Source organism: Burkholderia sp. KJ006 (genome assembly GCF_000262695.1).
GTDB classification, from domain to species: Bacteria; Pseudomonadota; Gammaproteobacteria; order Burkholderiales; family Burkholderiaceae; genus Burkholderia; species Burkholderia vietnamiensis.
The window spans coordinates 230,687-690,848 of the sequence record NC_017921.1 but is presented as its reverse complement, the minus strand read 5'-3'; the positions used below and the strand labels follow the sequence as shown (position 1 = coordinate 690,848).

The following is a 460,162-nucleotide window of genomic DNA, read 5'->3' as shown; positions in this document are numbered from 1 at the left end:
CCAGCCAGCGACGGCCCACCGCACCGCGACCGAGCACGCGGCGCGATCGCCACACAGAACGAGTATCCCGATGACGCCAGACCATCCGCCGCCCATCCCTTCGAACCGCGAGCCGGTCGCGCACGATCAGCCGCAGCTCCACCGCTACGCGGAGTTCCGGTTCCAGACGGTCGTCTCGTCGATCACCGACTATGCGGTGTTCATGCTCGACACGCACGGCAACGTCGCGACGTGGAACGCGGGCGCGGAGCGCATCAAGGGCTACCGCGAGGACGAGATCGTCGGCCGCCATTTCTCGCGCTTCTATCCGCCCGACGCGATCGCCGCCGGCCGCCCGGCTCAGGCGCTCGAAACCGCGGTCGCGTCCGGGCACTTCCAGGACGAAAGCTGGCGCGTCCGCAAGGACGGTTCGCGCTTCTGGGCCAGCGTGACGATCACGGCCGTGCGCGACGAGTCGAACACACTACGCGGCTTCATCAAGATCACGCGCGACATGACCGAGCGCAAGCGCGTCGAGGAACTGGAAACGGCCACGCGGCGGCTCGACGTGTTCATCGCGACACTCGCGCACGAGTTGCGCAACCAGCTCGCACCGCTGCAGCACACGATCGGCATCCTTCACAGCCTGCCGGCGGCCGGGCTCGGCCCCGCGCTCACGCAATGCAAGGACATCGCCGAGCGGCAGATCGGCCAGCTCGTGCGGCTCGTCGACGATCTGCTCGACATCGGCCGCATCAAGACCGACAAGGTGGATCTGCAGCAAGCGCCACTGAACGTGCGCGACATCGTCTATCGCAGCGTGCAGAGCATCCAGCCAAAGGTCGATGCACGCGGACAGCGCATCGTCGTGCGCCTGCCACCCGCGCCGGTGATCGTGCGCGGCGACGACGTGCGGCTCGTGCAGGTGCTGTACAACCTGCTCGACAACGCATCGAAGTATTCGCCGAACGGCGAGCACATCGAAGTCCACGTGCGCACCGAGGCGAGCGTGGTCGCGATCGACGTCGTCGATCGCGGGATCGGCATCGTCCCCGGCGCGCAGGAGTCGATCTTCGAACTGTTCGAACAGGACAGCAGCGCGGGCCGCCTTGCGGCCGGCGGGCTCGGTCTCGGCCTCGCGATCTGCCGCAAATTCGTCGGCCTGCACGGCGGCAGCATCACCGCCGACAGCGCCGGCATCGGCAAGGGTTCGTCGTTTACCGTGCGGCTGCCGCTCGCGCAGCCGGCCGAACGCGTCGAGCCGGCGCGCGTCGCACCGGCACCGCTCACGACGCGCCCGCTGCGCATCCTGGTCGTCGACGACAATCGCGAAGCGGCCGACACCCTCGCCGTCCTGCTGGAGATCAAGGGCCACACGGCGCGCGTCGCCTACCACGCGCGCGATGCGGTGCCGCTCGCGCGCGACTTCGCACCGCAGCTGATGCTGATCGACCTGAGCATGCCCGACGTCAACGGCTTCGAGCTGCTGCGTGAACTGAACGCGACGCGCATCGCGCCCGATGCATTCCGTGTCGCGCTGTCGGGGCACGTGCGTTCGTCCGATCGCAAGGAAACCGCCGACGCCGGCTTCGACGACCATTTCGCGAAGCCGATTCCGATCGAGGCGCTCGATGCGTTGCTCGCGCGCGTCGACGCCGCTGCGCAGCGCCACGGCGAAGGTTGAGCACGCTGCTCGATGCGGCACGCGCAACGCGCGGCCCGCCCGCGCCGCCTGACGCCATCGACGCACGCGCGGCGGCCGGCACGCGCAAGCGCTAAAATTCGCCGCCTGGGCATCCACGACGAGCGAGCGTTTTGACGGAGTTCGAGCAGGGTTTCATCCTCACCCGCCACTGGCGGGACACCGCGTCCGGCATCGAGATCGAGTTCTGGCTGGCAACCGAACACGGTCCGCGCCGGGTGCGGTTGCGCCCGCAGGAAGCCGTCGCGTTCGTGCCGGCGCAGCAGCAGGCGCTCGCCGAGCGCGCGCTGGCCGGCGAGCGCGATGCCGAATGGCGTCCGCTCGCGCTGCGCGACTTTCGTCAGCGCCCGGTGGCCGGCCTCTACTGCCGTCGCTACCGCCATCTGAGCGCACTGCAGAAGCGCCTCGCGTCGGCCAGCGTCGACGTGTACGAAGCCGACGTGCAGCCGCCCGACCGCTACACGATGGAGCGCTTCATCACCGCGCCCGTGCTGTTTCGCGGCGCCGTCGCCGCCGACGGCACGCTGACCGACGGCGAACTGAAACCGGCGGCCGATTACCGGCCGACGCTGCGCTGCGTGTCGCTCGACATCGAGACGAGCGTGAACGGCGAGCTGTATTCGATCGCGCTCGAAGGCTGCGGACAGCGACAGGTCTACATGCTCGGGCCGCCGAACGGCGACGCGCGGGCCATCGACTTTCGCCTCGACTACTGCGACAGCCGCGCCGAGCTTCTCGCGCGGCTCAACGACTGGTTCGCCGAGCACGATCCCGATGCGGTGATCGGCTGGAACCTCGTGCAATTCGACCTGCGCATCCTGCACGCGCACGCGCAGCAGTACGGCGTCGCGCTGAAACTCGGGCGCGGCGGCAGCCTGCTGGAATGGCGCGCGCACGGCCAGCAGCCCGATCACTTCTTCGCGGGCGCGGCCGGGCGCCTGATCCTCGACGGCATCGACATGCTGAAATCGGCGACGTGGACGTTTCCGTCGTTCAGCCTTGAATACGTGTCGCAGGCGCTGCTCGGCGAAGGCAAGTCGATCGACAACCCATATCAGCGGATGGACGAGATCCAGCGCCGCTTCGACCACGACAAGCCGGCGCTCGCGCACTACAACCTGAAGGACTGCGAGCTCGTCACGCGAATCTTCGCGAAGGCCGACCTGCTGTCGTTCGCGCTCGAGCGCGCGACCGTCACGGGCCTCGCGGCCGACCGCACGGGCGGCTCGGTCGCGGCGTTCACGCATCTGTACCTGCCGCGCATGCACCGGCTCGGCTACGTCGCGCCGAACCTCGGCGACGTGACCGGCCAGAACAGTCCCGGCGGCTTCGTGATGGATTCGCGACCCGGCCTGTACGACTCGGTGCTCGTGTTCGACTACAAGAGCCTCTATCCGTCGATCATCCGCACGTTCCTGATCGATCCGGCCGGCCTGATCGAAGGGCTCGCGCATCCGGACGATGCGGCATCGGTGCCCGGCTTTCTCGGCGCGCGCTTCTCGCGCACCGCGCATTGCCTGCCCGACATCGTGCGACGCGTGTCGGAAGGCCGCGACGAAGCGAAACGCCGGCGCAACGCGCCGCTGTCGCAGGCGCTGAAGATCATCATGAATTCGTTCTACGGCGTGCTCGGCTCGACCGGCTGCCGCTTCTTCGATCCGCGGCTCGCGTCGTCGATCACGATGCGCGGCCACGAGATCATGCATCGCACGCGCGAGCTGATCGAGGCACAGGGCTACGAGGTGATCTACGGCGACACCGATTCGACGTTCGTGTGGCTCGGCCGCGCACACGACGACGACGCGGCGGCCGCCACCGGCCGCGCGCTCGTCGCGCAAGTGAACATTTGGTGGCGCACGCATCTGCGCGAACGCTACGGGCTCGACAGCGCGCTCGAGCTGCAATACGAGCGGCACTACCACCGCTTCCTGATGCCGACCGTGCGCGGTGCTGAGGAAGGCAGCAAGAAGCGCTACGCGGGCCTCGCGCGCGCGGCGGACGGCGGCGACGATCTCGTCTTCAAGGGGCTCGAAACGGTGCGCACCGACTGGACGCCGCTCGCGCAGACGTTCCAGCGCGAACTGTACCGGCGCGTGTTCAAGCGCGAGCCGTACCAGGATTTCATCCGCGACTACGTCAGGCGCACGCTCGCCGGCGAATACGATGCGCAGCTGATCTATCGAAAGCGGCTGCGCCGGCCGTTGAGCGAATATCAGCGCAACGTGCCGCCGCACGTGCGCGCCGCGCGGATCGCCGATGAATTCAACCAGGCGCGCGGGCGTCCGCTGCAGTACCAGCGCGGCGGGTGGATCAGCTACGTGATGACGACCGCCGGCCCGGAGCCGCTCGAGACGATGCGCTCACCGATCGACTACGCGTTCTACGTGAGCCGCCAGCTGCAGCCGGTTGCCGATGCGATCCTGCCGTTCCTGCGCGACGATTTCGAACGCGTGATCTCCGGCCAGGGGCAATTGTTCTGACGTCGCGCGGCTGCGCGAGCGGCCGTTCCTTCATACGGTTGCGCGTGCAACCGCCTCGCCTGCACCTGCCGTACGCCGATCGGCATTCCGACGGCCGCGTGCATCGAGCGATAAGTAAAACCGATCGACCCGGTCGGAAATCCGACTTGGACGGCGCGCACGCCGCAGCGCACAATTTCGTCCATCGCAATCGAATGAAACCCTGATCCTTCGCAACGCGTTTTCGTGGCGCCGCGCTGAACGACCGCGTATCGCCACACGCTTGAATAACAAGGAAAAGGCGCGCTCGCCGTGCTTGAAATGCCTCCAACGAACCATCCCTGCGTGCGCCGCCGCGTTCGCGCACGCTCCGTTTCCGTCCGCCGCGACGCATGCAGCCCACCGGTGCCGCACGACATGACGTGCAGCACGCCGCCTCCGGCGCCGTAACGCGCCCGCAGCAAACACTACTCCCCCGTCTCGCCCGAGGAAACCGACGTGTCGCAAGCCACCGTCGCGCCGCTACGGCCGCGCGACCCCTTCTCCATCGATCCGAGAAAGCTGCTGTTCTCGGTCACCACCTTCGTCGCGGCCGCGCTCGTGCTGCTGATCTCGTTCGCCGTCAGCTTTCCGCGCCCGTGGTGGGCGCTGCTCACGGTATACGTGACCGCACAGCCGATGGCCGGCACGTTCCGACCGAAGACCATCTATCGCGTGGCCGGCATCGCGACCGGCGCGATCGTCACCGTTGCGATCGCACCCAATCTGCAGAACTCGCCGGCGCTGCTGGTGCTGTGCCTCGCGCTGTGGATCGGCTTCTGCATCTATCTCGCGGTGCTCGATCGCACTCCGCGCGCGTTCCTGTTCCAAATGGCGGCGTTCAGCTCGGCCGTGATCTGCTTTCCGTATCTCGACGATCCGACCAACATCTTCATCACCGCCGTGTCGCGCGTCGAGGAAATGTCGGTCGCGATCCTGTGCGTGACGATCGCGCACCGCGTCGTGAAGCCCGCGAACAACCGGCCGGTGATTCACGAACGCGCGCTGTCGTTTCTCGGCGATGCATGCCGCTGGACCGCCGAGGCGTTCGGCACCCGCCACGCGCGCCTCGAACACGCGCATCGCCGCAAGCTCGCCGCCGATGTGACGGAGCTCGGCATCATCGCGACGGCGCTGCCGTTCGATCAGCGCTTCGCGCTCGCGACGCGCGACACCGTCACCGCATTGCAGCACCGCCTTGCCGCGCTGCTGTCGATCGCGTCGGCCGCGGCGAACCGGCTCGACCAACTGCGCGCGCTGAACGCGGTCGATGCGGACACCGCCACGCTCGTCGACGCGGTGATCGCCGACCTGCACGCGTCACAGGAGGTCGGCGACGCGCTCGACGCCGGCCTCGCCGCGCGCTGCCGCGCCCTTGCCGCCGAGCGGCTGCACGATTCGACGTGGACGTCGCTGCTCGCCGCAAACCTGTTCGACCGCACCGCCGATTTCATCGACACGCTGCACGCGGCCCGCACGCTGGTGCGCAGCTTCGCCGCAAGCGACGCCGAGCTCGCGCGCCACCTGACGCCCGCGGACGCAACGCGCCGCTTCGCGCTCGCGCGCGATCACGGGCTCGCGCTGCTCGCTGGCGCGGCGACGGCCACCGCGATCGTCATCTACTGCGCGGTGTGGATTCTCCTCGCCTGGCCGAACGGGTCCGCGACCGCCGCCTTCGCCGCGCTCGTCACCTGCTCGTTCGCGGCGCAGGACGATCCGGCGCCGATGATCGGCCGCTACCTCGTGTCGACGCTCGTCACGTTTCCGCTCGCCGCGCTGTACCTGTTCGTGATCCTGCCGCGGGTCGACGGCGCCGGGATGCTGATCCTGACGCTCGCGCCGGCGCTCGTCTGGATGGGCTACATCCAGGCCGATCCCGCACGCACCGCGCGCGCGCTTCCGATGTTCTCCTGCTTCATCGTCGCCATGGGCTTTCTCGATCGTTTCCAGGCCGACTTCGCGCTGTTCCTCAACACGGGGCTCGCGCAGATCGGCGGCATCGCCACGACGCTGGTCGTGAGCAAACTGTTCCGCTCGGCCAGCACGCGCTGGACCGCATACCGGATCGTGCGCCAGAACTGGGCCGATCTCGCGCAGATGGCCGACCCGCGCCGGCCGCTCGATGCGGCCACGTGGACGGCGCGCGCGATCGACCGGCTCGGTCAGGTCGCAACACGTATGGCGTTCGCCGATCCGGACGACGCGTTGCACGCGGTCGACGGGCTGAGCGACCTGCGCATCGGCCGCAACATCATCCAGGCGCGCGAGGGGCTCGATCGAGGCGACGCGAATACGCGCCCGGCAATCGAGGCCGCGCTCGCGCAGGTGTCGAACCTGTATCGCGCGCGCGCCGACGCCCGCCATCCGATTGCAGCCGACGCAACGCTGATGCGCGCGCTGAATCGCGCGATCGCGGCCGTCGCGCGCGACCCCGCCGGCCGCGACGACGCCACGCTGCTCGCGCTGGTCGGCATGCGCTGCAACCTGTTTCCGCATGTTCAACTCGTCGAAGGAACGACGCGATGATCGAAGAGATCCACATTTTCGGCATCTACATGCCATCCGCGCTCGCCTGGGCCGTCGTCGCGCTCGGCGTCACGTTCATGCTGCGCGGGATGCTGGTGCGGCTGCGCCTGCACCTGCTGCTGTGGCAGCCCGCACTGCTCGAACTGGCCGCCTTCTTCGCGCTGTGGTGGGGTATCGCCCGCATTGCCGACGCCTGTCTCCCGCATCGACTCCTCTCCTGAACATGAAGCGAATCATTCCGCTGCTGCGTACCGTGCTGACGGCCGCCATCCTCGCCGGCATCGTCGCCGCGATCTACGGACTATGGGTGCGTTACCAGATCGAGCCGCTCACGCGCGACGGCAAGGTGCGCGCCGACGTGGTGCCGATCGCGCCCGACGTGAGCGGCCTCGTCACCGACGTGCGCGTGCACGACAACCAGAAAGTGACGAAGGGCCAGGTGCTGCTGGTGATCGATCCGTCCCGCTACCGGATCGCGCTCGAACAGGCCGATGCGAACCTCGCGAGCGAGCAGGCCGAACTCGACGAGGCGATCCGCGAAGACCGCCGCAATCGCGCGATGCCCGACGTGGTGGCCGAGGAGTCGGCGCAACAGGGCGCGACGCGCGTCGAGAAGCTGCGCGCGGCGCTCGCGCAGGCGCATTCCGCGCGCGACCTCGCGGCGCTGAACCTCGAACGGACGCTCGTGCGCGCACCGGTCGACGGCACCGTGACCAACGTCGGGCTGCTGCCCGGCGTGTACCTGAGCGCCGGCAAGGGCGCGATGGCGTTGGTCAACGACACGTCGCTGCGCGTGGAAGGCTACTTCGAGGAAACCAAGCTGCCCGCGATTCACGTCGGCGATCCGGCCAGCATCTATCTGATGGGCGTCGCGAGCGAGATTCGCGGCCACGTGCAGAGCGTCGCGGGCGGCGTCGAGGACCGCGAGCGCGCGGGAGGCGACGCGCAGCTCGCGAACGTGAACCCGGCGTTCACGTGGGTGCGGCTCGCGCAGCGCATCCCGGTGCGCATCGCGATCGATTCGGTGCCGCCCGGCGTGCGGCTCGTGCCGGGGCAGACCGCGTCGGTCGAGATTCACGCACGCGCCGGCGACGTCACGGTGCGCCGGAGCCTGCCATGGTGAGCGTGCGCAAAGCGTGGATCGCCGCGCTCGGCCTCGCGCTCGCCGCCTGCGCGGAGGTCGGCCCGGACTATCGCGTGCCGCCTGCCGCGCTCGCGAACGCGCCGGCCGCCAGCGGCGCGTTCGTTGCGGGTGCAACGGCCGCGTCGAATGCGCCGTTGCCCGCTCGCTGGTGGCGGCTGTACGACGATCCGGCGCTCGACGCGCTGATCGAGCGGGCGCTCGCGAGCAACGTCGATCTGCGCGCCGCGCAGGCGAACCTCGAGCGCAGCAGCGCGCTGCTCGCGGCGGCGCGCACGGCGCGCGAGCCGAGCGCGGGCTTCGACGCGTCGACGAACTACACGCAGCAATCCGCCGCAGCGGTGCTGTCGCACGTTGAGCCGCCGCGGCACGAGATCTACAACATCGGCTTCACGATGAGCTACGACCTCGATCTGTTCGGCGGCATCCGGCGCGGAATCGAGGCGGCGTCCGCCGACCACGAGGCCGTCGCCACCGCGCGCGATCTGGTGCGCGTGAACGTCGCCGCCGAAGTCGCGCGCGCGTATTCGGACCTGTGCAATGCCGGAAACCGGATCGACGTGCTGCAGCGGGCGATCGCGCTGCAGCAGCAGCGCCTCGCGTTGACGCGCCAGTTGATCGCTAACGGCCGCGCGCCGAGCTTCGAAGCGCAGCGCGACAGCGGTGCGATCGACGACAGCCGCGCGGCGCTCGCGCCGCTGCAGGCGCGCCGGCTGAATGCGGCGTTCCGGCTCGCGACGCTGATGGGCGAGCCGCCGGAGAACTACGATCGCGCGCTGCTGTCGTGCCGCAAGCCGCTCGAACTGGCCGCGCCGATTCCGTCCGGCGACGGCCGCGCGCTGCTCGCGCGCCGTCCGGACGTGCGCGCGGCCGAGCGCCGGCTTGCCGCGTCGACCGCACGCATCGGCGTCGAAACCGCGGCGCTGTATCCGGACATCAAGCTCGGCGCGAGCATCGGCTCGACCGGCGGCGCGGCCGCGTTCCTCACGCCGTTGACGAACCGCTTCGCGGTCGGGCCGATGGTGACCTGGGATCTGCATCGCAGCGCGATCCGCGACCGCATCGACGCGGCCCGCGCCGACAGCCGCGCGAGCCTCGCGCATTTCGATGCGACGGTGCTCACGGCGTTGCGCGAAACGGAGACGTCGCTGAGCACGTACGCCGCCGCGCTCGAACGCCTGCAACGTCTGCAGGCAGCGCGCGACGCCGCGCGCGACGTGATGGAGCGTACCGACGAACTGCGCCATGGCGGCCGGGTCGGCGGCCTCGTCGCGCTCGATGCGCGGCGCACGTGGCTCGCGGCCGAAACGGCCGTCGCCGAGGCACGGCAGCAGGTGAACGACGACCAGATCGCGACCTTCCTCGCGCTCGGAGGCGGCTGGCAATGAGCACCGTCGACGATCCGATGCTCGCGCGGCCGGCGCATAATGGCGGGATGCCCGCCCCACGCGACTCGCGAATCAATCCGCGCAAGATGAAGTTCACACAACGCAGCCCGCTGCTTCGCAACATCAGTTATTTGCTGGCGATCGACGAGCATCGCAATTTCACGCGCGCCGCCGAAGCGCTGAGCGTGTCGCAGTCGGCGCTGTCGCAGAAGGTGCGCCAGCTCGAGGACGAGCTCGGCGCGCAACTGTTCGATCGCAGCGGCCGCGTGGTACAGCTCACCGACTTCGGCAGCGTGTACCTCGAATACGTGCGCCGCGCGCACAACGATCTGGTCACCGCGCAACGCGCGCTGCACGACGTGCACGACCTGTCGCGCGGGCAACTGCGGATCGGCTTCACGCCGACCTTCACCGAATACCTCGTCGCGCCGGTGATCGAGCAGTTCCACGAACGCTATCCGGGCATCGTGATCGAGATCACCGAGATGTCGCTCGATGCGGTCGAGACCGCCCTCGGCGACGACCAGGTCGATCTCGCGTTCGGCTTCGTCGATGTGCGCTCCGACGAAATCGAGGCCGAAGCGCTGTTTCCCGAACAGCTGATGCTGGTGGTCGGCCACACGCATGCGCTGACCGCGCAACGCGAGCCCGTCACGCCGACGCAGCTCGCCGATACGCCGCTCGCACTGCTGACGACGAGCTTCGTGTCGCGCTTCTACGTCGACAGCTATTTCCAGTCGTACGACATGCAGCCCGACGTCGCATTGCAGGCCAATTCGATCAGCGCCGTGCTGAAGATCGTGAGCCGCGGCAAGATCGCGACGATCCTGCCCGGCACGATCGAGTTCGAGCATCGCGATCTGCAATACGTGCCGCTCGACCCGCCGTTCCCGGTGCGCACCGTCGCACTGCTGCGCCGCAAGGGCGCGTATCGCACGGTCGCGTCGACGGCATTCGCGGAGCTGGTGCGCGAGATGCTCGACCATGGCAGCCTGTCATCGCTGCGTACGCTGACGGCGCGCGAGCAGGGCTGACGTCGGCGGCGCCGCCGCAATCTCCACCGCAATCTCCAGATCGATCGTCCGCCGCATCACGGATGCGGCGGTCGTTTCTTGCGTCGTCGTTTCGTTGCGCATGCATCGATCAACGATCGATCCGCCTTATCGACCGCATCGGAAATACGCCTTGGACACGCTCAGGGTTTTCCATCATTCTCCCCTCATCGATTCGATGTGAATCGGTCGCGCCGAATAGCGGCGTCGACGGGCCCGGCGCCCATGTCGCACGATCCTTCCGTAGCACGCCGACACACTCGACAAGAAGAATCTGACACGCTCCCGGCCATCGACGGCCTGCGTCGGCGATGCCCACGTCCCGAATCGAACGCGTGTAAAACCCGTTTGGTCTAATTGGAATCCTGAATGTCCCGGTCCGCTTCCCTTTCCGTTCTCGCCACCTTCATCGCGCTTTGCGGCATCACGGTCACCGCACCCGCATCCGCGCAACAGCAACCGGCGGCGCCCGCCTCGCAGCAGCAATCGAGCAGCATCGCCTCTGTCGTAGCAGTCGCCGCCGCGCATGCAGGCGATGACGCATGCGCACACGGCGCCACCGCAACGAAGGCCATCGCCGCACCGGTGCGCGTCGCCCCGACCCGCACGCCCGATGCACCGAATGCACCTGAGGCCGGCTGCATCGGCCCGGCGAGCTTCTGCAACGTCTACTTCGGCAGCTGATCCGCCGCCGCCACCGCCCCTTCCAACAGGAATCGTCGTGAATCATCTGTTCAGTGCGATGCGGGTCTTTCTCAAGGTTGCCGACACGCATCACTTCTCCCATGCCGCTCACCAGCTGAACCTGTCGCCGTCGCTCGTGACGCGCTACGTCGGCGATCTCGAATCGCACCTCGGCGTGAAGCTGTTGCAACGCTCGACGCGCAAGACGGTGCTCACCGAAGTCGGCGTCCGCTATGCGCAAGGCTGCCGCTCGCTGCTCGCCGACCTGTCCGAGATCGAGTCGCGCGCGACGCAGGAATCGAGCCGGATCGGCGGCGATCTGAACGTCGTCGTGCTGCACAGCTTGATGTCGCCGGAGCTGGCCGCGCTGTTTGCCGAGTACCAGTCGCGCCATCCCGAGGTGTCGCTGCACATCACGCTGACCGAGTCGGAAGTCGATCTGCTCGGCGGTGGCTTCGACTGCGGGATCGTCGCCGATACGATGATCTCGTCGCTCTCGGTCGTGTCGCGCGCGCTGGCCCATGCGCCGCTCGTCGCGGTCGCATCGCCCGGCTACCTGCTCGCCATGACCGCGCCGCAGCAGCCCGCCGACCTCGCCGCGCACCGGATCGTCGGCGTCGCGACAGGCGCGAAGACGTGCCGGTGGGTTGCCCCGGACGGCACCGTGGACGCGCTCCACGTCGAGCCGCGCGTCACCGTGAACAGCGCGCTGATGCAGCGTCAGCTCGCGCTTGCGGGCGGCGGTATCGCGCTGCTGCCCGAATTCGCGGTGGCGAGCGATCTGCGCAGCGGCGCGCTGAAACGCGTGCTCGCCGATTACCGACTCGTCAGCGACGGCGTCGCCGTGTCGCTCGTGTATCCCGGCCGCGAGTTCCTGCCGGGCAAGGTGCGCGCGTTCGTCGATCTCGCCGCCGAGCGCTTCAGGCTGCCGTCGGTCAGCATGCTGCGCGCGGTGGCGGCGCGACCGGACATGACCGTGGCGACGGCCGCCGCCGCGTGACGTGCGTTGCGTTCCACGCGTATCGATTCGTTTCGTCGCTGCGGCCCGCCGCGTGCGCGACGAACCGCAGCGAAACCCTCCGAGGAAATCATGAAATCCATCATCGTCACCTTCGCGACGCTCTGCGCGGCCGCGACCGTCCTGCTCGCCGCACCGCGCGCATCGTATGCGCAGTCGCCGCTCACCCGTGCACAGGTTCGCCAGGAATTGCTCGACCTCGAATCGGTCGGCTACGATCCATCCGCCGGCGACGCCGACAACTACCCGGAAGGCATCGTCGCCGCGCAGGTGCGCCTCGAGGAGAAGCGCGCCGCCGAACGCCGCAGCGGCGAAGCGGCCTACGGCTCGGGCGGCGCACCGCGCACGTCGTCGGGCGCAGCGGCCGTCGCGGCAGCGAACCGATGAGGTGTGGGGTGCCGATGCGCAGTGCGCGCGTGAAGATCGACGCATGCGCGGGCACACCGCCGCACGGCGGCATCCCGCGTCCAGCTAAAATACCGGCCTGCCGCGCGTCCCGCCGCGGCCGGAGGACCCCACATCATGACCGCACGCCGCGGTGCCGCGATTGCGATCGCGCCCGGTCACGAGACAGCCCGCCTGTCCGACGCCCAGAAGACCTTCAACACGCTCGTCGAGCGCATCGACAAGCGGCGCGAGCGCCTCGCGGCGTGGGACGCCGTCACGCCGGCGTTCCAGAAGAAGTTCGTGGACGCGCTGCTGCCGCTCGAACGCGAATCGACGGCGCTGCGCACGCGGCTGATTCATCTGCTCGACGACGCGTTCCTGCGTAGCGGACTCAGCAAGGCCGAGCAGCGCACGCTGTCCGACCTGATCGCGGACATGGCCCGCGACGTGCTCGACGCCGCCGACGACGCGGCGCTGCAGCGCGTCTACGATCGCCATCATGCAAGCGGGCCGGCCGGCAGCGCAGCGGCCGATCCGCAGCCCGCGCCCGGCGCCGACGCGGCAGACGATCTCGATGCCCTGTCACCCGACGAACTGGCGCAACGGCTCCAAGCCGAGCTCGACGCGCAGTTCGAGCGCGACATGGCCGCGCACGCGGCACGCGAGGCGCAGCGCGCGAAGCGCAGGAAGACGCCGAAGCAGGCAGCCGCGCAGGCGCGCGCCGAATCGGAACAGGCCGAATCGAGCAAGTCGATCCGCGAGATCTACCGCAAGCTGGCCAGCGCGCTGCATCCCGATCGCGCCACCGATCCGCACGACCAGGAACGCAAGACCGCGCTGATGCAGCGGGTCAACCACGCCTATGCGAAGCGCAACCTGCTGCAGCTGCTGGAGCTTCAGCTTGAGATCGAACAGATCGACCGGCATGCGATCGCCGGCCTCGGCGAAGCGCGGCTGACGCGCTACAACGGCATCCTCGACGAGCAGCTGCGCGAGCTCGACCGCGAGATCGAACACGTGGAGAACGATTTCCGCCGAACCTACGGCATCGCGCCGTCCGTGAAGATCGCACCCGACACCGTGGTGCGCCTGCTCGCGCGCGACATCGCCGGCATGCAGCGCAGCATTCAGGACCTGACCGTCACGCTGCGCGAGTTCGAGGATCCGGACAACGTCCGGCGCTGGCTGAAGGAGATGAAGCGCCGCCCCGCATCGGCGCGCTTCGACGACGACCGTTAGCAAGCGGCGCGCGCATCACTGCGGCACGTCACTGCGATGCATCACTGCAGCTCGCCGATCCCGCCCATCAGCGTCATCAGCTGCTCGCGCAACCATCGGCTGCCCTGATCCTGGTCGGCGCTGCGGTGCCAGTAGCAGAAGTATTCGAGCGCCGGCATCTCGAACGGCAGTTCGAGGATGCGGGCCGGATAGCGCTGCAGCAGCCGGAGCGGCGCGGTCAGCGCGAGATCGCCGCGCATCGCGATCAACGGCGCGACCATGTAGTGCTGCACGCGCATCTGGATGGTGCGGCGCAGCCCGAGCCGCGTCAGCTCCGCGTCGACGTGCCCGCTGCCCTTGCGGCGGCTCGACACGTGGATGTGCCCCATCGACAGGTAGTCGTCCATGGTCAGCGCATCGCGCCGGAACGGATGATCTTCGCGGATCATGCACGCGTAGCGGTCGCGCACGAGCAGCGCCTGGCACAGGTGCGGATCGCCGATCAGCGGCGCGTCGATCGCGATGTCGACGGAGCCGTTCGCGAGCGCGGTCGCCACTTCGCGGCGGTCCAGCGTATAGCTGCGCACGTGCATGCCCGGCGCATGCGTCTGCAGCAGCTCGCCGAGCGCCGGCAGCAGCAACGCCTCGGTCAGGTCGCTCATGCTCAACCGGAACACCCGCTCCGACGACGCGGGATCGAACACGTCGCCCTCGTGCGCGCTCGAGTCGAGCAGCTGCAACGCCTCGCGCACGCGGCCGACGATGTTCTCGGCCATCGGCGTCGGCATCATCCCGGCCGGCGTGCTGACGAACAGCGGATCGTTCAGCGTCTTGCGCAGCCGCGCGAGCGCATTGCTGACGGCCGGCTGCGTGAGGTTCAGCACTTCGGCCGCGCGCGTCAGGTTGCGCTTGTTGTAGATCGCATCGAATACGACGAACAGGTTCAGGTCAATCTTCGAAAGGCGCATTGCCGGATCTCCTTGCCGGCATCTTAATACGGCGCGCGCGTCGGGTTCGGCCACCTCGCGTCCGCTCGCGCGCGCTCGCCGCGACATCGCAGCGACACGTTCAGTCGCGCGGCGGGCGCGTCAGATACGGCTCGGTCGCGCCGCGCACGGCGCCCTTGATCTCCATCCGCGCGATCGACTGCAGATGCACCTCGTCCGGGCCGTCTGCGAAGCGCAGCGCGCGCCCCCAGCTCCACAGATCGGCGAGCGGCGTGTCCGGGCTCAGGCCCATCGCGCCGAACACCTGCATCGCGCGGTCGCACACGTCGGTGTACATGGTCGGCACGAGCGCCTTGATCATCGAGATTTCCTTGCGCGCGGCCTTCGCGCCGACCTTGTCGATCATCCACGCAGCCTTCAGCACGAGCAGCCGCGCCTGGTCGATCTCGATGCGCGAGCGCGCGATCCATTCGCCGACCGTCCCGTGCCGGTTCAGCGGCTTGCCGAACGCCTCGCGCGACTGCGCGCGATCGATCATCAGCTCGAGCGCGAGCTCTGCCGCGCCGATCGAGCGCATGCAATGGTGGATGCGCCCCGGCCCGAGCCGCGCCTGCGCGAGCGCGAAGCCGCTGCCTTCGTCGCCGAGCAGGTTGCGCGCCGGCACGCGCACGTTGTCGAAGGTGATCTCGCAGTGCCCTTCCGGCGCGTAGTGATTGACCACGGTGATGTTGCGCACCACCGTCACGCCCGGCGTGTCGCGCGGCACGAGGATCATGCTCTGCTGCCGGTGCGCTTCCGCCGCCGGGTCGGTCTTGCCCATCACGATGAAGATCTTGCAGTTCGGATGCGCGGCATTCGTGATGAACCACTTGCGGCCGTTGATCACGTACTCGTCGCCGGCGCGCTCGATGCGCGTCGTGATGTTGGTCGCATCCGACGACGCGACGTCGGGCTCCGTCATCGCGAACGCCGAGCGGATCTCGCCGTGCAGCAGCGGCAGCAGCCACTCGTCGCGCTGCGCCGGCGTCGCGAACATGTGCAGCAACTCCATGTTGCCGGTGTCCGGCGCATTGCAGTTGAAAACCTCCGACGCCCACGCGACGCGCCCCATGATCTCCGCGAGCGGCGCGTATTCGAGGTTCGTCAGCGCCGTGCCCGGCTCGTCTTCCTTCAGATGCGGCAGGAACAGATTCCACAGCCCTTCGGCCTTCGCGCGCGCCTTCAATTCCTCCATGAACGACACCGGGTAGCGCCCCGCATGCACTTCGTCGTTCCACTGGCGGATGCGCGGCACGATGTGCGCATCCATGAACGCACGCACGCGCTCACGCAGTTCTTCCACCTTCGGGGTATAGCCAAAATCCATGATCGATTCCTCGCAATTGCGCGTGTTCGTTCGGTTCAAAAGGCCCGCAGGCCGTCGTAGGTCGTCGCGCGCTCAGAGCGTGAGGCCGCCGTCGACGACGATGCATTCGCCATTCGTATAGCTCGCCGCGTCCGACACGAGATACAACACCGTGCCGGCCATCTCGGACGGCTGCGCGTGACGGCGCAGCGGGATCTTCTCCATCCATGCCTGATAGATCTGCTGGTCGGCGAACAGCGCGCCCGCGAACTTCGTCTTCGTGAGGCCCGGCAGCAGCGCGTTCACGCGGATGCCGAGCGGCCCGCATTCCTTCGCGAACGCCTTCGTCATGTTCACGACCGCGGCCTTCGTGATCGAATAGATGCCCTGCCGGTCGCCCGGCTGCAGCGCGTTCACGGACGCGGTGTTGACGATCGCGCCGCCGCCTTGCGCCTTCATCAGCTTGCCGGCCTCGACCGACATGAAGAAGTAGCCGCGGATGTTCACGTCGACGGTCTTCTCGTACGCGGCCAGATCGGTGTCGAGGATGTGCCCGAAATACGGATTCGCCGCCGCGTTGTTCACCAGGATGTCGAGCCGGCCGTGCCGGCCGCGGATCGTCTCGAACGTCGCGGCGATGTCCTCCATTCGTCCGACGTGGCAGGCCAGCGCTTCCGCGCGGCCGCCCGCCGCGACGATTGCGTCCGCAACGGCCCGGCAGTCGTCGAGCTTGCGGCTCGACACGATCACGTGCGCGCCCTGCTGCGCGAGCAGCTTCGCGATTTCCTCGCCGATGCCGCGGCTCGCGCCCGTCACCAGCGCGATCTTGCCCGTCAGGTCGAACAGGTTCGTTGCCATGTTGCTGTGCTCCTCCATCGATGTGTTGTCGTGCGGCCGCGCGGCCGTGTTTGCGGCGTCAGCGCTGCGCGCCGATCACGTCGACGGCCAGCTCGGCCAGCCGGCCGGCCATCGCGCCGACGCGCAGCGCCTGTTCGCTCGACGCGTTGCCTTGCAGCGCGCGCGCCTTCACGCCCTGCGCGATCGCGGCGAGCCGGAAGAAGCTGAACGCGAGATAGAAATGCCAGTCGCGGATCGGCTCGATCCCGCGCAGCTCGCAGTAGCGCGCGACGATCGCCGCTTCGTCCGGGATGCCGAGTTCGGCGCGATCCTGGCCCGCGAGCCCGCGCACCTGAGTGCCGGCCGGCAGCCGCAGACACATGCAGAAGTACGCGAGGTCGGCGAGCGGATTGCCGAGCGTCGACAGCTCCCAGTCGAGCACGGCCTGCACGCGGTAGTCGTCGCGCGCGAACATCACGTTGTCGATCCGGAAGTCGCCGTGCACGAGCGCCGGACGCCCCGCGTCGTCGGGGCACGCTTGCGGCAGCCAGTCGATCAGCGTCTCCATCGCGTCGAGGCGCTCCGTCTGCGCCGCACGATACTGCTTCGTCCACACGCCGATCTGGCGCTCGAAGTAGTTGCCGGGGCGACCGTAGTCGGCAAGGCCCACCGCGTCGACGTCGACGTCGTGCAGCGCGGCCATCGTGCGAATCAGCGCGTCGTAGCAGGTCGCGCGGTCGGCCTTCGGCAGCTCCGGCAACGCCGGGTCCCAGAAGATGCGGCCGTCCTCGAAGCTCATCACGTAGAACATGCTGCCGATCACGTCGCGGTCTTCGCACAGGTGATACGGACGCGCGACCGGCACCGCGGTGCCCGACAGCGCGCTCAGCACGCGGAATTCGCGGTCGACCGCATGCGCGGACTTCAGCAGTTCGCCGGGCGGCTGGCGGCGCAGCACGTAGCGGCCGCTTTTCGCGTGCAGCAGGTACGTCGGGTTCGACTGGCCGCCGGCAAACTTCTCCAGGTCGAGCGGGCCTTCGAAGCCCGGCACGTGCGCTTCCAGATAGCGCGTCAGGCGGGCTGCGTCGAGGGGCGGGGCAGGATGGGTCATCGTCGCGATCGTTCGTTGGGTCAGCCGTAGGTGCGCCATGCGTGTCGTTCGGGATCGTCGAGATGCGGGATGCCGTTGAACGACGCCAGATGGAACGCGTCGGCGTTGAAGAAAAACTGCGAAAGACTGCTGTTGCGGATCTGCAGGTTCAGCGCGATCGCGCTCGCGGGCGGCGCGGCGAGCACCTGCTGGACGGTCACCGCGATCGGGCCGCCCGAACTCACCGCGAGCACGCGCTGGCTGCCGCCGTCGCGAATCGCCGCGCGCGCGGCGGCGACGCGCTGCTGGAAATGCGCCCAGGTTTCGGGCGCCGTGTCGCCGAGCCGGTCGTCGGCCCACAGATGCAGCACCTGCCGCAGCGCGCGGAAGTGCTCCTTCATCGAGCCGGCCGCGAGCCGCGCGATCTCCGGATAGTCGTGCGCGGCGGCCGCGAACAGCCCGTGGAAGTCGTATTCGTTCAGGCCCGGATGACGGTCGACCGTCACGCGTTCGCCGCCGATCCCGCGCAGGATCGCGTCGACCGTCTGCGCATGCCGGTTCATCGTCCCGCAGATCACCCGGTCGAAGGTCAGGCCCTGCCGCGCGAAATACTCGCCGAGCCAGACGCCCTGCTGCTCGCCGCGCGCGGACAGCCGGTCGTAGTCGTTCGTCCCGAACGACGCCTGCCCGTGCCGTACCAGAAAGAGTTCAGCCATTGCATATCCATCGAAGCGGTGCCGAAAGACCAGCATAGCGATCGCGTATGCATTTTTGAAATTTATTTTCTGAATCTATCGGCATTCATCACGTGAATTCCCGGTGCGTGAACACGCCCGGCAACCGTCACGCCGCTCGCCGCGGCACAGGAATTGCGACGCCAGACATCGTCTTTTCCAACAATCTCAGGAGGGATGCGATGCTCGGTACGATCCTTATCATCGTTCTGATTCTGTTGCTCATCGGCGCGTTTCCGGCATGGCCGCACAGTCGGAGCTGGGGTTACTGGCCGTCCGGTTCGGTTGGCCTGATCGTGGTCATCGTCGTGATACTGGTGCTGCTCGGTCGCATCTGAATGGGAAAGCGCGTGCCGGCCGACCGGCGCGCGCTTTCCCGTTTCCTCGTCATCGCTTCTTTACAAACGCAGGCCATCGCCGGCAACGCCGCGGCGGCGAAGTGAACGCTCGCGGCCGTCGCGCCGCCTCAAGGCGTCCACCGATAGACGGTGATGCTGTTGCCCTTCACGTTGTTCTTCGTCACCACATATTCGCCGTTCGCGCGGCGGTACGCGCGGACGCTGTACATCGCGTCGATCGCGCTGCTGGTATCGACGGTCGCCGGGCTCGCATTGACGAGCGTCGTGTCGAGCCGGCCCGTGTCGAGATTGAACGCGTCGATGTTCGGCCACAGCGGGCCGCTGCTGCTGAACCAGTAACCCACGAACAGATGATTGCCGGCCGCGTCGATCGACTTCGCGCCGCTGTGCGGCAGCGTGATCACCGGGTTCGGCCTCGTCGTGTTGCCCGCGAGCCAGCCGTGATAGACCTCGATGCGCGTGCCGATCGAGGTCCAGTCGGTGCTGCCCACCACACCCTGGGCGAGCACCATCGTGTCGCTGTCGGCGAGATAGACGATGCGCGTGAGCGGCTGGATGCTGGCGGGAATCGGCGTCGGCACGCCCGCGCCCCACGAAGGCTTGCCGCTCGCGTCGAAGCTCGCGAGCGGATAGTGGTAGATCGCGCCGGTGTGGTCGAGGCCGGCCCATACGCCGCCCTTGCCGTCGATGCTGAAGCCGGCCGACACGCGCCGCGTCGTGTCGAATGCCGGGCCCGGGATCGCTCCGTCGGGAATCGCGATGTAGCCGTTGGCCGCATCGAAATGGAAGAAGTAATAGACCGGCGGATTCTGCCCGGCCACGACGAGAATCCGGTTCGCGCCGACCGCCGTGAGCAGCCCGAAGTGCTCGTCGCGCTGCGGGTCGTTCATGTTGATGCGCGGGTCGGCCGGATACGCGAACGGATCGACGGTGTTCGCGACGAACGTGCCGCCCGCGGTGCCGCGGTACACGTGCGTGCCGCTGTAAGAACAGCGCGCCGTCCGTGACCGGGTCGGGCGCGGCGATGCCCTCGAAGTTCAGCGACTGCAGCGTCCAGCGCAGGCCGCCGGTGCTGCCGTATGCGTGAAGGTCGGTCGCACCGTTGCGGCCGAGATCCCAGCTGCCGCCCCACGGGTTGTTCAGCACGTACAGGTTGCCGCCCGTATCCTTGCCGATGCCCGCGATGCGCGTGAAGCGCTGCGCGCCGACCTGCCCCTTGATGCCGGTGGTCGTGTCGAGATAGCCGCCGCGCACGCCGAACGTGCCGACCAGCGCCGGCCGGCCCGTCACCGCATAGCGCTTGATGTTCATGTCGGGGCCTTCGTCGCCGACCATCAGTTGCCCGGCCGCCGCATCGAAATAGAGCGCCGACGGCTGCGACCCGGCCGGCAGCCGGATCGTGTTCAGCAGCGCGCCGGCCGGACTGTATTCGACGATCGTTCCCGCGCGCTTCTGCGCGACCCATACGTTGCCGGCGGCGTCGAGCGCGAGCGCGCCCGGCGCCGCTACGCCGATGTCGCGCTGCCATACGCCGTCGGTCGTGAACACGCGCACGCGGTTGCCGTAGAAATCGCTCGCGTAGAGCAGCGTGCCGGCCGTCGCAAGCCCGGTGACGACGTCGATGCGCGGCTGGTTCGTCGCGGCGGTGACCTGGATCAGCCGGTCGCGGTAATGCGTCGCGCGGTTGTAGCGCCCGACCGCGCCGCTGCCGTATCCGCTGCCCGGCTGGAGCGCGACGAACAGCGACGTCGCGTTGCCGGTGATCGCGCTGCCCTGGAATTCGGCATGCGTGCCGATCGAGCCAATGCTTTTGCCGTTCTGGTAGATCGCGACGCCGCCCTCATACTCGTCCCACATCGATGCGGTGTAGATCACGCCTTCGGGCGCGACCCACATCGCCCGTGCGACGTTGCCGACGTGCGCGGCGAGCGTGCCGTAGGTGTTCGCGAGCCAGTCGGTGGTATTGCCCGCGTGGCCGGGCGGCGCGACCGCGGCGATCGACACGGCAAGCAGCACGGCGCGAAGCGATTTTCCGGCAACCATGGCAGACGCTCTCCTGAACGATGGAATCACTCATGTGAAGGGCGCGCCGGACGGTGCGTACCTCGGCGTTGCGTAAATACTTCCGCGGAATCGTCCGGCGCGGTCGGTATTACATCGCGCGTACATCCGATCTTCGACAACGCCGAGAATAGCGGCAGATAAATCGAAAAAAATTGCGGAGGGGGAGTTGCGGGTGGAGCGTGGCTCAACGGGGAGAGCGCGGCTCAATGGCTGGGGATCGATTCGGCAACTGGGGGAAAGTCGCCGGTCGCGGATGCAGTCGCGGCTGTGTCAGCGCGAGCGCCGCCCGACGCACGCGCAGTGCATCGCCTCACGCCACCTCACGCCGCCGGCGGCGCGACGCGCGGCATGAGGCGGCACAGCGCGAGCGGCACCACGACCAGCGCCGCGCCGGCGACGAACGTGGTCGATGCGCCGAAGTGCGTCCACAGCGCGCCGGCGATGCTGCTGGCGAGCAGCATGCAGATCCCGCTGACCAGATTGAATACGCCGAACGCGGTGCCGCGCAGCGCGGCCGGCGATGTTTCCGACACCATCGCGGCGAGGATGCCCTGCGTGAAGCCCATGTGCAGGCCCCACACGGCCACGCCGGCGAACATCGTCGGCATCGACGCGCCGAGGCCGAGCAGCAGGTCGGCCGCGATCAGCAGCACCATGCCCGCCGCCAGCAGCATGCGTCGGTCCATCCGGTCCGACAGCACGCCGACCGGCCACGCGGACAGCGCATACGCGATGCTCATCACGACCATCACGCCCGGAATCCACGCGGCGTCGAGGCCCGTCTGCTGCGCGCGCAGCACGAGGAACGCCTCGCTGAAACGCGCGAGCGTGAACGCCGCGCCGCCCGCGACGACGAACCAGTACGCGCGCGGAAACTCGCGCAACGCGCGCCAGTGCAGCGGCGAACGAAAGCCGCGCTGCGGCGCCGCATGCTCGGGCTCGCGCACGCCGAACACGATCAGCGCGATCGCGACGAACGCGGGCACGACGGCGAACCACATCACGATCCGGATGTGGTCGGCGAACCCCAGCATCAGCACGATCGCGCACATCGGGCCGAGAAACGCGCCGACGGTGTCCATCGACTGACGCAGGCCGAAACATGCACCGCGGATCTCGGGCGGCGCGACGTCGGCCACCAGCGCATCGCGCGGCGCGCCGCGAATCCCCTTGCCGACGCGATCGAGCAGGCGCGCGACGACGACCACGGCCGGCGTGGACGCCAGCGGAAACAGCGGCTTGGTCAGCGCCGCGAGGCCGTAGCCGACGAGCAGCAGACCCTTGCGGCGCCCGAGCCAGTCGCTGATCGCGCCGGAGAACACCTTGACGATCATCGCGGTCGCTTCGGCGGCGCCTTCGAGCACGCCGAGCGCGACGACGCTCATGCCCATCGTCGTCACCAGATAGATCGGCAACAGCGCATGGATCAGTTCGGACGACAGGTCCATGAACAGGCTCACGAGGCCCAGCGCCCAGACGGTACGCGGGATCGGCTGCTTGCGTCGAATCGGTGCGGGCGTGTTCATCGTGCGATCAATCGGGTGTGTCGCGCGCGAGCCTGGCATGCCGCCGCGCGCGGTCGTTGACGATCTGATGACGCCGGTGATCCGTCATCTTCTTCCAGCCGCGCGCTTCGTCGCGGGTGCGCAGGCACGCGACGCAGTAGCCGGTGCGGCCGTCGAACGAGCATACCTCGACGCACGGCGACTTGACTGCCATCGTCATTGCCCTCGCGGCACGGGCACGACTTCGACCGTCACGTGCGACAGGCTGCCGAAGCGTTGCAGCACGCGGTGGTAGTAGCGCGCATCGCGCTGCGGGTCGTCGGTCAGCACCGAGACGACCGCGCTCATGTGCCCCGGCCCGAGCCGCCACACGTGCAGATCGCGGATCCGGTCGCCGGTGCTTTCGAGCGCGGCGCGCACGCTGTCCGCCAGGCGGCGATCCGGATTCATGTCGAGCAGGATGCTGCCCGTGTCGCGCATCAGCCCGTACGACCAGTTCGCGATCACCAGCGCGCCGACGATGCCGGCGAGCGGATCCATCCACAGCCAGCCGAACGCACGCGCGAGCAGCAAGCCGGCGATCGTCAGCACGGACACCGCCGCGTCGGCGAGCACGTGGATGTAGGCCGAGCGGATGTTGTGATCGCGGGCCGCCGCCGAGGCGCCGTGCTCGTGCTCGCTCTCGGCGAACGTCAGCGCGTGCTCGCGGCCGTTCAGCCGGACGATCGCCGTGAACGCATGCGGCTCGGGGATCGTCTCGATGGACTCCAGATAGCCGTCGCGGCTTTGCATCGCGAACGTATGGCGGCTGCCGTCCGGACGCAGCGTCGTGATCGATACGGCGGCCGCGTCGACGAGCGCCGCGTCGTGCGTCGCCGGCGCGATCCGGAACACGGGCGGCACGCCGTCCTCGAACACCGACACGGCGAATGCGTGCTGCCCGTCGACGATCCGGTGCGCTTCCGCGTCGTGATGGTGGGCGTGCTCATGTTCGTGGCCATGGTCGTGGTCGTGATGATGTCCGTGCGCATGCCCGTGATGATGGCCATGACCGTGATGATCGCCGCTCAGCAGCCACGCGCTCGCGATGTTCACCACCAGCCCGAGCACGGCGATCGGAATCGCTTCGCCGAAGTGAATCGGCACGGGCGCCAGCATCCGGCTGACCGCCTCGTACGCGATCAGCAGCGCGATCATCGCGAGCACGATCGCGCTCGTGAAGCCGGCGAGATCGCCGAGCTTGCCGGTGCCGAACACGAATCGCGGGTCGCTCGCATGCTTGCGCGCATAGGTATACGCAAAGGCGGCGATCAGCATCGCGCCGGCGTGCGTCGACATGTGCAGCCCGTCCGCGACCAGCGCCAGCGAGCCGAAGATCGACCCGCCGACGATCTCGGCCACCATCATCGCCGCGCACAGCACGATGACGGTCCAGGTCCTGCGCTCGTTCTGCTCGTGCGCGGCGCCGAGAAAAATGTGATCGTGCCCTGCGCCGAAGGCCTCATCGCTGAAACGACTCATTGCGCCTCCGGTCATTTGAAGTAGCTGTGAACGACTTCGATCAGCTGCTCGCTCGCGCTGCCTTCGTCGTCGTGACCTTCCGCGTCGACCAGATGGCTGCGGATGTGATCTTCCAGCACGACGGCGAGCAGGCCGTTCATCGCGCCGCGTCCGCTCGTGATGAGACGCAGGATCTCGTTGCAGCCGCGCTCGTCTTCCAGCGCGCGTTCGATCGCCTCGACCTGCCCCTTGATCCTGCGGACGCGGTTCAGCAGCTTCTGTTTTTCCTGGATGGTGTGGCTCATGGTGGTCCCTTCATATACCGGGGGGGACTATATATCAAATCGCGGGTTCGGATAGTGGGGAGGGGTATCTCGGCCATTGGTCCGACCAAACGATGCGCGCGCCCCGGAGCGTCAGGACGACATCGCAGCGAGAAACTTGTAGAAGTTGTGACACAGAAGTAGCATCCCCTACATGAACTCATTCACCACTTGGTCGCTGCTCGTGCTGACGCTCCCGACCCAGAACGCGACGGCCCGCATGCGGTTCTGGCGCGCTCTGAAGGCGAAGGGCTGCGCGGTGCTGCGCGACGGCGTCTACCTGCTGCCGCACTCGGACGAGCAGCACCGAACCCTGGACGAACTGGCGGACGCGATCGCCGACAGCGGCGGCAGCGCGCATCTGCTGCGCGCGCCGAGCGCCGATGCGGCGCAGGAGCAGGCATTTCGCGCGCTGTTCGACCGCAGCGACGACTACACGGCGTTCATGCGGACGCTCGCGGACGCCCGCAAGACGCTCGCCGGCCAGCCGGCTTCGGAACTCGCGCGCCTGCTGCGGCGCGTGCGCAAGGATTTCGACGCGCTGCGGGCGATCGACTACTTCCCGGGCGACGCGTCGACGCGCGCCGAAGCCGCGCTGCAGGACTTCGTCGCGCTGGTCGACACCGTGCTGTCGCCCGGCGAGCCGCACGCGGCCGAGCGCCCGATCCGCGTGCTTGCGCTCGGCGAATATCAAGGGCGCACGTGGGCCACGCGGCGGCGCATGTGGGTCGATCGCGTCGCGAGCGCGTGGCTGATCCGCCGCTTCATCGACGCCCGCCCGCGCTTCGTGTGGCTCGCCTCGCCGACGGATTGTCCGGCCGACGCACTGGGCTTCGACTTCGACGGCGCGGCGTTCACGCACGTCGGCGAGCGCGTGACGTTCGAGGTGCTGCTGGCCAGCTTCGGCCTCGACGGCGACCGCGCGCTCGCGCGGCTCGGCGCGATCGTGCATGCGCTCGACGTGGGCGGCCCCGCGGCGCCCGAAGCCGCCGGCCTCGAAGCCGTGATGGCCGGCGCCCGCGAGCGCGCGCAGGACGACGAGCAGTTGCTCGACCAGATGGCCGTCGTGCTCGACGCCTTTTATGCGCATTTCACGTCGACCGGGACGACCGGGACCGGAGCCGCATCATGACCACCGCCACCGCCGCAACCGAACCGGCCTACTCGCTCGGCGAGCTGGTCGCCTACATGCTTCGACTCGGCACGTTCGGTTTCGGCGGGCCGGTCGCGCTCGCGGGCTACATGCGGCGCGATCTGGTCGAGCGGCGCGGCTGGATCACCGAAGCCGATTACAAGGAAGGACTCACGCTGGCGCAGCTCGCGCCGGGGCCGATGGCGGCCCAGCTCGCGATCTATCTCGGCTTCGTGCACTACCGCGTCGCCGGTGCGACGCTGGTCGGCTGCGCGTTCGTCTTGCCGTCGTTCCTGATGGTGGTCGCGCTCGGCTTCGCGTATGCGCATTTCGGCGGGCTGCCGTGGATGCACGCCGTGTTCTACGGCGTCGGCGCGGCGGTGGTCGGCATCATCGCGATGAGCGCGTACAAGCTCACGACCAAAACCGTCGGCCGCGACAAGCTGCTGTGGGCGATCTTCGCGACGCTTGCCGTCGTGACCTTCGTCACCGAGTCGGAGATCGCGTGGCTGTTCGTCGTCGCGGGCGTGATCGGCTGGCTGTGGCGCGCGCCGCCCCGCTGGTTGCGCGGCGGCGGGCTCGGCGCGGCGGCCGCCGCCAACCTGCCGGCGGCGAGCGGCGCGCTGAGCGGCATCGATCTGCCGCAGCTGCTGCAGCTCGGCGCGTTCTTCATGAAGGCCGGCGCGTTCGTGTTCGGCTCGGGGCTGGCGATCGTGCCGTTCCTGTATGGCGGCGTCGTCACCGAACATCACTGGCTCAACGACAAGCAGTTCGTCGATGCGGTCGCGGTCGCGATGATCACGCCAGGGCCGGTCGTCATCACGGTCGGCTTCATCGGCTATCTGGTCGCCGGCCTGCCCGGTGCGATCGTCGCGGCGCTCGGCACGTTCCTGCCGTGCTATCTGTTCACGGTCGTGCCCGCGCCGTACGTGAAGAAGTACGGCCACCTGCCGGGCGTCAAGGCGTTCGTGGACGGCATCACGGCCGCGGCCGTCGGCGCAATCACCGGCTCGGTGCTGGTGATCGCGAAGCGTTCGATCGTCGACGTGCCGACCGCCGCGCTGGCCGTTGCGACCGTCCTGCTGCTATGGCGGTTCAAGAAGCTGCAGGAGCCGGTAGTGGTCGCGGCGGCCGCGTTGATCGGGCTCGTCGCTTACCCGCTGCTCCATCGTTGAGCGCGCGCCGCTACGGCGCGCATCGCGGCCCACGGCCCATCGGCATGCGGCCGGCCGCGCGGCGTCGAATCGTGCGTTCCCCCGCCGTGCAGCGCATGCCGGCCAAGTCGCGCGAAGCGCTCAGTGATGTTCGTACAGCCCCGACGTATCGTTCGACGCGTACGACACCGCCGCGCGTTGCGCGTCGGATTGCGACGCAACGGCGTGCGACTGCGCAGGCGATGCGTCCGGTCGTTGGGCGGCGACCTTCGCTTCGGCCGCCTGGATGTCGCTGGGGTAGAACGGGTCGTTGCCGATCGGACGGTACCCTGCCCGTTCGACGCGTGCGAGGTCGGCGCGCACTTCGGCACGCGTGACGGGACCGTTCGTGTTTTGCGCAAAGGCGACGACGGGAGCGCTCAATGCGCATGAGATCAGGACGGCGCGGATCAGATTCTTCATGAGGTTCACCTATTGGAGTGGTATGACCGTATCCGGGAGCGGTTTCGGTTCTTCGCTCTCCACCCAGTGCGATGAAGAGTGAGACTCCATTCTCGGTAACGGGCACTTTCGGCAAGGTGAGCCGTCGATTACGAATTCGTTATCTCGCCGGCCGGCGCAGGTTTCGGCATCCGGCCCGACCCGCGTCGCGCACGCGCGACGCACGCAACGGCATCAGCCGATCGGATGGATCTCAGGGATCATCGCCGCTTGACCGCAATGATTGCCGTCCGGGTCCGTGAGTTGCCACACGGTCGCATGCTCGATCCAGAAGCGCGTGCCGGACTTCGTGATGCGGATGCCGCGGTAGCCCGACACGAAGCCGTCCCGCGCCACCTGCTCGAGAAACCGCTGGCGCTCGCTGCGCTCCATCGGCTCCGCCGAGAACCGCGACGGCAACGCCGTCAGTTCGTCCCAGTCGTATCCGAAGATCGCCTGTGCGCGCGCGTTGCCGTAGACGAACACCGGATCCGCCGCGACCCCGTGCGCGAGAATCCCGAACGGCGCGGCTTCGTACAGCCATCGCGCGCCTTCGGCGGCGCTCATCCCCGCGGGCACCAGCGGCTTGCCGAGCAGCCGGCCGTAGCTGTCCGACAGGATGCGGAAGAAGGGAACGTCGATGTTCGGCGACATTGCGGGAAGCTCCATGGAAGGCTTGCGAATCGGTACGGGGCGGCGATTTTGCCGTGCGGGATTATAGGGCTGACAGTGGCCGGGCCGCAGCGTAGCGCAGTGCGTCAGTCGTCGAGGCCGTCGTCGTCCGGCACGCAAGGCCGCCTGCCGACAGGTTCATCTCCTCAGACGAATCAATGGTCTGAGGAGAATCCCCGCCGACTGCATTGCCTTTCGTATCAGCACGCCCGCGTCGCGGATGGAACGCGCGCATGCTGCTTGAGAAACGCCAGCGCAGCGTCGATCGTCATCACGTGCTGCTCGCCGCCCCTCATTCGCAGCGACACTTCGCCGGCCAGCGCTTCCTTGCGGCCGGCAATCGCGACGATCGGCGCGGCGAGTTCCGTTGCATCGAAGATCTTGCGGGGCAGCCGCTCGGCGCGGAAATCGCGCAGCACGCGGCAGCCGATGTCTTCGAAAGCGGATGCCGCGCGATCGGCAAATGCGCGATGATCGTCGCCGATGTTCGCGACGACGATCTGGTCGGGTGCCAGCCATGTCGGCAGCCATCCCTCGTAGTGTTCGAGCAGAATGCCGATGAACCGTTCGAGGCTTCCCAGCACGGCGTGGTGCAACATGACGGGCGTCGCTTTCGCGCCGTCCTCGGCGACATACGACGCACCGAGCCGCTCCGGCAACACGAAATCGAGCTGGATCGTCCCGCACTGCCACTTCCGTCCTTGACGGTCGACCAGATGAAATTCGAGCTTCGGGCCGTAGAACGCGCCTTCTCCGGCCAGGATCGCGAATTCCAGCCCGGCCGCCCGCGCGGCCGATGCCAGCATCGCTTCCGAGCGATCCCAGACCGCATCGTCGCCGGCACGCGCCGGCGGCCGCGTCGACAACGCCACGTCGCACTCCCCGAACCCGAAGTCTGCGTAGATCGCCTTCAGCAGCTTGCAGAACCGCGCGACTTCATCTTCGATCTGGTCGGGCAGGCAAAGTACATGAGCGTCGTCCTGCGTAAATGCACGCGCGCGCATGAGGCCGTGCAATGCACCGGACGGTTCGGCGCGATGGACCGCGCCGAATTCGCAATATCGGATCGGTAAATCGCGGTATGAACGGCTGCCCTTCTTGAATATCTGCACGTGGCATGGGCAACTCATCGGCTTGAGACAGTACGGATTACGGTCGCTCTCGAGCGAAAACATGTTCGGCCCGAACTTTTCCCAATGGCCGCTCCGTTCCCACAGATCGCGAGACAGGATCTGCGGCGTCCGCACTTCGGAAAAACCGGCCTGCCGCATTCGGACCCGAATGTATTCCTCGATGACGCGATAAAGAACCATCCCGCGCGGATGCCAAAAGATGCCGCCTGGACTTTCATCTTGCTGATGAAACAGATCCAGTTTGTTGCCTAACACTCGGTGATCGAAATCGTCCATGGTTTCTCCGTCGAACGTGGTGCCGGCCGAGCGGAGCGCGAAAAAAAGCCCCGTCCGTTTCCGGCGGGGCTTCGGGATGGTTTGACGCAATGACTTACGACGTGCAACCTCCCCTCGGCCCGCCATTGGCGGTCGTGGTGGTGGTTGCGGTGGTCGTAACGAGAAGTGCGTGCATGCGGCTAATCTAGTGGACGTATCGACGTCTGTCAATGAAGTGCTCGAATCGGTATTCGGTGTCGGCGTCTTCCGGTAGGTCGAGCGTACGGAAAGAAAGTGAAGCGAAAGATGGAGCATCGCGCGACGACTAATTCGCAGATTCGAAACCGTCGGATGACAGCAATATCGCTCCATTCGGCGACCGACGAATGGACGTTTCACAAACCATCGAGATGCGAAGTTCGCATGCAGCAATGCGTATCGACGAAACGCCGTCCATGCGATTTCCATTTCGCTAACGGCACGATTTCGATAGCGCCACGAGTTGCCTTCCGATGGCAATCGTCACCCCGCTCGCGCGGCACTCGAACACGCAGAATTACACCTTTCCCGAATGCGGCGCGACGCAACGATTCATCACGTCGCGGCATCCGTGCACGTCGAAGTCCGGCGTGCGCGAGCGGGTCGTCTGCCGGGCCGCAACTCATGTTGTTGCAACGGCCCACAACGTCCGAGATCACGCCATCAGCGCGCCGTATCTCGGCTAACGCGGCGTAACCGCGGCGTCGATCACGCATCGAATTTCTCAGAGGAATTCGTCTGCTCCTCATCCTGCGATTTTCCCACTTCCGGTTGCAAACAAAAACCACATGTGGCGTGGAACACAAAGCGAAGAGAGGTGCGGATACACGGCAAACGATTGCCACGAGCGCCGTTGATCGACATCAATTGCGCAACGAAGCGCGCCCATAGATTCGAATCATTAAAGGAGCGACACGGTCTCGCGAAACCTTGCGGTGACGGCGCGATCGCTTCGAACGGGGAAGGCTATGAACACAAAAAATAACGACGGTGCGACCGAAGTCGCACGGGGTGGAAATTTGCGGGCAGCGCGCTGCATGCGTGCGATTCGCCAACCGTCTCGCTTCGGCGGCGGGGGAACCGCACGATGACGTTGGCTCCCGCGCTTCATCCGCTGCAGGCGGCGTACTTCGATGCATTCAATGCGGTGGTCGTGGTCGTATGCACGGTCATCCTCGTGTCGTCGCTCGACGACCTGTACATCGACGCTTTCTATTGGATCCGCGCCGCGTACCGGCGCTTCGTCATCCACCGCCGCTATCCGCGGCTCACCGCTCAGGAATTGCGCGGCGAGGACGAGCGCTGGTTTGCGATCATGGTGCCCGCGTGGAAGGAGTACGCGGTGCTCGCGCAGATGATCGAGCACACCATCGCGACGCTCGAATATCGCAAGTTCGTCATCTTCGTCGGCACCTATCAGAACGATCCCGATACGACGATCGAAGCCGATCGCATGGCGCGCTGCTATCCGAACGTCGTGCGTCGGGCGATCGTCCGCAACGACGGCCCGACGTGCAAGGCCGATTGCCTGAACTGGATCGTCCAGTCGATTCTCGCCTACGAGCAAGAGAACGGCATGCGCTTTGCCGGCGTCGCGATGCACGATTGCGAGGACATCATTCATCCGCTCGAACTGAAACTCTTCAATCACCTGATCGAACGGAAGGAGTTTCTTCAACTGCCGGTGCTGTCGCTCGAACGCGACTGGAAGGACTGGGTGGGCTGCACCTATCTCGACGACTTCAGCGAGTGGCATTCCAAGGATCTGGTCGTGCGCGAAAGCCTGACGGGTTGCATACCGGGCGCGGGCGTCGCGTCGTGCTACAGCCGCCGCATCCTCGATCGCCTGCTCGAAGGCGCGAACAACCAGCCGTTCTGCACCGACAGCCTGACCGAAGACTACGACACGAGCTTCCAGATGAAGCGCATCGGCGCGCGTATGGCCTTCGTCTGGCTGCCGCTCGAATACAAGACGACACGTCGTCACATGTTCGGCGGCCAGCGTCGGCAAATCGACGCGCGCAGCATCATTGCGACTCGCGAGCTGTTTCCCGGCACGTTCCGCACCGCCTACCGGCAGCGTGCACGCTGGATCATCGGCATCGCGTTCCAGGGCGCGCAGCGCCTCGGCTGGCACGGCTCGATCGCGACGAAGTACATGTATCTGCGCGACCGGAAGGGCACCGTCACGTCGCTCGTCACCATTCTGGCTTACCTGCTGCTGGTCAATCACCTGCTGCTGCGGTTCGCGATCGCGCGCGGTTGGCTGCCGGCCGGACAGACCTTGCTCGAGGCCTCGCCGAAGTGGCTCGAGTACATGATGGCCGCGAATACTGCGCTGCTCGTGAACCGCGTGCTGCAGCGCGTGTACTTCGTCACGAGACTGAACGGATTTCATCAGGGGCTGCTGTCGATCCCGCGGCTGGTGGTCAACAACTTCATCAACTTCTTCGCAGTGTGTCGTGCGTGGCGATTGTTCATCGTGTCGACCGTGACCGGGCAACCGATCGGCTGGGACAAGACCAAGCATTCGTATCCGTCGCGCGAGGATCTTCGACTGGTGCATCGCCGCCTGGGAGAGCTGCTGCTCTCGTGGCATGCGATCAGCCAGGAGCAGCTCGACGATGCGCTCGAAATGCAGCGCACCGACGCCGGCACGCGGCTGGGCGAACTGCTGGTCAACGAAGCCGGGCTCGATCCCGAAACGCTCGCCGACGCCGTTGCATGGCAGGCGGGATTGCCGCGTGTCGAGTTGGCGCGTCGCGACTGGCGGCCGTTCGCCACCCGGTTGCCGGACTTCATCGAAGTGCGGCATCGTGCGATTCCGTTCGGTATCGGCGAAGGATCGGCGCTCAACGTCGCCGTGGCGGCGCCGCTTTCCGATACGGCGCTCGCGCAGTTGCGGGCGGCCGCCGGTGTGGACGTGCAGTGCTTCATTGCCGCCGAGCACGAGATCGTCGCAGCATTGGACGAGTTGCGCGCGTCGGCCGAATCGCACGGCACGCTGTCGGGGGTGGCCTGACATGAAAGTCCATGCACGACCGACCTGCATCGCGATCGCACTCGGTATCGCGGCCGGCAGCGCATGCGCGCAAGGCGAGCCCGACCGGCTGCTCGAGAGCTGCTATGCGCACATTCGCGCCGGGGACGACAAGGGCGCGCTGCAATTGTTCGAGACGAGCTTCGCTCGCCGTCGGGCGACCCCGCGTCAGTATGTCGATGCCGCCTATACGGCGCACCGTCTCGGGCAGAACGACCCGGCCTACGACAAGCAGGCGCTTCGGCTGTTCGAATCGAGCTTCGCGCAGCAGCCGGGTACCGCGCGGCAATATGTCGATGCCGCGTACACGGCGTGCCGTCTCGGCAAGAACGATCCGGCCTACGACCGGCAGGCACTCCAGCTGTTCGAGGCGAGCTTCGCCAGGCACGCAGGCACGGCGCTCGAATACATCGATGCCGCCTATATCGCGCGCCGCCTGGGCGACAGCGATCCCGCTTACGACCGGCAAGCGATGCGGTTCTTCGAAGCGAGCTTCGCGCTGCAGCCCGGCACCGCGTTGCAGTACGTCGACGCCGCGTACACGGCGCGCCGGCTCGGCAAGAACGACCCGGCCTACGACAAACTCGCGCTCCGCTACTTCGACGCCAGCTTCGCGCTGCAGCCCGGCACGGCGTTGCAATACGTCGATGCGGCGTACACGGCACGCCGTCTTGGCGAGAACGATCCGGCCTACGACAAACTCGCGCTCCGCTACTTCGACGCCAGCTTCGCGCTGCAGCCGGGCACGGCGCTGCAATACGTCGATGCGGCGTACACGGCACGCCGTCTCGGCCAGAACGACCCGGCCTACGACAAGCTGGCGCTCCGGTACTTCGAGGCGAGCTTCGCGCTGCAACCCGGCACCGCGCAGCAGTACCTCGACGCCGCCTATACGGCGCGCCGTCTCGGCGAGCGCGACCCGGCCTACGACAAGCTGTCGCTTCGATTCTTCGATGCGAGCTTCGCCGTGCAACCCGGCGCCGCGCATCAATACCTCGATGCGGCCTACACGGCCCGGCGCGTGGGCCGCGACTACCCGGCGTACGAGAAGGACGCGCTCCGCTATTTTGCGGCGGGCTTCACCCGCCAGCACGAGTCCGCGCTCGAATATGCGGACGCCGCGTACACGGCGCGCGGCCTGGGCGAGAACGAACTTGCCGATCGGTTCTTTCACGACAGCATCGACGCGAACGCGCAGGCGCCGCAATACGACGCCGAACAGGCTTACGCATACCGACGCGCGGTCGACGACGCGGAGCGGCGCGTCGGCGCGATCGTCAACGTCGCGTATCAATCCGGCGGGTTCAGGCCTCAGGAAACCATCGGGATTCTGCAGGGCGGCACCGAGGTCTACTGGCAGCCGCCGAAGATCGGCTACGACAACGGGCGCATTTTCCAGGTGTTCGCGCGCCAGTACTCGACGCTGTACGACCGCAGCGGCGGCATCACCGGGTTGCCGACCTTGCAGTGGTCGGTCGGCGCCCGCTACAAGCCGCTTTCGTCGCAAAACCTGGTGTTCACCGCCGAGAAACTGATGACGGGCGGACGTTACGCGTATGACGACTGGCTGTTCCGCGTCGGTTACTCGATCGACGGCGGCATCGATCTGCATCCCGTCAAACCCGACTGGACGACATGGCAGTTCTACACGGAGAGCGCGTACTTCGTGAGACAGCAACGGCTCGTTCAACCGGTCGAGCTGCGCTACGGCCATTCATGGCGGATCGATTCGATCAGCAGCCATCTGGTGATGTTCCCGCATGCGGCGATCGCCGGCGACTACGACACCCGCGCCTTGCACAAGCTCGCACTCGGCATCGGCCCCGGCATCGGCATGCGCTACTGGTTCCGCGAAAGCGCGTATCGGGCGCCGGCGAGCTGGATCGACCTCGACGTCCAGTATCGCGTGCGGTTGACCGACGCGGACCGCGCCAAAGGGTTGGTCGTTCGCGCAACGTTGTGGTTCTAGGCGTGTCGCGGACCGACGAGAAGACCGGAAATCAAATAGAGAAAATCGATATGCAACGAGTTTTGACCGTGTTCGGCACACGTCCCGAAGCGATCAAGATGGCGCCGCTCGTGCGCGCGCTGAAGCAGCACCCTGAATTCGACGTCACCGTATGTGTCACCGCCCAGCATCGGCAGATGCTCGACCAGGTGCTGTCGCTGTTCGACATCGTTCCCGACTTCGATCTGGATCTGATGCGCAAGAACCAGTCGCTGTCCGAGCTGACCGCGAACATCCTGAACGGCATCGGCCCGGTGTTCGATGCGGCCCGGCCCGAGATCGTGCTGGTTCACGGCGATACGACCACCACCTTGGCGGCGAGCCTGGCCGCCTTCTATCGGCACATCCCGATCGGACACGTCGAGGCCGGGCTTCGTACCGGCAATATCTGGTCGCCGTGGCCGGAGGAACTGAACCGGCGTGTGACGGACGCCGTGTCTTCGTGGCACTTCGCGCCTTCGAAGCGCGCGGCGCAGAACCTGTACAGCGAAGGCATGACGCCGGAACAGGTGGTTCTGACGGGTAACACCGTGATCGACGCGCTGCTGCAGACGCGCGAGAAGCTGGCCGCTGACCCGTGGCTCTCGGAGCGCATCGCCGCGGGATTTCCGTTTCTGGATCCGGCACGGCGGCTCATCCTCGTCACCGGTCATCGCCGCGAAAGTTTCGGCGAGCCGCTCGAACATGTGTGCCATGCGCTCCGTGAGCTCGCGACCCGCCACGACGACATCGAGCTGGTCTATCCGATGCATCTGAATCCGAACGTGACGGGACCGGTGAAAGCAATTCTTGGCGACCTCCGCAACGTCACGCTCACCGGTCCGCAAGAGTATTTGCCGTTCGTGTATCTGATGTCGAAAGCGCATCTGATCATTACCGATTCGGGCGGAATTCAAGAGGAGGCGCCAGCGCTCGGCGTGCCGGTGCTGGTGACGCGCGATACGACCGAGCGGCCCGAGGCATTGGAAGCCGGTACCGCACGTCTGGTCGGCACCGACCGCGGCCGGATCGTCGCGCAGGTCGAAGCGCTGCTCAACGATCGCCACGAATACGAGCAGATGGCACACGCGGTGAACCCGTACGGCGACGGGCATGCAAGCGAGCGCATCGTCGCCGCGCTCGAAAAGCCGGGTCACTCGCGGTGCGAGCCGCACATGGGTCACGGCGATTCGTACCCGACGTCGACACGGGACGCATTGGCCGCCGCGCCGGCTGCGATACGCGCTACGTGAGTATGGCGGGGCAGATCGGGGGATTGCGAAGCGGTGAGCGATGGAAGGGGCAGAGCGGTCGCGCGCCGCCGATTTCCGCCGCAACAGACTTTACACGTTGTTACCCGGCCGCACCGGACGCGCATCGGCCCTTTCCTTATACTCACGCCGAGTTCGCCACCCGTTCCGGCATTCGTCGGCGAACACGTAGCCGATGCAGGAAACATCATGATGCGCATGCCTTCCACGAAGACCGTTCTGTTCGCCTCGCTCGTCGCCGTGGCGGCGCTCCCGCTGACCGCGTGCGTCGCACCGGGCTACGGCCCCTACGGCGCCCAGCCCTATCAACAGCAGCCGTACGCGACGCCGGGCTACGCGCAGCCCGCCTATGCGCAACCGGGCTACGTGCAGCCGCAGCAGCCGGCTTATCCGGCTCAGGCGCCGCAGTACGATCAATACGGCAATCAGCAGCCGTACGGCGGCCAGTACGGCAACGGCTACGGCACGCAATACGGCACCGTCTCGAACATCCAGCCGGTCAACGGATCGGTCGGCACGTCGGGCGTGGCCGGCACCGTCGTCGGCGCGCTGGTCGGCGGCGTGCTCGGCAACCAGTTCGGCCGCGGCCACGGCCGCGAGGCGGCCACCGTGATCGGCGCGCTCGGCGGCGCCGTCGCCGGCAACCAGATCGGCCAGCAGATGGGCGCCGCGCAGCCGCCGAGCAGCTACCGGATCGACGTGCAGGTCAGCGACGGCTCGATGCGCTCGTTCGACGTGCAGTCGCCCGGCGATCTGCGTCCGGGCGATCGCGTGCAGATCAACGGCAATCAGTTGTCGCGCTATTGAGCGAGCGGCACGCGCCCGAACGGCTCGGGCGCGCTGTCTCGTTGCGTTTACGGCTCCAGGCGTCGCCGGCATGGCTCGTCAGACGGATGGGATGCCCTATCCAGGCAGCACGGCAAAACGGATTCAGGCTTCGCGCAATCAGCCCCAGCTACTACTTCCGCTTGGGCGGCCCACCGATTTCCGCTGGTCTGACGAAATAGTCGCGCAGCGCGTGCATCGCGGGGGTCAGCTCGATGTTCTTGCGCCACGCAAGGCCGACGCTCATCGGCGGCACCGGGTCGCGTAACACGATCGTCTCGATGCGCCGCCCCTCGAGCGACCACGGCCGATACACCATGTCGGACAGAATCGCGACGCCGCTGCCGTTCGCGACCATGCTGCGCACGGCCTCCACGGACGACGTGCGCAGGATCACGTTGGGCCGATACGGCGTCTCGCTCCAGTAGCGCAGCGCGGTCTGGCCGGCCTCGTCCACCGTCAACATCACGAACGGTTCGTTCGCCACCTCCGCGAACGTGACGCTCTCGCGCTTGAGCAGCGGATGATGCGCGCCGACCCACAACCGACGCACCGAATGGATCACGGGCTCCAGCACGAGTTCGGGATTCGACACGTTCGACGTCAGCAGCACGGCCATGTCGTAGCGGCCCGCGATCAGCCCCTCTTCGATCGACTCGCGGTTCAGTTCGTGCAGGTTGATCGTCAGCCGCGGATAAAGTGTGCTCAGGCGCAGCACATGTTGCGGCAGAAAATAGCCGAGCACGGTGTAGCTCGCGGCGATCGCGAGCGTGCCCGTCACCGTGCTTGCGAGGTTCGGAACCCGCATCGCCTCGTCGACCGACGACAGGATGGCATACGCGTGATTGAGAAAGCGCCAGCCGGTGTCGGTGAGCGTCACGCCCGCGGACGTGCGCAGAAACAGTTGCGTGCCGAGGCTTTCCTCCAGCTCCTTGATCGCGCTCGTCACGGCCGACTGCGAGATCGTGAGCTGGATCGCGGCCTGCGAGATCTGGCCAAGCTCGGCCGTGGCGACGAAGTATTTGAGCTGTCTGAGGGTCAGGGCCATGGCCGACGGGAAGCGGAGCGGTGCGCAATAAATATCATATCGATCGCGCGACCGCCACCGGCGGGGATCCATGAAGGCCCCGAAGTCCAGCCGGGGCCGGCCTCGCGCCCGTTCTCGTCGATATCGAAAAAATCGATACGCCGCATACAAAAATAGAACTATTTTGACGTCCCGTGCGCGGCTAACCTCCTTTCGACACTGCTTCGGCTCGCGCAGCAGCGCGCATCGACCGAGAACCTGGAGGATCCCCAAGCATGAGCAAGCAAAGCGTCGACCTGAATTCGGACATGGGCGAAGGCTTCGGCCCGTGGACGATCGGCGACGGCGTCGACGAACAGATCATGCCGCTGATCAGCTCGGCCAACATCGCCACCGGCTTTCACGCCGGCGACCCGAACATCATGGCGCGCACGGTGCAGCTGGCGCGCGCCGCCGGCGTCGGCATCGGCGCGCATCCGGGCTTTCGCGATCTGGTCGGCTTCGGCCGCCGCGCGATCGCCGAAACGCCGCAGGCGCTCGTCAACGACATCGTCTACCAGCTCGGCGCGCTGCGCGAGTTCGCGCGGCTCCACGGCGTGCGCCTTCAGCATCTGAAGCCGCACGGCGCGCTTTACATGCACGCGGCGGCCGACGAGGCGTTCTCGCGGCTGCTGATCGAAACGCTGCAGCGCGTCGATCCCGGCCTGTGGCTGTACTGCATGGAAGCATCGGCGACGTACCGCGTCGCCGCCGAATACGGTCAGCCGGTGGTGCGCGAGTTCTACGCCGATCGCGACTACGACCGCAGCGGCTCGATCGTGTTCGCGCGCCGCGTCGGACGCCTGGATCCCGGCCAGGTCGCCGACAAGGTGCTGCGCGCCTGCATCGACGGCAAGGTGCATACGATCGAAGGAAACGACATCGACATCGATTTCGACTCCGTCTGCATCCATAGCGACACGCCGGGCGCGCTCGAACTCGTGCGCAGAACGCGCGACGCGCTGGTTCGCGAAGGCATTCGCACCGCCGCCCCGCTACCGCTCGCCGCACATCACTGATTCAAGGAGACGCATGATGGCATTGCACGATATCGTCAGCCCGCTGCCGGGCACCTTTTACCGCCGTCCGTCGCCCGACGCGGACTACTACGTCGCCGTCGACGCGCCCGTGATGGCGGGTGCGGTCGTCGGCCTCGTCGAAGTGATGAAGCAGTTCACCGAGATCGAAGCCGACGTGTCGGGGCGTGTTGCCGAGCTGCTCGTCGAAGACGGCGAGCCGGTGGACGCAGGCCAGGTGCTGATGCGGATCGAGGAGTGACGCGATGAGCCTCGCAACTTCCTCCGGCACGTTCTATCGCCCGTCGCGGATCCGGACCGTGCTGGTCGCGAACCGCGGCGAGATCGCGGTGCGCATCATCCGCGCCGCACACGAGCTCGGCATGCGCGCGATCGCCGTGGTCAGCGACGCCGACCGCGACAGCCTCGCCGCGCGCATGGCCGACGAAGCGATCCACATCGGCCCGTCGCATGCGGCGAAAAGCTATCTGAATCCCGCGGCCATCCTCGATGCCGCGCGCAGGTGCGGCGCGGACGCCATTCATCCCGGCTACGGCTTTCTGTCCGAAAACGCGGCCTTCGCCGCGCAGGTCGAGGCGGCCGGCCTGATCTTCGTCGGCCCCGACGCGCACGTGATCGCGACGATGGGCGACAAGGCCCGCGCACGCGAAACCGCGCAGCGCGCCAACGTGCCGACCGTGCCAGGCAGCGACGGCGTCGTGCACTCGCTCGAAGAAGCGCAGGCAGTCGCTGCGCGTATCGGCTATCCGCTGATGATCAAGGCGGCCGCGGGCGGCGGCGGGCGCGGCATCCGCGTTTCGCACGACGCCGCGCAACTGGAGGCCGAGCTGCCGCTCGCGCAGCGCGAGGCGCAGGCCGCGTTCGGGAACGGCGGCGTCTATCTCGAACGCTTCATCGCACGCGCGCGGCACATCGAGGTGCAGGTGCTGGGCGACGGCCGCAACGTCGTGCACCTGTTCGAGCGCGAATGTTCGCTGCAACGGCGACGCCAGAAGATTCTCGAGGAGGCGCCGTCGCCTTCGCTTACGCCGGCGCAGCGCGACGCGCTGTGCGAGTCGGCGACGCGTCTCGCGCGAGAAGTCGGCTACCGCAGCGCGGGCACGCTCGAATATCTCTACGACGACGCCCGCGGCAAGTTCTACTTCATCGAGATGAACACCCGCATCCAGGTCGAGCATCCGGTGACCGAGGCGATCACGGGCATCGATCTCGTGCGCGAGACGCTGCGCATCGCCGACGGCGAGCCGCTGCGTTTCGCGCAGCAAGACATCGCGATGCGCGGCGCCGCGATCGAATGCCGGATCAACGCGGAAGATCCGTTGCAGGATTTCCGTCCGAACCCTGGACGCATCGACACGCTCGTGTGGCCGACCGGCGCCGGCACACGCATCGACTCGCTGCTCTATCCGGGCTACGTCGTGCCGCCGTTCTACGACTCCCTGCTCGCCAAGCTGATCGTGCACGACGAGAGCCGCGCGGCCGCGCTGCAACGCCTCGCGCGCGCGCTGGGCGAGCTGCACGTCGGCGGCGTGAAGACCACCGCACCGTTGCACCTCGCGCTGCTCGCGGACGACGACGTGCGGGCCGGCCGCTACCACACCAATTTTCTCGAAGCGTGGATGCCGCAATGGCGCGAGGCCGTGACGGCCCGCGCCCGGCAACACGCGGATACGGAAGCAGACGCCGCGCGCGTCGGGGAGGCACAGTGACGGCCCGTTATACCTTCGGCGGCGACGAGTTCGTGTTCGTCGAGATCAGCGAATCGATGTCGCTCGACGCCTTCTTCAAGGGCACGGCGATCACGCGCGAACTGCAGCGCCGCGCGGTGCCAGGCATCACTGAAATCTGTCCGGCGAACGCGTCCTACCAGGTGCGCTACGACCCCGACGTGATCGAGCCCGACGCGCTCGTCGCGCTGCTCCGAATGATCGAGACGGAAGCAGGCGATGCGCCGCTCGAACTCGACACGCGGATCGTCGAGGTGCCCGTGCTCTACAACGACCCGTGGACGCACCAGACGATGATGCGGTTTCGCGAGCGTCATCAGGATCCGACGTCGACCGATCTCGAGTACGCCGCGCGCATCAACGGCAAGCGCGACGTCGACGAATTCATCGCCGCGCACTCCGGTTCGCCGTGGTTCGTCTCGATGGTCGGCTTCGTCGCGGGGCTGCCGTTCATGTATCAGATGGTCGAACGCGCGCGCCAGCTCGAAGTGCCGAAATACCTGCGGCCGCGCACCGACACGCCGAAGCTCACGGTCGGGCACGGCGGCTGCTTCGGCTGCATCTACTCGGTGCGCGGCGCGGGCGGCTACCAGATGTTCGGCGTGACGCCGGCGCCGATCTTCGATCCCGCGCAGCGGCTCGACTATCTGCACGACTTCATGGTGTTCTTCCGGCCCGGCGACATCGTGAAGTTCCAGCCGATCGATCGCGCTGCGTACGACGCAGCAGTGGCGGCCGTCGACGCCGGAACCTTCTCACTGCGGGTGCGCCCCGTGAAGTTCTCGCTCGACGCGTTCCGGCGCGATCCCGATGCGTATAACCGTTCTCTCGTCGAGGTGCTGCATGCCGACTGATCCGCACGATCTGATCGAGGTTCTGAAACCGGGCCTCGCCACCTCCGTCCAGGATATGGGCCGGCAAGGCTGCTATCACGTCGGCATTCCGCCGTCGGGCTCGCTCGACCAGTACGCGTCGCGCGCGGCGAACCTGCTGGTCGGCAATCCCGAAGAGGCGGCCGTGCTCGAATGCACGCTGCTCGGCCCCGAACTGCTGTTCCATATGGACGCGCTCATCGCCGTCACCGGCGCCGAGATGACGCCGAAGATCGACGGCATCGCGCAAAGCTGCGACGTCGCGCTCCGGATTCGCGCGGGCAGCGTGCTGTCGTTCCAGTACGTGAAGGCCGGCGCGCGTGCGTATCTGGCCGTCGCGGGCGGCATCGACGTGCCGGTCGTACTCGGCAGCCGTTCGACCTATACGCTCGGCGCGATCGGCGGCCTTGCGGGCCGGCGCCTGCAGAAAGGCGATCGGCTGCCGGTCGGCGCCGTGCACGGCGCGCCGCGCGAAGGGCGCGAACTGCCGGCATCGATGCGCCGGCCGCTCGACAGCCACGTCGCCCTGCGCGTGCTGACGGGCCTGTACCACCACCGGCTGACCGACGCGTCGGCGCAGACGTTCTTCGACGATGCGTGGACCGTCGCGCCCGAGGCGGACCGCATCGGCTACCGCTACAAGAACGGGCGGCCGCTGCAGTTTCGGCCGCGCGAACAACCGTTCGGCGCGGGCGCGGATCCGTCGAACATCGTCGACGCGTGCTATCCGGTCGGCTCGATCCAGGTGCCGGCCGGGCTCGAGCCGATCATCCTGCATCGCGATGCGGTCTCCGGCGGCGGCTACGCGACCATCGGCACGGTCATCAGCGCCGACATGGACCTGATCGGACAGATGCAGCCGAACCATCGCGCGCGCTTCGTGCCCGTGACGATGGCCGACGCGCTCGCGGCACGCCGCGCGTACCGCCAGCGCCTGGCGTTGCTGCGCGCCGCGCTTCAGGGCTAGACGCCGCGCGGCCCGGCGCCGCCGGCACCTTTTCTCGCTCCGCATTCATTCCCGCGCGACGCGTGCCGTGCGGCGGATGCTTGCGCGCCGTTTCAGCCGGACCGGTTGCCCATCCGACGTCGGGGCAACCCTGCGGAAGCAGTTGCCGCGGCCAGGACGTCGTTCGCAGCTTTGCTCATCGAGGAGCACCACCATGGCCAACCTGGCTCATGCCGACGCCGACGAGGATCTCGACCTGTCGACGCTCGCCATTCCCGATCACGCGCGCATGCCGCCCTTCTCGCTGACGATGGCGTGGTGGGCCGTGTGCAGCGCGGTGTTCTACATCGTCGTCGGCGCGACGCTCGCGCTCAGCTACGGCGCCCGCAACGCACTGATCGGCATGGCGCTGTCGGTCGTGTCGTACGGCGTGGTCAATTCGATCATCAGCCGCTACGCGATTCGCACGGGCCTGTCGGTCGCGCTGTTCTCACGCGTGCTGTTCGGCAGCGCCGGCGCGGCGCTCGCCACCCTGATCTTCTTCGCGACGGCAATCTACTACGCGGTGTTCGAGGGTTCGGTGATCGCGGTCGCCGCGCATCACCAGTTCCCCGCGCTCGACTACAAGTGGGTCGCGCTGATCGTGGTGTGCTACAGCGTGCCGCTCGTGTTCGGCAGCGTGCAGCATTGGCTCGACAAGTTCAACGGCGCGCTGCTGCCGTTTTACCTGATCGGCCTGTGTGCCGCGGTCGGACTCACGACGGCGGAGTACGGCTACAACGCCGCCTGGCTCGATTTCGGACCGGCAGGCGGCGCGCCGGCCGGCGGCTGGTGGCAGTGCTTCGTCTACTACATGGGCGTGTGGGTGCTGATGATGTTCACGTTCGACTACGCGCGCTTCGGCCGCAAGGAGGACGCCAGCTATCACGGCCGCTTCAACTTCGGCATGCCGTTCTATCTCGTGACGTTCCTGCTCAACGGCGCGGTGGGCATCTACGTCGTCAGCACGACGCCGGGGCTCGGCACGCTGTCCGAAGTATCGGTCGTGCTCGCGCTGCTGAAGCTGATGGGCGTGTGGGGGCTGCTGTTCGTGTGGGTCACGCAGTCGCGCATCAACACCGCGAACTACTATCTCGCGACGGTCAACATGCAGGCGTTCTTTCAGAAAGTGGCCGGGCTGCGCGCACCGAAGTTCGTGTGGGCGGTCGTGGTGGGCGCGGTGGTGTACGGCTTGATGATGGCCGACGTCTTTTCCCGGATTCTGCAGGCGCTCGCGTATCAGGGCATCTTCGTCGTCGCGTGGGTCGCGGTCGCGCTCGCGCACATTCTCTCGGACCGTTATGGACAACTCGTGGGCGACGACATCGAATGCCGCGACGCGCACGTGCCGACCTTCAATCCGGGCGGCCTGATTGCGTGGTTCGCGGGCGCGTTCGCCGGGCTCGCGCTGAACCAAGCGTCGGGATTCGCTGCGTCGCTATCGGCGCCGGCGACCTTCGTGGTGTCGTGGCTCGCGTATCGCGCGCTGCTGGGCGCGGCGAAGCGGACGTGGTTCGTGCGGAACGTGTAAGAGCGCGCATTGGCTGGTGTCGGGCGAGCGCTGTTTCAGCCGGTTTCGTTCTTCCGAAGGTGGATTGAACAGGCTGCTCGGTTCACTTTGCCCGCTGCCGACGTGACCCGACGCGGCGCGGAAATGCGGCTCGTCTCGCCTGGAAAGGACGAGCCGCGGAAAGCAAGGAGCGACCTGAACGGCACCGCTGGGTCGCCGAACGCACGCATGCCTGCTTTGCCGGCAGTTTCGGTAGACTATGCATTCGTTTCGAGCGTCATCTCGACGTTCTTGCTGCATTGCTCTCGCCGGCTACTGCCGTCATCTGCTCACGCTTCGTCGATGACCTGTGTCGGCCGGCCTTGGCATCGCAATGCGCTGCTGCGCGTCGCGCGCCGCAGCTACCCGTTCCGCAAACCAGCGACGACCCCGACCGATGATCACGATCCGCCTGCTCGACGCCGCCGACGCGGCGCAATTCAAATCCGTCCGCCTTCGCGCTATCGACACGTCGCCAACTTCGTTCCTGCCTACCCACGCCGAAGAAGTCGTGGTGCCGCTCGAAGCATTCGCAGCGCGCATCGCACCCACGCATGAGCGCGCGGTGTTCGGCGCATTCGACGGCGAGTTGCTCATCGGCACCACCGGCGTGTACCGCGATGCACGCGCGAAGGTCGCGCACAAGGCGACGATCTGGGGCGTGTTCGTCGATGCCGCCTATCGCGGGCGCGGCGTCGCGCAAACGCTGCTGGACAGCGCATCCGCGCATGCGTCGCAGGCGTGGCAATGCGCGCAGCTGATGCTGTGCGTCAACGAGATCAACGGCGGTGCGCAGCGGTTGTACGAGTCGCTGGGATTCGTGCGGTTCGGCACGGAACCGCGCTCGCTGTGCGTCGACGGCCGCTTCTACGACGAACACCATATGGTCAAGATCCTCGCGTGATGCGATCGCGCGCGCACGAAACGCCGCCCACCGGGCGTATCAGCGCCGATCGGTGATCGACGTGTCGACGACTTGCCCCGCGATCGTCACGTTCGCGAGCGTCATCGCGCTCACGTTGAACGCGTAGATCGGACCCGGCGACGTGACCGTCGCCACCCCCGAAGCGACCGGCGTGCCGAAGTCGCAGTTGCTGATCGTCACGCCGGAGATCGGCTGCACGGCCGGCGTCGGCGGCGCGCCGTTGTAGTCGAACGCGACGGGCCCCTGCGCGACGATCGCCTGGAAGCACGACGCGCTCACGCCGTTCAACGTCACGTTGCTCGCCTTCACGTCGGAGATCGTCACGTTCTGCACGACGGGCGGCCGCGTGCGCACCGCGTCGTTGGCCGGCTGATAGTCGCAGTCGAACGTGACGATGCCGCCCTGTGCGGCCGACGGATTGCCGGCCGCCGCCGTGACGACGCCGAGCGCGACGCTCGCGTTGATCGGACTGCCGGCGAGCAGCGCGCTGCCGTAGCCGCCGCCCTTCAGGTTCACGCCGTTCGGCAGCACGACGCCTTTCACGTGGAAGTCCTTCACGTAACCGCCGCGGTTCATGTTGGTCTTCACGCGAATCGCGATGTTCAGCGGATTGGTCTGCCAGTTCGCGTTCAGCATCGACAGGTTGGTCGCATAGATCTGCTCGACGCCGCCGCCCATTTCGCTGCCGAGCGTAATCCCGCCGTGGCCGCTGTTCATCGTGCAGTCGCGAATCAGGTGTCGCTTCGCGGGCCCGTATTCGGTGTCCCGATCCTTGCCCGACTTGATCGCGACGCAATCGTCGCCGGTGTTGAACGTGCAGCGCTCGCACAGCACGTCGGTGCACGCGTCGGGATCGAAGCCGTCGTTGTTCGGACCGATGCTGTTGGTCGTCACGCCGCGGATCACGACGTTGCGGCTCGCGGTCGGATGATGCTGCCAGAACGGTGTGTTCTGCGTCTGGTAGTTCTCCATCAACACGTTCGTGCAGCCGATGAATTCGACCATGCACGGCCGCAGATAGTGGCCGAGCCCGAAGATGCGCCGCTCGACCGGCACGCCGGCTTCGGACAGTGCGGGCAGGTAGTTCTGGTCCTGCTGCCACGGCGTGACCGGCGAGGTGAGCAGCGCGTAAAGCGCGTCCGGAATCGCCGGTGCGACGAGCCGCAGATCCACGTTGTTCGGATTCGCGAACGCCTGGCTCGGCACGGACGCGCTCCCGCCATACGCGCCCGACGAGCCCTTGTAGGTCCACCAGCAGACGCTGCCGGCTCCGCTACCCGCGAAGGGCGTCATCGCCTGCCCGTTCAGCACCGACGTCGCGCCTTCGCCGGTCAGCGCGATGTTGGTCGCATTGCGCGCGTAGACGGGCGCGCCGTAGTTCAGACAGTCGTTCGCCTGCCAACGGCTGTAGTACAGCCGGCCGTTCGCGCCGCAGTCGACCGGGCCGTCCTTCGCGTAATCGGCCGGGTTCGGACTGAAGTAGATCGTGCAGTTCACGCTCAGATGGAAATTCACGTTGCTCTGCAGCACGATCGGCCCCGCGCAGTACCAGTTGCCGGCCGGCACGATCACACGGCCACCGCCTTCACGCGCGCATGCGTCGATCGCCGCGAGAAATGCCGGGCGCGAGTCGAACGCGCCGGGCGCGGTCGTCAGTTCGGCGCCGGGGCTCACCGGCGATTTGGCCGACGGGTACGGCGACGTCTGCGCGACGGTCGCGCACGAGCGCGCGCCATAGTGCGTCACGTCGAATTCGCGGTGGCGGAACGCGCGCCGCGACACATGCGCGAGCGATGCGGCGATACGCGCGGCCGCGCCGTGCTCGCCCCAGATCGCGTCGGGCGCAACATCGGCTGCGGCGACGTGGGCGAACGCACGGGTGGCCGCGAGTGGACCGCCGAACACTGCCCCGCCGGCGAGCGTGCCGGTCCAGCCGATGAAGTCGCGGCGCGTCAGCCGCTTCGAAGAAGGCGAACGGGCGGGCAAAGACGAACGGCGACGGCTTGCGGCCATGGGCATTTCTCCGGAAGGGGGTATCGGGTCGTGTGCGACGCGACCATATTCGTACGTCGTCGTATCACATGGGCAAGTCTAGGCGCGTTCGTGGTCGGGCATGTATTTGTCGTTTACCCTCGATTCTCGCTGCACAAATTCGGATGTGTGCGCGCACTCACGTGAGATCCGTGAGCGTCGGTGAGATATGTCGTCGTATGTTTATGCGCACAAATTGCTGCCTGCGCCCCCATCGCGTTCGATGAATCGGGACGGTTCTCGGGCACCTTCCTCATGCGAGCCGGCTTGTGAAAGACTCGAGCGCCACGTATGAACACCTTCACCGCGCCAACGGCTTCGCGTACGTCCGACATCTGGCGGTGTCGCCATGTCGCCAATCGGCCATAACTCTGCAACACCTACGCGCAGCGCCCTTCGAATCGCCTACCTGCCTCCGTGATTCCGCCTCTGTTCAACGCCCCGCCCGTCGCGCTATCGTTGCTCCACCTTCACCACCAGGAGCTGCCTTTGCCTTCCCGCCACGGAGTCGACCTGACCCGCGCCCGCGCACTGTTCGATCGCGAGCGCCATGCATTCACCGAAGCCATGCCGGTTTCCCGCGCGCTGTCCGCGGAAGCGTCCGAGCATCTGCTGTTCGGCGTGCCGTTGCACTGGATGCAGGACTGGTCGACACCGTTCTCGCTGGTCGTGAAGGAAGCGCGCGGCGCGACCTTCACCGACGTCGACGGGCATCGCTACGCAGACTTTTGCCTCGGCGACACCGGCGCGATGTTCGGCCATGCGCCCGAACCCGTCGCGCGGGCGCTCGCCGAACAGGCGACGCGCGGCTACACGACGATGCTGCCGAGCGAAGACGCCGCGTGGGTGTCGGGCGAACTCGCGCGCCGCTTCCGGCTGCCGGTCTGGCAGTTCGCGCTGAGCGCGAGCGACGCGAACCGCTTCGTGCTGCGCTGGGCGCGCGCCGCCACCGGCCGCAACACGATCATCGTGTTCAACGGCTGCTATCACGGCACGGTCGACGACGTGTTCGTCGACCTCGTCGACGGGCGCCCGGTGCAGCGCGACAGCCTGCTCGGGCAGTCCTACGACCTGCTCGCGAACACGCGCGTGGTCGAGTTCAACGATCTGCACGCGCTCGAAGCCGCGCTGAAGGACGGCGACGTCGCCTGCGTGCTCGCCGAACCGGCGATGACGAACATCGGGATGGTGTTGCCGGAGCCGGGCTTCTGGGACGCCGCGCGCGCACTGACGCGCCGTTACGGCACGCTGCTCGTGATCGACGAGACGCACACGATCAGCAGCGGGCCGGGCGGCTACGCGGCCGCGCACGGGCTGGAACCCGACGCGCTGGTGGTCGGCAAGCCGATCGCCGGCGGCGTGCCGTGCGCGGTGTACGGCTTCAGCGCCGAATTCGCGGAGCGCGCGAAGCAGGCGAAGCTGAACGCGCCGCCCGGCCATTCGGGGATCGGCACGACGCTCACCGCCAACATGCTCGCGATGCACGCGATGCGCGCGACGCTCGCGGAGGTCGCGACCGAAGCCGCGTACGCGCACATGTTCGAACTGGCCGCGCGACTCGCGACCGGGCTCGAGCAGACCATCGCGAAGCACGGGCTGCCGTGGTGCGTGACGCGCATCGGCGCGCGCACCGAATTCCAGTTCACGCCGGTGCCGCCGCGCAACGGCACGCTGGCGGGCGAACAGCTCGACAGCGAACTCGAGCACATCGTCCATCTGTACCTGCTGAACCGCGGCGTGCTGATCACGCCGTTCCACAACATGATGCTGGTGTGCCCGCAGACGACTGCCGACGACGTCGACAAGCTGGTCGCGCAGTTCGACGCGTGCCTGGGCGAACTCGTGTGATGCGGTGACGCGCGCTCGACGTCGCGGGAAGGTGCCGGCCGCGTCGAAGCGGCCGCACGTCGCGAGACGCGCGTGCGGCGTTCGGTGAGATCGACGAAGTCATGCGCTCAGTAGCGCGATGGACGTGACGCACGAGAATGCGCGCGAGAATGCGCATGAACGTTCGGCTGGCGGCGCTGGCGAGCTAACGTGAGCGGACCCACTCCACCGCGCTCCCCCCACCCGCAAGCAGAATCACCGCCCCGCCGCCGACAACGAACCGAAGAACGTCGCAACCTTCGCCTTGCTCGTCGTCTGCAGACGCGACATGAGCCTGTGATCGACGTGCCGCAGCCCGTAAGTTTCGCCGATGTCGCGCTGCATCCGGCACCACAGATGGCTCGCGATCTCCGCGTCGACCATCGCGCGGTGCGCGCGGCCGGCCTGCGGCAAGCGCAGCAGGTCGGCGAGGCTCGACAGCCGGTGGCTGCGCGCATGCGGGTAGAGGCGCCGCGCCACCAGCATCGTGCATGCAAACGGATGGTCGGCCGCGACGCCGAGCGAGCCGAGTTCGGCCTGCCAGAATCGCTTGTCGAACCCCGCGTTGTGCGCGACGACCGGATGGCTGCCGACGAACGCGGCGGCTTCCTTCATCACCTTCGACACCGGCGGCGCCGTCGCGATCATCTCGTTCGTGATCCCGGTGAGCGCGACGACGTCGGACGGAATGCGGCGTCCCGCGTTCATCAGGCTCTGATAGCGGTCGACGATCTCGCCGTCGCGCAGCAGGATCACGGCGATCTCGGTCGCCCTGTCGCCCAGGTTCGGGGAAAGCCCGGTTGTTTCGAAGTCGAGTACCGCTACGGTTTGCATGCGCGAATCAACGGAAAGATACGTGGCGTGTCGGTCGCGACGCGTCGCGCCGACGGAAAGGCGCCATAGTATCCCGGGACACGGCCACCGGCCGCAACTGCCGCGCACATACGCAGGCGCGGAGCCGCCGCCGTCGCCACCGCGCCCCCACAAGCAACCGCGGCGATGCGCGCGCCCATCGACCCGAGCGCCGCATCGCCGCTCACCGCTGCGTCAACGACAACTGAAGCTCGCCGCCGAATTCACGTCGCCCGAACCGTTGTAGCGCGCGACCTGCGGATACGGACACAACGGACGCGTGCGGCCCGCGCCCCACGACGTCGGCACCTCCGCATTCGGCAGCACGTTGCTCGCGTCGCGCGCAGTCGCGACGATCGCGGCCGGCGCCTGCCCCTGCTCCACCCACGCGACGAGCGGCGTCAGCATGTCGAACTGGTCGGCGGCCGGCCCGCCCGAGCAGTGATTCATCCCCGGCACCGGATAGAAGCGCGCGAAGCCCGACGCGTCGCCGCCGTTCGCCTGCGCGAGCCGCGCGTACCAGTCGCTCGTGTCGTTGAACGAGAACACCGGGTCGCCGGTGCCGTGATAGATGAGCAGCTTCGCGCCGCGCGACTTCAGCGCCGCCAGGTTCGTCTCGTCGGGCGGCGTCATGAACGCCCACGACGACTGCGTGTACACGCCGTTCGACGCGAAAATCGCCGGCGCGTCGCGGTCCATGTCGAAGCCGAGCGCGAAGCCGGCGAGATTCGCGAGCGTCGCGGCGGTCTGCGGCGGCGTCATGAACGTGAACGCCATCGCGGCCGGGTCGAGCACCACCGAATTCGACTGCTTCCACGCGGCCCATCCGCCGCCCGCGATGCCCGGATCGTACGGGAAGCTCGCGTAGAGCGCCGCGCCCGCGCTGTTTCGCGCGCCCGCGAACACGTTCCCGATCGCGCGCTTCTGCGCGCTCGTCAGGCACGCGCCGGTGCGCGTGTCGTTCGCGCAGGTCGGGACGTCCGTGTCGATGCTGAAATGCGCCTGGCACGCGGCGACGTCCTGCACCATCCCGTCGGCCGCGCCATCGAGCGCGTCGCACTTGTCGAGAATCTTCTGGCCGACGAGCCGGCGCTCCGCGTCGGTGAAGCCGCTGCGGATATCGGGCAAGCCATTCGTGCCGGTCGCCGACGCGATCTGCGCGAACTGCTGCGCGCCGTACATCTCGCCGATCGCCGCTTTCGGCAGATGGAAGCCCGGATCGCCGGCGATGATCCCGTCGTAGTCGCTCGCGTTGCGCACGGCGGTGACCATCGCGTGCCGCCCGCCGTTCGAGCAGCCGCCGAAATAGCTGCGATCGGGCGTCTTGCCGTACGCGAGCCGGATCACCTGCTTGGCCATCGGCGTGAGCGCGTCGACCGCGCCGTAGCCGTAGTCGAGCCGCGCCTGCGGATCGAGCCCGAACAGCGGGTTCTGCGCGGCGCTGTGCCCCGAATCGGAGCTGATCACCGCGAAGCCCTGGTTCAGCGCATTGGTCAGCGGCCCGCCGCCGCCCACCTCGCCCGTCGCGGTCACGACGTTGCCGTCGAGCCCGCCGTTCGCCTGGTAGAAGAAGCGGCCGTTCCACGCCTTCGGCAAGCGCATCTCGAAGCCGATCGCATAGGTTTTGCCGTCCACCGCGCTCACGCGCTCGTTCATCTTCCCTTCGATCACGCAATGCTCGGCGATCGGCTTGCCGGCCACGGCGAGCGCGCCGGCGGCCGCGGTCGTCACCGACGTGAACGACGTGTTCGCATACGACAGCTTCGCGGCGAGCGCGTCGCAGGTCTGCGTCATCGCGGCCGGCGTCGCGGCGCTCAGGTGCGTCGGCGCGGCGTTGACGGAATCGTCGCCGCCGCAGCCGGCGAGCAGGGCCGCTACGGACAGCGGCGCAATGCACAACAGTGCAGATTTGCTGTTCAAGATGGCTCCCATTCGTCAGGATCGCTGATCAGAACATGTGGCGCACGCCGACCATCGCGCCGAGCTGCCCCATCCCCGCGCCGGGCGTCGTGCCGGCGCCGCCGCCGCTGACCGCGTAGCGCGCATGCGCGCTGTTCCACAGATACGACGATTGCGCATAGACGGCCGTGCGCTTGCTCAGCAGGTAGGTCGCGCGCAGCGTGGCCATCGTCGCGCGCGTGTCGTGCGCGCTGTTGACGATCCGGTAGCCCTCGCCGTCGACGATGAACGCCGGCTTCACCGCATACGACGCGCCGACGAAGAACAGGTCCGAATGCGCACCCGGCGCCGCCGGCGAACCGGTCGACACGCGCCGCCCGATCCAGCCCGCGCCGAGCCGCGCGCCGGCCGCCTGTGCATAGGCGCTCACGTGCGTGCGCGCATCCTTGCCGCCGCTGCTCGTGAACGGCACCGGCGCGACGCCGTCGAAGAAGTTCGCGGCCGCGCCCGTGCCGCCGCGCTGCTCCTCGTACGACGCCGCCGCGCCGAAATACGCGCTGTCGTACTTGAGCATCACCGACCAGTTGCGGCACTGGACGGCGTCGCCCGGCACCTGTCCCGCGCACGTGCCCTGCCCCGGCGAGTTGCCGGTGCCGGCGCCGTCGCGCCCGAACGAGTAGGCGGCGCCGAGCGTCACGCCGCGATACGTGCCGACGTAGGTCACGGCGTTGTCCGCGCGGCCGTTCGGCACGTAGGCGTCGAACGAGCCGAGCCCGTAGATGTCGGGGCCGATGATGTCGGCGCCCTGCAGCGCGAGATAGGTCATCGTGTACTGGCGGCCGAAGGCCAGCGTGCCGAAGCCGCTCTTCAGCCCGACGAACGCCTGGCGCCCGAACAGCCGGCCGCCCTGGCCGAGATCGCCGCCGCGCACGTTGAAGCCGCTTTCCAGCGTGAACACCGCCTGATAGCCGCCGCCGAGATCCTCCGTGCCGCGCAGCCCCCAGCGCGACGGCAGTTCGCCGGTCACGCCGGGCATGCGCACGACGTGATCGCCGGCCGCGTTCGCGTGCGACACGAACTCGACGCCCGTATCGATGATTCCGTACAGCGTCACGCTCGACTGCGCGTGGGCGCCGGACGCGGCGAGCGCGCATGCGCCGGCCGCCAGCAAGGCTTTGGTGTGCTTCATGTCGATTGTCTCCATACCTGCGTCGAATTTGCGCTCTGACGGCGCTCGTGGTTGAAAGTGGAAAGCCTCAGTCCTGCGCGGCCGGGCGCCGGATCAGCACCAGCGCGGCGATGGCGGCCACCAGCGTGACCGGGATGCTCGCGCCGATCACGACCGACGCGCTGCGGCCCATCGCGAGCAGCTGGGCGGCGGCGAGCGGCCCGACGACCGAACCGAGCCGGCCGACGGCCACCGCGGAACCGACGCCGGTGCCGCGCATCGCGGTCGGGTAGTAGATCGCGGCGAGCGCATAGAGCACCGACTGGCCGCCGACGACGAACATCCCGGCCGCGAACGCGGCCACGGACAGCCACAGCAGCCCCGGCGCGATCGCCAGCGCCGCGAGCGACAGCACGATTCCCGCATACATGCCGCCGACCACGCGCGACGGGCGCAGCCGATCCATCGACATGCCGATGCCGAGCACGCCGAGGCCGCTGCCGATGTTGAAGAAGATCTGCACGATGCCGGCCTGGCTGCGCGCGAGGCCCTTCGCGGCCATCAGCGACGGCAGCCAGTTCAGCAGGAAATACAGCACGATCAGCGTGCAGAAGTAGCTGAGCCACAGTGCGAGCGTCGTACCGGCGCGCGCGCCGCCGAACAGCGTGTGCCCGACCGTCGGACGCGCGGCGCCCGAGGCGCTGACGTCGAGGAACGCGCGCGATTCCGGCAGCAGCGCGATCAGCACCGGCGCGAGCAGCAGCGGCCCGACTCCGCCGACGTAGAAGATGTGCCGCCATTCGGCGTCGCCGGCGAGCAGCACGCCGATCAGCGACGCGATCACGCCGCCGAACGGAATCCCGCAGTACATCACGGCGACCGCGCTGCTGCGCGAGCGCGGCTCGACCGATTCGGACGACAAAGCGATCAGGTTCGGCATCGCGCCGCCGAGGCCGAGGCCCGTGAGCGCACGCACCGCAACCAGCATCGCGAAGCCCGACACCTGCGCGGTCGCGATCGACAGCAGCCCGAACAGGCACACGGACGCGATCAGCACCTGCTTGCGGCCGATGCGGTCGGCGAGCCAGCCGCCGAGCATCGCGCCTGGCAGCAGGCCGAACGTGCCCGCGCTGAACGCGAGCCCCATCTGCGAAACCGACAACCCGAATTCGTGGGCCATGCGCGGCGCGGCGACGCCGACCGACTGCAGGTCGAGCCCTTCGAGCAACGCGATCGCGAAACACAGGCCGAGCGTCGTCGCGACGGCCGGCCTTGCGGCAACGGAAGTGTCCATGTCGTCTCCAAACCGCGCGGCATGCCGGAAGGCAGCCGCGGCGTCCTTGCTTGTTATGGTGGTCGGGCCGCGCTAATTTATCAGGTAGCCTGATTAACAGCCCGAAATAAAATCCCGTCGGGGACGCGATGATTTAATAACAGGTAACCTGATATTTCAAGTGCAGCGAGCGCGGTGTTAACCCGCAACGCAGCGGGAATCAAAGCCGCGTTGCATCGTGTTGCGGTGCGATGTGGGCAGCGGTGGGGTTGAGGGACGGGAAACTGCGAGGGGCAGGGGTAACGCGAGGGCGAGCGCGAGGGAAGCGGAGGCGGAGGCGGAGGCGGAGGCGGAGGCGGAGGCGATAGCGGTAGCGGCAGCGGCAGCGGTAAGAACAAGCGCCACGCCGCGGCACGACTCGACACGGCAACGGCGTCGGCGGCCACGGCCGCCGCAGCCGCCGCGATACTCAGTCGCGCAAATTACGCACGAACAGTTCGAGCGTGCGCTGCACCTGCGCGACGTCGTCGCTGCTCACGTCGTCGCCGAGCATCCGGCGTTCGAGCGGCCGCAGCACCTGTTCGCATTCGCGCAGGATCGCCGAGCCGGCGTCGGTGAGGCGCAGCAGGATCACGCGACCATGGCTCGGATCGGCCTCGCGCGTCACGAAGCCGCGCGCGGCCATCGCGACCATCACCTCGTTCGCGGATTGCGGCGTGATGAACGAGCGCACCGCGAGCTGCGCATTGGACAGCGCGCCGCGCACCTCCAGCACCGACAACGCCGTGTACTGCGCGAGCGTCACGCCGAGCGGCGCGAGTGCATCGCTCATCTGGCGGCGCAGCAGCCGGTCGAGATTGCCGATCAGATAGGTGAGCCGCTGCTGCGCACGCATGCGCGGCCTGGCTTCGGTGGCGCGGGCCGTGCGCTTCGCGCCGGCCGGTTTGACGGGTGTCGAACTCATGAACGTGTCGGTAGGAGAATCGCGGGCCATCTTACCTCACCGGGGCGGCGTGACGGTCCGAGGATGCGCGGCTCGTCGATGCGCTGCGCGACGACCCGGCGCTCGCACGCTATCACTGGCTGCCGACGGTACGCGGCGACCTGCGCGCTAAGCTCGGCCGCGCCGCGGAGGCGACGCGCAACGCGCGCGAAAGGGCATTGCCGCTCGGACGCGTGGCCGATGCATGACCTGCGGTGGCGGATGCGGCACGTCGCGCGCGCGGGCCGCCTGCGCATGGCTGCGGCCAGCGGGCAACAGTCCGTGACAGGTGAAGCAGCGCGCCAGATTCAGACGCTCCACCCGGGACGTCCGAACGCGACGGCAACGACAACGGCGACTGCACCATGCCGCTGCGTGCGCCGTGCGGATGGCCCCGAAGCTCACCCACGAATCCCCCGCGCACCGACCCACAGGCACCCCGTCCCCGCCGCCGCCTCGCTCACCTTGGGCACACGGCAACGCAACGAGCCCCTACCCCGCCATGGCCGCCACACGCGGCAGCCCCGCGCGCAAGCCGGCATCGACCAACTCGAGCCGATGCGTGAATGCCGCGAGCGGATAGTCGAAGAAGTACCCACCGACCTCGCGCTTGTCCGCACGAAACGGATCGTCCGCCGCCCCCACACCGACGATGCGCAGCGTGCGCGCCCACGCGAACGCGAGCAGCAGCCAGCCGAGCAGCGCGAGATAGTCGTCCGCGACGCGGTACGGCAGCTCGGGATCGCCGTCGCTCGCGTCGAGCAGCGCCGCGCTCACGCGCTCGACCTCCGCGCACAACGCGGCCACCCGCGTGCCGGCGGCGCGCGTGAGCGGGTCCGCAGGCGCGTCGCTGCACGCGGCCGCTTCCGCGCGAATTCGCGCCAGCAACGCGCCGAGCGCGTCGCCGCGATCGCCGAGCACCTTGCGCACCAGCAGATCTATCGCCTGAATCTCGTTGGTGCCCTCATACAGCATCGACACGCGGCAATCGCGCAGCGTCTGCTCGATCCCGTATTCGTGCACGTAGCCGTAGCCGCCGAACACCTGCAGCGCATTCGACGCGGTCGCGAAGCCGTTCGCCGTGAAGAACGCCTTCGCGACCGGCGTGAGCAACGACGCGAGCTTCGTCGCCGCGTCCCGCGCCGACGCGTCCGGGTCGTGCGCGGCGACGTCGAGCCAGTGCGCGATCCAGTAGCCGATCGCACGCTCGCCTTCGACCGTCGCACGCGCATCGAGCAGGATGCGGCGGATCGCCGGGTGTTGCGCGATCGACGCCGCGCGGCCCTGCACGCGTTCGCCCGCATACGCGGACGCAGCCTGCCACGCGCTGTGCGCGTGCCCGACGCCCTGCATCGCGACCTGCAGGCGCGCCGCGTTCATCATCAGGAACATCGCGGCCAGCCCGCGATGCGCGTCGCCGACGAGCCAGCCGAGCGCCGCGTCGAAGCGCATCGTGCAGGTCGGGCTCGCCTTCAGCCCCATCTTGTGCTCGATGCCGTCGCACCAGATGCCGTTGCGCACGCGCCCGCCCGCCGCGTCGAGCCACTTCGGCACGACGAACAGCGACAGCCCCTTCGTGCCGGCCGGCGCATCGGGCAGCCGCGCGAGCACCAGATGCACGATGTTCTCGGTCAGATCGTGGTCGCCGCCGGTGATGAACAGCTTGCTGCCGCTGATGCGGTAGCCGTCGCCGGTCGGGTCCGGCGCCGCGCGCGTGCGCAGCAGCCCGAGATCGCTGCCCGCCTGAGGCTCGGTGATGCACATCGTCGTCAGCCATGCGCCGCTGGCGATCTTCGGCAGGATGTCGCGCTTCACGCGCGCGCAGCCGTGCGCGCTCACGCAGGCCACCGCGCCGTGCGTGAGCCCCGGCGACATCAGCCACGCGTGGTTCGCGCCCGCGAGCATCTCCTGCACCGCGACGTCGAGCAGATGCGGCAGCCCCTGGCCGCCGCACGCCGGGTCGAGCGCGAGCGTCGGCCAGCCGGCCGCGACGTAGTCGCGATACGCGTCGCGAAAGCCGGCCGGCATCGTCACGTCGGCCCCGTCGAAACGGCAGCCTTCGACGTCGCCGCTCGCATCGAGCGGCGCGATCCGCTCGGCGACGAAGCGCGCGGCTTCGTCGAGCACCTGCTCGGCGACGCTTACGTCGAGATCGGCCCAGTCCGGCACGCGGCGCCACAGCGCCGGCGCATCGAGCCATTCGCCGATCACGAACAGCATGTCGCGCAGCGGCGCGCGATAGGTGGCGCTCATCGTGCGCCCCTCATGCGCGGCGCGGCGCGCTGGCGACGATCACGCCCGCGTCGGCCGCATCCGGCCCGTACATCGCGTCGACCACCGCCGCGCGATGCGCGAGCACCGCGCGCTGGTTGATCGAACCCTTGTCGGTGATCTCGCCGAGATCGAGCGACGGCGGCGTGTCGAGCACGCACAGCCGCGTGACGAAGCTCGCGCTGCCGGTCGCATCGCGGTTCAGCCGCACGAGCAGTTCCGCGAAGAACGCGCGCACGGCGCTCGCCTGCAGCACGGCGCGAACGTCGGCGTCCGCCGCCGCGCCGGCCAGGCGACGGCAATCGTCGATGCGCGGGAAGATCATCACGCCGACGTCGTCGCGGTTCATTCCGGTGATCACCGCGTCCTGCACGTACGGCGCGCCGTTCGACACGATGCGCGCGCGCATCGGCCCGACGCTCACGAACGTGCCCGACGACAGCTTGAAGTCCTCCGCGATGCGCCCGTCGAACATCAGGCCGATCTCCGGGCGCGCGGGATCGACAAAGCGGACCGCGTCGCCGCTGCGGTAATAGCCTTCGTCGTCGAACACTTCGCGCGCGTCGTCGCCGCTCGCGCGCCAGTAGCCGGCCATCACGTTCGGCCCGCGAAAGCGCGCTTCGAGCTTGCCGTCGACCGGCACCAGCTTCGCGTCGCAGCCGGGCGCGGGCAGGCCGATGTAGCCGGCGCCCGACATCGGCCCGGTCGTGAACATGCACGAGGGTGCGGCTTCGGTCATCCCGAGGCCCGCCATGATGCGGATACGCTCGCCGCAGTGCGCGAGCGTCACGCGCTCGAGCCGGTCCCACGCCGCCTGCGACAGCCCGGCGCCCGCGAAGAAGTACATCCGGACGCGCGAGAAGAACGTGTCGCGCAGCGCGGCGTCCGTCTCGAGCGCGGCCGCGAGCTCCTCCCAGCCTTTCGGCACGTTGAAGTACACGGTCGGCGCGATCTCGCGCAGGTTGCGCAGCGTCTCGGCGAACTTGCCGGCGACCGGCTTGCCGTCGTCGATGTACAGCGTGCCGCCGTTGTACAGCGCGATGCCGACGTTGTGGCTGCCGCCGAACGTGTGATTCCACGGCAGCCAGTCGACCAGCACCGGCGGCTCCAGCCCGAATTGCGGGAAGGTTTCGAGCAGCATCTGCTGGTTGCTGCACAGCATCCGGTGCGTGGTGGGCACCGCCTTCGGCAGCCGCGTCGATCCCGACGTGAAGAGGAATTTCGCGATCGTGTCGCCGGTGACCGCGTCGTGCGCGGCATCGACGCCCGCCGGCCGCGTGTCGAGCAGCGTCGAGAACCGCGTGACGCCGTCCATCCCGTCGGGCGCGGTCACGACCACGCGCTCCACGTCGCTCGGCACCGCGGCGTCGAGCGCGGCGCGGAAGGCCGCGCCGTCCGACGCGAACACGAGCCCCGGCGTGAGCAGCGCGAGCGCATGGCGCAGCTTGCCGTAATCGCTCGACACGAGCGAATACGCGGGCGACAGCGGCGCATGCGGAATGCCGGCCCACATCGCGCCGAACGCGAGCTGCAGATGCTCGAGGTCGTTGCCGGACAGGATCGTGATCGGCCGCTCGGCCGACAGCCCGCGATCGAGCAGCGCCTGGCCGATCGCGCGGGCGCGCTCGAGCATCTGCGCATAGCTGATGCCGATCCACGCGCCGTCGGGGCCGCGCCGCGCGACCAGCCAGCGGTCCGGGTGCGCCTGCGCGCCGCTGACGAGCCGGTCGGTGAGCCGGCGCGGATACGCGCCGAGCGCGCTCGCCGCGCGCAAGGTCCAGCAGCCGTCGCGTTGCGCGATCTCCGGCGGCGCCGTGCCGATCGCCACGGGGCGATAGCCGGCGGGGACGGGCTGCACGACGGCCGCGTCGCGCAGTTGGGGTCGTTCCGCATCCACGTTCTGTCTCCGTTCGACTCCGCCCGGCGCGCTCGCGCATGCGGGCGGAGACTTCGTTGTGTCGTTATAGAGTGGCGGCGCCGCGGCGCCGGGTGCTGCTCAGATCGGGTAATGGCGCGGCGTGGTCTGGACGGTGATCCAGCGCAGGTCGGTGAACTCGGCGATCGACGCCTTGCTGCCGAACCGGCCGTAGCCGCTCGCCTTCACGCCGCCGAACGGCATCTGCGCCTCGTCGTGCACGGTCGGCCCGTTGATGTGGCAGATGCCCGATTCGATCCGCTTCGCGAGCTGCATCGCGCGCGCGATGTCGCGGCTGAACACCGCGGCCGACAACCCATATTCGCTGTCGTTCGCGGCCGCGAGCGCCGCTTCGTCGCCGTCGACGCGCTGCACGGTCACCACCGGCCCGAACGATTCGTCGGCGTAGAGCTGCATCTCGCGCGTGACGCCGTCGACGACGGTCGGCTGCATCACCGCGCCGTCGACCTCGCAGCCGAGCGGCAGCGCGGCGCCGTGCGCGTGCGCATCGGCGACCATCGCGGCGATCCGCTGCGCGGCCGCCGCGCTTTCCAGCGTGCCGAGCACGACGCCCGGCGCGGCCGGGTTGCCGGCCTTCAGCGTGCGCGCCTTCGCGACCAGCCGTGCGACGAACGCATCGGCGACCTTGCGATCGACGATCACGCGCTCGGTCGACATGCAGATCTGCCCCTGGTTGAAGAACGCACCGAACGCGACCGCATCGACCGCCGCGTCGAGATCGGCGTCGTCGAGCACGAGCACGGGCGCCTTGCCGCCGAGTTCGAGCAGCGCCGGCTTCAGGTGCTGCGCGGCGAGCGTCGCGACGATCCGGCCCACGCGCGTCGAGCCAGTGAAGTTCACGCGCCGCACGGCCGGGTTCGCAATCAGCCGCTCGACGATCGCCGGCGCATCCTGCGGCGCGTGCGTGATCACGTTGACGACGCCGTCGCCGAGCCCCGCGTCGTGCAGCACGCTGCCGATCAGCCGGTGCACGCCCGGACATCCTTCGGAGGCCTTCAGCACGACCGTATTGCCGCACGCGAGCGGCATCGCGAGAGCACGCGTCGCGAGGATCACCGGCGCATTCCACGGCGCGATCCCGAGCACCACGCCGCACGGCTGGCGCACGGCCATCGCGATGCTGCCCGGCACGTCGGACGGAATCACCGCGCCGTCGATCTGCGTCGTCATCGCGGCGGCCTCGCGCAGCATGTTGGCGGCGAGCATCACGTTGAAGCCGTACCAGTTCGCCATCGCGCCGGTTTCCGCGCGGCCGGTCTCGATGAATTCGCCGGCGCGTGCGTCCATCCGGTCGGCCGCCGCCAGCAGCCGGCGGCGGCGCTCGGTCGGCGCCAGCGCCGCCCACGCGGGGAACGCGCGCGCGGCGGCCGCGACCGCGGCATCCGCATCGGCGAGCGTCGCCGCGGCCGCGCGCGACGCGACCTGCCCGGTCGCCGGGTCGATCCGGTCGAACGTCCCGCCGTCCGACGCGCCGCGCGACACGCCGTCGATCAACAAACTCACTTCGTGCATTTCGGTGTCTCCTCTCAGGTCTGGCCGCGCGCGTCAGCGCTTGTACGCCTGCAGGCCCGGCTTGATGCTCTTGTCGTCGAGGAACTGCTTGAGGCCCTGCTCGCGCCCGCCTTCCGGGTCGCGATAGTTGGCCTGGTCGAGCTTCGCGTACAGGTAGTCCTCGTTCTGCTCCCAGGTCAGCTCGCGGCAGCGCTTGAAGCCGTGCTTCGCGTTGCGGATCACGACCGGATTCTTGTCGAGCAGCTTCGCCGCGAGCGCGAGCACTTCGTCACGCAGCTGCGCGCGCGGCACGCTCTTGTTGACGAGCCCCATCCGCGCGGCCTGCTGGCCGGTGAACGTATCGCCGGTCATGATGTAGTAGAGCGCCTCGCGATGCCCGACGGTGTCCGCCATCGCCTTGCTGACGAGGTTGCCCGGCGGGATGCCCCAGTTGATTTCCGACAGCCCGAACACCGCCTCGTCGGCCGCGATCGCGAGGTCGCAGGCGACCAGCGGCGAGAATCCGCCGCCGAAGCACCAGCCGTTGACCATCGCGATCGTCGGCTTCGCGTACATGCGCAGCAATTGCCACTGCCAGCGGCTCGCGTCGCGGCGAATCTTCTCCTGCAGGATTTCCGGGCCCGCGTCGATCTCGCGGAAGTACTCCTTCAGGTCCATCCCGGCCGTCCATGCATCGCCTTCGCCGGTCAGCACCAGCACCTGCGCGTCGGCGTCGAGCTCGATCGCCTCGAGCACGTCGATCATCTCCGTGTTCAGCGTCGGGCTCATCGCGTTGCGCTTTTCCGGACGGTTCAGCGTCACCCATGCGATGCCGCCCGCGACCTCGACCTTCACCGTTTTCCAGCGCCCTTCGTAACCCATCTTCGTTCTCCAATGACAGTGCCGCCCCGTGCGACTCGCAACCAATTTACTATCAGGTAACCTGATATGTAAAGTAGAATGGAAGCGGCTCGGGACAAACCCCTAAACGGGCGCGCAAGGCAGTTTTGGCGCGGCGCCGGCCGGCCGCTCACGACATGAGGAGACACGCTTGGACATCGACAACCTGATCGCCATCGACACGCACGTGCACGCCGAAGTGTCGTGCTGCCAGCCGCCGGACCTGTTCGCGAAGGCGTTCGACGACGCGGCCGACAAGTATTTCGGCACGGTGCTGAAGCAGGGCCGCCGGCCGACGATTCCGGAGACGATCGCGTATTACCGCGAGCGCCGGATCGGCTTCGTGATGTTCACCGTCGATTGCGAGAGCAACATCGGGCGGCGGCGCATTCCGAACGAGGAGATCGCGCAATTCGCGCAGGACAACGCGGACGTGATGATCGCGTTCGCGAGCATCGACCCGCACAAGGGCCGCCTCGGCGCGCGCGAGGCGCGCCGGCTGATCGAGGAACACGGCGTGCGCGGCTTCAAGTTCCATCCGACGATGCAGGGATGCTTTCCGAACGACCGGCTCGCGTATCCGGTCTACGAGGTGATCGCCGAATACGGGCTGCCGGCCGTGTTCCACAGCGGGCATTCGGGAATGGGGTCGGGGATGCGCGGCGGCGGCGGGCTGCGTCTGAAGTATTCCGAACCGATCCATCTCGACGACGTCGCCGCCGACTTCCCCGACATGAAGATCGTGATCGCGCACCCGTCGTGGCCGTGGCAGGAACAGGCGCTGTCGATCGCGCTGCACAAGCCGAACGTGTACATCGACCTGTCCGGCTGGTCGCCGAAGTATTTCTCGCCGGAACTCGTCAAATACGCGAACACGTTGCTCAGGCACAAGGTGCTGTTCGCGTCCGATTTCCCGCTGATCCGGCCGGACCGCTGGCTGGAAGACTTTCACGGCGCCGGGTTCCGGCCCGACGTGCATCCGCTGATCCTGAAGGACAACGCGGTCGCGCTGCTGGCGCTGCGTCAGGAAGCGGCGCAGGCGTGACGCGGCACGCCGCGCCCGGCCGCGCTCAGCGCGCGCGCTTGCCCGCGAAGCGCGCGGTCGGCAGCCCCGCGTAGCGGGTCACGGCGACGAACACGCCGCCGGCTGCGGCATCGTCGGCAAGCGCCGCGTCGTCGAGCCCGACGCGCGCGCTGGTCACGTACAGCCGGCCTTCGCCGTCGAGCGCCGCACAGCTCGGCTGCGCGGTCGGCACGGCGACGCGGTCGGTCTCGACGCCGTCCGGCCCGTAGCGCACCACGCGCCTGCCGCCCCACTGCGCGTTCCACAGCCCGCCGTCGCGGTCGACCGTCGAGCCGTCAGGATCGCCGTGCGCATCGGTCAGCCGCGCGAACCCGCGCACGTTGGCCACGTCGCCGCCCGCGCGGTAATCGCAGACGAAGATCTCGCGCACCAGCGAATCGCAGAAGTACATCTTCGCGCCGTCCGGCGAGAACGCGATGCTGTTCGCGATCGCCGCGGGCGGCAACGCGAGCCGCTCAAGCGTGAGATCGGCATCGAGCCGGTAGAACCCGCCGAGCGCGCGCGGCGGCTCGCCGCCCTCGTCCTTCATGCCGAACACGAACGCACCGAATGGATCGCAGCGGCCGTCGTTCAGCCGCGTCGGCAGATCGGGCTCGACGTCGACGATCCGCGTGAACGTGCCGCTGCGCAGATCGAAGAACGCGAGATGGGTCGCGAGCCCGACCAGCAGCACGTCGGGCTCCTGCGTGAGCGCGAAGCACGCGAGCCGTTCGGGCATCGGCCACTGCGCGAGCTCGGAGCCGTCCGCGCGGCAGCGCCACAGCCGCGCGCCTTCGATGTCCGTCCAGTACAGCGTGTGCGTCGCGTCGCACCACGTCGCGCCTTCGCCGAGCGTATTGCGGCTGTCCACCAGCAGCTGGGCCGCCGCGCCCGGATGAGTCTGTTGCATGCCGTCTCCCGATATCTGTCTCGTTCGCAGGCGGCCGCGCGTTCGCGTCGGTCACATCTTCATCGCGCGCCGCTGGTTGCGACGATACTGGTCGAACAGCACCGCGAGCAACAGAATTCCGCCGCGTATCAGATATTGGTAAAAGGTCGGCACGTTCAGCAGGCTCATCGCGTCCTGCACCGAGCCCATGATCAGCACGCCGACCAGCACGCCGGAGATCGTCGCGACGCCGCCCGTCAGCGACACGCCGCCGAGCACGCACGCGGAGATCACGCCCAGTTCGAGGCCGACCGACGTTTTCGGGTCGCCGAGGCTCATCCGCGACGCGAGCATCACGCCGGCGAAGCCGGTCACGAGCCCCTGCAGCACGAACACCATGATCTTGATGCGCATCACCGGCAGCCCGGCGAGCAGCGCGGCCTCGCCGTTGCCGCCGACGGCCAGCACGTTCTTGCCGAACACCGTCTTGCGCAGCAGGAAGCCGAACACGACGAAGCCGACGATGTTGCTCCAGATCGGATACGAGATGCCGAGGAACGAGCCGCCGCCGAGATCGAAGAAGCGCTCCTCGGAGATCATCACCGCATCGCCGTTCGACGTGATGAACGCGAGGCCGCGCACGACCTCCATCATCGCGAGCGTGACGATCAGCGAGTTGATGCGCCAGCGCGCGATCAGCACGCCGTTGACGAGCCCGACCGCGCCGCCCGCGAGCACGCCGGCCACGACGCCGAGCACGACGCTGTGCGTCGCCGTGATGAGCGTCGAGGCGACGACGCCCGAGAACGCGACGATCGACGCGACCGACAGGTCGACTTCGCCGAGCGCGAGCACGAACATCATCGTCACCGCGATCGAGCCGATCAGCGTGACCGACAGCAGCAGGCCCTGGATGTTGCGCGGCGTGAGGAAGTCCGGCACGGTCGCGGACAGCACCGCGAACAGCACGATGAACACCATCACGATGCCGGAGCGGTTGATCAATTGCCACGCGCCGCCGCGCGCGCGCGGCGGTACGGCCGCGGCCGCGGAATCGGGGGACGGAGAACTACGTTGGGGTTGCATTGCCTGGCTCATATCGATTGCTTCCGGTTGACTGCGGGCTAGGGCCTGTTCACGCCAATAACGGGCTTGCGCCGGCCCCACGACCGAATTTTTTCCAAACAGGCCCTAGCAGGCTGTTGAAATTGGATACGGTGTAAACGGGCGTTGCGAGCGGTGCGTTAGAGATATCGTGTTCATGATCTTGGGCAGACGAGAGCGATGCGCGGAATGGACGAGATGCAAGAACCGCTGTTCACGACGGTGAAGCTGGAAGACTTCGTGCCGGCCGATCACCCGTTGCGGCCGCTTCGGCTGCTGGTCAATCAAGCGCTGAAGCGGCTCAATGGGCTGTTTGGCACGATCTACGCGGATAGCGGCCGTGCGTCGATTGCGCCGGAGAAACTGCTGCGTGCATTGCTGCTGCAGGTGCTGTACTCGGTGCGCAGCGAGCGCATGTTGATGGAACAGATGCGCTACAACCTGCTGTTCCGTTGGTTCGTCGGACTGGCGATCGAAGACGCCGTCTGGGACCACTCGGTGTTCTCCAAGAACCGTGATCGTCTGCTCGAGCACGAAGTGGTCGAAGCGTTCTTTACCGAAGTCATGAGCTTGGCCGACAAGCAAGGGCTGCTGTCCAGAGAACACTTCTCGGTCGATGGCACGCTGATCCAGGCTTGGGCCAGCCACAAGAGCTTCCGGCCCAAGGACGGCTCGGACGATCCACCAGCCGGCGGTGGTCGCAATGTCGACACCGACTGGAAGGGCAAGCGGCGCAGCAACGATACGCATGAATCGAGCACCGATCCGGACGCGCGCCTGTTCCGCAAGGGGCGGCAAAGCGGAGCCATCCTTTGTTATCAGGGGCACATCCTGATGGAGAACCGCTCGGGCTTGGTGGTCGGCGCGGTGGTCAGCCACGCTGACGGTTTCGGCGAACGCGCAAGTGCGTTGCGCTTGCTCGATTGCGTGCCGGGCCGTCACGCCAAGACGCTCGGCGCCGACAAGGGTTACGACATGCGCGACTTTGTGCGGGACTGTCGTGCGCGCAAGGTGACGCCGCATGTCGCGCGCAACGACGCGCATCAAGGCGGCAGCGCGATCGATGGCCGCACCTCGCGGCACGCCGGTTATGGCATCAGCCAGGTGATTCGCAAGCGCATCGAAGAGCACTTCGGCTGGGGCAAGACCGTCGGCAGGATCCGACAGACCGCGTATCGCGGCATCAAGCGAGTCGACCAGCACTTCAAGCTGACGATGCTGGCGAGCAACCTGACTCGAATGGCTCGAATACTGGCAGCGGTGCCGCAGGGAGCAGCGCGATGAGCCGCCCAACCGTAGCTGTTGCGCGGCAACGCGCCGGCCGGCCCGCTCGCAAGCGGGGCATCCGGCACGATTCGTCAGCAACTCAGCGGCCAATCGCATACGAAACCCTTTTAAACAGTGCCCCGATCGTCGGAACGAGGCGCTTTTCAACAGCCTGCTAGCGCGGCAGCGCGAGCTTGATCAGCGTGTCGGGCGTCGCCTGCGCCTTCGCGACCTCGCCCGCGATGCGCCCTTCCTTCATCACGATGATGCGGTCCGCCACGCCGATCACTTCGGCGAGATCGCTCGACACGATGATCACGGTGCGGCCCGCTTCCGCGAGTTCGTAAAACAGGTTGTAGATTTCGGCGCGCGCGCCGACGTCGATGCCGCGCGTCGGCTCGTCCATCAGGAACACGTCGATGCGCTCGGCCAGCCAGCGCGCGAGCACGACCTTCTGCTGGTTGCCGCCCGACAGCGCGCCGATCGGCGTGTCGCCGTCGCGCGTCTTGATCGCGAGCCGCTCGATGTACTTCTGCGCGAGCTCGCGCTCGCGCCGCCCGTCGAGCAGCATGCGCGCCGGGCTGAAGTGGCGGCGCGCGCTGATGTTCAGGTTGTCGGCCACCGACGCGATCGCGACGATGCCCTCGTGCTTGCGGTCCTCCGGACACAGCGCGATACCGGCGCGCACCGCGTCGCGCGGGCTCCTGAACGCGACGCGCGCGCCGCCCAGCTCGACGTGCCCGCCGGTCGGACGCACGGCGCCGTACAGCAGCTTCATCAGCTCCGAGCGGCCTGCGCCGACCAGCCCGAAGAAGCCGACGATCTCGCCGCGCCGCGCGGCGAACGACACCGGCTCGGACAGGCCGGGGCCGGTCAAGGCCTTCGCCTCGATCATCACGTCGCCGGCCGCGCGCGGCCGGTAGCCGTAGACGTCCTCGATCGAGCGGCCGACCATGCAGCCGATCAGCCGGTCGCGGTCGAGATCGGCGACCGACTCGAACGTCTCGATCCGCCGGCCGTCGCGGAACACCGTCACGCGATCGCACAGCGCGTCGACCTCCTCCATCCGGTGCGTCACGTAGATGATCGCGCGGCCCTGTTCGCGCAGCGAGCGGATGATGCGGAACAGCTGCGTCGTCTCGCGCGCCGACAGCGAGCTGGTCGGTTCGTCGAATGCGATCACGCGCGCGTCGCGCATCAGCGCCTTGCCGATCTCGATCATCTGGCGCTGGCCGATCGACAGGTACTTCACCGGGATGTCGGGATCGATGTGCTCGCCGAGCCGCTCCAGCGCGTCGAGCGCGCGCACGGCGAGCGCGCGTTCGTCGACCACGCCGAGCCGGCTCGGCAGTTGGCCGAGCATCAGGTTTTCCGCGACCGTCAGCTCCGGCACCAGGTGCAGTTCCTGATAGATGATCGCGATGCCGGCCTCGAGCGCCGCGCGCGTCGACGCGAAACGCTGCTCGGTGCCGTTCAGCGTCAACGTGCCGGCCTGCGGCTGGTTCACGCCGGACAGCACCTTCAGCAGCGTCGACTTGCCGGCGCCGTTCTCGCCCATCAGCCCGTGCACCTCGCCCGCGCGCACCGCCAGCGACACGCCGTCGAGCGCGCGCACGCCCGGGAACGTCACCGTGATGCCGTCGAGCGCGAGCAGCGCGCCGCCGGCAGGCGGCGTCGCGGCGCCGGGCGTGGCCGCCGCGCCGTTGCCGGGCGCGGCCGTGATCGTCTGCATCGTCATCGCGTCGTCGCCCCGCACGTTCAGATGCCCAGCTCGGCGCGCACCGCCTGCCAGTTCGCGCGCGTCATCAGCTTGCCGCTCGTCTGCGTGTCGGCCGGCGGCATCTTGCCGTTGCGGATCCAGTCGACGAGGTTCTGCGTGCTGTCCTTGCCGTGGTTCGTCGAGCTGACCGCGATCGTCCCGTAGAAGCCGGTCGGCTCCTTCTTCTGGAACTCGGCGAACGCCTCGCCCGCACCGTTGATGCCGACGCCGATCACGTCCGCGGCCGGGATGTGCAGCTGTTCGGTCGCGCGCACCGCGCCGAGCACGGTCTCCTCGTTGAGCGCGTAGACGACCCATTTCTTCACGTTGGGATGGCGCGCGAGCACCGGCGCGGCCGCGCTGAAGCCGCCTTCGTCGTCGGTCGTCTTCTGCGGCGCGTCGAAGATGTTCTCCTTGCGGAAGCCGTTCGCGAGCAGCGCCTGCGTCGCGCCGTCGGTGCGCAGCTTGGCAGTCGGCAGCTCGTAGTTGGTGATGCGCAGCGCGCCGACTTCCTCGGGCTTCCAGCCGCGCCGCTTCATCTCGTCGGCGATCGCCTGGCCGACCTGGTTGCCGATCTTGGTCGCCGACATGCCGAGGTGCGGCACGTTCGGCAGCGGCTTGCCGGTCGAGTCGACGAGCTGGTCGTCGACCGTCACGAACTTCATGTTGTAGCGCTTCGCGCGCGCGGCGATCGCCGGCCCGAGACGCACGTCCGGCGCGCAGATCACGAAGCCCTGCGCGCCCTGCGAGCCGAGGTTGTCGATCGCGGCCAGCACCTTCTCGCCGTCCGGCGTGCCGATCTTCACGACCGAGAAGTTCTCCTTCTGGCCGAGCGCGGCGGCCGCGTTCTGCTCGTTGATGAACCATGCCTGCTCGGGCATCTTCACCAGGAAGCCGATCTTCAACGGCGCGTCGGCGTGGGCGGCGCCCTGCATCCCGAGCGGCGCGATGCAAAGCGCGGCGAGCAGCGCGCGCAGGGTGTGTCGGCGAATCGTGCGGTTCATGCGTGTCTCCTTGTATTGGCTTGGGTCTTCAAGTTGCTTCGTGCGCGGCCGCGCGCAGGATGGCGCGCGCCGGCACGGGTTCAGCGGCCGAACGCGTCGGTGCCGACGCGTCGCCCGAACAGGAACGCGTCGGCGACGAGCCGCAACGGCCGCGCGTCGACGTCGCTTGCACCGCGGGCGATCAGCGCGTGGAACTGCGCATACAGCGCCGCATATTCACGCTGCGGCCCGAGCTCGACCGGCTCGCCGGCGATCGACAGTTGCGCGCCGCCGCGGCTGATCGCGAGCACGCCGTCGGACGTGTCGACCGCGATCTCCCACTGCTCGACGGGGCCGTGCCGCCAGTCGAATTCGGCGTGGACGGGCACGCCGTCCGTATCGGCGCAATCGAGTTCGGCCGCGATCGGCATCTGCGCGTCGCTCGGCACGTACAGCGTCGCCTCGCGCAGCACCAGCTCGCGCGGCAGGATCCGCGTGACGATCGACAGCGCATTGATGCCGGGGTCGAACACGCCGAGGCCGCCCGGCTCCCAGATCCATTGCTGGCCCGGATGCCAGCGCCGCACGTCCTCCTTCCAGCGCACCTGCACCGCGCGGATCGTGCGCGTCGCGAGCCACGCGCGCGCCGGTTCGACGGCGCTCGCGCAGCGCGAGTGCCAGGTCGCGAACAGCGTGAGGCCGCGCTCGCGCGCGAGCGCGTCGAGTGCGGCCACTTCGCCGAGCGTCGCGCCCGGCGGCTTCTCGAGCATCACGTGCTTGCCGGCTTCGAGCGCCGCGCGCGCCTGCCCGTAGCGCACCTGCGGCGGCGCGCACAGCGACACCGCGTCGAGTTCCGGCTCGGCGGCCAGCAACGCGGGCAGGTCCTGATAGTTGCGCACGCCGTTGACTTCCGCATGACGGCTCGCGCACGCGGTCAGCGCGAACCCCGGCTCGGCGGCGATCGCCGGCAGATGCTGGTCGCGTGCGATCTTGCCGATCCCGACGACGCCCAGCGAAATCACCTTGCTCATCTGCGCTTCTCCTTTGCGGTTCGGTCAGTGCGCCCAGCGCAGCACGAGCGGATCGAGCCGGCGCGCGATCGCGATCAGTTCCGCGCGGGTGTCCGGATGCAGCTCGGGCATCGGATGCCGCGGCCGCTCGCATGCGATCACGCCGCCTTCCTTCATCAGCGCCTTGGCGGTCAGGATTCCGGACTGGCGGTTCTCGTGGTTGATCAGCGGCAGCCACGTCTGGTAATGCGCGAACGCTTCGTCGTGGCGGCCGTCGCGGAACGCTTCGAGGATCGGCCGGATGCCGTCCGGAAAGCCGCCGCCGGTCATCGCGCCGGTCGCGCCCGCGTGCAGGTCGGCGAGCAGCGTGATCGCCTCCTCGCCGTCCCACGGCCCTTCGATCGCGTCGCCGCCGAGCCGGATCAGTTCGCGCAGCTTGTTCGCGGCGCCCGGCGTTTCGATCTTGAAGTACGCGACCTGCTCGATCTCGCGCGCCATCCGCGCGAGCAACGGCGCGGACAGCACGGTGCCGCTCGCGGGGGCGTCCTGGATCATGATCGGGATGTCGATCGCATCGGACACGCGCGCGTAGAAGTCGAAGATCTGCGCTTCGGGCACGCGAAACGTCGCGCCGTGATACGGCGGCATCGCCATCACCATCGCCGCGCCGAGCTGCTGCGCGCGCAGGCTGCGCGCCGCACAGACCTGCGTGCCGTAGTGCGACGTCGTGACGATCACCGGCACGCGGCCGGCCACGTGTTCGAGGATGGTGCGCGTGAGCACGTCGCGCTCGTCGTCGGTGATCGCGAACTGCTCGGAGAAGTTCGCGAGGATGCACAGCCCGTCCGAGCCGGCGTCGATCATGAAATCGACCGCGCGCTTCTGGCTCGCGAGGTCGAGTTCGCCGGTGTCGGTAAACGTCGTCGGGACGACGGGGAAAATGCCGCGATAGCGCGGCGTGCTGCTCGATGTCATGGTTCGGTCCTGCGTCGGTCGAAGCGGCGGTCAGCCGCAAAACAATCCATTCATGATTCGCGGGCGAAGGCGCGCGCGGCCGGTTCGGGCGTGCGCAGCGCCGCGCGCACGACGAACGTCATCAGCACCGCGAACAGCAGCGTCGCCGCGAGAAAGTACAGGCCGGCCGCGAGGCTGCCGGTCGCCGCCTTGATCAGGCCGATGCCGTACGGCCCCGCGTAGCCGCCGAGATTCGCGAGCGAGTTGATCGCGGCGATACCGACCGCCGCGCTGGTGCCGCTCAGGAATTCGCCGGGCAGCGCCCACACGACCGCCTGGATCGAGTAGAGCGAGAACGCGGTCAGGCAGATGAACGCCAGCTGCAGCGCGGGCTGCCGCACCCATGCGCTCGCGGCCATCGTCAGCGCGGCCGCCGCCGATACGACGACGATGTGTCCGTAGCGCTCGCGCTTGCGGTCCGAATGACGCGGCACGATCAGCAGGCCGAGCACCGCGAACAGGTACGGCACCGCGGACAGCAGCCCGGTGGCCGCATCGCCTGCGCCGAATGCGTGAATGATCGTCGGCAGCCACAGCGACAGCCCGTAGATGCACAGCGGAAACGGCAGGAACAGCGCGGCGAGCAGCAGCACGCGGCGATCGCGCAATGCGGCGAGCGGGTTGCGGTGCGAATCGGGGCGATACGTGTCGCGGTCGGCGGCGAGCTGGTTCGCGATCCAGCGGCGCTCGACGTCGTTCAGCCAGCGCGCGTGCGCGGGCGACTCCGGCAGCAGCCGCAGCGTCGGCCACGTGAGCAGCACGGCCGGCAGGCCGCTGACGACGAACAGCGTCTGCCAGTCGGACAGGCCGAACAGCCCGTGCGTCGACAGCAGCCAGCCGGCGAGCGGGCCGGTCACGATGCCGGCGAGCGGCTGCGCGAGGACGAGCAGGCCGATCACGCGCGCCCGGTCGCGCATCGGGAACCATTGCGTGAGGAAGTACAGGATGCCGGGATAGAGGCCGGCTTCGGCCGCGCCGAGCAGGAAGCGCAGCACGTAGAAGCTGGTGGGGCCTTGCACGAGCGCCATCGCCATCGTGATCACGCCCCACGTCGCGAGGATGCGTGCGAACCACACGCGTGCGCCGAAGCGGCCGAGTGCGAGGTTGCTCGGTACTTCGCAGAGGAAGTAGCCGATGAAGAAGAGTCCGGCGCCGAGGCCGTACGCGGCGTCGCCGATGCCGACCGCCGCGTTCATGTGCAGCTTCGCGAAGCCGACGACCGTACGGTCGACGTACGCGACCACGTAGATCAGCGCGAGAAACGGCACCAGCTTGCGCGTGAGCAGGCGGGTCAGCTGCCGCTCGTCGACGGCTGCCGGCGAGTCGGACTGTTCCGCCGCGGGGTGCGCGGGCGTGTACTGCGTCGTCATCTTGTCTCCTGTCGGTCCACGTTGGCGCTTCAGCGCCTACGTGGACCCCATGCTTCGCGGTCGGTCCGCATTGGCGCTTTTGCTCGCACCCGGCGCATATCCCGATCTCCACCCGACCGCACCGCGCTCCTCATCCCTACGCCGCCACCCGCCGTTCAATGCGAATGGCTCGGCACGTCCGCGCCGCGCGTGCCGACCAGGAAGTCGAGGTCGCAGCCCTCGTCGGCCTGCAGCACGTGATCGATGTAAAGCCGCGCATACCCGCCCTTGCCGAGCTGCGCGGATACACCGGGCGCCGCCGTCGGATCGACGTCGGACAGCCGCCGCTGCAGTTCGTCATCCGTAATGTCCAGATGCAGCGTGCCGGCCTCGCAGTCGAGTTCGATCCAGTCGCCGTTGCGCACCGCCGCCAGCGGGCCGCCGGCCGCCGCTTCCGGCGCGACGTGCAGCACGACCGTGCCGTACGCGGTGCCGCTCATCCGCGCGTCCGAGATCCGCACCATGTCCTTCACGCCCTGGCGCAGCAGCTTCGGCGGCAGCCCCATGTTGCCGACCTCCGCCATCCCCGGATACCCGCGCGGCCCGCAGTTCTTCAGCACCATCACGGAGCTGGCGTCCACGTCGAGCGATTCGTCGTTGATCGTCGCCTTGTAGTGCTCGAGGTTCTCGAACACTACCGCGCGGCCGCGATGCTTGAGCAGCTCGGGGCTCGCCGCCGACGGCTTCAGCACCGCGCCGCGCGGCGCGAGATTGCCGCGCAGGATGCAGATGCCGCCGTCCGCGATCAGCGGCCGGTCGAGCGGACGGATCACCTCGTCGTCGTAGTTCGGCGCTTCGCGCACGTTGTCCCACAGCGACTTGCCGTTGACCGTCAGCGCGTCCGGATGCGGCAGCAGGCCGCCTTCGCCGAGCCGGCGCAGCACGGCCGGCAGGCCGCCCGCGTAATAGAACTCCTCCATCAGGAAGCGCCCGGACGGCATCAGGTCGACGATCGTCGGCGTGTCACGGCCGATGCGCATCCAGTCCTCGAGCTCCAGCGGCACGCCGATGCGGCCCGCGATCGCCTTCAGGTGGATCACCGCATTGGTCGAGCCGCCGATCGCCGCGTTGGCGCGGATCGCGTTCTCGAACGCGGCGCGCGTCAGCACCTTCGACAGCACGAGCCCTTCGAGCGCCATCTCGACGATGCGGATGCCCGACATGTGCGCGAGCACGTAGCGGCGCGAATCGACGGCCGGAATCGCCGCGTTGTGCGGCAGCGCGACGCCGAGCGCCTCGGCCATGCACGCCATCGTCGACGCGGTGCCCATCGTGTTGCAGGTGCCGGCCGAGCGCGACATCCCGGCTTCGGCCGACAGGAAGTGATGGAGGTCGATCTCGCCGGCCTTCAGCGCTTCGTGCAGTTGCCACACGGCCGTGCCCGAGCCGATGTTCTTGCCTTCCAGCTTGCCGTTCAGCATCGGGCCACCCGACACGACGATCGCCGGCACGTCGCAGCTCGCCGCGCCCATCAGCAGCGCCGGCGTGGTCTTGTCGCAGCCGGCGAGCAGCACGACCGCGTCGATCGGGTTGCCGCGGATGGCCTCTTCGACGTCCATCGATGCAAGATTGCGCGTGAGCATCGCGGACGGCCGCAGGTTCGATTCGCCGTTCGAGAACACCGGGAACTCGACCGGAAAGCCGCCCGCTTCGAAGACGCCGCGCTTCACGTGCTCGGCCAGCTTGCGGAAATGGGCGTTGCAGGGCGTCAGTTCTGACCACGTATTGCAGATGCCGATGATCGGCCGGCCGTCGAACTCGTGATCGGGGATGCCCTGGTTCTTCATCCAGCTTCGATACATGAAGCCGTTCTTGTCATTGGTGCCGAACCATTCGGTGGAGCGCAGCCTGGGTTTTGTTGCCGACATCGTCAGTCCTGTGGTGACGGGATACCGGCGCAGTCTAGGCAGAATTTTGATAACTCGCTAATGACGTTTTAGGCGATTACGATATCGATTCCGATATCGATATAAACCCGTACGATGACCGAAGCCAGCCCGTGGGGAAACCGCAATCGCCTGAAGACGCGCCAGTTGCTGCTGGTCGTCGCGCTCGCCGACGAAGGCAGCATTCACCGCGCGGCGGCCGCGCTGAGCATGACGCAGCCGGCCGCGTCGAAGCTGCTGCGCGAGCTCGAGGAGTCGATCGGCGCGGTGCTGTTCGAGCGGCTGCCGCGCGGGATGCGGCCGACGCTGTACGGCGACGCGCTGATCCGCCACGCGCGCGCCGCGCTCGGCAGCCTCGATCAGGCGCGCGAGGAGCTGGCCGCGCTGAAGGCCGGGCATCTCGGGCATGTCGCGGTGGGCGCGATCACGTCGCCGGGCCTGCGGCTGGTGCCGCCGGCCGTCGCGGCCGTGAAGGGCACGCACGCGAACGTGCGCGTGTCGGTCGCGATCGACACCAGCAACGCGCTGCTCGAGCACCTCGCGCAGGACAAGCTGGACATCGTGCTGGGCCGGCTGTCGGCCGAGCACGACAAGCTGCATCTGCGGTACGAGCCGCTGACCGGCGAGCCCGTCGCCGCGGTCGTGCGGCCGGGCCATCCGCTGCTCGCGCAGGCGCCGCTGTCGCTCGCCGACGTGCAGCGCGCCGCGTGGGTCATGCCGCCGGCCGGCAGCGTGCTGCGCCATCGCTTCGAACTGGTGTTCCAGCGCGCGAGCCTCGCGCCGCCCGTGAACGTGGTCGAGACGGCCGCACTGCTGTTCATCACGCAGCTGATCGAGCAGAGCGACATGATCGCGGTGCTCGCCGAGGATGTCGCCACGTACTACGCGCGCCACGGGATCGTGTCGGTGCTGCCGCTGCAGATGGATTGCCGGATGGACGATTTCGGGATCATCACGCGCACCGACCGGCTGCCTTCGCCGGCCGTCGAGGTGATGGCCGATGCGCTTCGGGCAGCGGCGCGCGACGTGTATGGTGTCGCGCTCTGAGGTGGGGGAGCGGGTTGGCGGGGATGGCGGGTGGGTCGGCGGGCACGGGTGGCAGGCTTGCCGTGTCGCGCGCCGCCGTTACGCGTTACGCGTTACGCGGCCGCGGACTCGATCACCGGTTCGCAGCGGATCTGAAAGTCGACCGAGTTCGCGATATAGCACTTCGCATGCGCATCGTGATGCAGACGCGCCGCCAGCTCGCGATCGTCGCCCGCGCGGATCGTCACATGCGGATGCAGCACGATTTCGCTGAAACAACCGTGATCGGGGCCGTCGAGCATCGTTCCGTGCGCGTCGTCGAGATACGCGAGCACGCGGACGCCGGCCTCCGCGCAGAGATGCAGATACCAGAGCTTGTGGCACGCCGACGCCGACGCCACCAGCAGATCCTCGGGGTTCCAGCGCTGCGCGTCGCCGCGGAACGCAGGATCGGACGAGCCCGGAATGTCGGGCTTCGAACCAGCGCGAATCACGTGATCGCGGCCGTATTCGCGATACCCGGACGTGCCGCTGCCGCGGTTGCCGGTCCACTCCACAGCCACGCGGTACTTGTGTTCGCCATGCGCCATTTCGATCTCCTCGGTGACGGAACGTGAGGCCGCCATTGTGACACCGGAAGGGGGGTGATTCGGCGGGCGGGTGCGCGATTGGTCACGCGGTCGGTCACGACGGCGGGTTTAGGCTTCGTGAGCAGCCATAGCGCGAGCGGGCCGATGGCGTGCGCGGTCTGGCCGTCTGGCCCGTTTCCCGAAGCGCCCGAAGCGCGGGCATACCGCGGCACTCGTGCGTCGCGCGTCGCGCGTTGCGCGTTGAGCATTGAGCGCCGGACTTCGGACTTCGGCCATGGGCTTCGGCTTCGGCATCGGCATCGGCTTCGGCATCGGCTTCGGCATCGGCTTCGGCTTCGGCTTCGGCTTCGGCTTCGGCATCGGCATCGGCTTCGGCTTCGGCTTCGGCTTCGGCTTCGGCTTCGGCTTCGGCATCGGCTTCGGCTTCGGCATCGGCTTCGGCTTCGGCTTCGGCTTCAGCGTTGGCCATCGACTTCACCCATCCACCACCACTACCCATCCCCCCACATCCCCGGCACCGCACCGGTCGTCCCGCGCACGACCAACCGCGGCGCCGACGCGATCCGCACGCGCGACCCGTCGTCGATCCGGCCGCCCGCCTCGCGCAACGTATTGAGCAACTCGACCGCGAGCGCCGCCGCCTCGGCGGTCGGAATCGCGACCGTCGTCAGCGTCGGCCGCGTGTCGCGCGCGAGGTGGATGTCGGTGATGCCGACGATCGACAGGTCGTCGGGCACGCGCCTGCCGCGATCGGCCGCCGCGTGCAGCGCGCCGATCGCCGGCAGATCGTTGGTCGCGACCAGCGCGGTCAACTCGGGATGCGCATCGAGCAGCCGGCCGGCCGCGCGCACGCCGCCTTCGATCGAATCGGGCTCGGCCGCGACGATCGACGCGTCGAGCCCCGCTTCGCGCATCACGTCGACGAAACCGTCGTAGCGCGCCGCCTGCACGCCGCTCGCCGAGCCGCCGACGATCACGCCGATCGCCCGATGCCCGAGCTCGACCAGATGCCGCGTCGCGATCCGCCCCGCCTCGCGGAAATCCACCGCCACGCACGGCAACCCGTCGGGCGGCGCATCGGGCCGCTCCCACAGACACAGCACGACCGGCACGCCGCGGCGCGCGACGTCGGCGAGGTCGGGCAGATGCAGGTTCGCGTTCGTCACCAGAATGCCCTCCGAAATCGTGCCGGCGATCTGGTCGAGATACGCGCGCCCCTGCAACGGATCTTCATTCGTGTTGCAGACGATCAGGAACTGCCCGTTGCGCCGCACCGCGCGCTCGACCGCCAGCGCGAACTCCGGATAGAACGGGTTCGCGATGCTCGACACCATCAGCGCGACCGTCGGCGCGCGCCCTTCCGCGAGCGCGCGCGCCGCCAGATGCGGCCGGTAGCCGAGCGCCTGCACGGCCTCGAGCACCCGCGCGCGCGTCGCTTCGCCGACCCGCCCGCGATCGCGCAGCACGTTCGACACCGTCGCGGCCGTCACGCCGGCGCGACGCGCCACTTCGTCGAGTGTCGCCATGATTTGCCCACTATATGAGAGGTGAATCCAGTATTTGCTTCGCTACCCGAAGCAGCGCACTATCGCCGCACACCCTGCCGCTCGACCGACGAGCGCGACTCGGCCGCGATCGCAATCGCCTATTTTTTTGATCGCGATGATTAAGCGCTTAAGCATCGATCGAAGCGCATTAAAACATGGAGCGGAGACAATGGCGAGCATCTCGATGCGTCGCGTGCAGAAGGCTTATGGCGAGCACGCGCCGGTCATACGCGACGTCGATCTGGACATCGGCGCGCACGAGTTCTGCGTGTTCCTGGGCCCGTCGGGCTGCGGCAAGTCGACGTTGCTGCGGATGATCGCGGGCCTCGAGGATCTGAGCGACGGCGAGCTGTCGATCGACGGCCGCCGCGTCGACGACGTGCCGGCCGCCGAGCGCGGCGTCGCGATGGTGTTCCAGAGCTACGCGCTGTTTCCGCACATGACCGTCTACGAGAACATGGCGTTCGGCCTGAAGCTCGCGCGCGTGCCGAAGGCCGAGATCGACCGCAAGGTGCGCGACGCCGCGCGGATCCTGCAGCTCGACACGCTGCTCGAGCGCAAGCCGAAGGCGCTGTCCGGCGGACAGCGGCAGCGCGTCGCGATCGGCCGCGCGATCGTGCGCGAGCCCGGGGTGTTCCTGTTCGACGAACCGCTGTCGAACCTCGACGCGGCATTGCGCGGCCAGACGCGCATCGAGATCGCGAAGCTGCATCGGCAGTTCGAGCGCGCGAGCGTCGTCTACGTGACGCACGACCAGACCGAGGCGATGACGCTCGCCGACAAGATCGTGCTGCTGCACACGGGCGCCGACACCGCGCGGCACGGCAGCATCGCGCAGGTCGGCGCGCCGCTCGACCTCTATCACCATCCGGCCAGCCGCTTCGTCGCCGGCTTCATCGGCTCGCCGCGGATGAACTTCCTGCCGGCCGTCGTCGTCGCCTGCGACGCGCGGCGCACGAACGTCACGCTCGTGGCGTCCGGCGAATCGTTCACGCTGCCGCGCGACGGCTCCGCGCTCGCGCCGGGCGCAGCCGTCACGCTCGGCATCCGCCCCGAACATCTGACGCTCGGCGCCGCGCCCGACGCGACGACGCTCGCGCGCGACGTCGCGCTGGTCGAGCGTCTCGGCGAGCAGACCTACGTGCATCTCGATCAGCCCGGCGGCGCGCCGCTGATCGCGAAAGTGCCCGGCGACGCGGCCGTGCACGCCGGCGAGCGCGTGCACGTGCACGCAGCGGCCGCCGCGTGTCATCTGTTCAACGAAGACGGCCGCGCGGTGCCCGCGTGCGCCGACCTTCCCGTCCACCATTACGCATAAGGATCGGGCATGCGCCTCGGAGTCTGTTACTACCCGGAACACTGGCCGGAATCGATGTGGGCCGACGACGCCCGCCGCATGAAGGCGCTCGGCATCGTGCAGGTGCGGATCGGCGAGTTCGCATGGAGCCGCATCGAGCCGTCGCCGGGAGAATACGCGTGGGGCTGGCTCGACCGCGCGATCGACGCGCTCGGCGCGGCCGGCCTCGAGATCGTGATGTGCACGCCGACGGCGACGCCGCCGAAATGGCTCGTCGATCGTCATCCCGACATCCTCGCTATCGGCGCCGACGGCCTGCCGCGCAAGTTCGGCTCGCGCCGCCATTACGACTTCTCGTCGCCGACCTATCTGGAAGCGTCGCGCCGGATCTGCACCGCGGTGGCCGAACGCTACGGCCGCCATCCGGCCGTGCGCTACTGGCAGACCGACAACGAGCTCGGCTGCCACCAGACCGTCGTCAGCTACTCGCCGGCCGCGCTCCTGCGTTTTCGCGCCTGGCTGAAGGCGCGCTACGGCACGATCGACGCGCTGAACCGCGCGTGGGGCACCGTGTTCTGGAGCATGGAGTACCGGCATTTCGACGAGGTCGATGCGCCGGTGGGCACCGTGACCGAAGCGCATCCGTCGCATCGCCTCGACTACCGCCGCTTCGCGTCCGACGAGCTGGCGCGCTATCACCGGATGCAGGTCGACGTGATCCGCGCGCATTCGCCGGGCCGCCCCGTCGCGCACAACTTCATGCAGCTGTTCACCGAGTTCGACCACTATGCGGTCGCGCGCGACCTCGACGTCGCGACCTGGGACAGCTATCCGCTCGGCGCGCTGGAGGAGCTGTGGTTCGCGCCCGACGTGAAGGCGCGCTGGCTGCGCACCGGCCACCCGGACTTCGCGTCGTTCAATCACGACCTGTATCGCGGCATGTCGAAGCAGCCGTTCTGGGTGATGGAGCAGCAGCCGGGCCCGGTGAACTGGGCGCACTGGAACCCGGCGCCGCTGCCGGGGATGGTGCGTCTCTGGAGCTGGGAAGCGTTCGCGCACGGCGCCGGCTGCGTGTCGTATTTCCGCTGGCGGCAGGCGCCGTTCGCGCAGGAGCAGATGCACGCGGGCCTGCACACGCCCGACGATCGGCTCGACGAAGGCGGCCGCGAAGCGCAGCGGGTCGCGGGCGAAATCGCCGCCGTGCTCGACGCCGATGCCGACGGCGCGGTGCGCGCCCCCGTCGCGCTCGTGTTCGACTACGAAGCCAAGTGGCTGCTCGAAGTCCAGCCGCAGGGCGCCGATTTCCACTACCCGCGCTTCGCGTTCGAGTATTACTCGGCGCTGCGCGCGCTCGGCCTCGACGTCGACATCGTCTCGGCGCACGCGCCGCTCGACGGCTACCGGCTCGTCGTCGTGCCGCCGCTGCCCGTCGTGCCGGACGACTTCGCGGCGCGGCTCGCCGCCTCGGGCGCGCATGCCGTGTTCGGCCCGCGCACCGGATCGAAGACCGTCGACCTGCAGATTCCGCCGGCGCTGCCGCCCGGCCCGCTCGCGTCGCTCCTGCCGTTGCGCGTGTGGCGCGTCGAATCGCTGCGCCCGAACGTGACCGAGCGCATCGACGGCGCGCTGCGCGACGGCTCGCCGTTGAGCGGCGACGCGCGCCACTGGCGCGACCTCGTCGAGCTGCACGACGACGCGCGCAGCGTCGTGCACGCGCGCTTCGCCGACGGCCATCCCGCGTGGGTATCGCATGGCGCATTTCACTATTGGGCCGCACTGTTCGACGATGCGACCACGTTGCGCGGGTTCGCCGACGTCGCGGCCGAAGCGGGCCTCACGCCGACGCCGCTTGGCGACGACGTGCGCGTGAGCCGGCGCGGCGGCCTGACCTACGTGTTCAACTACGGCAGCACACCGCACACGATCGATGCGGTGGCGCCGTCCGCGTTCGTGGTCGGCGCCGCGCAGGTCGAGCCGCAAGGCGTCGCCGTGTATCGAAGCCGTCCGTAGCATCGCCCCCGGCGCACGCGCCGGTCACGCACAACGACATACAGGAATGGAGACAGACATGACACATCGCCCCCTTCGCGTTGCCGCCCGGCTGGCGAGCGCCGCCGCCATCGCGTTCGCCTCGCTCGGCGCCGCGGCGCCCGCCGACGCCGGCACGCTGACGATCAACATCGCGTTCAAGGGCGCGAGCCAGCGCGCGGTCTGGCAGTCGACCATCGACGCGTTCCACAAGGCGCATCCGGACATCGACGTGAAGCCCACCTACGTCGACGAGGAAGCGTACAAGGTGCAGCTTCCCGCATGGCTCACCACCGTCGCGCCCGACGTCGTCAATTGGCACGCAGGCGAACGGATGGCGTACTACGCGCGGCGCGGGCTGTTCGAGGACCTGAGCGGCGACTGGAAGAAGAACGGCTGGGATGCGATGTACGCGTCGACGCGCAGCGCATCGTCGTACAACGGCAAGCAGTACGCGGCGCCGACCGTCTACTACTCGTGGGGCCTCTTTTATCGCAAGGACCTGTTCGGCAAGGTCGGCATCGCCGACGAGCCGAAGACCTGGGACCAGTTTCTCGATGCGTGCAAGAAGCTGAAGGCGGCCGGCATCACGCCGATCGCGGTGGGCGGCCGCGACGCATGGACGCTCGCCGGCTGGTTCGACTATCTGGACCTGCGCCTGAACGGCAACGCGTTCCACCAGCAGCTGATGGCCGGCGACGTGCCGTACACCGACGCGCGCGTGAAGAAGGTCTACACGACGTGGAAGTCGCTGATCGACGCGGGCTACTTCATCGACAACGCGCTGTCCTACGATCTCGACGGCGCGCAGCCGTTCCTGTTCCAGGGCAAGGCCGCGATGATGCTGATGGGCACCTTCATCGCGGCGGGCTTTCCGCCGAACGTGAAGCAGGAGATGGGCTATTACCGCTTCCCCATCATCGACCCGAAGGTGCCGACCGCCGAGGACGGCCCGGTCGAATCGCTGCACATCCCGACCAAGGCGAAGAACAAGGCCGATGCGCATACGTTCCTCGCGTTCGTCGAGACGCCGGAGATGGGCGCGAAGCTCGCGGAAGGGCTCGGCTCGCTGTCGGCGAACAGCAAGTCGCCGGAGCCGGCCGATCCGATCTCGCGGATCGGTTTCCGAATCCTCGCCGACACCAAGGGCGGCGTCGCGCAGTTCTACGATCGCGACATGACGAAGGAAATGGCCGACGAAGGGATGAAGGCAATGCAGCAGTTCGTCTCGAATCCCGCGCAGCTCGACAGCGTGCTCGCGCAGCTCGAGCAGACCCGCAAGCGGATCTACAAGAAGTAACCGTGCGACCCGTGCGGCGGCCCCGCGCCGCCGCATCCGTTGTTTCAGGAGGCTTGCCGTGTCCAGTCCGACCACGTCCCGATCCGTTCGAACGCCTGCCGGCGGGGCCGCCGCACCGCCGGCGCGCGGGCCGAGCGCCGCGCTGCCCGCGCGCCGCCCGTCGCCTGCCGCGCGGCGGCAGCGGCGCGCCGCCTGGCTGTTTCTCGCGCCGGCCTGCGCGATGGTGGCCGTCTATGTGATCTGGCCGATCCTGTCGACGCTGTGGTTGAGCCTGTGCAACTGGGACGGGATGACCGAGCGCACCTTCGTCGGCCTCGCGAACTACGCCGAGCTGCTGCACGCGCCGACGTTCTACACCGCGCTGCGCAACAACGTGATCTGGCTCGCGATGTTCATGCTCGCGCCGCCGCTCGGCCTCGCGCTGGCGCTGTACCTGAATCAGGCCGTGGCCGGCATCCGGCTCGTGAAGTCGCTGTTCTTCGCGCCGTTCGTGCTGTCGGGCGTGGTCGTCGGGCTGATCTTCTCGTGGTTCTACGATCCGACCTTCGGGCTGCTCGCGCTGATCGCCGGGCACGGCATTCCGGTGCTCGGCGATGCGCGCTACGCGACGTTCGGCATCGTGCTCGCCGCACTGTGGCCGCAGACCGCGTACTGCATGATCCTGTACCTCACCGGCCTCACGTCGGTGAACCCCGAGCAGATCGAAGCGGCGCGCATGGAAGGCGCGCGTGGCTTCGCGCTGCTGTGGCACGTCGTGCTGCCGCAGTTGCGGCCGACCACGTTCATGGCGATCGTCGTCACGGTGATCGGCGCGCTGCGCAGCTTCGACCTGATCTCGGTGATGACGGGCGGCGGCCCGTTCGAGAGTTCGACCGTGCTCGCGTATTACATGTACGACCAGGCGATCAAGTACTACCGGCTCGGCTATTCCGCGTCGATCGCGGTCGTGCTGTTCGCGATCATGCTCGTCTACATCGTGTTCCAGTTGCGCCGCATGCTGCGCAACGAGCAGTGACTTTCGGGAGTTCACTCATCATGTTTCCGACACCCGTTGCCCAGTGGAAGCCGGTATCGCGCCGGCTGTACAAGCTGTCGCTGCCCGTCGCGCTCGTGATCTGGCTGCTGCCGATGATCGCCGTGTTCGTCACGTCGGTGCGCTCGACCGAGGAGCTGGTCGAAGGCCACTACTGGGGCTGGCCGCGGCATTTCTCGATGATCGAGAACTATCGCGATGCGCTGACCACGTCGCCGATGCTGCATTACTTCTGGAACAGCGTGCAGATCACGGTGCCGTCGGTGCTCGGTTCGATCGCGCTCGCGGCGATGGCCGGCTTCGCGCTCGCGACGTATCGGTTTCGCGGCAATACCGCATTGTTCGGCACGTTCGTCGCGGGAAATTTCGTGCCGGTGCAGGTGCTGATGATTCCGGTGCGCGATCTGTCGCTGCGGCTCGGGGTGTTCAATACGGTCGAGGCGCTGATCCTGTTTCACGTCGCGTTTCAGACGGGCTTTTGCACGCTGTTTCTGCGCAACTTCATCAAGCAGCTGCCGTTCGAGCTGATCGAGGCAGCGCGCATCGAAGGCGCGGGCGAGTGGACGGTGTTCTGGCGGATCGTTTTGCCGTTGATCCGGCCAGCGTTGGCTGCGCTCGCGATTCTGGTGTTCACGTTCGTGTGGAACGACTACTTCTGGGCGCTGTGCCTCACGCAAGGCGACGAGGCCGCGCCGATCACGGCGGGCGTCGCGGCGCTGAAGGGGCAATGGACGACGTCGTGGAACCTCGTGTCGGCCGGGTCGATCCTCGCGGCGTTGCCGTCGGTCGCGATGTTCTTCGCGATGCAGAAGCACTTCGTCGCGGGGCTGACGTTCGGGGCGACGAAGGGGTGAGGGTGGCGCGGTGCGCGGTGGCGGTGGCGGTGCGCGGTGGCGGTGGCGGTCGCAGATCAGGAGTTCGTCCTCTTCATCGAGAGGTTGCCCGCTTCGGCGGGCTTTTTTCTGGCGATCCGGGGAACGTTATCGATTTTCGACCGAGGACACCAGAGTAACTGTTGAGCGCTATCACGAAGCCACGCTAGCCAATTGCTACTCATGTCTGCGGCCGACCGTACACACATTCTTGAAATTGTCCGTACATCCCGATGCTACGTCAGTAATGGAAGCCATGACTTCTTACACCATCGGAGTCCCCTCTCATTCCACGATAAAAATCCGATAATCCCAGCAATTTCATGATTTTTTTCGCCCTCAAAACTCCGAACAATTCATCCCTTAAGGTCGCAAGAAAAAACAGTGTGCTGATGGAAATAGTCGCCACAAACAACATGCAGATCACCAAACGCAGTTCATTCCACGAATTTATCGCGAATGAAAATAATATCAACGCGCCAAAAAATAGTATCGTATTCACTATCAAAAACATGTAGAAAACCATCTTGCCAAAGCCATTTTTCAACACTTCGGGCAGGCCCGGCGCGAACACGATAACCCGCTGCTCGGGATTATTTACTGCGACCAGATGGCCCTCGCCTTTAAAGACAACTGCAACTTTATCCCCATCCTTGAAGGGAACCGTCTCAAACCATCCACGCATTAGCTTCCCGGCCATCTCCATCTCGATCCAATACCCTTCAGGCAACTTCGGGCGTGCCCTATCGGAATCATTTGCTATCGCACTGTTTAGCGCCATCGCATCATCGCCGATCGCCGCAAGCATCAAAGGCGCGACTTCCCTAGCCACATCTTCGAAATCACCAAATTTAGATCGTTGATAGTGGGCGCGCGTTGAGCGCAGGTTCGATACAACGCCACCAAGCGAATGAAAAATCATTGTTCCTCCCAGCGATGGCGGCGACTTATTTTACTGTTGCAGCGCAGCTTGAAGAGCGATGCACGCATACGGACCAAGTTAATGCGGCGGTGCCACCAGTCGAGGACGGCGGGAGGTATCAGCATCCCCGACGGCGCGACACGCCTCTGCGATACACCTCGGCGCAGCTACGGAAACGCGCCGCGCGTGACTCGACTGCGATGGCATAGCGCATCGCAATTCGCTGGGTACATGCTTGTCCGCGCGCTGGGTGGCGGCTGGAATGTCCCGGCATGAATTTGGCGTCCGCATCGGTAGCATCCCGGGGCACTCGACGGCCTGCGCTAGCGGGCATCACCGTGGCCCGCCCAAACAACACCACACCGCACCGCCATCACCGGCCGCTCACCATCGACATCCGCATCAGCGACGCGTCATATCGACGGACAGGATTTCGAACCCCGGTTCGGCGTGTTCGTTCGCCGCCGCGAGTGCTTCGTCGTAGGACAAAAAGGACATGGCGTCCTCGATCACGGGCGCGAGGCCGATGTCGCCGTCCTCGCCGGTGCAGAGGAATTGCTCGCCGGTTTTAACCACGTAGATGTTCGCCATGTGGCCCTCGATGGTTTGCATGGGGAACTTCCAGTCTAGCTGTCATGGTCCGGTTCGCAACTTCGACGGCAGGCCGGCCAGCCGGCTTGCCGCCGCTGCCTGGAAGAACCTTGCGCCCGTATGTACCCGCCGCAACGCGTACGAGCCTTCGCCCGAACGCGGATCAGCAACAGGCTCAGCCTTTGCCGCGCCCACCCGTCGCTTTGCCCGCCGAGGCCGAACCACCGCCCAGCTTGCCGCCCGATTTACCGCGCGGCTTCTGCACGCTGAACGGGCTGCCGCTGATCACGCTTTTCGCGCCTTTCCCGCTTGCCGCACCCGCGCCGCCCGCGCGCTTCGCCCCCGGCTTGCCGCTCCCTTCCCCACTCCGCGGCCGCGCCTGCTTGCCCGGCATCGGCTTGGCGGCCGGCGCGGCCTGCAACACTTTCGGCTTCTTCGGCTTTTTCGGTTTCTTGATGAGCTGGCCCGTCGCGCTGGTTTCCGGCACGCGATGCTCGGCTTCGAATCCAGGCTCTTCCTCGCGGCGCAACGTCTTGCCGATCAGCGCCTCGATCGCAGCCAATTGCGGCGCTTCGTCCGCGCACACGAGCGACACCGCGACGCCGCTCGCGCCCGCGCGCCCAGTCCGGCCGATGCGGTGCACATAGTCCTGCGCGACGATCGGCAGATCGACGTTGATCACCATCGGCAGATCGTCGATGTCGAGGCCGCGCGCCGCCACATCGGTGGCGACGAGCATCTGCACGTCGCGCCCCTTGAAGCGCTCGAGCGCGCGCAGACGCGCCGGCTGCGGCTTATCGCCGTGAATGGTGTCGACCGCATAGCCGGCCTCGTCGAGCATGGCCGCCAGGTAATCGACGCCCGCGCGCGTCTTGACGAACACCAGCGCGTGCTCCCACTTGTTCTCCGCCACCAGATGCATGAACAGTTCCGGCTTGTTGCGCTTGTCCACCGGCACCACCCACTGCTTGATCCGGCTGGCCGTCGTGTTCGGCGGGCTCACGCTGATGTTGACGGGGTTGCGCAGAATGGTCGCCGCCATCGCGCGGATGTCGTCGGTGAACGTCGCGGAGAACAGCAAGGTCTGACGCCGGGCCGGCAATGCGGCGAACACGGCGTTGAGCTCGCGGGCAAAGCCGAGGTCGAGCATGCGGTCGGCTTCGTCGAGCACCAGCGTTTCCACCTGATCGAACTGCACCGCGTTCTGGCGGTTCAGGTCCAGCAGACGGCCCGGCGTGGCGACCAGCACGTCCACGCCTTTGCGCAGCTTCATCATCTGCGGGTTGATGCTGACGCCGCCGTACGCGGCCAGAAAGCGCAGGTCCAGGCCCTTGCCGTATTCGACGAAGCTCTGCAGCACCTGCTCGGCCAGCTCGCGCGTCGGCACGAGGACCAGCACGCGCGCGCGGTTGCTCGACACCGCCGGGCCATGCTGCACCAGCCGCTGCAGCAACGGCAGCGCAAAGCCGGCAGTTTTTCCGGTGCCGGTTTGTGCCGCGGCCATCACGTCCTTGCCGCCGAGCACCGCAGGAATCGCGTTGGCCTGCACCGGCGTCGGTGTCTGGTAGTTGAGATCCTGCAGAGTGCGCAGCAGAGGATCGATCAGGCCAAGCGAGGCGAAGGACATGGACGTATTCCGGGCTAAAACCGCAATTCTAGCGGTTGCCGCGCCGCCGGCCCGCGGCTGCGCGCATTCCTACGCGCGGCCCGCGCCCGTCTTCCGCAGCCGCATGTCGACCGCGCCGACGTTCTTCTCGTGCGCGACCAGCATCAGCGACAACGCGTGATGGATATCCGGGTTCGCGAGCGTGGGCAGCAGCGCCTGCAGCCTGCGCACGACCCAGCGCTGCCCGCGGTTCAGGAACGCCATGCGCTCGCCCAGATCGTCGATCGCCATCGCCTTTTGGTAGAACGCGCCGGTCGCACGCGTCGGCGTGGCGCCGAGCGTGCGGATCGCGTCCACCAGCACGCTGCACCAGTGCGCTTCGTCCTGACGAATATGCGCGATCAGCCGATGCAGGTCGGGATCGTCGTCGATCTCGGCCGCCGTCTCCGACGCGACGCGTGCGCCCGCGCGCTCGGCCTCCAGCAGTTCGTCGAGCGCGGCCAGCAACGCGCTGCGGTCGGCGTCCGCGTCGGCCGGGCGCGCCGCGCCGGTGCCTTGGCCGAGGCGCGCCGCCGCATCGAGCGCGATCCGGCGCAGCACGTCGCCGGCCGGCTCGATCGCCCGGATGCGGCCGACGCCCGTGCCCGCATACAGCGCCATCGCCTCGAAATCGCCGGTCATCGTGCGCAGCGGAGAATCGGTGCTGAACAGATAGATCGGCCGCCCTTCCTCGTCGCCGATCACCACGCGCGCGTCGCCGAACGGATCGCCGCGCTCGCCGCGCGTGACGCTCGACGGCAACACGCGCACGCGCGCGCCGCGCGGCCAGTTGATGTGAAAGACGTCGGTCAGCAGCGTGTCGCCGTCGCGTGCGTCGACGATCCGCTGCTGGTGATATGGATGCGCGAACGACTCGTGCGTCGCGATGAACGCGGTGCCGATCACCGCGCCCTGCGCGCCGAGCGCCATGGCGGCGGCCACGTCGGCGCCGTCGGCGATCCCGCCCGCGGCCAGCACCGGCAAGCGCGTCGCGCGCACCACCTGCGGCAACAGCTCGGCGAGCGGCCGATCGCCGCGCACATGCCCGCCGGCCTCGTGCCCCTGGACGATCAGCGCGTGCGCGCCGGCCGCGTCGGCCGCCTGCGCGTCGTCGAGCGAGCCGACCTGATGAACCACGCGCACGCCCGCATCGCGCAGGCGCCGCACGACGTCCGGCATCACGTCCCAGAACAGCGCGACGACCGGCACCCGCAATTCGATGCATGCATCGAGCTGCGCGTCGAGCAGTTCGCGCGGCGTCGACGCCGGAATCAGGTTCACGCCGAACGGTTGCGCGGTGGCCGCGCGAACCCGCTCGACCTCGCGCCGGATCAACGCGACCGGCTCACGCACCATCCCGAGAAAACCGAACCCGCCGGCGGCGCTCACCGCACTCGCCAGCTCGGCCCGCGCGACACCGCCCATGCCCGCGAGCACGATCGGCCAGGCACAGCCGAGCAGGTCGCACACGGGGCGATGCAGAATCTCTACGGCGCGGGCGTCGAGCCCGTCGCCACGCGTCGGAATCGACATGCAGCGTCCTCCTTTCTGGATCGGCGGCGCACCACGGCCGACCGCCCGCAGTGCGCATTGCGCGACAGCGAAACGGAGCGTGGCGAACCGCACATCGAATTGCTCACATTGTGACATATCCGACCGTTCGGCCGCGGCGGCAACCGGTATTGCCCGATATTCGCCGCTACAGCGGCGGCGGCGCATCGGCCCGCTCGATGCGAATCATGTCGATCGCGCCAGAGCCAGTGTCGACCGCATCACACACTGCGATTCGTCGCGCTCGCAGGTGCAGCCAACGCACACTCGGACATGCTCGCGCGCAGCGCTGCCGGCCCTGACCGAAGGGATGTGCCGTCACCGCATTGTAGAACCGCGCACGCCAGCGATCGTTCCGCCTCCACAGCCGCATGCGGCGATGAAGCGCGCTGATGTCGCGCCGGCCAGCCCGAAAGCCGCGATCGGCCTCGCCCCCGGTCTGCGCACCGGCGAAGGCAAGCGCGGCACCGACCGGCAGCACGATCGACGACAGTAGCACGCCAGCGCATACCGGATCTTGACGCGCCGCCGGGCACGATCGCGCCTGGGCTTGACGCCGCCCGGGGCGCTACGCGCGCGTATGGGGATATGATCCACAGTGGCTGCACCGCGTTTCCGGGCGCGCCGCGCGCGGGCTTGCCCGAAGGCGGCGCGCCGGTCACGGCGGGCGGCCGTATTGCGGGCGCGATCGGTGTGTCCGGCGTAGAGTCCGGACCGGATGCACGGCTCGCCCGCGCGGCATACAAAGCGTCGCGGCCTGATCCGCGCGCGTTTTCCATTCCCCGGGAGGAATCACGATGATCGACCAAGCAGGACTGCAAGTCGCGCCAGCGCTGAGCCAGTTCATTGAAGACGAAGCACTGCCGGGCACCGGCATCGACAAGGCCGCATTCTGGAGCGGTTTTTCGGCGCTGGTGCACGAGTTCGCGCCGCGCAACCGCGAATTGCTCGCGGAGCGCGAGCGCCTGCAGCACGAACTGGACGCGTGGCACCGCGCGCACCCCGGCCCGGTACGCGACCATGCCGCGTACCGCGCATTCCTCGAACGAATCGGCTACCTCGTGCCGGTCCCGTCGAACGTCGCGGCAGCCACCGCGAACGTCGACAGCGAGATCGCGACGCAGGCCGGCCCGCAGCTCGTCGTGCCGCTGTCGAACGCGCGCTACGCGCTGAACGCCGCGAACGCGCGCTGGGGCAGCCTGTACGACGCGCTGTACGGCACCGATGCGCTGCCCGAAGACGGCGGCGCCGAGCGCACCACGGCCTACAACCCGACGCGCGGACAGCGCGTGATCGACTACGCGCGCAACGTGCTCGACAACGCGGCGCCGCTCGCGAGCGGTTCGCATCGCGACGCGCTGCGCTACCGCGTGGAGGACGGCCAGCTCGCCGTCGAAACCGCCAGCGGCGTCGTGCACCTTGCGCAGCCTGCGCAGTTCGTCGGCTACCAGGGCGCAGCCGGCGCGCCGTCCGCGATCCTGCTGAAGCACAACGGCCTGCACGTCGAGATCCAGATCGATGCGTCCACACCGATCGGCCGCGCGGACCTCGCAAACGTGAAGGACGTCGTGCTCGAAGCGGCGGTCAGCACGATCATCGACTGCGAGGATTCGGTCGCGGCGGTCGACGCCGACGACAAGGTCCAGCTGTACCGCAACTGGCTCGGGCTGATGCAGGGCACGCTGGTCGAGGAAGTCGCGAAGGGCGGCAAGACCTTCACGCGCCGCCTGAACGCCGACCGCGAATACACGACGCCGGCCGGCGGCACGCTGACGCTGCACGGCCGCTCGCTGCTGTTCGTGCGCAACGTCGGCCATCTGATGACCAACGGCGCGGTGCTCGATCGCGACGGCAACGAGATTCCGGAAGGGATCCTCGACGGCGTCGTCACGACGCTGTGCGCGCTGCACGACCGGAAGGCCAAGCGCAACTCGCGCACCGGCTCGATCTACATCGTGAAGCCGAAGATGCACGGCCCGGTCGAGGTCGCGTTCGCCGACACGCTGTTCGCGCGCATCGAGGATCTGTACGGGCTGCCGCGCAACACGCTGAAGATGGGCATCATGGACGAGGAGCGCCGCACCAGCGTGAACCTCGCCGCCTGCATCGCGGCGGCGGCCGGGCGCGTCGCGTTCATCAACACCGGCTTCCTCGACCGCACCGGCGACGAAATGCACACCGCGATGGAAGCCGGCCCGATGATCCGCAAGGGCGACATGAAGTCGTCGGCGTGGATCGCCGCCTACGAGCGCAACAACGTGCTCGCGGGCCTGTCGGCCGGCCTGCGCGGCCGTGCGCAGATCGGCAAGGGCATGTGGGCGATGCCCGACCTGATGCACGCGATGCTCGAGCAGAAGATCGCGCATCCGCGCGCCGGCGCGAACACCGCGTGGGTGCCGTCGCCGACCGCGGCGACGCTGCACGCGCTGCATTACCACCTCGTCGACGTGCAGGCCGTCCAGCAGGCGCTCGAAAAGACGCCGTACGCGAGCGAGCGCGACGCGCTGCTCGAAGGGCTGCTGACGGTCCCGGTGGTCGAACGCGCCGAGTGGAGCGACAGCGAGATCCTGAGCGAAGTCGAGAACAATGCGCAGGGCATCCTCGGCTACGTCGTGCGCTGGGTCGAACAAGGGGTCGGGTGCTCGAAGGTGCCGGACATCCACGACGTCGGCCTGATGGAAGACCGCGCGACACTGCGCATCTCGAGCCAGCACATCGCGAACTGGCTGCGCCACGGCGTGATCACCGAGGCGTTCGTGCTGGACGTGTTCAAGCGGATGGCGCGCGTCGTCGATCAGCAGAACGCGGGCGATCCGAACTACCGGCCGATGGCGCCCGACTACGAGCAGTCCACCGCGTTCGCCGCGGCATGCGCGCTCGCGCTGCAGGGCACGTCGCAGCCGAGCGGCTATACCGAGCCGCTGCTGCATCGGTTCCGGCTCGCGTTCAAGGCGCAACAGCAAAGCGCGTAAGCAGCCGCACGCGGGATTTCCCGCATGCGTTTTGACGAGACGGGTGGCCGATTTCGGCCGCCCGTTTTTCAATATGAATATCGCGGCGCGCGTCCGCGCAATCGGTCGCCCAATTGCCTTCCGCGCGCAATTTGCAAGTAGAGGTTAAAACCCTAATTTGATCCGAATCAACGGTGCGCGACATATTCAGCGCCACTTGATGCGCGCGTTATACTCGGACCCATCTGCGGCACGATTCGTACGACCTTCGATTCACGAATAAACCCATCGGCGAATGCGATCTGATCGGTTCGCCCGGATGCGATTGCCGACGATCGGCATTCGTCTTTCGATGGTCCGTCAGCGCGGGCGCCCCGGGGGCGCGTATCGGACCGCCAGCTACGTGTCACACGAATAATCGCATCGGCTCGCCGTCCGGCCGCGATGCCCATCGTTCCATGCGCCATGGCTGAAACCGACTACGCAGTGCCCCGCGAATCCCGCCGGACCGGCCGCGTCGTCGCTCGCGTGCGCCGTGCGCTGCTGCCGCACCTGATCTTCTACTCGGGGCTGTTGATCGGTCTGCTGCTGTTGCTGCTGTGCGCGATCGTGCTATACGAAGGTCGCATCGACGCGCGCGACCGCGCCCGCACCACGCAGCAGAACGTCGCGCTGATGGCGTCGTGGGACATCGAGCGCAACATCGAAATCTACTCGCTGTCGCTACAGGCGGTGGTCGACGGCGCGAACGACCCGGCAGTCGCCAATCTGCCGATGCCGCTGCGGCGCCAGGTGCTGTTCGACCGCGCGACGACGGCCAAGTACCTGGGCGGCATCTACGTGCTCGACGCGAACGGCGACATCGCGGTCGACTGCAAGACCGACGTTCCGCGCAAGGCCAATTTCGCCAACGAAGCGTATTTCGCCGTCCATCGCGATCATCCGGACGTCGGGCTGTACGTGAGCGACCCTTACCATTCGCGCCTGCGCGACGGCTCCCTGAGCATCGCGCTCAGCCGGCGGATCACGCGGCCCGACGGCTCGTTCGGCGGCGTCGCGGTGATGTCGATCCGGCTCGAATATTTCCAGAACCTGTTCGCGCGGCTGGCGCTCGGCGATCGCGGCTCGGTCGCGCTGATCAAGACCAACGGCCGGATGGTCGCGCGTCAACCGTACGATCCGTCGATCGTCGGCCGCGACATCAGCCATGCGAGCACGTTCCGCCATTTCATGACGGCAAGCGAGGGCAGTTTCATCGACACCGCGACGATCGACGGCGTGCGCCGCCTCTACGTGTTCCGCCACCTCGAGAACCTGCCGCTGATCCTGATGGTCGCGCGCTCCGAAGCCGACACCTACGCCGCGTGGTACGACCGCGCGATCCCGATCGGCTCGGCGATGGTCGCGCTCGCGATCGGCTTCATCGGGCTGTCGCTGCTGCTCGACGTGCAGTTGCGCAAGCGCCAGCGCGCGGAAACCGAGCTGCAGGCGCTCGCGCGCACCGACGGCCTCACCGGGCTCGACAACCGCCGCATGCTCGACGTCACGCTCGCGCGCGAATGGCGGCGCGCCGCGCGCTCGCAGCACGCGCTGTCGCTGCTGTTCGTCGACGTCGATCACTTCAAGCGCTACAACGACACACAGGGCCATCAGGCCGGCGACGATGCGCTCGCCGCGGTCGGCCGCTGCATCGCCGGCTGCCTGCGCCGGCCGGCCGATTACGCGGCCCGCTACGGCGGCGAGGAATTCGTCGTCGTGCTGCCCGACGTCGACACGGACGGCGCCGTCGCGATCGCCGAGACGATCCGCACCGGCATCCTCGATCTCGGCATCCGCCACGATGCGGGCATGTGCGGCCGCGTGACCGCGAGCATCGGCGTGACGACCTGCTATCCGGAACGCGGCGACACCATCCAGGCCGCGCTGAAACTCGCCGACGACGCGCTGTATCGCGCGAAGGCGAGCGGGCGCAACCAGGTCGTCGTGCACACGGCGGCCGACGGCGAGCGCGCACCGCGCCGCGCCTGAGCGGCGGCCGGCCGGCACCGACCGTCGCCGCGCACCGCAAAATCGCCGACAATGTCGGCTCGCCGCGCCGCCGCGCGCAGCACGCGTGCGCACCGCCGCGCCCGCTTCGGACCACCATGAGACTCAAGGCGAAGATATTCCTCCTGGCCATCGTGCCGTTCCTGCTCGCGATCGCCGGGATCGGCTTCGGCGTGCGCCAGCAGGCGACCTCGCTCGCTCGCACGCAGCACGCGACGATCGAGGCGGCGTATCTGGCGAGCAAGGAAGGCGAGCTCAAGCATTACGTCGAGCTCGCGACCAGCGCGATCATGCCGCTGTACGAAGCGAGCGGCCGCAACGGCCGCGACGACGCGATGCTGCGCACGCAGGCGCTCGCGATGCTGCAGAAAATGGACTTCGGCCCGGACGGCTATTTCTTCGTATACGACCTGCACGGCAATTCGCTGATGCATCCGCGCGAGCCCGAGCGGGTCGGCCACAACTTCTGGTCGATGCGCGACCCGCAAGGCGCGCTGACGATGCAGCAGCTGATCGGCGCCGCGTCGCACGGCGGCGGCTACGTGCGCTACGCGTGGCAGCGGCCGTCCACCGGCAGGATCGCGCCGAAACTCGGCTACGTCGTCGCGCTCGATCGCTGGGGCTGGATGCTCGGCACCGGCATCTATCTCGACGACGTCGACACCGCGCTGCAGCGCATCGACGCGCGCGCGTCGGCGAACATCGAGCGCACGATGAGCTGGCTCACCGCGATCGCGCTGACCGGCGCCGCGGCGATCGCCGTGTGCGCGCTGGTGCTCAACGTCAGCGAGTCGCGCAGCGCCGACGCAAAGCTCAAGCAGCTCGCGCAGCGCGTCGTCGAATCGCAGGAACAGGAGCGCGAGCGCTTGTCGCGCGAACTGCATGACGGGATCAGCCAGATGATGGTGTCGGCGAAGCTGATGCTCGAATCCGCGCTCGCGCGCTTCGAGCGCGGCGCGACGCGCATGCCCGCAGCCGAGCAGGCGCTCGCGTCCGGCATCGGCCGGCTCGGCGACACGCTGCGCGAGGTGCGGCGCATCTCCCATGCGCTGCGCCCGGCGATGCTCGACGATCTCGGCCTCGCGGCCGCGCTCGAGCAGCTCGTGCGCGAGCTCGGCGAGCAAAGCGGCATCGACATCGGCTACACGCAGGTCGCGCACAGCGGCGCGCGGCCGTTGCCGGCGCCCGTCAACACGGCGCTGTTCCGGATCGCACAGGAAGCGCTCAGCAACATCGTGCATCATGCGCATGCGTCGCGCGCGGCCGTCACGCTCGACGTCGGCGCACATGCGGTCACGCTGAGCATCGCCGACAACGGCTGCGGCTTCGATGCCGAGCGTACGCAAACCGACGCGCGCCGCGGGATCGGGCTGCGCAACATGCGCGAGCGCCTCGACGCGCTCGGCGGCACGCTGACGATCGCGTCGCAGGTCGGCCACACCGTCGTGGCCGCGCGCGTGCCGCTGCGCGCCGCCGCGTGACGACGCGCCACCATAACCGGAGACCTTTGCCGATGAGCCCACCCGACACCGCCCGGCCCGCCGCCCGACTGCTGCTCGTCGACGATCACCCGCTGGTGCGCGACGGGCTGCGGATGCGGCTCGAGGCCGCCGACCTGTCCGTGGTCGGCGAAGCCGGCAACGCGGACGAGGCGCTCGCGCTCGCCGCGTCGCTCGAGCCTGATCTCGCGCTGATGGACGTCGGCATGAACGGGATGAACGGCATCACGCTTGCCGGCGTCTTCCACGAACGCTTTCCGGCGATTCGCGTGCTGATGCTGTCGATGCACGACAACCTCGAATACGTGACACAAGCGGTGCGCGCCGGCGCGAGCGGTTATCTGCTGAAGGATTCGCCCGCGAGCGAGATCGTGCGCGCGATCGGCGCGGTGCTGGCCGGGCAGACGTTTTTCAGCGAAGGGCTGGCCGCGCGGATGATCCACGCGAGCGCGACCGCGTCGCCGCTCGACCGGCTGACGCCGCGCGAACGCGACATCCTCGACGCGCTGGCCGAGGGGCTGTCGAGCAAGCAGATCGCGCAGCAGACGGGGCTGTCGGTGCGCACGGTCGAGACGCACCGGCTCAATCTGAAACGCAAGCTCGACATCGAAGGGCAGGCGGAGTTGATCAAGTTCGCGGTCGAGCATCGGCGGCGGTAGCGGGGCGGGCAGGGCGCGCGTGCGTCGCGTGGCAGTTCCACCGTCGCGCAGTCGCCATGCGCGGCGGCGGCGGCAAAAGAAGGCCGTCGCCTGCCGAGCGGATGGCCCGCCACGGCATCGCCCCGTTCACGCGACGTGTGCTACCCCGTCGACCGCTTGCGCACGCCCGCTGGATTTCGGCCGCACGCCAATGAAAAAGGGCGCCCTGGAGCGCCCTTGATTCATACGGACCGACCGAGCGCGTCGCTCAGTTCGTGCGCGCGTTGTGCTTCTGCAGATACGCGATCAAGCCGTCGATGCCGCCCGACGCGAGCTGGCTCTTGAACTGGCCCTGATAGACCTGGATCAGCCATGCGCCCGACATGTCGATGTCGTAGATCTTCCAGTCGTTGCCGACCTTGCCGAGCCGGTAGCCGACCGACTGGCTGTCGCCGGGCGTCGTCACCGTCGATTGCACCAGCGCATCGGCGCCCGATGCACCGCCAGCCTTGAACGAGAACTTCGCGTCCTGGCTGCCGAGCTGCGCGAGCGACGCCGCATAGGTGCGCGTCATCAGCAGCTTGAACTGCTTGTACAGCTCCTCCTGCTGTTGCGGGTTCGCCTGCTTCCAGGCATCGCCGACCGCGATGCGCGTCGTGCGCTCGAAGTTCGTCGCGGGCAGGAAGCGCTGCTCGACGACTTGCGTGACCTTCGCCATGTTGCCGCTGCGCGCGACCGGATCGGCCTTCATCGCATTGACGGTGCCTTCGACCGCATTGCGGACGACGTCGACCGGCGCGCTCTGCGCGAAAGCGGAAACCGACACGGCGGCCGCCGCGACGAAAGCAAACAGATGACGTTTCATACGGATATTCGCACTCGATGAGAAAAAACGGCCGGCGCATTGCACCGATTGCAGCGGCCGGTGGATCGAAGTATAGCGGCCCGCACGCGCGCCTGCCGTGCCGTGACCGACTGTTACCTTTCAGCCCCCTTTGTCACAGCCGCTGCATAGCGCGGCGAGGCGTGCCGATTATTAAGCACACGCTTACCAATTGCCGGTGCGCGGGGCCGATTCCCGCTATGCGGAGCAAATATCCTTCCCGCCCCTTTACGAGCCATCGTCACGACCGAGCGCACGTTGCGCCGGTATACTCGTTGCTTTGCCCTTGCCAGCCGCTCCCCACCGCCAAATGGTGACATCTCTCATCATCCGACTCGTTGCATGGTCGGTACGCCGCCCCGTCCTGGTCGTCGTGCTGTCGCTCGTCATTGCCGCATGCAGCGGCGTGTACGTGGCACAGCACTTCAAGATCAACACGGACATCAGCAAGCTCGTCGATGCCGAGCCGCAATGGGCCGCGCTGGGTCAGGCGGTCGACAACGCGTTCCCGCAACGTAACGGCACGATCCTCGCGGTCGTCGAGGCGCCCGCGCCCGAGTTCGCGACGGCCGCCGCGCACGCACTCACCGGCGCGCTGCAAAAGCAGTCCGACGCGGGTCGCATCGGCCAGGTCGCCGAGCCCGGCGGCGGGCCGTTCTTCGAGCACAACGGCCTGTTGTTCCTGTCGCCGCAGGAAGTGTCGGACACGACGACGCAACTCGCGAGCGCGCGGCCGCTCGTCAACGAGCTCGCGAAGAACCCGAGCCTGACGGGCCTCGCGACGACGCTGTCCACGCTGCTCGGCCAGCCGCTGCTGACCGGCCAGGTAAAGCTGCCCGAGATGGCCAAGCTGCTCGCGCGCAGCGCCGCGACGGTCGACGACGTGCTGGCCGGCAAGCCGGCCGCGTTCTCGTGGCGCGGGCTGGTCGACGCCGACGCCGCACGGCAGCCGGCGCGCGCGTTCGTCACGGTGCAGCCGGTCGTGAACTACGGCGCGCTGAAGGCCGGCGCCCAAGCCACGCAGGTGATCCGCGACACCGCGAAGGCGCTCGACCTCACGCAACGCTATGGCGCGGTCGTGCGCATCACCGGCGAGCAGCCGCTCGCCGACGACGAATTCGCGTCGGTCGAAGACGGCGCCGCGCTCAACGGCGTGCTCACGCTGCTCGCGGTGCTCGTGATCCTGTGGCTCGCGCTGCGCTCCAAGCGGATGATCGGCTCGGTGCTGGTCACGCTGTTCGTCGGCCTCGTCGTGACGGCCGCGCTCGGCCTCGCGATGGTCGGTTCGCTGAACATGATCTCGGTCGCGTTCATGGTGCTGTTCGTCGGCCTCGGCGTCGATTTCTCGATCCAGTACGGCGTGAAGTACCGCGAGGAACGCTTCCGCGACCCGCGCATCGATCACGCGCTGATCGGCGCCGCGCACTCGATGGGCATGCCGCTCGCGCTCGCGACCACGGCGGTCGCGGCGAGCTTCTTCTCGTTCATTCCGACCGCCTATCGCGGCGTGTCCGAGCTCGGCCTGATCGCGGGCGTCGGGATGTTCATCGCGCTGCTGAGCACGCTCACGCTGCTGCCGGCGCTGCTGCGCCTGTTCGCGCCGCCGGGCGAATCGAAGACGCCGGGCTTCCCGTGGCTCGCGCCGGTCGACGATTTCCTCGATCGCCATCGCAAGCCGATCCTGATCGGCACGCTCGGCGTCGTGATCGGCGCGCTGCCGCTGCTGCTGTTCCTGCGCTTCGACTTCAACCCGCTGCATCTGAAGGATCCGCACAGCGAATCGATGGCGACGCTGCTCGCGCTGAAGGATTCGCCCGAAGCGGCCGTCAACGACGTCACGCTGCTCGCGCCGTCGCTGGCCGCGGCCGACGCGGCCGCCAAGCGCCTCGACGCGCTGCCGGAAGTGGGGCGCACGACGACGCTGTCGACGTTCATTCCGACCGACCAGCCGGAGAAGCGCGCGGCGATCGCCGCGGCCGCGAGCGATCTGCTGCCCGCGCTCACGCAGCCGGCCGCGCCGCCCGCCACCGACGCGCAGCGCGTCGCCGCGCTCAAGCGCGTGTCGGACCTGCTGAGCTACGCGGCGGAAGATCATCCGGGCCCGGGCGCGGCCGCCGCGCAGCACTTGTCGGCATCGCTCGCGAAGCTCGCCGCAGCCGACGCCGCGACGCGCGATCGCGCCGAACACGCGTTCGCCGACACGCTGCGTATCGCGCTCGAGCAGCTCGCGACGCTGCTGCAACCGCAGGACGTGACGCGCGAATCGTTGCCGCCGCAACTGGTGCGCGACTGGGTCGCGCCGGACGGCCACGCGCTCGTGCAGATTTCGCCGAAGGTGCCGAAGGGCGTCGACCCGAACGACGACACGATGCTGCGCCGCTTCGCGAAGGCCGTGAAGGCGGCCGAGCCGGGCGCGATCGGCGGCCCGATCTCGATCCTGCATTCCGCGGAGACGATCATCAAGGCGTTCCAGCACGCGGCGCTGTGGTCGATCATCTCGATCACGATCCTGTTGTGGATCACGCTGCGCCGCTTCGGCGACGTGCTGCGCACGCTGGTGCCGCTGCTCGTGTCGGGGCTCGTGACGCTCGAGATGTGCGTCGTGCTCGGCATGTCGCTGAACTTCGCGAACATCATCGCGCTGCCGCTGATGCTCGGCGTCGGCGTCGCGTTCAAGGTGTACTTCGTGATGGCGTGGCGCGCCGGGCAGACGGGGCTGCTGCATTCGAGCCTCACGCACGCGGTGCTGTTCAGCGCCGCGACGACGGCGACCGCGTTCGGCAGCCTGTGGCTATCGCACCATCCGGGCACGTCGAGCATGGGCAAGCTGCTCGCGCTCGCGTTGACCTGCACGCTGATCGGCGCCGTGGTATTTCAGCCCGTTCTGATGGGCAAACCGCGCGTGAAGCGCGTCAAGAACCAATCGCAAGGAAACAATGAATAAGGTGCGAATCATGACGGTGACCGTCGCCGCCGGCGCTCTGCTGAGCGGCTGCGCGACGGGCCCGAACCGCAACCCCAACGACCCGTTCGAGCCGGTGAATCGAGCGGTGTACACGTTCAACGACACGGTCGACACGCACATCGCCCAGCCGATCGCGAAGGGCTATCAGAAGATCACGCCGACGCCGCTGCGTACCGCGATCAGCAACTTCTTCTCGAACCTCGGCGACCTCGGCAACATCGCGAACAACCTGTTGCAGCTGCGCATTACCGACGCGACGCAGGATCTGATGCGCGTCGCGATGAACTCGGTATTCGGCGTCGGCGGCCTGATCGACATCGCGACGCCCGCAGGGCTGCCGAAGCATCACCAGGACTTCGGGCTGACGATGGCGCGCTGGGGCATGCCGGCCGGTCCGTACCTGGTGCTGCCGGTGTTCGGGCCGAGCACGATCCGCGACGGCGTCGGCCGCGCGGTCGACGTGCGCTTCAACCTGCTCAACTACATCGAGCCGGCCGTGCGCAATCCGATGTACATCGCGCAGTTCGTCAGCGCGCGTTCGGACCTGCTCGGCGCGACCGATCTGCTGAAGCAGGCGGCGCTCGATCCGTACTCGTTCGTCCGCGATGCGTATCTGCAGCAGCGCAAGTCGCTCACGTTCCACGGCGAATCGGCGTCGGCCGAAGCGCCGAACTACGCGCAGCCCGATGAATCGGGCGCGGCGCCGGCGGCCGCGCCGTCCGCGCCGGGGCTGCCGAATTACGAAGATCCGGGCGACGCGGGCGGCGCAGCGGGTGCAGCGCCGAACAATGCGCCGGCCGCGGCCGGCTTGCCGCAGTACGACGATCCGGGCGCGGACAGTGCGATGCCTGCGAGCGCGGCGGCTGCTTCCGCCGTGCCTGCCGCGTCCGCCGTGCCTGCTGTGTCTGCAGCACCCGCTGCGGCGCCGGCAACGCCTGCATCGGCGTCGACCGGCGCAACGACTGCGCCGGCCGCCAACGGCGCACCGATCGCGCCGGCAATGCCGACGCTCCCCGCGAGCGCGCCTGCCGCGCAGTAACGCGGCACCGCGCCGGCCGCAATGCCGGCGAGCGCTGCATCATGCAGCGCTCGAACCGTCGACGAACCCCATGTTTCTCGGAACATGGGGTTTTGTTTTTTGGGCGGCAGCATGGTTGACGCGGTATGGCGCGATCCGTTCGAGCAAGCCCGCGAGATCGCTACCAGGTCGCCGTCACGAAGCCGTGTAGAAGCCCCCGCACGCGTGCCCGACGCGCAGCGCAACCGCTCGCCGTTACACGATGGCGAGGTCCCCGTGAAGGCACACCCGGTTGCGTCCCGAGCGCTTCGCCTCGTAGAGGGCTGCGTCCGCTCTCGCGCTCAGGTGGTCCAGGGTTTCGCCCGCTCGCCAGCCGGCCACGCCGCAACTGATGCTGTATCGACACGGCCCGGCGGCGGTCGTCATGGGCTGGGCAGCGACTGCATGGCGCAGCCGCTCCGCGATGGCCCGCGCGTCGTCCAGCGCCGTTGCCGGCAGCAGCACGGCAAATTCTTCGCCGCCCATGCGGCCAAGCACGTCGCCACGCCTCAGTTGCATCTGCGTCACGCGGACGAATTCGCGCAGCACGGCGTCCCCGCCAGCATGGCCGAGCGTATCGTTGATCGCCTTGAAATGATCGAGATCGACGATCAGCAGCGCGGTCGGCGAACCCTGCCTGCCCGCTTCCGCCAACTGGACGTGTGCAACGGCTTCAAAGCCCTTGCGCGAAAGCGCGCCGGTGAGGAAGTCGCGGTTCGCGGCCTCGCGCGCGTCGGCGAGCAGTACGTCGTGCACCATCATCATCGAGGACATCGATAGCGTCGGCATGATCGCCGCGGCCGCGACCAGCAAGATCACGTTGCCGGTGGAGGCGAACATCAGCGGGCTCGACGCTTCGTCCAGCGTCATGAAATAGATCCCGCGCGCGATCTGGCATAACGCGAAGAGGAATGCCATCGCGGCGGTCACGCGATAGGAATAGGCCGATCGTCCGGACGGGCGGTGCCGGAGCACCAGAAGCGCGACCGCGATGCAAACCGCAGCAGTGAACAGCGTGGTGACGAGTACACGAAGCGGAATGCTGTCGACCGCATAGCGCCAGTAGACGAGCGCGATTCCCAGCGGCAGAAGGGAAACCGTCAGCACCGGCCAGTGGGCCGGACGCCCCAGAAAACGGGCACAGCCGGCGTAGTAGGCAACGGCCGCCCATGCCATCAGCATGTTTGCAGCAACGACGGACAGCGTGTCGGGAATCCTGAACCGCATCAGGAACAGCGGCAGAGCGATGACGGTCGCGACATTGGCGGCGAACCATTCGAGCACGCCCGGTATCCCCGATCGGAGCAGCGAACCGAGCAGCACCAGCAGCACCGCGCTCATGAGTGCGGACGTGGCGATAGCCATGGCAGGATCGAGCATGTCAGTCGTAGACCAAATCGGGGTTCGCCAGATTACCGCGGAACGCGGCGCGAATCTCGACGACGATGTGCTGCTCATCGCGGCAGCCGCAATCCCGACGCCCGGTTTTCCGCGAACGACGCTCGTGTGCGCGTGCGCGAAATCAGGCAATGCAGCGGCACGAGAAACGAAACGCGGCGCGCGCCGCTCAGACCATCCGCATCGCGCCCGCACGCTCGAACGCGTGCCGCGCCTGGATCAATGTCGTGCGCGCCGCGCGCGCGTCGGCGGCCACCTGCAGCAGCGGGCCGAGCTGCGACGGCTGCTTCAGCAGTTCGCGCAGGATCGGCAGGATGGCCGTGCTGCCGTCGTCGCGCAGCCCGGCCGTCGCCGCGCGCGGCAGCGTGCGCCAGGCGGGATCGACGATCGCGCGGCACACCGCGAACGGCACGCCGCGCGACGCCGCGAACGCGGCTGCGATATGCGATTCCATGTCGACCGCGAGCGCGCCCTTGGCGCGATGCAGCGACGTCTTTTCCTGCTCGCTGACCACCGGTGCGCCGACGGCCGCCATCGTGCCGCGCGTGACGCGCGACCACACCGGCGTGTCGTGCAACGCGGCGACGAGCCGCGTGCTCCAGGCCGCATCGGTCTGCACGCGGCCGAACGGCCCGTCGATCGCGTCCGCGATCACGAGCGCGCCCGGCGCCAGATCGGGCGCGAGCCCGCCCGCCGTGCCGAAGCTCACGATGCCCGCACAACCGCGCGCGGTCGCCTCGGCGAGCGCGCGCTCGAGCCGGTCGGCGCGCGCGGCGAATACGGCCTCGACGCCGTGACCGCGCGCGATGCGCGCCTCGAACGCCATCCCCGTGACGGCGATGACGGGCAACGTGCCGGTGTGCAGCGTCGCAGCCACGCGTCAGATCCCGACCGTCACGCGCGTCGCGTTGGCGCGCTTCAGGTTGCGATAGCGCGCGAGCGCCCACAGCGGGAAGAACTTGCGATAGCCGTGGTAGCGCAGATAGAACACGCGCGGGAAGCCGGTCGCCGTGAAGCGCGTCTCGTCCCACAGGCCTTCGTCGTTCTGCTGCGCGATCAGGTAGCCGATCCCGCGCTCGACGGCCGGGTGGTTCACTTCACCGGCGGCCATCAGGCCGAGCAGCGCCCACGCGGTCTGCGACGCCGTGCTCGGCGCCGGTTCGAAGCCGCGGTAGTTGAGCTTGTAGCTGTCGCCGTCCTCGCCCCAGCCGCCGTCCTTGTTCTGGATCGACAGCAGCCACTGTGCGGCGCGCTTCACGCGCGGATCTTCCGGCCCGAGGCCGGCCGCGTTCAGCGAGCACAGGGCCGTCCACGTGCCGTACACGTAGTTCATCCCCCAGCGCCCGTACCAGCTGCCGTCCGGCTCCTGCTCCTTGAGCATGTAGTCGAGCGCGCGGCGGGCCGGCTCGCTGCTCAGCGCGCTTTCGCCGAGCTGCGCCAGCATCGACAGGCAACGGCCCGACACGTCGGCCGTCGGCGGATCGAGCAGCGCGCCATGATCGGAGAACGGGATGTTGTTCAGGTAGTACTGCGTGTTTTCCGGCTCGAACGCGCCCCAGCCGCCGTCGCTGCTCTGCATGCCGACGACCCATTCGCGCGCGCGCGCGATCGATTCGCGATACGTGTCCGTGTTCTGCAGCTTCTGCGCACGATCCATCGCCATCACGACCACGGCCGTGTCGTCGACGTCGGGGTAGTGCGCGTTCGCGTACTGGAACGCCCAGCCGCCGGGGCGCACGTTCGGACGGCGCGAGATCCAGTCGCCGCGCACGTCGAGGATCTGCAGCGGACGCAGCCAGTCGAGGCCGCGCAGCACAGCTTGCTCCGCACGCGCGTCGCCGGTTTCGAGCAGCGCATGCGCGACGAGCGACGTGTCCCACACCGGCGACAGGCACGGCTGGCAATACGCTTCGTCGTCGTGCACGACGAGCAGCTTCTCGATCGACTTGCGCGCGATCGCCCGATTCGGATGATCTTCGGGATAGCCGAGCACGTCGTACATCATCACCGCGTTGGCCATCGCCGGATAGATCGCGCCGAGCCCGTCCTCGCCGTTCAGGCGCTCGTCGACGAACGACACGGCCTGGCGGATCGCGCGTTCGCGCGTGTAGCTCGGGAACAGGCCGTCCGCCGCGCGCAGCGCATGGTCGACCACGCGGAAGAAGGCGAACCAGCCGGGGCTCTGGTGGCCCTGACGCGGCAGCAGCCCGGCGTTGACCGGCGGGTCGATGAACAGCTCGTCGATCCGCACGCCGCGCGGGTTCTTCGCGAGCGGACGCTTCGCGTTCAGCACCAGCAGCGGCACGATCACGGTGCGCGCCCAGTACGACACCTTCGACAGGTGGAACGGGAACCACTGCGGCAGCAGCATGATCTCGACCGGCATCATCGGCACCGCGCGCCACGGAATCGCGCCGAACAGCGCGAGCTGGATGCGCGTGAACACGTTCGACATCTCGGCGCCGCCCATCGCGTGGATCGCGCGCCGCGCGCGCTGCATGTGCTCGGCATTCTCGTCGTCGCCGATCACCTTCAGCGCGAAATACGCCTTCACGCTCGCGCTAACGTTCGGCGCGCCGTCGGTGAACAGCGGCCAGCCGCCGTCGGCCTGCTGGATGCGGCGCAGATAGCGGCCGATCTTCTGTTCGAGCTCGAGATTCGGCGTCTCGCCGAGAAAGTGGACGAGCAGCACGTATTCGGCGGGAATCGTCGAATCGGCTTCGAGTTCGTAGACCCAGTGTCCGTCCGCGTTCTGTGCGGCCAGCAGCGCGTCGGTCGCGCGGGCGACGGACGCGTCGAGTCCGGCCGGCACGGTGCCGGCGGACAGGTTAGCCATATCGGTGAGATCGTTCATCGGTCCCTCTGTTGCTTACTGTGTCTGGAGCACGTCCGCGGCCAGCTGGCCGGAACGGATCGCGCCCTCGATCGTGGCGGGCAAACCGGTGGCAATCCAGTCGCCCGCCAGCACGAGATTGGTCCAGCGCGTGCGCACGGCCGGACGTTTCATTTCCTGCGACGGCACCGCCGCAAAGCCCGCGCGCGGCTCGACCACGAGCTGCCACGCGGGAAGCGGTTCCGGACGCGCGCCGCTCACGCGCGCGACATCTTCCCAGATGCGCCGCGCGAGCGCATCGCGCGGCATGTCGAGCCAGCGGCCCGCATCGCGGATCGTCGCGGCGAGCGCGCCGGCGCCGCTGCGCACCGCGTCGACGACGCCGTTGACGACCGTCGTCTGCAGCGCACTGCCTGCCGCCGGCGTGTCGTGCGCGAAATACGCGGTCACGACCGCGCTGAACGCATCGGGCGCGGTGAGCTCGGGCACGAGCGGCTGCGCGACCTCGGGCGGCACGGCCAGCACGACCGCGTCGCCCGGCGCGAGATCGATGCGCTCGCCGCCGATCGCGACCGCGTCGAGCGCATTGCCGTGCGCGCCGAATTCGAGTGCATCGAGCCGCGAGTTCAGCCGGATCTGCGCGCCGCCGTGCTGCAGCATCCGCAGCGCCGGCTCGACGAACGCGCTGCCGAGCCCGTGGCGCGCGACGAGCGGCCGGCAGCCCGCGCCGCCCGCGGCAAACATCCCGCACAGCACCGCAAGCGCGAGCTCCGCGCTCGCGTGGCGCGGCTCGACATTCAGCGCCGCGAGGAAATACGGCCGCAGCCAGCGGTCCCACAGCACGCCGTCGCATCGCATCGTCTGCGCGAGCGAGCGGCCCGGGCGCGCGAACGCGAGCGCAGCGAGCGCCGCGTAGTCGAGCGGCGTGGTGCCCGGTGCGCGCGAAGCGGCGTCGAACAGCCAGGCCGGCCAGTGTCCGGTGCCGAAGCGCAGCGTCCAGCGCTGCTGCGACGCGACGTCGACCACCGGGTATTCGGCGAGCGCCGGCCCCGTCAGCTGGTCGGCCGCGCCGATCCCGCGCAGATAGCGCTGCGTCGCCGTCTGTCCCGCGAACACCTGATGCAGCCCGCTGTCGAGCGTCGTGTTCAGCATCCCGTCGAACCACGAGCGGCAACGGCCGCCCGCCTGCGCATGCGCGTCGTGCAGCACGATGCGCCGCCCGCGGCGTTGCAGCTCGACGGCGGCCGACAGGCCGGCGAGTCCTGCACCGATCACGTGGACGGTTCTGGGCATCGGCTCAGAACAGCGCGTAGCGCGCGGCGATCATCAGCATGCGCGCCTTCGGCTTGCGCAGCGGCGCGCGCGGATACGCGAAACCGCGCGCGATCGCGGCTTCCAGAATGCAGCGATACGCGCCCGACATGATGCGCGGCGCCTTCACCTGCGCGCGCGTGCAGGTGTCCATCACCGCATCGGCGGCGCGGAAGTGCGCGAGCGCGCGTTCGACGAGCGTCGCGCACACGCGCGGCAGCGCCGGGTCGCGCACGATCGTCGCGGGATCGGCGATCGCGATGCCCTCGCGCGCGAGCAGCTCGCGCGGCAGATAGCAGCGGTTGATCGCCGCGTCGTCGTCGATGTCGCGCAGGATGTTCGTCAGCTGCAACGCGCGGCCGAGATGGTGCGACAGCTCGATGCCTTCCGCTTCGGGGATCCCGAAAATCCTCACCGACAAGCGGCCGGCCGCGCTGGCGACGCGATCGCAGAACAGGTCGAGCGTCGGCTCGTCGGGCGCGCAGATATCCTCGGCGGCGTCCATCGCCATGCCGTCGATCATGGCGTGAAAGTCTTCGCGGCGCAGGTCGAACGCGCGGATCTCGCGCTCGAGCGCAACCAGATGGCGCGGCGGCTGGCCGGCGAAGCACGCGTCGATGTCCGCGCGCCAGCGGTCGAGGCCCGCGTTGCGCTCGGCGCGCGGCAGGTCGCTGTCGGCGATGTCGTCGACGGCGCGGCAGAACGCGTAGACCTGGAACATCGCGTCGCGCTGCGCGGCCGGCAGGATGCGCATCGCCAGATAGAAGGAGCTGCCCGATGTGACGGCAGCGGCGTCGGTTTCTTGTTCGTCCACGACGAGATTGGAAACGGCCAAGACGAGCTCCACGGAGACACCCACGCGGGGCGATTGAAGAGGCCAGGCCCGGCTGGGTTGGTCAGGGCGTCGGATGCGTGCGAGATATGCGAACGATCGACGCAGACAGGCATAAATTACCGGCCGGAAGCCGGAATTGGGCGAAAGTATAGCAATCTTTGAAGTTCGATGGCGGAGACTCTCCGCGCGTCGCGGGCCGCCGCGCGGGGCCTGCGCGGCGGGCGCCCGCGTGCAATGGCATCGGGGCGGCCTCAGCCGTAAACGATGTCGCGCTGCAGGTCGAGCGCGATGAGGCCCATTTCCCGCGTGAGTTGCAGCATCGCGCGACGGTCGAGCCGCGAACCCATGAAGCTCGTCACGCGGCCGTCGGGCTCCGCGGTGAACTGGAACGACGACGCGCCGGTGCCGAACCACGCGCCGGGCACGTCGGGCGATTCGTGCCAGTCGATCTCGTCGAACACGCGCGTGATGCCCGCACGCACGGCGTCTGTCGGGCCGATCGGCGGCGCGACGTCGCCAAGATCGTCGAGGGAATAGGGGCCGGGCTTGTCCGGCTTGCGGTAGAAGAGATAGTCGACGTTCATGGGGCGCAATCGGAACGAAAGCGCCAAATTGGCGCGCTTCGTGACATATTGAAATCAGATCACTATGAAATGTGATCTGTACGACACAAAATAGCGCCATTTCGCGCGCAACGCAACGGCGGGGCGGGCGCGTGCCGCGATGTGCGTCCGCATGCTTGCACGCGCGCCGCATCGTCTAAGATGGACACCTCTCTCGAACAAGACGAACGCCATGGAGACGAACGTAACCGCCGCCCAGCAGTCCAACCATCCCGTTTTCGTGCTCGTGCACGGTGCGTGGCACGGCGCATGGTCCTATGCGCCGGTCGCGGCCGCGCTGGCCGCGCGCGGCTATCTGTCGATCGCGCGCGACCTGCCCGCGCACGGCATCAACGCCCGCTTTCCCGCGTCGTATCTCGCACGCCCGCTCGACAAGGACGCGTTCGGCGCGGAGCCGTCGCCGGTCGCGAACACCACGCTCGACGACTACGCGATGCAGGTGCTGCAGGCCGTCGACGACGCGTATGCGCTCGGCCGCGGCAAGGTCGTTCTGGTCGGGCACAGCATGGGCGGCCTCGCGATCACGGCCGCCGCGGAACGCGCGCCGGAGAAGATCGCGAAGCTCGTCTATCTCGCGGCGTTCATGCCCGCGTCGGGCGTGCCCGGCCTCGACTACGTGCGTGCGCCGGAGAACCACGGCGACATGCTCGGCGCGCTGATGCTGGCGAGCCCGCGCGTGACCGGCGCGCTGCGGATCGATCCGCGCAGCGGCGATGCGGCCTATCGCGCGCAGTTGAAACAGGCGCTGTACGACGACGTGCCGCAAGCCGATTTCGACGCAGTCGCGAACCTGATGACCTGCGACGTGCCGGCCGCGCCGTTCGCCACCGCGATCCCGACCAGCGCCGCGCGCTGGGGCGCGATCGATCGCCATTACATCAAGTGCCTGGCCGACCGCGTGCTGCTGCCCGCGTTGCAACAACGCTTCATCGACGAAGCCGATGCATTCGCGCCCGACAATCCGACCCACGTACACCAGCTCGACAGCAGCCATTCGCCGTTCATGTCGCAGCCGGCCGTGCTCGCCGGCGTGCTGGCGGATATCGCGAAAAGCTGAGCCGCGCGCCTCGCGCGATGCGAGTGCTGCGCGCCGCGCCGCCGCGCTCAGCCGAACGCGACCGAGCGGTCGCGTCCGAGCCGCTTCGCACGATACAGCGCGGTGTCGGCCCCGTTGACGAGCACGTCGCACGATGCGAGACCCGGCGTCGCATACGCGGCGCCGACGCTCGCGGTCACCGCCACGCTGACGCCTTCCGCCTCGACCGGCGTGCTGCCGATCGCGTCGCGCACCTTGTCGGCGACGAGCAGCGCCTCGTCGAGATTCGTGCAGGGCAGCAGCAGCGCGAATTCCTCGCCGCCGAAGCGGCCGAACGTGTCCTGGGCGCGCACGATCGACGCCACGCGGCGCGCGGTCTCGCGCAGCACCGCGTCGCCGACGGCATGCCCGAAGCGGTCGTTGATCGTCTTGAAGTGATCGAGATCGAACAGCAGCACCGACAGGTCGCCGCCGTAGCGCTGCCAGCGCGCGAATTCGTCGCCGAGCCGCGCCTCGAAGTAGCGCCGGTTCGCGATGCCGGTCAGGCCGTCGACGTTCGCGTGTTCGCGCAGCTTCGCGACCGCCTCCTCGCGCTCGCGCTGCATCACGCTCACGTGCGTGACGTCCGAGATCGTCACGCACACGGCCTCGACGTCGCGGCCGCGCGTGAGCGGCATGAACGTGCAGTCCTGCTGCATGTAGTCGACGCCGCCGGTGATCGGCCGGTCGTGCTCGAAGCGAAACAGGTAGGGCCGCTGCTCCCACGAGCTGAACGCGAAGCTGCCGAGCTGGAACACGCTCTGGAGCTTGCGCTCGAGCCACGCGCGCGGCAGATCCGGAAAGCAGTCGAACAGGTTGCGGCCGATCACGTCGGCGGCCACCGTGCCGCTGTGGTCCTGCATGAAGCGGTTCCACATCAGCACGTTCATCGCGCGATCCAGCACGAACAGGCCGAAACCGACCCGCTCGATCACGAGATCGCTCAACGACGGCGTGCCGGCGGTATTCATAGCGCGGACAGCAACGCGTCGAGCGCGTCGCCCATCAGCCGGATCGAATCCTCGGCCATCAGCATCACGAAGTGCGCGCGGAACCCGTGATCCTCGAGGCCGAAGTTCACTTCCAGCAGCAACGCGACGCTCCATGCGAGCGCGTTCGGCTGGAATACGTCCTCGAACGACACGTTCGCGCCCAGCAGCCCGGGCGGGAAGAACACCGGCTTGCGGCCGAGTTCGTCGAGAATCGACGCGACGCACGCGCTCATCAGCACGTTGGCGACGTCGAACACGAGTTCGTCCTGCGTCGCCATGCCGGCATACACGCCGTCGCCGAACGTGCGCTCCATCAGCGACATGAGCCGCGCGACGCCGGCGGTGCGGCACAGCACGATCGCCTCGCCCTTGATGTCGGAACGGAAGCCCTGGCGTACGGCCGTCACGTTCTCGTGAATCCCCGTCATCTCGCGCAGCGCGGCGCCGGCTTCCGACGCCCCGACGACCCGCACGCGCGGGACCGACAGCTCGATGAAGTGGCCGAGCAGCAGCGCGAGCCGTGCAGCGGCACGACCCATCGCGAGGTTGGCGATTTCCTGCAACGCGTCGCGTTGCTCCGCCGTGAACACCGATTCAGGCATACAACCCATACTCCTTGAGAATGGGCAGCAATGCCTCCGACGTCACGGGCTTGGCTACGAATGCGATCGCGCCGAGTTCGCGCACGCGGGCTCGCGCCTGCGGCTGAATATCGGCGGATACCACGATCACGAACGTGTTCAGATCTTCGTGGCGCAGTGTCTCGAGGACCTGATAGCCAGTCATGTCGGGCATCGTCAGGTCCAGAAACATTACGGAAGCTTTGCCGTCACGATAGAGCGCCAGGGCCTCATGACCATTCGCCGCATATGCTACGTCAACGTCCCAGTCTCCCGGCAACGCCTTGGTCAAAAGCTTGCGGGCGAGCAAGGAGTCGTCGGCGATCACGATCGGCAAAGGCATGGCAGCGAAGCGGTGTACGGAATGGTCTCTCTCGCGTTAACGACCGCTCGGCGCCGTTCTTGAGGCGCCGTGCAATCAAACGCTGGCACCGCCTTGCAATCGCACGCGGGCGGCGCGGCACGAAGCACGCGACACACCGCGCCGCAATCGCCGGCGGGCGCATGTATCTGTCATAGGGAAAGCAAGGGGCGATTCTCGGAGTAAACCGGAGGCGGTGCAACTCGCCATTTTCACCATTTCGAACAGAATCGGTCCGATCTCCGCGCGTTGTCGAAACAGGCTCGATCATTTTCGAGATAAGCACGCAAAATTTTTCCTTGTGTACGTTTGCGCTGCCGGATTCATAGCGTTTTCATTCTTTCAATGCAGCCCTGTCGGATTCGACAGGTTTGCGGGTGCGTCCGGGCGAGACGGTGGGCGTGCACAACTCGTTTATGATGGGGCACTCCAGCCTCGTCGCCCTGTTCAATGACGTCCGAACGTCCCGCCGATTCCCGCCCTCCCGCCGCCACACCCGCCGACGACTGGCAGGACGACGGCGCCTACGCGTCCGGCGCGCCCGAGCACGATTTTGCGGTCCGGCGCGTGACGCTGATCGTGCTGCTGGTGGCGGCGATCGTGCTGCCGTGCATTTACGTGTCGGTGATGGCGTACAACGACCTGAAGGCGCGCGAAGCGGCAGCGAGCGACGTGACGATGCGCACCGTGCGCGTGGCGGAAGAACATGCGCTTAAAGTGTTCGATCTGACCGAGACGCTCGATGCGCGCATCGTCGATCTCGTGCAGGACATGGACGACGCGACCGTGCGCCGCCAGGAATCCGACATCCACGAGGCGTTGAACACGATCGGCGGCGGCTATCCGCAGGTGGCGGCCGTGTCGATCTTCGGCGCGAGCGGCATGCTGCTCGCGAACAGTCTCTACTATCCTGCGCCGTACGCGTCGATCGCGAACCGCGACGATTTCGTCGGCATCCGCGACGGCAAGGTCATCGAGCACATCTCGCGGCTGATGATGGGGCCGCTCAAGCTCGAGAACATCCCCGTGTTCAACACGGGCGTCGCACGCCGACACAGCGACGGCTCGTTCGCCGGCATGGTGTCGATCGCGCTGAAGTCGTCGTATTTCAATGCGTTCTACCGCAACCTGCTCGGCGGCTCGGCCACCCCGATGACGATGGCGCTCGCGCGTTCCGACGGCGCCGTGATCGCCTCGTATCCGCCGCCGCCGTCGCTCGCGCACACCGATCGCACGGCCACCTTCGGCAACCCGCACAACGATCCACGCGCGGGCGTCGTGCGGGTCGGGCACGACGGCGCCGGCAGCGAGATCGTCGCGTACCGGCAGGTCGGCAGCTATCCGGTGTACGTCACCTGCGCGTATCGGACCTCGGCGATCTGGCACGAGTGGTACGAGCATCTGAGCGTGCTGTTCATCTCGATGTTCGCGCCGTCGATCGCGCTGTGGTGGGTGATCTGGCTGTCGCTGAAGCGGTTGAAGGCCGAAGAGCAGGCGTGGGACCGCTGGCAGGCGGAGGCGTCGATGCGGCGCTCGATCGAATCGGCGTACCGGCAGTCGCGCAAGATGCAGGCGCTCGGCAACCTGGTCGGCAGCGTCGCGCACGACTTCAACAACCTGTTGATGATCATCTCGAGCAACGTGCAGATCGTGCGGCGGCGCGGCGTCGCGCAGCTCGACAAGGAACTCGGTGCAATCGAGCGCGCGTTGAAGAACGGCCAGTCGCTCACGCGCCAGCTGCTCGGCGTCGCGCGCAAGCAGCCGCTGCACAACGAGACGATCGACGTCGGCCAGTGGCTCGGCACGTGCCGTGAACTGCTGAAGACGTCGCTCGGCTCGAAGTCGTCGCTGGTCGTCGCGATCGAGCCGGGCGTGTGGCCCGTGCGCATCGACGTCGCGGAGCTCGAGCTTGCCGTCATCAACCTCGCCGTCAACGCGCGCGACGCGATGCCGGCTGGCGGCCGCTTCACGGTCGGCGCACGCAACGTGACGCTGCGCCGCGAGGACGGCTTTCCGCTGACCGGCGACTTCGTGCAGATCTCGCTCGACGATACGGGCATCGGCATGGCGCCCGACGTGCTGGCGCGCGCGTTCGAGCCGCTGTTCACGACGAAGGGGCAGGGAATGGGCACCGGCCTCGGGCTGCCGCAGGTATTCGCGTTCTGCGAACGCTCCGGCGGCCTCGCGACGATCGACAGCGCGGTCGGCGCCGGCACGTCGGTGCGTCTCTATCTTCCGCGTGCGCGCGCCGAGGACATCGTCGTGCGGCCGCCGGCCGCGGTACACGACGGCGGCGCGCTCACGGGCCTGCACGTGCTGCTGGTGGAAGACAATGGCGAGGTCGCGGCCGGCACCGAGGCGCTGCTCACGCTGCTCGGACATCGCGTGACCTATGCACCCACCGCCGACGACGCGTTGCGCCTGATCGAGGGCGTCGCCGCGAACGACGCATTCGATCTGGTGATTTCGGATATCCACATGCCGGGCCGCCTGAACGGCATCGACCTCGCCGAGGCGGTCGGCAAACGCCCGGACAAGCTGCCCGTGATCCTGGTGACCGGTTACGCCGAGGAGCTCGACCGCACGCGCACCGTCAATGTACGCGTACTGTCGAAGCCGTTCGACATTGCGCTGCTCGACGAGATTCTGCTGGGCATTCGCGAAGCGCGCGACGATGCGCGGCACGACGGCCGCTGACCTGCGCGCGAGGAGCGAGCCGCGCATGGGCGCCGCTCGCGGGACGGGCAACGCGGTCAGGCGGCCTTGAGCGTGCGCACCCAATCGGCGTAGCGGTCGACGAAGCCTTGCAGGAACGTACGCGTGTCGTCGCTGACGATGCGGCCTTCGTCGTCGATACGTGACGGATCGTGCTTGATGAACATTTCCGGTTGCGTGAGCATCTTCACGTCGAGATACGCGAGCACGTTGCGCAGGTGCTGCTGCGCGAGCGCCGTGCCGACCGCGCCCGGCGACGTGCCGAGCACCGCGCCCGGCTTGCCCGACCACGAGTTGTGCCCCCACGGGCGCGAGCCCCAGTCGAGCGCGTTCTTCAGCACGCCGGGAATCGAGCGGTTGTATTCGGGCGTGACGAACAGCAGCGCGTCGGCCGCTTCGATCGACTGTTTGAAACGCTTCGCGACTTCCGGGAAATCTGCGTCGTAATCCTGGCTGTACAGCGGCAGCTCGCCGATCTCGACGAACTCGAACGAGAAATCGGCGGGCGCGAGCGAAATCACGGCGTGCGCCAGTGCGCGATTCCACGAACCGCGACGCAGACTGCCGACGACGACCGCAATGCGATGAGACATGGCTTTCTCCTTCCGATGGGTAGGGAATCCGCTCGATTGCTTCCGAGCAGGCGACAAAGGTCTGTTTATAGGCAAGCCAGCCCGTGAGCCATCCCACGGGGCCGGGCGGCCGGCTTTCCACAAGGTTTTCCACAGAAATTGTGGATAACTTCGGCGTTAAGGTCTGATGTTACCCACCGCTCGCCGCCCGAATGCGCGGCACGCTGCGCGGGTTAGGGCAAGCATAGCGTAGTGGGCCGAGACGGATCACGAGTGCGCGACGGAAGATTGCCGCGCGGTGCCGCGCCCAGTAAGCTGCTGGCACCGCGATGCGCCGGGCTCGCCGGACGCAATCGGTACAAGAGACTTTCGACCCGCCGCCATGCCGTCCACGTACGACGATCCCGTTTATCTCGCCCAACTGCGGCGCGACCTGTTGCGCTTCGCGCGGCTGCAACTGCGCGACGCCGATGCGTCCGAGGATGCCGTGCAGGAGGCGCTGGCCGCCGCATGGTCGCATGCGGGTGACTTTGCGGGACGGTCCGCGCACAAGACCTGGGTGTTCGGGATCCTGCGCAACAAGCTGGTCGACATCCTGCGCGCGCGGCAGCGGACGGTGAGCCTCACCGCGCTCGATGCGGAGCTAGACGGCGAATCCGTGCTCGATCGCGAGTTGTTCCAGGACAACGGACACTGGGCCGCGCATACGAAGCCGCGGCCATGGCCTCGCCCCGAGACACTGCTGCAGCAACGGCAGTTCTGGACGCTGTTCCAGGCGTGTCTCGACCATCTGCCGGAAAACATCGGCCGCGTATTCATGATGCGTGAATTCCTCGATGTCGAGATCGACGACATCTGCAGCGAACTCACATTGACCGCCAATCATTGCAGCGTGCTGCTGTATCGGGCGCGCACGCGCCTGCGCACGTGCCTCAGCGAAAAAGGACTGACGACCGAAGATGCTGCCGGGGAAATGTAAGGACGTGACGCGCCTGCTGTCGGATGCGCTCGACCGTCCGTTGACGCTTCATGAGCGTATGCGCGTGCGCATGCATCTGCCGGGCTGCAGCGGATGCAGGGCCTATCGCGGGCAGATCGCGGTGCTGCGGGTGGCCGCGCGTGCGGCGGCGGGGGGCGAGGGCGGCGCGCCGGGTGGCGGGGAAGGGTGACGGGCCGCGTCGTCGTTTTTGTCGACAAGCGCACGTGGTGGTGGGTTTGGGGCTGTTGTGGCCGCCGTTGTTGAAGGCGTCGCGGCCGTGCCGTGCCCGAGCAGGTGGAGTCGGTGCGTGCTGCACATCAACCGGGTGTCTATGCGCCTGGTTGATGTGATATGTCGAATATACATTATAGAAATTATTCGAAAAGCGCGCGCACCAACTCGGGCGGACGACCAATGGCGGCCTTGCCTCCATATACGACGATCGGCCGCTGCAGCAACACCGGATGCGCGGCGATGGCTTCATAAGCCTCCGCGTCCGTCAGGTTTGCGCGGCCCAGGTCCAACGTCTTGTACGGCTCCTCGCCATCGCGGAGCATGTCGCGCACGGCGCAGCCGAGCTGGCGATGCAGGGCTTCCAGTTCTTCGACCGTAGGTGGCGTTTTCAGATATTCGATGACGTTCAGTGGCATGCCAGCGGCATTCAACGACTCGACGAGCGCGAGCGTTTCGCGGGATTTTGAGCAGCGTGGGTTGTGGTAGATCGTGATCATCGTTCAGAAGGGCTGCGGGAGAGGGAGGGGCGTATTGTAGCTAGTCTCGGTGCAAGCGCTTCAGGCAGGCAGTAGGGGATGGGAGGCCGCGTTTCGCGTGGCGAGACGTCTGCCTGGAGAGATGGGGGCGCTTGTGCGATGGGTTTATGCGCATAAAGCGGAAAGCGGGGGCGCTGTCCGCGGGTGTCTCACCTAGTCGTTGCGACCAATGTGGCGAACGTTGCGCGCAATTGCTACGAGCCTCGATGATTGCGCGAGTGCCAACGATGACGCGCCAGCGCGCCGTACGCCGGCCTTATGCGCATCGAGCGCCCCTGCGCCGAGGTGTGGCGCTTCGCCGGATACGTCATCCAAGCCATTGGGTGACGCGCAACCGCCTAGCGTGTCCTCCCGGCGACCGGAGTGCCGTACGCGACGGCCGATTTATATATCGCGCCGGGAAACGACCGTTGACGGCAAGCACGCTCGCCGGTTTATGCGCATAAACGCCCGGAAGCGTATGCGGTTTGGCGAGCCGTGAAAGCGATCCAAACATTGCCGTCATCGTCGTTCCGCTGCCGCCGTCGTGGGCGGCTCGATGACTTGCCAGTACATTGCCTACTTCGAGCCGAAGGCGCGTCGTCGGCCGTCGCCAGGAGCCGCGGAAGTTTATGCGCGCAAACCCACGCATTCGCGCGCGCGGCGCCGAATGCAACCTCGCAGTTACGGGAACACCGTACCAATGGCGGCAATCGGATCCACCTCCATTCGGCGGCATCACGCTACCCCGCAGCGCCCGACGGATTCGCTCGAATCGCTGGCGCGAACATCCTCCTTGGCTACCCATCCGTCGCCCCGGCACGTTTATGCGCATAAACCTCCCTGCCAAATGGCTAACGCACATCTTCGGAACCACAATTTCATTGAAATATAAATATCGTGCGGTAGAATTCCAACGACCAAAAACAGGAGTGAAAATTGGCCGCGGAAATCATTGCAGTCACTCAACAAAAAGGCGGTGTCGGGAAGAGCACGATTGCCATGCATCTCGGCGCGGCATTCCATGAAAAGGGCAAGCGGGTCCTCGTCATCGACGCAGACGGTCAAAACACACTGGTTCACTGGTCGAGTGCATCGGGTGACAGCGACGCAGGTATCCCGTTCCCCGTCGTCAACCTTGCGGAAGCCGGCGGCCAGATCCATCGCGAGATCAAGAAGTTCATCAACGACTACGACATCATCGTCGTCGACTGCCCTCCGTCGATCACGGAAAAGGTTTCCGGTGTCGTGCTCCTCGCGGCCTCCATCGCCGTGATCCCGACTTCGTCGTCGCCTGCCGACTATTGGTCGAGCGTCGGGCTCGTCAAGCTGATCCAGCAGGCGCAGGTGATGAACGAAGACCTGCGCGCCGTGTTCCTGCTCAACAAGACGGAAGAGAAGCGCATGCTGACCCGCGAGCTCAAGCGGGCTCTCGAGGAACTCGGCTTCCCGCTATTGAAGACGCAAATCCCGACCCGCGAGGCATACAAGCAGGCGATGGCGCTTGGCCAGACCGTGCTGCAGATGAACGATCGCGGCGCGCGGCTGGCCGCCGCGGAAATCCGCGCATGCGCCGACGAAATCGTCGCCATGCTGCCCTGACTTTATGCGCATAAAGGATTCACATGAAACCCTCCCAATTTGCAAAGGGCTTCCAGGCGCGCCCGGACATCACGACGAGCGAGAAGCGCACGGCGCTTGATCGACTGAATGCCATCGACGGTATCGTCAAGTCCGAGACGGCTACGCCGGCTGCAACGAAATCCGCTCGAAAAGAGACGCAGCAGGCTGCGGCTCCCGAGTTCCTGCTCGACGCGTCGACCGACGAGTCGCCGCAATATCGCGCTTGGCGCCTCGAGCACCGCTATGCGCCCGGCCAAGTGATCGAACTGCCGCTGAAGGCAATCAAACATAGTCCGTTCAACCCGCGACATTTCTATTTGAAGTCGTCGATCGCCGAACTCGCAGTGAACCTCGCGAAGCAGGGTCAGCAGCAGGCGATTCACGTGATCCCCGACTACGACAATCCGGGCTCGTATTTCGTCAGCGACGGCGGCCGCCGCGTGCGCGCGCTGAAGGAGGCGAACAAGGAATCGGTCAAGGCGATCGTGATCGACGTGCCTATCGGGATCCAGAGCTACAAGCTCGGCTACGATCTGAACGTGCAGCGCGATTCGCAGACGGTGTTCGACAATGCCGTCGTGTGGCGACGCTTCCTCGACGACAAACATTTCCAGAGCCAGAAGGAACTGTCCGAACATCTCGGCCTCGATGAATCGACGGTCGCGGTTGCGCTGTCGATCGGCAAACTGCCGGAGTCGGTCATGCAGGAAATGGTCGCGCGTCCGGATCGCTTCGGCTCGAACATGGCGTATCAGGTCGGCCGCTATCACAATGCACGCGGCACCGAGGCGACGCTACGGCTGATCAACAAGATCGTGTCCGACGATCTCAGCACGCGTCAGGTATCGGACATCGTCAAAGGTCGCGTCGCGGCGCAGGAAACGCCGAAGCCGGCGGGCCGCCAGCGCTATGCGCAGCGCTTAGAGATCAAGCTCGGCGGCAAATCGGTGGGCGACCTCAAATCGTACGGCGACGATCGCATCGAACTGCGCCTGCGCGGCCTGCCGAAGGAGAAGCGCGACGCTATCCTCGAGCAACTCGAGCGGATGCTGTTGTCGGATTGACCGAGCCGGCCGGCAGGGCCTCGAGTCGTGCGGCCCGCTCGCCGCTGGACATGAGGCCGCCGGCCACGGTCAGTCGGAGACGCTGCAGGCGGGCCTCAGGCGGCCCGCGATTGATTCAGGGTAAAGGACAGCAGGTCGCCGTCCGTCGGCTCGCCCCAGGTCTTCTGGGCCAGCCAGTCGAAAAACGCCGTCTCGGCCAGCTTGGAATCGAGGCCGCGCTTGCGCCAGTCGTCACGCAGGTGCGAGCCCATCGTCGGCAACACTTCCGCCTCGAACGACTCACGCGCCACTTCGCGCTCCGCGTCGCCCTGCTCCTCGTACAGCACCTTCGCTTCCTTGCGGCGGAACGCGGCGAATTCGCTCAGCAGGCGGGCCTTCAGATCGTCGGGCTGCGCACTAACGGCCTTCATGGACGGCGTGCCGGCCGGTAGCGTGTCGACCGACTCGACCGGCGGCGCATACCCCTTCTTCAACGCGTCCTTGAACAAGGCCGGCGCACTGCGCACCGGCGGCAGCGTCGTGCTGCGCATCCGCTGCTCGGTCATCTGCAGCGCCGCGCGAATCCGGTTTTCCTCGCTGTCGGCGTAGAGCGTCTGCGCTTCCTTGAGCGGGATGCCGAGCTTCACCATACGGTCGACCAGCGTGCTGTCGAACACGTTCGGATGCTCGTCGAGCGCGAGCATCGGCTGCTTGCGCTCGGTCACACGGAACTGGATCTCGGCAACTCGCCGGCCTTCGCGATGCTCGATCAGCTCGACGAAGATGTTGGTGACCGCATTGACTTCGGCGATCGCCGGACGCAGATAGTCGCGCTTGAAATATTTGTACTCGCGCTTCGCCTCGTCGCCGGCTTCCGTGTCCGGCGTGCCGGACAGGATCGGGCGCCACCACTCCCACGGCTCGCGCATCGTCAGGTGGCTCGGGTTCGTCAGATAGCGTACGCAGATTTCATACAGCGCCAGGCCGGCGCTGCTGCGCAACTGGCTCTGAAACTGCAGGCTCAGACGCGCGTACTGCACCGGATCCAGCAGCTTCTTCTTGATCTTCGGCGCGAACGAGAACTCGACCCATACGCGGCGCGTCGACGGATCCTCGAGGATTTCCGCATCGGCGATCAGCGTCGAGATCCCCCACTTGCGGCCGGGCTTCTGGCTCGACGTGCCGGTGCTCCACTCGACCTGGACCGACACCATGCGACGCAGGTGTTCCTTCACCAGAGCGGTGTCGTTCGAGTCGAAGGCGGAATTGGCGACGATGTCCGACAACAGCGCGCGATAGGTATCGCCCGAGTCGTCGGCCTGCTGCGCGACGGCGAGCAGCACATTGAACAGCTTGCGGGTCAGGAGGGTGATCTTGCCGCTCTTCGGCTGAATCGCGATCGCCTCGACGGCCTTCCGCAATTCGGCTGAACTGGCACTCACCACATCCACATCGGTTTTCTTGGCGCGCTTCGTGGCCATGCGTCGGGTCGGAGGAGAAGTTTCACGGAAGGATAGCGCCTGTGGTGATGTGCGTCCAGAACGACATGCTCACCATACGCGGTGATGCGGACGTGTCACGCCGCACTCACCCCAACCGACTCCCGAAAACCCTCACCAGTCCGGATTTACGGCGTTTCGGGCCAATCCAGATGTGTCGCGGGATGCGCTAACTTCACAGATTTTCGCCTGTGCCGGACACGTGCGCAACTTGCTCCCGTATCGGCTCACCTTTCGATTTGTCGTAATTTTACGACTCAGCGGGACCCGTGCCTCACCGGGACGTCAGCGGATGCTTCTGTGGATCCTGTATGCATGTACAGCGACGCAAACCGCACCCGCGAAGTCCGTCCGACGTAACGGCGATACCAGCCGAGGACCGCTCCCACAAGCCTGCCGAGATCGTTTCGCAACCGCGGGCGCGCATTGTACAGCGCCTGGAAACCGGATGTTCCCGAAAACGCTCACCTTATGGACTCCACAGACTGTGCGCGAGGAGCCGGGGCATCCCCGACACATCTAGGCTCAGGTATTCGCTCCTCCCGAAAACGCTCACCTTTTCGACGAATTCGACGTCGGAACTGCCACCAACGTCACTCCCGAAAAACCTCACCGTAACCGTCGCAGTATCAAAAATGTCAATCGCGCCCGGTACTTACGAGATCCTCTGGCTCACAAGTTCGGCGACACACCCTCCCGCAAAACCTCACCTGTAGCACCTATGAATCGGCACGGTGCCCCGATGGCCGCTCCCGAAAAATCTCACCTTTGCCAAACAGAGGCACAGCAAAAAACCGATTTTCGCCGCCTCCCGTGGGCTTTCCGGCGAATCAAGACCCTCCTGGGTCCCGAAAAAGCTCACCTCTGATGCCTTTTTGTGCAACTGACACTCCTGAAAAGGCTCACCTTTGAAGTGCTCCTCCGGCCTGTGACTCGTCCCCCGAAAAACCTCACCTCAACGGAATCCCGCCCGGAAACCCCGCACTTCGCTCCCGAAAAGACTCACCTTTCCCCGGCCACAGGCGCTCGAGCGCACTTTTTCTGTGCAAAAACACCGTAGACTCCCGAAAAACCTCACAGTAAAAACCTGTGACGTCCCGTGAAACCTCACCTTTTGTCGGAATTGCCTAAAAGATGGGCAAAAACAGGGCGGGAAACGGAACCCGCAAGTTCTCACCCATCGCTGCACAGGCAGACAACTGTGTATGCAGGCGCCATGAGGGTTCTGAGGATGCGAGCTCCCGAAAAGCCTCACCTTGGCCAAATTTGATGTTTTACTGTGATCCCGAATCCGCTCACGACCTTTCCCGCATCGGCTCACGCAGCTCCCCGAACCCCATCACTTCTGCTCCCGCAGAAGATCACCTTGGCTCCCGTAAAACTTCACCTTGTCGGCTCGAAAGCCTTGCTGCATAAGGATCTGCGGTGGCGTTAACGTTTTTAACTAAGGGTTCAAGGGTGTTTACTTCTAATACTCTCAAGACTCAGCTCACCGAGTTTTCCACAGAGACGCTACTCGCCGAACACCGACCGTAGCCCAGATGCGCCAGCATGTGAAACATATCGGTGTTTTTGATGGCCTCAGGTATATCCTGATAAAACAAGGACTTGGCGGTCAATCTTCGCTTTGTTTCACGATATGTACGGTCTCTATCGACGAAAACGACGCACAGCCACGCCTGCCATACAAATTGACGTAAATTCGCCACGACCAACCAAATAAGGTATCAAAGAACACGTATTTCGTTATGATCGCAACATCGAACACCGACGAGCTCCATCATGACGCTGGATGAAATACGTGAAGCTATCCGACGAGAGCTGGAATCGCTGCGCGCAAGCGGTGCACGACGCCAGGAACTCTCGCTACACGCGTGCAAGCGCCTGTTCTTCGATCTTGGTATTCGGCCGTCGGCCGCGAACGTTCGCGACCTGACGCAGACCGGCAGCGCGAGCGACATCCCGAAGGACATCGATCATTTCTGGGAACGGATTCGCGCCGCGTCGAAAATCAAGCTCGACGGCGCAGCGATTCCCAAAGCAGTCGAAGAGAAAGCCGGGGCTTTGCTCACCGCGCTCTATGACGAGGCGCTGAAGGCAGCGAAGGAGAGTCTCGATGGCGATCGCGAGCAAATCCGCTCGAGCATGATCGACGCGGAACAACGTTTACGCGACGCCGCGGTCCGCCAGGAAACGCTGGAAGCCGCACTGGCACGCAGCGAAAACCGTAACGATCAGTTGCAGGCGCGCCTGACCGAACTGGAAGTACAGCTGGCGTCGCAGTCGACGCACGGCTCGGCGAACGAAGCCACACTCCTCGCCACCATCGCACGGCTCGAAAAAGAACTGGCCGCGACGACGGGCCGAGTCGATGCCGAGCAGACGCAAAACGCTGCGCTGCGCGACCGAATCGACGCGCTGCAAGCCGAGTTGCAGCAACGCACCGAGCATTACGCGCAGCAAATCAAGGATGCGGTAGCCGAAGCCGAACGCCGGGTCAAACCGATGCTGGTGGAGCTGGACTCGCTACGCAGCATGGCGTCGACCTATCAGAGCGGCTTGCGCGATGTGCAGCGCAAGGAGTTCGATTTCCTCCAGCAGCTGAGCGCGGCGAAGGCGCGCGCCGATCGCCTCGAGGAACAGTTGCGCAGCCAGAGCGACGAGCTCGAGCGCGCAACGCGTGACGCGAACACGTTACGCGCGAGCCGCGGGATGAGCCCCGAGATTTCGGCGCTGATGCGGCGTCTGGCTGATGCGGGTCAACTGGACGCCGACGCGTTTTCCGCAATTGGGACGTCGCTGGATCACGAGGTGCCTGTACCGAGCCGGTGCCCGCGTTGCGATGGCGAGCCGGAGTTGTCGCATGGCGACAACGGGTTCGAAGTGTCGTGCCCCGAATGCGACCATGCATCGGGATTCTGGCCATCCCGTTTCGAAGCCGCTACGCGGTTTGCACGCGACTGACACCGCGAAGCCGCACAGCCGTCGCGCAAGGTGAGGTAATTCGGGATCATCAAGGTGAGATTATTCGGGAGCTGTGCAACGGTGAGGCCCAGTGGATCAAGGCTGCTCACGGATCACTTCCGTGAGCAGCCGGCCGCCCTTCAGTGAGTTTCGTCCCGATCCGCCTCATCACCGTTGAGGAGTTCCTCTCGCCAGTTCTTCCACGCACGGTGCAGCCGGTTCGATGAAATGGGCCGCACGAAGCCGAGCCATTTGCCGACACGTTCCGGCGGTACATCGTGCTCGAACAGCTCCGCGGCATACGTGTTGCGGAGCGTCTGCGGACTCGCGCGCGCAGTGCGCGACGATGCGAGGCCCGCTGATTCCACGATCGCGTCGATCGCACGCAACATCGTCGCCTTGTGCATCGGTCGCCCGGCGTGTGATGCGGGGAACACGAGATCGCCGGCGATGTTTTGGTGCTTGCGCTCGACGAGCCAGGCTTCGAGCAGCGCGATCGCAAATGACGCGAGGTGGGTTTCACGTGCGAAATCCGGATGCGTCGACGGGATGTGCAGCGATGTCCCACTCGTGTTTATGCAACTAATAGTAAGAACCCGTGCTTCGCCGGTTTTCACGCCGGCGCCGAGAAACGCAGCGACGAGCGCGCGGTCGCGACGTTCCTTCCAGTACGCGGAGCCCGACACGCCGATGGGCGAAAACAGGTAGGCCAGCAACTTCGCGCGTTCGGCTGGCGTCAGGAAACCGGTCGGCTCGTTGTCGCGCGCGTGGCGCCACGTCGCTTCGCCATCCTGAGCGATGAAGCGGGCCGGGTTGGTCGAGGCCAGTTCGGTTTGCCGGATGTGATCGAGCACGCGTTCGATCAACCGCAAATAGCGCATGCGCTGCGTTTTTCGGATCGGTAGTTCGCCGACGAAATTTGCAATCGACGCGGTATCGACGGTGGCGAGGTTTTTCTGATTGGCGCGCAGCCAGGCCAGAAAGGCCCCCCATTGTGCGCGATAGACGTCGGCCGATGAGCGGCGGTATTCCTGCATGGCAAGCCACGCGTCGAATGCGGTGTCGGGCGAGACGATCCAGTCGGATGCGCCGCGGTCGAACAAGTCCTTTTCCTCAGGGCGTGCCGGGGTGTCGGGGCATGTGGGGAGAGACATTTGATTTATTCCGTTAGTTGCGTGCATGGTAGCCCTTTGCGCAACATCGCGGGCAGTAGCCTGGGCGAGCGCCGGCAGTCCGCGCTTCTCATGGCGAATATCAGTCGCCCCACGCCTTCGACGGACGGTGGACGCGCTCGCGGGCTGCATGGTTCTGCGCTTTGTCCGCTGCCTCGTACGCTAGCACCGCGAACGAGAACACCGCGGGCAGGGCGTTGGAACGGCCGAAGTCAATCGGATCGTCCGTCTCGGGAAAGGTCATGTCCGACGGTCTTTCGAACAGCTGCCGCATGCCGGCATCGTGCCGGCTCGCAAAGCCGAGATCGGCCAGCGCCTCGGCTTCGATGGCGTGCAGCAGGCGCCACGACAGCGGTACACCGTGGCGGATATAGCGCTCGGCTATGTGCCGAACGATCAGTTCGAGGTCGTGCGCGGCAGCCTTGAAGCTGAGCGCGGCCAAATCTTGTTCTTCTGTCATCGCAGGCTCCTGTCGACCGGAACGGGCGCCTCGGTGCGCCAACCCCGGCCATGCGTGGCGGAATGTTCGTACTGTACAAACATACAGTATTTTCCGCAACTGGCCAGTTGGCCGACTATCGGCAGCGTCAGCGATGGATCACGATCAGAAGTGCGCGCGCTTCGGCCTTGCCTGGATTGCGGATCGCGTGCGGTGTGTCGGCCGGGTAGCGGGCGGTGTCACCGGCTTTCAGGCGTCGGGTGGCCGCGGCGGCTTCGATTTCCATCGCACCCTGCAACACGGTCAGGTGTTCGCGGGTACCGGGCTCGTGTGCGTTCGATACGAGCGCGCCGCCGCTCGGCAGCGTCAGCTCGTACCACTCGAACTTGCCGGCGAGGTCGATCGGGCCCCATACGCGCAGCTGGTAGCGGCCGTCGTGGCCTGCGAGCGTCGGGATGTCGTGCGGGCCGTCCACGCGGATCGTCTCCGGCGCCTTGGGTTGCGAGAACAGCTCGTCGAGCGTAATGCCGAGCGCGTTCGTGAGCCGCCATGCAACGGCGATGGTCGGATTGGCCTTGTCACGCTCGATCTCGGAAAGCATCGATTTCGATACGCCGGCCGCGCGTGACAGATCGTCGAGGGTCAGCTTGCGCTCGTTGCGCAGGCGCTGGATCTGCTCGCCGACGCGGGGCGGCGTCGCGGCCGGCGGCTGCGGTGCGGCGCCGGCGGGTGTGCGTCGCGGCGCGGAGGAACTTGCCATTTGTTTTCCGTTCGCTTAGAGTTGTTCGATATTCCGAATTTAAGTTCGGAATATCGGATAAATGCGGTCAACCGAACGACCGACTATAACAGTAGCAGCCCGTCGCGCTGCCGCCACGAGTGGCGTGCGACGGCTTGCGAACCCTGTCAGGAGCTTTGCGATGCGTGATGCCTTTCTCGCCCAGGTGCGCGGGACGCTCGATCAGATCCGCGCGGACGGTTTTTACAAGACCGAGCGCGAGATCGCGAGCCCTCAAGCTGCCGCGGTGCGGCTGGCCGGCGGTGCCGGTGTGCTCAATTTCTGCGCGAACAACTATCTGGGTCTGGCGAACGATCCGCGCCTGATCGCCGCCGCGAAGGACGGCCTCGACCAGGACGGCTTCGGCATGGCATCGGTGCGTTTCATCTGCGGCACGCAGACCGTGCACAAGCAGCTCGAAAGCGCACTCGCATCGTTTCTCGGCACTGAGGACAGCATTCTCTATTCGAGCTGCTTCGACGCGAACGGCGGCCTGTTCGAGACGTTGCTCGACGAGAACGACGCCGTCATCAGCGACGAGCTGAATCACGCAAGCATCATCGACGGCATTCGCCTCTGCAAGGCGAAGCGTTTTCGCTACAAGAACAACGATCTCGCCGATCTCGAGGCCAAGCTGAAGGAAGCCGACGCGGCCGGTGCGCGTCACAAGCTGATCGCGACCGACGGCGTGTTCTCGATGGACGGCATCATCGCCGACCTCAAAGGCATTTGCGATCTCGCCGACCGATACGGCGCGCTGGTGATGGTCGACGATTCGCACGCGGTCGGCTTCATCGGCGCTCATGGCCGCGGCACGCCCGAGCACTGCGGCGTCGACGGGCGCGTCGACATCATTACCGGCACACTCGGCAAGGCGCTGGGCGGCGCATCGGGCGGCTACGTCGCCGCGCGCCGCGAGATCGTCGAGCTGCTGCGCCAGCGTTCGCGCCCGTACCTGTTTTCGAACACGCTCACGCCGAGCATTGCCGCGGCGTCGTTGAAGGTGCTCGAACTGCTCGGCAGCGATGAAGGCGCGAAGCTGCGCGAGCGCGTCCGCGAAAACGGCGTGCGCTTCCGCGAGCAGATGACGGCTGCAGGCTTCACGCTCGTGCCCGGCGCGCATCCGATCATCCCGGTGATGCTCGGCGATGCGCAGCTCGCCACCAACATGGCCGACAAGCTGCTCGCCGAAGGGGTGTACGTGATCGGCTTTTCGTTCCCGGTCGTGCCGCGCGGGCGCGCACGGATCCGCACGCAGATGAGCGCCGCACATACCGCCGAACAGATCGACCAGACCGTGGCCGCGTTCGTGCGCGTCGGCAAGTCGCTCGGCATCGTCTGACGGAGGTGCGACCATGAAAGCACTGGCAAAGCTCGAACGCGCTCCGGGTCTCACGTTGACGCGCGTGAAGCGTCCCGAGGTCGGACACAACGACGTGCTGATCAAGATCCGCCGCACGGCGATCTGCGGCACCGACATCCATATCTGGAAGTGGGACGACTGGGCGCAGAAGACGATCCCCGTGCCGATGCATGTCGGCCACGAATACGTCGGCGAGATCGTCGAGATGGGGCAGGAAGTGCGCGGCTTCGCGATCGGTGACCGCGTGTCCGGCGAAGGGCACATCACCTGCGGTTTCTGCCGTAACTGTCGTGCGGGGCGTCGGCATCTGTGCCGCAATACCGTCGGCGTCGGCGTGAACCGCGAGGGCGCGTTCGCCGAATATCTGGCGATTCCCGCATTCAACGCGTTCAAGATTCCGCCGGAGATCTCCGACGATCTCGCGTCGATCTTCGATCCGTTCGGCAACGCGACGCATACGGCGCTGTCGTTCAACCTCGTCGGCGAGGACGTGTTGATCACCGGCGCGGGGCCGATCGGCATCATGGCCGTCGCAATCGCGAAGCATGTCGGCGCGCGCAATGTCGTGATCACCGACATCAACGACTATCGGCTGGAGCTTGCGCGCAAGATGGGCGCGACGCGCGCTGTCAACGTCGCGCGCGAGTCGCTGCGCGACGTGATGGCCGAGCTGCGCATGACCGAAGGCTTCGATGTCGGGCTCGAGATGTCGGGCGTGCCGAGCGCATTCACGAGCCTGCTCGAAGCGATGAATCACGGCGGCAAGGTCGCGCTGCTCGGCATTCCGCCCGCGCAGACGGCAATCGACTGGAATCAGGTGATCTTCAAGGGGCTCGAGATCAAGGGCATCTACGGCCGCGAAATGTTCGAGACCTGGTACAAGATGGTCGCGATGCTCCAGAGTGGGCTCGACCTGTCGCCGATCGTCACGCATCGCTTTGCCGTCGACGATTACGAGAAAGGCTTCGCCGCGATGCTGTCCGGTGAAAGCGGCAAGGTGATTCTCGACTGGACCGCGTGAGCGTCTGCAGCGGCACGAGCGGCGCGTTTGACGGCCGCCGCGCCGTTTCGTCTCGAGCGTTTGTCGAAGCCTGCCGCGCCGACAGACGCTTGAGGTGAGGATATTCGGGAGCCGCAATGGCATCTCGTATGACGCTGTAATCACCGTGCGCGTGCGTCATGTACGAGTGGTTGATCCGTGGCCATGATGCATGCGTCACGGCTAGGCAGCGACGCTTCGCGCGCCGCCGCGCTTACGCGTCACTCCTCTATTCAACTTGCGGTGCTCGAAGGGCGCATGCTTTCCGCGTCATCACGCCGGCATGCCGTCGATTCGCCACGCCACGTCGAGCGCGAGCAGAGCGACCGTATGCGAGCTCACCATAAGGCACGCCGGCCCGCATCGAACGGCGAGCGGTGAGCCGGCTGCGATTCGGTCCACTCACCGCTCAACCCCCTCGGTTCCAGCGACAGGCTCGGCACGACGAGCCAGCGTTTCGGGCATCGCAGAGTGCGATGTCCGGTCGTTCACTATCCACGCCGGATATACGTCGAAGAGTCCGCGGCGCATCGCATGCCGATACGCAAGCGATGCCTCTGCCTCGAGCCGGAAACCGACCACTACAAAAATACGCTCGCGCGTATCCACCCCTCATCCCACGACCGAAGCAACGCCCTGCCAGCCGCAGGGGTACTCGCTCCCGAGCTTGACGAGGTAGAACGATCGTTCTACTGTAAACGCATGAACACGCCCCAAGACCTCACCCCAGAACCGCCCGTGCGCGACCGCCTGCTCGACGCCGCCGAGGCGCTGATCTACTCGGGCGGCATTCATGCCACGGGCGTCGACGCGATCGTGAAGCGCTCCGGTGCCGCGCGCAAGAGCTTCTATTCGAACTTCGAATCGAAGGAAGCGTTGGTCGTGGCCGCGCTCGAGCGCCGCGACGCGCGCTGGATGACCTGGTTCGTCGACGCGACGCTGGCGCGCGGCAAGTCGCCGCGTGCGCAGTTGCTCGGCATGTTCGACGTGCTGCGCGAATGGTTTGCGCAACCTGACTTCCACGGTTGTGCGTTCCTCAACGCGTCCGGCGAGATTGCGGACCCGGACGATCCGGTGCGAGTCGTCGCGCGGATGCACAAGGCGCGGCTGCTCGCGTTCGTGCGCGAGCGGCTCGACGCGTATGCCGATGAAGCGGCGATCGAGCGCCGCGGGCTCGCGCGCCTCGCGCGTCAGTGGCTCGTGCTGATCGACGGTGCGATCGGCGTGGCGCTCGTCAACGGTGATCCGACCGCCGCGCGTGACGCACGCGCAACCGCCGAACTGTTGCTCGACACGGTGTCGCGAGCAGCGAATTAGCGTTTCCCGACCGGCTGCGCGCGACCGCATGCAGCCTGAACCCTCCACAGGAGCATCCCATGTCCGTTTCCCCCGAAGTTCGTCCGCCCGTACCGCCGTTCACGCTCGAGACGGCGCGCCAGAAAGTGCGCGCCGCCGAGGATGCGTGGAACACGCGTGATCCGCAACGCGTGTCGCTCGCATACACGCCGCAGAGCCGGTGGCGCAATCGCGCCGAATTCGTGACGGGCCGCGACGAGATCGTCGGCCTGCTGCAACGGAAATGGGTGCGCGAGCTCGACTATCGTCTGATCAAGGAGCTGTGGGCATTCGACGGCAATCGCATCGCGGTGCGGTTCGCGTACGAATGGCATGACGACGCGGGCAACTGGTTCCGCTCATACGGGAACGAAAACTGGGAATTCGACGAAAACGGACTGATGGCGCATCGCCATGCGAGCATCAACGATCTGCCGATTCGCGAAGCGGACCGGCTGTATCACTGGCCGCTGGGCCGCCGCCCGGACGATCATCCGGGGCTGTCCGATCTCGGGTTGTAACGCAACACGCAGGAAGACGCGCGGCGTTCGTGTTCAACGGTGAGGGAATACGGGAGCCGCGCTGAGGTGAGCGTTTTCGGGAGAACATGGCTTTAGCGCGCGACGGTGTGACGACTCGAGCGCGGCGACTCACCGATCGATCTTCGCAGCCAACGGTGCGAGTGCGCGGACGCGCAAAGCACGCCTATTGACCAGACATCGACACCGTGCCTTCCGCCAAAGGTGCGCGACGACCGATCGTGCATCTCACCGCCGACGATCTTGCGCGCCGCGCGCCTTCCACGGAGTCCGATCAGCCGGCGATCCGCGCGGCGATCGCCTCGCCGACTTCCTGCGTTGCCGCCTGGCCGCCGAGATCGCGCGTGCGCGGCCCGTTGCGCAGTACGTCCTCGATCGCCGCGACGATCGCATCGTGCGCTTCGCGTTCGCGGCCCGCGCCGTTGCCGAGGAAGTCGAGCATCATCGCCGCCGACCAGATCATCGCGATCGGGTTCGCGATGTACTGGCCCGCGATGTCCGGTGCGGAGCCGTGCACCGGTTCGAACAGCGACGGAAACGTGCGGTCCGGGTTCAGGTTCGCCGACGGCGCGATGCCGATCGTGCCGGTGCAGGCCGGCCCGAGGTCGGACAGGATGTCGCCGAACAGATTCGACGCGACCACGACGTCGAAACGATCCGGCTGCAACACGAAGCGCGCACACAGGATGTCGATGTGCTGCTTGTCGACCGCGATATCGGGATAGCGCTCGGCCATTTCGGCAGCGCGTGCGTCCCACCACGGCATGCTGATCGCGATGCCGTTGCTCTTGGTCGCGACGGTGAGCCGCTTTGCGCGGCGCTGCGCGAGCTCGAACGCGAACTTCAGCACGCGCTCGGTGCCGTGGCGCGTGAAGATCGACTGCTGCATCACGACTTCGCGCTCGGTGCCTTCGAACATCGTGCCGCCGACCGACGAATATTCGCCCTCGGTGTTCTCGCGCACGATCATGAAGTCGATGTCGCCCGCCTTGCGGCCGGCGAGCGGCGACGGCACGCCGTCGAACAGGCGCGCGGGCCGCAGATTGATGTACTGGTCGAATTCGCGCCGGAATTTCAGCAGCGAGCCCCACAGCGAGATATGGTCGGGCACCGTCGCGGGCCAGCCGACCGCGCCGAACAGGATCGCGTCCACGTCCGACAACTGCGCCTTCCAGTCGTCCGGCATCATCTTGCCGTGCTGCGCGTAGTAGTCGCAGCTCGCCCAGTCGATCTGCTCGAACTCGAACCGGATGCCGAAGCGCGCCGTTACGGCGGCAAGGGCGCGCAGGCCCTCGGGCATCACTTCCCGGCCGATGCCGTCACCGGGAATGACGGCGATTCTGTAGGTGCTGTCGGACATGCAAGTCTCCTTTACTGATGAGGGGCGCCCGCGGCGTGCGCAGCGGGACATGCGGCCATTCTATTTATTTCCATTCAGATTAAAATCGCTCGAAAGGTTAATCCACTTTCCACGAATCGTGAACAAATCACCGAACCTCGACGACCTGCGCGTGTTCAGCCTGGTCGTGCGCCTGACGAGCTTCAGCGCGGCCGCCGAGCAGCTCGCGGTGTCGCCCGCGTACGTGAGCAAGCGGATCGCGCTGCTCGAGGCGCAGCTCGGCACGCGCCTGCTGCATCGTTCGACGCGCCGCGTGACGGTCACGGACGCCGGTGAACGCGTGTTCGCGCGCGCCGAGAAGATTCTCGACGATGTCGATCATCTCGTCGAAGACGTGTCGACCACGCGCACGGTGCCGCGCGGCACGCTGCGCATCTCGAGCAGCTTCGGGTTCGGGCGGCATGTCGTCGCGCCGGCGCTGCTCGATTTTTCCGCGCGCTATCCGCAGCTGAACGTGCGGCTCGATCTGTTCGACCGGCTCGTCGATGTCGTGGGCGAAGGCTACGACGTCGACGTGCGCATCGGCGACGAGATCGCCGATCACCTGATCGCGCGCCGTCTCGCGGCGAACTATCGCGTGCTGTGCGCGTCGCCCGAGTACCTCGCGCGGCGCGGCACGCCGCGCACGCTCGCCGATCTCGCGTCGCACGACTGTCTCGCCATCAAGGAGCGCGACCATCCGCTCGGCGTGTGGCGGCTGAACGTGCGCGGCGAAACGGCGACGGTGAAGGTCGGCGGCGCGTTGTCGACGAACCACGGCGAGGTGGCCGTGCAATGGGCGCTCGCCGGACGCGGGATCGTGCTGCGTTCGATCTGGGAAGCGGGTCCGTTGATCGAGCGCGGCGAGTTGCGTCGCGTGCTGCCGGACGCAATTCAGCCGGCGAACATCTGGGCGGTGTATCCGGAGCGTGTGGCGGCTTCCGCGAAGGTGCGCGTGTGCGTCGACTTTCTGGCGGATGCGCTCGCCGGGTTGAATGCCGCGGCGGGCAACGATGCGGGCTGAAATCGGCGAAAGGTGAGCTTTTACGGGGGCATGAGTGCCATCGGCGAATCATGCTCGCCTGCCGACTTGCCACCACGTACAGGTGCGACGGCCTGCGGCGGGCGCCGACGCGCGATCAGCGGCGAAGCACCCTGCAGGCTGACGATTGTGCCTGCCTTCAACCCAACGCCGAAGGCTCAAGCGCAGGACACCGGGTTCAAAGCCCAAACCTAAAGCTCACGTCCCCTGCGCCACACTCATCGCCCCGAGCATCAGATCGAGATTCTGCACGGCCGCGCCGGACGCTCCTTTGCCGAGATTGTCGAACACCGCGGACAGCAGCACCTGGCCGTGCTCCTCGTTGACGAACACACCGAGCCGCAGGTCGTTCGTCCCGTTCAGCGCTTGCGGATCGAGATGCGCGATCGCGCGGGTGTCCGCGAGCGGCATGACGTCGACGTGGCGCGCGCCGGCGTAATGGTGCGCAAGACAGGCTTGCAGCGTCTCACCGGTCACGCCGGCGGACAGAAGGCGCAGCTCGATCGGCACGGTGAGGACGATGCCCTGTCGATAGGCACCGTAGGCCGGCACGAACAGCGGTCGGTGCGCGAGGCCGGCATGTTGCTGGATTTCGGGCACATGCTTGTGCGCGAGCGTGAGGCCGTAGATCTGCAGCGGTTTCGCGCGGGCAGCGTCGTTCGATTCGAACGCGTCGACGGCAGCCCGGCCGCCGCCCGAGTAACCCGACACCGCATGGATGCTCACCGGATAGTCGCGTGGCAGCAGTCCGGCCTGCTGCAGCGGCCGCAGCAGGCCGATCGCGCCGGTCGGATAGCAGCCGGGGTTGGTCACGCGCCGCGCGCCGGCGATGGTCCGAGCGTGTCCGGCGGCCATCTCGGGAAAGCCGTAGACCCACTCCGGGTCGGTGCGATGGGCTGAACTCGCATCGATCACGCGTACGGCCGGATTGCGGATGAAGCCGACCGCTTCACGCGCGGCCGCGTCGGGCAGGCACAGAATCGTGAAGTCCGATGCGTTGATCGCTTCGGCGCGCCGCGCGGGATTCTTGCGCTCGGCATCGGGCAGCGTGACGAGCCGCAGGTCGGTGCGATCGCGCAGGCGCTCGTGGATCTGCAAACCGGTCGTGCCTTGGTCGCCGTCGATGTAGACAGTGGCGTGATTCATGATCGTCGTGTTCCGCGTTTCGGGCCTCGGGAAAGCCGTATCGTCCACTGAACGCCTAGAATTGGAAAAGTTGAATTTTCTGACCACAGGATTCAGAGTTCCTGAACGAGAGGTGGGAATGCGGGAGATCAGTCTGGACCGGCTGCGCACGCTCGTCGCGATCGCCGACCAGGGTTCCTTCGTCGCCGCTGCGCAACTGCTGCATCTTGCGCCGCCGACGGTCAGCCTTCATGTCGCCGAACTCGAAAGCAGGATCGGCGCGCCATTGCTGTCGCGCACGCGCGGCAACGTGCGGCCGTCGGCCATCGGCGCGGTGTTGGTCGAGCGCGCGCGCCGCCTGCTGGCCGACGTCGAAGCGACGCTCGACGACGTTGAGCGGCAAGTGCAGGGATTGACCGGGCGCGTACGGCTCGGCGCATCGACCGGCGCGATCGCGCATCTGTTGCCGCAGGCGGTGGCGCGGCTGCGCGAGCACCATCCGGACATCGACGTGCAGATCGCCGTGCTCACGTCGCAAGACACGCTCGCGCGTCTTGCGCAGGGCACGCTCGACGTCGGGCTCGTCGCGTTGCCGCAGCCGGCGGTCGCGGGGTTGTCGATTCGCGCGTGGCGGCGCGATCCGGTGCTCGCGTTTCTGCCCGCCGACTGGCAAGCGCCGGCGCGGGCGACGCCGGCGTATCTGGCCGCGCGTCCGTTGATTCTCAACGATGCGACCACCCGCTTGTCGCGGCTCACGACGGAATGGTTCGCGCTCGGCGGCCACCGGCCCGAGCCGCGCATCGAACTGAACTACAACGATGCGATCAAGAGTCTGGTCGCCGCGGGTTACGGCGCGACGCTGTTGCCGCACGAGGCCGGCGCGCCGCTGCCCGATGCGCGTATCGTCATGCGGCCGCTACGCCCGGCGTTGCGGCGCGAGCTCGGGATCGCCCATCGTGCCGGCCCGGTCGAGCGGTCGACGCAGCACGTGCTCGACGCGTTGTGGGCGCTCGGCGTGCGATAGCAAGTCGCGGGGGGTAAGCCTCCACTCGAAAGCAACGCATCGAGAGCGCCGCCGTGGCCGGCCATTACAGCCGATGCTCCTTCGCGAGCATCAACACACGCGCCCAGCGCTGCGCATCGCGCCGGTCCATCATCGGCAACTTCCACTCGCTTCGCACTCCGTCGCGCACGCGCACGAGCAGATACCAGCGGCCGTCGCTTGGCTTGGCGTCGCAGCCGTCGAGCTGCGACAGCGTATAGCGGCCGTCCGCGCCGTCGTGCGACAGCCACAGCAGCCCTTGCGTCGCGGACACGCGCAATTCGCCCCATCCGCGCTGTTCGATATGGGTCCAGCCCGGCTCCCGCGTATTCGGTGCGATGTCGCGACGGCGCTTGAGCCACCACGCAATCAGCGCGATCACGGCGACGGCGGCGAGCACCGCGGCCGCCATCGCGACTGGCTGGCCGAACTGCGCGGCGATTACGTGAAACAGATGAACGGCCCCCCATCCGAGGGCGATGAGCGCAAACAGCGCAAGAAAAATCGGCATGTCGAATCGGAAATGAGAACGGGCCGGCGCAGCGAGCGCGCGGCCCGTTGCAGACGGCATCACCGGTGGCGGTGAATGTCGTGCGTGACGAAGCCTGCGTCGTTGACGGGCAGCGCGAGGCCGTCCTTGACCGCGAGCGTCTTGCGGATGTCGTCGAGACCCGCGGACCAGTGGTCGCGCATCGTCGACAGACCGAACTGGTAGTCCTTGTAGTGATGCTCGTAAGCCTTCTGCTGATAGATCAGATGTTGAACGTTGTACTTCTTGCCGCTCGACATCGCTTCGGCTTCGACGCACCACGGATCGTTCTTGCGCTGCGCTTCGGGCACCTGTTCGAGCACGTGCCGCAGCACGTTGCGAAAGCGCTGTTCGCGTTGCAGCGTATCGGTCACCAGACGCGTGCGGCTCGAATACTGCACGTCCTTCGTGCGTTCCGCGACGTCGGCCATCGTGCGCGGCAGCGGCCCGCGAGCGCTCCACAGATCGACCTGGAACGCGAGCGTGTCGCGGCGCGGATGCGCGCGCAGCACCTCCATCAGCGGCGTGTTCGACACGATGCCGCCGTCCCAGTAGTACTCGCCGTCGATCTCGACCGGCGGGAACGCCGGCGGCAATGCGCCGGACGCCATGAAGTGCTCGGGCTCGAGCCGGATGCGCGCGTTGTCGAAGTACACGAAGTTGCCGGTGCCGACGTTGACCGCGCCGACCGACACGCGCGTCTCGCCCGAGTTGATTCGGTCGAAGTCGCACAGCTTGAGCAGCGTCGCGCGCAGCGCGGACGTGTCGTACCAGCTGATCTTCTCCGGATGATCGGACACGCCGGGCAGCGGCGGCGGAAAGCGCGGCACGAAGAAGCCCTGCTGGCCCTGCATCATCGCGCTGGCGGCCTGCGATGCAGTGAAGAACGTGCGGATCTGGTCGATGCTGTTGAACAGCGCGAATTCGAATGCGGCCGGCATCGCGGGAAAGTACGCGGGCTGGCAGATCGTCTCCCAGAATTCGCGCAGCCGTTCGACGCGATGTTCGGGCGCGTTGCCCGCGATCAGCGCGGTATTGAGTGCGCCGATCGAGATGCCGGCGATCCAGTCGAGCGGAATGCCGGCCTCGTGCAGCCCTTCGAATACGCCGGCCTGGTAAGCGCCGAGCGCGCCGCCGCCCTGCAGGACGAGCGCGATCGTTTCGTATGGCAGCGACCGCGCCGTTGCCGGTGCACCGGCCTCGTGTCGCAGGTCCGTCGCATCGACGGCCTGCTTTTCTGTACGCGCGTGCGGTTTCATCAGTTGCTCCGGGAAATCCGCCGTCGACGGCGGGGATGAACGGAGCGACGTCGACCGACGCGCTCCGTTGCGAGAATAAGCCGTGGTTCGCGATGCGCCTCCGTTCCGGAGGCGCGCAAGGCGCGCGACGTTATTGCATGAACCAGCCGTGGCTGACGACGAACGACTGGCCGGTGAGCGCGGCGCTCGGGAACGCCGACAGGAACAGCACCGTCTGCGCGACGTCCTGCACCGTCGTGAACACGCCGTCCACCGTGTTGCCGAGCATCACCTTCTTCACCACTTCTTCTTCGCTGATGCCGAGCTCCTTCGCCTGCTCCGGAATCTGCTTGTCGACCAGCGGCGTGCGCACGAAGCCCGGACACACCACATGCGAGCGCACGTTGTGCTTCGCGCCTTCCTTGGCCAGCACGCGCGCGAGCCCCAGCAGCCCATGCTTGGCCGTCACGTACGCCGACTTCAGCGGCGACGCCTCGTGCGAGTGCACCGAGCCCATGTAGATGACGACGCCGCCGCGATCGTCCTTGTACATGTGCTTGAGCGCAGCCTTGGTCGTGAGGAACGCGCCGTCGACGTGAATCGCCTGCATCTTCTTCCAGTCGGCGAACGAGTAGTTCTCGATCGGGTTGACGATCTGGATGCCCGCGTTCGACACCAGGATGTCGACCGAGCCGAACGTCTCGGCGACCTTGTCGATGCCGCTGTTCACCGCGTCCTCGTTGGTGACGTCCATCGCGACGCCGATCGCCTTGCCGCCGGCCTTGTTGATCTCATCGGCCACCGCGTTCGCGCCGTCCTGGTTCAGGTCGGCGATCGCGACGGCCGCGCCGGCCTTCGCCAGCTCCAGCGCGATTTCCTTGCCGATGCCGCTCGCGGCGCCCGTGACGACTGCGGTCTTGCCATTCAGGTTGCTCATTTCGAATTTCCCGTGGTGAAGGATGGACAGGGGAAGCCCCTGGGACGTGCTGGTTACTGAGCCAGATAATCGTAGACGACTTCGCCGAGCCCGAGCGTCAGATCGGCGACGATGTGACGGGCCTCGACGATCTCGAGCACCGGCAGGTCGGCCACCGGCGCCAGCGCGTGCGGCGCCAGCTCGAGCGACGCGGGGCCGGTCCACGCGCCTTTCATCTTGATGTCCTGCAGGTAGTAGCGCACCAGTTCGCACACGCGCGCGGAGCCGTCGACGTGCGGGATGATCTTCAGCAGGAAGTTCGGGCCGGCGAGATGCTTCATCTGCTCGTCGAGGTCGAGTTCCTTGTGCTTGTAGCCCATCGTGCCGGTCGCGACGCGCACCTTGCCGTAGTCGAGCGTGCCCAGGATGTGATCGGTGTTCACGTGCAGCGTCGGCGACGCGAGCTTCTTCGGAAAGCCCCACAGTTCGCGGCCGCCGGCGATCGGCGGATGATCGTCGAGATACATCGCGAGCGTGTAGCCGCCGGCCTGCCCGTTGTATTCGACCGGAATCACCTGGCCGCTTTCGGTGTAGTCGCCGAAGCCGGTTGAATCGGCCATGCGGATGAATTCGTAATGCACGAGCGGCTCGGCAATCTGTAGCGGCTCCGGGACGACCGCGCGCAAGCGCTCGGGATCGGTGCGGTACGTGATGATCACGAACTCACGGTCGACGAAACGATACGGGCCCATCGGAAAGGCCGGGCTGGTCAACGGCATCGCAAACGCTTTGGATCGGACATCGCTGGGCTTCATGCGGACTCCTTGTTGTCGAGCGCTACGGGGGTGAGTGGGTCTAAATCGTATGCCTGTGCGTTGCCGTTGTGCGATGCCGCATCGGGAATTAATTGTTGCCGATTTCGGATCCGTTGCGGCGTAAATGTTGAGATGAGTGAGTTGAACCACGGCGATCGCCCGCGATGGCCGCATTTCCGGGGCACGCAGCGATGCCGCGATATGAAAAAGGTGAGTATTTACGGGAAGGTAGGTGAGCCTTCGCGGGCGAAGGTGGCGCGGGAATATGTCAATTGTGTGAACTCTTGCTGCGGTGCACGTTCTAAGTGCGTTCGCGCGCGGGCCGCTTCGGCTGCCGTCGTCGCGCGTTAACGATCACATAAGCGAGTGAGCACTAGCATCGTTCGCATCCGACCGGCGCGCCCGGTCTCCCCATCGGCCCACACCTGACCGGATTCATGCAGAACCTCAATCTCACCCTGTTCGACGCCGTCAATGCCGGCGCCGCGCCGCACCCCGCGGTGGCCCGCGTCGCCTTTTTCGCCGCCGACTGGCTCGTCTACGCACTGCCTGCGATGCTGCTGCTGACGTGGATCTTCGGCGAACGCCCGACGCGGCGGCAGGCCATCGAAGCCGGCGCCGGCGCGTGCGTGGCGCTGGCGCTCGCGCAGGTGGTCGGGCATTTCTGGTTTTCGCCGCGGCCGTTCATGGTCGGCGTCGGTACGCAACTGATTCCGCATGCGCCGGACAGCTCCTTTCCGAGCGATCACATGACGTTTGCATGGAGCCTCGCGACCGGCATGCTGCTGGCCGGTACGACGCGGCTCACCGGATTCGTGATGGCCGCGATGGCCGTCGCGATCGCGTGGGGGCGTGTGTACGTGGGCGTTCACTGGCCGTACGACATGGTCGGCGGCGTGCTGGTCGGCACGGCCGGTGCGCTGGCTGCGCACCTGTACGGTTACCGGGCCGTCGATCTGCTCGAACGCATCGGCGACGCGGTGCACGCGGTCATGATGGGGCGCGAGCGCACGCCGTGAGCGGGCTGCGGCGCGCGTGAAGCGCCGGTTGCCGACGTCAACCGGCTGTCTTGGCCGCGTCGGCCGACGCCGACGTGCCGCCGCCCGCTTCGTGCAGTTCGGGCGTTTCGCCCGTATGCCGGGCGGCGTCGCGTTCGAGCGAACTTTCCTTGAGGATCGCGCACATCGCGACGAACAGCGCGAGCGCAACGGCCGCCAGGCCGCAATAGCCGGCGATCTTCAGGTGGCGAAGGAAAGGCGAAGCGGGGTTTGCTTTTGTCATGACCGGGCGCTCCTGGGCGGACTGCGGCGGCTGTCGCGCGACAGCGGCGTCGCAGACATACATATATACCAGCCGCGGCGCCGATGCCAAGCCCGCCGCGCGAAAGCGCCCGTTGCGTCAGTCTTCCAGCGTTTCATGCACGGCCGCTGCGCCGCGCTTCCAGTATGCGGCCGCGCGGATGCGCGACTTGTCGATCCCGCGCTCGCCGCTCAGGTGCTGACGCACCGCGCGCATCGATTGCGCTTCGCCTGCGGCCCACACGTATCCATCGCCGGAGGACGGCAGCGGCAGCTCGCGCACCGCATTCAGCAGCGCATCGCCGTCGGTTGTGTCGGTTGCGTCGGGTTCGGCGCGAAAGCGCCAGATTTCGTGCACGTCGGCACGCGTGTCGAACGCGATTTGCGCGGTGCGATCGGCCACTTCCAGCACCACCGCCACGCGCGCGCCGGCCGGCAACTCCTCGAGGCGGCGTGCGACGGCCGGCAGCGCCGTGTCGTCGCCGATCAGCAGATGCCAGTCGAAGTCGGTCGGCACGACGAACGAGCCGCGCGGCCCGCCGATACCGAGCCACTGGCCGACGCGTGCCTGCGCTGCCCATTGCGATGCGGGGCCTGGATGGTTCAGCACGAACTCCAGGTCGAGTTCGCAGGCGGCGCGGTCGAAGCGGCGCGGCGTGAAATCGCGCGCGACCGGTTTCGGCTCGCCTGCCGGGAATTCCGGGCCGTTCGCGCCGAGCGTCGGCAGCGCCGGTCGCTCCGCGCCGGGCGGCGGGAAAAACACCTTCACGTGGTCGTCGAACGACGACGATTCGAAATCCGCGAGGTCGGCGCCGCCGAGCGTGACGCGCAGCAGGTGCGGCGTGATCGCACGCACGCGCACGACTTGCAGCAAGCGGAATTTGAGCGGATGGCGCACGCGGGTCACGGTGCGCTCCGGTGTGTTCTGTATCAATCCGTGCTCCTGATGGTTTGTGGTGGTGCGGCGTGGGTTACGCGCCGCTGCCGCCTTCGATTTCGGCCGTCGCGCGGCGCATGATCGCTGCGATGCGACGCTGCTCGTCGGCGTCGGCGGCGCTCTTGTGGAGCAGCGCGCGCTTCAGTGCCAAGCGAGCCGCGACGAATTCCGGCAGCCAGCCGGCTTGTGCATCGTCCGCTGCTTCGCTGCCCGCCGATTCGCCGGCGAACGCACGCCGCATGAATTCCATCTTGCGGGCGAGGTGCGTGAGACGCGCGAACAACGTGTCGACGCGTTCGCGCTGGGCATCGAGATGCGCGCGGCCGGCGTCCGTCAGCGCGTAGCGTTTGCGGTTGCCTTCTGCTTGCGAGACGACGAAGCCGACTTCCTCGAGATAGGTCAGCGCCGGATAGACCATGCCGGGGCTCGGGCTGTAGAAGCCGCTCGAGCGCGTGTCGAGCGCCTTGATGAGTTCGTAGCCGTGGCTCGGTTGTTCGGCGACCAGCGCGAGCAACAGCAGTTGAAGGTCGTCGGAGCTGAACTGGCGGCCGCGCGGCATGCCGTCGTCACCGAAATCGCCAAAGCCGCCGCGTCCGCCACGGCCGCCGAACGGGCCGCCGCCGAAGGGATCGTGGCCGCGGCGATGACGGCCGATCGCGTGCCGCAGGCTGGCGAACCACTCGAGGCCGGGATGATGGCCGTGGCCGCCGCAGCGGGCGTCGCCATCGAAAGGGCTGTGTCGCATGATCGTGTCCTATATGTCGGAAAACATATCTAAAGATATATATCGAAAGATAGGGTGTCAAGGGCGAGATTTGGGGTGGGATGGGGTTGAAGGGTGGGGCTCCACGAATGGGGCTGCTCCTCGCCTATTGATGTAAGGAATTGCAGCGCCGCGGCGCGCGACTTTACGCGTGCCGGTTGTACTCGCATTCGTGCCGAGTGCAGGGAGGTCGCTTGCCGTGTCGCTCGCGTGCTGGCCGATCGCGATTGCGCATCGTCCGGACGCGATCGCGCCGAAGCCGATCGGCCGCGACCGTGGCGTTCGCATTGACCGCCGTACTGCCATACCGATGGTTGTCGATAATTCGCCGACTGCCGTCGCCAACTGTTCGGCGCATCCGATACTCATCCCGTCTGACCCATACGAATCCATGCGATGAACACGAGTGCGGCTCTCTCGGCCGCGATGTGATCGACCAAATTCGATGTCTCGTTGGCCACGGTCCAAAACGCGGCCAAACGCAGCCCTCAGCGCACGCATTTCGCGAGCACCAGACCGTTCGCGATACCTCCCATCGCATTTCTCACTACTAAGATTCCGCCGCCGATCCGTGGTCGAGACAATCCGCTCCGTACGCAATTTTGCGTGCATTCAATTCGACAAAAGTTACGGATAGGAAAATGAAAAAGATTTTGGCAGCAGCGGCGCTCGCCGCAGTTTCGGCATCGACGTTTGCGGCGGCGACCCCGGGCACGATCCGGTTCCAGGGCGAGATCGTCGCCGGCGCATGCGGCATCAGCCAGGAAACGCTGGACCAGACCGTGTCGCTCGGTCAGGTTCCGTCGCACGTGTTCAAGAAGGTCGGCGATCGTTCGGAGGCGAAGAATTTCAACATCGTGCTCACCGACTGCGATACGTCGACGCAGACCAACGCGTTCTTCACGTTCACGGGCGCGTCCGACGCCACCAACGCAGACCTGATCGCCACGACCGGCAGCGCGAGCAACGTCGGCATTCGCCTGCAGGCGGGCGCGAACGATTACCTGAAGAACGGCACCGAGCAGTCATCCCCGGTTGTGCTGTCGAAGAGCGGCAACACCGTGACGTTCGGCGCGATGTATGAGGCGACGGCCGCAGCGGTCACGCCGGGTATCGCGAACGCGGTCGCCAACTTCACCGTGCGCTACCAGTAATCGCCGGGAGCTCCTGGGGGGAGCTCGGCTCCCCCCGTTCCACGCATTCGTCCGGCTGATCAATGTGAACACCCCCCGTCGCCTTCTCGGCATCCTCGTCACCTGCCTGCTGACCGCCAAAACCGCGCACGCCACCGAATTCAACGCCGACTTTCTGGATGTCGACGGTGCGAAGGACGTCGACCTCGCGCAGTTCACGCACGCCGACTACACGGTGCCCGGCACCTATTTGCTGGACGTGGTCGTCAACGGCAGGCTGCTGGCGGCGCGTGCCATCGACTATGTCCAGGGCAACCAGCCCGGCACCAGCGTCGCTTGCGTGCCGGCCGACCTCGTCGCGCAGATCGGCCTCAAGCAGACGTTGCTCGCCACGCTGCCGCGCACGTACGACGGCCGCTGCATCGACCTGCTCGCGATCGACGGCGCATCGGTGCGGCACGACCGCGCATCCGCGCGCCTGCGGATCGCGATTCCGCAGATTGCGTTCGAATACAGCGACCCCGACTACATACCGCCCGCCGCATGGAGCGACGGGATCCCCGGCGCGTTGCTCGACTATCGCGTGATCGGCAACACGTCGCACGGTCACGGCACGCATTCGAGCACGGTGCAAAGCTATGGAACAATCGGCGCCAATGCCGGCGCATGGCGCTTGCGCGGCGACTATCAAGCGCAGCTCGCGTCCGGCGGCAACGCAAACTTCGGCGGCAGCTCCAAGACGTTCCAGTTCAACCGGCTATACGCGTTCCGGGCGTTTCCGCAGATTCGCTCGACGGTATCGCTCGGACAGAGCTATCTGAATTCCGACATCTTCGACACGTTCGCGCTCGACGGCGCGACGCTGCAGAGCGACGACCGCATGCTGCCGCCCGGCATGCGCGGCTATGCGCCGCTGATCACGGGTGTCGCGCATTCCAACGCGACGGTGACGGTGTCGCAGCAGGGGCGCGTGCTGTATGCGACCCGCGTGCCGGCCGGTGCGTTCGCGTTGCAGGACTTTTCCGCGAGCGTGCAGGGCACGCTCGACGTGACCGTGCAGGAAGAAGACGGCAGCGAGCAGCGCTTCACGGTGCAGAGCGCGGCCGTGCCGTTCCTCGCGCGCGCAGGTGAATTGCGTTACCGCACGGCGGTCGGCAAGCCGCGGCTGTTCGGCGGCGCGGGTATCGATCCCGCATTCGGTTTCGTGGAAGCCGCATATGGCTTGCCGCACGAGATCACGATCTACGGCGGGGCGCTCGGTGCGTCGGGTTATGCGGCGCTCGCGTTCGGCGTCGGCAAGAATCTCGGCGCGTTCGGCGCGGTGTCGGCCGACGTGACGGCGGTGCGCGCCCGGCTGTGGTGGAGCGGTGAAACGCGCGTCGGCCGCTCGTATCGCTTCAACTATTCGAAGCACTTCGATTCGATCGATTCGGATGTGCGCTTTTTCGGCTATCGGTTCTCCGATCGCACCTACACGTCGTTTCCGCAGTATTTCGGCGATCCGACTGCCGCTGGCCTCGCGCCCGGCAAGCAGCGCTACTCGATCAGCCTCGCGAAGCGCGTGATGGACGTGTCGACGTTCGTGTCCTACGACCATACGAGCTACTGGAATCGCCCGTCGGACGAGCGGATCGGCGTGACGGCCGCGACGGCCGTGCGGATCGGTTCGCTGCGCAACGTCTCGCTGAACCTGTCGGCGTACCGCACGCGCGGTGGCGGCGGCAGCGGCAACCAGCTGTTCGTGTCGGCGACGATTCCGTTCGGTTCGCGCCAGACGGTCACGACCAGCGTCGCATCGACCAGCGGCGGCGGCACGAACGTGACGGCCGGCTATCTCGGCGGCACCGACAAGGGGCTCTCCTATTCGCTGTACGCGGGGACGACCAACGGCGCCGCATCGGCGAGCGGCAATCTGCGCAAGCAATTCAGCTCGATCATCGCGAACGTGCAGGCGGCAGCCAATACGCGCTCGAACACGTCCGCGTCGATCGAACTCGATGGCTCGTTCGTCGCGACGCAGCACGGCGTGACCGCGCATGCGAACAGCTACAACGGCGATACGCGCCTGCTGCTGTCCACCGACGGCGTGCCGGACGTGCCGTTCTCGGGCACGCAGGCGAGCTCCGACGCGCGCGGCTACGCGGTGATCGGCGCGGTATCGCCGTTCAGCACGTTCGACGCGCGGGTCAACACCAATCGCGCGTCGTTGCAGACGACCGTGTCGAACCCGGTGCAGCGCGTCGTCCTGACCGACGGCGCGATCGGCTACGTGCATTTCGATACGACGCACGGCCGGAACGCGCTCGTCGTGCTGCGCTTGCCGTCAGGCAAGGACGCGCCGTTCGGCGCATCGGTGGTCGACCGTCGCACCGGCAAGGAAGTCGGCATCGTCGGCGAACACGGCGTGACCTATCTGACCGGTGTACGCAAGGACGCCGAGCTGGTGGTGCGCGTGGTCGACCGCGACATCTGCCGGCTTCCCGTCCTTCCTGAATCGATGACGCTCGGCGCCGATCCGATTCCACTCGATTGCGCCGAGCCCGACACACTTTCCCGGAGATAAATGATGAATTCGAACCCGTTGATGCGGCTCGCGGCCGCCGTCGGCGTGACGATGCTGATCGCGGCTGCGACCGTGCATGCGGCCGTCGTGCCCGACCGTACGCGCGTGATCTACGACGGCGATGCGCAGTGGCAGAGCGTGACCGTGGCAAACAAGAGCGAGAAGTACCCGTACGTCGTCCAGTCGTGGATCGAGGACGAGCACGGCAAGAAGATCACGTCGCCGTTCATGGTGCTGCCGCCGCTGCAGCGGATCGAGCCGACGGAGCGCAACGTGTTGCGAATCGTCCGGTTGCCGGGCGATGCACTGCCGAGCGATCGCGAATCGGTGTTCTATCTGAACATCCGCGAGATTCCGCCGAAAACGGATGCCGTCAATGCGCTGCAGATCGCGCTGCATTCGAAGCTGAAGCTGTTCTATCGCCCGAAGGGGCTGCAGCCGGCGGCCGACGAAGATCCGACGCTGCCGATGACGGTGCGTCTCGATCCGTCGACGCACAGGCTCGTGCTGGACAACCCCACGCCGTATCACGTCACGGTGGTCAAGCTGTTCGCCGGGGAGAGCAAGACACCGCTGAAGTTCGGTGGCCTGATGGTGGCGCCGATGTCGGCCGCGACCACCGACGTGGCAGGCCCGCTGCCGGCAACGCTGTCGGTCGTGCACATCAACGACTCCGGCGGCGAAACCGCCGTCAGGTACGCGTGCGATGCATCCGCTTGCCGGAGCCAACCGAAATGAGCGCGGCGATTTCGCGCCGCGGCGTGCGTGCCCGTCTCATCGGGCTGTTCTCGCGCGCAATGTTGCTGCTCGGCTGCCTGGTCGTCGCGCAATCCGCGTGGGCCGTCCGGTGCGTGACGAGCGACGGAGTCGACCGGTTCGTCCAGCCGATCGGCTCCGTGCAGACCTATCCGATCAACGCACCCGACGGCTATGTGATCTGGATCTCGCCGACGCGCACGACCACCGGCTACTGTTACAAGGATCTTGGCGGCGAGTCGCTGACGTTCGACGATCCGATTTCGTTCTACGCGAACCCGAACGGCGAGAGCCCGCTGGCGTGGGGGCTCGAGATTGGCATCCGCTATCGCGGCGTCGACTATTTCGGGGCGGGCAACCAGCCGGGCACGGGGGTGCCGACCGGAATCGTCGTGCCGCCCTGTAGCCGTCGGGATTTTAATAAGTTGGGGGGATGCCCGAGGATTCCGGTCAGCATCACGTATCAGGTCGTCATCAGGAAGGCGGGGACGTGGGTGGGGATTCCGCAGGACAGCTATGCGGCGTTCCAGTTCGACGGCGTGAAGGGGATCAATGCGCGCAACACGAGCTTCCGGTACACCCTGAGCGGAATGCAAAACCTGAAGCCGTCACCCTGCGTCGTCGACGTGACCGTGACGCCCGAGCCGGGCCTCGTCGATTTCGGGAAAGTGAAGGCGACCCCGACGGGTTTTTCTCCGGAGACGCCGACTCAACCGTTCTCGCTTGCGCTGGACAAGCGGCAATGCGACACGCCTGTGAAGATTCAGGGGTACTTCGACACGCCGAATCCGGTGCAGGGCAACGTCGTCCTGCCGTCAGCCGACAGCGGCTTCGGCGTCGAGATTCTCGACCGCAACGGGCGCCAGGTGCCGCTGCGCGAGCCGTTCGATCTTGCGAACTTCTCGGCGACACAAGCGCGTATCGACGTGCCGATGAGCGCGGTGCTAAGGTCGTTGGGGACACCGAAGATCGGTCCGTTCACCGTGACGGCGACGGTGCAGATTCTCTACGATTGAGGTCGCCGGACACCGCGGAACGCGTCGCTCGCGCTGCGGGTGGTGAAGACGACGAAAGCGGTCTCTTCGTTATCCGCAGCGCGAGCGCCGGCTTGCCTCCCACGTCGGCGACGCACTTCCGCACGTGGCAACTGAGGACGGTACGCGCATCCATCGTGTTTGCGACGTTCCGACGCCGGCTTTCTTTCGACTACGTCGACGTCTACCGCAGCAAATCCCAGTCGCCGCTCGGCTACCGGCTGCCCGGCAGCCAATCAAAACTCTGCCGATACACATCGGGCCGCCCCAGCCTATTTCGCCCAGCCCGCCGCGATCCATAAATACAAAGCATGCCAAGCATGCGAAGTATGTATTTTCCCTATGCTTCGCACGCACCTACATTGTCGATATTCGATCCCTTTCGAGAGAACAGCGATGAATCCGACAAGGCCTGGCACGACGGCGGCCCACAGCCGACAAAATCTCGCTGACAAGATTCGGCAGTTCACCCCGAACTGGTTCGCGATGACGATGGGCAACGGAATCGTATTCCTCGTCCTTGCCGGATTGCCGTGGCACTTCGCAGGGCAGATGGCGTTGGCCCACACGCTGTGGGTGGCCGACAGCGCGCTCTACATGGTGTTTGCCGGCATGCTGTTGGCACGCTGGATCTTCTATCCGGAAACGATCCGCCCGATGCTGCATCACCCGCTGCAGTCGATGTTCCTCGGCGCCGTGCCGATGGGGCTCGCGCCGATCATCAACGGGCTGGTCATGTTCGCCGGCTCGCATGCGGGCGAAGCGGCGAGCCAACTGGCCTACGGCTTGTGGTGCGTCGATGCGGTACTGGCGCTCGCCGTCGCAGTCGGCGTGCCGTACATGATGTTCACCGCGCAGGACCATGCGTTCGAGCGCATCACGGCCGTGTTGTTGCTGCCGATCGTCGCGCCGGAAGTGGCGGCGTCGAGCGCCGCCGTCCTCGCGCCGCATGTCGACGCATACACCGCGCGCTTCCTGGTGGCCGCCGGGTACGTGCTGTGGGCCGTGTCGGTGCCGCTCGCGTTTTCCGTGCTGACGGTCGTGTTCTTCCGGCTGGTGATCCACAAGCTGCCGCATCGCGATCTCGGTCCGTCGAGCTGGCTGACGCTCGGGCCGATCGGAACGGGCGCGCTGGGCCTGCTCGCTCTCGGGCACGTCGCGCCCGACGCGTTCGCCGGCACGGCATTCGAGGCGACCGCGCTCGTCGCGCGCGAGATCGGCGTGATCGGCGGCTTGCTGCTCTGGGGCGCCGGCCTGTGGTGGCTCGCCACGGCGATGCTGTTCACGCTGCGGTATTCCCGCGACGGGCTGCCGTTCAATCTCGGATGGTGGGGCTTCACGTTCCCGCTCGGCGTCTACACCGTCGTGACGTTCAGTCTCTATCGGACCACGGGCTTTGCCGCGTTCGCCGTGCTCGGGATGGCGCTGGCGGCGCTGCTCGGCGGCCTCTGGTTGATCGTGCTGTCCCGCACGCTGCGCGGCCTCGCCCGCGGCGAACTGTTTCACGCCCCGTGTCTCGTCGTCCGCGCGCAGCCCGCGCTCGGTTGAACCCGTCGTCGAACCGCTGCCGCCGGCGGCACGTGCAACACGCGGCCGGCCGCAGCGCAGCTTTCCATCCGCGTCACCGAACCCAACCTCGAAGGAGATCCAGCATGTCCAAACCTGCCCGCCGTGTCGCCGTGACCGGAGCCGCCGGTCAAATCGCCTACTCATTGCTGTTTCGAATCGCCCGCGGCGATCTGCTCGGCGACGATCAGCCCGTCATCCTTCAGCTCCTGGAATTGCCGCACGCGCTGGACGCGCTGCGCGGCGTGGTGATGGAACTGGAAGACTGCGCCTTCCCGCTGCTGCAGTCGGTCGAAATCAGCGACGATCCGCGCGTCGCGTTCCGCGATGCCGATTACGCGATGCTCGTCGGATCGCGCCCGCGTGGCAAAGGGATGGAACGGCGCGATCTGCTGGCCGCGAACGCCGCCATCTTCCGCTCCCAGGGCGAGGCGCTCAACGAAGTGGCGAACCGGCAGGTGAAGGTGCTCGTCGTCGGCAACCCGGCCAATACCAACGCGTGGGTGGCCCGCCACTACGCGCCCGACCTGCCGGCGGATGCGATTACCGCGATGATCCGTCTCGACCACAATCGCGCCGTGTCGAAGCTGGCCGCCCGATGCGGCGTAACGGTCGATGCCGTCAGCCGCATGGCGGTGTGGGGCAATCATTCGCCGACCATGTTCCCCGACTACCGTCACGCGCTGATCGACCAGCAGCCCGCGCCGATGCGTGTCGGCGACGAGCGCTGGTATCTCGACACGTTCATCCCCGAAGTCGCGCGCCGCGGCACGGCGATCATCGAAGCGCGCGGCGCCTCGTCGGCGGCGTCGGCCGCCAATGCGGCGATCGACCAGATGCGCGACTGGATTCGCGGCAGCGGCGGGCGCTGGGTGTCGATGAGCATCGTGTCCGGCGGCGAGTATGGCATTCCGCGCGGCCTGATGTTCGGGATGCCGACGATCTGCAGCGAAGGCCGCTATCGCGTCGTCCCGGATCTCGAGATCGACGCGCTGGCGCGCACGCGCATCGATGCGTCGGTTGCGGAACTCGTGGACGAGATGCGGGCCGTGCGAGCGATTCTGGCGCTGTAGCGCGATCCGAAGCGCATCGAAGCCGACTACCGCTCGAACGACCCACCTAAAGGAATCCATCGTGCTGAACGCATTGAAAAAGAACATGGCCATGTCATTGGCGTTACTGCTGTTCGCGTGCGGTGCGTCCACCCACGAAACGGCCGATCCGACGATACGGCGCGATGCGCGCGACGGCGTCGTGCGCTTGTACGGCGCAGGCGGCCCCGATACCGCATTCGCGAAAGTCGCGAAGGTCTTCACTGACGAAACGGGCATCAAGGTGGCAGTGACCGGCGGACCGGAGCCCACGTGGAGCCGCAAGGCGCAGGCCGATGCCGACATTCTGTGGGGCACCTCCGAAGAGGATATGGCCGGGCTGCTCGAAACCTACACGGTGTTTCGATGGTGCGACGTGACGCCGATCTATGTCCGCCCGGCCGTCATCGCCGTGAAGAAGGGCAATCCGAAACACATCCGCGGCTTCGACGATCTGCTCGCGGACGGCATGCGCATCGTCGTCACCGAAGGCGCGGGCGTGGCGAATACGTCCGGCACCGGCACGTGGGAGGACATCGCCGGCCGCATGGGACGTCTCGACGACGTCAGGCGGTTCCGGCGGAACATCGTCGGATTCGGCAAGGGCAGCGGGCCGAGCTTCAGGATGTTCGTCGACAAGGACGCGGATGCCTGGATCACCTGGCCGGACTGGCCGATCACGCATCCCGACCAAGCCGATTACGTGAGCTTGTCCGCGAACCGGGCGATCTGGCGAGACGTCAACGTTGCGCTCGCCCCCGATGCCGATCCTCAAGCGAAGCAATTCCTCGATTTCCTGAACAGCGATCGCGGCGCCGCCATCATGAAGACCGAGGGCTGGGTGCGTTGAGCGGATGACGGAGCGCGACGGCGGAACGTGCGTTCCCAGGCGAACGGCCCGCGACACGTATGTCTTGCCGCAGTCGATATGCATGGCGGCCGCGCAGCCACTGCCCGTTTTCAACACACGCGATGACTACCTCACCTCATCTCGGGACGGTTACGTACGCACCATCGCACGCCGGGATACGCCGGTAGCCGACAAGCAGCCCCGGTTCATCCGCGCGTGTGGCTGCGGCGCAGATTTCAGTTTTGTCATCCGCGTGTTCGACTGAGGTCAAGTCGGATCATCACAATGGGAGCACTGAACAACGACCGTATCCGGCGACGTGCCTCGTGATCGCCAAGGATGCGCACCTCACCGCTTATGCAAGGTGTCAGCGATGAACGACCTGATCCACGAACCAACGGCCACGCTACGGCGCGCGGAATCATCCGGCGATGGAGCGAGGAGCGCACCGGCTTCGCGCGCTTGCCGATACGTCCGCACGGCTCGGGCCGCCGGTTCGTGGCGCGACGACGCGCGAGCGATGCCGTTGCCGCGCTCGGCAGGTGTCTCCCGTGACGGGAGATCGGCCGCCGGCGTTCCGGCCGCGAACGCGATGGCGTTCGTTTGCAGCCGCGCCGCATCGTGAATTGAACGTCGATATGACCGGCCTCATCCATCGATGAGGTTCGAGCAACCCTTCGTATAACTGGTGCAACGCGTGTCGTTTCGATACCGTGGATTCACTGCACCGCTCGTGCGTAACGCTCCATGTTCCCGTCAGGTAGCCAGCCATGATTCTTTCGTCGTCGAGTCCTTGCAAGACAGCCGCCGGTTTCGACGTGCTTGCCGGTGCGCGCGCGTCCAGCCCTATTGCTGCGGAGCACGCTTGGCGCGAGCCGGGCGTCGGCCGCGATATCGATATCGCCCTTTCGCGCTGGACACGCAATGGCGCGCAGACGCTCGAAGTGGCGAACGACTGCGGCGAGAACTGGCACTGCATCGGCATCAATCTCAAATGCACGTCGCTGACTTTTTCGCACGCGGGCCGCACGCTCGTCGAAGGCCGGTTGACGGCCGGTACCGCGCAGATAACGGCGCCCGGCGTCGCGTGTTGCGCCGTGTTCGGCGCGCCGAGCGACGTGCTGCACTTGTTCGCCTCCCAGACGGTATTGGCCGAGTGCTACGCCGACCTCTTCGGTCGCCCCCATGCGGGCGACATCGTCATCGACGATCCGCGGCTGATCCGCGATCCGGCGCTCGAGCGGCTCGGTCAGGCGCTTGCCGTGTCGCACACGGAGCACGCGGCATTGGGCAAGGTGTTCGCCGACAGCATCAGCCTCGCGATCGTGTCGCGCGTGGTCCTTCGCCACTTCTCGACCAACCGGAGCGAGGTGCGCGGTGCGGCTGCGTTGCCGTCGTGGCGCATGCGTCGCGTGGTCGAGTTCGTCGAAGCGAACCTCGCGGAGCCGATCGGCCTTGCCGACATGGCCGAGAGTGTCGGGCTGACGCGGATGCACTTTGCCGCCCAGTTTCGTCGAGCCACCGGGTTGCGGCCGCACGAGTATCTGATGCGGCGGCGCATCGAGCGCGCGCAACAGTTGCTGCTCGAATCACGCGACGGGCTGCTCGACGTTGCACTGGGCTGCGGCTTCCGCTCGCAAGCCCATTTCACGACGGTGTTCAAACGCTTCGTCGGAGAGACGCCGTTTTGCTGGAGGGCGAAGACGAATGTCGATCAATGAACGGGTCACGGCCTTCCTGGCCGTCAGCGATGGATTTCTTCGCGGCGCATCGAGCGACGCCCGCGCGATCGCGCAGCACGCTCGCCGCAACGGTTCAACCCATGACGCAATGAGGACGACGATGAACGTCTCGACCGATGTGATCGCGCTGGATCCGTGGCAGCAAACGCTGAGTCTGCTGTCCCAACTGTGCCGTGACGATCTGCGATTGCGCGCGCCGGCGCGCGAGCCGCTGCGCGCGCGCGGGATGGCGCATCGTGCAAACGTGCGAGCGAGCGATGCCGAGCGCCGAGCCGTTTCGGTGAGTTTCGTCGATCGTGTCAGCTCGACCGTGGTTACGATCGCATGGCGCGATTCCACGCACTGCTCGTATGGCGACCAGACCTGGCACGTGACACGCGCCCGCGCCAGCGGAGTGTGTGCGCTCAGCGGCGAACCCGTTCGCATCGGCGACGCCGTCTATCAACCGCGTGCGCGTCCGAAGCCGCTCAATGCCGGGGCGATGATTCTGGAGTCGGTGCTGCACGAAGCCGAAGCCGAAACCGAAACCGATCGCTGACGTCGGCGGCGACGCGGCAAGCACCCAACAAACGCAACACTCGCGTGCCCGCTCGCCGCGCGCAACGCCGTGCGAGCCCCGCGCGGCGCTGAGCACGCAACGCGGCGGCAAGCAGCAGGCTACTCGGCGCCCGCAGCGATCGCGGTGTTCAGCGTGCCGCTCGCCACGAGGTCGAACAATGCCTGGCCGCTGGGGGACAGCGAGCGCCCTTTCGCCCAGACCATGTGCAGCGGCCTGACGATCTTCATGTCGTCGACTTCGATGATGGTCAGCTCGCCGCGTCGCAATTCGTCCGTTACGCTGAGCGTCGAAATGTAGCCGAGCGCGTGCTGGGACAGCAGCATCCGCTTGATCGCCTCCGTATGGCTCACCGACATCAGCGGCTCGATTTCGAGGCCGGCGCGACGATACGATTCTTCGACGATCGCGCGCGTGCCGGACCCCGGCTCGCGCATGATGACGGCGCGTTCCGCCAGATCGCGCGCCCGTACTTTCTTGCCCGCAAGCGGGTGACCAGCCGCTGCGATGACGGCAATTTCGTCGGAGCCGATACGGCGGGCATGGAGAATGGACTCGTCGAACGGTCCTTCGATGAAACCGATCGTGAAGGTCAGGTCGTGCAGGCCCGCTTCCACGCGTTCGGTGTTCGTGACGGTCAGATCGATCGCGACACGGGGATGCAGCGCATTGAACCGCGCAATCGCTTCCGGGACGAAAAACACGCCGAGCGTGCCGCTCGCGCCGATCTTCATGTGGCCCGACCCGAGGCCCGCCAGCTCCGCGAGCTCTTTCTCGGCCGTATCGGCGAGCGTGAAGATGCGGCTCGCATACTCGTAGAGCAGCTTGCCGCCTTCGGTCAGCGCGACGCCGCGCGGCAACCGGTCGAACAGCACGACGCCGATGCGATCCTCGAGTTCGCGGACCTCGCGGGTGACAGCCGGCTGACTGACGTGCAGTCGTTCCGCACCTGCGCTGATACTGCCGGCGCGCGCGACTTCGTAAAAGGCGAGAAGGTGAGTGAAGTTCATAGAGTGCGGGACAGAGGCCGGCTGCCCCGCACGCCACGCATCCGGGCCGGGCTGCCCGGCGGGCGGCCTCGGCTGGACGGTGTACGGCACGTGCGGTCAGCTGCCGAAATAGGAATTGCAGAAGCTCGCCGGGCCGACGCACGACGCGCCTGCGCGCGTAGCCGCGTGAATGCGCTTGCCGCTTGCCGAGGTGCCGTCCGCCGGCGCGCTGCCGAAGCCGCTCGCCGCCTGCTGCTGCGCGGCGACCGTCGCTTCGGCTGCCTGGATGTCCGACGGATACCGAGGATCGTTTCCGGGTGCCGGATTATAGCCAGCGCGTTCGACGCGGACCAGATCGGCGCGGACTTGTGCGCGCGTGAGCGGCGTGTTGCTTTGCGCGAAGCCCGACGCAGGAGCGGCGAGGGTGCCGAGGACGAGCGCGATGCATGCGAGCGTTTTCATGATGAGACTCCTTCGGTTGAGTTGAGTACACCGCAACGATCCCCGCCTCCCCGCGTGGGGCGACGTCGAGACCCGCCGAACGATCGTCGTGCCGCGCGGAGCGGGTCAGTCGCCCGCTCGGGCCGTCCCCGTCACCTTGCCGCGAAAGACCGAGTACTGATAAAGGTTGTAGCCGATCATCACCGGAAAGATGAAGCCGATGCCGATCAGCATGAACACCAGCGTCGCCGTATCGGACGAAGCCGCGAGAATGGCGAGCCTGCCGGGCACGAAGTCGGGATAGACGCTGACCGCGAGCCCCGTGAACGAGACCACGAAGAGCGCCACGGCGGCGCGAAACGGCACGCGCACGCTGCCCAGATAGAGCGACGCGACCAGCCACGCGAACGACAGTGCGGCGCACAGGGCCAGTGCCGCGAGCACCGGGAACACGCCGGGCTCGAGCCACCGCTCGCGTCCCACCGCGCTGCCGGCCCAGGTGGCCGCCGTCAGCACGGCCGCCGCCGCCACGGTGAGCACGGCGCACAGCAACGCGATACGACGAGCCCACTGTTCGAGCGCGCCCACCGTCTTCTTCGCGACGTAGGTGGCGCCGAGCAACGCATAACCCGTCACCACGCCGAGCGCCGCGACGCCGGAAAACGCGACGCCGAACGCGCCGGGCGCGAGCCCCGTGACGATGCGGCCGAGCATGACGCCCTGCGAAATCGCGGCCACCAGGCTGCCCGCGCCGAATACCGTATCCCACGCCGGCCCGTGCCGGTCGCCGTGACGAAATTCGATCGCCGCGCCGCGCATGATGAGTCCGGCGATCATCGTCATCACGGGCACGTAGAGGCTCTGCATCAACAGCGCGTAGGCGGCCGGAAAGGCGCCGAACAGTGCGCCGCCCACCACGACGAGCCAGGTCTCGTTCGCATCCCACACGTGGCCGATCGTCTCGACCATCACGTCGCGTTCGTCGCGCGTACGTTTGAGCAACGTGAGCATGCCGACGCCGAGATCGAAGCCGTCGGTGACGACATAGAAGACGAGCATCAGGCCGATCAGCGCGAACCACGTGAAGGCCAGCATCGAATGAGCGGAAGTGTTCATCGTCGTTTCGCCCGCAGGGGCGCGCAAAGAGGTCGATAAGAGGTCGATAAGAAATCAATAGGTCACGGCGCTCGCCTGCTCGCGGACCGCGACGGCGCCGGGCAGCGGCGCGGCGAGGTCGGGGCCGCGCTTCAACCAGCGCCGCGCGAGCGCGAAGAACGTGACGATCAGCACCACGTAGAACGCGGCGAACATCGCGAGGCTGCCCGCCACCGGGGCGGCCGCCACGGCCGACGCGGCGTCGCTCGTGCGCAGCAGCCCGTAGATCACCCACGGTTGCCGCCCCACCTCGCGCACGATCCAGCCGGCTTCCACGGCGACGTACGGCAGCGGAATGCAGAGCACCCACGCGATGAGGAGCCTGCGCCTCGCGAGCAGCCGGGCCAGGTCGCCGCGCGCCTGATACACCGCGTACGCCGTCCACCCGGCGAGCAGCGCCAGCACGAAGCCGATGCCGGCCATCGCGCGGAACGCGTAGTAGATCAGCGGGATCATCGGCGGCTGGTCGGCGCGCGGGAAGTCGGCGAGGCCTTTCACCTGCCCGTGCAGCGAATGCGTGCCGATGACGCTCAACAGCCCCGGGATTTCGATCGACCAGTCGTTGCGCTGTCGTTGCCGATCGGGCCACGCCAGCAGCGACCACGGCGCGCCGGTGCCGGGTGCGTTGGTGGTCCAGTGGCCCTCGATGGCCGCGCCTTTCGCCGGTTGCGTCGCGAATACGCTGACGCCGCTCGAATCGCCGAGCCAGATCTGCAGCGGTGCCACCACGGCGAGCATGACGAGCGCGAGCTTGAACGAGCGCGCAAAGAACGCGGGTTCGCGGCGGCGAAGCATCTGCCATGCGGAGATGCCGGCGATCACGACCATCCCCGTCTCGATCGCGGCCACCCACATGTGCGACACGCCCCATGCCATGTCCGGATTGAAGATGGCGGCCACGTAGTCCGTCACCACCAGCTTGCCGTCCACCAGCTTCACGCCCGCGGGGGTTTGCATCCACGAATTCGCCACCATGATCCAGAACGCGGAGAGCGTGGACCCCAGCGCGACCATCGACGTGGCGAACAGGTGGACCTTCGGCGACACGCGGTTCCAGCCGAGCATCATCACGCCGACGAACCCCGCTTCGAGCATGAACGCCATCGCGCCTTCGAAGCCGAGGATGTTGCCGAAGAACGACCCGCTGAACTGCGCGAACCCGGCCCAGTTGGTGCCGAACTGGAACTCCATCGGAATGCCGCTCACCACGCCCACGGCGAAGTTCAGCACGAGCAGGCGGCTCCAGAAGCGCGCGTGGCGGTAATACAGCGCGTCGCCGGTGCGAATCCACAGCGCTTCGACCAGCAGCAGAAACGCCGAGAGGCTGATGGTCAGGATCGGCCACAGGATGTGGAAGATCGCGGTCATGGCGAACTGCGCCCGCGACAGGCTGACGACATCACTGAGCATGATCGTGCTCCCCGGCGTTGAGCGCCACGGCGAACGCGGCGGAGTCCGGCCCGACCGCGGCCGCGCGCACCACTTTGACCGGCACCGACTTGTACGACGGCGTGCGGCTTTGCGGATCGAAGGCGTCGAGCGGCACGAGCGGGTTCGCTTCCGGATAGTAGGCGCCGCAGCAGCCGTCGGGCAGCGAGTATTCGACCACCTTGAAGCCGCGCACGATGCGTTCGATGCCGTCGGCCGCGAGCGCCACGATGTCCACTCGCTCGCCGGGATGCAGGTTGCGTCTGCCGAGCTCGCGCGGATTCATGAACACGACGTCGCGCTGCCCGAACACACCGCGATAGCGGTCCGAGTGCGAGTAGAGCGTGGTGTTGTACTGGTCGTGGCTGCGCATGGTCGTGAGCCGCAGCGCATCGGGATCGTCGTGATGAAGGTCTTCATCGAGGCCGCTGAACACGAAGAAATTCGCGCGTCCGCTCGGCGTGGCCCACACGCGCTCGCGCGCCGTGGAAGCCAGATGGAAACCGCCCGGCACGCGAATGCGTTCGTTGTAGGCCTGGAAGATCGGCAACACGGTTTCGATGGCGTCGCGAATGCGGTCGTAGTTCGCGACCAGCTGCTCCCAGGGCACGCGCGACGCATGACCGAGCGTCGCGCGGGCGATGCCGGCGACGATCGCCGGCTCGCTGCGGAGGTGGGCCGAGGCCGGCGCATTGCGCCCGGCGGACGCGTGGACCATCGACATCGAATCCTCGACGGTGATCGATTGCGGCCCGTCGGCCTGCAGGTCGATTTCGGTGCGGCCGAGACACGGCAGGATCAGCGCGTCCTTGCCGTGCACGAGATGGCTGCGGTTGAGCTTGGTCGCCACGTGCACGGTCAGGTCGAGCGTGCGCATCGCGGCCTGCACGCGGACCCAGTCGGGCACGGCCGCCGCGAAGTTGCCGCCCAGCGCGATGAAGACGCGCGCGTAGCCGCGCATCATCGAATCGATGGCGGCCAGCACGTCGTGGCCGTGCGCGGCGGGCGGGCGAAAGCCGAAGGCGCGCTCGATGCCGTCCATCAGCGCGGGCGTGGGCTTTTCGGTGATGCCGACCGTGCGGTTGCCCTGCACGTTCGAGTGGCCGCGAACCGGGCAGATGCCCGCGCCCGGACGGCCGATATTGCCGCGCAACAGCGCCAGATTCGCGATCTGCTGCACGTTCTCCGTGCCGCGCCGATGCTGCGTGAGCCCCATGCCGTAGACCAGAATCACGTTGCGCGCCTGCATGTAGACCTGCGCGGCGTTCGCGATGTCGGCGTGCGAGAGCCCGGCGTGGCGTTCTATCGCGTCCCACGACGTGGCGCGCAGGTCGGCCAGCAACGCGTCGATGCCGACGGTGTGGCCGGCGATGAAGGTGGTGTCGAGGATGCGCGGCGCGCCTGCGGCGAGCGCGGCATCGTCCGCTTCGACGAGCGCTTTCATCATGCCCTTGAGCACGGCCACGTCGCCGCCCACGCGCACCTGATAGAGGAACGTGCTGATGGGCGTGGAGCCGAGCGTCGCCATTTCGAGCGGGTCTTGCGGCGCGGCGAAGCGTTCCAGCGCGCGCTCGCGGAACGGATTGAACGAGACGATCTTCGCGCCGCGCCGCGACGCCGCATGCAGGTCGCTCATCATGCGCGGGCTGTTCGTGCCGGGGTTTTGTCCGAAGATGAAGATGGCGTCCGCGTGCTCGAAGTCTTCGAGCAGCACGGTGCCTTTGCCGACGCCGATCGACTGCGGCAGCCCGACGCTCGTGGCCTCGTGGCACATGTTCGAGCAATCGGGAAAATTGTTCGTGCCGAATTCGCGCACGAACAGCTGATAGAGGAATGCGGCTTCGTTGGAAGCGCGGCCCGACGTGTAGAAGTCTGCCTGGTCGGGATGGTCGAGCGCATTCAGGTGCTTGCCGATCAGCGCGAACGCCGCGTCCCACTCGATGGGCACGTAGCGGTCCGATGCGCGGTCGTAGACCATCGGGTGCGTGAGGCGCCCGGCCATTTCGAGGTCGTAGTCGTCCCAGGTTTCGAGTTCCGCCACGCTGTGCGCGGCGAAGAACGCCGGCGTGCAGCGCTTCGCCGTGGCTTCCCAGGCCACGGCCTTCGCGCCGTTCTCGCAAAACTCGAACGACGACGTGTGCTTCGGGTCGGGCCAGGCGCAGCCGGGGCAGTCGAACCCTTCGGGCTGGTTCATCTGCAGCAGCGTCTTCGCGCCCGACACGGCGATGCCCTGCACCGCGAGCGCTTCGCCGGTTGCCTTGAGCGCACCCCATCCGCCGGCGGGTTCGCTGTAGATGCGTACGACTTTGTTGCGAGCCATGTCAGAGTCCTCGTTTCGGTAGTCTCGATCGTCGTCGCTTCGCGTTCGGCGCGATTGAGCCGTTGCCTTGCGCGTTGCGGATTCGCACGTTGCGGTGCGTGTCGGCGTGCGTTGGCGTGCGTCGTGCGGTGCGGGTTCAGATCCAGTTTTTCGAAGCGCCGGCCGCGGGCCGGTCGGCCGGCGCGGAATGCGACGCGCGATGTGTCGCGCGCGGGGGCAGCGCATCGCTCGAACCGGTCAACTGCGCCGCATGCGCCGCGGCGGCGCGCGCTGCGGGGCGATACGCTGCGCTTTCGGCCGGGGCGGATGCGTCCGGCGCATCGCTTGCGATGCGTTCCAGCGGCAACTGCATGTCGGCGCCGACGGAAAGCACGGCGTCGTCGAACGTCGGCAATCCGGCGACGTGCGTGAGCGCGGCGGCCACGGCCGCCACGGCGGCCAGCGCGACCGCGCGCCAAGGCTTCATGGACCTGATGTCGATCGGCTTCATGTCAACTCTCCGGGCAGAACGGACGCCGATGCGAGCCGGCGTGGGCGAGCGGTGAATGCATGAGCCGATGTTGCCCGTTCGCGTGCGCGAGGGCTTTCGAATTCGCCCGGCGTGCGGTCGATTTGCACGATGGCGGGCGAGGCGAGGGCGCGAAGCCGCACAACCGGCGCGGGTGGCGACCGAGCCGAGCGGAAAAATGCAGGCTTGCGACGAAAAGGCGGCGGCCGGTTCGGTTCGATACCGATGCGGTGCGTGACAGGAGCGGCGGCGAACGCCGCTCGCCGTTTGTGGAGGATCTGGCCGCGCGGCTCTACGGATTCAGGCGGGGCGGCGCGCGCCTGCCGTAGCGTATGGCGGATGCGTTCCGGTACGCGGGCATGCAGCGCGCGATATCAAACCGCGCTGGCCTCGTCGATCTTGCGGATATCGTCGTCGTCGAGCGTCACGCGCATCGCTTCGCCGAGCAGCGCGAGTTGCGCGAGCGAGGTGGCGCTCGCGATCGGCGCGGTGATCGTCGGGCGCGCGATCTGCCATGCGAGCGCGATCGCGGCCGGCTCGGTGCTGTGCTTCGCCGACACCTCGTCGAGCGCCGCGAGGATGCGCAGGCCGCGCGCATCGAGATAACCGGCGACGCGATCGCCGCGCACGCTCTTCTTCAGATCCGCCTCGCTGCGATACTTGCCGGACAGGAAGCCGCTCGCGAGCGCGTAGTAGTTCACGACGCCGAGTTTCAGCTCGCGCACCACCGGCTCGAGATCGCGCTCGTATTCGGCGCGGTCGACGAGGTTGTATTCCGGCTGGATCACCTGATATGCGGGGAGCCTGTGGCGCGTGCTGATGTCGGCGGCTTCGCGCAGCCGCGCGCCGCTGTAGTTCGACGCGCCGATGATGCGCACCTTGCCCGCGTCGATCAGCGTCTGATACGCGCCGAGCGTTTCTTCGAGGGGCGTGTCGGCCAGATCGCGGTGCGAGAAATACAGGTCGATGTAGTCGGTCTGCAGGCGGCGCAGCGAATCGTCGGCGGCCTTCAGGATATTGTCCCGGCTCAGTCCCTCGCGCCCCTTGAGCATGCCGACCTTGGTCGCGATCACGACGCGCTCGCGCTTGCCCGAGCGCTTGAGCCACTTGCCGATGATGGTCTCCGACTCGCCGCCGCGGTTGCCGGGCGCCCAGGCCGAATAGACGTCGGCGGTGTCGATGAAGGTGATGCCGGTGTCGGCGAGTGCATCGAGCAGCGCAAACGATGCGTTCTCGTCGACGGTCCAGCCGAATACGTTGCCGCCGAAGGCGAGCGGGGAAACCTGAATGTCAGACGTGCCGAGGGTGCGTAGTGCCATGCTGTTCTCCGGAATCTGCGGGATGGGCCCGGACCGAATCCGACGCGATGGCGAACGATCGAACTGCCTGCCTCGGTGTCGCGGGGCGCACGAACATTCTCGCTGATCGGCTCGGAACGTGCAGCGCGTGCAGCGCCGTCGACACGGAGAAATGGCGGTGAATGGCGGAGGATCCGTCCACGATGGACGCAATACTTGCTGCTGCGGCAGATACGCCAGCCGCCGCGCCCGGCCGAGGCGATACGAAAACCGGCAAGCCGCCACCCGTGCGCAGCGGCCGATCGCGCACTCGCTATCGCAGTTGCACGGCCGCCAGAAACAGCACCATGCTGCCGATCGCGCCATCCAGCACGCGCCACGCGACGGCCTTGCGGAACCACGGCGCGAGCAGTCGCGCGCCGTATCCGAGCGCCACGAACCAGACGATGCTCACCGACATCGCGCCGATCGCGAAGGCGAGTCGCGCGCCTTCCGGCTCCCGCGCGCCGGCCGTGCCGATCAGCAGGAACGTGTCGAGATAGACGTGCGGGTTGAGCCACGTGAACGCCAGCGTCATCAGCACGATCGACACCGCGCGTTGCGGCGGCGCGACGGCGTCGCCGCGCACGTCGAGCGTGTCGTGCCCCGGCTTGAGCGCACGGCGCAGCGCATTGACGCCGAACCACGCGAGATAGGCGAGGCCCACGTACAGCACCACGTGGACGAAGGTCGGATAGCGCTCGACGAGCACCGACGCGCCGCCGACGCCCGCACCGATCAGGATCATGTCGGACAGCGCGCACAGCAGCACGATCTTGCCGACATGCGAGCGCATGATGCCTTGCCGGAGCACGAACGCGTTCTGTGCGCCGATGGTGACGATGAGCGACCCGCACAGCGCGGCGCCGTGGGAAAAGGCAATCCAGTTCATGATGGGGAATCGAGGCAGTGGACGGGTGAATCGGTTGGCGCTAGTCTGCGGGCAGTGTCCAGATAAGAGAAGCTAATTCACCTAATGCAGATTAAGGAAATCTAATGCTCGACTACGCGTTGCTCGACGCCCTCGCGGCCGTGATTCGGCACGGTTCGTTCGAACGGGCGGCGAAGGAGCTGAACGTCACGCCATCGGCCGTATCGCAGCGCGTGAAGCTGCTGGAGGAGCGCGTCGGCAGCGTGCTGGTCAAGCGCGGCCAGCCGTGCGTCGCGACGACGTCCGGCGCGCTGCTGTGCCGGCACACCGAGCGCGTGCAACTGCTCGAAGCCGAGCTGGGCGGCCGGATGCCGGCGTTGCCGGGCCAGATTGCCGGCGCATGGCCGACGTTGCGCGTGGCCGTCAACGACGACAGCGTCGCGACGTGGTTCATCGATGCGGTCGGGCCGTTCTGCACCGAGCGCGAGACGCTGCTCGATCTGGTGATCGACGACCAGGACTACACGGCCGCACGCATTCGCGACGGCAGCGTGCAGGGTGCGGTGACGGCGCAGGCCGAACCGATCCAGGGATGCAGGTCGATCCGGCTCGGGCGCATCCGTTATCGCGCGGTATGCTCGCCGGCGTTCCACGATCGCTACTTCGGCGCGGGCATCACGCGCGATGCGCTGCGTCGCGCGCCGTGCGTGATGTTCAATCCGAAGGATGGGCTGCAGGCGCGTTTCATCCGGCGCGTGACGCGCGCGGATCTCGATCCGCCGCAACACTGGATACCGCACGTCGCGGGCTATCTGCGCGCATGCGAAACGGGGCTGGGATGGGGTATGTGCCCGGACCGGATGGTCGATCGCCAGCTCGCCGGCGGCGAACTGGTCGACATGTCACGCGGACGGACCGTCGATATCGAGCTGTACTGGCAGAGCTGGCGCCTGTCGATCGGCTGGCTCGACGATTTCAGTGCGGCGCTGAAGGCGCGCGCCGCTCTGTTTCTCGACTGAGCGGCGCGGCAAGGCTGCGGGCGGCGCGCGTGTCGTGCGCCGCCGCGAGATCAGACGTGATGCAGGCCGTCGAAGTCGACGATTTGCACGAGGCGACCGCGCATTTCGATCAGGCCGCGCTTCTGGAATTTCGACAGCGTGCGGCTGACCGTTTCGAGCGTCATGCCGAGGTAGCTGCCGATGTCTTCGCGCGTCATCCGCAGGTTGAACTCCGACGGCGAGTAGCCGCGCTTCAGGTAGCGCGACGACACGTCGAGCAGGAACGCGGCGACGCGCTCCTCGGCGTTCAGCGAACCGAGCAGCATCGTCTGCGTCGTTTCGCGCACGATCTGCTCGCTCATCAGCTTGTGCATGCGCAACTGCACCGAACCCGCTTCCGAGCACAGCGACTTCAGCGCGCTGTACGGAATCACGCAGACGGAGCTGTCTTCCAGCGCGACCGCGGTGCGCGGATGCGTGTCGTCGCAGATGCCGTCGAGGCCGAGCGCTTCGCCGGCCAGATGCAGGCCGGTGACCTGCTCGCGGCCGTCGTGGCGCGTGGCGACGGTTTTCAGCGAACCGGAGCGCACGGCGAACAGGTTGTCGAAGTTGTCGCCCTCGCGGAACAGCGCTTCGCCGCGCTTGACCGGACGGGATGCGCAGATCACCGACTCGAGACGGCTGAGCACTTCGGGCGCCAGGCCCTGCGGCATGCACAGGTGCCGCATCGCGCACGACGAGCAGTGCGGTGCCTGACGGGGAGCCCAGTTGGCCGCAGCAGACGTGGCGGCGGGACGCGTGGCGACGGGCGTCAACATGATCGTTTACTCCGGCATTGAATTGATGAAATCATTGTCCCACCGCAAGCTCGGGCTGTCGGGTGACAAAACGTCGCGATGGCGCGCACCTGCCACGGACGTCGCACGCGGTGGGCGCACATCGTTCAGCTGTGCTGTTCGTCCGCGTGCGCGGCGGCCGGGATCAGCAGCACGGGCAGCGTCGCATGGCGCACGCACTGTTCGGCAATGCTGCCGAGCACCAGCCGGCGGAACCCGCGGCGCCCGTGCGTGCCGAGCACCAGCAAATCGGCGCCGAACGCCTTCGCACCGTCGAGGATCAGCGCCGACACGTCGTTCAGCGACGATGCCTCGTTGATCCGCGTGACGCCCTTCACGCCGGCCGCCTCCATCTGCTTCGAGAACTCCGCCGCGAGCGAGTTGCCCTGGGCGAGCAACTGGTCGCGCAGCACGGACGGATCGTAGCCCGGCACGTTGTAATAGATCGCGGCGTTTTCGACGACGTAGAACGGTTGCAGTTCGGCGCCGTGTTCCTTCGCGAGCGCGAGGGCTGCGTCGAATGCGTGGCGGGACGTGTCGCTGCCGTCGATGGCAACGAGGATGCGCTTGTACATGGTGTCTCCGAGTGGCGGGTTGAACGACGAAAGCCGGCCGGATGGCCGAGCCGACCGTGCACGGCTGCGGGGCAGCGTAAACCAACGGCCGTGATTCTGCAGCGTCGTGCCGGGCGGCGCGCGCCCATGAGTACGCAGCGTTCATTGAATCGCAATAATCTCGCGCGGATATGACGTCGATCAATTCCGGTGCATCGAAACCGGCGCGCGCGGGGTGTCCTTCACGGACGATGCCGATATTGCCGGATGTGTCGGCACGGCGCTGGATGGGCGTGTGTGGCGGGTGCGGCGACAGGCAGCGTTTCGAACGTTCGATTGAAACGCGAGGGGCTTGCCGATGGCGCCGCCGGGCGTGTCGACGTCGTTGAATTCGATGCCGGACGGTGCGGGAAGGGCGCTCGCGCCGACGCTTTCCTCGCGGCGAAGTGTGTCGAATCGAAGCAAATCCCGTTCCGGACACGACGGGAAAACGGTGGGCGGGCGGTCGCCACAGTCGTGCGGCGTGCGCTGATTTGTCCTGATTTATTTCAGCTAGAACCCGCGTTTCCTACAGAGTATGATTCCTTTCCTGCGAAGCGGCGACAGGGGACGCAGTCTCGCCGCCTCTGCCCGCACCGGGGCGCCGCAACACCCTTAACGACGGGCAGCGAACAACAAACAAGGGACTAGAGGTGGCGGATTCATGCAAGCGACTACTGCCTTCACGCACCGCGGTTATTTGTTGAACTGCGCGCCCGCGCGCGCGAGCGACGGTTCATTCAAGCCCTACGTCGTGATCTCCCGATCGAGCGACGGGGAGCTCGTCGCGAACCGTTTCTTTCCGACCGAGCTCCAGTTCAACGACGAAGGCGACGCGATCGCGCACGCGCGCGACTGGGCCGTGCGCTGGATCGACGCGAGCAGCATCACGATCTGACGTCGCAGGGCGGCAATCGCGTCGGCCATCCGGCCGATACCCTGGCGTGCCGCCGCCGATCGAAAACGCGGTAATCTTGCGGAACCCGTTACTTCATGAGCGGCCGCGCCGATGCGCGGCCGCCTGCATTGGCATATGTCGACATCACCCGCCCGTCAGTGGGGCCTCGAAGAAATCGTTGCCGGCTTGCGCGAATCGCGCGAGGAACTGCATCGCACCCGCCATCCGCGCGGCATCCGTGAACTGCCGTCGCGCGACGCGATCTGCAAGATCGTGACCGGCCTGCGCGCGTCGATGTTTCCGACGCATTACGGCGCGCCGGATCTCACCGACGAAAGCGTCGACTATTACGTGGGTCATACGCTCGAGAGCACGCTGCGGATCCTCTCCGAACAAATTCGCCGTGCGCTGCCGTTCCTGCCCGAGCACGCGGACACGCCGTTCGCGGCACTCGACGAACGCGCGTTCGAGATCGCACGCGAGTTCGGGCGGCAGCTGCCGTCGATTCGCGCGCTGCTGGTGAGCGACATCCAGGCGGCGTACGCGGGCGATCCGGCCGCGCAGCACATCACCGAGATCCTGCTCTGCTATCCCGGCGTGCTCGCGATGATGCACCACCGGCTCGCCCATGCGCTGCACCAGCTCGGCGTGCCGCTGCTCGCGCGCTTCATCAACGAGATCGCGCATTCGGCCACCGGCATCGACATCCACCCCGGCGCGCAGATCGGTCCGAGCTTCTTCATCGACCACGGCACCGGCGTCGTGATCGGCGAAACCGCGATCATCGGCGAGCGCGTGCGCGTGTACCAGGCCGTCACGCTCGGCGCGAAGAGCTTCCCGGCCGACGGCGACGGCGCGCTGGTGAAGGGCAACGCACGCCATCCGATCGTCGAGGACGACGTGGTGATCTATGCGGGCGCGACCATTCTCGGCCGCGTGACGATCGGGCGCGGCTCGGTGATCGGCGGCAACGTGTGGCTCACGCACAGCGTGCCGCCCGGCACGAGCGTCGCGCAGGGCAAGGTCCGCGAGGGCGGCAGCGCCGAGAAGCCGTAACGCGGCGGGCGAGCGGGGCCGCGCGCGGTCGCGCGACATCCGACGCAGCGGCCGGCGCGGCGGCCGACGACCGGCCTCGCGGTCAGCGAGGCGACATGCGTTTCATCCCGGATACCGGATATTGGATACCGGCTGCCAGCGGCTGCAGGCAGCGCGCTGCGCCGCCGCTCATCCGGCGTCAATGCTTGCCGGCCGGCGATCGATGCTTGTACAGCACGTCCTGATCGACGCGGATCAGGTTCTGCCCCGCATCGACGACGAAATCCACGCCGTTGTAGGCGCTGCCGGTGAGCAGCAGGATCGCGCTCGCCACGTCGTCGGGGCCGGCGATGCGCGCGAGCGGTGTCGACGCGCGGCTCGCGTGTTCGAAGTCGGCCTGCGTTTGATCGTCGCTCGGCAGCATCAGCCCCGGGAACACCGCGTTCACGCGCAGCACCGGCGCCGACGAAAGCGCGAGCATCTGCGTGAGGTTGCCGAGCGCCGCCTTCGCGACCGTGTAGCTGAAGTGGTCGCGGTGGAAGTTCTCCTTGATCTTCTGATCGACCACGTTGACCACGACGCCCTGCGCGCCGGCCGCGCGCGCCCGCTCGTAGAACGCACGCGTGAGGAGGATCGGCGCGCGGCAGTTCACGGCCCACGCCTGATCGAACGCCGCGAGTTCGAAGCTCGGAAAATGGTCCTGCCAGAACACCGACGCATTGTTGACCAGCACGTCGAGGCGGCCGAAGCGCGCATACACCTGATCGATCAGCGCGCTGATCTGCGCGGCATCCGACAGGTCGGCCTGCAGCGCGACTGAATCGTGCCCGCGTTCGGCGATCGCGCGGGCAGCCGTATGGGCGGCGTCGGCCGAGCGATCGTAGTGGATCGCGGTGCGGTAGCCGTGATCGGCGAAATACTCGGCGAATGCGCGCCCGGCCCGGCGCGCGGCGCCGGTCACGAGCACGACGGGCGTGTTTGCCGCTTGCTTCCGGGGCTGCATTACGTGTTGGTGAGGTTGACTGAAGAAGGGTTCGCGACGATCGACAGGAATTCGCGCCGCGTCGACGGATCGGTGCGGAACGTGCCGAGCATGCGCGACGTGACCATTTCCACGCCGGGCTTGTGCACGCCGCGCGTCGAGATGCACTGGTGCGCGGCTTCGAGGATCACGCCGACGCCCTTCGGCTGCAGCACGTCGAACAGCGTATCGGCGATCTGCACGGTCATCTTTTCCTGGATCTGCAGGCGCTTGGCGAAGGCATCGACGAGGCGCGCGAGCTTCGAGATGCCGACGACGCGATGGTTCGGCAGATAGGCCACGTGCGCACGGCCGATGATCGGCACCATGTGATGCTCGCAGTAGCTCTCGAAGCGGATGTCCTTCAGCACGATCATTTCGTCGTAGCCGTCGACTTCGCTGAAGGTGCGCGCGAGGATGTCGCGCGGCTCCAGCGCATAGCCGGCGAAGAACTGCTCGTATGCGCGCACGACCCGCGCCGGGGTGTCGAGCAGGCCTTCGCGGGCCGGATCGTCGCCGGCCCAGCGCAGCAGCACGCGAACGGCATCCTCGGCTTCTTCCCGGGTCGGCCGGGAGGCGGCCGGTTCGGGCCGCGTGGTTTTCTTACCCATCTTCTGATCGCTCCATCGAATGCGGCCGCCAGCGGCGGCGCGGATATCCGGACATTGTTTCATGCTTTGGCCGCCCGTGCGTACGTGCGTACCGCCTGCCGTGGGCGTCCGCTACTTCGGCCATTCGTCCTGCTCGTCGTTGAACAGCGACGCGACGACGCCGCGCAGCCACGCGGTGCGCGGATCGTTGTGGAACTTGCGATGCCAGTGCTGCTTCAGGTCGAAGCGCGGCAGCGGCAGCGGCGGCTCGACCGGCACGATGAACGCGTGCTCGGCCGCATACGCGTAGCCGATCGCATGCGGCACGGTCGCGATCAGGTCGGTGCGGCTCAGGATGAACGGCAGGCTCATGAAGTGCGGCGTCTCGAGCACCGCGCGGCGCTGCATGCGCTGCTTCGCGAGGTGTTTCTCGAGCACTTCCTGGCTGCGGCCTTCGGCGCGCACCACCGCATGTCCGCAGCCGAGGAACTGCTCGATCGTCAGCGGGCGCGCGTGTTCGAGCGGATGGCCGCGCCGCATCAGGCAGACGAACCGGTGCGTGAACAGCCGCTGCTGGAAGAAGTTGTTGCCGTCGAGATCGGGGAAATAGCCGACCGCCAGATCGATCGAGCCGGCTTCGAGCCCGCGGCCCACTTCGTCGTGCGACAGCGATACCGAACGCAGGTTCGCGTGCGGCGCCAGGCTCGCGAAGGCCTGCAGCAGCTTCGGCAGGAACACGATCTCGCCGACGTCCGACAGCGCGATCGAGAACGTATGCATGCTCGCTGCCGGATCGAAGTCGTGCGGCGCGACCAGGCCGCGCTCGATCTGCGCGAGCGCGTCGCGCGCGGCCGGCAGCAATGCCAGCGCGCGCGGCGTCGGCTCCATCCCGCGCGACGTGCGCACGAACAGCGGATCGCCGAAGTAGGCGCGCAGCCGGCCGAGCGCCGTGCTCACGCGCGGCTGGCTCACGCCGAGCAGGTCGCCGGCGCGGCTCACGTTGCGCGTGTCGTCGAGCGCGACGAGATAGGGAATCAGGTTCAGATCGAGCGCGTCCATCGCCGGGCCAATATCTTGAAAATGAATAGAACATATCCGCTGAATCGCGTTGCCGGATAGTCGGGAAAGCGCTGAAATGTGTTCCACGATTCGAATTAATGTTCAGGAGACGAACAATGCGCACCCAGGTCGCCATCATCGGCGCCGGTCCTTCCGGCCTTTTGCTTTCCCATCTGCTGCGCCTGCAAGGCGTCGATTCCATCCTCGTCGAAGCCCGCTCGCGGGAATACTGCGAGAACCGCATTCGCGCCGGCGTGCTCGAGCAGGGAACGGTCGACACGCTGAACGAAGCCGGCCTCGGCGACCGGATGCGGCGCGAGGGGCTCGAACATCACGGCATCGAGCTTCTGTTCTCCGGCCAGCGTCACCGGATCGACCTGAGCGGGCTGACCGGCGGCCGCGCGATCACCGTCTACAGCCAGCACGAGGTCGTGCGCGACCTGATCGCGGTCGGCGATACGCACGGCCATCAGATGCACTTCGACGTCTCGGACGTGGCGCTGCACGACGTGGAGAGCGACCGTCCGTTCGTCACGTTCACCCACGCGGACGGCCGCGCCGAGCGCATCGACTGCGACTACATCGCCGGCTGCGACGGCTTTCACGGCATCGCGCGGCAGACGGTCCCCGCCGAGAAGCTGAACACGTTCGAACGCGTCTATCCGTTCGCGTGGCTCGGCATCCTCGCGGATGCGGCGCCGTCGCTCGACGAGCTCGTGTACGCGCATCACGACAACGGCTTCGCGCTGTTCTCGATGCGCTCGCCGACGGTCACGCGCCTCTATCTGCAATGCCGGCCCAACGAAGACCTCGCCGAATGGTCCGACGCGCGCATCTGGGACGAACTGCACACGCGTTTCTCGAACGACACCGGCTGGACGCCGACCGAAGGCCCGATCACGCAGAAGAGCGTGACGCCGATGCGCAGCTTCGTGTCGGAGACCATGCAGCACGGCCGGCTGTTCCTCGCCGGCGACGCCGCGCACATCGTGCCGCCGACCGGCGCCAAGGGGATGAACCTCGCGGTCGCCGACGTGCGCGTGCTGTCCCGCGCGCTCGGCGCGCGCTACCGCGATGGCGACGCCGCGCCGCTCGAGCGCTACTCGGCGACCTGCCTCGAACGCATCTGGCGCGCCGAGCATTTCTCCTACTTCATGACGAACATGCTGCATTCGTCGCCCGACGATTCGCCGTTCGTCAATCGCCTGAAGTTCGCCGAGCTGAAGTACGTGACGCGCTCGCGGGCCGCCGCGCAGTCGCTCGCCGAAAACTACGTCGGCCTGCCGTTCGACGACCAGCTCGCCTCCGATGCAACCCGCCTTGACAACGCGCTGTGCGCGACTCTATGATCGGCAATCGTTCGCTAATCGAATCAAGGTTCGATAGTCGAACAAAAGCCGAGGGTCGACGACGGCCTGCGGCGCGGCACGCGCTCCGCGTGTCACTTCGACAGGCCGCGCATCGTGCCGCGGGTTCGTATCAGGAAGAGACATGGTCAACAAGATTTTCGAATCGCTTCAAGCGGCGGTGGCGGACGTTCACGACGGCGCGACCATCATGATCGGCGGCTTCGGTACGGCGGGCATGCCGTCCGAGCTGATCGACGCGCTGATCGAGCAGGGCGCGCGCGGCCTGACGATCGTCAACAACAACGCGGGCAACGGCGAGACGGGGCTGGCGGCGCTGCTGAAAGCCAAGCGCGTTCGCAAGATCATCTGCTCGTTTCCGCGCCAGAGCGATTCGCAGGTGTTCGATGGGCTGTACCGTGCGGGCGAGATCGAGCTGGAGCTCGTGCCGCAGGGCAACCTCGCCGAGCGGATCCGCGCGGCCGGCGCCGGCATCGGCGGCTTCTTCACGCCGACGGGTTTCGGCACGAAGCTCGCCGAAGGCAAGGAAACGCGCGTGATCGACGGCAAGTCGTACGTGTTCGAAACGCCGATCCATGCGGACTTCGCGCTGGTGAAGGCGTACAAGGGCGACCGCTGGGGCAATCTCGTCTATCGCAAGACGGCGCGCAACTTCGGGCCGATCATGGCCAGCGCGGCGAAGGTCGCGATCGTACAGGTGTCGGAAGTCGTGCCGCTCGGCGCGCTGAACCCGGAACACATCGTGACGCCGGGCATTTTCGTGCAGCGCGTCGTCGAAGTGCCGCAGGCCGCGCATGCGGCCGAGCTGGCTGCCGAACGCGCCTCGCAAGCCGCCTGACGGCCCGAACCTCGTATGGGACCGGCGTTCGCGCGGCAGCGCCCGCGCCGGTCGACAGGAGAACCGAAATGAAACGACTGACCCGCGATGAAATGGCCAAGCGCGTCGCCCAGGACATCCCCGAAGGCGCGTACGTGAACCTCGGCATCGGCGTGCCGACGCTGGTGGCGAACCACCTCGATCCGAGCAAGGAGATCTTCCTGCACAGCGAGAACGGCCTGCTCGGGATGGGCCCGGCGCCCGCGCCCGGCGCCGAGGACGACGAACTGATCAACGCCGGCAAGCAGCACGTGACGCTGCTCACCGGCGGCGCGTATTTCCACCACGCGGATTCGTTCGCGATGATGCGCGGCGGCCATCTCGACTACTGCGTGCTCGGCGCGTTCCAGGTGTCGGCGGACGGCGACCTCGCGAACTGGCATACCGGCGCGCCCGACGCGATTCCGGCCGTCGGCGGCGCGATGGATCTCGCGATCGGCGCGAAGCAGGTGTTCGTGATGATGGAGCACCTGACGAAGCAGGGCGAGAGCAAGATCGTCGCGCAGTGCTCGTATCCGGTGACGGGCGTGCAGTGCGTGAGCCGCATCTATACGGATCTTGCGGTGCTCGACGTGACGGCCGACGGTCTCGCGGTGAGCGAGATCTTCACCGACCTGTCGTTCGACGAACTGCGCAAGCTGACCGGCGTGCCGCTGATCGACGCGACGCGCAAGGCGGCGGCCTGAACGGCAAGCGGGCCGGCGTGCGCGTTCGATCGCACGCCGGCCCGCTTCGGTAGACAATAGCCGCACGCCGTTTTTCCACTCTGACGCCATGCTCGAAGACAGCGCCCGCCTCACTTCCCTCATCTGCGGCACCGAGCCGCTCAACCGGATCTGGTCGCCGCGTGCGACGATCCAGCGGATGCTCGACGTCGAGGCGGCGCTCGCCCGTGCGCTCGCCGCGCAGCAGGTGATTCCCGCGGCGGCGGTCGCGCCGATCGAACGCGCCTGCGACGCCGGCCGGCTCGACGGCGACGCGCTCGCACAGGGCGCCGCGCTCGGCGGCAATCTGGCGATTCCGCTCGTCAAGCAGCTCACCGCGCTGGTGAAGGCCGACGACCCGGAAGCCGCCAAGTTCGTGCACTGGGGCGCGACCAGCCAGGACATCATCGACACCGCGACCGTGCTGCAGCTGCGCGACACGCTCGACGTGCTCGAGCCGCTGCTCGACGAAGCGTGCGCGTCGCTCGCGACGCTCGCTCGCGCGCATCGCGCGACGCCGATGATCGGCCGCACATGGCTGCAGCAGGCGCTCCCCATCACGCTCGGCCTCAAGTTCGCGCAATGGCTCGATGCGCTGCTGCGTCATCGCACGCGCTTCGCCGAATTGCGCGAACGTGCGCTGGTGCTGCAGTTCGGCGGGGCGGCCGGCACGCTCGCGAGCCTGCGGGAACACGCGGCCGGCGTGAGCGCCGCGCTCGCGGCCGATTTGAAGCTCGCGCTGCCGGCCGTGCCGTGGCATACGCAGCGCGATCGCATCGCGGAAGCCGCGTCGTGTTTCGGGATGCTCGTCGGCACGCTCGGCAAGATCGCGCGCGACGTGTCGCTGCAGATGCAGACCGAAGTGGGCGAGCTCGGCGAACCGGCCGCGGCCGGCAAAGGCGGCTCGTCGACGATGCCGCACAAGCGCAACCCGGTCGGCTGCGCGGCGGTGCTCACCGCCGCGACGCGCGCGCCGAACCTCGTGGCGACCGTGTTCGCGGCGATGGTGCAGGAGCATGAGCGCGCGCTCGGCGGCTGGCAGGCCGAATGGGACGCGCTGCCCGACCTCGCGCGCCTGACCGGCGGCGCGCTCGCGCAGATCGCGCAGATCGCCGCGGGCCTCGACGTCAACACCGAGCGCCTCGCCGCGAACCTCGACTTCACGCACGGGCTGATCCTCGGCGAAGCCGTGATGCTCGCGCTCGGCGACCGGATCGGCCGGCTCGATGCGCACCATGTCGTCGAGCATGCGTCGAAGCAGGCCGTGCGCACCGGCGCGACGCTGTTCGACGTGCTCGCGGCGGATCCGGCCGTATCCGCCCACCTGTCGCGCGACGCGCTCGCGCAGCTGCTCGATCCCGCTCATTACGTCGGCGAGGCGCACGCCTACGTCGACGCCGTGCTCGCGCTGCACGCGGGCGCGCAATAACCAGGAGAACCAAGAGATGCCTTTCGCCACTGTCAACGGCGTGAAACTGCATTACCGGATCGACCGTGCCGCGCGCGCCGACGCGCCGTGGCTCGTCTTCTCGAACTCGCTCGGCGCGGATCTGCAGATGTGGGCGCCGCAGATTCGCCCGCTCACGCAGCACTTCAACGTGCTGCGCTACGACACGCGCGGCCACGGCCATTCCGAAGCGCCGGCCGGCTCGTACACGATCGATCAGCTCGCAGGCGATGTGATTGGTCTGCTCGACCATGTCGGCGTCGAGCGCGCCTGTTTCTGCGGGATCTCGATGGGCGGCTTGACCGGCGCCGCGCTCGCCGCGCGCTTTCCGGCGCGTATCGTGCGCGCCGTGCTCGCCAACACGTCCGCAAAGATCGGTTCGCCGGAAGTGTGGGCGCCGCGTGCGCAGAAGGCGCGCGCCGAAGGGATGGCCGCGCTCGCCGATGCGGTGCTGCCGCGCTGGTTCACCGACGCGTTCGTCGAACGCGAGCCGCGCCTGTTCGACGCGATCCGCGACACCTTCGTGCATACCGACAAGGACGGCTATGCGGCGAACTGCGACGCGCTGAATGCAGCCGACCTGCGCGACGAAGTGAAGGGCATTGCGCTGCCGGTGCTCGTCGTGACCGGCGCGAAGGACATGTCGACGCCGCCCGACCAGGGCCGTGCGCTGGCCGCCGCGATTCCCGGCGCGCGTCACGTCGAATTCGACGGCGCGCACATTTCCAACATCGAGTGCGCCGACGGTTTCAACCGCGCGCTGCTCGACTTCCTGACCGCGTGAGGCGCCGACGATGGACGACCAGCAACGCTACGAAGCGGGGATGAAGGTGCGTCGCGCGGTGCTCGGCGACGCGCACGTCGATCGCTCGCTCGAAAACCGCACCGAAGTGACCGAGGAATTCCAGAACCTGATCACGCGCTACGCGTGGGGCGAGATCTGGACGCGCGACGGCCTGCCGCGCCATACGCGCAGCCTGCTGACCATCGCGATGATGGTCGCGCTGAACCGCGGCGAGGAGCTTGCGCTGCACCTGCGCGCGGCGCGCAACAACGGCGTGACGCGCGACGAAATCAAGGAAGTGCTGCTGCAGACCGCGATCTACTGCGGCGTGCCGGCCGCGAACTCGGCGTTTCATCTCGCCGACAAGATCTTCAAGGAGCAGGACGCCGCCGCATAGGCGGTGCCGGCGCGCGCGCCGGCACCGCTTCGCTCGCGCGCCGCGCCGAGGCCGGCGCAGCGTGACGAGCACAACAAGTACGATAAGCACGACGAGCAATGAACGCGCCGGCAGCGTACCGGTGCGTGAGCGAAGGAAAGGCGCGGTCGGGAGGCCGCGCGGGTTGCATCCATATCAATGCAGGAGCGGACCGAAGCGAGCGCCGAAGCGCAGCGTCGGCCGACAAGGAGACTAGCGATGAATCGCACCCCCGTGGTCGATGTTCAGACCTTCATCAACGAGCAGCCGTTCGGTGGTTTTCAGTGGCTCGTGTTCCTCATGTGTTTCGTGATCGTGCTGCTCGACGGCTTCGATACGGCCGCGATCGGCTTCATTGCGCCGTCGCTGCTCGGCGAATGGAACCTCAGCAAGCCCGATCTCGCGCCGGTGCTGAGCGCCGCGCTGTTCGGCCTCGCGTGCGGCGCGCTCGTGTCCGGTCCGCTGTCCGACCGCCTCGGGCGGCGTTCGCTGCTGCTTGGTTCGGTGTTCCTGTTCGGCGTCGCGTGCTTCGCTTCCGCCTTCTCGACCACCATCGGGCACCTGACGGTGCTGCGGTTCATCACCGGCGTCGGCCTCGGCGCCGCGATGCCGAACGCCGTCACGATGATGGGTGAGTTCTGCCCGGACAAGCGCCGCGCAACCGTGATCAATCTGATGTTCTGCGGTTTTCCGCTCGGCGCCGCGTTCGGCGGTTTTCTCGCGGCGTGGATGATTCCGCATTTCGGCTGGCGCAGCGTGCTGCTGCTCGGCGGCGTGACGCCGTTGCTGCTCGGCGTGCTGTTGCTGCTGAAGATGCCCGAGTCGGTGCGCTTCATGGTCGCGCACGGCCGCAGCGTCGAGCGCATTCGCGCGACGCTCGCGCGCATCTCGCGCGATGCGCTGAATGCCGGCTCGTTCGCGCTGACCGAAACGGCGCCGCAGACGGGCGGCAAGGGGCTCGGCGTCGTGATGTCGCGCGCGTACCTCGTCGGCTCGGTGATGCTGTGGGTTGCGTACTTCATGGGGCTCGTCATCTTCTACGCGTCGATCAACTGGATGCCGATTCTGCTGAAGGATGCCGGCCTCGCGCCGAAGAGCGCGACGCTGATTTCCGCGCTGTTCCCGCTCGGCGGCGTCGGCGCGGTGCTGTGCGGCGTGCTGATGGACCGCTTCAACGCGAACCGCGTGATCGCCGTCTGCTACGCGCTGACCGCGATCAGCGTGTACGCGATCGGACAGGCCGCCGGCAATGTGGGGCTGCTGGTGCTGGTCGTGTTCGTCGCGGGCGTGCTGATGAACACCGCGCAGTCGTCGATGCCGGCGCTTGCCGCCGCGTTCTACCCGACCGAAGGGCGCGGCACGGGCGTCGCATGGATGCTGGGCGTGGGACGCTTCGGCGGGATTGCCGGGTCGTTCCTCGTCGCGGAACTGACGCGCCGGCATTTCTCGTTCGCGTCGGTGTTCGCGACGATCGCGGTGGCCGGCCTGCTCGCATGCGTCGCGCTGCTCATCAAGCAGATGGCGCGGCCGCACGGCGTCGCGCAACCGGCCGGGAAGGTCGAGTCGCTCGGGCATTGACCGTGAGGGCGGCGGGCGACGCACCGGGTTCGTTGGTGCGGCGCGGGCCGGCGCGGTGAGCGACGGCCGACGACGGTTCGGGCCGCTTCGGCGGCCCGTCGCTATTGCGGCCGGTGCGCCGCTATTCCTCGGCGTCGTGTTCCTTGACGAAATTTCGCAGATACGCGCGCAGCGCCGCCTCCTGGCTGCGATGATCGATGTGGCTGGCGGCGCCTATTTCGGCTTCGTCGCCGAACAGTGTCGGCGGCGCGCAGTACGTGCCCACTTCGACGTTTTCGCGCAGCACGCGGATGTCGTGCGTGAGCGGGCGATATTCGGCGACCCAGTGCATGCCTTCGATATGCTCGCCGGCCTTCAGCAGTGGCTTCATCGACAACCTCCGTGCAGAGCAGCGGTGCAGCCGCCTAAGCGGCTGCACGCGCCCGTACGCGAAGGGTACGCCTGCGCCGCACGAAGCTCAACGGGCGCACTTGTGAGTGCTTACTGCGGTAGCAAGTGGATGACGAGCGGATACAGCGACAGGACCAGCAGCGCGGCCATCGTGACGTTGAAGATGCGCAGCGCGCGGCGGTTCGACAGGAAGCGGCGCAGGCCCTGGCCGAAGGCGGCCCACAGGCTGATGCACGGAAAGCCGATCATGACGAACACGACGGCCATCCACGCGGCGTTCATGCCGTAGTCGGCGGACAGGCGGATCGTCGTCGCGGCGGTCAGCACCATCATCCACGCTTTCGGGTTCACCCACTGGAACGCGGCGGCTTCGACGAACGTCATCGGCCGCGGCTTCGCGCCGTGCGCCTTTACCTCCCCGGACGTGCCGATTCGCCATGCGAGATACAGCAGATAGGCGACGCTCGCGACTTCGAGAATCGTATACAGGAACGGCACGCGGCGGAACGCTTCGCCGAGGCCGAAGCCGACGCAGAGCATCAGGATCGCAACGCCGCTGCTGATGCCGAACAGGTGCGGCATCGTGCGGCGGAAACCGAAGTTGACGCCGGACGCGAGCAGCATCGTGTTGTTCGGGCCTGGCGTGATCGACGTGACGAGCGCGAACAGCATGCCGGCCGGCAATGCGCTGAGGGTGAGGAATTCCATCGCGAAGTTCTCCATTCGTGTTCGAGGCTGGGATGGAGTCAGTGTAGCGACGGGTTTATGTACAGTACCGGTACAGTTGGATTGACGATTGCCGGTACGGAGGGGTGGTTGTTGTCGTCGGCCGATGGGCTGGTTGTTGTCTCTCAGAAAAGATGTCCGCAGTCTCAATAAGTTGTCTTTGAATAATTGACTGCCATCCCTTGCGTAAAAGCCGCGACCAGCCACGACTCGCGGAAAGTGATAGCGAATATTTGCCGGCATGGGCTTTTGGCGCAATGTTTGATCAAGCTCGCTGTATCGTTATTGCCGCGTTGGAGGCGCTTACCGCCCGTTCACGGTTTAGGCTCATCCGCGCGAACGCGCCTGGAAAGTCATTCTCCAACGGTCCACGGAAGAGTGAGGAGGCGTGAACGGTGACTGCGATGTAGGGCTTCGCGAACAAGTTGAAAATGAAGAGGGATGCAGTCCCTGGCGATTGCCATGGTGCTGATTGCCTCGGAACCGCAGTCTCACATGACTCGACTGACGACGAGCGATTGGGCCTGAACAACGGCCTCCAATGAGCGCTTACCATCCAAGGACATCGGGAACATCGGGAACATCGGGAGCATCGGGAGCATCGGGAACATCGGGAACATCGGGAGCATCGGGAACATCGGGAACATCGGGAACATCGGGAACATCGGGAGCATCGGGAACATCGGGAACATCGGGAACATCGGGAACATCGGGAACATCGGGAACATCGGGAACATCGGGAACATCGGGACATCGGGACATCGGGACATCGGGACATCGGGACATCGGGACATCGGGACATCGGGACATCGGGACCTTCGGGACGTCGGAACGTCGGCCGTTGTAACGTCGTTATCGTGAGTGACCCCATCGAAACCTCCGGTGTAGTCGAACAACAAGACCGTCGTGGAAATGAGGTGTCGAACGATCGTCCCTGTGAAGGCCCGCGTGACTTCGCAGCAACGTAAGAGGTATGGCGCGAAATGACCAATTGGGTAACCAACCGACTCAGTGAGACGCCGTCGGATCTTTCTTTGCAGGATCCAGAAGGGATCAAGTTTGTGGTTTTCGATGCCTTCGGAACACTTTGCCGGATCCGGGATCGTCGACACCCCTATGGAAAGCTGCTGCGTTGTTGCGACGACCGCTCGGCGGCTCGCAAACTGATAATGACCAGGCCACTGACGCTGCGCGACGCTGGACAGCATCTAGGTGTTCACGATGACGCGCTAATCGCTTCGCTCGAAGCAGACCTTGCCGTTGAACTGGCGAGCATTGAGTTATACCCAGAAGTTGTTGACGTACTACACGGATGGAAAGAACGGGGTATCAAGATCGCGGTGGCATCAAACCTTGCGATGCCCTACGCCGAGCCGCTGCTGAGACTGTTGCCGTTTCCGCTCGACGCATATGCCTGGTCATTCGAGATCGGCTACACAAAACCAGCACCTTCTTTTTACGGGTGGGTGATCGCCCAACTGGGCGGCGATGTCGTGATCGGCATCCACAATACTGTACTGTGGGTGGGAGATAGTCTGCCCAACGATTATCGCGGCCCGATTGAATACGGATTGCGCGCGATCTTGATCGAACGCGAGCCGACTGGCCTACCGTCTCGTCATAGCCGAGCACTCATGGTGTTTCCGGAGCTACCGAATCCCCGGCTGATTCGAGGGCTGGCGTAACGAAGTCTGCCAACCAGTTCATCGCTTGCGCCCCTTGGTCCGAGCGCGTCTGACCCTTTGAAGGTGGATGTCGCTCTATGGTCGTTCGAAGTCGGAGGTTATCGTCACCGCGCTTTTTCGAGAGTGCGAGCGGATCGCCCGGGACGATGTTGTCGATCGTATCGACGATTTCCAAAGCAAGCGAGAGTGCTCAGCGGGGCCGTCTTGCGGCGAATACTCCTTGCCGCCGCACAAATCACTTCGTCTTGATGCAGTGATATGGGCTACAGATTGGCCATCCGTTGTCGATCTGCTACCCAGCTCAGACTTGCCCTAAAAGTGTAACTTTCACACAACGGTCGCCGGTCGGCGGGCAGGCGTTGCTCGTCCGTCGTCGAAAATTTGTGTGCGTTTTGAACACCTATTGGTTAATTTTCGCCGATTTCAGCGCGCACTCGGTCCAGAGATTTTACGAACGAATTGACCCTACTCGGGAAACGTCAGAGCCGGGACTTGTACAAAAAGGGAAATTATTTTCTTCTCATTTTCTGCGTCTCCATAACACGCCCCACTATTTTTCCATTCATACGAGACTTCTTCTGCATGTGTTGTCGCGCAGAAAAAGAAAAATTCCCTTGCCGGCCGGCTGGGTCACGACATAAATTGAGAGACAGGAAACGTCAAGTTGAGAAGCAATGACACCGTTCTCGAATGCATTGGTGAATTACCGGAAGCGCGCCGGACTCAGTCAGACGAATCTGGCCAAGCAACTCGGGGTCGCAATCCAGTATGTGTGGAAGCTTGAGCGCGGAGTGAAGCCGCCGCCGTCGCCTGAGCAAATCGAGCGCATCGCCGCGGCACTGGATATGGGCGAAGCCGATGTCGCTTCATTGCTCGAGGCGGCCCGGGATTCACAAAAGAAATTGCGACTGCCTGACGACCTGCACTCAGACACGTTGCGGGTGATTAATCGTTTGGTTCGGGCATCGACGCGTTTGAACGGCGACCAGGTCACGTTGCTGGACGAATTGGTTGCGAGGCTTGATCGGTAGCGCCACGAGGAAAATACATTTCCCCATCAACCTATTGATTTAGGAGAACTGCCTATTTGACAGAAAAGAAAAAACCAACCCATCTAGGACGGATTGGTTCTTTCGACCCGGATGAGCGGGGCAATGCTGAGGCCTAAGCAATTTCAGTATAGCTCCCTCCTCATTCGCGTCAAGCCCCAACTCGTCTCCTAGTTGCGTGGAAGTGACATCCACGCGGTCGGCGCTCGCCCATACGGGCCGGCGCCCTCTCATCCACGCGCCCATCGAGGCGCAGGAGACATCACCATGCCTTCGTACGATACCCGCAGTGGCGGAAATTTTCGAGGTTTCACGCCATCCGTCAAAAACGCTTGCTCGACGCCATGGTATTCCCTGGCTGAAGAGGCCACGACCCTCTTGCTCGAGTTCAGCCAGGAGGTACTGCGCTTCCGTAGCGCTCAAGATAGAACATTTGTCCTCCGTGAGGCCAGTCAGGTTTTTCGATACACGCCCGACTACGAGGTTGTGCGTCGCGACGGTTCGACTGTCTTCGTCGAAGCCAAGCCCGCAAAGGATTTACAGAAGCCTTCAGTGCAGGCCCGCATGGCGCGTGCGAGGGCCGTCCTCGCGCAGCATGGATACGCCCTCTTCATTTGGGATGAACGTACCTACATCGCCGGCACGCGTCACGAGACGCTGCGGCTCTTGCGGCCGTGGCGGGGGCGAATTTCATCCGAACGGATTCGGGAAGCACAGTGGCTTGTTGAAAAGAAGCATCCGAAGACTTTCCGAAATCTCGTGCATCTGGCCCGTACGCGCGACGTCGCGTTGACCTGGATCGCCAATGGCGCCGCAGGCATCGATCTCGATGTGCCACTGACCTCCGACGCAGCCATCTACGTCGCTCCTTCGGAGGTGCGTCATGCAAAAATTTTTGCTTAAACGTGGCGTCGAGTTCTGCGAGGGCGAGTACGTCTGGCGTGTCCAGAGTGCGATGCCCGATGGTCGAATCGAACTCAGCTCCGAGTACGGCTCGCCAATACGCCTGCACGAAGCGGAAATCTGGGCACGGCATGGTAACGGCCAATGGTCCGTCAGAGTCGAATCGCTGCTCGAGACAGGGGCGTCACCGATCGTCGTTGCTCGGCGCGATGTTTCAACATTCGAAGAGAAAGATATTGTCGTAATGCGTGCAAGGCTCGTCTATCTGAGAGCCGTCGAGGCGGCGAAGTGCTCACGCGTTCGCGAGGTCGAGAAGGTCATCAAACGGGTGGCGTGCGAGGTTGGCGCATCGATGCCGCCGGACTATCGAACCTTCTGTCGCTGGCGCAAGCGCTACCTACATTCGAGTGATGTCATGGACGTGGTGCCGCGACATGAAAACAAGGGGCGACGCGAAATCCTCGATGGTCCACTGCTCACGCTGGTGGAAGATGTGATCGATACGCACTATCTCAACGACCAGAAACTCAACGTCGCGAGATTGTACGATCGTGTCGAGGAGGCCATCGACGTTCATAACGAACGTGATCCAGATAATCCGTTGCCAACGATAAGTAGGTCAACGCTTTATCGTCATGTCGAGAAACTGAACAGCTATCTCGTTACTGCGGCCCGGGAGGGTCGCGCCGAAGCACTGAAGCAGTATCGGCCAGTGTTTCGCCGACTCAAGACAAAAAGGCTCAACGAACGGTGGGAAATTGACCACACGCCAGTGAACTTGATGTGCGTCTGTGAGCGCACCCGTATGGTCATCGTTCGTCCCGTACTGACGCTCATCATTGACGCGCACACTCGTATGGTGATGGGGTTTCATATCGGGGCGCGCTCACCTGGCCAGGAGGAGGTCGGATGGGCAATGCAAATGGCCATGCTCAGCAAGTGCGATCTGTTGAATCGATTGGGTCTGGGACACCTTGAATGGCTGGCGCGAGGTGTGGCTGAGATGGTCGTCGGCGACAACGCGTGGGAATTCCACGGGTCCGCCATGCGAGCAGGCTGTGACGATCTGGGTATTTCACTCGTGTACTGCCCGAGGCGTGCACCCTGGTTCAAAGGCCGCATCGAACGGTTCATGCGCACGATAGCGGAACAGCTCTTTCACTTGATTCCCGGGACGACCCGATCGAATACCAAGGATCGTGGAGACTACCCGTCCGAGAAGCTTGCGTGCGTTTCGCTCGAGGAGCTGACGGTGTTTGTCGTGCGCTGGATTGTGGAGTGTTACCAGCACACGCCACATCGCGGCTTGAAGCGCAAGACGCCAGCCCAGGCTTGGCAGGAAAGTGCACGTCTGACACCTACCTATATGCCGGCCGATCCGGGTCAGCTATCCATCGCATTTTCGGACGCCATCATGCGCCCTATTACAAACAGTGGCGTGACATTTGAGCACCTTTCATACAATTCCAGTGCACTGCAGTTGCTCCGTCACAGCATTCCCGACGATGAAAAAGTGCGGGTGCGGTACTTCAACGATCAGACCAGCCATATCTTCGTCTACGACCCGCGAAGCAAGGAATACCTTCGCGTCGATTGTACGGATCCGGATTACACGAAGGATCTAACGCGATGGATGCACAACGAGATCACCGGCGGCATGCGAGACAGCAGCATCGACATCAACCCCGTCTCGCTTCGCAAAGCACGTATCCGTCTCGCAGACGATATTGCCAAGGCGGAACTTGATCAGAAACTCAAGAAGCGTAAATGGGTTGCGCAGATCAAGGGGAAGTCGAGCAAGGAACTTTTGTTGGGAACCGCCGGCGGGAACGCCGTGGACGATTCCGCCGAGTCAGATCAAGTGGATCCCATAGTCGTCAGATTCGATAGTGTTCCTGAATTTTCAGTCATGAAGCGTACCGAACGGTAGGAGATCGTCATGAAACGATTCAATGTCCGCAAAAGCATCGTCGAACATCCCGATTTCGTTGCTGCGCTCAAGAGTATCGAGGACATTCATCAGTGGCTGCGGGAATCCGGCGAAGCCGGTTGCCTGGCCACCATCGGAGAGTCTGGTGCCGGAAAGTCGACCGTGCTCGAATGCTATCGCGCCAAATTCCCGGTGCGCGAAGAGGTACTGCGCCGGCACGTACCGGTTCTCTACGTGATCGTGCCTGCGGTGCCAACCGTCCGGTCTCTTGCAGAGGCGATCCTGATTGCCTTGGGTGAGATTCCGCAAGCTGGTCAATCGAGTGCGCGCTTGACGGAACAGATTGTCAAGCTAGTACATGGTTGTGGCGTCGAGATCATTATGCTCGACGAGTTTCAGCACTTTGTCGAGGGCGATCGTCGTTCATTGAGACAGGTCGCGAACTGGTTGAAGGTGCTGCTGGACCGGCTCCCCACCGCTGTTGTGCTCTCGGGGCTGCCATCGCTGCTCCGCGTACTGCAGGTCAATGGGCAGTTGCGGCGCCGGTTTTCTCGCGTGGCGGAGATCCGCTCGTTCGATGCCAACACTAAGGAGGGTGGTGAGAGGTTCATTGGCGTGATGCATGCACTTGCCAAAGATATGCCTCTGCCGATGATGGACATCGCAAATAAGCGGGTCGCGATGAAGTTGTATTACGCGACATCAGGACTTGTGGACTACATGTGCAAAGGTAATACCCCCGTTCAGTAGGCGGGATCAGAAGTAGAATTTCCAGCAAAGGGAGTTCTACGCGATGAAGAAGTCGAAGTTCACGGATAGCCAGATCATGGAAGCGCTCAAGCGCGCGGAAGCTGGGGTGGCGGTGCCGGAGATTTGTCGGGAGTTGGGCGTTAGCACGGCGACCTTCTACAACTGGCGCAGCAAGTACGGCGGGATGGACGTGTCGCTGATGGCCAAGATGAAGGAGCTGGAAGCGGAGAACGCGCGACTGCGCAAGATGTATGTCGAAGAGAAGATCAAGGCGGAGATCGTCGCGGAGGCGCTAGCAAAAAAAGACTGAGGCCATCTACCCGCCGCGAGATGGCCAGAGAAGCAGTAGCGAGCCGGGGTGTGTCGATCCGGCTTGCGTGCGAGGCATTTGGCATAAGCCAAACGTGCTACCGCTATGAGCGGCAGCGCAATGCGGAGAACGAACAGATTGCCGATTGGCTGCTACGGCTGACCGACAATCATCGCAACTGGGGCTTCGGGCTGTGTTTCCTGTATCTGCGCAACGTGAAGGGCTTCGGCTGGAACCACAAGCGCGTGTACCGGATTTATCGAGAACTGGAGTTGAACCTGCGCATCAAGCCGCGCAAGCGGCTCGTACGGCAGGCGCCGGAGCCGCTGATCGTGCCGGCGTCGGTGAATGCGGTATGGTCGATGGATTTCATGCACGATCAGTTGAAGGACGGCCGCAGTATCCGGCTGTTCAACGTGATCGACGACTTCAACCGAGAAGCATTGGGAATCGAGATCGACTTCTCGTTGCCCTCGGCGCGCGTCATTCGGTCACTGGAGCAGATCATCGGCTGGCGGGGAAAACCGATGGCGTTACGCTGCGACAACGGTCCAGAGTATTTGAGCGATGCGATCACGCAGTGGGCCACCAGACAGGGCATTTCATTGAACTACATCCAGCCTGGCAAGCCGCAGCAGAACGCCTACGTGGAGCGATTCAACCGGACAGTACGCTATGAATGGCTATCGCAGTACTACTGGGACGACCTCGCGCACGTGCAGCACTTCGCAACCGAGTGGATGTGGCAATACAATCACGAGCGCCCTAACATGGGCCTTGGCGGCGTGACGCCGAAACAGCGGCTCATGGCCGCGGCATAGTCTCTACTTCTGACTCGCGTTAAAAGCGGGGGGATTACCCAAACTGTTGAACGGTGCGTATCGGATTGCAGAACAACGTGGGGCGAAAAGCGTCTCGCTGAATGACTTTGCCGCGGCATTTCTCGTCCATATCTGGAAGGATGCGCCGCCGGCACGCAATCCGTTCGATGCGAAGTTCAACGGTTACCCTCTCAACAAACCCGGTGAACCTTTTGCGGGAGACGTGCAATGACGACCCCTCTTCTTCTTAGCGTCGCACCGCATCGCGGAGAGTCGCTCTCGTCGCTGTTGCATCGCGTTGCCGAGGTCAATGGGCTGAGTGGGCCAGGGATGGTTCTACGACGTGCGGGCGTGGCGGCATTCCGGCCGCGCTTTGCCTCGGAGGCTGATGCGCTTGCCAGTGTTTGTCGGCTTTCGTCGAAGTTGGTCCGGGCGATGACACCGCTGACCGTGGGTGCGATTGACCGTAACGGAACGAAACGCATCAAGATCAGCTTTTACGGTCACTGGGTCGAACCCGATTCGATTCTCGTCGGCGCCAACGAGCGCATATGCCCGGCGTGCATCGCGGAGCATAAACATATGCTTGGCGTGAGCGCATACGTGTTCGCAACGGGCTGTGCCGTTCACGGCGTGCGTCTCCTGGATCGCTGCCCAAACTGTAAGCGCGATGTGTCGCCCATGCGGCCCAGTTTGGCGCGTTGTCAGTGTGGGAGTGATCTTGGCTCGGCAACGTGTCAACCTGCGGAGGCGAGCGAGATGCTGATTGCCCGACTCATCGATCGGCGTTGGCGCATGAGCTTTGAACGAGATGTGCCGCGTTGTCCGCTGGACGTGCCACCGGATTTTTCAGCGCTTGATCTGGGAGAACTCTTGCGCGTGCTGTCGTTTCTGTACCGCGTAAGTGGTGCGACAAGTGGTTCGACGGACAAGGGGCTGCGGTCGAAGGCGATTGATGAACTTGGCCCGCGAATGCAGAAGATCGGACGCGTCTTGATGGACTGGCCTGACGGCTTTGCAGAACTTGTCAATGCGGAACGACAATATCCGACGCGATCGAAGTCGCTCGTGGACTCGGCGCGAAGCGTTGAGCACATTTCCTTCCGCTTGTTTTCTGAGCTCCCTGAGCCGCAATTCGCGTTCCTCCACCATGCCCTTGTCGACGCGATAGGGCGCAATGTGTCGCGAGCCGCGTGACGCGAGGTCGTAATTGGCCGGTGGCGATCCGGCTTTGGTCAGATCGCCACCGGGTTCGCAGTGGGATGTTGAATTTCGATACGGTGAACATCGTGAAAACGTGCCGTTGTGGCGCATGTCGACCGGAATGCATGGTCGAGCGCGTGTCGGATGAGGTCTGGGATAGGTTGGTGAATCTTGTGCAGCGAATGGTCAATGACTCAGGTGAGCCGGAGGGGTTTGACGCGAAAAGGTGGTTGTGTACGTGGTTGCAAGAAGAGGTCCCTTCACTTGGATGGAGGAAGCCCGTTGTCTGTCTCGATAGCCCCGATGGAGAGGAACTGGTGATCACGACACTGATGAGTATGCAGTCAGGTGCCTATCGTTAGTGACGAACGTTGTATCGGTCACGAGTTCGATATGGGTAATCGGAGTTGGGTTTCTTGACCCATGAGTTGGGAGGATTCGATGTCACGATCACCGCTTGCACTTCGTGTCGACCCGCATCCTGACGAATCGTTGTCGTCGATGCTCATGCGTTTGGTAGATGCAAACGGCCTGCGAAGTGTTGATGCATTGCTACGGGACGCCGGTTGTGTGGCCTTCGGTCCATTGGTCTCAGCCGAGATTGCAGAATTGTCGCGTGTTTGCCGCATTGGGCAATCGACCATGAGAATGATGTGTCCAATTGAAACCGGCGGACGGGCGCGTAGAACCGCGTTCGGGTACTCGATTGGTCATCATGTGATCGAGGCCAGGCATCTGCTTGTTCGGATGCGCGAACGCATTTGTCCGCTGTGTGTTGTAGACGATGGGATCATGCTCGCCGTACATCGGCTGACATGGATGACGGCATGTCCCGCGCATTCCGTTCAGTTGCTTGACGTTTGCCCACAGTGCCAAAAGCCGATTGTGGTGACGCGGCCGAACATGGCGCGATGCAGATGCGGTTTCGATTTTTCGCACATCGCGCCGGTGGCATGCAAACGAGAGGAGATTGAGACTGCACGTCATCTGGACCAGTGCTGGCATTTGTTGGCGGCGACGGGAGCTGGACTGTCGGCAGGACTGGCTGCGGTCGAGAAGCGAATGGATTGCCAGGGAGCTGTTCAAAAGAAATGCGGACATGGAGTGGTCGACCGGCGGCGAGTTCCGTTGCATCAGATACGAAGCGTATTGGGTTTTCTCTGATTCGAGCGGAGGTTGACCTAGTGGATGCGTGTCGATCACGCGTATGGGCATCGGACGCTTCGACGCGAACATCACGGTTCGCCAGAATGAGCCGTACCGGTCCCTTCATGGTGTAGAGAAAGAAATGCGCGTGTTCGAGGCATCGATGACAAATCGAATGGTGATAGACATGAATCTAGCTGACTTCCAAATCGGTCTTGAATTCGTCGAGGGGCCTTTCAGGTGGAAGTGTACGGACGTAGGCAGTCGGACGGTGGTCGCTATTCGACTCGTCGAGCGTGACCCGGTCTGGTATCAGGGGCCACCGTACATGGTGGATGAAGTAGTGCTCGGCGAAGAGAGATTGACCGACTGCCATCTCACCGAGGAGGCGCATATCGAAGCGGCGATTGTCGAGGCCAATACGCTTGGCCATCCGGGTTATCCCAACGAGGTCGTTCGCCGTATGATGGAAGCTCGGTACACCTCCTCAGACTATCCGCACAAGAAAATTTTTGAATTCGACCGCGTCCGTGCGGACGGCGAAATTGCGCACCCCTATGCGGCTCGCAAGGCTGCTGATGTGTGGATGGTTTGCTTCTATCTTCCCTTTGTCCAGGAATGGGACGAAATGCCGGAGTTACAGTTCGTTGCTTTGCCCATTGCCACACCCGTCGACGTCAGGTGTCGATCGGGACAAGAATAGGTGGCTGTGCAATTCAATCGTCAGTTCTGTTCACAGGGCGGGGCGTAGGTCACGTCGGTTTGGGAAATGCGGGTACGCAGGATGATCAAAATTCGTTTTGGTACCCACAGCCAAAATCTCCGTTCGCGGTAGGGTAGTAATCGGATGTAGTGGTTTACCCATCCCACAAAACTGACCGGAAAGAACAACATTTCGGCATTGCGAGTATTGCAATACTTCCTTATGTTTGGTCTGTCGAGGCAGAACGGTCATGGCAATGACGATGACTGGAGGCGACCGCCGTCGTGTCATGAAAATTCTTGATGAATTCAATATCAAGAAATTGGGGTGTGATCACTGTCTCCGAGCAAAAAGCATGTCGCCTCGTGGTAATCCGACGTGCGGCCGTAGATACTACCTGAGGCAATACCTAGTGACGGAATCAAGGAGGGCATCGCGTGGGACGTGTGATCTATTTGACCGGGGCACCAGCGACGGGGAAATCGTCAATCTGCCATGCTATCTTGCAGCGGAGTGCGGGGGTTCGTGTCTTCTCGTACAGCGACATGCTGAGAGAAACCCTCGCGGCCCGCATTGCGATGCCATATGACGCAGAGCAAATCCGCAGGGAATCAGCGGCCGCGGTGACGCGCGCCGATGTTGTGGCTACTGACGAGAGATTGGTAGACGAAGTGGAGGCTGCGCGGCGGTCCCATCACGTCATAATAGATAGTCACCCGGTGACCAAGGAAACCTACGGCTTTAGGGTAACTGCTTTCACTATTGAGCAGTTGCAGATGCTGATTCCTGACGCCATCGTCTGTACCTATACCCGACCGGAAGAGCTGGAACGTCGTATCAACTTGAATGCGGAAGGTCGCATGCTATCCTCAATTTATGATCTGGACATGCATGTCAAACTGCAGGCCTCGATCGCCGTGCAATACGGTCTAATGCTTGGACGGCCAAGCCATTTTCTCGATACTTCTCTCGCGCTTGACCTGGTTGTCGATAATTTTTTGACCGTTGCAAAGATTTAATAATGTTGACTCAAGAGCTTTTGTCCAGATATTGCGGTGCCAATTAAAACTAGGCAGACCACTTCATTGGGGGCAGTATGGCAGAGCGACGGGAGATTGATCTCAAGGCAGCAATCAATGCAATTTCTGATGTGGTTCAAAATCGCCCCAGGCCGCTAAGGGAAATGGACCAGATCTATATGAAAACCGGTGACATGGTTCTTCAAAGCGAGATGGTCGCAAAGTGGGCCGACGGCAAGAGGCTGGCCTTCATTGGGGATGGGGATGCGATCAGCGTGAGCGTCGCTTACTTGATGCATCGCAAGATATTGAATTACGGGCCGACGAGGATTCAGGTATTCGACTTCGACGAACGCATCTGCGGTGCCATCAAGCGCTTCGCCGACCGCGAGCGCATCGAGACGCTCGACTCGACCCTTTACAACGTGCTGGAGGCCTTCCCGGATGTCGGCCGCTTCGACTGCTTTTATACAAACCCGCCTTGGGGGGCCAGCAACGGCGGCGCCAGCGTTAATGTTTTCTCTCAACGCGGGATGGAAGCTGTAGGCAACAAGGGAGAAGGCATGATTGTGATCGCTGACGACCACGAACTGGATTGGCCGCAGTACGTTTTGGCGGAAGTCCAGAGGTTTGCACTGAGTTCCGGTTTTTACATCCAGCGTATGGCGTCCAAGGTTCATCTATACCATTTGGATGACAACCCCAATCTGCGATCGTGCAATTTGATGATCAAGTCGCTGCCGGGTACAGCCGGGGTGCGGACTTCAGACGCCATCACCGACCAGGACCGTTTGGTGAATTTCTATGGTGATGGGCGGCCTATCAAGATCAGGTATGTGCGTGAACGAAAGCGCGTCGATTATGGCATGGCTCACGACGACGAGTACCAATATGAGACTTTTGACCAAGGGGGGCAATAATGGCCCGCATCATCCAGCCCAATCGAGGCATCCTGTTTATGAAGGTCGGCGTCCACGCTCAAGAAACTCTTGAGGACATCATCGAGCGCAAGAGCAAGGAAATCAAAGACGCTGGCTTTGCCCTGTGGGGCTATGGCGGGAATACATGCCACCCGACCACGATGGTTCAACCTTTTGTTGCGGACCGTGAGGCGCGCGGTGAGAAGGTGGTTCTGTGCATGAATGAAATGGTGTCGCACCACTTTGCCGACCCAGTGCGAGCCAAGTACTATTCGACCGATGGTGACGATTGGCGCGAAGTGCCCAACGCTATCAACGTCCGCGGTTCCAGATATGCGCTTGCGATCAAGAATCTTCGCCGCGAGGAGCTGATACTGCCCTTGAACAAGTCCGCCGTGGCCATCGGCAACAGCAAAGGGATGTCGGGCCAGAAATACATCCAAGGCCGCGTCGATAAGGCCTGCCTGGAACTGGGTGAAGGCGTGGATATTCCCCCAGCGCCGGAAGAAGCCGGCTCATGCATACAGATCGACTTGGTGGCCGAGGTCTGCGAACCGTACGCCGTTTTCCTCAAGAACTAGGCGGGATACGCGATCAAAACCCGTGGCACTTCCGTCTGGATGTAGTTGATGTAGCTCATCAGGCCCTCCTGGCAGGACTCGAGGTTGGCGCCCTGGGAGTAGCAACCCAGCGCGATGTTCAGACTAGTGTCGACCGTGGGCAAGGCGCAGATGGAGGTTTGCACGGCCTCCAGGCCTGCGCCCGCGATCATCCATAAGACAAGCTGCTCCAAGCACGCCACCTTGCCATACGCATAGGCGCAGGCTTCGTGTTCCTTGAGTGCGGCGATCGCCTTGATCGCGCGCTTGTCGCCGGTCATCATCAAATCCACGCCGCGCGACACCATCAAAGCGCAGATTTGGCTTTCACCCAAATCTAGGTCTACGCCCATTCCCACCGCGGCGCTTTCCAATCTGGCGGCAAGTGCCAATTCCTCTGAGCTCGGCTCGATCGCCGCGATGGACGCAATGGCTTCTTGGAAGTGAGCCTTGGCTTCCGCCAACTGAGGCTCCTTCAGCTTTTTCTTGAACTTGCCAGAGACGACGAATTGGGCGGCCGCGATCATTCCAAATTCTTTGCTCCCGAGCGGTGCGGACGCGAGTAGTTGCTTTAACAACTTGTACGACGCGGTCTTGAGCAAAACGTCTGTATCGATCAGTGCCTTGCTCATCGGACTGCCCCCATGACTGCTTTCACGAAGTGTGCGTTCTCGTCGCTCAGGTTCTCCCATGCCATTTGCTGGGATGCGATGCCGTTGACCACTTCCCAAGCGGGCATGGCATTGGCATAGATATGCTTCATCGCATTTTGGGCGACAGCCCATTCGCCGGTGGCGTAGCCGTAGCACAACGCTAGCGTGCCTGGCTCAATTCGCATTTGGGGGCCGAGCGACAGTGCCTGGGCGGCGAGTTCGCGCGCATTGTAGCCTTGGCCTTGCTTGGAGACTTCGAAATCCGGGTCGCTAGTGAGCAGCTCCAGCGCGTAACGATCCGCCTCGATTTCTTCCGCGTCCTGCTCTTCCGATATCTCGTCATCTTCCATGTCAAGAAGCGCTGATCCTGCCGTGACATGGCCGCAAGCGATGTGGCCAATTTCGTGGGCCAGATAGAACGCAATCGAGGCTGGATACGACGAGTCCTTGGCTAGCAGGATTCCATAACGATCCTTGAAGCTGGCCACCATGGCGCTCATGTGCTTGGCGGCCAGGGGATAAACGCGCAGATGCAGAACGGGTACGCCGACACCCCACAGAGTGGCTAACAGTTCGACCAGTCCGACGTAGTCGTTTGCCTTCAAAATCGAATTGCGTAGCTCAGAGGCCGACACGCCTTGCAGAGAAGCGGCTTGTTCGACCGATTTGACGAGCATGCGAACTAGGGATTTGCCAAAGGCCGTGATGGCCGGCTTATCACGCTGGTCATCACCCTTGAAGCTCTTGTATTTCGCCGAGTCGTCCCAAACGAACTGAGGCGCCTGATCGTCCAGAACGGTCAGCGGGTCGAGCCCCAAATTGCGGGCCAAGGAAAAACGCAGCTCCGCTTGAGCCGACGGCGATGCGTCGGCGGCATCGCTCCACCACTCGGGCCAGGCGGCGCTAATCGCGGCATCGGTCAGCCCCGTGGACCTCGCCAGACGTAGCCGGAATTCACGTGCATTATTCGCCAAAATGCCTCCCCATGCTCGAGATGGCGAGCCAGTTCTAACCCTGGCCCCGTCGTTCTTCCACGGTATAAGACCGTGTACTTTCTATCAATTTCGCCAGCAGCGCAGCGTGCGGGCGACTGCCGTCCCACACTTCGTCGAGCAGTTTGTGCAAATCCACGATCTCGGGCTCCTGCGCATGTGCATTTTCAGAGAATTCGATTTCAAAAAATGCACACAGCCGAAATGCGTTTTTCCCTCTGCTGCCGACGCCTTCATTCAGAAAGCGGCGAGCAGCATAAAAATCCACGCCGCTAGCCCGCGACAGGGCTGTTGGCGTGCCTTTGTATTGAGCCAACGCCTCATTCAGTTTGGCTTTGGCTACGGTCCATTGGACTTGCGTCTTGTGCATATTTGTGTATAATATCACAAATATGCACATCCGAGATCCCAATGTTTGCCAATCTTGTTGAGTCGGCTACTACGGCCCATCACCACGTCGACGATGACGTCCCCGATATCTTTTGCTGGACCAAGATGGGTACCGAGGCCGGGCAAACACTCGATGCCATCATCCGGCGCAAGGAACTGGAGCGTATAGCTGGCAATGGGGTGTTCGCGTGGGGCATCGGCAATTCCTTGGGTACCAGTGTTGACTTGGCTCGTCAGATGTGTCCCGACGGTCGAGTGGACGTGCTCTTTACCCCAATGAAAAGCGCGCCTAAACAAGCAGACGTCTCACCCTCGCAGACTTTCCTTTGGCTGAACTCCATCGAAAGAGACGGCCGCATTGCGCCCTTACCGGAACACCTGCTTATCACCAGCCGCGGCGGCGAAGGTAAGAGGGTGCATTACGCGCTGCTGTGTCACAGCGACAGCAGCATCGAGGACGACGCGCTGGAGCACTATATTTATGCTGAAAGTGCGCGTAACCTGGCCAGCAGCAATCGCATCGGTCCCTCGCAAGTTACTTCCATGGTGCGGTATGGTTCTGACGCGGTCTCGCTCGACGGAGCGCCCTACAAGGTTGCCTTTCGTGCTGCGCTATATCAGCAGGGCTTCCTCAAATTGATCAATCCAGTACCCTTGGATGGCGCAATCGCTGCGCTTTACCGTCAGGCATGTGCGGCCACCACTGCGAGCGAATGGCTCGCATTAGCCACCGAGGTACGTCAGATGGCGCAAGAATTGGCTAGGCCGGCATTAGGGACGGACCTGTTTTCTTGATACTGTGATTTTATACAGTGTTCGCTCTTCTATCAAGATAACTGTACGGAGCCGGTGTGGCCGTACCGACTCCCTCAGGTTTCGCTTCAGTCCAGCATGCCGTTGAGCAGTTCGGGCGGCGGCGTGAAACTGGTGTAGGTGGTGACCGCGACGACCTTCGCATGTGCTTGTTGGCCGACGTCCCCACGGGAATCGCGACCGTGACTGGCGAGCCACCTCCAGTTGACATTGGCCAGCGTGAACGAGGAGACCCGCATCGCGAACTCGATCGAAGCGAAATGTCAGGAAGCGCTACTGAGCGATCCAACCGCTATCGCGGCGTTGGTCACCGCATCCTCGACCTCGAAGCCACATCCGCTGATGTTGGTCGCGACTGCTGAACTGCGCGTGGTTAAAATGCGCGCGGCGTGCGCAAGGCACGGGACTTCATTTACTGATGCCCCGGCCGAGACAGTTCGCCCCCTTTGGGCTGGCGACCTGAGACGTTTCTTGTAGCCCATTCGGCAAGTGAGTTCTCTTTTATCCTACCCTCTCCGAGTTTGCTGCCGTACTGCCACAACGTCCCGACTGCGAGCGCTTCGTACGCCCGTTGAACGATCCCGCACAGCAGGATCCGGCGGCCCCCGGTGACCCGGCGACGCCAGCTCGTGGCCATGCGGTTCTCCGAGTGTCAGCTCCTGCGCCTGGCCGTGCCTTCTACGAACGTCTGGTGGCCGCTGGCAAACTCAAGAAGGTGGCCTTGGTCGCCTGCGTGCGAAAACTCATCGCCCACCTCAATGCCATCGTCCGTACCCACCTAAATGCTCAAAATCTAGCCCTCTCAGCTTGACATTCAACACGGTTACTCAGGTCACCGCCGAGACGGGTCCTTTTTACATCGACGCTACAGCTATGTGGGCGGTCTTGAAATCGAAGTGCGAATGTCGCTGCTTGTGCTTGCGAAATTAATACAATTTTCATGGTGTCGCAAAAGACATGGTTTTTGTCCGAAAGAGATGGTTTTTCCCTCTTCCTTGCGTGAGCTAATGGGCAATTGTGTTCTGCGTTGTCGGGTAAACTATTATCGTTTCATCTGGCCGACGCGTTCTAGACTTGATCGCATGCTGCGTTACGAAGCGGCTGAAGTCATAGCGTCTGACGCTCGGCGGCATCGGCTCCGCCGGCACTTCCATGATTGCTTCACGCCATGACAGAGTGAAAAGGACAACTCACGTACGCCCCATTGGGTGTGGCGGGCGTGCAAACTAGGTTACGTTGAGGTCACAATCTGTCCGACGTGTAAGTCAGCTCGAACGTCATTGACACAAAGGCTGACCACGCGGAGCGCGCTGATAAGTTTCCGGATCAGTGGCCATTGCTGTTTGTGTTTTGGATGCCAATTCTTTGTTCTATTATTGACCAAATAATGGAATCGACGCGCGAGTCGGCATCCGAGAATTACAGAAAGTAAAAAATCACCTGTTTGCGCTTCTTATTAGCCGAACGCCAGGGGACCAGCCGTGTTCAATGACAAATGTCGTTGGGGCGCGACACGCATGATGCGACTGCCAATGTTAGTCGCAGGACTCATGCTGACGTTGCTAGCGGGCTTATCGTGCGCCGATACAGTTCCGGTGCCGCTGGTGCCGTCACTCTCCCGTCTTCCGGCCTGGGCCCAGATCCAAAAGCCTCCAGTCAAGCGTGCGCTGGTCGTCGGCATTGGCGACTACGAGTATGCAACGAAGCTTTCGACGCCTACGTTCGACGCCGCTATGGTGGCGACGGCACTGAAGAAGATTGACGCAAATATCGTCGTGACGCTTTTAGCTCAAAGCGAAACAACCCGAAGGAGCTTCCTGGCTGCGGTGCAGTCGTTCGCAAGCAGCATTCAGCCTGGAGACGTTGCGTTCGTTTTTTTCAGCGGGCATGGGCTGGAACGGTACGACGTCAACTATCTAGTGCCCATGGATGCCAAAATTGCGGCGTCTGGCCATGAGGGACTGACTTACGTCAGCTTGCCGTGGATCATTGAGCAGTTGCAAGACGCTCAGGCGGGGATTTCCGTTGTGATTCTCGACGCCTGCCGTGCAGACCCATTTGCGGGATCGCGGGACGACATACTCAGTTTGCCTGCAGTAGCTACGTCGGTAGCGGTGAGCGGCACGGATTCGGCCACGTCCGTCGTTGCGACGAAATTTTCTTCCACTAGTGCTTTGTCTGCAACTCCGTCCTCATCGGTGCAGCCGAGGGCGGGGCTGAGCAAAATGTCCGCCCCGCAAGGATTTCTCATTGCTTATGCGGCCGAACCTGGGAAACCTTCTTACAGTCTTTTCATGGGGGAGACGCCGGACAAGGGCAGCATTTTCACGCGACGATTCGTGGCGCTGGCGTCAAAGCTAAACAAGCCACTTGAAATGGTCCTAGGATCGGTGGGGGACGACGTATCGTCGCTGACCGATCAGTCGCAGAAGCCGTTTCTCAACGCATCCGCCGCAGGCGAGGTCCTCCTGATGGACAACATGAATTTGGAGGAGGATGAACGGGAAACTTGGATCCGGACCGTCATGGACTCTGAGCCAAGCGACCAACTTTCCGAATTGCGGCTCTTCTTAAGCATGTATCCCGCTGGTCCGTACTCGGCTGCCGCGCGAGACAGGATCAAGGCGCTTGAGGGAACTTCGTCGGCCCCTGCGACCGTTGTCACGAAAGCCTTGCCGGCAACGGCAATTGTTCTGTCCGGTTCGCTCAAGACCCCGTCGATCACGCAGCCGAACGTGAGTACGGCGATCGCGGAGCACGATGTTTTTCTTCGCGCCACGCCAGTGCCCTTGTCTTCCAAGATCCTCGGCGTCGTGAGAAAAGGAGAGGAAGTCCGAATCTTGCAAGGTGTTGCTCGCGAGGGCTGGTCGAAGGTCCTGCGGCAAGACGGCGTCGTCGGCTTTGTCGGAAGCATTTTGGTTCACGATACATCGCCAGCCTCGAGCATTCTGAGCGTCGAGGTTGAGGGCGATCAGCTGCCTGATCTCGTCAAGGGACCACAAGGGGATCACTGGGCCCAAGCCCTTGGGCAGACCTCTTCTGTCGTTCACGTTGATGTCAGGTTGTCTTCTGACCCAAACACGTTCAAAGCGCGTCAGCAGGCGTTCCTCCGCGCATTGCGCATTCGTGCTGCGCTAATTTCCCAAGGCGTTGACACTGGGCGCATCTCCATGACGTTGGGAGGCGGCCAGGCCGCGGCTAACACTGCAACGGTGTCGATTAGCCAAGGAGCGGTGAAATGAGAGTATGGATCGTTCGTTGGCTGACGGTGGCTGTCATGACCGGCGCAGCCGGTCTTTGCTATGCACAGGGAGACGCGGATATCGAGCTTCTGCAGGGGAATCTCGGATCGTTGCCGATGCGAAGCTCGATCACACACGATGTGAATGGCATATGGCTCATTGAGCCAAAAATTGTAGGGGGGAAGTTCGCGAATCCGGGCGCCGATCCGTGGCAGGTCGCGCTAATTCGTTCGACGAAGACAGGTGCGGACCGTAGACCATTTTGCGGCGGCAGCTTGATTGCTGACCGTTGGGTTGTGACGGCGGCGCATTGCGTGGACAACGGAACCTTGGCCTCTTATGTCGATGTACTTGGCGGTACTACCGATGTCGACAAAGGCGGCGTTCGGGTGTCAGTTGCCGAGATCATCACCCGTCCCGACTATGTTCCTGGCGAGATTCCCCGCCACGACATTGCGTTGCTCAGGTTGCAGGCCCCGATGGCGGGTCCGCAGATTCGATCTATCGACTTGCTTCAGCCAGCGGCCGAATCCTTGGCGTTGGTGGGTGATGCGGCTGCGCGCGTGACTGGATGGGGCGCGGTCGGCGAGGGAGGCTCGGCCGTCCGTGAACTGCGAACTGTCGATTTAATGATCTTCACGAATCAGGAATGCAACGACCCCGTTGCATACAACAACGCTGTCAAGGACGAAATGGTATGCGCCGGTTTCGCGGGAGTGCCGAGAGATTCCTGTCAGGGTGATAGCGGTGGGCCGCTGACGGTGTCGGTTCAAGGGGGGCAGCGTCTTGCGGGCATCGTTAGTTGGGGTGAAGGCTGTGCTCGACCGAATCGCTACGGTGTGTATACGCGTGTGGCCCGATATGTCGACTGGATCGAGAATTGCCAACGAAAGAAACCCACTTGCCGAACATTGCCGGCGGCAAATGCCGACGATGGAAACGCGAATGCTTTTTCTGCTAGTTCTCTTACAAACCGGAGTGCGACTCATGAAGCATCTCAATAGACTTTTGACGTTCGCGGTACTTCTGTCGGGATCGACGAATATCTTGGCCGTGGCTGACACAGATGCAACAGCTATGGGCAGCTTGCCCGGCATGCAACTCGCGCTCGGCCCCTGTCTCGTTGCCAAACCACCGACACCATCCACGCAGGGCGGTAAGGAAAAGCTTATCGCGGACGCGATTGCGGGGACGGTAATCACCGCTGGTGTAAATTATCTCGGAAAGGCGCTGACTGCTGCTGGTGCCTCTAAGACGTGGACCATCACGAGTTCACGTAACCTACAAACAACATCCGATGCGTTCCCGAATTGTGTGCTGGTTGTGCGAGGGACGTTCGTCACTGTGGGAACATCGAAGGTCGATTGGACTGCGCCTGTCGGCTGGCCGTCCACGTTGCCTTCTGAACTCGGCAACAGGGGGGTCTGGCTTTCCGGTGCGCCCGACTTTATTTTCGAGGGTGAGTTCATTACTTCCGTCGATAAGACCGCAATGACGATCAGACCTATCATCGCGTCATACACCAGACCGATTGGAACGCGCACGTTTCGATGGGGCGACGAAAGAAACGTTGCGCTATTTTTTGCCATCACTCCTCCTGGGACGAAACCGACGCTGGACAATGCGCCGGCGGCGACCGTCATCCTCGGAGAACTGACTCCCTCGCGGCAATATCGATATGAGAGCAGCACGACATACTCGAGCCCCTACGAGTCTCCCTGGTTCTCCATATCGAAAGCAGACGTGGTGAGGCCATTGACGGTAACGGCGATGGTCAGTGAAACTCAAGGGGAGAATGAGTTTCTCAGCTTTCTGGGGACCACATTCAGCGACTCGAGAGTGACTGCTGCCGAAACTACACAACTATCGCAGATACTCATTCCGTCCGTGGGACGGCAGGCTGCCGCGGACAATGCGGCGAAGTCGGTGACTGCGGCGAACGACGCGGACTCCAAGTTCGGACTCGCCATTTCGAAGCTCAATGCGTGCAAGGTTGCGGGCGATGCGGCCAACGTTGCCACGGCTGGCGCCGATGCTCGTTCAGCGTTACGCAATTTTATGATCGCTGACAGTCTTTCGCCGACCCCTTCAGGCCTGGTGACACAGTCAATGGTCGACCAGATCGACCTCACGCAACAGAGCAATGCCATCAAGGTCGCATGTACGAAAGTGCTTAGCTCTATTACTAGATCTTGATTAGCGTTCAAGTCGGGCAAGGACGAAATGTGAGTTCACGGCTGAAATCTTGACCAATTGTGAGCTCACGTGGCCCCTTGATAGCCAATCTGCTGCTAGTGAATCTCATTGGATCGAATGTCCTGGATTCGAAATTGCCGCAGGCGTCCGACAACACACCGTACGAGGAGTGCAGCAAAGGGGAGCTGGACGCATGTGAGGCCATCCCTACCGCATTGCTTTACCGGACGAAGTGCATTGCCTGAATGGTGGTTCGTGGGAGCGCCCAACGTCTCTCCGCGAAGACCGGCAGACGGCACGGCTTCGCCATCGCGAACGACCCGTCGTGATGCCCGAGGACGGCAGGTGAGCATCATGCGAATACGGCAGCGGCCCGACGAGGACTCATATCCGCTTGCGGCGCTCGTTACGAGCGAGGAATCGTCGGAGTATCTGTGCACCAAGCACCTGGAGGAGTGAGTGCTTGACCATGAAGGTTGCATGAATCTAACGGCATCGTGACAGAAGCACATGATCAGATCCTTCTCTATCTGAAAGCGGTCTAAGACGTTTTGCGCGGGCGCAGACTGCGGGCGCGGGAAGGCGGCACCTGTCCTTAAAGTGTCCTTTGGACACTGGCGGTTTGGCAGTCTTGTAACCGAAGGCATCCTCTGTCCCGGACTTGTACGGTTGATGATCGTGTTACATCATGTGCCGCGCGATGAACCGCAACTTCATCAGCGTGATCTCGGGCGGCTTCGGCAGCGGCGAGGGCTCACAGGCGGCCTGCCAAGATGCGCACGATCGTGATGAAGCGCAGCATGGCGTCCGGCTATGTAGGTGTCGACAATCCGCTGTTCTACAAGGACACAACCGCATGTTTGTTCGGCAAGATCCGTGTACCATTGCCAGCTCCACAACAGCTTGAGTCACAAGCGGATGCGTCATCGCCACGGGGTGCCGCCACCCGCGCGTGACAGCGGCCCGCCATGACGAAAACCGGGGAAGTACTCGACTGGCGCAACCGCGCTCAATGGCTTGACGCCGCATCGAAATACGCCAGACATCTACTGACACCTGCTATTCGACGCACGCTTGCCAGAACGCGCCCATCATGCTGGTCGGATGACATGTCGTGGTTGCCAGACTGGGAAGATGTGTTTCCCGAATTCGTCCACAGTCTCTCGGAGCATTACGCCCATTTGAAGGCATTCCATGGCTGCCGGCCGCTCTCGTTGTCGAGCTACTACGCGCATGGACTTCGGGGGCAGGACGCCGACCAGTTGGTTCTTCAGTTCCAGGCGATGTTTCCCGAGGTGCCGGCACCAGATCTGAACGCCGCGATCGGCTCCTTGGGCGACCGAAGTACCCGCGAGCGCGGCGCCATCTGGCTGGTCGGTGACGACCGCGAGATGATCGACCAGTACGGCCACTACATCATTCAGGGCAGCGAATTCCTGATGGCGCTGGCCGCGCATCTGGGCGTTTCCCCGCGTGGCGAGGATTACAGGTTTCTGCTGCGCGAACGCGGTATTCCGACCGTCCTTGAAGTCGATATTCCGATTGAGATCGTCCAGTGGCGGGATATCGAGGAGGTTGCGAAGATGGTGCTATCGGTGTGGGGGCAGGAGGTCACGAAGCGGCGGGTCGGAAGCGGTCCGTCGCCCTGTTATGTCATTCGCCGCACCATCGATGCACAGTACATCAGGAACCACACGCATCCGGACAAGATCCCTGATCCGCACCGGGGCTATATCCATTATCGTAACCAGCAGCGAACGTGCGATTTGTGCGCGGCCGACACTGGGACTGAGGATGCTGGCGCAGCACGCACCGGGACGTAACGACGACGCTTACTGAGCAGCACGGGGAGGCATCCCCGCGCGAATCGTGAACGCTTGCTGACCACCTTGACGATGCAACGGACCCTTTCACGAGCCGAAAAGACAACAACCTTGTTGATTCGTCTGCGGCACTCATTTATATTGCCGTGGGGGTATGCGCTGGGCTCCGGCTCAGGACCCCATTGGGGTGAATCTATTAAATCGCAGCATGCGGGCTTCGGCCAGTCCCGTCGGGGAGTTAATCCTTTCTGAACTATTCGCATACCCTCACTAAACTGATAATGACATCCGGCGCCACCCTGAATTTCCCTTCTGCGTTCCAGGAGTCCCGCGAAGCACTCACCAACCGTATCTGGTTCACGAGAAAAGCAAGAATCCAAGCCGAAAAGCGCCTGCTGCAAAACGATTTTCACTCGCAGCTGATGCTCCAGCTTTTTACGGCCTATATCCTTGTGCTGTCGATCTACATGCTCAAGTTTCATGCGGGCGGCATCTCTGACGACGCAGCCAATGTAACGCTGCTGGTGGTGTCCGTGCTGTTGTTCGGCCTGACGCCCGCGGTCAACTCCCGGAATTTCAAAGGTCGGGCGGAGGCATTCAAGATTATGTATGTGAAGCTGCATCTGCTTCTCGACAATCTGGCGAATCTGGACTGGGCGAATTCGGTAGAGGAGGCCCAACACGCTTACGCCGAGGTTCAGCAGGAATACGCGCGCATCATGGCTGACGGTGAAAACCACTCCGAGATCGACGACGCGGTCGCACGGTGGGGCATCCCCCAAAGCAGTCGCCCTCTTTCAGTACGGGAGACGGTAAGCGTTTTTTTCTATTTCGGCCGTCGTTGGGCCGTCTGGATCGGTGGCTATGTCATCCCTCCCGTTTTCTTTGTTCTCTATTACCTGTACCGGAAATGAGTACGCTAGCCGGTTCGACGTACCGGGAGATTTTCGCTAGCGCAAATCTGCGCAGGATCTACGACGAGCACATCGCGAAATCGGGCGCAATCGGCATCGATCGGATCAACCGCCCGACATTCGAGAAAGTGCTGAGGAGTGAGATTGCGCTGATCCGCAGGAAGTCGGCCAACTCTACCTATCGCTTCTCCCAGTACCGGGAAAAACTAGTCTCCAAGGGCTCGGGGCGGCCGCCGCGGGTCATTTCAATCGCAACGTTTCGCGACCGGATCACGCTGCGCGCCCTGTGCGATTTCCTGCGCGCACGCTTCCAGGACCAGCTTAACCTGCAGATTCCTCAGGTCGTGATTCATCGACTCAAGGAAGAAATTGCCACAGGCAAATACAGCTCGTTCATCAAGCTCGATGTGCGCGACTTCTATCCATCGATCCCTCATGCGATCCTTCGGGCGCAGGTCACGACCAGACTGAAAAGCCACAAGGCGGTGGCGCTGCTCGAGCGCGCGATCCAAACACCAACGGTATCCGTCGCCGACAAGTCAAAGGCAGCGGTTGCCGTGGGTGTCCCCCAGGGCTTGGCCATTTCGAACCTGCTGGCGGAAATCTTCCTGCATCCGTTCGATACCGCCGTGGCGTCGAAAGCAAACGTAGCGTATTTCCGTTATGTCGATGACGTGTTTCTCCTGACGTCAGAACCTCCCGCGCCACTTTTCGAGGAGCTGCGAAGCACGCTGGAAAGCGATTTCCGATTGTCGGTTCATCCGGTAGGAACTGACGGGTCCAAATCGACTTTCGGTCTTGTAACGAATGAGTTTACTTTCCTCGGCTACCTTTTTCGAGACGGCAAGGCGCGTGTCAAGGAGCAATCCGTCCAGCGACTGGAGCGATCGCTCGCGGACATCTTCACGAGATACAAGTATCGCTGCGAGGAGATCCGGCGCAAACATCACTCAAAGGCGGAGCGTCGCAAGCTGCTGGATTTTGCGAAAAACTCCCTGCTGTGGCGAATCAATCTGCGCATTACCGGTTGCATTTTCGAGAAGACCCGCAAGGGCTGGGTCTTCTATTTCTCGCAGATTGACGAGTCCAGCCTGGAGCAGTTACGCAAGCTCGATCACACGGTTGTGAACATGCTAAATCGCTTTAGAATCAGGCCACGGACGCCGGTGCGCTCCTTCGTGCGCGCGTATTTCGAATGCCATCGCAAGAATCCGACGGCCACGGGATACATACCGAATTTCGATACCGCGTCTGTCGCGGAAATGCGCCGCATACTGGAGCGCTACTTTGGTTACAGTGTCCCGGGGATGTCTGATGCAGCCGTGAAGGCGAATTTCGCCTTTCGGATCCGGCGCGCCACGAAAGAACTCGAACTGGATATTCAGGATATCTCGTGACACGAGCCGGGGCGTTTTTGTCGCGATGCCCGGGTCCTATTCCCCTCCAATGGCAGGGCAGATCGACGAACTATCGGAACGACCGACTCAAGAGACCATCGCAGAACCAGAAAAAAGGTTCATCACAGATTTCCGGGGAGGGGCTCTGTTCGGCCCGGGGCAGGCAGTCGTAGTTGCTTGGAATGGCGGTTCAGAGCGTGGCCAGGACGTAGACCAATCCGCAAAACCGATGTCGTGCTCGCTACCATTAGTGCTTTCGTCACGACCGGTGGCCGAGATCGTTTTCGGAAGGTCACGCTTCCCCGTAAGCGTGTCCCCAACACCGTCTCGACGATGTGAAAGGAAGTTGCCAGAGTAGTCCCCACCAAAGTAGTGGGAACCAAAGTGGCAACAGATACGCCGAAGAGAACTTCACGCAAAGGCATCCCGAATCACCCGATCGAATTTCGACGGCATCTGGCCAAGCTGGCGTGCGAGCCGGACGTATCGGTGGCGCGTCTGGCGATGGAGCATGGGGTGAATCCGAACTTGGTGTTCAAATGGCGTCGAGCGTTGCGTGGCGGCGAATACGGTCCGGTGGATTTGCTGCCCGTGACCGTGGAGGCACCGGCGCAAGAGATCGAGCAACCGGCCCCGGCGCCGGTCGCCAGTGCCGCTCCGGCGGGCGCCATCGAGATCAGCGTAGGCAACACCCGAGTGCGCATCGAAGGCTCGCCACATGAAGCCACGCTGTTGTTGGAGCTCAGTATGTTGCGCGGCACGTCGGGACCGACAGCATGATCGGACTACCCAGCCACACGAAGATCTGGCTGGCCGCGGGCGTGACCGACATGCGCTCGGGCTTCAATAGCTTGGCAGCCAAGGTCCAGACCGTGCTGGAGCGAGACCCGTTCAGCGGCCACGTGTTCGTGTTCCGCGGCAAGCGATCGATTCAGCGTAACTGCTGTATGCTCGCACAAGAGAATCGTGCGAGGGGGCGGTCACATGGTAATCCCCCCGCTTTTAACGCGAGTCAGAAGTAGAGACTATGCCGCGGCCATGAGCCGCTGTTTCGGCGTCACGCCGCCAAGGCCCATGTTAGGGCGCTCGTGATTGTATTGCCACATCCACTCGGTTGCGAAGTGCTGCACGTGCGCGAGGTCGTCCCAGTAGTACTGCGATAGCCATTCATAGCGTACTGTCCGGTTGAATCGCTCCACGTAGGCGTTCTGCTGCGGCTTGCCAGGCTGGATGTAGTTCAATGAAATGCCCTGTCTGGTGGCCCACTGCGTGATCGCATCGCTCAAATACTCTGGACCGTTGTCGCAGCGTAACGCCATCGGTTTTCCCCGCCAGCCGATGATCTGCTCCAGTGACCGAATGACGCGCGCCGAGGGCAACGAGAAGTCGATCTCGATTCCCAATGCTTCTCGGTTGAAGTCGTCGATCACGTTGAACAGCCGGATACTGCGGCCGTCCTTCAACTGATCGTGCATGAAATCCATCGACCATACCGCATTCACCGACGCCGGCACGATCAGCGGCTCCGGCGCCTGCCGTACGAGCCGCTTGCGCGGCTTGATGCGCAGGTTCAACTCCAGTTCTCGATAAATCCGGTACACGCGCTTGTGGTTCCAGCCGAAGCCCTTCACGTTGCGCAGATACAGGAAACACAGCCCGAAGCCCCAGTTGCGATGATTGTCGGTCAGCCGTAGCAGCCAATCGGCAATCTGTTCGTTCTCCGCATTGCGCTGCCGCTCATAGCGGTAGCACGTTTGGCTTATGCCAAATGCCTCGCACGCAAGCCGGATCGACACACCCCGGCTCGCTACTGCTTCTCTGGCCATCTCGCGGCGGGTAGATGGCCTCAGTCTTTTTTTGCTAGCGCCTCCGCGACGATCTCCGCCTTGATCTTCTCTTCGACATACATCTTGCGCAGTCGCGCGTTCTCCGCTTCCAGCTCCTTCATCTTGGCCATCAGCGACACGTCCATCCCGCCGTACTTGCTGCGCCAGTTGTAGAAGGTCGCCGTGCTAACGCCCAACTCCCGACAAATCTCCGGCACCGCCACCCCAGCTTCCGCGCGCTTGAGCGCTTCCATGATCTGGCTATCCGTGAACTTCGACTTCTTCATCGCGTAGAACTCCCTTTGCTGGAAATTCTACTTCTGATCCCGCCTACTGAACGGGGGTATTACCACATCACTTGATCTAGCGCTGTTGCCCGCCACGGTCGATGGTCTTCTCGTTACGCTGGTTGTAGCCTTTCTGTTTCACCAACGCTACTTCCCGATAGCGCTCGTGAATCTTTTCCCGCAAAACTTCAACTCGCGAGTCGTCAGAGAGTGCGATCACGTACAAATACTGCGGAAGATGATCAGGGTGCCCGTCGCTCAGCGTCACCAGTGCGTCCTCTGCGGCTTCAAACGATACTCCGAGTGCGGATTGAGGCTGGCAGAGGCCGAATGTCACAAAGCTAGCCCAGTCGTAGCCAAGTTCGCGAATCCCGATCGACAAAGATGCGGCGTCAGGGCTCTTTCCCATACTACGGATATGGTCCCTCAGTTCAAGGGCGGAACAAACTGTCGGTGCCGGAGAATGTATTGGCCCTTCTGAGCAGTGATAGAACAAATAGAATCCCTTCGAGGGTTGGGATGCGAGCCGTGGCAATTGACCTGTTTCACTTCCTATGTTGGCACGTCCGTTGGTGGCGTACTTGGCTTGAAGAAGCGCAACCTTTCGACATTGAAGCGGGCCGATATCGATATCGATAACCACGCCGATGTCGGCGCCGAGGGCGGTTTCACTGCGCGTACTGGCGATTTCCCACGTTCCGATATAGGAACGGGCAGAGGGATAGCCAAATTTGGCAAGTCGCTTCGCACCAAAATCGGCGAGATAGCGTTCAATTTGCGCGGAGAATTTTCCGGTGAATATGTCCTCGTGAGGACGCGACTCTGAGAGCGCGCGCGTGGCCCATTGGCTGCATTGAAACATTGACCAGTAGATAGCCCACAGTGCATCTGTAGTGAAATTCCGCGGGTCGGTAACGAGCGACGAGAGGTGTTGCCATTGATCTGCTGTGTGGTCGTCGCTGCGCAGGGTTTGGGCTGCAGAGTTGCGAAGGGACGTGCGTGCCAAATTAATTGACTTCTGGACGATGTCTCCGTATGCGCCGGTAGCGGACATGCCCAGGTAGGTTTCGTACGCTACGCTCCTTAGTGTGACCGCTTCGTCGCGCCACGCTTCGTAGATAGTGTCAGATGGTTTGACCTGGAACCGGAGCAGAGGGAGCTCCGATTTCCCATGACTGATTTTGCCCTCGCGAATCAACTTCACGATCAGCCGGAAGCGAGTCTCAAAGTCTTTTGAGATCCATCCGGAGCCTGTGGCCGCGTCTATGGCTGCAGTCGCTTCCGTATGAAATTTTTCGACGAGTTTGGCCAAGTTTTCGTAAGCATCACGGGCTTTACGACAACCATCAAGCCGTGCGAGTGCATTTCTTACTTGATCGTTATGTCGCGTGATTGCTTCGTCTCGGGCATGGCGTGTTTGGGACGCTTCAAAGGCTTCATCAGCCAGCTGGAGGTCTTTGCGAGCACGGTTTGCGGTTTTGAGTGCTTTGGCCAGAAGCAAGGGAGTTCGAAGGCCGTACCAGCTGCCTTCACGTCGAACGTCATTCAAGTTCCGTTGGCTCCATTGAAGCGCAGCGAGCTGAGTCTTAAGCGCCTCTTGGCGCATTGAGCTGTGGTCCACGAGCTTCAATTTTTCGATAGCTGTAATTTCTTGGGCCATCTGACGATACTGCGACGAAAGTTGTTGCTTTAGGGTCTGCAGGATATTGGTGAGTTGTCGTGCTTGTTCGGCAAGTTCATCCTGATGATCGCCTCTGATTGTCGACATTGGATTGTCCACGGAAGGTAGGGGAATTGCTATACGGTACGTGTGTTGCGAGATCTTGAACGAATGGGCTGCCGGCCAGTGTCGCGAAGCCTGATACATGCGGCACCCCCAATGGCCCGAGCCGACAGATCATGGTTTCAGCGACTCTTTTGCACGCAACCTGGTGCTTAATCCAAGAACGTAGGTTTTGAAAGGTAGTCGTCGTATCGGAGGCTTCGATAAAATGATCCATCCTCCCATGGTGGCTTGACGAGCGAAGGAGCCCTGAGCCAGTCAAGTTCGCCAGCCGATACCGCTTCAGCATGCGCGAGAACTCGATACGTTGAAATAACCTTGAATCGTTCCGTCATTGCGACGGTAATATCTGAGTGCCACGTCCGCTCAATTGAAGCAGAGCGCACTTTGAGCTGTGCGATCAGTTCATCACGCCCCCCAGCATCCAAGCACTCCGTTAGATAGCCTATTACGAAAAAATCAAGGGAACTCGACACAACTCTAAACAAACTCTCGGATCCCTCTGCACATCCAAAATCCCATTTCTCCCATTTATTGAATGCTGTGCGCCATAACCTCTGTCGCTCTCTTAGATCGGCTTTCTGCCGAAAAGTGGCTAACGCAATAATTACCGACTCTCTGTCAGAATCTAGTGCGCTTATCGAGATGGAGTTTACATATTCGTCGAGTGCTTTACCTGAGGCGCGGGAGAGAGAATTACCAAGTGCATCTTGAATCTGAGGATAGCGTGCGGGAGATTCATTTAGAACAGCCAGCCATCGTGACCACTCATTCGGATTCCTTGATGCTTCAGACAACAGCGTCTCCCACTCTCCAGCATAGAATGCTGCGTCGTGCGCAGCATGCCTCACGGAGTTGTGAAAAGCCCAGAACTTAAGCGTCCAATTCTTGCTTTCCAAGGCAAATCGCAAAGACCATTCGATAGGTGCGTGACGAACGAATGAGGCGACTTCAAATAAATCGTGCTCATTTTCAATAAGAGATTGCAGAAGTGACCTATCATACCTGTATAGCGCAGCCGAGGCCTGCAATTTGATCGGCGATCTGTAGTCCATCCAAAAGTGATCCAACACCCACTCTAAGGATTTCCAATTCTTGGATGTGACATTGGCGACGACTAATTTTATCTGATCCGCATTTAAGTGGGCTCTTGCAAGGATTTCTTCACTATTTACGTGGCGCTCCCTCATCAGATTGGCTAAGGTTGATAACAGTCGCTCTGATATGGTGGGGGCCACTTTGTAAACCTCGCCCCATAGTTGATCCTTGAAATCGAGTGTCGCGGCAACTGCCAGCAGTTTCGCCAACTCCGCTTCTGGTTTCTCCGAGTCGTCAATGAATTCAACGAATTGCACCACGAACCATCCAAATAAGCGGTCGAACTGTTCAAGTTCAAAATCCGTCAATTCTTCTCTGCCGTTCCATAAAAAAGGAAATTCCTCTAGGAGATTCGACAAAACCAAATCAAACGCGGGTCCGTCATGCTGCAGGAGCGAGAACCTGAGAGAGGCTGGTTCCAGAGGATGGACTGTCGCCTTTCTTTCCGCGATACCGATTAAAACTTCCTCTTGCTTCATGAGTATTTCCAAATCAGGTGTTCAGGCCTATTGCTTTGCTCCCAAAAACCTTGGAAGGCCTCGAGTACAGGCTCAGGATAGCTCACCTCCTGCACGATGCAATGCTGCGCACCGATGTGATTGATAGACGCGCCAAGCGACCAGACTCGTGTACGACCACGACCCAGTCCTGGAAAAATTAAGAATCGATCATGAAAGCTGCCCTGGATACCCCAACTCATGCGGAACTCAAGCTTCATGCATGGGGGGCCATCGAACGCATCGTCCAACGTATTCCGCTGAGTCTCTATCCATTGCTCACGGTCTGTCGCATCAGCAGCATCGGCGCTATCGATATCGTCTACGTCGTCATTGGTGTCGCACTGACGCATTTTAGATGGCTTTGAGGATGTCAATCCCCATAGCTCAGTCCCCGCGTCGGTGCAAAACGCGAGGGTGTTAAGAACATCATTTGCCGACAAATACGGATCCCATAGGTAAACAGCACCGTGGCTAACAGAACGAATGAGCACGCGGAGATCCTCCAATGCACGTCGCCGCTCATCCTGCTGCCTGGCGCTATCATGGCCGTACTGCAAGAACTTCCGAGACACCACCAACTGATTCATTCTAGCCTTGAGCTCTCTTCGCGCTCTCCAATCGACGTCCTCGGGGCGTCGTGGCTGGCGATGGTGCCGCCACCCTCCTGAAGGCTCCATCAGAGCGATCTCGTGTATCTCGGCGTCGCCCCCTGGGCCAATCGCTTTGAATCGCCGTGGTTCCGCCACCCCGCTGCTAGTGTGAGATTCGAAGCGCCACTTTCCACCATGTACTTGAAGTGTAGCCGTCGCAGCGAGAAGTAGATTGTTCTCTATATCCCAGACCGACATCTGTAGATCGCCGGATGTTTCAGGTATGTCGAAGGCCCAGGCCCCCTCTTGCAAATCAAAACGAGAGAAGCAAGAAATCAGCCCATCTTGTTCGACGCGGTACTCCGCAAGTACCGGCCGTGCCTTAATTTCCGGATTCCAAGCCAGGCGTAGTTCAACTGGCTTACCTGGGCGGCGACGAAAATTCACAACTAGTGCATTGGCAGGAATCTGAAACAACACATCACCGATGCGATCAGGGACACGCGCCAAGTTCAGTGGCAACATCGTCATGAGCCATTCTGACAATTCCCCAAAAGCAGCATCTTTCCGAGCCAGGTCTCTTAATGTCGACTTTTCGTCGTCTTTGAGCTCAATCACATACGAACCTGACCAAAAGTTGTTCTTGAGAACCGCGTTGAGGGGAACGTCTGTGTGTGAGTCGGGCGGACAAAACGCCGCTGGCCTAGCTACTAAGTTCCCAACTTCGAGGGGGGGCTGACCCGGCGGTGTCCAAGTACCAATTCGGCCATAGCATTCGAGACTCTCGAGAAGCTCACTGATGCCTACAGGACGCTTGGTAACTCGAAAACTCCATCCATCAAAGCCTTTGAGTTTTTTGGATTTTTTGTCGAGAAAAATTGACCTCGACGTGGATGGCATTTCGCCGTGCTCCGCGACGTAAATGGAAAAGACGTTGCGTGTAGGCCTATTTCCCGCAGAATCGACATTGCCGAAGGCAATGACCTCAATTGCCTCGAACCACGTGTACTGTCCCAGCAGTCCTATTTCAAGAAGCTTTCTGAGTGATATCACTGCTTTGTTAATGTTATCTTGCCGCTGGATCACATCCATTTTCATCCCCGTTTGCTTCTCTCGCACATGGTGCCAATCCAATCTAATTTTTTGTTAATCGTTAACTATGCCGAAATACTGATTGAAGCATTAAAGATAGCCGCAATTCTGCGGACCCGCAACGGATGTCTCCGGCCTATCCAGCCGCACCGGCCTTAAGCGATGTGACGTAACGCAGCAGGTCTTCAGTGCGTCCCTCCGATATCAGCTCTTCGGCAGTCTTGTAGCCAAAGGTCGGCAGCGGTTCATTGCGATACCAAAACAGCGTGCTCCATATATCTCCGGAGATGTCGGTTGCAGCTCGGATGACACGCAGCGCGTCTCGAAGATACTTTTGCACGCTTTCGGCGCCGGGAAGACGACTAATGGTATTGCGATGGACATGGGCCAGCCGTGCGAGTGTCTGCATATCGATATGCAGGGCGGCCGCGAAGCGTCGCGCCGAGACGATTGGCGCAGCGCTCTCCGAGTCCTTCAAAGACGCCAGGAAGTGATCGAAATCGAGGGGTGGAGTTGAATCTCGGGCCAGACCACGGTTCATGGAGGCTTTCTCGGAGCACACTATGTGCACATTTATAGCACAAGAAGTGCCGGCATCGCTGGCCGCTGAAACGATCATCCATTGCGCTGCTGGTCGCCGAGTATCGTCGAGTCGCCGAGGCACGGGCGTGACATTTCGAAGGACAACTTTTCTGAGAATTTCCGGGGCGGCGGACATCTTTTTTGATACAAGAAGCATCCTGTGTTCTCAAAAAAGATGTCCAAGTCCTTGATCTGTCTAGGGGCCCAAAGACACCTTTTCTGCGAGCCCACACTGGTGTTGTCTCTCAGAAAAGATGTCCGCAGTCTCAATAAGTTGTCTTTGAATAATTGGCTACCTGCCACGTGCAAGGGATGTGATCCATATCGGTGGGCAGAAAATGATCGGAGAATATTTGGCGATGGTGGTATATGACGCAATGTTTGATCGACGTTGTCACATCGGAGGCGCTCATCCGCCATTCAACGTGCGATTTCGCCCGCGCACAAAGCATCGTCGATCGCAACCGTCAAGCAGCGCATGGCAGCGATCTGTCACATGTTCGACGGGCTCGTCACCGGCCAAGATGGACCGTACATTCCGCCGCGCCGGTGAAGGGCCCGACCTACACCACAAAGCAGGGCAAGATGCCAGTGCTCGACGCGACTGAAGCGGAGTAACTGCTCGACAGTATCGATGTGAGGATGCCGGTCGGGCTGCGTGACCGCGCACGGATCGCGTTGATGGTGTTTTCGTTCACGCAGATCGGCGCAGCGCTCACGATGCGGGTCGACGACGTCTATGTGCAACAGCGCTGGCTGTAGGTGCATCTGTACGAAAAACGCGGCAAGGCGCTCACGATGTCGTGTCATCACACGCTCGAAGCGTACATGCATGCATACCTCGAGGGCATTGGCCTGGCTGCTGAGCCGAAGCTCGACCTGATCCTGCAACGCACGGCCGCGCTCGGCATGCGCGGCAAGGTCACGATCAGCCACGGCTTCTGCCTCGGCGACCTCGCCGAACGCGAGCGCGACGCGCTGCTCGCGCGGATGGCCGAGCTGCGCGTCGCGATCGTCACGACCGCGCCGGCCGCGGTGCCGGTGCCGTCGGTCGCCGCGTGCCGCGCGGCGGGCGTGACGGTCATCGGCGGCAACGACGGCGTGCGCGATACGTGGACGCCGTTCGGTTCGCCCGACATGCTGGAGCGCGCGATGCTGATCGCGATGCGCGACGATTTCCGACGCGACGACGCGCTCGAAGTCGCGCTCGACTGCGTGACCCACGGCGGCGCGCGCGGCTGCGGCTTCGTCGACTACGGCCTGGAGGCCGGCAAGCGCGCCGACGTCGTGCTCGTCGATGTGGCGACGTTCGCGGAAGCCGTAGTCGCGCGGCCGCTGCGGCGGCTCGTCGTGTCGTCGGGGAAGATCGTTGCGCGCGACGGCGTGCTGCTCTGAGCGCAATGCCGCCGCACGCGCTTAGTGCTGCTCGTGCTCGAGCATCGTCGCCAGCGCTTTCGTCAGTTCATTGACCACCGGATCGGCGGTCGGCCGGTGCAGGATCGCGATGTCCATGTTCTCGATCGGCGCGAAGCCCTGCGTCGCGGTCAACACGACGTGCTCGTCGGTGACCGCGCGCGCGGGCAGCACGCTGATGCCGAGGCCGTCCGCGACGGCCGCCTGGATGCCGCTCAGGCTCGACGTCGTGAACGCGATGCGCCAGCGCCGGCCGCGCGCCTCGATCGCCTCGATCATGTCGTCGCGATAAAGCCCGCGCGGCGGAAACGCGACGATCGGCAGCGGATCGAGATCGATCGACGGATGCCGCGCGCTGTCGATCCAGCGCAGCTTCTCGGGCCAGCGCACGACCGCCTCGCGGCTGCCGCGCCGCTGCTTGATCAGCACCAGGTCGAGCTCGCCGCGATCGTACGCGGCGCTGACGTCGCGGCTCAGCCCGCACGTGACTTCCAGCTTCACCTGCGGATGATCGCGCTTGAACGCCGCGAGCGCGTGCGTCGTGCGGCCCGCCGCGAAATCGTCGGGCACGCCGAGCCGGATCGTCAGCGCGACGGTGGCGCCCGTCAGCGCTTCGAGCATCTCGTCGTTCAACGCGAGCATGCGGCGCGCGTAGCTCAGCACGGTCACGCCCGCGTCGGTCGGCCGGACGTCGCGCGTGCCGCGGTCGAGCAGCCGGTGTCCGGCGATCTCCTCGAGCCGCCGCACCTTCTGGCTGACGGTCGACTGCGTCGAATGCAGCCGTGCGGAGGCCGTCGTGAAACTGCCGCAATCCGCGACCATCACGAGCGCGCGCAGCAGGTCGAGGTCGAACAGGGGTCTATTCATTTCCGCACTTGTTTGGATCGCCGCATTTCATTTTCAACTATCGGTGGGCGATTTTTAACATGGCCGGTGCGTGTCGGCAACCGCGATTGATGTGGAGGCTGCACGCCATTACGCACTTCAACGCAGCGCTGGCGCGTGCGCTGGATGAGCGCGCTCTGCGGCCGCCCCTGGCGGAAGCGCGCGGTGCGTCGATGTAGCGGGATACGACGGATCGGTCGACACTGAACGCCCCGGAAACCGCGCGTTAGCGGCCAGGCATAAGTTGCTCGGCGCGGTGACCGCTTCAGGTCTGGTGTCGGCCGGCGCCCGGCTTGAAGCGCGAGCCGAGCCGGTAACGATTGCCCGGATGCACGAAGTGCACGAACGTGACGGGTAAGCCGTTCGTCCAGGTGCGACGCGTGAGCGTCAGGCACGGCTCGTCGGCGGGCATGTCGAGCAGCCGTGCCTGCTCGCCGGTCGGCAGCGACGCGTCGACGACGTGCTCGATTTCGAGTTCGTGGTGCGACACGTTGTTGAACAGGTATTCGGACGGCGGCTCGACTTCGAAATCCTGATCGATGAAACCGGGCGCGGCGGCCGGATTGACGTAGCGGTCCTCGAGCTGGATCGGGCGGCCGTTCTCCTCGTGCACGCACACCACGTGAAAGACCGGCGTGTTGACGTCGAGCCCGAACGCGGCGGCCACGTCGAACGACGCGGGCTCGCGCGCGCGGCTCAGTACGCGACAGCGGTATTCGTGGCCGCGCGCGCGAATCTCGTCGCGGATGTGCGCGATCATCAGCAGGTTCGACTGCGGCTTCGCTTCGGCGACGAAGGTGCCGACGCCGGAGATCCGCTCGAGCACGCCTTCCTCGGTCAGCTCGCGCAGCGCGCGATTGACCGTCATGCGCGCGACGCCGAAGCGCGCGGCGAGATCGAGCTCGGATGGAATGCGCTCGCCCGTGCGCCATTCGCCCGACGCGACGTTCCGGCGAACGAGTGTCTTGATCTGCTGGAACGGTGCGGTGGCCTTCGTGACCATCGGTGGATCCTCGCGCGTAGAAGTGACGACGCTAGCCGTCGTGACTGACGATGACCAGGATCTCCGCCTGCGGGGTGCCGACGCTGCGCGTGCGGTGCGGGATCAGTGCGTTGAAATAGACTGAATCGCCGGTCGCGAGTTGCACCGTCTCGTTGGGAAATTCGATCTCGACGCGCCCCTTGTGGACGAACGGGAATTCCCTGCGTTCGTGCTCGCGAAACGTCGACGCCACGAATTCGTGCAGCGGCGGTACGACGAACGGCAGCGTCTTCTTCGGCGCGAGGCCGGCGGCGATGCTTTCGAAGTGATGCGCGTCGCGGTCGGCCGCCGCGCCCATTGCCGTGCGCTCACCGGCGCGTGACGGTGATCGGCTCAGCCGGCAGGCAGGTTGCGGACGTCGGCCGTCGGCTCGGCGCCGAACGCGTCGCTGAGCGCGTAGCCGATCAGGTGTCGCGCGGCCTCGTCGGGCGTAGACAGCGCGCCGCTCGCTTTCAGCGCGTCGAATTTTTCTCGCATCGGGAAGTTGGCTTCGCTGGTCGAGCGGATCGTTGCCTGCATGCCGGTGTCGACGACACCCGGCGCGACGCTGCAGATCCGCAGCGCGCGGTTCGCGTCGAGCGCGACGGCGCGCGCGTGGTGATCGAGCGCGGCCTTCGTCGCGCAGTAGACGCTCCAGCCCGCGTATGCGTTGCGGGCGGCGCCGCTCGACACGTGCAGCACGCGGCATTCGGTCGGCGCCGCTGCGGCTTGCACGAGCGCGGCCGACAGCATCAGCGGGGCGGCGACGTTCAGCGCGACCGCGCGCGCGACCAGCGCCGGGTCTTGCGCGGCCAGCGGGCCGATCGGATCGACGACGCCTGCGTTGTTGAACAGCAGGACGAGCGATGCGCCGTCGACGAAGCTGCGCAGCGCGCCGCCGGCGAGCCAGGCCGCCACGGCCGCGGTGTCGGACAGGTCGAGCTCGGTCTCGACAAGGCGATCGCCGGCTGTTGCGGCGAGCGACGGATGCCGGCTGCGCGATACGCCGAGCACGGCGATGTCCTGCTGCAGCAATTGTTCGGCGAGCCATGCGCCGAGGCCGCGCGTATGTCCGGTGACGATGGCGCGCACGCGAGGTGCGCAAGCGGTTGCATTCATGGGGGTGAGCGAGTGTGCGGATGAGGGAGCGAACAGGGGCGCGAACGTGCGAAGCGGAGGCGCGGCGGCACGGCAGGCGATGCGCCGATGCGCCGGCGCGAATGCGCGAGCGGATCGCGCAGCGTCGCGACGCGTGACGCGTATCGTAGCGCCGGCGTGCGCGACGCGCAAACGGGCAAACGCACCGACGCACGAACGCACGAACGCACGAACGCGCCAATGCGCCAGAACCTGTCCGCATTTTTGTGGGCGAGGCGGTTGAACAGCGCGTTATCCGCGCGCCTGCGTGAATCGCTCGCCAAACAGGATAGCAAACTGGTTCATCGCTGATTTCCAGTCGAAGGCGGCCCGCACGGTCTTGGCCAGCACGTTGCGCAGCGCCAGCCAGAGCAGCTTGATCGCGGCCTCGTCATTCGGGAAGTGACCACGAGTCTTGATGATCTTGCGCAACTGCATGTTCAGACTTTCAATGGCGTTCGTAACCGGCATGATATAGCCGGTGCCTCGCGTTCCCGCGCCGAGCGGTTTGAGCGTATGGTGTGACCATCCGGGACATGGGGCACTGGGGAGCACTTCGGGTGGGCAGGCCGTTCCTATACGATGAGCCGCGAGCTCGTGTTAGTAGTTGGCCGCCCCTGCGACCCGCCCGGTTGCGCTGCGAGCGCGAATCCGTAGTTGTCGTGCTGTCCCACCGGCTCCCAACAGTGATCTGAAACGGGAGACGGTTATGCGAATCGTAGGGTTAGATGTGTCGCGCTCCGTGGCCGAGATCGCGTACCTGGAGGATGGCACGCTGCATGCAGGCGGCCGCACCGGGTTGCGACGCGATGAACTGGAGCGCTTTGCGGCAAAGCTGCGTGCCACCGATCATGTGGTACTCGAAGCGACCGGCAATACCACTGCCATCGTCAACGTCTTGCGCGCGCATGTCGCGCGTGTGGCGATTGCCAATCCGCTGCAAGTTAGGCTGATCGCGGAGGCTCGCGTCAAGACGGACAAGATCGATGCAGCCAGCTGTATGCGAGCGGTTTTCTGCCGGAAGTATGGATGCCGGACGAGCACACGCTGGCGTTGCGTCGACAGATCGCGCGCCGCTCACAGCTGGTGCGGCAACGTACACGGCTGAAGAACGAGATTCACGCAGTCCTGATTGCACACCTGATCGAGCGGTGTCCCGCCACCGATCTTTTTGGCAAGAAGGGGCGTGCGTGGCTCGGTGTTCAACCGCTGCCACTGGATGAACGACTGGGTGTTGAGCAGCGACTGCGCGAACTGGACCGCCTCGGCGACGATCTGCGCGAGGTGGAGCAAGCGCTCGCGCAAGCGACCATCGACGATGCGCGATTGCGCGTGATGCTAACGATCACTGGCGTGAACACCACAGTGGCGATCGGACTGCTATCGGCCATCGGCGACATCGCGCGGTTTCCGAATCCGGAGAAGTTGGTGAGCTACTTCGGTCTCAATCCATCAGTCTATCAATCCGGTCCGGCACCGGCCAGGCATGGTCACATCACCAAGCGCGGGCGCTCTTATGCACGGGCGATGCTGGTCGAAGCCGCTTGGGGTGCAACGCAAGCGCCCGGGCCGCTGCGCGCCTTCTTCCTGCGCGTGCGCGATCGCCGCGGCCAGCAAATTGCCGCCGTCGCGACTGCTCGCAAACTCGCAGTAATCGTATGGTATGTGCTGACACGCGGTGAACCGTTCGCGTGGGATCGCCCGGCGTTGACTGCGCACAAACTGCGTGCGCTGGAACTGCAGGCTGGAATGCCGGCGCAGCATGGCCCGCGCAAAGGTTCGGCTGCGGCCTACAGTCTGAAGAGTGTGCGTCAGCAAGAGCGAGCCGTGGCCGAGCAGTCTGAGCGAACCTATCAGAGACTGTTTAACCGGTGGAAACAGTCGCGCCCCAAATCAGACAGCGCGCCGATACGGTGGCCGCAGGCGCGAACATAGCGAACGAGCGAAGCGCGGTGCGGGACTTGTGCATTTCATCCGTTGTGTAGACAACTCGTCGAATCTCCGGCGGAAACACGAAGAACGGTATGACGTGCTCCCATGCACGCTGCCACGACTGCACGATGGTCGGGTACTTCGCGCCCCAAGGGCCGTCAGCGAAGTCTTGCAGTGCCTGCCTTGCCGCCTCCTCGCTGGCGGCCGCGTAGACCGGGCGCAGCGCTGCGGCGAGCGCCTTACGGTCCTTGTAGCTGGCGTATTCGAGATTGTTGCGGATCAGATGCACGATGCAGGTCTGAACGGTCGTGCGGGGATAGGCTGCGCTGATGGCCTCGGCCAGCCCCTTCAGGCCATCGACGACGGCGATCAGGATGTCCTGACAGCCACGCGTCTTGAGTTCGTTGAACACCTTGAGCCAGAACTTGGCGCCCTCGGTCTGCTCGATCCAGAGGCCCAGCACGTCGCGCTGGCCGTCGGCCTGGATGCCCAGGGCCAGATAGACGGCTTTGTTGCTGACCACACCATCGTCACGGATCTTGACCCGCAGGGCATCGAAGAACACCACCGGATACATCGTTTCGAGCGGGCGGCTCTGCCAAGTCAGCGCTTCGGCCATCACCTCGTCGGTGACCGAGCTGATGAAATCGGGAGATACCTCGGTGCCGTAACTCTCGGCCAGAAAGGCCTGAATCTCGCGCACACTCATGCCGCGAGCGTACATCGCGATGATGCGTTCGTCGAAGCCGGTGAAGCGGCGCTCGTGCTTGGGAATCAGGATCGGCTCGAAGCTGCCGTCGCGATCGCGGGGGACTTCGACCCGAACCGGGCCACGATCGGTGATGACCGTCTTGCCGCTGGCGCCATTGCGCTCGTTGGCCTGACCGGGCGGCTTGGACTGGCCTGGTCGGTAGCCCAAATGCAGATTCATCTCGGCGCCCATCGCGCGCTCGATGACTGCCTTGTTGAACGCCAGCATCAGGTCCTGAACCTCGGCCGGCGTCATCGGCCCCTTGACCAACTGGTCCAGCAGTTCCTTGGGCAGTTCAGGCAGCGGCCCGCGGGCCGCTGCCTGACGCGCTACAGTTTGCCTTTTCTTCTTCATTGGCATATCCATGACTTTTACACCTCATGATATGCCCCGCCCACGAAATCACGGATAGGTCCATGCGCCAATGCGCCAATGCGCCAACGCCAACGCCAACGCCAACGCCAACGCGCAAAGGCGCCAACGCGCAAAGGCGCCAACGCGCAAAGGCGCAAAGGCGCAAAGGCGCAAAGGCGCAAAGGCGCAAAGGCGCAAAGGCGCAAAGGCGCAAAGGCGAAGACGCCGGAGTGCAGAGACGCAGAGACGCCAGGGCACAAGGGCACAAGGGCACGGCGCCGCCCGCAGCCCGAATCCACAGCAACGAACATCCCACCATCCCCCACCCGCCATACCGCCCTCCCGCCCCCGCTGCGGCAAGTCGGCGCGCCGTGCCCCGCACGCGCGCCGCGCGTCACCGCGCGAGCTATCATATGGCTCGCCCGTCCGCGCCGCCGGACCGGCGAGCCACCGATTCCCTTCACCCGCTGCACGTTGCGACGCCATCATGAACACCACGCCGGACCTGCCCACGCCCCGCGCCCTGCGCGAACTCACGCCTCTCGAAGCCCGCATTCTCGGGGTGCTCGTGGAGAAGCAGCACACGGTGCCGGACACCTATCCGCTGTCGCTGAACGCGCTGACCGCCGGCTGCAACCAGAAAACCGCGCGCTCGCCGGTGATGAGCGTCAGCGAGGACGAGGTCACGGCCGCGCTCGACGGGCTCAAGCACCTGAGCCTCGTGATGGAGGGCAGCAGCAGCCGCGTGCCGCGTTTCGAGCACAACATGAACCGCGTGCTCGGGATCCCGAGCCAGGCGATCGCGCTGCTGACGATCCTGCTGCTGCGCGGTCCGCAGACGGCCGCCGAGCTGCGCCTGAACAGCGCGCGCCTGCACGGCTTCGCCGACATCTCGTCGGTCGAGGCATTCCTCGACGAGCTCGTGGCGCGCGCACAGCCGCTCGTCGTGCGGCTGCCGCGCGCGCCCGGTGCGCGCGAGAACCGCTGGATGCACCTGATGTGCGGCGACGTGAACCTCGCCGACTTCGCCGGTTCGGACGCGGGCGGCGGCGCGGATTCCGTTCCGCCGTCCGAGTTCGAGGCGCTGAAGGCCGAGCAGAAGCGGCTCGCCGATGAAGTGGCGCGCTTGAATGCGCTGGTTCAGCGCATGGCGACCGAGCTCGGCATCGACGTCGACGCGCCGGGCGACGCCGGCTGACCATCACGCGTCGGCCGCGCGCGCAGCATGCCGATGCGCGCGGATGCGCGCCCGGCGCGCAGCCGCGTCAACCGCCGGCGTCGCGTATCGTGCATCGCGCACGCGTCGCCGAGGCTGGGCGGCAATGCATAGACGGCCTTGCTCGAATGCCATAATCGCGCTTGCCCATCATTTCGGATGTACCGCGGAGAATTTCCATGCATAACCTCGACAATCCCTCCCACGATCGCGAGGTAGGCAGCGCCGACGCGACGCAAGACACGACCCGCATCGACGACGTCCGCATCGGCGCCGTGCGCCCGCTGATCTCGCCCGCGCTGCTGCAGGACGAGCTGCCGGTGCCGGCCGGCACGCAGACGCTCGTCGAGGACACGCGGCGCGCGATCGGCGACATCCTGCACGGCCGCGACGACCGGCTGCTGGTCGTCGTCGGCCCGTGCTCGATCCACGACCACGACCAGGCGCTCGAGTACGCGCGCCGCCTGAAGGCCGCCGCCGACGCGCTGCAGGACGATCTGCTGATCACGATGCGCGTGTACTTCGAGAAGCCGCGCACGACGGTCGGCTGGAAGGGCTACATCAACGATCCGCGTCTGGACGGCAGCTTCCGCATCAACGAAGGGCTGCGCGCGGCACGACAGCTGCTGCTCGACATCAACGCGCTCGGCCTGCCGGCGTCGACCGAATTCCTCGACCTGCTGAGCCCGCAGTACATCGCGGATCTGATCGCGTGGGGCGCCATCGGCGCGCGCACCACCGAGAGCCAGAGCCATCGTCAGCTCGCATCGGGCCTGAGCTGCCCGATCGGCTTCAAGAACGGCACCGACGGCGGCGTGCAGGTCGCGGCCGATGCGATCGTCGCGGCGCGCGCGAGCCATGCGTTCATGGGAATGACGAAGATGGGCATGGCCGCGATCTTCGAGACGCGCGGCAACGACGACGCGCACGTGATCCTGCGCGGCGGCAAGAATGGTCCGAACTACGACGCCGAGCACGTCGAAGCGAGCTGCGCGGTGCTGCGCAAGAGCGGGTTGCGCGAGCAGGTGATGGTCGATTGCTCGCATGCGAACTCGAACAAGTCGCACGAGCGGCAGATCGACGTCGCGCAGGATCTCGCGCGCCAGCTGTCGCAGGGCGAGCAGCGCATCATCGGCGTGATGGTGGAGAGCCATCTCGAGGCCGGCCGTCAGGATCTGAAGCCGGGCGTGCCGCTGAAGTACGGCGTGTCGATCACCGATGCATGTCTGAGCTGGTCGCAGACGGAGCCGGTGCTCGACGTGCTCGCGCAAGCCGTGCGGCAGCGCCGGGGCGCGTCGCGCAACGCGTGACCTGTCCGTATCGGACCGCGGCGAAGTTCGGCCGCAGCCCGAGGACGTCCGGCGCGCACGAGGAATCGGCGTTTCGCAAGCCCGGCGTCCGCAGCGACGCCGAGCCGTTCGCATCGCGGCAAGCGCATCGACGAAGGCCGCGTCGCGCAAATTCGACGCTGCAGCAGCGATTCCGCCACGCCGCCGCGCACGATCTTTTGATCTTCATCGAGCGCGATGCGCATCGGCGTCGCACGCTCAACGCACGATCGGGCGAATGCCGCTACCATGAACGCGTGTTGCACGCTGCGGGCCGGTCATGCCGGCTCGTCATGCACACCCGCGGCGGCGGCGAGTGTGGCCGTCACGCGTCCGACGAAGCGCGCGGTATTCACCGATCGGCCGTTATCCCGCGTCGCTTTGCTCCCGGAATCAACAACAACCGAACCGGAGTGCAATACGCATGAAGTTCTATAAAACCCTCATCGCAGCAACCGTCCTCGCGTCCAGCGTCAGCGCGCACGCGCAGATCGCCGGCTCGCAGCCGCTCAGCGTCACCGTCGAGCAATCGCAGGCGCTGCTCGAAGGCTGGAGCGTGAAGAAAAGCGTGCTCGGCAAGACCGTGTACAACGACGCGAACCAGAAGGTCGGCACGGTGCGCGACCTGATCGTCGCACCGGACGGCTCGGTGTCGGCGGCGATCGTGTCGGCCGGCGGCTTCCTCGGCGTTGCCGCGCATGACGTCGCGGTGCCGATCGCATCGCTCGACGTGCGCAACGGCAACATCTATCTGCCGGGCGCGACGAAGGCCGCGCTGAAGGCCACGCCGGCATTCCAGTACACGAAGGTGCCGTCGCCGCCGAAGCCGCGCAAGGTCGACGAGAAGCACTGACCCTCCGCGCCCGGTACGCAACGTGCCGGGCCGGGCCGAGCGCGCGCGATGTCGCCGCGCGCGTCGGCCCAGCGCCCATCCGCTGGCATCTACGTAATTCTACGTAGCGCTGCATACGTAGTTGTGCGCTTGTACGCCTCCCCCTTGCACGGAATACTACCGACCACCGCCGCACAACAGTGCGCGGCGACGCATCGACGTCACGCGGGTTCGGTCACACCTCTCGCCGAATCCACTTAAAACCACATAGGAGACGAGGAACCGCCATGAATCGGGCTTCCAGTACCTTGCTATGGACCGCGGTCGCGCTGCTCGGCGCCTTCGCGTTCGGCACGATCGCACTTGCGCACGGCGAACGCGTCAGCGCGCTGTGGATCGTGATCGCAGCAGTCTGTGTCTATCTGATCGCATATCGCTTCTACAGCCGTTTCATCGCCAGCAAGGTGATGCAGCTCGACGGGCTGCGGATGACGCCGGCCGTCAAATACAACGACGGCCTCGACTACGTACCGACCAACAAATACGTGCTGTTCGGCCATCACTTCGCCGCGATCGCCGGCGCCGGGCCGCTCGTCGGCCCGGTGCTCGCCGCGCAGATGGGCTACACGCCGGGGATGCTGTGGATCCTGGGCGGCGTCGTGTTCGCCGGCGCGGTGCAGGACTTCATCGTGCTGTTCATCTCGACGCGTCGCGACGGCCGCTCGCTCGGCGACCTCGTCAAGATGGAGCTCGGCACGGTGCCCGGCGTGATCGCGCTGTTCGGCGCGTTCCTGATCATGGTGATCATCCTCGCGGTGCTCGCGCTGATCGTCGTGAAGGCGCTGACGAATTCGCCGTGGGGCACGTTCACCGTCGCCGCGACGATTCCGATCGCGCTGTTCATGGGCATCTACACGCGCTACATCCGCCCGGGCCGCATCGGCGAAGTGTCGATCATCGGCTTCGTGCTGCTGATGGCGTCGATCGCGTTCGGTCAGGCCGTGCACGATTCGCCGACGCTCGCCGCATGGTTCACGTTCAGCGGCACGCAGCTCACCTGGATCCTGATCGGCTACGGCTTCATCGCGTCGGTGCTGCCGGTGTGGCTGCTGCTCGCGCCGCGCGACTACCTGTCGACGTTCCTGAAGATCGGCACGATCCTCGGCCTCGCGATCGGCATTCTGGTCGTCGCGCCGGAACTGAAGATGCCCGCGCTGACGAAGTTCGTCGACGGCACCGGCCCCGTCTGGTCGGGCAACCTGTTCCCGTTCCTGTTCATCACGATCGCGTGCGGCGCGGTGTCGGGCTTCCACGCGCTGATCTCATCGGGCACGACGCCGAAGCTGATCGACAACGAAACCAACGCGCGCTTCATCGGCTATGGCGCGATGCTGATGGAATCGTTCGTCGCGATCATGGCGCTGGTCGCCGCATGCGTGATCGAGCCGGGCGTCTACTTCGCGATGAACGCGCCGGCGGCCGTGCTCGGCTCGACGCCGGAAGCGGTTGCCAACACCGTCACGCAATGGGGCTTCGTGCTGACGCCTGACATGCTCACGCAGACGGCGAAGGCCGTCGGCGAAACGACGATCATCGCCCGCGCGGGCGGCGCACCGACGCTGGCCGTCGGCATGGCGCACATCCTGCATCAGGTGATCGGCGGCGAAGCGATGATGGCGTTCTGGTATCACTTCGCGATCCTGTTCGAGGCGCTGTTCATCCTGACGGCCGTCGATGCAGGCACGCGCGCCGGCCGCTTCATGCTGCAGGATCTGCTCGGCACGTTCCACCCGGCGCTCAAGCGCACGGAATCGCTGCCGGCGAACCTGGTCGCCACCGCGCTGTGCGTGGCCGCGTGGGGCTACTTCCTGTATCAGGGCGTGGTCGATCCGCTCGGCGGCATCAACACGCTGTGGCCGCTGTTCGGCATCTCGAACCAGATGCTCGCCGCGATCGCGCTGGTGCTCGGCACCGTCGTGCTGTTCAAGATGAAGCGTGAGCGCTACGCATGGGTGACGATCGTGCCGACCGCATGGCTGCTGATCTGCACGCTCACGGCCGGCTGGCAGAAGATCTTCGACGCGAACCCGAAGGTCAGCTTCCTCGCGCATGCGGCCAAGCTGCAGGCGTCGGTGGACCAGGGCAAGGTGCTCGCGCCGGCGAAGTCGCTCGCGCAGATGAAGCGGATCATCTTCAACGACTACGTCGATGCGGCGCTGGCCGGGCTGTTCATCTTCGTCGTCGTGGCGATCGCGGTGTACGGGCTGCTCGCCGTGCTGCGCGCGCGCCGCGAGGCGAAGCCGAGCGTGCGCGAGACGCCGTACGAGCCGATGCCGGCCGCGCAGGCGCTCGGCAGCGGACGCTGACGGGAGGCCGCGATGTTCACCGATCTCGGCAGCGACCTGCGCAGCGCGGGCCGTTACCTCGGGCAGGCGTTGCGGCTGATGGTCGGGCTGCCCGACTACGACACCTACGTCGCGCACATGCGCGACACCCATCCGGACCGCGAGCCGATGACCTACGAGGAATTCTTCCGCGAGCGTCAGAACGCGCGATACGGGTCCGGGGCAGGGAAGTGTTGCTGAACCGGGCCGGCGCAGCCGGCCGGTAGCGGTCCGTCGACGGATCCGAAAGCGCCGCGAAGCGATTCGCGGCGCTTTTTCTTTGTGCGGACGGCGCGCGCGTACCGCGTCGTTTGACCGCGTTCGGCGTCGCGCGTGCAGCCGGCCGGTATCATAGGGCTCCGCCTTTTCCGATGAATCCGCGCAGGAGAATCCGTCGTGCATGCCGGTGAGCGTTTCAACAGTATTTCCCATCTCGTCGGCGCGGTGCTGTCGATCGCAGGGCTCGTCGCACTGGTGACGATGGGCGCGCTCGACCACGACCCGTACAAGATCGTGAGCTTCAGCGTGTACGGCGCGATGCTGATCCTGCTCTACGCGATTTCGACGCTGTACCACAGCGTACGCAAGCCGCGGCTCAAGGCGATCCTGCAGAAGTGCGATCACGCGGCCATCTACCTGCTGATCGCGGGCAGCTACACGCCGTTCACGCTCGTCACGCTGCGCGGCCCGTGGGGCTGGTCGCTGTTCGGCGTGAGCTGGGGGCTCGCCGCCTTCGGCATCGCGCAGGAACTGACGCTGGGGCGGCGCACGCGCATCGTCTCGATGGTGCTGTACGTGCTGATGGGCTGGCTCGCGCTCGTCGCGATCCGTCCGCTCGTGCATGCGCTGCCGCCGGTGGGCACCGTGTGGCTCGTGGCCGGCGGCATCATCTACAGCGTGGGCATCTACTTCTTCATCAACGACGAGCGCATTCGTCACGGGCACGGCATCTGGCATCTGTTCGTGCTGGCCGGCAGCCTGTGCCAGTTCGTCAGCGTCGCGATGTATGTCGCGTGAGCGCGACCGGGACGGCGTGCGTCACGCGCGCCCGTCCGCCGGCGCCGCGCTGCGCAGCGCGTTGAACCCGGCCCAGCCCCAGTAGACGCGATGATGCGCGATCAGCTCGTCGCGCAGGTCCATCACTTCGACGAGATCGACCTGATCGCCGTCCGGCGTGGCGCGCGGATATTCCCAGATCAGTTGGCGTCCGTTCGAAAAGAACTGGCCCGTGCGGTACCAGCGTCCAAGCCGGCTTCGCGGATCGCGCAGGCCGGCCGCGAAGAATGCGGCGATCGCCGTCTTGCCGTGGAGCACGCCTGACCCGTGCTCGGGCAGCGTGACGACGATCAGCGGCGTTTCGAGTATCGCGTCGGGCGCATACAGCGCCATCAGCGCGTCGAGGTCGCGCGCGACGACGGCGGCGTGCCAGTCGTGATGGATGCGCTGCGCGTGGGTATCGGTATCGGTCATCGCGGGCTGCTTCAGGTGTGGATAACGACGCGACTGTACCGATCCGCCGCCGCCGGATGTTTCACCGCGAGCCGAAACGTCGATGCGCCGCGCTCAGCCGGCCAGCGCTTCGAGGTTCAGCGAATGCGAGTGGCCGATCCACACCGCGCTGTCGCGATGGTCGCGCAGTTCGTCGTCGGTGTTCGGGTGTAGCAGGATGTCGAGCTTGCCGTGATTGAGCACGAGCCACGGCACGACCTCGTCGAAGCGCGCGGCACCGAACGCGATCTGGTACGACCACGCGGGATGCGGGCCGACGAGACGTTCATGAAAGCGGCCGAGCTCGACGCTCGCGCCGAACCGCTCGTCGATGACGGCGCGCAGCGCCCACGCGGCGTCGCGGTTCGCGGCGTCGAAGTAGACGTGGGCATGCCAGCTGACGATGGCGGCGGGGTCGATGATGGCCATGGTAGTGCTCGGGAAATGAATGCGCGCAGAGGTTGCGGGATGCGACCGGTGCGCAATTATCGCGCGACCTCGACGCGCGGGTATCGTCACCGCGCGCCGATTCGGCCCGGAAGATTGTCGCGCATCAGACGCGGCGCGTTCGCTCGCTGAGGCGTTGCGCGGGCGTGCCGGTGCATCCGGCATCGCGCCGCCGCATACCGCACCGGCCCACCGGCGGAGGCAATCTCCACCGCAATAGATCGTTTCGGAAACTGCAAGAGCGCTCTGCGCGCCGGTTCGCAGTTCCGCGAAGACGCGATCATGTCATTGAACGCATTAAGGAAATGAGGGCCGGGCGGCAGCGGTAAGCGGCGTGGCGCGCGCTTCGATTTCGCCGCCGAAAATGTCCATTGCGAAATCGGCTATTCAAGCGCACGGCCGTGCGCAATACGATTATCGGGCCGCATCGACACCGATGATCGATGCGTACGCAACCATCTGGAGGCCAATATGCGATCCCTCGTTTCCCTTGCTGCTCTGTCCGTCACGCTTGCCGCGGTGCCGGCCGCGAGCTTTGCTCAATCCGTCAACACCGCGTGGCAGCCGAACGTCGTGCCGCTGACGTGGTCTGCGGCGCGTGCCGAGACCGACGTGCAATTGCAGCAGATGGCGCGCGCTGGCTTTTCGGCAACGATGGCCGGCAACCAGAACTATCCGCAGGCGATGCAGCGCGCGCTCGAACGCGTGAAGAACCCGGTGCCCGACCGCTCGCGCGAAGAGAAGATGGCGATGGAAGCGCGCGCCGCCAGCGCCGCGCGCAGCGGCCATCCGGTGCAGGCGTTCTTCGTGAAGACCGCGTACTACCTGAAGGGCGAGAACACGTTCTGACGCGCGCGGTGCGCGGTGTGCGGCGAGCGCTCAGCACCCACCGCCATTCAGTGGCCCGCCGTGCGCCGCGGCGCACGGGCCGGCGCTGCCGCCAGCGTGATGTGCCGCAGCGGCGTGTCGCCGCAGCGAGCATGCAAAAAAACGAGGGCGCCCCGGAGCAATCCGGGGCGCCCTCGTCGTGCGGGCGATGCGGGCCGGGCCCGCGTCGTTGCGAGCCGCTCGTCAGGCCGCCGTTGCCGGCTTCGCCGGCTTCTGCAGCTTACCCTTGCCGGCGCGCTGGATTTCCTCGAGCTTGATCTCGACGTGGCGCGAGAACACGTACTCGGCCGGGCGCTGCTTCGCGATCGAGATGTCCGGCGCGAACGGGCCGTCCGTCTTGATGCCCTTCTGGCTGACGCGCAGCGCCTTCAGCGGATGCGCGATCGTGTCCATCACGGCGGTCGCTTCGAAGCCGCAGTGGACCATGCAGTCCGCGCACTTCTCGTAGTTGCCGACGCCGTAGTTGTCCCAGTTGGTGTCTTCCATCAGTTCCTTGAAGGTCTTCACGTAACCTTCGCCGACCAGATAGCACGGCTTCTGCCAGCCGAACACGGTACGCGCCGGGTTGCCCCACGGCGTGCACTTGTACGTCTGGTTGCCGGCCAGGAAGTCGAGGAACAGCGACGACTGGCTGAACGACCAGCGCTTGCCGCCTTCGCCGCGCTTCAGGATTTCGCGGAACAGGTTCTTCGTCTTGTCGCGGTTCAGGAAGTGCTGCTGATCCGGCGCGCGCTCGTATGCGTAGCCCGGCGACACGGTGATGCCGTCGACGCCGATCGGCCCCAGCGTATCGAAGAACTTCGCGACGCGCTCGGGGATCGCATCGTTGAACAGCGTGCAGTTGATGTTCACGCGGAAGCCGCGGCGCTTCGCTTCCTTGATCGCCGCGACCGCCTTCTCGTACACGCCGTCCTGCGACACGGAATGGTCGTGCATCTCCTTGTCGCCGTCGAGGTGGACCGACCAGACGAAGTACGGATTCGGCTGGTAGTCGTCCATCTTCTTTTCCATCAGGAGCGCGTTCGTGCACAGGTACACGAATTTCTTGCGCTTCATGATGCCCTTGACGATTTCCGGCATCTCCTTGTGGAGCAGCGGCTCGCCGCCGGCGATCGACACGATCGGCGCGCCGCATTCGTCGACGGCGTGCAGGCATTCCTCGACCGACAGACGCTGGTTCAGGATCGGGTCCGGATAGTCGATCTTGCCGCAGCCGTTACAGGCGAGGTTGCAGCGGAACAGCGGCTCGAGCATCAGCGCGAGCGGGTAGCGTTTGTTGCCGGACAGGTGTTGGCGCATGATGTATGCGCCGACGCGGACTTGCTGGAGCAGCGGAATAGACAAGAGTTGTCCTCCTTAAACTTCGCGGGCGACAGCTTGCATGAGCTTCGCCGGCAACTTGAACTCGACTTTTTCTTCACGGCCCGCCATCGTCGTGACATCGACGGGCCCCAGCGCGCGCAGCGCGCCGATCACATCCTCGACCATCTCTTCGGGCGCCGAGGCGCCGGCCGTCAGGCCGACCGTCTGCACGCCCGCGAACCATTCGGCCTTCACTTCCGAGCCGTCGGCGACCAGGTAGCTCGGCACGCCGCTTTCGGTGCCGATCTCGCGCAGCCGGTTCGAGTTCGAACTGTTCGTCGCCCCGACCACCAGCAGCACGTCGACCTGGGTGCTCAACTCGCGCACGGCGGCCTGGCGGTTCTGCGTCGCGTAGCAGATGTCGCGCGTGTCCGGGCCGACGATGTCGGTGAACCGGCGCTGCAGCGCTTCGATGATGCCGCGCGTGTCGTCGACCGACAGAGTGGTCTGCGTCACGTACGCGACCGGCGTATCGACCGGCAGCGTCAGCGTATCGACTTCGGCCTCGCTCTGCACGAGCACCACTTCGGCCGGGATCTGGCCGATCGTGCCTTCGACTTCCGGATGGCCCGCATGGCCGATCAGGATCAGACGACGGCCCGCCGCGACGTACTGGCGGCCCTGCACGTGCACCTTCGTGACGAGCGGGCAGGTGGCGTCGAGCACGTCGAGGCCGCGCGTTTCCGCGTCGCGTTCGACGGTCTGGGCGACACCATGCGCGCTGAAGATCGCCACAGCGCCGTGCGGCACCTCGTCGAGTTCCTCAACGAACCGTGCCCCTTTATTACGCAGATTTTCGACGACATGCCGGTTATGCACGATCTCGTGACGCACATAGACCGGCGCGCCGTGCTGTTGCAGCGCGCGATCGACGATCTCGATCGCACGGACAACCCCCGCGCAAAAGCCGCGGGGCTGGGCAAGGATGACTCGCATAAGTGAGCGAACTCCGACGACAGACGCCGGGGTTCGAGGAGCTGGCACAGCTCGCTCGCCCCGGCTTGATGTTATGAAGGCAGGAAACGAACCGGCCAGGCCAGGCCCCGGAACCCCGAATTAATCGCGCATTTTAACCCTATCGCGCCGTCCTTGCTCTGGTGCCGTGTCGGCCGTGTTGCATCGGCCGCGAAGCCGCGTCGGCACTCGCGCGCGCGGAACCCGGTAAACTGCGCGGTTTCGCGGGCGGCCTGTCGGGCAGCCCGCCGTCGCGCTCATTTCAAGGCCATTCGATGACCGTCGATTCTCTTGCATATTGCCCTGCCGCCGGTGCGGTCATGGGTCGTTCAAATCCCGCCCCGGCTGCGCCCGGTCGGGCCGGCATGGCGGCCCGCCGCCCGGGCCTGCCGCAGGAGGCCCGCCGATGATGCTTGCAATTGCCTTTCTGGTGTCCGCGCTGTCGCTGGTGATCTGGCTCGTGCTGCTGGTCGCGCGCGGCGGCTTCTGGCGCGCGCGGCCCGCGCGGGTGCTGCCGCCCGAGGCGCGCGGCGCGGCCGCGGCCGCCGGCTGGCCGGCCGTCGTCGCGGTGGTGCCGGCGCGCAACGAGGCCGACGTGATCGCGCAGGCGGCGACGTCGCTGCTCGAGCAGGATTACCCGGGCGAGTTCCATCTGATCATCGTCGACGACCACAGCGACGACGGCACCGCCGACGCCGCCCGCGCCGCCGCGCCGGCGATCAACCGCGCGGAGCGCTTGACGGTGTTGAGCGCCAAGCCGCTGCCGTCCGGCTGGTCGGGCAAGGTTTGGGCGCAGTCGCAGGGCATCGCCGCGGTGCGCACGCTGGGCCTGCCGGCCGACTATCTGCTGCTGACGGACGCCGACATCGGCCATCCGCGCGACGCGGTCGCGCAGCTCGTCACGCGTGCGCAGGCCGAGCAGCGCGATCTGGTGTCGCTGATGGTGCGGCTGCGTTGCGATTCGTTCTGGGAGAAGGCGCTGATCCCGGCGTTCGTGTTCTTCTTCGCGAAGCTCTATCCGTTCTCGTGGATCAACGATCCGCGCAACCGGACGGCCGGTGCCGCGGGCGGCTGCATGCTGGTCAAGCGCAGCGCGCTGGAGGAGGCGGGCGGCATCGAATCGATCCGCGGCGCGCTGATCGACGACTGCAGCCTCGCCGCGCAGATCAAGCATCGCGGCAGCGGCCGGCATCTGATCCGGCTCGATCTGGCCGAGCGCAGCGTGTCGCTGCGCCCGTACGACAGCTGGCGCGACATCTGGAACATGATCGCGCGCACGGCGTTCACGCAGCTCCACTATTCGCCGCTGCTGCTCGCGGGCACGCTGCTCGGGATGACGATCATCTACCTCGTGCCGCCCGTGGTCGCGCTCGCATACGGTGCGCGCGCGTGGCCGGCATGGCTCGCGTGGGCGTCGATGTGCACCGCGTATGCGCCGATGCTGCGCTACTACCGGCGCTCGCCGCTGTGGGCGCCCGCGCTGCCGCTGGTCGCGCTGTTCTACGTCGGTGCGACGTTCGCATCCGCATGGCGTTACTGGCGCGGCAAGGGCGGGCAGTGGAAGGCGCGCGTGCAGGCGCCGGTGGAGCGCTGAACGGCGCCCGCGCACGCCGGCCGGTCGCCGGTTCGTCGCACAGCAAAAAGCCCGATCGGCGTGCAGCCGATCGGGCTTTGTCGTTTGGCGCGAAGGGATTTGGCGCGGCCGCGCCCGCTTACCGCTGGGTCAGCAGCATGTACATCTGGATCACGACGTCCGGCGAGAACGTGAACGGCACCCAGCCGTAGCCGGTGTGGCGCGTGACCAGCAGGCGGTCGCCGTTCGACTGCTTCTGCACGACCATCATCGGATTCTTGGTCGTCACGAAGCGCCAGCCGGCCGGGATGCCCGCCGGCGGTTCCGGCTGCATCGACGCACGCGCGTGCGCCAGCTCCTCGATCAGCTGGCCGACCTGCTCCGGGTGCAGCGTGATCGACTGGCCGTTGACGGTCAACGTCAGCTCGTTCTGCGACGGGCGCGCGACGTGCAGCGTCGCCTTGTCCGCAGGAGGGTTTGCTGCATCGGCGGCCGGCTCGCCGACCGCTTCGGCGGCATCGGGCTGCGCGGCCGGCTCGGTTGCCGCTGCCGTCGCTGCCGCCGTCGCGGCGTCCTTCACGACGGCTTCGACCAGCGCTTCGGCCTCGGCCACCGCCTTCGCGTGCCGCTCGGCGGCCGCTTCGGCCTGCGCGATCGCGTCGGCGTGGCGCTGCTTGACCGCTTCGGCTTCCGCAATCGCATCCGCGTGGCGTTGCGCGGTGGCTTCGGCTTGCGCGATGGCTTCGGTGTGACGCTGCGTGATCGCGTCGGCCTGCGCGGCTGCCTCGGTGTGGTGCCGGGCGGCGGCTTCCGCTTGCGCGATCGCCTCGGTATGACGTCGCGCGAGCGCCTCGGCCTCGGCGATCGCGGCCGCGTGACGCTGCGTCGCCGCTTCGGCTTCGGCGGTCGCGTCCGCATGGCGCTTCGCGGCGGCTTCGGCCTCCGCGGCGGCGAGCGCGTGGCGCTGGGCGGCCGCGTCGGCTTCGGTCGCGGCTGCGTGGTGACGTTGCGCGGCCGCCTCGGCTTCGGCGATCGCGGCGGCATGGCGTTGCGACGCGGCTTCGGCGTCCGCGTGGCGCTGGGCGAGCGCTTCGGTCAGCGCGGTGGCTTCGGCGTGCCGCTGGACCGCCGCGTCGGCTTGCGCGGCGGCTTCGGTGTGACGCACGGCGGCGGCTTCCGCCGCTTCGGTGGCGGCCGCGTGGCGCTGCTGTGCGGCTTGCGCATCGGCGGCGGCCGTCGTGTGGCGCTGCGCGGCGGCCTGGGCTTCCGCTTCCGCGGCGGCGTGACGTGCGGCCGCGGCCTGCGCCTCGGCCGCCGCGGCGCGCGCGAACGCTTCGGCGCTGCGTGCCGCCTGCTGCGCGGCGTGGTGATCGTGGAGGAGCCGATCGACGCCGGCGTTCAGCGAATCGATCTGATCGTTCAGGTTCATGCGTGTCTTCTCTGCGTAAGACCCGCGATTTTAACCGCTGCGCCGGTGCCGGTCCGCCGGTGGCGTGTAACAAAGTGCGCAAAGCGGCGTGTTGCGCGCCGCTTTGTGCTACTTCAGATAGCCGGCCGAGCCGAACCAGTCGAGCGCGTCGCGCAGCCCTTCGCGGTACGGCCGCGCGCGGTAGCCCAGCTCGCGCTCGGCCTTCGCCGACGTGAAGTACATCTTGTTCTTCGACATCCGCAGCCCGTCGACGGTCACGAAAGGCTCCTTCTTCGTGAACTTCGCGACGGCCTCCGCGCCGAGCGCGAGCGGGTACAGCGGCCAGCGCGGCAGCGCGATCGTCGGCGCCTTGTGGCCGGTCATCCCGGCGATGTCGGCGAGCATCTGCTGCAGCGGCAGGTTCTCGCCGCCGAGGATGTAGCGCTCGCCGATCCGGCCGCGCTCGAGCGCGAGGAAGTGGCCGTGCGCGACGTCGTCGACGTGCACCAGGTTCAGGCCCGTATCGACGAACGCCGGAATCTTGCCGAGCGCCGCTTCGACGATGATGCGGCCGGTCGGCGTGGGCTTCACGTCGCGCGGGCCGATCGGCGTCGACGGGTTCACGATCACGGCCGGCAACCCTTCGTCGGCGATCATCCGCTCGACCGCGCGCTCGGCCAGCACCTTGCTGCGCTTGTACACGCCGATCGCCTGCTCGGCGGTGAGCGGCCGGTTCTCGTCGGACGGATCGCCGGCGCTCGTGACCTTCAGCGTCGCGACGCTGCTGGTGTACACGATGCGCTCCACGCCGGCGGCGCGCGCCGCGCGCATCGTCGCGACGGCGCCTTCCAGGTTCGCGCGTTCGATCTCGTGCGGGTCGGGCGCCCACAGCCGGTAGTCGGCCGCCACGTGCAGCAGGTAGCGCACGCCGCTCAGCGCGGCGCGCATCGACGCCTCGTCGCGCATGTCGCCGGTGACGATTTCGGCGTCGAGGTTCGCGACGTTGGTGCGCGGGCTGGTCGGGCGCACCAGCACGCGCACCGCATAGCCCTTCTGCTGCGCGATGCGCGCGACGGCCGAGCCGACGAAACCGGACGCGCCGGTGACGAGAACGAGATCGCGGGAGGTATCAGTCATGCGTTTCCTTCGGGGCCGCGCGAGCGCGCGGCGGTTGTGCGTCGGCGAGATTGTACGTGGTCGGCGCGCGCGGCGACGCGACCGCCGCGCATGCACCGCGCACCCACCGCGCACCCCGGCCGCGTGCGTGTGGGAAGCGCCCGACGCGACTACAATGCCGGGCTTGAATGCACCAAGGGAGCGCGCCGCGATGAGCCGAAATGAACTGGACGAACGAATCGAGACCTACTACGTGCGGGTGCGCGGCGTCGTGCAGGGCGTCGGCTTCCGTCACGCGACGGTGCGCGAGGCGCATGCGCTGAAGCTGCGCGGCTGGGTCGCGAATCTCGAGGACGGCAGCGTCGAGGCGATGATCCAGGGCCCCGGCGCGCAGATCGACCGCATGCTCGCCTGGCTGCGCCACGGGCCGCCGGCCGCGCGCGTGACCGAGGTGACGTTCGAGGAGCGCCACGTCGAACGGCGCTTCGAGCGCTTCCAGCAGCAGTAAGGCGAACCCGACATGACGGGGTATCCGGAAGCCGGGCGCGGCATTGCGCTGTCGGTGACGGCGTCGACGCTGTTCGCGCTGATGTCCGTCTACGCGAAACTGCTGGCGCCGCTCACCGGCCTCGACATCTTCGCGTGGCGGATCCTGTGGACCGCGCCCGGTGCGCTCGCGCTGATCGCGCTGCGCGGCCGCTGGCCCGCGCTCGTCGAGCTCGCGCGGCGCAGCGTGCGCGACTGGCGCCTGCTGATCGCGCTGCCGGTCAGCGCCGCGCTGCTCGGCGTGCAGCTGTGGCTGTTCCTGTGGGCGCCGTTGCACGGCCGCATGCTCGAGGTGTCGCTCGGCTATTTCCTGTTGCCGCTGACGATGGTGCTGGTCGGCCGCTTCTACTATCACGAGCGGCTCGATCCGCTGCAATGGGCGGCCGTCGCATGCGCGGCGCTCGGCGTCGCGCACGAAGTGTGGGCGACGCGCGCATTCGCGTGGCCGACGCTCGTCGTGGCGCTCGGCTATCCGCCGTACTTCGTGCTGCGCCGGCGGATCAACGCCGATTCGCTCGCCGCGTTCGCGCTCGAGATCGCGCTGCTGTGCCCGGTCGCGCTCGCGATGGTGTCGGCGAGCGCGACGCCGGTCGGCCGTCATCCGCTGGTGTGGGCCGCGCTGCTGCCGGGGCTCGGCGTGCTCAGCACGCTCGCGCTGGCGAGCTACCTGAAGGCGAGCCGGATGCTGCCGATGGCGCTGTTCGGCATCCTCGGCTACGTCGAGCCCGTGCTGCTCGTCGCGGTGTCGCTGCTGCTGCTCGGCGAGACGCTGAACGCGTCGCAACTGGCGACGTACGCGCCGATCTGGGCCGCCGTCGCGCTGACCGCATGGCACAGCGCGATGCTGATGCGGCGTCTGCCGATGCGCGGCTGAGGTCGTCCGGCGCGCGCCCGCGTCGTGCGCCGCACCTGCTCCGACGCCCGTTGCCGTCCGCGAGCTGACAGCGCGCCGACATCGAGCTGGCGGCTCCGCCAGCTTCGCAGCGCCTGCGTCGCGGCTGTAATCGAACAGAAGATGCCGTTGCATTTTGTTACTTAGGGTATTCCCGCGACGGCCACTAGACTGGGTTCACCGTCTTCTCTTCGTATGCGGTTTTCCCATGAACGGTCATCTCCTTGCCTCGCCGGCCAGGCTGGCACGCCGCGGGCATACGCGCGGCGCCGCCGATCGCACCAGCCGCCTCGTTCCCTCTGCCGGCGCATGCCGCGCCTACGCGTCGCAGGTGTGCTCATGTCGGTGAGCGCGCCGCTCGTGTCCGCGGGGCTGCCGGCGCGCAGCGGCCGCCTGATCGAAGTCGACTTCTTCCGCGGCATCGTGCTGCTGATGATCGTCGTCGACCATATCGGCGCGAGCGTCCTGTCGCGCGTCACGCTCCACGCGTTCGCGCTCTGCGATGCGGCCGAAGTGTTCGTGTTCCTCGGCGGTTTCGCGACCGCGAGCGCGTACGGCGCGATTGCGGACCGGCACGGCCCGCGCGCCGCGCAGCGCCGCTTCGTGCGCCGCGCGATGCAGATCTACCGGGCGTTTCTCGCGACCTCGACGCTGATGCTGATCGTCTCGGCCGTGCTCGACCATTACGGGATCGACGCGCCGAACCTCGCGCTCGACGACGTCAGCGTGATGCTCGCGTCGCCGCTCACCGGCGCGGCCGAGCTGCTCACCTTCCAGCGCCAGCCGTATCTCGCGTCGGTGCTGCCGATGTACGTGCTGTTCGCGCTCGCGTCGCCGGTGCTGGTGCCGTTCGCGCGCCGCCATCCGTGGCTCACGGTCGCGTTCAGCGTCGCATCGTGGGGCGCGGCCGGCTGGCTCGGCCCCGAACTGCTGGATACCGATTCGTTTCGCTGGAGCTTCAACCCGTTCGCGTGGCAGCTGATGTTCGTGGCCGGCGTGCTCGCGCGCTGCCAGCCGTTCTACCGGCGCGTCGCGCTCGGACGCTGGGGCGCCGCGGCGACCGGCGTCGCGTGCGCGATCGTGCTCGGCTGTGCGAGCTACAAGCTGTTCTCGGGGCTGCCCGCACCGGAAGGGCTGCTCAAGCGCGACCTCGCGTTGTCGCGCGTCGTCAGCTTCGCGGCGATCGCATGGCTGATGGCCGATTGCGTGCGGCGCGGCTGGATCGAGCGGCTCGCGCGCGCGGTGCGGCCGGTAGTGGCGGTCGGCCGGCGCGGGCTCGTCTGCTTCGTCGCGGGCGCCGCCATTTCGCTCGTCATCGATTCGCTGCTGCATCCGGTCGCGAACGGCGCGCAACTGCGCCATCTCGGCGTGGGCCTCGCGGCCGACGCGTGCGCGGTGGGGCTGATGATGGCCGTAGCCGGTTCGGGGGCGTGGTTCGCGCGCCGGCGCGGGGCCGTGGCGTAGAGTGCGCGATCGGGTGTGGCGCTGCGCTGCGGTGAATGCGGGAGCGCAATCGGCGCAGCGCACCGAATGCGGTCAGTGCGCGGAGCCGATGCGCGAGCGCGGCACGGCGGGCGTGTCGTCGGTTTCGGCTTCAGGCGCGGCGTCGTCGCGCGCTTCGGACTTCGGGTCGTCCTGCTGCGCCAGCACCGCATCTGCTTCGGCTGCGGCCCGGGCGGCGCGCAGCGCGGTGCAGCGTTGCGCGTGCCGGATGTCCGACAGTATCCGCAACAGCCGAGTCGTTTTGCCTTTCATGATCCTCTCCCGCCGGTGCGCATCGTGTGAGCCGACGCGCCGTTGCAACCAGTGTAGGACGTGCCGGCCGCGCCGGCGGGAGAATGTGGCGCGCATGCCGCACGCCGAGGGATAGTACTTACTGCGCCGACGCCATCGCCTGCGCCTGCGCGTCCTGTTCGTCGCGGCGTTCGTCCGCGCAGCGCTGATGCTGACGCGACAGCCGGTTCATCATCGGCAGCAGCAGCAGCGCGAGCAGCATGCCGATCGCGGCGAGCCAGCCGAGCTTCTCGAACAGCGACAGGTACAGCGGCAGCGATTCGGTCGCCGGCAGCTCGTGCGACGGCATCTGCGCGAAGTTCGCGACGACGCTGCCGAGATACTGCGACACGCCCGTCGCGACGAAATACGCGCCCATCATGAAGCCGCTCATGCGCGCCGGCACGTAGCGCGCGATCATCGCGAGGCCGAGGCCGCTCACCAGCAGTTCGCCGAGCGAGTAGAGGCCGTAGCCCCACACCATGAACCACGACGACACGCGGCCGTCCACCGCGTAGCGCCCGCTGATCGTGAACACCAGATAGCCGGCGGCCACCGCGCCGAAGCCGAGCGCGTACTTCGCCGCCACCGGCAGGTCGCCGCCGCGCTTCGACACCGCGTTGTAGATCCACACGAGCACAGGGCTCAGCAGCATGATCCAGATCGGGTTCAGCGCCTGGAACTGCGCGGCGCTCCACGTGAACAGCGTCGTGCCGAACAGCATGAAACGCGGATCGACGTTGCGCAGCGCGAACAGCGTCAGCGACGTCGACATCTGCACGTAGAAGATGAAGAACAGGATCACCTGGCCGATCAGCACGAGCGCGGCGATCAGCCCCGCGCGCTCGGAGCGCTCCGACTTCGCGATCATGTACGCGAAGATCGCGAGGATCGCGAACGCCGCCGCCCACACGCTCGCCACCGCGAGCTGCTTGTGCTGCAGCACGTACAGCGTGAGCAGCGCGAGCGCGACGCCGCCGGCCGCCACCGCGCCGAGGCGCTTCCAGCGGATCGGCGCGTCGTCGGGCTGCGAGCCGACGTGCGCGAGCGTGCGGTGCATCAGCATGAAGTTCAGGATCGCGAGCAGCATGCCGGCGCCGCAGACCGCGAATGCGGTGTGCCAGCCCCAGTGATCCTTGATCCACGGCGTCGCGAGCATCGACACGGTCGAACCGATGTTGACGGCCATGTAGTAGATCGTGAACGCGCTGTCGATGCGCGCGTCGTCGCCTTCGTAGATGCGGCGCACGAGGTTCGCCGCGTTCGCCTTGAACAGCCCGTTGCCGACGACGATCACGCCGAGCGACGCGTACATGTAGGCGAGCGCGTCGTTCGGCATCGCGAGCATCAGGTAGCCGGCGCACAGCACGGCCGCGCCGATGATCATCGTGCGACGTGCGCCGAGCACCTTGTCGCCGATCCAGCCGCCGATCGACGGCGACGCATAGACGAGCGCGGTGAACGCGCCCCAGGTGAGGTTCGCGTGGCTGTCGGTGAAGCCGAGCCGGTCGACCATGAAGAGGACCAGGAGCGCGGCCATCCCGTAGTAGCCGAAGCGCTCCCACATTTCGATGAGAAAGACCGTCGTGAACGATCGGGTCTGTGAAACAGGTGCGTGCATGATCAATCTCGTTTTGATACGGACGACGCGGATCGCGCGTCGCTGGGGTCGAACTGGCGCCGCCGCACGAGGCCGGGTAGGCCGTGCAGCGGCGATGAAGCAGCCGGGCGGGTCAGCCCGGGCCGGGGCCGGACGCCGCCCGGGCGGGCGGCGCGCGGCCTCGACCGGCGCACGCGTTGTAACGTTTGCCGGTCCGGTGCGTCGGGTCTGCGCCACTCAGGGAAACTCCCGATATGGCAGCAGCTTTCAGGAAGATTTGTCTCATTATTTACTTGTAAGACTTGCGCCCGTTCTCCGCAAATTCCCGGAGAGCCGCTCGCAGCTTGCCTGTGAAGCCGGCGAGTCTGGCAAGATAGCGCGTTGTTTTCGCGCGCTTCGGTCCCTGTTTAGCGCACCGGGCTCAACACCGAAGACGCGTGCGAACCCGAAGACTAAGCCAAATCGATCTAACTTAGTTACTTTCCATCAAACAATTTTTGACGACCACTTTTCGGCCTGCTATGGTTCCCCCCACTGAAAACCCGCGGTCAGTTGACGCACCCGCTGCGCTGGGCAGCAAGATTCGCGCGTTGCGCCAACGACTCAAGCGCACGCTCGACGACACCGCTACCGCCGCGGGGATTTCGAAGCCGTTCCTGTCTCAAGTCGAACGCGGGCTCGCGTCGCCGTCGCTGACGTCGCTGGCCGGTATCGCGCAGGCGCTCGGCGTGACGGTGCAGTACTTCGTGGATACGCCGAGCGAGGAGCGCTCGGTGTGCAGAGGCGAGCAGTTGCGCTTCTTCGGATTCGCCGATTCGGCGAACCTGTTCGCGAGGCTGACCAACGTGACCGAAGGGCGTCAGCTCGAGGCGATCCTCGTGCGGATGCCGCCGGGGCAGAAACGGTCGGAAGTGACGACGCATGCGGGAGAGGAATTCCTGTATGTGATTGAAGGGGAAGTGTCGCTGACGCTGGAAGGCAAGACCTTCGTCCTGCAGGCCGGCGACAGTTCGCACTACCAGTCGACGGTTCCGCACAGCTGGGTCAACACCGCGAAGGTGGAGTCGGTGGTGGTCTGGGTCGGTACGCCGCGGCTGTTCTAACGCACAGGTATTCCTTCGTTGCTTCGACGGGATGCCTGTCGAAAGAAACTTAAGGAATACTGAAATGCAAAACGGGAATCACGGGCCTCCTCGATCGCTGCACCCGTCAGCGTCTCACGCGTAAGCCGCGGCATCCGCCGCGCCACGCTCGCCGAACAACTTTCTCAAGACTGCCACGATGAAATCCTTGCATGCCATATCGGCCGTGCTGGCCGCGCTCGCCCTGACGGTGCCCGCCGCCCACGCCGTGACCGTTCCGTCGAACGTCGCGCTCGCTCCTCAACAGGACCTGACGCGCCAGGTGCCCGCCGAAGTCGAATCGCTCGACCCGGCGCACATCGAGTCGTGGACCGGCAACACGATCGGGCTCGACCTGTTCGAAGGGCTGGCTCGCATCGACGCCGCCGGCCAGGTCGTGCCGGGCGTCGCGCAGTCGTGGGAGCGCAAGACGCCGCAGACCTGGCTGTTCAAGCTGCGTCACGACGCGAAGTGGAGCAACGGCCAGCCGGTGACGGCGGCGGATTTCGTCTATTCGTGGCAGCGGCTCGCCGATCCGAAGACGGGCTCGAAGTACACGATCCTGGTCGAATTCATCAAGAACGCGAAGGACATCATCGGCGGCAAGGCCGCGCCGGCGACGCTCGGCGTGCGCGCGGCCGATCCGTACACGCTCGAGGTGACGACCGACGTGCCGGTCGCGTTCTTCCCCGAGCTGACCGCGATGGCGCCGCTCGCGCCGGTGAACAAGGACACCGTCGCGAAGTTCGGCGACGCGTGGACGCGTCCGGGCAACCTGGTCAGCAACGGCGCGTACCAGCTCGTCGACTGGCAGCCGAACAACCGCATCGTGATCACCAAGGACGCGAAGTACTGGAACGCGCCGAAGGTCGTGATCAACAAGGTCACCTACCTGCCGATCGAAAGCGACGAGACCGCGATGCGCATGTATCAGGCCGGCCAGATCGACTACAGCTATTCGATTCCGTCGGGCATCTTCCAGCAGGTGAACAAGCAGTTCGGCGGCGAGCTGCGCCAGGGCCTGCAGCTGGCGACGTATTACTACTACCTGAACAACAGCGACGCGGTGCTGAAGGACAAGCGCGTGCGCCTCGCGCTGTCGATGGTGATCGATCGCGACCTGCTCACGTCGAAGCTCACGCAGGCCGGCGAGAAGCCGATGTACGGGCTGATGCCGAACGGCACGAAGGGCGTGCGCCCGTATACGCCGGACTGGGCGTCGTGGCCGATGGCCAAGCGCGTCGCGGCCGCCAAGGACCTGCTGAAGCAGGCCGGCTACTCCGACGCGAAGCCGCTGTCGTTCACGCTCACCTACAACACCAACGACCTGCACAAGAAGGTGGCGCTGTTCGCCGCGTCGGAATGGCGCACGAAGCTCGGCATCAACACGAAGCTCGAGAACGTCGAGTTCAAGGTGCTGATGAAGCAACGGCATGACGGCAAGGTGCAGATCGCGCGCGACGGCTGGTTCGCCGACTACAACGACGCGATGACGTTCTTCGACCTGATCCGCTGCGGCAGCGCGCAGAACACCGTCGGCTACTGCAACAAGCAGGTGGACGCGCTGGTCGACGAAGGCAACCAGAAGCTCGACGACGCCGCGCGCACCGCGCTGCTCACGCAGGCGCACGACCTGGCGCTGAGCGACACGCCGATGGTGCCGCTGTTCCAGTACTCGGCCGACCGGCTCGTGAAGTCGTACGTGGGCGGCTACTCGCTGAAGAACGTGATCGACATGCGCGCTTCGCAGGACATGTACCTGATCAAGCACTGAGCGGAGCGATCATGCTGGCCTATGCACTGAGACGCACGTTGTGGGCGGTGCCGACGATCCTCGCCGTCATCACCGTCTGCTACCTGCTGTTGCACTTCACGCCCGGCGGCCCGTTCGATACGGAGAAGCAGCTGTCCGCGGCGACGCTCGCGAACCTGAACGCGAAGTACCACCTCGACGCGCCGCTGTGGAAGCAGTACCTGCTGTATCTCGACTCGCTGCTGCACGGCGATCTCGGCCCGTCGTTCCGTTACGTCGACTGGTCGGTGAACGATCTCGTGAAGAAGGCGCTGCCCGTGAGTCTCGGCGTAGGCGGCGTGTCGATCCCGATCTCGATCGTGATCGGCGTGCTGCTCGGCACCGTCGCGGCCGTGCGCCGCGACAGCGTGATCGACCGCTTCGTGATGCTGCTCGGCAACTTCGGCAACGTCGTGCCGCCGTTCGTGCTCGGCCCGGTGCTGGTGTGGATCTTCGCGATCCTGCTGAAGACGTCGGCCGGCAACGGCTGGCTGCCGGCCGGCGGCTGGGGCGACGGCGGCTGGCAGTACCGGCTGCTGCCGATCGTGCTGCTGACCTTCATCAACGTGTCGCTGCTCGCCCGCGTGATGCGCGGCTCGATGATCGAGACGCTGTCGAGCAACTACATCCGCACCGCGCGCGCGAAGGGCCTGCCCGGCTCGACGATCGTGCTGCGCCATGCGCTCAAGCCCGCGCTGATGCCGGTCGTGTCGCTGTTCGGCACCGTGTGCATCACGTCGATCACGGCGGCCGTCGTCACCGAATCGGTGTTCTCGCTGCCGGGCCTCGGGCAACTCGTCGTGAACGGCGCGATCAACCGCGACTACACGCTGGTGCTCGGCCTCGTCGTGCTGACGACCGTCTTCGCCGTGCTGTTCAACCTGCTGGTCGACCTCGCGTACGCGTGGCTCGATCCGCGCATCCGTTATTGAGCGAGGCACTGCGATGACTCCCACCACTCCCGCCGTCGGCCTGCCCGTGCAGACCGACTCGCCGCCGCGTTCGCGCTCGCCGCTGGCGCTCGCGTTCGCGCGCTTCCTCCACAACCGCGCGGCGGTGTTCAGCCTGGTGCTGCTCGCGCTCGTCACGCTCGCCTGTTTCGTCGGCCCGTGGCTGCTCGCGGCCGATCCGGCCGCGAGCGACTGGAGCTCGATCAGCCTGCCGCCGACCTGGGCGAACCAGCACTGGTTCGGCACCGACGAGCTCGGCCGCGACCTGCTCGTGCGCACGCTGATCGGCGGCCGCGTGTCGATCGAGGTCGGCCTGCTCGGCACGCTGGTGTCCGGCCTGTTCGGCGTCGCGTGGGGCGCGACGGCCGGCTTCGCGGGCGGCCGGGTCGACTCCGCGATGATGCGCGTGGTCGACATGATGTATGCGATCCCGTACCTGCTGATCGCGATCCTGATGATGACGCTGTTCGGCCGTTCGTTCCTGCTCGTCGTGCTGACCATCAGCGCGTTCTCGTGGATCGACATGGCGCGCGTCGTGCGCGGCCAGACGCTGTCGCTGCGCAATCGCGAGTTCGTCGATGCGGCGCGCGCGATCGGCGTGTCGCCGACCTCGATCGTGCGGCGTCACATCGTGCCTAACCTGCTCGGCGTGGTGGTCGTGTACGCGACGGTGTCGGTGCCGAGCATCGTGCTGACCGAATCGGTGCTGTCGTTCCTCGGGCTCGGCGTCCAGGAGCCGATGACGAGCTGGGGCGTGCTGATCCAGGACGGCGCGCAGAAACTGGAATCGATGCCGTGGCTGCTGCTGGCCCCGGCCGTCATGCTGTGCGTGACGCTCTACTGCGTGAACTTCGTTGGCGACGGCCTGCGTGACGCGCTCGACCCGAAGGATCGCTGAGATGTCAGTGTTGCTTGAAGTGGAAAACCTCGGCGTGCGCTTCTCGCGCAAGGATGCCGCGCCGATCGACGCCGTGAACGGCGTGTCGTTCTCGCTGGAAGCCGGCAAGACGCTCGGCATCGTCGGCGAATCGGGCTCGGGCAAGAGCCAGACCGTGATGGCGCTGCTCGGGTTGCTGGCCGCCAACGGCACGACGACGGGCGCCGCGCGTTACCGCGGCGACGATCTGCTCGCGATGGACACGCGCGCGCTGAACGCGGTGCGCGGCGACCGCATCGCGATGATCTTCCAGGATCCGATGACGTCGCTGAACCCGTTCCTGACGATCGAGCGGCAGATGACCGAGACGCTGCAGCTGCATCGCAAGCTGTCGCGCAAGGACGCGACGCGACGCGCGATCGACGCGCTCGAAGCGGTGCGGATTCCGGACGCCGCGCGCCGCATCCGCATGTATCCGCACGAGTTCTCCGGCGGCATGCGTCAGCGCGTGATGATCGCGATGGCGCTGCTGTCCGAGCCGGAGATCCTGATCGCCGACGAGCCGACCACCGCGCTCGACGTGACCGTGCAGGCGCAGATCATCGACCTGCTGCGCGAGCTGAACCGCGAGCGCGGCACGGCGATCGTGCTGATCACGCACGACATGGGCGTGGTCGCCGGCCTCGCGGACGACGTGATGGTGATGTATGCGGGCCGCACCGTCGAATACGCGCCGGCCGATGCGATCTTCGCGGCGCCGTCGCATCCGTACACGATCGGCCTGCTGAACGCGCTGCCGCGGCTGACCGACGCCGTCGACGCGCCGCTCGTCGCGATCCCCGGCAATCCGCCGATGCCCGGCACCGCGCCGGCCGGCTGCGCCTTCGCGCAACGCTGCACGTACGCGCAGGAGCGCTGCGCCACCGCGCGCCCCGCGCTCGAAACCTACGGCGCGGCGGGTGCGCTGCGCGCGTGCCACCGGCCGCTGGCCGATCTGACGGGAGGTCTGCGATGAGCGCCGCTGAAAGCCGCCATGCCGGGGCAACGGAGACGACGAGCGACACGCTGCTGTCCGTCGACGATCTGAAGGTGCATTTCCGCGTGCCGCTGGGCGGCTATCCGTGGTCGCCGAAGGGCACGCTGCGCGCGGTCGACGGCGTGTCGTTCGACGTGAAGCGCGGCGAGACGGTCGGGCTCGTCGGCGAGTCGGGCTGCGGGAAGTCGACGCTCGCGCGCGCGCTGGTCGGCCTCGTGCCGATGACGGCCGGCACCGTGCGCTGGCGCGGCCAGGCCGTCGCGCCCGATCACCTGCGCGGCACCGCGATGCGCCGCGAAGTGCAGATGATCTTCCAGGATCCGCTCGCGTCGCTCGATCCGCGCATGACGATCGAGCAGATCGTCGCGGAGCCGCTCGTCACGCACCACGCGGGCCTCGGGCGCGCGGAAGTGCGCCGGCGCGTGATCACGATGCTCGAGCGCGTCGGTCTGAACGCGCATCACCTGCTGCGCTATCCGCACGAATTCTCCGGCGGACAGTGCCAGCGCATCGGCATCGCGCGCGCGCTGATCGGCGAGCCGAAGCTCGTGATCTGCGACGAGCCCGTGTCGGCGCTCGACGTGTCGATCCAGGCGCAGATCGTGAACTTGCTGCGCGATCTGCAGCGCGATCTGTCGCTGTCGTATCTGTTCGTCGCGCACGACCTGGCGGTGGTGAAGGCCATCAGCCGGCGCGTGCTCGTGATGTATCTCGGCCGTGTGATGGAGTTCGGCACGCGGCACGACGTGTACGGCGTGCCGCAGCACCCGTACACGAAGGCGCTGCTGGACGCGGCGCCGACGCCGGAGCCGGCGCGCGAGCGTGCTCGCCGTCCGATGCTGCTGGCGGGCGAGATGCCGTCGCCGCTGAATCCGCCGTCCGGTTGCGCGTTTCGTACGCGCTGTCCGGTCGCGATCGACGCATGCGCGCAGGACGTGCCGCAGCCGGAAGTCCGGCCCGGCTCGGCGGCGCGCGTCGCGTGCATCCGGGCGGGCGTCGCGGCGGCGTGATGTGACGCAGCAAACACAACGATGCAGGTCAACAGGGGTAAGGGCGGCGCGAACGATCTTCGTGCGGCGGGTACAGGCGCGTCCGTAGCCGGGCACGCCGGGGGGCCGGAAGCGGACCGCAACCGGCATGGACGACTTCAACACAAGACGAGAATGACGATGAACAAGCAAAAGAAGATCGGGACGGCATCGAAGATGCTGCTTGCATGGGGCTTGCCCGCGCTCGCCGGCGTCACGCTGGGCGGTGTCGCGCGCGCCGACGACGCGGCGCCTGCGCCGCTGACCGTCGCCCAGGCCACGCCGAGCGCCGGGGCCGGCGCCGGCGCGTCGGTTGCGCAGGCAACGACGCCGAACGCCATTGTCAACGCCGAGGCGACCCAGGCCGTCACGCCGCCCGACGAACCGTCTGCCCAGTCGAAATCGAACGGTTTCATCGCCGACAGCCATCTGAACTTCCTGTTCCGCAACTACTCGGACGTGCTCGACAGCAAGGGCGGCCCGCACCGCCACGCGTGGGTCCAGGGCGTGATGGCGAACTTCGAGTCGGGCTACACGACGGGCCTGATCGGCTTCGGCGTGGACGCATCGGTATATGCGGCGCTGAAGCTCGACGGCGGCGCGGGCGCCGGCAGCATGGTGCACATCGCGAAGGGCGGCGGCGGCGGCAATCAGCTCGCATGGGCCTATCCGGGCATCTACGACGTGAAGGCGCGCATCTCGAACACGGTGATCAAGTACGGTCTGCAGGCCGTCGACAACCCGTTCATGGAGCAGCACGACAACCGCGCGCTGCCGCCGACCTTCCTCGGCGCGACGATCGTCAGCAACGAATTCAAGAACGTGATGCTCGAGGCCGGCAGCTTCACGAAGAACGACGCGCGCGGTCACACCACGCTCACGAACCTGACGACCCAATACGGCGGCACGCGCGTGAACCGCCTGACTTACGTCGGCGGTACTTGGGACTACTCGCCGAATGGCGAAGTCGCGCTGTACGCGAACCAGGCCGACGACGTGTGGCATCAGTACTACGCATCGGTGAAGCACAGCATCGGCAGCGCGGACACCATCAAGTGGACGGGCTTCGGCAACGTCTATTCGACGCACGACACCGGCGACGCGCTGCAGGGCAAGATCGACAACAACGCGTACAGCCTGTCGCTCGCGGCGCAGCACGGGCCGCACGAGCTGCTGCTCGGCTATCAGCAGATCCTCGGCGACCAGTTCTTCGACTACCTGAACGAAACCAACGGCATCTTCCTGACCAACTCGATGGACGTCGACTACAACGCGCCGCACGAAAAGTCGCTGCAGCTGCGCTACACGTTCTACGGCAAGGAAGCGGGGCTGCCGGGCTTCAAGGCGATGATCTGGGGCGTGACGGGCTGGGGCGCGGACGGCAGCGCAGGCGCCGCGAACGATCCGAGCAAGTCGAGCATCTACTGGAGCAACGGTGCGCCGGTGCAGGGCCGTCACCACGAGTTCGGCTTCATCCCGTCGTACACGTTCCAGAGCGGCAAGCTGAAGGACACGAAGGTCACGTTCATCGCGATGTGGCACAACGGTTCGGCCCATTACTCGGACGCGACGAACCGTGAGTATCGCCTCGTGGTGAACCTGCCGCTGCACGCGTTCTGACCGGATGGCGGCCGTGGCGAACGTCGCGGCCGTTTCTCTTGTGAGAGGGCGGCCTGCCGCCGAAGGACGATCAGGCGGGCTTGTGCAATCCGGCGATCGGATCGTTCGCGGCCGGTGTCTCTTCGAGCAGCGACGCGAGTTCGCGGCCCGTGTCGCGCCACGCGTCGAGGCCGCCGCGCAGCGGCAGCGCATCGGTGAAGCCGGCGTCGAGCAGACGCCGCGCCATCAGCGCGGCCGTCACTTCGTTCGGGCACGAGCAGTACACGACGAACTTCTGCGTGAGCGGATAGCGGGCGACGATGTCGTCGATGTGCCGTTCGTCCGCGAACTGCGCGCCCGGGATCGTGAACGGATCGAGCTTGCGGTGCTCGGCCGAGCGGACGTCGAGCACCACCGGCGCGGATGGATCGCGCAGCAGCCGCTCCAGCTCGTCGACGCCGATGCGTGCGCTCGCGAGCTGCCGGATCAGCGCGCGGCGGCGCATCCAGCGCACGGCCGCATAGAGCGCGAGCAGTGCGACGATCACCAGCAGCACCGCGCGGCCGAGCCGGCTCGCGCCGGCGAACAGCCAGTCGATCTGGCGGTAGAACACGAGGCCCGCGCCGAGCGCGACGATGGTCCACAATGCGGCGCCCAGCGCGTCGTAGCCGGCGAACGTGCGATAGCGCGTGCCGAGCGCGCCGGCCATCGGCACCGATACCAGCGACAGGCCGGGAATGAAGCGTGCTACCGCGAGCACGCGCACGCCGTAGCGGCCGAAGAAACGTTCGGTTTTCCTCACGCAGGAATCACGCGACAGCGACAGCCGGCAGATTGTCTTCAGCGTCGCGCCGCCGTAGCGGCGACCGGCGACGTACCACACGGTGTCGCCGATCAGCGCGCCGAGCACCGACAGCGCGAGCACCGTCACGACCTGCGAGCCGATCATCGCCGGATGCATGGCGGCCATCGCGCCGAACAGCACGAGCGTCGGCATCGCCGGCACCGGCAGACCGATGGCCGCCGCGAGCACGTTGGCGAACACGAGAAGCGGCCCGTACTGGGCGACGAGGTCACGGAGCATGGCGGCTGCCCGAAAAGGAGCGCGCAGACGACGCGCGGATGCGCCGATTATCGGCCATTTTCAAGCCGACGGCGGGAGAACGACGAAGCGCGCCGAACGGCGCTGCGGACAGGCGGAACGGACGCGGTGAGCCGGCGCGTGGCACGCGGCTCACCGTGGAGATCAGGACGACGTGCGGGCGAGAGAGACGGCGCCGTGATTCTCGCCGGGCAGCTCGGCGCCGTGCGAGCGGATCGCCGCGATCAGTTCGGCCGGCGTGATTTCGTAGCGGACCTCGCGATGAATGCCGGGCTTGCGTTCGTCGATCTCGATCAGCAGCACGCTCTTGCCGTCGGCAGTCGATTCGAGCCGCAGCGAGCGCAATTCGCGGCCGTCGGCCGGGTCGTGTTCGGTGAGCAGGGTCATTGCCCCGGATGAGCCGGTAGTGCGCATCGAACCTATCCTCGTGTCGTGTGTGCGTGGTTGGCGAAGATGTCGTTGTTGAATGCAGCTTGATGGAGTTTAACGCGAACGGGCCGCGACACGGAGCATTTTCGTGGGCGTGAAATGAGGGCTGCACCACCGATCCCTCTGATGTTTGAGCCGCGCGGGGCGGGCGTTCCGGCCGGCTCCGGGCCCGCCGCGCACGGTGCGCCCGGCCGGTGTTCGCGGCCGGGCGTACCGCTGTCGTCAGAAGCGCTCGGGCAGCCCCATCGCCGGATCGCTGACCGAGTGACGACCCGTCTCGACGCGGCCGGCCACGCGGCGCGCGAAGCTCGGGTCGCTGTCGGCGGTGACGACGAAGTCGTACCAGTGGCCCGTCGAGTCGAGCTTCCAGTGCAGTTCGTGCTGCGCGCCGCCGTGTACCGCGACGGTCCACGTCGTGCCCGTGTCGGCGCCGCGGTCGTGGTCGTCGCTGGCGCCGTGGCCGGACAGCGGGCCGTACGCTCGGTTCGATTTCACCGTGAAGCGCACCGTGTCGCCGCCGTCGTTGCGCAGCCGCAGATGCAGGTTGCCGCTCGCGCCCGCGTAGCCGACCCGGATCTCCGGGTGCGGCGCGCGTGCGCCGGCAAGCTGCGCGAGATCGCCGGTGAAGCGGCGGTGATAGCCGTTCGGGCCGAGCACCCAGAGGTCATATTTACCGGCGTCGTCGGCGCGTGCGGCCCAGTCGCCGCGCAGCGCCTTGCCCGGCTCGACGACGTAGCGGCGCGGCACGCGGTCGAGGTGCAGCTTGTCGTAGACATGGAACACCGCCGCCGCCCGGCCGGTATTCGCGAACTTCAGCGTGACGGTGCCGTTGCCGCCATCGACGTGCGCGCTCGCATGCAGTTCGTACGGCAACGCGCGCGACGGACGCACGCCCACGGCCTGCGCCGGCAGCGACGGCGTGGCGGGCGGCGTGATCTTCGGCGCGGCCTGTTGGGCTGCGCTCAGCGCATCGGCGGCGCTTTTCGTCGTGCGGCCCGCGAGCGTCGGCAGCGGTTCGTCGTTCGGCGTGCGGAAGTTGAACGCGCTGGTCAGGTCGCCGCACACCGCGCGGCGATAGGCGCTGATCTGCGGCTCGACCACGCCGAAGCGTTTTTCGAGGAAAAGCAGCGTCGACGTATGGTCGAACACCTGCGAGTTGACCCAGCCGCCGCGACTCCACGGCGACACGACCCACATCGGCACGCGCGGGCCGGGGCCGTACGGGCGGCCGTCGGCCGCGGGCTGGCTCGAGGTGGCCGGTGCGAAGTCGTGGTATTCGACCGCGACGTCGGCTGCCGCGAGCGTATGGCCGCCGGCGAGCGAGCCGTCGGCGTTGCGCGACGGCACGGCCGGCGACGGCATGTGGTCGAAGAAGCCGTCGTTCTCGTCGTAGTTGACGAGCAGCACCGTCTTGCTCCACACCTCCGGGTTCGCGGTCAGCGCGTCGAGCACGGCCTGCACGTACCACGCGCCCTGCGCGGGGCTCGACGGCCCCGGATGCTCGCTGTACGCCGACGGCGGAATGATCCACGACACTTCGGGCAGCTTGCCGGTGCGGATGTCGTCGCGCAGCGTTTCGAGAAAGCCGTACGGCATCGTGTTGCCGAAGCCTTTCGCGAGCGGGCTCAACGCGTCGTCGATCGTCGGATCGTAGAACGCGCCGGCCGCCGTCACCGGCTGCGTGATGTCCGTCGACGCAACGTACGCCGGCCGGCGTGCGGCCGGCATCTGCTCGATGGCCGCGCGCCAGTGGCGAAAGCTCATCATCTCGTTGCAGCCGAAGTTGTCGATCAGGCTCTGGTAGACCTTCCAGCTCACGCCGGCGTGCTGCAGCCGGTCCGCGTAGGTCGTCCACGTCCACCCCTGGCTCGACGGGCCGATGTCGTTGCCGCCGTTGAACTGGTTGTTCAGTGCGGCGACCTTCACGCGGCTGCCGTCGGCCGGGCTGACGCCGTTCGGGCCGTTGGTGCCGCTCCAGTAGAACAGCCGGTTCGCGATCGTGCCGGTGTGCATCCCGCAGTGGTAGTGGTCGCACAGCGTGAACGCATCGGCGAGCGCGCGCTGGAACGGCACTTCGGCCGCATCGTAATAGCCCATCGACAGCGGCGTCTTCGCGTCGGGCCAACGGTTCATGCGGCCGTGATCCCAGGCGGCCTGCGCGTCGGCCCACGTGTGCGGCGTGCCGCCCGCGCGCTGCGCGTTGCCCTGGCTCGCATCGAGGTGGTACGGCGTGATGGTCGCTGCGGGCGTCGCCTTCGTGTAGGTCTGGTGGAACACGTCGCGGCCGTTCGGCGACGGCACCGCGAAGCGATCGCCATAACCGCGCACGCCCTTGAACGTGCCGAAGTAACCGTCGAACCCGCGGTTCTCCATCATCAGCAGCACGACGTGCTTCACGTCGTTGATCGTCCCCGATTCATGGAAGGCGGGAATCGCGAGCGCGCGGCGAATGCTCGGCGGAAACGCGGTCAGCGCGGCGCCGGCTAGGCCGGCAGTGGCCGTCTGCTGAAGGAATTTACGGCGTGAGGTCATGGCGTTCTGGTCCTGTGATGGCGGGAGCGAGAGTGACGTCGGTGGGGTGCGCGCGGGCGTCGTCCGGGCGCGGACGGGTCGCGATGCGGGTGCGATGGCGCGCATCGGGCCATGCCGCGATTCCGCTTGCCGCGCGCTCGTGATGCGCGGTGCGGAGAGCAGTCTAGGGAGCGCAGATGACGTCGCCATGATGCGGAAATGACATGACGCTCCGTGTGATGGAAGTTGCGGGTGCAACGAGATGGCGGACGTGCGTTACGGTGTCTCGATGGAAGGAAGTTACCGATCCTGCGGTCGCGAGACGGCAGAAATTTCCGATTCGATGCGGGCTTCTTGACGCGATGTCGTTGCGCATGCAACGTATGCGATGGCCTTTGGTCGATGTTTCACTGTCGTGAACGACGATGTGCTGCGCGTGGTGGTGGCTGCTGCTCGGTGACACTTCTTTGACGATCGCGCGTGTCATATGCATTCAACGATTCGTTGGTTTTCAACCGATCGCGGCAATCGTATCGTCGACAAATTTGCCGACCGTCGCGACGGGCATCGTCGTGCGATGAACGATGGATGCGATCGTCCGCGGCGCTTCGTGAAGCGACGGCGTAGCGATATGTGCCGCCGGTTCCGGCACGTGCGGCGCCGCCCGATGCGTTCGGTCGTTTCGCCGTGCTTGTTTTCGCTGCGTGGCTTTGCGCAACCGTCTCTTTCCATGGAAGCCGACTCGATGAAAACCGTACTCCGGAACCTGACCGCCGCCTGCCTGATCGTTGTGACCGGCGCAGCGCTTGCCGTCGACACGCCGCAGCGCGTGGCCGTCGCGGGTGCGCCGAGCGGCGATGCGCATCTGCCGCCCGGCATCGCATGGCAGCAGGGCGACGTCGACGCGGCCTTCGCGCTCGCGAAGCGCACCGGCAAGCCGCTGCTGCTGTACTGGGGCGCGGTGTGGTGCCCGTCGTGCAACCAGGTGAAGTCGACCGTCTTCAGTCAGCAGGCGTTCAAGACGCGCTCGTCGTTGTTCGTGCCGGTGTATCTCGACGGCGATACCGAAAGCGCGCAGAAGCTCGGCGAGCGCTTCAAGGTGCACGGCTATCCGACGATGATCCTGTTTCGGCCCGACGGCACCGAGGTGACGCGGCTGCCGGGCGAAGCCGATCTCGACCGCTACATGCAGGCGCTGTCGCTGGGGATGACGGCCACCCATCCGGTGCGGCAGACGCTCGCGACCGCGCTGAACGAGGGCGCGGCGCTGACGCCGTCCGAATGGCATCTGCTCGCCGATTATTCGTGGGATACCGACGGTGCGCTGCCGGTGCCGCCCGACCGTGTGGCCGTGACGCTGCAGACGCTGTCGCAGCGTGCGCGCGCGGCCGGCGCGACGGCGGACGCCGCGCGTTTCGCGCTGAAGGCGGCGGTGGTCGCGGCGTCGGACGATCCCGCGCAGGCCGGCGCGCTCGACAAGGCCGCGCTCGCCGATGCGCTGCGCGACGTGCTGCGTGATCCGCCGCTCGCACGTGCGGATTCCGACGTACTCGTCGCGGCGCCGGCCCGCGTGGTCGCGTACCTCGGCGGCGAGCCCGCGCAACGCGCGAACCTGCGCGGCGCTTACGACGCTGCGCTCGCACGGCTGTCGACGGACGCCACGCTGTCGTCGATCGACCGGCTGATGGCGCTGCATGGCCGCGTGCTGCTCGCGCGCGGCGACGCACGCGACGGCACGCGGCTCGACGCGCCCGCGCCCGCGCTGCTCGCCGCTGCGCGCAAGCAGATCGCGGCGTCGGTGCAGGGCGCGGCGAACGCGTACGAGCGGCAGGCGCTCGTCAGCGAAGCGGCCGACACGTTGACCGACGCCGGGCTGTACGACGAATCGGACGCGCTGCTGAAGGCCGAGCTGCCGCGTTCGTCGACGCCGTATTACTTCATGTCGGGACTGGCCGCGAACGCGAAGGCGCGCGGCGACAAGGCGGCGGCGCTGGACTGGTATCGAAAGGCGTACGACGCGGCGAGCGGATCGGCGACGAAATTGCGCTGGGGCGCGACCTATTTCGCGAATGCGGTCGCGCTGGCGCCGGACGATTCGGCGCGGATCGAAGGGATCGCCGCGAGCGTGCTCGCGCAGGCGTCCGGCACGCGCGATGCGTTTTACGGTGCGAACCTGCGGGCGCTGACCAAGGTCGTCACGCAGCTGAAGCGCTGGCGCAGCGACGGCGCGCATGACGCGTCGGTCCGGTCGGTCGTGAAGCAGTTCGACGGCGTGTGCGCAAAGCTGCCGGCGGGAGATCCGCAGGCAGCGGCGTGCGCGAAACTGCTTCAGCCGGTGAAGGCCTGAGGCTGCGGGCCTGAGGCCGCGATGACGCGCGGCTGGGCGTGCCGGCCGCGTCGTCGCCGCGATTGCTTACTGGCTGGTTTCCGACGACGGGCTGCCGTCGCTGCCGTACCCGGCATGCTGCTCGCGCGCGATCTTTGCTTCTGCTGAAACGATGCTGGCCGGATAGAACCAGTCGCTCGGCTGGAAGCCGGCTTGCTTCAGCGCTTTCACTTCGGCCCGGACCTGCGCGCGCGTGAGCGGCGGGTTCGATTGAGCTTGCGCCTGGGCTTGGACTTCGGCCTGCGCTTGTGCTGCGAGCGGCGCGGATGCGGCTACCGCGATGACGATTGCGGGAAACAGGCGCTTCATGATCGTGAACCTCGATGTGTGCGGCTGGCTGCCAAGCCTGCAAACGATTTCGTCTGATATGGCGGCAGCGGGTGAACCCAGTGTAGGCCGCGCTGCTCGTGGGAAAAATGCGATTGCTCCCAATGCAGTTTTTTGCTGGCGACAACAATGGGCGGGTTAGTTCGGACGAAAGCGGGTGGTGGTGTGCTTGGTGGGCATGCGGGACGGGCGGGATGATCGTTTGCGTCGTGCTGATGACGACAGCGGTGCCCGGCACACTGGGCAATGGCCGCGAAGACGGCGGAAGGCGGGAACGTAAGGCGGAAACGTAGGAAAGCGGGGGGGCAGTGCAGTCCGCACGGACGACATCGGCGGTGCCATCAAGCGCTCGATCACGCGCGACGCCGAGCTTGCCGGCCGCGTCGCCACGGCCGACACGAGCCGGGCGGCGCGCGTCTGAACGCCGCCGCCCGATGCTGACGCTTACACGAGGCCCGTGGTGTAGTACACGGCGATCACGAAGAACACCGCGAGCGTCTTGATGACCGTGACCGCGAAGATGTCGCGATACGATTCGCGGTGCGTGAGGCCCGTGACGGCCAGCAGCGTGATGACCGCGCCGTTGTGCGGCAGCGTGTCCATGCCGCCGCTTGCCATCGCGACGACCCGGTGCAGCACTTCCAGCGGAATGTTGGCGGCCTGTGCGCCCTTGATGAACAGGTCCGACATCGCGGCGAGCGCGATGCTCATGCCGCCCGACGCCGAACCGGTGATGCCGGCGAGCGAGCTGACCGACACGGCCGCGTTGACGAGCGGGTTCGGGATGCTCTTGAGCGCATCGCTGACGACCAGGAAGCCCGGCAGCGCGGCAATCACGCCGCCGAAGCCGTATTCGGACGCGGTGTTCATCGCCGCGAGCAGCGCGCCGCCGACGGCGGCCTTCGACCCGACCGCAAAGCGCCCGCTCACGCGCTTGAACGCGGTCAGGATCACCAGCACGATGCCGAGCAGCAATGCGGCCTCGACCGACCAGATCGCGACGACCGTCTTGATCGACGTCGTGACCGGCGCATGCACGCCGGGCAGCACGTCCGGCGCGACCGTGTACGACGCGGCGCCATACCACTGCGGGATCAGCTTCGTGAACGCGAAGTTCGAAACGCCGACGAGGATCAGCGGCAGGATCGCCAGCGCCGGATGCGGCAGCGCAGTTGCTTCGACGCGTTCCGGCTCGTTCACGAGCGACGTGCCGTAGCCTTCGCCCTTCGCCATCGCCGAGCGGCGGCGCCATTCGAGATACGTGAGGCCCACGACGATGATGAACAGCGAGCCGATCGTGCCGAGCGCAGGCGCGGCCCACGCGGTCGTCTTGAAGAACGTGGTCGGGATGATGTTCTGGATTTGCGGCGTGCCGGGCAGCGAATCCATCGTGAACGAGAACGCGCCGAGCGCGATCGCGCCGGGCATCAGCCGTTTCGGAATGTTGCTCTGGCGATAGAGCTCGGCCGCGAACGGATAGACGGCGAACACCACGACGAACAGCGACACGCCGCCATAGGTGAGCAGCGCACACACCACGACGATCACCGCATTGGCACGCGAGCGGCCGATGTAGCGGATCGCCGCATGGACGATCGACTCGGAGAACCCGGACAGTTCGATCACCTTGCCGAATACGGCGCCGAGCATGAACACCGGGAAATAGAGTTTGACGAAGCCGACCATCTTCTCCATGAATATGCCGGAGAAGACCGGGGCGACGGCGGCCGGTTCGGTCAGCAGGACCGCGCCGAGCGCGGCGATCGGCGCGAACAGGATCACGCTGTAGCCGCGATAGGCGGCGAACATCAGGAACGCCAGCGCGGCGAGGACGATCACGAAAGACAAGGGAGTCTCCTAATGGCTTTGGTTTGTTTTCGATCGCGGGACGCGCCGCGGACCGGCTCGGGGTCGTGCAGGTTTCGTGCCATCGGCCGGAGTGCGCCGCCGGGCGGGCGCCCGGCGCAGGCCGGCGGGCCCGCGCCGGCCAATGTCTGAAGATTCTACATAAAACGTCTCGCTCCGGAGACGATGTCCTGCCCGCCGACGCGCGCCAAACGGGGCAGGGCTTTCCCGGACAACGCATTCCGGCAGGTCTCCGAAATGAGATACTGCGTCTCGCTTTGGAGACAGCCGGCCAACGATACATGGAGACGACGACACGATGATGAACGACCTGGCCCGCCTGCCCATCAATTTCGGCGACGTGCTGCGCCGCGCCGCCGAGTCGCTGTTCCGCACGTTCGAGGATTCCAGTGCGGGCACGGTGGTGGTCGATCGCGACGCGCGCGTCGTCTGGATGAACGAGCGGTATGCGGCGCGCTTCGGCTTCGCGGATCCGCAGCAGGCGATCGGCCTCGACTGCGAAGCCGTGATTCCGAATAGTTTGATGCGCGAGGTGGTGTCGACTGGCCAGCCGATTCTGCTTGACATCATGGAGACCGGCCGCGAGCCGCTCGTCGTCACGCGCCTGCCGTTGAAGAACGAGGCGGGCGAGACGGTCGGCGCGATCGGCTTTGCGCTGTTCGATCAACTGAAGACGCTCACGCCGATCTTTTCGCGCTACGCGCAGCTTCAACAGCAGCTGATCGCGACGCAGCGTTCGCTCGCGCAGGCGCGCCGTGCCAAGTACACGTTTGCGAGCTTCGTCGGCACGAGCGCGGCGAGCCTCGAGACCAAGAGGCAGGCACGGCGCGCGGCGCAGGTCGATTCGCCGGTGCTGCTGCTCGGCGAGACGGGCACCGGCAAGGAACTGCTCGCGCATGCGATCCACGCGGCGTCGGCGCGTGCGTTGCAACCGCTCGTGACGGTGAACGTCGCGGCGATCCCCGACACGCTGCTCGAAACCGAGTTCTTCGGCGCGGCGCCCGGTGCGTATACGGGCGCCGATCGCAAGGGGCGCGTCGGCAAGTTCGAGCTGGCCGATCGCGGCACGCTGTTTCTCGACGAGATCGGCGACATGCCGTTGCCGCTGCAGGGGAAGCTGCTGCGGGTGTTGCAGGACAAGGAGTTCGAACCGGTCGGCTCGAACCGGATCGTGCGCGCCGATGTGCGGATCATCGCCGCGACCTCCGCCGATCTGCCGGCGCTCGTCGAGGCCGGCCGCTTTCGCGCCGACCTCTATTACCGCCTCAATGTGCTGACGATTCATGCGCCGCCGCTGCGCGAGCGCGCATCCGACATCGCGGCGCTCGTCTACGCGACGCTCGAGGAACTGGCTGCGCAGCATGGCCGCGCCGCGCATTGCGAACTGACCGACGACGCGCTGCGGATGCTGTGCGCGTATCCGTGGCCGGGCAACGTGCGCGAGCTGCGCAACACGCTCGAGCGCGCACTGATGCTGTCGGACCGTTCGGTGATCGATGCGGCCGCGCTCGCGTCGTTCCTCGGTCCGGTGCGCATGACGGCGGACGGCGTGCCGGCGGGCACGCGGGTTGCGCTGCTGGCGGGCCGGAGCACCACCGATGCCGCGGGCGCCGACGCTGCGCCGGTGGCTTCGTATGCCGACGCATTGGCCGCCTGGGAGCGCCAGTTCCTGACCGACGCCCTTGCGGCGTGCGACGGGAAGGTAACCGAAGCCGCTGCACGCATCGGCATCGGCCGCGCGACGCTGTACAAGAAGATGACGGCGCTCGGAATTGACCGGTGACGACGTAAGCCTGAAGCGAACGGGCTGGCAGCGCGGCGCCCGTGACGCGCCGGGCAGGAGGCAACGATGAAGCGAATCCGTATCGCAGCATGGCTCGCCGCTTTGGCGATGGCGTCTTCCTTCGCGCAGTCCGATGCGGAAATACCGGCCGCGCGGCGCAACTGGTACAACGATCCGTTCATTGCACTGTCGCAGGACTACGCGGAATGTCCGCTGCCGCTCGGCCCGTGGATGACACACGCCGAGATGGAGGACGACGCGCATTATCGCGTCGAGCGCGGCACCACCTGCTGGCTCGCCCATCGCTGCACGAAGCCGAACTCCTATATGTACGACGAGCCGATTGCCGCGGCGGCGAAAGCGCATTTTTCGGGCAGCGAGCGCCTGCGCGGCACGAGCCTGTGGATCACCGTGCAGCGGCGCTTCATATATGTCGAAGGATGTGCCGAAGCCGCCTTCGACCGGCAAGCGCTGGCACGCGAACTCGGTGCGCTTCCCGACGTCGAGCAGGTGTTCGTTCGCATCACCGACGATCCGCACCGGGCTTTGCCGTACAGGACGCGCGCCCGTCCCGACCGGGCGCCGGACCGGACGCCCGACTGAACGCCGGGTAACGACGCATGGCATACTCGCGGCATTAAAAAATTGGTTGACGGAAAGAACAATGAAACACATGCTTGCGTCGGTCTATCGGTGGCCTGGAACGCATTGGCGTCAGGCCGGATTGTTGGTCCTGGTTACGGGGCTCGGCGGGTGCGGAGGCGGGGCGCCGTTGTTTACGGCGGACGGACGTCCGACTACGCAGGTGCAATGCACCGGCAGCGACTGGAGCAATTGCACGGACAATGCCCGAGCCATCTGCACCGGGGAATTCGACGTTCTCCAGCAATCGACCGATGACGCTGTGCGAAATCTTCTCTTCGCATGCAAGAAGAAAGGCGATTATTGAGCCCGATACGACCGCACGATGGGACGTAATCGGGTAAAGCGCTTTTCTATTCGCTTGGAGTCGGCTATTTTTCATGAATAACACTCACGGAGTCCCATCCATATGGCGACCTACAGGCAACTGACTGCGCAACTCGAAAGACTTCAGCAAAAGATCGACAAGGAACGCGAAAAGGCGATTGCCGATGCAATTGCCGCCATTCGGGCGAAAATCGAGGAATTCGACATTACGCCGGAAGAGCTCGGTTTCCTCCCGGCCGGCAAGCGTGCCGCCGCGAAGCCGAAGCGCGCGTTGCCGCCGAAGTACCTGAATCCGAAGACGGGCGAAACGTGGAGCGGCCGCGGCCGTGCGCCGGCTTGGCTCGGCAAGAACCGCGCGCGTTTCCTGATCAAGGACTGATTCCCGGAAATCCTCACCTTTCGTGCGGTCACTGACGGTGCGAGCGGCCCCACGGCCCTCGCACCGTTTTGTTTTTGGGCCGCCGACGCGCGATTCGGCATCGCGTATCGAACGGCAACTCCCCGCGATTAAAAGAGCGCGTTTCGCACATTCGTCGCGATTGCCGCGGATTTGGCGGCGAATTGCGGTAAACGAGCGCGTAATTCGCATCGCAAGGCGCACTGCCATTTGCGATCTTCGCGGTGCTGATGTGCAGCGCGCACGCATCACCGCTCGCGCATTGCGCCGCCTCGCGATAGGGCTCCCGAATCTGCTCACCATGGCTCCTGTAAATCCTCACCTCTGACGGATGCGCCGCGCCGTCGCGTGTCGCCCACTGCGCTCGTTGCGATGTGTGAATGCGTCGAGTGCAAGCGCATGTTGCCGGCCTTGATGCGCATCGCACAGTCGGCCGATCGGCATATAGGCAGCCGCATCCGGTTCGCCTATGCTTGGAGTTCGCGTCGCCCGGCGCGTGGCCATTCGGGCCGTGCACCGGCCGGGCCGTCTTTCGTTACCGTATGGAGTCGATGTGACCGTTCGCCATCTCGATGCGTTGTTTCAGCCCAAGTCCGTTGCGGTCGTCGGCGCATCGTCGCGCGCGGGGAGTGTCGGCGCGATGGTATGGGCGCGCGTGCTCGACGGCGGGTTCGAAGGGCCCGTGTGGCCCGTCAATCCGAAGTACCGAGAGCTCGGCGGGCACACTGTGATCGGCGATGTCGAGCGGCTCCCCGCGCCGCCGTCGGTCGCCGTGATCTGCACGCCGCCCGCCACGTGGGCCGGCATCGTGCATAAGCTCGGCGAACTGGGTACACGTGCGGCGGTGATCGTCGGCGATGCACGAACCGACGCCGATCGCGCCGCACTCGACCGGGCGCTCAAGGCCGCGAAGCCGTTCGTGCTCCGTATCGTCGGGCCCGGCAGTCTCGGCGTGCTGTCGCCCGCGCGGCATGCACATTTCGGCGCACCGGCCTATACGGCGCGCTCGGGCGGCGTCGCGTGGGTGTCGCAATCGAACGCGCTGACCAATGCGGTGCTCGGTTGGGCCAACGCGCGCGGGCTCGGCTTCTCGCATGTCGTCGCGCTCGGCAGCGAGGCCGACGTCGATGCCGGCGACGTGCTCGACTACCTCGCCAGCGATCCCGGCACGCGCGCCATCCTGCTCGAACTCGATACCGTGTGCGCCGCGCGCAAGTTCATGTCGGCGGCGCGCGCGGCCGCGCGCAACAAGCCGGTGCTCGCGCTGCGTACCGGGCGCGGCGATCCGGGCGACGCACTGTATACGGCGGCTTTCCAGCGCGCTGGGATGGTCCGCGTCGATGCGCTCGACGATCTGCTCGACGAGATCGAGACGCTCGGCGTCGGGCGCGTCACCGCGCGCGGCGCGGCAACCCTCGTGACCAGCGATGCGGGCGTCGCGAAACTCGCGGCCGATGCGGTCGCGCAGGTGCGCGACGTGCTGGCCAACTGGCCGGAAGCGGTGACGTCGGCGGTGTCGGCCGCGCTGCCGCACGTTGCGGTGCCCGGCAACCCGCTCACGCTGGGCGACGACGCGCGTCCCGAGCATTTCGGCGCGGCCGTCAAGGCGCTCGCACCCTACTCGCAAACGGGCACGCTGTTCGTCGTCCATTCGACGTCTCACAGCGCGCCGGCCGAGGCCGTTGCGCGCACGTTGATCGAAGCGCGGCAGCATGCGCATCGCGGCATCCTCGCGTGCTTCTTCGGCGCGGTCGATGCGGCGACGCGCGATGCGCTGCACGCGAACGGCATTCCGGTGCACACGACGCCGCAGCGGCTCGCGCGCGCCTATGCGCGGCTGGTCGACTACAACCTCGGCCGTGAACTGCTGATGCAGACGCCCGAAGGTACGCCACTGCAACCGGCCGAGCGTGTCGCGTCCGCGCAGGCTGACGCACGCCGCATGGTCGAAGCCGGCGAACACGAGCTGGCCGGCGAAGCGGCGCTGCACTGGCTGTCACGCTTCGGCTTGCATGGCGAGCCGGACGAGCCGTCGGCCGGCGCGAAGGTCGTCGACGTGACGATCGAGATGTACGACGATTCGAATTTCGGCCCGGTGTTCCGCTATGCGGTGCCGCCGGCCGACGGCGTATCGGCGCCGCTCGTTGTGTACGGGTTGCCGCCGCTGAATACGGTGCTTGCGCGCGCGGTGATGGAGCGTTCGCCGTATGCCCGCCGCGCTCCGGTCGAGCCCACGCTGGGCGCGCTGACGGCGCTGTCGCAGGCCGTGTGCGACGTGCGCGAGGTCGTCGCGATGTCGGTCACGCTGCGCGTGCTGTCCGACCGCACGTATGTGGTTGCGCCGCGCATCACGCTCGCGGCCGGGCGCAGCAGGCTCGCGATCATGCCGTATCCGCGTCACCTTGAGCAGACGCTCGAATGGCGCGGCGAAACGGTGACCATCCGTCCGATTCGTCCTGAAGACGAGGATGCGCACAAGGAGCTCCTCGGCGCGATGACGCCGGACGATCTGCGGATGCGCTTCTTCGGCGCGGTACGCAGCTTCGACCATTCGCAGGTCGCGCGCATGACACAGATCGACTACGACCGTGAGATGGCCTTCATCGTGGCGCTCACCGACGCATCGGGCCGGTCGCATACGCTCGCGGTGGCGCGCGCGGTTGCCGATCCCGACAACGAGACGGCCGAGTTCGCGATCGCGGTGCGGCCCGATCAGAAGGGCAAGGGGCTCGGGCGGCTGATGATGATGCGCATCATCGAATACGCACGGTCGCGCGGCACCGCGTGGATGGTGGGCGAGGCGCTGCGCGAGAACACGGCGATGATCTCGCTCGCGAAGTCGTGCGGGTTCGCGGTGTCGCCGACGGAGGAGCCTGGCGTGGTCGGATTCAAGATGAAGCTGCAACCGTAGTCGCGAGGCGTCGAGTGTCGAAAAGTATGTGGGTATCGCGTGCAGTTGGCACCGGCGCGTGCGATGTCGGCCATGCGTGCGTCGTCGGTGCGGCGGTTCGTCTGGGCGAATGTTCTCGGCTGTGGCGATCGGAACGAGCATGGGAGCCGTTTCGGCGGCTCGCCTCCAAAACAAGGCAGAACGCAGCGGGGTTTTCGTTTCCACGATGGTGTGTGCCGAATCTATAGGCGCGTGCCGTATCCCGGTCAATTTCGCGGCGTATCGGTGTGCACGTGCTGTATGTCGCATGCATCGCCAGCCTGAAAAAACTCAAAGGTGAGGCTTTACGGGAGCCTTCACGTGAGCTTTTCCGGGAGACGCTTGGTGAGTCGATACGGGAGCTGTCGGTGAGCCTTCCCGGGAACTGGCGGTGAGCCCTTTCAGGAAGGCCTGGTGAGGCTTTTCGGGAGTGAATGGAGAGCGTCTGTGCGAGGTGCCGGAGAGGACGTTCGGACCGCCGGATTGGTGCCGCCAGTGGCTTGAGGTGAGCGTTTTCGGGAGGCTGAAGTGAGTCTTTTCGGGACCTTGAGCGACCAGCGCTCGGGCTGACGCGGCGCCGGCAGGTACCGGTGCCGCGCCGATGCGGCCGCGTGCGATGTGTGCGTCGCATGCGCCGCGAAGCGTGCCAATGCGCTGCGCGCTTCCGCGATTGCACGCAGCGGGCGGGCGACTGCCCTTACACGGCGAGCTTGGTCGCCGCGTCGCTCACCTGGTCGCGCGTGATCGCGAGTTCGTCGAGGTGGGCGTCCGCATAGACGCCGCCGGTTTCGCGCTCGAGGCGAGCAATCGTCAGCGCGCAGCGCGCAGTGTCCTTCGGCATCGCGATGAAGCGCTTGACCGACTCGCCGGACGTGAACGCGTCGAACAGCGCGGCTCGCACGTCGTCGGGGAGCGTCTTGGTCCATTGGTACGGCTTGCCGTTGAACGTGATCGACGGCGGCAGCGTCCGTTCCTTCTTGGTGGCCGTGATGAGGCCGTAGGTGCGCGCGGCCTCGCCGATCTGCTCGGGCGAGAAGAGTTCGTCGGGCGTGATGTCGAACTGCTCGATATAGCTTTCGATCGCCAGCATCGCCGCGGCGCGATCGTCGCGCTTCTTCTGCGCGCGCGCGACGATGTCGCGCAGTTCGTCCGCTTCGTCGGGCGTGATCGTGAAGCTTGCCTGCTTCTGCTGAAGTTCGGAGAAACGCTGGAATTCTTGATCGTTCAGAAGTTTGGCCATGACATTCATCGGATACGGAGGCCGCAACTGCCGGCCGCCGTCGTTTTTGAGAGGGCCGTTATTCTAGCGTAGCGCCGGACGCGCAGTACTTGCGCGTCCGGGAACGATCGTCCGAATGCTGGCGGGAACAGGCGCCGTATCGCCGTGCATCGTATCGGCGCGGCTCGCCCGGTCGAACCGGCGAACGCCCGAACGCCCGAACGCCCGAACGACCGAACGCCCGAACGCCCGAACGCCCGAACGCCCGAACGCCCGAACGCCCGAACGCCCGAACGCCCGAACGCCCGAACGCCCGAACGCCCGAACGACCGAACGACCGAACGACCGAACGACCGAACGACCGCTCAACCGCTCAACCGCTCAACCGCTCAACCGCTCAACCGCTCAACCGCTCACCCCACCCACCGCCCTTTACGCCGTCCCCCCTATTCACCGACTCCCCGCCCGCCACATCGACAACTGACCGGCCGTCTCCCGCAGCCTTGCCGCGACCGCGTCAGCCGACGGCGCCGTGTGCGCATCGATCCGGCGCATGTACGGGCAGGTCAGCACGGCGATCGAATGACCCGACGGGCCGACGATCGGTGCGCTCAGATCGGTGACGCCATAAGCCTGGCGGCTGTCCTGCCGCAAGTAGCCGGACTGCCGAATGGCGTGACATACCTGCGCGAGCTCCTGTTCGTCGATCGGCGCTTCGCCCTTGACCTTGCGATGCTCGGCCAGCATGTGCGCGCGCTGCTCGGTGTTCTGGAACGACAGCATCACGCGTCCCGACGCCGTATCGGCCAGCGCGATGCGCGAGCCGAGCCGCACCGACACGCCCCACGGCCCGGGGCCGTCGACCTGCGCGATCACGAGCAGGTTGCCGTGATCGTAGACGGTCAGATGGCACGACTGTTCGGCTGCGTCAGCGAATCGATGCATCAGCGGCAACGCCTCCGCGATCAGCCGACTCATAGGTGGATGCCGGTGTGCAAGTGCGAACAGCTTCAGACTCAGCGTGTAGCGGTCGCCGCCGCTCGAGCGCATCACGTAGCGGCGCGCGACGAGTCGCTCGAGCATCCGGTAGATCTCGCTCGCGTTGCGGCCAAGTTCTCTCGTGATTTCGGTGCGGGTCAATCCTTCCTTTTGTTCCGACAGGAGCTCGAGAATGTCGAGGCCCTTGTCGAGCGCAGGCGCGCGATAGCGGTCGGCTGCGCCCGTCGACTCCAGTGCGTCGCTGTTGGAGAGCGGGTTGTCAGTAGTTAGCGTCATGTGTAGGAAGTCAGGGAGTTGCCGATTGGTGGGCGACGCACGCTGGCGGACGTGCACGCGGCGTCGCGAAGCCGCGCGCGGATATGACTGCCATCCGCGCGAGCCCGACAACATTCAGTGTGCGATGCAGCGTGTTTTTTACCGATCGTTATCGGGCATGAACGGCTCAGGTGCCGTTCGCGATGACAGGGTCATAAGAAATACTGGATATTCATCTTTCAGCGTCGAAGGACGCGAGAGGCGGCCGCCATGCCGACCGCGTCGGCGTATCCGCCGCTGCAACGTAATCTCTGCGGTCGCACCAATAGTCGGTATCCGTCGCGCGCCATTCCACCGCCTGCCGCCGATGGTACAAAGAGCGGCGGGTCATCGATGGTGCGCACGCGCGTCGTCGTCGGCCGGTATCCTGTCACATTCGCCACCAAGAGGTTCAGCACGATGAAACTGCTTCGCTACGGCCCGCCCGGCCAGGAAAAGCCCGGTATTCTCGACGCGCAAGGCCGGATTCGCGACCTGTCCGCGCATGTGCCGGATCTGGCCGGCGACGCGCTGTCCGACGCCGCGCTCGCGCGCCTGCGTGCGCTGGACCCGGCCGCGCTGCCGCTCGTCGCGGGCCAGCCGCGCATCGGGGCGTGCGTCGCGCGCGTCGGCAAGTTCATCGCGATCGGGCTGAACTATGCGGATCATGCGGCCGAAGCCGGCATGGCCGTCCCGAAGGAGCCGGTGGTGTTCGGCAAGTGGACGAGTTCGATCTGCGGCCCGAACGACGACATCGAAATCCCGAAGGGTTCGGTCAAGACTGACTGGGAAGTCGAACTGGGCGTCGTGATCGGCGCAACCTGCAAGGACGTCGACGAAGCGCGCGCGCTCGACTACGTCGCCGGCTATTGCGTGGTCAACGACGTGTCCGAGCGCGAGTGGCAACTCGAGCGCGGCGGTCAGTGGGACAAGGGCAAAGGCTTCGACACGTTCGGGCCGATCGGGCCGTGGCTCGTCACGCGCGACGAAGTGCCCGATCCGCAACGCCTCGACCTGTGGCTGGAGGTCGACGGACACCGCTATCAGAACGGCAACACGCGCACGATGGTGTTCACCGTCGCGCAACTGGTCGCGTATCTGTCGACCTGCATGACGCTGCAGCCGGGCGACGTGATCACGACCGGCACGCCGCCGGGCGTCGGCATGGGCATCAAGCCGTCGCCGGTGTTCCTGAAGGCCGGCCAGACGCTGCGCCTCGGCATCGAAGGGCTCGGCGAGCAACTGCAGCACACGCGCAACGCACGGTAGCGGTCGGCGCGTGGGGCGCTGCGTGAACGGCGAATGCCGAATTCGCAGTGCCCAGCGCCCATTGCCCGCTGAACGTCTACCGCCGCGTGCCGTCCGCGAAGCGTCGAATATCGAGGACTGAACGTCGATCGTCGAATGCCGGCCGCTGACGGTTGCCGCTCAACCTCGACCGCTGGCCACCGACTGCAGAACACGGTTGCAGAACGCCGCCCGCCGACATCAATTCATCGGCGCCCTGAAGAACAGAACAGCCGCCCCGGCCGGAATTCATCGCGCTTCAACGCCCCGACGCCGCAACCCGCGCCCGCATCCGGCCGCTACAGCACCGCGATCCCCCACATCCCCGCCTCACTTACCCGAGAGCTTGCGCCACAGCGTCGTCTTGCTGATCCCGAGCATCGCGCACGCGCGATCGCGATCGCCGCCGCACGCATCCAGCACCGCGCGAATCTCGTCGGCTTCCGCGCGACGGCGGCGCGCGTGCAGGGTGCGCGCATCGTCGTCGTCCGCGGCCTCGACCGGCGCCGCGAACAGCTCGGGCGCGATCGCCCGCAGCGCGTCCGGCGCGAGCGCCGGGCACGCGGCGGTCAGATCGTTCTCGTCGGCTTCCTCGGCTAGTTCCACCGCGATCCGCTCGATCACGTTCTGCAGCTCGCGCACGTTGCCGGGCCATCGATAGCGCGCGAGCGTCGATTGCGTCGCGCCGAGCACGCGCAGCGCGTCGCCGGGCTCGCGCATGCGCTCGGCGAGCCGCGGCTCGCGCTGCGCGGCCTGTACGAGCAGCGTCGCCGCAAGCGCCGGGATGTCGGCCGCGCGCTCGCGCAGCGGCGGCAGGCCCACGTTCAGGATGTTGAGCCGGTAATACAGATCCGCGCGGAACGTGCCGGCTTCGACGGCCGCCAGCAACGGCCGGTGCGTCGCGGCGATCACGCGCACGTCGATCCGGATCGGCTCGGTCGAGCCGAGGCGGATCACCTCGCGCTCCTGCAGCACCCGCAGCAGCCGGCTTTGCAGCGACGGCGGCATCTCGCCGATTTCGTCCAGAAACAGCGTGCCGCGGTGCGCGGCCTCGAACAGCCCCGTCTTGCCGCCGCGCCGCGCGCCGGTGAACGCGCCTTCCTCGTAACCGAACAGCTCGCTTTCGAGCAGCGCCTCCGGAAACGCGCCGCAGTTGACCGCGACGAATGGGTAATTGCGCCGCGCCGACAGCGCATGCAGGCTCTGCGCGATCATCTCCTTGCCGGTGCCGCTTTCGCCGAGCACCAGCACGGTCGCGTCGGATTTCGCGTAGCGGCGCACGAGGTCGCGCACGCGCGCCATCGGCGCGGACGCGCCGATCACGTCGTCGAGCGTGTAGCGCGCCGCGAACTGCTGCGTGTTCGGCTGCGAACGCAGCGCGCGGTCGAGCCGCTCCACCGCGCGCGACTCCTGGAACGTCAGCACGCTGCCGGACGTCACGCCGCGATCGACGAGCGGCCCGCGATGCACGACGTATCTCACGCCGCGCACGGTCGCGAGCGCATCGCCGTCTTCGCCGCGTAGCGTGCGCAGCTCCGGCCTGAGATCGACGAGCGCGCGGCCGACGGCCGCCGCGGGTTCGACTCCGAGCGCCGACGCGAGCCGCTCGTTGATCGCCTCCACCCGCCCGCGCGCATCGAGCGCGACGACGCCGTCGCGCAGATGCTGCAGCAGGTTGTCGAGCCGCTGCCGGCGAAACGCCTCGGCGTGGGTTGCATACGCGACTTCGAGCGCGGTCTCGACCGCCTGGCGCACCGACGCGTGCGAATACAGGAATACCGCGCCCATGCCCGCGCTCGCCGCCAGATCGGTGACGAGGCCGGGGCCGACGATCGTCTCGATGCCGCGGTCGTGCAGGTCGTGCACGCACGCCTCCGCTTCCTGCGCGGACTGATATGACGCAAACTGCACGTCGAGCCCGTACGCGGCGACGAAGCGGCGCACTTCGGGCGGCGTCTCGCCGGCGCTGACGAGCGCAATGCGGGTCGCGTCCCGACGCGCGCGCGCGAGCGCCTGCATCACGTCGAAGCCGGTCGGCGACACGACCACCACCGGCACCTGCGCGCGCGTTTTCAGGAAGCCGCCGTTCGAGCCGGCCGCGACGATCACGTCGGGCCGCGCGGTGCCGGCCTCGGCGATCGCGCTCAGCGCGTCTTCGTACGCGCGCGTGACGATGCGCACGTCGGCGCGTTCGTCGAATTCGCCGGCGATCTCGCGGAACAGGTCGCGCAGCCGGCTGATGCCCATCGCCCAGATGCGTGGGCGCACCGCGCGGTCGGTCGGGCCGGCGGGCGTGGTCGAGGAGAGGTCCATGACGATCGATTATGCGCGTGGCATTTCATTTTTGAAACACAAAAGCGCTGAAATGAAATCGACCGATGAATCGTGCCGCGCGCCGCTTGCTTAAGAATCAGTGGGTTAGCGGTGGAATGGTGCGCTGGCCCGGTCCTTGCTGTTAATGGGCATTCCTTCAGGAGGCCGTTCATGAGCAACACGCATCTTCAAAGCGCCGGCGCGAAGTTTCGCGCGGCAGTCGCGGCCGAGCAGCCGCTGCAGGTGGTCGGCGCGATCACCGCATACGCGGCCAAGATGGCGCAGGCCGTCGGCTTCAAGGCCGTCTACCTGTCGGGCGGCGGCGTCGCGGCGAATTCGCTCGGGATCCCCGACCTGGGCATCAGCACGATGGAAGACGTGCTGATCGACGCCAACCGGATCACCAACGCGACCGACCTGCCGCTGCTCGTCGACATCGACACGGGCTGGGGCGGCGCGTTCAACATCGCGCGCACGGTGCGCTCGTTCATCAAGGCCGGCGTCGCAGCCGTGCATCTCGAGGACCAGGTCGGCCAGAAGCGCTGCGGCCACCGTCCGGGCAAGGAAGTCGTGCCGGTCGAGGAAATGGTCGATCGCGTGAAGGCCGCAGTCGACGCGCGCACCGACGACCAGTTCGTGATCATGGCGCGCACCGACGCTGCCGCGGCGGAAGGGATCGACGCGGCGATCGAGCGTGCGGTTGCGTACGTCGAAGCCGGCGCCGACATGATCTTCCCGGAAGCGATGAAGACGCTCGACGACTATCGCCGCTTCAAGGCCGCCGTGAAGGTGCCGATCCTCGCGAACCTGACCGAATTCGGCTCGACGCCGCTGTTCACGCTCGACGAGCTGCGCGAAGCGAACGTCGACATCGCGCTGTACTGCTGCGGCGCGTATCGCGCGATGAACAAGGCGGCGCTGAACTTCTACGAGACGCTGCGCCGCGACGGCACGCAGAAGGCTGCCGTGCCGACGATGCAGACGCGCGCCGAGCTGTACGACTTCCTCGGCTATCACGAATACGAGCAGAAGCTCGACCAATTGTTCGCGCAGGGCAAGAAGTAACGCGGCCCGCGCGACCCGACACACGCATCCCCATTGGAGAATGTAAACATGAGTGAGACGAAAGACGCAGCAGCACCGGCCGCAGCAGGCGGATTCAAGCCGAAGAAGTCGGTGGCGCTGTCCGGCGTGACGGCCGGCAACACCGCGCTGTGCACGGTCGGCCGGACCGGCAACGACCTGCACTACCGCGGCTACGACATTCTCGACGTCGCCGAATCGTGCGACTTCGAGGAAATCGCGCACCTGCTGGTACACGGCACGCTGCCGAACCTGACCGAGCTGGCTGCGTACAAGACCAAGCTGCGCGCGCTGCGCGGGCTGCCGAACGCGCTGAAGGCCGCGCTCGAGCAGATTCCGGCGTCGGCGCACCCGATGGACGTGATGCGCACCGGCGTATCGGTGCTCGGCACCGTGCTGCCGGAGAAGGACGATCACAACCTGCCGGGCGCGCGCGACATCGCCGATCGCCTGATGGCGTCGCTCGGCTCGATGCTGCTGTACTGGTATCACTTCTCGCACAACGGCAAGCGCATCGAGACGGAAACCGACGACGACTCGATCGGCGGCCACTTCCTGCACCTGCTGCACGGCAAGGCGCCGTCGAAGTCGTGGGTCGAAGCGATGCACACGTCGCTGATCCTGTACGCGGAGCACGAGTTCAACGCATCGACGTTCACCGGCCGCGTGATCGCGGGCACCGGCTCGGACATCTACTCGGCGATCACCGGCGCGATCGGCGCGCTGCGCGGCCCGAAGCACGGCGGCGCGAACGAGGTCGCATACGACATCCAGAGCCGCTACGACTCGCCAGACGAAGCCGAACTGGACATCCGCCGCCGCGTCGAGAACAAGGAAGTCGTGATCGGCTTCGGCCATCCGGTCTACACGATCTCCGATCCGCGCAACAAGGTGATCAAGGGCGTCGCGCACAAGCTGTCGAAGGAAGCGGGCGACCTGAAGCTGTACAACATCGCCGAGCGCCTCGAGTCCGTGATGTGGGATGCGAAGAAGATGTTCCCGAACCTCGACTGGTTCAGCGCCGTGTCGTATCACCTGATGGGTGTGCCGACCGCGATGTTCACGCCGCTGTTCGTGATCTCGCGCACGTCCGGCTGGAGCGCGCACATCATCGAGCAGCGCATCGACAACAAGATCATCCGCCCGAGCGCGAACTACACCGGTCCGGAAGATCTGCAGTTCGTGCCGATCGACAAGCGCTGACATGCCGCCGCGCGCGCCGGCGTCCGCGACGCGGGCGTCCGGCGCGCGCGCAACGTTTCATCCCGAATTCCGCCCCACATCATGAATACCGCCTACCGCAAACCTCTGCCCGGCACGTTGCTCGACTACTTCGACGCGCGCGCCGCGATCGACGCGATCGCCCCCGGCGCCTACGACACGCTGCCGTACACGTCGCGCGTGCTCGCCGAAAACCTCGTGCGCCGCTGCGACCCGGCGATCCTCGCCGATTCGCTGAAGCAGATCATCGAGCGCAAGCGCGAGCGCGACTTCCCGTGGTTCCCGGCGCGCGTAGTGTGCCATGACATCCTCGGCCAGACGGCGCTCGTCGACCTCGCGGGCCTGCGCGACGCGATCGCCGAGCGCGGCGGCGACCCGGCGAAGGTGAACCCGGTCGTGCCCGTGCAGCTGATCGTCGACCACTCGCTCGCCGTCGAATGCGGGGGCTTCGATCCCGACGCGTTCGCGAAGAACCGCGCGATCGAGGATCGTCGCAACGAGGACCGCTTCCACTTCATCGAGTGGACCAAGAAGTCGTTCGAGAACGTCGACGTGATCCCGCCGGGCAACGGCATCATGCACCAGATCAACCTGGAGAAGATGTCGCCGGTGATCCAGGTGCAGGACGGCATCGCCTATCCGGACACCTGCGTCGGCACCGACAGCCACACGCCGCACGTCGACGCGCTCGGCGTGATCGCGATCGGCGTGGGCGGCCTCGAGGCGGAGAACGTGATGCTGGGCCGCGCGTCGTGGATGCGCCTGCCCGACATCGTCGGCGTCGAGCTGACCGGCAAGCGTCAGCCCGGCATCACCGCGACCGACGTCGTGCTCGCGCTGACCGAGTTCCTGCGCAAGGAAAAGGTGGTGGGCGCCTATCTGGAATTCCGTGGCGCTGGCGCGGCGAGCCTCACGCTCGGCGATCGCGCGACGATCTCGAACATGGCGCCGGAATACGGCGCGACGGCCGCGATGTTCTTCATCGACGGTCAGACCACCGACTATCTGCGCCTCACCGGCCGCAGCGACGAACAGGTCAAGCTGGTCGAGACGTACGCGAAGGCGGCCGGGCTGTGGGCCGACACGCTCGCGCATGCGCAGTACGAGCGCACGCTGACGTTCGATCTGTCGAGCGTCGTGCGCAACATGGCCGGCCCGTCGAACCCGCACAAGCGTCTGCCGACCTCCGACCTCGCCGCGCGCGGCATCGCCGGCCAGTGGGAAGAGAAGCCGGGCGAGATGCCGGACGGCGCGGTCATCATCGCGGCCATCACGAGCTGCACGAACACCAGCAACCCGCGCAACGTGATCGCGGCCGCGCTGCTCGCGCGCAATGCGAACGCGCGCGGCCTCACGCGCAAGCCGTGGGTGAAGAGCTCGCTCGCGCCCGGCTCGAAGGCGGTCGAGCTGTATCTGAAGGAAGCGAACCTGCTGCCGGAACTCGAGAAGCTCGGCTTCGGCATCGTCGCGTTCGCATGCACGACCTGCAACGGGATGTCGGGCGCGCTCGATCCGAAGATCCAGCAGGAGATCGTCGATCGCGACCTGTACGCGACCGCCGTGCTGTCCGGCAACCGCAATTTCGACGGCCGCATCCATCCGTATGCGAAGCAGGCGTTCCTCGCGTCGCCGCCGCTCGTCGTCGCGTATGCGATCGCCGGCACGATCCGCTTCGACATCGAGAAGGACGCGCTCGGCCACGACGCGCACGGCAAGCCCGTCACGCTGAAGGACATCTGGCCGACCGACGAGGAGATCGACGCGATCGTCGCATCGAGCGTGAAGCCCGAGCAGTTCCGCAAGGTCTACGAGCCGATGTTCGCGCGCACGGCCGATGCGGGCGAGCGTGCCGCGCCGCTGTACGAGTGGCGGCCGCAGAGCACCTACATTCGCCGTCCGCCGTACTGGGAAGGGGCGCTGGCCGGCGAGCGTACGCTCAAGGGCATGCGGCCGCTCGCGGTGCTCGGCGACAACATCACGACCGACCACCTGTCGCCGTCGAACGCGATTCTCGCGACCAGCGCGGCCGGCGAGTACCTCACCAAGATGGGCCTGCCGGAAGAAGACTTCAATTCCTACGCGACGCACCGGGGAGACCACCTGACCGCGCAGCGCGCGACCTTCGCGAACCCGACGCTCGTCAACGAGATGGCGGTCGTCGACGGCGCGGTGAAGAAGGGCTCGCTCGCCCGCGTTGAACCCGACGGCAAGGTCATGCGGATGTGGGAAGCGATCGAGACGTACATGAATCGCAAGCAGCCGCTGATCGTGATCGCGGGCGCCGACTACGGCCAGGGCTCGTCACGCGACTGGGCGGCCAAGGGCGTGCGGCTCGCGGGCGTCGAGGCGATCGTCGCCGAAGGGTTCGAGCGGATTCACCGCACGAACCTGATCGGGATGGGCGTGCTGCCGCTGGAGTTCAAGCCCGGCACGAACCGCAAGACGCTCGGCATCGACGGCACCGAAACGTTCGACGTGATCGGCGCACGTACGCCGCGCGCCGACCTGACGCTCGTGATTCATCGTCGCGACGGCGAGCGCGTCGAGGTGCCCGTCACGTGCCGGCTCGACACGGCGGAAGAAGTGTCGATCTACGACGCGGGCGGCGTGCTGCAGCGTTTCGCGCAGGACTTCCTCGAATCGTCGCAGGCGGCTTGAGCCGGACACACAGGGATAACCGAAACATGGCTCACATTCCACAAATCAGGATTCCCGCGACCTATCTTCGCGGCGGCACGAGCAAGGGCGTGTTCTTCCGGCTGCAGGACCTGCCGGAGGCCGCGCAGGCGCCCGGCGCCGCGCGCGACGCGCTGCTGCTGCGCGTGATCGGCAGCCCCGATCCGTACGGCAAGCAGATCGACGGGATGGGCGGCGCGACGTCGTCCACCAGCAAGACGGTGATCGTGTCGAAGAGCACGCGGCCCGGCCACGACGTCGACTATCTGTTCGGGCAGGTCGCGATCGACAAGGCGTTCGTCGACTGGACCGGCAACTGCGGCAACCTGTCCGCGGCCGTCGGCCCGTTCGCGATCAGCGGCGGGCTCGTCGATGCGGCGCGCGTGCCGCGCGACGGCATCGCGACCGTGCGGATCTGGCAGGCGAACATCGGCAAGACGATCGTCGCGCATGTGCCGATCACGAACGGCGCGGTGCAGGAGACCGGCGACTTCGAGCTGGACGGCGTCACATTCCCGGCCGCCGAGGTTCAGCTGGAGTTCATGGACCCGGCCGCCGAGGAAGACGGCGCGGGCGGGTCGATGTTCCCGACCGGCAATCTCGTCGACGATCTGGTCGTGCCGGGCATCGGCACGCTGAAGGCGACGATGATCAACGCGGGCATTCCGACGATCTTCGTCGACGCCGAAGCGATCGGCTATACGGGCACCGAGCTGCAGGACGCGATCAACGGCGATCCGAAGGCGCTCGAGAAGTTCGAGACGATCCGTGCGCACGGCGCGTTGCGCATGGGCCTGATCGACACACTCGACGAGATCGCGACGCGCCAGCACACGCCGAAGATCGCCTTCGTCGCGAAGCCGGCCGACTACGTCGCATCGAGCGGCAAGCGCGTGAACGCGGGCGATGTCGACCTGCTGGTGCGCGCGATGTCGATGGGCAAGCTGCATCACGCGATGATGGGCACGGCGGCGGTCGCGATCGGCACGGCCGCGGCGATTCCGGGCACGCTCGTGAACCTCGCCGCGGGCGGCGGCGAACGCACCGCGGTGCGCTTCGGGCATCCGTCGGGCACGCTGCGCGTCGGCGCGGAGGCGCGCTTCGAGAACGGCGAATGGACCGTCACCAAGGCGATCATGAGCCGCAGCGCGCGCGTGCTGATGGAAGGCTGGGTGCGCGTGCCGGGCGACGCGTTTTAAGCGTCGTCGCTGCGCCCCGTGAGGGGCGGGCGAACTGCGACTTGCCCGCTTTGCCCGGCGGTATGCCGGGCGAAGCGGGCCGCCTGCCCGTCATGGGCAGGCCATTGCGCGATGCGGCGCGGCGCGCAATCGCGATATTCCACGATGTTTCGATTCGAAAGAAAATTCCGGTCGTCGATGGCTGGATAATAAAAATATCCAGATCGTGGAAACGATTCGAATTCATGCGCCGGATATGTGCTGCAATTTCGGTTTTCCGGATATCGAATGATCCGGATCAATGTGTATTGAAGTTGTGGGCCGTGAACCGCGTTATATGCGACGCTCTGCCGGAAATTTCGATCACAAATACCGCGGCCGACGCCTTCGCATTCGATTGACCACACCTACCCGGCGGCGAAAACCAGCCGACCGGGGCGATGGAATCGAATTCTGCTCTCACGCCGCGAGAGAAAGAAGTCGTGGATCTGCTGCGTCGCGGATTCAGCAACAAGGCCATTGCCGCTCATCTCGGCGTCGGACTCGATACCGCGCGGCGCCACGTGAGCCGCGTCAAGCAGAAGACTGGCGTCCGATCCGTCATCGCGTTGCCGGGCGGCGATTTGCCCGACCACCCCGGATGGCTCGAGCGCCTGGATCTGGGCGGCGTCCATCTGAGCCCGGCCGAATCCCGCGTGCTGCGACTGCTGTGTCATGGACGCGGCAGCAAGGACATCGCGCGCTTGCTGCAAATCAGCCCCCGTACCGTCGACAAGCATCGCGAGCATTTACTCGATAAATTTTCGTGCAAATCGACGCGTCAACTGGTCGCGTGGATCGCCGGTCAATACGCGAAATGTGGCATGGCGAATTCCTCGGGAGAATCCTAATCTGCATCCATGCGCTGCAGATACAAATAGATGAATTGATCTGTCAATAATTTTTAAATTGTAAATTGTTCGATTCGTCAATAAATAAGGCGTTTGTTTTTGTGCGTGACGCTCGCCGCGTGCGGAAGATTCATTTTTAGCGAGCTTATCCGAGGGAATTACAAAATGAGCATCCTGAAAGTTTGCCGTTGGCCGAAAGTGGGTAGCGCCTGGGACGTCATTACCGAGGGGACCGGGGAGCTGAAGAAGAAGGTCGGGGATACGTTCTCCGTGACCGGCGTGAAAAAGGAAAGCCTGAGAACCGAAAACACGTACTACGTGTACCAGGGCAGCCATGTCGACCAGGGGCAGAAGGTCGTGTGCAAGAGCCTCAGCTCGACCGGCAACGTGGCGGAGTTCCAGGTGCAGGCGCAGCTGTTCCAGGCGGAGGAGTACGCCGTGCTGGCCCAGTCGTTCCAGAACGTGCTGGCTGCCGTGACCAAGACCGTCGCGATCGGCATCGGTCCGAAGGACTTCGCGACGCTCAAGCAGGCTGGCTACAACCTGTGCTTCGCGAAGAAGGTCGGCGACGCGGCGTACAACGTCGTGTGGCGCGCATCGTTCGAGTACCTCGAGGACAACGAGTTCTCCTGGACGCCGATCTACCAGATCTTCGGCACGAACCGCTATCAGGACGGCATTACCGTCAAGGCGTCGACCAAGAAGGTCTCCATCGGCCTCGGCGAGATCGTCACGCTCGACAAGTACGGCCAGTTCGGCTCGCCGTCGACCGGCGGCGACCCGACCGCGATCAACATGGAGAACGACTACGGCGAGATCCATCCGGGCATTTGCCAGCTGAGTACGGGTATCGACGGCGAGGCCGTCAGCACGCCGATCTACGCCGCGCCCGAAGTGATGGTCTCCGGCGAAGCGTCGTTCACCCCGATCGAGAAGGTGCTCGTGTGGTTCGAGCAGAACATCGAGACGTCGACGATCTTCTCGCGGGCGCGGTCGCGCAGCATCGAGATCGACCTCACGAATACCAATTCGACGGGGCGAGTCTACGAAGGCGGGCAATGGAAAACGCCGTGATGCTGCCGTGAGCGGACGCGTCGTCAGCCGTTACGTCGAGATCGATATGTCCGACGTGTCGACGGCGGCACGCATCTACCAGGGGCAGTGCTGGATCGTTCCCTGACGGCACAGGCCGGCGTCGTGGCGCCGGCCTTTTCGTTTGTGGTTCGCTGCGCCGTATCGCGCCGCGCGTTCGCATCGGACGCCTTCCACGCACGAAAGCGCGTCAGAATACGCATACCCGGCGCACACGTCTGCCTGCCGCGCGCGCCTCCATTTGCTTCGAGCCCATCCCCACGAGGTCGCCATGCCATTGAACGCGCCGCTTGCCGGCATCCATATCGTCGAATTCGAAGGTCTCGGCCCCGGCCCGCTCGCCGGCTGGATGCTCGCGGGGATGGGCGCGCGCATCACGCTGATCGCGCGCCCGGCCGGACGCAGCAGCGCGCCCGATGCACTGCGGGCGCGCGACGGCGATTTGCTGCGCGAAGGCAAGACGATCGTCGAACTCGATCTGAAGAGCGCGGCGGGCCGCGACGCGGCGCTCGCACTGATTGCGCAGGCCGACGCGCTCATCGAAGGGCTGCGGCCGGGCGTGATGGAGCGCCTCGGCCTCGGGCCCGACGACTGCGCGCGCCGCAACCCCGCGCTCGTGTATGGACGCATGACCGGCTGGGGCCAGGACGGGCCGCTCGCGACCGCGGCCGGACACGATCTGAACTACGTGGCGCTGACGGGTCTGCTGTCGTTGTCCGCGCCGCGCGAAGGCCGGCCGGGCGTGCCGCCGACGGTGGTCGGCGACGCGGGCGGTGCGCTCGGCCTTGCGTTCGGCATCGTCTGCGCGCTGCTCGACGTGCGCGCCGGCGGCGCGGGGCGCGTGGTCGACGGTGCGATCGTCGACATCGTCTCGATGCTCGGCTCGCTCGCGCTGTGGGCGCGGGCGAACGGGCAGCTCGACGGCGCGCAGCCGAGCCTGTTCCACGATGCGCCGTTCTACGACGTCTATCGCTGCGCGGACGGCGCATGCGTGACGATCGGCGCGCTCGAGCCGCCGTTCTACGCATTGCTCGTGGAGCGCCTGGGGCTGACGGACGTCGATCCGGCGTCGCAATACGATCGCGCGCGCTGGCCTGCGCTGAAGGCGCGTTTCGCGGAGGTGTTCGCACGCGAGCCGTCCGCGCACTGGCGCGCGCTGCTCGAAGGGACGGACGCGTGCTTCGCGCCGGTGCTCAGCGTGGCCGAAGCCGCGACGCATCCGCACAACGTGGCGCGGGCGATCTATCGCACCGATTCGAACGGCGACATTCGCGCACGCGTCGCGCCGCGGTTTCTGCCGTTGACGGACGATCAAGCGAACGGGCCCGTATAAGCACCGATGCGCGGTAGGCAACGTGGGGCGTCAAGGCCGAGCTGGTTGAGCTTTGAACTCGATTCGTCGAGCGGTTCGGCGAGCCTTGCCGTATTCCTCCGGCTACGCTGCATGTCCATCCGCACCGCTACAACATCACGTTGCGCAGCGTGGGCGATCGACTGATCTGCGAAATGTGCGATGCCGTCGACCTTGCCGCGACGAAGCGATAAACGTTGACTGCGCACGTCTCCGGCGGCCGACCACGCAAGCAACCGCACCCCGAACCAATTCAAGCCGTTTCCGCCACCGCCTCGGGCATCTTCCCGTCGCCGACACGATTGATCGTGCCTTGCGCGATCGCGACGAGCCGCTCGTGATCGCCGTCGATGACGTACACGTGACACTGGCAGGTCGCCTGATGCCGGCCCGCGTAGACGACCTGCGCGCGCGCGACGAGCGTGCCGTTCACGGCCGGCCGCAGGTAATTGATCTTGTACTCGGCGGTGATCACGCGGGGCCCGAGCACGAGTGCGCCGGCGAACGTCAGCGCATTGTCGGCCAGATAGCCCATCACGCCGCCGTGCACGAAACCGTGCTGCTGCCGCAGCTCGTCGCGTACGGGCAGGCACAGCGACACCTCGTTGTCGCCGATATGCATCAGCTCCGTGCCCAGCAGCATGCTGAACGGTTGCGCGCGCAATGCGCCGCGCGCGTGGTCCGTGATGTCCGTCATCGACTTGCCTCGCAATGCGTGTCCGCTTGCGCTGAACTCTAGGAAGGGGGCTGCCGATAAGCAAGGAAATTCGTCCGCATTGCGCGCAAATACCGGTGCGATGCGACGCGATTATTGCGTCGAATGCATGCGAAGCCGTCGGCGGCGGCCGATTCGACGGAAATCGTGCGCGGCGCTGCGCGGCGGCCTAAAGTCCGACGCGGAAATGCCGCTAATGCCGGGGCATTGCTCCATCCTCCGCTTCCAGGAATCTTCCCCCATGTTCGGAAAAATCAAGCTCGCGTCGGGTCTGCTCGGCGTGCTGACCGTGTTTTGCCTCTTTCTATTCGCGATCGAGGCGCTCGGGTTCTGGGCGCTCACGTCGACGCGCAGCGGCGTCGACGATCTGTCGAACGTCGCGATCGCACAGGTCGACGCGGCGAGCCAGGCGACCGAGCGGCTGCTCGACGCGCGCGTGAACCTGTCGCGTGCGGGCACGCGGATGGTGCGCGGCGGCCCCAAGCCCGACGACATCATCGGTCATGCCAGCGCGTCGCTCGCCGAAGCGGACAGCGCATTCGCGCGTCTCGCGGCCGCGCCGCCGGTCGACGACACCAACCGCGCGCGCGTCGCGGCGCTCACCGAGCGCTATCGCGCGCTGCGCGGCGCGCTCGGCGAACTCGTGCAGTTCCTCGACGCCGGCAACATCCAGGCGTTTCTCGACCAGCCGACGCAAGGCTTCCAGGACGCCTACATCGCGGAACTGCATCGCTTCGCGGACTACGGCGGCGCGTCGAGCCGCACGGCGCTCGCCACGATCGATGGCGGGATGCAATGGTTCAAGTGGGTCGGCATCGTGTTGCTGGTCGCGATGCTCGCGGCGAGTGCCGCCTTCTACGCGGGCGCGCGGCGCGCGGTGGTCGCGCCGCTCGACGAAGCCGGCCGCCATTTCGAGCGGATCGCGCAAGGGCGGCTCGACGAAGCCGTGCGCGCGGGCGGCGTGTTCGAGATCGACCGGATGCTGCGCGGCCTCGCCGCGATGCAGGCGAGCATCGCCGACACCGTGCGCACCGTGCGCCACGCGTCGGATGCGATCCACGTCGGCGCGGGCGAGATCGCCGGCGGCAACGCCGACCTGTCCGCGCGCACCGGCACGCAGGCCGCGTCGCTCGAGGAAACCGCGGCGAGCATGGAGGAGCTGACCGCGACCGTCCGTCAGAACACGGACAGCGCACGCGCGGCCAGCGCGCTGGCCGACGCGGCGCTCGACGCGACGCGCCAGGGCGGCAGCGTGGTCGACAGCGTGATCGACCGGATGCGCGGGATCGCGCACAGTTCGGGGCGCATCGCGGAAATCATCTCGGTGATCGACGGCATCGCATTCCAGACCAACATCCTCGCGCTGAACGCGGCGGTCGAAGCGGCGCGCGCGGGCGAGCAGGGCCGCGGCTTCGCGGTGGTCGCGGGCGAAGTGCGCTCGCTCGCGCAGCGCAGCGCGCAATCGGCGAAGGAGATCAAGGCGCTGATCGAGGAATCGGTCGCGCAGATCGACGGCGGCTCGGAGCTCGTCGAGCGCGCGGGCGCGGCGATGCGCACGGTATCGACGTCGATCACGCGCGTCGCGCAGACGATGACGGAAATCACGTCCGCATCGGTCGAGCAGAGCGTCGGCATCGAGCAGGTGAACCAGGCCGTCACGCAGATGGATCAGCTGACGCAGCAGAACGCGGCGCTGGTCGAGCAGGTCGCGGCGGCGGCGGCGTCGCTGAACGACCAGACCGCGCAGCTGATGCGCGCGGTGTCGGTGTTCGAACTGGGCGACGCGCGTGCGCAGCGTGCGGTGCGCGACGAGCGCGCCGCGGTGTCGCCGTCGCCGGCCGACGCCGCTTACGAAGCGGCGGGCAGCGCCGCGTAGGCGGTCGCGAGGTGGTAGGGCGTGGTCGACGGCATGTCGGCGCGCGACACCTGCCCGTCGGCCGACTTGCATTCGATCCAGCCGCGCGGCAGCAGGAAGCGCGCCGCGAAGCGCGCGATCTGCTGCGCGAGCGGCGCGCCGGCCGGCGTGTCGCCGTGCGTCGCGAGCGCGCGCAGGTATTCGGTCTGCGCCCAGATGCGCTGGGTGCCGTCGATGCATGCGCCGTGCGCGTCGAGCGCCGCGCACACGGCGCCCGTCTGCGTATCGACGCCGTGCCGTTGCGCGAACGCGAACGCGCGCCCGAGCGCGTCGCGCAGCCCCGTATGCGCGAGCCGCGCGCCGGCCGCATCGACCAGATAGAACCATTCGAACTGATGGCCGGGCTCGAAACGGTTGCTGGACGCACCGAGCGGCAGCTCGGCGACGCAGCCGGTCGCGGGATCGACGAACGTGCGCTCGACCGCCTGCGCGGTGCGCGCCAGCGCATCGTCGAACGCCGCGTCGCCGAACGCATCGGCGGCCGCGAGCCACGCTTCGGTCAGATGCATCAGCGGATTCTGCAGCGCGCCGCTGCCCGACGACGAGAAATCGGCGTGGCGCGCGGCATCGAGCAGCGCGGCGCGCGGCTGCGGCGCGAAGCGGTCCTGGATCAGCGCGGCGGTCTGCTCGGCGACCGTGCGTGCCGCGGCGTCGCCCGACGCCGCATGCCATGCCGCGCATGCGAACACGACGAACGCATGGGTGTAGAGATCCTTCGTCGTGTCGAGCGGCGCGCCCTGCGCGTCGATGCTGTAGAACCAGCCGCCGTGCTGCGGGTCGCGAAAGCGGCTGCAGAGCGAATCGAACAGCGTGGCCGCGTGCGCGGTGTGACCGGCTTGCGCGAACACGAACAGTTGCCGCGCACAGGCCATCGCGCGATACCGCGTGACGGGCAGCGGCGCATGGGTGACCGGATCGACGGCCTCGAACGGCAGCCGCAACGTGCGGTCGAACCCTGGACCCTGCCAGATCGGCAAGATGACGTGCGCAAAATGGTCGCGCAACTGGGCGGCCTGGGCGGAAGCGGAGTCGGAAACGGACATGACGGGGTTGTGCGCTGGGATCGAAACGTGTCGGCGCGGCCCGGTGGACCGGCGCGACCGAGGCCAAGGATAAAACATTCCGCGGCGCCGGCAGCAAAAAAAGGAGATAAATCCGATGCTCGGCAATCTGGAACTCGTGATGCGGCTGGTGCTCGCGGCCGCGCTCGGCAGTGTGATCGGCTTCGAACGCGAGCGGCTGTCGTGGGCGGCCGGCCTGCGCACGCACATGCTGGTGTGCGTGGGCTCGACGCTGATCATGATCGTGTCGGCGTTCGGGTTTGCGGATGTGCTCGGCCGCGAGCACGTCGTGCTCGACCCGTCGCGGATCGCCGCGCAGGTCGTGTCGGGCATCGGCTTTCTCGGCGCCGGCTCGATCCTGCTGCGCGGCGAGATCGTGCGCGGGCTGACCACGGCCGCGAGCCTGTGGTCGGTCGCGGCGATCGGGCTCGCGGTCGGCGGCGGCCTGTACGTCGCGTCGATTTCCGCGACGATCATCATTCTGATCATCCTCGCCGGCATCAAGCCGCTGGAGCGGCGCTACTTCACGGTGCGGCAGCGCCGGCAGCTCGCGCTGACGGTGGTGAGCGGCGCGCTGACGTTCGATTCGCTGCACGCGGCGCTCGGCCCCGACAGCGCGCGCGTGAAGCAGTTCATCGTGCAGCGCGCCGACGAAACGGGCGAGCACGACGAAGTCCGCATCGCGCTCGCGCGCGTGTCGGACCTCGAATTCCGCGCGATCTGCGACAAGCTGCGCGGGTTGCCGTGCGTGACGCGATTCGACGAAGGCAACGGGTTGGCGGGCGACGAATGAACGTCGGTCGAGCGCGTCGGCGCAGCGGCCGGATCGACATTTGGTCATGCGACAATGGCCGTCACCGATTCCGTTCGACATCCGGCGCCGCTGGCGCGACCCGTCATCCGACTCCATGACCGAATCCGTTTCCGTGCCGCGTTCCCGTTCCCGTTCCAGCCGTTCTTCGACTCGTTCGCGTTCGGCCGCGGCCGCCGCTGCCGCGGATATCGCCGCTAATGCCTCTGCGCGGCCGGCCAACGCGCCGGCCGGCGATGCGTCAGACTCCAACCGTTCTTCGACTCGTTCGCGCTCGGCCGCGGCTGCTGCGGATAGCGCCGCCAAGGCATCCGCGCGGCCGGCCAACGCGCCGGCTGGCGATGCGTCGCGGGACGAAGTTACGCTCGACCTGTTCGGCGATCCGGTGCTCGAGCCGGCTGCGCGTGGGGCGGGCGCTGCGCGTGACGATACGTCGGCGGACGCACGAGCGGCAGCGACCACGGCGGACAGCGAGGACGCCGGGCGGCAGGCGACGCTGGACGGGTTTGGTGCCACCAGCGCGATCGGTGCGACCGCGATGCGTGATGGAGACGTTGCCGCGTCGGCGGAATCGGAACCGGGATCGTCGCCTGCGGCGGGACATGGCGATACGCGCGACGCGGATGTCGTGCACACGGTCGATCCCCACGCAACGCAGGCAGCCGACATACGGCAACCCGCTGACGTCGGTGCGATTGCGATTAGCGAGCCGGCGATCGACGGCGCGCAAGCTCCGGCCGGCGGCGTGCCGGAAACCGCCGCCGAGGCCGTAACGGCTGCGGGGCTTGCGACCGAGACTGCCAGCGCAGTTGCCGATGCGGCCGCCGCTGAACCGCCCGTGAAATCCGCTAACGATGCGGAACTTGCGGGCACGCCGGACCAACGCGACGAAGCAGAGCGGACGCGCGGCCAGAGCAGCAGGGCGGGCCGCGCGTCGTCGGGCCGCAAGCGGCGCGCAGCGAGCGGTGCGCGCGAAACGACGGCAGCGGGCGGCACGCCGGAAGCGCAGGCGTCTGTTGCGACCGCGGAGCCGGTTTCGGCTTCGGTCCCGTCTTCAACGATGCCCGAGTACGTTGCGCCATCCGCTGAACGGCAGGCGTCGGTCGAGCCAGCCAAACCGGCCGCGCCCGCCGCCGTAGCGATTGCCACGAGCGCCGGAAATGCGCCGCGCACCGCCGCGCCGACGCAGCCCGCCGCGCCGCCGGTGGCGTCCGCGGCGTCGTTCGTGACGAAGCCGTCGGCCGATCGCGCGCAACCGGCCGGGCAGAAGTCGTCGGCCTTCGATCCCGACGTTCATCTGCGTCCGCTGTCCGAGCGGCTCGCCGCGTTGCAGGCCGACACGGCCGGCATCAAGCAGGTTGCCGATCGCGAGATGCGCCGTGTCAACCGGCTGCTGCTGGCGTTGGCGGTCGTCGTGTGCGCGGGGCTCGTCGCGCTGGTGTTGCAAACCCGGCAAATCGCGCAGCTGAAACAGGACCTCGATGTCCGGCAACAGCGAATCGATCGGCTGGCGGCCGATCTGTCGGCGCAGCAGGCGACGTTGATGACCCTCGCGGACCGCCACGAGGCGCTGCTGTCGCAAGTCGACCGGCTCCAGCGCAATGCGAATCGCGAGGCCGCGGCCGCGAAGCGCGTGCGTCGAACCCGCTAAGCAGTCCGACCCTACCTGTAACTCCACGCCCAGCAACGATCACGGTATTGCGGCGTCGTGAGACGGCTACAGCGGTGCGACGAATTGATGCGTAACGCTGGCAGAGTTCAGGGAAAACCCTTAGAATGGTGTCCATCTAAGGGAAAACCCTAGCGCACTTTGTCAGGAGTCTCAAATGAGCTTCATTCTCGCCCTGCTGCAAAAGATCGACGACCTGTTCGTCTCCCCGCACCTCCCGCTCGACACCGATTATTCGTACGCCGCGCGTCACGCCGAAGTCGAGCGTATGCGCCGTGCGAACCTCGCGCCGATCGTCCTGTACCGTCGCTGATTCGCTGATTCGCTGATTCGCTGATCCGGCGCGGCGCGGCGCTCGCCGCACCTGCCTGTCCGTTTTCCGCCGCCGCATCGCGCGCCGGTGCGACCGTCCCGCTACACTGGAAGTCCGACTTTCCTCGCGACCTCCGAGCCATGCTGCAGATGCGGCCGATGACGGCCGGCGAATTCCATGCATACCGCACGCGCGCCGTCGACGGCTACGCGCGCGACCTCGTGTCCTCCGGCCAGAACGCGATCGACGATGCGGCCAGCCGCGCCCGCGCCTGCTTCGATACGCTGCTGCCCGACGGCCTGCTCACCCCCGGCCAGACGCTCGTCCAACTGATCGACACCGAGACCGGTAATACGGTCGGCGATCTCTGGTACGCGATCGTCGCCGAAGGGCCGAACCGCACGCTGTTCATCTACGACCTCGACATCGTCCCGTCCCGGCGCCGTCAGCGCTGGGCGACGCGCGCGCTCGATGCGCTCGAGGCCGAGGCGCGCCGTCATGGCGTCACGGAGATCGGACTGTCGGTGTTCAATCACAACACGGCTGCACGTGCGCTTTATCGGGCGTGCGGCTTCGTACCGATCACGACCACATTGCTCAAGCCGGTCGTTCAGGACTAGCGGCGGGGATTCCCACGCCGACGGCTCGGCGTTCGCATTCCATTCCATTCCGGAAGGAAGAGTGATGCATCGGCCATGCGTTCGAGAAATCGTGGCCGCAACGAAAGACGCCCCGGAATGCCACGTCCCACGGACGGTTCAATACTGATATGCGAAAACGCCCGTTGCGCATCTCGATCGGTATGGCGCTGCTGATTGCCATCCTGCTGACTTGTGCGTTCAACACAATCAGTCTCAATGCGGCGTACGGCGACGGTCCGCCGTACTACGCGCGCAGCACCAACATGGACAAGTGGACGAACCCGCTTCCGTTGCCGGGTATGGTCGACGGCGCGATGTTGGTCGTGATCGCCGCGTATCGTTCGTGGCTTCGTCGAAGCCGTTGAACCCTGCGCGGTGCGAAGCGGGCGGATGATGGCCCCCGTGTTCGCCCCGCGCCACATCACCGCGCCTTGCCTTTCCATCTCCTCAACAGCAACGCGTTGGTCACGACGCTGACGCTCGAAAACGCCATCGCCGCGCCCGCGATCACCGGATTCAGCCAACCGAGCGCCGCCAGCGGCACGCCGATCAGGTTGTACACGAACGCCCAGAACAGGTTCTGCTGGATCTTCCGGTAGGTGCGCTTCGAGATGTCGATCGCGTCGGCGACGAGCGTCGGATCGCCGCGCATCAGCGTGATCCCGGCCGTATGCATCGCGACGTCGGTGCCGGTCGCCATCGCGATGCCGACGTCGGCCGCGGCGAGCGCCGGCGCGTCGTTGATCCCGTCGCCGACCATCGCCACCACGCCGCCATGCGTGCGCTTCAGCTCGGCGACCACGCGCGCCTTGTCGTCGGGCAGCACCTGCGCATGCACTTCATCGATCCCGAGCGCCGCCGCGACGGCCGCCGCGCTGCCGCGGTTGTCGCCCGTCACCAGCACGCTCGCGACGCCGCGCGCCGACAGCGCCGCGATCGCGTCGCGCGCGCCCGGCTTCACCGTGTCGCCGAAGGCGATCAGCGCGAGCAGCGCGCGCGGCGCGTCGGCGCGCATCAGCCACGAAATCGTGTTGCCCGCGCGTTCGAGCTCGGCCGCGCGCGCCCCGAGTTCGGGCGGAACCGCGATGCCCAGCTCGTCGCGCCAGCGGCTGCTGCCGAGCGCGACCAGCCAGCCGTCCACACGCGCTTCGACACCGCGTCCGGCGACCGCCCGCGCGTCGGTTGCCACCGCGGCATCGGCCGCCACGGCTGCGCCGCCGCGCGCGGCGACGTCCGCGTCGTACGCGGCGACCACCGCGCGAGCGAGCGGATGATCGCTGTGGCGCTGCACGGCTGCTGCCACAGCAAGCGCTTGCTCACGCGGGATGTCGACGGCGTCGAAGGCCGTCACGGACGGCTTGCCTTCGGTCAACGTGCCGGTCTTGTCGAACGCGATGACGGTCGCGCGCTGGGCGAGCTCGAGCGCCTGCGCGTCCTTGATCAGCACGCCGCGGCGCGCCGCGACGCCGGTGCCGGCCATGATCGCGGCGGGCGTCGCGAGACCGAGCGCGCACGGGCATGCGATGACGAGCACCGCGACGGCGTTCAGGATCGCCGTCTCGGCGCCGGCGCCGGCGATCAGCCAGCCGATCAGCGTCAGCACGGCGATGCCGAGAATCGACGGCACGAACACTTCGCTGACGCGGTCGACGAGCCGCTGGATCGGCGCCTTCTCGGCCTGCGCGGATTCGACGAGGCGGATGATGCGCGCGAGCGTCGTCTCCGCGCCGATCGCGGTGGTGGCGACGACGAGCGCGCCTTCGCCGTTGATCGAGCCGGCCGTGACGGGATCGCCGTCGTCCTTCGGCACCGGCAGGCTTTCGCCGGTGATCAGCGATTCGTCGACGTGCGAGCGGCCCGACACGATGCGCCCGTCGACCGGCACGCGCTCGCCCGGACGGATCGCCACGGTCGTGCCGACGCGCACCTGCGCGAGCGGCACGTCGCGCTCTACGCCGTGCTCGACGATGCGCGCGCGATCGGGGCGCAGCGCGTTCAGCGCGCGGATCGCGTCGGTGGTCTGGCGCTTCGCACGGGCTTCGAGCCATTTGCCGAACCGCACCAGCGTGACGATCACGGCCGATGCCTCGAAATACAGGTGGCCCGGATGCGCGGGCTCGCGCAGCAGCATCCACAGGCTCAGGCCGAAGGCGGCCGACGTGCCGAGCGCGACGAGCAGGTCCATGTTGCCGGTGCGCGCCTTTACCGCGTGCCACGCGGCCCGATAGAAGCGCGCGCCGAAACCGAACTGGACGATCGACGCGAGCACCAGCTGCAGCCAGCCGGGCAGCATCGCGTCGATGCCGAGCGGCGCGACGAGCATCGGCACGATGAGCGGTGTGCTCAGCACGGCCGCGCCGATCACGAGATTGCGTTCGCGGATCGCGTCGCGGCGCTTGCGCGCGTCGGTGGCCTGCGCCGGGTCGGGTGCGGCGGGAGCGGCGGCCGCGGCCTGCGCCTCGGCGGCGAGCGACGCCTGATAACCGGCCGACGTGACCGCCGCGATCAGCGCGGCGGCGTCGAGCGTGCCGGCCGCCTGCACCGACGCGCGCTCGGTCGCGAGATTGACCGACGCGCGCGCGACGCCCGGCACCGCGGCCAGCGCCTTCTCGACGCGGCCCGCGCAGGACGCGCAGGTCATGCCGCCGATGTCCAGCTCGAAACTGGCCGGTCCGGCGCGGTCGGCCGTGGGTGTGGCGGCGACCGGCGTCGCGCCGTAGCCGGCCTGCCGGACCGCGTCGACGAGCCGCGACGCGGATACGTCCGGCGCGGTGTCGACGCTCGCACGTTCGGTGGCCAGATTGACGGATGCCCGTGCGACGCCCGGCACCTTGGCGAGCGCCTTCTCGACGCGGCCGGCGCACGATGCGCAGGTCATCCCGTCGATGTCGAGCTCGATGCTGGCCGGTGCCGGAGCCTGAGGAGCCGCAGCCGGCTGCGCGCTGGCGGTCGGCTCCCCCGCGACTGGTGTCGCGCCGTAGCCAGCCTGCCGAACAGCGTCCGCGAGCTGCGTCGCGCCGACGTCCGCGGTGGCGGCCACGCTTGCCCGTTCGGTCGCAAGGTTCACGGATGCCCGTGCGACGCCCGGCACCTTGGCGAGCGTCTTCTCGACGCGGCCGGCGCACGATGCGCAGGTCATTCCGTCGATATCGAGTTCGATCGTGTGCGTTGCCGTGGACGCGAGTGATTCAGTCATGTCGGATTCCCCAAAGGCACGGTTCGTGCCGCGAATGACATCAGTATCGACATTCCCATGATGGGAAGGTCAAGCGGCGATGTCGATCCGGAGCGAGATATCAAAATAATGGTTCGCGATCGACCCTCGGCCCCGCAATGACCCTAGCCTGCTATTCGGCATATTGGGGGATGCCCTTAGGCGCTATGATACCGGCCTGACATCAGCGCCCGCCGCGACGAGACGGCAACCGGGGCCGCTGAAGTGCCTTGCTTGCGCCGAGCATGCGTCGAACAAGGCGTTGACTGACAAAAAAGATATTCGGCCAGTGATCAATGATTGAAAATCGACGAGAAACCGTTTCTCTGCGACGCGCAGCCGCCGCGTCGCTCGCCATCGCGGCGCTGTTGGCGGGATGCGCGTCGCAACCCGATGCGATCCAGCGCAAAACCGGCTGGATGCGCGCCGAAGTCGCCGACTCCTATATATATGCGTATCCGCTCGTGCTGATGGACGTCGCGAAGGAAGCCGCGACCGGCGGGGACGGCGCGCAGCCGGGCCAGGCGCCGCTCAACACGCTGCGCCACGCGCAGGCGCTGCCGCCGGTCGGCGCGCTGAATCCGCCGCTGCCGGGCGTCGATACGCTCGACTCGACCGGCTGGCTCGACGTCGGCGCCGAGCCGGTGATCGTCACGCTGCCCGACACGCGCGGCCGCTACTGGGACGCGCGAGCACTCGACATGTGGACGAACGTGCTGTGGTCGTCGTCGAGCGTGGCCTTGCACGGTGCGCGCGGCGCCATGCGCTCGCAAACGATCGCCTTCGTCGCGAAAGACTGGCAGGGCACGCTGCCGAAGGGCGCGGTGCGCGTCGACGTGCCGTCGGCCAACGCATGGCTCGAAGTGCGGCTGCAGACGAGCGGCGGCCGCGACCTGACGAACGTGAGGAAATTGCAGCGGGCGATCCGCGTGGTGCCGCTGTCGGTGTATACGGGCGCCGCGCGCGGCGCGTCGGTGGCCGTCCATGCGGGCAGCGCGCCGTCGGAAGCCGCGAGCGGCGGCACGCCGGCCGAACAGGTCGCGGCGCTCGATCCGAAGGCGTTCTTCACGCGCTTCGCCCAGGCGCTGCAGGACAACCCGCCGCCCGCCGACGACGCGCACGCGCAGGAACTGCTCAGCGATATCGGCGTGTCGGCCGGCTACCCGGTGCAGTGGACGGGCGACCGCCTGAGCGCGGCGACGGCCGGCGTCGCCGAAGCGCGCGCTCGCCTCGCGACGCCGCCGTCGAACCTGCTGGGCGCGAACGGCTGGAGCTGGATCGGCGACACGGCCGGCAAGTACGGGCAGGACTACGCGCTGCGCGCGTACGCGGCCTACACGCAGTTCGGCACCGCGACGCGCGACGACGAAACGCTCGCGCTCGTGCGCGTCGACAGCGACGGCCAGCCGCTGAACGGCGCGAACCGCTACATGCTGCATTTCGCGCCGGGCGCGGTGCCGCCGGTGCGCGGCTTCTGGACGCTCACGCCGTATGCGACCAACGGCGCGCTGCCCGACGTCGGTGCGGCACGCCGCTCGCTCGGCGATCGCGAGCGGCTGCGCCGCAACCGCGACGGCTCGATCGACGTGGTCGTGTCGGCGACACCGGGCGGCGCGCGCGGGGCCAACTGGCTGCCGGCGCCGCGCACCGATTTCGCGCTCGCGCTGCGCCTGTACGCGCCGAAGCCGCAAGCGACCGACGGCTCCTGGTTGCCGCCCGCCGTCGTCCGCAAATGAACGGACACGCGCCGCCGCTGTCCGATGCGCGGGCGTGGCGGCCGCACCCCAACGACGCTCCGTCACCACCTCGGCCTATACTTTCGGGATAGCTTGCAAGGCCGCGCCGGAAAACCGGCGCGGCCTTGCTCGTGTTCCCGAGGCATTCAAGCATGGCAAGCGCAGACAAGAAAACCGTACCCTCGACCCTCCATGCCCTCGGCGGCATTGCACGCTTGCGTCGGACCCGGCGCATCGGCATCGGCGTGCTGATCTTCGTCATCGTGTTCGGGCTGCTGGGTTTCTTCGCCGCGCCGCCGCTGATCCGCCATCTCGCCGAACAGCAACTGAGCAAGCAACTCGACCGGCCGTCGACGATTCGGCGCATCGCGCTGAACCCGTACACGCTGAACCTCGAAGCCGATGGCGTGCATATCGGCGAGCGCGGCGGCCGCGGCGACTTCATCGACATTGGCAAGCTGGTGGTGCGGCCGTCGTGGACGTCGCTGCTGCGCGGTGCGCCGATCGTCAACGAACTGCGCGTCGACTCGCCGCGCTTTCACATCGTCCGCTACGACGCGCAGCGCCTGAACTTCACCGACCTGATCGAGAAGTTCTCGACGCCGTCGCAGCCGGCCAGCAAGCCGACGCTGTTCTCGGTGTCGAACATCCAGGTCAACGACGGCCGCATCGATTTCGACGACCGCCTGCTGAACGAGCGGCACGTGGTCGACAACTGGACGCTCGGCATCCCGTTCATCGCGACGCTGCCGTCGAAGACCGACATCTTCGTGCAGCCGAAGCTGCGCGCGCGGTTCGACGGCAGCCCGATCGCGATCGACGGCCGCACGAAGCCGTTCGCGCAGTCGCGCGAATCCGAAGTCACGCTGACGTTCGACCGGCTCGACGTGCCGAAGCTGATTTCGTATGCGCCGACGAAGCTGCCGGTCGTCGTCACGAGCGGCCTGCTGAGCAGCAATCTGACGCTGAAGTTCGTGATGAGCGGCGACACGCCGTCGCTGCGCGTCGCGGGCACCGTCGATCTGAACGACGCGAAGGTGACCGGCCTCGCGTCCGAGCCGCTGTTCGCCGCGCGCGGCGTGCACGTTGCGGCCGCGGGCCTCGAGCCGCTGCGCAACGTGCTGCATTTCGACGAGATCCGCATCGACCAGCCGGTCGTCGATCTGTCGCGCGACCGGCAGGGCGTGCTGAACGTCGAGAAGCTCGGCGGCCAGCCGGCCGCCGTGGCGAAGCCGGCAGCGGACAAGCCCGCAGCAGGAAAGACGGCAGCAGAAAAGCCCGCAGCCTCGGGCGCGGCCGCATCGGGTGCCGCGAGCGTCGCCACGGCGAGCGTGGCCGCCGCGAACGTCACCGCCGCCAGCACGCCGACCGCCCCCAACGCCGACACCACCGCGAAGCAAGCGCCGCCGCTCGACCTGACGATTCGCCATTTCGCGATCGACGGCGGCACGCTCAACTTCGACGACCGCGCGCCAGCGACCCCGGCCGCGATCTCGCTGACGAAGCTCGCCGCGACGCTCGACGGCTTCACGCTGCAGGGCAAGACGCCGGCGAAATACACGCTGTCGACGTCGCTGTCGCGCGGCGGCGACCTGAAGGCCGAAGGCGCGGTGAGCGTCGCGGCGAAGCAGGCCGACACGAAGCTGAGCGTCGCTGCGCTCGCGCTGCCGGCGCTGCAGCCGTACCTCGCCGATGCGACCCGCGCGCGCGTGCTCGACGGCACGCTGGGCGCGAACCTCAACGCGAAGGCCGACTGGGGCAAGACGCCGCTCGACGCGCAGGTCGTCGACAGCACGGTCAGCCTGACAGCGCTGAAGCTCGCGACGCCCGACGCGAAGGCGCCCGCGATCGCGCTCGGCGACGCCAGCGCGAAGATCGCGAAGATCGACGTCGGCGCGCGCACGGCCGACATCACGAGCGTCGACACGACGGGTCTCGCGCTCGACGTGCAGCGTCTGAAGGACGGCAGCATCGACCTCGCGGCGCTCGGCGAGCCGGCCCGGCCGGCGGCGCCTGTGCCGGCGCGCACGGTCGCGCGCAAGGCTGCCGCGAGCGCGCCGGCGTGGCATTACCGGATCGACGCGCTGAACGTGAAGGACGCGTCCGCGAACTTCACGGACCTGACGACGCCGCGCCCGGTGAAGCTCGCGATCAAGCCGCTCGAGCTGTCGGTGCAGCAGATCAGCGACGACCTGACGAAGCCGCTGCCGGTGCGCCTGAAGGCGACGCTGAACCGCAAGGGCTCGCTCGCCGCGTCGGGCGACGTCACCGCGATGCCGCTGAAAGTCGGCCTGAAGATCGACGGCAACCGGCTCGACGCAGCCGCGTTCGAGCCGTACTTCGGCAGCGCGCTGAACGCGACCATCGCGAGCGCGCTGCTCAATGCGCAGGGCAACCTGACGTTCGCGCAAGTGAAGGGCGCGCCGCGCGCGACCTACCACGGCGACGCCGCGCTGGTCGACGTGCGGATGCTCGACAAGGCGACGTCCGACCCGTTCGCCGGCTGGCGCTCGCTCGCGCTGTCGAGCCTGAAAGTGAACTACGACGAGAAGGGCACCGACGTCGACGCCGCGCGTGTGACGTTCTCGAACTTCTATGGCCGCGTGCTGCTCGACGCGCAGGGGCGGCTGAACCTGAAGGACGTCGTCGCGAAGGAAACCGGCCCCGCGCAGTCGCTCACGCGCGACGCGAGCAAGAGCGAACCGGTGCCGCTGTCGCCCGGCGTGACGCCGCCGGCCGCCGCGCAGGCGGCGTCGGCCGCGGCCGCGCGGCAGGCATCGGCGCCGTCCGCCGCAGCGGCGACGGTGATCGTGAAGGCCGCGCCGCCGCCGCAGAATCCGGTGCGTATGCATTTCGGCGAGCTGGTGCTGCAAAACGGCCGCGTGACCTACACCGACAACTTCATCAAGCCGAACTACACGGCGAACCTCGTCGCGATCAAGGGCACGGTCGGCGCGTTCGGCACGGATTCGACGACGTCGGCTCCGGTCGACGTCGCCGCGAACCTGGCCGGCAACGGGCCGATCTCGATCAGGGGCTCGGTGAACCCGCTGATCGACAAGCCGGCGCTGGACCTCACCGCCACCGCGCACGGCGTCGAGTTGACGAACCTGACGCCGTATTCGGCGAAGTACGCCGGCTACCCGATCACGAAGGGCAAGCTCAACGTCGACCTGCATTACCAGCTCGCCAACGACCAGCTGCAGGCGAACAACCATATCTTCATCGACCAGCTGACGTTCGGCGATCACGTCGAGAACGACACGGCGACCAAGCTGCCGGTGAAGCTCGCGATCTCGCTGCTGAAGAACACGCGCGGCGAGATCGACGTGAACCTGCCGGTGTCGGGCTCGCTGTCGAATCCGGAGTTCAGCATCGGCGGGCTGATCTGGCGCGCGGTGCTGAACCTGATCGCGAAGGCGGTGACGTCGCCGTTCACGCTGCTGTCGCATGCGTTCGGCGGCAGCGGCGGCGAGGATCTCGGCTACGTCGAGTTCGCGCCGGGCTCGTACGCGCTCAGCGACGCGCAGCAGAAGAAGCTCGACACCGTCGCGAAGATGCTGACCGAGAAGCCGTCGATCCGGCTCGACCTGATCGGCCGCGTCGATCCGGCCGTCGACACGCCGGGGCTGCGCGACGTGTATGTCGACCGGCTGGTTCGTCAGCAGAAGCTCAAGGACGTGATCGGGCAGGGCGAGAGCGTCGACCCGATGACGGTGAAGGTCGCGCCGGCCGAGTACGACAAATACCTGACGCGCGCGTACAAGGCGGCCGATTTCAAGAAGCCGCGCAACCTGGTCGGCCTGCAGAAGACGTTGCCGGATGCGGACATGAAGAAGGCGCTTGCCGATCACGCGCCGGCCGACGACAACGCGCTGCGCGCGCTCGCGCAGCAGCGTGCGCAGGCGGTGCGCCAGTATCTCGACGGCAAGATCGATTCGAGCCGGATGTTCGTCGTCGCGCCGAAGCTCGATGCGAAGGGCATCGAGGACAAGGGCGCGACGACGCGCGTCGATTTCGGCCTGCAGTAACGCGGCAAGCAAGCGGCCGCGCGTCGTTCGACGCGGCCGCGCCGCGCACGATCGCGCGGCGCGGCCCGTGCGGCGTCAGCGCCCGTCGAGCGCCGGTTCGCGCTTGTCCAGTTCCTTCCTCGCGGCGAGCGGCAGGCGCGCATCGTCCCACTGCGTCAGCCATTCGACTTCCTTGGCCGTGAACACCTGGCCGTAATTGCGCAACGCGTACTGCAGCGCGTCGACGACGTGATGGCGAATGATTTCGGGGGTGCGTGCATCGTCCAGCACGAACCTGAGCGCTTCCAGGGTCGACATACTCGTGCTCCGGGTCAGGGAAAACCCTTTATTACACGCCAATAGTCGCGCGCCAAGTCCGACAAAAATCCGGCCGCGAGCACGCGCGGCGGCCGACGCGGCGCATCGCGACCGTCCGATGCCGCTTGCGATTGGTTACGTTTGACAGACAACAGAAAGCCCCGCTTCATCGGACCGCCGCACGAGCCGGCCATATTTTGCGCGCCTTCCGGCAAGTCATGCGGTTCAACGTCAATCGATGAGGTGGGGTGATGATTTCCAGATTCGCCAAGCAACGAAACGTCGCGGTGATGGTGGCGGGCGCGCTGGCGCTCGCGAGCGCCAGCGCCCAGGCGGCGCAGCAGGACGACGGCAGCCACGGCCGGCGCGTCGCGAAGCACGTGCTGCTGATCAGCGTCGACGGCCTGCACGAGCAGGATCTCGCGCGCTGCATCGGCGCGAACACGTGTCCGAACCTCGCGGTGCTCGCGCAAAGCGGCGTCACCTATACGAATGCGTACACGCCCGGCCTGTCGGACTCGTTCCCCGGCCTCGCCGCGCTCGTGACGGGCGGCTCGCCGAAGACGGCCGGCCTGTTCTACGACGTGTCCTACGACCGCAACCTGTACGCGCCGAGCGACACGACCTGCTCGGGCAAGCAGGGCTGGAACGTGGTGTTCGACGAGACGACCGGCATCGACGCGATGAACGGCGGCGCGCTCGTGCACCTCGACGGCGGCGGCGCGTTCAACCCGCAGGCGATTCCGCACGCGAAGGTCGGCGGCCGCTGCGTGCCGGTCTACCCGCACGATTACCTGAAGACCAACACGGTGTTCGAGGCCGTCAAGGCCGGCGTGCCGAACGCGTACACCGCGTGGGCCGACAAGCACGCGTGGGGCTACGACTGGCTGAACGGCCCGTCCGGCACGGGCGTCGACGATCTGATGCGCACCGAGATCAACTCGATCGACCCGGCCACCAACAGCCCGTACACCGACGTTTATTCGCACACCGCGCGCTTCGACAACCTGCACGTGCAGGCGCTGATCAACCAGATCGACGGCCGCGATTCGACCGGCGCCAGGACGGCGCCGGTGCCGACGCTGTTTGGCGCGAACTTCCAGACGCTCAGCGTCGCGCAGAAGGCGCCGGTCGCGAAGGGCGGCGGCTATCTCGATGCGAACTTCACGCCGAACGGCCAGGTCGCGAATGCGATCACCTACGTCGACGGCGCGATCGGCCACATCGTCGCCGAGCTGAAGCAGCGCAACCTGTACACGTCGACGGCCGTGATCGTCACCGCGAAGCACGGCCAGTCGCCGACCGATCGCACCAAGCTCGTGAAGAATGGCGACACGCTGACGAAGCTGCTCGAAGCGAACGATTACCTCGATCCGAACGGCAACTTCGGCCAGAACAACACGACGACGGGCAACCCGAACGACGGTTCGGGCCTCGCCGGCACGGGCTTCGTGCAGACCGACGACGTCGGCCTGATCTGGCTGCGCGACCGCGGCCAGCGCACGGCCGTGGTGCGCACGCTGCAGGCCAACCTCGGCTGCAACGCGCCGGGCATCTGCGCGGACGGCCCGCAGGCGTACATCCTGTACGGCGCGGCGCTGGCCGAGCGGTTCGGCGACCCGGCCAACGGCCGCACGCCGGACCTCATCGTGCAGCCGAATCCGGGCGTGATCTACACGTCGAGCACGAAGAAGGACGAGGAGCATGGCGGCAACGCGCCGGACGACAGCCATCTCGCGCTGCTGGTGTCGTATCCGGGCCTGAAGCGCGCGCGCAGCGTGAGCGATCTGGTCGGCACGAAGCAGGTCGCGCCGACGATCCTAGGGCTGCTCGGCGCCGATCCGAAGCTGCTGCACGCGGTCGTCGCCGAGAATACGCGCGTGCTGCCGGGGCTCGGTATCGATCGCTGACCTTGCGCGGGCCGGATGCCGCCGTCGCGCGGCGTCCGGCACCGGATACGCCGGCCCGCGTCCGGTCGCCCGGACGCCGATGGCGACCGCTCCGGCGCTCGCCGTCGCTCAACCCTGCGTCGCTTCGTCGAGCATCCACTCGCGGAAACGCCGCAGCGCGTCGCTGGTCGCGAGGCGTTCGGGCGCGTAGCAGAGATAGTGCCCCTGCGCGTCCAGGTCGACCGGGGCGTCGAACGGCTCGATCAGCGTGCCGGCCGCGAGATTGTCGAGAATCAGGAAGCGCGGCACCAGGGCGATCCCGAGCCCGGCCTGGACGGCCTGGATCAGCACCGAATACTGTTCGAAGCGGGCGCCGGCCAGCGCATTCATCCGCGTCGCGTGGTGGCGCTGCGCCCATTCGGACCATGCGCTCTCCGCCTGTTCGTGCACCAGGCGCGGCGCCGTCGCGACGTCGGCGGGGCCGCGCAGCGCATGCCGCTCCGCGAATTCGCGCGTGCAGACTGGCACGAAGGTCCGGCCGTCGAGATAGTCGCTTCGTACGCCTTCCCATGCGCCGTCGCCATAGCGGATCGCCGCATCGAGCCCGAACGGAAACGGGTCGCCCGGCGCGAGATGGCGGCGAAAGCCGAGCGTGACGCCCGGCGCGCCGGCGAGAAAGCGCGTGAGCCGCGGCAGCAGCCACTTGGTCGTAAACGTCGGGACGCTCGCGATCGTCAGCAGGTCGCGGTTCTCGCGGGCGCTCAGCAGCTCGATCGACGCATTGCCGATCTCGCGCAGCGGCGCGACGACGCGTGCGTGATACACCTCGCCCGCGCGGGTGAGCGTGAGGCCGCGTCCTTCGCGCACGAACAGCTTCACGCCGAACAGCGCCTCGAGGCTGGCGATCTGCCGGCTGACCGCGCTGGGCGTCAGGCCCAGCTCGCGTGCCGCGTACGAGAAGTTCAGGTATTTCGCCGACGCGACGAATGCGTGCAGTTCCGCGACGTTCGGATACAGGTGTTTCATCGGCTGCTGTTCCGTTCTCGCATGGATCGATGCCGTCTTTGTACGTTTTTTTCATGACGGTGCCATGTCGAATCCGCACACTGCGCGGGTTCCGACAACGCCCACGAGCCCGTTCCGACGGGCATTGCGCGCGGTCCTCCCCCATCGTCAGCGAGTGTGTCATGCATCCGTCATCCGTCCCGGCATTGGCCGACGGTGTTCCGATTCGTCGTAGCAAAGCGGCGCGCCCCCGCATCGGCCGGCTGTTGCTGCAGGCACTCGTCGCCGCGTTCGGCCTCTACCTGCTGTTGCCGATCGCGTTGCTGCTGGTCGGCTCGGTCGGCCAGTCGTGGACCAATACGCTGCTGCCCGCCGGCTTCACCGCGCACTGGTTCACCGATCTGGCCGCGAACCGGGGCTTCACGCGAGCGTTCGGCGTCAGCCTGATGGTCGCGCTGGCCTGCTGCGCGCTCAACGCGACGATCGGGCTGCCGCTCGCGTATGCGCTGCATCATCGCGCGCAGGCCGGCGGCGGCCTCGCGACGCGCATCGTGATGCTGATGCCGATCGCCGTGCCGGCGCTCACGCTCGGTTTCGGCTACATCGTGATCTTCAGCGGCGACACGCTGCCCTGGCTCGGCACGCTGCCGCTGATGATCGCCGCGCATGCGGTATTGACGCTGCCGTATCTGCTGCAGACGCTGCTGAGCGATTTGCGGCATCTCGGGCTTGCGCGTCTCGAGGCCTGCGCGGCGACGCTCGGCGCGACGCCGCTGCGCCAGTTCTTCACGATCGTGCTGCCGAACCTGCGGCACAGCCTGTTTTCCGGTCTGGTGATGGTGGCCGCGCTGTCGATCGGCGAATTCCAGATCTCGAACCTGATCGCCGGTTTTCGCTACCGGAACTATCCCATCGTGCTGCTGCAGGCGTTCTACGGCGCGACGGGGATGGCCTGCGCGGCGACCGTCGTGCTGCTCGTCCTCGCCGTGCTCGCGACGCTCGTGTCCACCAGCACCATGCAACGCCTGAAGTGAATCAGCCATGAGCCTCGAATTCGAACACGTCAGTTTCCAGTATCCCGGTGCGCGTCACGGCATCGACGGCGTCACGCTGTCCGCCGCCCAGGGCGAACTGCTCGCGGTGATGGGGCGCAGCGGCTCCGGCAAGTCGACGCTGCTGCGGCTCGCCGCCGGCCTGCTCGACGGCTGGCGCGGCCGCATTGCGATCGGCGGCGACGACGTCGCCGGCGTGCCCGTATGGCGGCGCGAAGTCGGGATGGTGTTTCAGCACTACGCGTTGTTTCCGAACCTGTCGGTCGTCGACAACGTCGCGTACGGGCTGCGGATGCGCGGCGTCGCGGCCGGTGCGCGGCGCCAGCGCGCGCTGGACATGCTCGAGCGGGTCGGCCTGGCCGTGCATGCGACGCGTGGCGTGGCGATGCTTTCGGGCGGGCAGCAGCAGCGCGTCGCGCTGGCGCGCGCGCTCGTGATCGAGCCGAAGCTGCTGTTGCTCGACGAGCCGCTCGCCGCGCTCGATGCCGGCATCCGCCACCAGCTGCGCGACGAGATCCGCATGCTGCAGCGCGCGTGCGGCGCGACGACGCTGTTCGTCACGCACGACCAGGACGAGGCGCTGAGCATGGCGGATCGCGTCGCGATCGTCGACGGCGGCCGCGTGCTGCAGGCCGGCACGCCGCGCGACCTGTACGAGCGTCCCGCGAGCGCGCAGGTCGCGCGCTTCGTCGGGCATTCGACGCTGCTGCCCGGCCGTGTGCTCGCGCACGGCGCCGTCGACGTGCGCTTCGCGACGCTGCACGCGGACACGGGCGCGCACCGGCCCGGCGCCGAAATCGCGGTGCTGGTGCGGCCCGAGCACGTGCAGGCGGATCCGCCGACGCACACGGTGAACCGGCTCGACGGCCGTCCCGGCCACGTGCGCTACCTCGGCGCGACGCAGCGCTACGACTTTCATCCGCACGGATCGTCCGACCCGTTGCTGTGCGAGGGGCGCGAGCCCGCCGCCCGCAGCATCGCGATCGATCCGCGCCATTTGCTCGTGTTGCCCGTGCTGCCGGCGTCGCCGGACGCGCCATGACCCCTTTCGTTCAACGGAGATTCACCATGTCTGCAGGTTCCCTTTTCGTGAAAGGCATGCGTGCGCGCGTGCTCGCACTGTGCGCGCTCGCGGCGCTTTCCTGCGCGGCTGCGCATGCGGCGCCGCTGTATCCGGGCGAGGACGCGCTGTATGCGAAGGCCGCCGACGAAGGGCTCGTCGTGTCGTTCGACACAGGCCCCGAATGGGCGAACTGGAAGGCGCTGTTCGCCGAATTCCGCAAGCGCTACCCGAAGGTCGAAATCACGTACAACGACATCGGCTCCGCCGCCACCGTCGTCGCGCTGGACAAGTCGCGCCGCCGTCCGCAGGCCGATACCGCGTACTACTTCGCGGCGTCGGCGCTCGACGCCGCGGCCAAGGACGTCGTCGCGCCGTTCCGGCCGATCAACTTCGACAAGCTGCCGGGCGTGTTCCGCGCGGCCGACGGCCGCTGGTTCGCCGTGCATTCGCTGAACATCGCGTTCCTCGTCAACCGGAAGCTCGTGAAGGACGTGCCGCAGCGCTGGTCCGACCTGCTGAAGCCCGAGTACCGCAACGCCGTGGTCTATCTCGACCCGCGTTCGACCGGGCAGGGCCAGGTCGCGGTGTTCGCGGCCGCGTATGCGAACGGCGGCAGCGTCGACAATCCGAAACCGGGCGCCGAATTCTTCGGCAAGCTCAAGCGCGCGGGCAACGTGCTGCGCGTCGAAGGCACGACGCCGTATGCGAAGTTCGTGAAGGGCGAGATCCCGATCCTGATCGGCTACGAGAACGACGGCCTGAAGGCGAAGTATGCGGACGGGATGGGCGACGCGGCCGACGTCGTGATTCCGCAGGACGGCAGCGTGTCGGCGCCGTATGCGATGAGTCTCGTGAAGAACGGGCCGAATCCGTCCGCCGCGCAGCTGTGGCTCAACCTCGTGATGAGCGACGTCGGCCAGGCGCTGTTCGCGCAGGGTTACGTGCGTCCGGCCGTGCCCGGCACGCCGGTGGCGCAGGACGTCGCGGCGAAGCTGCCGAATGCGCCGCAGGTTCGCCCGCTCGATGTCGCGAAGGCGGCCGCGCGCAAGGCCGAGGTCGACCAGCTGTGGTCGCAGGCCACGCTCGGCAACTAAGGGGCTCGCGATGCAGGCTTCGTTACCGGAACGCGGCGTGCTGCGCCGCTTCGGCGCGCTTCCCGCGGCCGCGTTGCTCGCGGTGTGCTTCGTGCTGCCGCTCGCCGCGCTGGTCGACGCCGCCTGTGCGGACGGCGGGCGGGCGTTCGCGGCGGTGCTGCGCGACCCGCTCGTCGCCGCTGCGATCGCCCGCTCGCTCGCGCTGGGCGTCGGCGCCGGGACGTTGTCGGTCGGCGTGGGCGTGCCGCTCGCCTTCGTGCTGGCGGGCCAGTCGCCGGCCCGCCGCCACTGGTCGCTGGCGCTGCTCGGCGTGCCGCTCGCGTTCTCCGGCCTCGTGATCGCGTACGGCTTCATCCTCGCGTTCGGCCGCGCGGGCTTCGTCACCATGCTGCTGGCGGCGCTGGGCGCCGATCCGAACGCGATCGGCGGCGCGATCTACACGATGCCGGGGCTCGCCTTCGCCTATGCGTATTACCTGATTCCGCGGGTCGCGCTGATGATCTATCCGGCCCTCGCGAATTTCGACCGGCGGCCGCTCGAAGCGGCGCTGACGCTCGGTGCGCGGCCGTGGCGGGCGTGGCTCGACGTCGCGTGGCGCGAGCTGTGGCCGTCGATCATGTCCGCCTGGTGCCTCGTGACCGCGATCGCGCTCGGCACGTACGGCACGGCGCTCGCGCTGGCCGGCACGCAGATCAACATCCTGCCGCTGCTGATGTATCTGAAGCTGTCGGACGGGCAAACCGATTTTTCGCAGGCGGCCGTGCTGTCGATCGTGCTGACCGCCATCTGCACCTGCGTTCTTGCACTGGGGGAAGGCCTTGTTCGGCAACGGCGGCATTGAATGGTCGGCGGCGGCGCGCGAGCAGCTCGCGCGGCTGGCGCAGCGGCAGAACGGCGTGCGCCGGCATCGGATGCCGGTGGGCGTGATCGGCCCGCGAGAAGCGACGGACGAGCAGATGCGCGTCGCGGAGCGGCTCGCCCATGCGTTGGCGACGGCGGGCGTCGCACTCGTAGGCGGCGGCAAGCAGGGCGTGATGGAAGCCGCCGCGCGCGGCGCGCATGCGGCCGGTGGCTGTGCGATCGGGCTGCTGCCCGAAGACGACGCGACGCTCGCGAATCCGTATCTGAGCGTCGCGCTGCCGACCGGGCTCGGCATCACGCGGAACGCGCTGGTGGCGCGCGCGTCGCTTTGCCTGATCGCGGTCGGCGGCGGTCTCGGCACGCTGTCCGAAATCGCGCTCGGCTTGCAGTGGGGCAAGCCGGTGTTCACGATTTGCGACGCGCCGCAGGTGGCGGGCGTCGAGTGCTTCGACGACGCCGACCGGCTCGTCGCGCGCGTGGCGCAGTGGCTGGCCGATTCGGCGTAGCGCCGCACGGCCGGGATGCAGCGGGCCAACGGTTCAGGCCATCCGCCGCAGGTTCTGCATGGCGGGATCGAAGCCCGGCATCGTGCGATGGGTGCGCACGGTCCGTACCGTTGCGGGGGGAGCGCGCATCCGCCGGTTGATCGACGGATGCGCGAGGCGTGTGGAGGCGATACAGGCCGCGCCGCTTACTTCACCGCAAACAGCGTCAGGTTCATGAACAGCTTGAACGCGTAGCCGAGCGTGACCGCGCCGAGCACGCCGCCCGCCCACAGCACGACGAACCACATCCAGCCGCGCATCCGGGGCCGCGGCGCGCCGGCCGGGCGCGCGCGGCAATCAGTGGTGGTAGTAATGCTGGTCTTCATGGCGCACCTTGCCTCGGAATACCCAGTAGCCCATCGTCGTGTACGCGATGATGATCGGCAGGATGATCGCTGCGCCGACCAGCGTGAAGGTCTGGCTCGAACGCGGCGCGGCGGCTTCCCAGATCGTCATCGTCGGCGGGATCGCATACGGGAACATCGTGACGAGCAGCCCGACGTAGCCGAGCAGCACCAGCGCCAGCGCCAGCACGAACGGCGTCATGTCGTGCCGGTCGCGCACCGCGCGACGCATCCACACCGCGCATCCGGCGACCAGGAACGGCACCGGCAGCAGGCGCCAGAACAGCCCCGTGTCGAACCAGCGCTGCGCGATCGCCGGGTCCTGCAGCGGCGTCCACAGGCTGACGACCGCGATGAAGCCGAGCAGCACGACCGTCAGCGGCCACACGACGCGATGCAGGCGGCGTTGCAGGTCGCCTTCCGTCTTCGCGACGAGCCAGCAGCAGCCGAGCAGCGCATACGTGACGACGAGGCCGAGGCCCGTCAGCAGGCTGAACGGCGTGAGCCAGTCGAACGCGTCGCCGGCGAATACGCCGTTCTTCACGTTGATGCCCTGCAGGAACGCGCCGAGCGCGATCCCCTGGAACAGCGTCGCACCGGCCGAGCCGCCGATGAACGCGAGGTCCCACAGATGCTTCGTGCGGCGCGCCTTCGCGCGGATCTCGAACGACACGCCGCGGAAGATCAGGCACACCAGCATGAAGATCAGCGGCAGGTAGAGCGCCGACAGCACCGTCGCATACACGACCGGGAACACCGCGAACAGCCCGGCGCCGCCGAGCACCAGCCACGTCTCGTTGCCGTCCCACACGGGCGCGACGGTGTTCATCATCAGGTCGCGCTCCTTCTCGTCCGGGAAGAACGGGAAGACGATGCCGATGCCGAGGTCGAAGCCGTCGAGCACGACGTACATGAAGAGCCCCAATGCGATGATCGCGGCCCAGATTACGGTGACGTCCATAGGTTTTCTCGTTTGCTCAGAAGAGGGCTCAGACGGTCTCGATCAGTTCGTCGACCGCCGACATCGGGCGGCGCGCGGTGTGATCGCGGCGCGAGCCGGGCGCGTCGTGGTTCGCGTCGTGCGTCGCGTCGGGCAGCGCGGGGCCGGCCTTCATCAGCTTCAGGATGTAGTACATGCCGGTGCCGAACACGAGGAAGTAGACGATCACGAAGGTCATCATCGACAGGCTGACCTGCTGCAGCGTCAGCGGCGACACGGCCTGCGCGGTGCGCATCACGCCGTACACGACCCAGGGCTGGCGGCCCGCTTCGGTCGTCACCCAGCCGGCGAGCAGCGACACGAAGCCGGTCGGGCCCATCGCCAGCGCGAAGCGGTGGAACCACTTCGATTCGTACAGGCTGCCGCGGCGGCGCAGCAGCCACGCGAGCACGGCGAGGCCGATCATCGCGAAGCCGATGCCGACCATGATCCGGAAGCTCCAGAACACGATCGTCGAATTCGGGCGGTCTTGCGGCGGGAAGTCCTTCAACCCGCGGATTTCGCCGTCCCAGCTATGCGTGAGGATCAGGCTGCCGAGATGCGGAACCTTCACCGCGTAGCGCGTCGTTTCGGCCTTCATGTCCGGAATGCCGAACAGGTTGAGCGCCGTGCCGCCCTTTTCGGTGTCCCACAGCCCTTCGATCGCGGCGATCTTCGCGGGCTGGTGCTTCAGCGTGTTGATCCCGTGCTGGTCGCCGATCACGGCTTGCAGCGGCGCGAGCACGAGCAGCAGCCACAGCGCCATCGAGAACATCTTCTTCACGCCGCGGTCGCGACGGCCCTTCAGCAGATGCCATGCGCCCGTCGCGGCCACGACCAGCGCCGCGACGATGAACGCGGCGATCGCCATGTGCAGCAGGCGGTACGGGAACGACGGGTTGAAGATGATCGCGAGCCAGTCGGTCGGCACGATGCGGCCGTCGACGATCTCGAAGCCCTGCGGCGTCTGCATCCAGCTGTTCGACGCGAGGATCCAGAAGGTGGAGATCAGCGTGCCGATCGCGACCATCAGCGTCGCGCCGAAGTGCGCGCGCGGGCTGACGCGATTCCAGCCGAACAGCATGATGCCGAGGAAGCCCGCTTCGAGGAAGAACGCGGTCATGACCTCGTACATCAGCAGCGGGCCGGTGACGGAGCCGGCGAAGCTCGAGAAGCCCGACCAGTTCGTGCCGAACTGGTAGCTCATCACGACGCCGGAGACGACGCCCATCCCGAACGCGACCGCGAAGATCTTCGACCAGAACAGACACAGGGTTTTGTAGTAAGACTTGCCCGTCTTCAGCCAGCGATATTCGAGCACGGCGATGAAGCTGGCGAGGCCGATGCTCAGCGCCGGGAACACGATGTGGAAGGAGACGGTGAACGCGAATTGCAGGCGGGCCAGATCGAAGGCCGAAAATGCGGTGTTCATACCAGTTGACCGAGGCTGACGATACCCGCCGGCGGGTGCCGGCGGCCCCCGAACCGTCGAGGGCGGCGGGGTTGGCTGGAGTATCTGCCCCGATGCTGCGCCGCGAAATGTGCCAACTCGTCGCAGATGTCCAGCGCGTCGCGCCCGTTTTCGAGATAAATCGTTGATTCGTATCAACAACGCGATGCGCGGCGCATGCGACGGCTGCGCGGCGGTCGGTCGCACGTGCGGCAATATGGCGCGACGCATCATGCGGATCGCCTGTCGTGCGTCAACACGCCGCTGCGTGCGCGGCTGCGGCGTGCGTCGCATGAATTGCGTACACTCTGAGTCTCGTTTCGGCAGGGCCGGGCGTCTCGGTTCCGGTCCGCTTTCACACAGGGCACGAAGATGATCGATTTACGCAGCGATACCGTGACGCGTCCGAGCCAGCCGATGCTGGCCGCCATGACTGCCGCCGAAGTCGGCGACGACGTGTGGGGCGACGACCCGACCGTGCTGCGCCTGCAGGCCGTCACGGCCGAGCGCGCGGGCAAGGAAGCCGGCCTGTTCTTCCCGAGCGGCACGCAGAGCAACCTCGCTGCCTTGATGGCGCATTGCGAGCGCGGCGACGAATACATCGTCGGTCAGCTCGCGCACACCTACAAGTACGAGGGCGGCGGCGCGGCGGTGCTCGGCAGCATCCAGCCGCAACCGCTCGAGAACGCGCCCGACGGCACGCTGCCGCTCGAGAAGATCGCCGCAGCGATCAAGCCGCTCGACAATCACTTCGCGCGCACGCGCCTGCTCGCGCTCGAGAACACGATCGGCGGCAAGGTGCTGCCGGAAGGCTATGTGCGCGAAGCCGTCGCGCTCGCGCGCAGCCGCGGGCTCGCCACCCACCTCGACGGCGCGCGCGTGTGCAACGCGGCCGTCGCGTCGGGGCGCTCGCTCGCCGAGCTGTGCGAGGGCTTCGATACCGTGTCGATCTGTTTCTCGAAAGGGCTCGGCGCGCCGGTCGGTTCGGTGCTGGTCGGCAGCCGCGCGCTGCTCGAGCGCGCGCAGCGCTGGCGCAAGGTGCTGGGCGGCGGGATGCGGCAGTCGGGCATCCTCGCGGCCGCGTGCCTGTACGCGCTCGATCACAACGTCGAGCGGCTCGCCGACGATCACGCGAATGCCGCGCACCTCGCCGAGGGCCTCGCGCGCATCGAGCCGGTGAAGGTGACGTCGCAGGCGACCAACATGGTGTTCGCGCAATTCCCCGAAGCCGACTGCGCGCCGCTCGAGGCGTGGCTCAAGGAGCACGGGATTCTGACGCAGATGCTGTACGCGTCGCGCTTCGTCACGCACTGCGACGTGTCGCGGGCGGATATCGGTACCTTCGTTGACGCAGTGCGCGCGTATTTCGCGAAGCGTCGCGGGTAACCGGATGGGTGGGGCAGTTCGGCCGATTGCGTTGGTTGCGTCGGTTGGGCCGATTACACGGATCACGCGGTGCAGAGTGCGATGCGCACGTGGCCCCACCTGGTCTCAATCCGCCAGCGGCGCGAGCAAACGGCGCGCCGCTTCGACGACCCGCGCGGACAGCGACGCCATCGTCGGCGACTGCACCGTCCACGCGTGCCAGTACAGCGTGATGTCGGTCGGATGCGCGGGCGCGAGGTCGACGAGACCCTGGGCGTCGAGCGGCACACCGCCGAGCAGCGGCTCGGGCACCATCGCATAGCCGAGCGCGTGCCTGACTGCCGCGAAGTGGGCGTGCGTGCCCGGCACGTAGTGGCACGGATACGCGCCGTCGGGCAGCCCGAGCTTCTCCCTCAAAAACGTGGACTGCAGCGTGTCGCGGCGCGAATACGCGACGACGGGCGCCGCGCGCGCGCTCGCGCGGTTCAGCCCGCGCGGAAACCACCGCGCGGCGAACGCGGCCGCCGCGAGCAGCCGATAGCGCATCGTGCCGAGCGGCGTCGCGACGCAGCCGCGCATCGGCTTCGACTCGGTCGTCACGCAGCCGACGGCCATGCCGCTTTCGAGCAGCGCGAACGTGTGGTCCTGATCCTCGACGATCAGCTCGAACAGGATGCGCTCGCCGGCCAGCACCGACGTCAGCGCGGGCAGGAACCACGTGCCGAGGCTGTCGGAGTTCAGCGCGATCGTGACCGAGATCGGCGATGCGCGCTCGGCCGCGAGCGTGCTTTGCAGGTCGGCTTGCAGCAGCGCCACGCGGCGCAGATGCTGCAGCACGCGCTGGCCGGCAATCGTCGGCCGGCACGGGCGCGTGCGCAGCACGAGCGGCGTGCCGAGGCTCACCTCGAGTGCGCGCACGCGCTGCGTGACGGCCGATGCGGTCACGTGCAGCCGGCCGGCGGCCTGCTCGAAGCTGCCGGTGTCGGCGACGGCGAGCAGCGCGGCGGCCTGCTTGGGGTCGATCGTCAGAGACATGCGACGCAACTCCGGTGACGTGAGATGAGGCCCGCCAGTGTAAGGCCGCATGCGACTGCCCGCAGCGTCACGCGTCTCCCGTACGAAGCCGCCAATGGCCGCCGCGTTTTGCACTACGCTTGTGGGTACACGTGCGCATATCGCCCCGCATCGGCGGCATCCATGCCGCCTTCCGCGCGACCGCCACACTCCGCCGACGGAGCAACATCGCCATGATCTTCCGCCAACTGTTCGACCCGCAATCGTCGACCTACACCTATCTGCTCGCCGACCCGGCATCGCGCGAAGCGCTGCTGATCGATCCCGTGTTCGAACAGGTGCGTCGCGACGCGGCGCTCGTCGACGAGCTCGGGCTGCGGCTCGTCGCGACGATCGATACGCACGTGCACGCCGATCACGTGACGGGCGCGTGGCTGCTCAAGCAGCGCGCCGGCAGCACGATCGCGATCTCGGCCGCGAGCGGCGCGCAAGGCGCCGACCGCTATCTGAACGACGGCGAGCGCTGCCGGTTCGGCGGCCGCTACCTGACCGTGCGAGCGACGCCCGGCCATACGAGCGGCTGCATCAGCCTCGTGCTCGACGACGAATCGATGGCCTTCACCGGCGATTGCCTGCTGATTCGCGGCACCGGCCGCACCGATTTCCAGCAGGGCGACCCGCGTGCGCTGTATCGCGCGGTGCACGGCCGGCTGTTCACGCTGCCGGCCGCGTGCCTGCTGTATCCGGCGCACGACTACCGCGGACTGACGGTGACGAGCGTCGGCGAGGAGCGGCGCTTCAACCCGCGCCTCGGCGGCGATCTCAGCGAAGACGATTTCGCCGGCTACATGCGCAACCTCGGGCTCGCGCATCCGCGGCAGATCGACGTCGCGGTGCCCGCGAACCTGCAGTGCGGCGTCGCCGCGAACGCGCCCGATGTGCAGGCCGCGCCGGATTGGGCGCCGCTCGTCTACACGTTCGCCGGGTTCTGGGAAATCGATCCGCAGTGGCTCGAAGATCATCTGCGCACGGTGCAGGTCGTCGACGTGCGCGAACCGGACGAATTCACCGGCCCGCTCGGCCATCTGCCGGGCGCGACGCCGATTCCGCTCGGCGAACTCGCCGCGCGCACCGGCGAGCTCGAGCACACGCGGCCGATCGTGACCGTGTGCCGCGCGGGCGGCCGCTCCGCGCAGGCGACCGTGATCCTGCGAAAGGCCGGTTTCGACGCGGTGGCGAACCTCGGCGGCGGGATGCTGCGCTGGCGCAGCGAAGGGCGCATCGTGGCGGACGGGCGAGCGTAAAAACATCGCGGGCCGATGTCGAATTGGCCGGACGCGCACGCGGTTGCTTGCGCGTTCGTCGTTTGCATGCGCGGTTGATGAAGCACGATCGTATCGTGCGTCCTTTCCGCTCGGCGCGTCCGATCGCGACTGACGCACGTGGACGCAGCCTTACTCGCGCCGGCACCGGCTCGGCATCGGCATCGGCACCGCATCCACCTCCATGCGAGCTGCGCGATGCGATCGCCCGCGGCCCACAGCGTATGCGCGCGCGTCGCGACGACCGCACCGAACGCATCCGCCGACCACGCCGTTACAACGTCGTATGCGTGACCGACTGCGCGAGCGTGAGCAGTTCGTCGAACTGCGTGATCAGCTCGAAGCACAGCAGGAACGCGAGCGTATAGGCCGGCGCGGGAAAGCGCCGGATCGCGGCGAGCGCGTGCGGCGCGAAGCGCGAGCGGACCGCATCGCGCGTGAGCAGCCACGCGATCGCGATGCCGATCGCGGCGCCGGCGATCAGGTCGGTCGGATAGTGATAGCCGAGATACGCGCGCGGCACGCAGATGAACACGACCGCATACAGCAGCGCGAACACGCCGGCGCGCCGCGCGATGATGAAGATGCCCGTCGCGATCGCCATCCACAGCATCGCGTGGTCGCTCGGGAATGAGCTCCACGCTTGCAGCGTGGCCGCGCGCAGCGTGTCGGACGGGAAGTGCAGATGCAGCTCGGGGTTGTAGATCGGCCGCACGCGGAACGGCAGCGTTTTCGCGAGCAGCCGCCCGACCGCGAGCGCGACGAGCCCGCTCGCCACCGTCGCGACGACCAGCTCGCGTTGCCGTTCGCGCTGCGGCCCCGGCTGAAACCATAGCCAGCACAGCACGGGGATCAGGACGAAGCCCTTGAACGTATAGAGGCCGGCGATCACGCGGATCGCGTGATTCATCAGCGGCCCGAACGTGATGTGCGTGAGGAAGACCTGGATCGTGGTGTCGAAATCATTCATGTCATGCGGCCCGACGGCACGGCAACCCATCGGCTGCGACCGGCGGAATCAGAAAGCGCGCTCGCAACCGAGCACGACGGGGGGCAAGTATGTCATCGGTAATGTTGAAGAAAATGGGAAAAAATACCGGGAATTCCCGGAGAAAATGCGGTTTTTCGATGGGGCCGGATTGCTCGACGCCGTGCGGCGCGGCTCCGCGAAATCGTCATACGGTTGCAGGAGCAACCATCGGGGCGCGCGGAAAAATAATCGGCCGGACTGCCGAGCGGGCGACGTGCCGTCGACCTTGCACCGGATGAGCGGACCGGGCGCGCCGGCCGCGCCCGGCTGTCGCGCGGCGGCGCCCCGTGCGACCCGCGAAAGAAAATAAAAAAAGCGGGCAGGCCGTCGAGCCTGCCCGCTTCGTATCCGCGCTACGCGGAAGAATTACCGGCGCCACATCCGCACGGCGAGCGCCGCGACCGACGTCGCGACGGCCAGCACGATCACCGCATTCCAGCCGAACTGCGCGAGCAACGCACTGCCCGCCGCGGCGCCGGCCGCCATCCCGATGAACATGCCGACGAACAGCACGGCGTTCAGGCGACTGCGCGACGCGGGATCGATCCGGTAGACGATCGCCTGATGCGCGATCAGCGTGGCCTGCACGCCGAGGTCGAAGCCGATCGTCGCCGCGGCGAGCAGCGCGAGCTGTGCATGCGGCGTCATCAGCGGCGCGGCGCCCATCGCGGCGAACGACACCGTCGCGATCGCGATGCCGATCCGCGTGACGCGCTCGGGGCCATGATGATCGGCCAGGCGTCCGGCGATCGGCGCGGCCAGTGCGCCCGCCGCGCCGGCGAGGCCGAATGCGCCGGCGGCCGCGCTGCCGAGATGGAACGGCGCGCCGTGCAGCATCACCGCGAGCGTCGACCAGAACGCGCTGAAGCCGACGGCCAGCAGCCCTTGCGCGAGCGCCGCACGGCGCAGCGCGGGATGACGGCGCCACAGTTCGCCGAGCGACGCGATCAGCGCGCGGTAGGACAGCTGCGTGGCTGGCTCGAAGCGCGGCAACCCGCGTGCGGCGATCACGCCGATCGCGGCGACGCTCGCGGCCGCGAGCGCGAACATCGCGCGCCAGCCGATCGTTTCGGCGACGAAGCCGGCGACGACGCGCGACAGCAGGATGCCGAGCAGCAGCCCCGTCATCACCGTGCCGACGATGCGGCCGCGATGGGCGTCGTGCGCGAGCGTCGCGGCGGCCGGCACGACGTCCTGCGCCATCGTCGCGGTCAGGCCGATCGCGAAGCTGGCGGCCAGCAGCAGCCCGAGCGACGGCGCGAACGCGGCGAGCAACAGGGCGACGACCAGCGCGGCGGCCTTCGACACGATCACGCGGCGTCGGTCGAAGCGATCGCCGAGCGGCGCGAGCAGCAGGATGCCGAGCGCATAGCCGAGCTGCGTCAGCGTCGGCACGAAGCCGATCGCGCGGGCCGATGCGCCGACGTCGGCGCCGAGCGCGGCGAGCATCGGCTGAGCGTAATAGAGCGGCGCAACGCCGAGGCCGGCCGCCGCGGCCAGCAGCATCACGAGCCGGCGGTCGGGCAGAGACGCAGCGGCCGCATGGGCCGGCGCGTGAGCCGCGCGGGGCGCGGCGGCGAGATGGGTGGGGGTGGACATCGCGTGCATCCTGGTTCGGGTAACGGATGGAACGCAGTGTGCCGATTGCCGCCAGGCGTGGGTAGTACCGCGCGGCGCACATTTGTTATACGCTGCGCGAATGACAGACGAAATCTCCGATTCGCCCGCTGCTGGCCGGTCTCCGCGCCTCGAGACGGTTCCGGTCGACGGCGCAGGCTACCGTTTCGAGCTGATGGAAACGTTCGTGCGCATAGTCGAAGCCGGCAGCCTGTCGGCGGCCGCCGCGCAGTTGCACACGACGCAGCCGACCGTCAGCCGGCGGCTGCAGGCGCTCGAGCGCTCGCTCGGCATGCGGCTGCTGCAGCGCACGACGCATGCGATGCGGCTGACCGTCGACGGCGAACGCTGCTTCACGCGCGCAAAGGAGCTGCTGGCCGGCTGGGCCGCCTTCGAGGCCGACCTGCGCGGCGCGCAGGAGGAGCCGGACGGGCTGCTGCGGGTCGCGGTGCCGCATGCGTTCGGGCAGGAGCGCTTCGTCGCGCCGCTAGCGCAGTTCCTGCGCGACTATCCGCGCGTCTCGGTGGAATGGTTGCTGCAGGACGAGGTGCGCGACTTCGTCGGCAGCGGCATCGACTGCGCGATCCAGGTGGGTGAGCCGAGCGACCCGGGCGTCGTCGCGATCCGGCTGACGAAGGTGCCGCGCTTCGTGGTGGCCGCGCCGTCGGTGCTCGATCGCGCGGCCGTGCCGGCCGATCCCGACGCGCTCGCCGCGTTGCCGTGGCTCGCGCTGCGCACCTATTACCGGAACGAACTCACGCTGACGCACGCCGTCACCGGCGACACGCGACGCATCGCGATCCGTCCGCGCGTCACGACCGAGAACCTGTACGCGCTGCGCAGCGCTGCGCTGCTCGGCGTCGGCGCATGCGTCGGCTCGTCGTGGCTGCTCGCCGATCATCTCGCACGCGGCGAACTCGTGCATCTCGCGCCCGACTGGCAGGCGTCGCCGCTGCCGGTGTACCTGACCTATCCGCATGCGCAGTTCTATCCGTCGCGGCTCGTGCGCTTCGTCGCGATGATGCGCGACGCGGTGCCGCCCCTCGTCGAAGACCGCGGCGCGTAGGCGCCGGGCGCGCCGTCAGCCGCGCCGGAGGCCTTCCGGCAGCGTGCTGATGCGGCGCACTTCGGGCGAGTCGAGCCACGCGCGCGACGTCGCGCAGTCGACGAACATGTCGGTCGCGTCCTCGCCCCAGAACAGGTCGCCGTCGAGTTCGAAGGTCGGCACGCCGAACACGCCGTGCGCGATCGCCCGGTCGGTGTTCGCGCGCAGCGCGTCCTTCACCGGTTGCGCGTCGACGGCCGTCACGCCGTCCGGGAAGCCGACCGCCTCGCACAGCGCGGCGAAGCCGTCCGGTGTCGACACGTCGTTGCCGTCGCGCCAGATGTGCCGGAAGATGCGCCGGATCGCGTCGGGCGAGCCGCCCATCGCGATCGCGAGCCGCAGCGGCCGGATCGGGTTGAACGGATGCGCGGGCGGCATCCGGAACGCAATGCCGAGCTTGTCCGCGCGGTATTGCGCGTGGCGGTAGGTGAACACGCGCTTCGCCGCAATCTCGGCCGGCGCTTTCTGTCCCCAGTGCGCGAGCAGCGCGCCGAGCACGATCGGCTTGGGCTCGAAGACGATGCCGGGCGGCAACGTGTCGAAGCGTTCCTGCTGCAGATAGGCGAACGGCGAAACGAAATCGAAATACCAGGTGGCGGTGCGCGTGGCGTTCATCGTCGGTCCCTTGTGCGGAGTCGGAAGGCGGGCACGGGCAGCGCGCCGGCGGGCGGCGCGCTGCACGCAGCGGCGGCCAGTGTCGCATGCGGCGGGCTTTCGCGCTGCCGGCTGTGTGTGCTGCGGGCCGGCTCACCCGTGCTCGACGAGCGCCGCGAGCTTCGCGAGTGCCATCCGCCAGCCGGTCTCGTTGTCGGCGGCCGGCACGCCGGGCGGCACGCCGTCGTGCACGGCCTCGACGCGCGTGCCGCCCGCTTCGTCGGACAGCGTGATCGTGACCGTCATCGCGCCGCGCAGCAGCGGATCGTCGGTTTCGAACACGTCGATCTCGACGATCCGCTCGTCGGGCACGAGCGTCACGAAGCGGCCGTGATAAGTGTCGGTGTGCGCGGTGGTCTTGCCGGTGCCGTCCGACGGCGCGTCGTAGCTGAGCGACACGCGCAGCGCACCGCCTTCGCGCGCGTCGTAGGCGTGCACGCGGCACGTCATGCCGTCGGGCACCTTCCATCGTTCGACCGCGTGCGGGTCGAGCAATGCGCGGTAGACGCGTCCGCGCGGTGCGTTCAGGTGCCGGCTGACCCGGGTCGAATGCGTGTGCATGTGCAGCATGTCGCCTCCTGCGAAGCGCGTGACGGTGCACGCCGGCGACGGCGTGTCGTCGTGCTTCTTTCACGCATCGTAGGCGCGCGGCAGGCGTCTCGCAATGACGAGCCGCTTGCAGGGCCGCGAGCGTTCCGATTCGCGGATCGCGCCAGGGCGGGGGCGCTGCGACACGCTTCAGGACGACGGTCGCGTCATATCGAACGGTGCGGCCAGCGCCGGAATGGTCCGCGCGCCGTTGTCGGCGCAGCAACGCTCAACGCATCGACCTGGCGGCCGGCGCCTGCGATACATCGCTGAAAGTGGGTCGTGCAGCGAGCATAGGCGATGCATCGTCGGTTCGCGTAGCATGACGGGGCGGCATCACTCGGCGGCCCGGCTCGGCGCCGTATTGGCGGACGCGGGCCGTCCCGTGCGCGCCTTCGCGCGCATGCCGTCGTCGGCTTCGATCGGGCGCATGCCGCCCGCCTGACTTCCGGAGAGAGAAGGAATGACCGAACCTGTCACCGTGCGTCGCGTCGACGCGCGCGAAGCACATGCGTGCGTCGATGCGCTGGCCGACGTGCTGATCGACTGCGTCGAGGGCGGCGCGTCCGTGAGCTTCATGCTGCCGATCGCGCGCGCGACGGCCGTTGCATTCTGGAAGCAGGTTGCCGAAGGCGTGGCGCGCGGCGAGCGCATCCTGCTCGTCGCCGAGGACGCGGCCGCGCGCATCGTCGGCACCGTGCAGATCGTGACCGCGCAAGCGGAGAACCAGCCGCATCGCGCCGACGTCGCGAAGATGCTCGTGTCCCGCCGCGCGCGTCGGCAGGGCATCGCCGCGAAGCTGCTGGCCGCCGCCGACCACGCCGCACGCGAAGCCGGCAAGACCGTGCTCGTGCTCGACACGGTGACGGGCGGCGATGCCGAACGCCTGTACGAGCGAGCCGGCTGGCAGCGCGTCGGCGTCGTGCCGAACTACGCGCTGATGCCCGACGGCACGCCGTGCGCGACCACGTATTTTCACAAGCAGCTTGTGTCGTGATGCAGAGAACATTCCCCTTCCCACCAAGGAACCCCGCCCCGATGAAACGCACCCCCATCGCCGTTGCCCTCGCGGGCCTGCTCGTCGCGTTGCCCGTCGCCGCGTGGGCGCTCGTCAAGCCGTTGCGCGTGATCGCGCCCGCGCTGGTTCCCGGCGTGTCGTGCGCGGGCGCCGACATCTGCATCGACGATCCCGCGAAGCTCGGCGAGGCGCGGCAGCTCTATCGCGACGGTTACGCGCGCGCGGCGGCGGTGACCGGCGCATTCCGCTCGGCGCCGCGCGTCGTGTTCTGCTCGACGCGCGCGTGTGCCGACCGGTTCGGCCTCGGCGAACGCGCGGCATTGACGCTGGGAGACTTCGGCGTGGTCTTCGCGCCGCGCGGCTGGCAGACCTACTTCGTGGCGCACGAGCTGATCCACCATCGGCAGGCGGAAGCGCTCGGCAATCTGGCGGTCGCGACCAAGCCGCGCTGGCTGATCGAGGGAATGGCGTATTCGCTCAGCGGCGATCCGCGTCACCCGCTGACCGAGCCGTTCGAATCGTGGCGCACGCGTTTCGATGCATGGCATACGGCGCTCGGCCGGCAGCCGCTGTGGGATGCCGCAGCGGCCGTCCAGTGAAGCGACCGCGCTGCGGCGGCGAACGCGATGACGTCCGCGCCGACACGGCCCGCCGCACGCATGCGCACGCGGCGGGCATCGGCCGTCAGGCCGTCGTGTCGATGATGCCGGGGATCTTCACGTCCGGGTTCACGTCCGCGTCGTAGTCGACGCCGGCGATCTCGAAGCCGAACAGACGCAGGAACTCGGTCTTGTAACCGGCGAAGTCGGTCATCTCGTACAGGTTGTCGTTCGTGACCTTGTCCCACATCGCGACGACCTGCGCCTGCACCTGCGGATCGAGCTCCTTGTAGTCCGCGCGCAGCCGGCCTTCGTCGTCGATGTGCGGCGTCGCGCCGTACATGCTGTCCTTCAGCAGCCCGTACACCTGCTCGATGCAGCCTTCGTGCGTGCCCTTTTCCTTCATCACCTTGAACAGCAGCGACAGGTACAGCGGCATCATCGGGATCGCCGAGCTCGCCTGCGTGACGACGGCCTTCAGCACCGACACGCGCGCGTCGCCGCCATGCACGGCGAGCTTCTCGCGGATCGACACGACCTTCTTGTCGAGATCCTTTTTCGCCTCGCCGATCGAGCCGTTCCAGTAGATGTCGTGCGTGATCTGCTCGCCGAGATACGTGAACGCGGTGGTCTTCGCGCCGTCGGCCAGCACGCCGGCGTCGGCGAGCGCGTCGATCCACATCTGCCAGTCCTCGCCGCCCATCACGGCGACGGTGCCGTCGATCTCTTCCTGCGTCGCCGGCTCGAGCGTCACCTCGCGGATCGTTTCCTTGTCGGTGTCGAGGCCGCGGAACGTCACCGACTTGCCGACCGGCTTCAGCGTCGAGCTGATCGTCTCGCCCGTCTTCGGATGCGTGCGGCGCGGCGCGGCCAGGCTGTAGACGACCAGATCGACCTTGCCGAGGTCCTGCTTGATCGTGTCGATCGTGATCTGCTTGACCTTGTCGGAGAACGCGTCGCCGTTGATGCTGCGCGCATAGAGCCCCTTTTCGGCGGCGAATTTCTCGAACGCGGCGCTGTTGTACCAGCCGGCGGTGCCCGGCTTGGTGTCGCTGCCGGCGCGCTCGAAGAACACGCCGAGCGTGTCCGCGCCCGAGCCGAAGGCGGCCGAGATCCGGGCCGCGAGGCCGTAGCCGGTCGACGCGCCGATCACGAGCACCTTCTTCGGGCCGTTGGCGATCGGGCCGTGCGAAGTCACGTAGTCGATCTGTTCCTTGACGTTGGCCTCGCAGCCGACCGGATGAGTGGTCACGCAGATGAAGCCACGCACGCGCGGTTTGATGATCATGAAATCCTCTTGTCAGAAAGGCAGGGACGGCCTGAAAACGGAAAAATCCCGCGCATTGTAATGGAAGCGGCGGGCGCGGCGGGCGCGGTGGGAACAGGGCGGCGCTTGCGAGCGTCGGGTCGGACCGCCGCGGCGCGTGCGTGCCGCGGCGCGTAGCCGGGCCGATGCGGGCGGCGCGACGGCGGCGGAAACGCCGATTTCACGAGCGCGCGCTGTCGATTTCCGCGCGCTCGTGTATAAATCCGACGTGACCGCGTTCGGCCGCGCCGTGCCGGCCGACCGCTCCGCTCTCGACCCTCACAAGGAGCCCGCATGCTGCAGATCCTCGGCAAGATTCCGTCCATCAACGTGCGCAAGGTGCTGTGGCTGTGCACCGAACTCGACCTGCCGTTCGAGCAGGAAGACTGGGGCTCGGGTTTTCGCTCGACCAACGACCCCGCCTATCTGGCGCTGAATCCGAACGGCCTCGTCCCGGTCATCAAGGACGACGATTTCGTGCTGTGGGAATCGAACGCGATCATCCGCTATCTGGCGAACCGCTACGGCGACGACGCGCTGTATCCGGCCGACCCGCGCGCTCGCGCGCGGGTCGATCAGTGGATCGACTGGCAGGCGTCGGACCTGAACCGTTCGTGGGTCGGCGCGTTCCTCGGCCTCGTGCGCAAGTCGCCGCAGCATCAGGACCCGGCCGCGATCGCGCAGTCGATCGCCGGCTGGACCAACCACATGCAGGTGCTGAACGCGCACCTCGACGCGACCGATGCGTTCGTTGCCGGCGAGCACTTCACGCTCGCCGACATTCCGATCGGCCTGTCGGTGAACCGCTGGTTCGGCACGCCGTTCGAGCGTCCCGATCTGCCGGCGGTGCAGCGCTACGTCGAGCGTCTGGCGACGCGCGAGGGCTTCAAGAAGTACGCGGGCAGCGCGAACCCGTAACGATGCACGCGGCGTCGCGCGCGTGCGGCCGCGTGCTGCGACGTTGCAACGTCATCGGCCCGCCGCCGGCACCGCCTGCAGCACGCGCGCGAGAAACGCGTCGTGATTCCACGCGGATTCCGGCCGCGACAGCCCGAGCCGCACGACTACCAGCTGGCGGCTCGGCACCACGCTCACGAACTGGCCTTCATGGCCGACCGCATGAAACGCGTCGGCCGGCAGCGCGCGCGCGGCTCCATCGTGAGCGTCGAACGGCTCTGGCACCTTGACCCACAGGTGCGCGCCGAATTCGCCGCGCGTCGACAGCGGCGTCGGGCGCGTCAGGTAGCGCACCCAGCCTGCCGGCAACAGCCGCCGGCCGTCCCATACGCCGTCCTGCAGCAGCAACTGGCCGAAGCGCGCCCAGTCGCGCGCGCTCGCATACATGAACGACGCGCTGCCGAGCGTGCCGGCCGCATCGGGCTCGAACACCGCGCTGCGCATCCCGAGCGGCGCGAACAGCGCGCGGCGCGGAAAGGCGAGGTAATCGGCGTCGCTGCCGCCCATCGCTGCGCGCATCACACGCGCGACGATCGCGCTCGTGCCGCTCGAGTACTGCCACTGCGTGCCCGGTCGCGCGGCGAGCGGCATCGCGGATGCGAAGCGCGCGGTGTCGGGCTGCGTGAACAGCATCACCGCGACGTCGGACAGCGGGTCGTCGTAGTCCTCGTTGAATCGCAGGCCGCTCGTCATGCGCAGCAGTTCGTCGAGCGTGATCGCCGCGCGCGGGTCGCCGCTGCCGCGCCATTCGGGCAGCAGCGCCGCCGCCTGCGGCGACAGCCGGTGCTGCGCGACCAGCATGCCGACCAGCGCGGCCGTCACGGTCTTCGTCATCGACCAGCCGGGCAGCGGCGTGTCGGCGGTGAAGCCGGGCGCATAACGTTCGGCGATCACCTGGCCGCGCCACATCACGACGACCGCGCGCGTGCGCCGCAGCCGCGCCGGATCGGGTTCGTCGAAGGCGCGGTCGAGCGCGTGCTGCAGCTTGCCGGTGTCGATGCCCGATAGGGCGGCCGGCGCGGCTACGGCCACGGCGTGCGGCGGATCGGCAACGGGCGGCAGCGCGGCCGGCAGCACATCGTGCGCCGGGCCGAGCGCGAGCGTGCAGCCGAGCCCTGGCCGGAAGTCGGCCTCGCGTCGCGCGAAACCGGCGAACGTCGCGACCGCGCGCCGATGCTCCGGATCGAGCGACGGACGCACGAGCTTCAGCAGCGGATGAACGCCGGCCATGATGTCGACGTCGATCACCGATGCGGCCGGACGGCCCGACACGAACACGCCCGAACACAGCGCCTTGGCCGCATAGCCGGTGGCGATCGGCGCGAGCCGCGACAGCATGTAGCCCGCATAGCCGAGCGTGACGGCGACTGCGACGGCGGCGCCGCGCAGGATCAGCGATTTGAACGGGAGCGTCATGCGCGAGCGTCCTCGGTGGCGTGCCGGCCGGCAACGATCCGGCAGTGTCGCAGGTTCGGGCGACGCGGTGCAATCGCGCGCGCGTGACGAACGGCGGCAGCGTGCATCGCGCGTCGCTGCACGTGCGATGGCGCGACCGGCAAGCCGGCAAACGCGCGCCGGAGATGCGCAGGTTGAACTGCGGACGGCGGCCGGTCGATAATCGACCGGCATCGTTACCCCTCGAACCCAATCCAGAAACCGGAAAACGCAATGTCCTACGACAACAACAACCCGTTTGCCAGGATCCTGCGCGGCGAATTGCCGTGCGTGAAGATCGCCGAAGACGACGCCACCGTCGCGATCATGGACGTCATGCCGCAGGCCGACGGGCACGTGCTCGTGATCCCGAAGGAGCCGGCCGCGCAGCTCTTCGAGCTGTCCGGCGACGCGGCCGCGGCGAGCATCCGCATGACGCAGCGCGTCGCGGCGGCCGTGCGCGACGCGCTCGGCCCGGACGGCATGTTCATCGGCCAGTTCAACGGTGCTGCTGCGGGCCAGACGGTCCCGCACGTGCATTTCCACGTGATTCCGCGCTGGGAAGGCGTCGAGTTGCGGATGCACGCGCGCGACTTCGCCGATGCGGCGACGCTGGAAGCCCTCGCGCAGCGCATCCGCGCACGTTTCGTGTAACGGCCGCGCGGCTCGCTCCGGCCAGCGCGCGAGCACGCGCGCGCCGCGCCGCCCGCCGCGACTGTTTCCGCGGTGACGCCCGGTAACACCTGTAACGGCCAGCGAAACGCCTCCCGCGGAGGCCGGCGCTAGACTCCGCGCATCGCTACACCGGGCGACGGCAACGCGGATCGGCGCATGCGGCCGTACGGTCGCGCGCCGCGACGGCACGGCGCTCGCGCGGTGCGATGCGTTCTTTTCGCCGGAGTCGAGCCATGTACAAAGTCCTCATCTCGTTTGCGCTGATCGCCGGCCTGTCCGGCTGCTATGTCGCGCCGCCTTACGGCTACGCGCCCGCGCCCGCGTACGGCTATGCGCCCGCCTATTACGGTTATGCGCCGGCCTATTACGCGCCGGCGGTCAGCGTCGGCATCGGCGGCCACTTCCGCATCCGCTGATCGCGCGGCCGTGTCGAGCCGGCGTTGCCGCATTGCCGCATTGCTGCGCGTCGTGACGCCGCGTTCTTGGTACGTCGCGCCATCCATCCCAACTCTGTCGCCCGAGCCATCGACGGCTTGCTCGTTCATCGAGCCGGCTGCGCCTCGTCCTATTCTTCACGTGGATTCCGCCCGCCGCAGGCAGCCGCTGCGACGAAAGCGCAATGCGCGCGTAGCGCATCGCGCGCGTCGATCGGACTCCGCGTGTCGCGCGATCGTTGCTGCCGCGTGCGGCTGCGCCGATGTGTTGCCACGTGTGTCCGAAGCGATGCCTCGCGCCCGTTCCGGCCCGCGCGGAAACCGTGGGCGGCCGCCGGCGGAGCCCCGTCAGACGGGCCTTCGCGGCCGATTTTCGGCAAGCTTTTCCGGTTCCGTTTCGGCGAACAACTTGTTACCGAATGACGGCGGCAAGGACCTGCGAGCGGTGCTATTCTTCGCCGCAAGCTCATTGAAATGAATTGGTCGCGGTTCCGCACAATGCCGGAGTCGACGCCGACCGGTTCGGATCGTGGTAGCGAGCGGACCTTCAATAACCAGATTGCGAACAAGGAAGAATACGGGAATGTGGAAGAAAATCGCCCCCGCTCTCGTCGTCGCCGTGCTGACCGGCGCGACTGCAGTGCCGGCAATGGCCGGTGACCTGAACAATGCGCTTGGCGGCGCGCTCGGCGGGGTTGCCGGCGCAGCGGTCGGCGGCGCAGTCGGCGGCAGCACGGGTTCCGTGATCGGCGGCGCGATCGGCGGCGGCGCGGGTGGCGCGGTGACGTCGAACCGTCGCGAGCGCACCGGCGCGATCATCGGCGGCGCGCTCGGCGGCGGCGCAGGCACCGCGGCGGGCAACGCAATGGGCGGCCGCACGGGCGGCCTGCTGGGCGCGGCCGTCGGCGGCGGCGCCGGCGCGGCGCTCGGCGGCAACCTGTCGCGCAGCTCGTACGACCGCGACCATGGCGATCGCGGCTATCGCCACCGCAAGCACCGTCATCACCGCGACTGGGACTGATCGCGACGGGCCTCGCACGGTGCGCGACGCGCGCACCGGCGCGCCCGATCCGGCAGGCGCGGCGGCCTCGCAGAGGCCGCCGTCGCCGACGAAACCTACAGTCTTGTCGTTCCTCCGCAGTCCTTCCCCGGCTACGCTCGATTGTCCGGCGCATTCCCTCCTGCCGTACCTTCTCCTCTTCGACGACATCGCGCGCTACGTTCCCTTGTAGCCGTTCGGCATACGCGCGCACATCCATGCAACTGCTCGGCACAGAGCCCGATGTCCGCCGACACCGTCACGATTCCCCCCGACGCGCACAACTCGCGCTCGACGAGCCTCGGCACCGGTAGTGCGGAATCGAATGAAAGGCATCGCAACATTTAATTGGTCGATCGCAATCGACTTCGCTATCGTCAGCGCTGCCCGCGTACGGAATCGAGCGTTGCCGTCCCGATCCCGTCCCGCGTGACGCCGAGCGTGTGCGGAGCGGCAAGCATCGGCGCGCGCCCGGATCCGCGCACGGCCCCGTCGCGAAGCCTGTCCGACCGAACGAAGGCGCTGTCGTGCGACGCGGCCGCGTTGCGCAGCGGACGTTGGACCAACCCATTGCCTGGATGCCTTATGTCGAAGACTACGTATTACGCGCCGCATGGCGGCCACCCGCCGCAGACCGATCTGCTGACCGATCGCGCGATGTTCACCGAGGCGTACGCGGTCATTCCGAAGGGAGTGATGCGCGACATCGTGACGAGCTGGCTGCCGTTCTGGACCCACACGCGCCTGTGGGTGATCGCGCGCCCGCTGTCGGGTTTCGCCGAGACCTTCTCGCAGTACATCGTCGAAGTGAATCCCGGCGGCGGCAGCGACAAGCCCGAGCAGGACCGCAACGCCGAAGCCGTGCTGTTCGTCGTCGAGGGCGAGGCCGAGCTGACGCTGCAGGGCAAGCAGCACACGCTGAAGCCGGGCGGCTATGCGTTCATTCCGCCGGGCGCCGACTGGACGCTGCACAACGTCAGCGATGCCGCGGTGCGTTTCCACTGGATTCGCAAGCACTATCAGGCCGTCGACGGCATCGCACTGCCGGACGCGTTCGTGACCAACGAGCAGGAGGTCGAGCCGATTCCGATGCCGGGCACCAACGGCGCATGGGTGACGACGCGTTTCGTCGACATGAGCGACATGCGTCACGACATGCACGTGAACATCGTGACGTTCGAGCCGGGCGGCGTGATTCCATTCGCCGAGACGCACGTGATGGAGCACGGCTTGTACGTGCTCGAAGGCAAGGCCGTCTATCGCCTGAACCAGGACTGGGTCGAGGTGGAAGCGGGCGACTTCATGTGGCTGCGCGCGTTCTGCCCGCAGGCGTGCTATTCGGGCGGGCCGGGCCGCTTCCGCTATCTGCTGTACAAGGACGTGAACCGCCACATGAACCTGACGCTGAATCCCGCGCGCTGAGCATCGCGCGTCGGATCGGAGGAAACGCCGGCGCATGCCGGCGTCTTTTTGGGTGATACGGGGCGTGTGCGTCGCGTGCTACTTCAGGCCGAGGGAACCGGCGGCCAGCATCGCGACCTGCAGCGGCGTATCGGCCGTTCGTCCGTCGTCGATCGACCACACCGCGGACAGCCCGGCCCACGCGACGATCCATTGCAGCAGCCGTTGCCGGTCGATCTGCGCGGCGTCGGCGACGAGCGCCACACGGCGCTCGAAGCGCGCGCGATCGACCGCGAGGTCGTGCGCGGGATTGCAGAACAGGTTCGCATAGTCGAATGCGCGCTCGCCGTGCAGGCCCTTCGGGTCGATCGCGAGCCAGCCGCGATCGCCGAAGTTCAGCACGTTGCCGTGATGGATGTCGCCGTGCAGCACGGCTTCGTCGACGGGGGCGGCCAGCAGCCGCTGGGCTATCTCGGCCGACACGCGCAGCACTTCGTCGTGGCCGTCGTCGCGCGCGTGCGCGAGCAATGCGTGGAACCAGTCGCGCAGCGGCACCGTCGCGGGCGGCTGCGGCGCGCGATGCGCATGCAGCCGCGCGACGGCGTCGCACGCGATGCGGATCGCATCGTCGTCATGGCCGACAGCTCGCCCAGCGTCGGCGTCGCGCATGCGCGTTCGAGCAGCACCGCGTCGCGATCGTGCAGCCATACCCGCGCGGCGCCGTTGCCGTTCCACCACGTCATCAGCGCGTTGCCGCGCCGCTCTTCGTCGCAGGTCGCGACCTTCAGCATCGCGGGCTGCGCATGCCGGGTGACCGGCAGCACGCCGCCGCTCGCGCTGAGGATCGGGCCGCCGTCGGGAACGAGATCCCATCGGCGCAGATAAGTGTCGAACATGCAGACGATGGTACAGGCGAAGCCGCCCGTGCGCAGGGCGCGGCGCCCGGGGCTGAGGCCCGTGCATCGGCCTTTCCTAAATAAAATTTAGCCAGTCAAAGTTTGGCTAAAGAATGTTCCGGTATCGCGGCATCCCTTCGACAATGCGCGCGTTTCGCGATCGACGAACGCCGCTGCGGCGCGCGCGGTCGCCACATCGAATCAGGAGCCTGCATGATCCATCGCACCGCCGATCCATCGTCGCGACCACGAGTGTGTGCGGCATTGCCGCGCCGCTGTGTTCGGCGCATCCCGCTCGCGGTGACCGTCTCGCCCGACTACTACATGAAGACTACCGACGACGGAACCCTATCGGTGGCCGTGAAGCCGCCGTACGTGGCGCGCGTCGGCCGACGCGATTTCGCACATGCGCGATCCGCGCGCAGTACGCGCAGCGACGACTTCGCGCCCTTGATCCGCCGCGTCGTCGCGCTCGGCGCTTCGGGATCCATCGAGCGCCACGCGCAACGCAAGCCGGCAACGCCGCTGCCCGCGATCGACGCAGCCGGGCGCGCGCGTGTGCGCGGCCTGTTTCGTATCGAAAGCTGAGGCGCGCACGATGCATACGCTATATCTGATTGCGATCGTTGCGGAAGCGATGTCGGGCGCGCTGATGGGCATGCGGCGCGGGATGGACCGGTTCGGCCTCGCGCTGGTCGGCGCGGTGACGGCGCTCGGCGGCGGCACCGTGCGCGACGTGCTGCTCGGACACTATCCGCTCGGCTGGATCGCGCATCCGGCCTATCTGCTGATCACGCTCGCGGCCGCGACCGCCGCGTCGTGGGCTGCGCGGCACCTGTCACGGATGAAGACGCTGTTCGTGACCGTCGACGCGATCGGCCTCGCGGCGTTCACGATCATCGGCTGCGACATCGGCGCGTCGACCGGCGCGGCGCCGATCATCGTCGTGCTGGCAGGTGCGATCACCGGCGTGTGCGGCGGGATGCTGCGCGACCTGCTGTGCAACGAGATGCCGCTGGTCCTGCGCGACGAACTGTACGCGAGCGTCGCATTGTTCACGGGCGGGTTGTACGTCGGCATGCAGTATCTGGGTATCGGCGCGGGGCCGGCGACGATCGTCGCGCTCGTGGCAGGCTTCGCGACGCGGATGCTCGCCGTGCGACTCGGATGGAAATTGCGGACTTTCGCCGTCGCGGATGTCGAGCGCTGAGCAATCGTGCCGGCGCGAACCTTGGCGCGCTGCTCGGGCAGCGGGGCTGACATGCGGAGATGCGGCGCGCTGGTGGTGCCGGTCGTGCCGGTCACACGCCGGAGCCTGAATACGGGGAGGGCATGGCGAGCGCCCTGGACATGCGGTCATCGACGCAACAGGCGGCGAACGATGGCCTACATCGCTACAGATGAGGAGCGTTCACGACAAATGGACGGAAAACGGCCGATTCGCCGGCGTGCTGCATAGGCGGCGGGGTTCGCTTGGCTCACACCGCCATCTCGGCAATCCGGCAACCCGGCAACCCGGCGGACCGGGGGCCGGCAAACCGGGAGAACGGGGAGAACGAGGCGAACGAGGCGAACCGGGCGAACCGGGCGACACGGCGAACCCGCCCCCACGGCCCAACCGCCCCGCACGAAGCCTGCCCCACCATCCGCCCGCCCCACTACGCCAACGATTCGATCCGAATCAACAGGTTGCGCGCATGCGCGATGAACGCCTCGTGCGTCGCACGATCCCCATGACCTTCGAACCCGCCTTGCTCGGCGAACGCGAGCTGCTCCGCATAGAGATCGACGACGGCGCTGCGTGTATCCGGCGGCAGCGCGCGGATCATCGACACGAGCAGCAGCTCCTGCGCGCGCAACATGCCGGACAGCGATTGGGCGTTCATGCCGACCTCCTCGAACGATGCGGCGGCGTGCCGCTCGTTTCATAGTAGGCGCTCGGCGCGCCCAACGGAAATCAGCCGGCGGCCGTGGCGGCGCGCGCGTCGCGCACCGTGCGGGCGACGCGCTCGACGAATTCGACATCGACGCTCGACAGCGCTTCGCGCTTGCCGTCGGGCGTCTCGACCATCAGCCGGTACGTGACGTCCTGCGTGGTCCAGGCGAGATAGCCGACCACGACCAGCATCACGCCGACCACCAGCGCGGCGCTCGATGCGCCGATACCGCCGGCCACGGCGACGGCCGCGCCGATCAGCGAGATCAGCCACGGTACGAGACGATTTTTCGGAATCTTGACGACGTCGACGTTGCGAATGTCACGCAGCGGAAAGACCTGCCCGGCGGCCGACAGGCCGTTGCGCGTGATCGTCACGCCGCGTTCGTTGAATGCGTTTTCCATCGTGTGTTGCGTGGACGAAAACGCGCAGCGTAGCAGACTTCGCTGCCACGTCAAACGGGACCGAGTGCCGCACGACCCAAGCGCGCGGCGCAACCGGCCTCGGCGGGCGTCAGAACTGCAGCCGGCCGTCGCCGTACAGGCGGCCCGGCACGTGCGACGCGACGACTTCGGCGATCTGTTCGTCGGTCGATTCGGCCGGCACGATCTGGCGCCGCGCGGGCGCGTCGAGGTGCATCGTCCATTCGACGAGCCGGTACGGGCGACCCCACGGCCGCAGCATTTCCACCGACACGCGGCAGCTCTGGACCGGGAGCGAATGCTGGCGCGTCAGAATCGCGTGCAGATGGCTGAAAACGGTATCTTCGATCATCATGGCCTCCGATCCTGTCTTGTGAGCAGTTGCTGGCGGTGCCGTAGTGGTTCTCAAAAAAAAGAAGCCGCCGATGCTCAGGCGGCCAACAGGGGGGGTGAGAGCATCCTCTCAGCCCAGAATTAAGCGAAACTTAAAAGCGCATAAAAAAGCGCCCCGCACGCGGGGCGCTGCTTGCCGGCGGGGTCCGCGAACCGCGCGGACCGTCGGCCGGGTGCCTTAGAACTTGTGGCGGATACCGACGCGCACCGCGAGCTGGTTCTGCGAGTTCGTGCCCGACGTGCCGAAGTAGCTGCTCGTGCTCGAGCCGATCGCCGCTTGCGCGCCGTCGCCCGACGCGTCCTGGTAGATCACCAGGCCATACACGTCCGTACGCTTGCTGAGCGCGTAGTCGAGCGCGAGGTTGCCCTGGTTCCAGTGAGCCGAGCCGCCGTTGCGCGTCGCGTTCGTGTACGTATAGCCCGCCGCTGCCGACAGCGCCGGCGTGAATGCATACTTCAGGCCGCCTTCATATGCGTTGAAGAACGTGCCGCTCGCGCCCGAGATCGTCGAGAACTGCGTACGCGTCCACAGCAGCCATGCCGTTGCCGGACCCCACACGTAGCGGCCGCCCACGCCGTAGGTGCGCAGGTCGCGGATGTTCGACAGCGCGAGGTTCGCGATCGTCGTCGAGAACGCCGGCGCCGACTGGCTCGGGTAACGGATGTCCGTGTAGGCCGCACCGATCGCGAACGGGCCGTTCGCATAGTTCATGCCGAAGCTGTAGGCACGCGACGAGCCGCCCGTGTTCGTGGTGCCCGTGCCCGGTGCGCCCGCGAAGTCGGTCGAGTTCGAGAAGCCGTACAACGCGCCGAACGTGAAGCCCGAGTAGTTCGCACTCTGGAACTTCACGGCGTTGTTGATGCGGCTCGACGTGAGCTGGTCGACGTCGTTGACGTGGTACGCGTAGTTGCCCGCGACCGTGTTGCCGCCCGTCGAGTAGGACGAGCCGAGGATGTCGGTCGAGAACGAATACTGACGGCCGAACGTCAGCGTGCCGTACTGCGTCTGGCTCAGGCCGACGTAAGCCTGGCGGCCGAACATCGCGCCGCCCTGACCGGCCGCGCCGGTGCCGACGCTGAAGCCGTTTTCGAGCACGAAGATCGCCTTCAGGCCGCCGCCCAGGTCTTCCGTGCCGCGCAGGCCCCAGCGGCTGCCTTGCGCGATGCCGTCGTCGAACTTGAACAGCTTGCTGCCGGCCGCGGTCGAGCTCTTGGTGCTGTGGTTCACGTAGCTGATGCCGGCGTCGATCACGCCGTACAGCGTGACGCTGCTTTGCGCGTGGGCGGTACCGGCCGTTGCTGCCAGGATGGCGATGGTCAACAGTTTCTTGTTCAAAGGATTCTCCGAGCGAGTAAAGGGCTTTTACAGTTGCGGCTCCGGCGCTCTCTATGGGCGCTCTCACGGACCGGCGGCAACTTTATCGACGGACCACTTAATGAATGTGACAGCGTTGTCATCTGACGAATATGTGGTTCTGATGCCACAGTCGCTCCCGCGCGATCGCGCCACGGGTTATGCCGAACGCGCGCGTCATTCCATCGCTCTCCGGAATATGCACATGAAATAAGCTTGGTTGGTGCCGCTGCGCGGGCGTGCCACGATGCGCGCTCCATCACGAAACGGGACAAGAGCACACCATGCGACGTTCGATCCTGACCGGCCTCGGCGCGCTTGCCGCGGCGCTGGCCTTTGCCTCATCCGGCGCGCACGCCGATTCGCAGACCTTGAAGATCGGCACGATGAGCGGCCCCGATGCGCAGATTTGGAGCGAGGTGACCAAAGTCGCCGCACGCGAGGGCCTCGCGATCAAGGTGATCGAGTTCAACGACTACGTGCAGCCGAACGCGGCGCTCGACGCCGGCGACCTCGACGCGAACGGCTTCCAGCACCAGCCGTTTCTCGACAGCCAGATCAAGCAGCGCGGCTACCGGATCGTCAACGTCGGGCTCACCTACACCGCGCCGATGGGCTTCTATTCGAAGAAGCTGAAATCGCTGAAGGACTTGCCGACAGGTGGGAAGGTCGGCATCCAGAACGATCCGTCGAACGGCAACCGCGCGTTGCTGTTGCTGCAGAAGTACGGGGTGATCAAGCTGAAGCCGGGCGTCGGCACGAACGGCGTCAATGCGACGCCGCTCGACGTCGCCGAGAATCCGAAGAAAATCAGGATCGTCGAGCTCGATGCCGCGCAACTGCCGCGCGCGCTGCCCGACCTCGATGCCGCGTCGATCAACACCGACTATGCAGTGAAGGCCGGGCTCACGCCGGTGAAGGACGCGATCGCGATCGAGGACCTGCGCGGCCCGTATGCGAACCTGATCGCGGTGCGCGCGCAGGACAAGGACAAGCCGTGGGTGAAGAAGCTCGTCGCGGCCTATGAATCGGACGACGTGCGCAAGTTCATCGACCGGACCTTCGGCGGCGCGATCGTGCCGGCGTTCTGAGCGTCGACAGCACGTCGGCAGCGGCCGGGCCGCTGCCGGGCCGCTGCCCGGCCGCTGCGCCGGGGCATCGGTCGCATTCGCCTGAGCCGAAAAGCAAATCGCCCGCGCAAGCGGGCGATTGCGTTGATGCACGCGGCGATAGCGCCGCGGGCCGTTCGCTCAAGCAGACAGCAGCGAGCCGCTGCGGATCGGCGTCGCGCCGGCGATGCGCGCGACTTCCATTCCGGCGGTGGCGAACCGCACGACCTGCCGCGCGTACAGCACGCCCGACACGCTGCTCTTCAGCGTGATCACGCGATCGGTCAGCGGATCGACGATGTCGGCCACTTCCTGGCCGGCCTCGATCCACGCGCCGACCGGCGTGCGGAACACGATCACGCCCGACACCGGCGCGACCAGCGGATCGGTGCCCGCGAGCGGCGTGGCCGGGTGCGCGAGCGGCGGCAGCGGCGCCGGCGTGCCGTCGATCAAGCCGCGTTCGGTCAGATAGTCGACGATCGCTTGCGCGTCGTGCTCGGCCAACTCGTACGACACGTCGCGTTCGCTGCGCAACTCGACCGTGACCGAGATCGCGCCGTTCGGGATCGGGAAGCGATCGCCGAACCGGTCGCGCAGATCCGACCAGCAGAAGCTGTGGATTTCATCGAACGGATTGCCGACCGAATTCAGCGCCAGCAGCGACGCCTGCGCATTCAGATAGCGCGCCAGCGGCTCGACGTCCTGCCAGAGGTCGGGGTTCGTGTACAGGTGCATGACCGCGTCGTTGTCGCAGTGCAGGTCGAGCACGATGTCGGCGTCGAACGACAGCTTCTGCAGCGCGAGCCGCTGCGATTCCAGCTCGGTGCGCGGCTTCTGCTCGTCGAGCGCTTCGCGCATCGCGGTGCGCACCGCGGCGACGTTGCGCTGCGCGTCGCCCGTCAGCCGGCCTTCGATGCGCGGCAGCACGAGCGCGGCGAGATCGTGGAAATTGCGGTTGAAGTTCTGCATCGAGCCGAGCTCGAAGCGGCCCAGGTGATCGCCGAACACGTGTTGCGCGAGGCCGATCGGGTTCGGCACCGGCACGATCACGACTTCGCCGCGCAGCTTGCCCGCCGTCTCGAGCGCGGCGATCTTGCGGCGCAGCAGCGTGGCGACCAGCATGCCGGGCAGTTCGTCCGCATGCAGCGACGACTGGATGTAGACCTTCTTGCCGCCGCGCGGGCCGTAGTGGAAGCTCGTGATCTGACGTTCGGTGCCGATGGCGGGGGAAATCAGCGGATGGGTCTGCGTTTGCATGATGGGGGAAGGCGGCGCAGCCGCGAATGATCCGGTATGCGTGGAAGGTCGATTGTACGTTGCCTTGCGCGAAGCTATCAAACCGCGTCGGCGGTATCGCGTTTTCCGTTGCGAATCATCGGCTTGGCGCGAAAACAATCGCCCGCGGGGCGCGTCCCGCGCGAGCGTTCGCGCAGCCTTGCGCCGCGCCGGCGCAAAAAAAACGGGCTCCTTGCGGAGCCCGTCTGCGCGGCTGCAAAGCGCGCGTTGCGCGTTGTTACTTGCCGTACACGTCGAAATCGAAGTACTTCTTCGCAATCTTGTCGTACGTGCCGTCCTTGCGCATCGCGGCGATCGCGCCGTCGATCTTCGTCTTCAGGTCGGTGTCTTCCTTGCGCAGGCCGATGCCCGCGCCGTTGCCGAGCGTCTTCGGATCGTCGAGGTCCTTGCCTGCGAAATCGAAGCCGGCGCCGCGCGGCGTCTTCAGGAAGCCGATCTCGGCTTGCACGGCGTCCTGCAGCGCGCCGTTCAGGCGGCCCGAGATCAGGTCGGCGTAGACCTGGTCCTGGTTCTGATACGGGACGACGGTGACGCCCTTCGGCGCCCAGTACGTCTTCGCGTAGGTTTCCTGGATCGTGCCTTGCTCGACGCCGATCGTCTTGCCCTTCAGCGATTCGGCCGTCGGCAGCAGGCCCGCGCCCTTCTTCGTGACGAGGCGCGTCGGCGTGTTGAACAGCTTCGCCGAGAAGGCGATCTGTTCCTCGCGGGCCGGGGTCATCGACATCGACGACAGCACGCCGTCGAACTTGCGAGCCTTCAGCGCCGGGATCATCCCGTCGAAGTCGTTCTCGATCCACACGCATTTCGCGGCGATGCGGCGGCAGATCTCGTTGCCGAGGTCGACGTCGAAGCCGACCACCTTGCCGTCGGCGCCTTTCGATTCGAAAGGCGGGTAGCTTGCGTCGACGCCGAAGCGTACGGTCGACCAGTCCTTCGCGTATGCAGTGCCGGCCGATACGGCCAGCAGGGCCACGGTCACAGCCGCAAGAATCTTTTTCACTCGGTGACTCCTCGTTTTGTTCGATGGGTGCGCGGTTGTGCCGCGCCGTAAGCGTTCGCCCCGGCGCGGCTTCGCGTCGGACGGTCCGTTTCGCATGCCCGATGCGGGCGCGCGACGTGCGCAAGATTATCAAGACAAAATACCGGCAGGGCGCCTAGGACATGCCCCGATACCGGCCCGGACGGCCGCGCTCGCGCGATGCGGCCGTTTCAAAGCAAGGAACGATTCAGCCTAGCGTTTCGTTGACCGCGCGCTGCAGGCATGTGACGAATTGCGACACGGCGGGCGTCGGCAGCAGGTCGCGGCGGGCGATGATCGACAGGTCGAAGCGCGGCATGGTTTCGTCGAGATCGGCCGTGCGGATGCCGAGCGGCGCGACCATGGCGGCCAGCGGGCGCGTGAAGCAGCCGATCACGTCGGAGCGTGCGACCAGGCCGAGCGTCACCGCGAACGACATCGGCGAACGCAGCAGGCGCTTCGGCAGCGGCAGGCCGCGCGCCTCGAACATCGCCATCATCACGCTGTGCGGAAACTGCTCGGCGCCGACGGTGACGATCCATTCCGCGTCGAGTAAATCCTCTAAACGGCGCGCGTGCGCGAGCGGGTGGCCGTCGCGCATCACGACGGTGAACTCGGTGGACAGCAGCGGCGTCTGCGTGAATTCGCGGTCGAGCGCGGGCACATGGTGCATCGCAGCGATGTCGAGCGTGCCGTTGTGCAGCTGCGCGAGCGCGTCGGGCACCGTCACTTCCTCGAGATGAAGGCTGACGTTCGGCATCGCGCGGCGGAACGCGGTGACCGCGTGCGGCAGCGCGGTCAGCGCGATCGACGGCATCGTGCCGACGGCGACGCGGCCCGACATCTCGCCTTTTACCTGCTCGACGGCTTCGACGGTGCGGCGCATGTCGCCGAGCAGCTGCTCGGCGCGCGGCAGCAGCGCATGGCCGCACGCGGTCAGGTCGACGCCGCGCACGCTGCGCACGAGCAGCTCGGCGTTCAGCGCGGTTTCGAGTTCGCGGATCGTATGCGTGATGGCGGGCTGCGTGACGCCGAGCTCGCGCGCGGCGGCGCGCAGGCTCTTGTGATGCGCGACGCAGACGAACGCGTGGAGCTGCGCGGTGTTCAGGTGGTTGCGGATGCGGGTCATCGATCGGTTCGAGGCTGGCGGCGGCGCGGTGGCGTTGACGCGGGGATCGATAGGGTAGCGCGGGGGTGGCTTCGTTTGCTCGCCGTTACTTCATCGAGGCCGGTGATCCATCCGTTTGAGCCAGCCACTGGTACGAGCACGCTGCCTCGTGAGCCGAGGGTTAGCCGCGAGCGCGTCTTCCTTGCGCGCGGCCCGCCAGTAAGCACCGAAATGCGTCATTCATCAAGCTGGGTCGTGTGGCGTATTGTGAGGGTTATACGACCTTTGAGCCATTCGGCTCCAGTTCCATAATTTGCGCAGCAATCAAGCCGGATCAAGAGCACAAATGCGATTGCCCATTGATCTCCCGGTTTGATCAATTTCGCGCAAACGAAAGGAACAGAGAATGAGGCTTAAGAACAAATCGGCTTTGATTACCGGCGGCACTAGCGGAATCGGTCTCGCGACCGCGAAGCTCTTTATTGCAGAAGGCGCTCGGGTCGCGGTGACCGGTCGCGATGTCGCTGCATTCGAGCGTGTGAAGGCCGAGCTTGGCGACGATGCATTGGTTTTCAGGGCCGATGTGCGTTCGATCGACGACATGCGTGCCGTTGCCGCCCAGTTAAAAGAACGGTTCGGCGGCCTGGATGTCGTATTCGCCAACGCTGGCTGGGCTTTCCCGTCCGCAGTGAATGACATCGACGATGACCTCTACAACGAGATCATGGACATCAACGTCAAGGGCGTGGTCTACACGCTTCAGGCGATGCTGCCGGAGTTGCGAGAGGGCGCCTCGGTCATCCTCAACACCTCGTTCGTCGCCCAGACCGGCAAGCACGGCATATCGTTGACCGCGGCAGCCAAGGCCGCCGTGCGATCGCTTGCCCGTAGTTGGTCCTACGAGTTTCTCGATCGCAAGATCCGGTTCAACGCGATCGCGCCCGGTGGCACGGACACGCCCCTGCTCAGCAAGTGGGGGATGTCGGACGAGGACGTCCGCAACTTCAAAAGCGAGTTCGCGAAGACCATCCCGGTTGGCCGTCTGGCAAAGGCAGAGGACATTGCCTACGCAGCGCTCTATCTCGCCAGCGACGAATCCTCCTACGTGGTCGGCAGCGAACTGGTTGTCGATGGCGGAGCGTCGCAGCTTTAAGCGGGAGCACACCGGTTCACGAGCCCGGCACGACCTTCCGATTCATCCACACCTGATCACATGTCCACTGCGCGTTATTCGCGCGGTGGTGTTCAATCCGGCCCAGCCTCGTTGCAAAAGTGGAGCGGCCGAAGCGCAAGGAGAAATGATCTTGACCGACACTAGCGAAAACAATCGCACCGGGAAGCCACTCACCGAAGCCGGTCGTTCGCGCCGCGATATTCTCAAATTCGGAAGCGTCGCCACGCTCGGCGCCGTACTGGGTGGCGGAGCACTGCTTGGCCATACCGCGCCTGCTCTTGCGCAGGCAGCCAGCAAAGGAGAACTCGCTCCGAATGACCCGCTCGACATTTTGATTGTCAATTACGACGGCGGGACGCTGCTCGACTTCGCCGGCCCCAGCGAGATTTTCCACCGGTTACCGAATACGAACGTTCGCTATGCGAGCCTCAATGGGGGCAACGTGACGCTCGAATTCGGAGTCGTGTACGGCAAGACCGAACGGCTGGCCGATATCGAGCGAACCGATCTGATTCTGGTGCCCGGTGGCTCCGATTTGACGGCGCCGATGCGGCCCGAGTATCAGGCGCAGATCCGGCGTTTGGCCCAAAGTGCCAAACATGTGACCTCGGTTTGCAACGGATCGTTGGTGCTCGCTGCGACGGGCATTCTCAATGGCAAGCGTAGCGCCTGCCATTGGGCGTTCGTCAACAAGCTGTCCGAATATGGCGCCATCCCCGTGCCGGATCGATTCGTCGAAGACGACAACGGCCGTTTCATGAGCGGCGGCGGCGTGACGGCCGGCATCGATTTCGCACTTCGCGTCGCGGCGAAGCTGCGCGGTCAACAGGCTGCCGAATTCACGCAACTCGTAATCGAATACGATCCCGCTCCGCCGTTCCATTCCGGCCACCCCAGAGACGCACGGCAGGAAGTCATCGCGATGGTCGACAAAGAACTGCCCGGTGCATCCAAGGGACTCGCACGAATCCCGGGCGTTCGCTGAAATTCCCGCGGGCAATGTCTGCGAGGACTCGCGCGATTCTCGATGAAGCCGCAACCAACATTGCTTGCCTCACCTGCGCGATCTGGCGCAGGCCCGTCTATTTGAAATCTGATCGGAAAAATCTCAAATGCAACAGATTCGTCGTCTTGCCGCACCCGTTGCGGCCTGCTTTGCTTTTTTCGCCTTTGCCGTGCCGGCAGTTGCCAGTGGCCCGCAGCCTCGAATCGAAGCGGCCATCAATACCGAAAACGCGCGGTGGGCCGATGCCTTTGCGCGAGGGGATTACGAGGCGATAGGCCGCTTGTATACGCACGACGGCGCACTGCTGCCGCCCGGCGGCAACAGGGTGACGGGTGGCAGCGCGATTGCCGCATACTTCGCCAAGCAGTATGCCGGGGCAAAGCCCGACACCGTATCGTTCAGCAATTACGAGTTCTACGGTAACGACCGGGCTGTGACGGAGGTTTCGGATGCGGAAATCCGTGATCATGCTGGAGCCGTTAAATACCGTGGCAAGCAGATCCTCCTTTTTCTGAAGGAGGGCGGTGCGTGGAAATTGCATCGCGATATCTGGAATGATTACGCTACGCAGAAATCCGATAGCCGTTGAGCGCGGGTGATATAGGCAAACACCGACCGCAAGCGCTATCCGGCCGGCGCTCGATCAGCGCGCTTTATTCAATCTGCTCTCGCGTCGGATCGCCTGCGGAGGGTGGCCATGCAGTTTGATGAAGGCCCTCCGCATTCTTTCCGGATCAGTGAACCCTACCGCCAGAGCAATTTGTTCGATCGGTTCGCTGCCCTCCTGCAGGCGCAGCCTCGCAGCTTCGACCCGCAAACGTTCGACGGCCTTGGCAGGCGTTTCACCCGTTTCCCGGCGAAATGCTCGTCCGAACTGTCGCAGGCTTAATCTCGCTGCATCGGCGAGTCGTTCCACAGGTAACGCTTCAGCCAGATGTTCCCGGGCAAAGTTCAGGGCGATGCGGATACGATCCGATTCCGGCTCCATTTGCGACATGGCGGAAAACTGGGACTGCCCGCCTGGTCGACGATACGGGACGACCAAAAGCCTGGAGACAGCGCGCGCAACATTCGAACCCAGATCTCTATCGATCATGCCGAGCGCCAGATCTATTCCGGAGGCGATTCCCGCCGACGTCCAAATACGGCCGTCCACGACATAGATGCTATTGCCCTCGACCCTGGTGCGGGGGAAGCGCGACTGCAATAGAGCAGCGTATCGCCAGTGTGTCGTTGCTTTCAATCCGTCCAGCAAGCCGGTTTCCGCCAGCAGAAACGCTCCTGTGCACACGCTTGCCACTCGCGAGGCCCGGGCGGCCAATTTCGTGGCAGCTGCGATGTTCTCCGGTGTCTGCATCGGATCTAAATCGCCGCCCACGAAAACGACGGTATCGAATGTGCGCTTTCCGATCGGCTTTGTCTCGATCGCAATGCCCGTATTACCGGGAACCGGACCTCCAGACTGCGAGACGACATGAAGATCGTACGGAGTATGGCCAGCGGCTGTGGCTACTTGATTAAAGGCGGAAAGTGGGCCACCGAGATCGAGAGCATCATGGCCGCGGCAAACGAAAAATCCAATTCGATGCATGACGAAGTCGGTGGTCGAAGATTCAAGGGAGGGCTTAGTTTATAGAAAACCCTCGAATCGCGTCGTGCGGTTCGTCGTGGGGAAGATGCGTCGTTTGTGCTCTCGTCGGGCGGCTACCGTCCTGCGGCGGGTGACTGTCGCAGATCGCCCCACGAGAAACGTTCAATCTCAGCGGAATCGGACGCTCGATGGCATCAGGCGTCGCTATCACGCCCTGCCGGAGCCTGAGTCTTGGCGGATCACAGCACGGCAGCGAGGGGCTCCGGGTCGAACCACCTGCGCCGCTCGGACTTGCTCTTTGCGATCGCCGTCTCTCACTGAGCGCGACGTCTACTGTGGTAACCCCAAACCACCTTGCCCATCGACAGACATTATCGACAACAAATAGCTATCGATTTGCCGGAGACTGACGGCGTGCCGAAGGTTGTCCTCCATCAAATCGCGGAGTTCCAGAACACGCGCACACCAGTCCTTATAGCGAGCGACTTTTCCGAAGTCGCGCCAACACTTATAGCTGCCTTCCAAATCGTCCATAACCCACGACCAACCTTCACGGACAATCGAGTCCACAATGGGGAAAAAGGTTGGCCGATGAAAGTGCAGGTATTTAGATGCTAGGCTGCTGTTTTCGCGATTGTTGGCGGTCGCCAATGCCTGACAAAGTTCAAGATGAATAGCAGCGGCTTCGGGCACGCGGTCAAGGGTGAGCTTGTCGTCCAATCCGATAGCATCTAATAGCGTGGCACATTTTGACCCAGCAATAGCAGTGGCGGCCTCGATGACGACTTCAAGCGCGTGTCTTTCATCCTTGCCAAGCCCTTTGGTCTTTCTCCGCTCCACTGAAGCAGAGTAGGTGCGTCCGATTAACATTAGCTTGCCAATGATTTGTGATTTATCGGTATTGCTAGGGTGAGCTTTCGCGGCTGCTTCATCGTGTGGACCGAAAATAAAATCGCCGAGGACGTGTACGCCGGGAGGCGCAGGGTCGCGGCCCTTGATCTGGAAATTGATGGACCCACAGCCGCAAGGACAGCGCCATGGCGTAACCTCGGCCTCTGCGAGTTGTTCCAAAAAATCTCGCGCCTTCGGCTCACCGTGCTCAAGCATCCAACGAGCGAGAGACATCTCGGATGCGGCCAATGGGCGGTTTCGTTCGAGAGTAGTCATGGAGTGAGAGTTCGCCGGTGCCGGCCAGTTTAACAGCCCGGTATAGGGCGTTATCCGCTCTCATCCGCGACACCCGCGCGGACATCGGTGAATGCTCAAAGTGGCTGCGGATCCAACCTATATGCGCTATTCCGACAAACGCCCCATATGCTTCCTTCGACACAGTTGCCCGACGCTCATCCAGCCTGCGCGGCAGTGGCGTACGAGTTGTGCCGTGCCGGCCGACATGGCAGGATACCGCTTCGATCATGCGGGGCCGCGTGGCGCATTACGGGAATAAGAATGATGCTTTCGTGGCGATTGCGTTGGTACGTACTGGCGACGGCCCGGGTGCTGCATAGGCACTGGCAGGCGCTATCCCTTACTGTCCTGCTGCTGCTGCCCACAATGCCCGTATTCGCACAGTCCCGCCTCCTGGGGGCGCCGGTACTCGCACCTTTGGCCCCGGAGCATGGCTTCGAATGGCGGTTCGTCTGGGTGCATATGCTCGAAGTCATCGGCATGCTTTGGGTGCTAATCCAACGTACGGCCATTAGCGGCGGCCCGTTTGCCGTCTTCGTCAAATCGTTGCCTGTTTCTGATCGGCATCGCCGTACCCTCGATGCAGCCGTCGTGCTGATTGCCAGTACGCCGCTGCTGTTCCCCGTCATTTCCGCAGCGATCGCGTTCGCTTATTTGCCGGATAAGGCCTCGAACTATCTGTACGTTATCGCTCTGACGATGATTACGCTTGGATGGCAATTGGCCGCGTTGTCGCGCAATATCAGTAACGGAATTCCGTTGGTGGTTGCCAATCTCGTTCTGATCGGCGCGCTGCAGACGGATAACGCCGTGCGGACGCTACTGCTAGCAGCGTCGCTGATTCTTGCTGCGTTCGCGTTGGCCCATGCGCCTGCGGCATCCTCTCCGCGTGCGAGGCAGTTTGGTCCGACGTGGTGTCGAGTAGTCGGTCGCATGTCCGCAAATACGGCACATCGGCTTCCGGTTTTCGTCAACCTGCAGCTCGGTATTCTAGGGCGTCACTTCGCAGAGACCGTCAGCCGCTGCGCAGTCATGGGCGCGGTCGCCGCTTCTACCTGTTACATGGTTGACCTTTGGGGTTTCGACACGCGCGCCGTGCCGTTGACGCTGATCGCACAGGCCGTGATCGCGCTGATCGCGTCAACGACCTATCGCGATTTGCGTGCGAGTCACGTTCGGGCGGCCCATTTTGTGCGATCGCTCCCGCTAGGCTCGATGGTGCAGGTTCGTGCGGATGTACTGACGGTCGTCATGCTCGCACTGCCATTTGCCGCCGTCGCGCCGGTGCTTCTGGTAGCGCACGGAGCCCTGTCGGTCCACGTCGCCGTTGCGATCGTATCGGCAGGCGCGCCTTTGCTTGCGCTGCTGCGCTTGCCACAACGCTATGCTCCGAGAGAATCCGTTTTGCTCGGCGTAACACTCGCCGTGAGCTGGATCGTCGCCGCATGGCAAATCTTCATCTGATGGACTTCACAATGCTTCGAATCGAAAACATCAGCAAGCGCTATGGTGAGTACGTCGTATTCCAAGGGCTGCACCACGTGACCGGGGCAGGGTGCGTGGCGCTTTGTGATGAGAACGGCAGCGGCAAGTCGACGCTGCTTGGCATCCTCGCCGGGACCATCGATGCCGACGAAGGTAACGTGTGGATCAATGGTCATTCACTACGTGACGCGCCGCTCAAGGCAAAGTCTTCACTAGCATACGTGCCGGACGACTGCATGGCGTATCCGTTCCAGACTGGACGCGAGTTTCTCGAATTCGTCGCCTCGACCAAAAGGACGGTAGTCGGTCGCGACACTCTCGATCTGGCACATCGCTTCGGGTTGGCGCCGCACCTGGAAAAGCGTTTTGAACAGATGTCACTCGGCACCCGCAAGAAGATTTATTTGAGCGCCATCACGCTCGGGGAATCCTCAGTCGTAGTGGCGGACGAACCTGGCGACGGGCTCGACGCCGCTGCGCGCGGTGTCCTGATGGACTTGTTCCGCACGCTGGCGAAAGATCGGGTCGTGTTCTTTTCGAGCCACGATCCCAAGCTGGTAGAAGGCTGCGGTGCCAGGACGCTCAATTTTGCCGATCTCGGTAGGTCGGATAGCGCGCCGGTTCAGCCGTTCAGTCGGTAATCTCAATACCCGATGGTTTCGGTGCCTATGGTTCGTTTCCGCTGGGCAACCGGAGTGAGAGAAGCAGAAGCAGCCTGCCGATGACGGGTGGCGGCCCAACCGCCCCCCTTGATCCAACGCTATCTATCCACCTCACCCCACCGCAAGCTCCACAGCCGCGAGCGTCCGCCGCCGAATCCAGCCGCTCGCGAGCCGGATCGCGAGCCAGTACGGCACGAACAGCGCGCGCGTGCGCTTGCTCGGGCAATGAACGAAGGTTTCCGTGCGCAAGAACCGCGCGCCGCTCGGCAGCCCGACGACCTCGAACCTGAGCACCAGCTTCGCGTCGTGGGGATCGGCGTGCCGCACGAACGCCGAGGCGTCGTCGATTGGCCGGACGTCGGGCGTCGGACGCCAGAAGCGGCCGACGAGGCCAAGCGACAGCGACGTATCGTCGCGATGCAGCAGCGTGAACGTATCGAAGCCGAAGCGTTCACGCGCAGCGCCGCCGCTGCGGCGGCCCACCAAACGAGCGACGGCCGCCGGCGCTTCGCGCACGGCGAGCAGCGCATCGATCACCGGATCGGCGCGCATGTCGAGCGCGGCGACGGCATCGATGATGCGAGCCGACGGTGCGTCGATCGGCTGCGATTCGTGCGTTTCGACGAAGCCGAACGACGGGATGAACGGCGGCTTGCGCGGCGCGGTCCGCGTATCTGATTCGGAGACGATACCGAACGGATTCATGACGGTTCCGGAACACAAAGCGCGATCGTAGCACCGCGTGCGCAATCGTGATTCGACGCGCCAGCACGCGCTCGCCGCATCTGCGAAGCACCACGCCCGTACGGGCAAAAAAGCCTGGAAACATCCGCTTCCGGGCCTGCAGAGCGCTCGCCGCTGAGCGTGAACGCAAACATTCCCGTCCCGCTGCGCACCGGCTTCAGATCGCCCAGCCGCCGAGATAGAACGTCACGAGCACGGCCGCGATCAGCACGGTGCCGACGTTCAGCTTGCGCCATTCGCCGCTCGCGACGCGGCCGATCACGAGCGTCGAAAAGCCGAGCATGATGCCCGTCACGATGTTCGCGGTCAGCACGATGAAGACGGCGCACACGAGGCCCGACATCGCGTCGACGACGTCGTCCATGTGCAGCTTGCTCACGCTGCCGAGCATCAGCAGGCCGACGTACATCAGCGCGGGCGCCGTCGCATACGACGGCACGAGCGCCGCGAGCGGCGAGAAGAACATCACGACGAGAAACAGCACGCCGACCACCGCTGCCGCGAGGCCCGTCTTCGCGCCGGCGGCCACGCCGACGCTCGACTCGATGTAGGCCGCCGCCGGTGCGCCGCCGAGGAAGCCGGAGAAGATCGAGCTGACCGAATCGGCGGTCAGCGCGCGGCCGCCGTTGACGATGCGGCCGTGCTGGTCGAGCTGGCCGGCTTGTCCCGCCACCGCGCGAATCGTGCCCGTCGCGTCGAACACGGCGGTCATCACGAGCGCCAGCACGCTCGGCAGCACGGCCATCGACAGCGCGCCCTTGATGTCCATCGCGCCGATCAGTGACGCCTGGCCCGGCGCACTGAGCGACGGCAGCGCGAAGATGCCGCGGTACTTCACCGCGGGATCGAACGCGAGGCCAATCGCCGACACGGCCACCACCACGAGCAGGATGCCGCCCGGCACGCGCCGCTTCTCGAGCCCGAAGATCGCGGCGAGCCCGACGATCGACATGATCGCCGGGAACGCGGTGATCTGGCCGAGCGACACCGGCAGCCCCGCGCCCGGATTCTTCACGACGAGGCCGACGTCGTTCGACGCGATCAGCAGCAGGAACAGGCCGATGCCGATCCCGGTGCCGTGCGCGACGCCCGCGGGCAGATTGCGCAGGATCCACGAGCGCACGCCGGTGACCGAGATGCCGGTGAACACGACGCCCATCACGAACACGGCGCCGAGCGCGACGCTCGGGTGCAGGCCCTTGCCGAGCACGAGGCCGAACGCTGTGAATGCGGTCAGCGAGATCGCGCAGCCGATGGCGATCGGCAGCTTCGCCCACAGGCCCATCAGCAGCGAGCCGAACGCCGTGGTCAGGCAGACCGCGACGAACACGGCGCTCGTGTCGAAACCGGCCTTGCCCAACATGCCGGGCACGACGAACACCGAATAGACCATCGCGAGGAACGTGGTCACGCCCGCGACGATTTCGCGGCGCTGCGTGCTGCCGCGCGACGAGATGTCGAAGTACCGGTCGATGACTCCCTTGGTGCCGAAGTCCGTTTCTTCCGCGCCGACGCCGACCGTCGGCTGCACCGGGGTATCACTCATGAGCTTGCTCCTTTATCAGCATGCTGAAACGGCCGCGGCGGACCGTCGTCAGGGTGTCTCGAATCTGGTTGGAATGATCGGCATCGTCGTGCGCACGCATGATGCGCGGCGGGTGTCGCCGGCCGCGCGCCAACCGGCGCGCGTGCGTCGCGTCGCACCACGCGCGGCGAGGCGGACTCGGCCGCGTGCTTTGCCGTAGCGAAGGTTAGGCGAACGGCCCGGCGCGTCCCATTGGAGGAACGGCATGCAGCGCATGTCGGCGCGCTTATATCCGCGTGCCGTGGGGCTTCGTCGGCGCGGAACGCGCGTATACGCCTAGTTCGAATCCGTTAAGGCGACTATTCGTAGGCGGGATGGGCGGCAGTGGCACTGCAGCGGCAGCGCAGCGCGGCCGCGCTGCCTCAGTCGCGCGCGGGATGCGCGCCACGGACCAGATGCTCGAGATATGCGCAGAACATGTCGGCCATCGCGTTCGAGTACGCGTCGATCTCGGCCGCGCTGCGTTCGGTCTCGGAAAACGCCTTGCCGCCCGCCGTGAGCGTGGTCACGATCAGGTCGCCCGCGAGCGTGCGCGCGGCGTCCGGCACGTCCGGCAGCGCTTCGCGCATGAACGCGCCGAACACGCGCTCGCTTTCGGCTTTCAGTTCGCGCGCCTCGGGCGCATCGCGATAGAGCGGCGCGGCGTCGTCGAGTGCGGTGCGCATCGGCGCCTCGTCGCACTCCGAGCGCACGAACGCATGGACGGCAGTGCGCAGGCGCTCGAGCGGCGTCTTCGCGCCGTCCTGCAGCATCGCGCACAGCATGCCGGAGGTTTGCCGCCATTCGTCGTGCTGCAGGCGGAACAGCACGGCGGCCTTGTTCGGGAAGTACTGATACAGCGAGCCGACGCTCACGCCGGCCCGCTCGGCGACGCGCGCCATCGTGAAGCGCTGCGCGCCTTCGGCCGCCAGAACCTGAACAGCGGCCTGCAGCACGGCGTCGACGAGTTGGGTCGAGCGGGCCTGCCGAGGCAGTCTGCGTGAGGCGATCCGGGTGGTGCGGCGGTCGGTCATGGCGGCTCCGGGAATGCGAATAGTAAAACGTGAATAGTTCGTCATATTCTAGTCGGGCGCCCTGACGCGCTCAACCTGACCCGGAGATTTGCATGACCACCCTGATTCAAGATCCGCTCGCATCGCTGCTCGCGCGCCTGTTCGACGAAGCCGACGCGTCGTCGCCCGCGTCGGACCCGGCGTTCGCCGGCGTGTCGCGCGACGAGCTGGCGCGGCTGATGCGCAGCAAGACCGATTACGCCGATTTCTATGCAGGTCTGAAGGACTATCCGCTCGCGGTGTCGCGCGAGACGGGCGCGCTGCTGTACATGCTCGCGCGCGGTTGCGGCGCGCGCTCGATCGTCGAGTTCGGCACGTCGTTCGGCATCTCGACGCTGCATCTGGCGGCCGCGCTGCGCGACAACGGCGGCGGCCGCGTGATCACGAGCGAATTCGAGGCGTCGAAGGTGGCGCGCGCGAGCGCGAACCTCGCGGCGGCCGGGCTCGCGGATCTGGTCGAGATCCGCGCAGGCGATGCGCTGCAGACGCTCGCGACCGACCTGCCGGCCACCGTCGACCTGCTGCTGCTCGACGGCGCGAAGGCGCTGTATCCGGAGATACTCGCGCGCGTCGAGCCGCGGCTGCGGCGCGGCGCATTCATCGTCGCCGACAACGCCGAGCACAGCCCCGACTACCTCGACTACGTGCGCGCGCCGGCGAACGGCTACCTGTCGGTGCCGTTCGGCGCCGACGTCGAGCTGTCGATGCGGCTCGTCTGACATCGGCGCGCCATCGCGCGGGCGCTCACTTTCACGTTCACGCGCAAGCCTGCGCGAGCGCCGGGTAGTCGGTGAGGCCCTTGGCGCCGCCGCCGAACAGCGTGTTGCGATCGTGCGGCGCGAGCGCGGCGCCGCTGCGCAGGCGTTCGGGCAGGTCGGGGTTCGCGACGAACGGGCGGCCGAAGGCGATGAGATCGGCCCAGCCGGCGGCGATCGCTTCGCGTGCGCGCTCGGCGGTGTACTTGCCCGCATAGATCAGCACGCCGCCGAACGCTGCGCGCAGCTTCTGCTTGAATGCCGGCGGCATCAGCGGCGCGTCGTCCCAGTCGGCTTCGGCGATGTGCAGATAGCCGACGCCCAGTTCGCCGAGCAGCGTCGCGGCCGCGAGGTAGGTCGTTTCGGGATCGTCGTCGACGCAACCGTTCAGCGTGGTCAGCGGCGCGAGGCGGATGCCGACGCGCGACGCGTCGCCGGTGCCTTCGATCAGCGCCTGCGCGACTTCGCGCAGGAAGCGCAGACGGTTCTCCAGCGAGCCGCCGTATGCGTCGGTGCGCGTGTTCGCGTTCGAGTCGATGAACTGGTTCACGAGATAGCCGTTCGCGCCGTGCAGCTCGACGCCGTCGAAGCCGGCTTCCATCGCGTTGCGCGCGGCGGCGCGGTATTGAGCGACGATCTCGCCGATCTCGGCGACCGTCAGCGCGCGCGGCTCGGACGCCTGCACGAAGCCCGGCGTGCTGCCGTCGTCGCCGGCGATGAACACGTTCACGCCTTTCGCCTGGATCGGCGACGACGACACCGGCTGCGCGCCGCCGAGCAGGCTCGTGTGGCTCAGGCGGCCGACGTGCCACAGCTGCGCGAAGATGCGGCCGTGCGCGGCATGCACGGCGTCGGTCACCTTGCGCCAGCCGGCGACCTGCGAGCGCGTATGAATGCCGGGGGTCCACGCGTAGCCCTTGCCGAGCGGCGCGATGTAGGTGCCTTCGCTGACGATCAGGCCGGCGCTCGCGCGTTGCGCGTAATACTCGGCCATCAGTTCGTTCGCTTCGTCGCCGGGCTGGGTCGCGCGTGAGCGCGTCATCGGCGGCATCACGATACGGTTCGGCAGCGTCAGCGCGCCGAATTGCAGCGGTTGGAACAGCGGGTCGTGGTTCATGCTGGTGTCCTTTGAGTGCCGCGGCCGGCTGGCCGCGGATGGGTCGATCGACGGATGGGCGCGCTCAGTCCCACTGCGGCGCGAGGCCGGCCGGATCCACTTCGCGGCCGTTGCGCTCGAGCGTGGCGATCTGCGCGAGGTCTTCGTCGGTGAGGCGCAGCGTCTGCGCGAGCAGGTTGCTCGCGAGGTGCTCGCGCTTGGTCGACGACGGAATGACGGAGTAGCCGAGCTGCAGCGCCCACGCGAGCGCGACCTGCGCCGGCGTCGCGCGGTGGCGTCGCGCGATCGCGTCGAGCACCGGGTCGCCGAGCACCTTGCCGTAGGCGAGCGTCATGTACGACGTCACGTGGATGCCTTCGCTCTGCAGAAACTCGACGAGCTTGCGGTTCTGCAGATACGGGCTCAGCTCGATCTGGTTCGTCGCGATCGCGTCGCTGCCGACGGCCGCGATCGCTTCCTTCGTCAGCGCGATGTTGAAGTTCGACACGCCGATCTCGCGCGTGAGGCCTTTCGCCTTCGCGTCGGCCAGCGCGGTCATGAACGCGTCGACCGACACGCCGTTGTCGGGCGCCGGCCAGTGGATCAGTGTCAGGTCGACGTAGTCGGTGCGCAGCTTGCGCAGGCTGTCCTCGAGGCTCGCCGCGAGCTTGCCGGGCGCGTAGTTGTCGACCCAGATCTTGGTCGTGACGAACAGGTCTTCGCGACGCACGCCCGATGCCGCGATCGCCGCGCCGACTTCCGCTTCGTTGCCGTAGATCTGCGCGGTGTCGATCGCGCGATAGCCGAGCTCGAGGCCGTTGCGGACCGAGTCGATGACGACCTGGCCCTGCAGTCGGAACGTGCCGAGGCCGAAGGCGGGAATCTTGCTCATCGTGTGCTCCTGGAAGAGGTGGAACGGTTGCGGTATGGGGTCATTCTGGCGGGTGCAACTGATGAGATAAACGCCGTCAGAGGTCAAAAATATTTGATTTCAGATCAAGGATCGTGCGGCGCTATGCGGCGCGGGTCGTTGCGGGCGCATGGAACGCGGGCAGCACGTGCGTCGCGATCTCGGACATCGTCTCGTCGAGCGGCCGGCGATTGCGCCGGAAGTGCAGCCCGATGTGCTGCACGCCCGCGTCGCGCATCGCCGCGAGTTCCTCGGCCAGCGCGATGCGCCCGGCGCGCGCGCCGAAGCGGTGGCGCTGCAGCGGTTCGTGCGGGTCCTCGGCGAGATCGAGGTGGATGAAGCTCACGTACGGCTTGTTGCCGGCCACCGCGCGCCAGTTCGCGGCGCGCTGCCGGTGATCGTCCGGCGTGCCGGGATACGCGAGGCAGCCGTCCAGGTGTTCGCCGATCCACGCGGGCGTCTGCTGCGCGAGGCCCGCGACGAGCAGCGGCAGCGGCGCGGCGACGTGCGGCAGGACCTCGAGCCCCGGCGGCAGGTGGCCGCGCGCGCCGTCGCGCAGCAACGCGATCTGTGCGCGGAAATTCGCGCCGCGCGACGCGAAATCGCGGCCGAACAGCGGATATTCGACCGGCCGGTCGCCGCTCGCGACGCCGAGCAGCAGGCGGCCGCCGCTCAGCGCGTCGATCGTCGCGGCCGATTTGAGCGTCAGCAGCGGCTCGCGCAGCGGCAGCACGACGGCCGCCGTGCCGAGCAGGATGTCGCGCGTGATGCCCGCGAGGTAGCCGAGATACGAGAACGCCTCGAACACCTGCGCGGCATCGCCGAACGACGGGTCGTACACCGGCACGTCGCGCACCCAGAGCGCGCGGAAGCCGAGCGTGTCGGCCAGGCGTGCGAGTTCCGCGTGCCTGGCCAGATCCGGCACGCCGGGACGGCGGCCGTCGTGCTGGCGCTTCGCGTCGCCGGCCGGCGACCAGTCGTTGTCGAGCGGCAGCTCGATGCCGATGCTGAAGCCGCCGGCGGCGAGCGCTTGAAGTGACGTGGACATGATGGACGTCTCCGTTCAGACCGCGCGCAGGCTGCCGTCGAGCCGGTGGAAATCGAGCGACGCCGCGGTGAAGAACGTGCGCGACGTGCCGGCCGCGAAATCGTCGATGTGCACGACGGTCGCGCGATCGGCTTCCTGCCACGCGATCGCGTAGGTGTCGGCGGCGACGGGCTGCCACGTGTATTCGACTTCGCCCGTCGCACCCGCGTACGGGCCGTCGGTGATCGCGTAGCGCATGTGGCGGCCGTCCGCGTCATAGGCGTTGAGGGCGGTCAGCCCGTCGTAACGGACTTCGAACGTCTTGCCGGCGAACGGCGGACGTCGGGTCGATGCATTCATGCTGGGTCGCTCCTGCAAAAAGGGTGACGTTCAATGGGCGAGTTCGACGGGTTCGGCCGTGCGTTCCGGCAGCCCGGCGCTGCGGTCGAGGCGGCCGCTGAGCGCGGTCAGCGCGAACGCGCCGAGCGTGACCAGCGCGGCGATCCACGGCGTATGGCCGAGGCCGGCGCTCGCGACGATCAGCCCGCCGAGCGACGAGCCGCCCGCGACGCCGAGGTTGAACGCGGCGATGTTGAAGCCCGAGGCGACGTCGGTGGCGTCCGGCGCGAAGTGGCGCGCCTGCTTGACGACGTACACCTGCAGGCCCGGCACGTTGCCGAACGCGACCGCGCCCCACGCGAGCATCGTCAGCACCGCGAGCCATTTCACGTGCACGGTGAAGGTCAGCGCGAGCAGCACGGCGGCGAGCAGCAGGAAGATCCGCTTGAGCGCGCCGACTGGGCCGACGCGGTCGGCGAGCTTGCCGCCCCACACGTTGCCGAACGCGACCGACACGCCGTAGCCGACCAGCACGAGGCTGATCTGCGACGGCGTGAAGCCGGCGATCCGTTCGAGCAGCGGCGCCATGTAGGTGAATGCGATCAGCGAACCGCCGTAGCCGACCGCCGTCATCGCATAGACGAGCAGCAGGCGCGGCTGCGCGAGCACGCGGAACTGGCGGGCGAGCGGCGCGGGCGCCGTCTGCGGCAGGCCGCGCGGCACGAACGCCACCGCGCCCGCGAACGCGACGACGCCGAACAGCGCGACGATCAGGAACGTCGCGCGCCAGCCGAAGTGCTGGCCGATGAAGGTGCCGAGCGGAATGCCCGCGACGAACGCGACGGTCATCCCGCTGAACATCGTCGCGATCGCGCTGGCGGCCTTCTCCTTCGGCACCAGCGTGGTCGCGATGATCGAGCCGACCGAGAAGAACACGCCGTGCGCGAGGCCGGTGAGGATGCGCGCGACGATCAGCGATTCGTAGCCGGGCGCCTGCCACGCGACGAGATTGCCGATCGTGAACAGCGCCATCAGCGCGGCGAGCAGCGTCTTGCGCGGCACGCGGGCGGTGAGCGCGGTGAGCAGCGGCGCGCCGATCGCGACGCTCAAGGCATAGAGGCTGACGAGCAGGCCGGCCGACGGCAGGCTGACGCCGAGATCGGCGCCGATGGTCGGGATCAGCCCGACGATCACGAACTCGGTGGTGCCGATGGCAAACGCGCTGATGGTCAGCGCAAGTAGGGCGAGTGGCATGACGGGATCCTGGTTCCGGTGAGGACGGATCGCAGTGTGCCGGCTTTACTTTTGCGGAAAAACTCGTCTATAAACCAAATTGTTTTGATTTGAGATCAATAATGAAGATCACGCTCGACGAACTCCAGGCCTTTGCTGCCGTGGTCGATACCGGCTCGATCACCGCTGCCGCGCAGCGGCTCGACCTGACCGTGTCGGCCGCGAGCCGTACGCTCGCGCGGCTCGAGGAGAAGCTCAAGACCACGCTGCTGCGCCGGACCACGCGCCGGCTCGAACTCACCGAGGAAGGGCGGGCGTTCCTGCAGGACGCGCGCGCGATCATCGAGTCCGTCGAGAATGCCGAGGAGCAGATGCTCGCGCGGCGCGAGATGCCGTCGGGGCGCTTACGCGTCGACGCGGCGACGCCGTTCATGCTGCACGTGATCGTGCCGCTCGTGCGCGGCTACCGCGAACGCTTTCCGAAGGTCGAACTGGAGTTGAACAGCAACGAGGGGATCATCGACCTGCTCGAGCGGCGCACCGACGTCGCGATCCGGATCGGCCGGCTCAAGGATTCGACGCTGCACAGCCGGCGCATCGGCAACAGCCGGCTGCGGATGCTCGCGAGCCCCGCGTACCTCGACGCGCATGGGCAGCCGCGCAAGGCCGACGAGCTGCGCAAGCACACGCTGCTCGGCTTCACGCAGCCGGAATCGCTGAACGTGTGGCCGATCCTCGGCGCGGACGGCGAGCCGACCCGCATCGAGCCGGCGATCTGGTCGTCGAGCGGCGAGACGCTGCGACAGCTCGCGCTCGACGGCGCGGGCATCGTCTGCCTGTCGGACTTCATGACCGCGCAGGATCGCGAGGCCGGGCGGCTCGTGCAGGTGCTGACGCGCCACACGCTCGACGTCGACCAGCCGATCAATGCGGTGTATTACCGCAACACCGCGATTTCGTCGCGGATCGCGTCGTTCGTCGATTACCTGATCGATGCGCTGCGCGGCGGCAGCGGCACCGGCAGCGAAGCGCCGGCGCGGCGCAAGGCCGCCTGGATGGGGCCGCTGTGACGGCGCGCCGCGCGCGTGCGCGGCGGGCCTGCCGGCGGGCGGCTTACGCCTCTTCGGACCACGACATGTTGTCGCGCGCGAGCAGCGCCGACGACGCGGCCGGCCCGAACGTGCCGGCCGTATAGAGGCGCGGGCGGTCGCCGAGCTGCTTCCAGCCGTCGAGGATGGGCTCGACCCACGACCACGCGGCTTCGAGCTCGTCGCGGCGCATGAAGTGCGTGAGGCGGCCGCGGATCACGTCGATCAGCAGCCGCTCGTATGCTTCCGCGCGCCGTTCCGGAATCGCCTGCTGCAGGTCGAGGTTCAGGCTCACGGGCACCATCTTCATTCCGCTGCCCGGTTCCTTCGCGAGCATCTGCAGCTGGATCGATTCCTCCGGCTGCAGCTGGATCACGAGGCGGTTGCTGTAGTGGCGCGGGCCGCTCGGGATGATCGAGAACGGCATGTCCGCGAATTCGATCACGATCTCCGACTGGCGGCGCTGCAGCCGCTTGCCGGTGCGCAGGAAGAACGGCACGTTCGCCCAGCGCCAGTTGTTGACGTACGCGCGCAGCGCCACGAACGTCTCGGCGTGGCTGTCGGCCGGCACGTTGTCTTCCTCGAGATAGCCCTTGACCGGCTGGCCGTCGACGGCGCCGGCCGTGTACTGGCCGCGCACCGTGTCGCGCGCGACGTCCGACAGCGCCATCGGCCGCAGCGAGCGCAGCACCTTGAGCTTCTCGTCACGCACCGCGTCCGGGTCGAGCGACACGGGCGGCTCCATCGCGACGATGCACAGCAGCTGCAGCAGGTGGTTCTGCACCATGTCGCGCAGCGCGCCGGTGTGGTCGTAGAAGCCCGCGCGGCTGCCCACACCGACCGTTTCCGCGACCGTGATCTGCACGCTGCGGATGCTCGGCGCCTGCCACAGCGGCCCGAAGATCGGATTGCCGAAGCGCAGCACCATCAGGTTCTGCACCGTCTCCTTGCCGAGGTAATGGTCGATCCGGTAGATCTGCGATTCCGCGAAATGCTTGCCGACCGCATCGTTGATCGCCTGCGCCGATGCGAGGTCGTGGCCGAGCGGCTTTTCGAGGACGACGCGCGAGCGCGCATCGACCAGATGCGCGGCCGACAGGTTGTCGCAGATCGTCGTGAACAGCTCCGGCGACGTCGACAGGTAGAACACGCGGATCGCGTCGCTACGCGCCGCTTCGCCGAGCCGCGCGTAGTCCTGCGGCGCGTTCACGTCGATCAGCACGTACTTGAAGAGGTCGAGGAAACGCGCCCAGGCATCGGCGTCGAACGCCTTCGCGTCGATGAACGGGCGCGACTGCTCGTCCATGAACTGGCGGTAGCCGTCGATGCCCCAGTCGCGGCGGCCGACCGCGATGATGCGCGTGTCCGGCGGCAGGTTGCAGTGCAGATGCGCCATGTAGAGCGCGGGCAGCAGTTTGCGGGCGGCCAGGTCGCCGCCGCCGCCGAAGATGATCATGTCGACGGGCTGCTCGGCTTCGGTCTGGTTGGGCTTGTTCGTCATGGAGGATTCGCGGTCTGAAACGGGTGAGCGTTGGAACGGACATCGAAGCACCGGCGCCGGTGGGTTGGCACGCCGATACGTGGAAACGCTAATAGTGCACGTTTTTGCTGCGGGATGTCTGCAGTGGGCGCGCTTGTAACAGCGCTTGCGTTTCATTCGTCGTCTTGATTATGATTGAGTGCTCACTCATTAAAGGATCCGAACGTGGCCCGTCCCCGCAGTCCCGACAAACAGGAGGCCATCCTTGCCGCCGCGGCGCGCGCGCTCGCGGAGGACGGCGCGAGTGCGACGACGGCGCGCATCGCCCGGCTCGCCGGCGTCGCGGAAGGCACGGTGTTCACCTATTTCGACAGCAAGGATGCGTTGCTGAACGCGCTGTATCTCGACCTGAAGGCCGGCATGCGCGACGCGATGATGACCGGCTTTCCGGAGCAGGCGCCGGCCGAGCAGGCGATGCGGCATGCCTGGAACGGCTATGTGTCGTGGGGCGTCGCGAACCCGGACGGGCGGCGCGCGCTGCAGCAGTTGATCGTGAGCGGACGTATCGACGACGCTCATCGTGCGGCCGGCGCCGAAGGCTTCGGCGCGGTGCATGCGCTGTTGCACGAGCACGCCGCCGCGTCGGGCGGCCTGCAGGCCGAGCATGCGCATGCGTTTCGCGCGTCGTTGTTTACGGCCATCGCCGAGACGGCGATGGAGTCGATTGCGCGCGAGCCGGCCGCGGCCGATGCGTACCGGGAGGCCGGGTTTCGCGCGCTCTGGGCGGTATTGCACGCGGTGTGAGCGCTCGCGCGGCGCGCCGGATCGGCGTGCGCAACCTGCGGGTGAAGCAATACGGCGCGGCCGGTTCGGTTCGGACCGGACGCCGCCGCGGTGACGAACACGGGCTCACGCAGCGTGATACAGGATGCAAGCGCCCGATGTAGCGTCGATATTAATGAGTGAGTAATCATTCATTGTGAACGGTTCAACGTTGGACGGGAGTCGAATATGTCGAAGGTGTGGATTGTGACCGGGGCCGCGCGCGGCCTGGGGCGCTCGATCGCGGAAGCGGTGCTGGCGGCGGGCGATCGGTTGGTGGCCGGAGTGCGCGATCCCGCGCGGCTGGCCGATTTGGCGGAACGTTACGGCGACCGCTTGCGAACGGTCGAGCTCGACGTGACGGACGAAGCCGCAGCCGCGCATGCGGCCGCTGTCGCGCGCGACGCGTTCGGTCGTATCGACGTGCTGGTGAACAACGCGGGCTACGGCCATACGGCGCCGTTCGAGCAGATGAGCGCCGAGCGGTTTCGCGACCAGATCGACACGAACCTGTTCGGCGTGATCAACCTCACGCGCGCGGTGCTGCCGACGATGCGCGCGCAGCGCTCGGGCCACATCTTCCAGGTATCGTCGGTCGGCGGCCGGACGGCCACGCCGGGCCTCTCGGCGTATCAGGCCGCGAAGTGGGCGGTCGGCGGGTTCAGCGATGTGCTCGCGAAGGAAGTTGCGCCGTTCGGCGTGCGCGTGTGCACGCTGGAGCCGGGCGGGATGCGAACCGAGTGGGCCGCGCAGGCGAAGCGTGAAGTCGACGCGCTGCTGCCCGACTATCAGCCGTCGGTCGGGAAAATGCTGGACATGCTGGGCTCGTATGGCGGCCGCGAAGTCGGCGACCCGGCCCGGATCGCGGCGCTGATCGTCGAGTTGTCGCGCCGCGACGACGTGCCGTTGCGCCTGCTGCTCGGCGCCGACGCGCTGTTCGTCTGCGAACAGGCCGAAACACAGCGCGCACAGGAGGCGGCGCGGTGGCGCGATACGACGTTGTCGACGATGTTCCCCGACGCGAAGCTGCCAGAGGGGCTGCACACGTTGAAGCAGGTCGGGTAGGCGGGCAAGCGCCGGTTTCGGCCGCGCGTCCTGCGGCTGCGCCGCTGCCGACATGACGCGTGCGGCGAACCGGACGGCGCAGCACGCGTCGGCTCGACCAACGGCCCGCGGCTGCGCCGCTGCCGGCCGGCGCATACGGCGAACGGCGCGGCAGCACGAGGCAGGCTGCGCCCGCGACGGCCCGCGCCGTCAACGCCCGAGAGCGTAGAACTGCGCGTTCGGGCGCATGTTGGTCACGTTCGCGAGGCGGTTCGACATGCCGAAGAACCCGGCGATCGCCGCGATGTCCCACGCGTCGTCGTCGCTGAAGCCGTGCGACTTCAGCGTGTCGAAGTCCGCTTCGCCCACTTCATGCGCGGCCTGCGAGACCTTCATCGCGAAGTCGAGCATCGCCTTCTGCCGCGCGGTGATGTCGGCCTTGCGGTAGTTCGTCGCGATCTGGTCGGCGATCAGCGGATCCTTCGCGCGGATGCGCAGGATCGCGCCGTGCGCGATCACGCAATACTGGCACTGGTTCGCGCTGCTGGTCGCGACGACGATCATCTCCCGGTCGGCCTTGGTGAGATTGCCGGGCTTGTCCATCAGTGCGTCGTGGTACGCGAAGAACGCGCGAAACTCGTCCGGGCGATGCGCGAGCGTGACGAACACGTTCGGGATGAAGCCCGACTTCTCCTGAACGGCGGCGATGCGTGCGCGAATGTCGTCGGGCAGATCGTCGAGCGCAGGCACGGGGAAGCGGCTGATGGGCGCGTGGTCGGCAGCGGTCATGGGGTCTCCTTGATAGTGGCGCGGTCGGGCGCGCTGCGCGTGCCGCCGGCCGGAACGTGAACGATAAACCGTTGGGCCGCGGCGTCAACGGCGTGCACGTGTCGGCCGCCGAGAGCCGTGTTTACCCTGATTAATAAACTTTATCGGGGTGAAAAATTCCGCATCTTATTGAACCGATATCGGCTCGTTATAGTGGCTCGCTTTCCCGCATGCCGCTCGCCGCGTGCGGGCTGACACGCAGACGCTCAGCAGGAGCCCGCTTGATGACCACCGATGTCCGCTTCACCGAAATCGACGACCTGATGCCCGCAGCCGCCGCGCTGCGCGAGATCCGCCATCACATCCACCATCATCCCGAGCTTGCTTACGAGGAGCACGAGACGGCCGCGCTGGTCGCGCACAAGCTCGAGCAGTGGGGCTGGCAAGTGACGCGCGGCGTCGGCGGGACGGGTGTGGTCGGCACGCTGCGCGTCGGCGACGGCGCGCGCAGCATCGGCATCCGCGCGGACATGGACGCGCTGCCGATCGTCGAGGCCACCGGCCTGCCGTATGCGAGCGGCACGCACGGCAAGATGCACGCATGCGGCCACGACGGCCACACGACGATGCTGCTCGGCGCCGCGCAGCAGCTCGCGAAGACGCGCAACTTCCGCGGCACGGTGCATCTGTATTTCCAGCCGGCGGAGGAGCACGGCGTCGACAGCGGCGCGAAGAAGATGATCGACGACGGCCTGTTCGAGCGCTTTCCGTGCGATGCGGTGTTCGGCATGCACAACCATCCGGGCGCGGCGCCCGGCGTGTTCCTCACGCGGCGCGGCCCGTTCATGTCGGCCGGCGACAAGGCGATCATCAAGATCGAGGGCGTCGGCGGCCATGCGGCGCGCCCGCATCTGACGGTCGACCCGGTGGTGGTCGCGGCGAGCATCGTGATGGCGCTGCAGACGATCGTCGCGCGCAACGTCGATCCGTCGCAGCCGGCGGTCGTCACGGTCGGCTCGATGCACGCGGGCACCGCCAACAACGTGATTCCGAGCGGCGCGCGGCTCGAACTGAGCGTGCGTTCGTTCAGCCCCGACGTGCGCGCGCTGCTCAAGCGCCGCATCGTCGAGCTGGCCGAGACGCAGGCGGCGAGCTACGGCGCGACGGCCGACGTCGAGTACATCGAAGGCTATCCGGTCGTCGTCAATACGGACGCCGAAACGGACTTCGCGGCGCAGGTCGCGCGCGAGCTGGTCGGCGACGCGCACGTCGTCGAGCAGGCCGACCTGCTGATGGGCAGCGAGGACTTCGCGTTCATGCTGCAGCAGCGGCCGGGCTCGTTCGTGCGGCTCGGCAACGGCGAAGGCGAAGACGGCTGCATGGTGCACAACCCGAAGTACGACTTCAACGATCGCAACCTGCCGATCGGCGCGGCCTTCTGGACGCGCCTCGTCGAGCGTTACCTCGCGCAGTGATCCCGGCCGCGGTGGCCGCGCGGCGCTTTCGGCCGCATTGTCAGGAGATTGAACGATGCAGAAAGATCCTCTCGCGCTGCACGCCGGAGCGGCCGGCGCCGCCGCGGTCCACACGCACGATGCACCGGCCGTCACGCAGCGCGGCGCGATCGCGGCGGCGGTGATCGGCAACTGGCTCGAATTCTTCGACTTCACCGTGTACGGCTTCTTCGCGGTGCTGATCGGCAGGCTGTTCTTCCCGTCGAGCGATCCGACCACGTCGCTGCTGCTGTCGGTCGCGACGTTCGCCGCCGGCTTCTTCACGCGGCCGCTGGGCAGCGTCGTGCTCGGCGTCTATGCGGACCGCAAGGGCCGTAAGGCCGCACTGAACCTGACGATCATGCTGATGGCGCTCGGCACCGGCCTGATCGCGATCGCGCCGACCTACGCGCAGGCCGGCGTCGCCGCGCCGCTGCTGATCGTCGTCGCGCGGCTGATGCAGGGCTTCTCGCAGGGCGGCGAGTTCGGCGCGGCGACCTCGACGCTGATCGAGCACGGCGGCACGTCGCGCCGCGCGTTTCGCGCCAGCTGGCAGCTCGCGACGCAAGGCGGCGCGGCGCTGATGGGCTCGGGCTTCGCGGCGCTGCTGTCGAACACGCTGACGAAGGACGCGCTCGAAGGCTGGGGCTGGCGTCTGCCGTTCTTCGCCGGCTTGCTGATCGCGCCGGTGGGGATGTACCTGCGCCGCCGCCTCGCCGACGACGCGCCGGGCGACCACCACCACGCGATCGAGCGCGGCGTGCTGCGCGAGCTGTTCTCGAAGCACGCGCGCACGGTGCTGCTACTGATGCTGACGGTGATGGGCGGCACGGTGTCGACCTACATCCTGACCTTCTACATGCCGACCTATGCGATCCATACGCTCGGCGTGCCGATGAAGCTGTCGATGTTCGTCGGCGTCGCGTCGGGCTGCGTGATGCTCGTCACGTGCCCGCTGTTCGGTTGGCTGTCGGACCGCCTCGGCAGCCGGCGCATGCCGATCTTCGTCGGGCGCGGCGTGCTGGTGCTGCAGCTGTTCCCCGCGTTCTGGCTGATGAACCACCATCCGACGCTGTCGGTGATCCTGCCGCTGACCGCGCTGATGCTGCTGTTCTATTCGCTGGGCTCGGCATCGGAAATGGCGCTGATGTGCGAATCGCTGCCGCGCCATGTGCGTGCGACCGGCATTTCGATCGCGTATGCGCTGGCGGTGACGATTTTCGGCGGCACCGCGCAACTGGTCGCGACCTGGCTCGTGAAGACGACCGGCAGCAAGCTCGCGCCGGCCGGCTATGTGGCCGCTTGTGTGGTGCTGTCGCTGATCGCGGTCGCGATGCTGCGCGAAACCGCGCGCGAGTCGATGGACTGAGGCGGCGCGCGGCCGCTCGGGCCGCGCGATGTCGCGCCATGTCGTGCGATGGTCTTCGGTTCGGACGGCATCGCGCGTGAGGTGCGCGCATTGCGTCTAACCGCGCCTCGCGACGAGTTCCGACACCGTCTGCGCCGCCTGCTGCAGCGGCCCCAGAAACTCCTTCACCATCTGCTTCGCGGTATGCCGCTGCGCGTTGCCGCTGATGTTCATCGCGGCGATCACCTGCCCGCGGCGGTTGCGGATCGGCGCGGAAATCGACATCAGCCCGACCTCGAGCTCCTGGTCGACCACGGCCCAGCCCTGCTGGCGCACCTGCGCGATCGCGGCCTTCAGTTCGCCGAGGTCGGTGAGTGTGCGCGGCGTGTGCGCGCGAATGTTGCTCTGCGCGAGCGTGTCGTCGAGCGTCGCATCGTCGAGCGCGGACAACAGCACGCGGCCCATCGACGTGCAGTACGCGGGCAGGCGGCTGCCGATCGACAGGTTGATGGTCATGATCTTGTGGGTCGGCACGCGCAGCACGTAGACGATCTCGGTGCGATCGAGCACCGCTGCCGAGCAGCTCTCGTGGATCTGTGCGGACAACTGCTCCATCACCGGATCGGCGAGATTCCAGAACGGCATCGACGTCAGGTACGCGAAGCCTAGCTCGAGGATCTTCGGCGTGAGCCGGAACAGCCGGCCGTCGGCCTCGACGTAACCGAGCGTCTGCAGCGTCAGCAGGATGCGGCGCGCGCCCGCGCGCGTGAGCCCGGCGGCCGCCGCGACCTCGGTGAGCGTCTGCTCGGGGCGCTGCGCATCGAAGGCGCGGATCACCGCGAGGCCGCGCGCAAACGACTGCACATAGGAGTCGCCGGGTTTCGTCTGGATGTCTTCGGTGGTCATGAACGGTCGGATTGTCGTGCAGCCGAGAAGATAGCGCATGGGGCCCGGCACGCCAACCGCACCGCGGCGCGCGCGCTTGACAGCGCATCCCCGCACTCCCTATGATGCGGAAATCGTTCGATACACGATCTTATGTTCGTATAAAGAACATTTAAGCGCATCCCGGCGGGCAAGGCAAGGGGCGCGTTGCAGTTATTTCCCAGCGTTGCATGAGACCGGAGACACCGATGACCGAAGCTTTTTTGTGTGATGCGATCCGTACCCCGATCGGCCGTTACGGCGGCGCGCTGTCGGGCGTGCGTGCCGACGACCTCGGCGCGGTGCCGCTGAAGGCGCTCGTCGAGCGCAACCGCGACGTCGACTGGACGGCGCTCGACGACGTGATCTACGGCTGCGCGAACCAGGCCGGCGAGGACAACCGCAACGTCGCGCGCATGTCGGCGCTGCTGGCCGGCCTGCCCGACGGCGTGCCCGGTTCGACGATCAACCGGCTGTGCGGATCGGGCATGGACGCGGTCGGCGTGGCCGCGCGCGCGATCAAGTCGGGCGAGGCCGCGCTGATGGTAGCGGGCGGCGTCGAAAGCATGACGCGTGCGCCGTTCGTGATGGGCAAGGCCGCCAGCGCGTTCGCGCGCCAGGCCGACATCTACGACACGACGATCGGGTGGCGCTTCGTCAATCCGCTGATGAAGCAGCTGCACGGTGTCGATTCGATGCCGGAGACGGCCGAGAACGTCGCGGTCGATTACAACGTCAGCCGCGCCGACCAGGATCTGTTCGCGCTGCGCAGCCAGCAGAAGGCCGCGCGTGCGCAGCAGGACGGCACGCTCGCCGCGGAAATCGTCCCGGTGACGATTCCGCAGAAGAAGGGCGATCCGGTCGTGTTTTCGCGCGACGAGCATCCGCGCGAAACGTCGCTCGACGTGCTCGCCAAGCTGAAGGGCGTCGTGCGTCCCGACGGCTCGGTGACGGCCGGCAACGCGTCGGGCGTCAACGACGGCGCGGCCGCGCTGCTGCTCGCCAACGAAGCGAGCGCGAAGCGCTTCGGGCTGACGCCGCGCGCCCGCGTGCTCGGCATCGCGACGGCCGGCGTGGCGCCGCGCGTGATGGGCATCGGCCCGGCGCCCGCCACGCAGAAGCTGCTCGCGCGGCTCGGGATGACGATCGGCCAGTTCGACGTGATCGAGCTGAACGAGGCGTTCGCGTCGCAGGGGCTCGCGGTGCTGCGCATGCTCGGCGTCGCCGACGACGATCCGCGCGTGAATCCGAACGGCGGCGCGATCGCGCTCGGCCATCCGCTCGGCGCATCGGGCGCGCGCCTCGTGACGACCGCGATGTACCAGCTGCATCGCACCAACGGCCGCTTCGCGCTGTGCACGATGTGCATCGGCGTCGGCCAGGGCATCGCGATCGCGATCGAGCGCGTCTAAGCGCGCAATGCGGCGCGGCGCGGCCCGCCGCGCGCGTAGCCTTTCCTCGACGATGTGGCCGGCACGACGCGCGCGTGCCGGCCACATCGTCATTCGGCCGGCGAATGCTGCGCGATGCGCGCGGCGAGCGCGTCGATCTCGGTGTCCGCGAATACCTCGACGCCATGCGCGCGCAGCAAGGCCGCCGTCACGCCGGCGCCCGGATGCCGACGCCCCGCAAAATTCCCGTCATGAATGAAGCGGCTGCCGCACGACGGACTGCCGTCCGCGAGCAGCGCGAAGCGGCAATCGTGCGCGCGGGCCAGCGCGAGCGCGGCTTGTGCGCCGCAGACGAACTGCGCGGTCAGATCGGTCCCATGCACGTCGACGATCCGTGCGGCGCCGGCGAGCACGCGCTGGCCCGATGCGCCGTCGGCGATCTCGGCGGGCGGCCGCGGCACGCCCAGCCCGCCGGCGAGCTCCGGGCAGACGAGCACCAGCCGCCCGTCGCGCTGCCAGCGCGCGAGCGCGTCATGCGCGCTGCGCTTGGCTGCGCCGTCGTAGCGGACGGGATGCCCGAGCAGGCACATGCTGACGAGGATCTTCGGCGTGGCCGCTTGTTGCTCCGTGTGCTGCACGGTCGTTCTCCAGGTTCGCGTCGAGCGCTGCGCGCACGTCCGCATCGTTTTGCGGTTTGCAATGGTCGATGGGACCGCTGCATTGACGGCGCTGCGTGCACACCGTTCAGGCATCGCCTCGGCGCCGGTTATTTCCAGATTGTTTGATTGAAATCATATTTAGCGTCGAATTCGATATTTTGTGTCGATCAGGCCTAAGGTTTTGCCGCTAGTTGCCGTCAGCAGGGGACGATACCGTCGTAAAGCGATCAACCGTTTTCCGGCTACTGAGCGCGATTCCGCGCCCGCGCGGGCCCCCAATCCGGACCCGCTCTTCGGAGCCCTCCATGCGCAACAACCAGCCCGTCACCCAACAAGAATTCGATTTCCCCGACGACGTCACGCTGATGTCGACGACCGATGCCGACAGCATCATCACATATGCGAACACAACGTTTGCGTATGTGAGCGGTTTCTCCACCGACGAACTCGTCGGCCAGCCGCACAACATCGTGCGCCATCCGGACATGCCGAAGGAGGCATTCGCCGACATGTGGGCGACGCTGAAGAACGGCGAGCCGTGGACGGCGCTCGTCAAGAATCGCCGCAACAACGGCGACCACTATTGGGTGCGCGCGAACGCGGTGCCGGTGATGCGCAACGGCGCGCCGCACGGCTACATGTCGGTGCGCACGAAGGCGCCGCGCGACGAGATCGCGGGCACCGAGGCGCTGTATCGCGCATTCCGCGAAGGCAAGGCCGGCAGCCGCCGTTTCCATAAGGGCCTGGTCGTGCGCACCGGGCTGATGCGCATCGTCTCGCTGCCGCAAACGATGTCGGTGCGCGCGCGCGTTCACTCGGCGTTGGCCGTGCTGGCGCCGGTCGTGATCGGCACGGGCTGGGCGTGCGGGCTCGGCGGCGGCGCGCTGGCGGCGCTTACGGCCGTGACGGCCGGCGCGTCGGTGGCCGCCGGGCTGTGGCTCGATGCGCAGATCGTGCAGCCGCTGAAGCGGCTGCACGATCAGGCGCTGAACGTCGCGACCGGCGCAAGCCGCCGCGGCGTGGCGATGAACCGCGTCGACGAGATCGGCATGACGCTGCGCACGATCAACCAGTTGGGGCTGATGTTCCGCTGGCTGGTCGACGACGTCAGCGAGCAGGTCCACAACGTACAGCGCGCGAGCAACGAGATCGCGCAAGGCAACAACGACTTGAGCGCACGCACCGAGCAGGCCGCGTCGAGCGTGCAGGAGACCGCCGCGTCGATGGCCGAGATGACGGCCACCGTGTCGAGCAACGCGGAGACGGCGCTGCAGGCGAACCAGCTGTCGGTGTCGGCGAGCGAGGCGGCCGAGCGCGGCGGGCAAGCGGTCAGCGAAGTCGTCATGACGATGAACGACATTACCGCGAGTTCGCGCAAGATCGCCGACATCATCGGCGTGATCGACGGGATCGCCTTCCAGACCAACATCCTCGCGCTGAACGCGGCCGTCGAAGCGGCGCGCGCCGGCGAGCAGGGGCGCGGCTTCGCGGTGGTGGCGGGCGAGGTGCGCGCGCTTGCGCAGCGCAGCGCGAACGCGGCGAAGGAAATCAAGACGCTGATCGGCGCGAGCGTCGAGCGCGTCGAGTCGGGCTCGCGCATCGTCGACGGCGCGGGCAAGACGATGGAAGACATCGTCGCGCAGGTCAAACGCGTGTCGGATCTGATCGCGGAGATCAGCTCGTCGACGGCCGAGCAAAGCACGGGCGTCGCGCAGGTCGATCAGGCGGTCGTGCATCTGGACAACATCACGCAGCAGAACGCGGCACTGGTGGAGCAGAGCGCGGCGGCGTCGGAGAGCCTGAAGCAGCAGGCGATGCGGCTGGTCGACGCGGTGAACGTGTTCCGCTGATCGCGCAGGCGCGCTTGCCGGTGCATGTGCATCGTATGGCCGTCGGCCCGCTCAGGCCGCGGTCATGCGATTCGATCCAGTGCAAAAAATGAGAGAGATTCGCATTCTGGATATCGAATCGATTCGTCGATTCGCGTGACCGGCGATTATCGAATAATCGGATGATTGGGCTCCGAACGATTTGCCTGACGAATTTTTCGATTTACGTATGAATCAAGGATTCGGCAAAGGCGCGTGAAGCGGAATTAATGCGAATTTACCCTTGGGCGGCATAAGGTTTTCGCCAGATTTGCCGAAAGCGCAGGAGTCTGATTGACCGAATGCGGCGCGAGCGCGCTGCATCCGGCCTCGATCCTATTCACGAGCGGACGCAAGATCCGCCACCAGGAACCTCATACCATGCGCAATAACCAGCCTGTCACGCAACGCGAATTCGAGTTTCCCGATGACGCGACGCTGATGTCGACCACCGACGCCAACAGCTACATCCAGTACGCGAACGCGGCGTTCATTCAGGTCAGCGGATTTTCTCCGGAAGAAATCGAAGGTCAGCCGCACAACGTCGTGCGCCATCCGGACATGCCGAAGGAGGCATTCGCCGACATGTGGGCGACGCTGAAGAACGGCGAGCCATGGACGGCGCTCGTGAAGAACCGCCGCAAGAACGGCGATCACTACTGGGTGCGTTCGAATACGGTGCCGGTGATGCGCAACGGCCAGGCGACCGGCTACATGTCGGTGCGCACGAAGGCGTCGCGCGACGAGATCGCGGCCGCCGACGAGCTGTACCGCGCGTTCCGCGAAGGCAACGCCGGCAGTCGCCGCTTCCATAAGGGCCTGGTCGTGCGCACCGGGCTGATGCGCGTCGCGTCGCTGTTCCAGACGATGTCGGTGCGCGCGCGGCTGCATGCGACGCTCGGCGTGCTGGCGCCCGTCGTGGTCGGCGCCGGCTGGGCGTGCGGCCTCGGCGGCGGCGCGCTGGCCGGGTTTGCGGCGGTGACGGCCGGCGCGTCGCTGATCGCCGGGCTGTGGCTCGACGCGCAGATCGCGCGTCCACTGATCCAGTTGCGCGACCAGGCGCTGCGGGTGGCGACCGGCGAGAGCCGTAGCGGCGTGGCGATGAACCGCGTCGACGAGATCGGCATGACGCTGCGCACGATCAACCAGCTCGGGCTGATGTTCCGCTGGCTGGTGGACGACGTCAGCGAGCAGGTGCACAACGTGCAGCGCGCGAGCAACGAGATCGCGCAGGGCAACAACGACTTGAGCGCGCGCACCGAACAGGCGTCGACCAGCGTCCAGCAGACGGCCGCGTCGATGGCCGAGATGACGGCCACCGTGTCGAGCAACGCGGAGACGGCGCTGCAGGCCAACCAGCTGTCGGTGTCGGCGAGCGAGGCGGCCATGCGCGGCGGGCAGGCGGTCAACGAAGTGGTCGCGACGATGAACGACATCACCGCGAGTTCGCACAAGATCGCCGACATCATCGGCGTGATCGACGGGATCGCGTTCCAGACCAACATCCTCGCGCTGAACGCGGCGGTCGAAGCGGCGCGTGCCGGCGATCAGGGCCGCGGCTTCGCGGTCGTCGCGGGCGAGGTGCGCGCGCTTGCGCAGCGCAGCGCGAACGCGGCGAAGGAGATCAAGGCGCTGATCGGCGCGAGCGTCGAGCGGGTGGAGTCGGGCTCGCGCATCGTCGACGGCGCGGGCAAGACGATGGAGGACATCGTCGCGCAGGTCAAACGCGTGTCGGACCTGATCGCGGAGATCAGCTCGTCGACGGCCGAGCAAAGCACGGGCGTCGCGCAGGTCGATCAGGCGGTCGTGCATCTGGACAACATCACGCAGCAGAACGCGGCGCTGGTGGAGCAGAGCGCGGCGGCGTCGGAGAGCCTGAAGCAGCAGGCGACGCGGCTGGTGGATGCGGTGAACGTGTTTCGTTGAGCGCGCAGGCGCGCACGAGGAGGTGACGCGGGCACGGCGGAGAGGGGACGCCGGCCCGCGTCGTGACCGCCCGGTTCCGGCCGGGCGGTCAGGGCCTGCCGCTTGCGCGACAGGCCCGAACCGTCAGACGGCCAGGCAGAGGTACTTGATGACCACGTAGTCGTCGATGCCGTAGTGCGAGCCTTCGCGGCCGAGGCCCGACTGCTTGACGCCGCCGAACGGCGCGACCTCGTTCGAGATGAGGCCCGTGTTCACGCCGACCATCCCGTATTCGAGCGCCTCGGCGACCTTCCACACGCGGCCGATGTCACGGCTGTAGAAGTACGCGGCCAGGCCGAATTCGGTGTCGTTCGCGAGGCGGATCACCTCGTCGTCGCTGCCGAACTTGAACAGCGGCGCGAGCGGCCCGAAGGTTTCTTCCTTCGCGACCTTCATCGCCGGCGTGACGCCGGTCAGCACGGTCGGCTCGAAGAAGCCGTGGCCGAGCGCATGGCGCTTGCCGCCCGTGACGACGGTGGCGCCCTTCGCGAGCGCGTCCTCGATGTGCGCCTCGACCTTCAGCACGGCCGCTTCGTTGATCAGCGGCCCCTGCGTGACGCCCGGCTCCGTGCCGCGCCCGACCTTCAGCTGGCCGACCGCCGCCGCGAGCTTCTGCGCGAACGCGTCGTACACGGCTTCGTGCACGTAGAAGCGGTTCGTGCAGACGCAGGTCTGGCCGCTGTTGCGGTACTTCGATGCGATCGCGCCCTGCACGGCCGCGTCGAGATCGGCATCGTCGAACACGATGAACGGCGCGTTGCCGCCGAGCTCGAGCGACACTTTCTTGACCGTCGCCGCGCATTGCGACATCAGCAGGCGGCCGACCGGCGTCGAGCCGGTGAACGACAGCTTGCGCACGATCGGGTTCGACGTCAGTTCGCCGCCGATCGCCTTCGGGTCGCCGGTGACCACGCTGAACACGCCGGCCGGCACGCCCGCGCGCTCGGCCAGCACGGCCATCGCGAGCGCCGAGAACGGCGTCGCCTCGGCCGGCTTCACGACGATCGGGCAACCTGCGGCGAGCGCCGGGCCGACCTTGCGCGTGATCATCGCCGCCGGGAAGTTCCACGGCGTGATCGCCGCGCACACGCCGATCGCTTCCTTCGTCACGACGATGCGCTTGTCGCTCGCCGGCGTCGGGATCGTGTCGCCGTACACGCGCTTGCCTTCCTCGGCGAACCACTCGAGGAACGACGCCGCGTAGCCGATCTCACCCTTCGCTTCGGCCAGCGACTTGCCCTGTTCGGTCGTCAGGATCAGCGCGAGATCGTCGGCGTTCTCCATCATCAGGTCGTGCCACTTGCGCAGGATCGCCGCGCGTTCCTTCGCGGTCTTCTTGCGCCACGCCGGCCAGGCGGCGTTGGCGGCGTCGATCGCCTGACGCGTCTCGGCCGCGCCCATCGCCGGCACGGTGCCGAGCAGGCCGCCGGTGGCCGGATTGCGGACCTCGAACGACTCGCCGTTCGCCGCGGATTGCCATTCGCCGTTGATGTACGCCTGCTGGCGCAACAGCGACGGATCTTTCAGTGCCAGGTTTTCCGTGCTCATATTGAATAGCCTGCGTTGAAGATGAAACGGCCGCTGCCGTCGGTACGACGGCAGCGGCGCATTCGGTTGACGGGAACTCAGGCCGGTACGCCGACCGTTTCCTTCAGCACTTCCTCGAGGATCGTGAGCGCTTCGTCGAACACGGCCTGCGGAATCGTCAGCGGGAACAGGAAGCGCACGACGTTCGAGTACACGCCGCACACGAGCAGCAGCAGACCGCGCTCGAGCGCACGCGCCTGCACGCGCTTCGTGAAGTCGGCGTCGGGCTCGCCCGTGGCCGGGTTCACGAACTCGACCGCGACCATCGCGCCCGGACCGCGCACGTCGGCGATCGGTGCGATGTCGGCGCGCAGCGCGTTCAGCTTCGCCTTCAGCGCGTCGCCCAGTTGCGTCGCGCGTTCGCACAGCTTCTCTTCGTCGATGATGTCGAGCACCGCGTGCGCCGACGCGACGGCGAGCGGGTTGCCCGCGTACGTGCCGCCGAGGCCGCCGGGCGCTGCCGCGTCCATCACGTCCGCACGGCCGACGACGCCCGACAGCGGCATGCCGCCCGCGAGGCTCTTGGCCATCGTGATCAGGTCGGCCAGCACGTCGTACTGCTGCATCGCGAACAGCTTGCCGGTACGCGCGAAGCCCGTCTGCACTTCGTCGGCGATCAGCATGATGCCGTGCTCGTTACAGATCTTGCGCAGTGCGCGCACGAAGTCGGCCGGCGCCGGGTTGAAGCCGCCTTCGCCCTGGACCGGTTCGAAGATGATCGCGGCGACGCGCTTCGGATCGATGTCGGCCTTGAACAGCATCTCGATCGCCTTGATCGAGTCGGCCGTCGTCACGCCGTGCAGCGGGTTCGGGTACGGTGCGTGGAACACGTCGCCCGGGAACGGACCGAAGTTCAGCTTGTACGGTGCGACCTTGCCGGTCAGCGCCATGCCCATCATCGTGCGGCCGTGGAACCCGCCGGCGAACGCGATGACGCCCGGACGGCCGGTTGCCGCACGCGCGATCTTGATCGCGTTTTCGACGGCTTCGGCGCCGGTCGTGAAGAACGCCGTCTTTTTCGGGTAGTCGCCCGGTGCGCGCGCGTTGATCTTTTCAGCCAGCTCGACGTACGACGCGTACGGGACGATCTGGTAAGCGGTGTGCGTGAAGCAGTTCAGCTGGTCGGCGATCGCCTTGACGATCTTCGGGTGGCGGTGGCCCGTGTTCAGCACGGCGATGCCGGCGGCGAAATCGATGAAGCGGCGGCCCTCGACGTCCCACAGCTCCGCGTTTTCGGCGCGGGCGGCGTAGAAATCGCACATCACGCCGACGCCGCGCGGGGTGGCGGCGTTCTTGCGGGCATGCAGGTCGGCATTCTTCACGGTCAGCTCCTTGATGTTGTGTCCGGTGAGGTAAAAATCGGCCGCGTTGGCAGCCCATGGAGGCGACTATAATCACATTTGGCTCCGGCAATCAGAGCCATTTCAATAAATATTCAGGAGCCAATCATGCGCGCAAGCGTGTTGTCGGACTGGCTGGCGCAGCGCCTCGTGCGCGGCAGCGAGCAGCCCATCTACCGGCAGCTGCACCGGCTGCTGCAGCAGGCGATCCTGTCGCGCGAGCTGCCGGCCGGCACGCGCGTGCCGTCGTCGCGGCTGCTCGCGGCCGAGCTGGGCATCGCGCGCAACACGGTCACGCAGGTGTACGAACAGCTGGCGCTCGAAGGCTACGTGCATTCGGCGACGGGGCGCGGCACGTTCGTCGCCGACAGCGCGCCGGACGAAATCGTCGGCGCGCCGCTCGAGGCGGGCGCGAGCCCGGCGGTGGCGGCCTCGCCGGCGCGGCGGCTGTCGGCGCGCGGCACGCGGCTCGTCGAAGGCGCGGGCGTGTCGAAGCGCCAGGGCGGCGCGTTCATGCCGGGCGTGCCCGACGTGTCGCGCTTTCCGGCGCGTGTCTGGACCCGGCTGCACAACAAGTACTGGCGGCGCCTGCGCCCCGATCTGCTGACCTACGCGCCGGGCGGCGGCCTCGCGCTGCTGCGCGAGGCGCTGGCCGACTATCTGCGCACGTCGCGCTCGGTGCGCTGCACGCCCGAGCAGATCGTGATCACCACGGGGATCCACCAGTCGATCGACCTCGCGGTGCGCGTGCTGACCGATCCGGGCGACGTGATCTGGACCGAGGACCCGTGCTACTGGGGCGTGCGCAGCGTGCTGAACGTGTCGGGGCTGACCACCCGGCCGATTGCGGTGGACGACGAAGGAATCGCGCCGTCGGCCGACGATCTCGCCGAGCCGCCGAAGCTGATGCTGGTCACGCCGTCGCACCAGTATCCGCTCGGCATGGTGATGAGCCTCGCGCGCCGCCGCATGCTGCTCGAATACGCGCGCCAGCACGGCTGCTGGATCATCGAGGACGACTACGACAGCGAATTCCGCTACGGCAGCCGTCCGCTCGCGTCGTTGCAGGGGCTCGATACGGCCGGGCAGGTGATCTACGTCGGCAGCTTCGGCAAGACGCTGTTTCCGGGGCTGCGGGTCGGCTATCTGGTCGCGCCCGAGCCGCTCGCGGAGAGCTTCGCGACCGCGAGCGCCGAGCTGTACCGCGAAGGGCAGCTGCTGCAGCAGGCGGTGCTGGCCGAGTTCATCGCGGACGGGCATTTCGTTTCGCATATCCGCAAGATGCGCACGCTGTACGGACAGCGCCGCGAAGTGCTGCTCGACGCGGTCGCGCGACGCTATGGCGACACGCTGCACGCGCTCGGCAGCGATGCGGGGCTGCATCTCGTCACGCGGCTGCCCGACGGCGCCGACGATCGCGCGGTCGCGCAGGCCGCGCTGGAGCGCAACATCGTCGTGCGGCCGCTGTCCGGCTATTACGCGCAACCGGAGCGCGCGGCATCGGGTTTGCTGCTCGGCTATGCGTGCGTGCCGGAGGACGAGATCGCGACCGCGTTCGCGAAGCTCGCGGAAGCGATCGACGAGCGGGCGTTCGACGGGGTCGTTGCGGCGGCTTGATGGGGAGTGGGCGTGTGGTGGCGTGGTCGCGACCGGAGGCGGCCGCGTCGTAGGACACGTGCGACGCGACGGTGAACGCGTGACACGCCCGTGTCGTAGCCGAGGCGCCGCGTCGGACCATGCGGTTTGCCCGGTTCGCCCGGTTCGTGCCGACTTCGCGGTTTGCGCCGACGTGGACCGCGGCGCACGCATTCCATCCCGCATCCGGATATCGCGCGTGCTCGCGCGGAATTGTCGATAATGGAACGTTGTTATTCACCGGATACCGACGATGACCGAAGCCACCCTCACTCCGCCCGCCGTTCCGCGCCTGACGAGCCTGTCGCACGGCGGCGGCTGCGGCTGCAAGATCGCGCCGGGCGTGTTGTCCGAGCTGCTGAAGCGGGCCACGCCGCCCGCGTTGTTTCCCGATCTGCTGGTCGGCACCGAAACCTCCGACGACGCGGCCGTCTACCGATTGAACGACGAGCAGGCGATCGTCGCGACCACCGACTTTTTCATGCCGATCGTCGACGATCCGTTCGACTTCGGCCGCATCGCCGCGACCAATGCGCTGTCCGACGTCTACGCGATGGGCGGCAAGCCGATCCTCGCGCTCGCGCTGGTCGGCATGCCGATCAACGTGCTGCCGCACGAGACGATCGCGGCCGTGCTGCGCGGCGGCGAAGCCGTGTGCGCGGAAGCGGGCATTCCGGTGGCGGGCGGCCATTCGATCGATTCGGTCGAGCCGATCTACGGGCTCGCCGCGATCGGCGTCGTGCATCCGTCGCGCGTGAAGCGCAACGCGGCTGCGCGCGCGGGCGACGTGCTCGTGCTCGGCAAGCCGCTCGGCGTCGGCGTGCTGTCCGCCGCGCTGAAGAAGAATCAGCTCGACGCCGCCGGCTACGCGCAGATGGTCGCGACGACCACCAAGCTGAACCGGCCGGGCGCCGAACTCGCGGCATTGCCGGACGTGCACGCGCTGACCGACGTCACCGGTTTCGGTTTGCTCGGCCACACGCTCGAGCTGGCGCGCGGCGCGGGGCTGACCGCGCGCGTGCATTACGCGTCGCTGCCGTGGCTGGCGGGCGTCGAGGCGTTCGTCGCCGACGGCGTGTTCACCGGCGCGTCGGGACGCAACTGGGCCGCGTATGGCGCCGACGTGCGGCTCGCCGACAACCTGCCGCCCGTCGCGCAGGCGCTGCTCACCGATCCGCAGACGTCGGGCGGGCTGCTGGTCGCGTGCGCGCCGGAAGCCGTCGACGACGTGCTCGCGTGCTTCCGCGCCGACGGCTTCGACCGTGCGGCCGTGATCGGCGAGATGGTGGACGGGGCGTCGCGCGTCGAGGTCGCGTGACGCGGGTTTCGATCGCCCGGGATCTTCGCCGCTCGTGGTTTCAATCGCGCGGTGGTGATCGGCGAGAGGGTGGACGGGCCGTGGAGAGTCGACATCGTGTGACGCAGATTTCGATCGCACACGATCGTCGCCGCGCGTCGCAATCGACGGCGCGTATCGACAGCCGTCGCGGGCGATGAACGATTTCCTGTTCGGGCTGACGGTCGCGCTGTCGGTCGGCCCCGTCGCGCTGATGATCGCGAACCATGCGCTGCGCGCCGGCATGGCGAGCGGTGTGCGCGCGGCGGCGGGCGTCGCGACGGCCGACGGTTGCTATGCGATTGCCGCGTTCACGATCGGCGCGATGCTCGCGCACACGCTCGCGTTGCATCGTGCGCAGTTTCGTCTGGTCGGCGCGCTCGTGTTGCTCGCAATGGGCGCACGCATGCTGTGGCACGCGCTGAAAGACCGGCGCCGCACGCTCGACGGCGCCGCGCCGCCGCCGGGCACACGGCCGTTCACGTCGATGTTCTTCGTCACGCTCGCGAATCCGCTGACCATCCTGCTGTTCTACGGCTATGCGGCCGCGGCGGCCGGCGCGCACCGGCACTGGCTGCTCGGGGCGGCGTGCGTGTTTGCCGGCAGTCTCGTCGGCCAGCTCGTGTTCGCGTTCGGCGGCAGCGCGATCGCGCGCGTCGTGAAGTCGCCGCGATGGCTCGCGGCGAGCCACGTGCTTGCTGCGCTGGTCGTGCTTGCTTATGGCGTCGCGGGGATCGTCCGCGCGTAGCGGGGCCGGGACGGTCGTCGAAGCCTCGGCCGCTCAGGAATGCCTGCATGCCGTGGCACGCGGCCTCGTAGCGATTCTCAGTGTCGGTCGCAGCGGCGTGCGGCGATTACGGCGCGAACGCGCTGATCCGCGCAACCGGCAACCGGCGTAATCAGCGTAATCAGCGTTATCGGCACCTTCAATCACCCCGCGCCACTCCCCCCCAACCCCCCGTTTCGTAGTCGGGTTCCGCATCGCAGACCCGCGTTCTATACTCGGTCGCGCAGTCTCCGACAGCCGTTCTCACCCAACATCATCGAAACAAGGAACGCCGATGCTGACTCGCTCCATTCTTTCCGCAGCCGCCTTCTCGCTCGCCGCCTGTGCGACCGCGCCGTCGATCGCGCAGGACCATCAGCGCGACGACGCAGGCAACGCGGCCACGACGGCCAACGCTGCATTCGCCGAGACCGCGGCACAGGGCCGCCCGGTCAAGGTCATGATCATCACGATGTTCGGTCCGGAGGGCCAGGCGTGGCTCGACCGGCTCGGCCCGTGGCGCGACGTCGCGGTGCCGGGCCTGTCGCCCGACTATCCGGTCGTCCACTGCAACCGGCAGGACGTCTGCGTGGTGACGACCGGCATGGGCTACGCGAACGCATCGGCGACGATCATGGCGCTCACGTTCTCGCCGCGCTTCGACCTGCGCCGCACCTACTTCCTCGTGTCCGGCATCGCGGGCGTCGACCCCGCGCAGGGCACGGTCGGTTCCGCGGCGTGGTCGAAATACCTCGTCGATTTCAGCCTGCAGTGGGAGCTCGACGCGCGCGAGATTCCCGCCGGCTGGAACACCGGCTTTCTCGGCATCAACACGAAGAGCCCGAACGACAAGCCGCCGCTCGACTACCGCACCGAAGTGTTCCAGCTCAACGCGCAGCTGACCGATGCCGCCTATGCGCTGTCGCGCAACGTCGTGCTTGCCGACAGCGCGCAGGCGCAGGCCGCGCGCGCGAAGTTCACGTATGCGCCGGCGAACCGGCCGCCGACGGTGATCCAGTGCGACACGTCGTCGGGCAATACGTGGTTCTCGGGCACGCTGATCGGCGAGCGCGCGCGTCAATGGACCAAGATCCTCACCGACGGCAAGGGCACCTACTGCATGACCGCGCAGGAAGACAACGCGACGTACGAGGCGCTCAAGCGCGCGGCGAGCGTGAAGCGCGTCGACCTGTCGCGCGTCGCCGTGCTGCGCACCGGCTCCGACTTCGACCGCCCGTATGCGGGCCAGACGAGCGCCGACAACCTGCTGAACTACGCGGATCAGGGCGGCTTCGCGCCCGCGACGGAAAACCTCTATCGCGCGGGCAATCCGCTCGTGCAGGACATCGTCACGCACTGGGGCGAATGGCGCGACGGCGTGCCGCGTCGATGACGCACCGGCGCTCGCATCGGCGCGTGACGGACGCGTTCAGTGCGGTTGCGACGACGAACGAAACGGCGTCCAGACGGGCGTCGTGTCGTCCCAATGATCGAGCGGCGAAGGAAGTTGATCGTTCATCACGGACTCCTGCAACTGACTGACGTGTGTCGGGTTCGCGACGCCGCGCGACGGACGATCCGTCGCGCGGCGTCATGCGTTTACCGGCCTGCGCCGGCGAGCTGGTTGCCTTCGGGCGTCGGGCGATACGGGCCTTGCGCGAGCTCGACACCTTGCGGATACGAATTCACCTTGCGCAGGTATGCGAGCGTGCCGTCGCGGCGTGCCTGTTCGACTTCCGCATTGACTTCGGCGCGCGTGCGCGGGCCGTTGCTCGGCTGCGTGTACGACGCGCCGGCGTAGTTGGCGGCTTGCGGCGCATTGGTATCGGCGAATGCCGGCGCGGACACGGCGAGTGCGAGTGCGATGGCGGAGAGAAGATGGCGGCGGTTCATGACGTAACTCCTGTGTTGGTCGGAGTTGGCGCAAGAGCGCTCGCTCCGGTCCCGTCGAACGGGATGTTGGATGCGCAACGATGTGCGCGACAGGGTTAACTCTAGGTGTGTGTCCCGGCGCGATAAATGCAGCTGATGCGAATTGAATTGTCGCGATGCTGGAACAATCGCGATCCGTCACGGCCGCACGGCGCTGCCGGAATCGCGCACAGCCGCCTGTGGCGCGGCTCGCGGCGACGCGGCCCGACTTCGCGACGGCGTGTCGGCGCGACGCGGCGATTGCCGCGCGCGATGCAAAGGTGTGATGCGGATTCCGGAAAGACGCGATGTGCGCGCCGCTGCGACGTCTGCAGGAGCACGACGCATCCGCGGAAGGAGAACGTGCTGGAAGGCCGACCGATCGAGGTATGAAGAAAGCGCGGAGACGCGCGAGCGCGCGGCCCGCGCGCCGCTCGTCAGACTAAGCGACTAAGCGGCTACGCGACCCACTCGTTGATGACCGGCGTGTCGAGCGCCGGCGCGCGCTCGGCTTCCTCGAACGTGCGCTTGCTGCACGTCGCGTCGAGGCTGCCCTTGCCGCTCAACAGCGGGCAGCGGTCGAACACTTCGGCGATCCAGTCGACGAACACGCGCACCTTCGGCGACAGGTGGCGGCTGTGCGGATACACGACCGAGATCGGCATCGGCAGCGGCTTCAGGCCCGGCAGAACTTCCTTGAGTCGGCCGTCGCGCAGGTGCGGCAGCACCATGAACAGCGGCGGCTGGATCAGCCCGAAGCCTTCGAGCCCGCAGGTCACGTACGCGTCGGCATCGTTCACCGACACGATCGCGTTCATCTTCACTTCGACTTCCTTGCCGTCGGTCAGGAACGTCCAGTCGATCGTGCGGCCGGTGCGGCTCGAAAAGTAATTGACCGCCTTGTGCTCGGCGAGATCTTCGATGCTGCGCGGCTCGCCGTACTTGTCGAGATACGCGGGCGCGGCGACCGACACGCATTCGAACAGGCCGACCCGCCGTGCGACGAGCGACGAATCCTGCAGCGCGCCGACGCGGATCACGCAGTCGACGCCTTCCTGCAGCAGGTCGACCGGACGATCCGACAAGCCGAGCTGCAGATCGATGTCCGGATAGCGCGTGTGGAATTCGCACAGCGACGGAATCACCAGCAGCCGCCCGATCGAGCCCGGCATGTCGATGCGCAACTTGCCGTGCGGCTTGCGGTTGTTGTTCTGGAAGCTTGCTTCGGTTTCCTCGACATCGGCGAGGATCCGCACGCAACGTTCGTAGTACGCGGCGCCGTCGGGCGTGAGCGACAGACGGCGCGTGGTCCGGTGCATCAATCGCACGCCGAGGAACGCTTCGAGATTCTGGATGATCGTCGTGACGGACGCCCGCGGCAGGCTCAGCGTTTCTGCTGCCTTGGTGAAGCTGCTTGTATCGACGACGCGAGTAAACACCTGCATGGCCTGAAGCCGGTCCATCACAACCTCCACGATCTAATGAGCCTCAGGAACAAAGAGGCTGCGTCACTTTATAGGCGACGCAGCCTGGGATTGTTCGGGGGCGTTGAATTGTGTTGCCGGATTATAGGCATTTATCCCAATGTCTGCCGGACCCAGAATTCGTTCCATCTCGAAATGGATGCCGCATCGTCATGGACGCTTCTGAATTCAGCAAATTCCTGAAAGCCGCATTGCCCGCCGAAGCCAGAGCCGGCGCGGCACTGACGGTCGCGGACGTGGAAATTCCCGGCTACGCGCAGGACATCGCGTTGCGTCTGTATCGGCGTGCCGACAAAACCGGATTGCCGGTAGTGCTTTACTTTCACGGCGGCGGTTTCGTGCGCGGCACGCTCGACGACGCCGATTTCGCCGCGCGCTTTTTAGCAGAACGCTTACCGGCTCTCGTAGTGTCGGTCGATTATTCGCTCGCGCCGGCCTTTCCGTTTCCGGCCGCGCCGGAGGATGCGTATCGCGCGGCCGTCTGGGCCGCGACGCGCGCCCGCGCGTTCGGCGGCAATCCGAAGAAGATCGGCGTCGCGGGGCACGATGCGGGCGGCCAGCTCGCGAACTGTCTCGCGTTCATCGCGCGCGATCGCGGCGAGGTGCCGATCGCCGCGCAGGCGCTGTTCGGGCCGATGCTCGATCCGAGCATGACCCGCATCGGCGACGCCGACCGCTTGTCGTCCGACATCACCGCCCGCGAATGCGCGGCCTGCTATCGCGCGTACCTGCCGCAGGCCGCGCAGCGCATGCACCCGTATGCGGCGCCGCTCGAATCGGTGCGCCTCGCGGGGCTGCCGCCGACGCTGATCGTCACCGCGCAGAACGACGTGCTGCACGTCGAGGCGGAGAAATATGCGGGCTGCCTGATTTCGTCGGGCGTGCTCACGCAGGTGATCCGCTACCCGGACGTCACGCACGCCGCGCTCGCGACCCATGCGGCCGCGCTGGAGGAGGCCGTGCGCTTCTTCCAGTGCCGCTTCCAGGCCCGTCAGCCGAATCGTTCCGAATAACCACACCAATCCTCGCTTACCGGAGATCCACATGGCCATCCTACGCACCACCCGCTCCCGAATCGCCACCGCGGCGATCGCGACGCTCGCCGTCGTCGGTCTCGGCACGTTCGGCGCGATGCGCGTGAACGCGAACGCGCCCGATAAGGCCGCAGCGCCGCTGCCCGAAGTGGACGTCGCGACCGTCGTGCCGCAAACCGTCACCGATTGGCAAAGCTACTCGGGCCGCCTCGAGGCGGTCGAGAAGGTCGACGTGCGTCCGCAGGTGTCGGGCACCATCGTCGCGGTGAACTTCAAGGACGGCGCGCTCGTGAAGAAGGGCGACGTGCTGTTCGTGATCGACCCGCGCCCGTACCAGGCCGAGACCGATCGCGCCGCCGCGCAACTCGCGGCCGCGCAGGCGCGCAACGGCTACGCGCAGAGCGACTGGCAGCGCGCGCAGCGGCTGATCGGCGACAACGCGATCGCGAAGCGCGACTACGACGAGAAGCAGAACGCGGCGCGCGAGGCGAGCGCGAACCTGAAGGCGGCCGAAGCCGCGCTCGAAACGGCGCGCATCAATCTCGGCTATACGCGCATCACCGCGCCCGTGTCGGGCCGCGTGTCGCGCGCCGAGATCACCGTGGGCAACGTCGTGTCGGCGGGCGCCGCGGCGACGCCGCTGACGACGCTCGTATCGGTGTCGCCGATCTACGCGTCGTTCGACGCGGACGAACAGACCTACCTGCAATACATCAACGGCGCGCGCGACGGCCGCAAGGTGCCGGTCGAGCTCGGCCTCGCGAACGAAACCGGCTACTCGCGCAGCGGCGTGATCGACTCGGTCGACAACCGGCTCGACACGTCGTCCGGCACGATCCGCGTGCGCGCGCGCTTCGACAACGCCGACGGCACGCTGGTGCCGGGCCTCTACGCGCGCGTGAAGGTCGGCGGCAGCGCGCCGCACCCGGCATTGCTCGTCGACGATGCGGCGATCAACACCGACCAGGACAAGAAGTTCGTGTTCGTCGTCGACCAGCAGGGCCGCGTGTCGTACCGCGAAGTGCAGCAGGGCATGCAGCACGGCAACCGGCGCGTGATCGTGAGCGGGCTTGCCGCCGGCGATCGCGTGATCGTGAACGGCACGCAGCGCGTGCGCCCGGGCGAGCAGGTCAAGCCGCACATGGTGCCGATGACGGGCGGCGACGATCCGTCCGCGCCGCTCGCGGACGCCGCGAAGCCGGCCGCACCGGCGAAGGCGGAATCGTAAGCGGCACGCCGCTTCGATTTCCGCGTTCAACCAGACAGAGCCACCCATGAACATTTCCAAATTCTTTATCGACCGGCCGATCTTCGCAGGCGTGCTATCGGTGATCATCCTGCTCGGCGGGGTGATCGCGATGTTCCTGCTGCCGATCTCCGAATATCCGGAAGTCGTGCCGCCGTCGGTGATCGTGAAGGCGCAGTATCCGGGCGCCAACCCGAAGGTGATCGCCGAGACGGTCGCATCGCCGCTCGAGGAGCAGATCAACGGCGTCGAGGACATGCTGTACATGCAGTCGCAGGCGAACAGCGACGGCAACATGACGATCACCGTCACGTTCAAGCTCGGCACCGATCCCGACAAGGCTACGCAGCTCGTGCAGAACCGCGTGAACCAGGCGCTGCCGCGCCTGCCGGAGGACGTGCAGCGGCTCGGCATCACCACGGTGAAGAGCTCGCCGACGCTGACGATGGTGGTCCACCTGATCTCGCCGGACAACCGCTACGACATGACCTACCTGCGCAACTACGCGCTGATCAACGTGAAGGATCGCCTGTCGCGGATCCAGGGCGTCGGTCAGGTGCAGCTGTGGGGTTCGGGCGACTATGCGATGCGCGTGTGGCTCGATCCGCAGAAGGTCGCGCAGCGCGGGCTGTCGGCCGAGGACGTCGTGCAGGCGATCCGCGAGCAGAACGTGCAGGTCGCGGCCGGCGTGATCGGCGCGTCGCCGTCGCTGCCGGGCACGCCGCTGCAGCTGTCGGTGAACGCGCGCGGCCGTCTGCAGACCGAAGACGAGTTCGGCGACATCGTCGTGAAGACGACGCCCGACGGCGGCGTCACGCATCTGCGCGACATTGCGCGGATCGGGCTGGATGCGTCCGAGTACGGGCTGCGTTCGCTGCTCGACAACAAGCCGGCCGTCGCGATGGCGATCAACCAGTCGCCGGGTGCGAACTCGCTGCAGATCTCCGACGAAGTGCGCAAGACGATGGCCGAGCTGAAGCAGGACATGCCGGCCGGCGTCGACTACAAGATCGTCTACGACCCGACGCAGTTCGTGCGTTCGTCGATCAAGGCCGTCGTGCACACGCTGCTCGAGGCGATCGCGCTGGTCGTGATCGTCGTGATCGTGTTCCTGCAGACCTGGCGCGCGTCGATCATTCCGCTGATCGCGGTGCCGGTGTCGATCGTCGGCACGTTCTCGCTGCTGCTCGCATTCGGGTATTCGATCAACGCGCTGTCGCTGTTCGGGATGGTGCTCGCGATCGGGATCGTGGTCGACGATGCGATCGTCGTGGTCGAGAACGTCGAGCGCAACATCGAAAGCGGGATGAACGCGCGGCAGGCGACCTACAAGGCGATGCAGGAGGTCAGCGGGCCAATTATCGCGATCGCGCTGACGCTCGTCGCCGTGTTCGTGCCGCTCGCGTTCATGTCGGGCCTGACCGGCCAGTTCTACAAGCAGTTCGCGATGACCATCGCGATCTCGACGGTGATCTCGGCGTTCAACTCGCTGACGCTGTCGCCGGCGCTGTCCGCGATTCTGCTCAAGGGCCACGGCGACAAGGAAGACTGGCTCACGCGCGTGATGAACCGCGCGCTCGGCGGCTTCTTCCGCGGCTTCAACAAGGTGTTCCATCGCGGCGCCGAGAACTACGGCCGCGGCGTGCGCGGCGTGCTGTCGCGCAAGACGCTGATGCTCGGCGTGTATCTCGTGCTGGTGGGCGCGACCGTGCTCGTGTCGCGGATCGTGCCGGGCGGCTTCGTGCCCGCGCAGGACAAGGAATACCTGATCGCGTTCGCGCAGTTGCCGAACGGCGCGTCGCTCGACCGCACCGAGAAAGTGATCCGCGACATGGGCTCGATCGCGCTGAAGCAGCCGGGCGTCGAGAGCGCGGTCGCGTTCCCGGGGCTGTCGGTGAACGGCTTCACCAATAGCTCGAGCGCGGGCATCGTGTTCGTCACGCTGAAGCCGTTCTCCGAACGGCACGGCAAGGCGCTGTCGGCCGGCGCGATCGCTGGTGCGCTGAACCAGAAGTACGGCGCGATCAAGGACTCGTTCGTCGCGGTGTTCCCGCCGCCGCCGGTGCTCGGCCTCGGCACGCTCGGCGGGTTCAAGATGCAGATCGAGGATCGCGGCGCGGTGGGCTACGCGAAGCTGTCGGATGCGACCAACGACTTCATCAAGCGCGCGCAGCAGGCGCCTGAACTCGGTCCGTTGTTCACCAGCTATCAGATCAACGTGCCGCAGCTCAACGTCGATCTCGATCGTGTGAAGGCGAAGCAGCTCGGCGTGCCGGTGACCGACGTGTTCAACACGATGCAGGTGTATCTCGGCTCGCTGTACGTGAACGACTTCAACCGCTTCGGGCGCGTGTACCAGGTGCGCGTGCAGGCCGATGCGCCGTTCCGGCAGCGTGCGGACGACATCCTGCAGCTGAAGACGCGCAACGATCGCGGCGAGATGGTGCCGTTGTCGTCGCTCGTCACGGTGACGCCGACGTTCGGCCCGGAAATGGTCGTGCGCTACAACGGTTACACGGCGGCCGACATCAACGGCGGCCCGGCGCCGGGCTTCTCGTCGGGGCAGGCGCAGGCCGCGATCGAGCGCATCGCGCATGAAACGCTGCCGCGCGGCGTGCGGTTCGAGTGGACCGACCTCACGTACCAGCAGATTCTGGCGGGCGATTCGGCGATGTACGTGTTCCCGATCAGCGTGCTGCTCGTGTTCCTCGTGCTGGCCGCGCTGTACGAGAGCCTGACGCTGCCGCTCGCGGTGATCCTGATCGTGCCGATGAGCATTCTGTCGGCGCTCACGGGCGTGTGGCTCACGCAGGGCGACAACAACATCTTCACGCAGATCGGGTTGATGGTGCTGGTCGGGTTGTCGGCGAAGAACGCGATCCTGATCGTCGAATTCGCGCGCGAGCTCGAGCATGACGGACGTACGCCGCTCGAGGCCGCGATCGAGGCGAGCCGGCTGCGGCTGCGCCCGATCCTGATGACGTCGATCGCATTCATCATGGGGGTGGTGCCGCTCGTCACGTCGACGGGCGCGGGCTCCGAGATGCGGCATGCGATGGGTGTCGCCGTGTTCTTCGGGATGCTCGGCGTGACGCTGTTCGGGCTGATGCTCACGCCGGTGTTCTACGTCGTGCTGCGCACGCTGGCGGGCGGCAAGATTCACGTGGCCGGCAAGGACTCGGCCGGCTACGGCGGGCCGGCCCACGGCGTACCGGCTTCGGATGCTTGAGGACAATAAGATGGACAACATGCACAACACGAACGGCCTGCTGCGCGTCGCGAAGCTGGCGGCCGCGAGCACTCTGCTCGCGACGCTGCTCGCCGCGTGCGCGGTAGGACCCGACTACAAGCGCCCGGACGTGGCGACGCCCGCGGCGTTCAAGGAAGCGCCGACGCTCGCCGCCGGCGAGCAGGCCGGCACGTGGAAGACCGCCGAGCCGGCCGACGCCGAGCATCGCGGCGAATGGTGGAAGGTGTTCGGCGATCCGGTGCTCGACGCGCTGGAGTCGCAGGCGCTCGCCGCGAACCAGAACCTGAAGGCCGCGGCCGCGCGCGTCGAGGAAGCGCGTGCGGCGACCCGCACCGCGCGCTCGCAGTGGTTCCCGCAGGTCGGCGTCGGGTTCGGGCCGACGCGCGAGGGAGCGTCGTCGGCGTCGCAGTTTCAGCCGCAGGGCACGGGGCCGACCAACGCGACGCTGTGGCGTGCGCAGGGCACGGTGTCGTACGAGGCCGACCTGTTCGGCCGCGTGAGCCGCAACGTCGAGGCGTCGCGCGCCGACCAGGCGCAGAGCGAGGCGCTGTTCCGTTCGGTGCAGCTCGCGCTGCAGGCGGACGTCGCGCAGAACTACTTCGAGCTGCGCCAGCTCGATTCGGACCAGGATCTGTACCGTCGCACGGTCGAGCTGCGCGAAGAGGCGCTGAAGCTCGTGCAGCGCCGCTTCAACGAAGGCGACATCAGCGAGCTGGACGTGTCGCGTGCGAAGAACGAGCTGGCGAGCGCGCAGGCCGATGCGGTCGGCGTCGCGCGGCGGCGCGCGGCGTCCGAGCATGCGCTCGCGATCCTGCTCGGCAAGGCGCCCGCGGACTTCGCGTTCAAGGAAACGCCGATCGTGCCGGTCGCGGTGAAGATCCCGGCGGGGCTGCCGTCGGCGCTGCTCGAACGCCGCCCGGATGTGGCGGCGGCCGAGCGCGCGATGGCTGCCGCGAACGCGCGGATCGGCCTTGCGAAGTCGGCGTATTTCCCGAAGCTCGATATCACGGGCGCGTTCGGGTATGAGGCGTCGACGCTCGGCGATCTGTTCCTGTGGTCGAGCCGCACGTTCCTGCTCGGGCCGTTCGCCGGCACCGCGCTGACGCTGCCGCTGTTCGACGGCGGACGGCGTGCGGCCGGCGTACAGCAGGCGCGCGCGCAGTACGACGAGCAGGTCGCGAACTACCGGCAGCAGGTGCTCGTCGCGTTCCGCGAGGTCGAGGACAATCTCGCCGATCTGCGGTTGCTCGACGATCAGATTCGGGCTCAGGATGCCGCGGTCAATGCGTCGCGCCGTTCGGCGACGCTGTCGCGTACGCAGTATCAGGAAGGGGAAGTGGCGTACCTCGACGTGATCGATAGCGAGCGGTCGGTGCTGCAGTCGCAATTGCAGGCGAATCAGTTGACTGGGGCGCAGGCGGTGTCGACCGTCAATCTCATTCGTGCGCTTGGCGGCGGGTGGGGACCGGCGCCGACGGCGGTCGGCGATGCGGCGACCGGCAAGGCGGAGGTGGCGGCGCGGTGAAGGGGAGTGGCGGGTGGGGTTCGCTCGCCAGTCTTGAAGTGAAGAAACCCGGTATGCAGGCTTAGGGCTGTGTGCCGGGTTTTTTTGTGGTTCGACGAGGGATTGGCGGGGCGTCGCTCGCGATCGGCCATGTCGCTGGCTCGAAAAGCTGAATGGGCGGCTCGCGAGCAAGTCGGCCCGTAATGGCGTAACTAGGCGGCCACTGCATTGACTGGAGCGTTCGGATAGCTGAACTGTTGCAGTTCTGGTAACGCTCGCTTCTACCCTTGCGATTCTAGATTTCTGCTTGTTTGTGTTTTAAATCAAAAAATAATCTATTGAACTATTGAGTTGATTTGCGCTGCTATAACTGTCAGCTTTCGAAGCGGATGGGTGTGTCCTATGTTTGAAGCGCATCGGGATCGCGTTAAGTCGCCGTGATGCGCTATCAACTTTATTTTGGAGACCGATATGTCTGCGCGAAGCACTGTCGTGAAGTTGCAAAACAATTCTGGGAACACGTTATTCCTGGATCCCGCGTCGATCAACCTGCTGCACGGGGAATGGGTGACATATCCTCCGGAGAAAATCCCGGATGGCCAGACTGGCCAATGGGAAAGCGATTCGGACGGTTTTATGACGGGAACGGAAGGTCAGCTTCAATATCAATTTGCAGACGGCGGCGGTATCGAGAACGTCAGGCTTTACTGGGACAACCCCTATGTCGGAAATAACGGATACTCGATCACCGTTAGTGCCGCGGGTTATAAGGTTGGTTATGACGGTGGCTCCGGGGATAACGCAACCGTCAACTTCTACATCAAGAAGGGCTGACGCCGTGTGAGGCGCTCGTGCCCGTCTCGATGGGGCGCGAGTGCTCGACGGACGTATTGAGGGCTTGGCCGGATCTCGCGCCCTTGGCGATCGGTCGGTTCCAGCCGCGCGCCTGATACCCGGCGCTGTCATTCGAACGGCTGCTGCTTCGCAACGGGAACGTGTCAGCCATCGTTCGTTGGAAACCCGCGTCCGCGGGAACGCTACTGGAAAATTCGATCGCCGCCTGGCAGGCGGCAGCGAAGCCGTTGAGTCATGCGGTTCAGCGATGCCGCCAACTGCTGGTGCCATGACGACGACTTTGCTGCTGACGTTTTCACGCATGGCCTTCATTCCACGTCGCAACTAACGGTCAGTCCTGCCCGCCGACTTCCAATGGCGCAGTGGCGTCCCGCCACGCGCACCGGCAGTGCATGAAGGTCAGCGGTCACGCAGCGAAGGCGACGCCTGCCGCTACGGACGCACCCGCGCAGAACCATCCGCGCCCCTACTCAATCACCGCCGGGCCTCATCCCCGCGTGAAACATCTTCCCCATCAGCCTCGTTCGCATCCCATCCGCTAACCAAACGTCCGCGCAAGATCACACGCGCGCGTTGACGCGTGTGGCGGTCAGGGAAGGACCAGGAGCGTGATTGGATTGGATTTCGCGGCGGCCGTGCGGCCGTGCTTGCGGCGTCGCCGCGCCCCGCGCATAAAGGCTGCCGCCGACAACGCAAAGGGATCCGAAGCGATCGCATGCGGACATGCACATCGTTCGCCTCGGCAACAGCGCGTTCAACGGGCGGCACACACACCGCCCACCCACCTTACGCCGTGACGAACTCGTGCACGTACCGATTGAACACCGCGGGACTCGCCGCATTCATCCCGTGCGACGCACCGGCGACGGTCTGCCGTTGCGCAGCGCCGATCCACTGCGACAGCGTATCGACGTTGTGGCGGAACATCTTCGGGCTGCGTTGTCCGTCGATCAGCAGCGTGCGGCATGCGATATCCGACGCCGTGTGTTGCGAATAAGCGGGCAACGGGTCCTGCAGCTGCTTCGGCAGCGTGCTTGCGTTGTCGATCGCCATCATGCGGAAGCGCGACGTGCTCTTGTTCCACGCACCCGGCATGCTGACCGAGTCGACGAACATCTCGAGGCCGGCTTCCACGTTGCCTGCGCCGATCAGCTTCACGGCTTGCGTGCGCAGCGCGATCGCGGCGGCCGGCAATGCGGCTTCGCGCACGCCCGGCTGTTGCAGCGGGCCGCCGGGATCGGCGAGCGTCAGCGTGTCGACGAGCTGCGGATGCTGGCGCGCGACGTTGAACGCGACGCTGCCGCCGCGTGAATGGCCGACCAGATGAACGGGGCCGAGATCGAGCGCGTCGATGAATTCGGCCAGCTCGTCGACGTGGTTCTGCCAGCTGAACTCGTCCTGGATGCCCGCTTCGACGGCCGGCCAGTAGTGGCTCAGGCTCGGCGCGATGCAGCGGTAGTGCGCCGACAGCGACGCGAGTTGCGGCTCCCAGTAGCGGTAGTCGCACAACGATCCGTGCACGAACACCATCGGCGCGCCGCTGCCCCGCTCGACATACGGCAGGCTGATGCCCGACGAAAGCGTCGCAAATTGCAGGTCCGGGTTGGCGAGCACCGAAGGCTCGATTCGCATGTTCATGACTGAAAACTCAATGGGTGCGTCATCACGCCGCAACTATGCCTCACCGCGACCTGCAAGAAAAACGCATTATTTTCATCGTCACGATCAATTTTATTGATGACAACGCCGAAAACCCTTGTCGCAGCGTGGTACGCACTTCAGCCTTCAATCGTCTGACGGTTTGATTCCGCGCTGAAAGCCAGCGTGTGCGGCCGCGCGGGCGCGCATCGGACGCGACCGCGTGCTGCGCAAAATGAAGGTCGCGCGACGTCGTTCGCGCGTTATCGCGCCGCGGGCGCGGCCAAGGTCCGAAGCTCGCCAGGTAGATCGTTGTCCGCAGCGAATGGCATCGCGAAGTCGAATGCATCGGCGCACATGACGCGCAACGCGTCCGCGACGAACAGGCATTTGACGCGGCCGTCGACCACCGGCATCGCGAGCCACTCGGACCAGTCGCGCGCGACACCGCGCGTCAGATCGCCGCCGATCCGGCCGCGATCCATGCCCGCATACGCGGCCTCATTCCCCGCCGTCGGCGGCCGCATCGCCGCGCGCGGGAATCCGCAGGTTGCGCAGCTTGTGATAGAGCGTCTTCTTCGGCATCCCGAGCGCAACGCTCGCGTCCGCGACGTTGCCGTTGTGACGCCGCAGCATGTCTTCGATCAGCATCCGCTCGAAATACGCCATCTGTTCGGCGAGCGTGCTGCCGGCCGCGGGCGGCCCGCTGGACGACAGCAGGCTGTCGCCGGTCAGCCCGAGCACGAAGCGATCGGCGACGTTCTGCAGCTCGCGCACGTTGCCGGGCCACGCGTGCGTCATCAGTTCGGACACCTGCGCGGCGCTGACGACGGGTGCCGGCTGCCCGAAACGCCGCGCGGCCGCGAGCACGAAATGCTCGAACAGCAGCGGCACGTCTTCGCGCCGCTCGCGCAGCGGCGGCAGCTCGATCTGCGCGACGTTGAGCCGGTACAGCAGGTCCGCACGGAAGCGCCCGTCGGCAGCGAGTTCGGCCAGGTCGGCCTTCGACGCCGCGACGACGCGGCAGTCGACCGGAATCAGCTCGTTCGCACCGAGCCGCTCGACCACGCGCTCCTGCAGCACGCGCAGCATCTTGATCTGCAGCGGGATCGGCATCGTCTCGATCTCGTCGAGGAACAGCGTGCCGCCGTGCGCCCACTCGATCTTGCCGATGCGCTTCTTGATCGCGCCGGTGAACGCGCCGGCCTCATGGCCGAACAGCTCGCTCTCGAACACCTGCTCGGGCAGACCGCCGCAGTTCAGCGCGACGAAATGCGCGTCGCGCCGTCCGCCGAAGTCGTGCAGGCTGCGTGCGATCAGTTCCTTGCCGGTGCCCGTCTCGCCGGTGATCAGCACCGACACCGACGTGTCGGCGAGCCGCAGGATCTTCTTGCGCACGTCGGCCATCGCCGGCGACTTGCCGAGCACGTACGCGTCGATCCCGTGCCAGTTGTCGAGCGCGGCGCGCAGCCCCTGCACCTCGAGCGTGAGCCGGCGCTTCTCGACGGCCCGCGCGACGCGCCCGGCGATCAGGTCCGACGAGAACGGCTTTTCGATGAAGTCGTACGCGCCGTCGTGCATCGCGCCGACGGCCGTCGAAATGTCGGCGTGACCGCTGATCAGCACGACCGGAATCTGCGCGTCGACGGCCATCACGCGCTCGAGCAGTTGCAGCCCGTCGATGCCGGGCATCCGCACATCCGACACGATGACGACCGGTGCGCCGGGCGCGACGTGCGCGAGCGCGTCAGCGGCCGATGCGAACGCGTCGACCGGGAAGCCGGCGAGCGCGACGGCCTGCTCGACGCCGATGCGCACGTTCTCGTCGTCCTCGACGACGAGCACGCGGATCTCATGTTCCATGCTCTGTCCTTTGTGGCGGCGTCGCCGCCGCGAATTCGATGATGAACTGCGCGCCGCCTTCGTCGCGGTTCGCCGCGGCGATCCGCGCGCCGAACGCGTCGACGATGCGCGACGTGATCGCCAGGCCGAGCCCGAGCCCCTGGCCGCGCGGCTTGGTCGTGACGAACGGCTCGAACAGGTGCGGCAGCACGTCGGGCGCGATGCCGGCGCCGCTGTCGGCCACGGTCAAGCGCACGCGGCCGGCGTCGTCCGGCCCGCTCGCTTCGATGACGATGCGCCGCACCGGCGCGTCGCGCACGGCGTCGAGCGCATTGCCGAGCAGGTTCACGATCACCTGCTGCAACTGGCTCGATTCGGCGGACACCGTCGTGCCCGGCGCGATGTTCACGTCGAGCTGCACGCCTTCGTCGCGGATCCGCGCTTCGTAGATCAGCCGCGCATGCGCGATGGCTTCGTTCAGCGATACGGCGACGCGCTCGACGTCGGGCTTGCGCGCGAAGGTCTTGAGCTCGCCGGTGAGCACGGCCATGCCGTCGACCAGCTTGCCGATCCGTTCGAGGTTCGCGAGCGCCGGTGCCGGCTGGCCGCGCTCGAAGAACGTGCGCGCGTTGTCGCACAGCGTGCGGATCGCGACGAGCGGCTGGTTCAGCTCGTGCGTGAGGCCGGCCGCCATCTGCCCGAGCACCGCGAGCTTGCCCGCGTGCACGACTTCCTGTTGCGAATCGCGCAGCCGCTGCTCGGTGCGCTCGCGCTCGACGATCTCGCGCTGCATGCGCTCGTTCGCGGCCGTCAGCGCGGCCGTGCGCTGCGCGACGGTCAGCTCGAGCCGGTCGTTCGCGCGGCGCAGCGCGTCCTGCGCGTTCAGCCGCGCGATGATCGCCCGGCGGCGCTGGATCGCGTAGCCGGCCAGCAGCGCCGCGATCAGGAACGCGCCGGTGACGAACACGAACGCCGTCTGCTGCTGGCGGCGCGCGCCCGCGATATCGAGCAGCACCATCAACGAATCGCCGGCCTGCGGCGCGGGGCGCGACATCACGAGATAACGCGTGGTGCGGCCGGCGCGGCGCGGATCGGGAAAGGTGCCGAACCACGCGGCCGAGCTGCGGTCGCCGATACGGCGGTACGGCAGCGCGTCGACGGTGCGGCCCGCGTACTGGCGCGACGCCTGGATGTCGCGCTGCTGCTGCGCGGTGATCGGGCGCAGCGCGGTGAATTTCCACGCGGGCTCGGTCGAGATCACGACCACGCCGTTGCCGTCCACCACCATCGCGGCGACGCCCGGCGCGCGCCACGCGGATTCGAGCGGGTCGACGCTGATCTTCACCGCCGCCACGCCGATCGGCACGCCGTCGTCGCGTACCGCGCTGGCGAAGTAGACGCCCGGCACGCCGGTATTGGTGCCGATCCCGAAGAAGCGGCCGCTGCCGCGCGCGAGCGCGTCCTTGAAGTACGGCCGGTACGACACGTTCGTGCCGACGAAGCTGATCGTCTCGTTCCAGTTGCTCGCGGCGATCACCTCGCCGCGCAGGTCGATCACGTCGACGGCGCCGCTGCCCGCGTCGCGGTTCACGGCTTCGAGATAGGTGTTCACCGCATGCACGAGCGCGGGCGCATCGTGCGGCGTGGCCTTCAGCAGCGCGCGCACGCCGTCCTGGCGCGCGACCAGCGCGGGCAGGATCTCGAAGCGGCCGAGTTCGCTCTTCAGGCTCGATGCATAGAGGTCGAGCCGGTGCGCGCCGGTTTCCTCCAGCGCGTCGATCGCGCGTTCCCACGCGAAATCGACGGCCGCGCCCGCCACGCCGACATACAGCGCGGCGGCCGACACCCAGCCCCACCACGGGATACCCTTGAAGCTCTTCTGCACGTTCGCCCTCATCGATGCCGCGCTACCGGCCGTCCGTTAGCGGTCCTCCGCTACCGGCTCTTTGCTGCCGGCTCCCCGCCAGGCCGCTTCCAAACGACGCCTCGAAACGACACTTCCAAACGACGCGCGCCGCGCACCGGCAACGCCGGCGGCGGCGCGTGCGAAGCGGCCGGCGCGCTTGCGCGCGCAGCGCTGCGTTATCCGAAGTGTGCGACCAGGATCAGCGTCACGGTCACGACGATCGCGCCGCCGATGCGCGTCGCGATCTGCGCGAACGGCATCAACTGCATGCGGTTCGCGGCGGTCAGGATCGCGACGTCGCCGGTGCCGCCCTGGCCGCTGTGGCAGGCGTTCACGATTGCGGTGTCGATAGGGTACATCTTCAGCAGGCGGCCGACCACGAAACCGGTGCCCATCAGCGTCGCGACGGTCGACACGATCGTGATCACGTTGACCACCGTGAACGCGGCGGTCAGCTTGTCCCACGGCGTCATCGCGACGCCGATCGCGAACAGCAGCGGATAGGTGACGGCCGTCGAGAAGAACTTGTAGACGACGAACGCGCCTTCCTGCAGCGGCGGCGACACCGCGCGCGCGAGCTTCACGAGCACCGCGAGGAACAGCATCGCAACCGGCGCGGGCAGCCCGAACAGCTTGTGCGCCATGAGGCCGACGAGGTACAGCGTGATCGCGGTGATGCCGGCGCCCGCGATGTGCGTGACGTCGACGTGGCCGCGGATCTCCTCGTTCTCGGGCGTCATGTCGCCGCTTTCGCCGACCTGCAGGCGGCCGTTGCCGGTCAGGTGCGGCAGCCGCTTGCCGAGCATGTCGAGCGCGCCCGACAGGATGATCGCGGTCAGGCTGCCGAGCATCACCGACGGCAGCACCATCGCGAACATCTCGCCCTGCGGCAGGTGCATCAGTTCCGAATAGCCGATCGACAGCGGAATCGCGCCCTCGCCGACGCCGCCCGCCATGATCGGTACGACGATGTACAGCAGCGTGTGGCGTGCGCCGAGGCCGAGCGCGGTGCCGACCGCCGTGCCGACGATCGCGGCCGCGATCGAGCCGGCCGCGAGCGGCACGAAGATCTTCACGAAGCCCTGGATCAGCACGCGCCGGTCCATGCTCAGGATGCTGCCGACGATGATCGACGCGATGAACAGGTACAGGAAGTTGGTGGACTTCGTGAATTCGACGGTGAGGTTCAGCACCGGCTTCGGCAGCACGTGGTAGTAGGTGAGCGCCGACGGCACGAAGGTCGCGAAGATCGCGGCCGCGCCGATGTTGCGCAACAGCGGCAGCCGCTTGCCGAGCTCGGCGCATGTGAAGCCGAAGAACGCCAGCACGGCGATCGCCATCGAGATTTCGCCGGGCACCTTGCCGGTCACCACGAACCCGACGATCAGCGCGAACAGGATCACGTAGATCGGCAGCGGGATGATGCCGATGCGGATTTCCATCAGCTTCCACCAGCCGTGCGGCCAGAAGCGCTCGCGCGTGGCGGGGCTGGCGTGGGCAACCGGCTCGGGATGCGATGGGGTATGGATAGAGGTCTGCAAGACGTGTCTCCTGATGTTGGAATGCCTGCATGGCTTCGCGGCATCGTGTGCCGTCTGTAACGCAACCGTCGTGCCAGAAATTCGGCCTGCCCGATTTTTCGCAAGCCGTTGATTCCAAAGGATTCGTTTCGTCTGCTGAAATCTCGGCCGCGCTCGCGTGGCCGAGATTTCGGAATTCGCGCCGCGCGCAGGCCGAGATTTCAGCCGGCGGCGTGCGCTCGTGCGTGCGGCCCCGCGCTTGCGGACCGCGATCGCGCCATATCGCCACGCGCGATTTTCTTCGCACAATCGCTTCGTAGACCGCCCATCCGCCGCTCTCTATCATCGGCTGATCCTTTTCCGATGTGACGACCACCTCCGGAGAACGCCCGCGCGTTCGCCGCGGCGTCGCTCATCCGTCGCTACCGTCTTTGCCCAGGAGAGTGGTTTCCATGCTGCATGCCGTTTTTTCCGCCCGCTTTTCCCCCGGCCGCGCGGCTCGCGTGCTGGCCGCAGCGCTGCTCGGCGTCGTGCTGCTCAACGGCGCGCGCGCCGACACCGCGCCGCTGAAGGTGGGCCTCTCCACGAGCCCGCAGATCGAAGCGCTGAAGATCGCCGCGAAGGAGGCGAAGGCGCAGGGCCTCGACGTGCGGATCGTCGAGTTCACCGACTGGAATACGCCGAACGCGGCGCTCGCGAACAAGGACATCGACGTCAACTACTTCCAGCACATCCCGTTTCTCGAGAACGCGAAGAAGCAGGGCGGCTACGACTTCGTCGCGATCGCGCCGGGCACGATCATGAAGATCGGCCTCTATTCGAAGAAGGTGAAGCGCTTCGACGAACTGAAGGACGGCGCGCGCGTCGCGATCGCCAACGACCCGGTCAACGGCGGGCGCGGGCTGTTGCTGCTGCAGCGCGCGGGGCTCGTCACGCTGAAGCCCGGCGTCGACTACCGCGCGACCACGCGCGATATCGTGTCGAACCCGAAGCATCTGAAGATCATCCCGCTCGAGGCGTCGCAGCTCGCGCGCTCGCTCGACGACGTCGACCTCGCGCAGGGCTACCCGAGCTTCATCAAGCTCGCCGGCACGGCCGACCCGAACAGCGCGCTGCTGTTCGACGGCACCGAGAACAAGAGCTTCGCGCTCCAGTGGGTCGTGCGGCCCGACAGCGTGAACGACCCGCGCATCCGCATGTTCATCGCGATCTATCAGCACTCGCCGGCCGTGCGCCGCGCGCTCGACGACGCGTTCGGCTCGCTGTACGCGATCGCCTGGTGACGGAGACGACATGACGACCGCCAACCGCAAGAAGATCCTGCTCAACGCGTTCAACATGAACTGCGTCGGGCACATCAACCACGGGCTGTGGACCCATCCGCGCGACCGCTCCGCGCATTACACCGATCTCGACTACTGGACCGATCTCGCGCAGACGCTCGAGCGCGGCAAGTTCGACGGGATCTTTCTGGCGGACATCGTCGGCGTCTACGACGTGTACGGCGGCGGCCCCGACGCGGCGCTGCGCGAATCGGTGCAGGTGCCGGTGAACGATCCGCTGCTGCTCGTGCCCGCGATGGCGCAGGTCACGCGCCATCTCGGCTTCGGCGTGACCGCGAACCTGACCTACGAGCCGCCTTATCTGTTCGCACGCCGGATGTCGACGCTCGATCACCTGACGAAGGGCCGCGTCGGCTGGAACATCGTGACCGGCTATCTCGACAGCGCCGCGCGCGGCATGGGCCTCGCGCAGCAGATCGGCCACGACGATCGCTACGAGCGCGCGGACGATTACATGGAGGTCGTCTACAAGCTGTGGGAGCAGAGCTGGGACGACGATGCGGTGATCCGCGATGCGCACGCGCGCGTGTTCGCGCGGCCCGACAAGGTGCGGCGCGTGAAGCACGATGGGCCGTTCTATTCGGTCGATGCGATCCATCTGAGCGAGCCGTCGCTGCAGCGCACGCCGGTGCTGTATCAGGCCGGTTCGTCGGCGCGCGGCGTCGAGTTCGCCGCGCGCCACGCCGAATGCGTGTTCGTGAACGGCCAGAGCAAGGCGGCTGCGCGCGCGGCCGTGCTCGATATTCGCGCGGCCGCCGCACGCCAGGGCCGCGACCCGGCGTCGATCCGGATTTTCGCCGGCGTGAGCGTCGTGACCGCCGAGACCGAGCGGCTCGCGCGCGAGAAGTTCGACGAGTACCGGCGCTATGCGAGCGCGGAAGCGGGCCTCGCGCATTTCGCCAGCTCGACCGGCATCGACTTCGCGAAGTACGGCCTCGACGAGCCGATCTCGTATGTGAAGACCGATTCGATCCAGTCGGCCGTCGACGCGATCTCGCGCAAGAGCACGAGCGGCACGTGGACCGTGCGGCGCATGCTCGAGCAGATGTCGCTCGGCGGACGCTACGCGCCGATCGTCGGAGCGCCGTCGCAGGTCGCGGACGAGTTGCAGGCGTGGATCGACGAGACGGGCATCGACGGCTTCAACCTGACGCGCACCGTGATGCCCGAATCGTTCGTGGATTTCGTCGACTGGGTCGTGCCCGAGTTGCAGAACCGCGGCGTCTACAAGGAAGACTACGATCCCGCGCCGACGCTGCGCGAGAAGCTGTTCGGCGCCGGCGCGCGGCTGCCCGCCTGGCACACCGGTGCGCGGCACCGGCCGGCCGCCGCGGTGGCGGCGGCGGAAGCCGCGCATGCATGAACGTGACGGAGCGAAGCGATGACGCAATGGTTCGATCCGCCGGGATTCATCGACGCGACGGCGGCGCGCGCGAGCGCAAACGCGCATGCAGCGGCCGCCGACGAAGCGGGCGCAATCGCCGCGGCCGTCTCGTTCGACCGCGTCGGCAAGGTGTTCGCGACGCCGCGCGGCCACGCCGCCGCGCTGCGCGACGTGACGCTCGACGTGCGACGCGGCGAGGTGTTCGGCATCATCGGCCGCAGCGGCGCCGGCAAGTCGACGCTGCTGCGGCTCGTGAACGGCCTCGAACGCGCGAGCTCGGGCAGCGTGCGCGTGCACGGCGTCGAGGTCGGCACGCTCGACGACGACGGGCTCGTCGCGCTGCGCCGCCGCACCGGCATGGTGTTTCAGCATTTCAACCTGCTGGCCGCGAAAACCGTGTTCGAGAACGTCGCGCTGCCGCTGAAGATCGCCGGTGTGCCGAAGGCTGAGCGCGTGCGCAAGGTCGATGCGCTGCTCGAACTCGTCGGGCTCGCCGCGAAGCGCGACGCGTATCCGGCGAGCCTGTCGGGCGGCCAGAAGCAGCGCGTCGGAATCGCACGGGCGCTGGTGCACGATCCGGAGGTGCTGCTGTGCGACGAGGCGACGTCGGCGCTCGATCCCGAAACGACGCAGTCGATCCTCGCGCTGCTCGCCGACATCAATCGCCGTCTCGACCTGACGATCGTGCTGATCACGCACGAGATGGAGGTGATCCGAGCGGTGTGCGACACGGTCGCGGTGATCGAGCAGGGCGAGGTGGTCGAAACGGGCGCGGTGTGGCGCGTGTTCGGCAAGCCGCGCCATGGCGCGACGCGCGCGCTGCTCAGCACGCTCGTGCACGACCTGCCGGCCGAACTCGCCGCGCGCGTGCAGCCGTTGCCCGAGCACGCGGCGTTGCCCGACGGCGCGCAGATCGTGCTCGACATCCGCTATACGGGCGAGAGCGCCGGCGAGCCGGATCTCGGCGCGCTCGCGGCCGCGCTCGGCGGCGCCGTGCGCTTTCTGCACGGCGGGATCGAGCGGATCCAGGGACATGCACAGGGGCGCCTCGTGATCGCGGCGCAGCCGCGCGCGGCCGAACCCGGCGAGCCGCCTGCCGGCTCGCGCACGGTCGCCGCGTTGCTCGAACGCGCGCGCCGGCACGCGAACCACGCGGAGGTGCTCGGCTATGTTTGAGCTGTGGTGGCCCGAACTGCTCGACGCGATCCGCGACACGCTGTCGATGGTCGCCGCGTCGGCCGCGATCGCGGCGCTGGCCGGCATTCCGCTCGCGGTGGTGCTGGTGACGACCGCGCCCGGCGGCATCTACGAACGGCGCGCCGCTAACGCGGTGCTCGGCGCGCTCGTCAACGTGTTCCGCTCGACGCCGTTCATCATCCTGCTCGTCGCGCTGTTGCCGTTCACGCGCGTGCTGATCGGCACGACGATCGGCGTGTGGGCGGCCGTCGTGCCGCTGTCGATCGCAGCGATTCCGTTCTTCGCGCGGATCGCCGAAGTGAGCCTGCGCGAGGTCGATCGCGGGCTGATCGAGGCCGCGCTCGCGATGGGCGCGAAACGCCGCCACATCGTGTGGCACGTGCTGCTGCCGGAGGCGCTGCCCGGCATGCTCGGCGGCTTCACGATCACCGTCGTCGCGCTGATCGGCTCGACCGCGATGGCGGGCGCCGTCGGCGCGGGCGGGCTCGGCGACCTCGCGATCCGCTACGGCTATCAGCGCTTCGACACGACGGTCATGGTGACCGTGATCGCGATCCTGATCGCACTCGTTTCGGCCGTGCAATTCACGGGCGACCGCCTGGTGCGGCGCGTGGCCCGGCGTACCTGAGCGGCGCCGCGCGCGTCCGCTCGTTTCATTGAAGACCCTGAGAGAACGATACCCATGAACTTACCCATCGGCGCACCGCGCGACTGGAACGGACAATTCGAGGAAGCGCTGTTTCTCGACGTGGCGCGACGCCATCGTCCGGGCTTCCCCGACAAGCTGGCGACGCCGCCGCGCGAGCCGCACGGCGACGACGAACTGGCCGCCGTGGCCGACTACTACACGAAGATGGCGTCGCACGACCTGTTCATCGTGCAGGTCGTCGCGAAGGCGATCGACACGCTGTTTCGCGACGATCCGCATTTCCAGCTGATCCTGTCGCGCCAGCTCGGCGACGACGGCGCGCACGCGGTGATCGGCCGCGAGCGCGTGACCGAGCTGACCGGCCGCGATCCGCTGCCCGAGGTCGCACGGCTCGCCGATGCGCACTGGGTGCGCATCGGCGACATCGCGGTGCGCGACGTCGCGGGCTTCCTCGCGTTTGAATGGCATTACGAGCTGCACATCCTCGCGAAGCTGTGGATTCAGCGCAAGACCGGCCGCATCGCCGACGGCGCGATGCGCGAGCATGGCGAGAACCGCATCCGGCCCGACGAGGAGTGGCATCGCGTGCAGATCGTGCAGTGGTGGTTCGACAAGCTGGCGGCGCTGCCGGCTGCCGAGCGCGAGGCGCTGATCGACCGCGTGATCGCAGCCGACGAGGAAACGCAGGCGCGCCTCGACGGCTATCTGCACGACGAGTACGCGCATACCGCGCACGTGTTCGGCGCGGATATCGCCGAGTACCGCGCGATCTACGACGACTGGCGGCGCGAAATCCTGGCGCGGCTGACCGGGCGCCGGCTCGATGCGCTCACGCCGCTGTCACGCGACGTCGTTGCGCGCGAAACCATCGTTGCGGAAGCCGTCGCATGAACGATCCGCGTGGCCCGGCGACGTTCGCGCCGGATACCGACGAGCGCGCCCACGCCGACGCGGCGCTCGATCGCGCGCTCGATGCGCTGCGCGAGACGGCCGTCGCGCGCGACCGCACCGGCGGTCATGCGGCCGATGCGAAGCAGCGGCTTGCCGACGCGGGCGTGCTGACGCTCGCGGTGCCGCGCGAATTCGGCGGGCAGGAGGCCGAATGGCCGGCCGTCTACGACACGATCCGGCGGATCGCGCGCGTCGACAGCGCGCTCGCGCATCTGGTCGGGTTCCAGGCGCTGCAGGTGGTGAGCGTCGACGTGTGGGGCAATGCGGCACAGCGCGAGCGCTATCTGCGCGGCACGGTCGAGCATCGCTGGTGGTGGGGCAATGCCGTCAATCCGCTCGACACGCGGCTCGCTGCAACCGCGTTGCCGGACGGCGGCTACCGGCTCGACGGCGTGAAGGGCTTCTGTTCGGGCACGCGCGGCTCGCAGCGGATGACGGTGTCCGCGCACGATCCGGCCACCGGCCGCCCGGTGTTCGGCGTGGTGCCGACTGCGCGCGACGGAATCGCCGTCAACGACGACTGGGACCCGATCGGCCAGCGGCAGACGGATAGCGGCAGCGTGCAGTTCGACGGCGTGCGGCTCGCGCCGGACGAGGTGCTGCATCGCTCCGAAACGCCGCCGACGCCGCACGCGACGCTGCGCACGCTGGTGTCGCAACTGGTGCTGACGAACCTGTTCGTCGGCCTCGCGCAAGGTGCGCTCGCGGAGGCGCGCGATTACGTGCTGACGCACGGCCGGCCGTGGATACATGCGGGCGTCGCGCAGGCGGGCGACGATCCTTATACGCTGCAACGCTTCGGCGAGATGCACGTGCAGGCGGTCGCGGCGGCGTCGCTCGCGGATCGCGCGGCTCTCGACCTGCAGCGCGCGTGGACGCTGCGCGACGCGTTGAGCGCGAACCAGCGCGCGGAAGTGGCGATCGCGGTGTCGAACGCGAAGATCGTCGCGCAACGCGCGGCGCTCGCGAACGGCGAGGCGTTGTTCGATGCGTGCGGCGCGCGTGCGACGGCCGCGTCGCTCGGCCTCGACAGATTCTGGCGCAACGCGCGCACGCATACGCTGCACGATCCGCTCGACTACCGGCTGCGCGACGTCGGGAGGTTCGCGCTGACCGGTGAGTTGCCGCAGGCGTCGCTCTATACGTGACGACGGTGGGGGACGCTCGCGTGTGCCGGTTGTCGATGGCGTGGCGGCGAGCCGGGACGCGACCGCGTGAACGAACATGCGTTACGCGATTCGCGGGCGCCGTGTGTGATCGCTGTCGCGGGCCGTTCCGCACACTAAGTCAGCCGCTCGACGTTCGCGCAAGATGCGCCGTGTCACATGTCGGGACCGACGCGCCGCGCGACTACAGCCGCGCCGGCCCGCCCGCTCACTGCGCCGCCAGCGTATCGGCCAGTGCGCGCATCGCGTCAGCCGTCTGCGGGTTCGCCGGGAAAAACGCCTCGATCGCAAGCTCCGACAGCGTGACGTCGACCGGCGTGCCGAATACCGTCGTCGTGCTGAAGAACGTCAGCTCGCCGCCGCTTGCCGTGCGCAGCCGCAGCGGGACGGCGATGTCCGCGTAGTCGGTACGCGGCTGCGCGTCGTCGGGCTGGCCGGCCGGCGCCGGATACGCCGCCAGTTCATCGCGCAGCGTGTGCAGCGTGCGGTCGCCGCTCGCGTCGATCTGCCGTTGCAGCCGATGCAGGATGTGCGCGCGCCATTCGTGCCAGTTGACGATCTGCGCTGCGAGGCCGTCCGGATGCAGGCTGAGCCGCAACACGTTGACTGGCGGCTGCAGCAGCGCGGGATCGGCTTGCTCGACCAGCGCGCCGAGCATCCGGTTCGCGGCGAGCAGCATCCAGTGGCGATCGACCGCGAGCGCCGGATACGGCTCGTGGCCGCGCAGCACGGCTTCGACTGCATGCCGAGCGGCATCCAGTTGCGGATCGGAGAATGGTCGCTCGCGAAACAGCGGCGCGTAGCCGGCTGCGACGAGCAGCGCATTGCGTTCGCGCAGCGGGACGTCGAGGCGCTCGGCCAGATGCAGCACCATGTCGCGGCTCGGCTGCGCGCGGCCCGATTCGACGAAGCTCAGGTGCCGCGCGGAGACCTCGGCTTCCAGCGCGAGCGCCATCTGGCTCAGGCGGCGGCGTTGCCGCCAGGTGCGCAGCAACGGGCCGATGCCGGACGCGCGGCCGGCGGACGACGGGAGCGAGTGGAGGGCGACGGTCGAGTTCATGGGGGCGATGATAGGCAATCCCGCGCGCGCCGGGTATTACCTGCGAGGTAAGCGTTGGGGCTACGCGGGCTGCGGCGGGCGCCGGAGCGGTGGAGGCGAAGCACCCGAAGCACCCGAAGCAATCCCCACACGCCCCCGCCGCCTCACCAGTCCCCGATCACCCAGCCCAGCGCCTCTAGCCACCGTCCCTCAAGCATCGCGATGACGCAGCTCGACGCGCTTGATGTCCTTCACGATCACGAGATAGCTGAGCACCGTGACCAGCGCATTGAGCCCGACGAACACGAGCGCGCCGTTGAACGAACCGCTCGCGCCGACCAGATAGCCGATCGCGATCGGCGCGACGATGCCGGCCGTATTGCCGAACATGTTGAACAGGCTGCCGGACAGGCCGATCGCTTCCTTCGGCGCGGTGTCCGCGACGACGGCCCAGCCGAGCGAGCCGATGCCCTTGCCGAAGAACGACACGGCCATCAGCGCGATCACCAGCGCTTCGCTGTCGACGTAATTGCAGCCGATGATGACCATCGACAGCAGCATCCCGCCGACGATCGGAATCTTGCGTGCGAGCGTCAGCGATACGCCGCGGCGGATCAGTGTGTCGGACAGCATCCCGCCCAGCACGCCGCCGAGGAAGCCGCAGATCGCCGGCAGCGACGTCATGAAACCGGCTTTCAGCAGCGACATCCCGCGCGCCTGCACGAGATAGATCGGGAACCACGTGAGGAAGAAATAGGTGAGCACGTTCACGCAGTACTGGCCCAGATAGACGCCGAGCAGCATCCGGTTCGACAGCAGCTGGCGCACGTAGTACCAGCCGGCGACGCGGCTGCCGCCCGACGCCGTGCCGTTGCCGCGCGACGTGGTGCGCACGAGGCCGCCGCCTTGCTCGATGTGCTCGAGTTCCGCGCGGTTCACGGCCGGATGGTCGACCGGGTCCTTCATCACGCGCAGCCACAGGCACGCGAGCGCGATGCCAGCGAGCCCGAGCCACAGATACACGTGATGCCAGCCGTACGCGTGCGTGAGCCACGCCATCAGCGGCGAGAACACCACCGCCGCGAAATACTGCGCGGCGTTGAAGATCGCCGACGCCGTGCCGCGCTCCGCGGTCGGGAACCAGCTCGCGACGACCTTCGCGTTGGCGGGGAACGCGGGCGCTTCGGCGATGCCCACCGCGAAGCGCATCGCGAACAGCGCGGCCACCGCGAACGCCGCGCTGCCGCCCAGACCGATCGTGCTTTGCAGCAGCGTGAACACCGACCACAGGAAGATGCTCGCCGCATAGACGCGCCGAGCGCCGAAGCGGTCGAGCAGCCAGCCGCTCGGCAATTGCGCGAGCACGTACGCCCAGCTGAATGCCGAGAAGATGTAGCCCATCGTCACCGGATCGATGCCGAAAGCCTTGCGGATCGGCGTGCCGGTGATCGACAGCGTCGCGCGGTCAGCGTAGTTGAGCGTCGTGACGACGAACAGCATCGCCAGAATCCAGTAGCGCACGGCGGTGCGGCGCGCGCTGCCGGCGAGGTCGATGGGGAGATCGCGAGAGGAGGTTCGATGGGTCACTTTAAATGTACGTCGTCGTATGACATTGGCGGCAGTTTACGGGGGACGGCCCAATACATAAACCTCGGGTTTTCCCTTTGATGACTGTCACAGAGTGTGGGAAGCGGCCGGATAACTTGGCCCGGATTGGCCCGGCGGTGTATCGTGCGCGCCTTCGCAGGCGGCGCGATCGGCAGTGCGTCGTCAGCAGACATCGTATCTGTTGAGATACAATGAGCGCACCATTCCCGAACGAACACGGAGCACACCCATGCAACTGACTGGAGAGATGCTGATCGGCGCCGACGCGGTGGCCGGCTCGGCCGGTACCTTGTACGCATTCGATCCGACCAAGGGCGCGCAGATCGACACGCCGGCGTTCGGCGTCGCGTCGCCGGCCGACGTCGATCGCGCGTGCGAGCTGGCGCGCGACGCGTTCGACGCGTACCGCACCCAGCCGCTCGCCGCGCGTGCGGCGTTTCTGGAAGCGATCGCCGACGAAATCGTCGCGCTCGGCGACGCGCTGATCGAACGCGCGCACGCCGAAACGGGCCTGCCCGTGGCGCGCTTGCAAGGCGAGCGCGGCCGCACCGTCGGCCAGCTGCGGCTGTTCGCGCGCGTGGTGCGCGACGGGCGCTTCCTCGCCGCGTCGATCGACCCGGCGCAGCCGGCGCGCACGCCGCTGCCGCGCTCCGATCTGCGGCTGCAGAAGGTCGCGCTCGGGCCCGTGGCCGTGTTCGGCGCGAGCAACTTCCCGCTCGCGTTCTCGGTGGCCGGCGGCGATACGGCGTCCGCACTCGCGGCCGGCTGTCCGGTGATCGTCAAGGCGCACGAGGCGCATCTCGGCACGTCCGAGCTGGTCGGCCGCGCGATCCGCGCGGCGGCCGCCAAATGCGGGATGCCGGCCGGCGTGTTCTCGCTGCTGGTCGGCCCCGGCCGCGTGATCGGCGCGCAGCTCGTCAGCCATCCGGCGATCCAGGCAGTCGGTTTCACCGGATCGCGGCAGGGCGGGATGGCGCTCGTGCATCTCGCGAACGCACGCGCACAGCCGATCCCCGTCTACGCCGAAATGAGCAGCATCAATCCGGTCGTGCTGTTCCCGGCCGCGCTGGCCGCGCGCGGCGACGCGATCGCGGCCGGCTTCGTCGACTCGCTGACGCTCGGCGTCGGCCAGTTCTGCACGAACCCCGGCCTCGTGCTCGCGATCGACGGTCCCGATCTCGACCGCTTCGAAAGCATCGCCGCGCAGGCGCTCGCGAAGAAGCCGGCCGGCGTGATGCTGACGCGCGGCATCGCCGACGCATATCGCAACGGCCGCGGCAAGCTGGCCGAACTGGCCGGCGTGCGCGAGCTGGGCGCCGGTGAAGCGCCGCAGACCGAATGCCAGGCGGGCGGCGCACTGTACGAAGTCGCCGCGCAAGCGTTCCTCGCCGAGGAGGCGTTCAGCCACGAGGTGTTCGGGCCGGCGTCGCTGGTCGTGCGTTGCCGCGATCTCGACGAAGTCGCGCGCGTGCTCGAGGCGCTCGAGGGGCAGTTGACGGCCACGCTGCAGATCGACGCCGACGACAAGCCGCTCGCGCGCCGCCTGCTGCCGGTTCTCGAACGCAAGGCCGGACGCCTGCTGGTCAACGGCTATCCGACCGGCGTCGAAGTGTGCGACGCGATGGTGCACGGCGGCCCGTTCCCGGCGACGTCGAATCCTGCCGTCACGTCGGTCGGCGCGACCGCGATCGAGCGGTTCCTGCGGCCCGTGTGCTACCAGGACTTCCCGGACGATTTGCTGCCCGAAGGGTTGCAGGAGAGCAATCCGCTCGCGATTCCGCGTCTGCGGGACGGCAAGGCGGAGTGACGCGGCCGCGGCCCCGCGCGCATGCGCGGGCCGCCATGCAGGAACGGAAAAGCGGACGCGGCCGGCTGGCCGCGTCCGCTTTTTGTTGGTCGTCGCCGGGGCGGTTTCAAACCAGTGATGGAATGGGCGCGCCGGGTGCCGCAGCAGCGGCGCATGCGGACGGAATCTGCGCATCGGCAGCGCTGCCGCCGGCCCATCGCACGCTGCGCCGCTCCAAACGACAGCGGCCGGCAAGCGCCGGCCGCAACACAGTCGAGCAACTTCACGACAGCGGCCGGCACGACGCCGGCCGCCCGCCGCGCTTACTGCGGGCCCATCTTCTTGATCAACACGTCGAGCTCGGCCATTTCGTCGTCGGTGAGATCGATCAGCGGTGCGCGCACCGGGCCGGCGTCGTGGCCGACCAGCTTCGCACCTGCCTTCACGATGCTCACCGCGTAGCCCGCGCGGCGGTTGCGGATCTTCAGGTAGGGCAGGAAGAACTCGTCGATCAGGCGGCCGACCGTCGCGTGGTCGTCCTTCGCGATCGCTTCGTAGAACGCCATCGCCGTCTTCGGGATGAAGTTGAACACGGCCGACGAGTACACCGGCACGCCGAGCGCCTTGTACGCGGCTGCGTACACTTCCGCCGTCGGCAGGCCGCCGAGGTACGCGAAGCGGTCGCCGAGACGGCGGCGGATCGTGACCATGCTCTCGATTTCGCCGACGCCGTCCTTGAAGCCGATCAGGTTCGGGCAGCGGTCGGCCAGGCGCTCGAGCATGTCCGCATTGAGCTTCGAATTCGCGCGGTTGTACACCACGACGCCGATCTTCAGCGCGCGGCACACCTGCTCGACGTGCTCGGCGATGCCTTCCTGGCTCGCTTCGGTCAGGTAGTGCGGCATCAGCAGCACGCCGCTCGCGCCGAGGCGCTCGGCTTCCTGCGCATATTCGATCGCGACGCGCGTCGCGCCGCCGGCGCCGGCCAGGATCGGCACCTTGCCCTTGCAGGTTTCGGTCGCGACGCGAATCACGTCCGAATACTCGCGCTGCGTGAGCGAGAAGAATTCACCGGTGCCGCCCGCGGCGAACAGCGCGGTCGCGCCATACGGCGCGAGCCACTCCAGACGCTCGGCATAGGTGGACGGCCGGAAGTTGCGCTGTTCGTCGAAGTCCGTCAGCGGAAACGACAGCAGGCCGTGGGAGATGATCTGTTTGAGTTCTTGCGGTGAAGTCATGGTTGGGTCGTCCGTCTAGCGCGAGTGCTGGGTTCGTCGGGCACGCCATCCGAGCCGTAGTGGCGATGTCGTTGTATGTCATCGTACAACGCACGAATGCGCTGCGCAAGCGGTTTGCTGATCTGTCAACGCTAGGGTCTATCCGGATAAGGGTTTACGCAACATCCCGGCGGATCGATGAATGTCGTATGATGACTAACGATTCAATCAGTGGCTTCCCAGGAATTCCGATGACTGCTTCCCCTCTCTACATTCGCGTGCATCCGGACGACAACGTCGCGATCGTGGTCAACGATGGCGGCCTGCCCGAGGGCGCGACGTTCGCCGACGGGCTGACGTTGCGCGAACGCGTACCGCAAGGGCACAAGGTCGCGCTGACCGATCTCGCGGCCGGCGCGCCGGTGGTCCGCTACAACGTCGTGATCGGCTATGCGCTGACCGACTTGCCGCGCGGCAGCTGGGTGAACGAGCGCACGATGCGCATGCCCGAGCCGCCGGGGCTCGACGACCTGCCGCTCGCGACGCGCGCCGCGCCGCCGCTCGCGCCGCTCGACGGCTATACGTTCGAGGGCTTCCGCAATGCCGACGGCTCGGTCGGCACGCGCAATATCCTGGCGATCACGACGACCGTGCAGTGCGTGTCGGGCGTCGTCGAGCATGCGGTGAAGCGGATCAAGGCCGAACTGCTGCCGCGCTACCCGCACGTCGACGACGTGGTCGGGCTCGAGCACACGTACGGCTGCGGCGTCGCGATCGACGCGCCCGACGCGGACATCCCGATCCGCACGCTGCGCAACATCAGCCTGAACCCGAACTTCGGCGGCGAAGTGATGACCGTGAGCCTCGGCTGCGAGAAGCTCCAGCCCGAGCGTCTGCTGCCGCCGGGCGCGATCCCCGTCACGGCCGACGGCGCGGCCGGCAACGGCGGCGTCGTGTGTCTGCAGGACGCCGGGCACGTCGGCTTCGAGTCGATGATCGACTCGATCATGACGATGGCCGAAGCGCACCTCGAACGGCTGAACCGCCGCCGCCGCGAAACCTGCCCGGCGTCGGATCTCGTCGTCGGCGTGCAATGCGGCGGCAGCGACGCGTTCTCCGGCCTGACGGCGAATCCGGCGGTCGGCTTCGCGGCCGACCTGCTGGTGCGCGCGGGCGCGACGATCATGTTCTCGGAAGTCACCGAAGTGCGCGACGGCGTCGCGCAGCTGACGTCGCGCGCGGCCAACGAAGAGGTGGCGCGCGAGATCATCCGCGAGATGGACTGGTACGACCGTTACCTCGAGCGCGGCCGCGTCGACCGCAGCGCGAACACGACGCCCGGCAACAAGAAGGGCGGCCTGTCGAACATCGTCGAGAAGGCGATGGGCTCGATCGTGAAGTCCGGCAGCGCGCCGATCGCCGGCGTCGTGCGGCCGGGCGAGCGGGCGCGGCAGAAGGGGCTGCTGTACGCGGCGACGCCCGCGAGCGACTTCATCTGCGGCACGCTGCAGCTCGCGGCCGGGATGAACCTGCATGTGTTCACGACCGGGCGCGGCACGCCGTACGGGCTTGCGCAGGTGCCGGTGATCAAGGTCGCGACGCGCAGCGATCTCGCGCGCCGCTGGCACGACCTGATGGATCTCGACGCCGGCCAGATCGCGACCGGTGCGGCGTCGATCGAGGACGTCGGCTGGGAGCTGTTCCGGCTGATGCTCGACGTCGCGAGCGGCAAGCGGCGCACATGGGCCGAGCAGTGGAAGCTCGCGAACGCGCTGACGCTGTTCAATCCGGCGCCGGTGACCTGACGCGCGCGCGGTGGCTTGCTGCGGCCGAAGCGGGCGCCTTCGCGCCCCCGTCGTCACGTCGTCATCGCGCCGCCGCGCGGCGGCCTGACATGCATGACGCGTCGCCCGCGGCGCCCGGGATCGGGTAACGTTATGCGGTTCGTTCCTGATCCCGGAGACTTGCTCACATGTTGAAGAATCTCGATCCGCTGCTGCACGCCGACATCCTGCACGCGCTGCGCGCGATGGGCCACGGAGACGAAGTGGCGATCTGCGACGCGAATTTCCCGGCCGAGTCCGTCGCCGAACACACGGTGGTCGGCCGCGCGCTGCGCATCGACGGCGCCGACTCGGCGCGCGTCGCGCGCGCGGTGCTGTCGGTGCTGCCGCTCGACACGTTCGTCGACACGCCGGCATGGCGGATGGAAGTAGTCGGCGATCCGGCCGCGGTGCCGCCCGTGCAACGCGAGGTGCAGGCCGAGATCGATCGCGCGGAAGCGCGCGCCGTGCCGCTCACGGGCCTCGATCGCTTCGCGTTCTACGAGCGCGCGCAGCGCGCGTACGCGGTGATCGTCACCGGCGAGCTGCGCGGCTACGGCTGCTTCATCTTCAAGAAAGGCGTGCTGCTGAGCGACGCCGGCTAGCGACGTGCCCGCCTCGACGGTAAGGGCTGCAGTGTAAAGATTTGCTACAACCTTTTTCTTGGACACGGCCACAAGACCCTCTATGCTGGCCCATTTGCCGCCGGCCCCGCTCGGCCGCGCGGTTCGAACCGCACGGGTGCGCCCGTGCGGACGGCCGAACTGCATACGAGGAGAGAGGCATGACGCGTTCCGTCGATTCCGGCGTCATTTTTTTCGCACGCCTGGCGCTGGCGGCGTTGTTTCTGTGGGGCGGCGTGATGAAGCTGCTCGGCTACGGCGAATTCATCGGCTATCTGCACGCGCTCAACGTGCCGTATACGCAGGTGACGGGCCCGCTGATCGTCGCGATCGAGGCGCTCGGCGGCCTGCTGCTGATCGTCGGCTACAAGGTGAAGCCGCTCGCGTTGCTGATGGCGTGCTACACGATCGCGACCGCGATGGTCGGGCACAATTTCTGGGACGCGACCAACGCCACGCTCCAGCACGACATGGTGATCCACTTCTGGAAGAACGTCGCGATCGCCGGCGGCTTTCTGCTGCTGTTCGTGACGGGCGCGGGCGGCGCGAGCATCGACGCGCTGCGCCGGCCGAGTTCGTCGTACGGCGCGCTGCGCTGAGCGGAACTGAGCAGAACTGATCCAGCCGACGTGCGCGGCACGCGCTGACAACGCAAAAGGGCCGAATCCCGCAGGTCGCGGGATTCGGCCCTTCGTTCATCTGCTAGGCGCGCAGGCGGCGCTCAGCGAGCGTCCGTCAGCTCCTTCGCATCCTTCGAGAACTGCACGGCAATCGCGCCGAGCACGCAGATCGCCGCGACGTAGGCGACCGGCGCGAGCGGGTTCGACTTCATCATCAACGAGACGATCACCGGCGTGAGGCCGCCGAAGATCGCATACGCGACGTTGTACGAGAACGAGATGCCCGAGAAGCGCACGACCGCGGGAAAGCTGCGCACCATCACGAACGGCACCGCGCCGATCGTGCCGACCGTGAAGCCGGCGATCCCGTAGTACAGCGGCAGCGTCGACGCGTCGGCGGCGACCTGCGCGAACAGCAGGTAGTAGCACGCGGCGAGCACGAGGCCGCCGATGCCGAGCACGCGCTTCGCGCCGATCCAGCCCGCGAGCGAGCCGGCGGTGATGCAGCCGGCCGTCAGGCACAGCGTCGCGATGCTGTTCGCGAACAGCGTGGTCGCGGGCGCCAGATGGAACTGCTTCTGCAGCAGCGCGGGCGTCATCAGGATCACGACGACGATCGCCGCCGACAGCATCCAGGTGAGCAGCATCGACACGATCACCGCGCGGCCGTGGTCGCGCAGCACGGCTTTCAGCGGAATCTCGGCCGCGAGCGCCTTCTTCGCCTTCATCTCCGCGAACACCGGCGTTTCGTGCAGCCAGCGGCGCAGGTATACGGAGAACAGGCCGAACACGCCGCCGAGCAGGAACGGAATGCGCCACGCGAACGCGGTCACTTCGGCGCCCGAGTAGCGGCTGTTGATGGCCGCCGCGACCAGCGAGCCGAGCAGAATGCCGGCGGTGAGGCCCGCGGTCAGCGTGCCGCACGCATAGCCGATGTGGCGCGACGGCACGTGCTCGGACACGAACACCCAGGCGCCGGGCACTTCGCCGCCGACCGCCGCGCCTTGCAGCACGCGGAACAGCAGCAGCAACACCGGCGCGAGGATGCCGATCGTGTCGTAGGTCGGCAGCAGCCCCATCAGCAGCGTCGGCACCGACATCATCAGCACGCTCAGCGTGAACATCCGCTTGCGGCCGAACAGGTCGCCGAAGTGCGCCATGATCACGCCGCCGAGCGGTCGCGCGAGATAGCCGGCCGCGAAGATGCCGAAGGTCTGCAGCTGGCGTAGCCAGTCGGGAATGTCGTGCGGGAAGAACAGCTGTCCGATCGCGGGCGCGAAGAACACGAAGATGATGAAGTCGTAGAACTCGAGCGCGCCGCCGAGTGCGGCGAGGCCGAGGGTCTTGTAGTCGCTGCGCGTGAGCGCGCGTTCGGCGGCGCGAGGCACGCCGCTCAATTCAGATGCTTGCATGGTCAGGGCGATCGGTTTTCGAATGTTGTTGTCGATGCTGCGTCTCCAGGGCCCGCTATCGGCATGGACTGGCATGGACTGGCTTGGCGCGGCATGCGTCGTCGAACGCGTGCGAAGCCGGGTAGGGCACGGAGCACGCGCCGCCGCACCGGGATGGGGCGCGGCGGAGACGAAGCGTCAAAAGCGGGTGGGGGGATTCTACAGGAGCGCGAAATGCGTGCGCGGAGCGCGTGTCGACGAATGCTTCGGACGCCGTGACGCCGCAAGGCACGCGGCGCGGCACACGGGGGAGCGTGCCGCGCCGCGGGGGACAGGGGCGGGGATGTCGTCGAATCAGTTGCCGGCGATCGTGTCGACCGGCTTGAAGGCGCCATGCTCGACCTTGTAGATCGTCACCGGCGCGTCCTTCAGGTCGCCCTTCGCGTCGTACGCGATGCTCGGCGCCGACACGCCCTTGATCGACACCTTGCCGAGATACGGCGTATAGACCTTCGGATCGGTCGAGTTCGCGTCCTTCATCGCGGTGAGCAGCGCGATCGTGCCGTCGTACGAGTAAGGCGAATAGGTGATCACGTCCTCGTTGAAGCGCGCCTTGTAGCGCGACGCATAGCTGGCGAAGCCGGGCATCTTCTCCTTCGGCAGCCCGCCCATGTAGACGATCGCGCCTTCGGCCGCTTCGCCGCCGACCTTCAGGAACGTCGGCGAACGCGACATCTCGCCGGTCACGAACGCCGCCTTGATGCCGAGCTGGCGCATCTTGCGGATCATCGGCGACGATTGCGCGTCGCCGCCGCCGTAGAAGATCGCATCCGGATTGACGCCCTTCAGGTTGGTCAGGATCGCGGAGAAATCGAGCGCCTTGTCGTTCGTGAAGTCGCGCTTGATGATCGTGCCGCCCGCGGCCTGCACGGCCTTCGCGAACTCGTCGGCGATGCCCTGGCCGTACGCGGTGCGGTCGTCGATGATCGCGATGCGCTTGAAGCGCAGCGTCTTCACCGCATAGGTGCCGACGATGCGGCCCGCCTGCGCGTCGCTCGTCAGCAGCCGGTAGGTCGTCTTGTAGCCGCGTGCGGTGTACTGCGGCGACGTCGCCATCGAGATCTGCGGCAGGCCCGCGCGATCGTACAGATCGGACGCCGGAATGCTGGTGCCCGAGTTGAAATGGCCGATGATCCCGCGGACGTTGTCGTCGATCAGCCGCTGCGCGACCGTCGTGCCGGTGCGCGGATCGGCCTGGTCGTCCTGCGAGTCGAGCTGGAACGTCACCGGCTTGCCGCCGATCGTCGGATGCGTCGCGTTGAAATCGGCGATCGCGAGCTGCACGCCTTTCTGCATGTCGGTGCCGTAGTTCGATTGCGGCCCGGTCAGCGGCGCGGCGAAACCGATCTTGACGACGTCGGCGGCGAGGGCGTGGGCGCCCGACAGTGCGCAGGCGGCAGCCAGCGCGACGTGCGATACCTTCAGCTTCACTTTCACTTCCCCTTGATGGCGTGGTTGGGCCGCGGCCGACCCTTCGACCGGTGCGGTAAGCCGGGCGAGACGTTTCGACCCTGCGTGGTGCGGAACGCGCCGCCACGGCGATGCGAATGCGCGGCACGCAGCGCATGCTGTGCCGGAATCGGCGTGGGCTGCGGGGGGCGGATGGACGTCTCGTAACCGTTCATTAAAGTCTAGATAGTGAAAATTCCCGCGTCTTGCGCGTTAGATGCGTGGGGTGAGACGATTTCGGCATATCGTAGATAACCCTGATATATGCTGAAATCGTCATGTGTGATGCGCAGACGGGCCAAGACGCGGGACGTCGTCGTTCCTAGGATGGCGGGTTTGGGTTGCAGGCGGCGGTGGGCGTGGCGATGGGGCGGCGTCGGGGGATGTGTGATGCCGATGAGGGCCTTGCGAGTCTTGCAGCGGTTGCGCGTACAACCTCCTGCTGCGCGGCGCGTTGTGAGCTCCCTGCAACCGGCGATTTGCGAATTGCGACGGGCGACGGGCGACGGGCGGACAGGCGACAGGCGACAGGCGACAGGCGACAGGCGACAGGCGGACAGGCGGACAAGCGGACAAGCGGACAAGCGGACAAGCGGACAAGCGGACAAGCGGACAGGCGGACAGGCGGACAGGCGGACAGGCGGACAGGCGACAGTCCGCCCCACGCCCTCCACCCGCCAATCCCGTAGCGATAACGTTCCGCGACGCGAAGCGTGGCGCCCCGGCCCTCGCCATCACCTCCACCGCGAGAACCACCGCACCGCGAACCTTGCGCCGCGCCGGACCGCCCGCTTCTATAATCGACGCCATCAGCCACCCCCTTCGCCGACGCCGGGATGACGACCTTGCTTGCCGCACCGCCCATGAGCCTGTCCGATACGTTGCGCTACCAGCCCGACAACGCCGATCTCGGCGCGATGCTCGCGCATTTCCGGCTGCTCGAGCCGGTGTTCGACGCGCTGCCCGACGTCGCGTTCTTCGTGAAGGATGCGAGCGGCCGCTATGCGCTCGTCAACCGGACGCTGGCGCTGCGCTGCGGCTACAAGGACAAGCGCGACCTGCTCGGCAAGACGACCGACGAGGTGTTTCCGCGCCGCTTCGGCCGCACCTATTTCGAGCAGGACATGGCGACGATCAATGCCGGCCTGCAGTTGATGGATCAGCTCGAGCTGCATCTGTATCCGGGCCGGCTGCCGGGCTGGTGCCTGACCTGCAAGGAGCCGCTGCGCGACGCGTCCGGCAAGGTGGTCGGCCTCGCGGGCATCTCGCGCGACCTGAAGGCGCACGAAGGTTCGCATCCGGCCTACAGCCGGCTCGCCGACGTGGTGCAGCACATCCAGGACCATTACGTGCAGCCGCTGAACCTGAAGCAGCTCGCGCAGATGGCCGGGATGTCGGTCGCGCAGCTCGAGCGTTACTTCCACAAGGTGTTTCACCTGACGCCGCGCCAGGTGCTGCTGAAGACGCGGCTCGAAGCCGCCACCGCGTTGCTGGTCACGCACGACAAGGTGACCGACGTGGCGGCGCTATGCGGTTATACGGATCACAGCGCGTTCACGCGCCAGTTCAAGGCGACCGTCGGCGTGACGCCGAGCGAATATCGGCTGATGCTGCAGGAACGCGCCGGTTGAAACGACGCGCGCGCCGGGGCGGCGGCGCGCAACGACGGGCGTGGGCGGGTGGGGGAAGGGGAAGCTGACGGCTCAGCGGTAGCCAAGCCCTTTCAGGACGGCCGTGCCGTCCTCGGTCAACCGGAAGCTCGGCGCGGTATCGGGATCGAGCTTGACCATCTCGACGAGTCCGGCCTCCTGCAGCGCCGGCAATTCGGGCTTCGCGTTCGCGCCGATCGGCGCATGCAGCAGCACGAGCAGCGTCGCGATTTCGTGATGGCTGAGCAAGCGGCGCAGCATCGTCTTTTTCGCAGGTGGGGCGGCCGGGCGGCCGGCGGGTGCATCTACGGCGCTCATCGCTGTCCTCCTATTCGAGATGACCATCGGGTAACTGGTTGCGGATGGTGCCGTCGAAGACTTAAGCGATTATTAAAACTGCCGCCTTGCCGCACATGCTGCGATGCCGCATCCGTTACTGGACGTAACGGCGGCCATGCGCGTGCCGCCGGGCGCGTGCCTTCGCGCCTTGCCGGACGGCCTTCCTCGGCCGTATTCCTCGCATCAATGAGTCCGCGCCGCCGAGCGGTGGCGTGCCGTGCGATTCGGCAGCGGCACGCGGGCGGTCATGGGATCCGGCGCCGAACCGGAATCTCGCCGCTTCGCTATTTCCGGCGCTGGGCCTGCGCGGCCAGCCGCACGGCCGCATTGGCCGCGCCGTAGCCGTCGTAGCCGCCGCGCCGCTCGACGATCTCGAACGAGAAGCGGTTGTCGACCAGCTCGGTATACGCATGCAGGAATTCGCCGCCGTGCTCGTCGCGGTCGTACAGCAGATGGTGGGCGCTCAGCGTGTCGATCAGCGCGTCGGGCAGCGCGTAGCGCGCGGCGAGATCGTCGTAATAGTTGGGCGGAATCCGCAGGAACGGCACGCCGTCGGCCGCGAACGCGGCGATCGTCTTGACGATGTCGTCGGTCCGGAACGCGACGTGGTTCAGCCCCGTGCCGTGATAGCGGTCGAGCGATTCGGCCACGGCCGTATGACGGTCGAGCGACGCATTCAGCGCGATCCGCACCGAGCCGTCGGCGCTGCGCACCGCGCGGCTGCGCATCAGCCCGTACGGATCGGGCACCAGCCAGCTGCGCTCCGCTTCGAAGCCGAACGCGGTCTTGAAGAACAGGATCCACGTATCGAGCGCGTCGGCCGGCAGCGCGAGGCACACGTGGTCGATGCCCGTCAGCGGGCCGACCTCGGTCGGGCCGTCGATGTCGGTCAGCAGGAAGTCCGACTCGTAGAGCGTCGGCGCGTTCGGCGCCTCGTCGACGAAATACTCGAGGCTGCCGTCCGGCGCCTGCACGCTGGGCAGCACACGCTCGTTCGGGCCGACGCGCCCGGAGAACGGCGCATAGCCGAACCCGGCCGCGCGCTCGAACGCCACTTTCGCATCGTCGACGCGAAACGCCGATGCGCACAGCGACAACCCGTGCTGCTGAAAGAATGCATCCGCGAACGAGTCGTGCTCGGCGTTCAGCACGATCGACGCCGCGCCGTGCTGGAACAGCGTGACGTCCTTCGAGCGGTGGCGGCCCGCGAGGCGGAACCGCATCCGGCCGAGCCAGTCGCCGACGGTCGCGGCCGCCTGCGCGTCGACCGCGAATTCGATGAACTGGAAGCCGACGTGCGCGGGCGGCGCCGGCGGCGCGAACAGCGGCTGGCCGGCAGCCGGCGCGTGCCCTTCCTGCGCGAGCCGCGTGCGCGTCAGGTCTTCCAGATAGAGCAGCGAACGGTGGCCGTCGGCGGCCGTGATCGCGGTCGGCGCGGCGCGAAAGCCGTCGTTGAAGATTTCGAGCGACAGCGGGCCCGTATAGCCGGACTCGATCACGCGCGCGGTGAAGCGGGCGAGGTCGAAGTCGCCCTGGCCGGGGAACGACCGGTAGTGGCGGCTCCATTCGAGCACGTCCATCGCGAGCTTCGGCGCATCGGCGATCTGCACGAAGGCGATCCGCTCGCCGGGGATGGCGGCGATCGCGTCCGGACAATCGTCGAGCGACAGCGTGTGGAAGCTGTCGAGCGCGAGGCCGAGGTGCGGGCTGTTCACCGCGTTCACGAGCTGCCACGCGTGGCCGTAGCGTTTCACGACGCGGCCCCAGGCGAGCGCCTCGTACGCGGCGACCACGCCGGCCGCGCGCGCGGCCTCGGCGAGCGCGCCGAGCTGGTCGACCAGCAGCGCGTCGTCCGCGATCGTGTCGGGCGACACGTTGCTGCATACCAGGATGCGGTCGGTGCCGAGCGCGTGCATCACGTCGAACTTGCGGCGGATGCGGTCGAGGTTGCGCGCGAGCTGAGCCGGGCTCACGCCCTCGAAGTCGCGAAAGGGCTGGAACAGCACGATGTCGAGCCCGAGATCGGCGGCCATGCGCCGCACGTCGGCGGGCGATCCATCGAAGTAGACGAGGTCGTTCTCGAAGATCTCGACACCGTCGAAGCCTGCGGCCTGGATGGCGGTGAGCTTCTCGGCAAGCGTGCCGGACAGTGACACGGTGGCGATCGAGCGCTGCATGGGCGAGTCCTGCGGAAGGGCGGGCATGGCGCCCGTCGCATCGAGCCGGATGAACCAGTCGTGGAATTTGCGACGAACACCATTTCCCGAATTTACTATGGGAGTTTCGGAAATTATACAAACTAACTAGTTGGTACAAATTAGCGAAAACCCGCAAAGACTTTGCGCTTGCGCAAGCGCACACTAGCGCCGAATCTTGACGTCAGAGGCGGGACCCGATCAGCGGCCCGCCCGTTCCTGGAGCAAAACCGACATGAGCAAGCACAAGGTGCTGGTGCTGAACGGCCCGAACCTGAATCTGCTGGGCACCCGCGAGCCCCATATCTATGGCGCGGAAACCCTGGCCGACGTCGAGCAGCGGTGCCGCACCGCGGCCGACCGGCTCGGGCTGGAACTCGAGTTCCGTCAGTCCAACGCCGAACATCAGCTGATCGACTGGCTGCACGCCGCGCGTCACGACACGCACGGCATCGTCATCAACCCGGCGGGTTACACGCACACGTCGGTCGCGCTGGCCGATGCGCTGTCGGCGATCGCGAAGCCGGTGATCGAGGTACATATTTCCAACGTGCATCGCCGCGAGGCGTTCCGTCACCATTCGTACGTGTCGGCCGTCGCCGAAGCGGTGATCTGCGGCTGTGGCACCGAAGGCTACCTGTTCGCGCTGCAACGCCTGGCGACCCTTTTTGCGCAGGGAGCCGCCCGATGAGCCGCCCGTCGTTTCTGATCGGTCTGATCGGCCAGGGCATCGGCGGTTCGCTGTCGCCCGCGATGCACGAGGAAGAAGGCTTCCGCCAGGGATACGGCTATGTATACAGGCGCATCGATCTCGACGCGCTCGGCGTGAATGCCGACGCGCTGCCGCAACTGCTCGATGCCGCGCAGCAGATGGGCTACAACGGGCTGAACATCACGCACCCGTGCAAGCAGCGCGTGATCGAGCATCTGGATGCGTTGTCGGACGACGCGCGCGCCCTCGGCGCGGTGAACACCGTGCTGTTCAAGGACGGCAAGCGGATCGGCCACAACACCGACTGGTCGGGCTTTGCGCGATCGTTCCGGCGCGGGCTGCCGGACGCGTCGCTCGCACGCGTCGTGCAGCTGGGCGCGGGCGGTGCGGGTGCGGCCGTCGCGCATGCGGCGCTGCAGATGGGCGCCGCCGAACTGACGATCTTCGACGTCGACGGCGCGCGTGCCATCGCGCTCGCGGGCGAGCTGCAGCAGCGCTTCCCGGCCGCGCGGGTCGCGGCCGGCGACGATCTCGCGGCCGCGATGCGCGCCGCGACGGGCCTGATCCACGCGACGCCCACCGGGATGGCCAAGCATCCGGGCCTGCCGCTGCCGGCCGAACTGCTCCACGCGGGCATGTGGGTGGCAGACATCGTCTATTTCCCGCTCGAAACCGAGCTGATCCGCGCGGCGCGGGCGGCCGGCTGCGCGACGCTGCCGGGCGGCGGGATGGCCGTGTACCAGGCCGTCGACGCGTTCGAGCTGTTCACCGGCCGCACGCCCGACGACGAGCGGATGTTCGAGCACTTTCAGTCGCTCGTCGCGCGCTGACCCTTCGACTTAGCAGCACGAAAAAAGAAACCAGGAGACAACCATGCAGCACAGCACCCACACGAGCGCGTCGTCCGCGCAGGCGGCCGGTACGGTCCGGCGGACGTCGGCGCGCTACAAGATCCTCGCGCTGCTCGCGATCGGCACGATGATCAACTATCTCGACCGCACCGTGCTCGGGGTCGCCGCGCCGCAGTTGACGAAGGAGCTCGGCATCAACGCGGCCGTCATGGGCATCATGTTCTCCGCGTTCTCGTGGACCTACGTCGCGATGCAGGTGCCGGGCGGTCTATTTCTCGACCGCTTCGGCAGCAAGATCACCTATTACTGGTCGATGACGCTGTGGTCGTTCTGCACGCTGCTGCAGGGCTTCGTGCCGGGCGTCGCGACGCTGCTCGCGTGCCGGCTCGGCCTCGGCGTGACCGAAGCGCCGTGTTTTCCGACCAATAGCCGCGTCGTCGCGACGTGGTTCCCGCAGAGCGAGCGCGCAATGGCGACCGGCACCTATACGGTCGGCGAATACATCGGCCTCGCGTTCTTCAGCCCCGTGCTGTTCGCGCTGATGGGCGCGTTCGGCTGGCGCTCGCTGTTCTGGGTGGTCGGCGCGGTCGGGATCGTGTTCGGGCTGGTCTGGTGGAAGCTCTATCACGAGCCGCGCAACCATCCGGGCGCGAATTCCGAGGAACTCTCGTACATCGAGGCGGGCGGCGGCCTCGTGCACGGCGTCCGCAAGGACGGCGGCAAGCCGGCGCAGACGCGGTTCAGCTGGGCGATGGCCGGCCGGCTGCTGAAGAAGCGCCAGCTCGCGGGCATCTGCCTCGGCCAGTTCGCCGGCAACTCGACGCTCGTGTTCTTCCTCACCTGGTTCCCGACCTATCTGGCGACCGAACGCCACATGGGCTGGCTGAAGATCGGTTTCTTCGCGGTGATGCCGTTCATCGCGGCGTCGGTCGGCGTGATGTTCGGCGGCATCTTCTCCGACTGGCTGCTGCGCCGCGGCAAGTCGGCGAACCTCGCGCGCAAGCTGCCGATCATCGCCGGCCTGCTGCTCGCCTCGACGATCATTCTCGCGAACTACGTGAAGAGCAACGAAGCGGTGATCGCGATCATGTCGGTGGCGTTCTTCGCGCAGGGCATGGCGGCGCTCGGCTGGACGCTCGTGTCCGACATCGCGCCGGACGGCCTGCTCGGCGTGACGGGCGGCATCTTCAACTTCGCGGCGAATCTGGCCGGGATCGTCACGCCGTTGGTGGTCGGCTTCATCGTCGCATCGACCGGTTCGTTCGTCGGCGCGCTGGTGTTCATCGGCGTGATCGCGCTGATCGGCGCGCTGTCGTACATCTTCGTCGTCGGCGACATCAAGCGGATCGAACTGTAAGCATCGGCTCCACGCACCCACGGTGCATTCGCCCGGCGGTCCCTTCGGCCGCCGGGTTTTTTATTTGGCGCGCCATCGGTGCGCCCGCGCTACGCGCGCTGCATCGCGATGCCGAGCGACTCGACGGCGCGCGCGATCGCCGCGACCGCCCGGCGCATGTCGCCGGCGTCGATCGCGCCGATGCAGCCGACGCGAAACGTGTCCACCTGCGTCAGCTTGCCCGGATACAACACGAAGCCCGTGTCGCGCACCGCGTCGTAGAAGCGGCCGAAATCGTAGGCGGGATGGTCGGGCGCATGAAACGTGACGATCACGGGTGCCTGCACGCTCGGATCGAGAAACGGCCGGAAGCCGAGCGCGCGCATCGCTTCGACCAGCGTGCGGCAGTTGTCCGCATAGCGCGCGCCGCGGGCCGGCTGGCCGCCTTCGGCCAGATACTGATCGAGCGCGGCGCGCAGCGCGGCGACGACGTGGGTCGGCGGCGTGAAGCGCCACTGGCCCGTCTGGTGCAGGTAGCGGTACTGGTCGTGCAGATCGAGCGCGAGCGACCGCGCATTGCCCGCGCATGCGTCGAGCGCGTCGCGCCGCACGATCGCGAAGCCCATCCCCGGCACGCCTTCCAGGCATTTGCCGCTCGCCGAGATCAACGCGTCGATCCCGCTGTCGGCCAGCGCGATCGGCAGCGCGCCGAACGAACTCATCGCATCGACGATCAGCCGCTTGCCGTGCCGCCGGCACAGATGCGCGATCGCGTCGAGCGGATTCAGGATGCCGGCGCTCGTTTCCAGATGCACCAGCGCGACATGCGTGATGCGCGGCTCGCGCGCGAACGCCGCTTCGACCGCCGCCGCGTCGACGGTCGCATCCTCGCCGAACGGCAGCGCGATCGCGTCGATGCCGAGCCGGCCGAGGATCGTCAGGATGCGCGCGCAATACGCGCCGTTGTGCGGCACCAGCACGACGCCGTCGCGCGGCACCAGCGTGCCGAGCGCGGCTTCGACCGCGAACGTGCCGCTGCCTTGCAGCGGCACGCACGCGTACGCGTCACCGCCGCCCGCGATCGCCACCAAGTCCGCGCAGACGCCGGCAGTCAGCCGATTGAAGGCGGCGTCCCACGAGCCCCAGTCGTGTTGCATCGCGTGGCGTGTCGTGGCGGACGTGGTGAGCGGGCCGGGCGTGAGCAGGATCGGATCGGACATGGTGGGTTCTCGGCAAGGATCGGACGAAATGCCTGGATGGCAGGTCCGGGCGAATTGCAGGATATTGGCAAAATATGTCATTTTGTGGAATTCAGGGCGGTCGTCACGGGGTTGTCATCGAACGCTGTGATGCTTCGCTTGCCGCGCCATCCCACGCAGCGCGGCAGCGACGCAGGCCGGCTGTCGGGCGGCGTCGACTAAAAGGAGCCGGATCGTCCCCGGCCGTTTGGTGTTCCGCCTACGGAGAAGTGAGATGACACTGCAGAATTCCTCGCGCGCCGCTGCCGGCGCGTTCCGCAAGCTCGCACTGGCCGCGTGCGCGGCCGGGCTGCTGCAAGGCGCGGCGCTGCCCGCGCATGCGGCGAACGCGGTCGTGCTGTACACGGCGGACGGTCTCGAGAACCTCTATCGCGACGTACTGCCGGCGTTCGAGAAGAAGGAAGGCGTGCGGGTCAACATCGTGACGGCGGGCAGCGGCGAGGTCGTCAACCGCGCGAACATCGAGAAGAACTCGCCGAAGGCGGACGTGATCGTCACGTTGCCGCCGTTCATCCAGCAGGCCGGCCAGATGGGCCTGCTGCAGCCGTACCAGAGCGTCAACTACAAGAACGTGCCGGCGATCGCGAAGGCGGAGGACGGCACGTGGGCGACGTTCGTGAACAACTACTTCTCGTTCGCGATCAACCCGGACGTCGTGAAGAACCAGCCGAAGACGTTCGCCGATCTGCTGTCGCCGAGCTATGCCGGCAAGGTCGCGTACTCGAACCCGGCGACCGCCGGCGACGGGATGGCCGTGCTGATCCTGACGACGTCGCTGATGGGCGAGGACAAGGCGTTCGACTATCTCGCGAAGCTGTCGCAGAGCGTGAAGTTCCACACCAAGGGCACGGGCTATCTGAACGTGCTGCTGTCGCGCAACGAGATCAGCGTCGCGAACGGCGACCTGCAGATGGACCTCGACGATGCCGAGCACGGCGCGCTGTCGGTCAAGCCGATCTTCCTGGCCGCCAAGGAAGGCGACCAGCCGACCACGTTCCAGCTGCCGTACGGCATCGGCCTGATCAAGAGCGGCCCGAACCAGGACGCGGGCAAGAAGCTGATCGATTACCTGATGTCGACCGACGTGCAAGCGAAGGTGCCGGACATGTACGGCATCCCCGGCCGTACCGACGTGCCGCTGGCCGGCAAGAACGGCGACGCGGTCAGGAAGGCGATCGCGGGCGTCAAGCTGATCCCGGTCGACTGGAACCAGGTGATGGCGAAGAAGCCGGTGTGGATCGAGCGCTGGAAGAAGGACGTGATCGGCAGCTCCGGCAAGCCGGTCGACGTCGTCAAGCCGAAGTGATGCACGCACGCCGCCCGTATTCGTGACCGAGAGGATGAACCCGGTGGACACCACCCTGACCCATCCCGGCGCGTTCGGCGCCGCCGAGCCGCGTGCGACGCTGCGCGCCGGCGCGCCGGGCGGCGTGCTGATCGAGCATCTGAGCGTGCGCTACGGCGCGCGCACGGTGCTGGAAGATCTGTCGCTGTCGATCGGCGCCGGAGAATTCCTGACCGTGCTGGGCAAGAGCGGCTGCGGCAAGACCACGCTGCTGCGCTTCATCGCCGGGTTCGTGAAGGCCGACGGGCTGACCGGCACGCTGAGCGTCGCCGGGCGCGACCTGACCCATGCGCCGCCGCACAAGCGCAATCTCGGTCTGTTGTTCCAGAATTACGCGCTGTTCCCGCATCTGTCGGTGTTCGAGAACGTCGCATTCGGGCTGCGCGCGCGCCGCATGGCGTCGTCGGAGGTGACGCGCCGCGTCGCCGACGCGCTCAAGCTCGTGCAACTCGGCGACGCCGGGCATCACCTGCCCGCGCAGCTGTCTGGCGGGATGCAGCAGCGCGTCGCGCTCGCCCGCGCGCTCGTGATCGAGCCCGACGTGCTGCTGCTCGACGAGCCGCTGTCGGCGCTCGACGCGAACCTGCGGGCCTCGGTGCGCAGCGAGCTCAAGGCGCTGCACGAGCGCTTGCCGAACCTGACGGTCGTCTGCGTGACGCACGACCGCGACGACGCGCTCGTGCTGTCCGACCGTGCGCTGCTGCTGCGCGACGGCCGGATCGCGCAGCTCGGCACGCCGCAGCAGTTGTACGACGCACCGCGCGACGGCTATGTCGCGCGCTATCTCGGGCCGGCCAACCTGTTGCCGCCGCACGTGATCTTCCCGCTCGGCGACCCGCGCCACGACGTGCGCGACAAGGTCGCATGCGTGCGCCCCGAGCGGCTGACCGTGATGCCGCTCGCGGCGGGCGGATTGCACGGCACGGTGTCGTCGGTCGAATGGCAGGGCGCGGAGCTGTCGATCGCGGTCGTGCTCGACGCGGCGCCCGACGAACCCGTGCGCGTGACGATGCAGCGCGGCCGCGGCGCGGCCCCGGCGCGTGGCGCGCGCGTGTCCCTGCATTGCGAGGCAGACGATGTCGTCCTTATCGAGCCCTGAAGCCGCGCTGCCGCCGCAGGTGCGCGCGTCGGCCGCCGCGCATGCGGCCGTTGCGCGGCGCCGCAAGCGCCTGGGCGACCTGCACCTCGTCGCGCTCGCGACCGTCGTGCTCGGCCCGCTCGTCGTCTATCCGCTGGCGCGCCTCGTGCTGCTGAGCGTCTCCGGCGATCACGGCCCGAGCCTTGCCGCGTATCGCGCCTTCTTCGGCAATCCCGAGATGCGCAACGTGCTGCTGACGACCGTCGGCGTGCTGTTCGCGAGCGCCGGCGCCGCGTCGGTGCTCGGCGTGCTGCTGGCCGCGCTGTTGTTTTTCAGGCCGTTCCCGGGCGCGTCGCTCGTCACGCGCTTCCTCGAACTGTACGTCGCGTTCCCGTCGTTCCTCGTCGCGTTCACGCTGATCTTCCTGTACGGCTCGCAAGGCTCGATCGGCGTCGCGTTGCAGCAGCTGTTCCATCTCGAGCAACCGCCGCTCGATTTTCTGTTCGGCATCGGCGGCGTGATCCTTGCGCAGACCGTGTTCTACACGCCGTTCGTCGTGCGGCCGACGCTCGCGTCGTTTGCGACGCTCGACCTGCGGCTCGTCGAAGCCGCGCGCAGCCTCGGCGCGTCCGGCGCGATGCTCGCGCGCCGCGTCGTGCTGCCGATCGCATGGCCGGGCATCGCGGCCGGCACCGTGCTGTGCTTCCTGCTCACGCTGAACGAGTTCGGGATTCTGCTCGTGCTCGGCAGCGCGCGCCTGGTGACGCTGCCGGTCGCCATCTACAGCAGCGCGACCGTCGATCTCGATTTGCCGACCGCGTCGGCCGGCGCGGTCGTGATGCTCGCGCTGTCGCTCGCGCTCTATGCGGTTTATCGCCGGGTGAACCGGCGTGCGACGGGAGGAAACGATGTCCGCTGAATTCCGTATCGGGCAAGCGGTGCCGCGCCGTCGGGCCGACTGGAGCGACACGCTGCTCAAGCATGCATCGCGCGCGGCGCTCGCGCTGGCCGCGTTCGCGTGCTTCTGGCTGTTCGTGCTGCCGGTCGTCGTCGTCGCGCTGTCGAGCGTGGCGACGCGGTGGTCGGGCACGATCCTGCCGGCCGGCTACAGCCTGCGCTGGTTCGAACGGCTCGGCGCGCCGGAATACGACGCGTTGCTGACGAGCCTCGAAATCGGCTTCGGCGTGGCCGCACTCGGCACGATCGTCGGCCTATGGCTCGCGCTCGCGCTCGAAGGGCGCGACCGACGCGGCGTCGGCGCCATCGTCGATGCGCTCGTGATGGTGCCGAACGGCGTGCCGAGCGTCGTGCTCGGGCTCGCGGTGCTGATCGCGTATCACCAGAAGCCGCTCGACCTGTCGAGCTCCGCCGCGATCGTCGTGCTGGTGCAGCTCGCGCTGATCCTGCCGTTCTGCTATCGCTGCGCGGCGGCCGCGCTGCGCCCCGAGTTGACCGTGCTGCGCGAAGCCGCGGCGAGCCTCGGCGCGCCGCCCGCGATGGTGCTGCGCCGCGTGCTGCTGCCGCAGCTCGTGCCGGCGCTGCGCGCGAGTCTCGCGCTCGGCTTTGCGCTGTCGCTCGGCGAGCTCGGCGCGACGCTGACCGTCTATCCGCCCGGTTTCGCGACCGTGCCGATCGTCGTGATCGGCCAGGTCGAGCGCGGTTATTACCTTCCCGCATCGGCGCTGTCGCTGCTGATGCTCGGCGCGTCGCTCGCGGCGCTGCTGCTGATCGCCGCGCGCGTGCCGCGCGGCACGAGGGCTGCATCATGAACGCCGCATTCTCCTTGCGACTGCCCGGTGAGCACGTGCGTGCCGGCAACCTTTCGGCCGATCTCGCGGCGCGCTGCGTCGACGTGAACGGCCGGCGCTATCGGCTGCCGGTCGAGCCGACGGTCGTCGTCTGCGTCGACGGCTGCGAGTACGACTATCTCGAGCGCGCGGTGGCGGCCGGCGTCGCGCCGTTCCTCGGCCGCATGATCGCGGAGGGCACCGCGTGGCGCGCCGACAGCGTCGTGCCGACCTTCACGAACCCGAACAACCTGTCGATCGTTTGCGGCGTGCCGCCGTCGGTGCACGGCATCTGCGGCAACTACTTCTGGGACGCGACCGCCGACGGCGGCCGCGGCGCCGAAGTGATGATGAACGATCCGTCCTACCTGCGCGCCGGCACGCTGCTCGCGGCGGCGTCCGACGCCGGCGCGCGCGTGGCCGTGGTCACCGCGAAGGACAAGCTGCGCCGGCTGCTCGGCTGGCGGATGAACGGCATCTGCTTTTCCGCCGAGAAGGCCGCCCAGGCCAATCTCGCGGAAAACGGGATCGTCGACGTGCTCGACTGGGTCGGCCTGCCGTCACCCGACGTATACAGCGCGGCGCTGTCCGAATTCGTGTTCGCGGCCGGCGTGCGGCTGGCGCAGACGCGGCAGGTCGATCTGATGTACCTGTCGACCACCGACTACGTGCAGCACAAGTGCGAGCCCGGCAGCGCGGGCGCGAACGCGTTCTACGCGATGATGGACCGCTATCTCGCGCAACTCGACGCGCTCGGCTGGGCGATCGGGCTCACGGCCGACCACGGGATGAACGCGAAGCACGATCCGGCCACCGGCCGTCCGAACGTGGTCTATCTGCAGGACGCGTTCGACCGCTGGTTCGGCGCGCAGTCCGCGCGCGTGATCCTGCCGATCACCGACCCGTACGTCGTGCATCACGGCGCGCTCGGCTCGTTCGCGACGGTCTACCTCGCGCCGGGTGTCGACCGGACCGACGCGATGTGGCGCATCGGCGACCTCGACGGCATCGAGCTCGTGCTCGACAACGCGGAAGCCGCCGCGCGCTTCGAGCTGCCGGCCGACCGGATCGGCGATCTCGTGGTGGTCGCGCGCCGCGACACGGCCGTCGGCACGCGCGAGCGCGAGCACGACCTGTCCGGCCTGACCGTGCCGCTGCGCTCGCATGGCGGCGTGTCCGAGCAGGAAGTGCCGCTGATCTTCAACCGCCGGATCGAGCCGCGCGACCCGGCGCGCCGTCCGCGCAACTTCGACGTCTTCGATTTCGTGCTGAACCGGATCGCGTCATGATCGTTCATCCGCGCCAGGATCATCCGGCGTTCCGCGCCGAGGCGCTGCGCTGGTGCGGCACGCGCGCCTCGCGCGCCCGCGTGTTCGACATCGACGATCCGTACACCGGCACGCGCGTCGGGACCGCGCCGCTGGCGAGCGTCGACGACGTGCGCGCCGCGTTCGACTACGCGATCGCGTATCGGCCCGCGCTCACGCGCTACGAGCGCTCGCAGATCCTCGAACGTGCGGCGGCGCTGCTGCGCGCGCGCTGCGAGGAGGCGTCCGACCTCATCACGCTCGAGTCCGGGTTGTCGAAGCAGGACTCCCGCTACGAGATCGGCCGCGTCGCCGACGTGCTGAAGTTCGCGTCCGCCGAGGCGCTGCGCGACGACGCGCAGAGCTTCTCGTGCGATCTGACGCCGCACGGCAAGGCGCGTCGCGTGTTCTCGCAGCGGCAGCCGCTCGACGGCGTGATCGTCGCGATCACGCCGTTCAATCACCCGATGAACCAGGTCGCGCACAAGATCGCGCCGGCGATCGCCACCAACAACCGCGTGATCGTGAAGCCGTCGGAGAAGGTGCCGCTGTCGGCGTTCTATCTGGCCGATCTGCTTTACGAAGCCGGCTTGCCGGAGCCGATGCTGCAGGTGCTGACCGGCGACCCGCGCGAAATCGCCGATGAGCTCGTCACGCATCCGCACGCAGCGCTGATCACGTTCACGGGCGGCGTGTCGATCGGCAAGGCGATCGCGGCCCGGGCCGGCTACCGGCGCATCGTGCTGGAGCTGGGCGGCAACGATCCGCTGATCGTGCTCGACGATGCGGATCTCGAGCGCGCCGCATCGCTGGCCGTGGTGGGTTCGTACCGTAACTCCGGGCAGCGCTGCACGGCGGTCAAGCGGATCCTGGTGCAGCGCTCGATCGCGCCGGCGTTCACCGAGCTGCTCGTCGAAAAGACGCGCGCGTGGAAGTACGGCGATCCGTTCGACGTCGCGAACGAGATGGGAACGGTGATCGACGCCGCGGCGGCGCGCCTGTTCGAGGCGCGTGTCGAAGAAGCCGTCGCGCACGGCGCGCGGCTGTTGACGGGCAACGTTCGGCGCGGTGCGCTGTATGCACCGACCGTGCTCGACGACGTCGATCCGTCGATGACGATCGTGCGTGAGGAGACGTTCGGTCCCGTGTCGCCGGTGATCGCGTTCGACACGATCGACGACGCGATCCGCATCAGCAACGGCACGGCGTTCGGGTTGTCGTCGGGCGTGTGTACGGACAGCACGGCGGCGGTCGTGCGGTTCGTGAACGAACTGAAGGTGGGCACGGTGAACGTGTGGGAGGTGCCCGGCTACCGGATCGAGCTGTCGCCGTTCGGCGGCATCAAGGATTCGGGGCTCGGCTACAAGGAAGGCGTTCAGGAGGCGATGAAGAGCTTCACGAACCTGAAGACGTTCTCGCTGCCGTGGGAGTAGGCGGATGGCACTGACCGTGGACGAGATCGACGGGCTGTATCGCGCGCACGGTCATGTCGCGTACAGCGGCGAACCGGTGACGCAGCTGGAGCATGCGCTGCAGTGCGGCTTGCTGGCGGAGGAAGCCGGCGCGGACGACGCGCTGATCGCGGCGGCGTTCCTCCACGACCTCGGGCATCTGCTGAACCGCCAGGGCGACACGCCGAGCGCACGCGGCATCGACGATCTGCACCAGTATTACGTGCTGCCGTTCCTGCGGCCGCTGTTCGGCGACGCGGTGCTGGAGCCGATCCGGCTGCACGTCGACGCAAAGCGCTGCCTGTGCCGTACGGAAGCGGGCTACGTCGACGGCCTGTCGGCGGATTCGGTGCGCAGCCTCGCGCTGCAGGGCGGCATCTTCGATGACGACGATGCGGCGGCATTCCTGCGGCGCCCGTTCGCCGCGGATGCGCTGCGCCTGCGCCGCTGGGACGACAGGGCCAAGGAGCAGGGCAAGGTCACGCCGGGCCTTGATCACTATATGGAAATCGTGGCCCGCCAGGCGCGGACGGGCTGACTGCTCGACTGTTTGTATATAAAGCCCCGCACGCGGTAGCGTGCGGGGCTTTATATATTTCACGAAACCCCTTGCGCGATTGCCGTGAGCTGCATAGAATCACGCCTCTTTCGCGCTACCGGAAACGCGGCGCGGAAGAAGAAGGGAAGCGGTGCGGTTGGGTGGATGTGGTGACCCAGGTGCACACGAAGCTGAACCCCTCACCGTCACAACGAAGCAGTTCAAAAAGTTGTTGACGAGTGAAGAAAGACGGTTCATAATCTCGCTTCTCTGCTGCTGAAAACGCAGCGCTGCTGAGAAACGCGAAGTTCCTCGCAGAAATGCTCTTTAAAAATTAACAGCCGATAAGTGTGGGCGCTTGATGGAAGCGAGCTGATCTTCGGATCAGAAAGCGAAAGTATCAAGAGTCTCACACTAAAGTAAGTCAGGTTTATGAAGAGATTCATATACCTGTCAGCTTTGAGTGAGCGACCGGTTCTTAACGGAACCGAAAACAGTAACAGGTTTAAACTGAAGAGTTTGATCCTGGCTCAGATTGAACGCTGGCGGCATGCCTTACACATGCAAGTCGAACGGCAGCACGGGTGCTTGCACCTGGTGGCGAGTGGCGAACGGGTGAGTAATACATCGGAACATGTCCTGTAGTGGGGGATAGCCCGGCGAAAGCCGGATTAATACCGCATACGATCTATGGATGAAAGCGGGGGACCTTCGGGCCTCGCGCTATAGGGTTGGCCGATGGCTGATTAGCTAGTTGGTGGGGTAAAGGCCTACCAAGGCGACGATCAGTAGCTGGTCTGAGAGGACGACCAGCCACACTGGGACTGAGACACGGCCCAGACTCCTACGGGAGGCAGCAGTGGGGAATTTTGGACAATGGGCGAAAGCCTGATCCAGCAATGCCGCGTGTGTGAAGAAGGCCTTCGGGTTGTAAAGCACTTTTGTCCGGAAAGAAATCCTTGGCTCTAATACAGTCGGGGGATGACGGTACCGGAAGAATAAGCACCGGCTAACTACGTGCCAGCAGCCGCGGTAATACGTAGGGTGCAAGCGTTAATCGGAATTACTGGGCGTAAAGCGTGCGCAGGCGGTTTGCTAAGACCGATGTGAAATCCCCGGGCTCAACCTGGGAACTGCATTGGTGACTGGCAGGCTAGAGTATGGCAGAGGGGGGTAGAATTCCACGTGTAGCAGTGAAATGCGTAGAGATGTGGAGGAATACCGATGGCGAAGGCAGCCCCCTGGGCCAATACTGACGCTCATGCACGAAAGCGTGGGGAGCAAACAGGATTAGATACCCTGGTAGTCCACGCCCTAAACGATGTCAACTAGTTGTTGGGGATTCATTTCCTTAGTAACGTAGCTAACGCGTGAAGTTGACCGCCTGGGGAGTACGGTCGCAAGATTAAAACTCAAAGGAATTGACGGGGACCCGCACAAGCGGTGGATGATGTGGATTAATTCGATGCAACGCGAAAAACCTTACCTACCCTTGACATGGTCGGAATCCTGAAGAGATTCGGGAGTGCTCGAAAGAGAACCGGCGCACAGGTGCTGCATGGCTGTCGTCAGCTCGTGTCGTGAGATGTTGGGTTAAGTCCCGCAACGAGCGCAACCCTTGTCCTTAGTTGCTACGCAAGAGCACTCTAAGGAGACTGCCGGTGACAAACCGGAGGAAGGTGGGGATGACGTCAAGTCCTCATGGCCCTTATGGGTAGGGCTTCACACGTCATACAATGGTCGGAACAGAGGGTTGCCAACCCGCGAGGGGGAGCTAATCCCAGAAAACCGATCGTAGTCCGGATTGCACTCTGCAACTCGAGTGCATGAAGCTGGAATCGCTAGTAATCGCGGATCAGCATGCCGCGGTGAATACGTTCCCGGGTCTTGTACACACCGCCCGTCACACCATGGGAGTGGGTTTTACCAGAAGTGGCTAGTCTAACCGCAAGGAGGACGGTCACCACGGTAGGATTCATGACTGGGGTGAAGTCGTAACAAGGTAGCCGTATCGGAAGGTGCGGCTGGATCACCTCCTTTCCAGAGCTTCTCGCAAAGTTGAGCGCTCACGCTTATCGGCTGTAAATTTAAAGACAGACTCAGGGGTCTGTAGCTCAGTCGGTTAGAGCACCGTCTTGATAAGGCGGGGGTCGTTGGTTCGAATCCAACCAGACCCACCATTTGTCTGGCGGTAACACCCTGAGGCATCTGTACTCATGGGGGCATAGCTCAGCTGGGAGAGCACCTGCTTTGCAAGCAGGGGGTCGTCGGTTCGATCCCGTCTGCCTCCACCAATCCTCAATGACAAGCGTTCGACGCGTCGAGCTTTTGTCATTGGCGATTGAGCCAGTCAGAGTGATATGAGTAACACCATATCGGCTGTCGTTCTTTAACAATCTGGAAGAAGTAAGTAATTTGGATAGTAGAAGCGTCTTGAGATGGACGTGAAAACTATCCGGGTTGTGATTGTATCGATGTATCTCAAGATGATTCGAACTTCATGTTCGGCTCAATTGGAATACGGCACAACGCGAGAACTCAACCTGTAGCGACTGTCGATGAGACAGACTCGTTATAGGGTCAAGCGAACAAGTGCATGTGGTGGATGCCTTGGCGATCACAGGCGATGAAGGACGCGGTAGCCTGCGAAAAGCTACGGGGAGCTGGCAAACGAGCTTTGATCCGTAGATATCCGAATGGGGAAACCCGGCCCTTTTGGGTCATCCTGGACTGAATACATAGGTCCAGAGAAGCGAACGCGGTGAACTGAAACATCTAAGTAACCGCAGGAAAAGAAATCAACCGAGATTCCCAAAGTAGTGGCGAGCGAAATGGGATGAGCCTTGCACTCTTTATTTGTATTGTTAGCCGAACGCTCTGGAAAGTGCGGCCATAGCAGGTGATAGCCCTGTAGGCGAAAACAGTATGAAAGAACTAGGTGTGCGACAAGTAGGGCGGGACACGTGAAATCCTGTCTGAAGATGGGGGGACCATCCTCCAAGGCTAAATACTCGTGATCGACCGATAGTGAACCAGTACCGTGAGGGAAAGGCGAAAAGAACCCCGGGAGGGGAGTGAAATAGATCCTGAAACCGCATGCATACAAACAGTCGGAGCCTCGCAAGGGGTGACGGCGTACCTTTTGTATAATGGGTCAGCGACTTACGTTCAGTAGCAAGCTTAACCGTATAGGGCAGGCGTAGCGAAAGCGAGTCCGAATAGGGCGTTCAGTTGCTGGGCGTAGACCCGAAACCAGGTGATCTATCCATGGCCAGGATGAAGGTGCGGTAACACGTACTGGAGGTCCGAACCCACTAACGTTGAAAAGTTAGGGGATGAGCTGTGGATAGGGGTGAAAGGCTAAACAAACCTGGAAATAGCTGGTTCTCTCCGAAAACTATTTAGGTAGTGCCTCGTGTCTCACCTTCGGGGGTAGAGCACTGTCATGGTTGGGGGGTCTATTGCAGATTACCCCGCCATAGCAAACTCCGAATACCGAAGAGTGCAATCACGGGAGACAGACATCGGGTGCTAACGTCCGGTGTCAAGAGGGAAACAACCCAGACCGCCAGCTAAGGTCCCCAAATATAGCTAAGTGGGAAACGAAGTGGGAAGGCTAAAACAGTCAGGAGGTTGGCTTAGAAGCAGCCACCCTTTAAAGAAAGCGTAATAGCTCACTGATCGAGTCGTCCTGCGCGGAAGATGTAACGGGGCTAAGCTATATACCGAAGCTGCGGATGCGAGCTTTGCTCGCATGGTAGGAGAGCGTTCCGTAAGCCTGCGAAGGTGCCTTGTAAAGGGTGCTGGAGGTATCGGAAGTGCGAATGCTGACATGAGTAGCGATAAAGGGGGTGAAAGGCCCCCTCGCCGTAAGCCCAAGGTTTCCTACGCAACGTTCATCGGCGTAGGGTGAGTCGGCCCCTAAGGCGAGGCAGAAATGCGTAGCTGATGGGAAGCAGGTCAATATTCCTGCACCATTGTTAGATGCGATGGGGGGACGGATCGCGGAAGGTTGTCCGGGTGTTGGAAGTCCCGGTCGCTGCATTGGAGAAGGCACTTAGGCAAATCCGGGTGCGTAATTCAAGGGTGTGGCGCGAGCTCCTTCGGGAGCGAAGCAATTGGAAGTGGTTCCAAGAAAAGCCTCTAAGCTTCAGTCTAACGATGACCGTACCGCAAACCGACACAGGTGGGCGAGATGAGTATTCTAAGGCGCTTGAGAGAACTCGGGAGAAGGAACTCGGCAAATTGGTACCGTAACTTCGGGATAAGGTACGCCCTTGTAGCTTGACTGGCCTGCGCCAGGAGGGTGAAGGGGTTGCAATAAACTGGTGGCTGCGACTGTTTAATAAAAACACAGCACTCTGCAAACACGAAAGTGGACGTATAGGGTGTGACGCCTGCCCGGTGCCGGAAGATTAAATGATGGGGTGCAAGCTCTTGATTGAAGTCCCGGTAAACGGCGGCCGTAACTATAACGGTCCTAAGGTAGCGAAATTCCTTGTCGGGTAAGTTCCGACCTGCACGAATGGCGTAACGATGGCCACACTGTCTCCTCCCGAGACTCAGCGAAGTTGAAGTGTTTGTGATGATGCAATCTACCCGCGGCTAGACGGAAAGACCCCATGAACCTTTACTGTAGCTTTGCATTGGACTTTGAACCGATCTGTGTAGGATAGGTGGGAGGCTATGAAACCGGAACGCTAGTTTCGGTGGAGCCGTCCTTGAAATACCACCCTGGTTTGTTTGAGGTTCTAACCTTGGCCCGTGATCCGGGTCGGGGACAGTGCATGGTAGGCAGTTTGACTGGGGCGGTCTCCTCCCAAAGCGTAACGGAGGAGTACGAAGGTACGCTAGGTACGGTCGGAAATCGTGCTGATAGTGCAATGGCATAAGCGTGCTTAACTGCGAGACCGACAAGTCGAGCAGGTGCGAAAGCAGGTCATAGTGATCCGGTGGTTCTGTATGGAAGGGCCATCGCTCAACGGATAAAAGGTACTCTGGGGATAACAGGCTGATACCGCCCAAGAGTTCATATCGACGGCGGTGTTTGGCACCTCGATGTCGGCTCATCTCATCCTGGGGCTGTAGCCGGTCCCAAGGGTATGGCTGTTCGCCATTTAAAGAGGTACGTGAGCTGGGTTTAAAACGTCGTGAGACAGTTTGGTCCCTATCTGCCGTGGGCGTTGGATATTTGAAGGGGGCTGCTCCTAGTACGAGAGGACCGGAGTGGACGAACCTCTGGTGTACCGGTTGTCACGCCAGTGGCATCGCCGGGTAGCTATGTTCGGAAGAGATAACCGCTGAAAGCATCTAAGCGGGAAACTCGCCTTAAGATGAGATATCCCTGGGGACTAGATCCCCTTGAAGGGTCGTTCGAGACCAGGACGTTGATAGGTCAGGTGTGTAAGCGCAGTAATGCGTTCAGCTAACTGATACTAATTGCCCGTAAGGCTTGATCCTATAACAAGTCTGCCTTGTAGATCGGCGCCGTGCGAAAGCACTGGCCGCGATCCGGAGCGACATGTTGGATTCTCGTGTGTGATACACACAACCTAAATTACTGCTTCTTCCAAGATTGGTTCTGTTGGCCACGCCAGCAGAACAACCCTCTTTGCCTGATGACCATAGCGAGTCGGTCCCACCCCTTCCCATCCCGAACAGGACCGTGAAACGACTCTACGCCGATGATAGTGCGGATTCCCGTGTGAAAGTAGGTAATCGTCAGGCTCCCCTAAGCCAGAAACCCCCGCCCGAAAGGCGGGGGTTTTTGCATTGGCGCGGCAGAAAGAGCACTCGGCCAGTTGCATCGGCTCGAGTCGGCAGGATCGAACGAACCCGGTCGGTTTGCGATAGCTCGGTGATGTGCCCAGGACCGACTCGCTAGAAGCCACGCTGCTCACCAGGTTCACGACGAGTCGGCTCATATCCCCTGATCGTCACGCTGCCGCGGAACTGCTCATCGCCGGAACGCGCGATGCATCAAGCTGGCGATATCTGCGATGCATGTCCGGCGGCCACGCGCCAACGATCTCCTACTGGGCGCCACAGCCGCGTGTAGGCGAACCTGCCGCTGAACGCCGTGCCATCGAAATCACCGGCAAGCACGACCGTTGTCGCGGTGACGATGCCGCGTACAGGATTCCGCGCGTCCCCGGCGTCGCGATATAACGGGTGATAGCGTCGACGTAGAAGACGATGCTGCGTGTTGAGCGGAAATGGCCGCTAGATGCTCAATCACGTCGCCGACGTAAGTGCGATTCGCCGGTCTTGCGGGGCTTCACCTAGTGGCCGGTATATCCCAATATCCCAATAAAAATCTATGCGCATAAAGTCCCCGAGCGCCAGATGTCATCGGCGAGCTTCCCGCCATTCACGGTAATATCGCCGTTCGTCCGACTGCCGGCAATTCGTCTGCCTGCCACTGCTCGGTGTTCCTACAACTCATTCCCGCACATTGATTCATGACCGACCGCGCCGCCGCTTCATGTCGTCGGACGACCGACTTCCTGCCTTATCTCGTCGCCGCGACGTTTTTCATGGAGTACCTCGATACGACGGTGATCGCCACCGCGCTGCCGCAGATGGCACAGTCGTTTGGCGTCGGGCCGAATGCGCTGAGTGTCGGGATGACGGCCTACATGCTGGCGCTCGCCGTGTTCATCCCGATTAGCGGCTGGATCGCGGATCGCTATGGTTCGCGTACCGTCTTCGCCACCGCGATCTTCGTCTTTTCCGGCGCATCGGTGCTGTGCGGGCTCTCCGATGGCGTGCTCACGTTCACGGCCGCGCGTCTGCTCCAGGGTGTCGGTGGGGCAATGATGGTGCCGGTCGGGCGAATGATCGTCGTGCGCAGCACGGAGAAAGCCAAACTGATGCGTGCGATCGCGACGATCACGTGGCCGGGCATCGTCGCGCCAGTCGTCGGGCCGCCGGTCGGCGGCTTCATCACCACCTACGCGTCGTGGCGCTGGATCTTCCTGTTGAACGTTCCGTTTGGCATAGCCGCGCTGGTTTGCACTTGGCTTATCGTCCGCAACACGCGTGCCGATGAGCGGCGGCCGCTCGACTGGGTCGGCTTCGTGCTGGCCGGCGCGGCGCTGACTTGTCTGTTGATCGGCACCGAAGCGGCGGGCCAGCAGGACGTCGATTTCACGCGCGCAGGTATCCTGGTCGCCGCGAGTGTGTTGTTCGGCATTGCCGCATGGTTGCATGCGCAACGATGCGCGCATCCGCTGCTCGATTTCACGACGCTGAAGGTGCCGACGTTCTCGGTCACCGTCATCACCGGATCGATCACGCGGATAGCGATCAACGCCGTGCCGTATCTGCTGCCGCTGTTGTTCCAGATCGGCTTCGGGCTGTCGCCATTCCAGTCCGGCCTGCTGTTGCTCGCCAGCGCGATCGGCAATCTCGGGATGAAGGCAGGCACGTCGTGGATACTCGATCGCTTCGGTTTCCGGCGCATCGCGCTCGTCGACGTGACGATCGTCGGCCTGTTCACGATCGCGTGCGGCTGGCTGACAGCGTCGACGCCGTTGGCCGTCACCTTGTTGGTCGTGTTCGTCTACGGGCTCACGCGATCGATGCAGTTCACGACGCTCGCGACACTCGCGTACGCGGATATTCCGGCGCGGCAAACCAGTGCGGCCAGCACGCTGTGGAGCGCCGCGCAGCAGATGACGATCGGAATGGGCATCGCATTCGGCGCGTTGTCGCTGCGGGTCGCGGCGTTGGCGCGTGGCGACGCCGCCAGAGTGCATTATGTGCTCGACGATTTTCGCTGGGCGTTCATTGCGGCCGGCGTGCTCGCTCTGCTGACGTTGCCCGGCTATGCGGGACTCGCCGCCGATGCCGGCGATCGGCTTCGCGCAAATGTGGCGCGCGGGTAGAGCGTCGTTCTGATCGCGGCGGTCGCGCGAAGGCCGGCGGTCAGCGATTCGTCGCCACTGCGGACTGAGTCGAGACGCCGCCCCAGCAATGAGCAGCGGACCGCGCGTATGGAGCAGCCAGTCGTCGGTTGCAGTTTACGGCGCGCGAACTCTAAATCGCGTGGCGTTGCCCGCTTATAACTTCACGCCGTCCGGGCTGCTGCCGGCGACAGGCAACCGGCGAGTGGCAACCGGCAACCCGCAACGGGCACTCGGCACTCGGCACTCGGCACTCGGCAAGCGGCAAGCGGCAAGCGGCAACGGGCAACGGGCAACCGGCAACCCGCAACCCGCAACCCGCAACCCGCAACCCGCAACCCGCAACCCGCAACGGGCACTCGGCGACCGGCGACCGGCAACCGGCAACTTCCAATCGGTAATCGGCAATTGGCCACCGCCAACCGCCAACCGCCCGCCCACGCTCCCCCAACGTGCCGAGTCCCGTCTCCACCTCATCCGCACCACCAACACCCTCACAACGCATCATGAAAGATGATGCCGACCGTATGGCGGTGACCGCTGCGAATCCTGCTCACCCCGTGGCGCAAGTTCACGCGGTAGATGCCGCGTGTTCCCTGCACGGGCCTGCCATGCACCGCGAAGACCACCGCGTCGCCTTGCATCAGCGGCACCACTTCCGCACGCGACTGCATACGCGGCCGCTGCTCCGTCAGCACGAATTCGCCGCCGGTGAAATCCCGCCCGGGCGCTGACAGCAGAATCGCCACCTGTAGCGGAAAAACGTGCTCGCCGTAGAGATCCTGATGGAGACAGTTGTAGTCGTCCGCGCCGTATTGCAGGATCAACGGCGTGGGTCGCGTCTGTCCGGCGTCGTGGCAGCGGTCGAGAAACGCCGCATGGTCGAGCGGATAGCGCACGTCGATCCGCAGCGCGTCATTCCAGCGATTGGCAATCGGCGCGAGATGCGGGTAGATCGTTGCGCGCAGCGCGTCGACGACTGCGGGCAGCGGATACGCGAAGTACTTGTACTCGCCGCGCCCGAAGCCGTGACGTGCCATCACGACACGCGAACGATAGAGCGCATCGTGCGGATAAAGCGCGCGCAGCGCATCGCATTCGCCGCGCGACAGCAGGCTCGACACGTGCGCGCAGCCGTAGCGATCGAGTTCGGCCTCGACGGTCGACCAGTCGATTGCGTCGACGCGCGCCGCGATGTCCTGCAAGTCGGCGGCAGGTTGCAGATCGGCGATATTCACGGACAACTCCCGGTTCGTTCGCGACGTCGCATCGCGCGTACCCGCGGCGTGCTTCGCAGGGATGCAGCACACGCGGGGCGTCGCGATGCATGTCGATGAACCGAGTCTAGCGACCGGCGCGCGCCGCTGCACTCCGGATGTTGCGCTTCAATTCGCGAAGCGACGGCGAGCCGCGCGACGACGGCACGCCGATTGCGGCGACGTGCCCGAGCGCAGCGACAAAGAAGAATGAAGCCACTGCCGAACCCGCCGCTCTCGCACCCGCCGCGGCAACCGCGCGGCCGTGAGCCGTCGCCGCCCGCCCGCTCGCCGTTATCCGCTCAAGCCAGCGCGCGGAACAACCAGTACAGCCCGCCGGCCAGCACGATCGACGCCGGCAGCGTGAGAATCCACGCGAGCACGAGGCTGCGCACGGTACTCCATTGCAGTCCCGATCCGTTCGCGGCCATCGTGCCCGCGACGCCCGACGACAGCACGTGCGTCGTCGACACCGGCAGCCCGTATGCATCGGCCGCGCCGATCGTCAGCATCGCGACGAGTTCGGCCGACGCGCCCTGGCCGTACGTCAAATGCTGCTTGCCGATTTTTTCGCCGACGGTCACGACGATCCGCTTCCACCCGACCATCGTGCCGAGACCCAGCGCAATCGCGACGGCCACCTTCACCCAGGTCGGGATGAACTTGGTCGCGTGATCGAGCTGCTTGCGGTAGTTGTCGATCGCGAGCTTGTCGTCGGCGGCAAACGCGGGCTGCCCGGACTTCTCGATCAACCGGATCGCCTCGGACACCAGGTACATCGTGTTGCGCACGTTGTCGACGTCGTTTTGCGGCACGGCCGCCATCGATCCCGATGCGCCGACGGCGCGCGCGAGCGACGTCGACAGCTGCTGCACCGCGGGCAGCACGGCTGGCGTGAGCTTGCGGTGCTGCACGAACTGCTCGACGTCGGCGCGCGGATTCGCGGACGGCGCGACGCCGTTCGAATATTTCGCGAAGGTCGACGCGGCGTGCGTCGCGACGGCGACGAAGGTCTGCGACTCGGCCGGCGTGACGGCCTTGTTCAGCGCATACGCAGTGGGCACGGTGCCGATCAGGATCAGCATGATGAGCCCCATGCCCTTCTGCCCGTCGTTCGATCCGTGCGCGAACGACACGCCGGTGCAGGTCAGGATCAGCAGGCAGCGAATCCAGAACGGCGGCGGCTGATCCTTCGGCGGCTCCTGATACAGATCCGGCACGCGCACGACGGCGCGCAGCACGAGCAGCAGCAGCGCCGCGCACAGAAAGCCGACGAGCGGCGAGAACAGCAGCGACTTGCCGACGCCGAGCGCCTGCCCCCAGTCGACGCCGCTCGTGCCGTTCGGGCCGTGCATCAGCTGGTTCATCAGCCCGACCCCGATGATCGACCCGATCAGCGTATGCGAGCTCGACGACGGCAGCCCGAAATACCACGTCGCCAGGTTCCACACGATCGCGGCGATCAGCAGCGCGAACACCATCGCGAAGCCCGCGCCGCTGCCCACCTGCAGGATCAGCTCGACGGGCAGCAATTGCAGGATGCCGAACGCGACGGCGCCGCTCGATACCATCACGCCGAGGAAGTTCCACATGCCCGACCAGATCACCGCGACGTTCGGCGTCAGCGAATGGGTGTAGATCACGGTCGCCACCGCGTTCGCGGTGTCGTGGAAGCCATTGACGAACTCGAAGCCGAGCGCGATCAGCAGCGCGGCGCCGAGCATCAGGTATGGAAACAGCGACCCTTCGCGCACCGGCGCAAGATCGGCGATCAGATGGGTGGCGATATAGACGGCACCGACCGACAGCACCAGCAGGAACACGGCATAGCCGGCACGTCGGGCGCGTTCGGTGGAACCGGGATGGTGTGCGGCGGGCGAAGCAGGTTGATTCATGGCGGCATCTCGCAGTGGAACCGCGTCCGATCCTAGCTTCGGCTGTCCGTCAGTTTGATGACAGTACGGACCGCGAAACGCCGTTGTTCACGCCGTCGTCCATATAGTGAGCACGCTCATGCATCCGGGCCGCTTCGCGCCTTGCGCGCGCGCCTATCGCAGCATGCGTGGCGCGTCCGACGCCGAGTCGCGTGCGAGCGCGAGAAATGCGGACAGGTAATCGATCGATGCGTCGGCGTCGCGGATGCCGAGAAAGATCTGTTTCGCGATGCCTTGCTTGCCGAGCCTGACCGGCACGACCGGCATGCGGTCCGCGTATTCGTCGGCGAGCCACTTCGGCAATGCGGCCACGCCGCGTCCGCTCGCGACCATCTGCAGCATGATGTCGGTCGTCTCGATCGACTTGTGGCGCCGCGGCACGATGGCGGCCGGCGTCAGGAACTGGTTGTAGATGTCGAGCCGGTCGGTCTCGACCGGGTACGTGATCAGCACCTCGTCGGCCAGTTGCTCGGGCGTGACGTAGTCGGCGTTCGCGAGCCGGTGCGCGTCGGCGACCACCAGCACCTGCTCGTAGTCGAACACCGGATCGAAGCGCAGGCCCGGCTTGTTCAGCGGATCGGGCGTCACGAGCACGTCGACGTCATGGCCGAGCAGCGCGCCGATCCCGCCGAACTGAAAGCGCTGCTTCACGTCGACGTCGACGTCCGGCCAGCGCGCCAGATACGGCGACACCACCTTCAGCAGCCACTGGTAGCACGGATGGCATTCCATCCCGATGCGCAGCGTGCCGCGCTCGCCCTTCGCGTACTGCTTCATTCGCTCCTCGGCGAGCTCGAACTGCGGCAGCAGCCGGTTCGCGAGCTTCAGCAGATATTGCCCGCCCTGCGTGAGCCGCAGGCCACGTCCTTCCCGATCCCAGATCGGCGTGCCGAGCTGCTGCTCGATTTTCCGCACGGTATGGCTGAGCGCCGATTGCGTGAGGTGGAGCGCGTTGGCAGCCGCAGTCAGCGAGCCCTGGCGCTCGACTTCGCGGATCACGACGAGATGGAATCGCTCGAGCATCAATACATGAACAAAGTTAATGGATGAATGAAATAATGCCATTTTATTTCATGGGGCGAAATCCCTATGATGGCTGCCGAATCTTCTATTACTTCTGGACGGCGGCTTCATGGTCAAGACCCACAACCTCGGTTTCCCGCGCATCGGCGCACAGCGCGAACTCAAATTCGGCCTCGAACGCTACTGGAACGGCGACGCCACGCGCGACGAGCTGACGGCCCTCGGCGCCGCGCTGCGCCGGCGCCACTGGAGCGACCAGCGCGACCTCGATCTCGCGCCGCTCGGCGATTTCGCGTTCTACGACCACGTGCTCGACATGAGCTTCACGCTCGGCAATCTGCCGAAGCGCGTGCAGGACTTTCACGGCGACGCGCTCGACAACTATTTCCGCGTGGCGCGCGGCCGTTCCGCGCATTCCGCGCACGAGCATGCGAGCTGCTGCGGTGGCGTGGCGGCCGGCGAGATGACGAAGTGGTTCGACACCAACTATCACTACATCGTGCCGGAGTTCCACGCCGACACGAACTTCTCGCTCGACCCGTCGCGACTGCTGCAGCAACTGGCCGAGGCGAACGCGCAGCGCGTGAACGCGAAGCCGGTGATACTCGGCCCCGTCACCTATCTGTGGCTCGGCAAGGCGAAGGACGACTCCGACCGGCTCGCGCTGCTGCCGAAACTGCTGCCCGTGTATGGGGCGCTGCTCGATACGTTGACCGCGCAGGGCGTCGAATGGGTGCAGATCGACGAACCGATCCTCGTCACCGAGCTCGACGCCGACTGGCGGCGTGCGTTGCGCACGGCATACGAGGCGCTCGAGACGCGTCGCATCAAGCTGCTGCTCGCGACGTACTTCGGCCCGCTTCAGGACAATCTCGAGCTTGCCGTTTCACTGCCGGTCGATGGACTGCACATCGACGCCGTCAATGCGCGCGACGAGGTCGACGTGCTGGCGCGCACGCTGCCGGCCACACGCGTGCTGTCGGTCGGCGTGATCGACGGCCGCAACATCTGGCGGACCGACCTGAACGCGGCGCTCGATTGGCTCGAGCCGCTCGCGCGGCAGCTGGGCGAGCGACTGTGGCTTGCGCCGTCGTGTTCGCTGCTGCATGTGCCGGTCGATCTCGCGAGCGAGCAGAAGCTCGACGCCGAGATCCGCTCATGGCTCGCGTTCGCGCTGCAGAAGCTCGCCGAACTGAAGCTGCTCGCGACCGCGCTGAACCAAGGGCGCGACACGGTGGCCGACGCCCTCGCGGAGAATGCGGCCGCGATCGAGTCGCGGTGCCGCTCGCCGCGCGTGCACAACCCGGCGGTGAAGACCGCCGTCGCGCGCATCGACGCGCGGCTCGGCAACCGTGCGAGCGCGTATCCGCAACGCGCGGCCGCGCAGTCGGCACGCCTGAAGCTGCCGCTGTTCCCGACCACGACGATCGGCTCGTTCCCGCAGACCGCGGAGATCCGCGACGCGCGCCGCCGCTTCAAGGCCGGCGAGCTCGACGAAGCCGGCTACCGCCACGCGATGCACGCGGAGATCGAACGCAGCGTGCGCGAACAGGAAACGCTGCAGCTCGACGTGCTGGTGCACGGCGAAGCCGAGCGCAACGACATGGTCGAATATTTCGGCGAGCAGCTGGATGGCTACGCGTTCAGCCAGTTCGGCTGGGTGCAGTCGTACGGGTCGCGCTGCGTGAAGCCGCCGATCCTGTTCGGCGACATCAGCCGACCGAGCGCGATGACGGTCGAGTGGATCGCCTACGCGCAGTCGCTGACGAGCAAGCCGATGAAAGGCATGCTGACCGGGCCGGTGACGATCCTGAACTGGTCGTTCGTGCGCGACGACCAGCCGCGTTCGGTGTCGTGCTACCAGCTCGCGCTGGCGATCCGCGACGAAGTGCTCGATCTCGAGCGGGCCGGGGTGCGCGTGATCCAGATCGACGAGGCCGCGCTGCGCGAGGGGCTGCCGCTGCGTCGTGCGCAATGGCCGGCCTACCTGAAGTGGGCGATCGACGCGTTCCGGATCGCCGCGAACGGCGTGCGCGACGACACGCAGATCCACACGCACATGTGCTATTCGGAATTCAACGACATCATCGCGTCGATCGCCGAAATGGACGCGGACGTGATCACGATCGAGACGTCGCGCTCGGACATGGAGCTGCTCGACGCGTTCGACGGCTTCCGGTATCCGAATGAAATCGGGCCGGGCGTGTACGACATCCATTCGCCGAACATCCCGACGCAGGAGCACATCGTCGGCCTGATGAGGAAAGCCGCCGAGCGGATTCCGGCGCAACGGCTGTGGGTGAACCCGGACTGCGGACTGAAGACGCGCCGCTGGGCGGAAGTGCTGCCGGCGCTGACGAACATGGTCGCCGCGGCGAAGACGTTGCGCAGCGAGCTGCGCAACGTGCTCTGATAAAGCGTTCCGATAACCCGCCGGCTCCGCGCTCGCGCAACCAGCGCGTGCGCGGAAGCTCCCGGCGCAGCGCCGCCCCGGAACCCGCCCTATGCCGCGCCGCGATCAATCGCGATACGCGACGCCCGGCAACACGCACAGCAGCTCGTACGCGAGGTTCGCGCCGAGCAGCGCGGTGGTGCCGAACGGGTCGTACGGCGGTGCGACTTCGACGAGATCGCAGCCGACGATGTTCAGCCCCTTCGCGCCGCGAATGATCTCGAGCGCCTGCGGCACCGTGAGGCCCGCGATTTCCGGCGTGCCGGTGCCGGGCGCGTAGGCGGGGTCGATGCCGTCGATGTCGAAGCTGATGTAGACGGGCGTGTCGCCGACGCGCGCGCGCACTTCCTCCATCAGCGGCACGAGCGACTGGTTCCAGCACGCCTCGGCCTGCACGACGCGAAAACCCTGGTCGCGGCACCAGTCGAAATCCTCGGCCGCATAGCCGGTGCCGCGCAGGCCGATCTGCGTGACCTTGTCGCCGTGCAGCAGGCCTTCTTCGACCGCGCGGCGAAACGGCGTGCCGTGCGCGATCTTCTCGCCCATCATCGTGTCGTTCACGTCGGCGTGTGCATCGACGTGGATCAATGCAACCTTGCCGTGCTTGCGATGGATCGCGCGCAGGATCGGCAGCGCGATCGTGTGGTCGCCGCCGAGCGTGATCGGCTTGCAGTCTTGCGCGAGGATCGCGTCGTACGCGGCCTCGATGCGGGCGATCGAATCGTGCAGGTTGTACGGATTGATCGCGACGTCGCCGATGTCGGCGACCTGCAGCGAATCGAACGGCGCCGCCCGCGTGGCCATGTTGTACGGGCGCAGCAGCACCGACTCCGTGCGGATCTGGCGCGGGCCGAAGCGCGCGCCGGTACGGTTCGACGTGCCGAGATCGAACGGCACGCCGACGAAACACGCGTCGAGCCCCGCGGCGCTCGCGACGTGCGGCAGGCGCATCATGGTCGCAATGCCGCCGCTGCGCGGCATTTCGTTGCCGCCGAGCGGCTGGAAATGGAGAGGGTCGTTCATGGGCTGTTCTCTGTCGATATGGGGTTGCCGTATCATTCGACGCGGCCTGGCGCATAGTTTTGCGCGCCGCGCGCGAAAGAAGAATGCGAACATGTCGACGTAAACATCGACTTTCATCGATGTATCGGAGGGGAATAGCGTGCTCGGGAATCTGTCGACGCTCGATTTGCGGCTGATCCGCGTGTTTCTCGCGGTGACCGACGCGGGCGGCGTGTCGGCCGCGCAGACGATGCTCAACGTCGGCCAGTCGACGATCAGCGCGCAGTTGTCGTCGCTCGAGACGCGCCTCGGCTACCGGCTCTGCGAGCGCGGCCGCAGCGGCTTCCGGCTCACGCCGAAGGGCGAGCGGTTCCATGCGATGAGCCGCAAGCTGCTCGCTGCGCTCGACGAGTTCGGGATGGCAGCGCGTCACATGGACCGCCAGCTGGTCGGCACGCTCAACATCGGCTTGATCGGCCATACGCCGGTGAGCCAGAACGCGCGGATCGCCGAGGCGATCGCCGCGTTCCGCACGCGCGACGAAGCCGTGCGCTTTGCGATCTCGGTGCGCACGCCGGGCGATCTCGAGGAGAAGCTGCTGAGCAACGAGATTCAGATCGCGGTCGGCTACTTCTGGCACCGCGTACCGTCGCTGCACTACACGCCGCTGTTCGTCGAACACCAGATCGCGTATTGCGGGCGCGGCCATCCGCTGTTCGAGCGCGCCGGCCAGCTGACCCCGGCCGACGTCGCGGAATTCGAATGGGCGTGGCGCTCGTATCCGCTGCCGGAGGCCCATATGTCGACGACGCCCGATCGCGTGACCGCCACCGCCGACAACATGGAGGCCGTCGCGCTGCTGATCCTGTCCGGCCATCACCTCGGCTACCTGCCGCAGCACTTCGCGGCGCCGTACGTCGCGCAGGGGCTGCTCGCGCCGCTCAACCCCGAGCAGTTGCGCTACGACGTGACGTTCCACATGGTCGTCGCGCGCGACGCGCGCGGCGATCCGCTCGTCGCCGCGTTTCTCGAAGACCTCGAGCGCGCGCACCAGCCGGGCGATGCCGGATGACGGTGATCTTCCCGATCGCCTGGGCCCGTGTCGTGCCGGCGCGCCCGGTCGCTCGCATCAAGGCACCGGCAAACCCGCGTCGTGCTTCACTTCCCGCAGCGACAGCGCCGATTCGATCGACGTGACGCCCGGCAGCGTGCGCAGCGAATCGCGCAGGAACGTGCCGTAGTCGTCGAGATCGCGCGCGACCACCTGCAGCAGATAGTCGGCCGTGCCCGCGACGTTGTGGCACGCGAGGATGCGCTCGATGCCGAGCACTTCCCGTTCGAAGCGGTCGGCGACCTTGCGGTCGTGCGTCGCGAACCGCACGAGCACGAACGCGACGACGCCGAAGCCGAGCGCCTGTCGCGACAGCTGCGCGCGGTAGCGCTCGATGTAGCCGTCGTTTTCGAGGCGCTTCAGACGCCGCGCGCACGGCGTTTCGGACAGCCCGACGGCGTCGGCGAGGCGCGCGATCGGCAGCCGGCCGTCGCGCTGCACGGCCGCGAGGATCGCGCGGTCGGTTTTGTCGAGTTCGGTCATGGTGGCGGAATCCGTTTTAAGATCGGCCAATTGTGGGGGATTCCGCCACGAACCGGCAATACGGAACGAAAGATGGCCAATAAGCGCTCCGCCTTCGACGGCAACATATCGTCATCGAAGGACGAGCCCGACCATGATTTCCACGCATTTGCTGTTGATCTATCTCGCCGCGCTGGCGGCCATTTACGCGGTTCCGGGGCCCGACATGGCGCTCGTGCTGCAGACCAGCATCGGCCGCGGCGTGCGGCCGGGCCTCGCGGCGGCCGCCGGCCTGTCGCTGTCGCGTGCGGTGCACGTGACGCTGTCCGCGTGCGGCGTCGCGGCGCTGATTCGGAGCGCGCCGTGGCTGTATGAAGTGATCCGCTACGGCGGCGCGCTGTATCTCGCGTATGTCGCGATCCAGGTGTTCCGCTCGCCGGTATTCGCGCTCGGCGACGCCGAAGCGGCCGCCGCGAGCGCGCTGCGCCAGTCGTTCTTCAAGGGACTGCTGACGAACCTGCTGAACCCGAAGGCGCTGTTGTTCTGCTCGGTGCTGCTGCCGCAGTTCGTGCGCACCGACGCCGGGCCGGTCGTGTGGCAGATGTTCGAGCTCGGCGCGCTACTCGTCGCGGCCGGCGTGTGCTTCGATCTCGCCTGCGTGTTCGGCGCGTCGCGCATCGCCGCGTGGATGCGCGCGCACCCGCTCGCGCAGACGGTGCAGCGCTGGACCTTCTCGGCCGCGCTGATCGGCTTCGCGCTGCGCCTGTCGATGGACTGAGGGGCGCCGTCGCAGGCTGGCCGCGCCGCTCGACGGGCAGCGTGGTGCGATGCGTCATCGAACGCGCGCCGTGCGCGCGGCCGGCCGGCCAAGCGCTGCGCCGGCCCGCCTGGCGCCGCGCGCAAATCCTCTGACTGTTCTAAACTTCCTTGAACTTCGCCGCGTGGCGAACCGACTGACCGAACGGAACCGTCTTCCGCTGGCCCTGTCCGATTTCCTGGCTGTTCCGTGCAACGCGGTACATAGGAGGGTCTGAACATGGCAAGGCATCTTCAAGCCGACCGTGAACCCCGCATCGTCGCCGAGTCGACATGCCTCGGCCAGTGCGATCCGGCAGAACGCATCCACGTCACGATCATGTTGCGGCGGCGGGAAGAAGGGCAACTCGATGCATTGGTTCACCAGCTCGCGGCCGGCGACGCGAGCGCCAAACCGCTGTCGCGCGATGCATTCGCGCAGCGTTTCTCCGCCGATCCCGACGACATCCGCAAGACCGAGGAATTCGCGCACCGTCATCAGCTGACGGTCGATCGCGTCGATCCGGTCGAAAGCGTCGTCGTGCTGTCCGGCACGATCCAGCAGTTCGAAGCGGCGTTCAGCGTGAAGCTCGAGCGGTTCGAGCATCGCGCGATCGGCCAGTATCGCGGCCGCACGGGCCCGATCGCGCTGCCGGACGAGCTTGGCGATGCCGTCACGGCGGTGCTCGGCCTCGACAGCCGTCCGCAGGCACGGCCGCACTTCCGGCTGCGTCCGCCGTTCAAACCCGCGCGCGGCGCCGCGGTCACCTTTACCCCGGTGCAGCTCGCGTCGCTGTACGGCTTTCCGGCCGGCGACGGCGCCGGCCAGTGCATCGCGATCGTCGAGCTGGGCGGCGGCTATCGCGCGGCCGACATCGCGCAGTATTTCCGCGGGCTCGGCATCGACAAGCCGCCGACGCTCGTCGACGTGAACGTCGGCACCGGCCGCAACGCGCCGACCGGCGAGGCGAGCGGCCCCGACGGCGAAGTCGCGCTCGACATCGAAATCGCCGGCGCGATCGCGCCAGCCGCGAAGATCGCCGTCTACTTCGCGCCGAACAGCGACGCGGGCTTCATTCAGGCGGTCAACGCGGCCGTCACCGACAAGACCAATCGGCCGTCGGTCATCTCGATCAGCTGGGGCGGCCCGGAAGCGATCTGGCAGGCGCAATCGGCGCACGCGTTCAACCGCGTGCTGCAGGCCGCCGCCGCGCAAGGGATCACGGTGTGCGCGGCATCGGGCGACAGCGGCTCCGGCGACGGGCTGCAGGACGGCGCCGACCACGTCGATTTCCCCGCGTCGAGCCCGTACGTGCTCGGCTGCGGCGGCACGCAGCTCGATGCGCTACCGGGGCAGGGCATCCGCAGCGAGGTCGCGTGGAACGACGAGTCGGCCGGCGGCGGCGCGGGTGGCGGTGGCGTCAGCACGATGTTCGACGTGCCGGCCTGGCAGCAGGGGCTCAACGTCGCGCGCGTCGACGGCGGCCGCGCGCCGCTTGCGAAGCGCGGCGTGCCGGACGTCGCGGGCGATGCGTCGCCGCAGACGGGCTACGAGGTGGCGGTGGCCGGCACGCCCGCGGTAATGGGCGGCACGAGCGCGGTCGCGCCGTTGTGGGCCGCGCTGATCGCGCGGATCAACGCGGCGTCCGGCACGTCGGCCGGCTGGATCAATCCGGTGCTGTACAAGCATCCGGACGCGTTGCGCGACATCACGAAGGGCTCGAACGGCACGTATGCGGCCGCACCGGGCTGGGATGCGTGCACGGGCCTCGGCAGCCCCGACGGCGCGAAGCTCGCTGCGCTCCTCGCGCGCAAGCCGTCGAGCTGACGCATCGGCATTGCCTTTCCTTCCGACGCGGGTCGTCTGCCCGCGTCTTTTTTCACCTCCAGGAGCAGCACGATGGGCATCGATTCCGCATCTTCCGGCGGCGTGTATCCGCTGCATCACGGCGACCACAACTCACATGGCGTGCCGCCGAGCGTCGCGCCGGTTGCGCTCGCTCGCGGCCGCGACCAGCCGTTCTTCGATCCGGTCGCGTACGGCAACGGCCCCGACGATTCGGTGACCGACACGACCGAAGCCGCCGCCATCACGCACCATACGATCGTGCTCGACGGCAAGCGTATCGCGTACACGGCGACCGTCGGCCACCTCGTGACGGTGGACCCGAGCAGCTCGCAGCCGGCCGCGAAGATCTTCTACGTCGCGTTCACCGCCGACGATGCGAAGGAGGAGACGCGCCCCGTCACGTTCTTCTACAACGGCGGGCCGGGTTCGTCGTCGGTGTTCGTGCTGCTCGGCTCGTTCGCGCCGAAGCGCATCAAGACGTCGATGCCGGGCTTCACGCCGCCCGCGCCGTACCAGATCGAGGACAACCCGGACAGCATGCTCGACCATAGCGACCTGGTGTTCATCAACCCGGTCGGCACCGGCTATTCCGCGGCCGTCGCGCCGAACAAGAACCGCAATTTCTGGGGCGTCGACCAGGACGCGGACTCGCTGAAGCAGTTCATCAAGCGCTATCTGACGAAGAACAACCGGTGGAATTCGCCGAAGTATCTGTTCGGCGAGTCGTACGGCACCGCGCGCAGCTGCGTGCTCGCCTACAAGCTGCACGAGGACGGCGTCGACCTGAACGGCATCACGCTGCAGTCGTCGATCCTCGACTACCGGCAGGCCGGCAACCCGGTCGGCGCGCTGCCGACCGCGGCCGCCGACGCGTGGTATCACAAGAAGCTCGGCATCGAGCCGGCGCCGGCCGATCTCGGCGCGTTCGTCGAGGAGGTCGCGCAGTTCGCGCGCACCGACTACCTGAGCGCGTTGCGCAACGTGCCGCATGCGGACGCCGCCGTGGTGCAGAAGCTGTCCGACTACACGGGCATCGATACCGCGACGCTGCAGGCGTGGGGGCTCGACATCGCCGGCTACGACGCGCGCGGCAACTCGGTGTTCCTGACGACGCTGCTGCATGCGCGCGGGCTCGCGCTCGGTTCGTACGACGGCCGTGTGACCGGGATTTCGTCGGGCATCGCCGGCAAGATCGATCCGAACTCGGGCGGCAACGATCCGACCATGACCGCCGTGACGGGCGTCTATACGGCGATGTGGAACAGCTATCTGAACGAGCAGCTGAAGTTCACGTCGACCTCGGCGTTCACGGACCTGAACGACCAGGCGTTCCGCAACTGGGACTTCGGCCACATCGACCCGACCGGCGCGCAGCAGGGCACCGATGCGAACGGCAACGTGATCCTCTACACGGCCGGCGATCTTGCCGCGGTGATGGCGCTGAACGTCGACCTGAAGGTGCTGTCGGCGAACGGCCTGTACGATTTCGTCACGCCGTTCTACCAGACCGTGATCGACCTGCAGCAGATGCCGCTCGAGGATCAGAAGGTGCGGCAGAACCTGTCCGCGCGCTTCTATCCGTCCGGGCACATGGTGTATCTCGACGGCGGTTCGCGTACCGCGCTCAAGCGCGATCTCGCGACGATGTACGACGCGACCGTCAGCGATACCGGCGCGCGGATGCGGATCCGCGCACTGCAGGCGAAGAAGGGCGGCGGGCGCGCGTAGCGTCGCCCGCGAGCCGGGCCGGCTTACGCGGCCGGCCAGTCGAACGGCGTGTAGGGCAGCGCGCGCTTGTGGCGCGAGCCGTCGTAGAAGCGCAGCACGGTTTCGTACACGTTGTCCGAGACCGGCTTGCCTTCGAGGAAGTCGTCGATCTCGTCGTAGGTGACGCCATAGGCGTGCTCGTCGGGGCGCAGCGGACGCAGTTCCTCGAGGTCGGCCGTCGGCACCTTCATCACGATCAGCTCGTCGCCGCCGAGCGCGCGAGCGACGGCGCGCACGCGGCGCTTGCTCAGGCCGGCGAGCGGCAGCACGTCCGCGCCGCCGTCGCCGAATTTCGTGAAGAAGCCCATCAGCGATTCGGCTGCGTGGTCGGTGCCGATCACGATGCCGCGCCGCGCGCCGGCCACCGCGTATTGCGCGATCATGCGCTCGCGCGCCTTGATGTTGCCGTGCACGAAGTCCTGCTGGGCGGCGGTTTCGAACGCATGACCGGACGCGACCAGCGACGCGAGCATCGCGTCGGCGGCTGGCTTCACGTCGACCGTGAAGGTCTCGTCGGCGCGCACGAACGCGAGCGCGCGCTGCGCGTCGGCTTCGTCGTTCTGCACGCCGTTCGGCAAGCGCATCGCGATGAAGCGCGCGTCGTAGCCGTCGGCGCGCAACTGCTCGACCGCGAGTTGCGCGAGCCGCCCGGCCGTCGACGAATCGACGCCGCCGCTGATGCCGAGCACGTAGGTCCGCATGCCGCTCGAACGAAGATAGCGCGCGAGGAAATCGACGCGGCGCGTGATTTCGGCGTCGACGTCGAAGTGTGCGGCGACGTTCAGTTCGGCGATGATCGCGCGTTGGCGGCTGGCGTAATCGGCGGATGTCATGTCAGTGGTTCCGGAACGAAAATTCGAGGCGCTCATCATAAGCGCAATCGCGGGCGGGTGCCGCGCGGCGCGTGCACGTGGGGAGGGTGAGTTGCATCGGGGAGATGCGTGGGGGCGTCAGGGGGCGGGGCTTGGTTGCGTGCAAGGACGGTGGCGTGGTGGCGGGCGCCCGCTTGCGCCGATGCTTCGGTTGCGTGCAATGGCGTACGGCCGCGCACGCGAACGGCGCTCCGTCTGCGTGCGACGACGGCGGCGACGGCGCGCGCCTCACGCGTGCGCCGGTGCGTCGCTTGCGGCAGCGACGGAAGCGGTGGCGCGCGACCGTGCACATGCACGTGCGCCGGTGCTGCGCCTACGTGCAGCGACGGCGTCGATGGCGTACGACCGCGCACATGCGTCGGCGCTTCGCTCGCGCGCAACCGCGCGCCGACCTCGCATCAGCGCCGCGCGAGCACGACGCCCACCAGCGCGAGCGCGAACCCCCCGAGCTGGACGGCCGCGAGCGTCTCGCCAAACAGCAGATAGCCCTGCAGCGCGGCGAGCGGCGGCGCGAGGAACAGCAACGACGTCGCGCGCGCCGCATTGCCCCGCCGGAGCATCCACATCAGCATCGTGACCGCGCCGCCGGACAGGAACACGACGCCCCATGCGAGCGACACCCACAGCGCCGGCGCGCCGATCCAGCGCGTTTCGTGCAGCAGCACGACGAACAGCGCCGCGACGATCGCCGCGCCGAGGTTCTGCACGGCCACGGCGGTACGCAGGTCGTTCTGCGCGAGCTTGCCCTTCTGGTACAGCGAGCCGGCGGTGATCGAACCGACCGACAGCACCGACACGGCGACGACGAACCATGCGGGCGCGGCGCCCGGCGGCGGCGCGACGCCGCCCGTCACCTTCGGCGCGAGCACGAGCGCGACGCCGGCAAGTCCGAGCGCCATTCCCAGCCAGCCGCGCGCGGGCAGCCGCTCGTTGAACAAGGGCACGGCGAGCACGGCGGTGGCGAGCGGCTGCAGCGCGCCGAGCAACGCCATCACGCCCGCATTGAGCCCCTGCGCGACGGCCCAATAGCTGGCGCCGAGATAAACGCCTTGCAGCAACGCGCCCGCGATCAGATGGCGCGGCCATTCGCGGCGCGCCGGCCACGGCGCGTGCGCGACGAGCGCGACCGCGCCGAACAACACGGCCGTGCCCGCGAAACGCGCGAGCAGGAACAGGTTCGGATCGGCGTAGGGCTTGATCGCGCGAGCGACGATGAAGCCGGTCGACCATAGCGCGACGAAAGCCGCGGCGACGATGGAGTTCAGCATGCGTGGCGGGCCGCGATACGGCCGGACGGAACGTGGAGCCGGTCAGTATCGGACAGGGCGGCGTCGGCGTCTTGTCGGATTCTGCACTCGGCCGGTCGCGTCGCCGCGTGCGACGATGCGCTCGCCGCTCGCCGCTCATCGCTCACCGCTCACCGCTCACCGCTCACCGCTCACCGCGCATCGGGCGCGCCGAAGCGGGGATCAGTCGAGCGAGAACGTATCGAGCGGCTGATTCGCGCGCGCCTCGGTCGCGAAGCGCGCGGCGAGTTGTTCATACAGGCGGCGCGCCTCGTCGAGCGTCAGGTCGATCCAGTACGGATCGCCGGCGCCGTCGTTGAGTCGTTCCGGCGGAAACTGGATTTCGAGCACACTGCCTTTGCGATACATTGCGCGAGCCCCTTGATGGCTGTCGGTCGGCGGAACGCAAGAGTGTAGCAATCGCGCGCCGTGCCGATTCACGCACATCGGGCAATACAGAATTTCGCATTCGTCGCGCGCGCCCGCGCACCGATGCCGTCAAATGCCCGTCAAACCGCCGTAATACAATGAGCGGCTCTTTCACCACCAGTCGCCTCGGGCGTCTTGCGATGCTGGCGGAACAACGTCATCAATACATCCTGTCGGAGCTCGGACGCGCGGGTGCGCTGTCGGTCGCCGAACTCGTGCGCTCGCTCGACGTGTCGCGCGAAACCGTGCGGCGCGACCTGAACGCGCTCGCCGCACGCGGATTGCTCGTGATGACGCACGGCGGCGCACTGGCGGCCGAGCGGCGCGAGCCGAGCCTGTCCGAGCGGGAGGCCGCGAACGCCGCCGCGAAGCGCACGATCGGGCGGCGCGCGGCCGAGCTGGTGCCGGACGACGCGTCGGTGCTGATCGACTCGGGCAGCACGCCGCATGCGGTCGCGCTCGCGCTCACCGACCGGCACCGGCTGTCGGTCTACACCAACGACTGGCGCACCGCCTTCGTGCTGGCGCGTCGCAACGGCAATCGCGTGACGCTGCTCGGCGGCGAACTGTCCGACGACGAAGACGCCACCTTCGGGCTCGACACCATCCAGCAGCTCGCGCAATACCACGTCGACTTCGCGTTCGTCGGCGCGGGCGGGATCACCGTCGACGGCGATTGCACCGATTACTCGCGGCTCGCGGCCGAAGTGCGCAGCCGGATGATCGCGGCGGCCGGTACGGCGATCATCGTCGCCGATCACTCCAAGTTCGGCCGCGTGACGCCGGTGCGGATCAACGGCACGTCGGCCGCGCGATATCTCGTCACCGAGCGCGCGCCGGACAAGTCCGTGCGCCGCGCGCTGACCGCACGCGGCATCGAGCTGCTCGTCTGCGACTGACGCTGCGCGGACACGGAACGTTCATCCGACCGTCATCGCGCGGGAAGAACCGCCGCCGACACTGACTCCTTCCTCTGGCTCGGCCCGCACGGCAGGAGCAATGAATGACCGTCAGCGTACGCAGCTATCTTTCCCCGACCCTGGTGCTGCTGGCCTTCGACTGGCCCGACGCCGCGTCGCGCAGCGACTTTCTCGGCTTCGCGATCCGGCGCACGCCGGGATTCCGCTCGGCCGACGGCCGCACGCGCGCACCGGACAGCTGGCTGCCGAACCGGCTGACGTTCGACGGCCCGGCCGCCGACACGCAGGGCGACGCGCCGACCGATCAGGCGCCGATCCAGAAGTTCATGTGGTGGGACGCGCGCATCGACCCGCAGGATCGCGGCGCATCTTTTCGCTATGACGTGTTTCCGGTGGTCGGCACGCCCGAGCGCCTGCAGGTGCTCGACGCCGAGGCCGGTGCGTGCGACATCGTGCTGCCCGCGCACATCGTGGACGGCATCGGCACGTGGTTCAACCGCGCGGTGGTGAGTTCGCAGGCGTTCGCGAAGCAGGTCGCGGCGCTGGGCGTCGCGCCGAACCACGCGCCGAGCGCGGCGCAGGCGCTGAAGCTGCGCACCTGGCTCGCGAACGACATGGAGCAGGTGTTCGCAAACATGCTCGACCGCGCATCGCGCGCGGCATCGGCCGTCTATCACCTGACCGACACGTTGTGGGCGCTGCCCGCATTCGAAGCGTTCGGGCGCAGGCATGGCGACGCGTCGCTCGCGATCGTCTACGACGCGCACGCGATCGCCCGCAAGAACGAGCCGCCGCTGCCGTCGCCGAACCAGCCGGCCGTCGACGCGCTGCGGGGCCTCGCGACGCTCGCGCCGCGCGACCGCACGCACATCATGCACGACAAGTTCATCGTGACCGACACGCCGGCGCATGCGGCGCTGCCCGCGCGCGTGCTGACCGGTTCCGCGAACTTCACGACCGAAGGGCTGACCGAGCAGGCCAACGTGCTGCATGCGTTCGACTCGCCGGCGCTGGCTGCGTTGTACGAAGCTCGTGCGCATGCGTTGGCCGCGAATCCGTCGATCGCCGAGACGGCGAAGTTGTCGCCGGGCTGGTCCGAGGCGCTCGCGATCGGCAGTGCGCAGGTGCGCGTCGCGTTCTCGCCGGAGCCGGCGGGGCAGCGCACCGCGATCGATGCGATCGTCGCCGCGATCGCGGCCGCGAAGCACTCGGTGTCGTTCTGTCTCTTCATGCCGACGGACGCGGCGCTGCGCGACGCATGCTTTGCCGCCGGCGATCGCGGGCTGATGATGTTCGGTCTGGTGAACCGCATCAATGTCGCCGGCGCGGCGAACGCAGAGGCGGCGCAGCACGACGGCCGCACGCTCGATGCGGCGACGCTCGCGAATCTGGAGCTCTACCATCGCCGGCGCGATCATCGCGACGTGATCGACGCCGCGTACTTCTCGCCGGCGACGGTGCCGCAGGGTTTCGAGCCGGAGCTGCGCCTGTTTCCCGGCGAGCCGGCGCCCGCCTATCCGCCGGTCGTGGTCCACCACAAGTTCATCGTGATCGATGCGGAAGGCGCGAACCCGGTCGTGTACACGGGCTCGGCGAACATGAGCCGCAATTCCGAGCAATACAACGACGAAAACCTGCTCGAGATTCGCGACGCGCGGATCGCGGCGATCTATCTCGCGGAATTCCTGCGGCTCTACGAGCACTACCGCGCACGCGCGCTGTCGATCGACACGAAACGGCGTGGCGGCGGCGCGCAGCGGCGGCTTGCACTGGCGCCCGACGCGAGCTGGGCGAAGAAGTACTTCGTGGCGGGAAGCCCGGAACAGAAGGCGCGGATCGCGCTGGCGTCGGTCGCGCCGACGGACTGACGCGCTACGTCGCGAATCCGCCGCGGGTCATTCGGCGGCACGCGGCGCTGCGCTCGTTGCGGGAAGGGAAGTGCCTGCGATTGCGCGCACGAGGCGCCCGCGGCACGTGGCTCGCGGACGCGTTCGCGCGGTGTCAGGCTGCGACGTAGCGCAGCACGGAGTCGGCGATCGTCTCGCGATGCCGCACGCGCAGCCGCGGTGCCGACGGATCGCGGCCGAACGCGGCGCCGAACGTGTAGCGGTTCGACACGCGGTGAAAGCAGAACGAGCTGATCAGCAGATGCAGGTCGAACGCGTCGATGTCCTGGCGGAACGCGCCGCTCGCCGCGCCGCGCTCGAGCAGTTGCTCGAGCGTCTTGATGATGCTGACGTTGCGGCTCTTGAACGATTTGAGCTGTTCGAGATACTTCGCGCCGTGGATGTTCTCGATCGACACGAGGCGCACGAAGTCGCGATGCTTGTCGTGATAGTCGAACGTGAATTCGACGAGCCGGCGCAGGCCTTCGCGCGGCTCCATGTCGCCGACGTGCAGTTCCTGCTCGAGCGCGCGGATGTCGCCGTACACCTTTTCGAGCACGGCCTCGTACAGGCCTTCCTTGCTGTCGAAGTAGTAGTAGAGCATCCGCTTCGTCGTGTTGGTGCGCTCGGCGATTGCGTCGACGCGCGCACCGGCGAGTCCCATCGCGGAGAATTCCTGCGTGGCGACGTCGAGGATGTTGCGTTTGGTCTGCTCGGGATCGTATTTGCGCCGCGCTTCGGTCGCAAGCGCTCGGCTTTCGGACGTGGCGGTCTTGCTTCCAGCTTTCATGTGATTTGTTTTGGGTTCGCGGCGGCGGGAAAAAATCATTCTAGCATGCAGCAAATGGCCGCCACGCCGATCTTCCGCTCTAATCGGCCGGGCGCTTTCGGCCGGGCGGCGGCCGTTCAGCGTCGCCGCGACGCGAGCGCGTCGCGGGCCTGGAATGCGCTGTACGTGAGCTGCGCGGCGGCGAGGCCGGCGAGCCCGTACGTGCGCGTCAGGCCGAACGCGGCGAAGCCGGCCGGCACGGGCCGCTCGCCGGCCAATGCGGCGGCGAGCGCTTCGCCGGCGACGGTGGTCGGCGCCATCCCGTGACCGCCGAAGGCGACGGCGTGCCACACGCCGTCCGAGTCGCGGCCGATCTGCGGCATCTTGTGTCGCGCGTAGCTCATCAGGCCGCCCCACGCATGGTCGATCTTCACGCCGTCGAGCTGCGGATACACGCGCAGCAGGTCGCGCCGCAGCAGCCGCGCGATCGCGTCGGGGCCGCGGTCGAGCACCGAGATGCGGCCGCCCCACAGGATCCGCGTGTCCTGCAGCGGCCGGTAGTAGTCGAACGCGAAACGCGTGTCGTAGATGGCGTAAGGCGCGTCGATCGCGTCGGCGAGCCGCGCGCCGAGCGGTTCGGTCGCGATCACGTAGGTCGCGATCGGCAGCACCGCGCGCTCGATGCGCGGCGACACGCCGCGCGCATAGCCGCCGCCGGCGAACACGACGTGCTGCGCGCGCACCGAGCCTTGCGCGGTGCGCACGACGTAGCCGGCGCCGTCGCGCGCGATGCCGAGCGCGGCCGAGCGTTCGTACACGCGCGCGCCGCCGTGCGCCGCGGCGGCCGCGACGCCGAGAACGTACTTCAGCGGATGGAAGTGGAACGCGTTCGGCTCGAACAGGCCGCCGTGATAGCGGGCCGTCTTCAGCTGCGCGCGCAGCGCGTCGCGCGCGACCGGCGCCCAGTCGACGTCGAATTCCTGCTTCATCAGCGTGCGCACGCCGTCGAGCCGCGACGGATCGTCGAACCAGTTCGCGAGCATCACGCCGCGATCGACGATGTCGCAGTCGATGCCGTAGCGCGCGATCCGTGCGCGGATCAGGTCGACCGCATCGACGGTGAGCCGGTACAGCCGGCGGCCTTCGTCGCGGCCGAGCGTGCGCAGCAGCGCCGCGTTGTCGAGGCTGTAGCCGCCGAACACGAAGCCGCCATTGCGGCCCGACGCGCCGAAGCCGACCCGTTCGCCGTCGAGCACCACGACGTCGCGCACGCCGCGCTCGACGAGGCCGAGCGCGGTGCACAGGCCGGCGAGGCCGCCGCCGACGATGCAGACGCGGGTGTCGATCGGGCCGCTCAGTTGCGGATAAGGCTGGCGCGTAACGGTGGCTTCGTAGAAGTTTTGCATGCGTTTTCGGTGACGATGGACGACGAACGGGGCGCGCGGCGCGCGTCGATCTTGCCTGAACGTGGGCGCCGCGTCGAATGGCGGGTCGGTATCGCGGCGGGTGGGCTGTCGTCGTGGAAGCGAAGGGCGTCGTGTCGCCATTGGCCGACGGCCGTGGGCGCGCCGGATGCGGAGCATGCCGGCGCCACCTCGCTCGTGTGTGCAAGTCGCCCGCGCGGCAAACGAAATTTGCATACCGGGTAATGCCGCATCGTCATCAAGTTGCTGCGCGCCGCACCGGCGCATGCGTGCCGCCCATCCGCCCTAGACATGTCGGCTCGGCGCGCCGACACGCACCGCTTCGGCCTGCCCAGTTGTTGCGTTTTGCGCATGAAGTCGTGAGTTAATATCAATAGCGGCGCGACTTGTGGCCATCGACAATGTGATGCATGGATCGTGCGTTACGGCGCGCGGGTTTGCCGTCCTCCACGGCCCGGCGACGGCATCCACCCGAGGCGCGACACAGCGCTGCCGTACTCGCCCCGCCGTGCGTGCGCTTGCACGCGGCGCGCGAACGCGCTCCAATCGAATCACGCGGGCGGCGTCGCCGCCGCACCGATCAATCTGTCCCTGAAGAGGAAGTGATGCAATTCAACGACATTCTTGCCGCGCTCGACATCGATCTCGCCCAGTGGAAGGGCAATGCGCTGACCGCGCGTTCGCCGGTCGATGGCGCGACGCTCGCGACGCTGGCGGTCGACTCGCCCGCCGACGCCGAGCGCAAGATCGACGCCGCGCATGCCGCATTCCTCAAGTGGCGCACGGTGCCGGCGCCGGTGCGCGGCGAACTCGTGCGCGTGTTCGGCAACGTGCTGCGCGAGCACAAGGCCGAGCTGGGCCGCCTCGTCACGCTGGAAGCCGGCAAGATCACGTCGGAAGGCCTCGGCGAAGTGCAGGAAATGATCGACATCTGCGATTTCGCGGTCGGCCTGTCGCGCCAGCTTTACGGCCTGACCATCGCATCCGAGCGTCCCGGCCACCGGATGATGGAGACGTGGCATCCGATCGGCGTGTGCGGCGTGATCTCGGCGTTCAATTTCCCGGTCGCGGTGTGGGCGTGGAATGCGGCGCTCGCGTTCGTGTGCGGCGATCCGGTCGTGTGGAAGCCGTCGGAAAAGACGCCGCTCACCGCGATCGCATGCCATCAACTGCTCGCCAAGGCGCTGCGCGAATTCGACCGGACGCATCCGGGCGTCGCGCCCGAAGGGCTGCACCAGCTGGTGCTCGGCATGCGCGACGTCGGCGAGGTGCTGACGTCGTCGAAGAAGGTGCCGGTCATCAGCGCGACGGGCAGCGTGCGGATGGGCCAGGAAGTCGCGAAGGTGCTGAGCCAGCGCCTCGCGCGCGGCATCCTGGAACTCGGCGGCAACAACGGGATGATCGTCGCGCCGAGCGCCGACCTCGATCTCGTCGTGCGCGCCGTCACGTTCGCGGCGGTCGGCACGGCCGGCCAGCGCTGCACGACGCTGCGCCGTCTGATCGTCCATCGCAGCATCGTCGATCAACTGTTGCCGCGCATCGAGAAAGCCTATGCGTCGGTGAAGGTCGGCAGCCCGCTCGAGGAAGGCACGCTGGTCGGCCCGCTGGTCGATCGCGCGGCGTTCGACGCGATGCAGAAGGCCCTGGCCGATGCGCGCGAGCAGGGCGGCGAAGTGAAGGGCGGCGAGCGCGTCGACGTCGGTCATGCGGATGCGTATTACGTGCGTCCGGCGCTCGTGCGGATGCCGAAGCAATCGGCGGTGGTCGAGCGCGAGACGTTCGCGCCGATTCTGTACGTGCTCGTCTACGACGACTTCGAACAGGCGATCGACGTGCACAATGCGGTGCCGCAAGGGCTGTCGTCGGCGATCTTCACGAACGACATGCGCGAGGCCGAGCAGTTCATGTCGGCGGCCGGCAGTGATTGCGGGATCGTCAACGTGAACATCGGCACGAGCGGCGCGGAGATCGGCGGCGCGTTCGGCGGCGAGAAGGAAACGGGCGGCGGCCGCGAGTCGGGTTCGGACGCGTGGAAGGCGTACATGCGCCGCGCGACGAACACGATCAACTACAGCCGTCAGCTGCCGCTGGCGCAAGGCGTGAAGTTCGACGTCTGACGCCGCGCGCGCGATAGCGCGCATCGGGTTCGACCGACGAGGGCCGGTTGCCGCGCAAGCGGCAGCCGGCCTTTTTCATGGCGACGGGCGCGCGCGTACCGCCAAGACCGGGCGGTGCGCGTGCGGCCGGTCATTCGTGCGGCGCGGCACCGTCGCTCGTCGGCATGTTCTGCACGACCAGCACCTGCGGCGTCGAAAGCGTGATCTTCGCCGCGCGCAGCTGCTTCAGGATCTCGAACAGCAGGTCGCTCTTCGTCGAACTCGCGATGCGCGGGCTCGCCACGTAACCGGTCACGCTGAGCGTGATGCCGTCCGCCGTCAGCTGGCTGAAGGTGACCGACGGCGCCGGCTTGTCGAGGATCGCCGGGTGCTCGCGATAGGCGTCGAGCAGCAGGTCGCGCACCTGTTCCGGGTCGGTGTTCAGCGGGAACGTCAGCATCAGCGTCGCCACGCCCTGGGTGCTGTTGCCCATCGTCACGTTGCGCACGTTCTGCGAGATCAGCTGCGAGTTCGGCACGATCACCGTCGAGCGGTCGCTGAGCTGGATCTCGGTCGCGCGCACGTTGATGCGGCGAATGTCGCCTTCGACGCCCGCGATGCTCACCATGTCGCCCACTTTCACCGGACGCTCGGTCAGCAGGATCAGCCCCGACACGAAGTTCTTCACGATCTCCTGCAAGCCGAAGCCGATGCCGACCGACAGCGCGCTGACGATCCACGCGAGATTGCTCCACTTGACGCCGAGCAGCCCCAGCGTCATCAGCACGAGCAGCACGTAGCCGACGTTGGTGAACAGCGTGACGAGCGACACGCGCATGCCCGCATCCATGCCGAGCGCCGGCATGAACTCGTTGTCGAGCCAGCGGCGCACCGAGCGCAGCAGGTAGAAGCCGATCGCGAAGCCGATCACCGCGTTCATGATGCGGTCCGGCATGATGTTCAGGCGTTGCAGCCGCTCGCCGCCGATCATCGCGACCGCGCTGTCGAGCAGGTCGCCCGGCGTCGTGCCGAAGCCGCCGGTCACCAGCGCGATCGCGGCCACCAGCATCAGCAGGCTCGTGCCGAGGCCGGACACGACGGTGTGCGCCTGTTCGAGATGCCGGTCGTCGAGCGCGAACAGATGCTTGATCTGCTTGCCGGTCGACAGATTCGCGGAGAACAGGCTTTCGCTCGCGTCGCGCGTCAGCTGGATCAGGATGTAGACGCTGCACAGCACGATCTCGAACCACACGAGCTCGTACGTGATGAAGCGCGCGACCGTGATGTAGCCGATCAGCAGCGCGCCCAGCGAAGCGACGATCGCGAGCGTGACGCCGGCATGGATCAGCCCGGCGAGCGTCGAGCGCTGCTCGGGCGCCTCGCCGGCCGCCGCGAGCGCGCTGCGCACGCGGTTGGCGCGCAGCAGCGACGCGCCGACGGTCAGCGCGACGACGAGCGACACGATCCCGCGGCCGAGCAGCGTGACCGACAGGCTGGTGTCGGCGATGCGGTTGATCGATTCGAGCGCGCCGGACACCAGCAGCAGCGCGGCCAGCACGCCGGGGAACGGCTTCATCGCGAGCGCGACGGAATCGGCGAGCGCCGGCAGCCGCCACGACGGATGGCGGGTGCAGAGCAGCGCGCGGCCGAGACCGGCGATCAGCGCGCAGGTCACCGCGAGCTTCGCGAACGCGTCCCACAGATCGCTCATCGCAGGCGTGAGCTCGTAATGGCGGGCGAGCGCGAGATAGAGGATCTGCACGGCCACCGCGGTCGCGAGCAGCGTCGAGAGCGCGGTCGCCAGCGCGAGCGCGCTGCGCCGCAGCCGCGTGGCGGGCAAGCGGTTCAGGCACACCCAGGCGAGGCCGCGCTCGACGACGCGACGGCCGCCGAGCCACGCCGCGAACGCGGCGAGCACCAGCAGCGTGGTGATCGCGCGCTGGCCCGGCGTCCACGACGAGCGCAGCATGTCGCGCAGCTCGGCGTCGAAGGCGTCGAGCCGCTTCACGTCCTCCGGCGCCAGATGAAACAGCGGCAGCCAGAACTGGGCGCCGAAGATGCTGCCGGAGCGGAACGCGAGCTGGTTCCGCAGCAGGCTGCGGTGCAGCTTTGCGAACTGGTCGGCCAGGTTCGCGAGGTTGGCTTTCTGGTCGGCGGCCTGCTTCAGCGCCGCGTCGATCTGCGTCTTGCGCGCGTTCAGCGTCGCGCGCTGTTGCGCGACCGCGGGCGTTTCGGGCGACGCGCCGGGCGCCGGCGGCGGACCGAGCACGTCGAGTTGCGCCTGCACCTGGGTGCGCTGCGGCGCGAGCTCGCTCTGCAGCTTGTCGACGTCGGCGCTCAGCTCCTGGGTCGCGTCGCCGAGTTCGTCGAGCTCCTTGCTGTTGGTTGCCGTCGACGTCTGCTGCTTGATGCGGTCCTGCTGAAGCTGCATCTGCTTGAGCTGCGCGAGCGCGTCGTTCACCGAAATGGTCGGCACCGGGACGCCGACGCCGCTCGCGCCCGGTGCGGACGCGGCCGCCGGAAACGCGGCGGCCGTCGCGATCGCCGCGAACTGCAGCAGTGCGATCAGCGCGATGCGGCGTGCGTAGGTGGAAAGTCGTGGTATTGACATGGAATGCTTGCGTTTTGCTGACGACCCCGGCCGCCGCATGGCGCCGGGGAGGCGGGAAGTTGGACCGCTAGCATGTTACCGGGCGCGGCGCGGGCGGTGGCGCAGGTCGTGCCCGCGCGGCCTCGGCGCGCAGGCATGCGCCAGCGGACGCGCGCGGGCGCGCGGCGACGCCGGACGCCCGTGCCGACGGGGCCGCGCCGGCTTTCGCGGGCGGCTGCGGCGGCGCATGGCCTGCGCGCACCGATGGCGATGCGCCGACACATCGTTACGCAATTTACATATCGCCCGGCTGCGAAGCGGTGTGCCCGCGCGGCGTCGCGCTCCTCGGACCATCCGAGCCGGCGCGTGCGGCGTGCCGGTACAATGCAGCGAATCGTCGACGCGGCGGCCGGCCGGCCGGCCGGCGAACAACAACATACGACACGATCAGGAGACACGACCAAGATGGTCTCATCGGAAAGCATTCCACGGGCAGCCGCCCCGTCCTCCACCATCGACGCGGGCGCAATCTCGGCCCGCCTCGACCGCCTGCCGCCCACCCGCAGCGTCTGGAAGCTCGTCGTGCTGCTGAGCCTCGGCTTCTTCTTCGAACTCTACGATCTGCTGTACAGCGGCTACGTCGCGCCGGGCCTCGTGAAGAGCGGCATCCTGTCGGCGACCACGCACGGGCTGTTCGGCACCACGGGCGTCGCGAGCTTCATCGCGGCGCTGTTCTCGGGCCTGTTCATCGGCACGATCGCATGCGGCTTTCTCGCCGATCGCTTCGGACGCCGTGCGATCTTCACGTGGTCGCTGTTGTGGTACACGGCCGCCAACGTCGTGATGGCGTTCCAGGACACGGCCGGCGGGCTGAACTTCTGGCGCTTCGTCGTCGGTCTCGGCCTCGGCGTCGAGATGGTGACGATCGGCACGTACATCTCCGAGCTGGTACCGAAGCAGATCCGCGGCCGCGCATTCGCGTGCGAGCAGGCGGTCGGGTTCGTCGCGGTGCCGGTGGTCGCGTTCCTCGCGTACCTGCTGGTGCCGCACGCGCCGCTCGGCCTCGACGGCTGGCGCTGGGTCGTGCTGATTGGCGCGCACGGCGCGCTGTTCGTCTGGTGGATTCGCCGCGAGCTGCCGGAAAGCCCGCGCTGGCTCGCGCAGCAGGGGCGCGTCGACGAGGCCGACCGCATCATGCGCGCGCTCGAGGCGAAGGTGGAAGCCGAATACGGCCGCCCGCTGCCGCCGCCCGCGCCGCCCGAGCCGGTGCCGCCGCGCGGCCGCTTCCGCGACATGTGGGTGCCGCCGTATCGCAGCCGCACGATCATGATGACGATCTTCAACGTGTTCCAGACGGTCGGCTTCTACGGCTTCGCGAACTGGGTGCCGACGCTGCTGATCAAGCAGGGCATCACGATCACGTCGAGCCTGATGTATTCGAGCGTTATCGCGCTCGCGGCGCCGCTCGGTCCGCTGATCGGCCTGGTGATCGCGGATCGCTTCGAGCGCAAGTCGGTGATCGTCGCGATGGCGGCGGCGATCGTCGTCTGCGGGCTGCTGTTCAGCCAGACGACCGTCGGCGCGTTCCTGATCGTGCTCGGCATCGGCCTCACGCTCGCGAGCAACATCATGTCGTACAGCTTCCACGCGTATCAGGCCGAGTTGTTCCCGACGTCGATCCGCGCGCGCGCGGTGGGCTTCGTCTATTCGTGGAGCCGCTTTTCCGCGATCTTCTCGTCGTTCGTGATCGCCGCCGTGCTCAAGGGCTTCGGTACGTTCGGCGTGTTCGCGTTCATCGCCGGCGCGATGGTGATCGTGATGGCCGCGATCGGGTTCATGGGGCCGCGCACCCGCGGCATCGCGCTCGAGGCGATTTCGAAGTAGTTGTCGCGCGGGTGTGGGGCAGGTGGGCGGGCGGCGCGCTACGTTGCGCGACGCCTGGTGCTTCGTGCAGGGCGAACGAAGCCCGAAGCCAAGAGCAAAACGCTCGGTGCGCGCCCCACGCCCCGCCACGCTGCCGTCCAATGCGTGCGCAGGTAGAATGAAAGACCTCACGACTCATTGACCGCCATCGGGCTGAACGTGTTGCCCGCACGAGCGGCTTCGCCCCGGCGAGACGTCGGCGCGGCGCGCATGCGATGCGTTCCACGTACCGGCGAAGCTCGCGCGCGTTGCGCCGCTCGCTATGTCCGGCGGCCGGATCGGCCGATGGCTCCGATCGCATGATGCTTTCCGACCTGACGCGGCGATTCCCCGTGCCGCGTTGCAGTACGCGCACCGTCGCCGCCTTCGTGTGGCTCGCCGCCGCGCTCCCCGTTTCCGTTCTCGTCCCGCAGCCGGCCTTCGGCGCATCCGACGTGCCGGCGTCTGCCGCGCCCGGCGCCTCATCGGCATCGTCTCCGGCTCGGCATGCCGCCGCGGCGCATCCGGCGTCGTCGGCGGCGCCGTCGTCCGCTGCCGCCGCGCATCACGCGCATTCCGCCAGCGGCGCATCGGCTGCTTCGGCCGCATCCGCCGCCTCGGATACCGCAGAAACTTCCGCGAGCGAAGCCGAAGCACCGGCGCCGACGCCGCCGCGCCGGCATCCGCCGTTGTCTGCGGAACACGCGAAGGAGGCGACCGCGCGTGCGCTCGACATGCGCGAGCGTTTCGCGCAGGAAGTGACGCGGCGGCTGAACGTGCCCGCCAACGACCAGCGCGCATACGCCGATCGCCTTCAGCGCGCACTGACCGACGCCAATCTCGGCGACCTCGCCGGCGAGTACGTCGCGATGGTCGACCGCGCGCCGAACGTGCAGGCGCTGTTCATCTACTTCCGCGCGACGCCGGACAACGCATGGCTGTTGATCGGCGCCTCGCCGGTCGGCACCGGCTGGCCCGGCCAGTACGATCACTTCCTGACGCCGCTCGGCGTGTTCCACCATTCGCCCGACAACATGGATTTCCGTGCCGAAGGAACGATGAACGACCACGGCATTCGCGGCTATGGCGCGCACGACATGCGCATCTACGATTTCGGCTGGGTCGAAGGCGAGCGCGGTTGGGGCAAGGGCGGCAAGTCGCCGATGCGCTTCCAGATGCATGCGACCGACCCCGATCGTCTGGAGCCGCTGCTCGGCATCCGGCATTCGAAAGGCTGCGTGCGGATTCCCGCTTCGCTGAATACGTTCCTCGACCGTCACGCGATTCTCGACGACGACTATCAGGCGCGCGTCGAGTCCGGCCGGTCGCTGTGGGTGCTGCGCCACGATCGCGACATCACGCCGATCGCCGGGCGCTATCTGGTCGTGATCGACAGCGAACGCAGTACCCGTCCGGCATGGTCGCCGGCGCCGGGCCACAAGGCGCGGTCGAAATTGCCGAAGAACGGCGACACGGCGGATTGACGCGCGCCGGTCAGCGGAAGAATTTCAGCCAGTCGAACAGGCCCGAATGCGGCGCACGCCGCTTCGGCGCCGGCGCGCTGCGCGGCCGGAAATCCGGCGAGAACTGCACGCGCGGGTCGATCGCGCGCGCACGCAGCGCCGCATCGAAGAACGTGCCGACGATCGGCAGCGCGCTGTGCGCGCCTGCGCCCCAGTAATCGCTGCGCAGCGTCACGCTGCCGTCGTCGAAGCCGACCCACGCGCCCGCCACCAGTTGCGGATGCATCAGGATGAACCAGCCGTCCGTGTTGTCCTGCGTGGTGCCGGTCTTGCCGGCGACGTCGATGCGGATCCCGTAGCGCGCGCGGATGTCGGCGCCGGTGCCGTAGTCGACGACGCCGCGCATCACGTCGATCAGCGTCTGCGCGGCCGCGACCGGCAGCGCGCGCTCGGGCGGCGCGCTGCCGAACGTCGCGAGCACCTTGCCGTCGCGGTCCTCGATGCGCGTGATCATCTGCGGCGCGACGTACACGCCGCGGTTCGCGATCGTGCCGTACGCGGACACCATTTCCTTCAGCGTGACGGGGCTCGTGCCGAGCGCGAGCGACGGCACCGCGTCGAGCGGGCTGTCGCGCACGCCCATCGCGCGCGCGAGCTGCGCGACCCGCGCCGCGCCTTCGCGCTGCATCACCTGCGCGGTGATGCGGTTGCGCGATAGCGCGAGCGCGTCGCGCAGCGTCATCGGCGCGTCCGTCGGCGGCTCCGCGTCGGTCGGACGCCACTGCGCGTGCGCGCCGATCGGGATCGCGACCGGGCGATCGACGAACGTGTCGTCCGGGCGCATCCCGTCCGCGAACGCGGCGCCGTACACGAACGGCTTGAACGTCGAGCCCGGCTGCCGCCGCGCCTGCGCGACGTGATCGAACGGCTCGCTGTCGAAATCGGGGCTACCGACCCACGCGCGGATCGCACCGTCGCGCGGGTCGAGCGCGACGAAGCCGGCCTGCACGCGCGTCTTGCGCTCGCACAGCGCGCGCATGAACGCGCGGTTCGCGCCGAGCTGCTTCAGCGCGACCGCGTCGGCGAGCCCGGCGTCGCGCGCTGCGCGGTAGTCGGCGCTCTGCCGGATGAAGCCGCGAAACAGGTCGTTGCGCAGCCCGCAACCGGACGCGCCGCGCCACGCGCCGTCGGCGACCGCCTGCAGGCGCTCGGTCTGCTGCGCGAGCGCGCGCGTGGCCATCTGCTGCAGTTGCGCGTCGAGCGTCGTGCGCACGACGAGACCGTCCGAATAGAGGTCGTAGTTGTTGCGATCGGCCCACGTGATCAGCCATTTGCGCAGTTGCACGGCGAAGTGCGGCGCGGGGCCGGGTTGCGCGGTCTGCGGCTCGAAATCGACGCGCAGCGGCCGGCGCTGCAATTGCGCGAGCTGTTGCGGCGACAGCATGCGCAGCGCCGCCATCCGCGCGAGCACGAGGTTGCGCCGCTGCACCGCGCGCTCCGGATTCAGCACCGGGTTGTAATAGCTGTTGCCCTTGAGCATGCCGACCAGCGTCGCGCTTTCGACGATGTCGAGCTGATCCGCCGATTTGCCGAAATAGGTGCGCGCGGCCATTTCGACGCCGTACGCGTTGTACAGGAACGGCACGGTGTTGAGATAGGTTTCGAGGATCTCGTCCTTGCTGTATACCGTCTCGATCTTGAACGCGGTAATCAGCTCCTTCACCTTGCGCGTGAGGGTCGGCGCACGGCCGATCTCGTCCGGATACAGATTGCGCGCGAGCTGCTGCGTGATCGTCGAGCCGCCCTGGCGGCTGCCCGAGAACGTATGCAGCCCGGCCGCGATCGTGCGGCGCAAGTCGATGCCGTGGTGGGCGTAGAAGCGGTGGTCTTCGGTCGCGATCAGTGCGTCGACCATGTGCGGCGAGATCTGCCGCAGCGGCACCCATTCGCGGTTCACGGGCCGGAACTCGGCGATCAACTGACCGTCGGCCGACAGCACGCGCGCAGGGCGGTCGATGCGGGCGCGGCGGATGTCGCCGATGCTCGGCGTGAACGGCACGAACGCGAGCAGAACCAGCAGCCCGAGCACCGGAAGCGCCGCGAGCGCGAGCACGACGCCGCGGCGCGTCGGATGGCGCAGCCGCTGCCATGCGCCGGCGCACAAGGCGCGCGCGCGGTCGCGGCAGCGGAGCCACAGATTGCGAAGAGACGGCACGAAGCGATTCACGGCGACGGTAGCGCGGAGCGCGGTCCGAAAAGGCGCGATGCTAGCAAACCGCGCGCGGCTGCCGCGGGCCGAAACGGCCGTTTTCTTGCAAGATTTACAGACGATTACGTTTGTTGCCCGCGGACAACCTTTCGCGGCGCCCGCGGCCGCGGCGCGCCGCTCGGGTCGAGGGCGGCCGCCTCCATCTGCGCGATCGAAGCCGCCACGCCGCGCGCTTCCACGAAGCCTTTGCCGCTCGGTCGAGCATCCGCTTCGGCGACGGTGGAGCGCGCCGCCTGCAGCGATGCCGCGAGCCGCCACGTGGACGGCGGAACGTCGCCGAGCCGCACGTCGCCGAGGCGCACGGCGGCGCGCCGGAGCGCGCCGAGCGACGGGATTGCCACGATGCGGGCCGTTCGGGCCGCGATCCCGTTCTGCTGAAACTGTTCGCAACCGGTTCTACAGAAGAGACCAGTTTGCGGGCACAATCTGCGCATGACGAAGCCCATGCAGGGCCGTCAGCCGAACCCCGTCCCACCGTGGAGCCGCCATGTATGTTCCCGCCGATTTCGCCGAATCGAACCCCGACGCGCTGCGCGAGCTGATCGTCCAGCATCCGTTCGGCACCCTCGTCACGCACGGCGCGAACGGCCTCGACGCGAATCATCTGCCGTTCGAGCTGTTGCCGCGCGACGGCGGCCTCGGCGAGCTGCATGCGCACGTCGCGCGCGCGAATCCGCTGTGGCAGGAAGTCGAGAACGGCGACGACGTGCTCGTGATCTTCCGCGCCGGCGATGCGTACATCTCGCCGAACTGGTATCCGAGCAAGCATGTCGCGCACCGTCAGGTGCCGACGTGGAACTACGTGGTCGTGCATGCGTATGGTCGCATCACCGTGCGCGACGACGAGAAGTTCGTGCGCGGCGTGGTCGCGCGGCTCACGCGCACGCACGAGGCGTCGCAGCCGGTGCCGTGGAAGATGGCCGATGCGCCGAAGGACTATCTCGATGCGCTGCTGCAGTCGATCGTCGGGCTGCAGATCGAGATCACGCGGCTCGTCGGCAAACGCAAGCTGTCGCAGACCAAGGCGGCCGACGATATTCGCGGCGCGGCCGACGCGCTGATCGCGAACGGGCAGGTGGCCATCGGCGACGCGATGCTCGAGCAGGCGGACGCGAAGCGGCAGTGAGTCGCGCCGATCCGCACGCGCGCCGCACCTGCGCGCGCCGCCGTGCGAGCTACTGCGTGCGCGTCGCGCGTTGCATCGCGTCGGTGGCCGCATGTGCTTGCGCGAGCGCGGCGCGGATCGCGGCTTCCGTCGTGTCGTACCCGCCTTCGCCGTACCGCGTGTAGACCACCTTGCCGCTCGCGTCGATCAGGTACAGCGCGGGCCAGTACTGGTTGCCGTACGCGCGCCAGGTGTCGTAGTGGTTGTCCTGCGCAACCGGATAGCGGATGCCGAAGCGCTCGAGCGCTTCGGCGACGTTGTCGGCATCGCGTTCGAACGGATACTCGGGCGTATGCACGCCGACCACGACGAGCCCCTGGTCGCGATATTTGCGATACCAGTCGTTCACGTACGGAATCGTGTGAATGCAGTTGATGCACGAGTAGGTCCAGAAGTCGACCAGCACGACCTTGCCGCGCAACTGGTCGAGCGTGAGCGGCGCGCTGTTGTGCCAGCGCTCGATGCCGGTGAAGTTCGGCGCCTGCATGCCGGCTGCCGATGCGGGCAGCTTGGCATCGTCGCGCGTGCCGGCGAATGCGGCGAGCGCGGCCGTGGCGGCGACCGCGACCACGGCGACGGCGGTTCTGAAACGGGGCAGCATGGCGGTTCTCCGGTTCGGTGGCCGGCTGGGCGGGTGCGTCGGCCGACGGGTTTCGACGATCCCCATTGGGCCGCACCGACGTATCGGCGATGTGTCCTCCAAGCGGCGTGTGTGCAATGTTGTGTGTCGTCGCGGCGGCGCGATACATTGAGATACAAACGCGCGGCCGCGCTGCGGTATAAAAGCGGACATCGCGAGCCGCCACATCACGACGAAGACACCCCATGGACAAGCCCGACCACGTATTGATCGTCGACGACGATCGCGCGATCCGCGAACTGATCGCGGACTATCTCGAGAAGAACGGCATGCGCGTGTCGGTCGCCGCGAACGGCCGCGAGATGCGCAACCTGCTCGACGACGGCGCCCCCGATCTGATCGTGCTCGACCTGATGCTGCCCGGCGAGGACGGCCTCGCGCTGTGCCGCGACCTGCGCGCCGGCCGGTTCCGTACGGTGCCGGTGCTGATGCTGACCGCGCGCGGCGAGGAAACCGACCGGATCATCGGCCTCGAAATGGGCGCCGACGACTATCTCGCGAAGCCGTTCGCGGTGCGCGAGTTGCTCGCGCGCATCCGCTCGGTGCTGCGCCGCGCACGCATGCTGCCGCCCGGCATGCAGGTGACGGAGACGGCCGCGATGCTCGCGTTCGGCGAATGGCGGCTCGACACGACCGGGCGCCACCTGCTCGACAC

General features: G+C 66.6%; 391 protein-coding genes, 2 tRNA genes, 3 rRNA genes and 10 pseudogenes (1 of these 406 only partly in view). 224 read left to right on the top strand and 182 right to left on the bottom strand.

All coding sequences use genetic code 11. From position 1 onward, the window contains the following. The first annotated feature begins 70 nt into the window (after window positions 1-70). The 11 genes from MYA_RS17180 (at window position 71) to MYA_RS17130 (ending at window position 13,614) form a co-directional block, all read left to right on the top strand. The gene (locus MYA_RS17180; RefSeq protein WP_014724334.1) at window positions 71-1,663 is read left to right on the top strand and encodes a PAS domain-containing hybrid sensor histidine kinase/response regulator; all 1,593 of its coding nucleotides are present in this window, start codon (window positions 71-73) and stop codon (window positions 1,661-1,663) included. A gap of 131 nt (window positions 1,664-1,794) precedes the next feature. Then, window positions 1,795-4,161, top strand: coding sequence for a DNA polymerase II (locus MYA_RS17175; RefSeq protein ID WP_014724333.1), 2,367 nt, complete (start codon window positions 1,795-1,797; stop codon window positions 4,159-4,161). Window positions 4,162-4,638: 477 nt separating this feature from the next. After that, on the top strand, window positions 4,639-6,705 hold the full coding sequence (locus MYA_RS17170; RefSeq protein WP_014724332.1) for an FUSC family protein: 2,067 nt from the start codon (window positions 4,639-4,641) through the stop codon (window positions 6,703-6,705). Beyond that, a complete protein-coding gene (locus tag MYA_RS17165; protein WP_011881228.1) occupies window positions 6,702-6,926 on the top strand; it encodes a DUF1656 domain-containing protein in 225 nt (74 codons plus the stop codon). Before MYA_RS17170 ends, MYA_RS17165 begins: the two co-directional genes overlap by 4 nt. Window positions 6,927-6,928: 2 nt before the next feature. Then, window positions 6,929-7,828, top strand: a complete 900-nt coding sequence (locus MYA_RS17160; protein WP_014724331.1) for an efflux RND transporter periplasmic adaptor subunit — start codon at window positions 6,929-6,931, stop codon at window positions 7,826-7,828. Next, window positions 7,822-9,234, top strand: coding sequence for an efflux transporter outer membrane subunit (locus tag MYA_RS17155; protein WP_014724330.1), 1,413 nt, complete (start codon window positions 7,822-7,824; stop codon window positions 9,232-9,234). Before MYA_RS17160 ends, MYA_RS17155 begins: the two co-directional genes overlap by 7 nt. Next, window positions 9,231-10,268: a transcriptional regulator CynR gene (gene cynR / locus MYA_RS17150; protein WP_014724329.1), complete on the top strand. Its 1,038-nt coding sequence runs from the start codon at window positions 9,231-9,233 to the stop codon at window positions 10,266-10,268. The genes MYA_RS17155 and cynR overlap by 4 nt, the downstream gene beginning before the upstream one ends. 387 nt (window positions 10,269-10,655) lie before the next feature. Next, on the top strand, window positions 10,656-10,970 hold the full coding sequence (locus MYA_RS17145) for a hypothetical protein (protein ID WP_014724327.1): 315 nt from the start codon (window positions 10,656-10,658) through the stop codon (window positions 10,968-10,970). 37 nt (window positions 10,971-11,007) lie between these two features. After that, the gene (locus tag MYA_RS17140; protein ID WP_014724326.1) at window positions 11,008-11,970 is read left to right on the top strand and encodes a LysR family transcriptional regulator; all 963 of its coding nucleotides are present in this window, start codon (window positions 11,008-11,010) and stop codon (window positions 11,968-11,970) included. A 90-nt stretch (window positions 11,971-12,060) separates the two neighbouring features. Continuing rightward, a complete protein-coding gene (locus MYA_RS17135) occupies window positions 12,061-12,375 on the top strand; it encodes a DUF4148 domain-containing protein (protein WP_014724325.1) in 315 nt (104 codons plus the stop codon). 135 nt (window positions 12,376-12,510) lie between these two features. Next, complete coding sequence (locus tag MYA_RS17130) at window positions 12,511-13,614, top strand: J domain-containing protein (protein WP_014724324.1); 1,104 nt, start codon at window positions 12,511-12,513, stop codon at window positions 13,612-13,614. A 41-nt stretch (window positions 13,615-13,655) separates the two neighbouring features. On the opposite strand, the gene MYA_RS17125 is transcribed toward MYA_RS17130, so the two are convergent. The 5 genes from MYA_RS17125 to MYA_RS17105 all read right to left on the bottom strand — a co-directional run bounded on the left by MYA_RS17125 (window position 13,656) and on the right by MYA_RS17105 (window position 18,528). Further along, window positions 13,656-14,561 (bottom strand): LysR family transcriptional regulator, encoded by a 906-nt coding sequence (locus tag MYA_RS17125; protein ID WP_011881221.1) that lies wholly within the window; start codon window positions 14,559-14,561, stop codon window positions 13,656-13,658. A gap of 100 nt (window positions 14,562-14,661) precedes the next feature. Beyond that, window positions 14,662-15,906 (bottom strand): acyl-CoA dehydrogenase family protein, encoded by a 1,245-nt coding sequence (locus MYA_RS17120; protein WP_014724323.1) that lies wholly within the window; start codon window positions 15,904-15,906, stop codon window positions 14,662-14,664. Window positions 15,907-15,978: 72 nt separating this feature from the next. Beyond that, window positions 15,979-16,743, bottom strand: a complete 765-nt coding sequence (locus tag MYA_RS17115; RefSeq protein ID WP_011881219.1) for an SDR family oxidoreductase — start codon at window positions 16,741-16,743, stop codon at window positions 15,979-15,981. A 58-nt stretch (window positions 16,744-16,801) separates the two neighbouring features. Then, window positions 16,802-17,833: a phosphotransferase gene (locus tag MYA_RS17110; RefSeq protein ID WP_014724321.1), complete on the bottom strand. Its 1,032-nt coding sequence runs from the start codon at window positions 17,831-17,833 to the stop codon at window positions 16,802-16,804. A gap of 20 nt (window positions 17,834-17,853) precedes the next feature. Next, window positions 17,854-18,528, bottom strand: a complete 675-nt coding sequence (locus MYA_RS17105) for a histidine phosphatase family protein (RefSeq protein WP_014724320.1) — start codon at window positions 18,526-18,528, stop codon at window positions 17,854-17,856. 200 nt (window positions 18,529-18,728) lie between these two features. Here MYA_RS17105 and MYA_RS29995 point away from each other — a divergent pair, with 200 nt between their 5' ends. Beyond that, on the top strand, window positions 18,729-18,884 hold the full coding sequence (locus MYA_RS29995; protein WP_011881216.1) for a DUF3309 family protein: 156 nt from the start codon (window positions 18,729-18,731) through the stop codon (window positions 18,882-18,884). Window positions 18,885-19,012: 128 nt separating this feature from the next. Here the strand turns inward: MYA_RS29995 and MYA_RS17095 are convergent. From MYA_RS17095 to MYA_RS17075, 5 genes and pseudogenes are all read right to left on the bottom strand, one after another. Beyond that, window positions 19,013-20,948, bottom strand: a pseudogene (locus MYA_RS17095) (SMP-30/gluconolactonase/LRE family protein). 341 nt (window positions 20,949-21,289) lie between these two features. Next, entirely contained in the window at window positions 21,290-22,495 is a 1,206-nt protein-coding gene (locus MYA_RS17090; protein WP_014724318.1) for an MFS transporter, read from the bottom strand. Window positions 22,496-22,502: 7 nt separating this feature from the next. Further along, a complete protein-coding gene (locus MYA_RS17085; protein WP_011881213.1) occupies window positions 22,503-22,688 on the bottom strand; it encodes a DUF1289 domain-containing protein in 186 nt (61 codons plus the stop codon). Between the two features lie 2 nt (window positions 22,689-22,690). After that, complete coding sequence (gene dmeF, locus MYA_RS17080) at window positions 22,691-23,995, bottom strand: CDF family Co(II)/Ni(II) efflux transporter DmeF (RefSeq protein WP_014724316.1); 1,305 nt, start codon at window positions 23,993-23,995, stop codon at window positions 22,691-22,693. An 11-nt stretch (window positions 23,996-24,006) separates the two neighbouring features. After that, complete coding sequence (locus MYA_RS17075; RefSeq protein ID WP_011881211.1) at window positions 24,007-24,279, bottom strand: metal/formaldehyde-sensitive transcriptional repressor; 273 nt, start codon at window positions 24,277-24,279, stop codon at window positions 24,007-24,009. A 172-nt stretch (window positions 24,280-24,451) separates the two neighbouring features. Between MYA_RS17075 and MYA_RS17070 the strand changes: the two genes are divergently transcribed. Further along, window positions 24,452-25,429, top strand: coding sequence for a chromate resistance protein ChrB domain-containing protein (locus MYA_RS17070; protein ID WP_041494047.1), 978 nt, complete (start codon window positions 24,452-24,454; stop codon window positions 25,427-25,429). Next, window positions 25,426-26,604, top strand: a complete 1,179-nt coding sequence (locus MYA_RS17065; protein WP_014724314.1) for a chromate transporter — start codon at window positions 25,426-25,428, stop codon at window positions 26,602-26,604. The genes MYA_RS17070 and MYA_RS17065 overlap by 4 nt, the downstream gene beginning before the upstream one ends. 120 nt (window positions 26,605-26,724) lie before the next feature. On the opposite strand, the gene MYA_RS17060 is transcribed toward MYA_RS17065, so the two are convergent. From MYA_RS17060 to thrS, 3 genes are all read right to left on the bottom strand, one after another. Beyond that, entirely contained in the window at window positions 26,725-27,045 is a 321-nt protein-coding gene (locus tag MYA_RS17060; protein WP_011881208.1) for a DUF4148 domain-containing protein, read from the bottom strand. Between the two features lie 213 nt (window positions 27,046-27,258). Beyond that, a complete protein-coding gene (locus MYA_RS17055; protein WP_014724313.1) occupies window positions 27,259-27,717 on the bottom strand; it encodes an MEKHLA domain-containing protein in 459 nt (152 codons plus the stop codon). 218 nt (window positions 27,718-27,935) lie between these two features. Continuing rightward, window positions 27,936-29,234, bottom strand: coding sequence for a threonine--tRNA ligase (thrS, locus tag MYA_RS17050; protein ID WP_224019817.1), 1,299 nt, complete (start codon window positions 29,232-29,234; stop codon window positions 27,936-27,938). 1,015 nt (window positions 29,235-30,249) lie between these two features. On the opposite strand from thrS, the gene MYA_RS17040 reads away from it, so the two are divergent. From MYA_RS17040 to MYA_RS17025, 4 genes are all read left to right on the top strand, one after another. Then, window positions 30,250-32,184 carry a glycosyl transferase family protein gene (locus MYA_RS17040; protein WP_014724309.1) on the top strand — a complete coding sequence of 645 codons (1,935 nt, stop codon included), beginning with the start codon at window positions 30,250-30,252 and terminating at the stop codon, window positions 32,182-32,184. A gap of 1 nt (window position 32,185) precedes the next feature. Further along, a complete protein-coding gene (locus MYA_RS17035) occupies window positions 32,186-34,171 on the top strand; it encodes an NfrA family protein (protein WP_014724308.1) in 1,986 nt (661 codons plus the stop codon). A 50-nt stretch (window positions 34,172-34,221) separates the two neighbouring features. Then, window positions 34,222-35,442, top strand: a complete 1,221-nt coding sequence (wecB, locus tag MYA_RS17030; protein WP_193373725.1) for a non-hydrolyzing UDP-N-acetylglucosamine 2-epimerase — start codon at window positions 34,222-34,224, stop codon at window positions 35,440-35,442. A gap of 207 nt (window positions 35,443-35,649) precedes the next feature. Further along, complete coding sequence (locus MYA_RS17025; RefSeq protein ID WP_011881202.1) at window positions 35,650-36,267, top strand: glycine zipper 2TM domain-containing protein; 618 nt, start codon at window positions 35,650-35,652, stop codon at window positions 36,265-36,267. Window positions 36,268-36,418: 151 nt separating this feature from the next. On the opposite strand, the gene MYA_RS17020 is transcribed toward MYA_RS17025, so the two are convergent. After that, window positions 36,419-37,333: a LysR family transcriptional regulator gene (locus tag MYA_RS17020; protein ID WP_014724305.1), complete on the bottom strand. Its 915-nt coding sequence runs from the start codon at window positions 37,331-37,333 to the stop codon at window positions 36,419-36,421. A gap of 254 nt (window positions 37,334-37,587) precedes the next feature. Between MYA_RS17020 and MYA_RS17015 the strand changes: the two genes are divergently transcribed. The 7 genes from MYA_RS17015 to MYA_RS16985 all read left to right on the top strand — a co-directional run bounded on the left by MYA_RS17015 (window position 37,588) and on the right by MYA_RS16985 (window position 44,425). Further along, window positions 37,588-38,370 carry a 5-oxoprolinase subunit PxpA gene (locus tag MYA_RS17015; protein WP_014724304.1) on the top strand — a complete coding sequence of 261 codons (783 nt, stop codon included), beginning with the start codon at window positions 37,588-37,590 and terminating at the stop codon, window positions 38,368-38,370. 16 nt (window positions 38,371-38,386) lie between these two features. Next, window positions 38,387-38,629, top strand: coding sequence for an acetyl-CoA carboxylase (locus MYA_RS17010; protein ID WP_034193784.1), 243 nt, complete (start codon window positions 38,387-38,389; stop codon window positions 38,627-38,629). A 4-nt stretch (window positions 38,630-38,633) separates the two neighbouring features. After that, on the top strand, window positions 38,634-40,097 hold the full coding sequence (locus MYA_RS17005) for an acetyl-CoA carboxylase biotin carboxylase subunit (protein WP_014724303.1): 1,464 nt from the start codon (window positions 38,634-38,636) through the stop codon (window positions 40,095-40,097). Beyond that, window positions 40,094-40,969, top strand: coding sequence for a 5-oxoprolinase subunit B family protein (locus MYA_RS17000; RefSeq protein ID WP_014724302.1), 876 nt, complete (start codon window positions 40,094-40,096; stop codon window positions 40,967-40,969). The genes MYA_RS17005 and MYA_RS17000 overlap by 4 nt, the downstream gene beginning before the upstream one ends. After that, window positions 40,959-41,954: a biotin-dependent carboxyltransferase family protein gene (locus MYA_RS16995; RefSeq protein ID WP_014724301.1), complete on the top strand. Its 996-nt coding sequence runs from the start codon at window positions 40,959-40,961 to the stop codon at window positions 41,952-41,954. Before MYA_RS17000 ends, MYA_RS16995 begins: the two co-directional genes overlap by 11 nt. Before the next feature lie 193 nt (window positions 41,955-42,147). Next, window positions 42,148-43,503, top strand: a complete 1,356-nt coding sequence (locus MYA_RS16990; RefSeq protein WP_011881195.1) for a purine-cytosine permease family protein — start codon at window positions 42,148-42,150, stop codon at window positions 43,501-43,503. Window positions 43,504-43,918: 415 nt separating this feature from the next. Further along, window positions 43,919-44,425, top strand: a complete 507-nt coding sequence (locus MYA_RS16985; protein ID WP_014724300.1) for a GNAT family N-acetyltransferase — start codon at window positions 43,919-43,921, stop codon at window positions 44,423-44,425. A 39-nt stretch (window positions 44,426-44,464) separates the two neighbouring features. Here MYA_RS16985 and MYA_RS16980 read toward each other — a convergent pair whose 3' ends face one another. Next, window positions 44,465-46,459, bottom strand: coding sequence for a glycoside hydrolase family 28 protein (locus tag MYA_RS16980; RefSeq protein WP_014724299.1), 1,995 nt, complete (start codon window positions 46,457-46,459; stop codon window positions 44,465-44,467). A 507-nt stretch (window positions 46,460-46,966) separates the two neighbouring features. Between MYA_RS16980 and MYA_RS16975 the strand changes: the two genes are divergently transcribed. After that, window positions 46,967-48,325 (top strand): aspartate aminotransferase family protein, encoded by a 1,359-nt coding sequence (locus MYA_RS16975; protein WP_014724297.1) that lies wholly within the window; start codon window positions 46,967-46,969, stop codon window positions 48,323-48,325. Window positions 48,326-48,559: 234 nt separating this feature from the next. On the opposite strand, the gene MYA_RS16970 is transcribed toward MYA_RS16975, so the two are convergent. The 5 genes from MYA_RS16970 to MYA_RS16950 form a co-directional block, all read right to left on the bottom strand. After that, window positions 48,560-49,177, bottom strand: a complete 618-nt coding sequence (locus MYA_RS16970; RefSeq protein ID WP_014724296.1) for a 3'-5' exonuclease — start codon at window positions 49,175-49,177, stop codon at window positions 48,560-48,562. A gap of 213 nt (window positions 49,178-49,390) precedes the next feature. Beyond that, the gene (locus MYA_RS16965) at window positions 49,391-51,115 is read right to left on the bottom strand and encodes a tannase/feruloyl esterase family alpha/beta hydrolase (RefSeq protein ID WP_014724295.1); all 1,725 of its coding nucleotides are present in this window, start codon (window positions 51,113-51,115) and stop codon (window positions 49,391-49,393) included. Between the two features lie 28 nt (window positions 51,116-51,143). Next, window positions 51,144-52,283, bottom strand: a complete 1,140-nt coding sequence (locus tag MYA_RS16960; RefSeq protein ID WP_011881189.1) for a porin — start codon at window positions 52,281-52,283, stop codon at window positions 51,144-51,146. 67 nt (window positions 52,284-52,350) lie between these two features. Then, window positions 52,351-53,556 (bottom strand): 3-(3-hydroxy-phenyl)propionate transporter MhpT, encoded by a 1,206-nt coding sequence (mhpT, locus tag MYA_RS16955; protein ID WP_014724293.1) that lies wholly within the window; start codon window positions 53,554-53,556, stop codon window positions 52,351-52,353. Between the two features lie 448 nt (window positions 53,557-54,004). After that, window positions 54,005-54,499: a MarR family winged helix-turn-helix transcriptional regulator gene (locus tag MYA_RS16950; protein ID WP_011881187.1), complete on the bottom strand. Its 495-nt coding sequence runs from the start codon at window positions 54,497-54,499 to the stop codon at window positions 54,005-54,007. A 71-nt stretch (window positions 54,500-54,570) separates the two neighbouring features. Between MYA_RS16950 and MYA_RS32185 the strand changes: the two are divergent. Then, window positions 54,571-54,726 (top strand): annotated as a pseudogene (locus MYA_RS32185) (RNA polymerase subunit sigma-24); the annotation flags it as partial. 283 nt (window positions 54,727-55,009) lie between these two features. On the opposite strand, the gene MYA_RS16945 reads toward MYA_RS32185, so the two are convergent. The 4 genes from MYA_RS16945 to MYA_RS16930 all read right to left on the bottom strand — a co-directional run bounded on the left by MYA_RS16945 (window position 55,010) and on the right by MYA_RS16930 (window position 61,097). Further along, on the bottom strand, window positions 55,010-56,770 hold the full coding sequence (locus MYA_RS16945) for an acyl-CoA dehydrogenase family protein (RefSeq protein WP_014724291.1): 1,761 nt from the start codon (window positions 56,768-56,770) through the stop codon (window positions 55,010-55,012). Window positions 56,771-56,780: 10 nt separating this feature from the next. Further along, window positions 56,781-58,685 (bottom strand): feruloyl-CoA synthase, encoded by a 1,905-nt coding sequence (locus tag MYA_RS16940; protein ID WP_014724290.1) that lies wholly within the window; start codon window positions 58,683-58,685, stop codon window positions 56,781-56,783. A 99-nt stretch (window positions 58,686-58,784) separates the two neighbouring features. Further along, window positions 58,785-60,236 carry an aldehyde dehydrogenase gene (locus MYA_RS16935; protein WP_014724289.1) on the bottom strand — a complete coding sequence of 484 codons (1,452 nt, stop codon included), beginning with the start codon at window positions 60,234-60,236 and terminating at the stop codon, window positions 58,785-58,787. A 33-nt stretch (window positions 60,237-60,269) separates the two neighbouring features. Further along, window positions 60,270-61,097: a p-hydroxycinnamoyl CoA hydratase/lyase gene (locus MYA_RS16930; RefSeq protein WP_014724288.1), complete on the bottom strand. Its 828-nt coding sequence runs from the start codon at window positions 61,095-61,097 to the stop codon at window positions 60,270-60,272. Window positions 61,098-61,266: 169 nt separating this feature from the next. Between MYA_RS16930 and MYA_RS16925 the strand changes: the two genes are divergently transcribed. Next, window positions 61,267-62,160, top strand: a complete 894-nt coding sequence (locus MYA_RS16925) for a 4-hydroxyphenyl-beta-ketoacyl-CoA hydrolase (protein ID WP_011881182.1) — start codon at window positions 61,267-61,269, stop codon at window positions 62,158-62,160. A gap of 25 nt (window positions 62,161-62,185) precedes the next feature. Here the strand turns inward: MYA_RS16925 and MYA_RS16920 are convergent, their stop codons facing one another. Next, on the bottom strand, window positions 62,186-63,088 hold the full coding sequence (locus MYA_RS16920; protein WP_014724287.1) for an SMP-30/gluconolactonase/LRE family protein: 903 nt from the start codon (window positions 63,086-63,088) through the stop codon (window positions 62,186-62,188). A 51-nt stretch (window positions 63,089-63,139) separates the two neighbouring features. After that, window positions 63,140-64,165: an L-arabinose ABC transporter permease AraH gene (gene araH / locus MYA_RS16915; RefSeq protein ID WP_041494045.1), complete on the bottom strand. Its 1,026-nt coding sequence runs from the start codon at window positions 64,163-64,165 to the stop codon at window positions 63,140-63,142. Window positions 64,166-64,360: 195 nt separating this feature from the next. Between araH and MYA_RS16910 the strand changes: the two genes are divergently transcribed. Further along, the gene (locus tag MYA_RS16910; RefSeq protein WP_009961431.1) at window positions 64,361-65,455 is read left to right on the top strand and encodes an IS5 family transposase; all 1,095 of its coding nucleotides are present in this window, start codon (window positions 64,361-64,363) and stop codon (window positions 65,453-65,455) included. 157 nt (window positions 65,456-65,612) lie between these two features. Here the strand turns inward: MYA_RS16910 and araG are convergent, their stop codons facing one another. The 6 genes from araG to MYA_RS16880 form a co-directional block, all read right to left on the bottom strand. Continuing rightward, window positions 65,613-67,175 carry an L-arabinose ABC transporter ATP-binding protein AraG gene (gene araG / locus MYA_RS16905; RefSeq protein WP_041494252.1) on the bottom strand — a complete coding sequence of 521 codons (1,563 nt, stop codon included), beginning with the start codon at window positions 67,173-67,175 and terminating at the stop codon, window positions 65,613-65,615. A 20-nt stretch (window positions 67,176-67,195) separates the two neighbouring features. Continuing rightward, a complete protein-coding gene (locus tag MYA_RS16900; protein WP_014724284.1) occupies window positions 67,196-68,200 on the bottom strand; it encodes an arabinose ABC transporter substrate-binding protein in 1,005 nt (334 codons plus the stop codon). 80 nt (window positions 68,201-68,280) lie between these two features. After that, a complete protein-coding gene (locus MYA_RS16895; protein WP_011881177.1) occupies window positions 68,281-69,210 on the bottom strand; it encodes a Gfo/Idh/MocA family protein in 930 nt (309 codons plus the stop codon). Window positions 69,211-69,234: 24 nt separating this feature from the next. Further along, a complete protein-coding gene (locus MYA_RS16890; RefSeq protein WP_014724283.1) occupies window positions 69,235-70,164 on the bottom strand; it encodes a dihydrodipicolinate synthase family protein in 930 nt (309 codons plus the stop codon). 50 nt (window positions 70,165-70,214) lie between these two features. Further along, the gene (locus MYA_RS16885; protein ID WP_014724282.1) at window positions 70,215-71,573 is read right to left on the bottom strand and encodes an MFS transporter; all 1,359 of its coding nucleotides are present in this window, start codon (window positions 71,571-71,573) and stop codon (window positions 70,215-70,217) included. Window positions 71,574-71,728: 155 nt separating this feature from the next. Further along, window positions 71,729-73,480 (bottom strand): IlvD/Edd family dehydratase, encoded by a 1,752-nt coding sequence (locus MYA_RS16880; RefSeq protein ID WP_011881174.1) that lies wholly within the window; start codon window positions 73,478-73,480, stop codon window positions 71,729-71,731. Between the two features lie 114 nt (window positions 73,481-73,594). Here MYA_RS16880 and MYA_RS16875 point away from each other — a divergent pair, with 114 nt between their 5' ends. After that, window positions 73,595-74,545, top strand: coding sequence for a LysR family transcriptional regulator (locus tag MYA_RS16875; protein WP_014724281.1), 951 nt, complete (start codon window positions 73,595-73,597; stop codon window positions 74,543-74,545). Window positions 74,546-74,637: 92 nt separating this feature from the next. Here the strand turns inward: MYA_RS16875 and MYA_RS16870 are convergent, their stop codons facing one another. The 3 genes from MYA_RS16870 to MYA_RS16860 form a co-directional block, all read right to left on the bottom strand. Continuing rightward, window positions 74,638-75,114, bottom strand: coding sequence for an OsmC family protein (locus MYA_RS16870; protein ID WP_014724280.1), 477 nt, complete (start codon window positions 75,112-75,114; stop codon window positions 74,638-74,640). 94 nt (window positions 75,115-75,208) lie between these two features. After that, a complete protein-coding gene (locus tag MYA_RS31840) occupies window positions 75,209-75,583 on the bottom strand; it encodes a hypothetical protein (RefSeq protein ID WP_162471377.1) in 375 nt (124 codons plus the stop codon). Between the two features lie 22 nt (window positions 75,584-75,605). Beyond that, window positions 75,606-76,640, bottom strand: coding sequence for a LacI family DNA-binding transcriptional regulator (locus MYA_RS16860; RefSeq protein WP_014724278.1), 1,035 nt, complete (start codon window positions 76,638-76,640; stop codon window positions 75,606-75,608). Between the two features lie 190 nt (window positions 76,641-76,830). Between MYA_RS16860 and MYA_RS16855 the strand changes: the two genes are divergently transcribed. From MYA_RS16855 to MYA_RS16835, 5 genes are read left to right on the top strand one after another with little or no spacing between them, the layout of a single operon-like run. Beyond that, on the top strand, window positions 76,831-77,979 hold the full coding sequence (locus MYA_RS16855; protein ID WP_011881170.1) for an ABC transporter ATP-binding protein: 1,149 nt from the start codon (window positions 76,831-76,833) through the stop codon (window positions 77,977-77,979). 9 nt (window positions 77,980-77,988) lie between these two features. Beyond that, entirely contained in the window at window positions 77,989-79,968 is a 1,980-nt protein-coding gene (locus MYA_RS16850) for a beta-galactosidase (protein ID WP_014724277.1), read from the top strand. A 58-nt stretch (window positions 79,969-80,026) separates the two neighbouring features. Continuing rightward, window positions 80,027-81,286 carry an ABC transporter substrate-binding protein gene (locus MYA_RS16845; RefSeq protein ID WP_014724276.1) on the top strand — a complete coding sequence of 420 codons (1,260 nt, stop codon included), beginning with the start codon at window positions 80,027-80,029 and terminating at the stop codon, window positions 81,284-81,286. Window positions 81,287-81,344: 58 nt separating this feature from the next. Next, complete coding sequence (locus tag MYA_RS16840; protein WP_014724275.1) at window positions 81,345-82,301, top strand: carbohydrate ABC transporter permease; 957 nt, start codon at window positions 81,345-81,347, stop codon at window positions 82,299-82,301. Between the two features lie 20 nt (window positions 82,302-82,321). Next, window positions 82,322-83,173, top strand: coding sequence for a carbohydrate ABC transporter permease (locus tag MYA_RS16835; RefSeq protein ID WP_011881166.1), 852 nt, complete (start codon window positions 82,322-82,324; stop codon window positions 83,171-83,173). Window positions 83,174-83,432: 259 nt separating this feature from the next. On the opposite strand, the gene MYA_RS16830 is transcribed toward MYA_RS16835, so the two are convergent. From MYA_RS16830 to MYA_RS16815, 4 genes are all read right to left on the bottom strand, one after another. Next, window positions 83,433-84,113, bottom strand: coding sequence for a hypothetical protein (locus tag MYA_RS16830; RefSeq protein WP_011881164.1), 681 nt, complete (start codon window positions 84,111-84,113; stop codon window positions 83,433-83,435). A gap of 402 nt (window positions 84,114-84,515) precedes the next feature. Then, the gene (locus MYA_RS16825) at window positions 84,516-84,704 is read right to left on the bottom strand and encodes a hypothetical protein (RefSeq protein ID WP_014724274.1); all 189 of its coding nucleotides are present in this window, start codon (window positions 84,702-84,704) and stop codon (window positions 84,516-84,518) included. Between the two features lie 175 nt (window positions 84,705-84,879). Continuing rightward, on the bottom strand, window positions 84,880-86,331 hold the full coding sequence (locus MYA_RS16820) for a DEAD/DEAH box helicase (protein WP_014724273.1): 1,452 nt from the start codon (window positions 86,329-86,331) through the stop codon (window positions 84,880-84,882). Between the two features lie 69 nt (window positions 86,332-86,400). Beyond that, window positions 86,401-87,882: a nitronate monooxygenase gene (locus MYA_RS16815; protein ID WP_041494043.1), complete on the bottom strand. Its 1,482-nt coding sequence runs from the start codon at window positions 87,880-87,882 to the stop codon at window positions 86,401-86,403. Window positions 87,883-88,488: 606 nt separating this feature from the next. Here MYA_RS16815 and MYA_RS29985 point away from each other — a divergent pair. The 5 genes from MYA_RS29985 (at window position 88,489) to MYA_RS16790 (ending at window position 95,055) form a co-directional block, all read left to right on the top strand. Next, on the top strand, window positions 88,489-88,701 hold the full coding sequence (locus MYA_RS29985; RefSeq protein WP_083854905.1) for a heme-binding protein: 213 nt from the start codon (window positions 88,489-88,491) through the stop codon (window positions 88,699-88,701). After that, the gene (locus tag MYA_RS16805) at window positions 88,698-90,872 is read left to right on the top strand and encodes a malate synthase G (RefSeq protein WP_011881159.1); all 2,175 of its coding nucleotides are present in this window, start codon (window positions 88,698-88,700) and stop codon (window positions 90,870-90,872) included. The genes MYA_RS29985 and MYA_RS16805 overlap by 4 nt, the downstream gene beginning before the upstream one ends. Window positions 90,873-91,316: 444 nt before the next feature. After that, on the top strand, window positions 91,317-92,879 hold the full coding sequence (locus MYA_RS16800; RefSeq protein ID WP_041494041.1) for a sensor domain-containing diguanylate cyclase: 1,563 nt from the start codon (window positions 91,317-91,319) through the stop codon (window positions 92,877-92,879). A 116-nt stretch (window positions 92,880-92,995) separates the two neighbouring features. Then, window positions 92,996-94,378, top strand: a complete 1,383-nt coding sequence (locus MYA_RS16795; RefSeq protein WP_034193757.1) for a cache domain-containing protein — start codon at window positions 92,996-92,998, stop codon at window positions 94,376-94,378. Window positions 94,379-94,410: 32 nt separating this feature from the next. Continuing rightward, on the top strand, window positions 94,411-95,055 hold the full coding sequence (locus MYA_RS16790) for a response regulator (protein WP_011881156.1): 645 nt from the start codon (window positions 94,411-94,413) through the stop codon (window positions 95,053-95,055). A gap of 247 nt (window positions 95,056-95,302) precedes the next feature. Here MYA_RS16790 and MYA_RS16785 read toward each other — a convergent pair whose 3' ends face one another. Next, window positions 95,303-95,899 carry an MlaC/ttg2D family ABC transporter substrate-binding protein gene (locus tag MYA_RS16785; RefSeq protein ID WP_014724269.1) on the bottom strand — a complete coding sequence of 199 codons (597 nt, stop codon included), beginning with the start codon at window positions 95,897-95,899 and terminating at the stop codon, window positions 95,303-95,305. A gap of 328 nt (window positions 95,900-96,227) precedes the next feature. Between MYA_RS16785 and MYA_RS16780 the strand changes: the two genes are divergently transcribed. Then, window positions 96,228-98,861 carry an MMPL family transporter gene (locus MYA_RS16780; protein WP_014724268.1) on the top strand — a complete coding sequence of 878 codons (2,634 nt, stop codon included), beginning with the start codon at window positions 96,228-96,230 and terminating at the stop codon, window positions 98,859-98,861. Then, complete coding sequence (locus MYA_RS16775; protein ID WP_041494040.1) at window positions 98,854-99,921, top strand: MlaA family lipoprotein; 1,068 nt, start codon at window positions 98,854-98,856, stop codon at window positions 99,919-99,921. Before MYA_RS16780 ends, MYA_RS16775 begins: the two co-directional genes overlap by 8 nt. A gap of 234 nt (window positions 99,922-100,155) precedes the next feature. Here the strand turns inward: MYA_RS16775 and MYA_RS16770 are convergent, their stop codons facing one another. The 6 genes from MYA_RS16770 to MYA_RS16745 all read right to left on the bottom strand — a co-directional run bounded on the left by MYA_RS16770 (window position 100,156) and on the right by MYA_RS16745 (window position 106,900). Next, window positions 100,156-101,319 (bottom strand): GGDEF domain-containing protein, encoded by a 1,164-nt coding sequence (locus MYA_RS16770; RefSeq protein WP_041494039.1) that lies wholly within the window; start codon window positions 101,317-101,319, stop codon window positions 100,156-100,158. A gap of 187 nt (window positions 101,320-101,506) precedes the next feature. After that, window positions 101,507-102,214, bottom strand: coding sequence for a phosphorylase (locus tag MYA_RS16765; RefSeq protein WP_014724265.1), 708 nt, complete (start codon window positions 102,212-102,214; stop codon window positions 101,507-101,509). A 3-nt stretch (window positions 102,215-102,217) separates the two neighbouring features. Next, window positions 102,218-104,191 carry a squalene--hopene cyclase gene (gene shc, locus MYA_RS16760; RefSeq protein ID WP_014724264.1) on the bottom strand — a complete coding sequence of 658 codons (1,974 nt, stop codon included), beginning with the start codon at window positions 104,189-104,191 and terminating at the stop codon, window positions 102,218-102,220. A gap of 15 nt (window positions 104,192-104,206) precedes the next feature. Then, window positions 104,207-105,463, bottom strand: a complete 1,257-nt coding sequence (gene hpnE / locus MYA_RS16755) for a hydroxysqualene dehydroxylase HpnE (protein ID WP_014724263.1) — start codon at window positions 105,461-105,463, stop codon at window positions 104,207-104,209. A 4-nt stretch (window positions 105,464-105,467) separates the two neighbouring features. Then, window positions 105,468-106,316, bottom strand: coding sequence for a presqualene diphosphate synthase HpnD (gene hpnD / locus MYA_RS16750; protein WP_014724262.1), 849 nt, complete (start codon window positions 106,314-106,316; stop codon window positions 105,468-105,470). A gap of 251 nt (window positions 106,317-106,567) precedes the next feature. Further along, window positions 106,568-106,900, bottom strand: a complete 333-nt coding sequence (locus MYA_RS16745) for a hypothetical protein (RefSeq protein ID WP_011881147.1) — start codon at window positions 106,898-106,900, stop codon at window positions 106,568-106,570. 211 nt (window positions 106,901-107,111) lie between these two features. On the opposite strand from MYA_RS16745, the gene MYA_RS16740 reads away from it, so the two are divergent. Then, the gene (locus MYA_RS16740; protein ID WP_014724261.1) at window positions 107,112-107,996 is read left to right on the top strand and encodes an alpha/beta fold hydrolase; all 885 of its coding nucleotides are present in this window, start codon (window positions 107,112-107,114) and stop codon (window positions 107,994-107,996) included. 47 nt (window positions 107,997-108,043) lie between these two features. On the opposite strand, the gene MYA_RS16735 is transcribed toward MYA_RS16740, so the two are convergent. Genes MYA_RS16735 through MYA_RS16725 form a run of 3 tightly spaced genes read right to left on the bottom strand, consistent with a single transcriptional unit; the run spans window position 108,044 to window position 109,969 of the window. Further along, window positions 108,044-108,985 carry a GGDEF domain-containing protein gene (locus MYA_RS16735; RefSeq protein WP_011881145.1) on the bottom strand — a complete coding sequence of 314 codons (942 nt, stop codon included), beginning with the start codon at window positions 108,983-108,985 and terminating at the stop codon, window positions 108,044-108,046. Next, on the bottom strand, window positions 108,982-109,608 hold the full coding sequence (locus MYA_RS16730) for a chemotaxis protein CheC (RefSeq protein ID WP_011881144.1): 627 nt from the start codon (window positions 109,606-109,608) through the stop codon (window positions 108,982-108,984). Before MYA_RS16730 ends, MYA_RS16735 begins: the two co-directional genes overlap by 4 nt. Then, window positions 109,601-109,969 (bottom strand): response regulator, encoded by a 369-nt coding sequence (locus MYA_RS16725; RefSeq protein WP_011881143.1) that lies wholly within the window; start codon window positions 109,967-109,969, stop codon window positions 109,601-109,603. The genes MYA_RS16730 and MYA_RS16725 overlap by 8 nt, the downstream gene beginning before the upstream one ends. 468 nt (window positions 109,970-110,437) lie before the next feature. Here MYA_RS16725 and MYA_RS16720 point away from each other — a divergent pair, with 468 nt between their 5' ends. Continuing rightward, on the top strand, window positions 110,438-112,684 hold the full coding sequence (locus MYA_RS16720; RefSeq protein ID WP_014724259.1) for a hybrid sensor histidine kinase/response regulator: 2,247 nt from the start codon (window positions 110,438-110,440) through the stop codon (window positions 112,682-112,684). Between the two features lie 56 nt (window positions 112,685-112,740). Here MYA_RS16720 and MYA_RS16715 read toward each other — a convergent pair whose 3' ends face one another. Then, complete coding sequence (locus MYA_RS16715) at window positions 112,741-113,295, bottom strand: NADPH-dependent FMN reductase (RefSeq protein WP_011881141.1); 555 nt, start codon at window positions 113,293-113,295, stop codon at window positions 112,741-112,743. A 361-nt stretch (window positions 113,296-113,656) separates the two neighbouring features. Here MYA_RS16715 and MYA_RS16710 point away from each other — a divergent pair, with 361 nt between their 5' ends. Next, window positions 113,657-114,253 (top strand): RNA polymerase factor sigma-70, encoded by a 597-nt coding sequence (locus tag MYA_RS16710; RefSeq protein WP_011881140.1) that lies wholly within the window; start codon window positions 113,657-113,659, stop codon window positions 114,251-114,253. Continuing rightward, entirely contained in the window at window positions 114,234-114,443 is a 210-nt protein-coding gene (locus tag MYA_RS29970; RefSeq protein WP_011881139.1) for a zf-HC2 domain-containing protein, read from the top strand. The genes MYA_RS16710 and MYA_RS29970 overlap by 20 nt, the downstream gene beginning before the upstream one ends. 184 nt (window positions 114,444-114,627) lie before the next feature. On the opposite strand, the gene arsC is transcribed toward MYA_RS29970, so the two are convergent. Beyond that, a complete protein-coding gene (arsC, locus tag MYA_RS16705; RefSeq protein ID WP_014724258.1) occupies window positions 114,628-114,984 on the bottom strand; it encodes an arsenate reductase (glutaredoxin) in 357 nt (118 codons plus the stop codon). 957 nt (window positions 114,985-115,941) lie between these two features. Between arsC and parA the strand changes: the two genes are divergently transcribed. Then, window positions 115,942-116,604: a ParA family partition ATPase gene (gene parA / locus MYA_RS16700; RefSeq protein ID WP_011881137.1), complete on the top strand. Its 663-nt coding sequence runs from the start codon at window positions 115,942-115,944 to the stop codon at window positions 116,602-116,604. A 23-nt stretch (window positions 116,605-116,627) separates the two neighbouring features. After that, a complete protein-coding gene (locus MYA_RS16695) occupies window positions 116,628-117,689 on the top strand; it encodes a ParB/RepB/Spo0J family partition protein (RefSeq protein WP_014724257.1) in 1,062 nt (353 codons plus the stop codon). Window positions 117,690-117,784: 95 nt separating this feature from the next. Here the strand turns inward: MYA_RS16695 and MYA_RS16690 are convergent, their stop codons facing one another. Continuing rightward, window positions 117,785-119,149 carry a replication initiation protein gene (locus MYA_RS16690; protein ID WP_011881135.1) on the bottom strand — a complete coding sequence of 455 codons (1,365 nt, stop codon included), beginning with the start codon at window positions 119,147-119,149 and terminating at the stop codon, window positions 117,785-117,787. Between the two features lie 1,800 nt (window positions 119,150-120,949). On the opposite strand from MYA_RS16690, the gene MYA_RS16685 reads away from it, so the two are divergent. Next, window positions 120,950-122,131 (top strand): DNA-binding protein, encoded by a 1,182-nt coding sequence (locus MYA_RS16685; protein WP_014724255.1) that lies wholly within the window; start codon window positions 120,950-120,952, stop codon window positions 122,129-122,131. A 140-nt stretch (window positions 122,132-122,271) separates the two neighbouring features. On the opposite strand, the gene MYA_RS16680 is transcribed toward MYA_RS16685, so the two are convergent. The 3 genes from MYA_RS16680 to MYA_RS16670 all read right to left on the bottom strand — a co-directional run bounded on the left by MYA_RS16680 (window position 122,272) and on the right by MYA_RS16670 (window position 124,502). Then, complete coding sequence (locus tag MYA_RS16680) at window positions 122,272-123,285, bottom strand: tyrosine-type recombinase/integrase (protein ID WP_041494038.1); 1,014 nt, start codon at window positions 123,283-123,285, stop codon at window positions 122,272-122,274. A 100-nt stretch (window positions 123,286-123,385) separates the two neighbouring features. After that, a complete protein-coding gene (locus MYA_RS16675) occupies window positions 123,386-123,763 on the bottom strand; it encodes a DUF2471 family protein (RefSeq protein ID WP_011881132.1) in 378 nt (125 codons plus the stop codon). A 127-nt stretch (window positions 123,764-123,890) separates the two neighbouring features. Beyond that, the gene (locus tag MYA_RS16670) at window positions 123,891-124,502 is read right to left on the bottom strand and encodes a helix-turn-helix domain-containing protein (protein WP_011881131.1); all 612 of its coding nucleotides are present in this window, start codon (window positions 124,500-124,502) and stop codon (window positions 123,891-123,893) included. 160 nt (window positions 124,503-124,662) lie between these two features. Between MYA_RS16670 and MYA_RS16665 the strand changes: the two genes are divergently transcribed. From MYA_RS16665 to MYA_RS16650, 4 genes are all read left to right on the top strand, one after another. Beyond that, window positions 124,663-125,862, top strand: coding sequence for a glycine C-acetyltransferase (locus MYA_RS16665; protein ID WP_011881130.1), 1,200 nt, complete (start codon window positions 124,663-124,665; stop codon window positions 125,860-125,862). Window positions 125,863-125,875: 13 nt separating this feature from the next. Next, entirely contained in the window at window positions 125,876-126,904 is a 1,029-nt protein-coding gene (gene tdh / locus MYA_RS16660) for an L-threonine 3-dehydrogenase (protein WP_011881129.1), read from the top strand. 720 nt (window positions 126,905-127,624) lie between these two features. Continuing rightward, window positions 127,625-128,239 carry a TetR/AcrR family transcriptional regulator gene (locus MYA_RS16655; RefSeq protein WP_041494037.1) on the top strand — a complete coding sequence of 205 codons (615 nt, stop codon included), beginning with the start codon at window positions 127,625-127,627 and terminating at the stop codon, window positions 128,237-128,239. A gap of 59 nt (window positions 128,240-128,298) precedes the next feature. Beyond that, window positions 128,299-128,778 carry a nuclear transport factor 2 family protein gene (locus tag MYA_RS16650; RefSeq protein WP_011881127.1) on the top strand — a complete coding sequence of 160 codons (480 nt, stop codon included), beginning with the start codon at window positions 128,299-128,301 and terminating at the stop codon, window positions 128,776-128,778. A gap of 292 nt (window positions 128,779-129,070) precedes the next feature. On the opposite strand, the gene MYA_RS16645 is transcribed toward MYA_RS16650, so the two are convergent. Beyond that, the gene (locus tag MYA_RS16645) at window positions 129,071-130,156 is read right to left on the bottom strand and encodes a tartrate dehydrogenase (RefSeq protein ID WP_011881126.1); all 1,086 of its coding nucleotides are present in this window, start codon (window positions 130,154-130,156) and stop codon (window positions 129,071-129,073) included. 118 nt (window positions 130,157-130,274) lie between these two features. Between MYA_RS16645 and MYA_RS16640 the strand changes: the two genes are divergently transcribed. Then, on the top strand, window positions 130,275-131,198 hold the full coding sequence (locus tag MYA_RS16640; protein ID WP_011881125.1) for a LysR substrate-binding domain-containing protein: 924 nt from the start codon (window positions 130,275-130,277) through the stop codon (window positions 131,196-131,198). Between the two features lie 216 nt (window positions 131,199-131,414). Here MYA_RS16640 and argC read toward each other — a convergent pair whose 3' ends face one another. Continuing rightward, window positions 131,415-132,362, bottom strand: a complete 948-nt coding sequence (gene argC / locus MYA_RS16635; protein ID WP_011881124.1) for an N-acetyl-gamma-glutamyl-phosphate reductase — start codon at window positions 132,360-132,362, stop codon at window positions 131,415-131,417. A gap of 118 nt (window positions 132,363-132,480) precedes the next feature. Between argC and MYA_RS16630 the strand changes: the two genes are divergently transcribed. Continuing rightward, window positions 132,481-133,365 (top strand): LysR family transcriptional regulator, encoded by an 885-nt coding sequence (locus tag MYA_RS16630; RefSeq protein ID WP_014724251.1) that lies wholly within the window; start codon window positions 132,481-132,483, stop codon window positions 133,363-133,365. Window positions 133,366-133,429: 64 nt separating this feature from the next. On the opposite strand, the gene MYA_RS16625 is transcribed toward MYA_RS16630, so the two are convergent. The 4 genes from MYA_RS16625 to MYA_RS16610 all read right to left on the bottom strand — a co-directional run bounded on the left by MYA_RS16625 (window position 133,430) and on the right by MYA_RS16610 (window position 136,881). Beyond that, window positions 133,430-133,894 carry a hypothetical protein gene (locus tag MYA_RS16625; RefSeq protein WP_014724250.1) on the bottom strand — a complete coding sequence of 155 codons (465 nt, stop codon included), beginning with the start codon at window positions 133,892-133,894 and terminating at the stop codon, window positions 133,430-133,432. Between the two features lie 59 nt (window positions 133,895-133,953). Further along, a complete protein-coding gene (locus MYA_RS16620; RefSeq protein WP_014724249.1) occupies window positions 133,954-135,171 on the bottom strand; it encodes a DUF3734 domain-containing protein in 1,218 nt (405 codons plus the stop codon). 130 nt (window positions 135,172-135,301) lie between these two features. After that, window positions 135,302-136,087 carry a 3-hydroxybutyrate dehydrogenase gene (locus MYA_RS16615; RefSeq protein WP_014724248.1) on the bottom strand — a complete coding sequence of 262 codons (786 nt, stop codon included), beginning with the start codon at window positions 136,085-136,087 and terminating at the stop codon, window positions 135,302-135,304. 53 nt (window positions 136,088-136,140) lie between these two features. After that, on the bottom strand, window positions 136,141-136,881 hold the full coding sequence (locus MYA_RS16610; RefSeq protein ID WP_014724247.1) for an acetoacetate decarboxylase: 741 nt from the start codon (window positions 136,879-136,881) through the stop codon (window positions 136,141-136,143). Between the two features lie 437 nt (window positions 136,882-137,318). Here MYA_RS16610 and MYA_RS16605 point away from each other — a divergent pair, with 437 nt between their 5' ends. Then, window positions 137,319-137,900, top strand: a complete 582-nt coding sequence (locus MYA_RS16605) for an undecaprenyl-diphosphatase (RefSeq protein WP_014724246.1) — start codon at window positions 137,319-137,321, stop codon at window positions 137,898-137,900. A gap of 37 nt (window positions 137,901-137,937) precedes the next feature. Here the strand turns inward: MYA_RS16605 and MYA_RS16600 are convergent, their stop codons facing one another. The 3 genes from MYA_RS16600 to MYA_RS16590 form a co-directional block, all read right to left on the bottom strand. Beyond that, window positions 137,938-138,162: a hypothetical protein gene (locus MYA_RS16600; protein WP_014724245.1), complete on the bottom strand. Its 225-nt coding sequence runs from the start codon at window positions 138,160-138,162 to the stop codon at window positions 137,938-137,940. A 117-nt stretch (window positions 138,163-138,279) separates the two neighbouring features. Then, complete coding sequence (locus MYA_RS16595) at window positions 138,280-139,113, bottom strand: siderophore-interacting protein (RefSeq protein WP_014724244.1); 834 nt, start codon at window positions 139,111-139,113, stop codon at window positions 138,280-138,282. Window positions 139,114-139,150: 37 nt separating this feature from the next. After that, window positions 139,151-139,861, bottom strand: a complete 711-nt coding sequence (locus MYA_RS16590) for a PadR family transcriptional regulator (protein ID WP_041494036.1) — start codon at window positions 139,859-139,861, stop codon at window positions 139,151-139,153. Window positions 139,862-140,520: 659 nt separating this feature from the next. Here MYA_RS16590 and MYA_RS16585 point away from each other — a divergent pair. The 9 genes from MYA_RS16585 to MYA_RS16540 all read left to right on the top strand — a co-directional run bounded on the left by MYA_RS16585 (window position 140,521) and on the right by MYA_RS16540 (window position 151,152). Further along, a complete protein-coding gene (locus tag MYA_RS16585) occupies window positions 140,521-141,033 on the top strand; it encodes a fimbrial protein (RefSeq protein WP_011881114.1) in 513 nt (170 codons plus the stop codon). A gap of 64 nt (window positions 141,034-141,097) precedes the next feature. After that, a complete protein-coding gene (locus MYA_RS16580) occupies window positions 141,098-143,575 on the top strand; it encodes a fimbria/pilus outer membrane usher protein (protein ID WP_014724240.1) in 2,478 nt (825 codons plus the stop codon). After that, a complete protein-coding gene (locus MYA_RS16575) occupies window positions 143,576-144,313 on the top strand; it encodes a fimbrial biogenesis chaperone (RefSeq protein WP_014724239.1) in 738 nt (245 codons plus the stop codon). After that, a complete protein-coding gene (locus MYA_RS16570) occupies window positions 144,310-145,347 on the top strand; it encodes a fimbrial protein (protein WP_011881111.1) in 1,038 nt (345 codons plus the stop codon). The genes MYA_RS16575 and MYA_RS16570 overlap by 4 nt, the downstream gene beginning before the upstream one ends. Window positions 145,348-145,761: 414 nt before the next feature. Further along, complete coding sequence (locus tag MYA_RS16565; RefSeq protein ID WP_014724238.1) at window positions 145,762-146,913, top strand: TDT family transporter; 1,152 nt, start codon at window positions 145,762-145,764, stop codon at window positions 146,911-146,913. A gap of 104 nt (window positions 146,914-147,017) precedes the next feature. Next, window positions 147,018-148,004, top strand: a complete 987-nt coding sequence (locus MYA_RS16560; protein WP_014724237.1) for a malate dehydrogenase — start codon at window positions 147,018-147,020, stop codon at window positions 148,002-148,004. A 61-nt stretch (window positions 148,005-148,065) separates the two neighbouring features. After that, window positions 148,066-148,872 (top strand): substrate-binding domain-containing protein, encoded by an 807-nt coding sequence (locus MYA_RS16555; RefSeq protein WP_014724236.1) that lies wholly within the window; start codon window positions 148,066-148,068, stop codon window positions 148,870-148,872. A 770-nt stretch (window positions 148,873-149,642) separates the two neighbouring features. Next, the gene (locus MYA_RS16545) at window positions 149,643-150,593 is read left to right on the top strand and encodes a helix-turn-helix domain-containing protein (RefSeq protein ID WP_014724235.1); all 951 of its coding nucleotides are present in this window, start codon (window positions 149,643-149,645) and stop codon (window positions 150,591-150,593) included. Then, window positions 150,580-151,152 (top strand): DUF3331 domain-containing protein, encoded by a 573-nt coding sequence (locus MYA_RS16540; protein WP_014724234.1) that lies wholly within the window; start codon window positions 150,580-150,582, stop codon window positions 151,150-151,152. The genes MYA_RS16545 and MYA_RS16540 overlap by 14 nt, the downstream gene beginning before the upstream one ends. A gap of 119 nt (window positions 151,153-151,271) precedes the next feature. Here MYA_RS16540 and MYA_RS16535 read toward each other — a convergent pair whose 3' ends face one another. From MYA_RS16535 to MYA_RS16500, 8 genes are all read right to left on the bottom strand, one after another. After that, a complete protein-coding gene (locus MYA_RS16535) occupies window positions 151,272-152,180 on the bottom strand; it encodes a LysR family transcriptional regulator (RefSeq protein WP_014724233.1) in 909 nt (302 codons plus the stop codon). Between the two features lie 96 nt (window positions 152,181-152,276). Next, window positions 152,277-152,621 (bottom strand): DUF4148 domain-containing protein, encoded by a 345-nt coding sequence (locus tag MYA_RS16530; protein ID WP_011881103.1) that lies wholly within the window; start codon window positions 152,619-152,621, stop codon window positions 152,277-152,279. A 105-nt stretch (window positions 152,622-152,726) separates the two neighbouring features. Further along, entirely contained in the window at window positions 152,727-153,716 is a 990-nt protein-coding gene (locus tag MYA_RS16525) for a cytochrome d ubiquinol oxidase subunit II (RefSeq protein ID WP_034193452.1), read from the bottom strand. Window positions 153,717-153,770: 54 nt separating this feature from the next. Beyond that, complete coding sequence (locus MYA_RS16520; protein ID WP_011881101.1) at window positions 153,771-155,165, bottom strand: cytochrome ubiquinol oxidase subunit I; 1,395 nt, start codon at window positions 155,163-155,165, stop codon at window positions 153,771-153,773. Next, window positions 155,155-157,503, bottom strand: coding sequence for an FdhF/YdeP family oxidoreductase (locus tag MYA_RS16515; RefSeq protein ID WP_014724231.1), 2,349 nt, complete (start codon window positions 157,501-157,503; stop codon window positions 155,155-155,157). Before MYA_RS16515 ends, MYA_RS16520 begins: the two co-directional genes overlap by 11 nt. Window positions 157,504-157,639: 136 nt before the next feature. Beyond that, window positions 157,640-157,993 carry a hypothetical protein gene (locus MYA_RS16510; RefSeq protein WP_014724230.1) on the bottom strand — a complete coding sequence of 118 codons (354 nt, stop codon included), beginning with the start codon at window positions 157,991-157,993 and terminating at the stop codon, window positions 157,640-157,642. 392 nt (window positions 157,994-158,385) lie between these two features. Continuing rightward, window positions 158,386-159,330, bottom strand: a complete 945-nt coding sequence (locus MYA_RS16505) for an aldo/keto reductase (protein WP_014724229.1) — start codon at window positions 159,328-159,330, stop codon at window positions 158,386-158,388. A gap of 292 nt (window positions 159,331-159,622) precedes the next feature. Continuing rightward, entirely contained in the window at window positions 159,623-160,240 is a 618-nt protein-coding gene (locus tag MYA_RS16500) for a LysE/ArgO family amino acid transporter (protein WP_014724228.1), read from the bottom strand. A gap of 104 nt (window positions 160,241-160,344) precedes the next feature. Here MYA_RS16500 and MYA_RS16495 point away from each other — a divergent pair, with 104 nt between their 5' ends. Further along, window positions 160,345-161,238, top strand: a complete 894-nt coding sequence (locus MYA_RS16495; RefSeq protein WP_014724227.1) for a LysR family transcriptional regulator ArgP — start codon at window positions 160,345-160,347, stop codon at window positions 161,236-161,238. 50 nt (window positions 161,239-161,288) lie between these two features. Here the strand turns inward: MYA_RS16495 and fnr are convergent, their stop codons facing one another. From fnr to MYA_RS31245, 3 genes are all read right to left on the bottom strand, one after another. Beyond that, the gene (fnr, locus tag MYA_RS16490; RefSeq protein WP_011881094.1) at window positions 161,289-162,035 is read right to left on the bottom strand and encodes a fumarate/nitrate reduction transcriptional regulator Fnr; all 747 of its coding nucleotides are present in this window, start codon (window positions 162,033-162,035) and stop codon (window positions 161,289-161,291) included. A gap of 125 nt (window positions 162,036-162,160) precedes the next feature. Continuing rightward, window positions 162,161-162,628 carry a universal stress protein gene (locus MYA_RS16485; RefSeq protein ID WP_011881093.1) on the bottom strand — a complete coding sequence of 156 codons (468 nt, stop codon included), beginning with the start codon at window positions 162,626-162,628 and terminating at the stop codon, window positions 162,161-162,163. A gap of 180 nt (window positions 162,629-162,808) precedes the next feature. Further along, window positions 162,809-163,072: a hypothetical protein gene (locus MYA_RS31245; RefSeq protein WP_011881092.1), complete on the bottom strand. Its 264-nt coding sequence runs from the start codon at window positions 163,070-163,072 to the stop codon at window positions 162,809-162,811. Between the two features lie 238 nt (window positions 163,073-163,310). Between MYA_RS31245 and MYA_RS16480 the strand changes: the two genes are divergently transcribed. Both MYA_RS16480 and epsC read left to right on the top strand, forming a co-directional pair. Continuing rightward, window positions 163,311-163,544, top strand: coding sequence for a hypothetical protein (locus MYA_RS16480; RefSeq protein WP_011659947.1), 234 nt, complete (start codon window positions 163,311-163,313; stop codon window positions 163,542-163,544). Between the two features lie 135 nt (window positions 163,545-163,679). After that, on the top strand, window positions 163,680-164,600 hold the full coding sequence (gene epsC, locus MYA_RS16475; RefSeq protein WP_041494248.1) for a serine O-acetyltransferase EpsC: 921 nt from the start codon (window positions 163,680-163,682) through the stop codon (window positions 164,598-164,600). A 178-nt stretch (window positions 164,601-164,778) separates the two neighbouring features. On the opposite strand, the gene MYA_RS16470 is transcribed toward epsC, so the two are convergent. The 3 genes from MYA_RS16470 to MYA_RS16460 form a co-directional block, all read right to left on the bottom strand. Next, the gene (locus MYA_RS16470; RefSeq protein WP_041494034.1) at window positions 164,779-165,582 is read right to left on the bottom strand and encodes an SDR family oxidoreductase; all 804 of its coding nucleotides are present in this window, start codon (window positions 165,580-165,582) and stop codon (window positions 164,779-164,781) included. Next, a complete protein-coding gene (gene folE, locus MYA_RS16465; RefSeq protein WP_011881089.1) occupies window positions 165,582-166,211 on the bottom strand; it encodes a GTP cyclohydrolase I FolE in 630 nt (209 codons plus the stop codon). Before folE ends, MYA_RS16470 begins: the two co-directional genes overlap by 1 nt. A gap of 111 nt (window positions 166,212-166,322) precedes the next feature. Further along, complete coding sequence (locus tag MYA_RS16460; protein ID WP_041494033.1) at window positions 166,323-167,249, bottom strand: LysR family transcriptional regulator; 927 nt, start codon at window positions 167,247-167,249, stop codon at window positions 166,323-166,325. 116 nt (window positions 167,250-167,365) lie between these two features. Between MYA_RS16460 and pobA the strand changes: the two genes are divergently transcribed. From pobA to MYA_RS16425, 7 genes are all read left to right on the top strand, one after another. After that, window positions 167,366-168,598 (top strand): 4-hydroxybenzoate 3-monooxygenase, encoded by a 1,233-nt coding sequence (gene pobA, locus MYA_RS16455; protein ID WP_014724220.1) that lies wholly within the window; start codon window positions 167,366-167,368, stop codon window positions 168,596-168,598. A gap of 142 nt (window positions 168,599-168,740) precedes the next feature. Further along, window positions 168,741-169,454, top strand: a complete 714-nt coding sequence (locus tag MYA_RS16450; protein ID WP_011881086.1) for a 3-oxoacid CoA-transferase subunit A — start codon at window positions 168,741-168,743, stop codon at window positions 169,452-169,454. Between the two features lie 68 nt (window positions 169,455-169,522). Continuing rightward, window positions 169,523-170,179 (top strand): CoA transferase subunit B, encoded by a 657-nt coding sequence (locus MYA_RS16445; protein WP_011881085.1) that lies wholly within the window; start codon window positions 169,523-169,525, stop codon window positions 170,177-170,179. Between the two features lie 88 nt (window positions 170,180-170,267). Next, window positions 170,268-171,626 carry a 3-carboxy-cis,cis-muconate cycloisomerase gene (locus MYA_RS16440; protein WP_014724219.1) on the top strand — a complete coding sequence of 453 codons (1,359 nt, stop codon included), beginning with the start codon at window positions 170,268-170,270 and terminating at the stop codon, window positions 171,624-171,626. A 16-nt stretch (window positions 171,627-171,642) separates the two neighbouring features. Then, window positions 171,643-172,428: a 3-oxoadipate enol-lactonase gene (gene pcaD / locus MYA_RS16435; RefSeq protein WP_014724218.1), complete on the top strand. Its 786-nt coding sequence runs from the start codon at window positions 171,643-171,645 to the stop codon at window positions 172,426-172,428. Window positions 172,429-172,438: 10 nt separating this feature from the next. Next, window positions 172,439-172,825 carry a 4-carboxymuconolactone decarboxylase gene (gene pcaC, locus MYA_RS16430; protein WP_011881082.1) on the top strand — a complete coding sequence of 129 codons (387 nt, stop codon included), beginning with the start codon at window positions 172,439-172,441 and terminating at the stop codon, window positions 172,823-172,825. 237 nt (window positions 172,826-173,062) lie between these two features. Then, on the top strand, window positions 173,063-174,421 hold the full coding sequence (locus MYA_RS16425) for an MFS transporter (RefSeq protein ID WP_014724217.1): 1,359 nt from the start codon (window positions 173,063-173,065) through the stop codon (window positions 174,419-174,421). Between the two features lie 121 nt (window positions 174,422-174,542). On the opposite strand, the gene MYA_RS16420 is transcribed toward MYA_RS16425, so the two are convergent. From MYA_RS16420 to MYA_RS32180, 3 genes are all read right to left on the bottom strand, one after another. Further along, entirely contained in the window at window positions 174,543-174,791 is a 249-nt protein-coding gene (locus MYA_RS16420) for a hypothetical protein (protein ID WP_011881080.1), read from the bottom strand. A gap of 110 nt (window positions 174,792-174,901) precedes the next feature. After that, window positions 174,902-175,519 carry a LysE family translocator gene (locus MYA_RS16415; RefSeq protein WP_011881079.1) on the bottom strand — a complete coding sequence of 206 codons (618 nt, stop codon included), beginning with the start codon at window positions 175,517-175,519 and terminating at the stop codon, window positions 174,902-174,904. 509 nt (window positions 175,520-176,028) lie between these two features. Further along, a complete protein-coding gene (locus tag MYA_RS32180; RefSeq protein ID WP_014724215.1) occupies window positions 176,029-176,283 on the bottom strand; it encodes a hypothetical protein in 255 nt (84 codons plus the stop codon). 237 nt (window positions 176,284-176,520) lie between these two features. On the opposite strand from MYA_RS32180, the gene MYA_RS29960 reads away from it, so the two are divergent. The 13 genes from MYA_RS29960 (at window position 176,521) to MYA_RS16355 (ending at window position 188,557) form a co-directional block, all read left to right on the top strand. Then, window positions 176,521-177,222, top strand: a complete 702-nt coding sequence (locus MYA_RS29960) for an HAD family hydrolase (protein ID WP_083854904.1) — start codon at window positions 176,521-176,523, stop codon at window positions 177,220-177,222. A gap of 674 nt (window positions 177,223-177,896) precedes the next feature. Then, complete coding sequence (locus tag MYA_RS16405; RefSeq protein WP_041494031.1) at window positions 177,897-178,253, top strand: helix-turn-helix domain-containing protein; 357 nt, start codon at window positions 177,897-177,899, stop codon at window positions 178,251-178,253. 285 nt (window positions 178,254-178,538) lie between these two features. Further along, window positions 178,539-179,174 carry a TnsA endonuclease N-terminal domain-containing protein gene (locus MYA_RS32175; protein WP_230944691.1) on the top strand — a complete coding sequence of 212 codons (636 nt, stop codon included), beginning with the start codon at window positions 178,539-178,541 and terminating at the stop codon, window positions 179,172-179,174. Next, the gene (locus MYA_RS16395; RefSeq protein WP_014724213.1) at window positions 179,155-181,104 is read left to right on the top strand and encodes a Mu transposase C-terminal domain-containing protein; all 1,950 of its coding nucleotides are present in this window, start codon (window positions 179,155-179,157) and stop codon (window positions 181,102-181,104) included. The genes MYA_RS32175 and MYA_RS16395 overlap by 20 nt, the downstream gene beginning before the upstream one ends. Window positions 181,105-181,113: 9 nt before the next feature. Continuing rightward, the gene (locus MYA_RS16390) at window positions 181,114-181,854 is read left to right on the top strand and encodes a TniB family NTP-binding protein (RefSeq protein ID WP_238539601.1); all 741 of its coding nucleotides are present in this window, start codon (window positions 181,114-181,116) and stop codon (window positions 181,852-181,854) included. Between the two features lie 43 nt (window positions 181,855-181,897). Further along, window positions 181,898-182,985, top strand: a protein-coding gene (locus tag MYA_RS16380) for an IS3 family transposase (protein WP_085954460.1) whose coding sequence is annotated in 2 segments (ribosomal slippage) — window positions 181,898-182,159 and window positions 182,159-182,985 — 1,089 coding nt in all. Because the reading frame shifts where the segments join, the coding sequence is not laid out codon by codon here. Window positions 182,986-183,031: 46 nt separating this feature from the next. Beyond that, a complete protein-coding gene (locus tag MYA_RS31240) occupies window positions 183,032-183,217 on the top strand; it encodes a hypothetical protein (protein WP_014724211.1) in 186 nt (61 codons plus the stop codon). Then, window positions 183,214-184,182, top strand: coding sequence for a TniQ family protein (locus MYA_RS16375; protein ID WP_041494030.1), 969 nt, complete (start codon window positions 183,214-183,216; stop codon window positions 184,180-184,182). Before MYA_RS31240 ends, MYA_RS16375 begins: the two co-directional genes overlap by 4 nt. A 447-nt stretch (window positions 184,183-184,629) precedes the next feature. Then, window positions 184,630-185,352, top strand: coding sequence for a TniQ family protein (locus tag MYA_RS29950; protein ID WP_158333098.1), 723 nt, complete (start codon window positions 184,630-184,632; stop codon window positions 185,350-185,352). A 43-nt stretch (window positions 185,353-185,395) separates the two neighbouring features. Further along, entirely contained in the window at window positions 185,396-186,037 is a 642-nt protein-coding gene (locus MYA_RS16370; RefSeq protein WP_238539600.1) for a hypothetical protein, read from the top strand. A gap of 437 nt (window positions 186,038-186,474) precedes the next feature. Continuing rightward, complete coding sequence (locus MYA_RS16365; RefSeq protein ID WP_083854901.1) at window positions 186,475-187,056, top strand: ATP-binding protein; 582 nt, start codon at window positions 186,475-186,477, stop codon at window positions 187,054-187,056. A 77-nt stretch (window positions 187,057-187,133) separates the two neighbouring features. Beyond that, a complete protein-coding gene (locus tag MYA_RS16360) occupies window positions 187,134-187,976 on the top strand; it encodes a bis-aminopropyl spermidine synthase family protein (protein ID WP_041494028.1) in 843 nt (280 codons plus the stop codon). Next, window positions 187,976-188,557, top strand: a complete 582-nt coding sequence (locus MYA_RS16355; protein WP_041494027.1) for a hypothetical protein — start codon at window positions 187,976-187,978, stop codon at window positions 188,555-188,557. Before MYA_RS16360 ends, MYA_RS16355 begins: the two co-directional genes overlap by 1 nt. Here MYA_RS16355 and MYA_RS16350 read toward each other — a convergent pair. Genes MYA_RS16350 through MYA_RS31235 form a run of 3 tightly spaced genes read right to left on the bottom strand, consistent with a single transcriptional unit; the run spans window position 188,554 to window position 190,590 of the window. Beyond that, a complete protein-coding gene (locus MYA_RS16350; protein ID WP_041494026.1) occupies window positions 188,554-189,207 on the bottom strand; it encodes a hypothetical protein in 654 nt (217 codons plus the stop codon). The two genes, MYA_RS16355 and MYA_RS16350, sit on opposite strands and share 4 nt — an antisense overlap. Further along, a complete protein-coding gene (locus tag MYA_RS16345) occupies window positions 189,204-190,202 on the bottom strand; it encodes an ImmA/IrrE family metallo-endopeptidase (protein ID WP_148278578.1) in 999 nt (332 codons plus the stop codon). The genes MYA_RS16350 and MYA_RS16345 overlap by 4 nt, the downstream gene beginning before the upstream one ends. A gap of 34 nt (window positions 190,203-190,236) precedes the next feature. Then, on the bottom strand, window positions 190,237-190,590 hold the full coding sequence (locus MYA_RS31235; protein WP_148278577.1) for a hypothetical protein: 354 nt from the start codon (window positions 190,588-190,590) through the stop codon (window positions 190,237-190,239). Between the two features lie 41 nt (window positions 190,591-190,631). Between MYA_RS31235 and MYA_RS16340 the strand changes: the two genes are divergently transcribed. Next, window positions 190,632-191,405 (top strand): hypothetical protein, encoded by a 774-nt coding sequence (locus tag MYA_RS16340; protein WP_050991230.1) that lies wholly within the window; start codon window positions 190,632-190,634, stop codon window positions 191,403-191,405. A gap of 86 nt (window positions 191,406-191,491) precedes the next feature. Here MYA_RS16340 and MYA_RS31725 read toward each other — a convergent pair whose 3' ends face one another. Further along, complete coding sequence (locus MYA_RS31725; RefSeq protein ID WP_014724208.1) at window positions 191,492-191,662, bottom strand: hypothetical protein; 171 nt, start codon at window positions 191,660-191,662, stop codon at window positions 191,492-191,494. 431 nt (window positions 191,663-192,093) lie between these two features. On the opposite strand from MYA_RS31725, the pseudogene MYA_RS31230 reads away from it, so the two are divergent. The 10 genes and pseudogenes from MYA_RS31230 to tnpB all read left to right on the top strand — a co-directional run. Continuing rightward, a pseudogene (locus MYA_RS31230) lies at window positions 192,094-192,234 on the top strand (IS110-like element ISCARN26 family transposase); the annotation flags it as partial. 739 nt (window positions 192,235-192,973) lie between these two features. Beyond that, a complete protein-coding gene (locus MYA_RS16335) occupies window positions 192,974-194,665 on the top strand; it encodes a caspase family protein (protein WP_158333097.1) in 1,692 nt (563 codons plus the stop codon). Next, window positions 194,662-195,669 carry a serine protease gene (locus tag MYA_RS29940; RefSeq protein ID WP_083854899.1) on the top strand — a complete coding sequence of 336 codons (1,008 nt, stop codon included), beginning with the start codon at window positions 194,662-194,664 and terminating at the stop codon, window positions 195,667-195,669. Before MYA_RS16335 ends, MYA_RS29940 begins: the two co-directional genes overlap by 4 nt. After that, window positions 195,653-196,861: a hypothetical protein gene (locus MYA_RS31225; protein WP_148278575.1), complete on the top strand. Its 1,209-nt coding sequence runs from the start codon at window positions 195,653-195,655 to the stop codon at window positions 196,859-196,861. The genes MYA_RS29940 and MYA_RS31225 overlap by 17 nt, the downstream gene beginning before the upstream one ends. A 779-nt stretch (window positions 196,862-197,640) precedes the next feature. After that, window positions 197,641-197,817: pseudogene (locus MYA_RS32170) on the top strand (NAD(P)(+) transhydrogenase (Re/Si-specific) subunit beta); the annotation flags it as partial. A gap of 12 nt (window positions 197,818-197,829) precedes the next feature. Then, window positions 197,830-198,684 carry a hypothetical protein gene (locus MYA_RS16325; RefSeq protein ID WP_238539598.1) on the top strand — a complete coding sequence of 285 codons (855 nt, stop codon included), beginning with the start codon at window positions 197,830-197,832 and terminating at the stop codon, window positions 198,682-198,684. Between the two features lie 281 nt (window positions 198,685-198,965). Further along, entirely contained in the window at window positions 198,966-199,598 is a 633-nt protein-coding gene (locus MYA_RS16320) for an SLATT domain-containing protein (RefSeq protein ID WP_014724203.1), read from the top strand. After that, complete coding sequence (locus tag MYA_RS16315; protein ID WP_014724202.1) at window positions 199,595-200,995, top strand: RNA-directed DNA polymerase; 1,401 nt, start codon at window positions 199,595-199,597, stop codon at window positions 200,993-200,995. The genes MYA_RS16320 and MYA_RS16315 overlap by 4 nt, the downstream gene beginning before the upstream one ends. A gap of 372 nt (window positions 200,996-201,367) precedes the next feature. Continuing rightward, on the top strand, window positions 201,368-201,775 hold the full coding sequence (gene tnpA / locus MYA_RS29930) for an IS66-like element accessory protein TnpA (RefSeq protein ID WP_083854897.1): 408 nt from the start codon (window positions 201,368-201,370) through the stop codon (window positions 201,773-201,775). Beyond that, window positions 201,772-202,017, top strand: coding sequence for an IS66 family insertion sequence element accessory protein TnpB (gene tnpB / locus MYA_RS32610; RefSeq protein ID WP_083854896.1), 246 nt, complete (start codon window positions 201,772-201,774; stop codon window positions 202,015-202,017). Before tnpA ends, tnpB begins: the two co-directional genes overlap by 4 nt. Window positions 202,018-202,020: 3 nt before the next feature. Here tnpB and MYA_RS16305 read toward each other — a convergent pair. The 5 genes from MYA_RS16305 to MYA_RS29920 all read right to left on the bottom strand — a co-directional run bounded on the left by MYA_RS16305 (window position 202,021) and on the right by MYA_RS29920 (window position 208,712). Continuing rightward, window positions 202,021-203,108, bottom strand: a protein-coding gene (locus MYA_RS16305) for an IS3 family transposase (RefSeq protein ID WP_085954460.1) whose coding sequence is annotated in 2 segments (ribosomal slippage) — window positions 202,021-202,847 and window positions 202,847-203,108 — 1,089 coding nt in all. Because the reading frame shifts where the segments join, the coding sequence is not laid out codon by codon here. 76 nt (window positions 203,109-203,184) lie between these two features. After that, entirely contained in the window at window positions 203,185-204,876 is a 1,692-nt protein-coding gene (locus MYA_RS31210) for a hypothetical protein (RefSeq protein ID WP_148278573.1), read from the bottom strand. Window positions 204,877-205,043: 167 nt separating this feature from the next. Continuing rightward, window positions 205,044-206,468 carry a hypothetical protein gene (locus MYA_RS31205; RefSeq protein ID WP_148278572.1) on the bottom strand — a complete coding sequence of 475 codons (1,425 nt, stop codon included), beginning with the start codon at window positions 206,466-206,468 and terminating at the stop codon, window positions 205,044-205,046. Next, complete coding sequence (locus tag MYA_RS31200) at window positions 206,465-208,177, bottom strand: VPA1262 family N-terminal domain-containing protein (protein WP_148278571.1); 1,713 nt, start codon at window positions 208,175-208,177, stop codon at window positions 206,465-206,467. The genes MYA_RS31205 and MYA_RS31200 overlap by 4 nt, the downstream gene beginning before the upstream one ends. A gap of 130 nt (window positions 208,178-208,307) precedes the next feature. Beyond that, a complete protein-coding gene (locus MYA_RS29920) occupies window positions 208,308-208,712 on the bottom strand; it encodes a DUF2384 domain-containing protein (protein WP_083854895.1) in 405 nt (134 codons plus the stop codon). A 914-nt stretch (window positions 208,713-209,626) separates the two neighbouring features. Between MYA_RS29920 and MYA_RS16280 the strand changes: the two are divergent. Next, a pseudogene (locus MYA_RS16280) lies at window positions 209,627-210,148 on the top strand (amidohydrolase family protein); the annotation flags it as partial. Between the two features lie 21 nt (window positions 210,149-210,169). Here the strand turns inward: MYA_RS16280 and MYA_RS16275 are convergent. The 5 genes and pseudogenes from MYA_RS16275 to MYA_RS16255 form a co-directional block, all read right to left on the bottom strand. Beyond that, window positions 210,170-211,033 carry a LysR substrate-binding domain-containing protein gene (locus MYA_RS16275; protein ID WP_011881077.1) on the bottom strand — a complete coding sequence of 288 codons (864 nt, stop codon included), beginning with the start codon at window positions 211,031-211,033 and terminating at the stop codon, window positions 210,170-210,172. Between the two features lie 283 nt (window positions 211,034-211,316). Continuing rightward, entirely contained in the window at window positions 211,317-212,054 is a 738-nt protein-coding gene (gene hutC / locus MYA_RS16270) for a histidine utilization repressor (protein WP_011881076.1), read from the bottom strand. Between the two features lie 31 nt (window positions 212,055-212,085). After that, a pseudogene (locus MYA_RS16265) lies at window positions 212,086-212,415 on the bottom strand (cupin domain-containing protein); the annotation flags it as partial. A gap of 11 nt (window positions 212,416-212,426) precedes the next feature. After that, the gene (locus tag MYA_RS16260) at window positions 212,427-213,191 is read right to left on the bottom strand and encodes an SDR family oxidoreductase (RefSeq protein ID WP_041494019.1); all 765 of its coding nucleotides are present in this window, start codon (window positions 213,189-213,191) and stop codon (window positions 212,427-212,429) included. A gap of 270 nt (window positions 213,192-213,461) precedes the next feature. Beyond that, window positions 213,462-213,683 (bottom strand): annotated as a pseudogene (locus tag MYA_RS16255) (transposase); the annotation flags it as partial. Window positions 213,684-213,918: 235 nt separating this feature from the next. Here MYA_RS16255 and MYA_RS29910 point away from each other — a divergent pair. Continuing rightward, a pseudogene (locus tag MYA_RS29910) lies at window positions 213,919-215,144 on the top strand (IS110 family transposase). A gap of 7 nt (window positions 215,145-215,151) precedes the next feature. Here MYA_RS29910 and MYA_RS16240 read toward each other — a convergent pair. Beyond that, window positions 215,152-216,252, bottom strand: a pseudogene (locus tag MYA_RS16240) (IS256 family transposase); the annotation flags it as partial. A 481-nt stretch (window positions 216,253-216,733) separates the two neighbouring features. On the opposite strand from MYA_RS16240, the gene MYA_RS16230 reads away from it, so the two are divergent. The 7 genes from MYA_RS16230 (at window position 216,734) to trhA (ending at window position 223,023) form a co-directional block, all read left to right on the top strand. Next, window positions 216,734-217,444: a YceH family protein gene (locus tag MYA_RS16230; protein ID WP_041494015.1), complete on the top strand. Its 711-nt coding sequence runs from the start codon at window positions 216,734-216,736 to the stop codon at window positions 217,442-217,444. Between the two features lie 197 nt (window positions 217,445-217,641). Continuing rightward, window positions 217,642-218,772, top strand: a complete 1,131-nt coding sequence (locus MYA_RS16220; RefSeq protein ID WP_011881071.1) for a 3-deoxy-7-phosphoheptulonate synthase — start codon at window positions 217,642-217,644, stop codon at window positions 218,770-218,772. Then, a complete protein-coding gene (locus tag MYA_RS32425) occupies window positions 218,769-219,218 on the top strand; it encodes a hypothetical protein (protein ID WP_014724188.1) in 450 nt (149 codons plus the stop codon). Before MYA_RS16220 ends, MYA_RS32425 begins: the two co-directional genes overlap by 4 nt. Continuing rightward, entirely contained in the window at window positions 219,215-219,643 is a 429-nt protein-coding gene (locus MYA_RS16210) for a PRC-barrel domain-containing protein (RefSeq protein WP_011881069.1), read from the top strand. Before MYA_RS32425 ends, MYA_RS16210 begins: the two co-directional genes overlap by 4 nt. 266 nt (window positions 219,644-219,909) lie before the next feature. Beyond that, window positions 219,910-221,988, top strand: a complete 2,079-nt coding sequence (locus MYA_RS16205) for a carbon starvation CstA family protein (protein ID WP_011881068.1) — start codon at window positions 219,910-219,912, stop codon at window positions 221,986-221,988. A 12-nt stretch (window positions 221,989-222,000) separates the two neighbouring features. Continuing rightward, window positions 222,001-222,207 (top strand): YbdD/YjiX family protein, encoded by a 207-nt coding sequence (locus tag MYA_RS16200; RefSeq protein ID WP_011881067.1) that lies wholly within the window; start codon window positions 222,001-222,003, stop codon window positions 222,205-222,207. A 195-nt stretch (window positions 222,208-222,402) separates the two neighbouring features. Continuing rightward, window positions 222,403-223,023: a PAQR family membrane homeostasis protein TrhA gene (trhA, locus tag MYA_RS16195; RefSeq protein ID WP_011881066.1), complete on the top strand. Its 621-nt coding sequence runs from the start codon at window positions 222,403-222,405 to the stop codon at window positions 223,021-223,023. 21 nt (window positions 223,024-223,044) lie between these two features. Here trhA and MYA_RS16190 read toward each other — a convergent pair whose 3' ends face one another. Both MYA_RS16190 and MYA_RS16185 read right to left on the bottom strand, forming a co-directional pair. Beyond that, a complete protein-coding gene (locus MYA_RS16190; protein WP_011881065.1) occupies window positions 223,045-223,476 on the bottom strand; it encodes a nuclear transport factor 2 family protein in 432 nt (143 codons plus the stop codon). Between the two features lie 93 nt (window positions 223,477-223,569). Beyond that, the gene (locus tag MYA_RS16185) at window positions 223,570-223,923 is read right to left on the bottom strand and encodes a DOPA 4,5-dioxygenase family protein (protein ID WP_014724186.1); all 354 of its coding nucleotides are present in this window, start codon (window positions 223,921-223,923) and stop codon (window positions 223,570-223,572) included. A 489-nt stretch (window positions 223,924-224,412) separates the two neighbouring features. Here MYA_RS16185 and MYA_RS16180 point away from each other — a divergent pair, with 489 nt between their 5' ends. Then, a complete protein-coding gene (locus MYA_RS16180; RefSeq protein ID WP_011881063.1) occupies window positions 224,413-224,790 on the top strand; it encodes a hypothetical protein in 378 nt (125 codons plus the stop codon). Between the two features lie 222 nt (window positions 224,791-225,012). On the opposite strand, the gene hpnH is transcribed toward MYA_RS16180, so the two are convergent. Together hpnH and ispH are read right to left on the bottom strand one after the other, a co-directional pair. Continuing rightward, window positions 225,013-226,173 carry an adenosyl-hopene transferase HpnH gene (gene hpnH, locus MYA_RS16175; RefSeq protein ID WP_011881062.1) on the bottom strand — a complete coding sequence of 387 codons (1,161 nt, stop codon included), beginning with the start codon at window positions 226,171-226,173 and terminating at the stop codon, window positions 225,013-225,015. Window positions 226,174-226,185: 12 nt separating this feature from the next. Further along, complete coding sequence (ispH, locus tag MYA_RS16170) at window positions 226,186-227,127, bottom strand: 4-hydroxy-3-methylbut-2-enyl diphosphate reductase (RefSeq protein WP_011881061.1); 942 nt, start codon at window positions 227,125-227,127, stop codon at window positions 226,186-226,188. A gap of 424 nt (window positions 227,128-227,551) precedes the next feature. On the opposite strand from ispH, the gene MYA_RS16165 reads away from it, so the two are divergent. Beyond that, window positions 227,552-228,739 carry a glycosyltransferase gene (locus tag MYA_RS16165; protein ID WP_014724185.1) on the top strand — a complete coding sequence of 396 codons (1,188 nt, stop codon included), beginning with the start codon at window positions 227,552-227,554 and terminating at the stop codon, window positions 228,737-228,739. 118 nt (window positions 228,740-228,857) lie between these two features. Here the strand turns inward: MYA_RS16165 and MYA_RS16160 are convergent, their stop codons facing one another. Beyond that, window positions 228,858-230,147 carry a hypothetical protein gene (locus MYA_RS16160; protein ID WP_014724184.1) on the bottom strand — a complete coding sequence of 430 codons (1,290 nt, stop codon included), beginning with the start codon at window positions 230,145-230,147 and terminating at the stop codon, window positions 228,858-228,860. A gap of 108 nt (window positions 230,148-230,255) precedes the next feature. Further along, window positions 230,256-231,263: a hopanoid-associated sugar epimerase gene (gene hpnA / locus MYA_RS16155; RefSeq protein ID WP_014724183.1), complete on the bottom strand. Its 1,008-nt coding sequence runs from the start codon at window positions 231,261-231,263 to the stop codon at window positions 230,256-230,258. 190 nt (window positions 231,264-231,453) lie between these two features. Here hpnA and MYA_RS16150 point away from each other — a divergent pair, with 190 nt between their 5' ends. The 3 genes from MYA_RS16150 to MYA_RS16140 all read left to right on the top strand — a co-directional run bounded on the left by MYA_RS16150 (window position 231,454) and on the right by MYA_RS16140 (window position 234,144). Continuing rightward, entirely contained in the window at window positions 231,454-231,750 is a 297-nt protein-coding gene (locus tag MYA_RS16150) for an acylphosphatase (protein ID WP_011881057.1), read from the top strand. A gap of 12 nt (window positions 231,751-231,762) precedes the next feature. After that, window positions 231,763-232,662: an EamA family transporter RarD gene (rarD, locus tag MYA_RS16145; RefSeq protein WP_011881056.1), complete on the top strand. Its 900-nt coding sequence runs from the start codon at window positions 231,763-231,765 to the stop codon at window positions 232,660-232,662. A 357-nt stretch (window positions 232,663-233,019) separates the two neighbouring features. After that, window positions 233,020-234,144 carry an OpgC domain-containing protein gene (locus tag MYA_RS16140; RefSeq protein ID WP_014724181.1) on the top strand — a complete coding sequence of 375 codons (1,125 nt, stop codon included), beginning with the start codon at window positions 233,020-233,022 and terminating at the stop codon, window positions 234,142-234,144. Between the two features lie 72 nt (window positions 234,145-234,216). Here the strand turns inward: MYA_RS16140 and MYA_RS16135 are convergent, their stop codons facing one another. Together MYA_RS16135 and MYA_RS16130 are read right to left on the bottom strand one after the other, a co-directional pair. Then, window positions 234,217-234,435 (bottom strand): hypothetical protein, encoded by a 219-nt coding sequence (locus MYA_RS16135; RefSeq protein ID WP_014724180.1) that lies wholly within the window; start codon window positions 234,433-234,435, stop codon window positions 234,217-234,219. 118 nt (window positions 234,436-234,553) lie between these two features. Further along, window positions 234,554-236,074, bottom strand: a complete 1,521-nt coding sequence (locus MYA_RS16130) for a peptide MFS transporter (protein WP_011881053.1) — start codon at window positions 236,072-236,074, stop codon at window positions 234,554-234,556. Window positions 236,075-236,574: 500 nt separating this feature from the next. On the opposite strand from MYA_RS16130, the gene MYA_RS16125 reads away from it, so the two are divergent. The 7 genes from MYA_RS16125 to MYA_RS16095 all read left to right on the top strand — a co-directional run bounded on the left by MYA_RS16125 (window position 236,575) and on the right by MYA_RS16095 (window position 244,477). Next, window positions 236,575-237,156: a cupin domain-containing protein gene (locus tag MYA_RS16125; protein ID WP_011881052.1), complete on the top strand. Its 582-nt coding sequence runs from the start codon at window positions 236,575-236,577 to the stop codon at window positions 237,154-237,156. Window positions 237,157-237,334: 178 nt separating this feature from the next. Next, complete coding sequence (locus MYA_RS16120; RefSeq protein WP_041494013.1) at window positions 237,335-238,948, top strand: peptide ABC transporter substrate-binding protein; 1,614 nt, start codon at window positions 237,335-237,337, stop codon at window positions 238,946-238,948. 11 nt (window positions 238,949-238,959) lie between these two features. Beyond that, entirely contained in the window at window positions 238,960-239,898 is a 939-nt protein-coding gene (locus tag MYA_RS16115) for an ABC transporter permease subunit (RefSeq protein WP_014724176.1), read from the top strand. A 13-nt stretch (window positions 239,899-239,911) separates the two neighbouring features. Then, window positions 239,912-240,814 carry an ABC transporter permease gene (locus tag MYA_RS16110; RefSeq protein WP_011881049.1) on the top strand — a complete coding sequence of 301 codons (903 nt, stop codon included), beginning with the start codon at window positions 239,912-239,914 and terminating at the stop codon, window positions 240,812-240,814. Window position 240,815: 1 nt separating this feature from the next. Then, window positions 240,816-241,808, top strand: a complete 993-nt coding sequence (locus MYA_RS16105) for an ABC transporter ATP-binding protein (protein WP_014724175.1) — start codon at window positions 240,816-240,818, stop codon at window positions 241,806-241,808. After that, a complete protein-coding gene (locus tag MYA_RS16100) occupies window positions 241,805-242,839 on the top strand; it encodes an ABC transporter ATP-binding protein (RefSeq protein WP_014724174.1) in 1,035 nt (344 codons plus the stop codon). Before MYA_RS16105 ends, MYA_RS16100 begins: the two co-directional genes overlap by 4 nt. Before the next feature lie 159 nt (window positions 242,840-242,998). Continuing rightward, window positions 242,999-244,477 (top strand): OprD family porin, encoded by a 1,479-nt coding sequence (locus MYA_RS16095; protein WP_014724173.1) that lies wholly within the window; start codon window positions 242,999-243,001, stop codon window positions 244,475-244,477. A gap of 70 nt (window positions 244,478-244,547) precedes the next feature. Here MYA_RS16095 and MYA_RS16090 read toward each other — a convergent pair whose 3' ends face one another. From MYA_RS16090 to MYA_RS31190, 4 genes are all read right to left on the bottom strand, one after another. After that, a complete protein-coding gene (locus MYA_RS16090) occupies window positions 244,548-245,540 on the bottom strand; it encodes a DedA family protein/thiosulfate sulfurtransferase GlpE (protein WP_011881045.1) in 993 nt (330 codons plus the stop codon). Window positions 245,541-245,702: 162 nt separating this feature from the next. Continuing rightward, on the bottom strand, window positions 245,703-245,972 hold the full coding sequence (locus MYA_RS16085; protein ID WP_011881044.1) for a hypothetical protein: 270 nt from the start codon (window positions 245,970-245,972) through the stop codon (window positions 245,703-245,705). Between the two features lie 237 nt (window positions 245,973-246,209). Continuing rightward, window positions 246,210-248,519 carry a phosphocholine-specific phospholipase C gene (locus tag MYA_RS16080; protein ID WP_014724171.1) on the bottom strand — a complete coding sequence of 770 codons (2,310 nt, stop codon included), beginning with the start codon at window positions 248,517-248,519 and terminating at the stop codon, window positions 246,210-246,212. Between the two features lie 490 nt (window positions 248,520-249,009). Further along, complete coding sequence (locus tag MYA_RS31190) at window positions 249,010-249,216, bottom strand: hypothetical protein (protein ID WP_014724170.1); 207 nt, start codon at window positions 249,214-249,216, stop codon at window positions 249,010-249,012. A gap of 27 nt (window positions 249,217-249,243) precedes the next feature. Between MYA_RS31190 and MYA_RS16070 the strand changes: the two genes are divergently transcribed. After that, window positions 249,244-250,845 carry a thioredoxin family protein gene (locus MYA_RS16070; RefSeq protein ID WP_014724169.1) on the top strand — a complete coding sequence of 534 codons (1,602 nt, stop codon included), beginning with the start codon at window positions 249,244-249,246 and terminating at the stop codon, window positions 250,843-250,845. 66 nt (window positions 250,846-250,911) lie between these two features. Here MYA_RS16070 and MYA_RS16065 read toward each other — a convergent pair whose 3' ends face one another. Next, entirely contained in the window at window positions 250,912-251,193 is a 282-nt protein-coding gene (locus MYA_RS16065) for a DUF4148 domain-containing protein (RefSeq protein ID WP_014724168.1), read from the bottom strand. 462 nt (window positions 251,194-251,655) lie between these two features. Further along, window positions 251,656-253,059: a GntP family permease gene (locus MYA_RS16060; protein WP_011881038.1), complete on the bottom strand. Its 1,404-nt coding sequence runs from the start codon at window positions 253,057-253,059 to the stop codon at window positions 251,656-251,658. A gap of 316 nt (window positions 253,060-253,375) precedes the next feature. Between MYA_RS16060 and MYA_RS16055 the strand changes: the two genes are divergently transcribed. From MYA_RS16055 to MYA_RS16040, 5 genes are all read left to right on the top strand, one after another. Continuing rightward, window positions 253,376-254,860, top strand: a complete 1,485-nt coding sequence (locus tag MYA_RS16055; protein WP_011881037.1) for a sigma-54 interaction domain-containing protein — start codon at window positions 253,376-253,378, stop codon at window positions 254,858-254,860. 66 nt (window positions 254,861-254,926) lie between these two features. Beyond that, on the top strand, window positions 254,927-255,463 hold the full coding sequence (locus MYA_RS16050) for a BON domain-containing protein (protein WP_014724166.1): 537 nt from the start codon (window positions 254,927-254,929) through the stop codon (window positions 255,461-255,463). 61 nt (window positions 255,464-255,524) lie between these two features. Next, a complete protein-coding gene (locus MYA_RS32520) occupies window positions 255,525-255,809 on the top strand; it encodes a hypothetical protein (RefSeq protein WP_308117566.1) in 285 nt (94 codons plus the stop codon). A gap of 102 nt (window positions 255,810-255,911) precedes the next feature. Continuing rightward, window positions 255,912-256,208: an H-NS histone family protein gene (locus MYA_RS16045; RefSeq protein WP_011881034.1), complete on the top strand. Its 297-nt coding sequence runs from the start codon at window positions 255,912-255,914 to the stop codon at window positions 256,206-256,208. 571 nt (window positions 256,209-256,779) lie between these two features. After that, window positions 256,780-259,137 carry a GNAT family N-acetyltransferase gene (locus tag MYA_RS16040; protein WP_014724165.1) on the top strand — a complete coding sequence of 786 codons (2,358 nt, stop codon included), beginning with the start codon at window positions 256,780-256,782 and terminating at the stop codon, window positions 259,135-259,137. Between the two features lie 715 nt (window positions 259,138-259,852). Here MYA_RS16040 and MYA_RS16035 read toward each other — a convergent pair. Continuing rightward, window positions 259,853-260,404, bottom strand: coding sequence for a hypothetical protein (locus MYA_RS16035; protein WP_011881030.1), 552 nt, complete (start codon window positions 260,402-260,404; stop codon window positions 259,853-259,855). 420 nt (window positions 260,405-260,824) lie between these two features. Next, window positions 260,825-261,649, bottom strand: a complete 825-nt coding sequence (locus MYA_RS16030) for an IclR family transcriptional regulator (protein WP_014724163.1) — start codon at window positions 261,647-261,649, stop codon at window positions 260,825-260,827. A 438-nt stretch (window positions 261,650-262,087) separates the two neighbouring features. On the opposite strand from MYA_RS16030, the gene MYA_RS16025 reads away from it, so the two are divergent. Continuing rightward, window positions 262,088-262,936 carry an ureidoglycolate lyase gene (locus MYA_RS16025; RefSeq protein WP_011881028.1) on the top strand — a complete coding sequence of 283 codons (849 nt, stop codon included), beginning with the start codon at window positions 262,088-262,090 and terminating at the stop codon, window positions 262,934-262,936. A gap of 348 nt (window positions 262,937-263,284) precedes the next feature. Here the strand turns inward: MYA_RS16025 and prpR are convergent, their stop codons facing one another. Further along, the gene (gene prpR, locus MYA_RS16020; protein ID WP_011881027.1) at window positions 263,285-265,267 is read right to left on the bottom strand and encodes a propionate catabolism operon regulatory protein PrpR; all 1,983 of its coding nucleotides are present in this window, start codon (window positions 265,265-265,267) and stop codon (window positions 263,285-263,287) included. 171 nt (window positions 265,268-265,438) lie between these two features. Between prpR and prpB the strand changes: the two genes are divergently transcribed. From prpB to MYA_RS15985, 8 genes are all read left to right on the top strand, one after another. After that, entirely contained in the window at window positions 265,439-266,332 is an 894-nt protein-coding gene (gene prpB / locus MYA_RS16015) for a methylisocitrate lyase (RefSeq protein ID WP_011881026.1), read from the top strand. A gap of 48 nt (window positions 266,333-266,380) precedes the next feature. Further along, window positions 266,381-267,553: a bifunctional 2-methylcitrate synthase/citrate synthase gene (prpC, locus tag MYA_RS16010; protein ID WP_011881025.1), complete on the top strand. Its 1,173-nt coding sequence runs from the start codon at window positions 266,381-266,383 to the stop codon at window positions 267,551-267,553. Window positions 267,554-267,634: 81 nt separating this feature from the next. After that, entirely contained in the window at window positions 267,635-270,229 is a 2,595-nt protein-coding gene (gene acnD, locus MYA_RS16005; protein WP_014724161.1) for a Fe/S-dependent 2-methylisocitrate dehydratase AcnD, read from the top strand. 26 nt (window positions 270,230-270,255) lie between these two features. Beyond that, a complete protein-coding gene (prpF, locus tag MYA_RS16000; RefSeq protein WP_011881023.1) occupies window positions 270,256-271,446 on the top strand; it encodes a 2-methylaconitate cis-trans isomerase PrpF in 1,191 nt (396 codons plus the stop codon). Beyond that, complete coding sequence (locus MYA_RS31180; protein WP_124260152.1) at window positions 271,362-271,826, top strand: hypothetical protein; 465 nt, start codon at window positions 271,362-271,364, stop codon at window positions 271,824-271,826. The genes prpF and MYA_RS31180 overlap by 85 nt, the downstream gene beginning before the upstream one ends. Before the next feature lie 39 nt (window positions 271,827-271,865). After that, entirely contained in the window at window positions 271,866-272,315 is a 450-nt protein-coding gene (locus MYA_RS29890) for a response regulator transcription factor (RefSeq protein WP_011881022.1), read from the top strand. A gap of 165 nt (window positions 272,316-272,480) precedes the next feature. Further along, entirely contained in the window at window positions 272,481-273,389 is a 909-nt protein-coding gene (locus MYA_RS15990) for a hypothetical protein (RefSeq protein ID WP_124260151.1), read from the top strand. 289 nt (window positions 273,390-273,678) lie between these two features. Then, the gene (locus MYA_RS15985; protein ID WP_014724158.1) at window positions 273,679-274,740 is read left to right on the top strand and encodes a CaiB/BaiF CoA transferase family protein; all 1,062 of its coding nucleotides are present in this window, start codon (window positions 273,679-273,681) and stop codon (window positions 274,738-274,740) included. Here the strand turns inward: MYA_RS15985 and MYA_RS31175 are convergent. Both MYA_RS31175 and MYA_RS15980 read right to left on the bottom strand, forming a co-directional pair. Next, window positions 274,719-275,015 (bottom strand): hypothetical protein, encoded by a 297-nt coding sequence (locus tag MYA_RS31175; protein WP_148278570.1) that lies wholly within the window; start codon window positions 275,013-275,015, stop codon window positions 274,719-274,721. The two genes, MYA_RS15985 and MYA_RS31175, sit on opposite strands and share 22 nt — an antisense overlap. After that, the gene (locus MYA_RS15980; protein WP_014724157.1) at window positions 275,012-275,455 is read right to left on the bottom strand and encodes a PaaI family thioesterase; all 444 of its coding nucleotides are present in this window, start codon (window positions 275,453-275,455) and stop codon (window positions 275,012-275,014) included. The genes MYA_RS31175 and MYA_RS15980 overlap by 4 nt, the downstream gene beginning before the upstream one ends. Window positions 275,456-275,714: 259 nt before the next feature. On the opposite strand from MYA_RS15980, the gene MYA_RS15975 reads away from it, so the two are divergent. Beyond that, a complete protein-coding gene (locus MYA_RS15975) occupies window positions 275,715-277,349 on the top strand; it encodes a methyl-accepting chemotaxis protein (RefSeq protein ID WP_011881018.1) in 1,635 nt (544 codons plus the stop codon). Here MYA_RS15975 and MYA_RS15970 read toward each other — a convergent pair. Next, complete coding sequence (locus tag MYA_RS15970) at window positions 277,322-278,431, bottom strand: AGE family epimerase/isomerase (RefSeq protein WP_011881017.1); 1,110 nt, start codon at window positions 278,429-278,431, stop codon at window positions 277,322-277,324. The genes MYA_RS15975 and MYA_RS15970 overlap by 28 nt on opposite strands. Window positions 278,432-278,546: 115 nt before the next feature. Here MYA_RS15970 and MYA_RS15965 point away from each other — a divergent pair, with 115 nt between their 5' ends. The 5 genes from MYA_RS15965 (at window position 278,547) to MYA_RS15950 (ending at window position 282,248) form a co-directional block, all read left to right on the top strand. After that, window positions 278,547-279,242 (top strand): MgtC/SapB family protein, encoded by a 696-nt coding sequence (locus tag MYA_RS15965; RefSeq protein WP_011881016.1) that lies wholly within the window; start codon window positions 278,547-278,549, stop codon window positions 279,240-279,242. Between the two features lie 46 nt (window positions 279,243-279,288). Continuing rightward, window positions 279,289-280,911 (top strand): hypothetical protein, encoded by a 1,623-nt coding sequence (locus MYA_RS15960; RefSeq protein WP_014724156.1) that lies wholly within the window; start codon window positions 279,289-279,291, stop codon window positions 280,909-280,911. Between the two features lie 175 nt (window positions 280,912-281,086). After that, entirely contained in the window at window positions 281,087-281,242 is a 156-nt protein-coding gene (locus tag MYA_RS31950; protein ID WP_011881014.1) for a hypothetical protein, read from the top strand. Window positions 281,243-281,382: 140 nt separating this feature from the next. Continuing rightward, on the top strand, window positions 281,383-281,862 hold the full coding sequence (locus MYA_RS15955; RefSeq protein WP_014724155.1) for a GNAT family N-acetyltransferase: 480 nt from the start codon (window positions 281,383-281,385) through the stop codon (window positions 281,860-281,862). A 149-nt stretch (window positions 281,863-282,011) separates the two neighbouring features. Then, entirely contained in the window at window positions 282,012-282,248 is a 237-nt protein-coding gene (locus tag MYA_RS15950; RefSeq protein ID WP_041494012.1) for a hypothetical protein, read from the top strand. Window positions 282,249-282,304: 56 nt separating this feature from the next. On the opposite strand, the gene MYA_RS15945 is transcribed toward MYA_RS15950, so the two are convergent. Continuing rightward, a complete protein-coding gene (locus MYA_RS15945; protein ID WP_014724153.1) occupies window positions 282,305-285,079 on the bottom strand; it encodes a heavy metal translocating P-type ATPase in 2,775 nt (924 codons plus the stop codon). A gap of 314 nt (window positions 285,080-285,393) precedes the next feature. Here MYA_RS15945 and MYA_RS15940 point away from each other — a divergent pair, with 314 nt between their 5' ends. Both MYA_RS15940 and MYA_RS15935 read left to right on the top strand, forming a co-directional pair. Continuing rightward, window positions 285,394-286,833, top strand: a complete 1,440-nt coding sequence (locus MYA_RS15940; RefSeq protein ID WP_014724152.1) for a DUF1254 domain-containing protein — start codon at window positions 285,394-285,396, stop codon at window positions 286,831-286,833. Between the two features lie 152 nt (window positions 286,834-286,985). Beyond that, entirely contained in the window at window positions 286,986-290,864 is a 3,879-nt protein-coding gene (locus tag MYA_RS15935; RefSeq protein ID WP_041494011.1) for a DUF748 domain-containing protein, read from the top strand. A 75-nt stretch (window positions 290,865-290,939) separates the two neighbouring features. Here the strand turns inward: MYA_RS15935 and MYA_RS15930 are convergent, their stop codons facing one another. Then, on the bottom strand, window positions 290,940-291,161 hold the full coding sequence (locus MYA_RS15930) for a hypothetical protein (RefSeq protein WP_011881008.1): 222 nt from the start codon (window positions 291,159-291,161) through the stop codon (window positions 290,940-290,942). Between the two features lie 251 nt (window positions 291,162-291,412). Here MYA_RS15930 and MYA_RS15925 point away from each other — a divergent pair, with 251 nt between their 5' ends. Continuing rightward, window positions 291,413-293,071, top strand: a complete 1,659-nt coding sequence (locus MYA_RS15925; RefSeq protein WP_014724149.1) for an alkaline phosphatase family protein — start codon at window positions 291,413-291,415, stop codon at window positions 293,069-293,071. Window positions 293,072-293,179: 108 nt separating this feature from the next. Here the strand turns inward: MYA_RS15925 and MYA_RS15920 are convergent, their stop codons facing one another. Next, the gene (locus tag MYA_RS15920) at window positions 293,180-294,076 is read right to left on the bottom strand and encodes a LysR substrate-binding domain-containing protein (protein WP_014724148.1); all 897 of its coding nucleotides are present in this window, start codon (window positions 294,074-294,076) and stop codon (window positions 293,180-293,182) included. Between the two features lie 161 nt (window positions 294,077-294,237). Here MYA_RS15920 and MYA_RS15915 point away from each other — a divergent pair, with 161 nt between their 5' ends. The 5 genes from MYA_RS15915 (at window position 294,238) to MYA_RS15895 (ending at window position 298,631) form a co-directional block, all read left to right on the top strand. Beyond that, a complete protein-coding gene (locus MYA_RS15915; RefSeq protein WP_014724147.1) occupies window positions 294,238-295,089 on the top strand; it encodes an ABC transporter permease in 852 nt (283 codons plus the stop codon). A 7-nt stretch (window positions 295,090-295,096) separates the two neighbouring features. After that, the gene (locus tag MYA_RS15910; protein ID WP_014724146.1) at window positions 295,097-296,149 is read left to right on the top strand and encodes an ABC transporter ATP-binding protein; all 1,053 of its coding nucleotides are present in this window, start codon (window positions 295,097-295,099) and stop codon (window positions 296,147-296,149) included. A 26-nt stretch (window positions 296,150-296,175) separates the two neighbouring features. Beyond that, window positions 296,176-297,264, top strand: a complete 1,089-nt coding sequence (locus MYA_RS15905; RefSeq protein ID WP_014724145.1) for an extracellular solute-binding protein — start codon at window positions 296,176-296,178, stop codon at window positions 297,262-297,264. A 10-nt stretch (window positions 297,265-297,274) separates the two neighbouring features. Next, entirely contained in the window at window positions 297,275-298,105 is an 831-nt protein-coding gene (locus MYA_RS15900) for an ABC transporter permease (RefSeq protein ID WP_034193389.1), read from the top strand. Between the two features lie 70 nt (window positions 298,106-298,175). After that, window positions 298,176-298,631 carry a TIGR00725 family protein gene (locus tag MYA_RS15895; protein ID WP_085954517.1) on the top strand — a complete coding sequence of 152 codons (456 nt, stop codon included), beginning with the start codon at window positions 298,176-298,178 and terminating at the stop codon, window positions 298,629-298,631. A gap of 185 nt (window positions 298,632-298,816) precedes the next feature. Here the strand turns inward: MYA_RS15895 and MYA_RS15890 are convergent, their stop codons facing one another. From MYA_RS15890 to MYA_RS15880, 3 genes are read right to left on the bottom strand one after another with little or no spacing between them, the layout of a single operon-like run. Then, a complete protein-coding gene (locus MYA_RS15890; protein WP_011881000.1) occupies window positions 298,817-298,996 on the bottom strand; it encodes a hypothetical protein in 180 nt (59 codons plus the stop codon). Further along, the gene (gene cydB / locus MYA_RS15885) at window positions 298,968-299,975 is read right to left on the bottom strand and encodes a cytochrome d ubiquinol oxidase subunit II (protein ID WP_011880999.1); all 1,008 of its coding nucleotides are present in this window, start codon (window positions 299,973-299,975) and stop codon (window positions 298,968-298,970) included. The genes MYA_RS15890 and cydB overlap by 29 nt, the downstream gene beginning before the upstream one ends. Window positions 299,976-300,003: 28 nt before the next feature. Continuing rightward, window positions 300,004-301,425: a cytochrome ubiquinol oxidase subunit I gene (locus MYA_RS15880; protein ID WP_011880998.1), complete on the bottom strand. Its 1,422-nt coding sequence runs from the start codon at window positions 301,423-301,425 to the stop codon at window positions 300,004-300,006. A 390-nt stretch (window positions 301,426-301,815) separates the two neighbouring features. Between MYA_RS15880 and ltaE the strand changes: the two genes are divergently transcribed. Continuing rightward, window positions 301,816-302,829 carry a low-specificity L-threonine aldolase gene (ltaE, locus tag MYA_RS15875; RefSeq protein ID WP_011880997.1) on the top strand — a complete coding sequence of 338 codons (1,014 nt, stop codon included), beginning with the start codon at window positions 301,816-301,818 and terminating at the stop codon, window positions 302,827-302,829. A 105-nt stretch (window positions 302,830-302,934) separates the two neighbouring features. On the opposite strand, the gene MYA_RS15870 is transcribed toward ltaE, so the two are convergent. Continuing rightward, window positions 302,935-303,843: an HTH-type transcriptional regulator ArgP gene (locus tag MYA_RS15870; RefSeq protein ID WP_014724140.1), complete on the bottom strand. Its 909-nt coding sequence runs from the start codon at window positions 303,841-303,843 to the stop codon at window positions 302,935-302,937. Between the two features lie 212 nt (window positions 303,844-304,055). Between MYA_RS15870 and MYA_RS15865 the strand changes: the two genes are divergently transcribed. Further along, on the top strand, window positions 304,056-305,126 hold the full coding sequence (locus tag MYA_RS15865) for a rhodanese-like domain-containing protein (protein WP_011880995.1): 1,071 nt from the start codon (window positions 304,056-304,058) through the stop codon (window positions 305,124-305,126). 292 nt (window positions 305,127-305,418) lie between these two features. Here MYA_RS15865 and MYA_RS15860 read toward each other — a convergent pair whose 3' ends face one another. Continuing rightward, window positions 305,419-306,114 carry a phosphatase PAP2 family protein gene (locus MYA_RS15860; protein ID WP_041494238.1) on the bottom strand — a complete coding sequence of 232 codons (696 nt, stop codon included), beginning with the start codon at window positions 306,112-306,114 and terminating at the stop codon, window positions 305,419-305,421. 426 nt (window positions 306,115-306,540) lie between these two features. After that, the gene (locus MYA_RS15855; protein ID WP_034193443.1) at window positions 306,541-307,773 is read right to left on the bottom strand and encodes an MFS transporter; all 1,233 of its coding nucleotides are present in this window, start codon (window positions 307,771-307,773) and stop codon (window positions 306,541-306,543) included. 100 nt (window positions 307,774-307,873) lie between these two features. On the opposite strand from MYA_RS15855, the gene MYA_RS15850 reads away from it, so the two are divergent. Beyond that, complete coding sequence (locus MYA_RS15850) at window positions 307,874-308,857, top strand: LysR family transcriptional regulator (protein WP_014724136.1); 984 nt, start codon at window positions 307,874-307,876, stop codon at window positions 308,855-308,857. Window positions 308,858-308,872: 15 nt separating this feature from the next. On the opposite strand, the gene MYA_RS15845 is transcribed toward MYA_RS15850, so the two are convergent. Both MYA_RS15845 and MYA_RS15840 read right to left on the bottom strand, forming a co-directional pair. Next, window positions 308,873-309,511, bottom strand: a complete 639-nt coding sequence (locus MYA_RS15845; protein ID WP_011880991.1) for a 2-hydroxychromene-2-carboxylate isomerase — start codon at window positions 309,509-309,511, stop codon at window positions 308,873-308,875. Between the two features lie 132 nt (window positions 309,512-309,643). Then, window positions 309,644-310,120: an SRPBCC family protein gene (locus MYA_RS15840; protein WP_011880990.1), complete on the bottom strand. Its 477-nt coding sequence runs from the start codon at window positions 310,118-310,120 to the stop codon at window positions 309,644-309,646. 481 nt (window positions 310,121-310,601) lie between these two features. On the opposite strand from MYA_RS15840, the gene MYA_RS15835 reads away from it, so the two are divergent. Next, window positions 310,602-311,135 carry a GNAT family N-acetyltransferase gene (locus tag MYA_RS15835; RefSeq protein WP_011880989.1) on the top strand — a complete coding sequence of 178 codons (534 nt, stop codon included), beginning with the start codon at window positions 310,602-310,604 and terminating at the stop codon, window positions 311,133-311,135. Window positions 311,136-311,176: 41 nt separating this feature from the next. After that, window positions 311,177-311,755 carry a membrane protein gene (locus MYA_RS15830; RefSeq protein ID WP_014724133.1) on the top strand — a complete coding sequence of 193 codons (579 nt, stop codon included), beginning with the start codon at window positions 311,177-311,179 and terminating at the stop codon, window positions 311,753-311,755. Window positions 311,756-311,840: 85 nt separating this feature from the next. Here the strand turns inward: MYA_RS15830 and fabV are convergent, their stop codons facing one another. Further along, window positions 311,841-313,043: an enoyl-ACP reductase FabV gene (gene fabV / locus MYA_RS15825; RefSeq protein WP_014724132.1), complete on the bottom strand. Its 1,203-nt coding sequence runs from the start codon at window positions 313,041-313,043 to the stop codon at window positions 311,841-311,843. A 312-nt stretch (window positions 313,044-313,355) separates the two neighbouring features. Between fabV and MYA_RS15820 the strand changes: the two genes are divergently transcribed. Continuing rightward, the gene (locus MYA_RS15820; RefSeq protein ID WP_011880986.1) at window positions 313,356-313,979 is read left to right on the top strand and encodes a glutathione S-transferase family protein; all 624 of its coding nucleotides are present in this window, start codon (window positions 313,356-313,358) and stop codon (window positions 313,977-313,979) included. Window positions 313,980-314,030: 51 nt separating this feature from the next. On the opposite strand, the gene MYA_RS15815 is transcribed toward MYA_RS15820, so the two are convergent. Then, window positions 314,031-315,434 carry a serine hydrolase domain-containing protein gene (locus MYA_RS15815; protein WP_014724131.1) on the bottom strand — a complete coding sequence of 468 codons (1,404 nt, stop codon included), beginning with the start codon at window positions 315,432-315,434 and terminating at the stop codon, window positions 314,031-314,033. A gap of 252 nt (window positions 315,435-315,686) precedes the next feature. Between MYA_RS15815 and MYA_RS15810 the strand changes: the two genes are divergently transcribed. The 4 genes from MYA_RS15810 to MYA_RS15790 all read left to right on the top strand — a co-directional run bounded on the left by MYA_RS15810 (window position 315,687) and on the right by MYA_RS15790 (window position 319,022). Further along, window positions 315,687-316,106, top strand: coding sequence for an HIT family protein (locus MYA_RS15810; protein ID WP_011880984.1), 420 nt, complete (start codon window positions 315,687-315,689; stop codon window positions 316,104-316,106). 254 nt (window positions 316,107-316,360) lie between these two features. Further along, complete coding sequence (locus tag MYA_RS15805; protein ID WP_011880983.1) at window positions 316,361-316,543, top strand: hypothetical protein; 183 nt, start codon at window positions 316,361-316,363, stop codon at window positions 316,541-316,543. A gap of 601 nt (window positions 316,544-317,144) precedes the next feature. Further along, window positions 317,145-317,582: a hypothetical protein gene (locus MYA_RS15800; protein WP_011880981.1), complete on the top strand. Its 438-nt coding sequence runs from the start codon at window positions 317,145-317,147 to the stop codon at window positions 317,580-317,582. Window positions 317,583-318,185: 603 nt separating this feature from the next. After that, window positions 318,186-319,022 carry a bifunctional allantoicase/(S)-ureidoglycine aminohydrolase gene (locus MYA_RS15790; protein ID WP_034193380.1) on the top strand — a complete coding sequence of 279 codons (837 nt, stop codon included), beginning with the start codon at window positions 318,186-318,188 and terminating at the stop codon, window positions 319,020-319,022. A 78-nt stretch (window positions 319,023-319,100) separates the two neighbouring features. Here MYA_RS15790 and MYA_RS15785 read toward each other — a convergent pair. Then, window positions 319,101-319,897: pseudogene (locus MYA_RS15785) on the bottom strand (aminoglycoside phosphotransferase family protein). Between the two features lie 450 nt (window positions 319,898-320,347). On the opposite strand from MYA_RS15785, the gene MYA_RS32145 reads away from it, so the two are divergent. Then, window positions 320,348-320,485, top strand: a complete 138-nt coding sequence (locus MYA_RS32145; RefSeq protein ID WP_233451695.1) for a hypothetical protein — start codon at window positions 320,348-320,350, stop codon at window positions 320,483-320,485. 10 nt (window positions 320,486-320,495) lie between these two features. Then, a complete protein-coding gene (locus MYA_RS15775; RefSeq protein WP_011880977.1) occupies window positions 320,496-321,107 on the top strand; it encodes a trimeric intracellular cation channel family protein in 612 nt (203 codons plus the stop codon). Window positions 321,108-321,555: 448 nt separating this feature from the next. Here MYA_RS15775 and MYA_RS15770 read toward each other — a convergent pair whose 3' ends face one another. From MYA_RS15770 to MYA_RS15755, 4 genes are all read right to left on the bottom strand, one after another. Next, a complete protein-coding gene (locus MYA_RS15770; RefSeq protein ID WP_011880976.1) occupies window positions 321,556-321,783 on the bottom strand; it encodes a hypothetical protein in 228 nt (75 codons plus the stop codon). 71 nt (window positions 321,784-321,854) lie between these two features. Continuing rightward, window positions 321,855-322,238: a DUF6232 family protein gene (locus MYA_RS15765; RefSeq protein WP_011880975.1), complete on the bottom strand. Its 384-nt coding sequence runs from the start codon at window positions 322,236-322,238 to the stop codon at window positions 321,855-321,857. Window positions 322,239-322,347: 109 nt separating this feature from the next. Then, a complete protein-coding gene (locus MYA_RS15760; RefSeq protein WP_011880974.1) occupies window positions 322,348-322,608 on the bottom strand; it encodes a DUF2866 domain-containing protein in 261 nt (86 codons plus the stop codon). Window positions 322,609-322,827: 219 nt separating this feature from the next. Continuing rightward, complete coding sequence (locus MYA_RS15755; protein ID WP_014724126.1) at window positions 322,828-323,985, bottom strand: porin; 1,158 nt, start codon at window positions 323,983-323,985, stop codon at window positions 322,828-322,830. 302 nt (window positions 323,986-324,287) lie between these two features. On the opposite strand from MYA_RS15755, the gene MYA_RS15750 reads away from it, so the two are divergent. Further along, window positions 324,288-325,094 (top strand): MetQ/NlpA family ABC transporter substrate-binding protein, encoded by an 807-nt coding sequence (locus tag MYA_RS15750; protein WP_014724125.1) that lies wholly within the window; start codon window positions 324,288-324,290, stop codon window positions 325,092-325,094. A 159-nt stretch (window positions 325,095-325,253) separates the two neighbouring features. Here MYA_RS15750 and MYA_RS15745 read toward each other — a convergent pair whose 3' ends face one another. The 3 genes from MYA_RS15745 to MYA_RS15735 form a co-directional block, all read right to left on the bottom strand. Beyond that, a complete protein-coding gene (locus tag MYA_RS15745; protein WP_011880971.1) occupies window positions 325,254-326,369 on the bottom strand; it encodes a succinylglutamate desuccinylase/aspartoacylase family protein in 1,116 nt (371 codons plus the stop codon). A 256-nt stretch (window positions 326,370-326,625) separates the two neighbouring features. Continuing rightward, window positions 326,626-327,408 (bottom strand): ABC transporter substrate-binding protein, encoded by a 783-nt coding sequence (locus MYA_RS15740; RefSeq protein ID WP_011880970.1) that lies wholly within the window; start codon window positions 327,406-327,408, stop codon window positions 326,626-326,628. A 226-nt stretch (window positions 327,409-327,634) separates the two neighbouring features. Further along, on the bottom strand, window positions 327,635-328,555 hold the full coding sequence (locus MYA_RS15735) for a LysR family transcriptional regulator (RefSeq protein WP_011880969.1): 921 nt from the start codon (window positions 328,553-328,555) through the stop codon (window positions 327,635-327,637). 385 nt (window positions 328,556-328,940) lie between these two features. Between MYA_RS15735 and MYA_RS15730 the strand changes: the two genes are divergently transcribed. The 3 genes from MYA_RS15730 to MYA_RS15720 all read left to right on the top strand — a co-directional run bounded on the left by MYA_RS15730 (window position 328,941) and on the right by MYA_RS15720 (window position 331,303). Further along, the gene (locus MYA_RS15730; protein ID WP_014724123.1) at window positions 328,941-329,687 is read left to right on the top strand and encodes an SDR family oxidoreductase; all 747 of its coding nucleotides are present in this window, start codon (window positions 328,941-328,943) and stop codon (window positions 329,685-329,687) included. Between the two features lie 145 nt (window positions 329,688-329,832). After that, on the top strand, window positions 329,833-330,693 hold the full coding sequence (locus MYA_RS15725) for a DJ-1/PfpI family protein (protein ID WP_230945024.1): 861 nt from the start codon (window positions 329,833-329,835) through the stop codon (window positions 330,691-330,693). Between the two features lie 127 nt (window positions 330,694-330,820). Then, complete coding sequence (locus MYA_RS15720) at window positions 330,821-331,303, top strand: YybH family protein (protein ID WP_011880966.1); 483 nt, start codon at window positions 330,821-330,823, stop codon at window positions 331,301-331,303. A 54-nt stretch (window positions 331,304-331,357) separates the two neighbouring features. On the opposite strand, the gene MYA_RS29880 is transcribed toward MYA_RS15720, so the two are convergent. Next, window positions 331,358-332,305 (bottom strand): GlxA family transcriptional regulator, encoded by a 948-nt coding sequence (locus MYA_RS29880; protein WP_072465459.1) that lies wholly within the window; start codon window positions 332,303-332,305, stop codon window positions 331,358-331,360. 330 nt (window positions 332,306-332,635) lie between these two features. Continuing rightward, window positions 332,636-333,430, bottom strand: coding sequence for a hypothetical protein (locus tag MYA_RS31165; protein WP_148278569.1), 795 nt, complete (start codon window positions 333,428-333,430; stop codon window positions 332,636-332,638). Between the two features lie 324 nt (window positions 333,431-333,754). On the opposite strand from MYA_RS31165, the gene MYA_RS15710 reads away from it, so the two are divergent. Both MYA_RS15710 and MYA_RS15705 read left to right on the top strand, forming a co-directional pair. Continuing rightward, a complete protein-coding gene (locus MYA_RS15710) occupies window positions 333,755-334,957 on the top strand; it encodes a hypothetical protein (RefSeq protein ID WP_041494008.1) in 1,203 nt (400 codons plus the stop codon). Between the two features lie 11 nt (window positions 334,958-334,968). Next, on the top strand, window positions 334,969-335,619 hold the full coding sequence (locus MYA_RS15705) for an ABC transporter ATP-binding protein (protein ID WP_041494236.1): 651 nt from the start codon (window positions 334,969-334,971) through the stop codon (window positions 335,617-335,619). A 132-nt stretch (window positions 335,620-335,751) separates the two neighbouring features. Here the strand turns inward: MYA_RS15705 and MYA_RS15700 are convergent, their stop codons facing one another. The 3 genes from MYA_RS15700 to MYA_RS15690 form a co-directional block, all read right to left on the bottom strand. After that, entirely contained in the window at window positions 335,752-336,345 is a 594-nt protein-coding gene (locus tag MYA_RS15700; protein ID WP_014724118.1) for a hypothetical protein, read from the bottom strand. 196 nt (window positions 336,346-336,541) lie between these two features. Continuing rightward, window positions 336,542-337,930 (bottom strand): NCS2 family permease, encoded by a 1,389-nt coding sequence (locus MYA_RS15695; RefSeq protein WP_014724116.1) that lies wholly within the window; start codon window positions 337,928-337,930, stop codon window positions 336,542-336,544. A gap of 401 nt (window positions 337,931-338,331) precedes the next feature. Further along, window positions 338,332-338,982, bottom strand: coding sequence for a TetR family transcriptional regulator (locus MYA_RS15690; protein WP_014724114.1), 651 nt, complete (start codon window positions 338,980-338,982; stop codon window positions 338,332-338,334). Between the two features lie 92 nt (window positions 338,983-339,074). Between MYA_RS15690 and MYA_RS15685 the strand changes: the two genes are divergently transcribed. Continuing rightward, window positions 339,075-339,740 carry an O-methyltransferase gene (locus tag MYA_RS15685; RefSeq protein ID WP_014724113.1) on the top strand — a complete coding sequence of 222 codons (666 nt, stop codon included), beginning with the start codon at window positions 339,075-339,077 and terminating at the stop codon, window positions 339,738-339,740. A 37-nt stretch (window positions 339,741-339,777) separates the two neighbouring features. Here MYA_RS15685 and MYA_RS15680 read toward each other — a convergent pair whose 3' ends face one another. From MYA_RS15680 to MYA_RS15660, 5 genes are all read right to left on the bottom strand, one after another. Beyond that, window positions 339,778-340,893, bottom strand: coding sequence for an alkene reductase (locus tag MYA_RS15680; protein WP_014724112.1), 1,116 nt, complete (start codon window positions 340,891-340,893; stop codon window positions 339,778-339,780). A gap of 64 nt (window positions 340,894-340,957) precedes the next feature. Continuing rightward, the gene (gene dkgB / locus MYA_RS15675) at window positions 340,958-341,764 is read right to left on the bottom strand and encodes a 2,5-didehydrogluconate reductase DkgB (RefSeq protein WP_014724111.1); all 807 of its coding nucleotides are present in this window, start codon (window positions 341,762-341,764) and stop codon (window positions 340,958-340,960) included. 121 nt (window positions 341,765-341,885) lie between these two features. Then, window positions 341,886-342,830 carry a TIGR03571 family LLM class oxidoreductase gene (locus tag MYA_RS15670; protein ID WP_014724110.1) on the bottom strand — a complete coding sequence of 315 codons (945 nt, stop codon included), beginning with the start codon at window positions 342,828-342,830 and terminating at the stop codon, window positions 341,886-341,888. A gap of 15 nt (window positions 342,831-342,845) precedes the next feature. Next, window positions 342,846-343,169, bottom strand: a complete 324-nt coding sequence (locus tag MYA_RS15665) for a MoaF-related domain-containing protein (protein WP_014724109.1) — start codon at window positions 343,167-343,169, stop codon at window positions 342,846-342,848. A gap of 30 nt (window positions 343,170-343,199) precedes the next feature. Then, on the bottom strand, window positions 343,200-344,402 hold the full coding sequence (locus MYA_RS15660; RefSeq protein ID WP_014724108.1) for an MFS transporter: 1,203 nt from the start codon (window positions 344,400-344,402) through the stop codon (window positions 343,200-343,202). A 101-nt stretch (window positions 344,403-344,503) separates the two neighbouring features. On the opposite strand from MYA_RS15660, the gene MYA_RS15655 reads away from it, so the two are divergent. After that, window positions 344,504-345,451 (top strand): LysR family transcriptional regulator, encoded by a 948-nt coding sequence (locus MYA_RS15655; RefSeq protein ID WP_014724107.1) that lies wholly within the window; start codon window positions 344,504-344,506, stop codon window positions 345,449-345,451. A 43-nt stretch (window positions 345,452-345,494) separates the two neighbouring features. Here the strand turns inward: MYA_RS15655 and zwf are convergent, their stop codons facing one another. Then, a complete protein-coding gene (gene zwf / locus MYA_RS15650) occupies window positions 345,495-346,970 on the bottom strand; it encodes a glucose-6-phosphate dehydrogenase (RefSeq protein WP_011880949.1) in 1,476 nt (491 codons plus the stop codon). A gap of 204 nt (window positions 346,971-347,174) precedes the next feature. Here zwf and MYA_RS15645 point away from each other — a divergent pair, with 204 nt between their 5' ends. Both MYA_RS15645 and MYA_RS15640 read left to right on the top strand, forming a co-directional pair. Then, the gene (locus MYA_RS15645) at window positions 347,175-347,753 is read left to right on the top strand and encodes a TetR/AcrR family transcriptional regulator (RefSeq protein ID WP_014724106.1); all 579 of its coding nucleotides are present in this window, start codon (window positions 347,175-347,177) and stop codon (window positions 347,751-347,753) included. 207 nt (window positions 347,754-347,960) lie between these two features. Beyond that, a complete protein-coding gene (locus MYA_RS15640) occupies window positions 347,961-348,836 on the top strand; it encodes an SDR family NAD(P)-dependent oxidoreductase (protein ID WP_041494007.1) in 876 nt (291 codons plus the stop codon). Between the two features lie 189 nt (window positions 348,837-349,025). Here the strand turns inward: MYA_RS15640 and MYA_RS15635 are convergent, their stop codons facing one another. Further along, window positions 349,026-349,604 carry a peroxidase-related enzyme gene (locus tag MYA_RS15635; protein WP_014724103.1) on the bottom strand — a complete coding sequence of 193 codons (579 nt, stop codon included), beginning with the start codon at window positions 349,602-349,604 and terminating at the stop codon, window positions 349,026-349,028. Window positions 349,605-349,867: 263 nt separating this feature from the next. Here MYA_RS15635 and MYA_RS15630 point away from each other — a divergent pair, with 263 nt between their 5' ends. Beyond that, window positions 349,868-351,058 carry a M20 aminoacylase family protein gene (locus tag MYA_RS15630; protein WP_014724102.1) on the top strand — a complete coding sequence of 397 codons (1,191 nt, stop codon included), beginning with the start codon at window positions 349,868-349,870 and terminating at the stop codon, window positions 351,056-351,058. A gap of 55 nt (window positions 351,059-351,113) precedes the next feature. Further along, window positions 351,114-352,445 (top strand): MFS transporter, encoded by a 1,332-nt coding sequence (locus MYA_RS15625; protein WP_014724101.1) that lies wholly within the window; start codon window positions 351,114-351,116, stop codon window positions 352,443-352,445. 96 nt (window positions 352,446-352,541) lie between these two features. Here MYA_RS15625 and MYA_RS15620 read toward each other — a convergent pair whose 3' ends face one another. Beyond that, the gene (locus MYA_RS15620; RefSeq protein ID WP_014724100.1) at window positions 352,542-353,330 is read right to left on the bottom strand and encodes an IclR family transcriptional regulator; all 789 of its coding nucleotides are present in this window, start codon (window positions 353,328-353,330) and stop codon (window positions 352,542-352,544) included. A gap of 227 nt (window positions 353,331-353,557) precedes the next feature. On the opposite strand from MYA_RS15620, the gene pcaF reads away from it, so the two are divergent. After that, window positions 353,558-354,760, top strand: a complete 1,203-nt coding sequence (pcaF, locus tag MYA_RS15615) for a 3-oxoadipyl-CoA thiolase (RefSeq protein ID WP_014724098.1) — start codon at window positions 353,558-353,560, stop codon at window positions 354,758-354,760. Window positions 354,761-354,849: 89 nt separating this feature from the next. Here the strand turns inward: pcaF and MYA_RS15610 are convergent, their stop codons facing one another. Then, complete coding sequence (locus MYA_RS15610; protein WP_050991240.1) at window positions 354,850-355,329, bottom strand: DUF523 domain-containing protein; 480 nt, start codon at window positions 355,327-355,329, stop codon at window positions 354,850-354,852. 374 nt (window positions 355,330-355,703) lie between these two features. On the opposite strand from MYA_RS15610, the gene MYA_RS15605 reads away from it, so the two are divergent. Together MYA_RS15605 and MYA_RS15600 are read left to right on the top strand one after the other, a co-directional pair. Beyond that, entirely contained in the window at window positions 355,704-357,248 is a 1,545-nt protein-coding gene (locus tag MYA_RS15605) for a methyl-accepting chemotaxis protein (RefSeq protein ID WP_014724095.1), read from the top strand. Window positions 357,249-357,647: 399 nt separating this feature from the next. Then, the gene (locus MYA_RS15600; protein ID WP_041494235.1) at window positions 357,648-359,192 is read left to right on the top strand and encodes a methyl-accepting chemotaxis protein; all 1,545 of its coding nucleotides are present in this window, start codon (window positions 357,648-357,650) and stop codon (window positions 359,190-359,192) included. A gap of 123 nt (window positions 359,193-359,315) precedes the next feature. On the opposite strand, the gene gabD is transcribed toward MYA_RS15600, so the two are convergent. Together gabD and MYA_RS15590 are read right to left on the bottom strand one after the other, a co-directional pair. Next, window positions 359,316-360,779, bottom strand: coding sequence for an NADP-dependent succinate-semialdehyde dehydrogenase (gene gabD, locus MYA_RS15595; RefSeq protein WP_011880938.1), 1,464 nt, complete (start codon window positions 360,777-360,779; stop codon window positions 359,316-359,318). Between the two features lie 77 nt (window positions 360,780-360,856). Then, entirely contained in the window at window positions 360,857-362,140 is a 1,284-nt protein-coding gene (locus tag MYA_RS15590) for a 4-aminobutyrate--2-oxoglutarate transaminase (RefSeq protein ID WP_011880937.1), read from the bottom strand. A 126-nt stretch (window positions 362,141-362,266) separates the two neighbouring features. Here MYA_RS15590 and pdxR point away from each other — a divergent pair, with 126 nt between their 5' ends. The 4 genes from pdxR (at window position 362,267) to MYA_RS15570 (ending at window position 367,288) form a co-directional block, all read left to right on the top strand. After that, on the top strand, window positions 362,267-363,775 hold the full coding sequence (gene pdxR, locus MYA_RS15585; RefSeq protein WP_014724093.1) for a MocR-like pyridoxine biosynthesis transcription factor PdxR: 1,509 nt from the start codon (window positions 362,267-362,269) through the stop codon (window positions 363,773-363,775). 271 nt (window positions 363,776-364,046) lie between these two features. Continuing rightward, complete coding sequence (gene selD, locus MYA_RS15580; RefSeq protein WP_014724092.1) at window positions 364,047-365,111, top strand: selenide, water dikinase SelD; 1,065 nt, start codon at window positions 364,047-364,049, stop codon at window positions 365,109-365,111. A gap of 175 nt (window positions 365,112-365,286) precedes the next feature. After that, window positions 365,287-365,877, top strand: coding sequence for a LysE family translocator (locus MYA_RS15575; RefSeq protein ID WP_014724091.1), 591 nt, complete (start codon window positions 365,287-365,289; stop codon window positions 365,875-365,877). A gap of 313 nt (window positions 365,878-366,190) precedes the next feature. After that, window positions 366,191-367,288 (top strand): purine-nucleoside phosphorylase, encoded by a 1,098-nt coding sequence (locus MYA_RS15570; RefSeq protein ID WP_011880933.1) that lies wholly within the window; start codon window positions 366,191-366,193, stop codon window positions 367,286-367,288. Window positions 367,289-367,494: 206 nt separating this feature from the next. Here MYA_RS15570 and MYA_RS15565 read toward each other — a convergent pair whose 3' ends face one another. Both MYA_RS15565 and ceoR read right to left on the bottom strand, forming a co-directional pair. Beyond that, window positions 367,495-367,788 carry a DUF4148 domain-containing protein gene (locus MYA_RS15565; protein WP_011880932.1) on the bottom strand — a complete coding sequence of 98 codons (294 nt, stop codon included), beginning with the start codon at window positions 367,786-367,788 and terminating at the stop codon, window positions 367,495-367,497. 476 nt (window positions 367,789-368,264) lie between these two features. Next, a complete protein-coding gene (gene ceoR, locus MYA_RS15560; RefSeq protein ID WP_011880930.1) occupies window positions 368,265-369,269 on the bottom strand; it encodes a putative multidrug efflux transcriptional regulator CeoR in 1,005 nt (334 codons plus the stop codon). Window positions 369,270-369,442: 173 nt separating this feature from the next. Here ceoR and MYA_RS15555 point away from each other — a divergent pair, with 173 nt between their 5' ends. From MYA_RS15555 to MYA_RS15535, 5 genes are all read left to right on the top strand, one after another. Continuing rightward, entirely contained in the window at window positions 369,443-370,303 is an 861-nt protein-coding gene (locus MYA_RS15555; protein ID WP_011880929.1) for an alpha/beta hydrolase, read from the top strand. Window positions 370,304-370,334: 31 nt separating this feature from the next. Next, window positions 370,335-371,552 carry a multidrug efflux RND transporter periplasmic adaptor subunit CeoA gene (ceoA, locus tag MYA_RS15550; protein ID WP_011880928.1) on the top strand — a complete coding sequence of 406 codons (1,218 nt, stop codon included), beginning with the start codon at window positions 370,335-370,337 and terminating at the stop codon, window positions 371,550-371,552. A gap of 46 nt (window positions 371,553-371,598) precedes the next feature. After that, window positions 371,599-374,799, top strand: coding sequence for a multidrug efflux RND transporter permease subunit CeoB (gene ceoB / locus MYA_RS15545; RefSeq protein ID WP_011880927.1), 3,201 nt, complete (start codon window positions 371,599-371,601; stop codon window positions 374,797-374,799). A gap of 10 nt (window positions 374,800-374,809) precedes the next feature. Then, entirely contained in the window at window positions 374,810-376,345 is a 1,536-nt protein-coding gene (gene opcM / locus MYA_RS15540) for a multidrug efflux transporter outer membrane subunit OpcM (protein WP_014724088.1), read from the top strand. 471 nt (window positions 376,346-376,816) lie between these two features. Next, entirely contained in the window at window positions 376,817-377,158 is a 342-nt protein-coding gene (locus MYA_RS15535) for an aegerolysin family protein (RefSeq protein WP_224020109.1), read from the top strand. 807 nt (window positions 377,159-377,965) lie between these two features. Here the strand turns inward: MYA_RS15535 and MYA_RS15530 are convergent. From MYA_RS15530 to MYA_RS15510, 5 genes are all read right to left on the bottom strand, one after another. Continuing rightward, on the bottom strand, window positions 377,966-378,817 hold the full coding sequence (locus MYA_RS15530) for an alpha/beta fold hydrolase (RefSeq protein WP_014724087.1): 852 nt from the start codon (window positions 378,815-378,817) through the stop codon (window positions 377,966-377,968). Window positions 378,818-379,080: 263 nt separating this feature from the next. Continuing rightward, the gene (locus tag MYA_RS15525; RefSeq protein ID WP_014724086.1) at window positions 379,081-379,302 is read right to left on the bottom strand and encodes a DUF3579 domain-containing protein; all 222 of its coding nucleotides are present in this window, start codon (window positions 379,300-379,302) and stop codon (window positions 379,081-379,083) included. A gap of 16 nt (window positions 379,303-379,318) precedes the next feature. Next, a complete protein-coding gene (locus MYA_RS15520; protein ID WP_014724085.1) occupies window positions 379,319-380,680 on the bottom strand; it encodes a sigma-54-dependent transcriptional regulator in 1,362 nt (453 codons plus the stop codon). Further along, window positions 380,670-382,556, bottom strand: a complete 1,887-nt coding sequence (locus tag MYA_RS15515; RefSeq protein WP_014724084.1) for a sensor histidine kinase — start codon at window positions 382,554-382,556, stop codon at window positions 380,670-380,672. The genes MYA_RS15520 and MYA_RS15515 overlap by 11 nt, the downstream gene beginning before the upstream one ends. 185 nt (window positions 382,557-382,741) lie before the next feature. Continuing rightward, window positions 382,742-384,106 (bottom strand): 2-hydroxycarboxylate transporter family protein, encoded by a 1,365-nt coding sequence (locus MYA_RS15510; RefSeq protein WP_034193352.1) that lies wholly within the window; start codon window positions 384,104-384,106, stop codon window positions 382,742-382,744. A gap of 431 nt (window positions 384,107-384,537) precedes the next feature. Here MYA_RS15510 and MYA_RS15505 point away from each other — a divergent pair, with 431 nt between their 5' ends. Genes MYA_RS15505 through MYA_RS15480 form a run of 6 tightly spaced genes read left to right on the top strand, consistent with a single transcriptional unit; the run spans window position 384,538 to window position 390,757 of the window. After that, window positions 384,538-385,368 (top strand): MetQ/NlpA family ABC transporter substrate-binding protein, encoded by an 831-nt coding sequence (locus MYA_RS15505; protein ID WP_014724081.1) that lies wholly within the window; start codon window positions 384,538-384,540, stop codon window positions 385,366-385,368. Between the two features lie 10 nt (window positions 385,369-385,378). Next, window positions 385,379-386,791: an LLM class flavin-dependent oxidoreductase gene (locus MYA_RS15500; RefSeq protein WP_014724080.1), complete on the top strand. Its 1,413-nt coding sequence runs from the start codon at window positions 385,379-385,381 to the stop codon at window positions 386,789-386,791. A gap of 18 nt (window positions 386,792-386,809) precedes the next feature. Next, window positions 386,810-387,988, top strand: coding sequence for a methionine ABC transporter ATP-binding protein (locus MYA_RS15495; protein ID WP_014724079.1), 1,179 nt, complete (start codon window positions 386,810-386,812; stop codon window positions 387,986-387,988). After that, window positions 387,981-388,637: a methionine ABC transporter permease gene (locus MYA_RS15490; RefSeq protein ID WP_011880915.1), complete on the top strand. Its 657-nt coding sequence runs from the start codon at window positions 387,981-387,983 to the stop codon at window positions 388,635-388,637. Before MYA_RS15495 ends, MYA_RS15490 begins: the two co-directional genes overlap by 8 nt. Before the next feature lie 54 nt (window positions 388,638-388,691). Next, window positions 388,692-389,549: a hypothetical protein gene (locus MYA_RS15485; RefSeq protein WP_014724078.1), complete on the top strand. Its 858-nt coding sequence runs from the start codon at window positions 388,692-388,694 to the stop codon at window positions 389,547-389,549. Continuing rightward, complete coding sequence (locus MYA_RS15480) at window positions 389,546-390,757, top strand: acyl-CoA dehydrogenase family protein (protein ID WP_011880913.1); 1,212 nt, start codon at window positions 389,546-389,548, stop codon at window positions 390,755-390,757. The genes MYA_RS15485 and MYA_RS15480 overlap by 4 nt, the downstream gene beginning before the upstream one ends. Window positions 390,758-390,983: 226 nt before the next feature. Here the strand turns inward: MYA_RS15480 and MYA_RS15475 are convergent, their stop codons facing one another. Both MYA_RS15475 and MYA_RS15470 read right to left on the bottom strand, forming a co-directional pair. After that, a complete protein-coding gene (locus MYA_RS15475) occupies window positions 390,984-391,835 on the bottom strand; it encodes a helix-turn-helix domain-containing protein (RefSeq protein WP_011880912.1) in 852 nt (283 codons plus the stop codon). A 189-nt stretch (window positions 391,836-392,024) separates the two neighbouring features. Further along, complete coding sequence (locus MYA_RS15470) at window positions 392,025-393,401, bottom strand: MFS transporter (RefSeq protein ID WP_014724077.1); 1,377 nt, start codon at window positions 393,399-393,401, stop codon at window positions 392,025-392,027. A 250-nt stretch (window positions 393,402-393,651) separates the two neighbouring features. On the opposite strand from MYA_RS15470, the gene MYA_RS15465 reads away from it, so the two are divergent. Next, window positions 393,652-395,229 carry an aldehyde dehydrogenase (NADP(+)) gene (locus tag MYA_RS15465; protein ID WP_041494006.1) on the top strand — a complete coding sequence of 526 codons (1,578 nt, stop codon included), beginning with the start codon at window positions 393,652-393,654 and terminating at the stop codon, window positions 395,227-395,229. Between the two features lie 302 nt (window positions 395,230-395,531). Here the strand turns inward: MYA_RS15465 and kdgD are convergent, their stop codons facing one another. Next, the gene (gene kdgD, locus MYA_RS15460; RefSeq protein WP_011880909.1) at window positions 395,532-396,446 is read right to left on the bottom strand and encodes a 5-dehydro-4-deoxyglucarate dehydratase; all 915 of its coding nucleotides are present in this window, start codon (window positions 396,444-396,446) and stop codon (window positions 395,532-395,534) included. 230 nt (window positions 396,447-396,676) lie between these two features. Between kdgD and garD the strand changes: the two genes are divergently transcribed. The 3 genes from garD to MYA_RS15445 all read left to right on the top strand — a co-directional run bounded on the left by garD (window position 396,677) and on the right by MYA_RS15445 (window position 399,470). Continuing rightward, window positions 396,677-398,230, top strand: a complete 1,554-nt coding sequence (garD, locus tag MYA_RS15455) for a galactarate dehydratase (protein ID WP_014724074.1) — start codon at window positions 396,677-396,679, stop codon at window positions 398,228-398,230. A 167-nt stretch (window positions 398,231-398,397) separates the two neighbouring features. After that, on the top strand, window positions 398,398-398,853 hold the full coding sequence (locus MYA_RS15450) for an RbsD/FucU family protein (protein WP_011880907.1): 456 nt from the start codon (window positions 398,398-398,400) through the stop codon (window positions 398,851-398,853). A gap of 179 nt (window positions 398,854-399,032) precedes the next feature. Then, the gene (locus MYA_RS15445; protein ID WP_011880906.1) at window positions 399,033-399,470 is read left to right on the top strand and encodes a DoxX family protein; all 438 of its coding nucleotides are present in this window, start codon (window positions 399,033-399,035) and stop codon (window positions 399,468-399,470) included. 122 nt (window positions 399,471-399,592) lie between these two features. Here MYA_RS15445 and MYA_RS15440 read toward each other — a convergent pair whose 3' ends face one another. Further along, a complete protein-coding gene (locus MYA_RS15440) occupies window positions 399,593-400,903 on the bottom strand; it encodes an MFS transporter (RefSeq protein ID WP_014724073.1) in 1,311 nt (436 codons plus the stop codon). Window positions 400,904-401,236: 333 nt separating this feature from the next. Then, window positions 401,237-402,373 carry a branched-chain amino acid ABC transporter substrate-binding protein gene (locus MYA_RS15435; protein ID WP_011880904.1) on the bottom strand — a complete coding sequence of 379 codons (1,137 nt, stop codon included), beginning with the start codon at window positions 402,371-402,373 and terminating at the stop codon, window positions 401,237-401,239. Between the two features lie 854 nt (window positions 402,374-403,227). On the opposite strand from MYA_RS15435, the gene MYA_RS15430 reads away from it, so the two are divergent. After that, on the top strand, window positions 403,228-404,022 hold the full coding sequence (locus MYA_RS15430) for an AraC family transcriptional regulator (protein ID WP_011880903.1): 795 nt from the start codon (window positions 403,228-403,230) through the stop codon (window positions 404,020-404,022). Between the two features lie 72 nt (window positions 404,023-404,094). Here MYA_RS15430 and MYA_RS15425 read toward each other — a convergent pair whose 3' ends face one another. Next, window positions 404,095-404,358: a hypothetical protein gene (locus MYA_RS15425; RefSeq protein WP_011880902.1), complete on the bottom strand. Its 264-nt coding sequence runs from the start codon at window positions 404,356-404,358 to the stop codon at window positions 404,095-404,097. A gap of 305 nt (window positions 404,359-404,663) precedes the next feature. Next, a complete protein-coding gene (locus tag MYA_RS15420; protein WP_011880901.1) occupies window positions 404,664-406,556 on the bottom strand; it encodes a bifunctional sugar phosphate isomerase/epimerase/4-hydroxyphenylpyruvate dioxygenase family protein in 1,893 nt (630 codons plus the stop codon). Window positions 406,557-406,809: 253 nt separating this feature from the next. Between MYA_RS15420 and aroQ the strand changes: the two genes are divergently transcribed. Genes aroQ through MYA_RS15405 form a run of 3 tightly spaced genes read left to right on the top strand, consistent with a single transcriptional unit; the run spans window position 406,810 to window position 409,494 of the window. Then, window positions 406,810-407,265, top strand: a complete 456-nt coding sequence (gene aroQ, locus MYA_RS15415; RefSeq protein WP_011880900.1) for a type II 3-dehydroquinate dehydratase — start codon at window positions 406,810-406,812, stop codon at window positions 407,263-407,265. Continuing rightward, a complete protein-coding gene (locus MYA_RS15410; RefSeq protein ID WP_014724070.1) occupies window positions 407,262-408,116 on the top strand; it encodes a shikimate dehydrogenase in 855 nt (284 codons plus the stop codon). The genes aroQ and MYA_RS15410 overlap by 4 nt, the downstream gene beginning before the upstream one ends. A 43-nt stretch (window positions 408,117-408,159) precedes the next feature. Continuing rightward, window positions 408,160-409,494 (top strand): MFS transporter, encoded by a 1,335-nt coding sequence (locus MYA_RS15405; protein ID WP_011880898.1) that lies wholly within the window; start codon window positions 408,160-408,162, stop codon window positions 409,492-409,494. A gap of 89 nt (window positions 409,495-409,583) precedes the next feature. Here the strand turns inward: MYA_RS15405 and MYA_RS15400 are convergent, their stop codons facing one another. Continuing rightward, window positions 409,584-410,693 carry a 2-aminoethylphosphonate--pyruvate transaminase gene (locus tag MYA_RS15400; RefSeq protein WP_014724069.1) on the bottom strand — a complete coding sequence of 370 codons (1,110 nt, stop codon included), beginning with the start codon at window positions 410,691-410,693 and terminating at the stop codon, window positions 409,584-409,586. 253 nt (window positions 410,694-410,946) lie between these two features. On the opposite strand from MYA_RS15400, the gene phnS reads away from it, so the two are divergent. The 13 genes from phnS to MYA_RS15335 all read left to right on the top strand — a co-directional run bounded on the left by phnS (window position 410,947) and on the right by MYA_RS15335 (window position 426,127). Continuing rightward, on the top strand, window positions 410,947-412,038 hold the full coding sequence (gene phnS, locus MYA_RS15395; RefSeq protein WP_011880896.1) for a 2-aminoethylphosphonate ABC transporter substrate-binding protein: 1,092 nt from the start codon (window positions 410,947-410,949) through the stop codon (window positions 412,036-412,038). 34 nt (window positions 412,039-412,072) lie between these two features. Beyond that, window positions 412,073-413,176: a 2-aminoethylphosphonate ABC transport system ATP-binding subunit PhnT gene (gene phnT, locus MYA_RS15390; protein WP_011880895.1), complete on the top strand. Its 1,104-nt coding sequence runs from the start codon at window positions 412,073-412,075 to the stop codon at window positions 413,174-413,176. Beyond that, a complete protein-coding gene (gene phnU, locus MYA_RS15385) occupies window positions 413,154-414,074 on the top strand; it encodes a 2-aminoethylphosphonate ABC transporter permease subunit (RefSeq protein WP_011880894.1) in 921 nt (306 codons plus the stop codon). The genes phnT and phnU overlap by 23 nt, the downstream gene beginning before the upstream one ends. Then, the gene (gene phnV, locus MYA_RS15380; RefSeq protein WP_014724067.1) at window positions 414,064-414,924 is read left to right on the top strand and encodes a 2-aminoethylphosphonate ABC transport system, membrane component PhnV; all 861 of its coding nucleotides are present in this window, start codon (window positions 414,064-414,066) and stop codon (window positions 414,922-414,924) included. The genes phnU and phnV overlap by 11 nt, the downstream gene beginning before the upstream one ends. Beyond that, a complete protein-coding gene (phnA, locus tag MYA_RS15375) occupies window positions 414,921-416,231 on the top strand; it encodes a phosphonoacetate hydrolase (protein ID WP_011880892.1) in 1,311 nt (436 codons plus the stop codon). The genes phnV and phnA overlap by 4 nt, the downstream gene beginning before the upstream one ends. Further along, window positions 416,228-417,682 carry a phosphonoacetaldehyde dehydrogenase gene (phnY, locus tag MYA_RS15370; protein ID WP_014724066.1) on the top strand — a complete coding sequence of 485 codons (1,455 nt, stop codon included), beginning with the start codon at window positions 416,228-416,230 and terminating at the stop codon, window positions 417,680-417,682. The genes phnA and phnY overlap by 4 nt, the downstream gene beginning before the upstream one ends. Window positions 417,683-417,686: 4 nt before the next feature. Continuing rightward, entirely contained in the window at window positions 417,687-418,238 is a 552-nt protein-coding gene (locus MYA_RS15365) for a phosphonate degradation HD-domain oxygenase (RefSeq protein WP_041494005.1), read from the top strand. Between the two features lie 507 nt (window positions 418,239-418,745). Then, a 16S ribosomal RNA gene (locus tag MYA_RS15360) occupies window positions 418,746-420,278 on the top strand. A 63-nt stretch (window positions 420,279-420,341) separates the two neighbouring features. Further along, a tRNA-Ile gene (locus MYA_RS15355) sits at window positions 420,342-420,418 on the top strand. 38 nt (window positions 420,419-420,456) lie between these two features. Then, window positions 420,457-420,532 (top strand) — tRNA-Ala (locus MYA_RS15350). A 284-nt stretch (window positions 420,533-420,816) separates the two neighbouring features. Then, window positions 420,817-423,698: ribosomal RNA gene (locus tag MYA_RS15345) — 23S ribosomal RNA — on the top strand. A gap of 154 nt (window positions 423,699-423,852) precedes the next feature. Next, a 5S ribosomal RNA gene (rrf, locus tag MYA_RS15340) occupies window positions 423,853-423,965 on the top strand. Together the 16S, 23S and 5S rRNA genes with 2 tRNA genes alongside form the textbook arrangement of a ribosomal RNA operon. Window positions 423,966-424,699: 734 nt before the next feature. Continuing rightward, on the top strand, window positions 424,700-426,127 hold the full coding sequence (locus MYA_RS15335; protein WP_014724064.1) for a DHA2 family efflux MFS transporter permease subunit: 1,428 nt from the start codon (window positions 424,700-424,702) through the stop codon (window positions 426,125-426,127). Between the two features lie 512 nt (window positions 426,128-426,639). Here MYA_RS15335 and MYA_RS15330 read toward each other — a convergent pair. The 3 genes from MYA_RS15330 to MYA_RS15320 all read right to left on the bottom strand — a co-directional run bounded on the left by MYA_RS15330 (window position 426,640) and on the right by MYA_RS15320 (window position 430,358). Beyond that, window positions 426,640-427,383, bottom strand: coding sequence for a 2OG-Fe(II) oxygenase (locus tag MYA_RS15330; protein ID WP_014724063.1), 744 nt, complete (start codon window positions 427,381-427,383; stop codon window positions 426,640-426,642). 320 nt (window positions 427,384-427,703) lie between these two features. Further along, entirely contained in the window at window positions 427,704-429,296 is a 1,593-nt protein-coding gene (locus MYA_RS15325) for an inorganic phosphate transporter (RefSeq protein WP_014724061.1), read from the bottom strand. A gap of 153 nt (window positions 429,297-429,449) precedes the next feature. Further along, on the bottom strand, window positions 429,450-430,358 hold the full coding sequence (locus tag MYA_RS15320; protein ID WP_041494004.1) for a LysR family transcriptional regulator: 909 nt from the start codon (window positions 430,356-430,358) through the stop codon (window positions 429,450-429,452). Between the two features lie 109 nt (window positions 430,359-430,467). Between MYA_RS15320 and metE the strand changes: the two genes are divergently transcribed. Further along, window positions 430,468-432,771 carry a 5-methyltetrahydropteroyltriglutamate--homocysteine S-methyltransferase gene (gene metE, locus MYA_RS15315; protein ID WP_014724060.1) on the top strand — a complete coding sequence of 768 codons (2,304 nt, stop codon included), beginning with the start codon at window positions 430,468-430,470 and terminating at the stop codon, window positions 432,769-432,771. Between the two features lie 105 nt (window positions 432,772-432,876). Here metE and speB read toward each other — a convergent pair whose 3' ends face one another. Beyond that, window positions 432,877-433,833, bottom strand: coding sequence for an agmatinase (gene speB / locus MYA_RS15310; RefSeq protein ID WP_011880884.1), 957 nt, complete (start codon window positions 433,831-433,833; stop codon window positions 432,877-432,879). A 139-nt stretch (window positions 433,834-433,972) separates the two neighbouring features. Between speB and MYA_RS15305 the strand changes: the two genes are divergently transcribed. Continuing rightward, on the top strand, window positions 433,973-434,884 hold the full coding sequence (locus tag MYA_RS15305; RefSeq protein WP_011880883.1) for a LysR family transcriptional regulator: 912 nt from the start codon (window positions 433,973-433,975) through the stop codon (window positions 434,882-434,884). 57 nt (window positions 434,885-434,941) lie between these two features. Here MYA_RS15305 and MYA_RS15300 read toward each other — a convergent pair whose 3' ends face one another. Further along, window positions 434,942-435,406 (bottom strand): Lrp/AsnC family transcriptional regulator, encoded by a 465-nt coding sequence (locus tag MYA_RS15300; RefSeq protein WP_011880882.1) that lies wholly within the window; start codon window positions 435,404-435,406, stop codon window positions 434,942-434,944. A 133-nt stretch (window positions 435,407-435,539) separates the two neighbouring features. Here MYA_RS15300 and MYA_RS15295 point away from each other — a divergent pair, with 133 nt between their 5' ends. From MYA_RS15295 to MYA_RS15285, 3 genes are all read left to right on the top strand, one after another. Beyond that, on the top strand, window positions 435,540-436,163 hold the full coding sequence (locus MYA_RS15295; RefSeq protein ID WP_011880881.1) for a LysE family translocator: 624 nt from the start codon (window positions 435,540-435,542) through the stop codon (window positions 436,161-436,163). A gap of 258 nt (window positions 436,164-436,421) precedes the next feature. Beyond that, the gene (locus tag MYA_RS15290; RefSeq protein WP_014724058.1) at window positions 436,422-438,008 is read left to right on the top strand and encodes a S53 family peptidase; all 1,587 of its coding nucleotides are present in this window, start codon (window positions 436,422-436,424) and stop codon (window positions 438,006-438,008) included. Window positions 438,009-438,080: 72 nt separating this feature from the next. Further along, on the top strand, window positions 438,081-439,757 hold the full coding sequence (locus tag MYA_RS15285) for a S10 family peptidase (RefSeq protein ID WP_011880879.1): 1,677 nt from the start codon (window positions 438,081-438,083) through the stop codon (window positions 439,755-439,757). Window positions 439,758-439,780: 23 nt separating this feature from the next. Here MYA_RS15285 and nadE read toward each other — a convergent pair whose 3' ends face one another. The 3 genes from nadE to MYA_RS15270 form a co-directional block, all read right to left on the bottom strand. Next, complete coding sequence (gene nadE / locus MYA_RS15280) at window positions 439,781-440,629, bottom strand: ammonia-dependent NAD(+) synthetase (RefSeq protein WP_014724057.1); 849 nt, start codon at window positions 440,627-440,629, stop codon at window positions 439,781-439,783. Window positions 440,630-441,066: 437 nt separating this feature from the next. Then, window positions 441,067-441,936, bottom strand: a complete 870-nt coding sequence (locus MYA_RS15275; protein ID WP_014724055.1) for a DMT family transporter — start codon at window positions 441,934-441,936, stop codon at window positions 441,067-441,069. A gap of 201 nt (window positions 441,937-442,137) precedes the next feature. Beyond that, window positions 442,138-442,323, bottom strand: a complete 186-nt coding sequence (locus MYA_RS15270; protein ID WP_011880876.1) for a hypothetical protein — start codon at window positions 442,321-442,323, stop codon at window positions 442,138-442,140. Between the two features lie 200 nt (window positions 442,324-442,523). Between MYA_RS15270 and MYA_RS15265 the strand changes: the two genes are divergently transcribed. Both MYA_RS15265 and MYA_RS15260 read left to right on the top strand, forming a co-directional pair. Beyond that, window positions 442,524-443,282: a DeoR/GlpR family DNA-binding transcription regulator gene (locus tag MYA_RS15265; RefSeq protein WP_014724053.1), complete on the top strand. Its 759-nt coding sequence runs from the start codon at window positions 442,524-442,526 to the stop codon at window positions 443,280-443,282. 104 nt (window positions 443,283-443,386) lie between these two features. Beyond that, window positions 443,387-445,171: a phospholipase D-like domain-containing protein gene (locus MYA_RS15260; protein WP_014724052.1), complete on the top strand. Its 1,785-nt coding sequence runs from the start codon at window positions 443,387-443,389 to the stop codon at window positions 445,169-445,171. Window positions 445,172-445,304: 133 nt separating this feature from the next. Here MYA_RS15260 and MYA_RS15255 read toward each other — a convergent pair whose 3' ends face one another. Both MYA_RS15255 and MYA_RS15250 read right to left on the bottom strand, forming a co-directional pair. After that, window positions 445,305-445,979, bottom strand: a complete 675-nt coding sequence (locus tag MYA_RS15255; protein ID WP_034194751.1) for a TetR family transcriptional regulator — start codon at window positions 445,977-445,979, stop codon at window positions 445,305-445,307. 116 nt (window positions 445,980-446,095) lie between these two features. Further along, window positions 446,096-447,364, bottom strand: a complete 1,269-nt coding sequence (locus tag MYA_RS15250) for an NAD(P)/FAD-dependent oxidoreductase (protein WP_014724051.1) — start codon at window positions 447,362-447,364, stop codon at window positions 446,096-446,098. Between the two features lie 623 nt (window positions 447,365-447,987). Here MYA_RS15250 and amaB point away from each other — a divergent pair. Further along, window positions 447,988-449,499, top strand: coding sequence for an L-piperidine-6-carboxylate dehydrogenase (amaB, locus tag MYA_RS15245; protein WP_011880871.1), 1,512 nt, complete (start codon window positions 447,988-447,990; stop codon window positions 449,497-449,499). A 130-nt stretch (window positions 449,500-449,629) separates the two neighbouring features. Here the strand turns inward: amaB and MYA_RS15240 are convergent, their stop codons facing one another. Beyond that, window positions 449,630-452,089, bottom strand: a complete 2,460-nt coding sequence (locus MYA_RS15240; RefSeq protein ID WP_014724048.1) for a DUF3772 domain-containing protein — start codon at window positions 452,087-452,089, stop codon at window positions 449,630-449,632. Window positions 452,090-452,533: 444 nt separating this feature from the next. Between MYA_RS15240 and MYA_RS15235 the strand changes: the two genes are divergently transcribed. Together MYA_RS15235 and MYA_RS15230 are read left to right on the top strand one after the other, a co-directional pair. After that, window positions 452,534-453,952 carry an MFS transporter gene (locus MYA_RS15235; protein ID WP_011880869.1) on the top strand — a complete coding sequence of 473 codons (1,419 nt, stop codon included), beginning with the start codon at window positions 452,534-452,536 and terminating at the stop codon, window positions 453,950-453,952. Window positions 453,953-454,206: 254 nt separating this feature from the next. Beyond that, window positions 454,207-455,454 (top strand): hypothetical protein, encoded by a 1,248-nt coding sequence (locus MYA_RS15230; RefSeq protein WP_014724045.1) that lies wholly within the window; start codon window positions 454,207-454,209, stop codon window positions 455,452-455,454. Window positions 455,455-455,464: 10 nt separating this feature from the next. On the opposite strand, the gene MYA_RS15225 is transcribed toward MYA_RS15230, so the two are convergent. Both MYA_RS15225 and MYA_RS15220 read right to left on the bottom strand, forming a co-directional pair. Beyond that, window positions 455,465-457,660 (bottom strand): penicillin-binding protein 1A, encoded by a 2,196-nt coding sequence (locus MYA_RS15225; protein ID WP_014724044.1) that lies wholly within the window; start codon window positions 457,658-457,660, stop codon window positions 455,465-455,467. 104 nt (window positions 457,661-457,764) lie between these two features. Next, complete coding sequence (locus MYA_RS15220) at window positions 457,765-458,148, bottom strand: hypothetical protein (protein ID WP_148278567.1); 384 nt, start codon at window positions 458,146-458,148, stop codon at window positions 457,765-457,767. 41 nt (window positions 458,149-458,189) lie between these two features. Here MYA_RS15220 and MYA_RS15215 point away from each other — a divergent pair, with 41 nt between their 5' ends. Continuing rightward, entirely contained in the window at window positions 458,190-458,828 is a 639-nt protein-coding gene (locus MYA_RS15215; protein WP_011880866.1) for an FMN-binding negative transcriptional regulator, read from the top strand. A gap of 49 nt (window positions 458,829-458,877) precedes the next feature. Here MYA_RS15215 and MYA_RS15210 read toward each other — a convergent pair whose 3' ends face one another. Then, window positions 458,878-459,468: a thioredoxin family protein gene (locus MYA_RS15210; RefSeq protein WP_014724042.1), complete on the bottom strand. Its 591-nt coding sequence runs from the start codon at window positions 459,466-459,468 to the stop codon at window positions 458,878-458,880. Window positions 459,469-459,692: 224 nt separating this feature from the next. Here MYA_RS15210 and MYA_RS15205 point away from each other — a divergent pair, with 224 nt between their 5' ends. Continuing rightward, on the top strand, window positions 459,693-460,162 hold the 5' portion of the coding sequence (locus tag MYA_RS15205; protein WP_014724041.1) for a response regulator. The gene runs 271 nt beyond the window's last position; 470 of the gene's 741 nt are visible here — the first part of the coding sequence; its start codon is at window positions 459,693-459,695; the stop codon falls past the right edge of the window.

Excerpts from the sequence above, each read along its gene's own strand:
- MYA_RS17180 (WP_014724334.1), top strand. The coding sequence starts at position 71 with ATGACGCCAGACCATCCGCCGCCCATCCCTTCGAACCGCGAGCCGGTC.
- MYA_RS17165 (WP_011881228.1), top strand. The coding sequence starts at position 6,702 with ATGATCGAAGAGATCCACATTTTCGGCATCTACATGCCATCCGCGCTC.
- MYA_RS17160 (WP_014724331.1), top strand. The coding sequence starts at position 6,929 with ATGAAGCGAATCATTCCGCTGCTGCGTACCGTGCTGACGGCCGCCATC.
- MYA_RS17155 (WP_014724330.1), top strand. The coding sequence starts at position 7,822 with ATGGTGAGCGTGCGCAAAGCGTGGATCGCCGCGCTCGGCCTCGCGCTC.
- cynR (WP_014724329.1), top strand. The coding sequence starts at position 9,231 with ATGAGCACCGTCGACGATCCGATGCTCGCGCGGCCGGCGCATAATGGC.
- MYA_RS17145 (WP_014724327.1), top strand. The coding sequence starts at position 10,656 with ATGTCCCGGTCCGCTTCCCTTTCCGTTCTCGCCACCTTCATCGCGCTT.
- MYA_RS17135 (WP_014724325.1), top strand. The coding sequence starts at position 12,061 with ATGAAATCCATCATCGTCACCTTCGCGACGCTCTGCGCGGCCGCGACC.
- MYA_RS17130 (WP_014724324.1), top strand. The coding sequence starts at position 12,511 with ATGACCGCACGCCGCGGTGCCGCGATTGCGATCGCGCCCGGTCACGAG.
- MYA_RS17125 (WP_011881221.1), bottom strand. The coding sequence starts at position 14,561 with ATGCGCCTTTCGAAGATTGACCTGAACCTGTTCGTCGTATTCGATGCG.
- MYA_RS17120 (WP_014724323.1), bottom strand. The coding sequence starts at position 15,906 with ATGGATTTTGGCTATACCCCGAAGGTGGAAGAACTGCGTGAGCGCGTG.
- MYA_RS17115 (WP_011881219.1), bottom strand. The coding sequence starts at position 16,743 with ATGGCAACGAACCTGTTCGACCTGACGGGCAAGATCGCGCTGGTGACG.
- MYA_RS17110 (WP_014724321.1), bottom strand. The coding sequence starts at position 17,833 with ATGACCCATCCTGCCCCGCCCCTCGACGCAGCCCGCCTGACGCGCTAT.
- MYA_RS17105 (WP_014724320.1), bottom strand. The coding sequence starts at position 18,528 with ATGGCTGAACTCTTTCTGGTACGGCACGGGCAGGCGTCGTTCGGGACG.
- MYA_RS29995 (WP_011881216.1), top strand. The coding sequence starts at position 18,729 with ATGCTCGGTACGATCCTTATCATCGTTCTGATTCTGTTGCTCATCGGC.
- MYA_RS17090 (WP_014724318.1), bottom strand. The coding sequence starts at position 22,495 with ATGAACACGCCCGCACCGATTCGACGCAAGCAGCCGATCCCGCGTACC.
- MYA_RS17085 (WP_011881213.1), bottom strand. The coding sequence starts at position 22,688 with ATGGCAGTCAAGTCGCCGTGCGTCGAGGTATGCTCGTTCGACGGCCGC.
- dmeF (WP_014724316.1), bottom strand. The coding sequence starts at position 23,995 with ATGAGTCGTTTCAGCGATGAGGCCTTCGGCGCAGGGCACGATCACATT.
- MYA_RS17075 (WP_011881211.1), bottom strand. The coding sequence starts at position 24,279 with ATGAGCCACACCATCCAGGAAAAACAGAAGCTGCTGAACCGCGTCCGC.
- MYA_RS17070 (WP_041494047.1), top strand. The coding sequence starts at position 24,452 with ATGAACTCATTCACCACTTGGTCGCTGCTCGTGCTGACGCTCCCGACC.
- MYA_RS17065 (WP_014724314.1), top strand. The coding sequence starts at position 25,426 with ATGACCACCGCCACCGCCGCAACCGAACCGGCCTACTCGCTCGGCGAG.
- MYA_RS17060 (WP_011881208.1), bottom strand. The coding sequence starts at position 27,045 with ATGAAGAATCTGATCCGCGCCGTCCTGATCTCATGCGCATTGAGCGCT.
- MYA_RS17055 (WP_014724313.1), bottom strand. The coding sequence starts at position 27,717 with ATGTCGCCGAACATCGACGTTCCCTTCTTCCGCATCCTGTCGGACAGC.
- MYA_RS17040 (WP_014724309.1), top strand. The coding sequence starts at position 30,250 with ATGACGTTGGCTCCCGCGCTTCATCCGCTGCAGGCGGCGTACTTCGAT.
- MYA_RS17035 (WP_014724308.1), top strand. The coding sequence starts at position 32,186 with ATGAAAGTCCATGCACGACCGACCTGCATCGCGATCGCACTCGGTATC.
- wecB (WP_193373725.1), top strand. The coding sequence starts at position 34,222 with ATGCAACGAGTTTTGACCGTGTTCGGCACACGTCCCGAAGCGATCAAG.
- MYA_RS17025 (WP_011881202.1), top strand. The coding sequence starts at position 35,650 with ATGATGCGCATGCCTTCCACGAAGACCGTTCTGTTCGCCTCGCTCGTC.
- MYA_RS17020 (WP_014724305.1), bottom strand. The coding sequence starts at position 37,333 with ATGGCCCTGACCCTCAGACAGCTCAAATACTTCGTCGCCACGGCCGAG.
- MYA_RS17015 (WP_014724304.1), top strand. The coding sequence starts at position 37,588 with ATGAGCAAGCAAAGCGTCGACCTGAATTCGGACATGGGCGAAGGCTTC.
- MYA_RS17010 (WP_034193784.1), top strand. The coding sequence starts at position 38,387 with ATGGCATTGCACGATATCGTCAGCCCGCTGCCGGGCACCTTTTACCGC.
- MYA_RS17005 (WP_014724303.1), top strand. The coding sequence starts at position 38,634 with ATGAGCCTCGCAACTTCCTCCGGCACGTTCTATCGCCCGTCGCGGATC.
- MYA_RS16995 (WP_014724301.1), top strand. The coding sequence starts at position 40,959 with ATGCCGACTGATCCGCACGATCTGATCGAGGTTCTGAAACCGGGCCTC.
- MYA_RS16990 (WP_011881195.1), top strand. The coding sequence starts at position 42,148 with ATGGCCAACCTGGCTCATGCCGACGCCGACGAGGATCTCGACCTGTCG.
- MYA_RS16985 (WP_014724300.1), top strand. The coding sequence starts at position 43,919 with ATGATCACGATCCGCCTGCTCGACGCCGCCGACGCGGCGCAATTCAAA.
- MYA_RS16980 (WP_014724299.1), bottom strand. The coding sequence starts at position 46,459 with ATGGCCGCAAGCCGTCGCCGTTCGTCTTTGCCCGCCCGTTCGCCTTCT.
- MYA_RS16970 (WP_014724296.1), bottom strand. The coding sequence starts at position 49,177 with ATGCAAACCGTAGCGGTACTCGACTTCGAAACAACCGGGCTTTCCCCG.
- MYA_RS16960 (WP_011881189.1), bottom strand. The coding sequence starts at position 52,283 with ATGAAGCACACCAAAGCCTTGCTGGCGGCCGGCGCATGCGCGCTCGCC.
- mhpT (WP_014724293.1), bottom strand. The coding sequence starts at position 53,556 with ATGGACACTTCCGTTGCCGCAAGGCCGGCCGTCGCGACGACGCTCGGC.
- MYA_RS16950 (WP_011881187.1), bottom strand. The coding sequence starts at position 54,499 with ATGAGTTCGACACCCGTCAAACCGGCCGGCGCGAAGCGCACGGCCCGC.
- MYA_RS16945 (WP_014724291.1), bottom strand. The coding sequence starts at position 56,770 with ATGAGCGCCACCTATCGCGCGCCGCTGCGCGACATGCTGTTCGTGATC.
- MYA_RS16935 (WP_014724289.1), bottom strand. The coding sequence starts at position 60,236 with ATGCACGAAGTGAGTTTGTTGATCGACGGCGTGTCGCGCGGCGCGTCG.
- MYA_RS16930 (WP_014724288.1), bottom strand. The coding sequence starts at position 61,097 with ATGGGTTACGAAGGGCGCTGGAAAACGGTGAAGGTCGAGGTCGCGGGC.
- MYA_RS16920 (WP_014724287.1), bottom strand. The coding sequence starts at position 63,088 with ATGCAACAGACTCATCCGGGCGCGGCGGCCCAGCTGCTGGTGGACAGC.
- araH (WP_041494045.1), bottom strand. The coding sequence starts at position 64,165 with ATGAGCCAGGCAATGCAACCCCAACGTAGTTCTCCGTCCCCCGATTCC.
- MYA_RS16910 (WP_009961431.1), top strand. The coding sequence starts at position 64,361 with ATGGACGAGATGCAAGAACCGCTGTTCACGACGGTGAAGCTGGAAGAC.
- araG (WP_041494252.1), bottom strand. The coding sequence starts at position 67,175 with ATGACGATGCAGACGATCACGGCCGCGCCCGGCAACGGCGCGGCGGCC.
- MYA_RS16900 (WP_014724284.1), bottom strand. The coding sequence starts at position 68,200 with ATGAACCGCACGATTCGCCGACACACCCTGCGCGCGCTGCTCGCCGCG.
- MYA_RS16895 (WP_011881177.1), bottom strand. The coding sequence starts at position 69,210 with ATGAGCAAGGTGATTTCGCTGGGCGTCGTCGGGATCGGCAAGATCGCA.
- MYA_RS16890 (WP_014724283.1), bottom strand. The coding sequence starts at position 70,164 with ATGACATCGAGCAGCACGCCGCGCTATCGCGGCATTTTCCCCGTCGTC.
- MYA_RS16885 (WP_014724282.1), bottom strand. The coding sequence starts at position 71,573 with ATGACGACGCAGTACACGCCCGCGCACCCCGCGGCGGAACAGTCCGAC.
- MYA_RS16880 (WP_011881174.1), bottom strand. The coding sequence starts at position 73,480 with ATGTCGGCAACAAAACCCAGGCTGCGCTCCACCGAATGGTTCGGCACC.
- MYA_RS16875 (WP_014724281.1), top strand. The coding sequence starts at position 73,595 with ATGACCGAAGCCAGCCCGTGGGGAAACCGCAATCGCCTGAAGACGCGC.
- MYA_RS16870 (WP_014724280.1), bottom strand. The coding sequence starts at position 75,114 with ATGGCGCATGGCGAACACAAGTACCGCGTGGCTGTGGAGTGGACCGGC.
- MYA_RS31840 (WP_162471377.1), bottom strand. The coding sequence starts at position 75,583 with ATGGCCAACGCTGAAGCCGAAGCCGAAGCCGAAGCCGATGCCGAAGCC.
- MYA_RS16860 (WP_014724278.1), bottom strand. The coding sequence starts at position 76,640 with ATGGCGACACTCGACGAAGTGGCGCGTCGCGCCGGCGTGACGGCCGCG.
- MYA_RS16855 (WP_011881170.1), top strand. The coding sequence starts at position 76,831 with ATGGCGAGCATCTCGATGCGTCGCGTGCAGAAGGCTTATGGCGAGCAC.
- MYA_RS16850 (WP_014724277.1), top strand. The coding sequence starts at position 77,989 with ATGCGCCTCGGAGTCTGTTACTACCCGGAACACTGGCCGGAATCGATG.
- MYA_RS16845 (WP_014724276.1), top strand. The coding sequence starts at position 80,027 with ATGACACATCGCCCCCTTCGCGTTGCCGCCCGGCTGGCGAGCGCCGCC.
- MYA_RS16835 (WP_011881166.1), top strand. The coding sequence starts at position 82,322 with ATGTTTCCGACACCCGTTGCCCAGTGGAAGCCGGTATCGCGCCGGCTG.
- MYA_RS16830 (WP_011881164.1), bottom strand. The coding sequence starts at position 84,113 with ATGATTTTTCATTCGCTTGGTGGCGTTGTATCGAACCTGCGCTCAACG.
- MYA_RS16825 (WP_014724274.1), bottom strand. The coding sequence starts at position 84,704 with ATGGCGAACATCTACGTGGTTAAAACCGGCGAGCAATTCCTCTGCACC.
- MYA_RS16820 (WP_014724273.1), bottom strand. The coding sequence starts at position 86,331 with ATGTCCTTCGCCTCGCTTGGCCTGATCGATCCTCTGCTGCGCACTCTG.
- MYA_RS16815 (WP_041494043.1), bottom strand. The coding sequence starts at position 87,882 with ATGTCGATTCCGACGCGTGGCGACGGGCTCGACGCCCGCGCCGTAGAG.
- MYA_RS29985 (WP_083854905.1), top strand. The coding sequence starts at position 88,489 with ATGATCCACAGTGGCTGCACCGCGTTTCCGGGCGCGCCGCGCGCGGGC.
- MYA_RS16805 (WP_011881159.1), top strand. The coding sequence starts at position 88,698 with ATGATCGACCAAGCAGGACTGCAAGTCGCGCCAGCGCTGAGCCAGTTC.
- MYA_RS16800 (WP_041494041.1), top strand. The coding sequence starts at position 91,317 with ATGGCTGAAACCGACTACGCAGTGCCCCGCGAATCCCGCCGGACCGGC.
- MYA_RS16795 (WP_034193757.1), top strand. The coding sequence starts at position 92,996 with ATGAGACTCAAGGCGAAGATATTCCTCCTGGCCATCGTGCCGTTCCTG.
- MYA_RS16790 (WP_011881156.1), top strand. The coding sequence starts at position 94,411 with ATGAGCCCACCCGACACCGCCCGGCCCGCCGCCCGACTGCTGCTCGTC.
- MYA_RS16785 (WP_014724269.1), bottom strand. The coding sequence starts at position 95,899 with ATGAAACGTCATCTGTTTGCTTTCGTCGCGGCGGCCGCCGTGTCGGTT.
- MYA_RS16780 (WP_014724268.1), top strand. The coding sequence starts at position 96,228 with ATGGTGACATCTCTCATCATCCGACTCGTTGCATGGTCGGTACGCCGC.
- MYA_RS16775 (WP_041494040.1), top strand. The coding sequence starts at position 98,854 with ATGAATAAGGTGCGAATCATGACGGTGACCGTCGCCGCCGGCGCTCTG.
- MYA_RS16770 (WP_041494039.1), bottom strand. The coding sequence starts at position 101,319 with ATGCTCGATCCTGCCATGGCTATCGCCACGTCCGCACTCATGAGCGCG.
- shc (WP_014724264.1), bottom strand. The coding sequence starts at position 104,191 with ATGAACGATCTCACCGATATGGCTAACCTGTCCGCCGGCACCGTGCCG.
- hpnE (WP_014724263.1), bottom strand. The coding sequence starts at position 105,463 with ATGCCCAGAACCGTCCACGTGATCGGTGCAGGACTCGCCGGCCTGTCG.
- MYA_RS16745 (WP_011881147.1), bottom strand. The coding sequence starts at position 106,900 with ATGAACGTCGACTATCTCTTCTACCGCAAGCCGGACAAGCCCGGCCCC.
- MYA_RS16740 (WP_014724261.1), top strand. The coding sequence starts at position 107,112 with ATGGAGACGAACGTAACCGCCGCCCAGCAGTCCAACCATCCCGTTTTC.
- MYA_RS16735 (WP_011881145.1), bottom strand. The coding sequence starts at position 108,985 with ATGAATACCGCCGGCACGCCGTCGTTGAGCGATCTCGTGATCGAGCGG.
- MYA_RS16730 (WP_011881144.1), bottom strand. The coding sequence starts at position 109,608 with ATGCCTGAATCGGTGTTCACGGCGGAGCAACGCGACGCGTTGCAGGAA.
- MYA_RS16725 (WP_011881143.1), bottom strand. The coding sequence starts at position 109,969 with ATGCCTTTGCCGATCGTGATCGCCGACGACTCCTTGCTCGCCCGCAAG.
- MYA_RS16720 (WP_014724259.1), top strand. The coding sequence starts at position 110,438 with ATGACGTCCGAACGTCCCGCCGATTCCCGCCCTCCCGCCGCCACACCC.
- MYA_RS16715 (WP_011881141.1), bottom strand. The coding sequence starts at position 113,295 with ATGTCTCATCGCATTGCGGTCGTCGTCGGCAGTCTGCGTCGCGGTTCG.
- MYA_RS16710 (WP_011881140.1), top strand. The coding sequence starts at position 113,657 with ATGCCGTCCACGTACGACGATCCCGTTTATCTCGCCCAACTGCGGCGC.
- MYA_RS29970 (WP_011881139.1), top strand. The coding sequence starts at position 114,234 with ATGCTGCCGGGGAAATGTAAGGACGTGACGCGCCTGCTGTCGGATGCG.
- arsC (WP_014724258.1), bottom strand. The coding sequence starts at position 114,984 with ATGATCACGATCTACCACAACCCACGCTGCTCAAAATCCCGCGAAACG.
- MYA_RS16695 (WP_014724257.1), top strand. The coding sequence starts at position 116,628 with ATGAAACCCTCCCAATTTGCAAAGGGCTTCCAGGCGCGCCCGGACATC.
- MYA_RS16690 (WP_011881135.1), bottom strand. The coding sequence starts at position 119,149 with ATGGCCACGAAGCGCGCCAAGAAAACCGATGTGGATGTGGTGAGTGCC.
- MYA_RS16685 (WP_014724255.1), top strand. The coding sequence starts at position 120,950 with ATGACGCTGGATGAAATACGTGAAGCTATCCGACGAGAGCTGGAATCG.
- MYA_RS16680 (WP_041494038.1), bottom strand. The coding sequence starts at position 123,285 with ATGTCTCTCCCCACATGCCCCGACACCCCGGCACGCCCTGAGGAAAAG.
- MYA_RS16675 (WP_011881132.1), bottom strand. The coding sequence starts at position 123,763 with ATGACAGAAGAACAAGATTTGGCCGCGCTCAGCTTCAAGGCTGCCGCG.
- MYA_RS16670 (WP_011881131.1), bottom strand. The coding sequence starts at position 124,502 with ATGGCAAGTTCCTCCGCGCCGCGACGCACACCCGCCGGCGCCGCACCG.
- MYA_RS16665 (WP_011881130.1), top strand. The coding sequence starts at position 124,663 with ATGCGTGATGCCTTTCTCGCCCAGGTGCGCGGGACGCTCGATCAGATC.
- tdh (WP_011881129.1), top strand. The coding sequence starts at position 125,876 with ATGAAAGCACTGGCAAAGCTCGAACGCGCTCCGGGTCTCACGTTGACG.
- MYA_RS16655 (WP_041494037.1), top strand. The coding sequence starts at position 127,625 with ATGAACACGCCCCAAGACCTCACCCCAGAACCGCCCGTGCGCGACCGC.
- MYA_RS16650 (WP_011881127.1), top strand. The coding sequence starts at position 128,299 with ATGTCCGTTTCCCCCGAAGTTCGTCCGCCCGTACCGCCGTTCACGCTC.
- MYA_RS16645 (WP_011881126.1), bottom strand. The coding sequence starts at position 130,156 with ATGTCCGACAGCACCTACAGAATCGCCGTCATTCCCGGTGACGGCATC.
- argC (WP_011881124.1), bottom strand. The coding sequence starts at position 132,362 with ATGAATCACGCCACTGTCTACATCGACGGCGACCAAGGCACGACCGGT.
- MYA_RS16630 (WP_014724251.1), top strand. The coding sequence starts at position 132,481 with ATGCGGGAGATCAGTCTGGACCGGCTGCGCACGCTCGTCGCGATCGCC.
- MYA_RS16625 (WP_014724250.1), bottom strand. The coding sequence starts at position 133,894 with ATGCCGATTTTTCTTGCGCTGTTTGCGCTCATCGCCCTCGGATGGGGG.
- MYA_RS16620 (WP_014724249.1), bottom strand. The coding sequence starts at position 135,171 with ATGAAACCGCACGCGCGTACAGAAAAGCAGGCCGTCGATGCGACGGAC.
- MYA_RS16615 (WP_014724248.1), bottom strand. The coding sequence starts at position 136,087 with ATGAGCAACCTGAATGGCAAGACCGCAGTCGTCACGGGCGCCGCGAGC.
- MYA_RS16610 (WP_014724247.1), bottom strand. The coding sequence starts at position 136,881 with ATGAAGCCCAGCGATGTCCGATCCAAAGCGTTTGCGATGCCGTTGACC.
- MYA_RS16605 (WP_014724246.1), top strand. The coding sequence starts at position 137,319 with ATGCAGAACCTCAATCTCACCCTGTTCGACGCCGTCAATGCCGGCGCC.
- MYA_RS16600 (WP_014724245.1), bottom strand. The coding sequence starts at position 138,162 with ATGACAAAAGCAAACCCCGCTTCGCCTTTCCTTCGCCACCTGAAGATC.
- MYA_RS16590 (WP_041494036.1), bottom strand. The coding sequence starts at position 139,861 with ATGCGACACAGCCCTTTCGATGGCGACGCCCGCTGCGGCGGCCACGGC.
- MYA_RS16585 (WP_011881114.1), top strand. The coding sequence starts at position 140,521 with ATGAAAAAGATTTTGGCAGCAGCGGCGCTCGCCGCAGTTTCGGCATCG.
- MYA_RS16575 (WP_014724239.1), top strand. The coding sequence starts at position 143,576 with ATGATGAATTCGAACCCGTTGATGCGGCTCGCGGCCGCCGTCGGCGTG.
- MYA_RS16570 (WP_011881111.1), top strand. The coding sequence starts at position 144,310 with ATGAGCGCGGCGATTTCGCGCCGCGGCGTGCGTGCCCGTCTCATCGGG.
- MYA_RS16565 (WP_014724238.1), top strand. The coding sequence starts at position 145,762 with ATGAATCCGACAAGGCCTGGCACGACGGCGGCCCACAGCCGACAAAAT.
- MYA_RS16560 (WP_014724237.1), top strand. The coding sequence starts at position 147,018 with ATGTCCAAACCTGCCCGCCGTGTCGCCGTGACCGGAGCCGCCGGTCAA.
- MYA_RS16545 (WP_014724235.1), top strand. The coding sequence starts at position 149,643 with ATGATTCTTTCGTCGTCGAGTCCTTGCAAGACAGCCGCCGGTTTCGAC.
- MYA_RS16540 (WP_014724234.1), top strand. The coding sequence starts at position 150,580 with ATGTCGATCAATGAACGGGTCACGGCCTTCCTGGCCGTCAGCGATGGA.
- MYA_RS16535 (WP_014724233.1), bottom strand. The coding sequence starts at position 152,180 with ATGAACTTCACTCACCTTCTCGCCTTTTACGAAGTCGCGCGCGCCGGC.
- MYA_RS16530 (WP_011881103.1), bottom strand. The coding sequence starts at position 152,621 with ATGAAAACGCTCGCATGCATCGCGCTCGTCCTCGGCACCCTCGCCGCT.
- MYA_RS16525 (WP_034193452.1), bottom strand. The coding sequence starts at position 153,716 with ATGAACACTTCCGCTCATTCGATGCTGGCCTTCACGTGGTTCGCGCTG.
- MYA_RS16520 (WP_011881101.1), bottom strand. The coding sequence starts at position 155,165 with ATGCTCAGTGATGTCGTCAGCCTGTCGCGGGCGCAGTTCGCCATGACC.
- MYA_RS16515 (WP_014724231.1), bottom strand. The coding sequence starts at position 157,503 with ATGGCTCGCAACAAAGTCGTACGCATCTACAGCGAACCCGCCGGCGGA.
- MYA_RS16510 (WP_014724230.1), bottom strand. The coding sequence starts at position 157,993 with ATGAAGCCGATCGACATCAGGTCCATGAAGCCTTGGCGCGCGGTCGCG.
- MYA_RS16505 (WP_014724229.1), bottom strand. The coding sequence starts at position 159,330 with ATGGCACTACGCACCCTCGGCACGTCTGACATTCAGGTTTCCCCGCTC.
- MYA_RS16500 (WP_014724228.1), bottom strand. The coding sequence starts at position 160,240 with ATGAACTGGATTGCCTTTTCCCACGGCGCCGCGCTGTGCGGGTCGCTC.
- MYA_RS16495 (WP_014724227.1), top strand. The coding sequence starts at position 160,345 with ATGCTCGACTACGCGTTGCTCGACGCCCTCGCGGCCGTGATTCGGCAC.
- fnr (WP_011881094.1), bottom strand. The coding sequence starts at position 162,035 with ATGTTGACGCCCGTCGCCACGCGTCCCGCCGCCACGTCTGCTGCGGCC.
- MYA_RS16485 (WP_011881093.1), bottom strand. The coding sequence starts at position 162,628 with ATGTACAAGCGCATCCTCGTTGCCATCGACGGCAGCGACACGTCCCGC.
- MYA_RS16480 (WP_011659947.1), top strand. The coding sequence starts at position 163,311 with ATGCAAGCGACTACTGCCTTCACGCACCGCGGTTATTTGTTGAACTGC.
- epsC (WP_041494248.1), top strand. The coding sequence starts at position 163,680 with ATGTCGACATCACCCGCCCGTCAGTGGGGCCTCGAAGAAATCGTTGCC.
- MYA_RS16470 (WP_041494034.1), bottom strand. The coding sequence starts at position 165,582 with ATGCAGCCCCGGAAGCAAGCGGCAAACACGCCCGTCGTGCTCGTGACC.
- folE (WP_011881089.1), bottom strand. The coding sequence starts at position 166,211 with ATGGGTAAGAAAACCACGCGGCCCGAACCGGCCGCCTCCCGGCCGACC.
- MYA_RS16460 (WP_041494033.1), bottom strand. The coding sequence starts at position 167,249 with ATGGACGCGCTCGATCTGAACCTGATTCCCTATCTCGTCGCGCTCGAC.
- pobA (WP_014724220.1), top strand. The coding sequence starts at position 167,366 with ATGCGCACCCAGGTCGCCATCATCGGCGCCGGTCCTTCCGGCCTTTTG.
- MYA_RS16450 (WP_011881086.1), top strand. The coding sequence starts at position 168,741 with ATGGTCAACAAGATTTTCGAATCGCTTCAAGCGGCGGTGGCGGACGTT.
- MYA_RS16445 (WP_011881085.1), top strand. The coding sequence starts at position 169,523 with ATGAAACGACTGACCCGCGATGAAATGGCCAAGCGCGTCGCCCAGGAC.
- MYA_RS16440 (WP_014724219.1), top strand. The coding sequence starts at position 170,268 with ATGCTCGAAGACAGCGCCCGCCTCACTTCCCTCATCTGCGGCACCGAG.
- pcaD (WP_014724218.1), top strand. The coding sequence starts at position 171,643 with ATGCCTTTCGCCACTGTCAACGGCGTGAAACTGCATTACCGGATCGAC.
- pcaC (WP_011881082.1), top strand. The coding sequence starts at position 172,439 with ATGGACGACCAGCAACGCTACGAAGCGGGGATGAAGGTGCGTCGCGCG.
- MYA_RS16425 (WP_014724217.1), top strand. The coding sequence starts at position 173,063 with ATGAATCGCACCCCCGTGGTCGATGTTCAGACCTTCATCAACGAGCAG.
- MYA_RS16420 (WP_011881080.1), bottom strand. The coding sequence starts at position 174,791 with ATGAAGCCACTGCTGAAGGCCGGCGAGCATATCGAAGGCATGCACTGG.
- MYA_RS16415 (WP_011881079.1), bottom strand. The coding sequence starts at position 175,519 with ATGGAATTCCTCACCCTCAGCGCATTGCCGGCCGGCATGCTGTTCGCG.
- MYA_RS32180 (WP_014724215.1), bottom strand. The coding sequence starts at position 176,283 with ATGTTCCCGATGTTCCCGATGTTCCCGATGTTCCCGATGTTCCCGATG.
- MYA_RS29960 (WP_083854904.1), top strand. The coding sequence starts at position 176,521 with ATGACCAATTGGGTAACCAACCGACTCAGTGAGACGCCGTCGGATCTT.
- MYA_RS16405 (WP_041494031.1), top strand. The coding sequence starts at position 177,897 with ATGACACCGTTCTCGAATGCATTGGTGAATTACCGGAAGCGCGCCGGA.
- MYA_RS32175 (WP_230944691.1), top strand. The coding sequence starts at position 178,539 with ATGCCTTCGTACGATACCCGCAGTGGCGGAAATTTTCGAGGTTTCACG.
- MYA_RS16395 (WP_014724213.1), top strand. The coding sequence starts at position 179,155 with ATGCAAAAATTTTTGCTTAAACGTGGCGTCGAGTTCTGCGAGGGCGAG.
- MYA_RS16390 (WP_238539601.1), top strand. The coding sequence starts at position 181,114 with ATGAAACGATTCAATGTCCGCAAAAGCATCGTCGAACATCCCGATTTC.
- MYA_RS16375 (WP_041494030.1), top strand. The coding sequence starts at position 183,214 with ATGACGACCCCTCTTCTTCTTAGCGTCGCACCGCATCGCGGAGAGTCG.
- MYA_RS29950 (WP_158333098.1), top strand. The coding sequence starts at position 184,630 with ATGTCACGATCACCGCTTGCACTTCGTGTCGACCCGCATCCTGACGAA.
- MYA_RS16370 (WP_238539600.1), top strand. The coding sequence starts at position 185,396 with ATGGGCATCGGACGCTTCGACGCGAACATCACGGTTCGCCAGAATGAG.
- MYA_RS16360 (WP_041494028.1), top strand. The coding sequence starts at position 187,134 with ATGGCAGAGCGACGGGAGATTGATCTCAAGGCAGCAATCAATGCAATT.
- MYA_RS16355 (WP_041494027.1), top strand. The coding sequence starts at position 187,976 with ATGGCCCGCATCATCCAGCCCAATCGAGGCATCCTGTTTATGAAGGTC.
- MYA_RS16350 (WP_041494026.1), bottom strand. The coding sequence starts at position 189,207 with ATGAGCAAGGCACTGATCGATACAGACGTTTTGCTCAAGACCGCGTCG.
- MYA_RS31235 (WP_148278577.1), bottom strand. The coding sequence starts at position 190,590 with ATGCACAAGACGCAAGTCCAATGGACCGTAGCCAAAGCCAAACTGAAT.
- MYA_RS16340 (WP_050991230.1), top strand. The coding sequence starts at position 190,632 with ATGTTTGCCAATCTTGTTGAGTCGGCTACTACGGCCCATCACCACGTC.
- MYA_RS31725 (WP_014724208.1), bottom strand. The coding sequence starts at position 191,662 with ATGCGGGTCTCCTCGTTCACGCTGGCCAATGTCAACTGGAGGTGGCTC.
- MYA_RS16335 (WP_158333097.1), top strand. The coding sequence starts at position 192,974 with ATGCTGACGTTGCTAGCGGGCTTATCGTGCGCCGATACAGTTCCGGTG.
- MYA_RS29940 (WP_083854899.1), top strand. The coding sequence starts at position 194,662 with ATGAGAGTATGGATCGTTCGTTGGCTGACGGTGGCTGTCATGACCGGC.
- MYA_RS31225 (WP_148278575.1), top strand. The coding sequence starts at position 195,653 with ATGAAGCATCTCAATAGACTTTTGACGTTCGCGGTACTTCTGTCGGGA.
- MYA_RS16325 (WP_238539598.1), top strand. The coding sequence starts at position 197,830 with ATGACGAAAACCGGGGAAGTACTCGACTGGCGCAACCGCGCTCAATGG.
- MYA_RS16320 (WP_014724203.1), top strand. The coding sequence starts at position 198,966 with ATGACATCCGGCGCCACCCTGAATTTCCCTTCTGCGTTCCAGGAGTCC.
- MYA_RS16315 (WP_014724202.1), top strand. The coding sequence starts at position 199,595 with ATGAGTACGCTAGCCGGTTCGACGTACCGGGAGATTTTCGCTAGCGCA.
- tnpB (WP_083854896.1), top strand. The coding sequence starts at position 201,772 with ATGATCGGACTACCCAGCCACACGAAGATCTGGCTGGCCGCGGGCGTG.
- MYA_RS31210 (WP_148278573.1), bottom strand. The coding sequence starts at position 204,876 with ATGTCGACAATCAGAGGCGATCATCAGGATGAACTTGCCGAACAAGCA.
- MYA_RS31205 (WP_148278572.1), bottom strand. The coding sequence starts at position 206,468 with ATGAAGCAAGAGGAAGTTTTAATCGGTATCGCGGAAAGAAAGGCGACA.
- MYA_RS31200 (WP_148278571.1), bottom strand. The coding sequence starts at position 208,177 with ATGAAAATGGATGTGATCCAGCGGCAAGATAACATTAACAAAGCAGTG.
- MYA_RS29920 (WP_083854895.1), bottom strand. The coding sequence starts at position 208,712 with ATGAACCGTGGTCTGGCCCGAGATTCAACTCCACCCCTCGATTTCGAT.
- MYA_RS16275 (WP_011881077.1), bottom strand. The coding sequence starts at position 211,033 with ATGAATAGACCCCTGTTCGACCTCGACCTGCTGCGCGCGCTCGTGATG.
- hutC (WP_011881076.1), bottom strand. The coding sequence starts at position 212,054 with ATGGTCACGAAGGCCACCGCACCGTTCCAGCAGATCAAGACACTCGTT.
- MYA_RS16260 (WP_041494019.1), bottom strand. The coding sequence starts at position 213,191 with ATGAATGCAACCGCTTGCGCACCTCGCGTGCGCGCCATCGTCACCGGA.
- MYA_RS16230 (WP_041494015.1), top strand. The coding sequence starts at position 216,734 with ATGAACACCACGCCGGACCTGCCCACGCCCCGCGCCCTGCGCGAACTC.
- MYA_RS16220 (WP_011881071.1), top strand. The coding sequence starts at position 217,642 with ATGCATAACCTCGACAATCCCTCCCACGATCGCGAGGTAGGCAGCGCC.
- MYA_RS16210 (WP_011881069.1), top strand. The coding sequence starts at position 219,215 with ATGAAGTTCTATAAAACCCTCATCGCAGCAACCGTCCTCGCGTCCAGC.
- MYA_RS16205 (WP_011881068.1), top strand. The coding sequence starts at position 219,910 with ATGAATCGGGCTTCCAGTACCTTGCTATGGACCGCGGTCGCGCTGCTC.
- MYA_RS16200 (WP_011881067.1), top strand. The coding sequence starts at position 222,001 with ATGTTCACCGATCTCGGCAGCGACCTGCGCAGCGCGGGCCGTTACCTC.
- MYA_RS16190 (WP_011881065.1), bottom strand. The coding sequence starts at position 223,476 with ATGACCGATACCGATACCCACGCGCAGCGCATCCATCACGACTGGCAC.
- MYA_RS16185 (WP_014724186.1), bottom strand. The coding sequence starts at position 223,923 with ATGGCCATCATCGACCCCGCCGCCATCGTCAGCTGGCATGCCCACGTC.
- MYA_RS16180 (WP_011881063.1), top strand. The coding sequence starts at position 224,413 with ATGCGATCCCTCGTTTCCCTTGCTGCTCTGTCCGTCACGCTTGCCGCG.
- ispH (WP_011881061.1), bottom strand. The coding sequence starts at position 227,127 with ATGCGAGTCATCCTTGCCCAGCCCCGCGGCTTTTGCGCGGGGGTTGTC.
- MYA_RS16165 (WP_014724185.1), top strand. The coding sequence starts at position 227,552 with ATGATGCTTGCAATTGCCTTTCTGGTGTCCGCGCTGTCGCTGGTGATC.
- MYA_RS16160 (WP_014724184.1), bottom strand. The coding sequence starts at position 230,147 with ATGAACCTGAACGATCAGATCGATTCGCTGAACGCCGGCGTCGATCGG.
- hpnA (WP_014724183.1), bottom strand. The coding sequence starts at position 231,263 with ATGACTGATACCTCCCGCGATCTCGTTCTCGTCACCGGCGCGTCCGGT.
- MYA_RS16150 (WP_011881057.1), top strand. The coding sequence starts at position 231,454 with ATGAGCCGAAATGAACTGGACGAACGAATCGAGACCTACTACGTGCGG.
- rarD (WP_011881056.1), top strand. The coding sequence starts at position 231,763 with ATGACGGGGTATCCGGAAGCCGGGCGCGGCATTGCGCTGTCGGTGACG.
- MYA_RS16140 (WP_014724181.1), top strand. The coding sequence starts at position 233,020 with ATGTCGGTGAGCGCGCCGCTCGTGTCCGCGGGGCTGCCGGCGCGCAGC.
- MYA_RS16135 (WP_014724180.1), bottom strand. The coding sequence starts at position 234,435 with ATGAAAGGCAAAACGACTCGGCTGTTGCGGATACTGTCGGACATCCGG.
- MYA_RS16130 (WP_011881053.1), bottom strand. The coding sequence starts at position 236,074 with ATGCACGCACCTGTTTCACAGACCCGATCGTTCACGACGGTCTTTCTC.
- MYA_RS16125 (WP_011881052.1), top strand. The coding sequence starts at position 236,575 with ATGGTTCCCCCCACTGAAAACCCGCGGTCAGTTGACGCACCCGCTGCG.
- MYA_RS16120 (WP_041494013.1), top strand. The coding sequence starts at position 237,335 with ATGAAATCCTTGCATGCCATATCGGCCGTGCTGGCCGCGCTCGCCCTG.
- MYA_RS16115 (WP_014724176.1), top strand. The coding sequence starts at position 238,960 with ATGCTGGCCTATGCACTGAGACGCACGTTGTGGGCGGTGCCGACGATC.
- MYA_RS16110 (WP_011881049.1), top strand. The coding sequence starts at position 239,912 with ATGACTCCCACCACTCCCGCCGTCGGCCTGCCCGTGCAGACCGACTCG.
- MYA_RS16105 (WP_014724175.1), top strand. The coding sequence starts at position 240,816 with ATGTCAGTGTTGCTTGAAGTGGAAAACCTCGGCGTGCGCTTCTCGCGC.
- MYA_RS16100 (WP_014724174.1), top strand. The coding sequence starts at position 241,805 with ATGAGCGCCGCTGAAAGCCGCCATGCCGGGGCAACGGAGACGACGAGC.
- MYA_RS16095 (WP_014724173.1), top strand. The coding sequence starts at position 242,999 with ATGAACAAGCAAAAGAAGATCGGGACGGCATCGAAGATGCTGCTTGCA.
- MYA_RS16090 (WP_011881045.1), bottom strand. The coding sequence starts at position 245,540 with ATGCTCCGTGACCTCGTCGCCCAGTACGGGCCGCTTCTCGTGTTCGCC.
- MYA_RS16085 (WP_011881044.1), bottom strand. The coding sequence starts at position 245,972 with ATGCGCACTACCGGCTCATCCGGGGCAATGACCCTGCTCACCGAACAC.
- MYA_RS16080 (WP_014724171.1), bottom strand. The coding sequence starts at position 248,519 with ATGACCTCACGCCGTAAATTCCTTCAGCAGACGGCCACTGCCGGCCTA.
- MYA_RS16070 (WP_014724169.1), top strand. The coding sequence starts at position 249,244 with ATGAAAACCGTACTCCGGAACCTGACCGCCGCCTGCCTGATCGTTGTG.
- MYA_RS16065 (WP_014724168.1), bottom strand. The coding sequence starts at position 251,193 with ATGAAGCGCCTGTTTCCCGCAATCGTCATCGCGGTAGCCGCATCCGCG.
- MYA_RS16055 (WP_011881037.1), top strand. The coding sequence starts at position 253,376 with ATGATGAACGACCTGGCCCGCCTGCCCATCAATTTCGGCGACGTGCTG.
- MYA_RS16050 (WP_014724166.1), top strand. The coding sequence starts at position 254,927 with ATGAAGCGAATCCGTATCGCAGCATGGCTCGCCGCTTTGGCGATGGCG.
- MYA_RS32520 (WP_308117566.1), top strand. The coding sequence starts at position 255,525 with ATGAAACACATGCTTGCGTCGGTCTATCGGTGGCCTGGAACGCATTGG.
- MYA_RS16045 (WP_011881034.1), top strand. The coding sequence starts at position 255,912 with ATGGCGACCTACAGGCAACTGACTGCGCAACTCGAAAGACTTCAGCAA.
- MYA_RS16035 (WP_011881030.1), bottom strand. The coding sequence starts at position 260,404 with ATGAATGTCATGGCCAAACTTCTGAACGATCAAGAATTCCAGCGTTTC.
- MYA_RS16030 (WP_014724163.1), bottom strand. The coding sequence starts at position 261,649 with ATGACGCTAACTACTGACAACCCGCTCTCCAACAGCGACGCACTGGAG.
- MYA_RS16025 (WP_011881028.1), top strand. The coding sequence starts at position 262,088 with ATGAAACTGCTTCGCTACGGCCCGCCCGGCCAGGAAAAGCCCGGTATT.
- prpR (WP_011881027.1), bottom strand. The coding sequence starts at position 265,267 with ATGGACCTCTCCTCGACCACGCCCGCCGGCCCGACCGACCGCGCGGTG.
- prpB (WP_011881026.1), top strand. The coding sequence starts at position 265,439 with ATGAGCAACACGCATCTTCAAAGCGCCGGCGCGAAGTTTCGCGCGGCA.
- prpC (WP_011881025.1), top strand. The coding sequence starts at position 266,381 with ATGAGTGAGACGAAAGACGCAGCAGCACCGGCCGCAGCAGGCGGATTC.
- acnD (WP_014724161.1), top strand. The coding sequence starts at position 267,635 with ATGAATACCGCCTACCGCAAACCTCTGCCCGGCACGTTGCTCGACTAC.
- prpF (WP_011881023.1), top strand. The coding sequence starts at position 270,256 with ATGGCTCACATTCCACAAATCAGGATTCCCGCGACCTATCTTCGCGGC.
- MYA_RS31180 (WP_124260152.1), top strand. The coding sequence starts at position 271,362 with ATGGACCGTCACCAAGGCGATCATGAGCCGCAGCGCGCGCGTGCTGAT.
- MYA_RS29890 (WP_011881022.1), top strand. The coding sequence starts at position 271,866 with ATGGAATCGAATTCTGCTCTCACGCCGCGAGAGAAAGAAGTCGTGGAT.
- MYA_RS15990 (WP_124260151.1), top strand. The coding sequence starts at position 272,481 with ATGAGCATCCTGAAAGTTTGCCGTTGGCCGAAAGTGGGTAGCGCCTGG.
- MYA_RS15985 (WP_014724158.1), top strand. The coding sequence starts at position 273,679 with ATGCCATTGAACGCGCCGCTTGCCGGCATCCATATCGTCGAATTCGAA.
- MYA_RS15980 (WP_014724157.1), bottom strand. The coding sequence starts at position 275,455 with ATGACGGACATCACGGACCACGCGCGCGGCGCATTGCGCGCGCAACCG.
- MYA_RS15975 (WP_011881018.1), top strand. The coding sequence starts at position 275,715 with ATGTTCGGAAAAATCAAGCTCGCGTCGGGTCTGCTCGGCGTGCTGACC.
- MYA_RS15970 (WP_011881017.1), bottom strand. The coding sequence starts at position 278,431 with ATGTCCGTTTCCGACTCCGCTTCCGCCCAGGCCGCCCAGTTGCGCGAC.
- MYA_RS15965 (WP_011881016.1), top strand. The coding sequence starts at position 278,547 with ATGCTCGGCAATCTGGAACTCGTGATGCGGCTGGTGCTCGCGGCCGCG.
- MYA_RS15960 (WP_014724156.1), top strand. The coding sequence starts at position 279,289 with ATGCGACAATGGCCGTCACCGATTCCGTTCGACATCCGGCGCCGCTGG.
- MYA_RS31950 (WP_011881014.1), top strand. The coding sequence starts at position 281,087 with ATGAGCTTCATTCTCGCCCTGCTGCAAAAGATCGACGACCTGTTCGTC.
- MYA_RS15955 (WP_014724155.1), top strand. The coding sequence starts at position 281,383 with ATGCTGCAGATGCGGCCGATGACGGCCGGCGAATTCCATGCATACCGC.
- MYA_RS15950 (WP_041494012.1), top strand. The coding sequence starts at position 282,012 with ATGCGAAAACGCCCGTTGCGCATCTCGATCGGTATGGCGCTGCTGATT.
- MYA_RS15945 (WP_014724153.1), bottom strand. The coding sequence starts at position 285,079 with ATGACTGAATCACTCGCGTCCACGGCAACGCACACGATCGAACTCGAT.
- MYA_RS15940 (WP_014724152.1), top strand. The coding sequence starts at position 285,394 with ATGATTGAAAATCGACGAGAAACCGTTTCTCTGCGACGCGCAGCCGCC.
- MYA_RS15935 (WP_041494011.1), top strand. The coding sequence starts at position 286,986 with ATGGCAAGCGCAGACAAGAAAACCGTACCCTCGACCCTCCATGCCCTC.
- MYA_RS15930 (WP_011881008.1), bottom strand. The coding sequence starts at position 291,161 with ATGTCGACCCTGGAAGCGCTCAGGTTCGTGCTGGACGATGCACGCACC.
- MYA_RS15925 (WP_014724149.1), top strand. The coding sequence starts at position 291,413 with ATGATTTCCAGATTCGCCAAGCAACGAAACGTCGCGGTGATGGTGGCG.
- MYA_RS15920 (WP_014724148.1), bottom strand. The coding sequence starts at position 294,076 with ATGAAACACCTGTATCCGAACGTCGCGGAACTGCACGCATTCGTCGCG.
- MYA_RS15915 (WP_014724147.1), top strand. The coding sequence starts at position 294,238 with ATGCATCCGTCATCCGTCCCGGCATTGGCCGACGGTGTTCCGATTCGT.
- MYA_RS15910 (WP_014724146.1), top strand. The coding sequence starts at position 295,097 with ATGAGCCTCGAATTCGAACACGTCAGTTTCCAGTATCCCGGTGCGCGT.
- MYA_RS15905 (WP_014724145.1), top strand. The coding sequence starts at position 296,176 with ATGTCTGCAGGTTCCCTTTTCGTGAAAGGCATGCGTGCGCGCGTGCTC.
- MYA_RS15900 (WP_034193389.1), top strand. The coding sequence starts at position 297,275 with ATGCAGGCTTCGTTACCGGAACGCGGCGTGCTGCGCCGCTTCGGCGCG.
- MYA_RS15895 (WP_085954517.1), top strand. The coding sequence starts at position 298,176 with ATGCCGGTGGGCGTGATCGGCCCGCGAGAAGCGACGGACGAGCAGATG.
- MYA_RS15890 (WP_011881000.1), bottom strand. The coding sequence starts at position 298,996 with ATGAAGACCAGCATTACTACCACCACTGATTGCCGCGCGCGCCCGGCC.
- cydB (WP_011880999.1), bottom strand. The coding sequence starts at position 299,975 with ATGGACGTCACCGTAATCTGGGCCGCGATCATCGCATTGGGGCTCTTC.
- MYA_RS15880 (WP_011880998.1), bottom strand. The coding sequence starts at position 301,425 with ATGAACACCGCATTTTCGGCCTTCGATCTGGCCCGCCTGCAATTCGCG.
- ltaE (WP_011880997.1), top strand. The coding sequence starts at position 301,816 with ATGATCGATTTACGCAGCGATACCGTGACGCGTCCGAGCCAGCCGATG.
- MYA_RS15870 (WP_014724140.1), bottom strand. The coding sequence starts at position 303,843 with ATGTCTCTGACGATCGACCCCAAGCAGGCCGCCGCGCTGCTCGCCGTC.
- MYA_RS15865 (WP_011880995.1), top strand. The coding sequence starts at position 304,056 with ATGATCTTCCGCCAACTGTTCGACCCGCAATCGTCGACCTACACCTAT.
- MYA_RS15860 (WP_041494238.1), bottom strand. The coding sequence starts at position 306,114 with ATGAATGATTTCGACACCACGATCCAGGTCTTCCTCACGCACATCACG.
- MYA_RS15855 (WP_034193443.1), bottom strand. The coding sequence starts at position 307,773 with ATGTCCACCCCCACCCATCTCGCCGCCGCGCCCCGCGCGGCTCACGCG.
- MYA_RS15850 (WP_014724136.1), top strand. The coding sequence starts at position 307,874 with ATGACAGACGAAATCTCCGATTCGCCCGCTGCTGGCCGGTCTCCGCGC.
- MYA_RS15845 (WP_011880991.1), bottom strand. The coding sequence starts at position 309,511 with ATGAACGCCACGCGCACCGCCACCTGGTATTTCGATTTCGTTTCGCCG.
- MYA_RS15840 (WP_011880990.1), bottom strand. The coding sequence starts at position 310,120 with ATGCTGCACATGCACACGCATTCGACCCGGGTCAGCCGGCACCTGAAC.
- MYA_RS15835 (WP_011880989.1), top strand. The coding sequence starts at position 310,602 with ATGACCGAACCTGTCACCGTGCGTCGCGTCGACGCGCGCGAAGCACAT.
- MYA_RS15830 (WP_014724133.1), top strand. The coding sequence starts at position 311,177 with ATGAAACGCACCCCCATCGCCGTTGCCCTCGCGGGCCTGCTCGTCGCG.
- fabV (WP_014724132.1), bottom strand. The coding sequence starts at position 313,043 with ATGATCATCAAACCGCGCGTGCGTGGCTTCATCTGCGTGACCACTCAT.
- MYA_RS15820 (WP_011880986.1), top strand. The coding sequence starts at position 313,356 with ATGCTGCAGATCCTCGGCAAGATTCCGTCCATCAACGTGCGCAAGGTG.
- MYA_RS15815 (WP_014724131.1), bottom strand. The coding sequence starts at position 315,434 with ATGACGCTCCCGTTCAAATCGCTGATCCTGCGCGGCGCCGCCGTCGCA.
- MYA_RS15810 (WP_011880984.1), top strand. The coding sequence starts at position 315,687 with ATGTCCTACGACAACAACAACCCGTTTGCCAGGATCCTGCGCGGCGAA.
- MYA_RS15805 (WP_011880983.1), top strand. The coding sequence starts at position 316,361 with ATGTACAAAGTCCTCATCTCGTTTGCGCTGATCGCCGGCCTGTCCGGC.
- MYA_RS15800 (WP_011880981.1), top strand. The coding sequence starts at position 317,145 with ATGTGGAAGAAAATCGCCCCCGCTCTCGTCGTCGCCGTGCTGACCGGC.
- MYA_RS15790 (WP_034193380.1), top strand. The coding sequence starts at position 318,186 with ATGTCGAAGACTACGTATTACGCGCCGCATGGCGGCCACCCGCCGCAG.
- MYA_RS15775 (WP_011880977.1), top strand. The coding sequence starts at position 320,496 with ATGCATACGCTATATCTGATTGCGATCGTTGCGGAAGCGATGTCGGGC.
- MYA_RS15770 (WP_011880976.1), bottom strand. The coding sequence starts at position 321,783 with ATGAACGCCCAATCGCTGTCCGGCATGTTGCGCGCGCAGGAGCTGCTG.
- MYA_RS15765 (WP_011880975.1), bottom strand. The coding sequence starts at position 322,238 with ATGGAAAACGCATTCAACGAACGCGGCGTGACGATCACGCGCAACGGC.
- MYA_RS15760 (WP_011880974.1), bottom strand. The coding sequence starts at position 322,608 with ATGATCGAAGATACCGTTTTCAGCCATCTGCACGCGATTCTGACGCGC.
- MYA_RS15750 (WP_014724125.1), top strand. The coding sequence starts at position 324,288 with ATGCGACGTTCGATCCTGACCGGCCTCGGCGCGCTTGCCGCGGCGCTG.
- MYA_RS15745 (WP_011880971.1), bottom strand. The coding sequence starts at position 326,369 with ATGCAAACGCAGACCCATCCGCTGATTTCCCCCGCCATCGGCACCGAA.
- MYA_RS15735 (WP_011880969.1), bottom strand. The coding sequence starts at position 328,555 with ATGACCCGCATCCGCAACCACCTGAACACCGCGCAGCTCCACGCGTTC.
- MYA_RS15730 (WP_014724123.1), top strand. The coding sequence starts at position 328,941 with ATGAGGCTTAAGAACAAATCGGCTTTGATTACCGGCGGCACTAGCGGA.
- MYA_RS15725 (WP_230945024.1), top strand. The coding sequence starts at position 329,833 with ATGATCTTGACCGACACTAGCGAAAACAATCGCACCGGGAAGCCACTC.
- MYA_RS15720 (WP_011880966.1), top strand. The coding sequence starts at position 330,821 with ATGCAACAGATTCGTCGTCTTGCCGCACCCGTTGCGGCCTGCTTTGCT.
- MYA_RS29880 (WP_072465459.1), bottom strand. The coding sequence starts at position 332,305 with ATGCATCGAATTGGATTTTTCGTTTGCCGCGGCCATGATGCTCTCGAT.
- MYA_RS31165 (WP_148278569.1), bottom strand. The coding sequence starts at position 333,430 with ATGTCTCTCGCTCGTTGGATGCTTGAGCACGGTGAGCCGAAGGCGCGA.
- MYA_RS15710 (WP_041494008.1), top strand. The coding sequence starts at position 333,755 with ATGATGCTTTCGTGGCGATTGCGTTGGTACGTACTGGCGACGGCCCGG.
- MYA_RS15705 (WP_041494236.1), top strand. The coding sequence starts at position 334,969 with ATGCTTCGAATCGAAAACATCAGCAAGCGCTATGGTGAGTACGTCGTA.
- MYA_RS15700 (WP_014724118.1), bottom strand. The coding sequence starts at position 336,345 with ATGAATCCGTTCGGTATCGTCTCCGAATCAGATACGCGGACCGCGCCG.
- MYA_RS15695 (WP_014724116.1), bottom strand. The coding sequence starts at position 337,930 with ATGAGTGATACCCCGGTGCAGCCGACGGTCGGCGTCGGCGCGGAAGAA.
- MYA_RS15690 (WP_014724114.1), bottom strand. The coding sequence starts at position 338,982 with ATGACCGACCGCCGCACCACCCGGATCGCCTCACGCAGACTGCCTCGG.
- MYA_RS15685 (WP_014724113.1), top strand. The coding sequence starts at position 339,075 with ATGACCACCCTGATTCAAGATCCGCTCGCATCGCTGCTCGCGCGCCTG.
- MYA_RS15680 (WP_014724112.1), bottom strand. The coding sequence starts at position 340,893 with ATGAACCACGACCCGCTGTTCCAACCGCTGCAATTCGGCGCGCTGACG.
- dkgB (WP_014724111.1), bottom strand. The coding sequence starts at position 341,764 with ATGAGCAAGATTCCCGCCTTCGGCCTCGGCACGTTCCGACTGCAGGGC.
- MYA_RS15670 (WP_014724110.1), bottom strand. The coding sequence starts at position 342,830 with ATGTCCACGTCACTTCAAGCGCTCGCCGCCGGCGGCTTCAGCATCGGC.
- MYA_RS15665 (WP_014724109.1), bottom strand. The coding sequence starts at position 343,169 with ATGAATGCATCGACCCGACGTCCGCCGTTCGCCGGCAAGACGTTCGAA.
- MYA_RS15660 (WP_014724108.1), bottom strand. The coding sequence starts at position 344,402 with ATGCCACTCGCCCTACTTGCGCTGACCATCAGCGCGTTTGCCATCGGC.
- MYA_RS15655 (WP_014724107.1), top strand. The coding sequence starts at position 344,504 with ATGAAGATCACGCTCGACGAACTCCAGGCCTTTGCTGCCGTGGTCGAT.
- zwf (WP_011880949.1), bottom strand. The coding sequence starts at position 346,970 with ATGACGAACAAGCCCAACCAGACCGAAGCCGAGCAGCCCGTCGACATG.
- MYA_RS15640 (WP_041494007.1), top strand. The coding sequence starts at position 347,961 with ATGTCGAAGGTGTGGATTGTGACCGGGGCCGCGCGCGGCCTGGGGCGC.
- MYA_RS15635 (WP_014724103.1), bottom strand. The coding sequence starts at position 349,604 with ATGACCGCTGCCGACCACGCGCCCATCAGCCGCTTCCCCGTGCCTGCG.
- MYA_RS15630 (WP_014724102.1), top strand. The coding sequence starts at position 349,868 with ATGACCACCGATGTCCGCTTCACCGAAATCGACGACCTGATGCCCGCA.
- MYA_RS15625 (WP_014724101.1), top strand. The coding sequence starts at position 351,114 with ATGCAGAAAGATCCTCTCGCGCTGCACGCCGGAGCGGCCGGCGCCGCC.
- MYA_RS15620 (WP_014724100.1), bottom strand. The coding sequence starts at position 353,330 with ATGACCACCGAAGACATCCAGACGAAACCCGGCGACTCCTATGTGCAG.
- pcaF (WP_014724098.1), top strand. The coding sequence starts at position 353,558 with ATGACCGAAGCTTTTTTGTGTGATGCGATCCGTACCCCGATCGGCCGT.
- MYA_RS15610 (WP_050991240.1), bottom strand. The coding sequence starts at position 355,329 with ATGTGCCTGCTCGGGCATCCCGTCCGCTACGACGGCGCAGCCAAGCGC.
- MYA_RS15605 (WP_014724095.1), top strand. The coding sequence starts at position 355,704 with ATGCGCAACAACCAGCCCGTCACCCAACAAGAATTCGATTTCCCCGAC.
- MYA_RS15600 (WP_041494235.1), top strand. The coding sequence starts at position 357,648 with ATGCGCAATAACCAGCCTGTCACGCAACGCGAATTCGAGTTTCCCGAT.
- gabD (WP_011880938.1), bottom strand. The coding sequence starts at position 360,779 with ATGAGCACGGAAAACCTGGCACTGAAAGATCCGTCGCTGTTGCGCCAG.
- pdxR (WP_014724093.1), top strand. The coding sequence starts at position 362,267 with ATGCGCGCAAGCGTGTTGTCGGACTGGCTGGCGCAGCGCCTCGTGCGC.
- selD (WP_014724092.1), top strand. The coding sequence starts at position 364,047 with ATGACCGAAGCCACCCTCACTCCGCCCGCCGTTCCGCGCCTGACGAGC.
- MYA_RS15575 (WP_014724091.1), top strand. The coding sequence starts at position 365,287 with ATGAACGATTTCCTGTTCGGGCTGACGGTCGCGCTGTCGGTCGGCCCC.
- MYA_RS15570 (WP_011880933.1), top strand. The coding sequence starts at position 366,191 with ATGCTGACTCGCTCCATTCTTTCCGCAGCCGCCTTCTCGCTCGCCGCC.
- MYA_RS15565 (WP_011880932.1), bottom strand. The coding sequence starts at position 367,788 with ATGAACCGCCGCCATCTTCTCTCCGCCATCGCACTCGCACTCGCCGTG.
- ceoR (WP_011880930.1), bottom strand. The coding sequence starts at position 369,269 with ATGGACCGGCTTCAGGCCATGCAGGTGTTTACTCGCGTCGTCGATACA.
- MYA_RS15555 (WP_011880929.1), top strand. The coding sequence starts at position 369,443 with ATGGACGCTTCTGAATTCAGCAAATTCCTGAAAGCCGCATTGCCCGCC.
- ceoA (WP_011880928.1), top strand. The coding sequence starts at position 370,335 with ATGGCCATCCTACGCACCACCCGCTCCCGAATCGCCACCGCGGCGATC.
- ceoB (WP_011880927.1), top strand. The coding sequence starts at position 371,599 with ATGAACATTTCCAAATTCTTTATCGACCGGCCGATCTTCGCAGGCGTG.
- opcM (WP_014724088.1), top strand. The coding sequence starts at position 374,810 with ATGGACAACATGCACAACACGAACGGCCTGCTGCGCGTCGCGAAGCTG.
- MYA_RS15530 (WP_014724087.1), bottom strand. The coding sequence starts at position 378,817 with ATGAACATGCGAATCGAGCCTTCGGTGCTCGCCAACCCGGACCTGCAA.
- MYA_RS15525 (WP_014724086.1), bottom strand. The coding sequence starts at position 379,302 with ATGGATCGCGGCCGGATCGGCGGCGATCTGACGCGCGGTGTCGCGCGC.
- MYA_RS15520 (WP_014724085.1), bottom strand. The coding sequence starts at position 380,680 with ATGGAACATGAGATCCGCGTGCTCGTCGTCGAGGACGACGAGAACGTG.
- MYA_RS15515 (WP_014724084.1), bottom strand. The coding sequence starts at position 382,556 with ATGAGGGCGAACGTGCAGAAGAGCTTCAAGGGTATCCCGTGGTGGGGC.
- MYA_RS15505 (WP_014724081.1), top strand. The coding sequence starts at position 384,538 with ATGCTGCATGCCGTTTTTTCCGCCCGCTTTTCCCCCGGCCGCGCGGCT.
- MYA_RS15500 (WP_014724080.1), top strand. The coding sequence starts at position 385,379 with ATGACGACCGCCAACCGCAAGAAGATCCTGCTCAACGCGTTCAACATG.
- MYA_RS15495 (WP_014724079.1), top strand. The coding sequence starts at position 386,810 with ATGACGCAATGGTTCGATCCGCCGGGATTCATCGACGCGACGGCGGCG.
- MYA_RS15490 (WP_011880915.1), top strand. The coding sequence starts at position 387,981 with ATGTTTGAGCTGTGGTGGCCCGAACTGCTCGACGCGATCCGCGACACG.
- MYA_RS15485 (WP_014724078.1), top strand. The coding sequence starts at position 388,692 with ATGAACTTACCCATCGGCGCACCGCGCGACTGGAACGGACAATTCGAG.
- MYA_RS15480 (WP_011880913.1), top strand. The coding sequence starts at position 389,546 with ATGAACGATCCGCGTGGCCCGGCGACGTTCGCGCCGGATACCGACGAG.
- MYA_RS15475 (WP_011880912.1), bottom strand. The coding sequence starts at position 391,835 with ATGAACTCGACCGTCGCCCTCCACTCGCTCCCGTCGTCCGCCGGCCGC.
- MYA_RS15465 (WP_041494006.1), top strand. The coding sequence starts at position 393,652 with ATGCAACTGACTGGAGAGATGCTGATCGGCGCCGACGCGGTGGCCGGC.
- kdgD (WP_011880909.1), bottom strand. The coding sequence starts at position 396,446 with ATGACTTCACCGCAAGAACTCAAACAGATCATCTCCCACGGCCTGCTG.
- garD (WP_014724074.1), top strand. The coding sequence starts at position 396,677 with ATGACTGCTTCCCCTCTCTACATTCGCGTGCATCCGGACGACAACGTC.
- MYA_RS15450 (WP_011880907.1), top strand. The coding sequence starts at position 398,398 with ATGTTGAAGAATCTCGATCCGCTGCTGCACGCCGACATCCTGCACGCG.
- MYA_RS15445 (WP_011880906.1), top strand. The coding sequence starts at position 399,033 with ATGACGCGTTCCGTCGATTCCGGCGTCATTTTTTTCGCACGCCTGGCG.
- MYA_RS15440 (WP_014724073.1), bottom strand. The coding sequence starts at position 400,903 with ATGCAAGCATCTGAATTGAGCGGCGTGCCTCGCGCCGCCGAACGCGCG.
- MYA_RS15430 (WP_011880903.1), top strand. The coding sequence starts at position 403,228 with ATGACGACCTTGCTTGCCGCACCGCCCATGAGCCTGTCCGATACGTTG.
- MYA_RS15425 (WP_011880902.1), bottom strand. The coding sequence starts at position 404,358 with ATGAGCGCCGTAGATGCACCCGCCGGCCGCCCGGCCGCCCCACCTGCG.
- MYA_RS15420 (WP_011880901.1), bottom strand. The coding sequence starts at position 406,556 with ATGCAGCGCTCGATCGCCACCGTGTCACTGTCCGGCACGCTTGCCGAG.
- aroQ (WP_011880900.1), top strand. The coding sequence starts at position 406,810 with ATGAGCAAGCACAAGGTGCTGGTGCTGAACGGCCCGAACCTGAATCTG.
- MYA_RS15410 (WP_014724070.1), top strand. The coding sequence starts at position 407,262 with ATGAGCCGCCCGTCGTTTCTGATCGGTCTGATCGGCCAGGGCATCGGC.
- MYA_RS15405 (WP_011880898.1), top strand. The coding sequence starts at position 408,160 with ATGCAGCACAGCACCCACACGAGCGCGTCGTCCGCGCAGGCGGCCGGT.
- MYA_RS15400 (WP_014724069.1), bottom strand. The coding sequence starts at position 410,693 with ATGTCCGATCCGATCCTGCTCACGCCCGGCCCGCTCACCACGTCCGCC.
- phnS (WP_011880896.1), top strand. The coding sequence starts at position 410,947 with ATGACACTGCAGAATTCCTCGCGCGCCGCTGCCGGCGCGTTCCGCAAG.
- phnT (WP_011880895.1), top strand. The coding sequence starts at position 412,073 with ATGAACCCGGTGGACACCACCCTGACCCATCCCGGCGCGTTCGGCGCC.
- phnU (WP_011880894.1), top strand. The coding sequence starts at position 413,154 with ATGTCGTCCTTATCGAGCCCTGAAGCCGCGCTGCCGCCGCAGGTGCGC.
- phnV (WP_014724067.1), top strand. The coding sequence starts at position 414,064 with ATGTCCGCTGAATTCCGTATCGGGCAAGCGGTGCCGCGCCGTCGGGCC.
- phnA (WP_011880892.1), top strand. The coding sequence starts at position 414,921 with ATGAACGCCGCATTCTCCTTGCGACTGCCCGGTGAGCACGTGCGTGCC.
- phnY (WP_014724066.1), top strand. The coding sequence starts at position 416,228 with ATGATCGTTCATCCGCGCCAGGATCATCCGGCGTTCCGCGCCGAGGCG.
- MYA_RS15365 (WP_041494005.1), top strand. The coding sequence starts at position 417,687 with ATGGCACTGACCGTGGACGAGATCGACGGGCTGTATCGCGCGCACGGT.
- MYA_RS15335 (WP_014724064.1), top strand. The coding sequence starts at position 424,700 with ATGACCGACCGCGCCGCCGCTTCATGTCGTCGGACGACCGACTTCCTG.
- MYA_RS15325 (WP_014724061.1), bottom strand. The coding sequence starts at position 429,296 with ATGAATCAACCTGCTTCGCCCGCCGCACACCATCCCGGTTCCACCGAA.
- MYA_RS15320 (WP_041494004.1), bottom strand. The coding sequence starts at position 430,358 with ATGCTCGAGCGATTCCATCTCGTCGTGATCCGCGAAGTCGAGCGCCAG.
- metE (WP_014724060.1), top strand. The coding sequence starts at position 430,468 with ATGGTCAAGACCCACAACCTCGGTTTCCCGCGCATCGGCGCACAGCGC.
- speB (WP_011880884.1), bottom strand. The coding sequence starts at position 433,833 with ATGAACGACCCTCTCCATTTCCAGCCGCTCGGCGGCAACGAAATGCCG.
- MYA_RS15300 (WP_011880882.1), bottom strand. The coding sequence starts at position 435,406 with ATGACCGAACTCGACAAAACCGACCGCGCGATCCTCGCGGCCGTGCAG.
- MYA_RS15295 (WP_011880881.1), top strand. The coding sequence starts at position 435,540 with ATGATTTCCACGCATTTGCTGTTGATCTATCTCGCCGCGCTGGCGGCC.
- MYA_RS15290 (WP_014724058.1), top strand. The coding sequence starts at position 436,422 with ATGGCAAGGCATCTTCAAGCCGACCGTGAACCCCGCATCGTCGCCGAG.
- MYA_RS15285 (WP_011880879.1), top strand. The coding sequence starts at position 438,081 with ATGGGCATCGATTCCGCATCTTCCGGCGGCGTGTATCCGCTGCATCAC.
- nadE (WP_014724057.1), bottom strand. The coding sequence starts at position 440,629 with ATGACATCCGCCGATTACGCCAGCCGCCAACGCGCGATCATCGCCGAA.
- MYA_RS15275 (WP_014724055.1), bottom strand. The coding sequence starts at position 441,936 with ATGCTGAACTCCATCGTCGCCGCGGCTTTCGTCGCGCTATGGTCGACC.
- MYA_RS15270 (WP_011880876.1), bottom strand. The coding sequence starts at position 442,323 with ATGTATCGCAAAGGCAGTGTGCTCGAAATCCAGTTTCCGCCGGAACGA.
- MYA_RS15265 (WP_014724053.1), top strand. The coding sequence starts at position 442,524 with ATGCTGGCGGAACAACGTCATCAATACATCCTGTCGGAGCTCGGACGC.
- MYA_RS15260 (WP_014724052.1), top strand. The coding sequence starts at position 443,387 with ATGACCGTCAGCGTACGCAGCTATCTTTCCCCGACCCTGGTGCTGCTG.
- MYA_RS15255 (WP_034194751.1), bottom strand. The coding sequence starts at position 445,979 with ATGAAAGCTGGAAGCAAGACCGCCACGTCCGAAAGCCGAGCGCTTGCG.
- MYA_RS15250 (WP_014724051.1), bottom strand. The coding sequence starts at position 447,364 with ATGCAAAACTTCTACGAAGCCACCGTTACGCGCCAGCCTTATCCGCAA.
- amaB (WP_011880871.1), top strand. The coding sequence starts at position 447,988 with ATGCAATTCAACGACATTCTTGCCGCGCTCGACATCGATCTCGCCCAG.
- MYA_RS15240 (WP_014724048.1), bottom strand. The coding sequence starts at position 452,089 with ATGTCAATACCACGACTTTCCACCTACGCACGCCGCATCGCGCTGATC.
- MYA_RS15235 (WP_011880869.1), top strand. The coding sequence starts at position 452,534 with ATGGTCTCATCGGAAAGCATTCCACGGGCAGCCGCCCCGTCCTCCACC.
- MYA_RS15230 (WP_014724045.1), top strand. The coding sequence starts at position 454,207 with ATGCGTTCCACGTACCGGCGAAGCTCGCGCGCGTTGCGCCGCTCGCTA.
- MYA_RS15220 (WP_148278567.1), bottom strand. The coding sequence starts at position 458,148 with ATGGGCTTCGTCATGCGCAGATTGTGCCCGCAAACTGGTCTCTTCTGT.
- MYA_RS15215 (WP_011880866.1), top strand. The coding sequence starts at position 458,190 with ATGTATGTTCCCGCCGATTTCGCCGAATCGAACCCCGACGCGCTGCGC.
- MYA_RS15210 (WP_014724042.1), bottom strand. The coding sequence starts at position 459,468 with ATGCTGCCCCGTTTCAGAACCGCCGTCGCCGTGGTCGCGGTCGCCGCC.